At 69.5% G+C, this 455,469-nt stretch carries 402 protein-coding genes, 6 tRNA genes, 3 rRNA genes, 2 pseudogenes and 2 riboswitches (2 of these 415 only partly in view); of the genes and pseudogenes, 240 read left to right on the top strand and 173 right to left on the bottom strand.

Annotation, left to right across the window (positions count from 1 at the left end):
* The 3 genes in view from ABIC53_RS02960 to ABIC53_RS02970 are tightly spaced (at most 60 nt apart) and all read right to left on the bottom strand, a layout consistent with a single transcriptional unit that may run on beyond the window.
* Positions 1-1,396, bottom strand: the 5' portion of a protein-coding gene (locus tag ABIC53_RS02960; RefSeq protein ID WP_354450298.1) for a DNA repair helicase XPB. Its footprint begins 248 nt before the window's first position; the window shows 1,396 of its 1,644 coding nt (coding positions 1-1,396); it begins with the start codon at positions 1,394-1,396; its stop codon lies beyond the left edge, outside the window.
* A gap of 60 nt (positions 1,397-1,456) precedes the next feature.
* A complete protein-coding gene (locus tag ABIC53_RS02965; protein WP_354450300.1) occupies positions 1,457-3,184 on the bottom strand; it encodes a helicase-associated domain-containing protein in 1,728 nt (575 codons plus the stop codon).
* Position 3,185: 1 nt separating this feature from the next.
* Entirely contained in the window at positions 3,186-3,461 is a 276-nt protein-coding gene (locus ABIC53_RS02970) for a multidrug ABC transporter ATPase (RefSeq protein WP_354450302.1), read from the bottom strand.
* 112 nt (positions 3,462-3,573) lie between these two features.
* Here ABIC53_RS02970 and ABIC53_RS02975 point away from each other — a divergent pair, with 112 nt between their 5' ends.
* Both ABIC53_RS02975 and ABIC53_RS02980 read left to right on the top strand, forming a co-directional pair.
* Complete coding sequence (locus ABIC53_RS02975; RefSeq protein WP_023954781.1) at positions 3,574-3,957, top strand: cold-shock protein; 384 nt, start codon at positions 3,574-3,576, stop codon at positions 3,955-3,957.
* A complete protein-coding gene (locus ABIC53_RS02980) occupies positions 3,941-4,675 on the top strand; it encodes a DUF3027 domain-containing protein (protein WP_354450304.1) in 735 nt (244 codons plus the stop codon). Before ABIC53_RS02975 ends, ABIC53_RS02980 begins: the two co-directional genes overlap by 17 nt.
* Before the next feature lie 74 nt (positions 4,676-4,749).
* Here the strand turns inward: ABIC53_RS02980 and serC are convergent, their stop codons facing one another.
* Entirely contained in the window at positions 4,750-5,862 is a 1,113-nt protein-coding gene (serC, locus tag ABIC53_RS02985) for a phosphoserine transaminase (RefSeq protein ID WP_114588337.1), read from the bottom strand.
* 124 nt (positions 5,863-5,986) lie between these two features.
* Between serC and ABIC53_RS02990 the strand changes: the two genes are divergently transcribed.
* The 3 genes from ABIC53_RS02990 (at position 5,987) to ABIC53_RS03000 (ending at position 8,645) form a co-directional block, all read left to right on the top strand.
* Positions 5,987-6,685, top strand: a complete 699-nt coding sequence (locus tag ABIC53_RS02990) for an iron-dependent transcriptional repressor DtxR (RefSeq protein WP_094259799.1) — start codon at positions 5,987-5,989, stop codon at positions 6,683-6,685.
* A gap of 242 nt (positions 6,686-6,927) precedes the next feature.
* Positions 6,928-7,833, top strand: coding sequence for a M23 family metallopeptidase (locus tag ABIC53_RS02995; protein WP_114588336.1), 906 nt, complete (start codon positions 6,928-6,930; stop codon positions 7,831-7,833).
* A 314-nt stretch (positions 7,834-8,147) separates the two neighbouring features.
* Positions 8,148-8,645 (top strand): HNH endonuclease, encoded by a 498-nt coding sequence (locus ABIC53_RS03000; RefSeq protein WP_114588335.1) that lies wholly within the window; start codon positions 8,148-8,150, stop codon positions 8,643-8,645.
* Between the two features lie 16 nt (positions 8,646-8,661).
* On the opposite strand, the gene ABIC53_RS03005 is transcribed toward ABIC53_RS03000, so the two are convergent.
* Positions 8,662-9,306: a TetR/AcrR family transcriptional regulator gene (locus ABIC53_RS03005; protein ID WP_354450308.1), complete on the bottom strand. Its 645-nt coding sequence runs from the start codon at positions 9,304-9,306 to the stop codon at positions 8,662-8,664.
* A gap of 76 nt (positions 9,307-9,382) precedes the next feature.
* Here ABIC53_RS03005 and ABIC53_RS03010 point away from each other — a divergent pair, with 76 nt between their 5' ends.
* The 5 genes from ABIC53_RS03010 to ABIC53_RS03030 all read left to right on the top strand — a co-directional run bounded on the left by ABIC53_RS03010 (position 9,383) and on the right by ABIC53_RS03030 (position 16,898).
* On the top strand, positions 9,383-10,306 hold the full coding sequence (locus ABIC53_RS03010) for an ABC transporter ATP-binding protein (RefSeq protein WP_354450310.1): 924 nt from the start codon (positions 9,383-9,385) through the stop codon (positions 10,304-10,306).
* A 1-nt stretch (position 10,307) separates the two neighbouring features.
* The gene (locus ABIC53_RS03015) at positions 10,308-11,063 is read left to right on the top strand and encodes an ABC transporter permease (RefSeq protein WP_354450312.1); all 756 of its coding nucleotides are present in this window, start codon (positions 10,308-10,310) and stop codon (positions 11,061-11,063) included.
* Positions 11,064-11,246: 183 nt separating this feature from the next.
* A complete protein-coding gene (gene imuA' / locus ABIC53_RS03020; RefSeq protein WP_354452146.1) occupies positions 11,247-11,948 on the top strand; it encodes a DnaE2-dependent mutagenesis accessory factor ImuA' in 702 nt (233 codons plus the stop codon).
* A 1-nt stretch (position 11,949) separates the two neighbouring features.
* On the top strand, positions 11,950-13,491 hold the full coding sequence (locus tag ABIC53_RS03025; protein ID WP_354450314.1) for a DNA polymerase Y family protein: 1,542 nt from the start codon (positions 11,950-11,952) through the stop codon (positions 13,489-13,491).
* On the top strand, positions 13,491-16,898 hold the full coding sequence (locus ABIC53_RS03030) for an error-prone DNA polymerase (protein ID WP_354450316.1): 3,408 nt from the start codon (positions 13,491-13,493) through the stop codon (positions 16,896-16,898). The genes ABIC53_RS03025 and ABIC53_RS03030 overlap by 1 nt, the downstream gene beginning before the upstream one ends.
* Positions 16,899-16,984: 86 nt before the next feature.
* On the opposite strand, the gene ABIC53_RS03035 is transcribed toward ABIC53_RS03030, so the two are convergent.
* The 8 genes from ABIC53_RS03035 to ABIC53_RS03070 form a co-directional block, all read right to left on the bottom strand.
* A complete protein-coding gene (locus tag ABIC53_RS03035; RefSeq protein ID WP_354450318.1) occupies positions 16,985-18,358 on the bottom strand; it encodes an alpha-amylase family glycosyl hydrolase in 1,374 nt (457 codons plus the stop codon).
* 62 nt (positions 18,359-18,420) lie between these two features.
* Positions 18,421-19,716, bottom strand: a complete 1,296-nt coding sequence (locus ABIC53_RS03040; protein ID WP_354450320.1) for an MFS transporter — start codon at positions 19,714-19,716, stop codon at positions 18,421-18,423.
* Positions 19,713-20,297, bottom strand: coding sequence for a helix-turn-helix domain-containing protein (locus ABIC53_RS03045; RefSeq protein WP_354450322.1), 585 nt, complete (start codon positions 20,295-20,297; stop codon positions 19,713-19,715). Before ABIC53_RS03045 ends, ABIC53_RS03040 begins: the two co-directional genes overlap by 4 nt.
* 83 nt (positions 20,298-20,380) lie before the next feature.
* Positions 20,381-21,124 carry an SDR family oxidoreductase gene (locus ABIC53_RS03050; RefSeq protein ID WP_354450324.1) on the bottom strand — a complete coding sequence of 248 codons (744 nt, stop codon included), beginning with the start codon at positions 21,122-21,124 and terminating at the stop codon, positions 20,381-20,383.
* Positions 21,125-21,370: 246 nt separating this feature from the next.
* Entirely contained in the window at positions 21,371-22,060 is a 690-nt protein-coding gene (locus tag ABIC53_RS03055) for a response regulator (protein WP_354450326.1), read from the bottom strand.
* The gene (locus tag ABIC53_RS03060; protein WP_354450328.1) at positions 22,057-23,253 is read right to left on the bottom strand and encodes a sensor histidine kinase; all 1,197 of its coding nucleotides are present in this window, start codon (positions 23,251-23,253) and stop codon (positions 22,057-22,059) included. Before ABIC53_RS03060 ends, ABIC53_RS03055 begins: the two co-directional genes overlap by 4 nt.
* Positions 23,250-24,092 (bottom strand): hypothetical protein, encoded by an 843-nt coding sequence (locus tag ABIC53_RS03065; protein ID WP_354450330.1) that lies wholly within the window; start codon positions 24,090-24,092, stop codon positions 23,250-23,252. The genes ABIC53_RS03060 and ABIC53_RS03065 overlap by 4 nt, the downstream gene beginning before the upstream one ends.
* Positions 24,092-25,018: an ABC transporter ATP-binding protein gene (locus ABIC53_RS03070; RefSeq protein WP_354450332.1), complete on the bottom strand. Its 927-nt coding sequence runs from the start codon at positions 25,016-25,018 to the stop codon at positions 24,092-24,094. Before ABIC53_RS03070 ends, ABIC53_RS03065 begins: the two co-directional genes overlap by 1 nt.
* A 156-nt stretch (positions 25,019-25,174) precedes the next feature.
* Between ABIC53_RS03070 and ABIC53_RS03075 the strand changes: the two genes are divergently transcribed.
* On the top strand, positions 25,175-25,654 hold the full coding sequence (locus tag ABIC53_RS03075; RefSeq protein ID WP_354450334.1) for a DUF2087 domain-containing protein: 480 nt from the start codon (positions 25,175-25,177) through the stop codon (positions 25,652-25,654).
* Positions 25,655-25,699: 45 nt separating this feature from the next.
* Here the strand turns inward: ABIC53_RS03075 and ABIC53_RS03080 are convergent, their stop codons facing one another.
* The 5 genes from ABIC53_RS03080 to ABIC53_RS03100 all read right to left on the bottom strand — a co-directional run bounded on the left by ABIC53_RS03080 (position 25,700) and on the right by ABIC53_RS03100 (position 28,309).
* Positions 25,700-26,167 (bottom strand): DUF805 domain-containing protein, encoded by a 468-nt coding sequence (locus tag ABIC53_RS03080; RefSeq protein WP_354450336.1) that lies wholly within the window; start codon positions 26,165-26,167, stop codon positions 25,700-25,702.
* A gap of 77 nt (positions 26,168-26,244) precedes the next feature.
* Positions 26,245-26,796 carry a GNAT family N-acetyltransferase gene (locus ABIC53_RS03085; RefSeq protein ID WP_354450338.1) on the bottom strand — a complete coding sequence of 184 codons (552 nt, stop codon included), beginning with the start codon at positions 26,794-26,796 and terminating at the stop codon, positions 26,245-26,247.
* On the bottom strand, positions 26,793-27,161 hold the full coding sequence (locus ABIC53_RS03090; RefSeq protein ID WP_282501130.1) for an SdpI family protein: 369 nt from the start codon (positions 27,159-27,161) through the stop codon (positions 26,793-26,795). The genes ABIC53_RS03085 and ABIC53_RS03090 overlap by 4 nt, the downstream gene beginning before the upstream one ends.
* Positions 27,162-27,271: 110 nt before the next feature.
* Positions 27,272-27,553: a HesB/IscA family protein gene (locus ABIC53_RS03095; RefSeq protein WP_071917931.1), complete on the bottom strand. Its 282-nt coding sequence runs from the start codon at positions 27,551-27,553 to the stop codon at positions 27,272-27,274.
* Between the two features lie 117 nt (positions 27,554-27,670).
* A complete protein-coding gene (locus ABIC53_RS03100; protein ID WP_354450341.1) occupies positions 27,671-28,309 on the bottom strand; it encodes a hypothetical protein in 639 nt (212 codons plus the stop codon).
* A gap of 85 nt (positions 28,310-28,394) precedes the next feature.
* On the opposite strand from ABIC53_RS03100, the gene ABIC53_RS03105 reads away from it, so the two are divergent.
* The 5 genes from ABIC53_RS03105 to ABIC53_RS03125 all read left to right on the top strand — a co-directional run bounded on the left by ABIC53_RS03105 (position 28,395) and on the right by ABIC53_RS03125 (position 38,036).
* Positions 28,395-28,466: transfer RNA gene (locus ABIC53_RS03105), tRNA-Arg, on the top strand.
* Between the two features lie 526 nt (positions 28,467-28,992).
* On the top strand, positions 28,993-32,139 hold the full coding sequence (locus ABIC53_RS03110; protein WP_354450343.1) for a helicase-related protein: 3,147 nt from the start codon (positions 28,993-28,995) through the stop codon (positions 32,137-32,139).
* Positions 32,136-32,918 (top strand): DUF4391 domain-containing protein, encoded by a 783-nt coding sequence (locus ABIC53_RS03115; RefSeq protein ID WP_354450345.1) that lies wholly within the window; start codon positions 32,136-32,138, stop codon positions 32,916-32,918. Before ABIC53_RS03110 ends, ABIC53_RS03115 begins: the two co-directional genes overlap by 4 nt.
* On the top strand, positions 32,915-34,912 hold the full coding sequence (locus tag ABIC53_RS03120) for a site-specific DNA-methyltransferase (RefSeq protein ID WP_354450347.1): 1,998 nt from the start codon (positions 32,915-32,917) through the stop codon (positions 34,910-34,912). The genes ABIC53_RS03115 and ABIC53_RS03120 overlap by 4 nt, the downstream gene beginning before the upstream one ends.
* A gap of 4 nt (positions 34,913-34,916) precedes the next feature.
* Entirely contained in the window at positions 34,917-38,036 is a 3,120-nt protein-coding gene (locus ABIC53_RS03125) for a restriction endonuclease (RefSeq protein WP_354450349.1), read from the top strand.
* Between the two features lie 688 nt (positions 38,037-38,724).
* Here the strand turns inward: ABIC53_RS03125 and ABIC53_RS03130 are convergent.
* The 3 genes and pseudogenes from ABIC53_RS03130 to ABIC53_RS03140 all read right to left on the bottom strand — a co-directional run.
* Complete coding sequence (locus ABIC53_RS03130; RefSeq protein ID WP_354450351.1) at positions 38,725-39,351, bottom strand: response regulator transcription factor; 627 nt, start codon at positions 39,349-39,351, stop codon at positions 38,725-38,727.
* A complete protein-coding gene (locus tag ABIC53_RS03135; protein ID WP_354450353.1) occupies positions 39,348-39,827 on the bottom strand; it encodes a sensor histidine kinase in 480 nt (159 codons plus the stop codon). The genes ABIC53_RS03130 and ABIC53_RS03135 overlap by 4 nt, the downstream gene beginning before the upstream one ends.
* A gap of 24 nt (positions 39,828-39,851) precedes the next feature.
* Positions 39,852-40,001, bottom strand: a pseudogene (locus tag ABIC53_RS03140) (histidine kinase); the annotation flags it as partial.
* Between the two features lie 449 nt (positions 40,002-40,450).
* On the opposite strand from ABIC53_RS03140, the gene ABIC53_RS03145 reads away from it, so the two are divergent.
* Entirely contained in the window at positions 40,451-40,747 is a 297-nt protein-coding gene (locus ABIC53_RS03145; protein ID WP_354450355.1) for a hypothetical protein, read from the top strand.
* Between the two features lie 741 nt (positions 40,748-41,488).
* On the opposite strand, the gene ABIC53_RS03150 is transcribed toward ABIC53_RS03145, so the two are convergent.
* Positions 41,489-42,049, bottom strand: a complete 561-nt coding sequence (locus tag ABIC53_RS03150; protein WP_354450357.1) for a hypothetical protein — start codon at positions 42,047-42,049, stop codon at positions 41,489-41,491.
* Positions 42,050-42,648: 599 nt separating this feature from the next.
* Here ABIC53_RS03150 and ABIC53_RS03155 point away from each other — a divergent pair.
* The 9 genes from ABIC53_RS03155 to ABIC53_RS03195 all read left to right on the top strand — a co-directional run bounded on the left by ABIC53_RS03155 (position 42,649) and on the right by ABIC53_RS03195 (position 50,688).
* Complete coding sequence (locus ABIC53_RS03155) at positions 42,649-43,047, top strand: LysM peptidoglycan-binding domain-containing protein (protein WP_354450359.1); 399 nt, start codon at positions 42,649-42,651, stop codon at positions 43,045-43,047.
* Between the two features lie 20 nt (positions 43,048-43,067).
* Positions 43,068-43,295: an RNA-binding S4 domain-containing protein gene (locus tag ABIC53_RS03160; protein WP_023954721.1), complete on the top strand. Its 228-nt coding sequence runs from the start codon at positions 43,068-43,070 to the stop codon at positions 43,293-43,295.
* A 242-nt stretch (positions 43,296-43,537) separates the two neighbouring features.
* On the top strand, positions 43,538-44,425 hold the full coding sequence (locus ABIC53_RS03165) for an LURP-one-related family protein (protein ID WP_354450361.1): 888 nt from the start codon (positions 43,538-43,540) through the stop codon (positions 44,423-44,425).
* A gap of 175 nt (positions 44,426-44,600) precedes the next feature.
* Positions 44,601-46,727 (top strand): GmrSD restriction endonuclease domain-containing protein, encoded by a 2,127-nt coding sequence (locus ABIC53_RS03170; RefSeq protein WP_354450363.1) that lies wholly within the window; start codon positions 44,601-44,603, stop codon positions 46,725-46,727.
* A 75-nt stretch (positions 46,728-46,802) separates the two neighbouring features.
* Positions 46,803-48,446: an ABC-F family ATP-binding cassette domain-containing protein gene (locus tag ABIC53_RS03175; protein ID WP_354450365.1), complete on the top strand. Its 1,644-nt coding sequence runs from the start codon at positions 46,803-46,805 to the stop codon at positions 48,444-48,446.
* A gap of 31 nt (positions 48,447-48,477) precedes the next feature.
* Entirely contained in the window at positions 48,478-48,885 is a 408-nt protein-coding gene (locus tag ABIC53_RS03180; RefSeq protein ID WP_354450367.1) for a hypothetical protein, read from the top strand.
* 66 nt (positions 48,886-48,951) lie between these two features.
* Entirely contained in the window at positions 48,952-49,197 is a 246-nt protein-coding gene (locus tag ABIC53_RS03185) for a helix-turn-helix domain-containing protein (protein WP_064954960.1), read from the top strand.
* Positions 49,194-50,186 (top strand): SRPBCC family protein, encoded by a 993-nt coding sequence (locus ABIC53_RS03190; RefSeq protein WP_354450370.1) that lies wholly within the window; start codon positions 49,194-49,196, stop codon positions 50,184-50,186. The genes ABIC53_RS03185 and ABIC53_RS03190 overlap by 4 nt, the downstream gene beginning before the upstream one ends.
* A gap of 34 nt (positions 50,187-50,220) precedes the next feature.
* On the top strand, positions 50,221-50,688 hold the full coding sequence (locus ABIC53_RS03195; RefSeq protein WP_354450372.1) for a DUF805 domain-containing protein: 468 nt from the start codon (positions 50,221-50,223) through the stop codon (positions 50,686-50,688).
* Here the strand turns inward: ABIC53_RS03195 and ABIC53_RS03200 are convergent.
* Together ABIC53_RS03200 and ABIC53_RS03205 are read right to left on the bottom strand one after the other, a co-directional pair.
* Complete coding sequence (locus ABIC53_RS03200) at positions 50,669-51,058, bottom strand: hypothetical protein (protein ID WP_354450374.1); 390 nt, start codon at positions 51,056-51,058, stop codon at positions 50,669-50,671. The two genes, ABIC53_RS03195 and ABIC53_RS03200, sit on opposite strands and share 20 nt — an antisense overlap.
* 104 nt (positions 51,059-51,162) lie before the next feature.
* Complete coding sequence (locus ABIC53_RS03205) at positions 51,163-52,593, bottom strand: carboxylesterase/lipase family protein (RefSeq protein ID WP_354450376.1); 1,431 nt, start codon at positions 52,591-52,593, stop codon at positions 51,163-51,165.
* A gap of 198 nt (positions 52,594-52,791) precedes the next feature.
* On the opposite strand from ABIC53_RS03205, the gene ABIC53_RS03210 reads away from it, so the two are divergent.
* The 4 genes from ABIC53_RS03210 (at position 52,792) to ABIC53_RS03225 (ending at position 57,347) form a co-directional block, all read left to right on the top strand.
* Entirely contained in the window at positions 52,792-54,111 is a 1,320-nt protein-coding gene (locus tag ABIC53_RS03210) for an ABC transporter substrate-binding protein (protein WP_354450378.1), read from the top strand.
* 65 nt (positions 54,112-54,176) lie between these two features.
* Positions 54,177-55,070, top strand: a complete 894-nt coding sequence (locus ABIC53_RS03215; RefSeq protein ID WP_354450380.1) for a carbohydrate ABC transporter permease — start codon at positions 54,177-54,179, stop codon at positions 55,068-55,070.
* Positions 55,064-56,011, top strand: coding sequence for a carbohydrate ABC transporter permease (locus ABIC53_RS03220; RefSeq protein WP_354450382.1), 948 nt, complete (start codon positions 55,064-55,066; stop codon positions 56,009-56,011). Before ABIC53_RS03215 ends, ABIC53_RS03220 begins: the two co-directional genes overlap by 7 nt.
* Before the next feature lie 4 nt (positions 56,012-56,015).
* Entirely contained in the window at positions 56,016-57,347 is a 1,332-nt protein-coding gene (locus ABIC53_RS03225; RefSeq protein WP_354450384.1) for a cellulase-like family protein, read from the top strand.
* A gap of 6 nt (positions 57,348-57,353) precedes the next feature.
* Here ABIC53_RS03225 and ABIC53_RS03230 read toward each other — a convergent pair whose 3' ends face one another.
* Positions 57,354-58,217 carry a helix-turn-helix transcriptional regulator gene (locus ABIC53_RS03230; protein ID WP_269268690.1) on the bottom strand — a complete coding sequence of 288 codons (864 nt, stop codon included), beginning with the start codon at positions 58,215-58,217 and terminating at the stop codon, positions 57,354-57,356.
* A gap of 89 nt (positions 58,218-58,306) precedes the next feature.
* Here ABIC53_RS03230 and ABIC53_RS03235 point away from each other — a divergent pair, with 89 nt between their 5' ends.
* The 3 genes from ABIC53_RS03235 to ABIC53_RS03245 are packed head-to-tail and all read left to right on the top strand — an operon-like array spanning position 58,307 to position 63,281.
* Complete coding sequence (locus tag ABIC53_RS03235; protein WP_354450386.1) at positions 58,307-61,606, top strand: DUF5107 domain-containing protein; 3,300 nt, start codon at positions 58,307-58,309, stop codon at positions 61,604-61,606.
* A complete protein-coding gene (locus ABIC53_RS03240; RefSeq protein ID WP_354450388.1) occupies positions 61,603-62,631 on the top strand; it encodes an alcohol dehydrogenase catalytic domain-containing protein in 1,029 nt (342 codons plus the stop codon). Before ABIC53_RS03235 ends, ABIC53_RS03240 begins: the two co-directional genes overlap by 4 nt.
* A gap of 47 nt (positions 62,632-62,678) precedes the next feature.
* Positions 62,679-63,281, top strand: coding sequence for a VanZ family protein (locus ABIC53_RS03245; RefSeq protein WP_354450390.1), 603 nt, complete (start codon positions 62,679-62,681; stop codon positions 63,279-63,281).
* Positions 63,282-63,284: 3 nt separating this feature from the next.
* On the opposite strand, the gene ABIC53_RS03250 is transcribed toward ABIC53_RS03245, so the two are convergent.
* The gene (locus ABIC53_RS03250) at positions 63,285-63,638 is read right to left on the bottom strand and encodes a helix-turn-helix domain-containing protein (protein ID WP_354450392.1); all 354 of its coding nucleotides are present in this window, start codon (positions 63,636-63,638) and stop codon (positions 63,285-63,287) included.
* Between the two features lie 3 nt (positions 63,639-63,641).
* Positions 63,642-65,621 (bottom strand): ABC1 kinase family protein, encoded by a 1,980-nt coding sequence (locus ABIC53_RS03255; RefSeq protein WP_354450394.1) that lies wholly within the window; start codon positions 65,619-65,621, stop codon positions 63,642-63,644.
* Positions 65,622-65,724: 103 nt separating this feature from the next.
* Here ABIC53_RS03255 and ABIC53_RS03260 point away from each other — a divergent pair, with 103 nt between their 5' ends.
* From ABIC53_RS03260 to ABIC53_RS03270, 3 genes are all read left to right on the top strand, one after another.
* Positions 65,725-67,557, top strand: a complete 1,833-nt coding sequence (locus tag ABIC53_RS03260; protein ID WP_354450396.1) for a DEAD/DEAH box helicase — start codon at positions 65,725-65,727, stop codon at positions 67,555-67,557.
* Between the two features lie 136 nt (positions 67,558-67,693).
* Positions 67,694-67,828, top strand: coding sequence for a hypothetical protein (locus ABIC53_RS03265; RefSeq protein ID WP_269268695.1), 135 nt, complete (start codon positions 67,694-67,696; stop codon positions 67,826-67,828).
* 89 nt (positions 67,829-67,917) lie between these two features.
* Positions 67,918-68,820 (top strand): SDR family NAD(P)-dependent oxidoreductase, encoded by a 903-nt coding sequence (locus ABIC53_RS03270; protein ID WP_354450398.1) that lies wholly within the window; start codon positions 67,918-67,920, stop codon positions 68,818-68,820.
* A 13-nt stretch (positions 68,821-68,833) separates the two neighbouring features.
* Here ABIC53_RS03270 and ABIC53_RS03275 read toward each other — a convergent pair whose 3' ends face one another.
* Positions 68,834-69,424, bottom strand: coding sequence for a hypothetical protein (locus ABIC53_RS03275; protein WP_354450400.1), 591 nt, complete (start codon positions 69,422-69,424; stop codon positions 68,834-68,836).
* A 3-nt stretch (positions 69,425-69,427) separates the two neighbouring features.
* On the bottom strand, positions 69,428-70,576 hold the full coding sequence (locus tag ABIC53_RS03280) for a zinc-dependent alcohol dehydrogenase (RefSeq protein ID WP_274178586.1): 1,149 nt from the start codon (positions 70,574-70,576) through the stop codon (positions 69,428-69,430).
* Positions 70,577-70,802: 226 nt separating this feature from the next.
* On the opposite strand from ABIC53_RS03280, the gene ABIC53_RS03285 reads away from it, so the two are divergent.
* Genes ABIC53_RS03285 through ABIC53_RS03295 form a run of 3 tightly spaced genes read left to right on the top strand, consistent with a single transcriptional unit; the run spans position 70,803 to position 73,041 of the window.
* On the top strand, positions 70,803-71,885 hold the full coding sequence (locus tag ABIC53_RS03285) for an iron-containing redox enzyme family protein (RefSeq protein WP_354450403.1): 1,083 nt from the start codon (positions 70,803-70,805) through the stop codon (positions 71,883-71,885).
* Positions 71,885-72,838 carry a glycosyltransferase family 2 protein gene (locus ABIC53_RS03290; RefSeq protein ID WP_354452148.1) on the top strand — a complete coding sequence of 318 codons (954 nt, stop codon included), beginning with the start codon at positions 71,885-71,887 and terminating at the stop codon, positions 72,836-72,838. The genes ABIC53_RS03285 and ABIC53_RS03290 overlap by 1 nt, the downstream gene beginning before the upstream one ends.
* Positions 72,835-73,041, top strand: coding sequence for a CDGSH iron-sulfur domain-containing protein (locus ABIC53_RS03295; protein WP_112617036.1), 207 nt, complete (start codon positions 72,835-72,837; stop codon positions 73,039-73,041). Before ABIC53_RS03290 ends, ABIC53_RS03295 begins: the two co-directional genes overlap by 4 nt.
* Positions 73,042-73,187: 146 nt before the next feature.
* Here the strand turns inward: ABIC53_RS03295 and ABIC53_RS03300 are convergent, their stop codons facing one another.
* On the bottom strand, positions 73,188-74,060 hold the full coding sequence (locus tag ABIC53_RS03300) for a manganese catalase (RefSeq protein ID WP_112617034.1): 873 nt from the start codon (positions 74,058-74,060) through the stop codon (positions 73,188-73,190).
* A gap of 206 nt (positions 74,061-74,266) precedes the next feature.
* On the opposite strand from ABIC53_RS03300, the gene ABIC53_RS03305 reads away from it, so the two are divergent.
* The 3 genes from ABIC53_RS03305 to ABIC53_RS03315 all read left to right on the top strand — a co-directional run bounded on the left by ABIC53_RS03305 (position 74,267) and on the right by ABIC53_RS03315 (position 77,290).
* Positions 74,267-75,028: an MBL fold metallo-hydrolase gene (locus ABIC53_RS03305; RefSeq protein ID WP_354450406.1), complete on the top strand. Its 762-nt coding sequence runs from the start codon at positions 74,267-74,269 to the stop codon at positions 75,026-75,028.
* A 111-nt stretch (positions 75,029-75,139) separates the two neighbouring features.
* Entirely contained in the window at positions 75,140-75,979 is an 840-nt protein-coding gene (locus ABIC53_RS03310; RefSeq protein WP_354450408.1) for an SDR family oxidoreductase, read from the top strand.
* Positions 75,980-76,105: 126 nt separating this feature from the next.
* Entirely contained in the window at positions 76,106-77,290 is a 1,185-nt protein-coding gene (locus ABIC53_RS03315; RefSeq protein WP_354450410.1) for a glycosyltransferase, read from the top strand.
* Between the two features lie 8 nt (positions 77,291-77,298).
* Here ABIC53_RS03315 and ABIC53_RS03320 read toward each other — a convergent pair whose 3' ends face one another.
* A complete protein-coding gene (locus ABIC53_RS03320) occupies positions 77,299-78,156 on the bottom strand; it encodes a LuxR C-terminal-related transcriptional regulator (protein ID WP_354450412.1) in 858 nt (285 codons plus the stop codon).
* Positions 78,157-78,278: 122 nt separating this feature from the next.
* On the opposite strand from ABIC53_RS03320, the gene ABIC53_RS03325 reads away from it, so the two are divergent.
* Both ABIC53_RS03325 and ABIC53_RS03330 read left to right on the top strand, forming a co-directional pair.
* Positions 78,279-78,629: a DUF485 domain-containing protein gene (locus ABIC53_RS03325; RefSeq protein ID WP_112617029.1), complete on the top strand. Its 351-nt coding sequence runs from the start codon at positions 78,279-78,281 to the stop codon at positions 78,627-78,629.
* Positions 78,630-78,646: 17 nt separating this feature from the next.
* Positions 78,647-80,263 (top strand): monocarboxylic acid transporter, encoded by a 1,617-nt coding sequence (locus tag ABIC53_RS03330; protein ID WP_354452150.1) that lies wholly within the window; start codon positions 78,647-78,649, stop codon positions 80,261-80,263.
* Positions 80,264-80,335: 72 nt separating this feature from the next.
* Here the strand turns inward: ABIC53_RS03330 and ABIC53_RS03335 are convergent, their stop codons facing one another.
* A complete protein-coding gene (locus tag ABIC53_RS03335) occupies positions 80,336-80,857 on the bottom strand; it encodes a methylated-DNA--[protein]-cysteine S-methyltransferase (protein WP_354450414.1) in 522 nt (173 codons plus the stop codon).
* A 166-nt stretch (positions 80,858-81,023) separates the two neighbouring features.
* Between ABIC53_RS03335 and ABIC53_RS03340 the strand changes: the two genes are divergently transcribed.
* Entirely contained in the window at positions 81,024-84,752 is a 3,729-nt protein-coding gene (locus ABIC53_RS03340) for an AAA family ATPase (RefSeq protein ID WP_354450416.1), read from the top strand.
* 186 nt (positions 84,753-84,938) lie between these two features.
* On the opposite strand, the gene mscL is transcribed toward ABIC53_RS03340, so the two are convergent.
* Genes mscL through ABIC53_RS03355 form a run of 3 tightly spaced genes read right to left on the bottom strand, consistent with a single transcriptional unit; the run spans position 84,939 to position 86,351 of the window.
* Positions 84,939-85,433 (bottom strand): large conductance mechanosensitive channel protein MscL, encoded by a 495-nt coding sequence (gene mscL / locus ABIC53_RS03345; RefSeq protein ID WP_282501085.1) that lies wholly within the window; start codon positions 85,431-85,433, stop codon positions 84,939-84,941.
* A gap of 29 nt (positions 85,434-85,462) precedes the next feature.
* Positions 85,463-85,741, bottom strand: a complete 279-nt coding sequence (locus tag ABIC53_RS03350; protein ID WP_282501084.1) for an FmdB family zinc ribbon protein — start codon at positions 85,739-85,741, stop codon at positions 85,463-85,465.
* A gap of 13 nt (positions 85,742-85,754) precedes the next feature.
* Positions 85,755-86,351, bottom strand: coding sequence for a 5-formyltetrahydrofolate cyclo-ligase (locus ABIC53_RS03355; RefSeq protein WP_112617023.1), 597 nt, complete (start codon positions 86,349-86,351; stop codon positions 85,755-85,757).
* A 66-nt stretch (positions 86,352-86,417) separates the two neighbouring features.
* Here ABIC53_RS03355 and galU point away from each other — a divergent pair, with 66 nt between their 5' ends.
* The 3 genes from galU (at position 86,418) to ABIC53_RS03370 (ending at position 88,932) form a co-directional block, all read left to right on the top strand.
* The gene (galU, locus tag ABIC53_RS03360) at positions 86,418-87,296 is read left to right on the top strand and encodes a UTP--glucose-1-phosphate uridylyltransferase GalU (protein WP_112617022.1); all 879 of its coding nucleotides are present in this window, start codon (positions 86,418-86,420) and stop codon (positions 87,294-87,296) included.
* A gap of 19 nt (positions 87,297-87,315) precedes the next feature.
* Positions 87,316-87,957, top strand: a complete 642-nt coding sequence (locus ABIC53_RS03365) for a GNAT family N-acetyltransferase (RefSeq protein ID WP_354450419.1) — start codon at positions 87,316-87,318, stop codon at positions 87,955-87,957.
* 72 nt (positions 87,958-88,029) lie between these two features.
* Complete coding sequence (locus tag ABIC53_RS03370) at positions 88,030-88,932, top strand: large exoprotein (RefSeq protein WP_274178576.1); 903 nt, start codon at positions 88,030-88,032, stop codon at positions 88,930-88,932.
* A 7-nt stretch (positions 88,933-88,939) separates the two neighbouring features.
* On the opposite strand, the gene ABIC53_RS03375 is transcribed toward ABIC53_RS03370, so the two are convergent.
* Complete coding sequence (locus tag ABIC53_RS03375) at positions 88,940-90,139, bottom strand: amidohydrolase family protein (RefSeq protein ID WP_354450421.1); 1,200 nt, start codon at positions 90,137-90,139, stop codon at positions 88,940-88,942.
* 57 nt (positions 90,140-90,196) lie between these two features.
* Between ABIC53_RS03375 and ABIC53_RS03380 the strand changes: the two genes are divergently transcribed.
* The 3 genes from ABIC53_RS03380 (at position 90,197) to ABIC53_RS03390 (ending at position 91,622) form a co-directional block, all read left to right on the top strand.
* Positions 90,197-90,269: transfer RNA gene (locus tag ABIC53_RS03380), tRNA-Ala, on the top strand.
* Between the two features lie 91 nt (positions 90,270-90,360).
* Entirely contained in the window at positions 90,361-90,927 is a 567-nt protein-coding gene (locus ABIC53_RS03385; protein ID WP_323985953.1) for an NADPH-dependent FMN reductase, read from the top strand.
* A gap of 101 nt (positions 90,928-91,028) precedes the next feature.
* Positions 91,029-91,622, top strand: a complete 594-nt coding sequence (locus tag ABIC53_RS03390) for a helix-turn-helix domain-containing protein (RefSeq protein ID WP_323985951.1) — start codon at positions 91,029-91,031, stop codon at positions 91,620-91,622.
* Here ABIC53_RS03390 and ABIC53_RS03395 read toward each other — a convergent pair.
* Entirely contained in the window at positions 91,603-92,271 is a 669-nt protein-coding gene (locus ABIC53_RS03395) for a DUF1028 domain-containing protein (RefSeq protein ID WP_323985949.1), read from the bottom strand. The genes ABIC53_RS03390 and ABIC53_RS03395 overlap by 20 nt on opposite strands.
* A gap of 150 nt (positions 92,272-92,421) precedes the next feature.
* On the opposite strand from ABIC53_RS03395, the gene ABIC53_RS03400 reads away from it, so the two are divergent.
* From ABIC53_RS03400 to mgtE, 5 genes are all read left to right on the top strand, one after another.
* The gene (locus tag ABIC53_RS03400) at positions 92,422-93,948 is read left to right on the top strand and encodes an ABC transporter substrate-binding protein (protein WP_323985948.1); all 1,527 of its coding nucleotides are present in this window, start codon (positions 92,422-92,424) and stop codon (positions 93,946-93,948) included.
* Between the two features lie 43 nt (positions 93,949-93,991).
* Entirely contained in the window at positions 93,992-94,957 is a 966-nt protein-coding gene (locus ABIC53_RS03405) for an ABC transporter permease (RefSeq protein WP_064954928.1), read from the top strand.
* Positions 94,954-95,871 carry an ABC transporter permease gene (locus ABIC53_RS03410; protein ID WP_323985947.1) on the top strand — a complete coding sequence of 306 codons (918 nt, stop codon included), beginning with the start codon at positions 94,954-94,956 and terminating at the stop codon, positions 95,869-95,871. The genes ABIC53_RS03405 and ABIC53_RS03410 overlap by 4 nt, the downstream gene beginning before the upstream one ends.
* Entirely contained in the window at positions 95,868-97,514 is a 1,647-nt protein-coding gene (locus tag ABIC53_RS03415) for a dipeptide ABC transporter ATP-binding protein (RefSeq protein WP_354450425.1), read from the top strand. Before ABIC53_RS03410 ends, ABIC53_RS03415 begins: the two co-directional genes overlap by 4 nt.
* 383 nt (positions 97,515-97,897) lie before the next feature.
* Positions 97,898-99,256 carry a magnesium transporter gene (mgtE, locus tag ABIC53_RS03420; protein ID WP_323985945.1) on the top strand — a complete coding sequence of 453 codons (1,359 nt, stop codon included), beginning with the start codon at positions 97,898-97,900 and terminating at the stop codon, positions 99,254-99,256.
* 116 nt (positions 99,257-99,372) lie between these two features.
* Here mgtE and ABIC53_RS03425 read toward each other — a convergent pair whose 3' ends face one another.
* The gene (locus tag ABIC53_RS03425) at positions 99,373-100,443 is read right to left on the bottom strand and encodes a Glu/Leu/Phe/Val dehydrogenase family protein (RefSeq protein WP_323985944.1); all 1,071 of its coding nucleotides are present in this window, start codon (positions 100,441-100,443) and stop codon (positions 99,373-99,375) included.
* A 94-nt stretch (positions 100,444-100,537) separates the two neighbouring features.
* Between ABIC53_RS03425 and ABIC53_RS03430 the strand changes: the two genes are divergently transcribed.
* Positions 100,538-101,014 (top strand): YbaK/EbsC family protein, encoded by a 477-nt coding sequence (locus ABIC53_RS03430; protein ID WP_323985943.1) that lies wholly within the window; start codon positions 100,538-100,540, stop codon positions 101,012-101,014.
* Positions 101,015-101,021: 7 nt separating this feature from the next.
* Here ABIC53_RS03430 and ABIC53_RS03435 read toward each other — a convergent pair whose 3' ends face one another.
* Positions 101,022-101,495, bottom strand: coding sequence for a SixA phosphatase family protein (locus ABIC53_RS03435; protein WP_282501076.1), 474 nt, complete (start codon positions 101,493-101,495; stop codon positions 101,022-101,024).
* Positions 101,496-101,499: 4 nt separating this feature from the next.
* Complete coding sequence (locus tag ABIC53_RS03440; RefSeq protein WP_274178562.1) at positions 101,500-102,780, bottom strand: DUF445 domain-containing protein; 1,281 nt, start codon at positions 102,778-102,780, stop codon at positions 101,500-101,502.
* A gap of 59 nt (positions 102,781-102,839) precedes the next feature.
* Between ABIC53_RS03440 and ABIC53_RS03445 the strand changes: the two genes are divergently transcribed.
* Positions 102,840-103,112 carry a metal-sensitive transcriptional regulator gene (locus ABIC53_RS03445; RefSeq protein ID WP_023954607.1) on the top strand — a complete coding sequence of 91 codons (273 nt, stop codon included), beginning with the start codon at positions 102,840-102,842 and terminating at the stop codon, positions 103,110-103,112.
* Positions 103,113-103,222: 110 nt separating this feature from the next.
* Here ABIC53_RS03445 and ABIC53_RS03450 read toward each other — a convergent pair whose 3' ends face one another.
* Positions 103,223-104,392, bottom strand: a complete 1,170-nt coding sequence (locus ABIC53_RS03450) for an acyl-CoA dehydrogenase family protein (protein WP_354450429.1) — start codon at positions 104,390-104,392, stop codon at positions 103,223-103,225.
* Between the two features lie 46 nt (positions 104,393-104,438).
* Here ABIC53_RS03450 and ABIC53_RS03455 point away from each other — a divergent pair, with 46 nt between their 5' ends.
* On the top strand, positions 104,439-104,846 hold the full coding sequence (locus ABIC53_RS03455) for a pilus assembly protein CpaE (RefSeq protein ID WP_354450431.1): 408 nt from the start codon (positions 104,439-104,441) through the stop codon (positions 104,844-104,846).
* Between the two features lie 24 nt (positions 104,847-104,870).
* Here the strand turns inward: ABIC53_RS03455 and ABIC53_RS03460 are convergent, their stop codons facing one another.
* Positions 104,871-106,076, bottom strand: a complete 1,206-nt coding sequence (locus ABIC53_RS03460; RefSeq protein WP_354450433.1) for an MFS transporter — start codon at positions 106,074-106,076, stop codon at positions 104,871-104,873.
* 383 nt (positions 106,077-106,459) lie between these two features.
* Between ABIC53_RS03460 and nrdH the strand changes: the two genes are divergently transcribed.
* The 5 genes from nrdH (at position 106,460) to ABIC53_RS03485 (ending at position 111,804) form a co-directional block, all read left to right on the top strand.
* On the top strand, positions 106,460-106,693 hold the full coding sequence (gene nrdH, locus ABIC53_RS03465; RefSeq protein WP_023954603.1) for a glutaredoxin-like protein NrdH: 234 nt from the start codon (positions 106,460-106,462) through the stop codon (positions 106,691-106,693).
* A gap of 3 nt (positions 106,694-106,696) precedes the next feature.
* Positions 106,697-107,146, top strand: a complete 450-nt coding sequence (gene nrdI / locus ABIC53_RS03470; protein WP_103842516.1) for a class Ib ribonucleoside-diphosphate reductase assembly flavoprotein NrdI — start codon at positions 106,697-106,699, stop codon at positions 107,144-107,146.
* The gene (nrdE, locus tag ABIC53_RS03475) at positions 107,116-109,284 is read left to right on the top strand and encodes a class 1b ribonucleoside-diphosphate reductase subunit alpha (RefSeq protein ID WP_354450436.1); all 2,169 of its coding nucleotides are present in this window, start codon (positions 107,116-107,118) and stop codon (positions 109,282-109,284) included. The genes nrdI and nrdE overlap by 31 nt, the downstream gene beginning before the upstream one ends.
* A gap of 35 nt (positions 109,285-109,319) precedes the next feature.
* Positions 109,320-110,297: a class 1b ribonucleoside-diphosphate reductase subunit beta gene (gene nrdF, locus ABIC53_RS03480; protein WP_094259728.1), complete on the top strand. Its 978-nt coding sequence runs from the start codon at positions 109,320-109,322 to the stop codon at positions 110,295-110,297.
* 337 nt (positions 110,298-110,634) lie between these two features.
* Positions 110,635-111,804: an RtcB family protein gene (locus tag ABIC53_RS03485; protein WP_354450438.1), complete on the top strand. Its 1,170-nt coding sequence runs from the start codon at positions 110,635-110,637 to the stop codon at positions 111,802-111,804.
* Positions 111,805-111,941: 137 nt separating this feature from the next.
* Here the strand turns inward: ABIC53_RS03485 and ABIC53_RS03490 are convergent, their stop codons facing one another.
* From ABIC53_RS03490 to ABIC53_RS03500, 3 genes are all read right to left on the bottom strand, one after another.
* The gene (locus ABIC53_RS03490; RefSeq protein WP_323987754.1) at positions 111,942-113,249 is read right to left on the bottom strand and encodes an MFS transporter; all 1,308 of its coding nucleotides are present in this window, start codon (positions 113,247-113,249) and stop codon (positions 111,942-111,944) included.
* A gap of 44 nt (positions 113,250-113,293) precedes the next feature.
* Positions 113,294-113,722 carry a MarR family winged helix-turn-helix transcriptional regulator gene (locus ABIC53_RS03495; protein ID WP_354450440.1) on the bottom strand — a complete coding sequence of 143 codons (429 nt, stop codon included), beginning with the start codon at positions 113,720-113,722 and terminating at the stop codon, positions 113,294-113,296.
* A 114-nt stretch (positions 113,723-113,836) separates the two neighbouring features.
* Positions 113,837-114,052: a hypothetical protein gene (locus ABIC53_RS03500; RefSeq protein WP_282501071.1), complete on the bottom strand. Its 216-nt coding sequence runs from the start codon at positions 114,050-114,052 to the stop codon at positions 113,837-113,839.
* Between the two features lie 39 nt (positions 114,053-114,091).
* On the opposite strand from ABIC53_RS03500, the gene ABIC53_RS03505 reads away from it, so the two are divergent.
* From ABIC53_RS03505 to ABIC53_RS03575, 15 genes are all read left to right on the top strand, one after another.
* Positions 114,092-114,517 (top strand): MarR family winged helix-turn-helix transcriptional regulator, encoded by a 426-nt coding sequence (locus tag ABIC53_RS03505; RefSeq protein ID WP_354450442.1) that lies wholly within the window; start codon positions 114,092-114,094, stop codon positions 114,515-114,517.
* Between the two features lie 22 nt (positions 114,518-114,539).
* Positions 114,540-115,001, top strand: a complete 462-nt coding sequence (locus tag ABIC53_RS03510) for a DUF3817 domain-containing protein (RefSeq protein ID WP_112617002.1) — start codon at positions 114,540-114,542, stop codon at positions 114,999-115,001.
* Positions 115,002-115,010: 9 nt separating this feature from the next.
* On the top strand, positions 115,011-115,421 hold the full coding sequence (locus ABIC53_RS03515; protein WP_354450445.1) for a DoxX family protein: 411 nt from the start codon (positions 115,011-115,013) through the stop codon (positions 115,419-115,421).
* Between the two features lie 57 nt (positions 115,422-115,478).
* Positions 115,479-116,243 carry a DUF1684 domain-containing protein gene (locus ABIC53_RS03520; protein ID WP_112617000.1) on the top strand — a complete coding sequence of 255 codons (765 nt, stop codon included), beginning with the start codon at positions 115,479-115,481 and terminating at the stop codon, positions 116,241-116,243.
* An 80-nt stretch (positions 116,244-116,323) separates the two neighbouring features.
* Positions 116,324-116,854 carry an ABC transporter substrate-binding protein gene (locus tag ABIC53_RS03525; RefSeq protein ID WP_354450447.1) on the top strand — a complete coding sequence of 177 codons (531 nt, stop codon included), beginning with the start codon at positions 116,324-116,326 and terminating at the stop codon, positions 116,852-116,854.
* Positions 116,855-116,877: 23 nt separating this feature from the next.
* Positions 116,878-117,837 (top strand): ABC transporter substrate-binding protein, encoded by a 960-nt coding sequence (locus tag ABIC53_RS03530; protein WP_354452152.1) that lies wholly within the window; start codon positions 116,878-116,880, stop codon positions 117,835-117,837.
* A 20-nt stretch (positions 117,838-117,857) separates the two neighbouring features.
* Entirely contained in the window at positions 117,858-118,820 is a 963-nt protein-coding gene (locus ABIC53_RS03535; protein ID WP_354452154.1) for an ABC transporter permease, read from the top strand.
* Positions 118,817-119,692, top strand: a complete 876-nt coding sequence (locus ABIC53_RS03540; protein WP_114588264.1) for an ABC transporter permease — start codon at positions 118,817-118,819, stop codon at positions 119,690-119,692. The genes ABIC53_RS03535 and ABIC53_RS03540 overlap by 4 nt, the downstream gene beginning before the upstream one ends.
* The gene (locus ABIC53_RS03545) at positions 119,689-120,504 is read left to right on the top strand and encodes an ATP-binding cassette domain-containing protein (RefSeq protein WP_354450449.1); all 816 of its coding nucleotides are present in this window, start codon (positions 119,689-119,691) and stop codon (positions 120,502-120,504) included. The genes ABIC53_RS03540 and ABIC53_RS03545 overlap by 4 nt, the downstream gene beginning before the upstream one ends.
* Positions 120,501-121,280: an ABC transporter ATP-binding protein gene (locus ABIC53_RS03550; protein ID WP_354450451.1), complete on the top strand. Its 780-nt coding sequence runs from the start codon at positions 120,501-120,503 to the stop codon at positions 121,278-121,280. The genes ABIC53_RS03545 and ABIC53_RS03550 overlap by 4 nt, the downstream gene beginning before the upstream one ends.
* Positions 121,281-121,784: 504 nt before the next feature.
* Positions 121,785-123,304, top strand: a 16S ribosomal RNA gene (locus ABIC53_RS03555).
* 374 nt (positions 123,305-123,678) lie between these two features.
* Positions 123,679-126,785, top strand: a 23S ribosomal RNA gene (locus tag ABIC53_RS03560).
* Positions 126,786-126,885: 100 nt separating this feature from the next.
* Positions 126,886-127,002: ribosomal RNA gene (gene rrf / locus ABIC53_RS03565) — 5S ribosomal RNA — on the top strand.
* The 16S, 23S and 5S rRNA genes sit together here, the layout of an rRNA operon.
* A 99-nt stretch (positions 127,003-127,101) precedes the next feature.
* A complete protein-coding gene (locus tag ABIC53_RS03570) occupies positions 127,102-127,758 on the top strand; it encodes a GntR family transcriptional regulator (protein WP_269266029.1) in 657 nt (218 codons plus the stop codon).
* A gap of 25 nt (positions 127,759-127,783) precedes the next feature.
* Positions 127,784-128,806 (top strand): 1-aminocyclopropane-1-carboxylate deaminase, encoded by a 1,023-nt coding sequence (locus ABIC53_RS03575; protein ID WP_282501065.1) that lies wholly within the window; start codon positions 127,784-127,786, stop codon positions 128,804-128,806.
* Between the two features lie 5 nt (positions 128,807-128,811).
* On the opposite strand, the gene ABIC53_RS03580 is transcribed toward ABIC53_RS03575, so the two are convergent.
* Complete coding sequence (locus ABIC53_RS03580; protein ID WP_282501064.1) at positions 128,812-129,939, bottom strand: class I SAM-dependent methyltransferase; 1,128 nt, start codon at positions 129,937-129,939, stop codon at positions 128,812-128,814.
* 67 nt (positions 129,940-130,006) lie between these two features.
* On the opposite strand from ABIC53_RS03580, the gene ABIC53_RS03585 reads away from it, so the two are divergent.
* On the top strand, positions 130,007-130,402 hold the full coding sequence (locus ABIC53_RS03585) for a DoxX family protein (RefSeq protein WP_274179570.1): 396 nt from the start codon (positions 130,007-130,009) through the stop codon (positions 130,400-130,402).
* Here ABIC53_RS03585 and ABIC53_RS03590 read toward each other — a convergent pair.
* Both ABIC53_RS03590 and ABIC53_RS03595 read right to left on the bottom strand, forming a co-directional pair.
* Positions 130,381-131,034 (bottom strand): response regulator, encoded by a 654-nt coding sequence (locus ABIC53_RS03590; protein ID WP_269266033.1) that lies wholly within the window; start codon positions 131,032-131,034, stop codon positions 130,381-130,383. The two genes, ABIC53_RS03585 and ABIC53_RS03590, sit on opposite strands and share 22 nt — an antisense overlap.
* Positions 131,031-132,704, bottom strand: a complete 1,674-nt coding sequence (locus ABIC53_RS03595) for a sensor histidine kinase (RefSeq protein WP_354450455.1) — start codon at positions 132,702-132,704, stop codon at positions 131,031-131,033. The genes ABIC53_RS03590 and ABIC53_RS03595 overlap by 4 nt, the downstream gene beginning before the upstream one ends.
* 153 nt (positions 132,705-132,857) lie before the next feature.
* Between ABIC53_RS03595 and citH the strand changes: the two genes are divergently transcribed.
* Positions 132,858-134,387, top strand: a complete 1,530-nt coding sequence (citH, locus tag ABIC53_RS03600; protein ID WP_354450457.1) for a citrate transporter CitH — start codon at positions 132,858-132,860, stop codon at positions 134,385-134,387.
* A gap of 6 nt (positions 134,388-134,393) precedes the next feature.
* On the opposite strand, the gene ABIC53_RS03605 is transcribed toward citH, so the two are convergent.
* Positions 134,394-135,407 (bottom strand): Gfo/Idh/MocA family protein, encoded by a 1,014-nt coding sequence (locus ABIC53_RS03605; RefSeq protein WP_354450459.1) that lies wholly within the window; start codon positions 135,405-135,407, stop codon positions 134,394-134,396.
* 51 nt (positions 135,408-135,458) lie between these two features.
* Here ABIC53_RS03605 and ABIC53_RS03610 point away from each other — a divergent pair, with 51 nt between their 5' ends.
* Positions 135,459-136,790 (top strand): M20/M25/M40 family metallo-hydrolase, encoded by a 1,332-nt coding sequence (locus tag ABIC53_RS03610; RefSeq protein ID WP_354450461.1) that lies wholly within the window; start codon positions 135,459-135,461, stop codon positions 136,788-136,790.
* Here ABIC53_RS03610 and ABIC53_RS03615 read toward each other — a convergent pair.
* Positions 136,783-137,295, bottom strand: a complete 513-nt coding sequence (locus ABIC53_RS03615; protein ID WP_354450463.1) for a hypothetical protein — start codon at positions 137,293-137,295, stop codon at positions 136,783-136,785. The genes ABIC53_RS03610 and ABIC53_RS03615 overlap by 8 nt on opposite strands.
* Before the next feature lie 187 nt (positions 137,296-137,482).
* Here ABIC53_RS03615 and ABIC53_RS03620 point away from each other — a divergent pair, with 187 nt between their 5' ends.
* The 5 genes from ABIC53_RS03620 to mmsB all read left to right on the top strand — a co-directional run bounded on the left by ABIC53_RS03620 (position 137,483) and on the right by mmsB (position 143,438).
* Complete coding sequence (locus ABIC53_RS03620; RefSeq protein WP_354450465.1) at positions 137,483-138,490, top strand: LacI family DNA-binding transcriptional regulator; 1,008 nt, start codon at positions 137,483-137,485, stop codon at positions 138,488-138,490.
* Between the two features lie 157 nt (positions 138,491-138,647).
* Positions 138,648-139,364: an L-ribulose-5-phosphate 4-epimerase gene (locus ABIC53_RS03625; protein ID WP_502915545.1), complete on the top strand. Its 717-nt coding sequence runs from the start codon at positions 138,648-138,650 to the stop codon at positions 139,362-139,364.
* 63 nt (positions 139,365-139,427) lie between these two features.
* Positions 139,428-140,555, top strand: coding sequence for a multiple monosaccharide ABC transporter substrate-binding protein (gene chvE, locus ABIC53_RS03630; protein ID WP_181574275.1), 1,128 nt, complete (start codon positions 139,428-139,430; stop codon positions 140,553-140,555).
* Positions 140,556-140,652: 97 nt separating this feature from the next.
* Entirely contained in the window at positions 140,653-142,182 is a 1,530-nt protein-coding gene (mmsA, locus tag ABIC53_RS03635) for a multiple monosaccharide ABC transporter ATP-binding protein (protein WP_112617952.1), read from the top strand.
* Between the two features lie 23 nt (positions 142,183-142,205).
* Positions 142,206-143,438, top strand: a complete 1,233-nt coding sequence (gene mmsB / locus ABIC53_RS03640) for a multiple monosaccharide ABC transporter permease (RefSeq protein WP_094261340.1) — start codon at positions 142,206-142,208, stop codon at positions 143,436-143,438.
* 94 nt (positions 143,439-143,532) lie between these two features.
* Here mmsB and ABIC53_RS03645 read toward each other — a convergent pair whose 3' ends face one another.
* The 13 genes from ABIC53_RS03645 to ABIC53_RS03705 form a co-directional block, all read right to left on the bottom strand.
* Complete coding sequence (locus ABIC53_RS03645; RefSeq protein WP_354450468.1) at positions 143,533-144,474, bottom strand: quinone oxidoreductase family protein; 942 nt, start codon at positions 144,472-144,474, stop codon at positions 143,533-143,535.
* 20 nt (positions 144,475-144,494) lie between these two features.
* Complete coding sequence (gene hrpA, locus ABIC53_RS03650) at positions 144,495-148,448, bottom strand: ATP-dependent RNA helicase HrpA (protein ID WP_354450470.1); 3,954 nt, start codon at positions 148,446-148,448, stop codon at positions 144,495-144,497.
* A 31-nt stretch (positions 148,449-148,479) separates the two neighbouring features.
* Positions 148,480-149,262, bottom strand: coding sequence for a hypothetical protein (locus ABIC53_RS03655; RefSeq protein WP_323985843.1), 783 nt, complete (start codon positions 149,260-149,262; stop codon positions 148,480-148,482).
* On the bottom strand, positions 149,259-150,740 hold the full coding sequence (locus tag ABIC53_RS03660) for a protein kinase (RefSeq protein ID WP_354450472.1): 1,482 nt from the start codon (positions 150,738-150,740) through the stop codon (positions 149,259-149,261). Before ABIC53_RS03660 ends, ABIC53_RS03655 begins: the two co-directional genes overlap by 4 nt.
* Entirely contained in the window at positions 150,733-151,587 is an 855-nt protein-coding gene (locus tag ABIC53_RS03665) for a PP2C family protein-serine/threonine phosphatase (protein ID WP_269266044.1), read from the bottom strand. Before ABIC53_RS03665 ends, ABIC53_RS03660 begins: the two co-directional genes overlap by 8 nt.
* Positions 151,587-152,873 (bottom strand): FHA domain-containing protein, encoded by a 1,287-nt coding sequence (locus ABIC53_RS03670; RefSeq protein ID WP_354450474.1) that lies wholly within the window; start codon positions 152,871-152,873, stop codon positions 151,587-151,589. Before ABIC53_RS03670 ends, ABIC53_RS03665 begins: the two co-directional genes overlap by 1 nt.
* A gap of 51 nt (positions 152,874-152,924) precedes the next feature.
* Positions 152,925-155,429: a transglutaminase domain-containing protein gene (locus ABIC53_RS03675; RefSeq protein ID WP_354450476.1), complete on the bottom strand. Its 2,505-nt coding sequence runs from the start codon at positions 155,427-155,429 to the stop codon at positions 152,925-152,927.
* Positions 155,426-156,781: a DUF58 domain-containing protein gene (locus ABIC53_RS03680; RefSeq protein ID WP_269266047.1), complete on the bottom strand. Its 1,356-nt coding sequence runs from the start codon at positions 156,779-156,781 to the stop codon at positions 155,426-155,428. The genes ABIC53_RS03675 and ABIC53_RS03680 overlap by 4 nt, the downstream gene beginning before the upstream one ends.
* The gene (locus tag ABIC53_RS03685; protein WP_269266048.1) at positions 156,778-157,743 is read right to left on the bottom strand and encodes an AAA family ATPase; all 966 of its coding nucleotides are present in this window, start codon (positions 157,741-157,743) and stop codon (positions 156,778-156,780) included. Before ABIC53_RS03685 ends, ABIC53_RS03680 begins: the two co-directional genes overlap by 4 nt.
* Positions 157,744-157,774: 31 nt before the next feature.
* Positions 157,775-163,714 (bottom strand): Ig-like domain-containing protein, encoded by a 5,940-nt coding sequence (locus tag ABIC53_RS03690; protein ID WP_354450479.1) that lies wholly within the window; start codon positions 163,712-163,714, stop codon positions 157,775-157,777.
* A gap of 1 nt (position 163,715) precedes the next feature.
* On the bottom strand, positions 163,716-164,861 hold the full coding sequence (locus ABIC53_RS03695; protein WP_502915509.1) for a serine/threonine-protein kinase: 1,146 nt from the start codon (positions 164,859-164,861) through the stop codon (positions 163,716-163,718).
* Between the two features lie 112 nt (positions 164,862-164,973).
* Positions 164,974-166,032 carry an FHA domain-containing protein gene (locus tag ABIC53_RS03700; protein WP_354450481.1) on the bottom strand — a complete coding sequence of 353 codons (1,059 nt, stop codon included), beginning with the start codon at positions 166,030-166,032 and terminating at the stop codon, positions 164,974-164,976.
* Positions 166,033-166,065: 33 nt separating this feature from the next.
* Positions 166,066-167,661, bottom strand: a complete 1,596-nt coding sequence (locus tag ABIC53_RS03705; RefSeq protein WP_354450483.1) for a dolichyl-phosphate-mannose--protein mannosyltransferase — start codon at positions 167,659-167,661, stop codon at positions 166,066-166,068.
* A 22-nt stretch (positions 167,662-167,683) separates the two neighbouring features.
* On the opposite strand from ABIC53_RS03705, the gene rsmI reads away from it, so the two are divergent.
* A complete protein-coding gene (rsmI, locus tag ABIC53_RS03710; RefSeq protein ID WP_354450485.1) occupies positions 167,684-168,508 on the top strand; it encodes a 16S rRNA (cytidine(1402)-2'-O)-methyltransferase in 825 nt (274 codons plus the stop codon).
* Between the two features lie 87 nt (positions 168,509-168,595).
* Here the strand turns inward: rsmI and ABIC53_RS03715 are convergent, their stop codons facing one another.
* The 5 genes from ABIC53_RS03715 to ABIC53_RS03735 form a co-directional block, all read right to left on the bottom strand.
* On the bottom strand, positions 168,596-170,932 hold the full coding sequence (locus tag ABIC53_RS03715) for a glycosyl hydrolase 53 family protein (protein ID WP_274179552.1): 2,337 nt from the start codon (positions 170,930-170,932) through the stop codon (positions 168,596-168,598).
* A gap of 107 nt (positions 170,933-171,039) precedes the next feature.
* A complete protein-coding gene (locus ABIC53_RS03720; RefSeq protein ID WP_269266054.1) occupies positions 171,040-171,933 on the bottom strand; it encodes a sugar ABC transporter permease in 894 nt (297 codons plus the stop codon).
* The gene (locus tag ABIC53_RS03725; protein WP_354450488.1) at positions 171,933-173,561 is read right to left on the bottom strand and encodes an ABC transporter permease subunit; all 1,629 of its coding nucleotides are present in this window, start codon (positions 173,559-173,561) and stop codon (positions 171,933-171,935) included. The genes ABIC53_RS03720 and ABIC53_RS03725 overlap by 1 nt, the downstream gene beginning before the upstream one ends.
* Before the next feature lie 61 nt (positions 173,562-173,622).
* Positions 173,623-174,858, bottom strand: a complete 1,236-nt coding sequence (locus tag ABIC53_RS03730; protein WP_274179551.1) for a sugar ABC transporter substrate-binding protein — start codon at positions 174,856-174,858, stop codon at positions 173,623-173,625.
* 145 nt (positions 174,859-175,003) lie between these two features.
* Positions 175,004-177,025, bottom strand: coding sequence for a beta-galactosidase (locus ABIC53_RS03735; RefSeq protein ID WP_354450490.1), 2,022 nt, complete (start codon positions 177,023-177,025; stop codon positions 175,004-175,006).
* 197 nt (positions 177,026-177,222) lie between these two features.
* Between ABIC53_RS03735 and ABIC53_RS03740 the strand changes: the two genes are divergently transcribed.
* The 3 genes from ABIC53_RS03740 to ABIC53_RS03750 are packed head-to-tail and all read left to right on the top strand — an operon-like array spanning position 177,223 to position 180,808.
* Positions 177,223-178,239 (top strand): LacI family DNA-binding transcriptional regulator, encoded by a 1,017-nt coding sequence (locus ABIC53_RS03740; RefSeq protein WP_274179549.1) that lies wholly within the window; start codon positions 177,223-177,225, stop codon positions 178,237-178,239.
* A 59-nt stretch (positions 178,240-178,298) separates the two neighbouring features.
* Positions 178,299-179,867, top strand: a complete 1,569-nt coding sequence (gene metG, locus ABIC53_RS03745) for a methionine--tRNA ligase (RefSeq protein ID WP_282501048.1) — start codon at positions 178,299-178,301, stop codon at positions 179,865-179,867.
* A gap of 2 nt (positions 179,868-179,869) precedes the next feature.
* The gene (locus ABIC53_RS03750; protein ID WP_274179547.1) at positions 179,870-180,808 is read left to right on the top strand and encodes a TatD family hydrolase; all 939 of its coding nucleotides are present in this window, start codon (positions 179,870-179,872) and stop codon (positions 180,806-180,808) included.
* A gap of 4 nt (positions 180,809-180,812) precedes the next feature.
* On the opposite strand, the gene ABIC53_RS03755 is transcribed toward ABIC53_RS03750, so the two are convergent.
* Positions 180,813-181,778 (bottom strand): LacI family DNA-binding transcriptional regulator, encoded by a 966-nt coding sequence (locus tag ABIC53_RS03755; RefSeq protein ID WP_274179546.1) that lies wholly within the window; start codon positions 181,776-181,778, stop codon positions 180,813-180,815.
* A gap of 8 nt (positions 181,779-181,786) precedes the next feature.
* Positions 181,787-183,103: a glutamyl-tRNA reductase gene (locus tag ABIC53_RS03760; RefSeq protein ID WP_269266062.1), complete on the bottom strand. Its 1,317-nt coding sequence runs from the start codon at positions 183,101-183,103 to the stop codon at positions 181,787-181,789.
* Positions 183,104-183,267: 164 nt separating this feature from the next.
* On the opposite strand from ABIC53_RS03760, the gene hemE reads away from it, so the two are divergent.
* The 10 genes from hemE (at position 183,268) to ABIC53_RS03810 (ending at position 193,573) form a co-directional block, all read left to right on the top strand.
* The gene (gene hemE / locus ABIC53_RS03765) at positions 183,268-184,290 is read left to right on the top strand and encodes a uroporphyrinogen decarboxylase (RefSeq protein ID WP_282502583.1); all 1,023 of its coding nucleotides are present in this window, start codon (positions 183,268-183,270) and stop codon (positions 184,288-184,290) included.
* On the top strand, positions 184,287-185,693 hold the full coding sequence (locus ABIC53_RS03770; RefSeq protein WP_274179545.1) for a protoporphyrinogen/coproporphyrinogen oxidase: 1,407 nt from the start codon (positions 184,287-184,289) through the stop codon (positions 185,691-185,693). Before hemE ends, ABIC53_RS03770 begins: the two co-directional genes overlap by 4 nt.
* Positions 185,690-186,382, top strand: coding sequence for a hydrogen peroxide-dependent heme synthase (gene hemQ, locus ABIC53_RS03775; RefSeq protein ID WP_274179544.1), 693 nt, complete (start codon positions 185,690-185,692; stop codon positions 186,380-186,382). The genes ABIC53_RS03770 and hemQ overlap by 4 nt, the downstream gene beginning before the upstream one ends.
* Positions 186,382-187,596: a ferrochelatase gene (locus ABIC53_RS03780; protein ID WP_274179543.1), complete on the top strand. Its 1,215-nt coding sequence runs from the start codon at positions 186,382-186,384 to the stop codon at positions 187,594-187,596. Before hemQ ends, ABIC53_RS03780 begins: the two co-directional genes overlap by 1 nt.
* Positions 187,593-188,573, top strand: coding sequence for a hydroxymethylbilane synthase (hemC, locus tag ABIC53_RS03785; protein WP_274179542.1), 981 nt, complete (start codon positions 187,593-187,595; stop codon positions 188,571-188,573). Before ABIC53_RS03780 ends, hemC begins: the two co-directional genes overlap by 4 nt.
* Positions 188,570-189,340: a uroporphyrinogen-III synthase gene (locus ABIC53_RS03790; RefSeq protein ID WP_112617980.1), complete on the top strand. Its 771-nt coding sequence runs from the start codon at positions 188,570-188,572 to the stop codon at positions 189,338-189,340. Before hemC ends, ABIC53_RS03790 begins: the two co-directional genes overlap by 4 nt.
* The gene (hemB, locus tag ABIC53_RS03795; protein WP_274179541.1) at positions 189,337-190,332 is read left to right on the top strand and encodes a porphobilinogen synthase; all 996 of its coding nucleotides are present in this window, start codon (positions 189,337-189,339) and stop codon (positions 190,330-190,332) included. The genes ABIC53_RS03790 and hemB overlap by 4 nt, the downstream gene beginning before the upstream one ends.
* Complete coding sequence (gene hemL / locus ABIC53_RS03800; protein WP_274179540.1) at positions 190,329-191,648, top strand: glutamate-1-semialdehyde 2,1-aminomutase; 1,320 nt, start codon at positions 190,329-190,331, stop codon at positions 191,646-191,648. Before hemB ends, hemL begins: the two co-directional genes overlap by 4 nt.
* Positions 191,649-191,706: 58 nt before the next feature.
* A complete protein-coding gene (gene rsmA / locus ABIC53_RS03805; protein ID WP_274179539.1) occupies positions 191,707-192,552 on the top strand; it encodes a 16S rRNA (adenine(1518)-N(6)/adenine(1519)-N(6))-dimethyltransferase RsmA in 846 nt (281 codons plus the stop codon).
* Positions 192,553-192,652: 100 nt separating this feature from the next.
* A complete protein-coding gene (locus ABIC53_RS03810; RefSeq protein WP_274179538.1) occupies positions 192,653-193,573 on the top strand; it encodes a phosphodiesterase in 921 nt (306 codons plus the stop codon).
* On the opposite strand, the gene ABIC53_RS03815 is transcribed toward ABIC53_RS03810, so the two are convergent.
* Positions 193,518-195,041, bottom strand: coding sequence for a stealth family protein (locus ABIC53_RS03815; protein ID WP_274179537.1), 1,524 nt, complete (start codon positions 195,039-195,041; stop codon positions 193,518-193,520). The two genes, ABIC53_RS03810 and ABIC53_RS03815, sit on opposite strands and share 56 nt — an antisense overlap.
* 198 nt (positions 195,042-195,239) lie before the next feature.
* Between ABIC53_RS03815 and ABIC53_RS03820 the strand changes: the two genes are divergently transcribed.
* The 8 genes from ABIC53_RS03820 (at position 195,240) to ABIC53_RS03855 (ending at position 202,156) form a co-directional block, all read left to right on the top strand.
* A complete protein-coding gene (locus ABIC53_RS03820; RefSeq protein ID WP_274179536.1) occupies positions 195,240-196,310 on the top strand; it encodes an aldo/keto reductase in 1,071 nt (356 codons plus the stop codon).
* Positions 196,307-197,248: a 4-(cytidine 5'-diphospho)-2-C-methyl-D-erythritol kinase gene (locus ABIC53_RS03825; protein ID WP_354450497.1), complete on the top strand. Its 942-nt coding sequence runs from the start codon at positions 196,307-196,309 to the stop codon at positions 197,246-197,248. Before ABIC53_RS03820 ends, ABIC53_RS03825 begins: the two co-directional genes overlap by 4 nt.
* On the top strand, positions 197,245-198,558 hold the full coding sequence (locus tag ABIC53_RS03830) for a GNAT family N-acetyltransferase (RefSeq protein ID WP_274179534.1): 1,314 nt from the start codon (positions 197,245-197,247) through the stop codon (positions 198,556-198,558). Before ABIC53_RS03825 ends, ABIC53_RS03830 begins: the two co-directional genes overlap by 4 nt.
* A gap of 114 nt (positions 198,559-198,672) precedes the next feature.
* Positions 198,673-198,963 (top strand): DUF427 domain-containing protein, encoded by a 291-nt coding sequence (locus ABIC53_RS03835; protein ID WP_112617988.1) that lies wholly within the window; start codon positions 198,673-198,675, stop codon positions 198,961-198,963.
* A 4-nt stretch (positions 198,964-198,967) separates the two neighbouring features.
* Complete coding sequence (locus ABIC53_RS03840) at positions 198,968-199,789, top strand: ABC transporter ATP-binding protein (protein WP_114589291.1); 822 nt, start codon at positions 198,968-198,970, stop codon at positions 199,787-199,789.
* 1 nt (position 199,790) lies between these two features.
* Positions 199,791-200,474 (top strand): ABC transporter permease, encoded by a 684-nt coding sequence (locus ABIC53_RS03845; RefSeq protein WP_274179533.1) that lies wholly within the window; start codon positions 199,791-199,793, stop codon positions 200,472-200,474.
* Positions 200,471-201,184 (top strand): ABC transporter permease, encoded by a 714-nt coding sequence (locus ABIC53_RS03850; RefSeq protein WP_274179532.1) that lies wholly within the window; start codon positions 200,471-200,473, stop codon positions 201,182-201,184. Before ABIC53_RS03845 ends, ABIC53_RS03850 begins: the two co-directional genes overlap by 4 nt.
* A gap of 54 nt (positions 201,185-201,238) precedes the next feature.
* Positions 201,239-202,156, top strand: a complete 918-nt coding sequence (locus ABIC53_RS03855; RefSeq protein WP_274179531.1) for an ABC transporter substrate-binding protein — start codon at positions 201,239-201,241, stop codon at positions 202,154-202,156.
* A 57-nt stretch (positions 202,157-202,213) separates the two neighbouring features.
* On the opposite strand, the gene ABIC53_RS03860 is transcribed toward ABIC53_RS03855, so the two are convergent.
* Positions 202,214-204,031: an ABC-F family ATP-binding cassette domain-containing protein gene (locus ABIC53_RS03860; protein WP_274179530.1), complete on the bottom strand. Its 1,818-nt coding sequence runs from the start codon at positions 204,029-204,031 to the stop codon at positions 202,214-202,216.
* 59 nt (positions 204,032-204,090) lie between these two features.
* Entirely contained in the window at positions 204,091-204,609 is a 519-nt protein-coding gene (locus tag ABIC53_RS03865; protein WP_274179529.1) for a MarR family winged helix-turn-helix transcriptional regulator, read from the bottom strand.
* A 99-nt stretch (positions 204,610-204,708) separates the two neighbouring features.
* On the opposite strand from ABIC53_RS03865, the gene ABIC53_RS03870 reads away from it, so the two are divergent.
* The 7 genes from ABIC53_RS03870 to ABIC53_RS03900 all read left to right on the top strand — a co-directional run bounded on the left by ABIC53_RS03870 (position 204,709) and on the right by ABIC53_RS03900 (position 213,091).
* A tRNA-Gln gene (locus tag ABIC53_RS03870) sits at positions 204,709-204,780 on the top strand.
* A gap of 1 nt (position 204,781) precedes the next feature.
* Positions 204,782-206,254 (top strand): bifunctional UDP-N-acetylglucosamine diphosphorylase/glucosamine-1-phosphate N-acetyltransferase GlmU, encoded by a 1,473-nt coding sequence (gene glmU, locus ABIC53_RS03875; RefSeq protein WP_274179528.1) that lies wholly within the window; start codon positions 204,782-204,784, stop codon positions 206,252-206,254.
* A complete protein-coding gene (locus tag ABIC53_RS03880) occupies positions 206,229-207,263 on the top strand; it encodes a ribose-phosphate diphosphokinase (RefSeq protein WP_112617994.1) in 1,035 nt (344 codons plus the stop codon). The genes glmU and ABIC53_RS03880 overlap by 26 nt, the downstream gene beginning before the upstream one ends.
* 126 nt (positions 207,264-207,389) lie before the next feature.
* Positions 207,390-210,095: an HAD-IC family P-type ATPase gene (locus ABIC53_RS03885; RefSeq protein WP_274179527.1), complete on the top strand. Its 2,706-nt coding sequence runs from the start codon at positions 207,390-207,392 to the stop codon at positions 210,093-210,095.
* 88 nt (positions 210,096-210,183) lie between these two features.
* On the top strand, positions 210,184-210,678 hold the full coding sequence (locus tag ABIC53_RS03890; RefSeq protein WP_274179526.1) for an FMN-binding protein: 495 nt from the start codon (positions 210,184-210,186) through the stop codon (positions 210,676-210,678).
* Positions 210,675-211,547 carry an FAD:protein FMN transferase gene (locus tag ABIC53_RS03895; protein WP_274179525.1) on the top strand — a complete coding sequence of 291 codons (873 nt, stop codon included), beginning with the start codon at positions 210,675-210,677 and terminating at the stop codon, positions 211,545-211,547. The genes ABIC53_RS03890 and ABIC53_RS03895 overlap by 4 nt, the downstream gene beginning before the upstream one ends.
* Positions 211,544-213,091: an FAD-dependent oxidoreductase gene (locus ABIC53_RS03900; RefSeq protein ID WP_274179524.1), complete on the top strand. Its 1,548-nt coding sequence runs from the start codon at positions 211,544-211,546 to the stop codon at positions 213,089-213,091. The genes ABIC53_RS03895 and ABIC53_RS03900 overlap by 4 nt, the downstream gene beginning before the upstream one ends.
* A gap of 51 nt (positions 213,092-213,142) precedes the next feature.
* Here the strand turns inward: ABIC53_RS03900 and ABIC53_RS03905 are convergent, their stop codons facing one another.
* From ABIC53_RS03905 to ABIC53_RS03920, 4 genes are all read right to left on the bottom strand, one after another.
* A complete protein-coding gene (locus ABIC53_RS03905; protein WP_354450503.1) occupies positions 213,143-214,552 on the bottom strand; it encodes an HNH endonuclease signature motif containing protein in 1,410 nt (469 codons plus the stop codon).
* A 99-nt stretch (positions 214,553-214,651) separates the two neighbouring features.
* Positions 214,652-215,071, bottom strand: a complete 420-nt coding sequence (locus ABIC53_RS03910; RefSeq protein WP_274178007.1) for a hypothetical protein — start codon at positions 215,069-215,071, stop codon at positions 214,652-214,654.
* Positions 215,068-216,651 (bottom strand): sensor histidine kinase, encoded by a 1,584-nt coding sequence (locus ABIC53_RS03915; protein ID WP_337994947.1) that lies wholly within the window; start codon positions 216,649-216,651, stop codon positions 215,068-215,070. Before ABIC53_RS03915 ends, ABIC53_RS03910 begins: the two co-directional genes overlap by 4 nt.
* Positions 216,648-217,379 carry a response regulator transcription factor gene (locus tag ABIC53_RS03920; protein WP_274178006.1) on the bottom strand — a complete coding sequence of 244 codons (732 nt, stop codon included), beginning with the start codon at positions 217,377-217,379 and terminating at the stop codon, positions 216,648-216,650. The genes ABIC53_RS03915 and ABIC53_RS03920 overlap by 4 nt, the downstream gene beginning before the upstream one ends.
* Positions 217,380-217,467: 88 nt before the next feature.
* Between ABIC53_RS03920 and ABIC53_RS03925 the strand changes: the two genes are divergently transcribed.
* Positions 217,468-218,481 carry a magnesium and cobalt transport protein CorA gene (locus ABIC53_RS03925; protein ID WP_274178005.1) on the top strand — a complete coding sequence of 338 codons (1,014 nt, stop codon included), beginning with the start codon at positions 217,468-217,470 and terminating at the stop codon, positions 218,479-218,481.
* Positions 218,482-218,557: 76 nt separating this feature from the next.
* Here the strand turns inward: ABIC53_RS03925 and gnd are convergent, their stop codons facing one another.
* The gene (gene gnd / locus ABIC53_RS03930; protein WP_274178004.1) at positions 218,558-220,150 is read right to left on the bottom strand and encodes an NADP-dependent phosphogluconate dehydrogenase; all 1,593 of its coding nucleotides are present in this window, start codon (positions 220,148-220,150) and stop codon (positions 218,558-218,560) included.
* Between the two features lie 69 nt (positions 220,151-220,219).
* Positions 220,220-220,882, bottom strand: coding sequence for a bifunctional 4-hydroxy-2-oxoglutarate aldolase/2-dehydro-3-deoxy-phosphogluconate aldolase (gene eda / locus ABIC53_RS03935; protein ID WP_274178003.1), 663 nt, complete (start codon positions 220,880-220,882; stop codon positions 220,220-220,222).
* 96 nt (positions 220,883-220,978) lie between these two features.
* Between eda and ABIC53_RS03940 the strand changes: the two genes are divergently transcribed.
* Both ABIC53_RS03940 and ABIC53_RS03945 read left to right on the top strand, forming a co-directional pair.
* Complete coding sequence (locus tag ABIC53_RS03940) at positions 220,979-222,421, top strand: gluconokinase (RefSeq protein ID WP_274178002.1); 1,443 nt, start codon at positions 220,979-220,981, stop codon at positions 222,419-222,421.
* An 8-nt stretch (positions 222,422-222,429) separates the two neighbouring features.
* Positions 222,430-223,386, top strand: coding sequence for a phosphoglycerate dehydrogenase (locus tag ABIC53_RS03945; RefSeq protein ID WP_274178001.1), 957 nt, complete (start codon positions 222,430-222,432; stop codon positions 223,384-223,386).
* Here ABIC53_RS03945 and ABIC53_RS03950 read toward each other — a convergent pair.
* Positions 223,361-224,056, bottom strand: a complete 696-nt coding sequence (locus tag ABIC53_RS03950) for a FadR/GntR family transcriptional regulator (protein WP_114589581.1) — start codon at positions 224,054-224,056, stop codon at positions 223,361-223,363. The two genes, ABIC53_RS03945 and ABIC53_RS03950, sit on opposite strands and share 26 nt — an antisense overlap.
* A 163-nt stretch (positions 224,057-224,219) precedes the next feature.
* Here ABIC53_RS03950 and ABIC53_RS03955 point away from each other — a divergent pair, with 163 nt between their 5' ends.
* Genes ABIC53_RS03955 through ABIC53_RS03965 form a run of 3 tightly spaced genes read left to right on the top strand, consistent with a single transcriptional unit; the run spans position 224,220 to position 227,445 of the window.
* A complete protein-coding gene (locus ABIC53_RS03955; RefSeq protein ID WP_274178000.1) occupies positions 224,220-225,608 on the top strand; it encodes a GntP family permease in 1,389 nt (462 codons plus the stop codon).
* A 40-nt stretch (positions 225,609-225,648) separates the two neighbouring features.
* Entirely contained in the window at positions 225,649-226,416 is a 768-nt protein-coding gene (locus tag ABIC53_RS03960) for a glucose 1-dehydrogenase (protein WP_112618007.1), read from the top strand.
* A 15-nt stretch (positions 226,417-226,431) separates the two neighbouring features.
* Positions 226,432-227,445, top strand: coding sequence for a zinc-binding dehydrogenase (locus ABIC53_RS03965; RefSeq protein ID WP_274177999.1), 1,014 nt, complete (start codon positions 226,432-226,434; stop codon positions 227,443-227,445).
* Between the two features lie 93 nt (positions 227,446-227,538).
* Here ABIC53_RS03965 and ABIC53_RS03970 read toward each other — a convergent pair whose 3' ends face one another.
* On the bottom strand, positions 227,539-227,661 hold the full coding sequence (locus ABIC53_RS03970; protein ID WP_274177998.1) for a hypothetical protein: 123 nt from the start codon (positions 227,659-227,661) through the stop codon (positions 227,539-227,541).
* A gap of 213 nt (positions 227,662-227,874) precedes the next feature.
* Between ABIC53_RS03970 and ABIC53_RS03975 the strand changes: the two genes are divergently transcribed.
* From ABIC53_RS03975 to mfd, 3 genes are all read left to right on the top strand, one after another.
* Positions 227,875-228,513, top strand: a complete 639-nt coding sequence (locus ABIC53_RS03975) for a 50S ribosomal protein L25/general stress protein Ctc (RefSeq protein WP_269266094.1) — start codon at positions 227,875-227,877, stop codon at positions 228,511-228,513.
* A 65-nt stretch (positions 228,514-228,578) separates the two neighbouring features.
* Positions 228,579-229,160, top strand: coding sequence for an aminoacyl-tRNA hydrolase (gene pth / locus ABIC53_RS03980; protein ID WP_274177997.1), 582 nt, complete (start codon positions 228,579-228,581; stop codon positions 229,158-229,160).
* Positions 229,161-229,218: 58 nt separating this feature from the next.
* Positions 229,219-232,815, top strand: coding sequence for a transcription-repair coupling factor (gene mfd, locus ABIC53_RS03985; protein ID WP_354450510.1), 3,597 nt, complete (start codon positions 229,219-229,221; stop codon positions 232,813-232,815).
* Between the two features lie 31 nt (positions 232,816-232,846).
* Here the strand turns inward: mfd and ABIC53_RS03990 are convergent, their stop codons facing one another.
* The 3 genes from ABIC53_RS03990 to ABIC53_RS04000 form a co-directional block, all read right to left on the bottom strand.
* Positions 232,847-234,238 (bottom strand): basic amino acid/polyamine antiporter, encoded by a 1,392-nt coding sequence (locus ABIC53_RS03990; RefSeq protein WP_354452158.1) that lies wholly within the window; start codon positions 234,236-234,238, stop codon positions 232,847-232,849.
* 121 nt (positions 234,239-234,359) lie between these two features.
* Positions 234,360-235,718 carry an NADP-specific glutamate dehydrogenase gene (gdhA, locus tag ABIC53_RS03995; RefSeq protein WP_274177995.1) on the bottom strand — a complete coding sequence of 453 codons (1,359 nt, stop codon included), beginning with the start codon at positions 235,716-235,718 and terminating at the stop codon, positions 234,360-234,362.
* A 78-nt stretch (positions 235,719-235,796) separates the two neighbouring features.
* Positions 235,797-238,469, bottom strand: coding sequence for a phosphoenolpyruvate carboxylase (locus tag ABIC53_RS04000; protein ID WP_282501037.1), 2,673 nt, complete (start codon positions 238,467-238,469; stop codon positions 235,797-235,799).
* 117 nt (positions 238,470-238,586) lie between these two features.
* Here ABIC53_RS04000 and ABIC53_RS04005 point away from each other — a divergent pair, with 117 nt between their 5' ends.
* The 10 genes and pseudogenes from ABIC53_RS04005 (at position 238,587) to ABIC53_RS04050 (ending at position 247,578) form a co-directional block, all read left to right on the top strand.
* Positions 238,587-239,246: a nucleoside triphosphate pyrophosphohydrolase gene (locus ABIC53_RS04005; RefSeq protein WP_274177993.1), complete on the top strand. Its 660-nt coding sequence runs from the start codon at positions 238,587-238,589 to the stop codon at positions 239,244-239,246.
* 31 nt (positions 239,247-239,277) lie between these two features.
* On the top strand, positions 239,278-240,534 hold the full coding sequence (gene hisS / locus ABIC53_RS04010; protein ID WP_282502580.1) for a histidine--tRNA ligase: 1,257 nt from the start codon (positions 239,278-239,280) through the stop codon (positions 240,532-240,534).
* Positions 240,535-240,814: 280 nt separating this feature from the next.
* Positions 240,815-241,354 (top strand): annotated as a pseudogene (locus tag ABIC53_RS04015) (SGNH/GDSL hydrolase family protein); the annotation flags it as partial.
* Between the two features lie 96 nt (positions 241,355-241,450).
* Positions 241,451-242,128, top strand: coding sequence for an O-methyltransferase (locus ABIC53_RS04020; RefSeq protein WP_274178047.1), 678 nt, complete (start codon positions 241,451-241,453; stop codon positions 242,126-242,128).
* A gap of 98 nt (positions 242,129-242,226) precedes the next feature.
* Positions 242,227-243,507 carry a phosphopyruvate hydratase gene (gene eno / locus ABIC53_RS04025; RefSeq protein WP_274177992.1) on the top strand — a complete coding sequence of 427 codons (1,281 nt, stop codon included), beginning with the start codon at positions 242,227-242,229 and terminating at the stop codon, positions 243,505-243,507.
* 31 nt (positions 243,508-243,538) lie between these two features.
* Positions 243,539-244,009, top strand: a complete 471-nt coding sequence (locus tag ABIC53_RS04030) for an FtsB family cell division protein (protein ID WP_240309863.1) — start codon at positions 243,539-243,541, stop codon at positions 244,007-244,009.
* A 104-nt stretch (positions 244,010-244,113) separates the two neighbouring features.
* On the top strand, positions 244,114-244,584 hold the full coding sequence (locus tag ABIC53_RS04035) for a DUF501 domain-containing protein (protein WP_274178046.1): 471 nt from the start codon (positions 244,114-244,116) through the stop codon (positions 244,582-244,584).
* Positions 244,581-245,846: a S8 family serine peptidase gene (locus ABIC53_RS04040; RefSeq protein ID WP_274177991.1), complete on the top strand. Its 1,266-nt coding sequence runs from the start codon at positions 244,581-244,583 to the stop codon at positions 245,844-245,846. Before ABIC53_RS04035 ends, ABIC53_RS04040 begins: the two co-directional genes overlap by 4 nt.
* A 43-nt stretch (positions 245,847-245,889) precedes the next feature.
* Complete coding sequence (locus ABIC53_RS04045; RefSeq protein ID WP_354452161.1) at positions 245,890-247,326, top strand: NAD(P)/FAD-dependent oxidoreductase; 1,437 nt, start codon at positions 245,890-245,892, stop codon at positions 247,324-247,326.
* A 179-nt stretch (positions 247,327-247,505) separates the two neighbouring features.
* Positions 247,506-247,578 (top strand) — tRNA-Leu (locus ABIC53_RS04050).
* Here ABIC53_RS04050 and ABIC53_RS04055 read toward each other — a convergent pair.
* Positions 247,538-248,446, bottom strand: a complete 909-nt coding sequence (locus ABIC53_RS04055; RefSeq protein ID WP_274178044.1) for an EamA family transporter — start codon at positions 248,444-248,446, stop codon at positions 247,538-247,540. The two genes, ABIC53_RS04050 and ABIC53_RS04055, sit on opposite strands and share 41 nt — an antisense overlap.
* A 42-nt stretch (positions 248,447-248,488) precedes the next feature.
* Between ABIC53_RS04055 and ABIC53_RS04060 the strand changes: the two genes are divergently transcribed.
* From ABIC53_RS04060 to ilvA, 4 genes are all read left to right on the top strand, one after another.
* Positions 248,489-248,968 carry a MarR family winged helix-turn-helix transcriptional regulator gene (locus ABIC53_RS04060; RefSeq protein WP_274177990.1) on the top strand — a complete coding sequence of 160 codons (480 nt, stop codon included), beginning with the start codon at positions 248,489-248,491 and terminating at the stop codon, positions 248,966-248,968.
* 78 nt (positions 248,969-249,046) lie between these two features.
* Positions 249,047-249,613 carry a LemA family protein gene (locus ABIC53_RS04065; RefSeq protein ID WP_282501036.1) on the top strand — a complete coding sequence of 189 codons (567 nt, stop codon included), beginning with the start codon at positions 249,047-249,049 and terminating at the stop codon, positions 249,611-249,613.
* Between the two features lie 64 nt (positions 249,614-249,677).
* On the top strand, positions 249,678-250,859 hold the full coding sequence (locus tag ABIC53_RS04070; protein WP_112618019.1) for an AI-2E family transporter: 1,182 nt from the start codon (positions 249,678-249,680) through the stop codon (positions 250,857-250,859).
* Complete coding sequence (gene ilvA, locus ABIC53_RS04075) at positions 250,856-252,082, top strand: threonine ammonia-lyase (protein ID WP_282501035.1); 1,227 nt, start codon at positions 250,856-250,858, stop codon at positions 252,080-252,082. Before ABIC53_RS04070 ends, ilvA begins: the two co-directional genes overlap by 4 nt.
* Positions 252,083-252,107: 25 nt before the next feature.
* On the opposite strand, the gene greA is transcribed toward ilvA, so the two are convergent.
* Positions 252,108-252,599: a transcription elongation factor GreA gene (greA, locus tag ABIC53_RS04080; protein ID WP_112618021.1), complete on the bottom strand. Its 492-nt coding sequence runs from the start codon at positions 252,597-252,599 to the stop codon at positions 252,108-252,110.
* Positions 252,600-252,683: 84 nt separating this feature from the next.
* Positions 252,684-253,079 carry a DUF4307 domain-containing protein gene (locus tag ABIC53_RS04085; RefSeq protein WP_112618022.1) on the bottom strand — a complete coding sequence of 132 codons (396 nt, stop codon included), beginning with the start codon at positions 253,077-253,079 and terminating at the stop codon, positions 252,684-252,686.
* Between the two features lie 80 nt (positions 253,080-253,159).
* Here ABIC53_RS04085 and ABIC53_RS04090 point away from each other — a divergent pair, with 80 nt between their 5' ends.
* Positions 253,160-253,405, top strand: a complete 246-nt coding sequence (locus ABIC53_RS04090) for a hypothetical protein (protein ID WP_112618023.1) — start codon at positions 253,160-253,162, stop codon at positions 253,403-253,405.
* Between the two features lie 34 nt (positions 253,406-253,439).
* Here ABIC53_RS04090 and trhA read toward each other — a convergent pair whose 3' ends face one another.
* Positions 253,440-254,132 (bottom strand): PAQR family membrane homeostasis protein TrhA, encoded by a 693-nt coding sequence (gene trhA, locus ABIC53_RS04095; RefSeq protein WP_274178043.1) that lies wholly within the window; start codon positions 254,130-254,132, stop codon positions 253,440-253,442.
* A gap of 96 nt (positions 254,133-254,228) precedes the next feature.
* Between trhA and ABIC53_RS04100 the strand changes: the two genes are divergently transcribed.
* Together ABIC53_RS04100 and phoH2 are read left to right on the top strand one after the other, a co-directional pair.
* The gene (locus tag ABIC53_RS04100; RefSeq protein ID WP_274177988.1) at positions 254,229-255,005 is read left to right on the top strand and encodes an isoprenyl transferase; all 777 of its coding nucleotides are present in this window, start codon (positions 254,229-254,231) and stop codon (positions 255,003-255,005) included.
* A gap of 192 nt (positions 255,006-255,197) precedes the next feature.
* Positions 255,198-256,553, top strand: a complete 1,356-nt coding sequence (gene phoH2, locus ABIC53_RS04105; protein WP_439117176.1) for an RNA 5'-3' helicase PhoH2 — start codon at positions 255,198-255,200, stop codon at positions 256,551-256,553.
* Between the two features lie 39 nt (positions 256,554-256,592).
* Here phoH2 and ABIC53_RS04110 read toward each other — a convergent pair whose 3' ends face one another.
* The 7 genes from ABIC53_RS04110 to xseA are packed head-to-tail and all read right to left on the bottom strand — an operon-like array spanning position 256,593 to position 262,521.
* Positions 256,593-257,246: a response regulator transcription factor gene (locus tag ABIC53_RS04110; RefSeq protein ID WP_274177987.1), complete on the bottom strand. Its 654-nt coding sequence runs from the start codon at positions 257,244-257,246 to the stop codon at positions 256,593-256,595.
* Positions 257,243-258,217: a sensor histidine kinase gene (locus ABIC53_RS04115; protein ID WP_181574278.1), complete on the bottom strand. Its 975-nt coding sequence runs from the start codon at positions 258,215-258,217 to the stop codon at positions 257,243-257,245. The genes ABIC53_RS04110 and ABIC53_RS04115 overlap by 4 nt, the downstream gene beginning before the upstream one ends.
* Positions 258,218-258,227: 10 nt before the next feature.
* Entirely contained in the window at positions 258,228-259,622 is a 1,395-nt protein-coding gene (locus ABIC53_RS04120) for a class II fumarate hydratase (RefSeq protein WP_274177986.1), read from the bottom strand.
* A 29-nt stretch (positions 259,623-259,651) separates the two neighbouring features.
* A complete protein-coding gene (locus ABIC53_RS04125) occupies positions 259,652-260,329 on the bottom strand; it encodes a carbonic anhydrase (protein ID WP_274177985.1) in 678 nt (225 codons plus the stop codon).
* Positions 260,326-260,967 (bottom strand): DUF4245 family protein, encoded by a 642-nt coding sequence (locus tag ABIC53_RS04130; protein ID WP_274177984.1) that lies wholly within the window; start codon positions 260,965-260,967, stop codon positions 260,326-260,328. Before ABIC53_RS04130 ends, ABIC53_RS04125 begins: the two co-directional genes overlap by 4 nt.
* Positions 260,967-261,200, bottom strand: coding sequence for an exodeoxyribonuclease VII small subunit (locus ABIC53_RS04135; protein ID WP_023950420.1), 234 nt, complete (start codon positions 261,198-261,200; stop codon positions 260,967-260,969). Before ABIC53_RS04135 ends, ABIC53_RS04130 begins: the two co-directional genes overlap by 1 nt.
* Before the next feature lie 10 nt (positions 261,201-261,210).
* Entirely contained in the window at positions 261,211-262,521 is a 1,311-nt protein-coding gene (xseA, locus tag ABIC53_RS04140) for an exodeoxyribonuclease VII large subunit (RefSeq protein WP_274177983.1), read from the bottom strand.
* A gap of 58 nt (positions 262,522-262,579) precedes the next feature.
* Between xseA and ABIC53_RS04145 the strand changes: the two genes are divergently transcribed.
* Both ABIC53_RS04145 and ABIC53_RS04150 read left to right on the top strand, forming a co-directional pair.
* Positions 262,580-263,641 (top strand): 4-hydroxy-3-methylbut-2-enyl diphosphate reductase, encoded by a 1,062-nt coding sequence (locus tag ABIC53_RS04145; protein WP_274177982.1) that lies wholly within the window; start codon positions 262,580-262,582, stop codon positions 263,639-263,641.
* Positions 263,638-264,219 (top strand): DUF6264 family protein, encoded by a 582-nt coding sequence (locus ABIC53_RS04150; RefSeq protein ID WP_274177981.1) that lies wholly within the window; start codon positions 263,638-263,640, stop codon positions 264,217-264,219. The genes ABIC53_RS04145 and ABIC53_RS04150 overlap by 4 nt, the downstream gene beginning before the upstream one ends.
* 71 nt (positions 264,220-264,290) lie before the next feature.
* On the opposite strand, the gene fbaA is transcribed toward ABIC53_RS04150, so the two are convergent.
* The gene (gene fbaA / locus ABIC53_RS04155; RefSeq protein WP_274177980.1) at positions 264,291-265,319 is read right to left on the bottom strand and encodes a class II fructose-bisphosphate aldolase; all 1,029 of its coding nucleotides are present in this window, start codon (positions 265,317-265,319) and stop codon (positions 264,291-264,293) included.
* Positions 265,320-265,529: 210 nt separating this feature from the next.
* Here fbaA and glpX point away from each other — a divergent pair, with 210 nt between their 5' ends.
* Positions 265,530-266,519, top strand: a complete 990-nt coding sequence (glpX, locus tag ABIC53_RS04160) for a class II fructose-bisphosphatase (protein ID WP_274177979.1) — start codon at positions 265,530-265,532, stop codon at positions 266,517-266,519.
* Between the two features lie 130 nt (positions 266,520-266,649).
* The gene (locus ABIC53_RS04165) at positions 266,650-266,832 is read left to right on the top strand and encodes a UDP-N-acetylmuramyl pentapeptide phosphotransferase (RefSeq protein ID WP_240309861.1); all 183 of its coding nucleotides are present in this window, start codon (positions 266,650-266,652) and stop codon (positions 266,830-266,832) included.
* 36 nt (positions 266,833-266,868) lie between these two features.
* Here the strand turns inward: ABIC53_RS04165 and ABIC53_RS04170 are convergent, their stop codons facing one another.
* Positions 266,869-268,116 carry a DNA recombination protein RmuC gene (locus ABIC53_RS04170; RefSeq protein ID WP_274177978.1) on the bottom strand — a complete coding sequence of 416 codons (1,248 nt, stop codon included), beginning with the start codon at positions 268,114-268,116 and terminating at the stop codon, positions 266,869-266,871.
* Between the two features lie 98 nt (positions 268,117-268,214).
* Between ABIC53_RS04170 and ABIC53_RS04175 the strand changes: the two genes are divergently transcribed.
* Positions 268,215-268,877 (top strand): DUF6226 family protein, encoded by a 663-nt coding sequence (locus tag ABIC53_RS04175; protein WP_274177977.1) that lies wholly within the window; start codon positions 268,215-268,217, stop codon positions 268,875-268,877.
* Positions 268,878-269,129: 252 nt separating this feature from the next.
* On the opposite strand, the gene ABIC53_RS04180 is transcribed toward ABIC53_RS04175, so the two are convergent.
* Together ABIC53_RS04180 and ABIC53_RS04185 are read right to left on the bottom strand one after the other, a co-directional pair.
* Positions 269,130-270,524 (bottom strand): HNH endonuclease signature motif containing protein, encoded by a 1,395-nt coding sequence (locus tag ABIC53_RS04180; RefSeq protein WP_354450520.1) that lies wholly within the window; start codon positions 270,522-270,524, stop codon positions 269,130-269,132.
* 73 nt (positions 270,525-270,597) lie between these two features.
* Entirely contained in the window at positions 270,598-271,194 is a 597-nt protein-coding gene (locus ABIC53_RS04185; RefSeq protein WP_274177975.1) for an exonuclease domain-containing protein, read from the bottom strand.
* A gap of 109 nt (positions 271,195-271,303) precedes the next feature.
* Between ABIC53_RS04185 and ychF the strand changes: the two genes are divergently transcribed.
* The 3 genes from ychF to ABIC53_RS04200 all read left to right on the top strand — a co-directional run bounded on the left by ychF (position 271,304) and on the right by ABIC53_RS04200 (position 273,517).
* The gene (gene ychF / locus ABIC53_RS04190) at positions 271,304-272,383 is read left to right on the top strand and encodes a redox-regulated ATPase YchF (protein ID WP_274177974.1); all 1,080 of its coding nucleotides are present in this window, start codon (positions 271,304-271,306) and stop codon (positions 272,381-272,383) included.
* Positions 272,384-272,435: 52 nt separating this feature from the next.
* A complete protein-coding gene (locus tag ABIC53_RS04195; RefSeq protein ID WP_274177973.1) occupies positions 272,436-272,879 on the top strand; it encodes a hypothetical protein in 444 nt (147 codons plus the stop codon).
* Positions 272,880-272,977: 98 nt separating this feature from the next.
* A complete protein-coding gene (locus ABIC53_RS04200; protein WP_112614998.1) occupies positions 272,978-273,517 on the top strand; it encodes a Dps family protein in 540 nt (179 codons plus the stop codon).
* An 86-nt stretch (positions 273,518-273,603) separates the two neighbouring features.
* Here the strand turns inward: ABIC53_RS04200 and ABIC53_RS04205 are convergent, their stop codons facing one another.
* Positions 273,604-274,644: a zinc-dependent alcohol dehydrogenase family protein gene (locus ABIC53_RS04205; protein ID WP_354450523.1), complete on the bottom strand. Its 1,041-nt coding sequence runs from the start codon at positions 274,642-274,644 to the stop codon at positions 273,604-273,606.
* A gap of 66 nt (positions 274,645-274,710) precedes the next feature.
* Positions 274,711-275,073, bottom strand: a complete 363-nt coding sequence (locus ABIC53_RS04210) for a hypothetical protein (RefSeq protein WP_112614994.1) — start codon at positions 275,071-275,073, stop codon at positions 274,711-274,713.
* Between the two features lie 192 nt (positions 275,074-275,265).
* Between ABIC53_RS04210 and ABIC53_RS04215 the strand changes: the two genes are divergently transcribed.
* A complete protein-coding gene (locus ABIC53_RS04215; protein ID WP_114589563.1) occupies positions 275,266-275,526 on the top strand; it encodes a hypothetical protein in 261 nt (86 codons plus the stop codon).
* 27 nt (positions 275,527-275,553) lie between these two features.
* Here the strand turns inward: ABIC53_RS04215 and ABIC53_RS04220 are convergent, their stop codons facing one another.
* Positions 275,554-275,679: a hypothetical protein gene (locus ABIC53_RS04220; RefSeq protein ID WP_258524558.1), complete on the bottom strand. Its 126-nt coding sequence runs from the start codon at positions 275,677-275,679 to the stop codon at positions 275,554-275,556.
* A gap of 238 nt (positions 275,680-275,917) precedes the next feature.
* Positions 275,918-276,316 carry a glucose-6-phosphate dehydrogenase gene (locus ABIC53_RS04225; protein WP_112614988.1) on the bottom strand — a complete coding sequence of 133 codons (399 nt, stop codon included), beginning with the start codon at positions 276,314-276,316 and terminating at the stop codon, positions 275,918-275,920.
* 167 nt (positions 276,317-276,483) lie between these two features.
* On the opposite strand from ABIC53_RS04225, the gene ABIC53_RS04230 reads away from it, so the two are divergent.
* Complete coding sequence (locus ABIC53_RS04230; protein ID WP_354450526.1) at positions 276,484-277,398, top strand: alcohol dehydrogenase catalytic domain-containing protein; 915 nt, start codon at positions 276,484-276,486, stop codon at positions 277,396-277,398.
* A 50-nt stretch (positions 277,399-277,448) separates the two neighbouring features.
* On the opposite strand, the gene ABIC53_RS04235 is transcribed toward ABIC53_RS04230, so the two are convergent.
* Positions 277,449-277,997 (bottom strand): type 1 glutamine amidotransferase domain-containing protein, encoded by a 549-nt coding sequence (locus ABIC53_RS04235; protein WP_354450528.1) that lies wholly within the window; start codon positions 277,995-277,997, stop codon positions 277,449-277,451.
* A gap of 89 nt (positions 277,998-278,086) precedes the next feature.
* On the opposite strand from ABIC53_RS04235, the gene ABIC53_RS04240 reads away from it, so the two are divergent.
* A complete protein-coding gene (locus ABIC53_RS04240; RefSeq protein WP_258524557.1) occupies positions 278,087-278,212 on the top strand; it encodes a hypothetical protein in 126 nt (41 codons plus the stop codon).
* 87 nt (positions 278,213-278,299) lie between these two features.
* Here the strand turns inward: ABIC53_RS04240 and ABIC53_RS04245 are convergent, their stop codons facing one another.
* The 7 genes from ABIC53_RS04245 to ABIC53_RS04275 form a co-directional block, all read right to left on the bottom strand.
* The gene (locus ABIC53_RS04245) at positions 278,300-279,808 is read right to left on the bottom strand and encodes a DHA2 family efflux MFS transporter permease subunit (protein ID WP_282501024.1); all 1,509 of its coding nucleotides are present in this window, start codon (positions 279,806-279,808) and stop codon (positions 278,300-278,302) included.
* Between the two features lie 144 nt (positions 279,809-279,952).
* Positions 279,953-280,909 (bottom strand): glycosyltransferase family 2 protein, encoded by a 957-nt coding sequence (locus tag ABIC53_RS04250; protein WP_274177968.1) that lies wholly within the window; start codon positions 280,907-280,909, stop codon positions 279,953-279,955.
* Positions 280,906-282,036 (bottom strand): cysteine desulfurase family protein, encoded by a 1,131-nt coding sequence (locus ABIC53_RS04255; protein WP_354450531.1) that lies wholly within the window; start codon positions 282,034-282,036, stop codon positions 280,906-280,908. Before ABIC53_RS04255 ends, ABIC53_RS04250 begins: the two co-directional genes overlap by 4 nt.
* Entirely contained in the window at positions 282,036-282,893 is an 858-nt protein-coding gene (nadC, locus tag ABIC53_RS04260) for a carboxylating nicotinate-nucleotide diphosphorylase (protein ID WP_354452164.1), read from the bottom strand. Before nadC ends, ABIC53_RS04255 begins: the two co-directional genes overlap by 1 nt.
* The gene (gene nadB / locus ABIC53_RS04265) at positions 282,893-284,470 is read right to left on the bottom strand and encodes an L-aspartate oxidase (protein ID WP_354450532.1); all 1,578 of its coding nucleotides are present in this window, start codon (positions 284,468-284,470) and stop codon (positions 282,893-282,895) included. The genes nadC and nadB overlap by 1 nt, the downstream gene beginning before the upstream one ends.
* Positions 284,467-285,780, bottom strand: coding sequence for a quinolinate synthase NadA (gene nadA / locus ABIC53_RS04270; RefSeq protein ID WP_274177966.1), 1,314 nt, complete (start codon positions 285,778-285,780; stop codon positions 284,467-284,469). Before nadA ends, nadB begins: the two co-directional genes overlap by 4 nt.
* Positions 285,781-285,790: 10 nt before the next feature.
* Complete coding sequence (locus tag ABIC53_RS04275) at positions 285,791-286,486, bottom strand: NUDIX hydrolase (RefSeq protein ID WP_274177965.1); 696 nt, start codon at positions 286,484-286,486, stop codon at positions 285,791-285,793.
* Between the two features lie 108 nt (positions 286,487-286,594).
* Here ABIC53_RS04275 and ABIC53_RS04280 point away from each other — a divergent pair, with 108 nt between their 5' ends.
* From ABIC53_RS04280 to gcvP, 4 genes are all read left to right on the top strand, one after another.
* The gene (locus tag ABIC53_RS04280; RefSeq protein ID WP_269266134.1) at positions 286,595-287,767 is read left to right on the top strand and encodes a MarP family serine protease; all 1,173 of its coding nucleotides are present in this window, start codon (positions 286,595-286,597) and stop codon (positions 287,765-287,767) included.
* 75 nt (positions 287,768-287,842) lie between these two features.
* A riboswitch (glycine riboswitch) is annotated at positions 287,843-287,934 on the top strand.
* A gap of 1 nt (position 287,935) precedes the next feature.
* A riboswitch (glycine riboswitch) is annotated at positions 287,936-288,024 on the top strand.
* A gap of 50 nt (positions 288,025-288,074) precedes the next feature.
* Positions 288,075-289,187: a glycine cleavage system aminomethyltransferase GcvT gene (gene gcvT, locus ABIC53_RS04285; RefSeq protein WP_323985755.1), complete on the top strand. Its 1,113-nt coding sequence runs from the start codon at positions 288,075-288,077 to the stop codon at positions 289,185-289,187.
* Positions 289,184-289,567: a glycine cleavage system protein GcvH gene (gene gcvH / locus ABIC53_RS04290; protein ID WP_114589552.1), complete on the top strand. Its 384-nt coding sequence runs from the start codon at positions 289,184-289,186 to the stop codon at positions 289,565-289,567. Before gcvT ends, gcvH begins: the two co-directional genes overlap by 4 nt.
* On the top strand, positions 289,564-292,443 hold the full coding sequence (gene gcvP, locus ABIC53_RS04295; protein ID WP_323985752.1) for an aminomethyl-transferring glycine dehydrogenase: 2,880 nt from the start codon (positions 289,564-289,566) through the stop codon (positions 292,441-292,443). Before gcvH ends, gcvP begins: the two co-directional genes overlap by 4 nt.
* Before the next feature lie 96 nt (positions 292,444-292,539).
* On the opposite strand, the gene ABIC53_RS04300 is transcribed toward gcvP, so the two are convergent.
* The 4 genes from ABIC53_RS04300 to ABIC53_RS04315 are packed head-to-tail and all read right to left on the bottom strand — an operon-like array spanning position 292,540 to position 296,407.
* Entirely contained in the window at positions 292,540-293,295 is a 756-nt protein-coding gene (locus ABIC53_RS04300) for a CPBP family intramembrane glutamic endopeptidase (protein WP_502915510.1), read from the bottom strand.
* 39 nt (positions 293,296-293,334) lie between these two features.
* Positions 293,335-293,883, bottom strand: a complete 549-nt coding sequence (locus ABIC53_RS04305; RefSeq protein ID WP_023950488.1) for an Lrp/AsnC family transcriptional regulator — start codon at positions 293,881-293,883, stop codon at positions 293,335-293,337.
* A complete protein-coding gene (locus tag ABIC53_RS04310; protein WP_354450537.1) occupies positions 293,880-295,244 on the bottom strand; it encodes a M20/M25/M40 family metallo-hydrolase in 1,365 nt (454 codons plus the stop codon). Before ABIC53_RS04310 ends, ABIC53_RS04305 begins: the two co-directional genes overlap by 4 nt.
* Positions 295,245-295,246: 2 nt before the next feature.
* Positions 295,247-296,407 carry a M24 family metallopeptidase gene (locus ABIC53_RS04315; RefSeq protein ID WP_274177960.1) on the bottom strand — a complete coding sequence of 387 codons (1,161 nt, stop codon included), beginning with the start codon at positions 296,405-296,407 and terminating at the stop codon, positions 295,247-295,249.
* 374 nt (positions 296,408-296,781) lie between these two features.
* On the opposite strand from ABIC53_RS04315, the gene ABIC53_RS04320 reads away from it, so the two are divergent.
* The 16 genes from ABIC53_RS04320 to ABIC53_RS04395 all read left to right on the top strand — a co-directional run bounded on the left by ABIC53_RS04320 (position 296,782) and on the right by ABIC53_RS04395 (position 315,357).
* Complete coding sequence (locus ABIC53_RS04320) at positions 296,782-298,392, top strand: peptide ABC transporter substrate-binding protein (RefSeq protein WP_274177959.1); 1,611 nt, start codon at positions 296,782-296,784, stop codon at positions 298,390-298,392.
* A 117-nt stretch (positions 298,393-298,509) separates the two neighbouring features.
* On the top strand, positions 298,510-299,439 hold the full coding sequence (locus tag ABIC53_RS04325) for an ABC transporter permease (RefSeq protein WP_023950495.1): 930 nt from the start codon (positions 298,510-298,512) through the stop codon (positions 299,437-299,439).
* Positions 299,429-300,379, top strand: coding sequence for an ABC transporter permease (locus tag ABIC53_RS04330; protein WP_023950496.1), 951 nt, complete (start codon positions 299,429-299,431; stop codon positions 300,377-300,379). The genes ABIC53_RS04325 and ABIC53_RS04330 overlap by 11 nt, the downstream gene beginning before the upstream one ends.
* A complete protein-coding gene (locus ABIC53_RS04335) occupies positions 300,376-302,100 on the top strand; it encodes a dipeptide ABC transporter ATP-binding protein (RefSeq protein ID WP_274177958.1) in 1,725 nt (574 codons plus the stop codon). Before ABIC53_RS04330 ends, ABIC53_RS04335 begins: the two co-directional genes overlap by 4 nt.
* Before the next feature lie 11 nt (positions 302,101-302,111).
* Positions 302,112-302,666, top strand: coding sequence for a PH domain-containing protein (locus ABIC53_RS04340; RefSeq protein ID WP_274177957.1), 555 nt, complete (start codon positions 302,112-302,114; stop codon positions 302,664-302,666).
* Positions 302,667-302,900: 234 nt separating this feature from the next.
* The gene (locus tag ABIC53_RS04345) at positions 302,901-304,625 is read left to right on the top strand and encodes an ABC transporter substrate-binding protein (protein WP_269266146.1); all 1,725 of its coding nucleotides are present in this window, start codon (positions 302,901-302,903) and stop codon (positions 304,623-304,625) included.
* A gap of 112 nt (positions 304,626-304,737) precedes the next feature.
* Positions 304,738-306,258, top strand: coding sequence for an ABC transporter permease (locus tag ABIC53_RS04350; protein WP_282501015.1), 1,521 nt, complete (start codon positions 304,738-304,740; stop codon positions 306,256-306,258).
* A complete protein-coding gene (locus ABIC53_RS04355) occupies positions 306,255-307,298 on the top strand; it encodes an ABC transporter permease (RefSeq protein ID WP_269266148.1) in 1,044 nt (347 codons plus the stop codon). Before ABIC53_RS04350 ends, ABIC53_RS04355 begins: the two co-directional genes overlap by 4 nt.
* Complete coding sequence (locus tag ABIC53_RS04360; RefSeq protein WP_282501014.1) at positions 307,295-308,950, top strand: ABC transporter ATP-binding protein; 1,656 nt, start codon at positions 307,295-307,297, stop codon at positions 308,948-308,950. The genes ABIC53_RS04355 and ABIC53_RS04360 overlap by 4 nt, the downstream gene beginning before the upstream one ends.
* 109 nt (positions 308,951-309,059) lie before the next feature.
* Positions 309,060-310,973, top strand: coding sequence for a translational GTPase TypA (gene typA / locus ABIC53_RS04365; protein WP_274177954.1), 1,914 nt, complete (start codon positions 309,060-309,062; stop codon positions 310,971-310,973).
* A 106-nt stretch (positions 310,974-311,079) separates the two neighbouring features.
* On the top strand, positions 311,080-311,802 hold the full coding sequence (locus tag ABIC53_RS04370; RefSeq protein ID WP_323985747.1) for an AzlC family ABC transporter permease: 723 nt from the start codon (positions 311,080-311,082) through the stop codon (positions 311,800-311,802).
* Positions 311,799-312,113 carry an AzlD domain-containing protein gene (locus ABIC53_RS04375; RefSeq protein ID WP_114589537.1) on the top strand — a complete coding sequence of 105 codons (315 nt, stop codon included), beginning with the start codon at positions 311,799-311,801 and terminating at the stop codon, positions 312,111-312,113. The genes ABIC53_RS04370 and ABIC53_RS04375 overlap by 4 nt, the downstream gene beginning before the upstream one ends.
* A 9-nt stretch (positions 312,114-312,122) precedes the next feature.
* Positions 312,123-312,524 (top strand): histidinol dehydrogenase, encoded by a 402-nt coding sequence (locus ABIC53_RS04380; protein WP_114589536.1) that lies wholly within the window; start codon positions 312,123-312,125, stop codon positions 312,522-312,524.
* A gap of 9 nt (positions 312,525-312,533) precedes the next feature.
* Positions 312,534-312,860 carry a ferredoxin gene (gene fdxA, locus ABIC53_RS04385; RefSeq protein WP_023950512.1) on the top strand — a complete coding sequence of 109 codons (327 nt, stop codon included), beginning with the start codon at positions 312,534-312,536 and terminating at the stop codon, positions 312,858-312,860.
* Positions 312,857-313,963 (top strand): succinyldiaminopimelate transaminase, encoded by a 1,107-nt coding sequence (gene dapC / locus ABIC53_RS04390; RefSeq protein ID WP_274177951.1) that lies wholly within the window; start codon positions 312,857-312,859, stop codon positions 313,961-313,963. The genes fdxA and dapC overlap by 4 nt, the downstream gene beginning before the upstream one ends.
* A 101-nt stretch (positions 313,964-314,064) precedes the next feature.
* On the top strand, positions 314,065-315,357 hold the full coding sequence (locus tag ABIC53_RS04395; RefSeq protein ID WP_274177950.1) for a citrate synthase: 1,293 nt from the start codon (positions 314,065-314,067) through the stop codon (positions 315,355-315,357).
* 127 nt (positions 315,358-315,484) lie between these two features.
* Here the strand turns inward: ABIC53_RS04395 and ppk2 are convergent, their stop codons facing one another.
* Complete coding sequence (ppk2, locus tag ABIC53_RS04400) at positions 315,485-316,285, bottom strand: polyphosphate kinase 2 (RefSeq protein ID WP_274177949.1); 801 nt, start codon at positions 316,283-316,285, stop codon at positions 315,485-315,487.
* A gap of 92 nt (positions 316,286-316,377) precedes the next feature.
* Between ppk2 and ABIC53_RS04405 the strand changes: the two genes are divergently transcribed.
* Positions 316,378-317,985, top strand: coding sequence for an L-lactate permease (locus ABIC53_RS04405; protein ID WP_323985744.1), 1,608 nt, complete (start codon positions 316,378-316,380; stop codon positions 317,983-317,985).
* A 25-nt stretch (positions 317,986-318,010) separates the two neighbouring features.
* On the opposite strand, the gene dapD is transcribed toward ABIC53_RS04405, so the two are convergent.
* Complete coding sequence (dapD, locus tag ABIC53_RS04410) at positions 318,011-318,961, bottom strand: 2,3,4,5-tetrahydropyridine-2,6-dicarboxylate N-succinyltransferase (protein ID WP_274177947.1); 951 nt, start codon at positions 318,959-318,961, stop codon at positions 318,011-318,013.
* A 43-nt stretch (positions 318,962-319,004) separates the two neighbouring features.
* Between dapD and dapE the strand changes: the two genes are divergently transcribed.
* From dapE to ABIC53_RS04425, 3 genes are all read left to right on the top strand, one after another.
* A complete protein-coding gene (gene dapE / locus ABIC53_RS04415; RefSeq protein ID WP_274177946.1) occupies positions 319,005-320,081 on the top strand; it encodes a succinyl-diaminopimelate desuccinylase in 1,077 nt (358 codons plus the stop codon).
* A 10-nt stretch (positions 320,082-320,091) separates the two neighbouring features.
* Positions 320,092-321,297, top strand: a complete 1,206-nt coding sequence (locus ABIC53_RS04420; protein ID WP_274177945.1) for a putative hexosyltransferase — start codon at positions 320,092-320,094, stop codon at positions 321,295-321,297.
* 73 nt (positions 321,298-321,370) lie between these two features.
* Complete coding sequence (locus ABIC53_RS04425; RefSeq protein ID WP_023950528.1) at positions 321,371-321,544, top strand: DUF3117 domain-containing protein; 174 nt, start codon at positions 321,371-321,373, stop codon at positions 321,542-321,544.
* Between the two features lie 66 nt (positions 321,545-321,610).
* On the opposite strand, the gene ABIC53_RS04430 is transcribed toward ABIC53_RS04425, so the two are convergent.
* A complete protein-coding gene (locus tag ABIC53_RS04430) occupies positions 321,611-322,246 on the bottom strand; it encodes an O-methyltransferase (RefSeq protein WP_114589532.1) in 636 nt (211 codons plus the stop codon).
* Positions 322,247-322,317: 71 nt separating this feature from the next.
* Here ABIC53_RS04430 and ABIC53_RS04435 point away from each other — a divergent pair, with 71 nt between their 5' ends.
* Positions 322,318-322,713 (top strand): twin-arginine translocase TatA/TatE family subunit, encoded by a 396-nt coding sequence (locus tag ABIC53_RS04435; protein ID WP_240309858.1) that lies wholly within the window; start codon positions 322,318-322,320, stop codon positions 322,711-322,713.
* On the opposite strand, the gene ABIC53_RS04440 is transcribed toward ABIC53_RS04435, so the two are convergent.
* The 3 genes from ABIC53_RS04440 to ABIC53_RS04450 are packed head-to-tail and all read right to left on the bottom strand — an operon-like array spanning position 322,714 to position 325,651.
* Entirely contained in the window at positions 322,714-323,850 is a 1,137-nt protein-coding gene (locus ABIC53_RS04440) for an Mrp/NBP35 family ATP-binding protein (protein ID WP_274177944.1), read from the bottom strand. It abuts the gene before it with no gap.
* Positions 323,847-324,380, bottom strand: coding sequence for a DUF1003 domain-containing protein (locus ABIC53_RS04445; RefSeq protein WP_112614922.1), 534 nt, complete (start codon positions 324,378-324,380; stop codon positions 323,847-323,849). The genes ABIC53_RS04440 and ABIC53_RS04445 overlap by 4 nt, the downstream gene beginning before the upstream one ends.
* On the bottom strand, positions 324,380-325,651 hold the full coding sequence (locus ABIC53_RS04450) for a magnesium transporter MgtE N-terminal domain-containing protein (protein WP_112614920.1): 1,272 nt from the start codon (positions 325,649-325,651) through the stop codon (positions 324,380-324,382). Before ABIC53_RS04450 ends, ABIC53_RS04445 begins: the two co-directional genes overlap by 1 nt.
* A 50-nt stretch (positions 325,652-325,701) precedes the next feature.
* On the opposite strand from ABIC53_RS04450, the gene ABIC53_RS04455 reads away from it, so the two are divergent.
* Both ABIC53_RS04455 and ABIC53_RS04460 read left to right on the top strand, forming a co-directional pair.
* Positions 325,702-326,433 (top strand): YflT domain-containing protein, encoded by a 732-nt coding sequence (locus ABIC53_RS04455; protein ID WP_274177943.1) that lies wholly within the window; start codon positions 325,702-325,704, stop codon positions 326,431-326,433.
* 8 nt (positions 326,434-326,441) lie between these two features.
* The gene (locus ABIC53_RS04460) at positions 326,442-327,101 is read left to right on the top strand and encodes an alpha/beta hydrolase family protein (protein WP_274177942.1); all 660 of its coding nucleotides are present in this window, start codon (positions 326,442-326,444) and stop codon (positions 327,099-327,101) included.
* 16 nt (positions 327,102-327,117) lie between these two features.
* Here ABIC53_RS04460 and ABIC53_RS04465 read toward each other — a convergent pair whose 3' ends face one another.
* From ABIC53_RS04465 to ABIC53_RS04475, 3 genes are all read right to left on the bottom strand, one after another.
* On the bottom strand, positions 327,118-328,839 hold the full coding sequence (locus tag ABIC53_RS04465) for a gamma-glutamyltransferase family protein (protein ID WP_274178040.1): 1,722 nt from the start codon (positions 328,837-328,839) through the stop codon (positions 327,118-327,120).
* A 62-nt stretch (positions 328,840-328,901) separates the two neighbouring features.
* Positions 328,902-330,338, bottom strand: a complete 1,437-nt coding sequence (locus tag ABIC53_RS04470) for an aminopeptidase P family protein (RefSeq protein ID WP_274177941.1) — start codon at positions 330,336-330,338, stop codon at positions 328,902-328,904.
* 39 nt (positions 330,339-330,377) lie between these two features.
* The gene (locus tag ABIC53_RS04475; protein ID WP_114589528.1) at positions 330,378-331,397 is read right to left on the bottom strand and encodes an endonuclease/exonuclease/phosphatase family protein; all 1,020 of its coding nucleotides are present in this window, start codon (positions 331,395-331,397) and stop codon (positions 330,378-330,380) included.
* A gap of 58 nt (positions 331,398-331,455) precedes the next feature.
* On the opposite strand from ABIC53_RS04475, the gene ABIC53_RS04480 reads away from it, so the two are divergent.
* Positions 331,456-332,334, top strand: a complete 879-nt coding sequence (locus ABIC53_RS04480) for a PHP domain-containing protein (RefSeq protein WP_274177940.1) — start codon at positions 331,456-331,458, stop codon at positions 332,332-332,334.
* 30 nt (positions 332,335-332,364) lie between these two features.
* Here ABIC53_RS04480 and ABIC53_RS04485 read toward each other — a convergent pair whose 3' ends face one another.
* Positions 332,365-333,819, bottom strand: a complete 1,455-nt coding sequence (locus tag ABIC53_RS04485; protein WP_274177939.1) for a DEAD/DEAH box helicase — start codon at positions 333,817-333,819, stop codon at positions 332,365-332,367.
* Positions 333,820-333,949: 130 nt separating this feature from the next.
* Between ABIC53_RS04485 and ABIC53_RS04490 the strand changes: the two genes are divergently transcribed.
* Positions 333,950-334,666 (top strand): ferritin-like fold-containing protein, encoded by a 717-nt coding sequence (locus tag ABIC53_RS04490; RefSeq protein ID WP_023950553.1) that lies wholly within the window; start codon positions 333,950-333,952, stop codon positions 334,664-334,666.
* Positions 334,667-334,678: 12 nt separating this feature from the next.
* Here the strand turns inward: ABIC53_RS04490 and ABIC53_RS04495 are convergent, their stop codons facing one another.
* Positions 334,679-334,969 carry a hypothetical protein gene (locus ABIC53_RS04495; protein WP_114589527.1) on the bottom strand — a complete coding sequence of 97 codons (291 nt, stop codon included), beginning with the start codon at positions 334,967-334,969 and terminating at the stop codon, positions 334,679-334,681.
* Positions 334,970-334,971: 2 nt separating this feature from the next.
* Positions 334,972-335,196: a DUF3107 domain-containing protein gene (locus ABIC53_RS04500; RefSeq protein WP_064956528.1), complete on the bottom strand. Its 225-nt coding sequence runs from the start codon at positions 335,194-335,196 to the stop codon at positions 334,972-334,974.
* 140 nt (positions 335,197-335,336) lie between these two features.
* On the opposite strand from ABIC53_RS04500, the gene ABIC53_RS04505 reads away from it, so the two are divergent.
* Positions 335,337-338,408 (top strand): ATP-dependent helicase, encoded by a 3,072-nt coding sequence (locus tag ABIC53_RS04505; protein ID WP_354450549.1) that lies wholly within the window; start codon positions 335,337-335,339, stop codon positions 338,406-338,408.
* On the top strand, positions 338,405-341,686 hold the full coding sequence (locus ABIC53_RS04510) for an ATP-dependent helicase (RefSeq protein ID WP_354450551.1): 3,282 nt from the start codon (positions 338,405-338,407) through the stop codon (positions 341,684-341,686). The genes ABIC53_RS04505 and ABIC53_RS04510 overlap by 4 nt, the downstream gene beginning before the upstream one ends.
* A 10-nt stretch (positions 341,687-341,696) precedes the next feature.
* On the opposite strand, the gene ABIC53_RS04515 is transcribed toward ABIC53_RS04510, so the two are convergent.
* Positions 341,697-342,968, bottom strand: a complete 1,272-nt coding sequence (locus ABIC53_RS04515; protein ID WP_354450553.1) for a protein kinase family protein — start codon at positions 342,966-342,968, stop codon at positions 341,697-341,699.
* A 65-nt stretch (positions 342,969-343,033) separates the two neighbouring features.
* Between ABIC53_RS04515 and nudC the strand changes: the two genes are divergently transcribed.
* Together nudC and ABIC53_RS04525 are read left to right on the top strand one after the other, a co-directional pair.
* Positions 343,034-343,936, top strand: a complete 903-nt coding sequence (gene nudC / locus ABIC53_RS04520) for an NAD(+) diphosphatase (protein ID WP_274177935.1) — start codon at positions 343,034-343,036, stop codon at positions 343,934-343,936.
* On the top strand, positions 343,933-345,687 hold the full coding sequence (locus tag ABIC53_RS04525) for an ATP-dependent helicase (RefSeq protein ID WP_269266169.1): 1,755 nt from the start codon (positions 343,933-343,935) through the stop codon (positions 345,685-345,687). Before nudC ends, ABIC53_RS04525 begins: the two co-directional genes overlap by 4 nt.
* A gap of 747 nt (positions 345,688-346,434) precedes the next feature.
* Here ABIC53_RS04525 and ABIC53_RS04530 read toward each other — a convergent pair.
* Positions 346,435-347,844: a zinc-dependent metalloprotease gene (locus tag ABIC53_RS04530; protein ID WP_112614898.1), complete on the bottom strand. Its 1,410-nt coding sequence runs from the start codon at positions 347,842-347,844 to the stop codon at positions 346,435-346,437.
* Between the two features lie 125 nt (positions 347,845-347,969).
* Here ABIC53_RS04530 and ABIC53_RS04535 point away from each other — a divergent pair, with 125 nt between their 5' ends.
* Both ABIC53_RS04535 and ABIC53_RS04540 read left to right on the top strand, forming a co-directional pair.
* Positions 347,970-349,094 carry a YlbL family protein gene (locus ABIC53_RS04535; RefSeq protein WP_354450556.1) on the top strand — a complete coding sequence of 375 codons (1,125 nt, stop codon included), beginning with the start codon at positions 347,970-347,972 and terminating at the stop codon, positions 349,092-349,094.
* 42 nt (positions 349,095-349,136) lie between these two features.
* A complete protein-coding gene (locus ABIC53_RS04540) occupies positions 349,137-352,043 on the top strand; it encodes a UPF0182 family membrane protein (protein ID WP_274177933.1) in 2,907 nt (968 codons plus the stop codon).
* Positions 352,044-352,191: 148 nt separating this feature from the next.
* Here the strand turns inward: ABIC53_RS04540 and ABIC53_RS04545 are convergent, their stop codons facing one another.
* From ABIC53_RS04545 to mvk, 6 genes are read right to left on the bottom strand one after another with little or no spacing between them, the layout of a single operon-like run.
* The gene (locus tag ABIC53_RS04545) at positions 352,192-353,346 is read right to left on the bottom strand and encodes a hydroxymethylglutaryl-CoA synthase (RefSeq protein WP_274177932.1); all 1,155 of its coding nucleotides are present in this window, start codon (positions 353,344-353,346) and stop codon (positions 352,192-352,194) included.
* Positions 353,343-354,389: a hydroxymethylglutaryl-coenzyme A reductase family protein gene (locus tag ABIC53_RS04550; RefSeq protein ID WP_274177931.1), complete on the bottom strand. Its 1,047-nt coding sequence runs from the start codon at positions 354,387-354,389 to the stop codon at positions 353,343-353,345. Before ABIC53_RS04550 ends, ABIC53_RS04545 begins: the two co-directional genes overlap by 4 nt.
* The gene (gene fni, locus ABIC53_RS04555; RefSeq protein ID WP_112614888.1) at positions 354,386-355,465 is read right to left on the bottom strand and encodes a type 2 isopentenyl-diphosphate Delta-isomerase; all 1,080 of its coding nucleotides are present in this window, start codon (positions 355,463-355,465) and stop codon (positions 354,386-354,388) included. Before fni ends, ABIC53_RS04550 begins: the two co-directional genes overlap by 4 nt.
* Positions 355,455-356,603, bottom strand: coding sequence for a phosphomevalonate kinase (locus ABIC53_RS04560; protein ID WP_274177930.1), 1,149 nt, complete (start codon positions 356,601-356,603; stop codon positions 355,455-355,457). Before ABIC53_RS04560 ends, fni begins: the two co-directional genes overlap by 11 nt.
* Complete coding sequence (gene mvaD / locus ABIC53_RS04565) at positions 356,600-357,568, bottom strand: diphosphomevalonate decarboxylase (RefSeq protein ID WP_274177929.1); 969 nt, start codon at positions 357,566-357,568, stop codon at positions 356,600-356,602. The genes ABIC53_RS04560 and mvaD overlap by 4 nt, the downstream gene beginning before the upstream one ends.
* Positions 357,565-358,569, bottom strand: coding sequence for a mevalonate kinase (mvk, locus tag ABIC53_RS04570; RefSeq protein WP_274177928.1), 1,005 nt, complete (start codon positions 358,567-358,569; stop codon positions 357,565-357,567). Before mvk ends, mvaD begins: the two co-directional genes overlap by 4 nt.
* A 143-nt stretch (positions 358,570-358,712) precedes the next feature.
* Between mvk and pyrR the strand changes: the two genes are divergently transcribed.
* From pyrR to pyk, 27 genes are all read left to right on the top strand, one after another.
* Positions 358,713-359,243, top strand: a complete 531-nt coding sequence (pyrR, locus tag ABIC53_RS04575; protein WP_269266176.1) for a bifunctional pyr operon transcriptional regulator/uracil phosphoribosyltransferase PyrR — start codon at positions 358,713-358,715, stop codon at positions 359,241-359,243.
* The gene (locus tag ABIC53_RS04580; protein WP_274177927.1) at positions 359,240-360,205 is read left to right on the top strand and encodes an aspartate carbamoyltransferase catalytic subunit; all 966 of its coding nucleotides are present in this window, start codon (positions 359,240-359,242) and stop codon (positions 360,203-360,205) included. Before pyrR ends, ABIC53_RS04580 begins: the two co-directional genes overlap by 4 nt.
* On the top strand, positions 360,202-361,512 hold the full coding sequence (locus ABIC53_RS04585; protein ID WP_274177926.1) for a dihydroorotase: 1,311 nt from the start codon (positions 360,202-360,204) through the stop codon (positions 361,510-361,512). The genes ABIC53_RS04580 and ABIC53_RS04585 overlap by 4 nt, the downstream gene beginning before the upstream one ends.
* Positions 361,509-362,033 (top strand): PH-like domain-containing protein, encoded by a 525-nt coding sequence (locus ABIC53_RS04590; RefSeq protein WP_274177925.1) that lies wholly within the window; start codon positions 361,509-361,511, stop codon positions 362,031-362,033. The genes ABIC53_RS04585 and ABIC53_RS04590 overlap by 4 nt, the downstream gene beginning before the upstream one ends.
* The gene (carA, locus tag ABIC53_RS04595) at positions 362,030-363,178 is read left to right on the top strand and encodes a glutamine-hydrolyzing carbamoyl-phosphate synthase small subunit (protein WP_378718704.1); all 1,149 of its coding nucleotides are present in this window, start codon (positions 362,030-362,032) and stop codon (positions 363,176-363,178) included. The genes ABIC53_RS04590 and carA overlap by 4 nt, the downstream gene beginning before the upstream one ends.
* Entirely contained in the window at positions 363,178-366,465 is a 3,288-nt protein-coding gene (gene carB / locus ABIC53_RS04600) for a carbamoyl-phosphate synthase large subunit (protein ID WP_274177924.1), read from the top strand. The genes carA and carB overlap by 1 nt, the downstream gene beginning before the upstream one ends.
* Complete coding sequence (pyrF, locus tag ABIC53_RS04605) at positions 366,462-367,331, top strand: orotidine-5'-phosphate decarboxylase (protein WP_274177923.1); 870 nt, start codon at positions 366,462-366,464, stop codon at positions 367,329-367,331. Before carB ends, pyrF begins: the two co-directional genes overlap by 4 nt.
* Entirely contained in the window at positions 367,324-368,220 is an 897-nt protein-coding gene (gmk, locus tag ABIC53_RS04610) for a guanylate kinase (protein WP_112614868.1), read from the top strand. The genes pyrF and gmk overlap by 8 nt, the downstream gene beginning before the upstream one ends.
* 79 nt (positions 368,221-368,299) lie before the next feature.
* A complete protein-coding gene (gene rpoZ / locus ABIC53_RS04615; protein WP_023950606.1) occupies positions 368,300-368,554 on the top strand; it encodes a DNA-directed RNA polymerase subunit omega in 255 nt (84 codons plus the stop codon).
* Between the two features lie 110 nt (positions 368,555-368,664).
* Positions 368,665-369,858 carry a methionine adenosyltransferase gene (metK, locus tag ABIC53_RS04620; protein WP_112614866.1) on the top strand — a complete coding sequence of 398 codons (1,194 nt, stop codon included), beginning with the start codon at positions 368,665-368,667 and terminating at the stop codon, positions 369,856-369,858.
* Between the two features lie 29 nt (positions 369,859-369,887).
* Entirely contained in the window at positions 369,888-371,819 is a 1,932-nt protein-coding gene (locus ABIC53_RS04625; protein WP_354450563.1) for a primosomal protein N' family DNA-binding protein, read from the top strand.
* An 8-nt stretch (positions 371,820-371,827) separates the two neighbouring features.
* A complete protein-coding gene (gene fmt / locus ABIC53_RS04630; RefSeq protein ID WP_354450565.1) occupies positions 371,828-372,748 on the top strand; it encodes a methionyl-tRNA formyltransferase in 921 nt (306 codons plus the stop codon).
* Entirely contained in the window at positions 372,745-374,097 is a 1,353-nt protein-coding gene (locus ABIC53_RS04635; protein ID WP_354450567.1) for an RsmB/NOP family class I SAM-dependent RNA methyltransferase, read from the top strand. The genes fmt and ABIC53_RS04635 overlap by 4 nt, the downstream gene beginning before the upstream one ends.
* 17 nt (positions 374,098-374,114) lie before the next feature.
* The gene (rpe, locus tag ABIC53_RS04640; RefSeq protein WP_274177919.1) at positions 374,115-374,792 is read left to right on the top strand and encodes a ribulose-phosphate 3-epimerase; all 678 of its coding nucleotides are present in this window, start codon (positions 374,115-374,117) and stop codon (positions 374,790-374,792) included.
* A 52-nt stretch (positions 374,793-374,844) separates the two neighbouring features.
* Positions 374,845-375,108 (top strand): phosphoribosyl-ATP diphosphatase, encoded by a 264-nt coding sequence (locus ABIC53_RS04645; RefSeq protein ID WP_023950618.1) that lies wholly within the window; start codon positions 374,845-374,847, stop codon positions 375,106-375,108.
* 40 nt (positions 375,109-375,148) lie between these two features.
* The gene (gene hisG / locus ABIC53_RS04650; protein ID WP_354450570.1) at positions 375,149-375,991 is read left to right on the top strand and encodes an ATP phosphoribosyltransferase; all 843 of its coding nucleotides are present in this window, start codon (positions 375,149-375,151) and stop codon (positions 375,989-375,991) included.
* A 1-nt stretch (position 375,992) separates the two neighbouring features.
* Positions 375,993-376,757, top strand: a complete 765-nt coding sequence (gene hisF / locus ABIC53_RS04655) for an imidazole glycerol phosphate synthase subunit HisF (RefSeq protein WP_112614856.1) — start codon at positions 375,993-375,995, stop codon at positions 376,755-376,757.
* Positions 376,754-377,113 carry a phosphoribosyl-AMP cyclohydrolase gene (gene hisI / locus ABIC53_RS04660; RefSeq protein WP_354450572.1) on the top strand — a complete coding sequence of 120 codons (360 nt, stop codon included), beginning with the start codon at positions 376,754-376,756 and terminating at the stop codon, positions 377,111-377,113. The genes hisF and hisI overlap by 4 nt, the downstream gene beginning before the upstream one ends.
* Complete coding sequence (locus ABIC53_RS04665; RefSeq protein ID WP_354450574.1) at positions 377,110-377,715, top strand: Trp biosynthesis-associated membrane protein; 606 nt, start codon at positions 377,110-377,112, stop codon at positions 377,713-377,715. The genes hisI and ABIC53_RS04665 overlap by 4 nt, the downstream gene beginning before the upstream one ends.
* Before the next feature lie 47 nt (positions 377,716-377,762).
* A complete protein-coding gene (locus ABIC53_RS04670) occupies positions 377,763-377,990 on the top strand; it encodes a DUF6704 family protein (protein ID WP_023950623.1) in 228 nt (75 codons plus the stop codon).
* Position 377,991: 1 nt separating this feature from the next.
* Positions 377,992-378,768, top strand: coding sequence for an indole-3-glycerol phosphate synthase TrpC (gene trpC, locus ABIC53_RS04675; RefSeq protein ID WP_269266187.1), 777 nt, complete (start codon positions 377,992-377,994; stop codon positions 378,766-378,768).
* Positions 378,765-380,024, top strand: a complete 1,260-nt coding sequence (gene trpB / locus ABIC53_RS04680; RefSeq protein WP_112614848.1) for a tryptophan synthase subunit beta — start codon at positions 378,765-378,767, stop codon at positions 380,022-380,024. The genes trpC and trpB overlap by 4 nt, the downstream gene beginning before the upstream one ends.
* Positions 380,021-380,815, top strand: coding sequence for a tryptophan synthase subunit alpha (gene trpA, locus ABIC53_RS04685; RefSeq protein ID WP_112614846.1), 795 nt, complete (start codon positions 380,021-380,023; stop codon positions 380,813-380,815). The genes trpB and trpA overlap by 4 nt, the downstream gene beginning before the upstream one ends.
* Before the next feature lie 43 nt (positions 380,816-380,858).
* A complete protein-coding gene (gene lgt, locus ABIC53_RS04690) occupies positions 380,859-381,833 on the top strand; it encodes a prolipoprotein diacylglyceryl transferase (RefSeq protein ID WP_274177915.1) in 975 nt (324 codons plus the stop codon).
* Between the two features lie 53 nt (positions 381,834-381,886).
* Positions 381,887-386,467: a glutamate synthase large subunit gene (gene gltB / locus ABIC53_RS04695; RefSeq protein WP_354450577.1), complete on the top strand. Its 4,581-nt coding sequence runs from the start codon at positions 381,887-381,889 to the stop codon at positions 386,465-386,467.
* On the top strand, positions 386,460-387,926 hold the full coding sequence (locus ABIC53_RS04700; RefSeq protein WP_354450579.1) for a glutamate synthase subunit beta: 1,467 nt from the start codon (positions 386,460-386,462) through the stop codon (positions 387,924-387,926). The genes gltB and ABIC53_RS04700 overlap by 8 nt, the downstream gene beginning before the upstream one ends.
* Positions 387,927-387,970: 44 nt before the next feature.
* Positions 387,971-389,419 carry a pyruvate kinase gene (gene pyk, locus ABIC53_RS04705; RefSeq protein WP_112614838.1) on the top strand — a complete coding sequence of 483 codons (1,449 nt, stop codon included), beginning with the start codon at positions 387,971-387,973 and terminating at the stop codon, positions 389,417-389,419.
* A 58-nt stretch (positions 389,420-389,477) separates the two neighbouring features.
* Here the strand turns inward: pyk and ABIC53_RS04710 are convergent.
* A tRNA-Leu gene (locus tag ABIC53_RS04710) sits at positions 389,478-389,558 on the bottom strand.
* A gap of 81 nt (positions 389,559-389,639) precedes the next feature.
* Between ABIC53_RS04710 and ABIC53_RS04715 the strand changes: the two genes are divergently transcribed.
* Entirely contained in the window at positions 389,640-390,257 is a 618-nt protein-coding gene (locus ABIC53_RS04715) for an ANTAR domain-containing response regulator (protein ID WP_354450584.1), read from the top strand.
* Between the two features lie 62 nt (positions 390,258-390,319).
* Here ABIC53_RS04715 and ABIC53_RS04720 read toward each other — a convergent pair whose 3' ends face one another.
* The gene (locus ABIC53_RS04720; RefSeq protein ID WP_282500991.1) at positions 390,320-390,751 is read right to left on the bottom strand and encodes a hotdog fold thioesterase; all 432 of its coding nucleotides are present in this window, start codon (positions 390,749-390,751) and stop codon (positions 390,320-390,322) included.
* A 58-nt stretch (positions 390,752-390,809) separates the two neighbouring features.
* Between ABIC53_RS04720 and polA the strand changes: the two genes are divergently transcribed.
* The 6 genes from polA (at position 390,810) to ABIC53_RS04750 (ending at position 398,779) form a co-directional block, all read left to right on the top strand.
* On the top strand, positions 390,810-393,449 hold the full coding sequence (gene polA / locus ABIC53_RS04725) for a DNA polymerase I (protein ID WP_354450586.1): 2,640 nt from the start codon (positions 390,810-390,812) through the stop codon (positions 393,447-393,449).
* A 36-nt stretch (positions 393,450-393,485) separates the two neighbouring features.
* Positions 393,486-395,162 carry a DUF885 domain-containing protein gene (locus tag ABIC53_RS04730; RefSeq protein WP_274177910.1) on the top strand — a complete coding sequence of 559 codons (1,677 nt, stop codon included), beginning with the start codon at positions 393,486-393,488 and terminating at the stop codon, positions 395,160-395,162.
* 71 nt (positions 395,163-395,233) lie between these two features.
* Positions 395,234-396,274 (top strand): LLM class flavin-dependent oxidoreductase, encoded by a 1,041-nt coding sequence (locus tag ABIC53_RS04735; protein WP_354450589.1) that lies wholly within the window; start codon positions 395,234-395,236, stop codon positions 396,272-396,274.
* 43 nt (positions 396,275-396,317) lie between these two features.
* Positions 396,318-397,670 (top strand): MFS transporter, encoded by a 1,353-nt coding sequence (locus ABIC53_RS04740; protein ID WP_274177908.1) that lies wholly within the window; start codon positions 396,318-396,320, stop codon positions 397,668-397,670.
* Positions 397,660-398,430, top strand: coding sequence for an SGNH/GDSL hydrolase family protein (locus tag ABIC53_RS04745; protein ID WP_274177907.1), 771 nt, complete (start codon positions 397,660-397,662; stop codon positions 398,428-398,430). The genes ABIC53_RS04740 and ABIC53_RS04745 overlap by 11 nt, the downstream gene beginning before the upstream one ends.
* 88 nt (positions 398,431-398,518) lie before the next feature.
* Positions 398,519-398,779: a DUF6458 family protein gene (locus ABIC53_RS04750; protein WP_274177906.1), complete on the top strand. Its 261-nt coding sequence runs from the start codon at positions 398,519-398,521 to the stop codon at positions 398,777-398,779.
* A gap of 29 nt (positions 398,780-398,808) precedes the next feature.
* Here the strand turns inward: ABIC53_RS04750 and ABIC53_RS04755 are convergent, their stop codons facing one another.
* A complete protein-coding gene (locus tag ABIC53_RS04755) occupies positions 398,809-400,137 on the bottom strand; it encodes an MFS transporter (protein WP_274177905.1) in 1,329 nt (442 codons plus the stop codon).
* Between the two features lie 146 nt (positions 400,138-400,283).
* On the opposite strand from ABIC53_RS04755, the gene ABIC53_RS04760 reads away from it, so the two are divergent.
* Entirely contained in the window at positions 400,284-402,185 is a 1,902-nt protein-coding gene (locus ABIC53_RS04760) for an alpha-amylase family protein (protein ID WP_354450592.1), read from the top strand.
* A gap of 12 nt (positions 402,186-402,197) precedes the next feature.
* Here ABIC53_RS04760 and ABIC53_RS04765 read toward each other — a convergent pair whose 3' ends face one another.
* From ABIC53_RS04765 to ABIC53_RS04775, 3 genes are all read right to left on the bottom strand, one after another.
* Positions 402,198-402,662 (bottom strand): hypothetical protein, encoded by a 465-nt coding sequence (locus ABIC53_RS04765; RefSeq protein ID WP_354450594.1) that lies wholly within the window; start codon positions 402,660-402,662, stop codon positions 402,198-402,200.
* A 91-nt stretch (positions 402,663-402,753) separates the two neighbouring features.
* Positions 402,754-403,059, bottom strand: coding sequence for a hypothetical protein (locus ABIC53_RS04770; protein ID WP_354450596.1), 306 nt, complete (start codon positions 403,057-403,059; stop codon positions 402,754-402,756).
* Between the two features lie 172 nt (positions 403,060-403,231).
* A complete protein-coding gene (locus ABIC53_RS04775) occupies positions 403,232-404,083 on the bottom strand; it encodes a phosphatase PAP2 family protein (RefSeq protein WP_282500982.1) in 852 nt (283 codons plus the stop codon).
* An 87-nt stretch (positions 404,084-404,170) separates the two neighbouring features.
* Between ABIC53_RS04775 and ABIC53_RS04780 the strand changes: the two genes are divergently transcribed.
* A complete protein-coding gene (locus tag ABIC53_RS04780; protein WP_282500981.1) occupies positions 404,171-405,088 on the top strand; it encodes an AEC family transporter in 918 nt (305 codons plus the stop codon).
* Positions 405,089-405,197: 109 nt separating this feature from the next.
* Positions 405,198-405,749, top strand: coding sequence for an HdeD family acid-resistance protein (locus tag ABIC53_RS04785; protein WP_282500980.1), 552 nt, complete (start codon positions 405,198-405,200; stop codon positions 405,747-405,749).
* 12 nt (positions 405,750-405,761) lie between these two features.
* Here ABIC53_RS04785 and ABIC53_RS04790 read toward each other — a convergent pair whose 3' ends face one another.
* Together ABIC53_RS04790 and ABIC53_RS04795 are read right to left on the bottom strand one after the other, a co-directional pair.
* A complete protein-coding gene (locus ABIC53_RS04790; protein ID WP_282500979.1) occupies positions 405,762-407,744 on the bottom strand; it encodes a S9 family peptidase in 1,983 nt (660 codons plus the stop codon).
* A gap of 2 nt (positions 407,745-407,746) precedes the next feature.
* Complete coding sequence (locus ABIC53_RS04795; protein WP_112614802.1) at positions 407,747-408,511, bottom strand: SDR family oxidoreductase; 765 nt, start codon at positions 408,509-408,511, stop codon at positions 407,747-407,749.
* A gap of 123 nt (positions 408,512-408,634) precedes the next feature.
* On the opposite strand from ABIC53_RS04795, the gene ABIC53_RS04800 reads away from it, so the two are divergent.
* The 4 genes from ABIC53_RS04800 to ABIC53_RS04815 all read left to right on the top strand — a co-directional run bounded on the left by ABIC53_RS04800 (position 408,635) and on the right by ABIC53_RS04815 (position 411,306).
* The gene (locus ABIC53_RS04800) at positions 408,635-409,126 is read left to right on the top strand and encodes an NfeD family protein (RefSeq protein ID WP_269266204.1); all 492 of its coding nucleotides are present in this window, start codon (positions 408,635-408,637) and stop codon (positions 409,124-409,126) included.
* Entirely contained in the window at positions 409,119-410,066 is a 948-nt protein-coding gene (locus ABIC53_RS04805; RefSeq protein WP_114589502.1) for an SPFH domain-containing protein, read from the top strand. Before ABIC53_RS04800 ends, ABIC53_RS04805 begins: the two co-directional genes overlap by 8 nt.
* Positions 410,063-410,833: a glycerophosphodiester phosphodiesterase family protein gene (locus ABIC53_RS04810; protein ID WP_354450600.1), complete on the top strand. Its 771-nt coding sequence runs from the start codon at positions 410,063-410,065 to the stop codon at positions 410,831-410,833. The genes ABIC53_RS04805 and ABIC53_RS04810 overlap by 4 nt, the downstream gene beginning before the upstream one ends.
* A 110-nt stretch (positions 410,834-410,943) precedes the next feature.
* Positions 410,944-411,306, top strand: coding sequence for an RNA polymerase-binding protein RbpA (locus ABIC53_RS04815; protein WP_112614794.1), 363 nt, complete (start codon positions 410,944-410,946; stop codon positions 411,304-411,306).
* Positions 411,307-411,356: 50 nt separating this feature from the next.
* On the opposite strand, the gene lnt is transcribed toward ABIC53_RS04815, so the two are convergent.
* From lnt to ABIC53_RS04860, 9 genes are all read right to left on the bottom strand, one after another.
* Complete coding sequence (gene lnt, locus ABIC53_RS04820) at positions 411,357-412,967, bottom strand: apolipoprotein N-acyltransferase (protein WP_502915546.1); 1,611 nt, start codon at positions 412,965-412,967, stop codon at positions 411,357-411,359.
* On the bottom strand, positions 412,927-415,401 hold the full coding sequence (locus ABIC53_RS04825) for a DEAD/DEAH box helicase (RefSeq protein ID WP_502915511.1): 2,475 nt from the start codon (positions 415,399-415,401) through the stop codon (positions 412,927-412,929). Before ABIC53_RS04825 ends, lnt begins: the two co-directional genes overlap by 41 nt.
* Positions 415,398-416,177 (bottom strand): twin-arginine translocase subunit TatC, encoded by a 780-nt coding sequence (gene tatC / locus ABIC53_RS04830; RefSeq protein WP_112615165.1) that lies wholly within the window; start codon positions 416,175-416,177, stop codon positions 415,398-415,400. Before tatC ends, ABIC53_RS04825 begins: the two co-directional genes overlap by 4 nt.
* Positions 416,178-416,243: 66 nt before the next feature.
* Positions 416,244-416,492, bottom strand: coding sequence for a twin-arginine translocase TatA/TatE family subunit (locus ABIC53_RS04835; protein WP_181574133.1), 249 nt, complete (start codon positions 416,490-416,492; stop codon positions 416,244-416,246).
* A gap of 60 nt (positions 416,493-416,552) precedes the next feature.
* Positions 416,553-417,512 carry a helix-turn-helix transcriptional regulator gene (locus ABIC53_RS04840; protein WP_112614792.1) on the bottom strand — a complete coding sequence of 320 codons (960 nt, stop codon included), beginning with the start codon at positions 417,510-417,512 and terminating at the stop codon, positions 416,553-416,555.
* Positions 417,509-418,447, bottom strand: a complete 939-nt coding sequence (locus tag ABIC53_RS04845; protein WP_282502575.1) for a helix-turn-helix transcriptional regulator — start codon at positions 418,445-418,447, stop codon at positions 417,509-417,511. Before ABIC53_RS04845 ends, ABIC53_RS04840 begins: the two co-directional genes overlap by 4 nt.
* Before the next feature lie 98 nt (positions 418,448-418,545).
* Positions 418,546-419,508 carry an FKBP-type peptidyl-prolyl cis-trans isomerase gene (locus tag ABIC53_RS04850; protein ID WP_112614790.1) on the bottom strand — a complete coding sequence of 321 codons (963 nt, stop codon included), beginning with the start codon at positions 419,506-419,508 and terminating at the stop codon, positions 418,546-418,548.
* Between the two features lie 9 nt (positions 419,509-419,517).
* Entirely contained in the window at positions 419,518-420,528 is a 1,011-nt protein-coding gene (locus ABIC53_RS04855; protein ID WP_112614788.1) for a tRNA (adenine-N1)-methyltransferase, read from the bottom strand.
* Positions 420,525-421,205 carry an HAD family hydrolase gene (locus tag ABIC53_RS04860; protein ID WP_282500976.1) on the bottom strand — a complete coding sequence of 227 codons (681 nt, stop codon included), beginning with the start codon at positions 421,203-421,205 and terminating at the stop codon, positions 420,525-420,527. Before ABIC53_RS04860 ends, ABIC53_RS04855 begins: the two co-directional genes overlap by 4 nt.
* Before the next feature lie 122 nt (positions 421,206-421,327).
* On the opposite strand from ABIC53_RS04860, the gene ABIC53_RS04865 reads away from it, so the two are divergent.
* Entirely contained in the window at positions 421,328-422,194 is an 867-nt protein-coding gene (locus tag ABIC53_RS04865) for a PAC2 family protein (RefSeq protein WP_274177893.1), read from the top strand.
* A 27-nt stretch (positions 422,195-422,221) separates the two neighbouring features.
* Here ABIC53_RS04865 and ABIC53_RS04870 read toward each other — a convergent pair whose 3' ends face one another.
* The 4 genes from ABIC53_RS04870 to ABIC53_RS04885 all read right to left on the bottom strand — a co-directional run bounded on the left by ABIC53_RS04870 (position 422,222) and on the right by ABIC53_RS04885 (position 426,462).
* Complete coding sequence (locus ABIC53_RS04870; RefSeq protein ID WP_112614784.1) at positions 422,222-423,055, bottom strand: undecaprenyl-diphosphate phosphatase; 834 nt, start codon at positions 423,053-423,055, stop codon at positions 422,222-422,224.
* A gap of 10 nt (positions 423,056-423,065) precedes the next feature.
* Positions 423,066-424,364, bottom strand: a complete 1,299-nt coding sequence (locus tag ABIC53_RS04875) for a M20/M25/M40 family metallo-hydrolase (protein WP_282500974.1) — start codon at positions 424,362-424,364, stop codon at positions 423,066-423,068.
* Positions 424,365-424,436: 72 nt separating this feature from the next.
* Positions 424,437-424,521 (bottom strand) — tRNA-Leu (locus ABIC53_RS04880).
* 96 nt (positions 424,522-424,617) lie between these two features.
* On the bottom strand, positions 424,618-426,462 hold the full coding sequence (locus ABIC53_RS04885; RefSeq protein ID WP_404568564.1) for a DEAD/DEAH box helicase: 1,845 nt from the start codon (positions 426,460-426,462) through the stop codon (positions 424,618-424,620).
* A gap of 78 nt (positions 426,463-426,540) precedes the next feature.
* Here ABIC53_RS04885 and ABIC53_RS04890 point away from each other — a divergent pair, with 78 nt between their 5' ends.
* Positions 426,541-427,386, top strand: coding sequence for an SGNH/GDSL hydrolase family protein (locus ABIC53_RS04890; protein ID WP_282500973.1), 846 nt, complete (start codon positions 426,541-426,543; stop codon positions 427,384-427,386).
* Here ABIC53_RS04890 and ABIC53_RS04895 read toward each other — a convergent pair whose 3' ends face one another.
* Positions 427,387-428,178, bottom strand: a complete 792-nt coding sequence (locus tag ABIC53_RS04895; RefSeq protein ID WP_112614780.1) for a TrmH family RNA methyltransferase — start codon at positions 428,176-428,178, stop codon at positions 427,387-427,389.
* Positions 428,179-428,233: 55 nt separating this feature from the next.
* Between ABIC53_RS04895 and ABIC53_RS04900 the strand changes: the two genes are divergently transcribed.
* The 3 genes from ABIC53_RS04900 (at position 428,234) to ABIC53_RS04910 (ending at position 430,270) form a co-directional block, all read left to right on the top strand.
* Positions 428,234-429,082 carry a Sir2 family NAD-dependent protein deacetylase gene (locus ABIC53_RS04900; protein ID WP_274177889.1) on the top strand — a complete coding sequence of 283 codons (849 nt, stop codon included), beginning with the start codon at positions 428,234-428,236 and terminating at the stop codon, positions 429,080-429,082.
* A 37-nt stretch (positions 429,083-429,119) separates the two neighbouring features.
* A complete protein-coding gene (locus ABIC53_RS04905) occupies positions 429,120-429,722 on the top strand; it encodes a histidine phosphatase family protein (protein WP_114589498.1) in 603 nt (200 codons plus the stop codon).
* A 77-nt stretch (positions 429,723-429,799) separates the two neighbouring features.
* A complete protein-coding gene (locus tag ABIC53_RS04910; protein WP_274177888.1) occupies positions 429,800-430,270 on the top strand; it encodes an Lrp/AsnC family transcriptional regulator in 471 nt (156 codons plus the stop codon).
* Here the strand turns inward: ABIC53_RS04910 and ABIC53_RS04915 are convergent.
* Positions 430,236-431,243 carry a DMT family transporter gene (locus tag ABIC53_RS04915; RefSeq protein ID WP_274177887.1) on the bottom strand — a complete coding sequence of 336 codons (1,008 nt, stop codon included), beginning with the start codon at positions 431,241-431,243 and terminating at the stop codon, positions 430,236-430,238. The genes ABIC53_RS04910 and ABIC53_RS04915 overlap by 35 nt on opposite strands.
* A 74-nt stretch (positions 431,244-431,317) precedes the next feature.
* On the opposite strand from ABIC53_RS04915, the gene ABIC53_RS04920 reads away from it, so the two are divergent.
* Complete coding sequence (locus ABIC53_RS04920; protein ID WP_274177886.1) at positions 431,318-431,878, top strand: CGNR zinc finger domain-containing protein; 561 nt, start codon at positions 431,318-431,320, stop codon at positions 431,876-431,878.
* Here ABIC53_RS04920 and ABIC53_RS04925 read toward each other — a convergent pair.
* A complete protein-coding gene (locus tag ABIC53_RS04925; RefSeq protein ID WP_282500972.1) occupies positions 431,838-432,737 on the bottom strand; it encodes an alpha/beta fold hydrolase in 900 nt (299 codons plus the stop codon). The two genes, ABIC53_RS04920 and ABIC53_RS04925, sit on opposite strands and share 41 nt — an antisense overlap.
* A 111-nt stretch (positions 432,738-432,848) precedes the next feature.
* Here ABIC53_RS04925 and ABIC53_RS04930 point away from each other — a divergent pair, with 111 nt between their 5' ends.
* Positions 432,849-433,550 (top strand): 3'-5' exonuclease, encoded by a 702-nt coding sequence (locus ABIC53_RS04930; RefSeq protein ID WP_274178036.1) that lies wholly within the window; start codon positions 432,849-432,851, stop codon positions 433,548-433,550.
* Positions 433,551-433,646: 96 nt separating this feature from the next.
* Here the strand turns inward: ABIC53_RS04930 and leuA are convergent, their stop codons facing one another.
* Positions 433,647-435,407, bottom strand: a complete 1,761-nt coding sequence (gene leuA / locus ABIC53_RS04935) for a 2-isopropylmalate synthase (RefSeq protein WP_269266218.1) — start codon at positions 435,405-435,407, stop codon at positions 433,647-433,649.
* Between the two features lie 206 nt (positions 435,408-435,613).
* On the opposite strand from leuA, the gene ABIC53_RS04940 reads away from it, so the two are divergent.
* Positions 435,614-436,216 (top strand): hypothetical protein, encoded by a 603-nt coding sequence (locus tag ABIC53_RS04940; RefSeq protein ID WP_354450609.1) that lies wholly within the window; start codon positions 435,614-435,616, stop codon positions 436,214-436,216.
* Here ABIC53_RS04940 and era read toward each other — a convergent pair.
* The 11 genes from era to lepA form a co-directional block, all read right to left on the bottom strand.
* Positions 436,213-437,112 (bottom strand): GTPase Era, encoded by a 900-nt coding sequence (gene era / locus ABIC53_RS04945; RefSeq protein ID WP_114589491.1) that lies wholly within the window; start codon positions 437,110-437,112, stop codon positions 436,213-436,215. The genes ABIC53_RS04940 and era overlap by 4 nt on opposite strands.
* Positions 437,109-438,437, bottom strand: a complete 1,329-nt coding sequence (locus ABIC53_RS04950) for a hemolysin family protein (protein WP_354450611.1) — start codon at positions 438,435-438,437, stop codon at positions 437,109-437,111. Before ABIC53_RS04950 ends, era begins: the two co-directional genes overlap by 4 nt.
* Positions 438,434-438,898 (bottom strand): rRNA maturation RNase YbeY, encoded by a 465-nt coding sequence (ybeY, locus tag ABIC53_RS04955; protein WP_023950734.1) that lies wholly within the window; start codon positions 438,896-438,898, stop codon positions 438,434-438,436. Before ybeY ends, ABIC53_RS04950 begins: the two co-directional genes overlap by 4 nt.
* On the bottom strand, positions 438,895-439,932 hold the full coding sequence (locus ABIC53_RS04960; RefSeq protein ID WP_112615153.1) for a PhoH family protein: 1,038 nt from the start codon (positions 439,930-439,932) through the stop codon (positions 438,895-438,897). Before ABIC53_RS04960 ends, ybeY begins: the two co-directional genes overlap by 4 nt.
* Before the next feature lie 46 nt (positions 439,933-439,978).
* Positions 439,979-440,326: an HIT domain-containing protein gene (locus ABIC53_RS04965; protein ID WP_112614754.1), complete on the bottom strand. Its 348-nt coding sequence runs from the start codon at positions 440,324-440,326 to the stop codon at positions 439,979-439,981.
* A 43-nt stretch (positions 440,327-440,369) separates the two neighbouring features.
* Positions 440,370-441,098 carry a 16S rRNA (uracil(1498)-N(3))-methyltransferase gene (locus ABIC53_RS04970; RefSeq protein WP_354450613.1) on the bottom strand — a complete coding sequence of 243 codons (729 nt, stop codon included), beginning with the start codon at positions 441,096-441,098 and terminating at the stop codon, positions 440,370-440,372.
* Between the two features lie 4 nt (positions 441,099-441,102).
* Positions 441,103-442,224 carry a molecular chaperone DnaJ gene (gene dnaJ, locus ABIC53_RS04975; RefSeq protein WP_112614750.1) on the bottom strand — a complete coding sequence of 374 codons (1,122 nt, stop codon included), beginning with the start codon at positions 442,222-442,224 and terminating at the stop codon, positions 441,103-441,105.
* Between the two features lie 39 nt (positions 442,225-442,263).
* Positions 442,264-443,301 (bottom strand): heat-inducible transcriptional repressor HrcA, encoded by a 1,038-nt coding sequence (gene hrcA / locus ABIC53_RS04980; RefSeq protein ID WP_354450615.1) that lies wholly within the window; start codon positions 443,299-443,301, stop codon positions 442,264-442,266.
* A 79-nt stretch (positions 443,302-443,380) separates the two neighbouring features.
* On the bottom strand, positions 443,381-444,598 hold the full coding sequence (gene hemW / locus ABIC53_RS04985) for a radical SAM family heme chaperone HemW (protein WP_354450617.1): 1,218 nt from the start codon (positions 444,596-444,598) through the stop codon (positions 443,381-443,383).
* Complete coding sequence (locus ABIC53_RS04990) at positions 444,598-445,257, bottom strand: DUF1990 domain-containing protein (protein WP_112614744.1); 660 nt, start codon at positions 445,255-445,257, stop codon at positions 444,598-444,600. The genes hemW and ABIC53_RS04990 overlap by 1 nt, the downstream gene beginning before the upstream one ends.
* Before the next feature lie 26 nt (positions 445,258-445,283).
* Positions 445,284-447,134, bottom strand: a complete 1,851-nt coding sequence (gene lepA, locus ABIC53_RS04995) for a translation elongation factor 4 (RefSeq protein ID WP_354450619.1) — start codon at positions 447,132-447,134, stop codon at positions 445,284-445,286.
* A gap of 273 nt (positions 447,135-447,407) precedes the next feature.
* Between lepA and ABIC53_RS05000 the strand changes: the two genes are divergently transcribed.
* From ABIC53_RS05000 to rpsT, 3 genes are all read left to right on the top strand, one after another.
* Positions 447,408-452,312 (top strand): ExeM/NucH family extracellular endonuclease, encoded by a 4,905-nt coding sequence (locus ABIC53_RS05000; protein WP_354450621.1) that lies wholly within the window; start codon positions 447,408-447,410, stop codon positions 452,310-452,312.
* 116 nt (positions 452,313-452,428) lie between these two features.
* Positions 452,429-453,166: an alpha/beta fold hydrolase gene (locus ABIC53_RS05005; RefSeq protein ID WP_282500967.1), complete on the top strand. Its 738-nt coding sequence runs from the start codon at positions 452,429-452,431 to the stop codon at positions 453,164-453,166.
* A 116-nt stretch (positions 453,167-453,282) separates the two neighbouring features.
* On the top strand, positions 453,283-453,543 hold the full coding sequence (gene rpsT / locus ABIC53_RS05010; RefSeq protein WP_112614742.1) for a 30S ribosomal protein S20: 261 nt from the start codon (positions 453,283-453,285) through the stop codon (positions 453,541-453,543).
* Between the two features lie 61 nt (positions 453,544-453,604).
* On the opposite strand, the gene holA is transcribed toward rpsT, so the two are convergent.
* Both holA and ABIC53_RS05020 read right to left on the bottom strand, forming a co-directional pair.
* The gene (holA, locus tag ABIC53_RS05015; protein ID WP_274177878.1) at positions 453,605-454,645 is read right to left on the bottom strand and encodes a DNA polymerase III subunit delta; all 1,041 of its coding nucleotides are present in this window, start codon (positions 454,643-454,645) and stop codon (positions 453,605-453,607) included.
* Positions 454,646-455,073: 428 nt separating this feature from the next.
* A protein-coding gene (locus tag ABIC53_RS05020) for a ComEC/Rec2 family competence protein (protein WP_354450624.1) crosses the window boundary here: on the bottom strand, positions 455,074-455,469 show its final stretch. The gene runs 2,424 nt beyond the window's last position; 396 of the gene's 2,820 nt are visible here — the last part of the coding sequence; its start codon lies off the right edge, out of view — the gene reads right to left on this strand; the stop codon is at positions 455,074-455,076.

Consider the following 455,469-nt stretch of genomic DNA (forward strand, 5'->3'; position numbering starts at 1 on the left):
AGTTCGCGACCTTCGACACGATCAGCACGGGGATCTCACCCGTTCGGAACGCCTCGTACAGTTCCTCGCGCTCGTCGACGGGCGTCGAACCCGTGATCTTCGGCGCTCCCAGCGCGTCGGACAGCACGTCGATCTGATCGAGGTACTGCCCGATCACGAGGATCTGCTCGCCCGCGTGCTTCGCGACGAGGTCGCGGACGACCCCGATCTTCGCGTGCGCGGTGGCAGCCAGGCGGTACCGCTCGTCGTCGGCCGAGGCCGCGTACTCGAGGCGGTCGGATGCCGGCAGGTCGACGCGCACCTCGTAGCAGACGGCGGGGGAGATGAAGCCCTGTGCCTCGATCTCCTTCCACGGCGCGTCGAAGCGCTTGGGGCCGATGAGGCTGAACACGTCGCCTTCGCGGCCGTCCTCCCGGACGAGGGTCGCGGTGAGGCCGAGCCGGCGTCGCGCCTGCAGGTCGGCGGTGAGCTTGAACACGGGGGCGGGCAGCAGGTGCACCTCGTCGTACACGACGAGACCCCAGTCGAGCGCGTCGAGGAGCGCGAGGTGGGCGTATTCGCCTTTCCGCTTCGCGGTGAGGATCTGGTAGGTCGCGATCGTGACCGGCTTGACCTCCTTCGACTGACCGGAGTACTCGCCGATCTCCTCCGGAGTCAGACTCGTGCGCTTCAGCAGCTCGTTGCGCCACTGCCGCGCGCTGACGGTGTTGGTCACGAGGATGAGCGTGGTCGTCTTCGTGTCGGCCATCGCCGCGGCTCCGACGAGCGTCTTGCCCGCGCCGCAGGGGAGCACCACCACACCCGAGCCGCCCTCGGTGAAGATGTCGACCGCCTTGCGCTGGTAGGGGCGCAGGCTCCAGCCGTCCTCGTGCAGCTCGATCTCGTGCGGCGTGCCCGGCGTGAAGCCGGCGAGGTCTTCGGCGGGCCAGCCGATCTTCAGCAGCTCCTGCTTGATCTGGCCGCGGGCCCAGGCGTCGATGACATACGTGTCGGGCGTGGGGTTGCCCAGGAGCAGCGGCTGGATGCGCTTGTTGCGCGTGACCTCGGAGAGAACGGCCGCGTCGCTCGAACGCAGGATCAGGGTGCCCTCGTCGTCGCGCTCGATGACCAGGCGTCCGTAGCGCGTGACCGTCTCGCGGATGTCGGTCGACACCGACGGCGGCACGGGGAAGCGTGACCAGCGGTCGAGCGTGGCCAGCATGTCTTCGGCATCGTGCCCCGCGGCGCGTGCGTTCCACAGTCCCAGGCGCGTGATGCGATAGGTGTGGATGTGCTCGGGCGCCCGCTCGAGCTCGGCGAAGATCGCGAGCTCGTGCCGCGCATCCTCTGCGCTCGGGTGGGCGACTTCCAGCAGCACGGTGCGGTCGCTCTGGACGATCAGGGGGCCATCAGCCATAACGAGCAATCGTACCGGTGCTCAGCCGACGTCGGCCTGCGCGGAGCGTCCCTGCGATGCTCAGGTCAGCCGGGCGGAGACGATGCTCGACACCGGCAGAGTGCGTTCGACATCCGAGGCGCGGTCGCGCCCGCGCAGCCGGCCGCCGCCCAGTCCTGTCGCTTCGAGCACGAAGTCACGTGTCGAGCCGTCCGGCAGGCGCACGCTCACCTCGATCACCGCGCGTGCCTTGACCGCCTGCTCGAGCTCGCGGCCCAGCCACGCGGCATCCGCGTCGTCGGAGGAATGGGCTCGGCGCATGCGCTCGATGAGAGGCAGGAAGCGGGTGTCGTCGGCGCCCCCCGGTGCGTCGTCCGCCGATGCGGCCAGCTTGGCGCGGTCGAGGATCCGTACCTGTCCGTTCTCGTCGACCGCGGCGACGGGGTAGCGAGCGTCGCTCAGCATCCAGAAGACAGCGTCGACCGAGCTGCGGCTGATGAGCCGGTCGCCATCGTGCACGAGCCCGAGCGGACGCAGTGCCTGATCGACGGCGAGCGTGTCGAGGGCACCCTGGTCGGATGCCGTGACCTGCGTTCGACCGGTGGGGTCGGAGCCCACGCGCAGTCGGCCGTGGCGGCCGGCCGCCCGTTCGAGCTCGTACGCCAGCGGCTGCGGCAGGCCGGTCAGCGAGATCGCGGTGAGGAACTCGGCAAGGGATGCCGGATCCTCTCCGGCCGCGAGCGCCGCTCCGATCGATTCGGCGGAGAACCGGTAGGTCGACGCCTGCGCGCGCGACTCGCGTCGCGCCGCCCGGCGCAGCCGCGCATCGATCGCGGGCTCGAGGGGGCCCGGCGCGATCGCCGTGAGGTCGTTCTGAAGGAAGATGCGGTCGACCTCGCCGGGCAGGTGCGCCTGCAGCGTCACCCGGTCGACGTCGCCGCCGTTCGCGAGCGCCGTCGCCCAGGCTGCGGGGCGCCCCGATGCGTCGATGATCGCCCACAGCCGCCACCGCGCCGTCAGGCGCTCGGCACGCACGGACCACTGCGGATCGAGCGGATAGGCGAGGTGCCACTGCGCCGGCGGCTGCCATCCGCCGTCCGTCGTCCGCAGAGCCGCCGGGAGCGCGTCGCGCAGGCGGCCGGCGGTGTCGGCCCAGCGATCGGCGGAGCCACGGAGCAACCAGCCGGTTCCCTCGGTCGTCACCCGCCACTCGCGGTCGACCGGACCGAGGAGCCCGGCGTCGAGACCGATCCCGATCACGAGGTCGGCTGTCTCGGCATCCGCCACCGCTCCTGCTTCGATCAGGCGGCGGCGGTCGGCGGCACCCAGGGTTCCCGCACCGGTGCGTCCGAGGGGCGACGGCTGCGTCAGCGACAGGACATCGGCGAGTGACGAGAGCGCGGTGAAGGCGCGTTCGGCCAGCTGCGCATCGTCCTCCGGCGAGCCCGTCGTGATGGAACGGCCGGGGGTCTCGGGGCGGGGGACATCGCGCCACGCCGCAGCGGCACCGGCGTAGGGCATCCCGCCAGGAGAGACGAACCCGAGATGCAGCAGGGCGTCGCGTGCCGGACCGGGCGGAACCGCATCGCCGGAGGCGACCGCGTCGTCCATGGCTTCGACGAGCGGCCGGGAGAGAAGCGGAGCGGCCTTGGCCACCGCCGCGGGATCGAGCAGGGCCTCGGCGGCGTCGAAGAAGTCGGCCCAGGCGACGTCGGGCGAGACGCGGCGTCGACGCAGCAGGTCCGTCAGGACGTCGTCGTCGACCGTGGCGAGCCAGCTCGCGAGGGCACGGGCGTCGACGGGAGACACGTCACCGGCCCTTGTTGGCCCGGCTCCGTCGGATGAAGGTCATGATCAGCACCGTCAGCAGCAGGGCGAACGCGACGGGCGGCGCGATCCACACGATGGCGCTGACCGTGGGCCACGCTCCGGTGCCGAAGTCTGCCTGCTCCATGCCGGTCGCGGTGCCGATGATGATCGCGAAGAAACAGATGATCGCCAGAATCAGCAGCCCCAGCGACATGAACGCGAGGATGCGGTCGATACGGCGGACCGGAAGGTCGTCGCCCGTGCTGCGCGTGCTCATCCGCATCAGCGTAGCGGTTCGCAGTGGTGCCGTAGGCTGGTTACCGGGGCTGACACGGCCCCGGCATTCCGTTCTGCCCGCGAAACGCGGTCCGTGACAGCGAGGTACGCACATGCCCACCGGCAAGGTCAGGTTCTACGACGACGAGAAGGGGTTCGGCTTCATCTCCTCCGATGACGGCCAGGACGTCTTCCTGCACGCCACGGCACTCCCGGCGGGCACCGAGTCGCTCAAGCCCGGCACGCGCCTCGAGTTCGGTGTCGCTGACGGCAAGCGCGGTCTGCAGGCGCTGGCCGTCCGCGTGCTCGAGGCTCCCGTGAGTCTGAGCAAGCGCAACCGCAAGCCCGCGGACGACATGGCGATCATCGTCGAGGACCTCGTGAAGCTCCTCGACGGCATCGGCGCCGATCTCCGTCGCGGCCGCTACCCCAGCTCGGGTCACGGCAAGAAGATCGCCGCGGTGCTGCGCAAGGTCGCCGATGACCTCGACGCCTGAGTCCGCCGACACGTCGGCGCCGGACGAGGTCGGAGTCATCGAGCCTGCGTCCGACGAGGTCGCGGCGTCCGACGACGCGCCCGAGCCGGTCGCGGTCGACGAACGTCTGCTCGCCGCTCACGATCTCGCCCTGGCTGCGCTCGCCGAGATCACGCCCCCGTCGACCGTCGGCGATCCCGTCGACTACGTCGTCGAGGCCGAAGGCGTCGTCTCCCTCCGCTTCGCCAACCGTCTGGCCGGCTACCCCGGGTGGCTGTGGACGGTCAGCGTCGCCGTGGTCGAAGATGCCGAGCCGACCGTGCTCGAGGTCGAGCTGCTCCCGGCCGTCGGAGCGCTGCTCGCTCCCGAGTGGGTTCCGTGGGCCGTGCGGCTCGCGGACTACCAGGCCGCTCAGGCCGCCGCGGACGATGACGACGCGGACAGCGACGATGACGACGCGGACGATCTCGACGACGACGCGGCCGATCTCGATGATGACGCGGACGACCTCGACGACGACGCGGACGAGGACGACTTCGCGGACGGCAGCACGGCGGTCACCCACGCGGGCGACGTCGACGGGGTCGACATCGACGCGCTCGATTCCGGCGCTGCCGATGACGACGAAGACGACTCGGATGACGACGAGTTCGACGACGATGATGACGACTCGGACGAGGACGATGATTCGGACGAGGACGACGACTCCGACCACGACGAATCGCCCTGGGAGCGCTGACCGCTCGAACGGGAACGAAGAAGGGATGCCGCGCGGTGCGGCATCCCTTCGGTCGTCTCAGCGGCGTTACGTCCTCAGAGACGGTCGATCGTGTAGTCGATGCACTTGATCAGCTGGCGCACGTCGTCGGGCTCGATCGAGACGAACGTCGCGATGCGCAGCTGGTTGCGGCCCAGCTTGCGGTACGGCTCGGTGTCGACGATGCCGTTGCCGCGCAGGCTCTTGGCGACGGCAGCGGCATCGACGGTGTCGTCGAAGTCGATCGTCACCACGACGGGCGAGCGGTCGGCGGGATCGGCGACGAACGGCGTCGCGTGCTCGGATGCCTCGGCCCAGTCGTACAGCGCGGAGGAGGATTCTGCGGTGCGGTCAGCCGCCCACTGCAGGCCGCCGTTGCTGTGGATCCACTCGAGCTGCTTGTCGAGCAGGTAGAGCGTCGCGACGGCGGGGGTGTTCAGCGTCTGGTTGAGTCGCGAGTTGTCGAGCGCATTCTTCAGGCTCAGGAACTCGGGGATGTAGCGGCCCGAGGCGGCGACCCGCTCGATCCGCTCGATCGCGGCGGGGGAGACCGCGGCGAACCAGATGCCGCCATCGGAGCCGAGGTTCTTCTGCGGGGCGAAGTAGTAGACGTCGCACTGCGAGACCGAGAAGTCGATGCCGCCGGCCGCGCTCGTGGCATCGATGACGGTCAGCGCGCCTTCGTCGCCGACGACGCGGCGCACGGGGGCGGCGACACCGGTCGACGTTTCGTTGTGGGGCCAGGCGTACACGTCGACGCCCTCCACAGCCTCGGCCGAGATGCTCGAGCCGGGCTCGGCCTTGCGGATGTCGGGAGCCTGGAGCCAGGGCGCGGATGCGGCCGCGCCGAACTTGCCGCCGAACTCGCCGAAGACGAGGTTCTGGCTGCGGTTCTCGATGAGGCCGAATGCCGCGGCATCCCAGAACGCGGTCGATCCGCCGTTGCCGAGGATGATCTCGTATCCGTTGGGCAGCCGCAGCAGATCGGACAGGCCGGAGCGGACCTGGCCGACGAGGCTCTTCACCGGCGATTGGCGGTGCGACGTGCCGAGCAGGATCGAGCCGGGACCCGACAGGGCGGCGACCTGCTCGGGGCGGATCTTGGCGGGACCGCAGCCGAAGCGGCCGTCGCGGGGAAGGATGTCTCGGGGCAGGGTGACGTGCGCCATGAGCCGATTCTAGGGGCGGCGTCCGGGCCCGCCGTGCCATGAGCAGGAGGTAAGGGCAGCCTCGCATGTCCTCACCAGCGGATAGGCTGGGATCCTCCCGACCACGCGCACGACAAGGGCTGTGATGACCGATCTCATCGACACGACAGAGATGTATCTGCGTACCATCCTCGAACTCGAGGAAGAGGCGATCGTCCCCCTGCGTGCACGCATCTCCGAGCGCCTCGGGCACTCCGGCCCCACCGTCTCGCAGACGGTCGGCCGCATGGAGCGCGACGGACTCGTCGTCGTGTCGGAAGACCGCTCGCTCGAGCTGACCGACAGCGGCCGGCAGAAGGCAGTCGACGTCATGCGCAAGCACCGTCTCGCCGAGCGCCTGCTCAGTGATGTCATCGGACTCGACTGGGCCTATGTCCACGAAGAGGCCTGCCGCTGGGAGCACGTGATGAGCGAGCTCGTCGAGCGTCGCCTCATCGAGCTGCTCGGTCACCCCACCGAATCGCCCTACGGCAACCCGATCCCCGGTCTCGACCAGCTCGGGGATGTGCCTGCGCGCACCTTCGACGACGGTGTGGTGGGCCTCGTGCGTCTGCTGAACGAGACCGGCGGGCCGATCGAGGGCACCGTGCGACGGCTCGCCGAGCCGGCCCAGGTCGACCCCGAACTGCTGCAGCAGCTGCGGGCAGCGGGCGTCGTCCCCGGCCGCGACGGCACGTTCCAGTTCTCGGAGGGGTACGTCCTCGTTCAGATGGACGGTGTCGACGAGGGGCTCGAGCTACCCGTCGAGGTCGCGTCGCACATCTTCCTCACGCGTCGCGACTGAGTCCGCGAGCGTTCGGCCACCGGACCTGAGCGTCCGGTGGGGAAGGGAACGACAGCGTGACTTATTCGTTACCTTCCGGTAGCCTCGAGAAGTCTTCAGGCGAGAAGCCCGTCCGAGACCGCTGCATGGATTGCCTCTTCGGCTCGTCGTCCACGCGGTGACACCCGAATGTCGCGTGGACCTACACGCGCAGTGTCGACGAGCCAGCGCAGACCATCGCGCAGAGGCGCCGGAGGACTGATTTGGCTGAACACAACGATTCGTCGGTAGACGTACCCGAGGTCGACGCGACGAATCCCGAACGCTCTGGTCGCGCCCTGCGTGCCCGCCGCTTCCCGACAGCGAAGAAGCAGACGCGGGACGTCGCGACCATCGAGAACCGCGCTTCCCGCCGGAGCCGTCGCCGGGTCCACCCCGTTCGCAGCACCTTCACCGTCGCTGCCGTGGTCGGCCTTGTCGCCACCGTCGCCATCCCGGCCTTCGCCGCCGTGCGCGGTACGTCGGCCGACGCGATGACGCTGCAGCAGGTCGCCGCAAACAATGCGCAGTCGATCGTCGTCGCGTCCGAGGTCGGACCCGCGTCTCTCGACCGCAGCGGCTTCACGGCGACCACGCCCGAAGAGATCAAGAAGAAGAAGGACGAGGAGGCCGCCGCCAAGGCAGCCGCCGAGGCCCTCGCGAACCGCATCTCCGCGAGCAGCTCGACCGCCTCGTCGTCGACGTCGTACAGCCAGTCGATCCCGCTCGTCGCGCCGGGTTCCGGTCTCGTGCGTCGTCCGCTGATGTCGTTCAACAACTTCGGCACCCCCTACGCCGGTCACCGTGGCACCGACTACATGGCCGACCGTGGCACGCCGATCTACTCGGTCGCCGACGGCACGGTCGTCGCGTCGAGCGAGAGCGGTCCGGGCTGGGGCGTATACGTCAAGGTCGCGCACAACATCAACGGCACGAACGTCACGAGCCTCTACGCGCACATGGACTGGGGCACCCGCGCGGTGCAGGTCGGCGACACCGTCTCGGCGGGACAGCTGCTCGGCCAGGTCGGTGACACGGGTCGCGCGTTCGGAACGCACCTGCATCTCGAGATCGTGGTCGACGGCGCGTACATGAACGCCGAGTCGTGGCTCGTCGCGAACGCGGGCTGACGACACGCATCATCCGTTCATCTCCCGTCGACCTTCCTGGGGTCGAGGGTGTATTACCCTGAACGCGACGCTCGCGCACGCCGAGGGGGAGCCGATGGGACCAGTACCGGGCATTCGAACCGTGAATGCAATCGGTCGCTACGTCCTGCGGCATCGTGTGCACCACTGCGGCCTCGGCCGTGAATCAAGGCGCTGTCTTCATGACAGCGCCTTTTTTCGTGCTCGCACCCTCGCGGGACCTGCCCGCACGGCATGCGCGACGTCGGTCATCGAACATCCGCTGAAGCCGTCAGGGCAGTTCGTGAGGACAGGAAATGCGCACTCTGGTACTGAACGCCGGGTATGAGCCACTCGCTGTGGTGTCGTTCCGTCGGGCCCTCCTCCTGGTGTTGAACGACAAAGCGACGATCGTCGAGCACGTCGTCCACGATCCCGTTCTCGGGATCGATGGAACGTACGAACGCCCGGCGGTGATCGTTCTGACCCGGTACGTCCGTATCCCGAATGCGCGCCGCGTGCCGGTGACGCGGCGTGGCGTGCTCCGCCGCGACGCGCACCGATGCGCCTATTGCGGGAAGGCGGCGTCGACGATCGACCACGTCATGCCGCGCTCGCGCGGGGGCAGCAACTCGTGGGAGAACCTCGTCGCCTGCTGCCTGCGATGCAACAACCTCAAGAGCGACCACACTCCGCAGGAGATGGGGTGGGAGCTGCGATGGCTGCCGAAGCCCCCGCGAGGCCCGCAGTGGGCGGTGCGGGGCACGGAGCGATCCGACCCACGGTGGGAGCCGTACCTGAGTCTCGCCGCCTGATCGCCGCGGTGCGCGCCTACCGCGCTCTCGGGCCGTAAGCGCGCAGGAATGCGCCGGCGCCATCGGTCATGATCTGTCGGACCCGCTCGGCGTCCGTCCGGCGGCGAGCGGGCTCGTTGAGAACCCGGAGCGTCGTGAGCGCGTGAAAATGCTCGGCGGCGAGTCCCGGGTCGTCGAGGTCGAGCAGACCCTCGGTCGCGAAGTGAGCGAAGCGCTCGGCGAGAACGTCGGCGTGCGCTCGGTCCAGCGGGTGGTCCTCGAGTTCGGGCAGGAGCGACTCGTTCTCCGAGATCAGCTTGACAGCGGCTGCGTAGTTCGTCGACGTGGCGAGGAACCCCCCGAGGTCGGCGGCGAACGCGATCACAGCCTGGTGCAATCCATCGCGGCCGTCGATAGCGACGGTGTCCGGCAGGTGCGTCTCGGCCAGCTCGCGGAGGGTGTTCACGGCCGCCTCGCCCGCGCTCTCGACCACTCCGAGCAGCAGCCGCCGTTTATCTCCGTAGTAGTCGTAGACGGTGCGCTTGGAGACACCCGCGCGCGCCGAAACGGCATCCATACTCGAGCGCTCGACACCCACCTCGACGAAGAGCTCTCGCGCCGCCGCGAGTATCGCGGAGCGCTTCTGCTCCTGGCCCTGCCTGACCGGCCTCGCATCGCTCATCGTCATCCTTTGCTCTTCCCGAACTCTACACCGACCAGTGCAGCAAAACTACACGGTACGGTGTAGTGTACCTGCCGTGCAGAAGACAACGCAGGCATCTCTCCAAGCTCACGATCTCGTCAAGCGCTATGGAACCGTCACCGCCGTGGACGGCCTGTCATTCCAGGTTCGGCCCGGGATCGTGACCGGCTTCCTCGGGCCGAACGGGGCGGGCAAGTCCACCACTCTCCGCATGTTCCTCGGCCTGGACAAGCCCACGAGCGGCGCCGCGACCGTGAACGGGCATCGTCTGCATGAGTTGCCCCATCCGATGCGGGTGATCGGCGCGATGCTCGATGCGCGTGCCGTTCATCCGCGGCGTACGGCCGTGGATCATCTCGCGTCCGTCGCGCGTGCTGGAGGCATGCCACGGGGTCGAGTCGGGGAGGTTCTGGAGTTGGTGGGCCTGGCTGAAGCAGGGAGCCGGCCGGCCGGCGACTTCTCGCTCGGGATGAAGCAACGGCTGGGGATCGCCACGGCGTTGATCGGCGACCCCGGCATTGTCATCTTCGACGAACCTCTCAACGGGCTCGACCCGGAAGGCATTCGCTGGGCTCGATCCCTGATGCGCGAGCTCGCTGCGGAAGGCCGATCGGTGCTGTTCTCGAGCCATCTGATGGGTGAGATGCAACTGACGGCGGATCACCTCATCGTGATCAACCACGGTCGTCTGCTCGCCGACCAGTCTTTGGACGCATTCATCGCCTCGCACACGAACGAGTACGTCCGCGTTCGGACTCCGAATGCCGATGTCCTGCGTGATGCGCTCCGGCGAGCCGGGCTTCCGGTTCGGGCGGACGCCGATCGCAACGACGTCCTCGTCGTCTCGGGGACGACGACGGAGAGCGTCGGCCGCATCGCAGCCGCCTCCGGCGCCGAGGTGTTCGAGCTCACCCTCGTTCGGGACTCGCTCGAAGACGCGTTTCTCGCCATGACCACGATCGAGCAGAAGGCCGCCTGACATGAACCTCTTCGCTTCCGAATGGATCAAAGCCCGCAGTGTCCACAGCACCTGGATCCTCGCTGCCTCGGCAGTCGTCGTGACGGTGATGGTCAGCCTGCTGGGGGTGAGCGGGCTCGTGGCCGATTGGCAGGCCGCGCTCCCTTCCGATTTCGACCCCACCGGCATCAGCTTCAAGGGCATCCTGGTCGGTCAGATCCTCCTCGCGACCATCGGATCGCAGGCCATCACCAGTGAATACGGCTCGGGGCAGATCATCACGAGCCTCGCCATCGTGCCCCGGCGCGGGGCCCTCCTGGCTTCGAAGCTCGGAGTTTCGGCGCTCATCGGCTTGGTCGTGGCAGTCGCGGCGGTGGCAGGCAGCTTCGGTGCCACGCAGGCCGCGCTCGCTGCGGCCGGTCTGCCCGTGTCGGCACTCGATGACCCTGGAACTGCTCGGGCCATCGTCTGTGCGATCGTGTACCTCGTCCTCACGGCCGTCCTCGGCCTCGGATTCGGCATCATCACGCGAAGCTCTTCCGGTGCGCTCGCGATCATCGTGACCGTCGCGCTTCTCGTGCCCGCTCTCGCCCCGGGGATGCCCGGGGTCATCGGTGAGTTCGCGGGTACCTACTGGCCCACGACGGCCGGCCAGGCCTCGTACGCTGTCGGGACGACCAGCGGGATGCCGCCGCTGGTGGGACTCGGGATCATGGCGATCTTCACGCTATGGACGACGCTCGCCGCTCTTCTCGTCCTCAGAACGCGTGACGTGTGAGACGACCTTCCGCATCCGGTAGTTCGTCAGCGGCGGACCGGTAGGGGCGCAGGGTCACGGGTGGGGTGTCGGAGGCGTTCACGCGATCCAATCTGCCAGGCGATGTCGGAAGTCGGTCGTATCTTCGATCTCGACATTGATGGTCTAGAACATATGTTCTACCCTTGCTGAGTGAGGTCGATCATGCGCAATCCCGCTGCCGCCGAGGACGTGCAGCGACTGCGCGCGCAGATGGAGCGGATGCAGGGGCGCCGCCTCGATGCTCCGGTGCTGCCGACCCATCCTGCCCTGGCCGGACTGCTGCCCGGGCGAGGGCTGCGGCCCGGCGCCGCCTATTCGCTCGGCTCGTCGTCCTCGCTGCTGTTCGCCCTGCTCGCCCAGCCGTCGCAGACCGGGTCGTGGTGCGGTGTGGTCGGGATGCCGGGCTTCGGGGCCGAAGCGGCGGAGCATGCCGGGGTCGACCTGTCCCGCGTCGTGCTGATCCCCGATCCGGGTGCACGGTGGCTCGCTGTCACCGCGACGATCGCCGACGTCCTTCCCGTCGTCGCGGTGCGTCCGCCCGAGCGGGCGAAAGACTCCGACATCGCCAAGCTCGCCGGCCGGCTGCGCGACCGCGGCACGGTGCTGCTCGTGCAGGGGCCGTGGCCGCAGACCGAGGCGATGCTCGACGTCACCGATCCGCGGTGGTCGGGGTTGGGCGACGGCGATGGGTACCTCAGCGACCGCGAGCTGACGGTCACCGTGTCGAGCCGGCGGTTCCCGGTTCCCCGATCGGCGCGGATGCTGCTGCCCGCGCCCGATGGTGCGATCTCGGCTGCTCCGCAGGAGCGGGCTCTCGCGGGCGGCCCGATCGTCGAGCCGATCCCGATGCGACGGGCGGTCTGACATGGGGGAGCAGGAGGCGACGGCACCGGTACGCAGCCTCGTGGTGTGGGTTCCCGACTGGCCGGTCGTGGCGTCCGTGCGCGAAAGCGGCGGCGATCCGAACGCGCCGATCGCGGTCTTCGAGAAGGGCGTGGTCATCGCGTGTTCGGCGGCCGCGCGGGCCGACGGCGTCGCACGTGGGCAGCGTCGCCGTGACGCGCAGGCCCGATGTCCCGCGCTGCAGGTGGCCGACGCGGACGCGGTGCGCGATCACCGAGAGTTCGCGCCGATCGTGGCGCGCCTCGAAGAGATGGCGCCGGGAGTGCAGGTGCTCGAGGCAGGGCTCTGCGCGCTGCGCGTGCGCGGCCCCGCACGTTTCTACGGCGGTGAGACCGAGGCCGCCGGCGCGCTGCTGGCCGCGGTGGCCGAGGGCGACCTCGACGTGCGGGCCGGTGTCGCCGACGGACCCTTCACGGCGCAGCAGGCCGCGCGGATGAGCACCCGCCCCGACCGGCCCATCCGGGTGGTCGAGGCCGGGCGCTCGGCGGAGTTCCTCGCACCGTTGACGATCGCGGTGCTCGACGACGACTCCGTCGACCTCTTCGCCCGGCTCGGCGTGCAGACCCTCGGCGACCTCGCCGCGATCGAGCCCGAACGACTGGTCGAACGCTTCGGCCCCCGCGGCGCGCGCTTGCACGGCCTCGCCTCCGGCGCCGATTCGCGCCCGGTGGTACCGCGCACCCCGCCGCCCGAGCTGCACCGCGAGGTCTCGTTCGAGCCTCCGCTCGACCTCGCCGACCAGGTCGCGTTCGGCATGAGGGTCGCGGCCGAGGAGTTCATCTCCGGACTCGGCGCGGTCGATCTCGTGTGCACCGAGCTGCGCGTCATCCTCACCGGCGACCGGGGCGAGACGAGCAACCGCGTCTGGCTCCACCCCGGCACCTTCGACGCCGCCGCCGTCGTCGACCGGGTGCGCTGGCAGCTGGCCGAGAGCGGCAAGCTCACCAGCGGTGTCGCTCGGGTCAAGATCGAGCCCGAAGCGGTGGATGCGGCATCCCATCACGCCGTCTCGCTGTTCGGCTCCGGTCCCGAGCAGCGGGTGCACCACGCCCTGTCGCGGGTGCAGGCGATGCTCGGCCACACGGGCGTCGTGACCCCGGTCGTGGGCGGTGGCCGCTGGCTCGCCGAGCGGCAGGTGCTCGTGCCGTGGGGTGACCGCCCGGTGACGAGCTCGCGCGAGCGGCCCTGGCCGGGCAGCCTGCCCGATCCGCTGCCCGCGACGGTCTTCGAGCGGGCGCTGCCGCTGGCTGTCGTCGATCGGGAGGGCGACATGGTGGCCGTCGACGGGCGGGGCGAGCTGACGGCGATCCCGGCCGCTCTGGTGTCGTCGACCGGGTCGCGCGGCATCCGCTCGTGGGCGGGGCCGTGGCCGGTGATCGAGCGGGCGTGGGATGCCGCGCGAGCGCGCCATGCCCACCGCTTCCAGATGGTCGATGCCACCCAGACCGCGTGGCTGCTGGTGTGCGACGGCGGCGAATGGTCGGTCGAGGGGCGGTACGACTGATGGGCTTCAACAACCCCTCGGTGCCGTGGTCCGAGATGGAGCGGCTGCTCAGCGGAAACCGCGCGCCGAGCGCGCCGCCGGGTGCGGACGGGGGCGACAGTCCCGCGTGGTCGCGCAAGCGGGGCAAGTACTCCGCGCCGAGAATCGAGCGTCCCGAGAACGCGGTGCCATACGCCGAGCTGCACGCGCACACGTCGTACTCGTTCCTCGACGGGGCCTCATCGCCCGAAGAGCTGGCTGAAGAGGCCGAACGGCTGGGGCTGCACGCCCTGGCTGTCACCGATCACGACGGGTTCTATGGCATCGTCCGCTTCGCCGAGGCCGCCGAGCAGCTGGCCGTGAAGACCGTGTTCGGGGCGGAGCTGTCGCTCGATCTGCCGCAGCGCGTCGGCGCCGCGCGCAACGAGGCCGACCCGCCGGGCGAGCATCTGCTCATCCTCGCCCGCGGCGAAGAGGGGTACCACCGGCTGGCGCGGGCGCTCACGCAGGGCCAGCTCGCGGGAGCGGAGAAGGGCAAGCCCCGGTACCGGCTCGACGATCTGGCCGACATCGCCGGAGGCGAATGGAGCATCCTCACCGGATGCCGCAAGGGAGCAGTGCGTCGGGCGCTCATCGAGCGCGGACCGGATGCTGCCGCCGCCGAGCTCGACGCTCTGGTCGACCGGTTCGGGCGCGACGCCGTCGAGGTCGAGCTGATGGACCACGGCGAGCCGCTCGACTCGCGGCACAACGACATCCTCGCCGGCCTCGCGCGTGAGCGCGGCCTGCCGATCCTCGCGACGAACAACGTGCACTACGCCGTGCCCGATCGCGCCCACCTCGCTGCCGCGATCGCGGCGGTCCGGGCCAACCGCGGTCTCGACGAGCTCGACGGGTGGCTGCCGTCCCACGCCGGGGCGCACCTGCGGTCGGGAGCCGAGATGACGCGGCGCTTCCGCCGGTTCCCCGGAGCCGTGGCGCGCACCGTCGAGCTTGCCGACGAGCTCGCTTTCCCGCTGCGCCGGGCCAAGCCCGCCCTGCCGAAGCTTCCCGTTCCCGAGGGGCACACGCCGATGTCGTGGTTGCGGCACCTCGTGTGGGAGGCCGTGCCGCGCAAGTACCCGAACCTCCCGCCCGAAGACCGCGACCGCATCGAGCGAGAGCTCGCGGTCATCGAGCAGAAGGACTTCCCCGGCTACTTCCTCATCGTTTACGGCATCGTGCAAGAGGCGCGGCGTCGCGGCATCCTGTGCCAGGGGCGAGGATCGGCGGCCAACAGCGCCGTCTGCTACCTGCTCGACATCACCGCGATCGACTCCATCTACTACCGGCTGCCGTTCGAGCGCTTCCTCTCCGCCCTGCGCGAGGAGGAACCCGACATCGACGTCGACTTCGACTCCGACCGGCGCGAGGAGATCATCCAGTGGGTCTACGCCACCTACGGGCGCGAGCGGGCGGCGCAGGTGGCGAACGTCATCCAGTACCGGCCCAAGAACGCCGTGCGCGACATGGCGAAGGCCCTCGGGCATTCCCCGGGACAGCAGGATGCCTGGTCGAAGCAGGTCGAACGCTGGGGTGCGACCCTCGACACGGGTCCCGACCACGACATCCCCGAGCGGGTGCTCAGCTATGCCGCCGAGCTGTTGAAGGCTCCCCGGCATCTGGGCATCCACTCGGGCGGCATGGTGCTGACCGATCGTCCTGTCGGCGAGGTCGTGCCGATCGAGCATGCCCGGATGCAGGACCGCACCGTCATCCAGTGGGACAAAGACGACGCCGCCTGGATGGGCCTGGTGAAGTTCGATCTGCTGGGCCTCGGGATGCTCGCCGCGCTGCAGTACTGCTTCGACCTCATCGAGGGGGCGACGGGGGAGAGGTTCGAGCTCTCGACGCTGCCGAAGGAGGAAGCCGCCGTCTACGACATGCTGTGCCGGGCCGACTCGATCGGGGTGTTCCAGGTCGAGTCTCGCGCGCAGATGGGCCTGCTGCCGCGCCTGCAGCCGCGACGGTTCTACGACCTCGTGATCGAGATCGCGCTCATCCGGCCGGGGCCCATCCAGGGCGGTGCCGTGCACCCGTACGTGCGCCGCAAGCTCGGATACGAGAAAACGACGTATCCGCACGAGAAGCTCAAGCCCGTGCTCGAACGCACGCTCGGGGTGCCGGTCTTCCAGGAGCAGCTCATGCAGATGGGCATGGTCATCGGCGGACTCTCGGGCGAGGATGCCGACCTGCTGCGTCGTGCGATGGGCTCCAAGCGCGGCATCGAGCGCATCGATTCGCTCAAGCAGAAGCTCTACGAGGGCATGGCCGAGAACGGCCTGGTGGGGGATGCCGCCGACGACATCTACGCGAAGATCCAGGCGTTCGCGAACTTCGGCTTCGCCGAGAGCCACTCGCTGTCGTTCGGCCTGCTCGTCTACGCCAGCTCGTGGATCAAGCTGCACTACCCGGCGGCGTTCCTCGCGGGGCTGCTGCGGGCTCAGCCAATGGGCTTCTACTCGCCGGCAACGCTGGCGGCCGATGCCCGCCGTCACGGGGTCGAGGTGCGGCGCCCCGACCTGCAGCTCTCGGGGGCCGAGGCCGTGCTCGAACCCGTGTCGGGCGAGGCGGGGCGGTCGGGGCCGACGGGCCGAGACAGCTGCCTTGGCGAGCAGCCTCCCGTGCCGGTCTTCGACATCAATGCCCCCGACGAGTCCGCGGCGCATCGCCGCGACGGTGCATTCGCGGTGCGGCTCGGGCTCGCCGCGGTCACCGGCATCGGCAAGAGGCTCGCCGAGCGGATCGTCGCCGAGCGCGAGACATCCGGCCCCTATCGCGACATGCGCGACCTGGTGCGCCGCACCGGCGCCGACACGACGCAGCTCGAAGCGCTCGCTACCGCGGGAGCGCTGGAGTGCTTCGGGCACACCCGTCGCGAGGCGATCTGGCTGGCGGGATCGGCCGCGCAGGACCGCATCGAGTACCTGCCCGATTCGCTCATCGCCGTGCAGCCGCCGTTGTTCACCGACCAGTCGAGTTACGACGTGCTGGCCTCCGACCTCTGGGCCACGGGCATCTCACCCGACGACCATCCGATGACCCATTACCGCTCGCAGCTCGATGCGCGCGGCGTGCTCACCGCGAACGACCTGCGACAGCACGAGTCGGGGCGCCGCGTCGAGATCGCCGGGCTCGTCACCCACCGGCAGCGGCCGGCGACGGCATCCGGCATCACGTTCCTCAACCTCGAGGACGAGCACGGACTGATGAACGTCATCTGCTCGACGGGCATGTGGCACCGCTACCGGAGGGTCGTGCGTGACAGCCCGGCACTCATCGTCCGCGGCATCCTCGAGCGGTCGAACGAGGGGGTCGTGAACATCCTCGCCGACGCCTTCGAAGACCTGCGGGTGGGGGTGAGGCACCAGTCACGAGACTTCCGCTGAGCCGGCGCCACCGCGCGACCCGATGCGAGCCGACGCGAATGGTCGTCACGCGTGGGGGACAACCGCCATCTGGGTCGGGTCGCGGGTCAGGCGGGGGTAGCCGATAGCACTGCCCAGCCGCGCGGGGGAAGGGATGCCTCGCCGGCGTGCCTGTCGATGTCGTCGGCCAGCGATCCGGCGAGCAGCCGCGTCGCATCGGCCACCGGCACGGTCACCGGCGCGTCGCCGACGTTGAGCGCCGTGACGACGGCATCCGTTCCCGTCGCGGTCCGCAGCACGATTGCGGTGTTGTCGATATGGATGACGTCGGTGTGCGCGCGATGCAACCAGGGATGCTGCCGGCGCACGGCGATCAGCTGCTGATGGGTGCGGAGGATGTGCTGCGCGGTCTCGGGCAGTGACTCGGGTGCGGGCGGCGCATCGGGGAACTCGGGGCGCACCGCGTCGTCGCCGCCGAGACGTTCCTCCTTCACCGCCTCGTAGCCGTACTCGTCGCCCGCATACACCGACGGCACCCCCGCCACGGTGAACAGCGCCGCCAGCGCGTGCGGCACCAGGTCGGGGCCGATCGCCGAGGCGATCCGCGTGACGTCGTGGTTGCCGACGAAGGTCTGCGGAGCGAAGACCGACAGCAGCTCGTTGTTCCGCTCGATCGCGTGCTTCAGCTCGAAGAGGTTGCGGTCGGCGATGCCATGCCAGATGCCCTGCCACAGCTCGTACTGCGTGAGCGAGTCGATCGTCGACTCCTCGACGATGCGAGCGGCGTCGCCGTGGATGACCTCGCCGAGGAACCATGCCTCGAGGTACTCGGCGCGAACCCGCGGCAGCACTCTCGCCCAGAAGGCGGACGGCACAGCGTATGCGGCATCCAGTCGCCAACCGTCGATGCCGCGACCCAGCCAGTGGGTCATCACCTCGACGACGAGATCCGCGACAGCGGGGGAGTCGTGGTTCAGCGTGACCAGGGCGTCGTGCCCCTCGAAGACGTCGGCGTCGACCGGCTCGCCGGGCCGCCAGCCGTCCCACCGCACGCGGAAGAGCTCGGCGGTGTCGGCTTCCGGCCCCTGCTCTTCCAGAACCGCGAACGCAGGGTGCTCGCGCCCCACATGGTTGAAGACACCGTCGAACAGCACGCGGATGCCGCGGTCGTGGGCCGCCGCGATCAGACGGTCGATGTCGCCGTCATCACCGAGCCGGGCATCGATGCGGAAGTAGTCGACGGTGTCGTATCCGTGCGTGCTCGAGGGGAAGACCGGGCCGAGGAGCAGCCCGTTCAGGCCGAGCTCGACGACGTGATCGAGCCAGCCCTCGATGCGGTTCAGCCGGTGCTCGACGGGCTGGTCTGCGGCGCCGGCATCCGACTGGCCGTCGTCGTCGGCGCCGTCCGGCCGGATCGGTGCTCCCGTGAACCCCAGCGGGTACACGTGCCACAACATGACGGTCTCGGCCCAGTTGCTCATCCCCGCAGTCAACACGAGCGGATGCCGGATAGGGAACGACGTGCGAGACGCGGCGCGGGGGCCTAGAGTGCCGCCTGTTCGTTCGGTCGCCGTTCCATCAGCCGCCAGGCTCCGCCCGTGAGGGGTGCCGTCGTGACCACGGTGTAGACGATCGCGACGATGCCGAACGATGCGAAGAGACCGAGGCCATCGGCGGCGATGCCGCCGAGCAGCGCGCCGAGCGGGACCCCTGCCCACGTGCCGGCGTTGAGCAGGCCGAAGACGCGACCGCGCATGGGCGCCGGGACGCGCTCGAGCTGCACCGCGCCGAGGATCGGGTTCAGCGCGCCGGCCGCGAGCCCCGAGACGCCGGCGGCAGCGACGAGCGCCGGGAACGGCGCGCCGAGGGCGAACACCGCGCTGGACGGGCCGCCGGCGACGAGGAAGCACAGAGCGAAGGTCACGCGCCGCGGCACCCGGTGCGCGATGAAGCCGAACGCGATGTTGCCCATGAGCGCGCACCCGCCCATGACAGCGACGATGACGGCGAGGGCTCCGGCGCCGCCGAGCTCGGCGTTCGCGTAGAGAGGCATCAGCGAGGCGCTGCGGGCCGCATCGAGCAGGTTGGTGATGAGTACCATGCCGACGATGAGCCGCATGAGCGGATCACGCACGACGAACCGGAACCCGTCGCGCAGCTCGCGCCAGTACGAGCGCCGGGCTGCGGCATCCGTGTCGCCGACGGCGGTCATTCGCACTGTCGTCGCGGGGACCATCAGGCGGGTGATCGCAGCCGAGATGAGAAACGCGGCAGCGTTCGTGACGAGCGCTGCCATCGGTCCGAGGAGAGCGACGAGCGCGCCGGCGACGGACGCGCCGATGAGCTTGGAGAGGCGCTCCGAGCCGTCGAGGAGTCCGACGCTCCGCTCGAGCCTGACGTGCGCCGCCTCCGTGAGCTCGGGCAGCATCACGCGGCGCGCGATCTGTCCGGGGGTGTCGAGCACGCCGCTCGTGAAGACGAGCGCCAGCAGAGCCCAGAAGGGCAGGCCCACCGTGAGCGCGAGCGCGGGGATCGCGAGAACCGTCACACCGCTCACGATGTCGGCGACGACCGCGGCGCGACGGCCGCCGATGCGGTCGACGACCACCCCGCCGAACACGCCTCCCACGATGACGGGCGCGGTCGCGGCGAACGCGGCCAGCCCGACCTCGACGCCCGAGCCGCCCGTGGCCAGGACGTAGAAGGGGATCGCGAAGGCCGTGATGACGTTGCCCGTCTGCGAGATCGCGTGCGCCGACAGTAGGGCGTAGAGGGCGCGGGATGCTGCGCGCCGGTGTGTCGCATCGGCCGAACGGGCAGGGGAGTCGGTCGTGGTCATGGCCGGCGGTAGGCCTGGTAGACGAGGGCGACCGGGACGGCGGTCTCGTCTGCGTCGTCGTGCCGCGCGCTTGCTTCTTGCCACCGGTGCATCAGCGACTCGAGTTCGGCGCGCATCGCTGTCAGCTCGTCGATCGTGAGGCGCAGCGTGCGGTCACCGGTCGCCCCGGCGGCCACCCACTCGGGGGGAAGAGTCGGCATCGCGTCGACGTACTCGCTGTAGCGGGCGGCGTAGATCTGCGCGATCGACTTCTCCAGCGCCGATGATGCGGCTCGTTGGGCCGGGTCATCGAGGTGTTCCGCCGGTTCCCACGTCGTCTCGGCAGCGGCGGCCTGCCACCAGCGCTCGCGCTGATCGGCGCTGCGTGGCGCGGCGGGCTCGATGAGGTCGATCGAGGCGAGTTTGCTCAGGTGGTAGCTGATTGTGCCCGGCGCTTCGTCGACGGTCTCGCCGAGCTGGGCCGCCGTCTGCGGGCCGTTCTCGCGCAGGATGCCGAGCAGCCGCAGTCGGGTCGGGTGCGCGAGCACGCGCATGGCGGCCGCCGTCTCGAGTCGAGAAGCGGAGCGATCGGCAGAGGTCATACCCGCAACGCTAGATGCACAAGAACCATTGCGCAACAGTTCTTGTGCTTTATCGGATGCGGCGGGCAGGTGCGACAGACGCCTCAGCTCTGCGCCGCGAGCCACTCCGCGAACGTGACGGTGCCGCGTTCGGCGTTCGCGTGCCCGCGCAGGCGCCCCGACGACATCGCGCGACCGAACGATCCCGGCAGGCGCATCTCGATCGTGGTGCGGCGGATGCCGCGGGCATCGAGCAGCGCTCGCACCATGTCGATGAGCAGCTCGTCGCGCGGCCCGGTCAGATCGCGCGCCCGGCCGACCGGCTCGCCCTCCGCGAGCGTGACGAGGTGCTCGGCGACCTCCTCGGCGGCGATTGGGCGGACCCGGGCCGCGGGGACCACCGTGATCGGACCCACCTTCCCGCGGACGAGCGTCTGCTCGGCGAACTCGTGGAATTGCGCAGCGCGGAGCAGCGTGTGGGGGAGCGCCCCGCGCTGCACCGCCCGCTCGTGCGCGAGTTTGCCGCCGTAGTAGGCGGCATCCACCCCGTCGATGCCGACGATCGAGAGCGCGACGAGGTGTCTCACGCCTGCGGCCGTTCCCGCCTGCTGCAGGTTGGCCGACACACTCTCGAAGAACCGGCGCGAGCGATGCCGCGAGAGCGTCTGGATGCCGCTGACGTCGACGATCGTGTCGACACCGTCCAGCACCGACGGTGGGAGCGAGCCATGCTCGAGGTCATGACCGTTGCTGCGCGCGAGCGCGACGACGTCATGTCCGCGTTCGGTGGCGATGCTGTGGACGAGCTTGCCGACGGTGCCGGTGCTGCCGGCGATCGCGATCCTCACGAGGTCAGTATGCATCGGCTCACGCGGTTCACCTGGCAGCCGTGGCCCCACCCCCCGAGCTGAAGGGGCATGAGGTGCCAAATGAAGCGCGGACTGCCGTGGGAGCTTGGGCTGCGCGAGGTGGGCATCGGCGAGGCGGTTCACTTGGCAGCTGTGGCCCCCATCCCCGACCCGAGGTGGCGCGAAGTGCCAGACGAAGCGCCAGCCCCGGCGAGCCACCCCGCCGCAGCCGTGCCGCAAACAGGCTCAGCGGTCGACGCTGACCACTCCGAGCTCGTAGGCGAGGATCACAGCCTGTACGCGGTTCGTGAGGTCGAGCTTCACGAGGATGCGGCCGAAGTGGGCCTTCACGGTCGATTCGCTCAGGTGCAGGGCCCCAGCGATCTCGGCGTTGGTCAAGCCCTGCCCGACGAGGCGGAACACGTCGTGCTCGCGCGGCGACAGCGCCGAGAGCGCATCGGGGGATGCCGGTCGGCCCGTGCGCGAGAGATGCGGCATCGCCGCGTCGATGAGCTTCGCGGTGATCCGGGGCGACACGACGGCATCACCTGCCGTCACGGCCCGCACCGCGGCGACGAGCTCGTCGGGGCGGGTGTTCTTCAGCAGGAAGCCGGCCGCGCCCGCCCGCAGCGCGCCGAACGCGAACTCGTCGAGGTCGTACGTTGTCAGCACGATGATCCGCGTCTCGGGCAGAGCCGCGGTCAGCCGGCGGGTGGCCTCGATGCCATCGAGTCCCGGCATCCGGACGTCCATGAGCACGACGTCGGGACGCAGCCGCTGCGCTGCCTGCACGGCTTCGGCGCCATCGGATGCCTCACCCACCACGACCAGGTCGGGCTGAGCCTCGAGCACGAGGCGCAAGCCGTACCGGATCAGTTCCTGATCGTCGACGAGCAGCACCGCCGTACGGGCCTCGGGCGCGCCGGGCTGGCTCATCGTTCCTCCGTCGAGAGGCGGACGAAAACCCGCCAGCCGCCGCCGGCGACCGGCCCAGCCTCCACCGAGCCATCGTAGAAGGCGGCGCGCTCACGGATGCCGACGAGCCCGCGCCCCGGAGAGGTGGGCGCGGCAGCCGGTGCCGACACGTCCTTCACCAGGATGGTCACGTCGGCGCGCTCGAACACCAGCCGCACGAGCACGTCGCGAACGTCGCGCCCGTGCCGCAGGACGTTCGTCAACGCCTCCTGCACGATGCGGTAGATCGTGAGGCTCACGGCCGCGCCCTCGGTCACGGTTCCAGTCTGCTCCAGGCGCACCGGGATGCCGGCTGACCGGAACTCCTCGACGAGCACCGGTATCCGTTCCACCCGGGGCGCCTCCGGCGTCAGAGGCGCATCGCGCTCGTCGCGCACCGCGGTCAGCAGCCGCCGCACCTCGCCGAGCGTCCGCCGCCCGGTCTCGCTCACCCGGCCGATGGCACGGTGCGCCTCGGCGGGCCGCTGGTCGACCGAGGCCTGCGCGCCGTCGGCGAGCGCGACCATCACCGCGAGGCTGTGCGCGATGACGTCGTGCATCTCGCGGGCGATGCGCTCGCGCTCGGCCGCGGCCGCGATGCTCGCCTCCTGATCGCGCTCGCGCCGTAAGTGCTCCGCCCGCTCGGCGAGCGCTGCGGCCTGTCGGCGGCCGTGCCCGGCGTTGATGCCGAGCAGGGTCGCGATGAGGCTCGCTGCGATCACCACGACGGCGATGCTCGCCCAGTCGGTGGCCCAGGCGGCGGCATCCGCTCGTGGTGCCAGGCCGAGGAGCGGCGGACCGACGCGCACCCGCACGGCGAGCGCGAGCGACGCCACGAGCGCTCCCGCGGCCGCCCACCCGAACCAGATCCACGCGCGGCGTGCCTCGTCGAGACCGACGCGGTAAAGCGCGACCACCACGAAGAGGGCCTCCGCCCCAGTACCGACGGCGAAGGATACGAGCATCAGGGCGACGGCGGCGCCGAAGCCGAGCGCCGGGTGCCGCCGCGCGGCCGCGACATCCGCCGCCCCGGCGAGCGCGAGCAGCAGCATCGGCCACAGGGGAGTGGCGATCGTCGACTCGACGGAGAGGTACCCGAGGAACAGCGCGACGATCAGATACGAGACGAGGGTGACGGCATCCGCCACGTCTCGTCGTCGCTGCGACGGGCTCACGCGTCCCTCGTCCGCAGTGCGACCGCGCCGACCACGAGCGCTGTCGCGGCCCAGACCGCGGCGATGAGCCAGCCGGCTCCGACGCTCATGTGCCCGCTCCAGAGGTCGAGGAACGGTCCGCCCTCGATTCCCACCCGGCCCATGGCGTCACCGGCGTTGCCGAGCAGGCCGAGACGGATGACGCGGGAGAGGAGCCCGAACGGCAGCACCGAGCTCAGCACCGGCAGCAGCAGCGTTGCGGCGAAGACGATGATCGATCCTGCCGTGGTCGAGCGGACCAGGGCCGTCACGCCGAGTCCGAACACCGCGCAGAGCCCGAGGTAGACGGCCGAGCCCACGAGCGCGAGCATCACGTCCGGTGCGGTGAGGGGAGCGCCCAGACCGAAGCCGTCGTAGATCGGGTTCGTGACCGCCCACGCCCCGAACACCGCGGCGAGGGCCACGGCGGTGACGGTCGTGAAGGTGACGAGCGTCTTGGCGGCCAGCATCCGGATCCGATGGGGCACGGCAACGAGCGTCGTCTGCATGGCGCCGGAAGAGTATTCGGCGCCGATCGTCATGACGCCGAAGATACCGGCGATGATCTGCCCGAGCACGACCGTCGGCACGGTCACGTCGGCCATTGTGCGCTCGATGGATGGAACCGAGGGCACGCCGGATGATTCGAGGGTCAGACCCAGGAACAGGCTGCCGCCGATTCCGACCGCCAGGATGCCGACGAGCGCGAGCACGGATGACGGCAGGCTCAGGATCTTGATCCACTCGGAGTGCACGACGGCGGTGAAGGGCGGGCGCTGCGTGCGGGCGTCGAGGCGGTGGGGCTTGGTGGTGAGGGCCATCAGTTGTCCTTCTCGTTCTGGCTCGGTGCCGACGGGTATTCGGTGGCCTGCGCGGTGAGGGCGAGGTAGGCGTCTTCGAGCGAGCCCGACACCGACGTCACCTCGTAGAGCACGACGCCCGCGGCCCCGGCGATGCGCGCGACCTCTTCGGTGGTCAGATCGGTGATGTCGAGTGCGCCGTCTTCGCGCGTGATGACGGTGACTCCGGGACGCGCGATCGCCGCCACGAGCCGCTCGGTGTCGTGCGTGCGCACCCGGACGACCGGCTGCGTCGCTCCCGCGATGACATCACGCATCGGCCCGTCGGCGATGATCGCGCCGCGGCCGATGACGATCAGGTGGTCGGCGGTCTGCGCCATCTCGCTCATGACGTGCGAGGAGAGCAGCACCGTGCGGCCCTCGGCGGCGAGCTCGCGCAGCAGGCGGCGGATCCACAGGATGCCGTCGGGGTCGAGTCCATTGATGGGCTCGTCGAGGATGATCGTCTGCGGGTCGCCGAGCAGCGCTGCGGCGATGCCGAGCCGCTGGCCCATGCCGAGCGAGAAGCCGCCGACGCGCTTGCTCGCCACGGAGTCGATGCCGGTGCGCTCCATGACCTCGCGCACGCGTGGGGCGCGAATTCGGTGGGTCGCCGCGATCGCGAGGAGGTGCTTGTAGGCCGTCCGGCGCTTGTGCGCGGCGCGGGCGTCGAGCAGCACCCCAACCTCGCGCAGCGGCGCGGGCAGGTCGCGGTACGGGCGACCGTTGACCTCGGCCGTGCCGGATGTCGGCTTGTCGAGCCCCACGATCATGCGCATGGTGGTCGACTTGCCGGCGCCGTTCGGGCCGAGGAACCCCGTCACCCGGCCCGGCTCGACGGCGAAGTTCAGGCCGTCGACCGCGACCTTCTGCCCGTACCGTTTCGATAGCGATCGAACGCGAATCATGTGTCACCTTTCGTCCCCATCGACGCTACGAAGGGGCGCGAAATGTCACATCGGACTGCGGTTCGGACTTGCCCGGCGCACCAGTACCTGGGTCTACATGGGCTCGAGGGGCGCGGTCGTCTTGCTGCGCGCGCGTGGCTCGGTGAGGATCGAGGAATGTCCGACTCGTCGCTGCGTCCGGTTCGTTCCCTCGTCATGATGCTTCGGAGCCCGCGGCTGCGGGTCGCCTTCGCCGACCTGATCGGGCCGACGCCGTCGGCATCCGTCGATGGAGAGTCGGAGGCGTTCGTTCGAAGCGGCGTCGCCGAACGGACGGATGACGGCGTGCGCCTGAGCGAGAGCTTTCTGGATGACGCGCTCGCCGCGCTCGACGTTCAGCTCGGTGCTCTCGCCGTTCTGCAGGGGTCGCGGATCTCAGCGGGCGACCTCGCGCTCGACGAGCTCGACCCCGCCGTGGCGGCGGTAGCGCGCCGGGTCGTCGGCGCGGGCGAACGGGTGAGCGAGCCGGCGCTCAACGAACGGCTGAGCATGTTCGTGACGGATGCCGCGTTCTTCCGCCGTCACGCCGTCGACACCGGAGTGCTCGCGCGCACAGCCGATGGGGCGCTGTACTGGCTCGCCGATCGCGGCGAGTGACGGCGGGCAGCTTCTTGCGCGCCTCGGGTTACGGGGCGGCGGCGGTCACCTGTCGAAGCGGGCTCCGGCGGGGTTGCTCGGCAGTGCGCAGAGCACGAGGACCGCGATCCCACCGATCCCGGCGATCAGACCGAGGAACCAGAACGGACCCGCCAGGTTCGCGTCGTGCAGTCGTCGCCACGAGAGCGCGATCATCGGAATGAGGGTCGCGAGCTGCCACAGCACGAAGAGAAGTGCGCCCACGCCGAGGAGCGGTCCGGGTTCGTTCCGGCCGGTGAGTGGGTCGGTCGTCATCCCGGCGAACGCGCCGATGATCATGAACACGGTGATGGCCGTCACGACGAGAAAGTGTGCGAGGTACCAGAACCAGAATTCGCTCCGGCTCGCGCGACCTGAGAAGGTCACGTACTTCCGCCAGAAGCGGGCGAAGGCCTGGCCGAACGAGGCGCCGTAAAGAGGCTGCGACAGGGGAGTGGGCCCGGAAGCGGGAGCTTGGGGAGCGGCGTAGGTCACAGGATCCTCCAGTGGGTGGTTCGACTCACGAGAATGGTGCGGGCCTATCCTGCCGTATTCGTGCGCTCGCCCGCGGGCTATCTCGCGAGGATTCTCTGGAATAGCCGGTGGTCCTGCCAGCGCCCGGCGATGAGCAGGTATTGAGGTGCGAGCCCGAATTCGACGAAGCCGCACTTTCTGAGCACGGTTTGCGAGGCGACGTTGTCGACGAGCGTGCCGGCCTGGATGCGGTGCAGGTGAAGCTCGTCCGCCGCGAGGCGTGAGATCTCGTTCACCGCTGCGGTCATGAGGCCGCGACCTGCGTAGCTCTGGTCGATCCAGTAGCCGAGGTTGCCGCTCTGAAAGGCTCCGCGGGTGATGCCCGAGAGCGTGATCCGCCCGATGATCCGCGATCCGTGGGCAAGGACGAGGGGGAGTGCCGTACCGGCCTCGCGGCCAGCGACGAGCGCGGCGATCTCGGTGCGCTGACCTGCCTCGGTGGTGAAGTTCGCCGGGCGGAGGGGCTCGAAAGGTGCGAGGTATTCGCTATTCACGCGGTACGCCTCGGCGAGGGCCGCCGCATCCTCTGGGCGGAGCGACCGCAAGACGACGTCGTCGTGCAGGTCGATCTCGACGGGCGTTGGTGTCATCGCGCTGCCTCGGTTGCCGCCAACGCCGCTTTGGTGCCGACGCGGGTTCCCCACATCATCACGATGATCATGAGCGCGGCGCCCACGAGCACCATGATCCCGAGCGCTGCCGGCGGCATCGGCACGAGAGAAATCACGCCGATTGCGATGGACAGGTAACCGGTGAGGAGGGTCGCCCCCTTCGAACGTTCGTGGGCAGCAAGCCAGGCTTCGTCGCTGGCCATGGTGCTGGGTGTGCGGATGCCGGCGAGCGAGTTCCGCCTCAGCTTTCCGGATGCCGCGGCCCGCGCCATCCAGATCAGCAGAGCACCCGAGCCGGCCATCGTGACGAACAGGACGATGCGGGGGATGATCTCGGCTTCCATCCCTTCGACCCTATCGACGGGTCTTTCAGGATGCCGGGCCTGTACAGACGAGAGCCCCGACTTCCGCGCTGAGGATGCGGATGCCGGGGCTCTCGAAGTCTGTCGGGGTATCAGCCCCGGACGCCGAGCGCGAAGCTGATCGCGCCCTCGCCGTCGACCTGCGCGTCGAGCACGCGGTCATCCAGCGCAAGGGCCGCGGCCGGGTCGACGAAGATGCGAGCACCGTCGGCTTCGACAACGGCATCCTCGCTCTGCGGAGCCTCGGCGAGGGACAGGGCGAAGCCGGTCTCGGGGGAGCCGGAGTCGCTGATGCGGATGCCGCCGGTCTCGGCGGGGATCTGGGCGGTGAGGTTCTTCACCGCGGTGGCGGCGTTCTCGGTGAGCGTGAGCATGAAGCTCTCCTTCCGTGGATTGCTGCGGAGCCCGCCACGATTCCGAGAATCCGAGCCGAACGCAAACGTGACCGCCGACTCCCAGGGGATTCTGAAGGTCGGCGGGCGACTACCGCGTCAGAGGGTTTTAGCGAGAACGAAGCTCACGATCAGCCCGAGCAGTAGGCAGCAGACCCACGCGGTCGCCGCCGACACGTACCAGTTCTGGCGGAGCTCGAGACCGAGGCGATCCGGGTGGTCGCGCGGGGTGCGGCGGAGGCTCCGCTGTGTGATGAGCATCGGCGGAACCATCAGCACGAAGCAGAGCAGCAGGCCGATCAGCTGCAGGAGCGCGCTCGATGACCGTCCCCCGGGAGCGATGATCTGCCACGCTTCGGCCAGGGCGAGAGTGATGTTGCGTGGCCCGCACAGCGCGGCGAGTCCCGCGGCGCCGATGACCATGACGAGGATGCGGAGAGCGCGATCCGGTGTCGTCACGGAGGCTGTCGGCGGCGTGGCGCCGTGGTGTTGATGAGCCCAGAACTCGCGATGTGCACGCCGTCCTGCGAGCGGCCACACTGCGACGGCGATGAGTCCCGCGATCACCCAACCGAGCCACTCGTCGCCTTGCATCGGGATGCCGAGGGCGTCGAATGCGATCAACCCGCCGATCCAGGTGGCCATCGTGGCGAAGAAGAGCACGAACGCGGCGAGGATTCCGAGTGCCATCCGCACCGGCCTGCGCGGTGGCGCGGCGGCTGAGGCATCTCGGGTCACGTTGGTCAGCATAGGGCTGGGGTGCGCCGGGGTTGAGGAGGGACGGGATGCCGCGGCCCGCGGCCGTCTAGACTTGGAGCGCCTTGCCTCTGTAGCTCAGTGGAAGAGCCACTCCGTCCTAAGGAGCGGGTCGGGGGTTCGAATCCCTCCAGGGGCACCGTCATGCTCACGGCTTCCACCTTGATGCGGGAGCTGATCGCGAGTGATGTGGCCGTGGTTGTTGCGGCGCGATTCGGATATTGGAGGCTGGTCAGCCTGCGCGCTTCACCGTGTTCGCGAGACGGCCTTGGCTGCCGAGTTCGCGCTTGTGATGAGGCGCGTCGCTAGAGAACAGTTCTCCGGAATCCTTCGCTGAGCACACCTGATTAATTGTGGTAGCGAGCTCGTTCGAATCGGCCGAGCTCAGAAACCGCGCGTGTTCTCGAAGATGTGGCAGGGCGAGTCGATGGGCTCTAAACGCTCTGCGGCAGGCGGGGACGATCTGGCTCGTTCCGCCCCTGGAACCCCGCGGCCGGACAGAGCCGCGGGGAATCAACCCGCACTCCGCGGCGATGCGCGCGCGGTCGCTGGTCTTTCCCCTTGAGTTGAACCGGTAGCATCGCCACAGGTCCGCGCCTTGATCGCGCGGATAAGAGCGATTCACTTCGGGTTGGGGGCAAGCTGTGGAAACTGGAGGCGGCCGGTTGCTGGACGCGTTGCGCCGTCACCTGGCAAGCGGAGCATCCCTCGACTCACTCTCTGAGTCCTTCTCAGTCTTCGTTCATGAGGCACTCAAGGGTGACCTCGCTGAAGTCGACGCCCGTCTCCTCCTCTGGAGGGACAGCCTTGCGCACCACCCGCTGAACGGCCTCGAGGAAGAGAATCTCCTCAGAGCTCGCCTCGACCAGCATCGTGTCGCCCGGGAGTTCGTCGCATGGGCCGAGCATAAACTCGAGGTCAGGTCGCTGACCAAGCGCACCCGCGACACCTCGACGATCGTTCACGGGGCAAGCCCGCTCGCGGTTCAGGGCGCTGGGCTTGAGGCGGAGAGTCTTGGCCTGGTCGCTTCGCCGAGCTTGCACATGCCCTTCGGAACCACCGACCAAGCGCAGGTGGCGCAGATTGCCGAGCACTTCCAGCGTGCATGGAACCATCCCACGGCGACCGTTGCCGTGCGCGAAGATTTCTTTGAAGCAGCGCGTGCTCTGTATGAGAATCGCGCTCCAGAGTCCCTCTACCTCCGCATCCTGACGTCCCTCTTCAGCGACTTCGTCGACGAGTCGGGCGAGGAGACCGAGCGGCGTAGCCTCACCGGTTTCTACGACACTGAGGTGTGGAAGAAGCTCTACAAGTTCCAGCGGGACGGAGTCCTCGGCGCGATTGAGAAACTCGAGCGCCACAACGGCTGCATCATTGCGGACAGTGTCGGCCTCGGAAAGACGTTCGAGGCGCTCGCCGTGATCAAGTACTACGAGCTCCGCAACGACCGCGTGCTGGTCCTCGCCCCCAAGCGCCTACGAGAGAACTGGACGCTTTACCGCGCCAATGACGCACGCAACCCATTGGTCGCCGACCGCTTCAACTTCGACGTTCTGAATCACACGGACCTGTCTCGCGAAGCCGGCATGAGCGGGGACATCGACCTTGCTCACCTGGCGTGGGGCAACTACGACCTCGTGGTGATCGACGAGTCGCACAACTTCCGCAACAACCCCCAGAGGGACGACCGCACCACGCGCTACGAACGGATGATGAATGCCGTCATCAAGTCCGGGGTGCGCACCAAGGTGCTCATGTTGTCGGCAACCCCGGTCAACACGCGCCTCGCCGACCTGCGCAACCAGGTTCTCTTTGCGACCGAGGGCGACGACCGGGCACTCGCGCGCGAGGGCGTGAAGGACATAGGTCAGACTCTCCGCCAAGCACAGACGCGCTTCAATGCGTGGCAAAAAATCCCGGATGAGCAGCGCACCGCGAAGTCTCTCGTCGGGATGCTTGGCATGGACTATATCCGGCTGCTCGATCTGCTCACGATCGCTCGCTCCCGCAGGCACATCGAGAAGTACTACGGCGTCGAGGACACGGGCAAATTCCCGGAGCGGCTCGCTCCGATAAACCTGACTCCAGGCATCGATCTCGACGGCACCATGATCTCGCTGGACGAGATCAACCGAGCGATCCTGCGGCTCACCCTCGCTGCCTACAAACCCACCAGCTACGTGCGCGAGGGACTAAAGGAGAAGTACGCAGAGGTATACGACCGGTCGCTCCGCACCGGTGGTGCCCGCAAATGGGTGCAGACGGACCGTGAGAACAACGTGGTGCACCTCTTGCGAGTCGGCCTGCTGAAGCGACTCGAGTCCTCGGTGAAGTCGCTCGGCCTCACGCTCGGGAAGATCCTCGACACGATTGATGCGTCGATCGAGCGTTTGAACGAGTTTGAGGTCGACGGAGCGCAGGGTACGTCCATCCAGGACGACGGCGCGGCCGCAAATCTCGGGCTCGACGACCCGGACCTGGACGATGCGGTGGGCGGCAACGTCAAGGTGTATCTCCAGGACATGAACCGCAGTGGTTGGCGGCAAGACCTGGAAGCCGACCGCGAGACCGTGGCCACGCTCCTCGCCGAGGTGACCAAGGTGGACGTCTCCCGTGACGCGAAACTGGCCGAACTCAAGAAGTTCCTTCGCGACAAGGCAGAGAATCCGACGAACGAGGGCAATCGCAAGGCATTGGTCTTCACCGCGTTCAGCGACACGGCCCAGTACCTCTATGAGCATGTGGGGCAGTGGGCCCGGCGCGAGCTCGGCGTCAATGTCGCCCTCATCACGGGGCAGTCGACGAAGAGCACCGTCACGGGTCAGCGTCAGGACATGCACGTCGTGCTGACCGCGTTCTCGCCGATCTCCAAGGGCGGCAACCCCGACGGCGACGCCATCGACTTTGTCATCGCGACCGACGCGATCTCCGAAGGGCAGAACCTCCAGGACTGCGACACCGTCGTCAATTACGACATCCATTGGAACCCGGTCCGCATCGTGCAGCGATTCGGACGCGTGGATCGGCTCAGCTCGTCGAATACGTCGGTCCAACTCGTGAACTTCTGGCCCACGGAGGACCTGGACTCTTACATCAATCTCGAGGGCCGCGTCTCGAGCCGGATGAAGCTCCTCGACGTCTCCGCGACGGGCGAGGAGAACGTGCTCGACTCGTCGGATATGAATGACCTCGACTACCGGCGCCGCCAGCTTGAGCAGCTGCAGAAGGCTGCGCCGACGATGGAGGATCTGGCGGGTGGGCTGTCGATCACTGACCTCACGCTGTCTGATTTCCGTATGGATGCCTCATCGCGGCCTAGAGCCGAGCTTCAGCGGATCGACGAGTGGCCGCTGGCGCTCTTCGGTGTCGCAAGGTTCGACGCGGCACTTGAGTCTGACGGGCTCTCTTCCGGGGCCGTCTTCCTCCTTCGAGTCAGGGACGATGCGATTGGCTTCTCGCAGGCGTATCCGCTTGCTCCTTACGTGCTCGCCTTCGTTCGGGATAATGGAACGCTCGCCCACGCAATCGAGGAGCCGAAGCTCGCGCTCGACGTTCTTCGCAGGCATGCCCTGGATCGCACCGAGCCGGACGATGCGGCAATCGCCGACTTCGAAACATCAACCAGGCGCGGTCGCGACATGAGCCACTACCGGAGTCTGTTGAGCGCTGCGGTGGAGGCTGCCTCGGGCCACGCCGAGCAGAAGCTCGCCGCCTCCATCTTCTCCGCCGCTCCATCCTTGCTTGGCTCCGATGCGACGACGCCTGGGCTGGAATCGGTCGATGTCGTGGCGTGGATGGCGATCGTTCCGTGACTTCTGGGTCACTTGACGTCGTCGAAGTACTCGGGCTTCCTGCACGTGCGCGCGAGATGCATCGACTCACTAAGAAGGACATAGTCGAGCAGTGGGAGCAGTCAGCCCCTGCCGACGCGCGTCTCCTCGGACGGGCGATCAGCTCGGCAAGGATCGTGGGCGTACTGAGCCCCGCGACGACTGGTGTGCCCGCCGGGCGCGACCCAGATCGCCCCGTGGACATGATCCCGGTGCTCGAGGTGAGAATTGCCGACGACGTCAAAGCGAGGGACGAGCGGCGCGCCGCCGAGCTACTACACCGCGCGATGCCCCGGCCAGCAGTCATCGCGATGTCCTCGCCCCAAGGAGCCCCCGGTCTCTCACTGGCCCTCACTCGGCTCAGCAAGATCGACGCGGGCAAGTCGGTCGTAGAGGAGCACCTGACGGTGCCGATCAACGGGATCGCGGTGACGTCTCTACACGTTGGCGGACTCGACCGCACCGACCTTGGCTCGCTCTATCAAGACCTCGTGCGACGAGCAGCGGCGGACGGGCGGCCCGCTCCGAGTCTGCGTGACGCCGATGAGGCGGTTGAACTCCGGCACCGACTTACGCATCTCAACGAAGATCTTCAGTCGACTATTCGAAGCGCTGCGCGCGAGAAATCCATGCAGCGGCGTATCCAGCACAACGGCGGGGCCCACGACCTTCGCGAACTGATAGCCCAAACTCGGGACGCGCTCTATGAAGCGCCCGCCCATCAGACCCGAACTAGCGACGACCCTAAGGTAGGACCGTGACAACGCCCGCAGACGACGCCAGCATTGAGTACGCCCCGATCGAAGAGCTGAGCGGCAGGGGGGAGGCCACCGACAACATCGCGCGGCTTGCGGAACTGTTCCCCGACGCGGTCCCGGAAGGGCGGGTCGATCTCGATGCGCTGCGGGGGCTGCTCGGAGAGGACGCCGAGCCTGCCGGTAGCGAGACGTCAGGACTCCGGTGGGTTGGAATGGCCGATGCACGTCGTCTCTCGACCTTGCCCGCGACCGGGACGCTCTTGCCTCGCCCGGATGAGTCCGTCGACTGGGACTCCACGCGAAACATCGTGATCGAGGGTGACAACCTCGAGGTGCTCCGGCTCCTTCGCCGCGGCTACACGAACGAGGTCGACGTCATCTACATCGACCCGCCATATAACACCACGAACGACTTCGTTTACGACGACAGCCGCGTTTCGACGGTGTCTGAACACGAGGCTAACGCCGGCCTGCGCGACGAAGAGGGTGTCACCCAGGTCGGCTCCGGGTCCGACCGCGCGGCGGAACGTCGACTTGCTTCGGCCAGGCACGCCAAGTGGCTTTCCATGATGTACCCGCGCCTGCTCGTGGCGCACTCACTCCTGAAAGAGACGGGCGTGCTGATCGCGGCGATCGATGACAACGAACACGCTCGTCTGAAGCTGCTCCTCGACCGTGTCTTTGGCGCGGAGAACTTCATCTCCAATGTCGTCTGGGACGGTGCGAGGAAGAACGATTCTCAGCTCATAAGCAACAGCGCCGACTATATGCTGATCTACGCGAAGAACGCGTCGACGCTCGCAGACGTGAGGTGGCGGGAGCCGAAGGAAGGCGTCGATGAGGTCTTCGCTGCGGGAGAGGCAGCATGGGCTGAGTCCGGACACGACCCGGCAGTCGCCACTCGCCTGCTTCGTGACTGGTTTTCCTCGCAGCCCGAGGGTCGGTTCACTGCTGGGATTACCAACTACAACACCATCGATGATGAGGGGCGGATCTATTATGGCGACAGTCTGAGGAAGCCCCAGCCGACAGGTACCTCTCGTTACGACTTGATACACCCCGCGACCGGGGAGCCGGTTCGGATGCATCCGAATGGGTGGGTCTTCTCTAGGGAGACAATGGCAGAAAAGATCCGCGAAGGTCGGATCCTTTTCGGTTCCGATCACACCACGATGGCCTACTACAAGCGCTACTTAAGTGAAGCGGTCGAGCAGGTGCCTAAGTCCGTGTTCATGCGGACGCGACGGAGTGCTAGCCAGCGGCTGGCTGCGCTTCTTGAATCTTCTGTGTTCCCTTTTCCCAAGGACAGCGACGAACTCGCGCGCTGGTTCAAGATGATCGCTAGCGATGACGCACTGATCCTTGACTTCTTCGCAGGATCGGGATCTACAGGGCACGCGCTCATGGACCTCAACGCGGCTGACGGCGGAAACCGCCGCTACATGCTCGTTCAGCTCGACGAGAAGATCGGGAACGGCGGCTACGACACCATCGCCGACATAACCCGGGAACGTCTCCGTCGGGCTGGCAAGAAGATCGCAGAAAATCTCACGCTCGAGTCCGCGCACATCGACCTCGGCTTCCGTTCCTATCGCCTCGGGCCGTCGAACCTCAAACCATGGGATGGAACTGGCGAACTCAACCTTATGGAGTCCGCCGACAACCTCGTCGAGGGTCGGTCGACTGACGACCTGCTCGTCGAGATGATGCTCCGCCTCGGCATCGAACTCACAACGCCCGTCGAGGCTCGTGAGGTTGCAGACAGCACGCTCTATAACCTCGGTGGCGGCACGCTGTATGCGTACTTCGGGGACAACGTGACGACCCAGCAATCGATCGAGGTGGCACGGGCGCTCGTGAAGTGGCGCGACGAGAACCCCGTCGACTCGGACGTGACCATCGTCGTCCGCGACACGGGCTTCGTTGACTCTTCCGCGAAGCTGAACCTGGACGCCGCGGTGAAGCAGGCCGGCTTCACCACCTTCCGGAGCATCTGACGCGATGAAGTTCTCCTTCGACGCCGATCTCGACTATCAGCGCGCGGCAATCGATGCCGTGACCGGCCTGTTTGCCGGCCAAGACGTGATGACGGGCGCCTTCGACGTTTATGCCCATCCGGCTCTTCACGCGGGGTTCCAGGGCATGGCGGATACTGGTGTTGCCAACCGGCTCGTGCTCGACGAGGACTCCGTCCTCGAAAACCTCCACGCCGTCCAGGAGAGCTCCGGCTTCGCGCCGGAGCCGACTCTCGCATCGTCGAACTTCACGATTGAGATGGAAACCGGCACGGGAAAGACCTACGTGTACCTCCGGACCATCTACGAGTTGAACCAGATGTACGGGTTCACCAAGTTCGTCATCGTGGTGCCGTCGGTCGCCATCAAGGAAGGCGTGCTTACTTCCCTCGGGATGCTAAAAGAGCACTTCGGTTCCCTGTACGGCAACGCACCGATGCAGTACTTCCAGTACGACGGAAGCAACCCGTCCCGTGTGCGCTCGTTCGCGACCTCATCGGGCATTGAGATCATGGTCGTCACAGTGGCGGCAATCAACAAGGCGTCGAACACGATCCACAAACCGGTCGAGTCCCTCGACGACGAGCGGCCGATCGACCTGATCGCGGCGACGAAGCCCATCGTGATCGTCGACGAGCCGCAGAGCGTTTATGGCGATGACGGGAATCCGCGGAGGAGCAAGGGCGCCGGTCGTGTCGCGATCGAGAAGTTTGACCCGCTCGCAGTCTTGCGTTACTCGGCAACCCATCCCAAGTTCGACAAGGGGAACCTGGTCTATCGCCTCGATGCCATCGCGGCGTACGAGAAGCAGCTCGTGAAGCAGATCGAGGTCGATTCGCTGGTGACCGAGTCCAGCGGCAATTCGCCATACGTGCAGCTCAAGAGCGTGAAGCGGACTGCTGGCAGGTTCAGCGCGCGCATCGAGGTGGACGCGGAGCAAGGCGGGCGACTGGCCCGTCGGACGGTCTCGGTGCGCGACGGCGACAACCTCCAGTTCGTCACCGGTCGTGATCTTTACAAGGACCTGACTGTGACTGAACTGAGCGTCGCGCCAGAGCGGATCCGCTTCGACACCGTCGCTGAGCCGCTTCACCCAGGGGAGTCGATCGGTGGCGAAGTCAGCCTGGGTGAGCGGGCGCGTCAGATGATCGCTCAGACGATCCGCCAGCATCTCCGCAAAGAGAGGGAGTTCGCTTTCTCTGCTCTGCCGATCAAGGTGCTGAGCCTTTTCTTCCTCGACACGGTTGCCAAGTATCGCGAGTACGACGCCGACGGCGTGGCGCAACCGGGGGAGTATGCGCGCATCTTCGAGGACGAGTACGCGAAGATCTCGCGCGAGGCCGAGTTCTCGACCATCCTCCCGGAGCAGCCCGCCGACGTCGTCGCCCGCACTGCTCACCAGGGCTACTTCTCTGTCGACCGCAACAAGAAGAGCGGCGCAGAAAGGCTTGTCGACACCGCCGAGAACACCGCTGCGGGTCGGCAGCAGGCCGAGTTCGCGTACGAGCAGATCATGAAGGACAAGGTTGGGCTCAGCACCCCGGGCACTCCGATCCGCTTCATCTTCAGCCACTCGGCTCTCCAGGAGGGTTGGGACAACCCGAACGTCTTCCAGGTGTGCGTGTTGCGCAACATGGGTTCGGATCGTTGGCGCCGTCAGAGTATCGGTCGCGGTCTGCGACTCGCGGTGGACGGCAATGGCAACCGGATCCGCGGCTTCGGCGTCAATCGCCTAACCGTCATCGCCAACGAGTCTTTCGAGGAATTCGCTGAGCAGCTCCAGCACGAGCTTGCGGACGACCTCGGCATCGAGTTCGGCAAGGTCACTATCGATGGATTTGCACGACTCACTTTCAAGGATCCCGATCAGGGCGGGAAGGTCGTTCCAGTCGGCAACGACTCGGCACAGGAGCTCTTCGCGAGGCTCGTCGCCGGCGGCTACGTCGACAAGGCTGGCGCCGTTCAGGAGCCTTTGCGCAAGGCCATCACGGAGGATAGCGAGAGCCTCAAGACTCTGGTCAGGGATGTTGTCGGGAGCGACACCGCGCAGATCGCGCTACTCGGCCTGCTCAAGCGGCTGGCGAAGCCAATCGATATCAAGAAGGCTTCCGAGCGCGTTGTGGTGCCCGTGGTGCGCGAGCGGCTCGAGAGCCCAGAGTTCGAGGCGCTGTGGAACCGCATTCGGCATCGAACTGAATACCGACTGCACGTCGACGAGGACGACCTGCGCGAGACACTGATCAGTAAGCTGCGAGAGATGGAGCCCGTCCGCAAGCGCAAGGGCGAATGGCGGACGTCTCGCGTCGACCGGATCGACCAGAGCGGTCTCACCGCCGACGTCGCGACCATCCGCCGCGCGGATGTGACCTACGCGGACTTGGAGGACCTGCCCGACATCCTGTCGGTGCTAGCCGACAGGACGCAGCTCACGCGCGCGACGATCGCCTCGGTTCTCACCGAATCGGGGACGCTGCCGCAGTTTCGCGGCAACCCCCAGGCCTACGTGGAACGAGTGTCGAAGCTACTGAACGAGACGAAGGCGCAGTTTCTCGTCAGCGGTTTAACATACGACCTTGTCGCCGACGATCGCCCTGACGAGGAGCGTTGGTACCCGCTCACCCTGCTTGAGCAGGCGGACCTCCAGGGCTATGTGGGCAACGGCGGCAACGTCGTCGTCAATAGTGACGGTGAAGCGATCGACTTCAGTGCCAAGTCCCCGTACACCCATGTCGTGTCGGATTCTCAGGTGGAGTCCGTCTTCGCGCTCGAAATGCTTCGACGCGAAGACGTGAAGTCCTTCGTGAAGCTTCCCTCGAACTTCACAGTTCCCACGCCCTTTGGGAAGTACAACCCAGACTGGGCGGTCACGGTGGAGACACCCGATGGGGGCCGCCACATCGTCTTCGAAACGAAGGGGACGACGAACACGGCACTGCTGGGTGGGTTCCAAGAGCCGAAGACGATCGCTGGCCGGCTGCACTTCTCGACCGTGGCGGAACGGCTTGGCTACGTAGATCTGTACTACGCGGTGGGGGTCGACATGGACGATCTCGATGGCGCGGCACGGCACGGCACGACAGACGCGCTCCGAGAGCCTGATTATTAAGGGCCATAGTTCCCCCGCGGCCGCCGGCTGCCGGACTACAACACTGGGCTGGACGCCCTCGAAAAGTGCGCTGCGAGGGGATCGCGTCGGACGTGTTGTCAACAGCACCGCTGCCGAGGCAGTAAAGGTCCTGCCGAGAGCGACCGGCTCGGGTGTCAGGACGGCGTCGCTTATTGATCGTGCGGACGGGGCGCGCTCTTTGGCGTCATAGTATGTGCTCGCGGCGATCTGGAACAGGCTCCGGATGGAGCCGGCGCCCAGCGGTCGGCCCCTGACACGGCCTGTCTTGTTCGCATCGCCGAACGCGACTATCCCCGGAGTTGGCGGTCGGGCTGTGTCCCGAGGAACGACGTCGCTCGCTTGCGCGTCTCGCTGGCTCATCGCGATCCCTGGATCCTGTTCGAGCTCCCCGTCCGTCGCGACTCTGCCGTCGTCGCGCCGACAACACGACAATCGTCGACGCCAACTTGCTTGACCCCCGCCCGGGACGGACCGACTCTAGCCTCGTTCCGCGGCCAAGGAGCATTCAACAACCCAGGGTGGCCCATGTGTGCGACCCCGGTGCCCGGCAGTACACCAGGCCCGTTACTGATGTCGGCCTGCACGGCCGTCGCATCTCCATCGAGTGCCAGTGCAGACGCGCCATTCCCGGGTGCCCGGCAACCCGCCTGACGTCACCTTCCCTGTCTCACTTCCCGCGCGCCAACTCCAACGCCAGCGACGTCCTGTCACTGTGTCCCAACTTCCTCAGCAGCGCCGAGACCGCGTTCTTCACGGTGCCGTGAGCCAGGTGCAGGCGCGCCGCGATCTCCGCGTTCGGTAGCCCGAGCGCGAGCAGGCCCGCGACGGCCTGCTCCGTCTGCGTCAGCTCGGCGGAGAGAGGGGGCGCGGCATTGCCGTCGCGGCTGAGAGCGACGCGCGCGACGCGCGGGTCGATGACCAAGGCGCTATTCACGACCTGCCTGATCGAGTCGAGCAGGCGGTCGGCTGAGACATCCTTCAGAAGGAACCCCGCGGCGCCCGCTTCGAGCAGCGATCGAACGAGTTCCGCGTCGTCGAACGTCGTAAGGGCGAGCACCGGCAGACCCGGATGATGCCGCGCGCACTCTCGGACGAGGCCCAATCCATCGAGGACCGGCATGCGCGCATCCGCGAGCACGATGTCGGGTCGGACGGTCGGGATGAGCGCGAGCGCTCGCGAACCGTCCTCCGCTTCGCCGACCACCTCGACGCCGCTGTCGGTCTCGAGGATCATTCGCAGGCCGCGACGAAGAAGCTCCTGATCATCGACAACGAGCACCCGGATGGCGCTCACGCGACTCCCGCCGGCACGCTCACATCTTCCGGGGCACCCGCAGTCTCGCCGCCCGCCCGGACGGGCAGCAGCATCGAGAGTCGGAAGCCCGACGCCCCTCCCTCAACCGCCAGCGAGCCACCAAGCTCCTCGGCCGGTGCACGCAGCGAGCGCAGGCCGAAGCCCGCAGCCGGCGGTGTCCCACCCTGGGACGCGACGCCATCGTCGTCGAGCGTCGCCTGAATCGACGTGGCGCCGACCTCCATGCGCAGGCTGGCGGTTGCGGCATCCGCGTGTCGGATGACGTTTGTCAGACCTTCCTGAACGAAGCGGAGGAGGAGCAGTGCGTGCTCGCGTGGCAGAGAGCGCTCACCCTCGATCTCGACCGAGACAGTCAGTCCCGTGCCGCGGAAGCTCTCGGCCAGCGTGCGGAACGCGTCGAGGTCGCCGAGCTCGCCGAGCTCGATCGGATGCATCGCACGGACGAGTCGCCGCATCGCTTCCAGGCTCTCGCCGACGACCGCTCGGGCGTGGACGACCTCGTCGCGCGCTGCAGCCGGATCGGCGACGCGGCTCGCGTAGTCCAGCGAGAGCCCGACTGCCGTGAGGCGATGGCCGAGGTCATCGTGCAGTTCGCGGGCCGTACGCTCTCGCTCCTGCGCGAGGACCAGATCGCGGGCGCGCTTCCGCTCGGGTTCTCCCTGCTCGCCGTCGGACTGCTGCTGTGGACCGGGTCGCTGTGGCCGCCGTCGGCGTGCACGGTGGCTTCCACGTCCGCAACTACATCGCCGTGGCGGCGATGCCGGAGGTGGATGCCGTCGGCTCGTGGCTCGCGATCGGGGGAGTCCAGGCGGTTATCGGGGGTGGTGCTGACGGTCGGTGCGCTGAAGCGCGGAATAGCCATCCCCTGACTCTGGCGCCAACAAGCCGGTCAGCCCCGCGACGGCGAATCCTCCCGATATCGCGACAAATGAGTCAGTGCATGTGGCAAGCAACCGTCTCGTCGAACAGCGGCCGCCGCGGCGAATGCCGTACAGCCGAGCACCGCTAGGGCCGAGGCCGAGCAGTGACGATCGCACGACCATTACCGTTGCAGCCCGAGACGGTCGATACTGGTCGCATGACGTTCCTCAGCGCACCGCCATCAGTTAGAAAGTCGATTCGCAGCACCTTCCTCCTTGGTTGTGGGTTGATTGTGCTCGACCTTGTTTGGGGGGCGCTGTCCGCGCCGGCCCTCGACGCACTCGCGACAGCGCTCGGTAGGTACGACGACCCGATCGTCGGGCTGTTCACGCTCGTTACTCATGTCGTCGTAGAGTTGGGCACCCCGCTCGGTTCGGTGCTAGTCGGCGTTGCAATGCTGGGTGCTCTGATCACTAATTTCATTGATCGGGAGAACCAAAAACGCGTGCTGTAGGAGTCGTGCCCAACGGGAGAAACGCCTCGGCGCAGGCGCGCCGAAGTGGTTCGATCTCCTTACTAAGTGCGGACTCGTAGAGCCACAGATCCGCCCGTAGCGCCCAGCGGAGTTCGTCGCGGCGTGGCGCAAGCCGTTCTTCGATTCGCGCGACTGATTGCTCAACCGGGCTTAGCTGGCTCGGCAGGTCGTTTGTCTGAACTGATGTGCCCGCGGGATCCAACCAGCTCTCGAGTTGCCCCGTTCCCCATCTCACACAAAAATCGAGGTCGTCGAGTATGTCGTCCGGCGGAAGCCGCTCAACGTTCGCAAGATCATCCGGTGTGAGGACGACGCTGTTCGTATGATCTGTGAGACGAGAGCTGATCGATGCTGGTAGGACTGACACCCATCTATCGCCCGTAACAACTGAGAATCCGTCGACCGCGGTAGGAGCGAGGTCAACCAGTGCTCGGGAAGCGGCAAGCGGCGATTCGTACACTCGAATGACGACCGGCTGTTGCTCGAGAACACACGACACCCCCGCCATCTCTGGGTAAGCAGTGATGTCGGCGAACAAATCGACCGTGTCGCTACACCCCGTCTCATCGGCGAGACGTTGTGCCGCGCCGAGCAGACTATCCGGTAGCTCGAGGCTCGCGCTGCAACCTGCAGAAGACAGGAGAGCGGCGAGACCTACGCCGAGAGTCGACACCGCGCGGGCGGGGGTCGGCCAGCGGTTTGACCGACCCCCGCGAGCGGTCAACGCCAAGAGAATCCCAGTCCTGCGATGGGGGCGCTGAGGGTGCGGTGCTTGATCTGCGTGTTGGACGCAGCAGATTGCCAGTCGACGACGAATGAGCCGCTCGCGCCACACCCGGAACGCCAGTACGGGGCGTTGCCACGCCAGGGCTCGGCCTGATTGATGAGCCGATAGCCGCGGCCTTGGATGCATACTGAAGCGCCCTGCGGAGTTCCGACGCCCTTTGCCCACTCATACGCGTGTGTCCCTTGGTTCGTGCCGATCAGCGCGCAGTTGAGGTCGGTGGTGGTTTGCCAGTTTGAGAATGCTACCGCATTCTTGAACGATTGGCATGTGTTGCGGGCCGCTTGCGTGACGCCAGCTTCCTCGAGCACCGCGACTTCTGATGCCGTGAGCGTGCGGGGAGCTCTTACCGAATCGAGAATCTCTTGAACGGTTTCACCGGAGTCGTCCGGAGACGGGGCCGCTGTGGCAGCCTGGACAGGGAACGCAATGACGCCGCATATCAGTGCGGCGGTCGCGACGAAAGTTCTCTTGCGCGAAGCGGTTCTGGTCATCATGATCTTCCTCTCTCAATTGGGGCGGCCCCGTTCCGGATCCGTCTGGCCACGAGTATCGGATGGCTTTACTCAGTTTGCAAGAGCCTCTATCGACGATGATTCGTAAGTGCGTGCCGAACGGCGCGAGGACAGTCGATCGTCAGCATCGGAGGCCTCGTCGGTAGAGGCCATTCCTTGTATTGCGCCGCAAGAGGATGAAAGATGCGGAATATAGAATGCGATGGTTTCGAGCGGGCGTGCCCGACGGTGTCATCGAGCCATCGCGACCAGCGGCTATCGCAACGTGCGCCCTGCGGCGCAGGTCAGTCGTCGGCGGGCGGTCGCTGCTGGAGGGTCTGATGCCAATGATTGGAGTCGTGCTCGTTCCTGCTGTTATGGTGCGTGCTCTACGTCAGTCGGAGCAGGGTCGGCCCAGGTGCCGAACGAGGGTGTGTCCGATAGCCTCGTCAGCAATGAATAAACGCGAGGGAATTTTGCTGGGCGCCGCCGGTTTGGCGGTCGCTGGTCTTGTCGCATTGGCTATGCCGGCCGTTTCAGGACTCGCCGATTCGTTGACCGCCGACTCTGACGCGAACGTCGGGTCGACAGCGTCGCCGTCCGTGAGCCCACCGTTGGACGCCGTGGCGGAGATCACCACACCGCTCGACGGTCAGGGCGGCACGGCCGAGTACCAGGACATCGACGGCGGAGTCACCGTCCGCGCCAAGGGTCCCGGCGACTGCCCGACGTGGGCCATGATCAATCCCTACGACGCGTGGAATCCCGCGGCGCGGCTGGGCGGCACGATCACCGACCTCGGTCCGACCACCTACGCATCTGGCGAGGTCGGGCTGAACGACGAGGGCGAGATCTCGACCTACACGGTGGCGTCCGGCGACACGGCCTGGGGCATCGGTGATCGCCTGTGCATCGACTACATCACCGTGATGGCGTACAACGGCAAGTTCATGCCCCCGGTGGAGATCCAGCCCGGCGACATCCTGATCCTGCGCCCGTAGCGCTCGGTTAGCATTTCCGCATGGCTGAAACTCCCCGCATCATCGACGTCTCGATCGGGAGCGACGGCATCCGCCTCGGACAGTTCATGAAGTTCGCGGGCCTGCTCGACTCGGGCGGCGATGTGAAGGAAGCCATCATCGACGGGTTCGTCACGGTCAATGGCGAGGTCGACCGCCGCCGCGGACGCCAGCTGCAGCACGACGACGTCGTCGTCTTCGACGGACGCGGGGCTCGGGTTCGTCCGTAGCACCGAGGCGCCGCCGCGAGATTCGAGCGGGCGTTCTCCGGGACGCGTGTGCCGCTGGCGGAGGGGATGCCACGTCCAAGGGCAGAATCGGTGGGGCTTCGTCCTTCTTACGCCCGACGGCAGATTCCAGGACAAAGAAGAGCCATCACGATCGCGATGAGAACGTCGGCTCCGACAACGAAGCCGAGACTCATGAACGCACGCAGTGCGGCAGTTGCGAGGCCGGCAGTAGTCTCGGCTTCATGTCGCAGCATGCCACCCCCGGTTGGTTCTCGGACCCGTTCGGACGTTATGAGCACCGGTATTGGGACGGCGCTCAGTGGACGGAGCACGTGGGGTCTCGTGGTCAACAGACGATCGATCCACCTGTGGTGATGCCGCCCGCCGTCGGCGCGCTTCAGGAGGTGCAGAGTTCCGCGCCGTTGCGCAGCAGCCAGACTCCAGCCGACGCGAGAGTGCTCAAGCAAGTCCGGAGGCTCGGCATTTCGGAGCAGGCGCAAGGTGGCGGGGGGACCCTGTTCACCGAACGCGTGTTGGTGGTCAACCAGAAGGCCAAGCTGTTCGAGAGAAAAGCTGAGTACACAGTCTTCGATCGACACGGACGCAAGGTTGGCGGGGTGCGCGAGTTTGGGATCAGCATGGCTCGGCTAGCGGTCGGCCGCGAGAATGCGACGAAGCGGCTAGAGATCGTCGACGCAGACGGAACTCCGCGCCTCACATTGACGCGACCCGCCACGGTCTGGAAGTCGAAAGTCGCGGTGATGCGTGCGGATGGCAGTCTTGTTGGACACCTTGCCCAGGAGAGTCTTGGCGTCATGGCGTCCGTACTCGGGGGCAGGTTCAACGTTCGCTTTCGTATGGAAGCCGACGGCGCGACGCTCGGCTCTGTCAATGCGGAGGATTGGCGGGCCTGGGATTTCAGTATCCAGGACGCGGAAGGTTCCGAGATCGCACGTATTACCAAGACGTGGGCCGGATTCGGCAAAGAGGGGTTCACGAAAGCGGACAACTATGTTCTGCAGATCCACCGCGAACTGGTCGATCCGCTCCTGACCCTGGTTGTATCCGCCGCGCTCGTCGTTGACACCGTCTTGAAGCAGACCAGCGACGGAAACCGTCGGTCGCGGTGACCCTCAGCCCCTCGCCGCTCGGCCACTGGCTGCTCGTCCGACGTGGCTACCCGCGTGCGCCTCGACACGGCATCAGTGAGGGATCATCACCCGTCCGCTTGCCGCCGAGCGGCCGGCGGCGTGATACGTGGCTGTAGTGTGCGGCGGGAACGTCCGGTGAGGGAGTATAGATCTCGTGGAGACTTTCAAGCGAACACCGCTGCAGCTGTTCAACTTGCCTCAGCACTTCCTTGTCCCTCTTTTTCAGCGGCCCTACGTTTGGCGCGAGGATGAACAGTGGATCCCGTTGTGGAATGACATCCGGCGCGTGACGGAGCTACGGATCAACGATCCGCGCTCCAACGCCACACACTTCATGGGCGCGGTCGTTCTCCAGGCGCATGACGCAAAGAGTAAGCGCATGACGACGTGGAACGTCATCGACGGTCAGCAGCGTCTGACAACGCTCCAGATTCTGGCCGACGCAGCTTGCGCCTTGCTCGCGGTGAGCGGACAGGCCCGCCTCTCAGGACAACTTGAGCGGCTCACCCAGAACGACGACATCTATGTCGAAGAGCGCGACAGTCGCCTCAAGGTCCGTCATCATAATAAGGATCGTGCGGCCTTCGACGAGGTGATGACGGCCGATCCGCCGGTCGACCATGCCTACTTGACGCACGCGGATTCGCAGATCGTTCGCGCCCACGAGTACTTCTCGACGGCCGTCCAGCAATGGCTGGGTGCGCCCGACTCGGCTGAGTACCCGATCAAAGCGAAAGAGCTCACAACAGTTCTGCTCGACGGTCTGCAACTTGTCTCCATCGAGCTGGAAGCTTCCGAGAACTCACAGGAGATCTTCGAGACGCTGAATGCTCGCGGCACTCCGCTCACTGCCGCGGACCTAGTGCGAAACTTCGTCTTCCAGAAGCTCGAGGCTGACGGTGTCGACACACGCAGGGCCTACCGGGAGGACTGGCCGTTTGAGACCAAGTTTTGGATGGAAGAAGTGAGTGTTGGCCGCAACCTGGTGAGCCGTAGTTCTCTGTTCCTCAACCAGTGGCTCGTCGCGCGAACCGGCGAAGAGGTCAGCCCTCAGTCGACATTCACCAGGTTCAAGTCCTACGTCGAACATGAGTCCGGTCATGCGATGTCCGAACTCTTGCCGATCATCAAGATACAGGCGCATCAGTACGAGTCGTGGACGGAAGCAGCGCGCCGTCCGGGAGGAAGCCTCACAGCCACTGAACTGGCCGTCTACCGTATGCAGGCCGCAGGCGTGGAGGTGCTTAAGCCGCTCCTCATATGGCTGCACGAGCCCGGCCGGGGCCTCTCAGAGGACTCGGTGGGTCGCATCATCAATACGGCGGAGAGCTGGGTATTTCGACGGCAACTCCTGCGCCTGTCGGGCAGTGATCTCGGCCGCATCATCGCTGACGTCATTGCCGCGAACGCGAACGTGCCGGCGAGCGACCTCGCGGAGCGGGTTTCAGCCCATCTCGCGCGCCTCAACGTAACGAGTACCTATTGGCCCGGCGACGAAGAGGTCCGCCGCGCTTTGACCACCGAAGCAGCGTATACGCGGTTCCCGCGAGGTCGACTGCGCATGATGCTCGAGGCAGTTGAGGACCACTACCGCGACGTTACCGGTCAGCCTCAAATCGAGCGCAAGGGTTACCCGATCGAACACCTGCTCCCAAGATCCTGGCGGGACACCTGGCCCGTCAACGCTCCTGACGAGGCCGAAGGGAGGCAGGCTCGGGTTCATCGCTTGGGTAACCTCACGCTCCTGACCAAGTCGCTCAACTCGAAGGTCTCGAACGGGGCCTGGCCCGTAAAGAGAGCCGCGCTACAAGACCACAACACGATCATTCTGACCGGAAGGGTGATCAAGCGCACCGAGATAGACGCGTGGAATGAAGAGCTGATCGATGAGCGCACTGCAGAGCTCATCGATACGTTGTTGCGAGTCTGGCCCGTCCCCGAAGGGCACCACGGCAAGGTCGCGGACCCTCAGGCCAAAGCGGGCGACTGGGTTGAGTTACGGCACTTGATCGCAGGGGGCTTCCTCGCGCCCGGCGACAGGCTATTCGCGACCCACCGCGACCATAAGGGTAGGCAGGCAATCGTTACCGCGGACGGTGCGATCGACATCGACGGTAAGCGCTACACTTCTCCGTCGGCCGCGGGCTCCGCGCTCCAGAGAGGAGCGACGAATGGGTGGTACTTCTGGGCAGTCGCGGACGGTCGGAGATTGCGAGACGTCCGCACCGACTTCCAAAATTCGTCCGACGTCGACGAGCGCGTCGTAATGTCCGAGCCGTAGTCGAGACGCTTCCGCTCGACCTCGCTAGCGAAGTCTGAGGCGATAGCCCCTCCGCCCAGATGGAAGAATCGTCCGGTGACCGCAACTCTCGTCGCTCAGGGCCTCGCCGGCGGATACGGCCACCGCACACTCTTCGACGGCGTCGATCTCACCGTCAGCCCGGGCGACGTCGTCGGCGTCGTCGGGGCCAACGGTGCCGGCAAGTCGACGCTCCTCCGCATCCTCGCCGGGCGTGACGCGTCCCAGGCGGGAACCGTGAGCCTCGCTCCCGCCGACGCGTTCGTCGGCTGGCTGCCGCAGGAGCATGAGCGCGTCGAGGGCGAGACGGTCGCCGCGTACATCGCCCGTCGCACCGGGTGTGCGGAAGCGGCGGCGGAGATGGATGCCGCGGCATCCGACCTCGGCGATCTCTCGATCCCCGGCGCCGACGACCGGTACGCCACGGCCCTGGAACGCTGGCTCGCGAGCGGCGCCGCCGACCTCGACGAGCGCCTGCCGATCGTGCTCGCCGACCTCGGGCTCGAGCTCGACGCCGACGGCACGCACATGACATCTATTTCGGGCGGTCAGGCAGCGCGCGTCGGACTCGCCGCGCTGCTGCTCTCGCGCTTCGACATCGTGCTGCTCGACGAGCCGACGAACGACCTCGACCTCGACGGGCTCGAGCGACTCGAAGCGTTCGTGCGCGGCCTGCGCGGGGGAGTCGTGCTGGTCAGCCACGACCGTGAGTTCCTCGCGCGCAGCGTCACCCGCGTGCTCGAGCTCGACCTCGCGCAGAACTCCCATCGCATCTACGGCGGCGGCTATGACGCCTACCTCGAAGAGCGGGCGACCGTGCGCCGTCACGCGCGCGAGAAGTACGACGAGTTCGCGGGCAAGAAGGCCGATCTCGTCGCTCGAGCCCGCGTGCAGCGCGAGTGGTCGAGCCAGGGCGTCCGCAACGCGATGAAGAAGAATCCCGACAACGACAAGATCCGGCGCAAGGCCGCGACGGAGTCGAGCGAGAAGCAGGCGCAGAAGGTGCGCCAGATGGAGAGCCGTATCGCCCGGCTCGAAGAAGTCGACGAGCCCCGCAAGGAGTGGCAGCTCGAATTCACGATCGGTGCTGCGCCGCGGTCGAGCTCCGTCGTCTCGACGCTCAACGCCGCGGTCGTCCGGCAGGGGTCGTTCACACTCGGGCCGGTGTCGCTGCAGGTGAACGCCGGCGACCGCATCGGCATCACCGGGCCGAACGGTGCGGGCAAGTCGACGCTGCTGCGCACGATCCTCGGTCGACAGAGTCCCGACGAGGGATCGGCGGGACTCGGGTCGAGCGTGAGCATCGGCGAGATCGACCAGGCCCGCTCGCAGCTCGTGGGCTCGCGCCCGCTGGCCGACGCCTTCGAGGCGCTCGTGCCCGAAATGGCTTCCGGCGAGGTGCGGACGCTGCTGGCGAAATTCGGTCTCAAGGCCGATCACGTGCTGCGCCCGGTCGACGACCTGTCGCCGGGGGAGCGCACCCGCGCCGGTCTCGCGCTGCTGCAGGCGCGCGGTGTGAACGTCCTGGTGCTCGATGAGCCGACGAACCACCTCGACCTGCCGGCGATCGAGCAGCTCGAACAGGCGATCGAGTCGTACGACGGCACGCTGCTGCTCGTCACCCACGACCGGCGGATGCTGGATGCCGTGAGCACCAACCGCCGCTGGCACGTCGAGGGTGGCCGCGTCACCGAGGCCTGAGCCGCGACAGCCATCCCGATAGGGTGCAGGCATGCGATCGCCGATGAAAGCACTGCTCGTGGCCGCACCGATCCTGCTGCTCGCCGGTTGCTCGGCAGGCGATCTGCCCGAGTTCGCGACCGAGCAGACCGACCGCGACGTCGTCGCCGACGAGCGGGCGATCGAGGGCATTGCGTCCGACACGACGCGCTTCGTCGGCGAGGTGGACGGGGTCGAGCTGTTCCTTGCGAAGGGCCAGGACGACGAGATCTGCCTCATCCAGATCCGCGACGGTGGCTTCGAGAACAAGGCGTGCTCCTCGGGAGGCGGACTCGGGACGATCATCACGGGAGGGCCTGCCATCGAGGTCGGCGACTTCCGCTACCTGCCGGATGCCGAGAGCCGTCCGGGCCGAGAGCAGATCAGTGACAGCGTCGTCGTCATCCGCGGTGGGCTGTAGTCCGACGCATCCCTCGGTTGGCAACCAAGGTTGACAAGACTGCCGCCAGCAACCTAGGTTGCTTATATGGAATCCACCCAGATCGCCGGCGTCGCCGCAGACACGCGTGATCCACGTGCGGGTCTGCGCGCGATCGCGTCGCTGCGCTCTCTCACCGAGCGCCTCGAGCTGGCGCAGGTCGAGGCGGGGCTGCGCGCGGGCATGAGCTGGCAAGAGATCGCCGACGCGCTCGGCGTCTCGCGCCAGGCCGTGCACAAGAAGTACGCCAAACGGATCGATCCGACCATCGACGTCCCGAGGAGAACCCGATGAGCAAGCTGACGGTAGCGACCGCGACGATGTACGACCTGTCCCTCGCCGGTGCGGAGGAGGCATCTCGACTCGGCGAGCAGAGCGGTGACATCGACCACCTTCTGCTGGCCCTGACGATCAACGAGCAGGTCGCTGGCCAGGTTCTGCGCGCGCTCGGCGCCGACCTCGAGCGCACGCGCGCGGCAGTCGAGCAGCAGCACGCCGATCAGCTCGCGTCACTCGGAGTGCAGGCCACGATGCCCGGTCCTGGCCGCATCACATATCACGAGCGTGGGGAGTTCGCGTGGAACGATCGCGCCCTCGACGTCCTCCGACGCGCGGGTCAGGGAGGCAAGCGTGGTGATGCCGCCGCGGTGCTGCGCGAGCTGGTCGACGAGGGCAGCGGGCTCATCGAGGCGATTCTTCAGCGCCTCGACACGAGCCCGCAGCAGGTGCGCGAGCTTCTGGATCAGGCGGAGCGTTACCCCGCGCTGCCGACTCGCGCCGCCGACAACGGCCGGTCGCTCTCGGGCGCCGGCGCAGTGCATGTCCCCGCTCCAGTGACAGACGTGTGGGCGCTGCTCAACGACCCCGCCCGGATGCCGGAATGGGATCTCTTGTTCGGCCGGGTCGACGATCTGCCCGACGACGTCGCGCCGGGAGCCACATGGACCGCGTACGCGCTCGAGACGGCGCCGAACGGCAAGCCGCAGCGCATCAACCCCGAGCGTCGGCGCGCCCGCATCGAACTCGTTGAGAGCGAGCCCACGACGGCGATCGAGTGGATCACGACCTGGCCCGACTCGCCGACGTCGAACAAGCGCCGGATGCGGATCGAGCTGGAGCCCGCGGCCGGCGGTACCCGCCTGCTGATCCGGCATGCGTGGGAGCGCACGAGTTCGCGGCGAGGAATCCCGCTGCTGCGGTGGGTCATGCGACCGCTGTACAGCTTTGCGATCTGGCTGCAGATCTCGCAGACCGGTGCGTCGATCGGGCGCGTGTTCCGGTAGGCGCCCGCGTGAGGGCGCCCCGTAAGCTCACGGCATGACGAGTGAAGCGACTCCCCGACCGAACCGTCTGACTGAACCTCCGCTCACCCGGCCCTATGTCGGTGCACCGCCGCTCGCGGCGCTGCGGCGGTGGATGCAGAACTACACGACCTTCCGCGGACGCGCGAGCCGGGCGGAGTTCTGGTGGCCGATGCTCGTGATCGTCCTGTTCCCGATCGTGGTCCAGGTGGTCAAGGGTCTCACGACAGGTGACTGGCGGCCCATCGACACTCGTGTCGTGCAGAACGTCCCCGACGTGATCGTGCTCGTCTTCTCGCTGGCCACTCTGCTGCCGATGCTGGCCGTCACCTGGCGTCGCCTGCACGATACGAACCGCAGCGGCGTGTGGTTCTTTCTGATCGTCCTACCGCTCATCGGCTGGATCGCCCTCGCGATGATGCTCTCGATGCGCGGTGAGCGCGGGGGAGCGCGCTTCGATCCCGTTACGAGCGGCGGGCGATGAGCAGCGCGATGACGGCGACGACACCGATGACGGCAGCGATGCGCGCGGCCTTGCCGGTGCGGCGGGTGAGCGTCAGCGCGCCGTCGACGATCTTGACGTTCTGATCGATCCGGGCGGTGGCGAAGCCGGCCGCGGCGTCGACGATCTTGTCTGCGACGTCGGGAACGGCGTCGGGAAGCGCATCCTTCGCGGCATCCTGCACCTTGTGGATGGCGCCCTTGCCGGCATCAGCGACGCCGTGCACGACCCGCGACGCGGCGCGGGTGACGCCCGATGCGTTCTCGGATGCCTCCGGGGCGGGCGTCTGCGCGTCGGCATCGTCGACCGCAGCGTCGTCGCCCGTGGCAGGTGAGGTGTTGGCGTCCGTCATGACGGCTCCGTTCGTCGGTGCGAGAGGTCCGGACGAAACTCTCGCACCGACGACGAATTGGCGAGAGGCCCTAGCCGACGCGACGGATTTCGCGTATGCCCGGGTCAGCTCAGAGCGTCGATGACCTCGACCCGGCGCTGCGGAAGGTCGCGGCTCGTGGCATCCCAGATGCGCGTCATGCGCGACGGCGAGAATCGCGGCCAGCCGGGGTCGCCCGCGCGGATGAAGGCGACCCACGCCGCGTGCATGTCGCGCGCGAGATCGGCGGGGGCGTCCGGTCCCGCGAGCAGCAGCGCCTCGGGGTCGCCGAGCCGGTCGAAGGCGAAGCCGATCTCGAGCGCGTGTGCGGCATCCAGACCCCGAACCGGGCTGCGCCACGCGAACTCGTAGACGAACGTCGGTGCGGTACGGGCACGGGCGACGCGGGTCGCTGGGGCGCGCAGCATCCGGTCGGTGAGGAGCTGCCCCAGAACCTCGCCGGGCGATGCGCCGGGGAATGAGCGTGCGACGGCCCGGGCCGCCCGCTCGGACACCCCCATCGCGCGGCGCGCCACCCACGCCTTCAGCCGCCCGATCCGGGCGATCGCGTCGGGGGTCAGCCACAGGCGGTACTCATCCGTGTTGGTCCCGATCATGATGGGCAGCTCCGCCGACGTCAGCGCGACCTCGGGCACCTCGGGCAGCGACTCGTCGTCGAGGGCGAGGACGAATCCCGGCGCGCCGCGCAGCGGGCTCGAACCGGCCGAGGCCCGCGACCGCGCGCTCAGGAGATCTGCGGTGGACGTTGCGGCGAAGGACTCACGGGTGGTCGGGATACCGAGCTCGCGGGCGATCGCGTCCGACGCCCGGCGCGCCTCGTCGGGCTCCGCTGCTTCGAGCGGACCCGACTGGATGATCGCCCCCGCGACGAGCGCCCGCGACCGCGGTTCACTCACCAGCGCCGCGACGAGGGCACCACCGGCAGACTCGCCCATGAGCGTGATGCGCGCGGGATCGCCGCCGAACGCGTGGATCTCGTCGCTGACCCAGCGCAACGCGGCGGCGGCATCCCGCAGCCCGAGGTTGCGGGGAACGTCGTCGAGCACGCTGAATCCTTCGACGCCGAGCCGATAGTTCGCCGAGACGAAGACGATGCCGTCTCGGGCGAAGGTCGTGCCGTCGTAGATCGTCTGTGCGGCGGCGCCGCGTTCGAGAGCGCCGCCGTGCAGCCACAGCACGACGGGGGCGTCCGTCGCTCCCACGGGTGCCCACACGTTGACGGTGAGGATGTCGTCGCCCTCGATCGTCGGGACGGTAAGCAGCTCGCCGAGGTCGCCCGGATACGGGGTCTGCGGGGCCGCGGGGCCGAACCGTGTCGCGTCGCGCTCGCCGACCCACGGATCGACCGGCTCGGCGACCCGGAAGCGGCGCTCGCCGACGGGCGGTTTCGCGTAGGGGATGCCGAGGTAGCGGTCGACCCCGTTCAGCCGCGAGCCTCGCAGCTCGCCGCCGCCGATGGTGACCCTCGCTTCGTCCGAGACGACTTCCTCCGACATCCCTGCTCCCTTCGTTCCCCTCACCGTATGAGAGCCGCTTATGAGGCGTCCCGGAACGGGTCTGCCCCGGACGGCGTGATCAGCGGATCGTCCAGGGCGCACGCTCATTCGGCTATGTGCGTGCGCTCTCGCCGGTTCTAGCGTGTGAAATCCGGCTGCTACCCGAGCAGCTTCTCGCACACATGCAAAGGGGCATCGATGTCTACTCCACCCCGGCGGCTCCGCGGCCGTCGCCTTCTCCCGCTGGCGGTCACCGTCGCCGTCATCGCGCCGCTCGCGGCCTGTTCCGCGCCGGCCGACGAGGGCCCGGTCACCCTCACGTTCCAGACCTGGGTGCCCGGTATCGACCAGGCCGTCGATCTCTTCAACGAGCAGCACGACGACATCCAGGTCGAGCTGCAGACGATCGTCTCGGGCGCCGAAGGCGGCTACGCCAAGATGCTCTCGGATGTCCAGGCCGGCAACCCCGCGGATGTCGCCCAGGTCGGCTACGACCAGATGCCGACGTTCCTCCTCAACGGCGCCCTCGAGGACATCACGGACTACGTCGGCGACGAGGTCGACGTCTTCTCCGACTGGCAGATCGGCGCGACGACGTTCAACGATCGGGTGTACGGCATCCCGCAGGCGGCCGGGCCGATGGGGCTCTACTACCGCTCCGATGTGTTCGCCGAGGCGGGCATCACGGAGGCCCCCGCGACGTGGGACGACTTCTATGCGGCCGCCGTGGCGGTGCGGGCGACGGCGCCCGACCGCTACATCGCGGCGTTCGCGCCGAACCAGGCCGCCTGGATGGAGGGCCTCGCCGAGCAGGCGGGCGAGCCCTGGTTCCAGGTCGAGGGCGATGCCTGGAAGGTCGCGATCGACAACCCCGACACCCTTCGCATGGCCGAGTACTGGCAGCGCCTCATCGACGAAGACCTCGTGAAGGTTCAGGCCGACCTGTCGAGCGAGTGGTTCGCCGACGTGCAGGCCGGGCGCATCGTGTCGTGGATGAGTGGCTCGTGGGCCGACGCGATCATCCGCAACAACGCACCCGAGACCTCGGGGCTGTGGTCGGTCGGACTCATGCCGCAGTGGGACGCGGCGAACCCCCGCTCGGCGAGCTGGTCGGGCGGTTCCGCGAACGTCGTGCTGAAGGGGTCGGCGCACCCCGAGCAGGCGGCCGAATTCGCCCTCTGGCTCAACAGCAACCTCGACAGCGTGAGCCTGCTCACCGAGAACGGCGCCGGCTGGCCCGCGATCGCCGACGTCGACTCGATCCCCTCGATCCAGTCGGCCCCCGAGGTGTTCGAGTTCTTCGGCGGCCAGGACATCTGGGACGTGTTCGCCGAGTCGAACGAGCAGGTCGCGCGCGACTGGCAGTGGCCGCCGCTGGTCGACGCCCTGAACGCCAGCCTGCTCGACGAGGTCGCCGCTGCCGTCGAGTCGGGCACCCCGCTCACCGAGGCCTATGCCGCGGTGCAGGAGCGCATGGTGGCCGAGATGACGGCGAAGGGGATCTCGGTAGCCGACTGACCCGAGCGGGGCGGACGGCAGCGACGCCGCCCCGCCCCGCCCGGTCGTGCCCCGAAGGGAATCGCATGCACACCACCCGAAGCCGACTGCCGCTGTTGCTGCTGCTCGGCCCGTTCCTCCTCGCCTTCGCCGTCTTCTACGTCGCCCCCATCGTCTGGGCGGTCGTGCAGAGCCTGTTCTCGGTGCGCGCGAGCGGCCTCGGACTGGGCGCGCCGGAGACGCTCTTCGTTGGCCTCGACAACTACGTCCGGGCGCTCGCGAACCCCGCGTTCGTCTCGAGCCTCGGACGCATCGCCGTCTTCGCCCTCATCCAGGTGCCGCTGATGGTCGTGCTCTCGGCGGTGCTCGCGCTGCTGCTGGAGTCGACCCGGGCGCGCTGGCCGCAGTTCTTCCGCGTCGCGTTCTTCATGCCTTACGGCGTGCCCGGCGTCATCGCCTCGCTGCTGTGGAGCTTCCTCTACGTGCCGAGCACGAGTCCGATCCTCCAGGGGCTCTCCGCCCTCGGCATCTCGGCCGCCCCGCTCGAATCGGGCACCGTCATGTTCGCGATCGCGAACATCGGCATCTGGACGTTCGCCGGCTACAACATGCTCGTCCTCATCGCGGCGCTCCAGGCCGTGCCCGCCGACCTGTACGAGGCCGCGCGCATCGACGGTGCGGGCGAGTGGCGCATCGTGTGGGAGATCAAGCTCCCCCTGCTGCGTCCCTCGCTCGTCTTGACCACGGTGTTCACGATCATCGGCACGCTGCAGCTTTTCGTCGAACCCCTGGTGCTGCGGCCGCTCACGACCGCCATCAACACCGACTACACGCCGAACCTCGCCGCCTACAACCAGGCGTTCACGCAGAGCAATCCGAACCTCGCCGCCGCGATGGCCGTCATCGTGGCCGTCATCGCCTTCGTGTTCTCGTTCGTCTTCCTGCGGCTGGTCAACCGGAAGGGCAATCGCGCATGGTGATCGCACCCGTCACCGAATCCACCCGCTCGGTCACCACCGGCGCGGCATCCGACCGTCGCGATCGCCGCACGGCCCGCCGCGGCGGCACCGGGGGACCGGGCGCGGGGTTCTGGGGATCGCTGCCGACCCTCGCCGTGCTCGTCGCCGCTCTCGTCTACTTCGCGCTGCCGGTGGTGTGGGTGCTGTTCGCCGCGACCAAGAGCAACGCCGACCTGTTCGGCTCGTTCGGACTCTGGTTCAGCGACTCGCCGCAGCCGCTGACCAACCTCCAGAACCTCTTCACGACCGATCGCGGCATCTATACGCAGTGGCTGCTCAACAGCCTGTTCTACTCGGGGCTCGGCGCGCTCATCGCGACGATCCTCAGCGGGGCGGCGGGCTACGCCTTCGCGAAGTACGCCTTCGCCGGGCGCGAGGCCGTCTTCGCGATGATCCTCGGCGGCGTCCTCGTTCCCGCGACCGTCATCGCCCTGCCGACCTACTTCATGTTCAACGCGGTAGGCCTGACCGGCACGTACTGGTCGTTCCTGCTCCCGAGCATCGTCAGCCCGTTCGGCGTCTACCTCTGCCGCATCTACGCCACCGCGGGCGTGCCTGACGAGGTCATCGAGGCCGCGCGCCTGGACGGCGCCGGTGACGTGCGCATCTTCGCGACCATGGCCACCCGCATGATGGCCCCGGCCCTCGTGACGGTGTTCCTCTTCCAGTTCGTGGGAATCTGGAACAACTACCTGCTGCCGCTCGTCATGCTCAACGACGCCCGCACGTTCCCGGTCACCCTCGGGCTCATGCTCTGGAACGGCCAGACGCAGCGCGCACCCCTGTACTACGAGCTCGTCGTGACGGGAGCCGCGGTCTCGGCCGTCCTGCTCATCGTGGTCATGGCCGCTCTGCAACGATTCTGGCGAGCCGGTCTCACCGCCGGCGCGACGAAGGGATGACCCGATGACCCGCTATCTCGGCTCCGGCCACGATCCCGCCCCCGACACCCGGGCGCTGACGGGCGCCGTTCCCGCCCACCTGCCGCCGCGCCTCACGATCACGCTGTGGGACTTCTCCTGGTACACGCGAGCCGGCGCGGGCGAGCCCTACGCCGATCTCGGCGCGGCGCTCGATGAGGCCGTCGACCGCGGCTACAACGCCATCCGTATCTGCGCCGCGCCGCTGCTGCTGTTCGGCGGTCTCGGACTCGACGACCTCGCGGGCGACCTCGAGATCGAGGGACTCGGGCGCTCGGGGCACGGCGAGGTGTTCGGCAACGGAACGCGCTGGTACGACGTGCCCGGCGGCTACCGGGTCGACCTCCGCACGCGCTTCTTCGACCTGCTGCGCGGTGCCCGCGAACGCGGCATCGTCGTCATCCTCGCGAGCTGGGAGTACCAGCAGTCGCCGGCGTTCGCGGCGGACGAGCGCTGGTTCCGCGCGATCGACGCCGTGCCGCTCGAAGAGCGCTACGACCTGCTCGCATCCGCCACGATCCGGATGCTCGATGAGATCGAGGCCGCGGGTCTGGCCGACACGATCGCCTTCGCCGAGCTCCACAACGAGGTCGACTTCTCGATCGTCCCCGCGTTCGCCGACGGCGGGGATGCCGCCCTCGACCGGGTGCGTGCCGCGCACCCCGGTCACCTCGTCACCGCGAGCTACGGCAAGGCCCCCTTCCTCGACCTCGCGGGACTCTCCGAGCGGTTTCAGGTCGGGCAGCTGCACGTCTACGCCTACGGCGTGCTCGACGCCCTGCAGCGTCGCATCGACATCCGCTCCGAAGGCACCGAGGGCTTCCCCGGCGAGGCCATGCGAGCGTTGCTGGTCGACGACGCGCCCACGTTCGCCCAGTACGGCCGCGCCGCCGACTGGAAGTTCGAGGCCACCGTCATCACCGATCAGCAGATCTACGGGTACGACTGGGTCGACCCCGACCTCTGGGACCGCTGGCTCTACAACCACTACGGGCTCTACCGCGAAGAGATGCTGCGCGAGATCGGGTCGCGGGTGACGGCGCTCGCCGCGTGGTCACGGCGCCGCGGCATCCCCGCTGTCGTGGGGGAGGGCTGGGTCGGCTACACCCCGCTCCGCGCCGACTTCGAAGACGGGCCGGTCGGAACCGAACTCGCCGAGCACGGTGTACGCACCGCGCTCCAGCACGGGGTGTGGGGAATGGTGCTCAGCTCGAACGCGGCGCCGCATCATCCGCAGTGGTCGGATGTCGCGTGGCAGCGACGCCTCAACGCCGAGATCCTCGCGGCTCCGACGACAGCCACGCGCGACCGCAGCTGAGCGGGGTCATCCGCGACGCTCCTGCCGGTAGCGGCTCGGGCTCATCCCGTGCACGCGTCGGAAGTGCCGCGAGAAGTAGAACGGGTCGCTGTAACCCACCTCGGTCGCGATCTGGCCGACGGTGCGGTCGGTGCGCTCGAGAAGGGTGCGCGCCGCCGTCATGCGGAGGCCCGTGTGGTACGCCAGGACGCCCCCGCCCGTCGCGCGCCGGAACAGCGAGGTGAGGTGGGATGCCGAGACCCCGACGAGCGCGGCCAGCTCGCTGACCGGCACCGCGCTGTCGAGCCGCTCGGACAGGAACGTCATCGCGCGTTCGAGCGGGTCGCCGCGCTCGGGCAGCGCCTGGTCTGACGCGAGCTGCGTCATGAGCTTGAACGCTGCGCCCGTGACGGCGACCAGACGCACCGGCGATTGGTCGCGTTCGAGCCCGCGCACGATCTCATCGAGCAGCGACACCGCACGCTCGACGCTGTGCAGTCGCACGATCGGGCGCGCGGCCGTCGTGCCGATCGCCGCGGTGAGGTCGTCGACGTCGGAGCCGACGACATGGCACCACCAGATCGTCCAGGGGTCATCGGCATCCGCGCCGTAGGCGTGCGGCGTGCGCGCGGGGATCACCACCGCGGTCCCGGCCGGCACGCGGTGGCGTGTACCGGCGATCTCGAGCCATCCGGCGCCGGCCGTGCACACGATGACGATCGTCGTGCGGATGCCGCGCTCGCGAGTGCGCCCGTGATCGGCGGCGTGCGGGAACCAGCCGGCATCGGTCACGACGAGTCGGCGGGTGACCGGTCGCTGCAGTGCGGCGGTGATCGCCGGCGCCGGCACGACGCACAGGCGTTCGCCCGCGAAACCGTCTGAGATGGCCATGATCGTCATCCTGGCATATCGGCGGATCGTCCAGGTGCACGGCCGCTTCCGCCATGTTGCGGCCGCGCTCGCTCGGCGACGCTGGAGGCATGCATTCGACCTCGACATCCTCGCTGCGTCTTCCCGAGCCGCCCGCGGACGAGCAGGCGACGCTCGACGACGGCGGCGTGGCCGTCTGGGAGCAGCCACTCGCGATCCCCACGTACGAGCCGGCGCAACCGGAGAAGCTCCCGATGTTCTTCGACCGTCGGGTCTACCAGGGGTCGAGCGGGCGGGTGTACCCGCTGCCGTTCACCGAGCGGATCGCCGCCGAGCCGCGCGACCGTGACTGGCGGGCCGTGCACCTCGAGAACCGTTGGATCCGGCTGGTGCTGCTTCCCGAGCTCGGCGGCCGCATCCACATCGGCTACGACAAGAGCGCCGACTACGACTTCTTCTATCGGAACAACGTCATCAAGCCCGCCCTCGTCGGGCTCGCCGGGCCCTGGGTGTCGGGGGGTGTCGAGTTCAACTGGCCGCAGCACCACCGGCCCGCGACCTTCCTGCCGATGGAGAGCTGGATCGAGCGCGAACCCGACGGGGCGGTCACCGTCTGGATGTCGGATCACGACCCCTTCGCGCGCATGCGCGGCACCCACGGCATCCGCCTGCGCCCCGACAGCTCGCTGATCGAGCTGCGGGCCCGCCTGCACAACCGCACCGAGGTGCCGCAGACGTTCCTGTGGTGGGCGAACGTCGCGGCGCGCGCGCACGAGGACTACCAGTCGTTCTTCCCGACCGACGTCCGCTACGTCGCCGATCACGCTCGTCGTGCCGTCACCGCCTTCCCGCGGGCCGACCGCCCGTACTACGGCGTGGACTACCCGGGCAGGGTGGACGCAGCCCACCCCGATGCCGACCGCATCGACTACTACGGCAACATCCCCGTGCCGACGTCGTACATGGTGGTCGAGACGCGCGACGACTTCTTCGGCGGCTATGACCATGCCGCCGGTGCGGGCTTCGTGCACTGGGCGGACCGCCGCATCGCACCGGGCAAGAAGCAGTGGACGTGGGGCAATGCCCCCTTCGGCCACGCCTGGGACGACCAGCTGACCGACGGCGACGGCCCGTACGTCGAGCTGATGGCCGGCGTGTACACCGACAACCAGCCCGACTTCGCCTACCTTGCGCCGGGCGAGGTGAAGACGTTCTCGCAGTTCTGGTTCCCGATCACCGGCATCGGCGCGGCGCACCAGGCGACGAAGGATGCGGCGGTCTCGGTGCGTCTCGAAGCGGGGCGCGTGCACGTCGGTGTCGCCGTCACCGGGGCCGTGCCCGCGGCCCGGGTGCGGATCACCGCGGGGGCCGACACGCACGAGCGCGTCATCGACCTCGGGCCGGGCCGGCCGTTCATCGAGTCGATCGAGTGCGCTGAGGGGATCGGTGGCACCGATGTCGAGGTCGTCGTCCACGACGGCGATCGCGAGCTCATCCGCTGGCGGCCGCGCTCCGACGACGCCGCCGCGCCCGAGCCTGCCGTTGCGACCGAGCCGCCGCTGCCCGCAGACATCGCTTCAGCTGACGAGCTGTACCTCACGGGCGTCCACCTCGCGCAGTACCGCCACCCGACGCGGCATCCCGGGCCGTACTGGGAAGAGGCGCTCCGTCGTGACCCCGGCGACGCGCGCTCGAACACGGCGCTCGGCGCCTCCGCCTACGGCCGCGGTGAGTACGACGCCGCCGCCGCATACCTGCGCGCCGCCGTCGACCGGCTGACCTTCCGCAACCCGAACCCCGCCGACGGTGAGGCGCACTACCGCCTCGGACTCGTCGAGAGGCGTCGCGGCCACGACGAGCGTGCCTACGACGCGTTCGCGAAGGCCGCGTGGGATGCGCGGTGGGCCCACCCCGCCAGCGTGCAGATGGCTCTGCTCGACGCGCGAGCCGGGCGCGACCTCGCCGCGCTCGGCCGCCTGGACGATGCGCTGCGTCACGGGTCGGACGACCCGCTCGCACGGAACCTTCGGGTGATCGTGCTGCGTCGCCTCGGGCGCGAGGCCGAAGCCGAGGCCGAGCTCGCCGACCTCGGGCGAAGCGATCGGCTCGACGTGCTCACCGCCTACCTCGGCGGGTGCGGCCTCCCCGACGACGGTCTCGTGCTGCTCGACCTCGCCGGAGACCTCGCCCGCGCGGGGCAACGAGACGACGCGCTCGCCGTGCTCGCCGCCGCGGCCGCGAGCCCGGCGGCCGGCACGGGAGGCGTCGCCCCGGTCGCCGAGTACGTCCGGGCGCGTGTGCTCGCCGAGGCGGGTGAGACGGACGCCGCGGCCGGGGCGCGCCGTCGCGCGCAGCGCGCACCCGCCGACTGGGTGTTCCCCGCGGGGCTCGACGCCTACGACGCTCTCGACGCTGCCGTGGCCGCGGATCCGACGGATGCGCGTGCCCGATCGCTGCTCGGCATGTGGCTCTACGACCGCGGACGCCGAGCCGACGCGCTGGTCCAGTGGCGTGCTGCGCTCGACGATGCGACGCGCGACGGCGTGCTGCTGCGCAACGCCGCGCTGGCCACGGCGGAGGTCGAGGGCGACCTCGACGCGGCTGCCGTGCTGTACGACCGGGCCGTCGAGGTGAGCGACGATCCCCGGCTCTGGTTCGAGCTCGACCAGCTCGCGCAGCGGCGCGGCATCTCCGCAGCCGCCCGGTTGGCCAGGCTCGAGCCGCACCGCGGCCGGCTCATCGTGCGCGATGACCTCCTCGTGACGGTGGCCGACCTGCTGACGATGGGCGGACGACCCGCCGAGGCCATCGACCTGCTGCTCAGCCGTTCGTTGCAGCCGTGGGAAGGCGGCGAGGGCGTCGCGATCCGCGCGTTCGCCCGGGCGTCGATCGCGCGCGCTGCGGAGGTGGCGCCGGATGCCCCGCAGGCCGCGGCCATCCTCGAGCGCGCGCTCGACGCTCCGCGATCGCTCGGCGAGGCCTGGCACCTACTCGACAGCCGGGCCGCCCTGTGGCTGCGGCTCGGGCGGCTTCGAGCGGATGCGGGTGAAGCGGCGGCGGCCGATGACGCGTGGCGGGCGGCGATGGTGGAAGCGGCAGCGGCGGAGGTCGACGCCGACACGCTCGACGGGGCGCGGGCCGCCCGTGCCCGAGGCGACGACGGTGCTGCAGCCGCCCTGCGGTCGCGAGTCGCGGCGCGGGTGACCGAGCTGCGCTCTGCTCCCGCGCGCGTCGACTACTTCGCGACATCGCTACCCGAGACGCTGCTGTTCTCGCTCGACCCGGCTGAGGCAGCGGGCCGCCGGGCCGACGACCTCGCCGCGGCGCTGGCCCGCTACGACGAGGAGATCGACGCGCCTCCCGCAGAAGCGCCGACGACCGGATCTGCGGGTCAGCGGGTGCACGCATGAGCGGCATCCCCGATCGCATGATGGCGAGCGTGCTAGTCGCGCCGGGTCGTCTCGAGGTCCGCGACATGCCGGTACCGGTGATGGAACCGGGCGACGTGCTCGTCGAGCTCACCGCCGTCGGGCTCTGCGGGTCGGACGTGCACTTCTTCGAGCACGGCCGGGTAGGAGACCTCGTCGTCGAGAGCCCCCTCATTCTCGGACACGAGGCCGCCGGGGTGATCGCCGCCGTCGCCTCTCCGGCCGACGCGAACCGGATCGGTGAGCGGGTCGCGATCGATCCGCAGCGTCCCTGTCGCTGGTGCCCCGCGTGCCGGGCGGGGCGTACGAACCTGTGCGAGCGGATGCGGTTCCCCTCGGCGCCGCCCGAGAACGGCGCGTTCGCGCGCTACCTGGCGGTTCCCGGCGACGCGGCGCACCCGCTGCCCGAGACGATGAGCGACGACGAGGGCGCGCTGGTCGAGCCGTTGTCGGTCGGCATTGCCGCCGTGCGCAAGGCCGGGGTGGTGCCGGGCTCGAGGGTGCTGGTGGCCGGTGCCGGTCCCATCGGCATCCTGACCGGCGCCGCGGCGCGCGCGTTCGGCGCTGCCGAGGTCGTGGTGGTCGATCCGGTCGACGCTCGTCGACAGGTCGCGCTCACGCACGGGGCGACGCGGGTGCTGGAGCCCGCCGAGGTGGCGACACTCGACGGGCGGATGGACGCGTTCATCGACGCGTCCGGCGCCCGCGCGGCGATCGCCGCCGGGTTGCGTTCGCTCCGCGGCGCCGGCCGCGCCGTCCTCGTGGGCATGGGATCAGCGACGGTCGACCTCGACCTCTTCCTGCTTCAGAGTCGCGAGCTCGTCGTCGAGGGGCTCTTCCGCTATGTCGACACCTGGCCGCTCGCCATCCAGTTGGTCGCTTCGGGTGCCGTGCGCGTGGATGACCTCGTCACCGCGCGCGGCGGTCTCGATGACCTCGCCGACTTCTTCAGGCGCAACTCCGACCCCGACACGATGAAGTTCCTCATCGACCCGCGCGTGCGGTGAGGCACGCCATCCGGGCGTGGGGCGGCGGCGCGATAGCGTCGACGGTGATGAGCAGTCCCTTCGCCGAACTACCGGTCCTTCCCGTCGTCATCCCTTTCGGCATCGTGGTCTTCGCCGTGCTCCTGGCCGTGCTGTGGGCTCGGCGCAGCTTCTCGCTGCCTCGTGCGGCCGTGGCCGCGGCGGTCGCCGTCTACGCGGCGGGCATCGTGGGCAACACGATCTTCCCGATCTTCCTCGACAAGCCCGATTCGGGGGTGCCCTGGACGCCGGGCCTGGCGCTGATCCCGTTCGCCGACTACGAGCTCGACGACGCGCTCATGAACATGCTCGTCTTCGTGCCGCTCGGCATCCTGATCCCGCTCATGCTCGCCCGGCCGACGTGGCTGAAGGTCGTGGGCGCGGCGGCGATCACGAGCCTGACCGTCGAGTCGCTGCAGCTCGCGGCGCAGGCGTACTTCGCCGGCGGACACATCGCCGACATCAACGACTTCCTCTCGAACGTCGCCGGCGGTGCCCTCGGCTACGGCCTGCTGCTTCTGCTCGCGCGCGTCCCCGCGCTGGCGCGGCTCATCGACCTGTTCCGCTGGTCCCCGCAGCCGCAGTCGCGCACCGGGAACAGCGCACACGAGACTGCCGCCGCCCGCGGCTGAGGCTCAGCGTCCCTGACGCTTCTTGTACGGCTTGGGCTGTCCCTTGACGATGGGCGCGCGACCCGAGCCCTTCGACGCCTTGGCCTTTCCGCCGCCCGACGCCTTCTGCCTCGGCGCGACAGCCGGCGCGGGCGCCGCGGCGACCTCGGCTCGGGCGTCGGTGAGCAGGAGGGTGCCAGCCGGGGTCAGGCGCGGCTTGCCGCCGTCTTTCACGAACAGCGGATGTCCGACCTCTTCTTCCAGGCGGTCGATCGACGAGTACAGCACGGGAAGCGACACTCCGAGCTTCTCCGCAGCGCGCGGGAAGTGCAGGGCATCGGCGGCCGCGACGAAGTGGACGAGATCGCGGATCTTCATGGGTCACCTTCGATCGCGACGGACGAGCGCCGAACGCAGCGAACGCAGCAGCAGCAGAAGGCCGCCGAGCCCGACCACACTACCCAGGAACGGGAACACCGACACCGAGTCGGTCAGCAGCGGACCGTGCTGGACGACGCCCATCATGACGCCGACGATGACCAGGGTCGCTCCCACGAGCGTCGTGGTGAGGCGTCCGGTGAGCGACTCGACCCACGAGCGGTCGTCGGGGGACTCCAGAGCGCGGAGTCGTACGGTGAGGCGGCCCGACTCGAGGTCGCTGAGGATGCCGTCCACGCGGCGGGGCAGCTCACGCGCTCGCTCGATCCCGAGCTGCAGCTGCACCTGAGCGGTCATCGCCGCCGAGCGCGGATCGCCCATGTGCAGGGCGTAGCGCGGGGCCCGAGAGAGCGCGCGCTTGATCATGTCGTAGTCGGGATCGAGGCGCCGCAGCGTCCCCTCGATCGCGCCGAGCGTCCGGAACCCCAGCAGCAGACCGGGCGGGAGCGCGAGTCGGTGGCGCCGGAGCACCTCGATCAGCGCGGTGAAGAGATGTTGGTCGGAGGTGGAGTTGTGCAGTCGCGTGAGGATGACGCCGATGTCGTGCTGAAGCGCTCCGACATCGAGCTCGGCGTCGCCGCGCGGCTTCACGAGCATCAGGACGGCATCCGTCGCGCCGGAGTCGTCCTCGTTGTGCAATGCCACGAGCATCGGCAGCAGAAGGCGCCGCATACTGCGCTCGATGATCCCGACCGACCCGAAGTCGATGAGGGCGACGATCCCGTCGGGCTGCAGGATGAGGTTGCCGGGATGCAGGTCGGCGTGGAAGACCCCCCGCAGTGCGATCTGCCCGACGATGACGTCGAGCACGGCGTCGGCGATGCGCGTCGCCTCCGCGGGCGCGACGGCGCCCGGCGCGTCGCTGCCGGGCTCGGGCAGCCGGCTGAACGGGATGCCCTGGACGTGCTCCATCACGATCAGCTGCTCGGTGCACAGGTCGGGATAGACGTCCGGGATCCGCACCGCGCGAGCGTCGGCGGCCGTCATCGAGTCGCGCAGCATCTCCATGTTCGCGACCTCGACGCGGTAGTCGAGCTCTTCGCGCAGAGCGGCGGAGAACTGCGCGGCGAGGGCCGAGGCGCCGACATCCTTCGCCCACGTCGTGCGCCGCTCGAGGTCGGCGGCGGCACGCTCGATGATGTCGAGGTCGGTGGCGACCTGCGCGCGCGCCTTCGGTCGCTGGATCTTCACCACGACGGCGCGTCCGTCCTTGAGCCGTGCGCTGTGGACCTGCCCGACGGATGCCGCTGCCAGCGGCGTCTCGTCGATGCCGGCGAAGACGAGCTCGATCGGCCGGCCCAGCTGCTTCTCGATCGCGGCCTTGGCCTCCGGCCAGGGAATGGGCGTCGTGTCCATCTGCAGCGAGGCGAGCGCACTCGTGATCTCGGCGGGGAGCAGATCGTTGCGGGTGGACAGGATCTGACCGAGCTTGACGAACGTCACGCCCGCGTCGTCGAGGGTGGCCGCGAGCGCCCGAGGCAGTTCGGCTCGCGCCGACTCGCTGCGCATCCCGCCGAGGCCGTGCCGCGAAGCGATCGCGACGATACGCGCGTACCTCACCGCCCGGCGGCGGCGGTGCAACGCCTCGCGGACGTAGGTGACGGGACCGACCGGCGGCCGCGCCGGCCACATGAGCTCGAGCGTGATGAGGGCGATGAGGACGATCGCGAACAGCCAGGCCAGCACGAGCAGAACGAAGCCGAAAGCGACGGGCTGATCCGTGAGCAGCCCGCCCTGCTCCTGCAGCACGCCCGCGCCGCGCAGCACCCAGATGCCGAGCGGGCCGAAGACGACGAAGACGATGAGCGAGACGACAGGACCGCGCACCCAGCCGACACGCGCCTCGAGCGCCCGCTTGGCGAGCCAGGTGGCCGCGATCGAGAAGACCACCGCGGCGATGGTGAAGAGCAACCACTCCGGCATCGATACCCCCTCGAGTCCGTCGACCTGCTTCGAGGCTAGGGCACCGGGCTCCGTCGCGCCGGGCCGATCATGCGATCTCGGCAGAGGCGGACTACCCTGAAGCGTGTCCACTTCTGCTGAACAGTCTGTACCCGAGTCCGTCGACGAGCCGCCCGTCATCACTTTCCGCGACCTCGGGCTGGGAGAGCAGGTGCTCAAGGCGCTCTCCGACGTGGGCTACGAGACCCCGTCGGCGATCCAGGCCGCGACCATCCCGACGCTCCTCGAGGGGCGCGACGTCGTCGGCCTCGCGCAGACCGGTACCGGCAAGACCGCGGCTTTCGCGCTGCCGATCCTCGACCGGCTCGACCTGACCCAGAAAACCCCGCAGGCCCTCGTGCTCGCCCCGACCCGCGAGCTCGCACTGCAGGTCTGCGAGGCGTTCGAGAAGTACGCCTCGCGCACGAAGGGCGTCCACGTCCTCCCGGTCTACGGCGGTCAGGGCTACGGCGTGCAGCTCTCGGCGCTGCGCCGGGGAGTCCACGTCATCGTCGGAACGCCCGGCCGCATCATGGACCACCTCGACAAGGGCACGCTCGACCTTTCCGAGCTGAAGTACCTCGTGCTCGACGAGGCCGACGAGATGCTGAAGATGGGCTTCGCCGAGGACGTCGAGACGATCCTCGCCGACACCCCCGACACCAAGCAGGTCGCGCTGTTCTCCGCGACCATGCCTGCGGCCATCCGCCGGATGTCGAAGCAGTACCTCAACGACCCCGAGGAGATCACGGTCGCGTCGAAGACGACGACCTCCTCGACGATCACCCAGCGCTACCTGATCGTGTCGTATCAGCAGAAGATCGATGCGCTCACCCGCATCCTCGAGGTCGAGAACTTCGAGGCGATGATCGTCTTCGCCCGCACGAAGAGCGCGACCGAGGAGGTCGCCGAGAAGCTGCGCGCCCGCGGCTACTCTGCCGCCGCCATCAACGGCGACGTGGCTCAGGTGCAGCGCGAGCGCACCGTCAACCAGCTGAAGTCGGGCAAGCTCGACATCCTCGTCGCCACGGATGTCGCTGCCCGCGGCCTCGACGTCGAGCGCATCTCGCACGTGGTCAACTTCGACATCTCGACCGACACCGAGTCGTACGTGCACCGCATCGGCCGCACCGGGCGTGCCGGCCGCACGGGTGACGCGATCAGCTTCGTCACGCCGCGCGAGCGCGGGCTCGTGAACGCGATCGAGCGCGCGACGCGCCAGCCGCTCACGCAGATGCAGTTGCCGAGCGTCGACGAGGTCAACGTCACCCGCCTCTCGCGCTTCGACGATCGCATCACCGCGGCGCTGGAAGACACCGACCGCATCGAGCGGTTCCGCGACATCGTCGCCCACTACGTCCGTCACCACGACGTGCCCGAAGTGGATGTCGCCGCCGCGCTCGCCGTCGTCGCGCAGGGCGAGACCCCGCTGCTGCTCGAGCCCGACCCCGAGCCGCGCGCACGCGCTCCGCGCGAGGACCGCGCCCCGCGCTCGTTCGACCGCGACGACCGCGACGGGCGTCCGGAACGCCGCCCGCGTGCGAGCAACCCGAACATGACGACCTACCGCATCGCGGTGGGCAAGCGCCACCGCGTCGAGCCCCGTCAGATCGTCGGGGCGCTCGCGAATGAGGGCGGTCTCAGCCGCGGCGACTTCGGCGCGATCCAGATCCGTCCCGACTTCTCGCTCGTCGAGCTGCCGTCCGACATGCCCCAGTCGACGCTCGACCGTCTGGCCGACACCCGCATCTCGGGCAAGGCGATCGAGATCCGCGTCGACACCGGTGGGCCGAGCCGCAGCTCGCGCGGCCGCCTCGACCGTGACGACCGACCGCGTGACCGTGACCGCGACCGTGACGGCGACCGCGACGACCGGCCGGCTCGCAAGCCCCGCCACCGCTCGGAGACGCGCGACTGACCGCGGTTTCCGGGAGCGGTGCGGCTCGCACGCATCCGCTCCCGGTGCAAGCCCGGTTCGCGGCATCCGATCCGCGTGCAGAGTGGAAGGTGCCTCCGCAGTCGGGGGCGCCACACGAGCCGATCGGAGAAGCCAGATGAGTGCCGACCACCACGGACGAGACGACGAGCACCAGCACGAGGACAACGAAGCGGCCTCCGCCGGTTCCGAGTCGCCCGAAGAGGGCGCCGAGGCCGAAGAGGCCGCCGAGGACGCGCGTACCGATCGCTGATCGGCGTACCGACGGCGATGCCCGTAGCGCCTGGGAGCACCCGCCGCAACGGGCATCGCTGTGAGCGCGGTGGCAGCGATGCTTCGAGCATGGCTGCTTCTTCGCGTCTCGCCGACCTGTCCGGGCTTACCGTCGTCGTCGTGGGGGCCTCGACGGGCATCGGGCGAGGCGTCGCCCTGCGCGCGGCGAACTTCGGGGCGGCCGTCGTCGTGTTCTCCCGACGAGCGGACGCGCTGACGAGCCTCGTCGAGCGCATCCGCGATTCCGGGGGACGAGCGCATGCCGTGGTCGGCGATGTCTCGCGCCCGGGTGACCTCGAGCGCCTCGCCGACGAGGCGGAAACGGTGTTCGGGCGCATCGACGTCTGGGCGCACAACGCCGGGGTCGGCACGATCGGCCTGTTCGGCGACGTCCCGATCGAGGAGCACGTCCGCGTCGTCGAGACGAACCTCATCGGGGCCATGCGCGGAGCGCACGTCGCGCTGGGTCGATTCATCGCGCAGGGATCCGGCGTGCTCGTGAACACGGCCTCGGTCGAGAGCGTCGTGCCCCTGGCCTACCAGGCCTCGTACGCGGCGACCAAGGCCGGGCTGCTCAGCCTCACCCAGACGTTGCAGCAGGAGCTCCGGCTCACGGGAGTCTCAGGCGTCGCGGTGGCTGCCGTGCTGCCGTGGGCCGTGCGGACACCCTTCTGGCGGCACGCGGGCAACCACGCGGGCCGGGCGCTGCGGATGCCGCTCATGGATGAGCCGGAACCGGTCGTCGACGCCATCCTTCGTGCGGGCCTGCACCCGCGGGTCGCGCAGCCCGCCGGCTGGAAGGCACGGGCCTCGCTCATCGGTGCGCGGCTGGCGCCACGGGTGACCGCGCGCCTGTCCGCCGACATCGCCGATGCGCGCGTCCGTCGCGGTGCGAAGACGCCGCCGAGTGACGGCGCGCTCTTCGAACCCCTCGCTGATCCGGCGACCGTCGCCGAGACACCTCGGCGCTGACCGCCCGCCCGGGCTAGCTCCGCCGGACTGCCCGGCGCACGAGGCGGAACACGCCCCAAGCGGCGAGCACCCACGGACCCGCGACGAGAACGGGGTCGAGCCACGTGTGGCGCTGATCGACGCGGCCGCGTCCGAACCGCGACCGGATCGGATGCCGCCGGGCCTCGCTCAGAACACCGGTCTCGGTGATCGGGTTATCGGGCCGCGTGGTCGCGAACGAACGCAGATGCGCACCGATCGCCTCGACGCGATCGCCGGCGATGAGGAGCAGCCAGTGCGCGGCGCGCCCCTCGCTGAACCGGTCGTATCCGAGCCTGCGGATACGACCGGACAGTCCGTGAAGCGGCTGCGCCGTGCCGTAGACGGGGGTGAGGAAGGCGTGCTCGATCGAGCGCTCGCGGCGCGGGTCGAGGCCCTGGCGCGGCGGCATCCCGCGCTCGGCGGCGGCCTCGTCGATCTTCTCGACGGTACCGGAGGGGCGGTCGGCGGGATCGAGGTCGACGCCCCATCCCGGTATGCGGGCGCGCAGCGCCGCGCGGTCGGGAGCCGGGCGGGGCGCGCTCGCGGTGTACGGGGTCGGCACGTCAGAGCGGTTCGAGGTCATGGGTCAGCCTTCCGAGGGGACGACGACCGTCTTCACGCAGTCATCGAGCTTGGACGAGAACATGTGGTAACCCTCGGCGATGTGGTCGAGAGGGATGCGGTGGGTGATCATGTCGCTCGGCGAGATGTACCCCGCACGGATGTGCTCGAACAGGCGCGGCCACTGCCGTTTGACCGGTGCCTGGTTCATCCGCAGCGTGAGTCCCTTGTTGAGGGCGTCGCCGAACTTCACCGCGCTGAACAGCGGACCGTACGCACCGATCACCGAGACCGATCCGCCTTTGCGTGCTCCGTCGATGGCCCAGTTCAGGGCGACGGGCGAGCCGCCTTGCAGCTTGAGCTTGGCAGAGGTGACGTGCTGGGTGACGTTGCCGTCCGCCTCGGCACCCACGGCATCGATGACGACGTCGGCGCCGAGGTAGTCGGTCATCCGTTTCATCTCCACGACGACGTCGCTGTGTTCGGAGATGTTCACCGTCTCGGCATGGGCGAACTCGCGCGCCTTCGTCAGGCGGTAGTCGAGGTGGTCGAACGAGATGACCCGCCCAGCACCCATGAGCCAGGCCGACTGCGCCGCCGCGAGACCCACCGGCCCGGCACCGAGCACCATGACGGTGTCGCCCTCGACGATGCTCCCCAGCTGGGCGCCGAAGTAACCCGTCGAATAGGCGTCCGTGAGCATGAGCGCGTCCTCGTCCGACATCCAATCCGGGATGACGGTGGGTCCGACATCCGCGAAGGGAACACGCACGCGCTCGGCCTGACCGCCGTCGTATCCGCCCGCCGTGTGCGAATAGCCGTAGATGCCGCCGACCGCGGTCGCGTTGGCGTTGACGTTGTGGCAGTTCGAGAACAGCCCGCGTGCGCAGAAGTAGCACGATCCGCAGTAGATGTTGAACGGCACCATGACCCGGTCGCCGACGGCGAGATTCGTCACCGCACCGCCCAGCTGCTCGACGACGCCGATGAACTCGTGGCCGAAGGTGTGACCGATCCGGGTGTCGGGCATCATGCCGTGGTAGAGGTGCAGGTCCGAGCCGCAGATGGCCGCGAGCGTCACCCGCACGATCGCGTCATGGGGGTGTTCGATGCGCGGATCGGGCTTCTCTTCCACACGGACCTTGTACGGTCCGCGGTAGGTCATGGCTTTCATCGATCGCCTCTCTGCCGGGGTTCGGGCGGACACGGTGCCGCCACGATGCGGCCGCAGCCCGGCGACGGCCCACGGGCTGGACGAGCCGACGACTGCGCGCTATCGTCCGCGCGCGTCGCGCCCGTTCCGTGAGGTGAGCTTGCACACGCGGATGATGCCGGTCAACCCGCTCGAAGGATGCCGCGCGGGGCACGTACGGTCACGGCTGTCACCCCCGAGGAGCCCCATGAGCACCACCATCGAGACCGTCCCGATCGATCTCGGCATCGCCGACCCTCTGCCGTTCTGCTCGAGGGGACCTGTCAGCGCCATGCTCCAGCGGGTGCTCGTCGCACCGGCGACGAGCGGTCTGCCCGTCGATGCTCCCGAGATCGTCGGTCGCGCGCTCGCCGAGACGGGCGACATTCTCCGCGACGATGACCTGCAGCTCGCCCTGTTCCTGATGTACGCCCTCCACTACGGCTCGCTGCCCGGCCTCGACGCCTCGTGGGAGTGGGAGCCGTCGCTCATCGCCGCGCGCGGCCGCATCGAGCGCGCCTTCGAAGCGGCCCTGCGTGATTCGGCCGAGGTCGTCGACCCGCCCGAGCCCGACCGTGACGCCGTTGCTCGCTGGCTGTTCGACCTGACCGCCCCGACCGCGGGGCCCGGCATGTCGCGATACGTCGCGAAGAAGGCATCGCTCGAGCAGCTGCGCGAGTTCCTCATCCTCCGCACCGTCTACACGCTGCGCGAAGCGGACCCGCACTCGTGGGCGATCCCGCGGCTCAGCGGTCGCTCGAAGGCGGCGCTCGTCGAGATCCAGTCCGACGAGTACGGCGGCGGTGACCCGGCACGCGTGCACGCGACGATCTTCGCCCAGACCGTGCGCGGCGTGGGCCTCGACGACACGTACGGCGCGTACATCGACACGGTGCCCGCTGTCGTGCTCGCCAGCCACAACGCCATGTCGCTGTTCGGGCTCCACCGTCGCCTGCGCGGCGCGGTCGTCGGTCACCTCGCGGCCTTCGAGATGACCTCGTCGATCCCCAATCGCTCCTACGGTGACGGCTTCCGCCGCCTCGGATTCGGGACCGATGTCACGTGGTACTTCGACGAGCACGTCGAGGCCGACGCCGTGCACGAGCAGATCGCCGGCCGCGACCTCGCGGGGTCCCTCGCCGAGGACGAGCCCGACCTGCTGCCCGACATCCTCTTCGGCGCCCGCGCGTGCCTGGTCCTGGACGACCTCGTGGGCGACCATGTGCTTGCCGCCTGGGAGGCGGGGCGCAGCGCGCTCCGCGGCGGCGTTCTTCCCGACCTCACGGCGTGATGCGCGAGGACGTCGAGTACGTTCTGCCCCTGCGCTGGGATGACGAGACCCATCGGGCCGATGAGGCCGAGCTGGGGGAGTACCTCGCCTGGCTCGCCCGTCGCGTCGACGTCACCGTCGTCGACGGCTCGCCCGCGCACCTGTTCGCCGCCCACCGCCGAGACTGGAACGCCGTGCGGGTGGTTCCGCCGTCGGTCCCCGGCCGCAATGGGAAGGCACGCGGAGCGATGACGGGGCTTCTCCTCGCCCGGCATCCGGTGACCGTGATCGCCGACGACGACGTCCGGTACGACGACGGCGCGCTGCAACGGGTGGTTGCGGCGCTGGCGGATGCCGACATCGTCCGGCCTCAGAACATCTGGCAGCGACCCCGCCCGTGGCACGCCCGCTGGGATACGGGCCGAACCCTCGTCAACCGGGCCTTCGGGGGAGACTTCTCCGGAACCGTCGCCGTGCGGACCGCCCGCGCGCGCCCCGGCTACGACACCGACGTCCTCTTCGAGAATCTTGAGCTCGAACGCACGGTCCTCGCCCGCGGCGGCCGTCGTCGCATCGCACGCGACATCTTCGTCGCGCGCCGGCCCGCGACTGCTGGCCGCTTTCGCGAGCAGCGCGTGCGCCAGGCGTACGACAGCCTCGCGCAGCCCGCTCGGCTCGCGGTGGAGCTGGCAGTCGTTCCGCTCATCCTCGCGCTACGCCGGCGACCGGCAGCACTCGCGCTCGCCGGGGTGGCGGTCATCGCCGTCGCGGAGGCCGGGCGCCGCCGCGATGGGGGCGGCGGGGTGTTCGGGCGAACGGATGCGCTGTGGGCCGTCCCCTGGGTCGTCGAGCGAGGCGTGACGAGCTGGGTGGCGCTGTCGCTGCGCCTGCGCGGCGGGGTGCCCTACCGGGGCACGCGACTGCGGAAAGCGGCGAACAGCATGAGAACGCTACGGAAGAAGGAGACACGATGAGCGAGCACCGCGGTGCATCCGTGACCATCACCGCGTGCCCCGACGGGCCGCTGCTCGTGCGGGGCGACGTCGAACTGCTCGATGACGCGGGCAACCCGATCCCGCGCAACCGGCGCACGATGGCTCTCTGCCGGTGCGGCGTGAGCGCGATCAAGCCGTTCTGCGACGGCACGCACAAGCTCTCGGGCTTCAGAGCCGACTGACCGCGCGCCCGCCCGGGCCACGGTGCGCGCCGATGCAAGGGATCACCACCGACACCCCGGCCGGAACGGCATCCGATCGGGGTGTCGGGTGAGATCCCTTGCACCGGGGCACGGCCGCGGCGCCCGCGACCGTGCCCCGCCGAGGATCAGAGCTTGTCGCGGATGACGCCCTCGGCCTTGTCGAGGAGGTTCGGCTTCGCGTCGGTGCCGTAGAACCGGGGGTCCGGCTGCGTGGGCGGGGGCATCGGAACCGAGGTGTCGGGTCCGTCGAGGTACGTGAACTCGCCCTTGCCGTCGGGGGTGGGGCCCGATGCCCACGAGCCCTCGGCTGCCGCGGCACCGTCGGAGAAGTTGATGTACTTGTACGCGTGCTCGCGCGCCTCGTTCGAGAGCGGGAAGTTCGACGGCACGGGGATGTCCTCCACTCCCTCTTCGCGCAGCTCCTGCGCCGCGCGGATCCACTGGTTCTGGTGCATCGTGTCGCGCGCCAGGAGGAACGAGAGCATGTCCCGGACCCCCTTGTCGTCGGTCATGTGGTAGATCCGCGCGACCTGCACGCGGCCCTGCATCTCGGCGTTGGCGTTGGCCGTGAAGTCGGCGAGCAGGTTCCCGCTCGCGGTGATGTACGAGCCCTGCCACGGGTTGCCGTTCGAGTCGACCGGGCGCGCACCGGCACCGGCGACGATCGCGGACTGCACATCCATGCCGCCCATGACGGCGCCGAGGACGGGGTCGGACTTCGCCGCAGCCTCGGACTGCTCGGCCGGGGCCTTCTCGAGCAGCTGCGCGATCATGATCGCGAGCATCTCGACGTGGCCGAACTCCTCCGCCCCGATGCCGTAGAGCAGGTCGCGGTACTTGCCCGGGATGTGGGCGTTCCACGCTTGGAACCCATACTGCATGGCCACGGTGATCTCGCCGTACTGGCCGCCGAGCACCTCCTGCATCCGTCGCGCGAAGATCGCGTCGGGCTTCTCCGGACGGGCCTCGAACTGCAGTTCCTGTCGATGAAAGAACATCTCGCCTCCTGGGGATCGGCCGAACGCCGAGTGCGCCGGCGCGGCGAACGTACGTCGGGCCCGCCGCGCACGCCACCGGCCTTGACTCCTCCCGGGCTCGGTGCAACCATCACGCCCGCGCGGCGGGTGACGGCCGATCGATCTGTCAAGCCCCGCGCGCTCCTCCTAGCCCCCGCGGATCATCGGGCGGGACCGGAGGGGGAGCCATGACCGATCACCTACCGCGCGTGACCGAGGTCGCCGAGGGTGTGTATCAACTCGCCCGCGGCGGCGTGAACGCCTACCTCGTGGCGTCCGATGACGGGCTCGTCCTCATCGACGCGGGACTCCCGCGCACGTGGCCGCTCCTCGAACAGGCCCTCGCGGCTGTGGGCGCCCACCCGTCCGACATCGACGCGCTGCTGCTCACCCACGGACACTTCGACCACGTGGGGATGTGCGAGCGCCTCGCAGACGAGCACCACCTCGTCGCCGACGTCCACCCCGGCGACGAGGAGCTGGCCCGGCATCCGTACCGCTATGCGCACGAGGCCGCCCGGTTCCCGTATCCCTTCCGCTACCCGGCGGCGCTCCCGATCCTGGCCAGGATGGTGGGCGCGGGGGCGCTCGGGGTGAAGGGCGTGCGGACCGATCCGTCGATCGTGCCCGGACACTCCATCCCGCTCGCAGGCGGCATTCTCCCGATCGCGACACCCGGCCACACCGACGGGCACTGCGCGTTCCTCCTCGAATCGGCCGGGATCCTGCTCACCGGAGACGCACTGGTCACCCTCGATCCGTACACGGGACGCACCGGTCCGCGGGTCGTCGCTCGCGCGGCCACGGCGCACAGCGACGAGGCGCTGGACTCGCTCTCGCTGCTCGCCGCGACGGGTGCGCACCTCGTGCTGCCCGGCCACGGCGCGGTCTGGCGCGACGGCGGCATCGCCCCCGCTGCGGCCATCGCCCGCTCGCGCGGCGTCGACTGAAGCGGCCCGCGCACGGTCGCGCGATGCCGGACTCGGCCCTCTCGTGTCAAGCCCCGTGAATCCGACGGCTGAGGGGGATCGGGTAGAAGCACCGTTCGACGACAGAGAGGGATGACCATGGAACCCCAGCAGCAGAACGTCCCGGGAACCGACCAGGCGATGGTGCCGAAGCCCGACTACGGCGAGGAGACCTACCGCGGCTCCGGGAAGCTCGCCGGCAAGCGCGCGCTCATCACCGGCGGCGACAGCGGCATCGGAAAGGCTGTGGCGCTCGCCTACGCCCGCGAGGGAGCGGATGTCGCCATCAGCTACCTCGACGAGCACGAGGATGCCGAAGAGGCCAAGCGCTTCGTCGAAGAGGCCGGGCGCCGCGCCGTCCTCATCCCGGGTGACATCTCCGACCCGGCCCACTGCCGTGAGGTCGTCCGCCGCACCGTGGAAGAGCTCGGCGGGATCGACATCCTCGTCAGCAACGCCGCCTTCCAGATGAACCGCGAGACCCTCGAGGAGATCCCCGACGAGGAGTGGGACTTCACGTGGGCGACGAACGTCGACGCGTACTTCCACCTGGTCAAGGCGGCCCTGCCCCACATGGGGCCGGGATCGTCGATCATCGGGTCGAGCTCGGTGCAGTCCGACCAGCCCTCGCCCAACCTCCTGCCCTACGCGGCGACGAAGGCGGCAATCGCGAGCATCACGGCGTCGCTCGCGCAGATGCTGGGCGAGCGCGGCATCCGCGCGAACGGCGTCGCCCCGGGGCCCATCTGGACCCCGCTGATCCCGGCGACCCTGCCGTCGGATGCGGTGGAGAGCTTCGGCGAGCAGACGCCGCTGGGACGCGCCGGGCAGCCTGCCGAGCTCGCCTCGGCCTACGTGCTGCTGGCGTCGGACGAAGCGTCGTACATCTCGGGCGCACGTCTGGCGGTCACGGGAGGCAAGCCCATCCTCTGAGCCCGGCTCTCGGGACCGGCGTCCGGCGCCGTTCGTTCACGCAACGCTCGTCCGCGGTTCACTCGCCGCGGGCGGGCGTTGCCGCACGATGGATCGCACCCGCCGCGTCGATCCCGAAGGTCCTGAATGAGCGCTCCGCTTCGCGTCCTCTCCCTCACCGAGGGCTTCTTCGCCGGCGGGGCTCGAATCCTGCACAGCGATGTCGTCGCCGGCCTCCACGCGCGGGGCGAACAGCACCACAGCGTGCTCGCCATCGCGTCGCGGGCGCGGCGCGAGTCGACCGTCCAGCACATGGCCGGCGACCCGCGGTATCGGGCGCTGCGCGCCTCGGGCATCGGGATCACGTCTCTGGGAAAGACGGCGGGGCCGGTGCCGCACGCGCCGCACGCCTTCTCGTCGCGGCAGTTGCGCACCGCGGCGCGCGCTATCGCCGCGGCCGACGTCGTGCTCACCCTCAAGGAGCAGCCGCTCGGACTCCTGCTCGCTCTCGATGAGGCGATGATGCTGCCCGACCGGCCTGTCGTGACGTGCCTGCACCGGTCCGACCCGGAGCATTCGGGCGATGCTCTGGAGTGGCTGGGTGAGAGCGTCCGTCGCGGGATCGTCACGGCGGCGGTGTCATGCGCGCGGTCGACGGATGCCGCCTACGCATCGGTCCTGGGCGACACGCAGCGTCATGTCGTCGACAACGGCATCGACCTCTCGCGCTTCGAGCCGTCGGTCACCCGCGGGGGTGACCGCGTGCGGCGTGAGCTCGGCATCCCCGACCGGGCGGTCGTCGTCGCCTATGCGGCTCGGTTCGACGCGATGAAGGATCCCGAGCTGTTCCTGCGGTCGGTCGCCGCGCATCGAGCGCTCGTGCCGAATGCGCACTACGTCATGTGCGGAGCGGGGATGACGCGCGAGAACCCCCGTCTCACGGAGCTGCTGGAGGTCATCGGCGGCGACCGCATCCATGCTCTCGGCATCCGTGACGACATGCCCGCGATCTACCGCGCCGCGGACGTCGTCTCACTCACGAGCGCGTTCGGCGAGGCGGCCCCCCTGTGCCTGCTGGAGGGGGCGGCGAGCGGCGCGGTACCGGTCACGACGGATGTCGGCGACGCGGCCCGTCTCGTCGAGGGGATCGGCATCGTCACCCCGCGCAACCCGGATGCGATCGCGGCCGGTTGGGGTCGTGCCGTCGAGGAGCGCGTCGCGTTCGGAGGCGCCGCGCTCGCCGCTCGGGACCGGTTGGGTCGAGACCGGATGATCACGGAGTACGGCGCCGTCATCGCCGAGCAGGTCGCCGGCCTGCGCATCGCCGCCTGAATCCGCGGTCAGGGCAGCAGGCCGAGACGCCGCGCGCGCGCGACGGCCGCATGACGGGTCGACGCGTCGAGCTTGGCCATCGCCGCCTGGAGGTACGACTTCACGGTTCCCTCTTTGAGGCTCAGCGCCGCCCCGATCTCCGCGTTCGTCGAGCCGAGGGCGCAGCAGGCGAGAACGTCGAGCTCGCGCGGAGAGAGCTGCACCTCGGCATCCTTCGCCGACGCCGCGCCGTCGCCCGCGACTGTGGTGAGGCGGCGCTCGATCGCCGCCAGCCGCGCCCGCAGGTCGGCGTCGTCGATCGTCGCGGCGATGCTGCGCAGCTCGGCGAAGCTCTCGCGCAGATCCTCTCGCGCGGCGGGGGAGAGGCCGGCCGCGGACTCGGGTGCCGGCGCCAGCGCCAGCCGACGCTGCACCTCGTCGCGGATGCGCAGCTCGGTGCTGATCGCGTCAGCCGCTCGGAACGCCGGACGCGCCACGAGGTCGCCCACCGGAGCCTGCGACCAGGAACCGCAGTACAGCACCCCGCGCGCCCGGCCCTCGGTGACGATCGGTACGGCGAAGAGGGTGGCGATGCCCTCGCCGAGAATGGCCCGGTCGTAGTCGTGCGTGATGGTGCGCGCGGTGCGGTAGTCGAGAGCGAGCCGCGGACGCCGTTCGACCATCGCGGCGCCGCCCAGCCCGCGGCCGGCGCGCACCACCAGATCGTCGATGGAATGCGACCGCGCTCCGGCGATCGCGGTGACGTGAACCGAGCCCTGGCTCTCGAGGCCGCCGAAGACGACGGGAAAGCGTGTGCTGCGCGCGAGGTCATCGACCGCGCGGGAGACCAGTTGCGCGTCGTTCTCGGGTGCCGCCAGTGCCGTCACGCACTACCTACTTCCGGGGGTGACGGCCTCGTTGCCGCCTTTCGTAGCGTCGACCCTACCATCGCGGTCGCTCGACGACGACGACCGCTGGAGAGCTGCTCACCATGAGGCAAGGAGGCCACATGACCGCATCGCCCACCCACTCGCCGCCTCCCGGCGGAGTGGACTATGTCGCCGTCGAGGAGTCGGCGCCGTTCCGGGAACTCAAGCGCAAGCACCGCAGCTTCGTATGGCCGCTGACGATCGTCTTCCTCGTCTGGTACTTCGTCTACGTGCTGCTGTCGTCGTTCGCGACCGACTTCATGGCGCAGCGTGTCTGGGGTGACATCACCGTCGGTCTGCTGTTCGGGCTCGGCCAGTTCGTCACGACCTTCGCGATCACCATGGGCTACGTCTGGTACGCCAACCACAAGCTCGACCCGATCTCGTCGGCGATCCGGAACGATCTCGAGCGACAGGAGGCCGGCTCGTGAACGGATTCTGGGAAGCGGTGAACGGCCTGGGGGCGGCCGTCGTCGCGGCGGGGGAGACCGTCGACAACAACCCGGTGCTGAACATCTCGATCTTCGGCGCATTCGTCGCGGTGACGCTGTTCATCGTCATCCGTGCCAGCCGCAACAACAAGACCGCGGCCGACTACTACGCCGCGGGCCGTTCGTTCACCGGGCCGCAGAACGGCTTCGCGATCGCCGGCGACTATCTGTCGGCGGCATCCTTCCTCGGCATCTGCGGCGCGATCGCGATCAACGGATACGACGGGTTCCTGTACTCGATCGGATTCCTCGTGGCCTGGCTCGTCGCCCTGCTGCTCGTCGCCGAGCTCATGCGCAACACCGGCAAGTTCACGATGGCCGACGTGCTGTCGTTCCGGCTGAAGCAGACGCCGGTGCGGATGGCGGCCGCCATCACCACGCTCGCGGTGTGCTTCTTCTACCTGCTCGCGCAGATGGCGGGAGCGGGCGGTCTGGTCTCACTGCTGCTGGGCATCACCGAGCAGGTCGGCCAGTCGATCGTGGTCGCCGTCGTCGGCGTGCTGATGATCGTCTACGTGCTGATCGGCGGCATGAAGGGCACGACGTGGGTGCAGATCGTCAAGGCGTTCCTGCTCATCGGCGGCGCGCTCGTCATGACGATCTGGGTGCTGGCGATCAACGGGTTCAACCTCAACACGCTCCTCGAGAGCGCGGTCGCCGCCTCGCCGAAGGGAGAGGCGATCCTCGGACCGGGCCTGCAGTACGGCGCCAACCCGTGGGACTTCATCTCGCTCGCGGTCGCGCTCGTGCTGGGAACGGCGGGTCTGCCGCACGTCCTCATGCGCTTCTACACGGTGCCCACCGCGAAAGAGGCCCGTCGCTCGGTGGTGTGGGCGATCTGGCTCATCGGCCTCTTCTACCTCCTCACCCTCGTGCTCGGCTACGGTGCGGGCGCGCTCGTCGGTCCGGAGCGCATCGCCTCGGCGCCCGGCGGGGTCAACTCCGCTGCTCCACTGCTCGCCCTCGAACTGGGTGGCCCCCTGCTGCTCGGCTTCATCTCGGCGGTGGCTTTCGCGACGATCCTCGCGGTCGTGGCGGGCCTCACGATCACGGCGGCGGCGTCGTTCGCGCACGACATCTACGCGAACGTCGTCAAGAAGGGGAACGTGCCGCCCGACGGCGAGGTCAAGGTCGCTCGCCGCACGGTCATCGTGATCGGCATCCTCGCGATCGTCGGCGGCATCGGCGTGCAGGGACAGAACGTCGCGTTCCTGGTGGCCCTCGCCTTCGCCGTCGCGGCTTCGGCGAACCTCCCGACGATCATCTACTCGCTCTTCTGGCGGCAGTTCACGACGCGGGGCGCGGTGTGGAGCATGTACGGCGGCCTGGCGGCAGCCATCATCCTCATCATCCTGTCGCCCGTCTTCTGGGGCACCGAGACCAGCGTGTTCAAGAACGTCGGCACGGCGATCTGGCCGCTCAACAACCCGGGCATCGTGTCGATTCCGCTGGGCTTCTTCCTCGGCTGGCTGGGTTCAGTCACCGAGCGGCGGCGGGAGGACCCGGTGAAGGCGGCCGAGATGGAGGTGCGTTCTCTGACCGGTCATGGCGCGGAGAAGGCGGTCGATCACTAGGCCGCGACACCTCGCTGATCGAGACGACGGCCCCGGGCGCGCTGCCCGGGGCCGTCGCCGTTCCGGCGCGGCCTACACGCGGCCGGAGTCGGCTCGGCTCTCGAGGTCGAGCAGGAATCGCTTGCGCTCGGGATGGCCGCCGTACTCTCCGATCGATCCGTCGCTGCGGACGACACGGTGTGCGGGCACGACGATCGAGATCGGCGTCCGCGCGCACGCAGACCCGACAGCTCGGTGCGCTCGCGGTGAGCCGGCGGTGATCGCGATCTCGCCGTAGGTCGCCACCTCGCCGTAGGAAACGCGGCACACCGCGCGCAGTGCGGCGCCGGCGAATCCCGGCGGGGCCAGGAGCCAGTCGATCGGCGTCCGGAAGTGCCGCAGCCGGCCCGCGAAGTACTCGTCGAGTTCGGCGGCCACGTCGGCAACCGCGCCGGGGTCGTGGACCGGGAGCGCGCCGAGGCTCGGGGCGAGGTCGGCGAGGGCGATCTCGGCGGGGCGGTCGAGGATGTCGAGGTGGGCGAGGCCGGTCTCGGTCACGACGAGGAGGGCATCGCCGATCGGCGTGGGGTGCACCGCGAATGCTGCGTCGGTCATGGCTCCATCATCCTGGGCGGCCCCGCTGCGCCCGGCGCGCGGGGACGATGCGGGGGATGGGCGGCGGCGACAGGCGCCGGGGGAGGAACCGCCGATCGTCCGGCGTGTCGGAAATAGCGCGAAACTCGGCGGCGCCTGAGGGTCGGATGCAGGCGCGCCGCTTAGGGTGTGTGCTGTGTGGCGAGGAGATCGAGGAGCCGTCCGTCCGGACGCAGCCGACGAGGTTCGGGTCGATTCGGTGACCCCGGCGCAACTCGATGTCGCCGAAGACGACGTCGCCGTCGCCCACGTTGCCGACCCGGAGCGCGAACGCATCCGTGTGCAGGCCGCCCGCCTCGGCGGCCGTTCGACGCTGCTCCACTACATCGCTTCCGACGATGTCGGCATCGACATCACCAAGGCGCATCCGGGCAGCCTCCCGCAGTTCATCACCGGCCGTTCGACGCTCCTGTCGAACCTCTTCCGCGACGAGGTGGCGCTGCGCACGGCCCGCCTCGCCGCCGGGCGCATCACCGCGAAGGACGTCGAACTCCGCACCACGCGCGGCCTCGACACCGTCCACCTCGGCGTCGGATTCGCCTCGTGGCGGGCCGGAGGTCTCACCTACAACGCCCCGGTCCTTCTCCGCCCGCTCGCCATCCGCCGCCATCACGGCGACTTCGATCTCAAGCTCCACGGCTCGTTCTCCGTCAATCCCGAACTCGTCGAGATCGCGCGTGCGCACTTCGGAATCGACCTCGACCGGCGCGGGCTCGCTGCGCTCGCGTACGACGGCGGCGTCTTCAAGCCGCAGCCCGTCATCGACCATCTGCGCGCCCTGACCGCCCATGTCGACACCTTCACGGTCCAGCCGCGGCTGATCGTCTCGACGTTCGCGGATGTCGCCGCTCGCGCCGAGCGCGACGCGGCGGACCTCGACGTCCCCGTGCTCAACGCTCTCGCCGGCCACGAGGACGACCGCGCGCTCGTCGCGACCCGTTACCCCGTTCCCGACGCCGTGCCCTCGGACGACCGCCCGCCGGCATCCGACCGACTGCTGCTCGACGCCGACGCCGAGCAGGAAGGCGTCCTCGACCGGATCGTCGCCGGGCAGTCGCTCGTCGTCCACACGCTGCCGGGCACGGGCGGCACGCAGACGATCATCAACGCCGTCGGCGAGCTGGTCCGCCGTGGCAAGCGCGTCCTCGTCGTCAGCGCCCGCCGCTCCACTCTGGAGGGGGTCCGTCACCGCCTCGCCGGCATCGGGCTGCCCGGGCTGGCCGTCTCGCCCCGGGGTGTCCACCGCGACCTCATTCGCGCGATCGCCCGGAACGAGAAGGCGCAGCACCCGAAGATGGGCGAGATCGACGACGCCCTCGTTCGGCTGCGCACGGTTCTGCGCGACTATCGCGTCTCGCTGACGCAGCGGCATCCCATGCTCGGCGTCTCGCCGCTCGAAGTGCTGCAGAAGCTGACGACGATCGCGGCCGAGTCGCCGCAGCCGTCGGCAGCCACGCGCTTCGATGCCGCGACCCTCCAGCGCCTCTCGACGCGTCGCGCCGAAGCGGCCGCATCGCTCGCGACCGCCGCTCGGCTGGGCGAGTTCCGTTTCGGGCCCGATGACTCGCCGTGGTACGGCGTCGCGTTCGAGACGACCGAGCAGGCACGCGCCGCACACGCTCTGGCAGGCCGCCTGCACCGCACCGAGATCCCCGAGATCCTCGAGCGCGCATACGAGCTCATCGGGCAGACCCGGATGCGGCCGTTCACGACGCTCGCCGAGCTCGGTGCGTACATCCGCCTCCTCCAGGGGATCCGCGCGTCGCTCGACCGCTTCAGCCTGACCGTCTTCGAGCGTCCGCTGGGCGATCTGATCGAGGCGCACTCCACCCGCCGCGACACTCCCGAGATGAACGGTGCGACACGGCGTCGCCTGCGACGGCTCTCGAAGGAGTACGTCCGGCCGGGCATGCACGTCACCGACATGCACGACGCCCTCGTGCGCGTGCAGAAGCAGCGCGAACAGTGGCAGCGCTTGGCCGAAGTGGGCGTCGTCCCCGAGATCCCCGCGGGTCTCGACGCGGTCGCGACCTCGTGGCAGCGCGTCGACGCCGACCTCGCCGAACTCTCGCGCGTGCTCGGCCCGGGGCACGATCTGCTCGCGACGCCGATCCCCGAGCTCGTGCGCATCCTCGCCGGGCTCGCCGCCGAGTCCGACGTGTTCGACAACCTCGTCGAACGAGCGACGCTGCGCGGTGAACTCGCCTCCCTCGGCCTCGAGGGCCTGCTCACCGAGCTCTCGGTGCGCCATGTGCCCGAGGAGCGCGTCGCGGCGGAGTTCGAGTTCGCCTGGTGGCAGTCCGCCCTCGAGGCGATGCTTCGCAGCGACCGTGCACTGCTCGGAGCCAACACCAGCGTCGTCGATCGCCTCGAACGCGATTTCCGCCTCGTCGACGAGGCGCACGCCGCCTCGGCGGGGCAGCAGCTGGCGGCCGAGCTCGCGACGCGATGGAAGATCGCGATCGTCGACGAGGCTGACGAGACCGCGGCGCTCAAGGCCGCGCTGCGCGAGGGCACAGCGTCGGCTGCCGAACTGCTCGCCGTCGCGCCGAAGCTCCTGCGCACGCTCGCGCCCGTCTGGATCGCGTCGCCCTACGAGGTGGCCTCCCTGCCGGCCCGGCCCGCGTTCGACGTCGTGATCCTGGCGGATGCCGGCGCCCTGAGCGTCGCCGAATCGGCCTCGGCCCTTCGCCGCGGGCGGCAGATCGTCGCGTTCGGCGACCCCGTCACGCAGCGCCCGACCCCGTTCGAGATCGCCGCCGACCGCGATCCGTCGGACGAGCCGATCGCAGACCCCGACGAGCGGAGCGTCTTCGAGCGCCTCGCCGAGATCGTTCCGGTCGAGACCTTGACCCGCAGTTACCGCGCGGGCGGCGAAGACCTCGCCGAACTCGTCAACGAGGCCTTCTACGGGGGCGAGATCGTCTCGTTCCCCTGGGCCGGCTCGTATCTTGGACGCGGCAGCCTCAGCGTCGACTACGTCGAGGGCGGTGTCGGTGCACCGGACCCCGACTCGGGAGCGGTCGAGAGCCCCGATGCCGAGGTCGCCCGTGTCGTGACGCTCGTCGTCGAGCACGCCGTCAACCGGCCGAACGAGTCGCTGATGGTCGTCACGGCGTCGACCAAACACGCCCTCCGCATCCGGGCCGCCGTCGAGGCTGCTTTCGCCGGACGATCGGATGTCGCCGAGTTCGTCGGCCGCGAGACGGCTGAGCCGTTCGCCGTGCTCGGGCTCGAGGAGTCGGTCGCCGAGAGCCGAGACCGCGTCGTGTTCTCGCTCGGTTACGGTCTGACGCGCCACGGGCGCGTGCTGAGCGACTTCGGTGTGCTGTCGGGGCCGGATGGTGAGCGGCTGCTGACGGTCGGCATGACGCGCGCCCGCCGTTCCATGGTGATCGTGTCGTCGATCCGGCCGTCGGCGTTCGACGACGGACGACTCGAGAACGGCGCCGCCACGCTCATGTCGATCCTCGGGGGAATCGCGGCACGCGCTCGCGAGGCCCGTCTCGAAGACCTCGCCGACCCGCTGACTCTGGCCCTCGCGCAGAACCTCCGCCGTCTGGGCGTCGCGGTCGATGTCGCGTACCGCGGGCTGCTGCCGCTGGTCGCTCAGCGCGACGGCAAGGCCGTCGTCGTCGAGGGCGACCCCGAGACGATCGGGCAGTCGCTCCGGGAGTCGCTGCGGCTGCGTCCCCAGATTCTGCGGCGGCTGGGATGGCACTACATCCGCGTGCACTCGTTCGACCTCTACAGCGACCCCGCCGGTGTGGCCGCGCGTGTCGCTGCGATCCTGGGCGTCGAGCCCGAGGCACCGACCGCGGACGCGAGCACCGAGCCGCTCGATGTCATCGAGTGACCGACAGCGGGTCGAGCGGGTCGGCAGCCGCCGAGCTCGACTGACCGCCGCTCCGGGTACGACGGCCGAGCCGACATCGGCCGATGAGACGACGGATGCCCCGGCCGGCGCCGAGGGCGCGGCCGGGGCATCCGGTCCGAATGATGCGCGGATGCGGAACGAGGTTCCGCCGCACTACTGATCCGGTCAGGCGGACGGCGCCGCCGGGGGAGTGTTCTGCGAACGGCGCAGCGGGGCGTCGGTGGTCGCGGCTGCGGCGCTCGAAGCAGAGGTCGCGGCGTTGTTCTTCTCCAGCAGATCGCGGATCTGGATGAGGAGCTCCTGCTCGGTCGGGAGCTTCGCCGCCTCTTCGACGACGCCGGCCTTGGCGGCCTGACGCTCCTTCCACTTGTTCATCGGAACGACGAACACGAGGTAGACCACGAGAGCGACGGCGAAGAAGCTGATGATCGCGCTGATGAGTCCCCCCAGGGGGAACGCGACCGGCTGACCGTAGATCCCGGTGAGCGTCGGGCCGGCGATGCCCTCTTCGTTGGGCTGGTAGAACAGCTCGACGAGTGGGTTGATGATGCTCGACACGATCGCGTTGACGACGGCGGTGAATGCACCGCCGATGACCACGGCGACCGCCAGGTCGATGACGTTGCCGCGCATGATGAAGTCGCGGAAGCCCTTGATCATGGCTCTCCTCTCTCCGGACGCGCCGGGTGTCACGAGCCCGCCGCGGCGGGGGAGGACTTCGCCTCGGACTTCGATGATGCCGAAGACGACGAGTCGCCGCCACCGGTTGACGTGTCCGCCCCCGAGCCGCTCGCGCGGGAGTCGGTGCGGTAGAAGCCGCCGCCGTTGAAGGTCACGCCGATCGACCCGTACTGCTTCCGCAGCTCGCCCGAGCACTCGGGGCAGACCGTGAGAGCGGGGTCGGCGAAGGACTGGACCGCATCGAAGCGGTGCCCGCACGACTTGCAGGCGTAGGCGTAGGTGGGCATGGTTCCTCGGTGTTCAGTGCGCCTCGGGGGCGAGGACGACGGTTCGGGTGGGAGTGACGACGCCGGTGACCGGCTGATCGTGCAGATCGCGCGGCACCTCCTCGACGAGTTCGGAGTCGAAGAGCACGGCGTACACCGGCGGGCGGTTCTCCATCGAACCGAGGGTCTTGTCGAAGTAGCCGCGGCCCCAGCCGAGACGCATGCCGGCGGAGTCGACCGCCGCGGCGGGGATCACCAGCAGATCGACCTCTCCGACGGAGATCGGACTGAGCACTTCACCGATGGGCTCGGGAATGCCGAACAGTCCGTCCGAAACGGCGGCGCCCGGCTCGGCGACGACCCAGTCGAGCAGACCGTCGTTGCGGCTGATGGGCAGGAGTACCCGGACGCCCGCGGCCACGGCTTCGTCGATGAAGGCGCGCGTGCCGGGCTCGGTCGGCGCCGAGAGGTAGCACGAGATCGAGCGGGCACCGGTGCTGGCGACGAGTTCGCGGAGCTGTGTGCGGATGCCGTCTGCCGCAGCTGCGCGAGCGGCATCCGACATCCCGTACCGGCGTTCGCGGAGGTCCGCCCGCAGAGCGCGCTTGGCGTTGTCGATCGCGTCGGACATGCCCCCGATTGTAAAGGGTGGGCATCAAACCACTCGCCTGCGCCACCTGATCGATATGGTGGACCCATGTCTCAGCAGCGCATCAAGGCCGTCATCCCTGCCGCGGGTCTCGGTACCCGCTTCCTTCCCGCGACGAAGGCGATGCCGAAGGAGATGCTGCCGGTCGTCGACAAGCCCGCGATCCAGTACGTCGTCGAAGAGGCGACGCAGGCCGGCATCGACGATGTCCTGATCATCATCGGTCGCAACAAGAACAACCTCTCGAACCACTTCGACTCCGTCCCCGAGCTCGAGCACAACCTCACCCGCAAGGGCGACGACGTCAAGCTCCGCAAGGTGCAGGAGTCGTCCGACCTCGCCGACATCCACTTCGTCCGTCAGGGCGAGCCGAAGGGTCTCGGTCACGCGGTGCTGCGCTCCCGCGCGCACGTCGGCGACTCGAACTTCGCCGTCATGCTCGGCGACGACCTCATCGACGAGCGCGACCCGCTGCTGCCCAAGATGCTCGCCGAGCAGGAGCGCTCGGGCCTGACCGTCGTGGCGCTCATGGAGGTCGATCCCGACCAGATCCATCTGTACGGCGCTGCCGCGGTCGAGCCGACCGACGACCCCGATGTCGTGAAGGTCACGGGCCTGGTCGAGAAGCCGAAGAAGGAGGACGCTCCGTCCAACTACGCCATCATCGGTCGGTACGTGCTCAAGCCGAACGTCTACGAGATCCTCGAACGGACCGAGCCGGGCAAGGGTGGCGAGATCCAGCTGACCGATGCGCTGCAGGAGCTCGCGACGACCGAGGGAGTCCTGGGTGTCGTCTTCCGCGGACGCCGTTATGACACCGGGGACCGACTGGACTACATCAAGGCCATCGTGCAGCTCGCCTCTGACCGTGATGACCTCGGACCCGAGCTCCGCCCGTGGCTGAAGGACTTCGTCGGAAACCTCTGACACGAGAACCGGAACGCGCGTGGATGCCACCGCACCCCGCCACCACGGACCGGTGGCCATTCGGCTGATCAGGCCGCGCGATGCCCGCACTCTGCAGGCAGAACTCCTCGCGAACCGTTCCTGGTTGCAGCGGTGGGAGGCGACGAGCCCGGACGGGCCGGTGTCTTTCGACATGCGGCTCGGCATCCGGCGTCTGTTGCAGCAGTACCGTGATGGCGCCGGTGTGCCCTTCGTCATGGAGCACGACGGGCAGATCGCGGGACAGCTGAACGTCTGGGGCATCGCGCGCGGCTCACTGTCGTCGGCGACGATCGGGTACTGGGTGAGCGAGCGGTTCGCCGGCAAGAGCATCACGCCGACCGCTGTCGCCTTGGCGACCGACCTCTGCTTCGAGGAACTGCGGCTGCACCGGATGGAGATCTGCATCCGGCCGGAGAACCGGGCGAGCCTGCGGGTGGTCGAGAAGCTCGGATTCCGCTACGAGGGACTCCGCCGTCGCTACATCCACATCGACGGCGACTGGCGCGATCACTTCGCTTTCGCGCTCGTCGCGGAGGAGGTGCCGCGCGGCGTCCTCGGGCGCTGGCTCGAGGGCGCAGTGCCGCCTGATGCAGCGGCCATCCCCCGTGCCGACCGTCGCGCGGCCGGACTCGAACCTTAAAGTTGAACAAGAACTTCAGACACGCGTGTGTCTGAGGTGTCACCACGCGGGATGCCACGTACGGTTGTCCCCATGGGTGGGCAGGTTCTCGGCGGCGGCGTGATCGTCCTCGTCGCGGTCGCGTTGTGGATGGTCTATCTGCTTCCGTCCTGGCACAGTCGTTACCGCTACGACGCCGCCGAGCGCAACGCCGTCCGCCTGAACCAGGCGCTGCGCGTGCTCGCCGAGACGGCTGAGGCGCCGGAGGAGGTGCGGGTCGAGCTCTCGACGCGCACCGCGCTGGCGCAGCAGAAGCTCGCGCGTCAGGTGCAGCACGAGAAGGAGCAGCTGCGACTCGAGAGCGAGCGCCGCCGGCTCATCGAAGCGCGCCGCGAAGTGCGTGTCGCGCGCTCCGCACGCATGACGTCGCCCGAGCACCGCGCGCGTGTCCGTCGCCGTCTCCGCCTGGCGACGACGATCGTCGCTCTGCTGGCTGTCGGCGCGAGCGGCGCCGGCGGCTGGATGCTGGCATCGTCCGGATCGGCCGCGCTGCTGATCGCGGGCATCGCGACCCTGCTCGTGGCCACCGTCGTGCTCAACCGTATGGCTGCGGTTGCTCGACGCGCCGCCCGCTCTGCCGTCGTCGCGCCGTCTGTCACCGCTACCGTCCAGCCGGCCTCGGCCGTGGTGCCCGAGTTCGAGTTCGCCGACGCGCGTGCCACCTGGACTCCCCGCGAGCTGCCCCGCCCGCTTACGGCCTCGGCCGGGTCGCGTGCCGCCGCCGTGCTCGACGAGGTCGACGCGCGCGAAGCTCTCCGTCAGGCCGCCGTCGGTGAGGCGATCCAGCGAGAGGCCGCGCGTCGCGCGCCGGCATCCATTGCCGCCAGCCGCGCCGCCAAGGCACCCACCCCGGCGTTCGTGCCGACGGGTCAGGTCGACGACGCGCAGATCGAGGACCACGTCCGGCGACTTCTCGCGCAGCGCGCAGCAGGCTGATCCCGGCTCAGCGCTGCAACAGGACGCGCCCGTTCCCCACGACGAGCTCGCGCTCGGGCGTCCGAACGAGGGCGTCCATCGGGTTCTCTGCGTCGACGAGGATGATGTCGGCGCGAGAGCCCGCCTCGATCCGGCCGACCGGCAGTCCCGCGAAGGGGGCCGAACCGCCCGTCGCGATGTCGACCACACGGCGCAGGTCGTCGTCGCGGACGAGGCTCGAGGCGCGGGCGTACTGCCAGGCGATGCCGAGCAGATCACCGGTGCCGTAGGGGCTCCACAGGTCGCGGATGCCGTCGGTGCCGAAGCCGAAGCGCACGCCCGCGGCATCCATCTCGTGAAGCGGCAGCTGGGAGAGGCGCAGGGGCGCCACTGTCGTCATCGTGATGTCGAGCGCGGCCATCGCCTGCAGCAGGTCGCGTCGGTGCGACGCGCCGACCTGTGCGAGCGCGAACCCGTGCGCGAGGTTGACGCGTCCCGCGAGGCCGAACCGCTCGGTCCGCTCGATGATCAGCTCGATCTGGAAGGCGCCGAGCTCGGCCGGGTCGTGCAGATGCAGGTCGATTCCGACCCCGCGGTCGGCGGCGACGCGGAAGAGCGCGTCGAGCTGGCCGACCGGGTCGCGATCGATCGACGCAGGATCCAGCCCGCCGATGAACTCCGCACCGGCGGCGGCCGCCTCGTCGAGCAGGTCGATGACGCCGGGGCGGCGCAGCACGCCGTCCTGGGGGAAGGCCACGATCTGCACCTGGAGGGCCCCGTCGTATGCCGCGACCGCTTCGCGCACCGCTTCGATGCCGCGCTGGGCGACGCCCAGGTCGACATCGACGTGCGTGCGAATGGCGGTGGTGCCGTGACGGACGAACTGTTCCAGCACATGCGCCGTGGTCGAGACGCTCGGGATCCCCAGCTCGTCGCGGCGGGCGCGTTCGTGTCGGATGCGGCCGTCGGTGCCGCCCTCGCCGCCGTAGGGCTGCCACGGCAGGCCCCACCACGACTTGTCGACGTGAGCGTGGGTGTTCACGAGGCCGGGCAGCGCGAGCATCCCGCGTCCGTCGATCTCGAGGCCTGTGTCGCCCGCGTCTGCCGACGGCGCCTGCGGCGTGGCCGGCTCGACGGAAGTGATCAGGCCGTCGGCGATGCGGATGTCGACGGCGGTGGCGTCGTCGACACGGACGTTGCGAATGACGGATGCCGCGGGGTGGCGCATCCCTCCATTGTGCGCGCACGGGTGCACCCTGACAGCGTGATAGTGTGGGGGAGTTCCGGGCCTGTGGCGCAGTTGGTAGCGCGCTTCGTTCGCAATGAAGAGGTCAGGGGTTCGAATCCCCTCAGGTCCACCGAGAAAGCCCCCGCATCGCGGGGGCTTTTCACATTCTGACGACGCGTACACTGTATGCAACTGAATCGATCCCCCGGGAGGTTTCGTCCATGACCACCTACAACGTCGGCGTCATCGTCGGCAGCATCTCGTCGACCTCGATCAACCGTCGTCTTGCGAAGGCGCTCACCAAGCTCGCCCCGCAGGCCGACCTCGAGCTCACCGAGATCCCGATCGCCGCGCTGCCGTTCTACTCGGCCGACAACGACGCGTCGATCCCGGCCGAAGCGGCCGAGTTCAAGGCTGCGGTCGAGAAGGCCGACGGCGTCATCATCGTCACCCCGGAGTACAACCGATCGGTGCCCGGCGTCCTGAAGAACGCTCTCGACACCGCGAGCCGTCCGTGGGGCGACAACAGCTTCGCCGGCAAGCCGTCCGCCGTCATCGGCATCTCCATCGGCGCGGTGGGCACCGCCGTCGCGCAGCAGCACCTGCGCTCGATCCTCTCGTTCCTCGCGTCGCCCGAGCTCTCGCAGCCCGAGGGCTACCTGCAGCTCACCGAGGGGCTGATCGACGACGACGGCACCGTCACCAACGAGTCGACGTCCGAGTTCCTGCTCTCGTGGCTGAAGGCCGTGCACGCGCACGTCGCGAAGAACCTCGCTGCCGCCAGCTGATCAGCAGACCCCTCTCGACAGGGCGCCCGACCACACGGTCGGGCGCCCTGTCGTCGTGATGCACCCCGGCGCATGGTGTCGTCGCCGGTAGGGTGACAGGCGTGACGCGCCCTCCCGAGACCGACGAAGCCCAAGCGGTGCGCGCTCTCGGCGCGACCGTCCGTGACTCGCGTAAGCGCCTCGGGCTGAGCGTGCACGCCCTCGCGGAGAAGGCGGGAGTGAGCTTCGGGCTCGTCAGCCAGCTCGAGCGCGGAATGGGCAATCCGTCGCTCCAGTCGATCCATCGACTCGCGGGTGCCCTCGGTGTGCCGGTCGGCCAGTTGCTCGACGAGCCGGCGGGTGAGCTCGCCGTCGTGGTCGCCGGCCAGGGGCACCGGATGCCGCCGATCGCCGACATCCCCGCCGATCAGCAGTCGGTCCGCGAACTGCTGACCCCCCGGGGGGAGTCGATGCTGCAGCTGATCCGGTCGACCCTGCCGGTCGGGTTCAGCAACGAGAGCCGCCCGTTCCGGCACATCGGCACCGAGACCGTTACGGTCGAACGCGGGGTGCTCATCGTCGCGCAGGGCGAGCGCCGCGTGCGGCTCGAAGCCGGCGACACGGTGACCTACGGCTGTTCCGAGGCGCACTGGTGGGCCAACGGGCACGACGATGTGACGGTCGTGCTCGGCGCCGTTACGCCCTTCGAGCGCTGAGATCCGCGCGCAGATCGCTCGCGCGCAGCTCGACGAGCCGGTGGAGCTCGGCGAGTGGGTTGCCGTGGTCATCGACCCGGAGGTCGACCCATGCGTCTCCGGCGAGACTCGGCGAGGTCACGACGACCGCAGCGCTCTGGCGACCCCGGCGATCACCGCCTTGCGCTTCCCCCGCCGCGAGAGCGGCGACGAGACGCGCGGCGAACGCGGCCGCATCGGGGGCCGGGGCGACCTCGCCATCGTCGTCACCTGCCATCCAGGCGTCTCGGATGGCAGTGAGCACGTCTTCGCCGGTCAGCAGGTTGCCGGCGACGACGAGGTCGTGCTCGACGAGGTGGCCGCTCCACGGCGAGGTGTTCGCGCCGGTGTGCGCTGCGCCGGGACCTGCCGACGGCAGGACGGCGGCCTGGCGCAGTGCCGGCTCGTCATCCCAATGGGGGATGAGGGCGACGGCATCCGCTGCGGATCCCGACGCGACGGCGTCGAGAAGGCGGCCCCGCAACGCCCGGTTGGTCCAGGCCTGGCTCGCCGCCGCGCCGACGCCCCGCCGCACCTCGATGACGGCGTTGCCGACGGCGAGCGACCTGCTCGCCGTGGCGGCGCCGATCAGGCCCGTGCGGCCGTCGCGTGCCAGGACGGTGAAGGTCATGCGATTCCTCTCGCGGGGCGATTGTGAAGATTCTGTTTCGAGATGGGCCTGTGCTTGTCGCCCTCCCTCATGGTGGCACATACTGATCGAATCATCATCAAAATGATGCACCAGCGATGATGCCCTGACCGATGACCCGATAGGCAGACCATGAACAAGCGCACCGCATTCGGCGCCGTGACTTTCGTCGCGGCGCTCACCCTCGTCGGTTGCTCCGCGGGCGAAGGCGTCGACCTCGACGGCGCCGCCGGCGTCGAAGGAGACGTCCTCGTCGCGGCCATCGGCGGTGAACCCGACCAGCTCGACCCGCATCGCACGAGCTCGTACTTCGCGTTCGAGGTGCTCGAGAACGTCTTCGACACGCTCGTCGCCCCCGATGAGAACCTCGAGATGCAGCCCGCTCTCGCCGAGAGCTGGGAAGTCAGCGACGACCAGCTCACCTGGACCTTCGATCTGCGCGACGGCGTCACCTTCCACGACGGATCCGACTTCACCAGCGCGGATGTCGTCTACTCCTACGACCGCATCATCGACGAGGAACTCGCCAACGCCTGGAAGTTCAGCGCGGTCACCGACGTCACCGCTCCCGACGACGACACCGTCGTCATCACCGTGTCGCAGCCCACGCCGAACCTGCTGAGCAACCTCGGCGGCTTCAAGGGCATGGCGATCGTGAAGAAGGAGAACGTCGAGTCGGGCGACATCACCACCGCGCCGATCGGCACCGGACCGTTCTCGGTCGCGAGCTACACGGCCGGTGACCGCATCGACCTCGCCGCCAACGAGGACTACTGGGGTGGTGCGCCCGACCTCGGCGGTGTCGAGTTCCGCTTCATCTCCGAGCCGGCGACGGCTCTCGCCGCGCTCCGCGCCGGAGACATCCAATGGACCGATGTCGTGCCGACGCAGCAGGTCTCCGACCTGCAGGGCGACGACGCCGTGCAGCTCGGCCTCACCCCCTCGAGCGACTACTGGTACCTGGCTCTGAATGAAGCGCGGGGACCGTGGAGCGACGTGCGGGTGCGGCAGGCGATCGCGTATGCGATCGATCGGGACGCGATCGTCCAGGCGGTCAGTTACGGAACCGCAGCCCAGAACCAGCTCGCGATCCCCGAGCAGAGCGTCTGGTACACCTCGTACGACCGGTACTCGACCGACCTCGACACCGCCCGCGGGCTGCTCGACGAGGCCGGCTTCGCCGGCGGAACGCTCGACCTGCTGGCCACGTCCGACTACCCCGAGACCGTCACGGCTGCACAGATCATCGCCGCGAACCTCGAACCGCTCGGCATCGACGTGCAGATCCGCCAGCCCGACTTCTCGACCTGGCTCGACGAGCAGAACTCCGGCAACTTCGACATGCTCATGATGGGCTGGCTCGGCAACATCGACCCCGACGACTTCTACTATTCGCAGCACCACACTGACGGGGCCAGCAACGCGCAGAAGTACTCCAACAGCGAGGTCGATGGACTGCTCGACGCCGCTCGCGTCGAGGTCGACCAGGACGCGCGCAAGGGCCTCTACGCCCAGGCCGCGACGATCATCGCCGACGAGGCCAGCTACATCTACCTCTACAACCCGTCGGTCATCCAGGTGTGGTCGCCGCAGGTCTCGGGCTACGAGACGCGTGCCGACCGCGCCATCCGGTTCGACGACGCATCGATCGGCGACTGAGGTGACGACCTCGAGCAGCACGGTCCGTCCGAGAGGAGGCCTCTTGAGAATCAGCCCCGCGCGTATCGCCCGGTTCCTCGGCGTGCGCCTGCTCTCGTCGGCGCTCGTGCTGCTCGGGGTCGCCGTCGTCGTCTTCGCCCTCATCCAGCTCGTGCCGGGCGACCCGGTGCGCCTGGCCCTCGGCACGCGGTACACGCCCGAGGCCTACGAGGCCCTGCGCGCGGCATCCGGCCTCGATCGCCCCCTGTGGGAACAGTTCTTCGGCTACCTCGGCAGCGCCGTCACGGGTGACCTCGGGGTGAGCTTCCGCAACGGGCAGCCGGTGACCGTAACGCTGCTCGACCGCCTGCCCGCGACGGTCTCGCTGGCTCTGGTGGGTCTCGTCATCGCCCTCGTCCTGGCCGTCCCCGCGGGAATCCACTCGGCGCTGCGCGAAGGACGCGTGAGCGATGTCATCGTGCGGCTCACCAGTCAATTCGGCGTCTCGATCCCGGACTTCTGGCTCGGGATGCTGCTCATCTCGCTGTTCTCCGTGACGCTCGGCTGGCTGCCGGCGAGCGGCTACGTCGCCTTCGGAACGGATCCCGGCGGATGGCTGCGACAGGTGTTCCTGCCGGGGCTCACCGTCGGCCTGGTCGCGGGGGCGATCATGACCCGCTACATCCGAGCGGCCGTCATCGACGTGGCGTCGGCAGGGTATGTCCGCACCGCGGTGTCGAAGGGGCTTCCGCGCCGAGTCGTGACATTCCGGCATATCGTGCGCGGAGCCCTGGTGCCGGTTCTGACGATCGCCGGGATTCAGCTCGCGACCATTCTCGGCGGCGTCGTCGTCGTCGAGGTGGTCTTCGCCTGGCCGGGTCTCGGACGTCTCGTGTTCGAAGCCGTGGCCGCGCGCGACTATCCGCTCATCCAGGGGGCCGTGCTGCTGGTGGCCGTGATGTTCATCGCGGTCAACCTCATCGTGGACGTGCTCTACGCGATCGCCGACCCGAGGATCCGTGTCTCATGACCATCGACGCCTCTTCCGCCCCCGAGCCCGCCACGGCACCCGCCGCCACCGAGCGTGGCCGCACGCCTGCCTGGCGTCTGCTGCTGTCCAACCCGACGACCGTGGTGAGCGGTGCGGGCCTGCTCGCCATCGTGCTGCTCTCGGTGCTGTCGGGCTGGATCGCCCCCTACGGCATCAACGACATCGACGTCTCGCGTGCGTTGCAGCCGCCCGGCCCCGAGCACTGGTTCGGCACCGACGAGCTCGGTCGCGACGTCCTCTCGCGTGTGCTCGTGGCGGGGTCGACCTCGCTCACGATCGCGGTGGTCGCCGTGCTGTTCGCCCTCATTCTCGGCCTCGCGATCGGGGCCATCGCGGGCTATCGCGGCGGTTGGGTGGATGCCGCCCTCATGCGGGTCGTCGACGTGATGTTCGCGTTCCCGGTGCTGCTCCTCGCGCTCGCGATCGTCGCGATCTTCCAGCCCGGCCAGGTGACGACGACGATCGCGATCGGCATCGTCTACACCCCGATCTTCGCCCGGGTGGCTCGAGCCAGCGCGCTGTCGGTGCGCACCTCGGCGTTCGTTCAGGTGTCGCAGACGATGGGGACGCCCGGATGGTGGATCCTCAGCCGCCACGTCCTCCCCAACATCGCCGGACCCGTCGTCGTCCAGACGTCGCTCTCGCTCGCCTTCGCAATCCTCTCCGAGGCGGCGCTGTCGTTCCTCGGACTCGGCGTGCAGCCTCCCGCGCCCTCGTGGGGAGGGATGCTGTTCACCGCGCAGGGCTTCCTCGGCCAGGCCTGGTGGATGAGCGTCTTTCCCGGCGCCGCGATCTTCGTCACGGCGCTCGCCTTCAACCTCGTGGGCGATGGCCTGCGCGACATCCTCGATCCGCGTCAGCGGACCCTTATCGAAGCGAGGAGGGCGCGATGACCGCCGCTGCTCACCCGGTGCTCTCGGTGCGCGATCTGCGCGTGACCATCGGTACGAGAGAGATCGTTCACGGCCTCGGCTTCGACGTCGCTGCCGGCCAGACCCTCGGTATCGTGGGCGAGTCGGGGTCGGGCAAGACGATGTCGGTGCTCGCCGCGACCGGGCTCATCGACGCACCCGGGGCGCGTGTCAGCGGGTCGAGCGTGCTGCGGCGCCGGAACGAGGACGGCAGCATCGATGCCACGGGTGTGGAGCTCGTCGGTGCATCCGAGCGCACGCTGCGCAGCGTGCACGGCGACCGTGTCGGCTTCGTCTTCCAGGATCCGTCGACATCGCTCAACCCCTTCCTGACCGTGGGCCGCCAGATCACCGAGTCGCTCGAGACCCATCGCCGCCTCTCTCGTCGCGCGGCGCGTACGCGCGCGATCGACCTGCTCGACGCTGTCGGGCTGCCGCGGCCCGACGAGCGCGTCGACGCCTACCCCCACCAGCTTTCCGGCGGTCAGCGTCAGCGCGCGATGATCGCGATCGCGCTGGCCTGCGATCCGGCGCTGCTGATCGCCGACGAGCCGACGACTGCGCTCGACGTCACCACCCAGGCCCAGATCATCGACCTCGTGCGCGAGCTCCAGAACGAGCGCGGCACCGCCGTGGTGTGGATCAGCCACGACCTCGGCGTCATCGGGCAGGTGGCGGACGACGTCCTCGTACTGCGCGAGGGACAGACCCGCGAGCACCGGCCCATCGGCGACATCTACGCCGCCCCCGAAGACGACTACACGCGAGAGCTGCTCCGCGCGCGGCCGCGGATCGTGGCGGATGCCGGCCCGCCCGAGCCCGCGACATCCGACGTCCTTCTCGACGTGACGGATCTCGATGTGTCGTTCACGATCCCGACTCCCACCGGACGTCGCACCATCCACGCCGTTGACGGGGTGTCGTTCTCGGTGCGGCGGGGCTGCACGACGGCCCTCGTGGGGGAATCGGGTTCGGGCAAGTCGACGATCGCGAACACCCTGACGGGTCTCGTGCGCCCCGACTCGGGCACCGCCACGCTCGCCGGACGCGACGTGCTGCGTGCCGGGCGGCGCGAGCGCCGGCGGATCTCCATGGTCTTCCAAGACCCGTTCGCCTCGCTCGACCCGCGACGGAGCGTCGGCGACGCCATCGCCGAACCCCTCACCGTGCACCGGCTCGGCGGGCCGAACGCCGTCGCGGGAGAACGGCGCACGGCAGAGCTCCTCGACATGGTCGGTCTTCCCGCGGCATTCGCGACCCGGTTCCCCCACGAGCTGTCGGGCGGGCAGCGTCAGCGCATCTCGATCGCTCGCGCCCTCGCCCTCGAACCGGAGCTGATGATCCTCGACGAGGCGACGGCGTCGCTCGACGTCTCGGTGCAGGCGCGCGTGCTCGACCTTCTGCGCGACCTGCAGGGCGAGCTGGGACTGACGTACCTCTTCATCGCCCACGACCTCGCGATCGTGCAGCAGATGAGTCACGACGTGGTCGTGCTGCGCGACGGCAAGGTCGTCGAGTCGGCGCCGGCCCGGCAGATCTTCGCCGAGCCGTCGGATGACTACACCCGGCGACTCCTCGCCGCCGTGCCGCCCGAGGAGCCGCGCGTCCGCCTGTCGCTTCCGTGACCTGGCGACGGCGCGGGTCGCGACGGCGCTGGTCGCGACGGCGCTGTCGGGTTCGTTCAGGTGCGAGGCGTAGCATGGTCGGCGGGGTTCGGCCCGCGGCATCCGATGTTCCGCCGCCCGGCCCGTGATCGACGGCAGATCCTCTTCTGTCCGTCGTCGACCTGCGAGAAAAAGGAAGCGAGGTGAGGTGCTCCATGAGCGGTGATAGTTGCCATCGCGAGATCATCAGCGCCGCGCCCGCTGCCGCCCCGCTCGTCGACCGAATCGACTCCTGAGCGGACGAGCCGCGGTGCGTCGCACCAGCAGGCTTCGCGATGTTCTCCGTGCCGTCGTCGTCGTGACGACGCCGCGGATGCGCGCGCGTCCACATGAGGAGGGCTCCCATGACTCCGGAGCAGATCAACGAACTGACCATCGTCGTCGACGGCATTGCCGCGCCCCTGTCGCGCGGCGATCTGGCGTCCGCCGCGGCCGCTCTCGCCGCGGTCGAGCCCGAGCGCCTCGCTGACGTCCTGGAGCGCCTCGACGGGCGACGCCGCGCGGTGGCCTACCGGCTGCTGCCGAAGGGACACGCCCTGCAGGTGTTCGAAGCGCTGTCGCCGAACATGCAGGGCGAACTGATCGGTGACCTGCGCGATGCCGAGGTGGCGCACATCTTCGGTGATCTCGACCCCGACGACCGCGCCTGGCTCGTCGACGAGCTGCCGGCCTCGCTCGCATCCCGCCTGATGCGCGGGCTTCCCGCGCACGAGCGCGAGATGACCGCGGCGGTGCTCGGGTACCGCCGGGGATCCATCGGGCGCCGCATGAGCCCGGAGTTCATCTCGGTTCCGATCGGCAGCACCGTCGCAGGAGCGCTCGAGCGGGTGCATGCGCGACTGCACGACGCCGAGACGGTGTACACGCTCCCTGTCGTCGACGCGGGTCGTCGTGTCGCCGGAGTCGTCAGCCTGCGCGATCTGCTCGCCGCCGAACCCTCCGATGCCGTGCGCGACATCATGCAGGCCGCGCAGACAGCGGGGGTGGACGACGACGCCGAGACCGCCGCGCGCCGGTGCACCGAACGCGGCCTGCTCGCGCTGCCCATCGTCGACAGCGAGGAGCGACTCGTCGGCATCCTGACTGTCGACGACGCCGCCCGCATCCTGGAGCACGAGGAGAGTGAGGATGCCGCGCGCCAGGGTGGCGCCGAACCCCTGCGCCGGCCCTACCTCTCGACGCCGATCCTGCAGATCGTGCGATCGCGGGTCGTCTGGCTGCTCGTCCTCGCCGTCGGAGCCACCCTGACCGTGCAGGTGCTGTCGGCGTTCGAGGCGACGCTCGCGCAGATCACGGTGCTCGCGCTGTTCGTCCCGCTGCTCATCGGCACCGGTGGCAACACCGGCAATCAGGCGGCGACGACGGTCACGCGTGCGCTCGCGCTGGGCGACGTGCGACCTCGCGACGTCGTGCGGGTGCTGAGCCGCGAGGTGCGCGTGGGATTCTTCCTCGGCAGCATCCTGGGGCTCGTCGGGTTTGCGGTCACAGCACTCGTCTACGAGCCGCGCATCGGTCTCGTCATCGGGGTGACTCTGATCGCGGTGTGTACGATGGCCGCGACGGTCGGGGGCGTCATGCCCCTGCTCGCGCGTGCGATCCGGGTCGATCCGGCCGTCTTCTCGAACCCGTTCATCACGACGTTCGTCGATGCCAGCGGCTTGATCCTGTACTTCCTGATCGCCCGCGCCATCCTGCAGATCTGAGCCCATGCCTGCGCCGTGGGTCGGTGCCGGGATGCAAGGGATCGGGCGCGGCGCGCCGGTGCGGATGCCGTTCCGCCGGCGTGTCGGCCACGATCCCTTGCATCCCGGTTACGCGGTCAGACCAGGGCGTCGCGCGCTGCCCCGGCGGCGAGGCGTTCGGCGGCGAGCGACTCCGCGGCGGCGAGCGGCGTGACACCTCGGGCCTCTGCCTCGTCGAAGATGCGCCGCAGCACGTCGCCGATGCCCTCGACGCGCGTCGCGATCACGCTGCGATCGCGCTGCTTCGCGGCGAGGTCGAGGTAGATGACGCCGCCCGCGTTCACGACGAAGTCGGGGGCGTACAGGATGCCGCGCGCGGCCAGGCGGTCGGCGCCGGAGCGGTGCGCCAGCGGGTTGTTCGCCGGTCCGCACACCGCCTGCGCATCGAGGGCGTCGATCACCTCGTCGGTCAGCACCCCGCCGATGCCCGCTGGCACGAACACGTCGGCCGAGGCGAGATGAGCCTCCGCGGGCTCGATCCACGTCGCACCCAGGCTCGTCGCGAGCTCGCGCTTGGCCGGGTTCACATCGGTCACGGTCAGCTCTGCTCCCTCGGCCGCGAGCTGCATAGCCAACCGGCTGCCCACCTGTCCGAGCCCGGCGATCGTGACCCGGCGTCCGGCGACCTCGCGAGAACCGGTCGCGCGCTCGAGCGTCGCGAGCAGCGACGCGTGCACGCCGATGCTCGTGGGGCCTGCGGGCTCGCCCGAGCCGCCCACACGGTCGGGGAGCCCCACGACGTGTGCCGTTCGCTCGCTGACGGTCAGCATGTCGTCGGTGGTCGAGCCGACATCCTCGGCCGTGCGGTACAGGCCGCCCAGCGACTCGACGGCGTCACCGAGGTCGAGGAATGCGGCACGGCGCCGCTCGGCGTCGAGCACGGTTCCCGGAGGCAGTCCGATCACGGCCTTGCCGCCGCCGGCATCCAGACCCGCGGCTGCGTTCTTCAGCGTCATCGCCGCCGACAGGCGCAGGGCGTCGCCGAGGGCGTCGCTCCAGTGCGGGTACGTCCACACCCGGGCGCCACCGAGGGCGGGGCCGAGCACCGAGGAGTGCAGCGCGGCGGCGATGAAGAGGCCGCTCCGCCGCCCCGTGATCACCTCCACGCGCTCGTGCGTGAAATCGGGCAAGGGCAGGGCGTGGGTCATCGCGATCCTCTTTCGGCGGAGCCTTGTGGGCTCATGCTCTCCGTGCCGCGGCGTTGCGGCATCCAGCCCATTGTGCCCCTTCTAGAGTGTGAGCGTGACCACCGATCTGCCTCCACGAAGCCGAATCGTCCACGCCTCCCTGCGCGCTGCCGGCATCCTCGGCGACATCGTCGTTCTGCCGGATGCCGCATCCACGGCCGCCCTCGCCGCAGCGGCGCTCGGCGTCGAGGTGGGGGCAATCGCCAACAGCCTCGTCTTCTGGTCCGACGGCGAGCCGCTGCTGGTCATGACCAGCGGGGCGCACCGCGTCGACACGGCCGCACTGGCCGAGCGCACCGGGCGCAGCGCGATCACGCGCGCGAGCGTCGAGCAGGTCCGCGCCGCGACGGGACAGGCGATCGGCGGGGTCGCGCCGACGGGACACCCGGCACCTCTCGCGACGCTCATCGACGAAGACCTCGCGCAGTACGACGAGATCTGGGCGGCCGGCGGCACCCCGCACACCGTCTTCCCGCTGACCTTCGACGAGCTGGTGCGCCTCACCGGCGGAACGGTCGTCGCCGTCGTCTGAGCGGGGCTCAGCCCTTCGGGCTGTCGAAGGTCCATTCGTCGGGGTCGGTCGCGGTCGCGACATCCCAGTCGTCGGTCCGCCACGTGAAAGTGGCCACCGCGCACGTCGGCATCCCGCCGATGCCGCCGTTCGACAGACGCTCGGCGAGCACCGTCATCCCCGGGTCATGCGCCACCACGAGCACCGACCGCGCACCGCTGCCGCTCGCCGCGTCGAGGAGCACGCGCGCCGAGGCGCCGTAGAGCTCGTCGCGCAGTTCGGGTTCGAGCCCGAGCACGGCACCGAAGGCGGCCGCCGTCGTGCGAGCGCGAAGCGCGGTCGAGGCGAGGATGCGCTCGACCTCGACGCCCGTGCTCGCCAGCCGCTCAGCCATCGCGGGGGCGTCGCGCATGCCGCGGTCGTTCAGCGGACGGTCGTGGTCGTCGAGTGAGGGCGAGCCCCAGTCGCTCTTGGCATGCCGCGCGAGGATGAGCGTCGTCATGGAATCATCCTCCCGCGCCGAAGACCGCGTGGGCGATCGTGTAGATGACGAGTCCGGCGAGCGATCCCACGATCGTGCCGTTGAGTCGGATGTACTGCAGGTCGCGGCCGACCATGAGCTCGATCTTCTCGGTCGTCTCCTGAGCGTCCCAGCGCTCGACCGTCTCGGTGATCACCGAGGCGATGTCGGCCCGATGCCGGGCCACGAGCGTCGCGGCGGCGTCGATGACGCGCGCGTCGATCCGCTGCTGCAGTGCCGTCTCGGTCGACAGGCGTTCGCCGACCTCGGTGAGCGCGGCAGCGATGCGACGGCGGAGCGGGCTCTCGGCGTCGCCGAGCGAGCGGACGAGACCGGCCTTCGCCGTGCCCCACGCCTCGGCGGCCAGGGCGCGAACGCGAGGACTGTCGAAGACCGCCGCTTTGGCGGCCTCGAGCCGCGCCGCCGTCTCGGTCTCGCCCTGCAGATCGCCGGCGAGACGAGCGAGGTAGCCGTCGATGGCCTTTCGTGCCGGGTGCTCGGGGTCGTTTCGCACGGCCGCGACGAACGTCAGCGCCTCGCGGTAGACGGTGTCGTCGACGAGCCGTGTTGCCACCGACGGTAACCACGACGGCAGGCGGCGGGAGACGAGCCCGGTGAACACCGAACGGTTGGCGACGAGCCAGGTCTCGATGTTGTCGATGGCGAGATCGACGGCGCCGTGGTGAGCGCCGGCGCCGACGACGCGCTCGAGCCATCCCCCGATCGAGGGCCCCCAGGAGGGGGCCAGCAGGTGCTCGCGCGCCAGGTCTTCGAGCAGGTCCTGCACCTCGTCGTCGCTCAGCGCCGTCAGGATGCCGGATGCCGCCGCCGATGCCTCGGCCGAGACGCGCTCCGCGTTCTCGGGACGCCGCAACCACGCGCCGAGCCGCGTCGCGATGCCCATCGATTCGAGCTTGCCGCGGATGACGCCCGCTTCGAGGAAGTTCGTCTCGACGAACTCGCCGAGGGTGTGGCCGATCTCGTCCTTGCGCCTCGGGATGATCGCCGTGTGCGGGATGGGCAGGCCGAGCGGATGCCGGAACAGCGCCGTGACGGCGAACCAGTCGGCGAGGGCTCCGACCATGCCGCCCTCCGCGGCGGCGCGGACATAGCCGAAGGCGGGGACGGTCTGCTGCAGGGGGAAGGAGATCGCGAAGACGATCGCCATGAAGATCAGCGCGCCGAGGGCGACGGCCTTCATCCGCCGCAGCCCCTGGCGTCGAGCCTGGTCGGCGGGGGAGAGCAGGGAGGTCGGCGTGCGTGCCATCCGGTCATCCTCCCACGGGGCTTCGCCGAGCGGGGCCGGTCTCGGCGTATCCTGACCGCGTGATCGACGACATCCAGAAGCGAGCCCTGCGCCGCACGAGCATCCTCGAAGGCCAGGTCCGCGGGCTCGCCCGGATGATCGAGAACGAGGACTACTGCATGGACATCATCGCCCAGTCACGGGCCATCCAGAAGGCACTCGCCTCGCTCGACAAGCTCCTCATCGAGAACCACCTCCGCACCCACGTGACCCACATGTTCGAGAACGGCGGCGCCGATCGCGAGCAGGCCGTCGCCGAGCTCCTCAAGGCCTATGACCTCGAGACCCGCTGACCGCATCCGTCCCTCCGCCTACCGTCGAGTCGCCAGGAATTGCGGATCCGGTGGCCCCGGCATCCGCGGTTTGTGGCGAGTCGACCGGCCCGGGCCGAGCGGGCAACCGGTCAGGGGGTGAGAGGGCCGAGCCAGGCGGCGGCGACGGTGCTGTGGGCGGACTCCGGATCCGAAGGGTGGAACATCCCTGCTACGACGTCACGGTAGAGGCGACCGAGCTCGGAGCGGGAGAAGTACGACGACCCGCCCGCCACCAGCATCGCCTCGTCGACGACGGCCTTCGCCGAGGTGACGGCGCGGTGCTTCAGCCCGCTGAGCTTCGCGAACCAGAGGCCGCCGTGATCGGCCCGCTCGTCGATGTCGCGCGCGATCGCCTCGAGCTGCGGCAGCATCCCGTCGTACGTGAGCGCCATCTCGGCGATGCGCCAGCGGATGTCGGGATCCTGGCTGTACGCCAGCCCCGTCTTCTTCGAGGTGCGCGACTGGGCGGCGACGACGGCGACGTCGAGAGCGCGTCGAGCGATGCCGGTGTACACCGACGCGAGCAGCAGCTCGAAGACCGAGAAGATGCCGAAGACGAGCGGATCCGGGTTCGGGCCGGGGGAGAGCCGACGGACGACGCGGTCGGGTGATGCGATGGCGCCGTGCAACTCGGTCGTGCGCGACTGCGTCCCCCGCATGCCGACGGTGTCCCAGTCGTCGCGCGTGCGCACCGCGTCGGTGCGGTCGACGAAGGCGAACACCATTTTCGGCGCGTCCTCGCTCGTCGTGTCGAGGCCGTGCAGCCCGAGGTGGTCCCACACCGGAGCGAGCGAGGTGAAGATCTTCGTGCCCGTGAAGGCGTACCCGCCGTCGGACTGCGGCTCGGCCACGGTGTCGCTGCCGAACAGGACGAGGTCGTTGCCCGCCTCGCTGATGCCGAACGCGAACACCTCGCCCGCAGCGGCGCCCTCCTGCACGAAGCGCAGGGCGTCGTCACCGCGGTCGGACAGCACCTTGGCAACACCCGTCCACACGAGGTGCATGTTGATCGCGAGCGCTGTCGCGGGCGCGGCACCGGCCAGCCGCTGCTGCAGAACGGATGCCTGCGCGAGCGACAAGCCCGCGCCGCCGAGCTCTTCCGGAACGAGGATGCCGAGGTAGCCGGCTTCTCGCAGCTCGGCGAGATCCTCGTCGGGGAAGATGTTGTCCGCGTCGACGCCCGCGGCTCGCTCGCGGATCCGTTCGATGAGGCTGTCGGGAAGGTATCGGGCCGGGTCGAAGTCGCTCACGGCATCCATTCTGCTCCCGCCCTCCTCACCCGGTCGCCTGGTGCAGGATGGGGGCATGATCTCGACCGACGCCGCGCTCGCCCTGCGCGAGGCCGGGCTCGTCTGGCGCCCGGCATCTGGAGACCGCTTCCAGCTCAACGAGCCGGAGTTCGAGGCCGACGTCTTCACCGTCAGCGAGATGACGATCGAGCCGCGGCGCTATCCGACCGGGACGATCCTCGCGTTCAACGGCACGACGGAGTGGGCGCTCGACTCCGTCGCGCTCGACGAGGCGCTATGGCTTCCCCGTGAGGACCAGCTGCGTGAGATGCTCCGCGGCGGCTTCCGGAGTCTGCGCCGGCTCGCAGACACTCACCGCGTGGAGATCGAGTTCGCCGGCGAGGAGCTGGCGTTCGAGCATCCGCAGCCCGAGGATGCCTACGCGGCGGCCGTCCTCGCGATGCTGCAGCGTGTCAGCGACTGAGCGACCGTCTGCGCGGAACCAGCCTCACGTGATCGTGTGGACCGGTGCGGTGTCGGGAATGGGCGACGCGTCGCGTCCGCGGAGGTCGGGGAACCACTGCACGCACGTCACCGCGACGACGAGGCCGACGACGGCGAACAGGGCAGCGGCCACATATGCGCCCTGCGGGCCCACGCCGTCGATGAGGAAACCGGCGATGGCGGAACCCGCCGCGGCTCCGATGAGCTGCCCGGTGCCGATCCAGCCGTAGGCTTCGGCCGTCTCGCTGAACTTCACGCTCGCCGAGGTGATGGCGAACATGACCGCCAGCGCCGGCGCGATGCCGATGCCGGCGATCAGCAGCGAGCCGCCGAGCCACCAGGCGTTGAGCGAGAAGATGGTCGCCGCCAGCCCGACGGTGACGATGAGGAAGCGGCGAGCCATGGCCCACCGTCCGATCGGGATGTGGCCGAACGACAGGCCGCCTGCCAGGCTGCCGACGGCGAAGACCGCGAGGACGAGGCCGGACTCGAGTCCGCCGTGACCGAACGACGCGACAACGCCCGCTTCGACCGCGGAGCACGCGCCGATGAGGAGGAAGCCGGTCGCGGTCGCGAGCATGACCGGCGCCTTGAGCAGCACGCGGCCCAGGCTGCGCCGGCTGCGCGGGATGCGGACACGTCCGAGCTCCGGCGAAGAGATGAACCATGCGCCGCCGCCGACGAGGATGACGACGACGAGCAGGAGCCCCGGCACGGTGCCGGCCTGCAGCGCGACGAAGGTGATGAGCACCGGCGCGATGATCCAGATGATCTCCTGCAGCGATGCGTCGAGGGAGAAGAGGGGGGTGAGCTGCCGCGACGTCACCATCTTCGGGTAGATCGTGCGCACGGCCGACTGCACCGGCGGGGTCGACAGGCCCGCGATGAGACCGAGCGCCATGTAGACCCAGAGCGGCACGTCGAGCACCGCGAGCAGAGCGATCGACGCCGCGCACACGGCGAGCGTCAGCGTCAGCACCCGCCGCATGCCCCAGACGCCCATCCATCGACTCGTCACCGGACCTGCGATCGCCTGTCCGACTGAGGTCGCCGCCAGGACCAGACCGGCCGACCCGTAGGACCCGGTCACGTGCTCGATGTGGAGCAGGATGGCGAGGCTCGTCATCCCGCTCGGAAAGCGAGCGGTCAACTGTGCGGCGATGATGCGCGCGACACCCGGTGCGCGCAGCAGTTCTCTGTATCCCGCCACCCCTCAACGGTAGCGATTCCGAAGCCCGGTCGGCGACGCCCGGGCGGCTGCCGCGGCGACACGCCCGCGACACGCCGATGCGACGAGATCCGCCCGAATCGGATGTCGGTGGGTCGGTCTAGCGTCCGACCTGTGGACAGACTCGTGCGGCGTCGCCCGGAAGTGCGGAATCACGCGTCGAACCGGGCTTCGATCGAGTCGCCGATCTGTGGATGAAACGGTGGACAAGATGTGTTGTACCTGGGGAGAGCGGTGCAAAACTACAGACTTGTAACTACTACCCCTTGTGGTGCCCCCCGATGTCGGCACCCATATGTAGTATTGAGGCTCCGGCAGGTTCTCAGCCGGAGATGCGTAAGAAGCGAAGGGAAACCACACTCGACATGGCGATCACGGTCTACACCAAGCCCTCCTGCGTGCAGTGCAACGCGACGTACCGTGCGCTGGACTCGAAGGGCATCGAATACGACGTCCTCGACCTCTCCGAGGACCCGGCGGCGCTCGAGCGCGTCAAGTCGCTCGGCTACCTGCAGGCCCCCGTCGTCATCACCGACGAGGACCACTGGTCGGGCTTCCGTCCCGACAAGATCGACGAGCTGGCCGCTCGCTTCGCCTGAGCCATGAGCGCGGCGGTCGCGACGCGGGCGCCTCTGCTCGTGTACTTCTCGAGCGTATCCGGCAACACCGCGCGATTCATCGACAAGCTCGGACTGCCGGCGCTCCGCATCCCCCTTCACTCCTCACCGACGCCCCTCGTCATGACCGAGCCCTTCGTGCTCGTCACCCCCACCTACGGCGGGGGACAGGGGCGCGGTGAGGAGAAGGGTGCGGTGCCCAAGCAGGTCGTTCGCTTCCTGAACGACGTGCGCAACCGCACCCTCCTCCGGGGAGTCATCTCCACCGGCAACACGAATTTCGGCGAGTCGTACTGCCTCGCCGGCGACATCATCAGTCGCAAGTGCTCCGTGCCGCACTTGGACAAGGTGGAACTGTTCGGCACGCCCGAAGACGTCGAGCGCGTGAGCGCAGGATTGGAACGATGGTGGAATCAGCACTGGAAACAGCCTTGACCGATAACGGCTTCAAGGTCGACGCGCGCTTCGACGGGCTCGACTACCACGCCCTCAACGCGATGCTCAACCTCTACGGCGCGGACGGCAAGATCCAGTTCGACGCCGACAAGCGCGCCGCGCGGGAGTACTTCCTCCAGCACGTCAACCAGAACACGGTCTTCTTCCACTCCCTCAAGGAGCGTCTCGACTACCTCGTCGAGAAGGAGTACTACGAGCCCAAGGTCATCGAGAAGTACTCGCTCGAGTTCATCCAGAAGCTCAACGACTTCGCCTACGGCAAGAAGTTCCGCTTCGAGACCTTCCTCGGCGCGTTCAAGTACTACACGAGCTACACGCTGAAGACCTTCGACGGCAAGCGCTACCTCGAGCGCTTCGAGGACCGCGTCGTCATGACCGCCCTCGGCCTCGCCGACGGTGACGAGAACCTCGCGATGCAGCTCGTCGACGAGATCATCTCGGGTCGTTTCCAGCCCGCCACCCCGACGTTCCTCAACACGGGCAAGGCACAGCGCGGCGAGCTCGTGTCGTGCTTCCTGCTCCGCATCGAAGACAACATGGAGTCGATCGCCCGCGGCATCAACTCCGCCCTGCAGCTCTCGAAGCGCGGCGGCGGCGTCGCCCTGCTGCTGTCGAACATCCGCGAGGCCGGTGCTCCGATCAAGCAGATCGAGAACCAGTCGTCGGGCATCATCCCCGTCATGAAGCTGCTCGAAGACAGCTTCAGCTACGCCAACCAACTCGGCGCGCGTCAGGGAGCCGGCGCGGTGTACCTGTCGGCGCACCACCCCGACATCCTCAAGTTCCTCGACACCAAGCGCGAGAACGCCGACGAGAAGATCCGCATCAAGACGCTGTCGCTGGGTGTCGTCATCCCCGACATCACCTTCGAGCTCGCCAAGAACGGCGAGGACATGTACCTGTTCTCGCCCTACGACGTCGAGAAGGTCTACGGCGTTCCGTTCGGCGACATCTCGGTCACCGAGAAGTACCGCGAGATGGTCGACGACGCGCGTATCAAGAAGACGAAGATCAACGCTCGTGAGTTCTTCCAGACCCTCGCCGAGATCCAGTTCGAGTCGGGCTACCCGTACATCATGTTCGAGGACACGGTGAACAAGGCCAACCCGATCAAGGGTCGGATCAACATGTCGAACCTGTGCTCGGAGATCCTTCAGGTCAACACACCGACGACGTACAACGAGGACCTCTCGTACGCCCAGATCGGCAAGGACATCTCCTGCAACCTCGGGTCGATGAACATCGCCCTCGCGATGGACGGCAAGGACCTCGCCCAGACCGTCGAGACCAGCATCCGCGCCCTCACCGCGGTCAGCGACCAGAGCCACATCGCCTCGGTCCGCTCGATCGAGGACGGCAACGACCGTTCGCACGCGATCGGTCTCGGGCAGATGAACCTGCACGGTTACCTGGCGCGTGAGCACGTCTTCTACGGCTCGGAAGAGGGCCTGGACTTCACGAACATCTACTTCTACACGGTGCTGTTCCACGCGCTGCGGGCCTCGAACAAGATCGCGATCGAGCGCGGCACGTACTTCGAGGGCTTCCCCGACTCGACCTACGCGTCGGGCGAGTTCTTCGACAAGTACATCGAGCAGGAGTGGGCGCCCCAGACCGACAAGGTGAAGGGTCTGTTCGACGGCATCCACATCCCGACGCAGGACGACTGGCGCGAGCTGAAGGCATCCATCCAGCAGCACGGCATCTACAACCAGAACCTGCAGGCGGTGCCCCCGACCGGCTCGATCTCGTACATCAACAACTCGACGTCGTCGATTCACCCGATCGCGTCGAAGATCGAGATCCGCAAGGAAGGCAAGCTCGGCCGCGTCTACTACCCGGCGCCGTTCATGACGAACGACAACCTCGAGTACTACGAGGACGCGTACGAGATCGGCTACGAGAAGGTCATCGACACCTACGCCGCCGCGACCCAGCACGTCGACCAGGGTCTGTCGCTCACGCTGTTCTTCAAGGACACCGCGACCACGCGCGACATCAACAAGGCCCAGATCTACGCCTGGCGCAAGGGCATCAAGACGATCTACTACATCCGCCTGCGGCAGATGGCGCTCGAGGGCACCGACATGTCCGAGTGCGTCAGCTGCATGCTGTGACGGATGCCGGAACCCGAACCAGGAACTGAAGCGACATGACTCCCGAACCGCTCAAGCTCGTCGACCACGTGCAGGCGATCAACTGGAACCGCATCCAGGACGATAAAGACCTCGAAGTCTGGAACCGTCTGGTGAACAACTTCTGGCTGCCCGAGAAGGTGCCGCTGTCGAACGACATCCAGTCGTGGAACACGCTGACGCCCGATGAGCAGACGCTCACCATGCGCGTGTTCACGGGGCTGACGCTCCTCGACACGATCCAGGGCACCGTGGGCGCCGTCTCGCTCATCCCCGATGCGATCACGCCGCACGAGGAGGCCGTCTACACGAACATCGCGTTCATGGAGTCGGTGCACGCGAAGAGCTACTCGTCGATCTTCTCGACGCTCGCCTCGACGCCCGAGATCGACGACGCGTTCCGCTGGTCGGTCGAGAACCCGAACCTTCAGAAGAAGGCCTCGATCGTCATGGATTACTACCGTGGCGACGAGCCGCTCAAGCGCAAGGTCGCCTCGACCCTGCTCGAGTCGTTCCTCTTCTACTCGGGGTTCTACCTGCCCCTGCACTGGTCGGCGAAGGCGAAGCTGACGAACACCGCCGACATCATCCGCCTCATCATCCGTGACGAGGCCGTGCACGGCTACTACATCGGCTACAAGTTCCAGAAGGGCTACGAGCAGCTCACGCAGGCCGAGCGCGACGAGATCAAGGACTACACGTTCTCGCTGCTCTACGAGCTCTACGACAACGAGGTGCAGTACACGCAGGACCTCTACGACGCCGTCGGGCTGACCGAAGACGTCAAGAAGTTCCTGCACTACAACGCCAACAAGGCGCTGATGAACCTCGGCTTCGAGGCGATGTTCCCCGCCACGGTCACCAACGTGAACCCGGCGATCCTCTCGGCCCTGTCGCCGAACGCCGACGAGAATCATGACTTCTTCTCGGGGTCGGGTTCGTCGTACGTCATCGGCAAGGCCGAGGCCACCGAAGACGAGGACTGGGACTTCTGAGCCGACTCGCGCACGAAAGCGGCGCGTGTGACGGGAGCGCTCCGGCGATTCCCGGCGCACGCGCCGCTTTTTCGTTGACGCCGCGCCACGCCCACGCATAGGGTTGCGACGCCGCGCGAATCCGCACGGCATCACCGGAGGAACGACATGACCACGCGCAACGAGCGCCTGATCGCAGCGGACCTGGGCCAGTTCCAGCTCCGCAATGAGTCGTACCCTCCGGTGCGAGACGTCTGACCCGCCACTGTCAGCACGCCCCGCACCGCACAGGTCCGGGGCGTTCGTGTGTTCCTCTCCATGCGCCCGTTCCCGGACCGTCATCACAAGGAAAGGAACCATGGAGAAGCTCTCGAACAGGCTGCTGTCGTGGGCGAGCATCATCGACGAGAAGACCCTCGATCAGGCTCGCACCGCGTCTGGCATGCCGTTCATCCACCCGCATCTGGCGCTCATGCCCGATGCACACCTCGGCAAGGGGGCGACCGTCGGGTCGGTCATCCCGACGCTCGGGGCGATCATGCCGGCTGCCGTCGGCGTCGACATCGGGTGCGGCATGATCGCCGTCCGCACGCAGTTCACGAAGTCGCAGCTGCTCGGCCGCGACCTGGGGACGCTGCGTGAGCAGATCGAGCGGGCGATTCCGCTGTCGGCCGGTCGCGACAACCGCAAGGTCGTCGCGACCGCGGAGCCGCGCATCGCCGAGCTGGAGGAGCTCGCCGAGAAGCACGAGTTCGACCCCGCGCGCTACGCCGGACACTGGCGCAACCAGCTCGGGTCGCTCGGCTCGGGCAACCACTTCATCGAGGTGTCGGTCGACGAGACCGACGCGGTGTGGATGTTCCTGCATTCCGGCTCGCGGGGAGTGGGCAACAGAATCGCGACGCACCACATCGGCGTCGCTCAACGGCTCGCGAAGCAGTGGTGGATCGACCTGCCCGATCCCGACCTGGCGTACCTCGTCGAGGGCACGGAGGAGTTCCGGCGCTACATCCGCGAGCTCCGGTGGGCGCAGCACTTCGCGCTCCTGAACCGCGAGGAGATGATGGACCGCGTCGCCCGTCAGCTGTCCGAGACGATGGGCGCCGACGTCGAGGAGCTCGAGCGCATCAACTGCCACCACAACTTCACCGAGAGCGAGAGGCACTTCGGCAAGCAGGTGTGGGTGTCGCGCAAGGGCGCGATTCAGGCGGATGCCGGCCGGCCCGGCCTCATCCCGGGATCCATGGGCACGGCGTCGTACGTCGTCTCGGGGCTCGGCAACCCGCTGTCACTGAACTCGTCGCCGCACGGGGCGGGGCGGGAGTACTCGCGGTCGGCCGCGCGCCGAACCTTCACGCACGACCAGCTGCGTGAGGCCATGATGGGCATCGAGTTCCGCGACACGGATGCGTTCATCGACGAGATCCCGCAGGCTTACAAGCCGATCGATCGCGTCATGGCGGATGCCGCCGACCTCGTCGAGGTGCGGCACACGCTGCGTCAGCTGGTCAACGTGAAGGGCGACTGACCCTCGTCGTGACGGATGGGAGGGGCGGATTCTGCGGCATCCGCCCCTCCCTACCCGCGGTACCGGAGCAGACCTGCACAAAGGAGGTGGCCCAGGGGGAAATCACCCTCCGTTGTGCGGATCTCCTCCGGAAGCGGTCAGGCGTCGCCCTGGCCGATATCGGCGGCCTCGGCGAGCGCGGTCTCGTGCGGGCGGCCGAGGTGGCTGAGGGTCCGGCCGGCGAAGGCGAGGATCGCGATCGCGACGATGAGCGCGGCGACACCGAGCCAGTAGGGCGCACTCGGGGTGATCGCGGCGGCGAGGGGGCCGGCCACGGCGGGAGCGATCGCGCCGCCGATGAAGCGCACGCCCGAGTAGGTGCCGCTCGCGACGTTCCGGGGGAGGTCGGTGGCTTCCATGACAGCCTCGGTCAGCGCGGTGTTCAGCACGCCGAGGAACAGACCGGCCACGATGACGGTGACGATCAGCACGGTGGCGCTGTCGATGCCGATCGCGAGGACGGCCTCGGCGACGGCCAGCAGCCCGAGCATCGTGAAGAGAACGGGCCGCAGGCCGAGCCGCCGGGTCAGCACGGGAGCTGCGAGCACTGACGTCAGTGCGACGGCGAGCCCCCAGCCGAAGAAGACGAGTCCGAGCTCGTGGGCTCCGAACGTCATCCCGGCCTGCGCCGCGGCGGACTCGATGGGATACGGGCTATAGGCCAGCAGCACGAAGAACGCGACGTTGTAGAAGAACGCCGTCAGCGACAGCGTCAGCAGGGCCGGGTTGCGCAGCGCGCGGAACGACGCGAGAAGCGACACCTTCGCCGGCGCGGCGGCACCGGCCGCCCGCGCGGGGGAGCGGAACACGACGAGGATCGCGAGCAACGCGATGGCCATGAGTGCGGCGGTGCCGAAGAAGGGACCGCGCCACGACAGGTCGCCGAGCGCGCCGCCGAGGAGCGGTCCGACCGCCAGGCCGATGCCGAGGGATGCCTCGTACAGCACGATCGCCTGACGGCTTCCGCCGCTCGCGGCTCCGACGATCGCGGCCAACGCCGTCGCGATGAAGAGCGCGTTGCCGATTCCCCAGCCGGCGCGGAAGCCGATGATCTCGACCACGCCGCCGGAGAGTCCTGCTGCCGCGGCGAACACGACGATCAGGGCGAGCCCGAGCAGCAGGGTCTTCTTGACGCCGAGCCTCGACGACACCCAGCTCGCGAACAACATGACGATGCCGGTGATGAAGAGGTAGCTGGTGAAGAGCAGCATCGTCTCGGATGGCGTTGCATCCAGCTCGCGGCTGATCGCCGGGAGGATCGGATCGACCAGACCGATGCCCATGAACGACACCGTGCAGGCGAAGGCGATCGCCCATACCGCGACGGGTTGGCGCCAGATGGACGCCTTCGCGGTCTCGGCTGTCGCCTTCGTCTGATCGCCGGTCGCGGGCCGTTCTGTATGCATCGCGCTGGTCACGCGCACCTTCCTCTCTTCGGGGTCTGTGGTGGTCATCGCAGTTCCGGCTCCTCGAGCAGCCCTGCAAGGAGCTCGGCAGCGCGCGCAAGGGTGGATCGGTCGGCGGCGCTGAGCCTCGCCCAAGCCGGCCCGGTCACCTCGAGCGCCTGCGAGCGGAACGCCTCGAACTGGCGCCGCCCCTCCGCGGTGATCGACACGAGCGAGGCCCGGCCGTCCTCGGGGTCGGCTGCGCGCTCGACGAGCCCCTCCGCTTCCATCCGACGCACCAGCGTCGTCATGGTGGGCTGGCTGACGCGTTGCCACTCGGCCAGGTCGCTCACCCGCGTGGGGCCGAGCTCGTCGAGGGCGGCGAGCGCACGCCACGTTCCCGCGGCGGCGGCGACCTCGACCCGGCGGGCCACAGCACGGTTGAACCGGCTCGACGCCGACATCAGGAGGATGGGGGAGTCGGAGAACTGCATAGCTCAACTATACAACATGCATAGAGGAGCTATCTAAAAGGCTCGACCCCCGAAAATGACGAAGCCCCCGGCATCCTCCTCGCGAGAGAGGATGCCGGGGGCATTCGCGTGGCGTCAGCGGCCGCCGTTGATCAGCCCGAGCCATTGACCGAACGGCTTCTCGCCGCGGATGTCGGTGTGTTGCTCGTTCTGCTCTTCGTTCGTGATCATGGTGACCTCCCCGCTTCTTCCGTGGAACTCATCATGAACATCGGCTCGCGTCGGCGCGCGGTCCTTGACGAACGACGCTCGGCGCGTTAGGCGCGCGACACAGCTTTTCTCGGTCGCCATCACCGCACGAGAGAGCCCGCGCCTCCTACAATCGTGACCGTGTCGGAAACTCCTGCCCTCACGCGCGAGCCGCGCTTCAGCCCGGTCATCGCGCTCATCGCCGTCTCGGCGTCGTGGGAAGGCCGGCTCTCCGCAGCCCTGCGCGACCTCGGCCTGTCCACCCGCAAGTTCGGCCTGCTCGGGCACATCGGCTCGGAGCCCGGGATCTCGTTCTCCGAGCTCGCCCGCCGGTCGCACATCACGGTGCAGTCCGCGCACACCGCGGTGCGCACCCTCGTCGACGAAGGGCTCGTCGCCGATGCGACCGCGCACGCCGGCTCGGCATCCGATCTGCGCATCACAGCGAAAGGCATCGCCGTCATGGAGCAAGCCCACGAGCGGCTGCTCGAGCTCGACGCCACGCTCAGCGACAACATGCCGGGCCTGGCCTCGTCGATGGACGGCATCCGCGCAGGAATCGTCTAAGTCCGCTGGATAGGGTTCGAGGGTGTTCCGAACCCCGCTGACCGCTTTCCGTTCTCTGGCGATCGCCGAGGCATTCTCGTGGACGCTGCTCATCCTGGGCCTCATCCTCCGGTCCGCCTTCGACCTTCCGATCGCCGTGACGATCGGCGGGGGCATCCATGGCTTCGTGTTCCTCTGCTACGGCGCGACCGCGGTCCTCGTCGCGTGGAACAACCGGTGGTCGCTCGTCCCGACGATCTGCGCCGTCGCCGCCGCCGTGGTCCCGTACGCGACCGTGCCGACGGAGATCGTGCTCCGTCGTCGCGGGCTCCTCGAGGGGGAGTGGCGCACCGAGGCGACCGACGACCCGCGCGACCAGCGGGCAGTCGACCGATTCCTCCGGTGGTTCGTCCGCCGTCCGGCGGTGCTCGCCGTGATCCTCGCGGTCGGCATCATCGCGGCGTACGTCGTGCTGCTGGTGATCGGACCTCCCGGACGGGCGTAACGTGATCGGATGCTGCGCATCGTTGCCCGCTTCGCCCTTGCCGCTCTGCTGATCGTCGCGGGAGCCGCGCATCTGACCGTGCTCCGGCGGGGGTATCGCATCGCGGTGCCCGACTGGGCGACGCGGCTGCTGCACACCGACAAGGACATGATCGTCGTCGCCAGCGGCGCGGTCGAGATCATGCTCGGCACCGGGCTCATCGCGCTGCCGCGCGAGCGCCGACGCATCGCCGCCGCGATCGCCGCCTTCTTCGTCGCGGTGCTCCCGGGCAACATCCACCAATGGCGCACCGGAGCCGCGGCTCCCGGCCTCGACACCGACACGCGGCGATTCGGCCGCCTCTTCCTCCAGCCGGTGCTCGTCGCCTGGGCGCTGTGGGTGGGCGGCCCCGCGCGCGATACGTCAGCGTCGTCGCGCTGACGACGCAATACGCGGACACGGAATTTCTCGGGACGGCCCCGCGTTTGGTTGCCTGTCATGGTGAGCACATCCGCATCCGCAGCAGCATCCGTCTCTTCGGCTGAGTCCGACTACCGAGCCTGGGCGGCCTACCGCCGGGAATCGGTCGCAGCTCCGCAAGGGTCCCTCGCCCTCGTGCTCACGCACTGGTCGGCTCCGGGCGAGCCCGCCGTCGACGACGAGACGGCGCGTGCGGGGCATCCGGTCGACGCGCTGCTCACCCGACTGCAGCGAACCGACATCGAGACCGGTCTTCCGCAGGAGGGCTACCGCATCTGGCGGCAGGACTCGCCCGCCAACGAAGCGTTCGAGGACATCGAGCGCTGGGAGTACGACCCGGCCTGGGTCATCGAGGGCCGCTTCGAGCTCGTCGACGAAGACCGCGTGGTCCCCTTCGAGCACATCAAGGACGGCGGCGCGACGCGGGGCCTCCCGGTCTCGGGCGACCTGGTCTTTGAGATCGACGGCACCGAGTACCGACTCGCCGCGTTCGACACCAACTACGGCGGTCCCAAGCTGCACCTCGTCTTCGGCGACCAGACCAACGGGGCCGAGTCCTACGGCGCCGGTCGCTTCCTCTTCCTCGACCACCCCGGCGCGACCGGCGACCTGGCCCCCGGCGACAGCACGCCGGTCACGGTCGACTTCAACCGGGCCGTCGTTCCGCCATGCGGCTTCTCGAACCAGATGAACTGCCCCCTCCCGCCGCTGCAGAACCGACTGCCCTTCCCGGTCCGTGCCGGGGAGAAGAAGGTCCGGTTCGCCGGCGACTTCTCGCTCTGACCTTTCTCCCGCACCACTCGAAACGGCGGAGCGCCCGCACCTCGCTCCGCCGCCCCCCTCCACACAGCAAAGGAACACCCGTGACTTCACGCGGCTTCTCCCGGATCGTCGCCGCCACCGCGGCAGCGACGGCCGGTCTTCTCGTCCTGGCCGGATGCTCCGGATCCACCGAGCCGGCTGGTTCGGCCGGCGCGAGCGACCCGAATGCCGAGATCGTCGTCGGATCGCAGAACGAGCCGACCAACCTCGACCAGATCTTCGGCGGCTCATCCGGGGTCACCGAGGTCTTCACGGGGAACGTGTACGAGGGTCTGTTCCGGATCACCGATGACGCTCAGGTCGAGCCCCTTCTGGCAGCCGAGACGACGGTGTCGCCAGACGGGCTGGTGTACACCTTCACCCTCGAGGACGCGACCTTCCACTCGGGTAAGGAGCTCACCGCGGATGACGTGAAGTACAGCCTCGAGCGCTTCGTGGGCGACGAGTCGATCGCGGCGCGCAAGCGCCAGCTGAGCGTCATCGACACCGTCACGGCGGTCGACGACAAGACCGTCGAGGTGACCCTCTCGCAGCCCTCGATCAGCTTCACCTACAACCTGGGCTACGTCTGATCGTCAACGAGGATGCCGGCGACCTGACGGCGACTGCCGACGGCACCGGTCCCTACGAGCTCGGTGACTACCGCAAGGGCGACTCGATCACCCTCGACGTCAACGACGCGTACTGGGGCGACGCGCCGAAGAACGGCGGAGTCGTCTACCAGTACTACGCCGACCCGACGGCCCTGAACAACGCTCTGACGACCGGCGCGGTCGACCTCGTCACGAGCCAGTCGAACCCCGACAGCATCGCCGAGTTCGAGGCCGCCGGCTTCCAGGTCATCGAGGGCACCTCGACGACGAAGGAGCTGCTGGCGTTCAACGACCGGATCGCTCCGTTCAACGACGCGCGCGTGCGCAAGGCGATCTACTCGGCTATCGACCGCGAGAAGCTGCTCGATGCGATCTGGGACGGCCGCGGCGAACTCATCGGCTCGATGGTGCCGCCCTCCGAGCCCTGGTACCTCGACCTCGCGGACAACAACCCCTACGACCCGGCGCTGTCGGAGAAGCTCCTCGCCGAGGCCGGTCAGCCGGGAGGGTTCACGTTCACCGTCGACACCCCCGACTCGGGCGTGCACTCGACGGTGGCCGAGTTCCTGAAGTCGGAGCTCGCGAAGGTCGGAATCACGCTGAACATCAACATCATCACCGACGACGAGTGGTACCAGAAGGTCTACACCGAGAAGAACTTCGAGGCCACGCTGCAGGGCCACGTCAACGACCGCGACATCAACTTCTACGGCAACCCCGACTTCTACTGGGGCTACGACAACACCGATGTGCAGACGTGGCTCGCGGACTCCGAGGCGGCCGCATCCGTCGACGAGCAGACCGAGCTGATCAAGAAGGCGAACCAGCAGATCTCGGATGACGCGGCCAGTGTGTGGCTCTACCTCAACCCGCAGCTGCGCATCGCGGCCGAGGGCGTGTCGGGCGTGCCCAAGAATGGACTGAACTCGTTGTTCTACGTCTCCGACATCACGAAGGCCTGATCTCCATCACCCGGTATCTGATTCGACGGACAGGATTGCTGCTGCTGGCCTTCGCGCTGGCGGTGGTGATCCTGTTCGTCGTGCTGCGCGTTCTCGGCAACCCGGTTTTCGCCCTCATCTCGGTGGGGGCGACGGACGCCGAGATCGCGGCCGCCGCCGCCCGGCTCGGCGTCGATCGGCCGATCCCGGAGCAGTTCCTGGCCTACCTCGGCCAACTCGCGAGCTTCGACCTGGGGCGATCGTTCACGAACAACCTGCCGGTGGGCGACGAGATCCTCCGTCGGCTGAACGTCACGCTGCCCCTGACGCTCATCGCGTTCGTCCTGTCGGTGCTGATCGCGGTGCCGGTGGGGTTCATCGCGGCGTGGAAGGCACGCACCTGGTACGGGACCGCCTTCTCGGCCGTGTCGCAGCTCGGCGGAGCGATCCCGGTCTTCTGGGTCGGCATCCTGCTCGTCGCGGTGTTCGCGCTGAACTGGCGATTGCTGCCGGCGGGCGGCTTCCCGCGGCGCGACTGGGAGGACCCCGGCGCCGCGCTCGTCTCGCTCACGCTCCCGGTGCTCACGATCGCGCTCGTGGCGGGCAGCGATCTCGCGCGGTACGTCCGCAGCGCGACGCTCGACGTGCTCGGCCAGCAGTATCTGCGCGCGGCTCGGGCCACGGGGCAGAGCTTCGCCACGGCGATCTGGCGTCACGGCGTGCGCAACGCCGTCGTCCCGTTGATCTCGATCCTCGCGATCCAGCTGTCGACGACTTTCGTCGGCGCCGTCATCATCGAGCGGGTCTTTGCGCTCCCCGGTCTCGGCGACATGCTGCTGGTCGGCATCAAGGAGCAGGACTTCCCGAGCGTCCAGGGGGTGCTGCTCTTCTCGACCGCCCTCGTGCTGCTGCTCGGCTTCGCGGCCGACATCACGCAGCGCATCATCGACCCGCGACTGCGCGACACGATCTCGGGCAATCGCAGAGCGAAGGCGGCGGCATGACAGCGACGACCCTTCCGGACTCGGGTGCCGTCAGGGCGCCCGGGCGCGGGCGCCCGCGACGCCGGCGCTCGGTGAACCTCGCCGTCGGCGGCATCCTGTTCGGTGCCATCGCGGTGATCGGCCTGATCTCGCTGCTGTGGACCCCGTTCACCTTCGACGACACCAGCGGCGGCCGGCTGCAGCCGCCGTCCGCCGAGCACTGGGCCGGAACCGACCGCCTCGGGCGCGACCTCTTCACGCAACTCATGATCGGGGCGCGGCTCGCGCTGACCGTCGGATTCGGGTCGGTGCTGATCGCGGCCATCGTCGGCATCGGGCTCGGTCTGCTCGCGGCTGTGGCCCGGCGGTGGGTCGATGATGCGCTCACGAGCCTGCTCGACATCGCGATCGCCTTTCCGACCCTGCTGCTGGCGATGCTGATCGTCGCCTGGCGCGGGGCATCGGTCGACTCGGCGATCCTCGCGATCGGTCTCGCCGGCTCGGCGGTGATCGCCCGGCTCACCCGCATCGCCGCGACACGCGTCCTCGCGATGGACTACGTCACCGCCGCTCGAACCTCGGGCACGAGCAGGCTCGGCATCGTGTTCCGACACGTGCTGCGGAACGTCTGGCCGACCCTCATCGTGCCGCTCGCCCTGCAGTTCGGCGGCGCGGTCGGCGCGGAGGCGTCGCTGTCGTACCTCGGGCTCGGCTCCCCGCCGCCCAACGCATCGTGGGGCCGGATGCTCGAGGAGGCGCAGAGCACGGTGCTCGTCGCACCGACGGCGGCGATCCTCCCCGGCGTCCTGCTGGTCGCCTTCATCATCGGCGCGAACCTGCTGGCCGACGGCCTGCGCGACATCGCCGATCCGACCACGAGGAGCATCGGATGACCGCCGCGCTGACCGCATCCGGTCTCGGCGTCCGGATCGGCGACGACCGCACGCTCGTGCACGGCGTCGACGTGACGCTCGAGCCCGGCGAACGTCTGGGCATCATCGGCGAGTCCGGCTCGGGCAAGTCGCTGACCGCGCTGGCGATGCTCGGTCTGCTCGCGTTTCCGCTGACGCCGTTCGGTTCGGCGACGATCGCGACCCCCGACGGCCGGGTCGAGGTTGTCGGAACCGCCTCGCGCCGCCTCGACCGGGTGCGCGGCCGGACGATCTCGGCGGTCTTCCAGGAGCCGCTCGCCTCGCTCGATCCGCTCATGCGTGTCGGCAGACAGCTGGCGTGGCCGCTCGCCAAGCACCGCGGCCTGAGCGGTGACGGGCTGCGTCGCGGCGTGCGCGATGCGCTCGCGGACGTGCAGCTGCCCGACCCCGAGCGCATCGCGCGATCGTTCATCCACGAGATCTCCGGCGGCCAGCGACAGCGCGTCGCGATCGCGCTCGCCCTGGCCGCCGGGCCGAGCATCCTCATCGCCGACGAGCCGACGACCGCGCTCGACGTGACGGTCCAGGCAGGCATCCTCGATCTGCTCCAGCGCGAGGTGAGCGAGCGAGGGATGACGCTGCTGTTCATCAGCCACGACCTGCCGGTCGTCTCGCGTATCGCCGACCGCGTCCTCGTCATGCGTGATGGGCGTCAGGTCGAGCTCGGCGACACGGCGCAACTGCTCCGGTCTCCCCAGCACGAGTACACCGCGCAACTGGTCGCCGCCTCGCGCGCTCTCGACGACTTCCTGCCGGCGAAGGGAACCCGATGACGGCCGACGGTCGCGCGACACTCGCGCTCGAGCATGTCGACTTCGCCTACGGTCGCAGCGCGAATGTGCTCCACGACGTATCGCTCTCGCTCGCTCCCGGCGAGACCGTCGGGCTCGTGGGGGAGTCGGGCGCGGGGAAGACGTCGGTACTCCGGCTGCTGCTGGGCCTGGCGACGCCGACATCGGGGCGCGCGCTCTTCGAGGGCGCGCCGCTTCGCGGCGCGGACCGTGCACAGATGCGTTCGCTGCGCCGAGCGGTGCAGCCGGTCTACCAGGACCCGTTCTCGTCGCTCGACCCGCGGATGACGGTGGGGCAGTCGATCGCCGAACCGCTGCGGTCCCTCCGCATCACCCGCGACCGATCGCAGCTCGACGCCCGGGTCGCCGAGCTGCTCACGGCGGTCGACCTCGACGCGGATGCCGCGGGCCGCTACCCGGACGCGTTCTCCGGAGGACAGCGCCAGCGGATCGCCATCGCTCGCGCCCTCGCGCCGCGGCCCCGACTGCTGCTGGCGGATGAGCCCGTGAGTGCTCTCGACACGTCTGTGCGCATGCATGTCATCCAGCTGTTCCAGCGGCTCGCGGCAGAGCAGGGCATCGGAATGCTGCTGGTCTCGCACGACCTGACGATCGTGTCGGCGCTGTGCGAGCGGATGACGGTGCTCCGCGCCGGTCGCGTCGTGGAGGAGGGCCCGACGTCGCGGCTGCTCACATCGCCGGCGAACGAGTACACCGCGCAGCTCGTCGACGCCATGCCCCGTCTTCCCGCGGAATGACGCGGATCTGCGGACGCGACACGCCCGGGATGTCGCGTCGCTTTGCCACGATGCCGGGAGCCGCGTAACTTATTACTTGTTCGCCCCACAGGGAAGAGCGAGAGGGCCGGAAGGTCCCGCCTCCCTCAAGCGGAGAACAACCCGAAACAGACGCTTCCGAGCGTCGCAGGTCCAAGACCTGCCACAGGGTCCCCATCACACCCCCGCAACCGACTCGGTCTCCGAGTCTCGTTCTGGAACAGGTCGTCGGTGGGGTATGGTTGTGAAGTTGCCCTCTGGGCTGGCTGTGAGGTCAGTTGGGGGAGCGTCCGATCCTTGAGAACTCAACAGCGTGCACTTGTCAAATGCCAAATAACCTCGACTCCACTTCGGTGGGGTGAGATTCCTTTGGATCAAAGACCTTCCCTTCGGGGGAGGCAACGGATAGTCAGCAATGATTTATCTCTTTGGTCAGCATCAAACTCGCTGCTCCAGTCTTTTTCCGGCTGGTCGCAGCAAATTTTCTTTACGGAGAGTTTGATCCTGGCTCAGGATGAACGCTGGCGGCGTGCTTAACACATGCAAGTCGAACGGTGAAGCAGAGCTTGCTCTGTGGATCAGTGGCGAACGGGTGAGTAACACGTGAGCAATCTGCCCCTGACTCTGGGATAAGCGCTGGAAACGGCGTCTAATACCGGATACGAGCTGCGACCGCATGGTCAGTAGCTGGAAAGAATTTCGGTCAGGGATGAGCTCGCGGCCTATCAGCTTGTTGGTGAGGTAATGGCTCACCAAGGCGTCGACGGGTAGCCGGCCTGAGAGGGTGACCGGCCACACTGGGACTGAGACACGGCCCAGACTCCTACGGGAGGCAGCAGTGGGGAATATTGCACAATGGGCGAAAGCCTGATGCAGCAACGCCGCGTGAGGGATGACGGCCTTCGGGTTGTAAACCTCTTTTAGCAGGGAAGAAGCGAAAGTGACGGTACCTGCAGAAAAAGCGCCGGCTAACTACGTGCCAGCAGCCGCGGTAATACGTAGGGCGCAAGCGTTATCCGGAATTATTGGGCGTAAAGAGCTCGTAGGCGGTCTGTCGCGTCTGCTGTGAAAACCCGAGGCTCAACCTCGGGCCTGCAGTGGGTACGGGCAGACTAGAGTGCGGTAGGGGAGATTGGAATTCCTGGTGTAGCGGTGGAATGCGCAGATATCAGGAGGAACACCGATGGCGAAGGCAGATCTCTGGGCCGTAACTGACGCTGAGGAGCGAAAGGGTGGGGAGCAAACAGGCTTAGATACCCTGGTAGTCCACCCCGTAAACGTTGGGAACTAGTTGTGGGGTCCATTCCACGGATTCCGTGACGCAGCTAACGCATTAAGTTCCCCGCCTGGGGAGTACGGCCGCAAGGCTAAAACTCAAAGGAATTGACGGGGACCCGCACAAGCGGCGGAGCATGCGGATTAATTCGATGCAACGCGAAGAACCTTACCAAGGCTTGACATATAGAGGAAACGTCTGGAAACAGTCGCCCCGCAAGGTCTCTATACAGGTGGTGCATGGTTGTCGTCAGCTCGTGTCGTGAGATGTTGGGTTAAGTCCCGCAACGAGCGCAACCCTCGTTCTATGTTGCCAGCACGTAATGGTGGGAACTCATGGGATACTGCCGGGGTCAACTCGGAGGAAGGTGGGGATGACGTCAAATCATCATGCCCCTTATGTCTTGGGCTTCACGCATGCTACAATGGCCGGTACAAAGGGCTGCAATACCGTGAGGTGGAGCGAATCCCAAAAAGCCGGTCCCAGTTCGGATTGAGGTCTGCAACTCGACCTCATGAAGTCGGAGTCGCTAGTAATCGCAGATCAGCAACGCTGCGGTGAATACGTTCCCGGGTCTTGTACACACCGCCCGTCAAGTCATGAAAGTCGGTAACACCTGAAGCCGGTGGCCCAACCCTTGTGGAGGGAGCCGTCGAAGGTGGGATCGGTAATTAGGACTAAGTCGTAACAAGGTAGCCGTACCGGAAGGTGCGGCTGGATCACCTCCTTTCTAAGGAGCATCTGACTCTTCGGAGTCCAGAACCCAGTTCGAAGGCACATGTTCTTCGCTGGGAGCTCATGGGTGGAACATTTGACATGGTGCGAAGGATGAGGTTCTTCTCTAGTACGCCGCTTGCGGTGGGAACGGGGAGGGTTTCGGAGGTCGCACCTGCACGCTGTTGGGTCCTGAGGGACCGGATGAGAGTCCGCAACCTCTGGGCCTTTTCTTCATGCTGCTTGGGTGGCATGTGGGGAGGGTACCGCCCGTACTTTGAGAACTACACAGTGGACGCGAGCATCTTCGATGCGACACCTTCGGGTGTTGTGTCGTGAAGATGATCTTAAAGATCATTAGTCAATTTTTTGACGATTCAACTCATGTGATTTCAAGTCTTTAAGAGCAAACGGTGGATGCCTTGGCATCTGGAGCCGAAGAAGGACGTAGCAATCTGCGATAAGCCTCGGGGAGTGGATAAGCACACTGTGATCCGAGGGTGTCCGAATGGGGAAACCCCGCTGGGCGGCGTGCCGACCTAGTGACTCCCGCCTGAATATATAGGGCGGGTAGAGGGAACGTGGGGAAGTGAAACATCTCAGTACCCACAGGAAGAGAAAGCAACAGCGATTCCGTTAGTAGTGGCGAGCGAAACCGGATCAGGCTAAACCTTGCGTGTGTGATAGCCGGCAGGCGTTGCACGTTGGGGGTTGTGGGACTTTTCTGATCATTCTGCCGAGTGGTCGACGTTACAAGAAGGTATAGACGAACAGGTTTGAATGCCTGGTCATAGAGGGTGCGAACCCCGTAGTCGAAATGCTTCTCTTGGCGTGAAGAGTATCCCAAGTAGCACGGGGCCCGAGAAATCCCGTGTGAATCTGTCAGGACCACCTGATAAGCCTAAATACTCCCAGATGACCGATAGCGGACAAGTACCGTGAGGGAAAGGTGAAAAGTACCCCGGGAGGGGAGTGAAATAGTACCTGAAACCGTTTGCTTACAAACCGTTGGAGCCTCCTTAGTAGGGGTGACAGCGTGCCTTTTGAAGAATGAGCCTGCGAGTTAGCGATACGTGGCGAGGTTAACCCGTGTGGGGTAGCCGTAGCGAAAGCGAGTCTGAATAGGGCGATTCAGTCGCGTGTCCTAGACCCGAAGCGAAGTGATCTATCCATGGCCAGGTTGAAGCGACGGTAAGACGTCGTGGAGGACCGAACCCACTTAGGTTGAAAACTGAGGGGATGAGCTGTGGATAGGGGTGAAAGGCCAATCAAACTTCGTGATAGCTGGTTCTCTCCGAAATGCATTTAGGTGCAGCGTTGCGTGTTTCTTGCCGGAGGTAGAGCTACTGGATGGCCGATGGGCCCTACAAGGTTACTGACGTCAGCCAAACTCCGAATGCCGGTAAGTGAGAGCGCAGCAGTGAGACTGTGGGGGATAAGCTTCATAGTCGAGAGGGAAACAACCCAGACCACCAACTAAGGTCCCAAAGCGCGTGCTAAGTGGGAAAGGATGTGGAGTTGCTCTGACAACCAGGAGGTTGGCTTAGAAGCAGCCACCCTTGAAAGAGTGCGTAATAGCTCACTGGTCAAGTGATTCCGCGCCGACAATGTAACGGGGCTCAAGCACGCCACCGAAGTTGTGGCATTGACATTATTGGTAGGCCTTCGTGGTCCAGCCGTGTTGATGGGTAGGAGAGCGTCGTGTGCCGGGTGAAGCGGCGGGGTGACCCAGCCGTGGACGGCACACGAGTGAGAATGCAGGCATGAGTAGCGAAAGACGTGTGAGAAACACGTCCTCCGAAAGACCAAGGGTTCCAGGGTCAAGCTAATCTTCCCTGGGTAAGTCGGGACCTAAGGCGAGGCCGACAGGCGTAGTCGATGGACAACGGGTTGATATTCCCGTACCGGCGAAGAACCGCCCAAGCTAATCCAGTGGTGCTAAGAGTCCTAACCCGGGCTTAGTTGATCCCTTCGGGGTGAGACGGTCCGGTCTAACGCTCGACCCCATGCTGGTGCGGCTAGCGTATTAACAGGTGTGACGCAGGAAGGTAGCCCAACCCGGGCGATGGTTGTCCCGGGGCAAGTGCGTAGGCCGAGTCATAGGCAAATCCGTGACTCATCAAGGCTGAGACACGATGCGGATAAAAAGTGGGTGATCCTATGCTGCCGAGAAAAGCATCGACGCGAGGTTCTAGCTGCCCGTACCCCAAACCGACTCAGGTGGTCAGGTAGAGAATACCAAGGAGATCGAGAGAATCGTGGTTAAGGAACTCGGCAAAATGCCCCCGTAACTTCGGGAGAAGGGGGGCCTTCCACTTATTAGGATTTACTCCGAAAGGGTGTGGAGGCCGCAGAGACTAGTGGGTAGCGACTGTTTACTAAAAACACAGGTCCGTGCCAAGTCGCAAGACGATGTATACGGACTGACGCCTGCCCGGTGCTGGAAGGTTAAGAGGACCGGTTAGCCGCAAGGCGAAGCTGAGAATTTAAGCCCCAGTAAACGGCGGTGGTAACTATAACCATCCTAAGGTAGCGAAATTCCTTGTCGGGTAAGTTCCGACCTGCACGAATGGCGTAACGACTTCCCAACTGTCTCAACCGCGAACTCGGCGAAATTGCACTACGAGTAAAGATGCTCGTTACGCGCAGCAGGACGGAAAGACCCCGTGACCTTTACTACAGCTTGGTATTGGTGTTCGGTGTGGCTTGTGTAGGATAGGTGGGAGACTTTGAAGCGGTGACGCCAGTTACCGTGGAGTCATTGTTGAAATACCACTCTGGTCACTCTGGATATCTAACTTCGAACCGTAATCCGGTTCAGGGACAGTGCCTGGTGGGTAGTTTAACTGGGGCGGTTGCCTCCCAAAAAGTAACGGAGGCGCCCAAAGGTTCCCTCAACCTGGTTGGCAATCAGGTGGCGAGTGTAAGTGCACAAGGGAGCTTGACTGTGAGACTGACAGGTCGAGCAGGGACGAAAGTCGGGACTAGTGATCCGGCAGTGGCTTGTGGAAGCGCTGTCGCTCAACGGATAAAAGGTACCTCGGGGATAACAGGCTGATCTTGCCCAAGAGTCCATATCGACGGCATGGTTTGGCACCTCGATGTCGGCTCGTCGCATCCTGGGGCTGGAGTAGGTCCCAAGGGTTGGGCTGTTCGCCCATTAAAGCGGTACGCGAGCTGGGTTTAGAACGTCGTGAGACAGTTCGGTCCCTATCCGCTGCGCGCGTAGGAAATTTGAGAGGATCTGACCCTAGTACGAGAGGACCGGGTTGGACGAACCTCTGGTGTGCCAGTTGTTCCGCCAGGAGCACCGCTGGTTAGCTACGTTCGGGATGGATAACCGCTGAAAGCATCTAAGCGGGAAGCCGGCCTCAAGATGAGATTTCCATGCCTTCGGGCGAGAGGCTCCCAGCCAGACTACTGGGTTGATAGGCCGGATGTGGAAGCGTGGTAACACGTGAAGCTGACCGGTACTAATAAGCCGATGACTTGATAACACACCGTTTTTGGTGCTTGCGTCCACTGAGTGGTTCTCGATGTACGGTCGAGAACCGCATAACGAATTGATCGTTGTGCAGACTGAAACATCAATAGTGTTTCGGCGGCCATAGCGTGAGGGAAACGCCCGGTTACATTCCGAACCCGGAAGCTAAGCCTCACAGCGCCGATGGTACTGCAGGGGGGACCCTGTGGGAGAGTAGGACACCGCCGGACTTCTTTCGTAAGAGGGCCACCCAATGCTGGGTGGCCCTCTTTCGTGCCCCCGGGGCTGTTCGCTTGACGTACTGAGCCAGGTAGTGTGCAATATATTGCATGCCGCTCGTTCCCGTCTCTCGCCCAGCCTCTCTGCGCGACCACGCGTACACGGCGCTTCGCGACGCGATCGTGAGTGGCAGGCTCGAGCCGGGCGCTCGTCTCCGCGATAGCGAGCTCGAGGAGTGGCTCGGGGTCAGCCGTACGCCGATTCGTGAGGCGATCGCCCGTCTGGAGGCCGCGGGGCTCGTCCGGACGCGGCGGGCGAAGGCCACGGAGGTGGCGCCGCTCGATGAGCGCGAGGCTCTCTCGGCGCAGCGTATTGCGGCATCATTGCACGAGTTGGCGGTGCGCGAGGGAGTGCGCCAGCTCACGGCGTCGGACCTCGATGCGATGCGTGCTGCGAACGACCGGTTCGCGGACGCACTGCGCGCGGATGACATCGACGCAGCGCTCGCGGCCGACGACGACTTCCATCGCGTCGCGGTTTCGGCGAGTGCCAACCCTCTTCTCGGCACTCTGCTCGAGCAGGTGACACCCCTTCTGCGACGCCTGGAGCGTGCTCGGTTCTCGAGCCTCGCCGGCCGCGACTCGGTGGCGGCCCATGCCCGCATCATCGAGCTCTGCGCCACCGGCGAGGGCGAGGCGGCCGCTGCAGCGACGCGTGAGAACTGGCTGACGCTCGAACGACTGTTGACCCATCCCGATCCCGCCTGAGCTCCACCCGACCCCAGGAGAACCGATGTCCCTCGCCGACTTCCCTCGTCACCCGCTCACCTTCGGACCCAGCCCCGTGCACCCGCTGGATCGCCTCTCAGCCCATCTCGGGGGTGCCCGTGTCTGGGCGAAGCGAGAAGACGTGTCGAGCGGCCTCGCATACGGCGGCAACAAGACTCGCAAGCTCGAATACATCATTCCGGATGCTCTCGCTCAGGGCGCCGACACGCTCGTCTCCATCGGCGGGATCCAGTCGAACCACACTCGCCAGGTGGCGGCGGTCGCGGCGCACCTGGGGCTGAAGGCCGTCGTCGTTCAGGAGAACTGGGTTGACTGGCCGGACGCTGTCAACGACCGGGTCGGCAACATCCTGCTCTCGCGGCTCATGGGAGCGGATGTCCGCCTGTCGCCCGCGGGCTTCGACATCGGATTCCGAGACTCGTGGAAGGAAGCGATCGCCGATGTGGAGGCCTCCGGCGGCAAGCCCTATGCGATCCCGGCGGGCGCGAGTGATCACCGCCTCGGCGGACTCGGGTTCGCCAATTGGGCGCACGAGGTGCGCCAGCAGGAAGAGCAGCTCGGTGTGTTCTTCGACACGATCGTCGTCTGCACCGTGACGGGGTCGACCCACGCCGGGATGGTGGCCGGGTTCGCCGACCTCGCGGAGAACTTCGGTGACCGTCCCCGGCGGGTCCTCGGCATCGACGCCTCGGCCACGATCGACAAGACCCGTGACCAGGTGCGCCGGATCGCGCGTCGCACGGCGGAGCTGATCGGTGTCGGCCGTGAGCTGCGCGAGGATGAGATCCAGGTTCTCGAGGGCTGGGCGGGGGAGCGCTACGGCATACCCGTGGACTCGACGGATGAGGCGATCTACCTCACGGGGCGCCTGGAAGGAGTCATCCTCGACCCGGTCTACGAGGGAAAGTCCATGGCGGCTCTGATCGACCTGGTCTCTTCCCGCGACATCCCCGCTGACTCGAACGTGCTCTATGCGCACCTCGGCGGGCAGCAGGCGATCAACGCCTACAGCGGCCGCTACCACTGAGACGGTCAGCGGCGCGTGGACACCGTGACCGTGAACTTCGGGTCTCGGGCCACCTGCCGGGTGGGGCCGACAACGCGCTCGAGCTCCGCTCGGTACTGCAGCGCGGAGTTCCAGACGCACCACAGTTCGCCGCGCGGCCGCAGCACACGCGCCGCATCGCGGAACAAGCGCGGGGCGATGCGGTCGCTCATCGCGGCACCGGAATGGAACGGCGGGTTCAGCGCGATCAGCGACGCGCTCGCATCCGGGCGCCGGGCGAGCAGGTCATCGCGTACCACCTCGACGCGCTCGGACACACCGTTGGCCCGCATCGTGGCCGCCGTGGACGCCACGGCTGCGGCCGATTGATCCGAGGCATACACGCGGACGTCGGGGTGACGGGTGGCCCACGCGGCCGCGACGACTCCCGTGCCGCAGGCGAAGTCGATCCACGGGTCGTCTGCCGTTCCGCCCGGTGCGGTCTCGGGCAGGTTCGCGAGGAGGAGTCGTGTCCCGATGTCGAGGCGCGGACCCGCGAACGCGCCGCCGTACGCGCGGATCTCGATCCCGTCGCTGCGTCCAGATCGCGCCTCGGGAAGCGTCGTCTGCGGGAGTGGACCGCGGGCGACGAGCACCCGGGACTTCCCACGCGCATGCGTGACGTCGAGGCGCTCGAAGGAGCCGCGGAGAACGTCGTTCATCGCGACCGTCATGTGCTTGATTCGCCCTCCGGCGTAGACGACGACGTCGGGGGAGGCCGCCGCCGCGATGGTGGCGGCGATGTCGGCGAGAGCATCGAGCGAGCGTGGCAGCCGAAGCAGCACGACTCGCGCGCCCGCGACGAGCGCGGCATCGAGCGGGAGAGAGGTGAATGTCGCCTGGGGGACGAGACGCTTCGCGTTCGCGGCGAGAGCGGCCTCGCCGCTGAGGGGGTCCTGGTGGACTCGGATGCCCTCGGCTCCGGCGGCCGCAGCGCCCAGGGTGAGCGCGCCGTAGCTGTCTCCGATGACGGTGACCTCGTCGGGGCCCGTTTCGGCGCGGGCAGATTCCGATTCATCCAGGATCAGGAGATCGGCGGCATCGGCGGCGACGAGACCGGGCGCTTCGACGTCGGGCCAGCGGCGGAGAAGAGAAAGATCGAGCGCGCCGGACACCCGGGTAAGCCTAGTGCGGAGAAAGCAAGGGTTCGCCGGGCGGCCGTGGAGCGCGCAGACTGAACGCATGAGAACCGCGCTCCGCTGGCTGCTCGCCGGCGCCATGATCTTCGCCGGCCTGAGCCACCTGTTCTGGGCGCGCCGTGACTTCCAGGCCCAGGTGCCTGACGCGGTCGTCGAGAAGCTCCCGATCGATCGTGATGGCGTCGTCGTCGCCTCCGGAGCGGTGGAGGCACTGTTCGGGGTGGCGCTGCTCGCCTTGCCGCGCGAGCGCTCGCGCATCGGTGCGCTGCTCGCCGCGTTCTTCATCGCCGTCTTCCCCGGCAACATCGATCAGTGGCGAAAGGGACGCAGCGCCTTCGGGCTCGACACCGATCGGCGTCGATTCGTCCGGCTCTTCTTCCAGCCCGTTCTCGTCACGTGGGCCTGGTGGTCGACGCGTCAACCGCGCGACGCTGCGTAACGGTGCTCCGGGCGGCCCGTCGATCCGTAACGCAACCGCACGTCGACGACCCCGCGCGCGGCCATCGCCGCGAGGTGGCGCTGAGCCGTCGCCCGTGAGATACCGCATTCGGTCGCGATCTCGCCCGCCGATGCCTCCCGCGCCCCGAGGGTCGTGAGGATCATCTGCTCGGTCGCCGAGCGCGTCGTGGTGGCGGGACCGCCGTGGACGATCGACAGGGCGCGATCGATGTCGTCCTGCTCCACGTCGGCGGTGTCGAGGACGTTCCGGTAGCGGGCGTACCGCTCCAGGCGCTCGCGGAGAGCGCGGGAATCGAACGGCTTGATCAGGTAGCCGATGGCCCCCGCACGCAGGGCGCGGCGCACCGTCTCGGCATCGGAGGCCGCCGACAGCACGATGGCATCGGTGTCGATCGAGCGCACGAGCTCGACGCCCTCGCCGTCGGGCAGGTAGTTGTCGATGAGAACGAGGTCGGGGCGGTGCTCGGCGATCGCGGAGCGAGCTGTGCCGATCGACCGGGCCGGCTCGAGCGCGCGGAACCCGGGAACCGCGTCGACGGCGTCGCGGTGGAGATCCGCGACGCGGAAGTCGTCGTCGACGACGAGGACCCGGAGCGGGGCTGTCGTGGTCATGAGTCGTCCTCCTCGGGGCGGGGTGCGGTCGGCTCGGTAGTCGCGGTCGTGTCGGGCGCCGCGGTGCGCAGCACGCCCGGCAGCCGGGCGGCGAAAACCGCTCCGGATGCCGCGGAGCCGCGGCCGCCCGGATCGATCAGCCACACGTCGCCGCCGAGACGGCGCGCCAGCTCGCGCGAGAGCGGCAGGCCGATCCCGCGCCCGCGCACGCGGTCGTCGCCCGGCTCCGCAGACGGCGCGAAGACATCGCGGCCGTCCGCCACACCGGACCCCGAGTCGGCGACGGTCGTCACGAGCGCGTCGCCGTCGCCGAAGAAGGTGACCTCTACCCAGCGGGGTTCGGCTTCGTGCGCCGCGGCGGCGACGGCGTTGTCGATGAGATTCCCGATGACGGCCGCGGCATCCTCGACACGCGAGAGCTCTCCGAGGACGAGGGTGTCTTCGCCGACGGCGATGCCCACTCCGCTCGCGGCTGCTTCGGTCGCTTTCGCCGCGAGGAGCGCCTGGAGGAACAGGTCGTCCACCCGCTCGATGCCGGCGACGGCGATCGGAACGCTGCCGCGCTCGAGGAGTTCGTCGAGGAACGCTCGGGCGTCGCCGACCCGCTCGGCGTCGATCAGGCCTGCGGCGACATGCAGGCGGTTCGAGAACTCGTGCCGCTGCACCCGCAGCGCCCCGGTCACGGTCTGAACCGACGAGAGCTGTTCGCCGAGCTCGGCGACATCCGTGTGATCCCGAACGATCACCACGTCCCCGAGCTCGCGGCCACCGCGCCGCACCGGATGCACGTCAACGGCCAGCACGCGGGGGCCTACGACGACACGGTGCAGCGGAAGCCCTTCCATGATCGCGGAGACGACAGCCGCGGGCAGGGGCAGAGCGGAGAGCGGCTGCCCCACGGAGCGCTCGAGACCGAGCAGCTGTTCGGCAGTCGTGGACGCGACCCGCACGACACCGTTCTCGTCGAGGGCGAGCACGCCGTCTCCGATGCCGTCGAGGACCGCGCTCTGCTGCTGCACCAGCGCGGTCAGCTCCTCGGGCTGCAGACCGAGCGTCGTCTTCTCCCAGCGGCGTCGCAGAACCGAGCCCGCGGCGATGCCGATGCCGAGTGCAAGAAGCGCGGCGATCCCGATCGCGAGAAGCACGGACGGCAGGTCGTCGAGCACGCTGCCCTCTTCGAAACCCACACTCACCTCACCCACCGGCTCGCCGCCGTCGGGCGGGAGGACGGGCACTTTGGCGCGTGCCGACCGCCCGAGGGTTCCGACCTCCCAGTCGACGACCTCCTCTCCGGCGAGAACGCGGTCGAACGGGGTGGACACGGTCTCGCCGAGACGATGCGGATCGGGGTGGGCGAGCCGGATGCCGTGGTCGTCGGTGATCACGACGAAGAGCGCGTCCGTGCGCTCGGCGATCGCGAGCGCCGTGCTCTGCAACGATCCGCCGACGAGGTCGGCAGCGTCGGGGGTGCCGGGGTCGTCGGACCAGCGCGCGACCGCCGCGCGAACGTCAGGAGTCGCCGCCACCGAGCGAGCGATGTTGAGGGCGTTCTCTTCCGCGGCGTTTCGCACCTGCGTCACCGCGATCACCGCGAACGCCGCCGTGCACACGAGCAGCACGGTCGCGACGACGGCGAGCTGCACGAGGAAGAGCCGCGTGGTGAACCGCATCCGACCTCTCCTTGCTCGCGCGCAGAATGCGCAGAACACACGCTACGCGCTCAAGTCGCCGGAATGAGCCCAAGCGCGCGGGTCGACGGCGAAGCGACCTAGATTCGACCGATCGCACCGTGGGTCCGTGCGCCCGCCGACGAAGGAGTCGACATGACAAATCCCGCGAACCTCGTGGCCGCCGCCGCGGCCGAAGAGGGGTACGACCTCGCCTTCATCCCGCCCGAGGGTGTTCTCGTCGCCCTCGGGTTCACGATGGTGCTGACCTTCATGGCGCTCATCATGACGCGCCGGCTCACCCCGATGGTCGCGCTCATCATCGTGCCGACGGCATTCGGCCTCTTCGCCGGCGCCGGCCTGGGGCTCGGCGACATGATCATCGACGCCATCACGAGCATGGCGCCGACCGCGGCCCTGCTGATGTTCGCGATCATGTACTTCGGCATCATGATCGACGTGGGGCTCTTCGACCCCCTCATCCGGGTCATCACCCGCGTGCTCAAGGACGATCCCGCCAAGGTCGTGCTCGGTACCGCGGTGCTGGCCGCCGTCGTCTCGCTCGATGGCGACGGCTCGACCACGTTCATCATCACGACCTCGGCGATGCTTCCCATCTACCTCCGCCTGGGAATGAGCCCCGTCGTGCTCACCTGCGTCGCAGGCCTGATGAACGGCACGATGAACATCGTCCCGTGGGGCGGGCCGACCGTGCGTGCGGCGTCGGCGCTCGGTCTGCAGCCGACCGACGTGTTCGTGCCGATGCTGCCCTCGCTGGCGGCCGGCATCGTCGTCTCGCTGACCTTCGCCTGGTTCCTCGGGCTGTCCGAGCGTCGACGGCTCGCGGGCAGCATCGACACGTCCCGTCTCGGCGGGGGAGACGGTGTGCTCGGTGGGCCCAAGCTCTTCCGCGGTGCCGACCCGCGACCGGGCGCGCTGGCCACGCTCCGCACCGGCAACATCGTGACCGTGCGCGGCCGGAAGCCCGTTCCGGCGGCACAGTGGGTCGAGGAGCGCGACACCGCCATGGCCGACACCATGCTCGATCCGAACCGTGCGACGCTGCGTCCGCGCCTGGTGTGGGTCAACCTCGCGCTCACGCTCGTGGTCATGGTCCTGCTCGTCCTCGACCTGTTCCCGCTCGCGTACGTCTTCATGGTGGGCGCGGCGCTCGCTCTCGTCATCAATTTCCCGAAGCTCAAGCAGCAGGCGGACGAGATCGTCGCCCACGCTCCCTCCATCGTCGGCGTGGTCTCGATGGTGCTCGCGGCGGGCGTGCTCGTGGGCGTGCTGAACGGTACGGGGATGGTGGCCGCGATGGCCTCGTGGGTCACCGAAGTGATCCCGTCGCAGCTCGGACCGCACCTCGCAGTGATCACGGGCGTCCTGTCGATCCCGTTCACGTTCTTCATGTCGAACGACGCCTTCTACTTCGGCATCCTCCCGATCCTCGCCGAGAGCGCCGCGACCTATGGCATCGAGCCGGTCGAGATGGCGCGTGCGTCGATCACGGGGCAGCCTGTCCACCTGCAGAGCCCGCTCGTGCCCGCCATCCTGCTCCTCGTGTCGCTGGCGAACGTGAATCTGGGCGACCACCACAAGAAGGTGCTGTGGCGTGCGTCGATCGTGTCGCTCGTGATGCTCGCCGTCGCGGCGCTCGTGGGCGTGGTGCCGTTCGCCGCCTGAGCGGGATCACCCTTCCTGCGGGTAGCGCACGCCGATCTGATCTCGGATATCGTCGAGCACGCCCATGATCGCGACGGTCTCTGCGATCGGCAGAACGTCGCCGTCGGTCCGTCCGGCGGCGACGAGGGCCTCCGCCTCGAGGGCCTGGAACTGCATGCCGCGCCCCTCGATCTCCGAGCGGTACTCCTCGAGGATCGTGCCGTCGTGCGATACGACGCGGAAGTCGGTGGCCGCGTACCAGACGCCCGAAATCTCGACCCGCGCTTCGGTCCCGACGATGTGAGCGGTGTTCGGCCCGGCCCCGCGGGAAGACGACACGGTCGTCGAGACCGCACCCGAGGGGTGGGTCATGACCGTCGCGACCTCGGCGTCGGCGCCCGTCTCCATCAGCCGCGCGAGCGCCCTCACCTGCGTCGGGAGCCCGAGGAGGTCGCAGACGAACGACACGGGGTAGATGCCGAGGTCGAGCAGCGCGCCGCCACCCAGCGAGAGATCGTTGAGACGGTGCGTGGGATCGTCGGAGATCCGCTGCGTGTGATCGGCGAACACCGTCCGGACCTCGCCCAGGGTTCCGGCGGCGACGATCTCGCGCAGGCGGACCATGTGCGGGAGGTAGCGAGTCCACATCGCCTCCATGACGAGGACGCCCGCGTCGGCTGCCAGATCGCACAGCGCCACGGCCTCGTCACGGTTGAGGGTGAACGGCTTCTCCACCAGCACGTGCTTGCCGTGCTGGATCGCGAGCGCGGCGGCGTCGCGATGACCCGGATGCGGGGTGGCGATGTAGATGATGTCGACGTCGGGGTCGGCCGCGAGCTGCTCGTACGAGCCGTGAGCGTGGGGGATGCCGTATTCCTCGGCGAAGCGCGTCGCCGAGTCCTGTGTGCGTGAGCCGACGGCCACGACCTCCCGGCCCGCTGTTCGCAGATCGCGGGTGAACGCGTGGGCGATTCCGCCGGTCGCCAGAATGCCCCATCGCAGGCCGGTGTCGGAGCTGCCGGACGTCGTCTGATTCGTCATAACGCGAGCCTAGCCAGCGGCTGACCGACCCGCGCGGCGTAGGCTCGCAGGGTGGACACCGCTGCCGTCGATCGCTTCCGCGAGCTGTTGCGGATCCCCACCGTCTCGCACGCGGAGCCGGCCCCATCCGACTCGGCCCAGCTCGCGCGCTTCCGCGAGACAGTGCGTCGGCTCTACCCGCGCCTGCACGACGAGCTCGAGTACGAGACGGTGGGGGAGCACGCGATGCTCTACCGGTGGAGCGGCCATGCCTCGGACGCGCCGCTCGTACTCATGGCGCACTACGACGTCGTTCCGGTCGTTCCCGAGGAATGGACGCACCCTCCCTTCGACGCCGTCCTCACCGGCGACGGGGAGGAAGCGACGATCCATGCGCGCGGTGCGATCGACGACAAGGGCTCACTGGTGGCGATTCTCGAAGCCGTCGAGGCTCTCGTCGGGGAAGGATGGCGGCCGGCGCGCGACGTGTATCTCGCCTTCGGGCACGATGAGGAGGTCGCCGGTCTCGGTGCTCCCGCGATCGTGGAGGTGCTGCGCTCCCGTGGCGTCCGGCCGGCGCTCGTCCTCGACGAGGGCGGGGCAGTCGTCTCGGGTGCCGTGCCCGGCGTCGACGTCGAGACCGCGATGATCGGCGTCGCCGAGCGCGGGGTGATGACGCTCGGGCTCACGGCGCGCGAGGCGGGAGGGCACGCGTCCACTCCACCCCCGCTGCCGGCCACCGCGCGACTGGCGCGGGCGATCGACCGGTTGCATCGACACCCGGCGCCCGTGCGGCTCGTGCCGCCGGTGCGGGCGATGTTCCGCACCCTGGCACCATTCGCCCGCGAGCCGTTCCGCTCCATCTTCACCAACCTCTCCGTCACCGGAGCGCTGCTCGCGCGGGCGCTGCCTCGCTTCGGCGCCGAGACCAACGCACTGGTGCGTACGACCGCGGTCGTGACGGAGCTCGACGGGGCGGATGGCGAGAACGTGCTCGCCACGGCTGCTCGCGCAGCCGTCAACATCCGCCTGCTCACGGGCGACTCGGTTGCTGCGGCAACCGAGCGCGCGCGGCGAGCGATCGCCGATCCCCAGATCGAGATCGAGGTTCGCCACGGCTCGGACCCATCGCCCGTGTCACCCTGGCGCGGCGAGGGATGGCGCCGGATCGCGAGTGCGGTCGGTTCCGCTCTCGGCGAGGACGTCGTCTCCACGCCGTACCTGCAGCTCGGGGCGAGCGACAGCCGGTGGTTCACCGCGATCTGCGAGAACGTCTACCGATTCGCGCCGTCCCGGCTGACCGCCTCCGAGCGCGAAGCGCTTCACGCGCACGACGAGCGGATCCGCGTGCACGTGTGGCTTCGCGGGATCGAGTTCTACCGCGACCTGTTGCGACTCAGCTGACGGGGGAACGCCGGGGCGGCGAATCGGAGACGCCGGTGAGGAACGCGACGATCTCGTCGGCGCTCGCCGAGATCTCGGGTCCGCGACCGAAGGTCCAGCCGGCGTCGGTCGCGCGCACGGTGTGGCCTGCGATGGCGGCCCGTCGTGCGAACGGGGCGCTCGTCGAGGCCGCGAGCGCGATCGCGCCCGCGATATCGAACGGGAGCGGACGCCGGTCGCTCGGCAAACGGAGGTAGGCACGCGCGACCGCCGTGAGTTCTCGGACGCTGCGCCGTCGCCCCCGCGCGATACGGCCGGCGAGTTCGGCGAGGGAAGCGCCGTCGTCGTCGCCCGACAGGCCTGCTTCGTCGACGAAGGCGCGGCGGCGATCGAATGGAGCACCGTCGAGCGCGGAAGCGGCGAGGGCGACCACCGTCGCGATCTGCCCACGGCGGTCGGAGGGGGCCGCCGCGGCGTCATCCGCCGACCGGTGACTCAAAGGCAGAAAGCGCGCCAGGTCGGACATGCGGTCAGCATACGGCGGTGTCGGGGCGGGAGGGCTTCTCGCCGCGGGTGTGACGCGCACCGCGGTCGTCACATGGCCGCGGAGCGCTCCGTGTGACTGTCACATAGAGCGGACGACGTGTTTTCGAAACCCGCGGTGCATAATGGGCACGAGCCGATGTGAACGTGCGCATCGGGCCGGAGGAACCATGAGCGAAGACGCTACGGGCCGTCGCCCGAGCATTCGCGATGTCGCGCGTCTGGCCGGTGTGTCCCATCAGACGGTCTCGCGCGTGCTCAACAATCATCCGAGCATCCGCGCGGAGACGAAGGATCGCGTGCTCGCGGTCATGGCGGAACTCGACTACAGCCCCAATCGGGCGGCCCGCGCGCTCGTCACGAGCAGGTCGCACACGATCGGAGTGCTGACGTCGTCGGCGACCCAGTACGGTCCCGCGTCCTCGATCGCGGCGATCGAGGCGGCCGCGCGCGAACGCGGCTACTGGGTCTCCACCGCCAACGTCGACGCCCGGGATCCGAGCTCGATCCAGGCCGGGCTCGCGCACCTGGTGGCCCAGGCGGTCGAGGGACTCGTCGTGATCGCGCCGCAGGTGCGCGTGTTCCGTGCCCTGGCCGCCCAGCCGATCGGCATCCCGTACGTCACGCTGCAGTCCACCGAGGTGGATCCCGGCCACGCCCTGTCGGTCGACCAGATCGCCGGCGCCCGACTGGCCACACGGCACCTCATCGAGCTCGGCCACCGGTCGATCTACCACATCGCCGGCCCCCAGGACTGGATCGAGGCTGAGGCGCGGATGCGCGGATTCCTCGAGGAGATGAGCGATTCCGACATCCCGACGACGGCGCCGGTGCTGGGGGACTGGACGGCCGAATTCGGCTACTACGCCGGGCGCGAGCTGCTCCGGGTCCGTGACTTCACCGCGATCTTCTCGTCGAACGATCAGATGGCGCTCGGGCTCCTGCACGCCATCCGCGATGAGGGGCTGGACTGTCCGCGCGACATCAGCATCATCGGGTTCGATGACATCCCCGAGGCCGCGCACTTCTGGCCGCCGCTGTCGACCGTGCGTCAGGACTTCGCCGAGCTGGGGCGTCGTTGCGTGGATCTGCTGCTCGGCCAGGGCACGGGCGAGGTGGACCCGGCGGTGCTCGTGCCCGAGCTGGTCGTTCGCTCGTCCACCGGCCCGCGCCGCTGAGTCGTCGTTATCGATCCGAGACACGCCGGGAGTTGACACCCCCGTTCGGACCGTGGCTATAGTGTCGCAATGTGAACGGTCACATCGATCGTCACACGATCGAGGCCCGCCGATGGTGGCCGGGCGAAGGAGCACTCGAGTGGCACGCAACGCAGCGATCAGCAGCGAGTACGTCGACGGCGTGAAGGTCGAAGTCGCGGTGGCGCGGGTTCGGGCCGAGGTGGCGTCGTTGCACGCGGAGCTGGTGCGTTACGGGCTGGTCGTGTGGACCGGTGGCAACGTGTCGGGGCGGGTTCCGGGGGCTGATCTGTTCGTGATCAAGCCGTCGGGGGTGTCGTATGACGAGTTGGCTCCGGAGAACATGATCGTGTGTGATCTGGACGGCAATGTGGTGCCGGGGACGCCGGGCAGTGACCGGTCGCCGTCCAGTGATACGGCGGCGCATGCGTATGTGTATCGGAACATGCCCGAGGTGGGTGGTGTGGTGCATACGCATTCGACGTATGCGGTGGCGTGGGCGGCGCGGGGTGAGGAGATCCCGTGTGTGATCACGGCGATGGCCGATGAGTTCGGGGGGCCGATCCCGGTGGGTCCGTTCGCGATCATCGGTGATGACTCGATCGGTCGGGGGATCGTGGACACGCTTCGGGGGCATCGTTCCCGGGCGGTGTTGATGCAGAACCATGGGCCGTTCACGATCGGGACGAGCGCGAAGGATGCGGTCAAGGCTGCGGTGATGGTGGAGGACGTGGCTCGCACGGTCCACATCGCCCGGCAGGCGGGGGAGTTGCTCCCGATTCCGCAGGACGCGATCGATGCGCTGTACGACCGGTATCAGAACGTTTACGGACAGACCACCGACGACCGCCGGTAGCCCCGCACCGGGGCGCGGTCACCATTTCCCGCAAGACAGTGAAGTCACTGGAAAGGACACACAGTGAACAAGAAGTTCCTGTACGCAGCAGCGACGCTCGCCGTCGGCGCCCTGGCGCTCTCGGCATGCTCCAGCACCGGCGGCGGCGCCGGCGGCGGTGAGGGCGGCGGAGACGGCGGCCTCATCGGCGTCGCGATGCCCACCAAGAGCTCGGAGCGCTGGATCCAGGACGGCAACGCCGTCAAGAAGGCTCTGGAGGACCAGGGATACCAGGTCGACCTCCAGTACGCCGAGGACGACATCCCGACCCAGGTCTCGCAGATCGAGAACATGATCACCAAGGGTGCCGAGGCGCTCATCGTGGCCTCGATCGACGGCACGACACTGACCGAGGCGCTGCAGAACGCCGCCGACGCGGAGATCCCCGTCATCGCCTACGACCGACTGATCAAGGGCACCGAGAACGTCGATTACTACGCGACGTTCGACAACGCGCTCGTCGGTCGTCAGCAGGCCTGGACGGTCCTGAACGGCCTCGGGCTGACCGACCTCGAGGGCAAGCCGCTCGACGGCGCGCCGGCCGGTCCCTTCAACATCGAGCTGTTCGCCGGCTCGCTCGACGACAACAACGCGTTCTTCTTCTGGGACGGCGCGATGGAGGTCCTCGAGCCGCTGATCGACGACGGCACCCTCGTGGTCAAGTCGGGTCAGACCGACATCGAGCAGGCCGCAACGCTGCGCTGGGACGGCGAGACCGCCCAGAGCCGCATGGAGGACATCCTGACGGCCAACTACTCCGACGGCACGCAGGTCGACGCCGTCCTCTCGCCCTACGACGGCATCTCGCGAGGCATCATCTCCGCGCTCGAGGGCGCGGGATACTCCACCGGCGCCGAGTGGCCGATCATCTCGGGCCAGGACGCCGAGGTCGACTCGGTCAAGGCGATCCTCGCCGGTGAGCAGTACGCGACCATCTTCAAGGACACCCGCGAGCTCGCCAAGGTCGCGGCGGACATGGCCGCCGCTGCCCTGAAGGGCGAGGAGCCCGAGGTCAACGACACCGAGACGTACGACAACGACGTCAAGGTCGTGCCCTCCTTCCTGCTGGCGCCGGTTCCCGTCGTGAAGGACAACGTGGAGTCGTCGCTCGTCGACACCGGTTACTGGACCGCCGAAGAGCTCGGTCTCTGAGCCGCGGCATCCGCCCATCCTCGGAACGGCGGCGGGAGCGAACCGCTCCCGCCGCCGCACCCGAGAAATCATCCACCCCCACAAGGAAGTCGGAGACGTGAGCGAAACCATCCTCGAGATGCGCGGGATCACCAAGACCTTCCCCGGCGTCAAGGCGCTCTCGAATGTCAATCTCGCCGTCCAGCGCGGCGAGATCCATGCGATCTGCGGTGAGAACGGCGCGGGGAAGTCGACCCTCATGAAGGTGCTGTCCGGGGTCTACCCGCACGGCACCTACGACGGCGAGATCGTCTACGCGGGCGACACCGTCGAGTTCAAGAATCTGCGCGACAGCGAGGCGCGCGGGATCGTCATCATCCACCAGGAGCTGGCGCTCAGCCCGTACCTGTCGATCGCCGAGAACATCTTCCTGAACAACGAGCGGAAGGGCGCCGGCGGCCTCATCGACTGGAACAAGACCAACTTCGCCGCGGCCGAGCTGCTGCGTCGCGTCGGGCTCAAGGAGAACCCGACGACGAAGGTCAACCAGATCGGCGTCGGCAAGCAGCAGCTCGTCGAGATCGCCAAGGCCCTGTCGAAGGAGGTCAAGCTGCTGATCCTCGACGAGCCGACCGCCGCGCTCAACGACGAGGACTCCGACCACCTGCTCGATCTGATCCTGAGCCTGCGCGAGCAGGGCATCACGTCGATCATCATCAGCCACAAGCTGAACGAGATCAAGAAGGTCGCCGACACCGTCACGGTCATCCGCGACGGCAAGACGATCGAGACGATCTCGAAGAACGACGTCACCGAGGACCGCATCATCAAGGACATGGTGGGGCGCGACCTCGAGCACCGCTATCCCGATCACGAGCCGCAGATCGGCGACGAGCTGCTGCGGGTCGAGAACTGGACCGCGCACCACCCGCAGGACCCCACCCGCGTCGTCGTCGACGACGTTTCGGTGACGGTCCGTGCGGGCGAGATCGTCGGCATCGCCGGGCTCATGGGCGCCGGACGTACCGAGTTCGCGATGAGCCTGTTCGGCCACAGCTACGGCACCCGCATCTCGGGCAAGGTGTTCATGCGCGGCAAGGAGATCCGCACGCGCACCGTCTCGGAGGCCATCGCCAACGGGCTCGCGTACGCCACCGAGGATCGCAAGACCTACGGGCTGAACCTCATCGAGGACATCAAGCGCAACATCTCGATGGCGTCGCTGAAGAAGCTCGAGAAGGCGGGTCTGGTCGACGACAACGAGGAGTTCTCCGTCGCGAACCAGTACCGCAAGAGCATGAACATCAAGGCGCCGACCGTCCTCGCCAAGACCGGGAAGCTCTCGGGCGGCAACCAGCAGAAGGTCGTGCTGTCGAAGTGGATCTACTCCGACCCTGAGGTGCTCATCCTCGACGAGCCCACGCGCGGCATCGACGTGGGGGCGAAGTACGAGATCTACACGATCATCAACAAGCTCGCCGCAGCGGGGAAGGGGATCATCGTGATCTCGTCCGAGCTGCCCGAACTGCTCGGCATCTCCGACCGTGTGTACGCCCTCTCCGAGGGGCGCATCACCGGTGAGCTGCCCATCGCCGACGCGACCCCCGAGTCGGTCCTCAAACTCATGACCATGGAGAAGCCCCGCTGAGCGGGGCCGCAGGAGATCCTCGAATGTCTCAGAACACGATCGCTCCCGAAACCGCCGCCGGCGGCGGGATCAACCCGAACGAGAACCGCTTCACGCGGTGGCTCGGACACATCCTCGCCGACCTCGGCAAGAACGGTATCTTCATCGCGCTGATCGCGGTGGTCGCCCTCTTCGCCATCCTCACCAACGGCATCCTGCTGCGCCCGCAGAACCTGTCGAACCTGGTCGTCCAGAACGGTTACATCCTGGTGCTGGCGATCGGCATGGTGATGATCATCATCGCCGGCCACATCGACCTCTCCGTCGGATCGGTCGCAGCCTTCATCGGCGCCGTGTCCGGTGTGTTCGCGGTCAAGATGGGGATGCCGTGGTGGCTCGCCATCGTCCTGTCCCTCCTGATCGGCGCGCTCGTGGGAGCCTGGCAGGGCTTCTGGGTGGCCTACGTCGGCATACCCGCGTTCATCGTGACATTGGCGGGCATGCTCATCTTCCGCGGGCTCGCGCTCGTGGTGCTGGGCAACGCGAACATCGGCTCGTTCCCCACCGAGTACCGAGCGCTCGGCAACGGCTTCCTGGCGGGCATCTTCGGCGAATCCGATCCCGACCTGTTCACCCTCGTCATCGGTGCGCTCGGCATCGTCGCGCTGATCGTGCAGCAGTGGCGGACCCGCGCCGGACGCCAGAAGTACTCGCAGGACGTCGAGCCGCTCGTCTGGTTCGTCGCGAAGCTCGCGCTCATCGCGGTCGTCATCGGGTGGTTCACGTGGGCCCTCGCCTCGTACAAGGGCATCCCCGTCACCCTGATCGTGCTCGCGGTGCTGGTGCTGGTGTACGGCATCGTCATGAACCGCACCGTGTTCGGCCGTCACATCTACGCGATCGGCGGCAACCGCCACGCGGCCGAGCTCTCGGGCATCAAGACGCGCCGCGCGGACTTCTGGCTGTTCGTCAACATGGGGGTGCTCGCCGCTCTCGCCGGTCTCATCTTCACCGCCCGACTGAACCTCGCCGGGCCCAAGGCCGGTGACGGATTCGAGCTCGAGGCGATCTCCGCGGCCTTCATCGGCGGTGCGGCGGTGCAGGGTGGTGTCGGCACCATCGGCGGCGCGATCATCGGTGGTCTGATCATCGGTGTGCTGAACAACGGCATGTCGATCATGGGCATCGGCATCGAGTGGCAGCAGGCCGTGAAGGGTCTCGTGCTGCTGCTGGCCGTCGCCTTCGACGTCTACAACAAGCGGCGCTCGGGCAACTGACGACCCGCGCCTGAGCGAAGCGGCGCCCGCGCCGGCATCCTTCCGAGGATCGCCGGTGCGGGCGCCGCTTCGCTGTGGTCGGGGGAGCTGCCGGTCAGGGCAGGAGCGTGATCTTGCCCGGAGTGTGTGCGGCGACGAGACGGTGCGCCTCTGCGGCCTCGGCGAGGGGCAGTTCGGGTCCGAGCTCGACGCGGAAGGCGCCGGCGGCGAGCAGCGCCGCGGCCACCGGGATCGCCTCCGCCCGCCAGGCCACCTGCTGCTCGGTGAGCGGCTCGGGGCTTCCCCCGGAGAACGCGCGGATGCCGAGCCCCGCGGCATCCGCTCCGCGCACGATCGTCGCGATGCGGGAGCGGTCGGCGACCAGCTCGAGCGAGACGTCGAGCGCTTCGTCGGTGCCGGCGCAGTCGAGGGCCACGGTCACCCCCTGCGGGGCGGCCGCGCGGACACGGTCGGCGAGGCCGTCGCCGTACCCGACGGGCGTTGCGCCGAGGTCGCGGACACGGTCCGAGCGGGCCTCGCTCGCCGTGGCGATGACAGCAGCTCCCCTCAGCCGGGCGAACTGGATCGCCGCCTGACCGACCGAGCCGCTGCCGCCGTGCAGCAGCAGGGTGTCGGCGGGTCCGACGTCGAGCGAGCGCAGCGACTGATACGCCGTCGCCACGGGGATGCCGAGAGCGGCGCCGACCGCGGGGGAGACCCCGGCGGGGAGCGGCGTCAGCTTGTCGGGCGTGACGACGATGTCGGTCGCATAGACGCCGCTCGCCCCGAAGACCACGACCTCGTCCCCGACACGGAAGCCGTCGACATCCGCGCCGACCGCCGTGACAACGCCGGCGCCGTCATTACCGACGCGCCGCGGCTTCGAGATCGTGGCCGACGGCCGCAGGCCCGCCCGCAGCTTGTGGTCGATCGGGTTCACACCGGCCGCTGTCACGCGTACACACACCTGGCCGGGGCCCGGAGCGGGCACCTCGATGTCGCTGAGGGAGAGGACCTCGGGTCCGCCGAACTCGGAATACGTCACTGCGTGAGCCATGGGGCCACGCTACCGACTGATCAGCCCTTGCCGGCCAGCGTCTTGGTGATCCGCTGGATCGACACGGGCTCGGCGGTGCCGAGACGCTGTGCGAAGAGGCTGACGCGGTACTCCTCCAGCAGCCAGCGCGCGTGTCGCAGGTTCGGCGGAGCGTCGTCCGCTGGTGGGATCGTCCCGCCTGCTTCGGTGAACAGCGTCGCGGCGCGCTCGTACTCGGTGAGGCGCTGCCGGTCGCGTCCGGGGTTGTCGCTCAGGGACGACACCCGTTCGAGAGCGCCCTGGAGGTACCGCGGCAGGTGCGCGAGCCGGGACGTGCCGGTCCTCGACAGGAAGCCGGGGAACACCAGGCCGGCCAGTTGCTGCTTCACGTCGCCGAGAGCGGCGAGCAGGACCATCGAGTTCTCCTTGCGGATCGCCCGCTCGACGTCGCGCTGAAGGGTGAGGATCCGCGCGCTCAGCGAGACGGTCTGGAACAGCTCCTCGACCACGGCCGCCGAGAACGCGGCGCGCACCGCCTGGAACTGCGCCGGCGTGCGGACGGATGTCGCCGTGCGGTCGATGACAGCATCCGCGACAGCGACACGCGCATCCTCGATGAGTGCCTTCGCCGACGCGTACGGGGATGCCGCGAGCGCGAGCTTCTCGGGCGCAGTGAGGTGGTCGAGGACGTACGTGGCCGGAGAGGGGACGGAGAGCAGGACGAGTCGCCTGACGCCCGCGCGGGTCAGGCGATGGGCCCGCTCGGGGGTCGCCTCGATGCGCAGGGCGACGGATGCTCCCTCGTCGACGAGGGCGGGATACCCCCGCACGACGCCGCCGGCGACCCTGGTGTCGACGAGCTCGGGAAGATCGCCGAAGGTCCAGTCGGTCAGGCCGGTCTGCTCGACGATCCCGGTCCGCTGGTTGCCTTCCGGTCCGGCACCCGTCGGCGCGGCCGGTGACGCTGCGGCGGGCTGCGCGCCGGGACGCGGGGCGGCCTTCGCGAGGGAGCGGGCGACGGAGGCCCGGCTGCGGTTCGCGAGTCGCTGCTGCAGCTCGGCGAGGTCGCGCGACGAGCCGAGCGGGCGCCCGCGCTCGTCGACGGCGCGGAAAGACATCGACAGGTGCGCCGGCACGCGTTCGAGGTCGAAGTCCGATGACGTGACCGGCTGATTCGCGACCCGCTGGATGCGCGCAGCGAGCGCGTCGCGCAGCGTCAGGGCGGGCAGGCCGTTCCGCGACTCGGGCCCATCGCCGGCGAGTTCCTCGGCGAACCGGGAAGCCCAGTCCGCGGCGGGCACGACGTGCCGGCGGATCGCCTTGGGGAGAGCACGCAGGAGGCCCGCGATCAACTCGTCGCGCAGCCCCGGCACCTGCCAGTCGAACCCGTCCGGGCGGAGCGAGGCGAGCAGCGCGAGGGGGACGACCACGCTGACGCCGTCGTCGGGCGCGCCGGGTTCGAAGCGGTACGCGAGCGACAGCACCTGATCGCCCTGGCGCCAGCGGGCGGGGAAGGCGCGCTCGTCGCTTCCCGCGGCATCTCCGGCGAGGTCGCTCTCGGTCATGTCGAGCAGACGCGGCGTGCGAGCGGCGGCGTCGCGCCACCACGCTTCGAAGGATCGGACATCGAACACGTCGCGCGGGATGCGGGCGTCGTAGAACGCGAACACCGCTTCGTCGCCCACGAGGATGTCGCGACGCCGTTCGCGTTCCTCGATCTTCTCGAGGCGTCGCCGCAGCTCGAGGTTGCGGCGCTCGAACGCCGTCAGGCGCTTGTCGAGGTGCGCGGAGTTCCAGTCGCCCTCGACCAGCGCGTGCCGGAGGAACAGCTCGCGGGCGAGCTCACGGTCGCGCCCGGCCAGCTGCACTCGCCGGCGCGGCACGATCTCGACCCCGAAGAGGGTGACCTTCTCGGCGGCGACGGCGGCTCCGGCATCCTTCGACCAATGCGGATCGCTCATCGAGCGGTGCGCCAGATCTCCGGCGAGTTCTTCGGCCCAAGCGGGGTCGATCGCCGCCACCGTGCGGGCGTACAGGCGCGAGGTCTCGACGAGCTCAGCGGCCATCACGGCGTCCGGTGACGCCTTGCGCAGACCCGAGCCGGGGAAGATCGCGAACTTCGCGCCGCGGGCGCCGCGGTACTCGGCACGGGGGCGCTGGGGCTTGCCGCCGCCGCTTCGACCGGCCGCGGTCCGCGTGGCCGAGGTGCTCCGGGTGTCGAGAATGCCGATCTGCGAGAGGAGACCGGCCAGGATCGCACGGTGCACATGGTCGGGCTGCGCGGCGCCCGTCGTCGCGATGGGCTCGTCGCGTCCGCGCTTCCCGCGGTCGCGGTCTCCGCGGGCGAGCGCGCTCAGCTGGCGGTGGACGTCGAACCATTCCCGCACGCGGACGTAGTTCAGGTGTTCTGCGCGGCAGGTGCGGCGGAACGCGCTGGAACCGAGCTCGCGCTGCTGGTCCTGCAGGTGGTTCCACAGGTTGAGCAGCGTCAGGAAGTCGCTCGTCGGATCGGTGAACCGGGCATGCAGCCGGTCGGCTTCCTCGCGCCGCTCTTCGGGGCGCTCCCGCACGTCCTGAATCGACATGCCCGCCACGATCGCGAGGACGTCGCGCGTCACGCCGAGCGTGCGTGCCTCGACGAGCATGCGCGCGAAACGCGGATCGATCGGAAGACGCGAGATCTCGCGGCCGGTGTCCGTCAGGCGCCAGGCGCCCTTCTCGTCGCGGCGCACCGCCCGCAGCTCCACGAGCAGATCGAAGGCCGCCTTCACACCGCGGGAGTCGGGCGGGGTCAGGAACGGGAAGTCGGCGATGTCGCCGAACCCGAGCGCGAGCATCTGCAGCACCACCGACGCGAGCGATGTCCGCAGGATCTCCGGCTCGGTGAACTCGGGCCGCGAGATGAAATCGTCCTCGGCGTAGAGGCGGATCGCGATACCCGCCGAGGTTCGGCCGGCACGCCCGGCGCGCTGCTGCGCGGAGGCCTGCGACACGGCCTCGATCGGCAGCCGCTGGATCTTCGACCGGTTGCTGTAGCGCGAGATGCGCGCCGTTCCGGCGTCGACGACGTAGCGGATGCCGGGGACGGTGAGGCTCGTCTCGGCGACGTTGGTCGCGAGGATGACCCGGCGCCGGACTCCGGCGACCCGCGAGGGCTCGAAGACGCGGTGCTGTTCCGCGGCGGAGAGCCGCCCGTACAGAGGGAGCACCTCGGTGGGGCGGGCATCCTTCGCGTACGCGGAGCGCGCGGCGTCCATCGCGTCGCGGATCTCCGCCTCGCCGGGGAGGAAGACGAGCACATCGCCGTCGGGCTCGCGGTCGAGTTCGCGCAGCGCCGCGATGAGCCCGTCGACATCGTCTGCGGTCGTCTCGTCCTCGCCGTTGTCGTCGTGCGGCCGGTACCGCACCTCGACGGGGTAGGTGCGCCCCGAGACCTCGATGATCGGCGCGGGGGCGCCTTGGGCGTCGGCGAAATGCGCCGCGAAGCTCTCCGGATCGATCGTCGCCGAGGTGACGATGACCTTCAGGTCGGGGCGGCGGGGGAGGATGCGGCGCAGATAGCCGAGAAGGAAGTCGATGTTGAGCGAACGCTCGTGCGCTTCGTCGATGATGATCGTGTCGTACCGGCGCAGCATCCGGTCGCGGTGGATCTCGTTGAGCAGGATGCCGTCGGTGACCAGTGCCACTTGCGTGTCGGCGGAGACCTGATCGGTGAACCGGACCTTGTAGCCGACGGCGCCGCCGAGGGGCACCTCCATCTCGGCGGCGATGCGCTCGGCCACCGTCCGCGCGGCGATCCGGCGCGGCTGAGTGTGGGCGATGCTCGTGCGTCCGAGCTCGAGACAGATCTTCGGCAGCTGAGTGGTCTTGCCCGACCCGGTGGCACCCGCGACGATCACGACCTGGTGGTCTCGGATGGCGCGCGCGATCTCTTCCCGTGCCCCGCTGACGGGCAGCTCAGGCGGGAAGGAGATCACAGGGGCGGGCGAGGACACAGCCCTCCATCGTACGGCGCTGCGGCGCGGTTCAAGCCTGTTCGCTGCGGATCTCGTCGAGCAGTGGCAGATCTGCGGCGGTCACGAGGCGTGAGAGCACCGCGTGCTCGACGAGTCGCGCCCGCCGATTGGTGGCCAGCTTGCCCACGCCGCCGCGGAGGCCGCGCACGCCCTCACGGTCGAGCTTGTCGCAGACGTTGTCGAGCTTGCGGTTGAACGTCGTCAGCGGCCAGCCGAGACGCTCCGCCGCCGCAGCCGACGTCGGCACCTGGCTCGAGCCGACCATGCCTCCCCGGAGGATCGGCTCGCACAAGGCCAGCAGCAGCAGACGCTGGCTGGAGGTCAGCGCGACGGCGCCCACGGTCGTCGTGCCGACGTGGTCATCCGTCGTGCGGGGGAAGCTGTCACGGACGGTGAATCGCGACCCGTCGGTGTGGACCGTCAGCTCGTAGGTGTACGCGCCGGCCGTGAACATGACCACGAGAGCGGGGAAGACCAGGGGAACCCGCGCTCCCGGGCCGAGTACGGCCTGATAGGCGCCGTCGGGAGTGGCGAGACTGACGGAGATCGATTGTCCGATGTTCGACAGCCACCACAGACCGTGCTCGGCATCGATGGCGAGCAGCCGACGGTGCAGGTACGGGTTGGTGTCGATGACGAGGTCGGCGTCGCGGCCGATCGCGTAGGTGGTCCCCGCGACCGGACGGAACCACTCGCCGCAGAACTCGATCGCGACGCTCTCGGCGGTCTCGCCGGCGGCGGCGCCCACCTCCTCGCGGTCGTGCTCGTCGGTGTCGTGCTCGATGGCTGTCATGCTCCTCCTCCGATGATCATCACGATGGCCGTCGCGGCGGCGCCGAGGAGGATGACCCCGGCCCCGACGACCGCGATGACCGTGCCGTTCCCGCGGCGCTTCGCGGCGGTCGCCGCGGGCTGGCGGACGGGCGCCTCCACGCGGACGCGCGCGACCTCCGGGACCTCGCGCGGCGCCCGGGCCCGGTAGCGCTCGCCGTCGGCATCCGGCCCGACCGCGAGACGCTCGGTGTCGACGCGGCCGCGCACCACGTCATCGCGCAGCGCTCGCCGCACGAGGGCCGTCGGCTCGCTGTCGGGACCAGCCAGGGGGAGGTCCTGCGGCGGCCGGGATCCCTGCACGCCGGGGAGGGACCGCGACACCAGACGCGTGTGATCGTCGTCGGGGTCGCTGCTCCGGGCCGACAGGACGGTGCGGTCGTCAGCCTCGGCGGCGTGACGGACGGCCAGAGCGGTGCGGTCTTCGGGGTTGGAGCGCCGCGCCGCCAGTACGGTGCGCTCGTCGGAGTCGTCGACCGGGCCGCGGCGCCGGTCGGCGAGCACGGTGTGGTCGGGGGCGTCGTCGTCGCCTTCGGGTCGGCGCCGACTCGCCAGCACGGTGTGCTCGTCTGCGGGAGAGTGCCGCGTCGACAGCACGGTCCGCTCGTCCTCGTCGGGCGCAGCGTCCGCCGCAGCCGCAGCTTCTTCTTCGACCGGCTCACGGACGTCGAGGTGCGTGACCGGGAGGTGACAGTCCGACTCGATGCGCTGCAGCTCGAGGCCGAACTCGGCGGCAGACGGACCTCGCCCCGCCTCCGTCGACTCGAGGGTCGCGAGGACGAGCGTCTCCAGTTCGGCAGGAACCGAGTCGACCCCCTCGAGCGGCGATGCCGTGTCGGCCACGGGGCGCCCCGTCAAGAGCTCGGTGGCCGCCGCGGCGAGGCCGTGCACATCGGTGGCTCGCGCACGAGGCGACAGGTCATGCCCGTCGCGAAGAAGCAGATCGTCACTGTCGAAGCCGATGATGGCGGGCCAACCGTAATCGGTCGTCAGAACGTTCTCGATACGGATGCGGCCGTGGGCGATTCCGCTCCTGTGGGCGGTCTCGACAGCGCCGCAGAGGCGGACGAGCAGCCGGAGGGTCTCGGGCACGCTCATCGGACGCCGCGAGGCGGTCTCGGCGAGGGCAGCGCGCGAGCAGTACTCCATCACGAGGTACGGTCTGCCGTCGTCGGTCGTGTCAGCGGAGTGCACCGTCGCCGCGCTCGGATGCGTCGTCAGGGCGATCAAGCGCGCGGCGGCTGCGGCGAACGCCGTGCGCTCGCGCTCTCCGAGCGGATGGCGGAAGACCTTGACCGCTACCGGCTTCCTGCCGGCGGCATCCCGGTACAGGTGAACGTCCGCGCGGTCGCTCGACGACAGCACTCGGTCGGGGTTTCGGCCGTCGATGGCCGCAGGGACCGAGACCGGCGGGCGGGACCGACGGCGCAGCTCAGCCATGGTCCGCTCGGCGGCGTCGAGAGCGCGCCGTGGCGACCTCGACCGTCGCGGTGACGGACTCGCTGTTCATGAAGCCGCCGGTCGTGTCCTCGAGCCGAGGACTGATGCCGCCGGCGACGACGTCCAGGACGATCGTGCTGATGTTGTCGCGGCCGCCGTGAGCCAAGGCCTGCGTGACGAGGGACTCCGCGGTCTGCGCGGGGGAGCCGCCCATCATGAGCCCCGCGCGAAGAGCCTCGTCGGAGAGCTCTCCGGTGAGCCCGTCGGAGCAGACGACGATGCGCTCACCGGTGACGATCGGGATGAGCCAGAAATCGGCGCGGCTGCGCTCGCCGCCGATCGCTCGGGTGATGACGTTCCGGCCCTCGTACGTCGACATCTGATCACGGGTCAGCTGCCCGGCATCCACGAGCTCCTGCGCGACCGAATGGTCGATCGTCAACTGCTCGAGGCGCTCGGCGAGCAGACGGTAGACGCGCGAGTCGCCGACGTTGACGATGAGCCAGCGCCGCACCCCGCCCTGCTGCACAGCGACGACGCCGGACAGGGTCGAGCCCGCACCGCGGGAGGTTCCGGCGGCGACGACGGACACCGCGGAATGGGCCCGTTCGACAGCGTCGGCGACCTCCTCCGGGCGCAGGTCGTCGCGGCCCACGAGCGGCCGGAACACCTCGATGACCGCGGCAGATGCGCGATCGCCGGCATCATGTCCGCCCATGCCGTCGGCCACGACGAACACGGGGTACTCGGCCAGCAGAGCGTCCTCGTTCACCGACCGGCGGCGCCCCGTGTCGGTGCGGCTGCCGCTGGTCACATGGACGTCGATCGGAGGAGTGGCGGTGGTCATCAGGCCTCGGTGAGCTGGAGCTCGGCGTCGCCCAAGTGGAAGACGCCCGATACCGGCGTAGGCCCGGAAGCCTCGACATCGTCGGGACCGACGAAGACGCCGTTGGTGGACGCCAGGTCGGTGATCGTCCAGACCGTACCGGTGTGCTGCAACAGCGCGTGCGTCTTCGACACCGTGCGGGTGACATCGTCGATCGCGATGATCTGCGCGTCGGGCGCTGCGTCGGGGGCGACGGGGTTCCGGCCGAGGACGACGGCCGCAGCGGAGAGCGCGACGGACGACCCGTTCGGCAGACGGAGCGTGGCCTGCGGTCCGCGGCGGGCCGCGAGCACGGTGCGCTCATCGACATCCGCCTCATCGTCGACGGGCGCGGCCACCGGCGCGGCCTGCACGACCGGTGGCGCAACCGGCTGCGGTGCCGGCGAAGGCGAAGCCGTCGGAGCGGACCACGACTGGGGGGCCGGATCCGCAACGCCGGGCCCGGCGGGCGGAGGCGGCGGAGCCCAGGGGCTCGCGCTGATCGGCTCGGCTGCGGGGGCGGCGGGCGTCGGCACGCCGGGCGCGGCGTTCGACGGCGCGGCGCTCGCGGGAGCGAAGAGCGGCGGTGCCGGTGGCGCGGCCGGCGCGGGCGACGCGAGAGCGGCCGTGACCGGGGCGGAGGGGACACCGGCATCCGTCGGGGGATTGCGGAAGGGCGCCGGCTCGGCGGGCGCCTCGCGGCCGAGCCACCGGGCGGAACCCCACCCGACGACGCTCGCCCATACCGGGAAGAGCAGGGCGCCCAGCACGACGAACCCCGTGCCCAGGCCGAACCCGCGGCACAGGGAGCGCAGCATCCGGATCTGGATCACCAGCGCGAAGGCGAGGAAGCCCAGCCAGATGAGAGCGGGCACGACCGCCGCGGCAGCCAGGGCGCCGGCGGCGCTTCCGGCGTCGCCGCCGAAGCCGGCGTTGAGGGCGATCCCGGCGAAAACCCCGGCGACGACCCCCGAGATGATCGTGACCAGCACGGCACCGCCTGCCAGCACCGCCGCCCACCAGCCGCGCATTCCGGCGAGGACGTAGAGCTCCCAGAAGTTGAGCACCGGGACCCACGCCCGCCAGGGATCGACACCGGTCTTGCGGAACACCGCCGTCAGCGCGAGCGCGGTCCACACATAAATGCCGATGCCGAGCACCACCTGGACGACTCCGAGCGCCGCGAACGCGCCCGAGGGCCCGCCGTTCCCACCGCCGAGCGCCATGACGGTCGTCGCAGCGTCGATCGTGAAGCCGTGTGCCTTCACCTGTTCTCCTGCCCTCGAGCGCGGTGCATCCCGCGCGTGCCGCGTGCCACCTTATCGATCCCGTCGGCTGCGCGGCAGTCGTTGCGCACGGCTGATGCGACGTTCCCGTCGCATCAGCGAACGCAGCGACACCCGCGCGCGCAGCCGAGCCCAGAAGCTCAGCCCCTCGTCGAGCCGCGAGCGCTCCGACTCGACGATCCGCCAGAAGCGATCGGCGTCGTCCTCATCGGGCGGTGCGACATCGAACACGGAACGGTCCGCGAGCGACGCCAGCTCGGCTGCTGCGGCCGAACCGCCGTACGCCGTGACGAGCTCGTGCCGCGTCCGTGAGCCGGGGCCGGGGAGACCGTGGTCGACCGCGGAATCGACGAACTCCTGCCAGCCGCCGGTGAATCGCGCGACCGGGTCGGTGCTCGTGCGGCGACCGCGGCGCCGCGCAAGCTTGACCAGCACGATGAGCGCGAACGGTCCGAAGAGCAGCAGCAGGACGAGCAGCGAGACCCCGCCGATGCGAAGCGCCGTCCACAGGGCGGTGAGGTCCTGCGAGGTTGCGGAATCGTCGTTCGGACTCCGCCCGCCGTCGCTCGGATTGGCGTCGGCGGGCTGCACCGTCTCGGCCTGCTCCTGTCGCACGTCGGTCGGGATCTTCGGGTCCTGCCGCTGCTGCGTATCGGGAGAGGGGAACACCGCGTGCTGGGGAGTGACGTCGACGGCAACCCACTCGGGGCCGACGCCGCGTACCTCCAGCCAGGCCGAGACGTCGCCTGCCGCGCAGACCCCCTCGTCACAGGTCGTGAGCGTGTCGTCGGTCGAATCCAGCCGCGCGCCCACGACGATCCGGGCGTCGAAGCCGAGCCGATCGGCGATCATCATCGCCGCCACGGCGAACTGCTCGTCGTCGCCGACCGCGGCGACCAGCGCCGCGTCGTCGTCACCGCCCACCTCGTCCTCGCGCGCGAGGAGATCCGCGAAGAGCTGGTCGATGCGATCGGTGGAGTGCCCGGCCCGGCTCGGCTGGAACGCGTAGTCGCCCAGCTCGGCAGTCCACGCCGGCGGTGCCGCCGGATCGATCGTGAGCGCATGGCTGAGGAAGCCCCGCGCGCGCAGCAGCTCCACGAGCTGTTCGAGGCCGGCGCCTCCGGACCCGCTCGCGTGCTCGTCCACCCACCGCACGAGAGTCTCGGGCACGACATCCTCGCTGAGCGTCGGACCCGATCGTGCCGGCTCGAGCGAGCCGAGAGTCGGCGGATCCTCGCGATACGCGGTGCCCTGTCGGTACTCCGCCCCGGGCGCGAGCCCCGGCGGGGCCAGCTGGACGCCCGCGGCCGTCTCGGCGTTGTAGTAGAAGCCGTCGGCGAGGGTTGCGGCATCCGATCCGTCGAAGTCGACCGAGGTGACGGCGCCGAGCGTCGGCATCCAGACCTCGTTCCATCCCTCGATGACGATGCGCCCCGCACCGGCCGCGGAACCGGGGTCGGCAGGCAGCGCCGACGGGACCCGGGTGAAGGAGGAGCGCGCGTCACCCGGCGCCGCGGCGGGGTCGACGACCCGGGCCGACCGGCCGTCGTAGTACGGCAGCGTGGCCAGGCGCACGCGGTCGACACCCGCCGGCGCGGCCACACGGAACATCGTCTGGTCGAACCGGTCGTCGCCGAACCAGGTGCGGTACTGCCCGAGGGGGCTCAGCTCGGCGGCGATCTCGAGTCGCGGGTCGACCTCGGCTCGCAGAACGTCGCGCGAGGTGCCGGCGAGCGCCCACGGCGCGACGACGGACGCCGCGACCAGCCCGACGGCGACCATTCCCGCCGCGGTCGCGGCGCGGCCGGCGAGCCCTCGGATGGGGCGGTTTCCGCTCCGTACCCCCGTCGCGGCCGTCGCGGCCGCTATCGCGCGTCGGCGATCCGCCGTGGTGCGCCACACGATCGCGACGAGAGCCATCACGAGCGCGGCCATTCCGACCAGCGCCTCCCGGCTCAGCGACACCGGCCCGACGCTCAGGCCCGGCATCGGTGCGGTGGCGCCGAAGGCGATTCCGAAGACGGTCGGGAGGAGTGTCGTGACGACGGCCAGCGGCCACCATCGTCCGCCCCGCCACGCGATCGAGAGGGCGAGCACCGTCGCAGCGAGGAAGACCAGAAAGGCCGGTGCGAGTGTCGCCTGGTAGCTGCCGAGCGGCAGCTCGAGCGTCAGCAGGTCCTTCCATCCGGTGACCGGGGCCGTCACGACTCCCCGCAGTCCCTGAAGGGCCTGAGACACCGAGCCGAGCGAGCCGGGGGCCGCGAGCGGGAGGCCGAGGACGACGTACGTCGCGATCGTCGCGAGCGCGAGCCACCAGCCGTTCAGGCGCCAGCGCAGGCCGGCTGCTGCGAGGGCCGTCCCCGCGAGCATCGCGGCGACGACGACGATGACGAACGCGGCGCTGCGATAGATCGGCCAGGCCGCGAGAGCGCCCACGGAGATCACGAGCAGGAGGACCGCGGCTTGCGCGATGAGGAATCGCCACGCGGTTCGGGGGGTGCGTCGAGCCCGCAGGTCGCGCCGTGCCGGGGCGCTCACGACTGCGCCGCCCGCGACAGCAGCTGACGGAGGTCGTCGAGAAGCCCGATGGAGAGCACCGACATCGCTCCGAGGGTTCGGAAGCCGGGTTCGGCCTCGAGCGCACAGGTCACCGCGATGACGCCCACGTCGGCGGGAAACGCCAGCGCGGCGGACTGCAGCTGCGCGGCGGTGAGGGTCGAGCCGCAGACGAGGAACGCGATCGAGACGTCGGGGTGACTCTCCGCAGCGAGCGACGCGGCATCGCGCAGGGGGCTGACGTGCTCGATGCGGTCGAGCCCGGCGAGGTCGTCGAGCAGCGTGCGAGTCGTGATGGTGGTGAGCTCGCGGATGGTGCGGATGCGCCGGCGTGCGAACTCGGGCACCTCGCCGCCGACGACGACGTCGACATCGCGGCCGTCGCGGATGCCGCGGATGCCGAGTGAGGCGGCGGCGCTGACGGCGAGCTCGAACTCGTCGTCGGAGGCGTACTCGTCGTCACCGACCGCAAGGGCGATGACCATACGACTGCGCCGGGTCTCCTCGTACTGGCGCACCATGAGGGTGCCGGTCTTCGCCGTCGACTTCCAGTGGATCTGGCGCTGCGAGTCACCGGCGACATACGGCCGGATGGCATGGAAGGAGAAGTCCGCGTCGACGACGGTGCGCGACGCGCTGCCCTCGAGATCGCGGATGTAGCCGGTCGTGGTGCTGCGCAGCGTGGTGGTGACGGGGTGGATGTAGAGCGTGTGCACGTCGTCCCACGTCCCCTCCCGCTTGAGGATGCCGAGGGGGTCGCCCCGCACGGTGCGAGCGGGGCCGACCGTGATGATGCCGCGCCGGTGCGTCGGCACCACGACCTGTTCGGTGTGGGTGTGTCCGTGGCGCAGCAGGGGAACGTGCACATCGACGATGCCGTCGCCCACCGGGACGTCGATGCGACCGGGGAGGGCGGGCGCTGTGCCGACGTTGGTCACGACGAGCGTCCCCTCGACCTGCGTTCCGGCGACGACCCGGTCGTGCTCGAGCTGCAGGTCGACCTGGTAGGCGCGTGCGCTGAAGAGGAAGGGCACCGACAGTGCGAGGAGCACGAGGGCGGCCACACCGGCGGCGGCGAGCTCCATGAGACCGAGCGGCAGTCCGACACCGAGCCCGACGACAGCGGTGATGACCATGAGCCACCCGGCCACCGTGACCGTCTCGGAGATCCATCGCGCCGTGGCCGTGGCTGCGCGTCGCAGACGCCGCCACGATTGCACGCCGCGCACCGCGAGCACGGTGGTGCGGCCGGTCGTGCCGAACCGCGTGCGCGCGAAACCCGTGCCCTCCGAGAAGGAGGTGCGGGTGAGGCGGGACTCGGTGTCGAAGCTCACACGGTCTCTCTCTGGCTGGGCGGCACCGTGTCGAGGAGCACCTGCCCGATGACGGCGCCGGCCGTCACGCCGTCGAACTCGGCCTCGGGGTCGAGGATCAGCCGGTGCGCGAGCACCGGCTCGGCGAGGGCCTTCACGTCGTCGGGCGTGACGTAGCTGCGACCGTGGGCGATCGCCCAGGTCTTCGCCGCCTTCGTCAGCGCGATCGCGCCGCGGACGCTCACCCCGAGGCGCACTTCGGTGGCGAGGCGGGTGGCCTCGATCAGACGGGCGATGTAGTCGAGGACGAGCGCGTCGAGGTAGACCCCGCGCGCGATGTCGGCCATGCTCACGACGCCCTGGGGGGTGATGACGGGGGAGACCTCGCGGCGGGTCTCGGCAGCGCCCTCGAGGATGCGCACCGTTGCCGCGTGGTCGGGATACCCGAGCGTCGTCTTCATCAGGAAGCGGTCGAGCTGCGCCTCCGGCAGCCGGTAGGTGCCCGCCTGCTCGACGGGGTTCTGCGTCGCGACGACGAGGAAGGGCACACCCACCCGGCGGCTGACGCCGTCGACGGTGACCTGGCCCTCTTCCATGACCTCCAGCAGCGCGGACTGCGTCTTGGGCGAGGCGCGGTTGATCTCGTCGGCGAGCACGACGTTGGCGAAGATCGGGCCCTGGTGGAACTCGAACTCGCCGCGGCTCTGGTCGTAGACCGTGATGCCGGTGACATCGCCGGGCAGCAGGTCGGGGGTGAACTGGATGCGGCTGCTCGTGCCCTGCACGGTCTGCCCCATGGCGCGGGCGAGCGAGGTCTTGCCGGTGCCGGGGTAGTCCTCCAGCAGCAGGTGCCCCTCGGAGACCATCGCGGTGAACGCGAGCTCGATGACGTGCCGCTTGCCGAGGACGACCTTCTCGACGTTGTCGACGAGCGTCGCGAACGTCTCCTGGAACCAGGCGGTCTGCTCCGGTGTGATGCTCATGGGGTCCTCTCGCTTCGCCGTGCGGCGGGGGTCAGGGGGTCGTGGTGTCGTCGCCGGACTGGCCGGAATCGTCCGGCGGCGGTGCGGCAATCTGCTCGCAGGTCTGGCGCACGGTGATGGGCTCCAGAGGCGATAGCTTGCCGGTCCAGGTCACGGTGTAGTCCACGTGCGTGATCGCGCGGGCGGTGCCGCCGATCTGCGACGTGACGTCGTACGAGAGGCCGGACCACCGGGGGTTCCAGGGGGCCGCCGCCTCGTCGGTGCTCTGGCACGACGGGAGATTCTGGACGCTGACCGAGACGGGCGTGGACGCGCTCCCGGAGGCGGGCGAGATCGCGATCGGGTCGGAGCAGTTGTTGTCGAACCCGAGGAAGCTGTCGCACCACTTTGCCGTCCACTGATCGTCGGGACGGTTGAACTCCGGCGAGAACGAGTCGCGCCGGTTGCCGTTGACGTAGTAGACGAGTCGGGCGTCGTCGAAGGGCTTGGCGCCGGGATCGCTGTGCGTGCCCTGCAGGGCGTAGGTGTAGCCGCTCTGAGCGTTTCCGCTCGCCGTGGACGACACCCGGAACGTCATTCCCGCGGGTGCCTCGACGTTGCCGACGGGACGCGCCGAGATCTCGGCGCCGGTGACGCCGAAGCCCTTCTTGCCGTTGAACGTGTGCTCCGCGCACGCCCACACCGTCTTGCGTTTGAACGCCTGCGCCTCGAACTGCTGGCTCGTCGCCGAACCGGTGGGAACGCACGCGTCGGCCGAGACATCGCTGAACCCGATGAGGGTCTGCGTCCCGTCGCCGTTGGCCGACACCGATGCGGTCACGCGCATCGAGTTCGACGTGTTGGTCTCCGACAGGGTCAGGCTCGGAGCGCCGACGCCGTGGGCGCTCACCGCGCGCGACTGCCCTTCGCTCGAGCCCGCCGCGATCGGCGGCAGATCGAAGGTCGTCAGCGGGGTCGCGGTGAGGGTGGTCGCCGAGTTCGACCCGACGTCGTAGTTGGTGAAGGTCGCGGTGCCGCCGACGACGGGACGCGTGTCCGATCCGGCGCGACCGCCCGTCAGACGGACGCTGCCGGTCGTGGCATCCAGTCCCGTCACGGTGATGGTCGCGCGTCCGCCGTCGCGGCCGTTGGGCACCGGCTCGAACGACGATCCCGCGGGCTGTGCCGGCGGGCGGTAGGCCCAGGCCTGCGCGCGGACGGTCGATCGCGATTCGCCGACCGAACTGTACGCGCGGGCCTCGTAGGTGATCTTCTCGCCGACGGGCGCGGAGATCGGCGAGCACGACCCGGAGGCCGGGCAGGTGGCGACCTCGCGCCCGTCTGCCGTGATGCGGTAGCCCTGGACCGCGGGGTAGGAGCCGCCATCGGAGGTCACACGCAGGCTCACCGAGTCGCCGGTGTACGCGGTCCACTCCATGCGGGCGGGATTCGCCGGAAGGCCCTGCAGGTCGAGGATGACCTGTCCGTTGCGCGCACCGCTGGACTGCCGCCCCTGCGCGTCCTCGACGGTGAAACTCCCCGTGCACTCGGCCGCGCCCGGCGCATCCGAGCTCCATGTCGCGCGCACCGCGGTGTCGCTCGCCCGGGAGAAGGACACCCCGGTGCAGTTGCCGGGGCCGCTGGCTCCGACGAGCCGCAGGGGCGTGCCGGGCAGCGGGTTGACCTCGCCGGCGCCGCCGATCACCTCGATCGTGCACGAAGTCGCGCCGCCGGACTGCGAGCAGGTCTGCACCGCCGACCCGCCCTTGGGGAGCGTCGACGGTGCCGGACCGACGGTCAGGAGGAGGTTCGCCGGTGCGGCGTCGGAGTGACTCGGGAGCGAGATCGCGACGGGTTCCTGGCGACCGGGGCGCGCGGCATCCGCTGCCGTCACCGTCGCCGTGTTTCCGTCGACTGTGACGGTGAACTGGTCTCCGCCGTACGAACCGGCGTAGCGGACCGACTCCCAGTCGGCGCGGCCGGCCCACTGGACCATCTGCGCGAGGTCGTAGGTCTGCGTCGATCCGGGACTCACGGTGAGCGACGCGCTCCGCAGAGTCGGCTGCGGGATCTCGGCCTCGACGGTCACGCGGAGCGTCAGGAACGTCGGGACGTCTTGCGTGCTCAGCCGCGCGGGCACGATGCAGCTGTCAGTCCACGGTGCACCGGCGCCCGCGGCGTAACGGATCGTGGTGCCCGATACGACGCTGCAGACGGCTTCGCCGCGCGCGCCGCCCGTGCGGATGCCGTCGTCGATGACCAGGGTCGCGCCGCGGGGCACGCGCACCGCGTCGGCGAGGTCGACCTCGACGCTTTCCTTCTCGCGCACCTGCAGGGGCGGGAAGCCTTCACGCAGCGCGAGCCGGACGTCGGCCTCACCGGGCACACGGAGGAATCCGTAGGACGTGACCTCGGTGCCGTCGAAGGCGGTTCCGGTGACCTCGAAGGGGATGAGGCGTGATCGCTCGGGCAGCTCACCCGAGATCTTCCAGCCGTCGACGTCGAGATCCGCCGGTTCGCCCCAGAGCGAGAGACGCAAGCCCGAGACGTCGCCGGTGTTCCACGACACCTGTCCGTCGAGGACATCGACGCCCTGCGGGAAGTCCTCACGGTTCTCGAGCGTCAGCACGGTGTCGCGCACGACGGGATAGTCGGGAACCGGCTCGCGCACCGTCTTGACGACGATCAGTCCGATGGCGGTGTCGCCGCGCTCGTTCCTCACGGTGTAGGTGTACGAGAAGGTGCCGAGCACGTCGCCGGCCCGCAGCGTCACGGCGCCGTTCTCGACGGTTCCGATCAGGCTCTGCAGGGTCTCGTACTCGCTCGAGCCTTCCTGAGCGTTGGGGGCGACGCCGATCAGCTCGAGGTCGCTCCCCGCGGGATCGATGTCGTTGTCGGTGGGCCGCACGACCGCCGTGCTCTCGGCGCCGACCTGCACCTGCAGGTAGTCGCTGTAGGTGACCGGGCTCGGGTCGGTCTGCGTGTCGATGACACCGACGCGGACATCCGCGGTGCCGGTCGCGCCACTGGGGTCCCGGACGGCGTACGGGAACCTGACCTGACCGCTGAAGCCGTCCGGGCTCGTGTAGATGATGGCCGAGCCGTCTGCGGAGATCGTCGCCGACCCCTGCTCGGGCTGCGCGACGATCCGATCGAGCACGACGGGGTCGCCGTCGGGGTCGACCGCGTAGCCGTCGAGGGGGATGCTGACCGATTGCCCGCTGAGGACACGGCCGACGAGCGTGCGCGGGAGCGGAGCCTGATTCGACTCGTCGCCCACGACCGTGACCGTCACGCGGGCCGTATCGGTGACCTCGGGGAAGCCCAGCCGGAAGACCGTGTAGGTCAGCGCGTACGTCCCGGCCTGCTCGGGCGCGAGATAGCGCAGCAGACGGCTGGTGGCGAAGGCGAGTCCGCCGCCGGTCTCGTTCACGATCGACGACGGGTCGATCGCGATGAGCGCGCCCGACGGGGCGGTGTCGTTCGCGAGCACGGGGATGTCGATCTGCGTGCCCGCTCGCACCGTCACAGCATCGTCGACCGCGATGGGAGGCTCGGCGCTGGCCGAGGGCAGCAGGACCACGGTGAGCTCGCCCTGGGCTGTCGCGGCTGCACTGCCGGTCCCGTCCGAGACGGTGTACCGCACGACGCCGAGGCGCCCCGGCTCTCCCGAGTCGGTCGTCCCGCTGACCCGCAGCAGGCTCTGCCCGACCAGGTCGACGCCCAACGATGCGAAGGGATCGCTCTCGGGGCGGATGTCGCTGAGCAGCAGCACCGAACCGGCGGGGTTCGACACCGCCGCGGCGACGTCGATGGTCGCGTCCTCGTTCGGCCGCACGAACGCCGTGAGAGGCGGGGTCGTGATGCCCGCGGATTCGGGCGCGAGCATCGTGACGCGCACCATCGCGGTGGCCTCTGTCAGCGAATCCCGCACGTTGTACTGCACGAGATATGAACCGGGGGCCGAGGCGGTCACGACCATGCTGAGGGCGGCGGGGTTCGCCGCCGCCGTCGTCTGCGCCTCGTTGAGCGGCACGACGCCGGTGAGGGAGACCGGCCCGGCGGCGCCGGTGACGTACGGCGCCACGGACACATCCAGGGGCTCACCGACGACTCCCGTAACGGCGAACGACTCAGCCGTGAGCTCGGGCGTCGGGGTCACGGTGATCGTGAGCGGCTGCGTCACCGTCGCTCCGCGCGCGTCGGAGACCGTGACCGTGATGGACACGGCCAATCCCTCCGTCGTGTTGGGATCGGGATGCTGGTAAGTGAGCGTCCCCTCGGGCGACGTCGTCACGGTTCCCACGCCGGTGTCGTTGGTCGCGCCGGCGAGGAAGACCGGATCGCCCTCCGGATCGACCCAGCCCTCGAGCAGCTCCGCTGAGACGGTTCCGCCGGGAGCCACCGTGAGCGATGGCCACGTCGCGAGGCATCCCTCGACGCCGCACCACACCGGCGGGCTGTTCTGATCGTCGGGGACGACCGTGAGGGTGACGGTGGCGACCTCGGAGAGCAGGCCGTCGGCGGCAGTGCCGTCGGTCACGCGGTAGCGGAGCGTCGCCGTGCCGGAGGCCTCGGGGGAGACCGCGACCGTCAGCTGCTGCTGCGCGCCCGTGATGGACGCCGTGCCGAATGCCGGATCGAGGTTCTCGAGCGAGGCCGGGTCGATGCTCAGCACGTCCTCGTTCGGGTCGTGGTCGTTGAGCAGGACGGGCAGGAGCGTCACCGAGCCGGCGCGGACGCCGAACGCGTCGTCGACGGCCACCGGCGGCTTGGGGTCGACCACGCGCTCCGAGGTGGCATCATCCTGCTGCTCGACCTCGACTTGGCGATCGAGGTCCCACTGCTGCGACGATGCGATGAGGGCCCCGTCCGGGACGTTCCACACCCAGCCGGAGCGGCGATCGTTGAGTGCGAGCCTGGTGCCGTTTCCGACGAATGCCGGGTCGACGTTGTCGCCGATGTCAGCGCCCCGGTAATCCAGGTCGGTCACGGCGCCGGGATCGGCGCTCGACCAGAGCGAGCCGGCGGATTCACCGTCGCCGAGCCACGCGGCGTACACCGTCGTGTCGAGCACGGCCGGCTTGGCCGGGGTGCCGGCGCCGGGGCGGTCGAGCACCCGCGATGCGGTGCCGCCGGAGATATCGACGGCTACGACGCCCTCGGCGTCGGCGACGTAAGCCCGGTCTCCCTCGGGAGCGGCATCCTGCAGCCGCGCGCCGGTGGCGAGGTCGGTCGTGATGGGCTCGTCGCGGCCGCGCAGCCAGACGTCGCCGGTCGCTTCGTCGAGGAGCACCCAGCGGGTTCCGACGACACTGAGCTGCGCCGTCTCGAGCTCCGCCGGTCCGGTGTCTTCGCCGAGGATGCTGCCCGTGCGCGAGTCGGCGCGGACCACACGACCCTCGGCGGCCGAATAGGCGTACACCACGCCTGCCGCGTCGACGGCGACGGCGGTGGCGACGAAGCGGGGCCGCTCCTCGCCGTCGGGCACCTCGGCGTCGGCGTACGGATCGATCGGGATGCCTTCGCCGCCGCCGGACAGGCTCGACCCGAACACGGCGCCGGCGTCCGTCCGGTACGCGATCGCGTCGCCGGTCACGGCGATGTCGGCGGTTCCCGGAGGCGTCGGGGTGAAGGCGTCCTCCGCGTCGTCCGTGAGGTCGGCGGGACGGCCCATGTCGACATCGGAGAACTGGGAGGCGCCGTCGCTGTAGACGAACAGACGGTCTGTCGTCTGCGCGACCGCACTGCCGTTGTCGACCTGCTTCACGGTGTCGATCTCGCCGAGCTCGAGGTTGACACGGGCGTATCCGCTGCCGGCGCCGTTCTGCAGCGCCCACACGGTCGGGTCGTCGGGCGGCGTCTGCTGCGCGTCGTATCCGGGCCACACGACCGCCAGGGTCGCCGTGACCGCGAGGACCGCCGTCACCGCGCCCGCGGCGATCCAGGTGGTCCGGCGCACGCGGGGTCGCGTGCTCTCGCGCCGTGCCATCTCAGAACCCTCCGCCGACGATGAGGAGCGTCGTCGCCGCTCCGGCTCCGGCCACCAGCAGAGCGCCGCCGGCGATCAGCGCGACCCGCGCGGCGGTGCCGAGACGGCGGGTCGGCTCGGCCCCGGCGAGGATCGTTCCCTCATCGGGGCGACGGTCGACGGCCTTCGCTGCCCGCGCCGGGCGACGCGACTCGTATGCCACCGACGGACGGACGGGTCCGCGCGCACGGTCATCGGCGAAGTCGACGCTGGCGCCAGCCGCGGCCCACTCGTCGACGGCGACCTCCATCGGAGTGTGCGGGAGTCCGAGTTCGTGCTGGACGAGCTGCAGGTCGTGGGCGAGGTCGGCTGCCGTGGCGTGCCGCGCACCCGGATCGCGACTCATCGCGCGTGCGAGGACCTGTTCCAGGCGCTCGGGCACGTCGCCGCGGCCGATCGGCGTGTACGACGCTTTCCGGATGCGCGACTTCAGCTGCTCGCGGCTGTTCTGGCCGCTGCCGGCACGCTCGAACGGGCTGCGGCCGGCGAGGAGTGAGTACAGCGTCGCCCCGAGCCCCCAGACCTCGGCCGTCACCGAGCCCGAGATGCGCTCGTCGATGATCTCGGGAGCACTCCAGGGCACCGACATCGCGAACACCTCGTCGCCGTCGGAACGGCCCGAGATGGCGGCGGCGATTCCGAAATCCGACAGCACCGGAGTGCCGAAGGTCGTGATGAGGATGTTGGACGGCTTGATGTCGCGGTGGAGCAGTCCGGAACGGTGCGCGGTCTCGAGCGCCGAGCCGATCTTCACGCCGAGCTGCAGCACCTCCGCGACCGGGATCACCTCGCGACGGTAGCGATTGGTGAGGGAGGTGGGGCAGTACTCCATCACGATGTAGGGCCGACCATCGGAGGAGATCGAGGCCTCGTAGATGGTCAGGATCGAGGGATGCGAGCTCAGACGCGCCATCACGTCGGCTTCGGCATTGAACATGCGGAGCAGGTTCTCGTCGACGATGTCCTCGAGGAGCACCTTCACGGCGACAGGACGGCGCGGGAGGTTCTGCTCGAAGAGGAAGACATCGGCGAACCCACCGGTTCCGAGGGGGCGGACGTAGGTGAATCCCGCAAGACCGGGCGGCGCGGAGGGCAGTCTCGACGCCACAGTCATGCACCCCCTGTCAACGGGGGCGCGATGTCATCGTCCCCCGGAATCCGAATCCGGTGAGATTTTTCTAACACACCGAGGTCGGGCCGGGAAATCGCTTGTCGTCGCCTCACGAGAGCGACTCGAAAGTCGCGCGGATCCCGTCGCCGAGATCGAGCACGGCCCCGGGGGAGACGCGCGAGGCAGCGCCGCTCCGCAGCAGGCCGGCTTCGCCCGAAGCCTCGCGCACGATGGTGCCGTTGGTTGAGCCGAGGTCGCGCACGACGAGCGCGCCATCGTCGAGCCGGACCTCCACGTGAGTTCCCGACACCTCCTTGCGGGGCGAGGGCACGGCAACGATCCGGGCGCTGGGATGCTGCGCCGCACGGGGCGCCCTCCCCAGCACGATGGGGCGGTCGAGCGGGTAGTCGCCGCCGGGCTCGAGACGCAGGACGTACCGGTGGGATGCGGGTGCGTCGGCTACGGGGGCGGGGGCGCGACGGGACCCGAGGACCGTGCTGTCGTCGACCTCCGCCTCCCGAGGCGATTCCGGTTCCGATACCAGTTCCGGTTCGGGCTCGGGCTCGGGTTCGGGCTGCGGGCGCCGTCGCGGCCCGAAGGGCGGGGTCAGCGCGCGTCGGTCGACGGCGACGGTCTCGAGCGGGTCGGCGTCTTCGAGCGCGGCAACGGGGGCCGAGGAGGATGCGGCGGAAGCCGGGATCGCCGCGACGGCGGCGCGTGCGGTCGCGCCCCATTCGAGGGCGTCGGTGCGGACGACGCCCCGACCGATCGGGAGCAGTGAGCGACCGGGCTCGGTGCCGAGCCCGAGCGAGATGCCGGCCACGTGCTGAGCCGATCCCTCGACCCAGGTCCCGACGCCGGTTCCGGCATAGCTGCTGCGCTGCGGACCGTGCAGGTCGATCGTGGCCGCGCCGCGGACGGCGACCGAGACCGCGCTCGATCCGGCGTCGACGACCTCGACGAGGGCGAAATCGGGCAGGGCTCCGATGCCGACGGCCGCGATCGCCGAGAGCACGTCCTCGAACGCGGCATCCCTTCCCGTCATCGCCTCCCACACCGCAGCGGCGAGCGCCTCGCCGGCACCCGGACCGAGCAGCAGGGCGAAGTGATCGGTGACCATCGCGAACCCCGCGCCGCGGGTGTCGTCGGGCGTCGGGTAGCGGAACACGCGCCTAGCCTACGGTGCCGCGCGCGGCGGGCGTCAGACCCAGCCGGGCAGCCAGTTGTGCAGCCGGTAGAACTCGTAGGGCACCGAGATCGCCGACCATAGCGGGAACCAGAATGCGGCGAGGACCAGGACGAGGCCGAGGAACACGACGACGACGCGTTCGACGCCGCGGGTGGTTCCTCGATCGCGACGCGCGGACCGGACCGCCGATCGGATGACGAAGACCAGAGCGAGCAGGAGGAACGGCTGGATCAGGACCGTGTAGAACTGGAAGATCGTGCGCTCGGGGAAGAGCAGCCACGGCGAGTACGTCGCGACGACACCGGTCAGGACGATGCCGTACGCGCCGTCACGGGTGCGGAACAACAGGTAGACGAGGTACAGCACGCTCGCGACGCCCGCCCACCAGACGATGGGGTTCGGCATGCTGTACAGGATCTCCCAGCAGCCGTTGGGGTCGGTGCACGAACCGGTTCCGCCGGGCGTGCTGCCCGCGTACATCGAGGTCGGGCGCAGAAGGAGCGGCCATTGCGCCGCGGGGCTCGCGTAGGCGTGGGGAGTCGACATCCCGGCCGTCGACCCGTACATCGACTCGTGATATCGCCACAGGCTCTGCAGCGACAGGGGTACCCATGACCAGAATCCGGTCGCGGGGTTCGCGTCCGCAGCGTGCCGGTCGTACCCGCCGTCGGTCACGAACCAGCCGGTCCACGACGCGAGGTACACCACGAGCGCCACCGGCACGAGCAACACGAACGACACCGCCCCTTGCCGGACCGTCGCGTCGGCGGGCCAGAACAGGATGCCGGCGCTGCGGCGGGCGAGGGCATCGCTGACGACGAGATAGATGCCGATCGCCGCCAGCACCCAGACGCCCGACCACTTCACCGCGGTCGCCGCGCCGGCCGCCGCACCCGCGGCGATCACCCACGGGCGGTTCCACAGCACCGGTCCCCAGGCGGGGGCGCCGACGTCGTCCCATCGCGCCGCGATGCGCTCGGCGAGAACGACCCGGCTGCGTTCGCGGTCCAGCACGACGAACCAGAACGCCAGCAGGGTGAACAACGTCAGGAAGATGTCGAGCAGCGCCACCCGGCTCATCACGATCCCGAGGCCGTCGATCGCGAGCAGGCCGGAGGCCAGCGACGCGAAGACGATCGAACCGGTGAGGCTGCGTGCGAGGAGGTAGAGCACGAGCACGCACGCCGTGCCGGCGAGGGCCGTGCCCAGGCGCCAGGCGAAGGTCGAGTCGGCGCCGAACAGGGCCATCGGCAGCCCGATGAGGTACTTGCCGAGCGGCGGGTGCACGACGAAGCTGCCCGTCGTCGTGAAGATGTCGGTCTCGCCCGCGAGGAAGCGTTCGTCGGCGCCGTCCGGCCAGGTTGCGGCGTACCCGAGCACCCATTGGCTCCAGGCGTCCTTGACGTAATAGGTCTCGTCGAAGACCACGGCGTGGGGATGAGCCAGGTTCCACATCCGCAGGACGGCGGCGATCAGCGTGATCACCAGCGGTGCGATCCAGGCCATCCGCCGGGCGAAGGCCGGGTCGCCGCTGAAGCGGGCGTGCCACCGGTCGAGAAGGGTCGGCCGACGCCTCTCGGGGAGCAGCGGCTCAGCGGTCGTCGTCACGTCGCCAGCCTATGCTGGGGCGGTGATCATCCTCGCCGCGACGCCCATCGGCAACCTCGGCGACGCCACGACGCGGCTCGTGACCGCGCTCGAACAGGCGACGACCATCGCCGCCGAGGACACACGCACCACCCAGCGCCTGCTCCAGGCCCTCGGGGTGACCAACCGTCCCCGTCTGATCGCCCTTCACGACCACAACGAGAAGCAGCGAGCCGTCGAGCTTGTCGAGCGCGCCCGTACCGAAGACGTCCTCGTCCTCAGCGACGCCGGGATGCCCACGGTCAGCGACCCCGGGTTCGGGCTCGTCGCCGCGGCGGCGGCAGCAGGGGTCACCGTGACCGTCCTGCCCGGCCCGAGCGCCGTGCTCGCCGCGCTCGCCGTCTCCGGGCTTCCGACGGACCGGTTCGCCTTCGAGGGCTTCCCGCCCCGCAAGCCGGGGGACCGGCGCCGGCTCTTCGACCAGCTGGCCGGCGAGCAGCGCACGCTCGTCTTCTTCGAGGCGCCGTCGCGCATCGCCGAGGTGCTGCGGGCGATGGCCGAGGCGTTCGGAGGCGACCGCCGAGCGGCCGTCTGCCGCGAGCTGACGAAGCTGCACGAGGAGGTGGCGCGCGGCACGCTCGATGAGCTCGCCGAGTGGGCTGCCGACGGCGTCCGCGGCGAGATCGTCATCGTGGTGGAGGGCGCCGGGGCGCGCGAGATCGACCCCGCCGACGCGCTCGCGCAGGTGCAGCGGCTCGTCGCCGACGGCATCCGGCTCAAGGAGGCCGCCGGCGAGGTCGCGGCCGCGACCGGCCTGTCGTCCCGCGACCTGTACCAGGCCGCCCTCGCCGCTCGCGCCGGGTCCTGACGCGGGCCCGTTCGCGCGAGAACGCACCGACCCCGCGAGAACGCACCGTATCGGGCACGTTCTCGCGACGACGGTGCGTCTTCGGCGTCAGCTGCGCCGCATGCGGGCGCCCCGCCGGACGGCGAGGGGCAGACCGACGAACACGAGAAGCGCGGCGGCCGTGAGCGCGGCGAGGGGGAGTGCGCCGCCGGATGCTGCCAGGGCATCGGGTCCGGCGGTGAGCGCGGACGCCGTGCCGGGCAGCGCAGGTGCGGATGCCTCGGGGGCGGGCACCAGCCCGACGAGCGCATCGAGCGCAGCCCGGAGCGTCGTCGTCGAGGCGTCGACCTCCGCCTGCGGCGTCGCCGGGGCCGCCAGGACCGAGCGCGCAGACGCCAGTGCCGCGTCGACCGCGGCGAGGGATGCCGCGGTGTACATCGACCGGTCCAGCGAGGCGGCCTCGACCGTCGCCGCGGTCAGCGCCGCGAAGTCCGCCGCGGGTGCTGCGCGGACGAGCGCGACGTCGTCGATCGTCCCCCAGGCGCCGGCGGGCAGGTCGCCTGCGATCCGGACGGTGAGCGTATCGCCCGCTGACGCGAACACGGCGTCGGTGACCGGGGTCGACCACACGCGCCAGCCGTCGAGGGCGAAGCCGGTCTCCGCAGGCAGCGCGCGGGCAGCAGCCGCTTCGTTGGACAGGCTGAGCTGCAGGCGTCCGTCGGCCCCGGCGGCCCCACCCTGGGCGGCCGCGGAGGCGGTGTACCAGCCCGCCTCCGGCACGACGACCTCCTGCGCGAGGGAGAAGCCGTACGCGGCGTCGGCCCAGAAGTGCGCCGAGTACGTGCCGGTACGAGGATCGTCCTCCGCCCGCACGGTCAGGCCGCCTCCTTCCGAGCGCCACATCGAGACGTCCGCGTCTTCGAAGCCGCCGTTGCGGAGCAGGTTCCGCGCGATGACGGTGACCGTCGCCGACGTTGCATGGCCTGCCGAGGTGGTGCCCGAGAAGGTGTGCACGCCCACGCCGTCGACGGCATCCGGTCCCGGGGTCCAGTCGACGCTCTGCTCCTCGGTCGTCCCATCGGTGTACGACACGGTGACGGTGTCGGGCAGCGCGATCGGGTCGCCGTCCGTGACGGTGAGCGCGACACGCTCGACATCGCTGACGGTCCGCGGAGCGATCGCGCCGGTGCGCACGTACGAGAACACGTTCAGCGACGCGAGGGGGTAGCCGTCGTGGTCGAACAGGGCCTGGTTGTCCCACGCGGAACCGCCGAACCACTGTCCCGCGTCATGGGGCTCGTAGCCGCCGGCGTAGCTCGACGCCCAGCCGGATCCGTCGCGCTCCCAGAGCACGCGGTTGGACTCGAGCTGCTCGGGCGGACCGACCGGCAGCCACGCGGGCTCCCAGTAGAAGACGCCGAGCCCGGCCTCGCCCACGTTCGCCACGGCTTGCACGACGTCGCGTACGGCGGCGGCCTGGCCCTGCACGCTCACGGGGTAGCGCGTCGCGTCTTCCGGGGTCTTCACGACGTTCGGGTGTCCGTCGCCGTCGTCGAGCGTGTACGCCCACGACGTCTCGGCCACGAGCACCTTCTTGTCGTACGTCTCGGCGATCTGCGACAGCACCGCCGTGAGGTTCTCGGGCGTGCCGTGCCAGAACGGGTAGTACGACGACGCGAACACGTCGTAGTCGACATCCCGCGCCTTGAGCTCCCGGGCGACGCCCGCGTAGAACCCGGGGCGCTCGGGGTTGGTGAAGTGCAGCACGACGCGGGCGTCGGGGATGACGTCGCGGATCGCGGCCGACCCGGCGCTGAAGATCCGCGCCATGTCATCCCACCCGGTCACCCCGGCGATGCCGCCATTGGTCTCGTTTCCGACCTGCACCATTCGCACGTCGACCCCGGCGTCGCGGAATCGTATGAGCGCGTCGCGCGTGAACGCCCCGGTCGCCGCGACCTTCTCGTCGACGGTCATGCCCGCCCAGGCCTTCGGAGCCTGCTGCTTGGCGGGGTCTGCCCAGAAGTCCGAGTAATGGAAGTCGACCAGGACGCCCAGGCCCGCCGCCGTCGCGCGACGGCCGATCTCGATCGCCCGGGTGACGTCGACGTCGCCACCGCCGTACCCGTTGCCGTCGGCGTCGAAGGGGTCGTTCCAGACGCGGATCCGGATGTCGCTGACCCCAGCATCCCGAAGGATCCTGAACAGGTCGCCCGGGTTGCCGTCGGCGTCACGGAACACCACGTCCGACTCCTCGAGCGACAGCACCGACGACACGTCGACGCCGCCGATGAAGTCGGCCGGCAGGTTCTCGACCCGCGGCACGGTGATCGTGCTCGGGACTGGCGCCGGGTCGTCGGCTGCCGACGCCGGCAGCGCGAGCGCCCCCAGCGACAGGACCGCCGCAGTGACGGCCGCGGTCAGCCGCGGGATGATTCGTGGCATGTGCCTCTCCTTCGAGGTCGGCGCGCGCGGGCGCGCGAGAGCGTACGGTCCCGGCGAGTGCGCACCGGGGAGGGTGTTATTTGGGCGAGAGGGTGCGTTCTCGGGCGTCAGCCCTTGACGGAGCCGGCGGTCAGCCCGCCGATGATGTAGCGCTGCAGGCCGAGGAACAGTGCGAGCACGGGGATCGCGGCGAGCACCGCGCCGGCCGCGAAGAGGCCCCAGTTGCTCGCGAGCTGGTTCGACACCCACTGGTACATGCCCACGGCGAGGGTCCAGTTGTCCTGCGACACCAGCACGATCTTCGAGATGATGTAGTCGCCGAACGATGCGATGAACGCCAGTAGGGCCACGACCGCGAGGATCGGGGTGACGAGCGGCATGATGATCCGCCAGAACACCTGGGCGTGCGTTGCGCCGTCGATCTTGGCCGACTCGTCGAGCTCCATCGGGATCGTGTTGAAGAACCCGTACATGAGGAAGGTGTTCACACCCAGGGCGCCGCCGAGGTAGACGCAGATGAGCGCGATCTTCGAGTTCAGGCCGAGGGCGGGGAACACCTCGCCGAGGGCGAGGAGCATCAGGAAGATCGCCACGAAGGCGAGCGCCTGCGGGAACATCTGGATGATGAGCAGGGCCGTGAGGCCCGGACGGCGACCGCGGAAGCGGAACCGGGAGAAGGCGTACGCTGCCGCGGCCCCCATCAGGACGGCGCCGACCGCCGACGCCCCGCTCACGATCAGCGTGTTGCCGTACCAGGTCCAGTACGACGTGCCGCTGAGGGAGGCGAAGTTCGCGAGGTCGAAGACGCCGAACAGCTGGTTGCTCGCGGCGAGGCTGCCGCGCGGGTTGAGCGCGGCCGAGATGACGTAGAGCAGCGGGAACATCGCGTAGAAGAGGATGACGAGCGCGACGAGGTACTTCCAGCCGACTTCGAGCAGCCACCGGCGGCGGCGAGCGCCGACGCGGCTGGGCGGGGTGGCGACGGTGGTGGTTGCGGACATCACTGGTACTCCTCCAGCTTGCGGGTCTGGCGGAACGCCAGGGCGGAGATCGCGCCGACCACGATGAACACGAGGATCGACAGGGCGCTGGCCAGGCCGTAGTCGGCAGCGCCGCCCGAGACTCCCGAGATGTCCCAGATCGCGGAGATCAGGATGTCGGTGGATCCGAGCGCATAGGGCGCGCCGGGGATCGCCGGCCCGCCGCTGTTGAACATGTAGATGACGGTGAAGTTGTTGAAGCTGAAGGCGAACGACGAGATCAGCAGCGGGGCGGTCGCGACGAGCACGAGGGGGAGGACGATCGCACGGAACTGCCGGAACCGGCCCGCGCCGTCGATCGACGCGGCCTCGAGCGTGTCGGACGGCAGTGCCTGCAGCGCGCCCGTGCACACGAGGAAGTAGTACGGATAGGTCAGCCACACGTTGACGAAGAGCACCGCGATGCGAGCCAGCCACGGGTCGCCGAGCCAGTCGATGTTCGCGCCGCCGAAGAAGAACTCATTGATGACACCGAACTCGGCGTTGAACATGCCGCGGAACAGCAGGGCCGACATGAACGCCGGGAAGGCGTACGGGAGGATGAACAGCGTCCGAAGGATCTTGCGGCCCTTCACCCGCGGGTCGTTGAAGATGAGCGCCACCACGAGCCCCATCGCGAACGGAATGAGCACCGACAGCGCCGCCCAGACGAACGTCCAGAGCGTGACGAGCGCGAGCGGCTCGAGCAGGCCCGGGTCTGTGACGAGGAGCAGGAAGTTGTCGAACCCGACGTTCACGACCCAGCCGGTGGGCAGGGCCGCTCCGTCCGCGGAGACGAATCGGCCGTCGTCTGTTGCCGTGTAGACGGCACCGGATGCCGTATCGGTGATGGTCTGCGCGTCGGCATCCCACGTCAGCGTCGAGAGGTACACGGCGCCGGTCGAGCCGTCGCGCGTGCGGATCGAGCCGTCGTTGGGGTCGTCCGAGACCGGTACGCGCAGCTCGACGATCTGCTCCTGCAGCGCGGGGTCGCCGAGGAAGGTGCCGCGGGGAACGACATTCCAGCCGGGAACGTCGGTGGGGGCGCCCGAGCCCGACGCGTCACCGACGACCTCGAGCGGCCGGTCGGTGGCCCCGGCCTTGATCTCGCCGTCGTCGACGATCGCGAAGCCGTACTCGCCGCCCTGTTCGACGACCGAGAGCGGGTACGAGGGCGAGGTGTCGATGCGTCGCTCGCCCTGGGCCAAAGCAGCGGCCACCGCCTGGTCCTGCGAACCGACGTGGCCGGCGCCGTAGTTCGTGAAGGCGATGTACGCCGTGTAGCCGAAGATGAAGACCTGGAACACCAGCAGGAAGGCGAGTCCCGGGAGCAGGTACTTCAGCGGCAGTGCGCGCTTGGTGAAGTACACGATGTCGGCGGCGACGAGCAGGACGGCCGCCGCGGTCGCGATGAGCCACGACTCGGCTTGGACGGCGGCGAACACCCCCATCAGGCCGAAGGCATTGACGATCGCCATCAGCACGAGCTTCACGACGAAGCCCCAGCCGATGCCCGACCAGCGTCGGCCATGCGGTTCTGACTGCTGCGAGCGGTCGGGGGAGCGAGGCGGCGGTGCGCTCTCGCTCACGGTTCCCTGGGGGACCGACATGTGCATCTCCTTCACGAGAGAGGTCCGGGGGCGGAGCGGTGTGCTCCGCCCCCGGAGGGGGTCAGCCGATCGCGGCCTGGACGTCGGTCACCATGGTGTTCCAGGTGCTGACGGGGTCGCCGCCCTTGATGATCTGCACCTGTGCGGCGTTCCACAGGTCCCAGACCGAACCCATCTCGGGGATCGAGGGCTGCGGCACGCCGTTCGCGGCGGAGGCGAGGAAGCCGGCGACGACGGGGTCGGACGAGACCTCGGCGGCGAGGGTCTTCCACGCGGGCAGGCGCGGGTCGGCCTCGTAGAGGGCGCGCTGCGCGTCATCCGTTGCGAGGTAGGTGGTCAGGAACTCCTGGGCCAGCAGCTTGTTCGCGCTCTCCGAGCTGATGTAGAAGCCCTGGACGCCCACGAACGGCGCGGCGGTCTCGCCGCCGGCCGACGGGATCGGGTTGACCTTGACGTTCACACCGTTGGCGGTGAGGGCCTCGATCGCCCACGGGCCCTGAACCGTGTACGCGGCGGTACCGGCGGCGAAGAGCTCGTTGTTGGTGTCGTAGTCGATCGTGGTCGAGATCTCGCCGGAGCCGGCCTCGCCGTGCGCGCCGAGCCAGGTGGCGAAAGCCTCGCCGCCCGCGCCGCCCATGCCGACCTCGGTCGTGTAGGAGCCGGTGGCGTCCTGCACGAACACCGGGGCGCCGAACGACGTCTGGAACCCGTACATCGTGTACGCGTCGCCCTTCTGACCCGCCGTGTTGATGACGAACGGACGCTCGGCGCCCGCGGTCTGGGCGCGGGCGATCATGTCGTCGAAGGACGACGGCGCCTCTTCGCCGACGAGGTCGGTGTTCTGCACGAGCGCGATCGTCTCGAGCGCGTAGGGGAAGCCGTAGAGCTGCCCGTCGTAGGTGAACGCGTCGACGGCGACCTTCTCGATCTGGTCGGTTTTGTCGCCGAGGTCGATCGTGTCGACGACGCCGGCCGAGACGAAGGAGCCGAGGAAGTCGTGGGCGCCCACCGTGATGTCCGGACCCTCGCCGGTCGGCACCTGGTTGATGAAGTCGTTGCGGATGTCCTCGAAGTTCTTCTGGACCAGCTCGATCTTGGTGCCGGTCTCGTCTTCGAAGGCCTTCGCCGCCGCCTCGATGGCCGGCGCGCGGTTGGCGTCGGTCCAGACGACGAGCGAGCCGCCGCCCGAGCCGCCTTCGGCGTTGCCGCTGTCGCTGGGGGTGCTGCCGCCGGAGCAACCGGCGAGCAGGACGGTGGTCGCCGCGATGGCGACGATTCCGGTCCCGATCTTGCGCATGGATCTTCCTTCCGAAGTGGTCGATCGGAAGGGCCTCGTGCGAGGTCGCTCCGTCACGACCGATGTGGATGCCGCTGCCGGGTGGCGGCGGCGCTTTCTCAGTGCATGCCGTGAGACGTCGGCTGTCTCCCGGCGTCGGGGTGGGTCAGTGACCACCCCCGGGTGCTGTGCGCGGTGCGCGGATGACGGCGACGTCGCCCGCACTCACCTCCAGCGTGCCCCGGACGGCGCGCCCTGAGAACAGGTCGACACCTTCCAGGGCGAGCTCAGCGTCCGTCGCCGCATGGTTGATCGCGATGACGTAGTCATCGGCGTCGCCCGCGCGGCGGACGATCTCGAGGCCGGCCGGCGCGTCGACCGGGGCGATGCCCGCGTCGGCGTAGACCTCCGCCATGATGGCGGCGAGGCCGGCGGCATCCGGTCGCGTACTGACGTACCAGCCGGTGCCCGCTCCGTGCCGCTTGCGCGTCACCGCGGGCATCCCGGCGCCCGGTCCGTCGACGTAGGTCGCGCGGGTCTCCGCGTCCGACACCACCAGGTGCTCGTGCCAGACGTCGGCGGTATGGGACGCGCCGCCGAACTCGATCGTCGTGGTCGCGCCCGCGCGCAGCGGCAGGTGCTCCTCGACGCGGACTCCGAGCGACGGCTCGAGGGGAGCGGCGAAGCCGCCCGGGTGCACGGCATCGTTCTCGTCGACGACGGCCGAGAAGAACGAGACGACCAGCGTGCCGCCGGCTTCGACGTACCGGTTGAGGTTGTCGGCGTCAGCCTGACGCAGGAGGTACTGCGCGGGGGCGATGACGAGCTTGTAGCCGGAGAGATCGTGGCCCGGCAGGGCGAAGTCGACCGTGATGTTGTCGCGCCACAGGCGCTCGTAGAACGCCCGGATCCGCTCGTCGTGCGAGACGTCCTCCGAGGGACGCCACTCGAGGTCCTGCGCCCAGAACGACTCGAAGTCCCACAGGATCGCGACGTCGGCGTGGACGCGCGAGCCGCGCACCTCGGTGAGGCGATTCAGCTTCGCGCCGAGATCGACGACCTCGCGGAAGACGCGTGACTCGGTGCCGGCGTGCGGCAGCATCGCCGAGTGGAATTTCTCGGCGCCCGAGCGCCCGGCGCGCCACTGGAAGAAGAGGATGCCGTCGGCACCGCGGCCCAGGTGCGACAACGAGTTGCGCGCCATCTCGCCCGGTCGCTTGGCGACGTTGCGCGGCTGCCAGTTGACCGCCGAGGTCGAGTGCTCCATCAGGATCCAGGGCTTGCCGCCCCCGACCGAGCGTGAGAGGTCGGCGGCGATGGCCAGGCCGATCTCGCCCTCGACGTCTGCAGCCCACAGGTAGTGGTCGTCCGAGACGATGTCGACCTCACGCGCCCAGGCCCACAGATCGCAGCCGTGGTGCTGATTCGCCATGAAGTTCGTCGTCACCGGAAGGGACGAGAACCGCCGGATGGCGTCGCGCTCCGCGATGAAGCACGCGCGCAGCTGGGCGTCGGTGAACCGCGCGAAGTCGAGCCGCTGCGCGGGGTTGACGACCGAGGGAGCGGCAGCGGGGACGCCGACGTGCTCCCAGACGCCGTAATGCTGCCCCCAGAAGGCGGTGCCCCACGCCGCGTTGAGGGCGTCGAGCGAGCCGTACTTCTCCTGCAGCCAGCCGCGCCAGGCGCGCTGGGCGTGCTCGGAGTAGTCCTCACCGACGGGGACGCCGTACTCATTGTGGACGTGCCACATGACGACGGCCGGGTGGTCGGCGTAGCGCTCGGCCAGCGTCGAGGCGATGCGCACGGCCGCCTCGCGGTAGGCGGGGGCCGAGTGCGACGCCATGCCGCGCGACCCGAAGCCCATCACCACGCCGTCGCGGTTGACGGCGCGGGCATCGGGGTGCTCGGCGAAGAACCAGGCCGGCGGGGATGCCGTCGGGGTGCCGAGGTCGACGGCGATGCCGTTCTCGTGGAGAAGGCCGATGATCTCGTCGAGCCAGTCGAAGTCGAAAACGCCCGCGCTGGTCTCGATGAGCGCCCACGAGAAGATGCCGACGCTGACGAGGTTCACTCCGGCTTCGCGCATGAGGCGGACGTCCTCGCGCCAGACCTCGCGGGGCCACTGCTCCGGGTTGTAGTCGCCGCCGTAGGCGATCCCGTCGATGGCGGGCCAAACGCTCGCAGGCATGAAACGCTTCCTCGTGTCTCTCAGATGCGCCGGTCGTACTGTGACCGGTCACAGAGTGTGTGACCACTGTAAGCGCGCGACCGATCCGCGACCCGCCCCGTTATCGAACTGTGACCGGTCCCAGAAGGATTGCCAGCCTCGGCGCGTCCTCGAGGGCGCGAGACGGGTGAACGTCCCGTCCGGAGTAGGCTCGCGACGTGAACGGCTCCACCGGCGCGTCGCGCAAACCGACCATCCGCGACGTCGCGGCAGCGGCCGGCGTCTCGCACGGCACCGTGTCGCGGGTCATCAACGGCGGGCACTGGGTGTCGCCCGAGGCGCGGGACGCCGTCGACCGCGCGATCCGCGAGACCGGCTACACCGCGAACCACGCGGCCCGGAGTCTCGCGACGGGGCGGTCGAACTCGCTGGCCTTCCTGCTGACCGAGCCCCAGCACCTGCTTTTCGCCGACCCGACCTTCGCCCTGCTGCTGCGGGGAGCGACCGAGGCACTGGCCCAGCGTTCGATGACCCTCGTGCTCATGATCGCCGACACCGCGGCCGAGCGGGCGAACGTCGAGCGGTACGTGCGCGCGGGGCACGTCGACGGCGTGCTGCTCATCTCGTCGCACGAGTCGAACCCGCTGCTCGCCTCGCTGATCTCCGCGGGCGTGCCCACCGTGTGCACCGGTGTCCCGCTCGGCGATCGCGCGCACGTGCCCACCGTCTCGGTCGACGAGCAGGAGTCGGCACGCATCATGACGCGTCACCTCCTCTCGCGTGGTCACCGCCGCATCGCTGTGATCACCGGGCCCGACGACACCCCGGGCGGTCGGTACCGCCTGCAGGGGTTCCGTGAGGAGATGGGCGATCTGTTCGATCCCGAGCTCGTCGAGCAGGACGTCTATTCGAGCGACGCCGGCGCGGCGGCCATGACCCGTCTGCTGGAGCGCGCCCCCGACATCGACGCCGTCTTCGCGGCATCCGATGTCATGGCGGTGGGCGCGATCGCCGCCATCCGCCGCAGCGGACGGCGCGTTCCGGACGACATCGCCGTCGCCGGCTTCGATGATTCGGGCCTCGCGGCGACGCACGATCCGCCCCTGACGACGATGCGTCAGCCGTGGAACGAGATCAGCTCGGCGATGGTCGACATGGTGCTGCAGGTGATCGCGGGGGGTGACCCGGAGCCGCTCGTGCTGCCGACATCCCTCATCGTGCGCGAGACCGCGTGACGCGTCGCTGTGTCGACACACGGCCGCGGCGGTCCGCGCACTCGAACTAGAATCTCGGGGTGAGCAACGGCCGCAGCTTCTACATCACCACACCGATCTACTACCCGAGCGACCTGCCCCACATCGGGCACGGCTACACGACGGTGGCGGTGGATGCGCTCGCGCGCTGGCACCGCCAGGCGGGCGACGACACGTGGATGCTGACGGGCACCGACGAGCACGGTCAGAAGATGCTCCGCGCCGCGGCGGCGAACAACGTCACCGCTCAGGAGTGGGTCGACAAGCTCGTCGAGGAGTCCTGGTTCCCGCTGCTGCGCACCCTCGACGTCGCGAACGACGACTTCATCCGCACGACGCAGGAGCGTCACGAGGAGCGCGTGAAGGTATTCGTGCAAACGCTGTTCGACCGCGGATACATCTACGCGGGCGAGTACGCGGCGCTGTACTGCGTCGGCTGCGAGGAGTTCAAGCCCGAGGCCGAGATCGTCAACGGCACCGGTGCCTTCGAAGGCCTCAAGGTCTGCGCGATCCACTCCAAGCCCCTCGAGCTGCTGCAGGAGAAGAACTACTTCTTCAAGCTCAGCGAGTTCCAGGACCGCCTGCTCGAGCTGTACAAGACCGTCCCCGAATTCGTCCGCCCCGAATCGGCGCGCAACGAGGTCGTGTCGTTCGTGAAGTCGGGCCTCAAGGACCTGTCGATCTCGCGGTCTGCGTTCGATTGGGGCATCACGGTGCCCTGGGACCCCTCGCACGTCATCTACGTGTGGGTAGACGCTCTGCTGAACTACGCCACTGCGATCGGTTACGGCACCGACCCCGACGAGTTCGCGCGGCGCTGGCCCGCGTATCACGTCGTGGGCAAGGACATCCTGCGGTTCCACGCCGTGATCTGGCCCGCGATGCTGATGGCCGCCGGGCTCGACGTGCCGCGCGGCGTCTTCGCGCACGGCTGGCTGCTCGTCGGCGGCGAAAAGATGTCGAAGTCCAAGCTCACCGGCATCGCGCCGACCGAGATCACCGACGTGTTCGGCTCGGACGCCTACCGGTTCTACTTCCTCTCGGCCATCGCGTTCGGCCAGGACGGCTCGTTCTCATGGGAAGACCTGTCGGCCCGGTACCAGGCCGAGCTCGCCAACGGGTTCGGCAACCTCGCGTCGCGGACGATCGCGATGATCGAGCGCTATTTCGAGGCGATCGTGCCGGCGCCCGCCGAGTACACCGAGAGCGATCTCGCGATCCAGCGCATCGTCGCCGACGCCGCCGTCGCCGCGGACACTGCGATGGAACGGTTCCGGCCCGACGAGGCGATCGCTGCGATCTGGACGATCGTCGACGCGCTCAACGGCTACATCACCGAGAACGAGCCGTGGGCTCTCGCGAAGGACGACGCCCAGCGGGCGCGTCTGGGCACCGTCCTGTACACCGCCGCCGAGGGGCTGCGCGCCCTCGCGGTGCTCCTGTCTCCGGTGATGCCCGAGTCGACGCGCAAGCTGTGGGTGGCGCTCGGCATCGACGCCCGGCTCGAGGACCAGCCGCTGCGCGACGCCGGCACCTGGGGTGTGCTCCCCGCCGGTACGACGGTCAACGGCCTCGCGCCGCTGTTCCCCCGGGTCGAGCAGCCCGCCTGAGCATGGCCGACTCGCCAGAGAACACCGATCCAGCCGGCCCGGCATCGTCACTTCGTGGCGAGTCGACGGATGACGTGTCGCAGTACGTGCGCCAGCGCTCCCAGGCGGCGCGGGATGTGCGCTGGCCGGAGGCGCCGGAACCGCTTGCGGTGCCGGTCTACGACAACCACACCCACCTCGAGATCGAGGACGGTGACGAGCCGCGCACCCTGGAGGAGCAGCTCGAGCTCGCGGCATCCGTCGGTGTGATCGGCGTCGTCCAGGCCGGCGGCGATATCGACTCGTCGCGCTGGTCGGCGTGGGCGGCGGCATCGCATCCGCGCGTCCTCGCCGCCGTCGCCATCCACCCGAATGAGGCGCCGCTTTACGCTGCGGCGGGCCGGCTCGGCGAGGCCATCGCCGTCATCGACGAGCTGGCCGCGCAGCCGCGCGTGCGGGCGATCGGCGAGACGGGGCTCGACTTCTTCCGCACCGATGAGGACGGGCTGCCCGCCCAGTTCGAGAGCTTCGAGGCGCACATCGAGCTCGCGAAGAAGCACGGCGTCGCGATGCAGATCCACGACCGCGACGCGCATGACGCGGTCCTCCAGACGCTCGAGCGGGTCGGTGCGCCCGAGCGCACGGTCTTCCACTGCTTCTCGGGCGACGCCGACATGGCGCGGATCGCCGCCGACCGCGGTTACTGGCTGAGCTTCGCCGGCAACGTGACCTTCAAGAACGCGCAGAACCTGCGCGACGCCCTCGCGGTCACGCCCCGCGAGCGCATTCTCGTCGAGACCGACGCCCCGTTCCTCACGCCGGCTCCGCACCGGGGGCGGCCCAACGCGCCGTACCTGATCCCGGTGACGCTGCGCTTCATGGCCGCCGAGCTCGGGGTCGACGTCGAGGAGCTGTCCGCTCAGGTCGCCGCGAACACGCTCGAGGTCTACGGCGAGTTCTGACGCGTCAGCGCGTCGACGAGCCGCGGACGATCTCCCACGGAAGGTCGACGACGTCGGGCGACGCGGCATCGCGGATGCTGCTGAGCGCCTGGAACATCGCGGCGGGGGCGAGCTCCGGGTGCACGCAGACGTGCGTGACGCCCAGGCGGGTGTTCACGGCGCAGTCACTGGTGCACAGCGCGACGAACTGCATGTCGCGTGGGATGACGAAGTCCATCTCTTCGAGCTGCAGGTAGATGGCCGGCCCCTCTTCGGCGAAGGAGAAGATCGCATCCGCGCCGGCATCGCGGAGCTCGCCGACCCGGCGGGGGAGGGTGCCGTGCTCCGCGTCGAGGTACGCGACGAGGGGTTCACGGCCGCGCACGGTGCTCCACGCGTGGTACGCGGTCTCGCCGATTTCGTCGCGGGGCGAGCCCGCATCGTCGACGAGGAACCCGATTCGCCGGGCCCCACCGGCTTCGAGCAGGGCGAGCGCCGCGCGCACCGCCTCGTCGTAGCCGGTGCGGACGGTGATGGACAGCTCGGTGTCGACGTAGAGGTCATTGGTCGCGACGGGGATGCCGCGGGCGATGGCCTCGCGCAGCAGCAGGTCGTCGGCGGCCACCTCGGCGAAGTAGACGACGTCGATCTGCGCACCACGGAGCAGATCGGGTCGTGCCGCGGGCAGCATCGTGACCGTGAAGCCCTGATCGGCGGCAGCGCTGACGAGCGCGCCGATGTGCCGGCTGCGGTGGAGGGCGCCGCGCTTGGACAGGTCCAGCTCGGCATCCTGGGGAACGACGAAGCCGACCGACATCGTGCGGCCGCTCCGCAGCGCCGCGGCGTACTTGTTCGGCTGATAGCCGAGCTCGGCGGCGATCGCCTTGATGCGCTCCCGGGTCTCGGGGCGCAGGCTTCCGCGATCGTTAAGCGCCTGACTGATGGCGGCCGTCGAGACACCCGCGCGCAGCGCGATGTCTTTCAGGGTCACCGGCCGGCTCATGACCGACCGGCTCCCGCTTCGGCGTCGCCCGGGGCGCGCTCGGTCGGGACGGTGCCGCCCGGCGAGGTCGCTCCGGTCGCGGCGGGGAAGACGGTGGCCACCGCATCGGCCCAGGCTGCACCCGAACCGGAGGAGGCGAGCGTGTGCCCCTGCGCGATCAGGCGATGCAGCAGGACGCCGGAGAAGTGGCGCAGCGCAGCCTCGACCTGAGGCGACTCGCCCCGCAGGTGAGCCCGCTCGAGCTCGTCGTCGAGGATGCCGGTGATGTAGCCGCGCATCGCCACGACCGACGGGGCGACCTCGTGCACGCGACGCGCGGCGGCGTGCCGTGCTGCGGCTCCCGCGACGATCTCGCGCGCCTCGTCGAGCGTCGCGAATTCGTCGATCGGCGCGTGGATGCGGATCGTCTCGAGGTCGAGCAGCTCGATGTCGGGAACATCGCGCAGCGCCGGGTCGACGTTGCGGGGCAGACCGAGGTCGATGATCAGCTGCGTGCGGTCGGCGCCGCTGCGCCGTGCCGCGTGCTCGGCAGCGGTCAGAGCGTAGGTGTCGGTCGTGGTCGTGCAGGTGATGATGACATCGGCGGCTGCCGCCTCTTCGGCGTAGTGCTCGGCGTCGACGGCGACGAGGTGCTCGCGCTGGGCGAAGCGGCTGCGGCCCGAGCGCGAGTGCACGCGGACGTCGACGGCACCCTTGTCGCGCAGAGCGGCGAGGGATGCCGCGGCGTAGCGGCCGGTGCCCACGAGCAGAACCCGTGCAGTGGACCAGTCCGCCACCCGCGAGGATGCGAGCTCGAGGGCGAGTCGCACGAGCGAGCGGCCCGACTCGCCGATGCGTGTGCTGTTCTTCACGGCGCGCGAGGTCTCGGTGGCCCGCTGGAAGAGGTGCTCGAGGGGCGCCGTGGTCAGTCCGCCGCGCCGCGCGTCGTCGAGGGCGCGGCGCACCTGGCCGGCGATCTCGTCCTCGCCGACGGCGACGGAGTCGAGTCCGGATGCGACGGAGAAGAGGTGGTGGGCGACCTTGTTGCCGTGAGCGAAGTCGACGGTCTCGCGAACGGTCCGGTACGGAAGATCGCTCAGCTTCGCGATCTCTTCCATCGCGGCATCCATCGCCGGGATCGTCGAGGGGAAGTCGGCGTCGTCGCGCAGGTCGAAGTACGCCTCGAAGCGGTTGCAGGTCGCGAGCACGACGGCACCCTGGATGGCGTCATGGGCCTCTGTCAACCGGGTGCCGACTTCGTCTCCGATGACGGAGAGTCGCTCGAGTGAAGCGAGCGGCGTGGAGCGCTGATGCGCGGTGAGAGCGACGAGCACGTGCGGAAGAACCCCCTGGAATCGTGACTAGTATATCGATTAACTCATTCGAGGAGATCATCATTCCGGCATCCGCCCACCCTCTCGTCACGCACGCCACCGGCTCGAGCCGGCTCGTGCGCACCCTGCTCGGCGAACGCGTCGAGAAGACCCCCGTCTGGTTCATGCGCCAGGCCGGCCGGTCACTGCCCGAATACCGTGCGCTGCGCTCGCAGGGCACGATGCTCGACGCCTGCCTGACGCCCGAGCTCGCCAGCGAGATCACGCTCCAGCCGGTGCGCCGGCACGGCGTCGACGCGGCGATCTTCTTCAGCGACATCATCGTGCCGTTGGCGATCCTCGGCATCGAGGTGGAGATCGCGGCGGGTCGCGGACCCGTCTTCGCCCAGCCGCTGCGGACGGCGGCCGACATCGCCCGCGCGGTCGAGATCGATCCCGCTCTCGTGCGCGAACGCGGCGAGGCCATCGCCCGCGCCGTCGAGCTGACGACCGGGATGCTGGCCGAGGAGTCCGAGTCGCGCGGCGAGCCGCTGCCGCTCATCGGCTTCGCCGGAGCCCCCTTCACCCTCGCCGCCTACCTCGTCGAGGGCGGACCGTCCAAGGACCACCTGGCCGCCCGCCGTCTGATCCACGAGGACCCGGCTGCCTGGCGAGCGCTGACGGAGTGGCTCGCCCGCGTGACGGGGGAGTTCCTCGCGCTGCAGGTCGAGTCCGGCGCCAGCGCCGCGCAGCTGTTCGACTCGTGGGCGGGCGGTCTCCCTCCCGAGGACTACCGCGCGGCGGCTCTGCCGGCATCCGCGGCGTCGTTCGACGCCGTGCGAGCTCTCCCGGTCCCCGTCGGCTCGGGCATCGACCACATCCCGCTCGTGCACTTCGGTGTCGGGACGGGCGAGATCCTGCGTGACATGGCCTCGATCGGCATCGACGCCCTCGGAGTCGACTACCGCGTGCCCCTCGACGAGGCCGCTCGTCGGGTCGGCGGCGACCTGACGCTGCAGGGCAACCTCGATCCCGCGTTGCTCTTCGCTCCGACCGAGGTCCGCGACGCGGCGATCGCGCGCATCCTCGAGGCCGGGCGTGCGGCCCGCGCACACGTGTTCAACCTCGGGCACGGGGTGCCCATGGAAGCCGATCCCGACGCCATCAGCTCGGTGGTGCGGACAGTTCACGCCTGGCGGTCGGCATGACCGTCGAGACCGACGTCGTCGTCGTCGGGGCCGGTATCGCCGGGCTGGTCGTCGCGCTCGAAGCCGTGACAGCGGGGAAGCGCGTCACCGTCCTCGAGTCCGATGACCAGATCGGCGGGATGCTGCGCCGTGGGCGCATCGCCGGAATCGACGTCGACCTCGGGGCGGAGTCCTTCGCCAAGCGGACCGATGCGGTGCCGCGACTCATCGCCGACTTCGCCCTGCCGCTCGAGGTCGTCGCACCGCGGTCGGGTCCCGCGCACCTGGTCTCGCAGCACGGCGTCGGCCTGCCCGGCACCCGGTGGAGCCGTCTGCCGTTGCCGCGACGCACGGTCATCGGCATCCCGGCCGACCCGCTCGCTTCGGATGTGGTCGCGATCATCGGCGACCGCGCGGCCGAGCGGGCCGCCGCCGAGGTGCTCGACGCCCCGATCGACCCGACCGCCTCGCTCGCCGACGTCGTCGAAGAACGCCTCGGCGAAGGCCTCCTCCGTGCTCTCGTGGATCCGCTCTGCCGCAGCATCTACTCGCAGCCGGCCGCGGCCGTTCCGCTCCCGCGTCTTCACCCGAAGATGTGGGCGGCGTTCGAGCGAACCGGATCGTTGCTGGCCGCGGCCGCGGAGGTCGCCCCGAACGCGCCCGGCGGAACCGCTGTGGGCGGGATCTCCGGGGGCATGTGGCGGCTCGCCGACGCCGTCGCGAGCCTCGCCGCCGAGCGAGGCGCGGTGATCCGCACCGGCACCGCGGTCGGCCGGGTCGATTCGGCGCGGGGCTCCGGCGTCACGGTGGCGCTCGCCGACGGCGGGACGATCCGTGCCGAGCACGTCGTCATCGCGACCGGCCCGCGAGGCGCCGCAGCCCTGCTCGGGCAGGACAGCGGCGCCATCGACGCAGCCGCCACGGCGCCGATCCAGCCCGCGGTTCGCCTGCTCACCGCGGCGGTCACCTCCGACGACCTGTCTGCGGAGCCGGTCGGCTCCGGCGTCATCGTCGCTCCTGACGCGCGCACCGCGGCCAAGGCTCTCACCCACATCGACGCGAAGTGGGCCTGGGCCCGGGAAGCGCTGCCCGAGGGAACGCATGTCGTGCGCCTCTCAGCGCGTGCCGACGACACCGCCGGCCTCGACTCCGCCGCAGCCGTTGCCCGCGAGATCTCGCATCTCACCGGTGCGCGCGTCGACCGAAGCGACGTCGGTGAGATCATCACCACCCGCTGGCGCGATGCCGTCGTCCCGGCCGAGTCCGAGGCGTGGACGGCGACGGTGATGGATGCCGCCGCCCGCGGCATCCACGTCACCGGCGCCGTCGCCGCCGGGACCGGACTCGCCTCGGTCATCCCGCACGCCCGCGCGCTGGCCCATGAGCTCTTCGCCGTTCCCTCCGTTCGAAAGGACTCCCGATGACCGAAGAACAGATCCCGCTCGGTTACACCCTCTTCGCGATCCTCGCGGGCCCGCGCCCGCGGCCGCAGACGCCCACCGACGCCGACCTCGCCGAACTCGAGCGCGTCGTCGCCGGACTGCCCGACGCAGGAGTGACGGTGCGTGGCCTGTACGACGTCACCGGCATGCGTGCCGGCGCCGATCTGATGGTCTGGCTGCACACCGCCCCCGGCTCCGACGACGACCCGGCGGCGCTGCAGCGCGCCCTGCGCGAACTTCGGCGGACGGCCGCGCTGGCCGCCTTCGACCTCGAGTGGAGCGCCATGGGCGTGCACCGCGAGGCGGAGTTCAACAAGCGGCACGTTCCCGGTTACCTTCGCGGCGAGCACGCCCGCGACTGGCTCTGCCTCTACCCGTTCGTGCGCAGCTACGAGTGGTACCTGCTGCCCGAGGAGGAGCGCTCGGCGATGCTCGCCCAGCACGGCCGCCGCGGCGCGAAGTTCTCGGACGTCATCGCCAACACCGTCTCGACCTTCGCCCTGAGCGACTACGAGTGGCTCCTGCCCCTCGAGAGCGACGAGCTGATCAGTCTCGTCGACCTCATGCGCGACCTGCGCGCCACCGATGCGCGGCGGCACGTCCGTGAAGAGGTGCCCTTCTACACCGGCCGACGCGTCGAGGTGTCCGAGCTGGCGGAGGTGCTGTCCTGATGAGCGCGAACGAGTTCCGCCCCAAGCCCCCGCGTGCCCAGAGCGCGCCGCCGTGCGCCCCCGGCTGCGCGGTTCCCGCCGCCGGTCCGGCGTCGTGCGGGGGAGCGCCCCACGTGAGCGAGCCCACGTCGTACGACGCGCTCCTCCTCCTCGGCTTCGGTGGCCCCGAGGGCCAGGACGACGTTCTGCCGTTCCTCCGCAACGTCACCGCCGGGCGCGGCATCCCCGACGAGCGCCTCGAAGAGGTCGCGCACCACTACCGCCACTTCGGCGGCGTGTCGCCGATCAACCAGCACAACCGCGAGCTCAAGGCCGCCCTCGAGGCGGAGATCGCCGCGCGCGGCCTCGGGCTGCCGGTGTACTGGGGCAACCGCAACTGGATGCCGTACGTCGACGATGCCCTGCGCGACCTGCACGCCGACGGGCATCGTCGCGTCATCGCGATCGCGACGAGCGCCTACAGCTCCTACTCGTCGTGCCGCCAGTACCGCGAAGACCTGGCCGACGCGATGGAGGCCACCGGACTGGCGGGCGAGGTCGAGATCGATAAGGTCCGGCAGTTCTTCGACCACCCCGGGTTCGTCGCTCCGTTCGTCGACGGCATCCGCGACGGCCTGGCGAAGGTGCGCGAGCGCGGCATCGCCGAGGAGGACATCGAGATCCTCTTCTCGACGCACTCGATCCCGAACTCCGACGCCGACCGTTCCGGCCCGCCCGAGCGCGGCTTCGGCCCCGGTGGCGCGTACGTCGCGCAGCACACCGCTGTCGCGGAGGCGATCGTGGCCGAGCTCGGCACGACGAGCCCGTGGCAGCTGGTGTTCCAGAGCCGGTCGGGCCCGCCGTCCGTGCCGTGGCTCGAGCCCGACATCAACGACGCGATCGCCGAGCTGCCCGCCGCGGGGCGCAAGGCCGTGCTGATCGTGCCGCTCGGGTTCGTCAGCGACCACATGGAGGTGCTCTGGGACCTCGACACCGAGGCGATGGAGACGGCCGAGGAGCACGGGCTGTTCGCGGTGCGCACCGCGTCGCCCAGCACGCACCCGGCCTACGTCGCGGGTCTGGTCGACCTCGTCGAGGAGCGGCTCGAGGGGACGCCCGTCGAGGAGCGTCCCGCGGTGACCTCACTGGGCCCCTGGTACGACGTGTGCCGTCCCGGATGCTGCGAGAACAAGCGCCTGGGCTTCCAGCCGGCGCTCGCGGGGGTGGCGCCGTGACAGCCGGTGCACACGACGTCGACAGGTCCGCGGCGCCGGTGCTCCGTCTCGGGACACGGGCGAGCCTGCTCGCCACGACCCAGTCGCGCCACGTCGCCGACGCGATCACGGATGCAACCGGGATCACCGTCGAGCTCGTCGAGATCACCACTGACGGCGATGTGCTGACCGGCTCGCTCGCGCAGATGGGCGGTACCGGTGTGTTCGCCACCGCCTTGCGCGAGGCGCTGCTGCGGGGCGACTGCGACCTCGTCGTGCACTCGATGAAGGACCTTCCCACCGCGCCCTACCCGGGATTGACCATCGGTGCCGTGCCGCCGCGGGCTCCGCAGCGCGACGTGCTGTGCGGTCCGAGCGAGGAGACGACTCTCGACGGTCTGCCCGAGGGGGCCGTCATCGGCACCGGGTCGCCGCGCCGCGTCGCGCAGGTCCTCCGGCGCCGGCCCGACCTGCGTGTGCGCGACATCCGCGGGAACATCGACACGCGCCTGCGCAAGATGCGCGACGGTGAGTACGACGCGATCGTCCTCGCCGAGGCGGGGCTGCGGCGCATCGAGCGCGACGCGGCGATCGGCGAGGTCTTCGGGCTCGACCAGTGGCCGACATCGGCCGGTCAGGGAGCCCTCGCGGTCGAGATCCGCACGGTCGACCTCGACGGACCGATCGGTCGCGCGGTCGCGCTGATCGACGACGCCGAGTCGTCGTCGCGCGCCCTCCTGGAGCGTGCGGTCCTCCGCCGCCTGGAGGCCGGGTGTGCCGCGCCGGTGGGGATCTCGGTCACCGGGCTCGCGGCCGAGTCCGTCTTCGTCGCCGAGGTCTACGCGCCCGGGGGCGACCGCACGGTGCGCGCCCAGCGTGCCCTGCGCGCCGACCTGACCTCCGAGGGCGAGCGTGAGTCGGTCGCCGCCGATGTCGTCGCCGAGCTGCTGGACGGCGGTGCCGCGGACATCGCCGATCTGCCGGGGACGAGCCGATGACGGGCGGCCTGAAGGGACGCCGCATTCTGATCCCCCGCGGGGGATCCTGGGGCGAGCGCGTGCGCGATGAACTCGAGCGCCGCGGCGCGACCGGCGTGATCGCGCCCCTCATCCAGTCGCGGCCCCCGCGCGATCTCGCCGCCCGCGACGCCGCCTTCACCGCTCTGGCTGCGGGGGAGTACGCCTGGGTCTTCATCACGAGCGCCGCGACCGTCGAGCAGCTCGTCGCCCAACGAGTGAGCATCCCGATCGGAACGCGCATCGCCGCGGTCGGCCGCCCGACTGCGCGCGCCGTGGCCGACGCCGGCTTCGAGGTCGAGTTCGTGCCGGTCGGCACCTCGTCGGCGACCAACATGATCGCGCAGTGGTGCGCCGGACGCTCGCCGCGATCGACGGGGCGCTGTCTCGTGCTCCGCTCCGACCTGGCGATGGCCGTCATCAGCGACGAGCTCGAGCTCCAGGGCTACGAGGTCGACGTCTGCATCGCGTACCGGACGGTCGGGGTCGACCTGACCCCCGAGATCGCCGAGGAGGTGCGCACCGGGAAGATCGACACCGTGCTCCTCACGTCGCTCAGCGTCGGGCGCGAGCTCCGCCGTCAGGTCGGCATCCCCGGGCCCGAGGTGTTCATCGCCTCGATCGGTCCCGGCACCACGCGCGACGCCGAGAAGCTCGGCTACACCGTGCACCACACCGCACACTCGCAGAGCGTCGACGCCCTCATCGCAGAGCTCGACGCGCGACCCGCACCAGAGGATTCCCCATGAGCACCTTCCCCGAGCGGCGCCTGCGCCGCACGCGCCGCACCCCCGCGATGCGCCGCCTGTCGACCGAGCACCACCTCGTCGCCGCGCAGCTGGTGCTGCCGGTCTTCGTGAAGGAGGGCATCGACGAGGCGCTGCCGATCGCCAGCATGCCGGGCGTCATGCAGCATCCGATCGAGGCCATCGCGAGCGTCGTGACGGATGCCGCGGACGCGGGCATCGGCGGGATCATGCTCTTCGGCGTTCCGGCCGTCCGCGACGCCGAGGGATCGGGGGCGGTCGCCGAGGACGGCATCCTCAATCGCGCGATCCGCGTCGCGCGAGACGCCGCTCAGGGACGCATCACGGTGCAGGCCGACCTGTGCCTCGACGAGTTCACCGACCACGGTCATTGCGGGCTGCTCGCGGCCGACGGGTCGGTCGACAACGACGCGACCCTCGAGGTCTACGCGCGGATGGCGCTCGCCCAGGCTCGGGCCGGTGCCGAGGTGCTGGGGCTGTCGGGGATGATGGACGGCCAGGTCGCCGTCATCCGAGCCGCGCTCGACGAGGCCGGTCACAGCGACGTCGCGCTGCTGGCGTACTCAGCGAAATACGCCTCGGCCTATTACGGGCCCTTCCGCGACGCCGTCGAATCGACTCTGCAGGGCGACCGCCGCACGTACCAGCTCGACCCCGCCAACGCGCGTGAGGGGCTGGCCGAGGCGATGCAGGACATCGCCGAGGGCGCCGACTACGTCATGGTCAAGCCCGCGGGCCCCTACCTCGATGTACTCGCGCGCGTCGCGGAAGCCGCCACAGTGCCGGTCTGGGCGTACCAGGTGTCGGGGGAGTACGCGATGATCGAGCTGGCCGCGCGGGCCGGCGCGATCGATCGTGACCGTACGATCGCCGAGTCGCTCGTCGGCATCCGGCGCGCGGGTGCCGATGTGATCCTCACGTACTGGGCCCGCGAGGTGGCGGACTGGATCCGCGCTGGAAAGGACTTCGCATGACCCGCAATGACGAACTGTTCGACCGTGCCCGGGCTGTCATCCCCGGAGGTGTGAACTCCCCGGTCCGCGCCTTCGGCTCGGTGGGGGGCACACCGCGCTTCTACGTTTCCGCGACCGGTCCCTACGTCACCGACGCGGAGGGACGCGACTACGTCGACCTCGTCGCGAGCTGGGGGCCGGCGCTGGTCGGACACGCTCATCCCGAGGTCATCGACGCCGTCGTCGACGCTGCCCGCCGCGGTCTGTCGTTCGGTGCGTCGACCCCCGCCGAGACCGAGCTGGCGGAGGAGATCCGCCGCCGCGTGCCGATCGCGGAGAAGATCCGTCTCGTCTCGACGGGCACGGAAGCGACCATGACCGCCATCCGGCTCGCGCGGGGTGCGACCGGACGTGACCTGCTGGTGAAGTTCTCGGGCCACTATCACGGTCACTCCGACGGGCTCCTCGCTCAGGCCGGCTCGGGACTCGCGACCCTCGCCCTGCCCGGATCGGCGGGCGTCCCCGCTCCGATCGCCGCGCAGACCCTCGTGGTGCCCTACAACGACCGGGTCGCCCTCGAGGCCGTCTTCGCCGAGCATGGCCCGAACATCGCCGCGGTGATCACCGAGGCCGCCGGCGCGAACATGGGGGTCGTCCCGCCCGTGCCCGGCTTCACGACGTTCCTCCGCGAGCTCACGACCCGGCACGGCGCGCTGCTCATCAGCGACGAGGTCCTGACCGGATTCCGCTCCGGACCCTCGGGCTACTGGGGAGTCCTGCGCGAGACGGGCGAAGACGTCGCTCCCGACCTGCTCACCTTCGGCAAGGTCGTCGGAGGTGGTCTTCCGGTCGCGGCGCTGGCGGGACGCGCTGAGATCATGGATCTGCTCGCGCCCCTCGGCCCCGTCTACCAGGCCGGCACGCTCTCGGGGAATCCCGTCGCGGTCGCGGCCGGTCTCGCCACCCTCCGGCTCGCCGACGCCGACGTCTACGCGCGCATCTCGCGAGCGGCCGACACGGTCTCCGTCGCGGCCTCGGCCGCCCTCGATGCGGCCGGTGTGCCGCACATCGTCCAGCGCGCGGGAACGCTCTTCAGCGTCTTCTTTGGCTCGGCGGTGGTCGCAGGCGTCCCCGACTACGAGACGGCGACGGGTCAGGATGCCGGCGCCTACGCGGCCTTCTTCCACGCGATGCTCGACGCGGGGGTGTCGCTTCCCCCCTCGGCGTTCGAGGCGTGGTTCCTCACCGCGGCGCACGACGACGTCGCCCTCGGCCGCATCCTCGAGGCGCTGCCGGGTGCCGCTCGGGCTGCCGCTGCCGCCTCCGCGGACGTATGACCTGCAGCGCCGCGCCGTCCGCCGGGCGACGCGGCGCCGCGCAACTAGGCTGGTCCTCATGCCTGTGACCCTGCTCGGTGCCGCCGAGATCCGCGCCCTCGCGGCCGAACTCGACGTGACGCCGACCAAGAAGCTCGGGCAGAACTTCGTCGTCGACGCCAACACCGTCCGCAAGATCGTGCACGCCGCCCGCGTCCAGCCCGGCGAGCGGGTCGTCGAGATCGGACCCGGTCTGGGGTCGCTGACGCTCGCGATCCTCGAGGCCGGAGCGAGCGTCACAGCGGTCGAGATCGACCACCGCCTCGCCGCGCACCTTCCGGTCACCGCGGCCCGGCACGGCGTCGCCGACGGCGCGCTGACGGTCGTCGACGCCGACGCGCTGCGCGTCACCGAGCTTCCGGGCGATCCGACCGTGCTCGTCGCGAACCTGCCGTACAACGTCAGCGTTCCCGTGCTGCTGCATTTCCTCGAGACCTTCCCGTATCTGCGGCGCGGTGTGGTGATGGTGCAGGCCGAGGTGGCCGAACGCCTCGCCGCTGCGCCCGGGTCGAAGATCTACGGCTCGCCGAGCGCGAAGGCCGCGTGGTACGGATCGTGGCGTCTCGCCGGCACGGTCTCGCGGCAGGTGTTCTGGCCCGTCCCGAACGTCGACAGCCTGCTGGTCGCCTTCGAGCGGGATGCCGAGGCGCGCGGCGACGAAGCCCTCCGCCGCCGCACATTCCAGATCATCGACGCGGCCTTCGGCCAGCGGCGCAAGATGCTCCGCCAGGCGGTCTCGCCGCTGTTCGGCGGAACCGCGGCGACGGCGTCGGCGGCTCTCGAGGCCGTCGGCATCGACCCGACCCTGCGCGGCGAGCAGCTCACGATCGACGATTTCGTGCGGCTCGGGGCATCTGTTCACTGAACGCTCATCAGCGCGTCATCGGGTTCTCCCGAAACATGCCGGTAACATTCGGGACGAGCCGCGAGCGTCGCGGCGAGCATCACCCGACCCGGAAGAGACGATGCGAACCGCCGAGTACCCGGCACCCGAAAGGGTGCTGCTGCACCTGAGCGACACCCACCTGCGAGCCGCCGGCTCCCAGCTCTTCGACCGCGTCGACGCGGCCGCGCACCTGCGCCGGGCCCTCGATGCGATCGAGACGGCCGCCCTTCGCCCCGACGGGATCGTCTTCACCGGCGACCTCGTCGATCTCGGCGAGCGCGGTGCGTACGCCGAGCTGCGCGACCTGGTCGAGCCGTTCGCCGAGCGTCTGGGGACCCGCGTCTTCTGGGTCATGGGCAACCACGACGACCGCGCAGGATTCCGCGAGACGCTGTGGCGCGAGCCCGGTACCGCTGATGCCGCCGATCGCGTCGACGAGATCGACGGGCTTCGGCTCATCACGCTCGACACCAGCGTCCCCGGCGCGCATCACGGCGAAGTGCGCCCCGCGCAGCTGGCGTGGCTGCGCGAGGTGCTGTCGACCCCGGCCCCGCTGGGGTCGATCCTCGCCATGCATCATCCGCCGGTCCCGAGCGTCCTGCCGCTGGCGGCCAGCGTCGAGCTCCGCGACCAGCGCTCGCTCGCCGCTGTGCTCGCGGGCTCGGACGTGCGCGCCATCATCGCGGGCCACCTGCACTATTCGACCTTCGCGACGTTCGCCGGCATCCCGGTCTCGGTGGCGTCCTCGACCTGTTACGCGCAGGACCTCACGGTTCCCGTGGGAGGCACGCGCCCGCAGGACGGCGCGCAGTCGTTCAACTTCGTCCACGTGTACGACGACACGGTCGTGCATTCGGTCGTGCCGGTCGATGCGCCGGCCACCCTCGAGTACACCGACGCGGGCGAGGCTCAGCGGCGGCTTGCCGAGGCCGGGATCGCGCCCGTCAGCGCTTCACGCCGGAGCGCGCCGCCGACGCGTCCCGTGCCCGTCCTTCGCTGACCGCCGGGATCTCCCAGGGCGCGCGGATCGGGAACATCCGCTCCAGCACATCGCGCAGCGATGCGACCCGGATCTCCTCCGGAACCTCGGTCTCGCCGCCGTCGTTCAGGCAGAACATGTCGATGTCGCGACGCTTCGCCAGCCGCTCCATTCCGGCGAGCGAGCGGGCGAGCGTCGTCTGCACGTACCGGGTGCGCGGCACCGATGTCGGCAGCGCGCGCCCCGTGAACATCGCGTAGTAGTGGTAGAGCGAGTTGGTCACGGAGATGTCGGTCGCAGCGCGGAAGCGGGATGCCGCGGTGCGGCGGAAGTCCTCGGGGAACGTCTCCTCGAGCTCCTGCATGACGCTGCGGCGCAGGGGAGCGGCGCAGTGCTCGAGGTCGCGGACGATGACGCGCCCGAAGCGTTCCTGCAACAGGGCTCGGTTGACGCGCAGGCCGTTGTCGTGGCCCGAGCGCTCCAGGCGCGGGTCGCCCGCGCCGATGCGCACGTCGCACTCGACGAACGACGAGATGCCGCCGGGCGAGAAGAAGAGCTCGGGACGCACGGGGCGACCGAAGAACATGTCGTCGTTCGAGTACAGGAAGTGCTCGGCCAGCCCGTCGATGCGGTGCAGCTGGGCCTCGACCGCGTGCGAGTTGTGCGTGGGCAGAGTGGAGGGGTCGGCGAAGAACTCCTCGCTGCGCACGATCGTCACCTTCGGGTGGTCGGCGAGCCATGCGGGCGCGGGGGAGTCCGTCGCGATGAAGATCCGCCGCACCCACGGCGCGTACATGTGCACGCTCCGCAGGGCGTAGCGGAGCTCGTCGACGTGCCGATAGCGGGCCGGACCGTCATCTCCCTCGCCGACGACGTACTCGGAGAGCTGGGCGGCGCGCTGCCGCTGGAACTCGCTCGCCGAGCCGTCGACCCACGAGAACACCATGTCGATGTCGTGGGTGACCTCGCGGGGGTGCGGGTCGAGCATTCCGACCACCGTCTGCCATTCGCGTCCGTACCGCGACCCGCTCACGATGTGCACGTCCTGCGCCGGCGTGATGCGCCGCATGAGCGCATTCGCCTGCGGAGCCTCGACGGCCGTCTCGCCGAACCGCCAGAACTCCACGCGCACGCCGTACTCGTGGTCGTACCGCCGGCCTCCGCCAGCGCTGACGCGGGGGCGGTAGGCCCGGAGCGCGTGGGGTGCGGAATCGGGGATGTCCGCATCGGCCGCGAAAACAGGGGCCGTGCCTTTCGCCTTGAGATACAGCGGCTCGCGCTGACCGAGACTGCGCAGGGTCGCCGCCGTCCTGTGCGCGTCCGCGAGGTCGATCGCGAGCGCGGGCGTGTGGAGATCGTGCCGGATGAGCAGCGTGCGGATGCCGGCGGACTCGAGCGCGTCAGCGATCAGCAGCAGGTCGGCGGTGCGGGCGCCGTCCGGCGTCGTGGTCTCGTGGACGAGGCGCAGGACGCCTTCGTCGAGGATCACGTCGTCGCGGCTCGCGGGCAGATCGATCCAGGGGTTCTCGCGGCGGGGCAGAGCGGAAAGGGCCAGGGTTTCCTCCTCGGGGGATGATTGTCTCGGTAGGCAGACTAGACATTCTCCGTTACATCGGTGTTTCCGCGCACCTCGGAGACTCTGCGCGAATGAGGACGCAAGCGGGTGCGCGCTCGATAGGCTCGGACGGTGACCGCCTCGCCCCGCTTCCCCGCCTCGCGCGGCGGAGACCTGCACCGTCCCTATACCGCAGCCCCCGATCGCTACGAGAGCAGCGGGTACCGCCAGGTCGGGGCCTCCGGGCTGTTCCTGCCGCCGATCTCGCTCGGGCTGTGGTGGAACTTCGGCGACAACATCCCCTTCGACCGTCAGCGCGAGGTGCTGCGCCACGCCTTCGACCGCGGCATCACGCACTTCGATCTCGCCAACAACTACGGGCCGCCCTACGGTTCGGCCGAGACGAACTTCGGACGCATGATGCGCGAGGATTTCGCGCCCTACCGCGACGAGCTGATCATCTCGTCGAAGGCGGGGTACGACATGTGGGACGGCCCCTACGGCAACCACGGTTCACGGAAGTACCTGATCGCGAGCGCCGAGCAGTCGCTGAAGCGGATGAGCGTCGACTACGTCGACATCTTCTACTCGCACCGCGAGGACGACACGACCCCGATCGAGGAGACGGTGGGAGCGCTCGACGCGCTCGTGCGTCAGGGCAAGGCGCTCTACGTCGGGATCTCGTCGTACTCGGCCGAGAACTCCGCTCGGGCCGCCGCGGTGGCCCGCGACCTCGGCACGCCGCTGGTGATCCACCAGCCTTCGTACTCCATCCTCAACCGCTGGATCGAGGACGGCCTGACCGACCAGCTGCGCCGAGACGGGATGGGCGCCATCGGCTTCATGCCGCTGCAGCAGGGCCTGCTGACGGGGCGGTATCTCGACGACGGCACGTCCGAGCGGTCGATGCAGCGCTTCTCGCTGCCCGATGACGGGCGGCTGTCGGCGTCCGCACTGGCGGGCCTGCGCGAGCTCGGCGACCTCGCGCGCGATCGTGGGCAGACCCTCGCCCAGCTCGCCATCCGGTGGACGCTGCGTGACCCGGTGGTCGTTTCGGCTCTCATCGGCGCATCGCGCACCGCTCAGCTGGACGAGAACCTGGCGGCGCTCGACGGGCCCGACCTCACCGAGGACGAGCTCGAGCGGATCGACGACATCGCCTCCCGCATCGGCTCGATCTGGGACGGGCCGGACGGCTCATGAGCCTCAGCGCCGTCCCCGACCGCGTGCGTGTGCGGGCTCCCGGCAAGATCAACCTGTTCCTCGACGTCGGGTCCGTCCAGGGCGACGGCTACCACGACGTCGCCTCGGTCTATCAAGCCGTCTCGCTGTACGAGGACCTGGTCGCCACACCGGCGGACGACTTCAGCGTGAGCGTCGTCGATGAGGCGGGTGCGCCCGTGCCCGGCGTTCCGCTCGATGATCGCAACCTCGCTCTGCGCGCCGCACGGATGGTGGCGCGCGAGGTGGGGTATCTCGGCGGCGTGCACCTGGAGATCTGCAAGGCGATCCCGGTGGCCGGCGGCATGGGCGGAGGCTCGGCGGATGCCGCCGCCGCCCTCGTGGCCTGCGACGCGTTGTGGGGCGCCGGGCTCACCTCCCCGGCACTGCAGGAGCTGGCAGCGCGACTGGGCGCCGATGTCCCCTTCTCTCTCATGGGCGGCAGTGCCGTCGGGACGGGACGCGGCGATCGCTTGAGCCCGGCGCTGGGGCGGGCCCGCTTCGACTGGGTCGTGGTGATCGACGAAGCCGGACTCTCCACCCCCGAGGTGTACGCGCAGCTCGATCGGTTGCGAGCCGAACGCCGTCCCGACATCGCGCCACGGCCCGAGCCGCCGGAGGTCGACCCGGTCGTCCTGCAGGCCCTGCGTTCGGGTTCCCCCGACCTGCTCGCGGGCGCGTTGCGCAACGATCTGCAGGATGCCGCGTGCGCGCTGCGCCCCGACCTGGGCGAGCTGCTCGATCGCGCCGTCGAGATCGGCGCGCTGGCCGGCCTCGTGTCGGGCTCCGGCCCCACGCTGGCCTTCCTCGCCGCCGACGCCGATGCGGCGCGCGGCATCGAGCAGAACCTGTCCGCGATGGGCCACCGTGCCCGTCACATCTCCGGCCCGGTGACGGGCGCGAAAGTGGTGACCCGATGACCGAGCCCCAGACCTCCTTGCTGAACCGTGACGTCGACGAGGCGTCGCATCGCGCGCTCGCCGAGCGCGGCTTGACGTACCTGACCGTGGCCGCCGGCGAACCGGCGTTCGAGGGCTGGATCCAGGCCGTCTCGCGCGGTTTCCAGGACGGCGAGCGCTCGCCCGAGCAGATCGCCGGCGCACGCGGCAGGAACAGCGGTCGGCGCCTGACCGGCGTGTTCGACGAGAGCGGGCCGATGCCGGAGGTGGCGGTCGGCACGATCGCGTCGTGGCCCTCCGAGCTCACCGTGCCGGGCGGAACGATCCCCGCCGGTGCGATCAGCGCCGTGACCGTCGCGCAGACGCACCGGCGCCGAGGCATCGCGCGGGCGCTCCTGGAGGGCGAGGTGCGCACCGTCGCGGCGGCCGGGCTTCCCATCGCCATGCTCACGGTGACCGAGTCGACGCTCTACGGCCGTTACGGCTTCGCCTCGGCGGCTTCCGCCGCGATCCTCGACATCGACACCCGCCGGGTGCGCTGGGCGGGTCCCACGCCCGACGGGCGCCTCGATTTCATCGATCGGACGGCCGCACGCGACCTCGTGGCGACGCTGCACGAGCGCACGCGTCACCGCACCCCCGGCGACATCGCGCTGCCGCCGGGACACGGCGACCGCTTCACCGGCACCGATCCCGACGAGAAGGACGGGGGAGCGATCCGCTGCGTGCAGTATCGCGACGCCGCGGGCGAGGTGCGCGGCATCCTGACCTACTCGCTCGCGCCTCATGAGCGGGACATCGTCAAGGGCACCGCGAAGGTGACGATCCTCATCGCCGAGACCGACGATGCGTACGCGGCGCTCTGGTGGTTCCTGCTGGAGCTCGACCTGGTGGCCCACGTCCGCGCGGAGCTGTGCTCGGTCGACGAGGCGGTGCTGTGGATGATCGGCGATCGGCGGGCCGCCTCGGTCTCGGTGTTCGACCACCAGTACCTGCGCATCCTCGACGTGCCGGCCGCTCTCCGCGCGCGCACCTACAGCTCCGCGGGGCGCGTGCTGCTGCGCGTGAGCGACCCGCTCGGGATCGCCACCGGCGAGTACCTCCTGACGGTCGATGACGACGGCGAGGGCACGGTGGCGACGGCGGCGGATGCCGATAGGGCCGGCGCCGATGTGCTCGAGCTGTCGGTCGTCGAGCTCGCGGCCGTCTATCTCGGCGGTGTGTCGCCCGAGACTCTCGGGCGCGCTGGACGCCTGACCGGAACCGACCTCGCGGCATCCTCGTGCATGTTCGCATCGACGATCGTTCCCCGCGTCGGCCTCTGGTACTGATCGCTCCGCCCGGGCCGGGATGCGCTGTTCTAGTCCATTTCGCGACATGACGCAACACGGCCCGAGTGTCGGCTCCGAACGCTAGCGTGAGAGACCACAACGGAGGGCGGCGCCATGCGTGCACGACTGGGCGACACGATCATCGCCGAAGCCGACGAGAGCGATCTCGTGCGGATCGAGGGCAACTGGTACTTCCCGCCGCGGAGCATCGCTCCGGGCGTCCTGACCGAGAGCGACACCGCGTACACGTGCGCATGGAAGGGTGACGCCCAGTACTTCGACGTCGCCGGTTCCTCGGACAAGGCCTGGTCCTACCCCACGCCGTACCCGACTGCGATCGAGCGCGTCGGCACAGATTTCTCCGGCTACGTCGCATTCGACCGCTCGGTCGTCATCGAGAGCTGAACGCGTGATCGAGTTCCGCGACGTCGTCAAGGAGTTCCCCGACGGCACCCGCGCGGTGCAGGACTTCTCTCTGGTCATCCCCTCGCACAAGACGACCGTCTTCGTCGGATCGTCGGGATGCGGCAAGACGACGCTGCTCCGCATGATCAACCGCATGGTCGAGCCGACCTCCGGAGCCATCGAGATCGACGGCGAGAGCGTCGCGACCGGTTCGCCGGTGCATCTGCGCCGCCGTATCGGATACGTCATGCAGAACTCGGGGCTGCTGCCGCACTTCACCGTCGCCGACAACATCGCCACGGTGCCCGTGCTGACCGGCACGAGCCGGCGTGACGCGCGTCGCCGGGCGCTCGAGCTGATGGAGACGGTCGGTCTCGACACCCGGATGGCCGATCGCTACCCGAGTCAGCTGTCGGGCGGCCAGCAGCAGCGCGTGGGAGTTGCCCGGGGCCTCGCGAACGACCCCAACATCCTCTTGATGGACGAGCCGTTCGGCGCGGTCGACCCCATCGTGCGTGACGAGCTGCAGCAAGAGCTGCTGCGTCTGCAGCGCGAGCTCGGCAAGACCGTCGTCTTCGTCACCCACGACATCGACGAGGCGTTCCTCCTCGGCGACCAGGTCGTGATCCTCGCGGCCGGCGCCCGGAAGCTGCAGGTCGGCTCGCCCAGCGAGATCATCCGCGACCCGGCCGACGAGTTCGTCGCGAGCTTCATCGGCGTCGACCGGGGCAAGCGCGCCCTGCGCGTCGAGCGGACGGCCAACGGCGCGGTTCTCGTCGATTCCGAGGGGCGCACGCAGGGCACCCTGGTCGAAGGCGACGCCTGACGTGTCGTGGATCTGGTCGAATCTCGACCTCATCTTCTCGCTCGCTCTCGATCACATCCGGCAGAGCGTCATCGCGATCGTGCTCGGGTTCGTGCTCTCGGTGCCGCTCGGGTGGGTCGCGTGGCGCTATCGCCTGCTGCGCGGCTGGGTCATCACCTTGACGGGACTGCTCTACACGATCCCCTCGCTCGCGCTGCTCGTCCTGCTGCCGAGCGCGCTCGGGTACGGCATCCGCACCGAGACGAACCTCATCGTCGGGCTGACGATCTACGCCATCGCGATCCAGACCCGCTCGGTCGCCGACGGCTTCGACTCGGTCGACCCCGGCGTCCGGCAGGCGGCGACAGCGATGGGATACGGCGGGTTCCGGCGTTTCTGGGCAGTCGACCTGCCGCTGTCGGGCCCCGTGCTGCTCGCCGGCCTGCGGGTGATGGCCGTCTCGACGGTGTCGCTCGCGACGGTCGGCATCCTCGTCGGCGTCACGAACCTCGGCTACCTCTTCACCAACGGCATTCAGCGCCGCCTGCTCGAAGAGGTGTTCGCCGGCATCGTCGCGGTCGCGATCATCGCGCTCGTCATCGATGCGCTGCTCGTGGTGATCGGACGCCTCGTGATGCCGTGGGCGTACGCGAGCTCGGCCCGCCGCGATCGTCGCGCGCGCCGCCGACGGGAGGCGACCGCATGAACGTCTTCGTCGACGCGATCGCCTGGGTCCTCGACCCCGCCCAGTACACGGGCAGCAACTCGGTGCCGTTCCTGATCGGCCAGCAGCTGTTCTACACCTTCGTCTCGGTCCTGATCGCCGCGCTCATCGCCGTTCCGATCGGCTGGGCTATCGGACACACGGGGAAGGGGCGCGAGTTCGCCGTGGCCGTGTCGGGAGCGGCCCGCGCCATCCCCTCGTTCGGACTGCTGATCCTGCTGATCCTGCTGCTGGGCGTCACCCAGAAGACCGAGGCGGCGTTCATCACGTTCGTCGTGCTGGCGATCCCGCCGCTGCTCGCGGGCGCCTACAGCGGACTGCAGGCGATCGATCGCCGCACGATCGACGCCGCTCGGGCCGTCGGCATGACGGAGTGGCAGATCCTCTGGCGCGTGGAGGTTCCTCTGGGCCTGCCGCTCCTCATCGGCGGACTGCGCTCCGCGGTGCTGCAGGTGGTGGCGACCGTGACGATCGCGGGGTACACCGACCTCGGGGGGCTCGGCTTCCGCATCATCCAGGGCATCGACCTCCGCGCGATCGACCAGGTGCTCGGCGCCGCACTGATCCTCGCGCTGCTCGCCCTCCTGCTCGACGCCGTCTTCGCCCTCCTGCAACGTCTCAGCGCGCCACGCGGTGTGCGCGCCGCCGACGCCCCGCAGCGGAACCGCCGGCCCGTCGCCGCGACCGCCTGACCGACCTTCCCGACCCACAGCACCGAACTCCCGCACCATCGAAAAGAGGAACCCATGTCCCGCTTCACCACCCGCCGCCTGCTGACGGCCGGTGTCGGCGTGCTCGCCGCCACCACCCTGTTCGCCGGATGCGCGAGCTCCGACCCGCTCGCGGAAGGCGGCGGCGAGTCGGCGGCCCCCGCCGACGGCACCATCGTCATCGGCTCGCAGGACTACTACTCCAACGAGATCATCGCCGAGATCTACGCCCAGGCGCTCGAGGGCGCAGGCAAGACCGTCGACCGTCAGTTCACGACCGGCCAGCGCGAGGCGTACCTGCCCGAGCTCGAGAGCGGCTCGCTGACGCTGTTCCCGGAGTACACCGGCAACCTGCTGCAGTACTTCGACGAGGACACCACCGCCCGCACCTCCGAGGACGTGTATGCCGCTCTCGCCGACGCGCTCCCCGAGAACCTCACGGTGCTCGACCAGGCGACCGCGAGCGACCAGGACTCGTACACCGTGACGGCGGCATTCGCCGAGCAGTGGAACCTGACCACGATTGCCGACCTCGCGAACGTCACCGAGCCGCTGACCCTCGGCGGCCCGGCCGAGCTCGAGCAGCGTCCCTACGGCCCGACGGGCCTCGCCGACACCTACGGCATCGAGGTCGGCTTCCAGGCGACCGGCGAGACCACGGTCGACGACCTCGTCGCCGGCACCGTCAACGTCGCGAACGTCTTCACGGCCGACCCGCGCATCCAGACCGATAACCTCGTCGTGCTCGAAGACCCCGAGGGGCTCTTCCTCGCGTCCAACGTCGTCCCGGTCGTCAACAAGGAACTCGCTGGCGAGGTCGAGGACACCATCAACGCCGTCAGCGCGAAGCTCACCCCAGAGGCCCTGGTCGCCCTGAACGTCCAGAGCACGGTCGACAAGCTCGAGCCGGCCGCGATCGCGAAGAAGTTCCTCGAGGACAACGGACTCGTCTGATCCGCAACGAAGCCCCCGGTGCGCAGAGCGCCGGGGGCTTCGTCGTGCGGCGCGCACTCAGCCGTCGATGGCCTCGCCGAGCTCGAGCCAGCGTTCCTCGAGGGTCGTCGTCTCGGCGACGAGTTCATCGCGCCGGCGCTGCAGGCTCATGATCCGCTCGAAGTCGTCGTGAGCCTCCGCGAGCTGGGCGTCGACGGCCGCGATCTCGCCCTGGATCTTCTCGAGACGGCGGTCGATCGCCGAGATCTCCTTCTCGGCCGCTCGCCGCTCCGCGCCGCTCAGAGTGGGGGCCGCCGGGCTCGCCGCCCCGCCACCCGATGCCGGAGCGGATGCCGCTGAGGTCGACCCCGTGCGCCCGGGCTGCTCGCGTCGCAGCCGCAGGTACTCGTCGACACCGCCGGGAAGATGTCGCAGCCGCCCGCCGAGGATCGCGTACTGCTGATCGGTCACGCGCTCGAGGAAGTAACGGTCGTGCGAGACGACGATGAGTGTGCCGGCCCACGAGTCGAGCAGGTCCTCGATGGCCGCCAGCATGTCGGTGTCGAGGTCGTTGGTCGGCTCATCGAGGATCAGCACGTTCGGCTGGTCGAGCAGGATGAGCAGCAGCTGGAGACGCCGCTTCTGCCCGCCGGAGAGGTCCTTGACCGGCGTCGAGAGCTGCGCCGAGCTGAACCCCATGCGCTCGAGGAGCTGCCCCGGGGTCAGGTCCTGCGCCTTCGATCCCGAGCCGATCGTGTAGCTCGTCCGCAGATTCGAGATGACGACGCGGACCGGCTGGTCGAGGTGCTCGTCCAGTTCGCTCATGCGCTGGGAGAGGGTCGCGACCTTGACGGTCTTGCCGTGCTTGACGCGTCCCGCGGTCGGCTCGACGGTACCGGAGATGAGCCCGAGGAGCGTCGATTTGCCCGCGCCGTTCACGCCGAGGATGCCGGTGCGCTCGCCCGGCGCGATGCGCCACTCGACCTTCTCGAGCACGACGCGATCGCCGTAGCTGACACCGGCGTCGAGGACGTCGACGACATCCTTACCCAGTCGCGACACCGCGAGCGACTGCAGCGCGACCCGATCGCGGATCTCGGGAACGTCGGCGATCAGCTCGTTCGCCGCGTCGATGCGGAACTTCGGCTTCGAGGTGCGGGCGGGGGCGCCGCGGCGCAGCCACGCCAGCTCCTTGCGGGCGAGGTTCTGCCGTCGGGCCTCGATGGCGGCGGCTTGCCGGTCGCGTTCGACCCGCTGCAGGATGTACGCCGCGTAGCCGCCCTCGAACGGTTCGACGATGCGGTCGTGGACCTCCCAGGTCGCGGTGCAGATCTCGTCGAGGAACCAGCGGTCGTGCGTCACGACGAGGAGCGCACCGGAACCGGCCGACCAGCGGCGCTTGAGGTGCTCGGCGAGCCACGAGATGCCCTCGACGTCGAGATGGTTCGTGGGCTCGTCGAGGAAGATGACGTCGTGATCGCCCGCGAGGAGCGCGGCGAGCGAGACGCGACGGCGCTGACCGCCGGAGAGCCCGCGGATCGGACCTTCCCAGTCGAGGTCGCCGAGAAGGCCCGCGATGACGTCGCGCACGCGGGCGTCGCCCGCCCACTCGTGATCGGCGAGGTCACCGACCACCGCGTCGCGCACCCGGAGGTCGTCGTCGAGGTCGTCCGCCTGCGCCAGGACGCCCACCCGGGTGCCGCCGCGAACCGTCACGCGGCCCGAATCGGGCTCGACGAGCCCCGCGAGCATGCGCAGGAGGCTCGACTTGCCGTCGCCGTTGCGGCCCACGATGCCGATGCGGTCGCCCTCGTCGACTCCGAGGGAGACCCCGTCGAACACCACTTTGGTCGGATACTCGAGGCGAAGGCCCTCGGCTCCCAGAAGATGCGCCATATTGCTTCCAGGCTAGGCCACGCCCGCGGCGGGGCCGCTGTCAGCCGGAGCGGGATGCGTCAGGCGGACGCCGGCGGGGGAGAGCCGTCGAACCCCAGCGACAGCTTGCGCAGCAGCGACGCCAGGCGGTCCCGGTCGCCCTTCGACAGGCCGGACAGAAGCACGGCTTCCGCGTCGACGAGACGCGTGATGGCCGCATCCACGCGGATGCGTCCGTCGTCGGTGAGGGTCACCAGGACACTGCGCCCGTCGCCCGGATCGGCCTCGCGCCGAACGAGCCGGCGCGCGACGAGCCGGTCGATGCGGTTGGTCATCGTGCCGCTCGAGACGAGGGTCTGCTGCAGCAGCTGCTTCGGGCTCAGCTGGTAGGGCTCGCCCGCGCGGCGCAGGGCCGAGAGCACGTCCCACTCCCACGGCTCGAGATCGCTGCGGCGAAACGCCTCGCGCCGCGCCCGGTCGAGGTGACGCGACAGCCGGTCGACGCGCGAGAGCACCCCGAGGGGGGAGAAGTCGAGGTCGGGGCGCTGCAGCGACCACGCACCGACGATGCGGTCCACCTCGTCGGTCTCGTGTGCCATGGCACCATTATCCCGACCCGCGGGGCGGGACTCAGCCGCGGCGCAGACGCGACCCCGCGCGCTCTGGCAGACTTGTCGGGCTGCACCTGCGTGCGGCGTTCCGCCGTGGTGTAATGGCAGCACGACAGCCTTTGGAGCTGTGAGGTCTAGGTTCGAGTCCTGGCGGCGGAGCATGAGCGACACCCCACTCGACCCCCGTCTCGCTGTCGTGATCCTCGCCGCGGGGCAGGGGACGCGGATGAAGTCCTCCCTCCCGAAGGTGCTGCACCGCATCGGCGGTCGCCCCCTCGTCGGCCATGTGCTCGACACGGCACGCGACCTCGCACCCGCTCACGTGCTCGTCGTCGTCCGGCACGAGCGCGATCGCGTCGCCGAGGCCGTGCTCGGCGTCTCGCCCGAGGTCGTCGTCGTCGACCAGGACGAGATCCCCGGCACCGGCCGGGCCGTCGAGGTCGCTCTCGACCAGCTGCCGGACTTCGACGGTGACGTGCTCGTACTCAGCGCGGACGTCCCCCTGCTCGATGACGCGACGCTCGGCGAGATGCTGCGCACCCATCGTGCATCGGGCGCCGCCGCCACGATGCTGAGCGCACGCCTGAGCGACCCGACCGGTTACGGTCGCGTCATCCGTGACACCGCGGGCAGCGTCGACCGCATCGTCGAGCACAAGGACGCGTCGGATGCCGAGCGCGCCGTCGACGAGGTCAACGCCGGGGTCTACGTCTTCCAGGCAGCGCCGTTGCGCGAGCGGCTCGGCCGCATCAGCATCGCCAACGTGCAGGCCGAGAAGTACCTCACCGATGTCGTCGGCATGCTCCGCAACGACGCGCTCGCGGTCGCCGCGCAGCTCGTCGCGGACGCGAATCTCATCGTCGGCGTCAACGACCGGGTGCAGCTGGCCGAGGCCGCGCGCCTGCTCAACGCCCGCACCGTGCGCCGCTGGCAGCTCGAGGGGGTGACCGTGCAGGACCCCGCCACGACGTGGATCGACGTCACGGCGACGCTGGCCCCCGACGTGACCGTTCTGCCGAACACGCACATCCTGCGTGCCACGGTGATCGCGGAGGGTGCGACGATCGGGCCCGACACCAGCCTCTCGGACTGCGAGGTCGGCGCGGGCGCGACCGTCACGCGGAGCGACGCGACCCTCGCCGTCATCGGGGCCGACGCGACCGTGGGGCCCTTCTCGTACATCCGGCCGGGCACGCAGCTCGGCGAGCGCGGCAAGATCGGCACGTTCGTCGAGACGAAGAACGCCGTCATCGGGGAAGGCAGCAAGGTCCCGCACCTGTCGTACGTCGGCGACGCCGAGATCGGCCGCGGCGTGAACCTGGGGGCGGGTGCCATCACCGCGAACTACGACGACCTCGCCAAGCACCGCACCGTGATCGGCGACGAGGTCCACGCCGGCTCGCACAACGTCTTCGTCGCGCCGGTTAAGATCGGTGAGGGCGCCAAGACGGGCGCCGGAGCGGTCATCCGCAAGGACGTCCCGGCCGGTGCTCTCGCGCTCAGCGTCGCCCCCCAGCGCAATGTCGCAGGGTGGGTCGAGAAGAACAGACCCGGTACTGCAGCCGCCGCAGCAGCGGCACGCGTGCGGTCTTCACAGGAAGCGGACGATGGCTCGCAAGAAGAACACGGTTGACCTCGACGTCTCGCGGGGCATCGCCCCGGGACTGGTCGCCAAGACCAAGAAGCGTCTCGTCGTGGCATCCGGTGGCTCGCACCCCGCGCTGTCGGCCGATGTAGCAACGCAGCTCGGCACGGAGCTCGTCCCGACCGAGCACCGCACCTTCGCATCGGGCGAGATCCTCACCCGCTTCGAGGTGTCGATCCGCGGATGCGACTTCTTCCTGGTGCAATCGTTCGGACCGCCGGTCAACGAGTGGCTCATGGAGACGCTGATCATGCTGGATGCCGCCAAGCGCGCGTCCGCCAAGCGCATCACCGTCGTCGCGCCGTACTACCCCTACTCGCGGCAGGACAAGAAGGGTCGCGGCCGCGAGCCCATCAGCGCGCGTCTCGTCGCCGATCTGTTCAAGACGGCCGGCGCCGACCGCGTGATGAGCGTGGACCTTCACGCCGCGCAGATCCAGGGGTTCTTCGACGGTCCCGTCGACCACCTGTTCGCCAAGCCGGTCCTGCTCGAGCACTTCGAGCGCACGCTGAGCCCGGAGGACCGCGAGAAGCTCACCGTCGTGTCGCCGGACACCGGCCGCGTCCGCGTCGCCGACACCTGGTCCGACAGCCTCGGCGCTCCGCTCGCGATCATCCACAAGCGGCGCGACCCGAACGTCGCCAACCAGGTCACCGTCAACGAGATCGTCGGTGATGTCCGGGGTCGTGTCTGCCTGCTGGTCGACGACATGATCGACACGGGTGGCACGATCGTCAAGGCCGCGCAGGCCCTGAAGAACAACGGCGCCGAGCGCGTCATCGTCGCGGCGACGCACGCCGTCTTCAGTCACCCCGCGGTCGAGCGTCTGCAGGATGCCGCGATCGACGAGGTCGTCGTCACCGACACGATCCCGCTCGGTGACGACAAGCGCTTCCCCGGCCTCACCATCCTCCCGATCGCCCCGCTCCTGGCGCGCGCGATCAAGGAGGTCTTCGAGGACGGCTCTGTCACCAGCATGTTCGACGGCGCCGCCTGACTCGACCTGACCCCGGCAGGGTGACCCCGGCGCTGCATCGAGCGTCGGGCTCGGGACGGGGCCGCACCGGGATCTTCTCCGGCGGCCTCCGGTGTACCGCAAAGCCGCACGCCGTAGGATCGGCCCATGGCTGCCCCTGTCTCCGAGGCGGATCTCGAGTCGCCTCGCTCGTACGCCCGCCCCGTCGACGAGGTCGCCGCGGCGCTCAGAACCAGTGCCGACGGCCTGAGCTCGGATGAAGCAGGGCGGCGCCTCGACGCGGTGGGGCCGAACGTCCTTCCCGAGGCCAAGCGCACGCCCGCGTGGCTGCGGTTCCTCTCGCACTTCAACGACACGCTGATCTACATCCTGCTGGCCGCCGCCGCGATCAAGGCGGTCATGGCGGACTGGCTCGACGTGTGGGTCATCCTCGCCGTCGCCATCATCAACGCGGTGATCGGGTATGCCCAGGAGGGGCGCGCCGAGAAGGCTCTCGCGGGCATCCGCGGCATGCTGTCGTCGGATGCGAGCGTGCGCCGAGACGGCTCGTGGCGGAGTGTGCCCGCCGCCGAGCTCGTGCCCGGCGATGTCGTGCGCCTGTCACCGGGCGATAAGGTTCCGGCCGACCTCCGGCTCGTCCAGGCGAGCCAGCTGCGCATCGACGAGGCGGCGCTGACCGGCGAGTCGGTACCGGCGTCGAAGCACACCGATCCGGTCGACGCGGATGCCGGCGTCGGCGACCGGGCGTCGATGGCGTTCTCCGGCACGATCGTGTCGGCGGGACAGGCCCGCGGAATCGTCACGGGCACGGGCGCTCGTACCGAGATCGGCAAGATCCAGGAGCTCGTCGGGGGCGCTGGAGCCCTGACGACGCCTCTCACGAAGCAGCTGGACGCGTTCGGGCGGGTCCTGACCCTCGTCATCCTCGGGATGGCGGCCGCCATGATGCTCGTCGGCCGATTCGTGCACGGGATGCCGTTCGGCGAGCTCGTCTCGGCCACGATCGGTTTCGCGGTGGCGGCGATCCCGGAAGGGCTGCCGGCGCTCGTGACGATCACTCTGGCGATCGGTGTCCAGCAGATGGCCCGGCGTCGCGCCATCACGCGGAAGCTTCCCGCTGTCGAGACGCTGGGCTCGGTGACGACCGTCTGTTCCGACAAGACGGGCACGCTGACGAAGAACGAGATGACGGTGCGGCGGATCGTCACCCCGGTCGCCCGCTACGACGTCTCGGGGCTGGGCTACGAACCGGCGGGCGAGATCGAGCGGACCGACGGGGACGGGCGTTCCGGCGGTGATCTGTCGGCCGTCCTCGCCGTAGCGGACCTCTGCAACGACGCGAACATCGTCTCGGATGACGACGGTTGGAAGCTCGTCGGTGAGCCGACCGAGGGTGCGCTGCGCGTCGTCGCGATGAAGGGCGGACACGACGGTGAGGCAGAGGGCGTCCGTCGCGTGGACGTGCTCCCGTTCGACTCGGAGAACAAGTTCATGGCGACCCTGAACGAGGGCGCCGACGGGTCGCGCGCTCTCCTCGTCAAGGGCGCGCCCGACCGGCTGCTCGACCGCTCGACGCGCCAGCGCGGGGCCGCGGGGCCGGAGGAACTCGACCGCGAGTTCTGGGATGCGGTCATCGCCGAGCTGAGCGCCGAGGGCCTGCGCGTGCTCGCCGCCGCGCGCAAGCCGTCGCGCCTCGACGAGGTCGGGATCGACGACGTCGATGAGCTGGAGTTCCTCGGCCTCTGGGGCATCCTCGACCCCCCGCGGCCCGAGGCCGTCGAGGCGATCGCCGACTGCCACCGGGCCGGCATCCGCGTGAAGATGATCACGGGCGACCATGCGGGAACGGCCGTCGCGATCAGCCGTGAGATGGGGCTGGTGTCGGATGACGAACCCCGCGTGCTCACCGGCGGCGAGCTCGAGTCGCTCAGCCAGGAGAAGCTGAAGGATGTCGTCCGCGACGTCGACGTCTACGCGCGGACGAGTCCCGAGCACAAGATCCGTATCGTCCGAGCGCTCCAGTCGCACGGCGAGGTGGTCGCGATGACCGGTGACGGCGTCAACGACGCCCCCGCGCTCACCCGCGCGAACGTGGGAGTCGCGATGGGGATCAAGGGCACCGAGGCGACGAAAGAAGCCGCCGAGATCGTACTCGCTGACGACAACTTCGCCACCATCCGTTCCGCGATCCGCGAGGGGCGCCGGATCTACGACAACCTGCGCAAGTCGATCGTGTTCCTGCTGCCCACCAACGGGGCCCAGTCGCTCGTGATCCTCGTCGCCGTCGTCTTCGGGTTGGCGCTGCCGTTGTCTCCCGTGCAGGTGCTGTGGGTGAACATGGTCACGGCGGTGACGCTCTCGCTCGCCCTCGCGTACGAGCCGGCCGAGCCGGGGATCATGTCGCGACCGCCCCGGTCGAGCGGCGGGTCGATCATCTCGCTGCGCGAACTTCTGTTCGTCCTCATCGTGTCGGTGATGATCGGGGGAGCGACGCTCGCGGCGTTCGCGATCGTTCGAGCAACGGGCGCCGAGCTGGATGTCGCCCGGACGGTCTCGGTCTCCGTACTCGCGCTCGGCCAGCTGGCGTTCCTGTTGAACTGCCGGTTCTTGCGCCGTTCGAGCCTGACCCGGGATGTCCTGCGCGGCAACCGGGTGATCTGGTGGTCGGCTGCAGCCCTCGTCGGCTTGCAGCTCATCTACACGTACGTGCCGTTCATGAACGCGCTGTTCGACTCGCGGCCGCTCTCGGCGCAGGCCTGGCTGCTTCCGCTGGGGTTCGCCGTGGCGATCTTCTTCGCGGTCGAAGGGCTGAAAGCGCTGTGGCGCGCGCCGGAACTCGATGCAAACGCATAGGAACGACAGAGGGGAGCCATGGCGACGGGCCGCTAGCGTGAGATCAGCCCACCTCCCCCCGGAGGGGCACGACACAGGAGGACCCATCATGATCCGCGCCACTGCCGTACCCCGTTCGCTCCGCGTGACCGCCGCCGCGGCGTCCGTCGCCGGCCTTGCGCTCCTCGCCGGCTGCGCGGGCCAAGCCGAAGGCGAGCAGCCCGCATCAGGCACGGCGCCCTCCGCCGACGCGACGACCGAGACCGGTTCGAGCAGCCCGAGCGGTTCGTCGGGGGCGACCGGCGGCACTTACACCGACGGCACGTACACGGCCGAGGGGACCTATCAGACCCCCGAGGGCCCCGAGACGATCACCGTGACGCTCACGGTCGAATCCGATGCCGTGACCGCGGTCGAGGTCACCGGTGAGCCGACCCGCCGCGAGAGCAAGCAGTACCAGTCGCAGTTCATCGGCGGCATCTCGGATGCCGTCGTCGGCAAGAGCCTCGACGACGTGAAGGTCGACCGCGTGGCGGGCTCGTCGCTCACGAGCGGTGGTTTCAACGCGGCGGTCGAGGAGATCCGCACCGACGCGGCAGCATGATCGTCGCGACTGCCGGCTTCGGGCGGTGGGAGTTCGGCGCCATCGGAACCGCGTGGTGCGTCGACAGCGAGGTGCCGCTGCGTGACGGCGATCGGTCAGCGGTGATGTCGCTCGTGGAGTCGTTCGATCGGGACTGGTCGAGATTCCGCGCGGACTCGACCGTGAGCCGGCTGGCGTCGGGCGGATCGGTCGCGGCGCCTCCCGACGCCGCGGCCTTGCTGGCGCTGTACGGCGACCTGGCCGACGTCACGGACGGCGCGGTGAACCCGCTCGTCGGTGACGCACTCGCCCGGCGCGGTTACGACGGCTCGTACTCCCTCCGCGATCGCGGGGCGATGGCCGCGCCGGACCGGTGGCGCGATGTCGTCGAGCTGGCGGACGACCGACTCACGCTTCACAGCCAGGCGACGATCGATGTGGGCGCGGTGGGCAAGGGTCGCCTCGTCGATCTCGTGATGTCGGAGTTGCGGCGGCGCACGGCCGGCTGGCTCGTCGTCGATGCGAGCGGCGACCTCGCGATCGACGGGGTGCAGCAGCGTGTCGCGCTCGAGCACCCGTATGACGGGTCCCGGGCGGTCGGAGTCTGGACGCTTGACGCCGGGGCGCTGTGCGCCTCCGCGACCAACCGTCGAGCGTGGGGCGATGGTCTGCATCACGTTCTCGACGCGCGCACGGGCGAGCCGGTTCGGGAGTACGCAGCGACGTGGGCGGTCGCTTCGGACGCCATGACGGCGGATGCCGTCGCCACAGCCCTCTTCTTCGACGGCGGCCCTCGCTTCGCGGAGCGCAGTGAGGCCTCGTGGGTGCGGATGCGCACCGACGGTTCCGTCGAATGGTCACCCCACTGCGAAGCGGAGTTGTTCGTATGACATCCCTGACGGCCCTTCGAAACCGAGCCGTCGGCGCGCTCGGACGCGTGTCGATGTACCGATTCGTCCTCCTGGCCCTCTCCCTGCTCGCGGTCATCGCCTTCGTGCTGACCGTCGCCGGTCAGATCGCGGGCGATCCGCTGGCTCTCCCGGTGTCGCTCGTCGTCCTGGCCGGCGCGATCATCGTGGTGGATGCTGTAGCGCAGCGGCTGCTCGGCCGAACGTGGCGCATCGAATCGGCGGTCATCACCGCGCTCATCCTGCTGTTCGTGCTGCGTCCGACGCTCGATCCGGCGGGGATCGCGGGGCTCGCGGTCGCCGGGGTGGTCGCCTCCGCATCGAAGTACCTGCTGGCCTGGCGTGGGCGACACATCTTCAATCCCGCCGCCGCCGGAGCAACGGTGCTCACTGTGCTCAGCATCCCGTTCCCCGACCTGGGCGCGTCGGCGTGGTGGGTGGGGTCGCCCGTTCTCGCGGTGCCCGTCATCCTTCTCGGCGGTCTTGTGCTCGTGCGCACGGAGAAGGTGCGGGTGGTCGCGGTCTTCCTCGTCGTCGCGGTCGCTGTCGCGCTCGTGCGGACGTTCGTGCAGTACGCCCAGGTCTCGCTCCCCGTCGATGCGACCGTCATCGGGCAGGTGCTGTGGTCGTCGCCGTTCCTCTTCCTCGGTGCGTTCATGCTGTCCGAGCCGCTGACCCTTCCGCCGCGTCGGAGGCAGCAGTACGCGGTCGCTGCGCTGGTGGGCGCGCTGGCGGGCTGGCCGATCCTCATCGGTGACGTCAGTCTCGGACAGGAGCGCGCGCTGCTCATCGGCAACCTGCTCGCGTTCCTCTTCGCCTACCGCGCCGCGGTGCGCCTGACCTTCGTCGAACGCACAGCGCTGACCCCCTCCGTGCGGGAGCTGACCTTCCGCGCTCATCGCGGCTTCCGATTCCGTCCCGGACAGTACCTCGAGCTCGAAGTGCCGCATCGCCGTCCCGACGCGCGGGGCACGCGGCGCGAATTCTCGATCGTTTCGGCGCCCGCGGAGCTGCCGGAGGTGCGGATCGCTATCCGCGAGGGTTCGCAGTCGAGCTATAAGAAGGCGCTCGCACTGGTCGAGCCCGGTCGCGATCTGCCCGTCACCGGCGTGTGGGGCGATTTCGTGCTGCCCGCACGGACCGATGCCAAGGTGCTGCTCGTCGCGGCCGGCATCGGGGTGACTCCGTTCGTGTCGCAGTTGCGCGAGATGCGTCTGGCGGGGGAGCGGCGGGATGTCGTCATGGTCTACGTGGCATCGGATGCCGACGAGCTGGCCTTCCGCGATGACATCATCGCTGCGGAGATCCCGGTGATGGTCGTGACGCGAGACGAGCCTCGGAACCTGCCCGACCACTGGACGTGGACGGGCGGGGCGCGGCTGACCGCGGCATCTCTCGCCACGCTCGTGCCGGACCTCACCGAACGGCACGCGTTCATCTCGGGACCGCCGCGGCTCATCGCCGACCTCGCCCCGGCGCTCTCGAAAGCGCGGTCGCTCACCACGGACGCCTTCGCCGGATACTGAATTCGCAGTGCGTGTCGAGATCGCGCGACGCATCAGAAGGGTCGCGACGCATCAGAAGGGTGGTGCGAGATCCGGCGGCGGCCCGCCGGTTCCGACGCGAGATCGCGGTGGGCCGGAGGTGTCGATGGTGAAGCACACCGCGGGTATGGGAACGTCTTCGCGGTAGACCCGGCCGAGGGGCGAGGTCCATTCGAGGACCCCGCCGCCGACCTGCCTGACCTCCCACTTGGTGAACTGCTTCATGGAGTGGTGCCGCTGGCAGAGGTGGGCGAGGTTGAAGATGTGGGTGTGCCCACCGAGGGCGTAATCGACCGTGTGGTCGAGTTCGCACCGGATCGCGGCCCGCCGGCATCCCGGGAACCGGCAGTGCTGATCCCGAGCCATCAGGAGCTTCTTCATCGACGCGGTCGGCCGGTAGGTGTCGATCTCGACGGGAGTACGGCTGACGGGGTCGATGAAGAGCCGGTCCCACTCCGACACCTGCCCCGCGAGCTCGCGCGCCGTTTCGGCATCGACAAGCCCCGCACCCACGGCTTCGGCGGGGTTCTCGTCACGCCCCATCAACGTCTCGGCGGTGACCGCCACCTGCACGCGTGCCCGGATCGCCCCGAGCCCACCAGCCCGATCGATCCCATACGTCGGGTCAACGACCGGCGCCCCGCCGAGCACCAGGTCGCCGAGGATGTCGGCCCGCAGCTGATCCATCGTCCGCGTATCGGCGGGCTCGCCCGCCCCGACGGCATCCGCCCCGGCGGCATCCGCCCCGGCACCCGCACCCGCACCCGCATCCGCATCCGCACCCACGGTCCGGGCGTCCTTGACGGACTGTCCCATCTGCGTGAGCCGGTCGAGCATGCCCACCGCGATCACGGTCGGGACGGTCGCGATGACATCCGACATCCCGTCCGTTCCGTGCGAGACCCGCACACACCGCCCGGCGGCGGCGTCGCGGTGCCGGTCGGTGAACGTGCGCTCATGAAGTCTCTCCGCGAGGGCACGCAGCGCCGGTTTCACCCGGGTGGCGATGTCGCGCTCGCACACCGCGATCGCCGCGACCTCGAACTCGCCCCGCACCTCATCGGGCAGCCCGGTTCCCGCTGTGACGACCGCGTCGACGTGGTCGCGGGTGATCCGCCGCTCCTCCCACGCCGAGAAGACGGTCGGGTAATCGTCGACGATCGTCAGCGCATGGTCGATGTCGGCCTGCAGGCGCCTGTCGGTCCGCCGGGCCAGCCCCGCAGCTTCAGCCGCGACCGACCGCAGCTCCATGTCCGAGGCCATCCCACGCACTCCGTCACGGCGCGCCTCACGCAACGCGGACCGGCCCAGCTCGGCCAGAGCCCGCACCGAAGCGACATCCGCGTCATGCACCAGCGCGAGCGCCTCGCCGTAAGCCGCGATCGCGGGGCCGTGCGGCGAGACCTCGATCTCGTCCGAGCCGCCACCCCTGTTCGCTGACATGTTCCCATTGTGGCAGCGGGGTCAGACATTCACATCGAACATAGCTACGAAATGCAAAACTCGTCAGACCCCACCCCTGGGGAGGAATCGCCGACCGGCTCAGCCGCCCGCCCGACCGCGCTCGTCGATCTCGGAACAACGGTGTTCGACAGCACGTGCGATGTCATCCACCGCGCGCCACAGCGCCGTCGATGCATCCGTCGGCGACGGGCTGGCATCCCCGCGGAGACGGCGCTTGAGGAGGTCCTTCGCTTCAGCGCGTTCGATGTCGGCGGCGAGCTCGAAAGCGAGAACGTCGAAGTCGCGCTCCGCATATCCGTCTACGGTCGCTCGTACTCTGCCCAGCTGCGCATCGTCGCTCTCGAGGTGCAGGTGAGTGCGGAGCGCTGGGTCGTACGGTGTCGCACCGACGTAGGCGATGTCGCCTGTCGCCGCGTCGACCCAGACGTAGATCCATGAGCTGGACGGCTGCACCCGCCCGCGGCGGACCGCCACGATCCGCGGCTCACCGAGCGTCACGGCATCTCCTGCGTTCCGCTCGCCTGCTCATTCGTGGTCGGTCCCGTCCCGGCATCCGACGGCTCGCCCGTCTCCGGGGCGGCCGGTCTCGCGGTCAGGCGCAGTTCGAAGGTGGTCGAGCCGGGCTCGCTCTGCACGGTGAGCGAGCCTCCGTGCGCGGCAACGATCGCGCGCGCGATCGACAGGCCCAGCCCTGTGCCGCCGGTCTGACGCGCGCGGGAGCGATCACCGCGTGAGAAGCGTTCGAAGATTTCGTCAGCCACGGCGGGGTCGATACCCGGGCCGTCGTCGTGCACCGACAGGATCGCCGTGCCGTCCGCAACGCGCACGGAGGTGGTGACGGTGGTCCCCGCCGGGGTGTGCACGCGGGCGTTCGCCAAGAGGTTCGCGACGACTTGCGTGATGCGGGTGGCATCCGCGGCGACGATGACCGGATCGTCGCCGACGTCCAAGCGCCATTCGTGGTCCTGGCCCGCGGCACGCGCGTCGGCGACGGCATCGACCGCGAGCGCCGTCAGGTCGACGGTGCCGTAGACGAGCTCCTGGCCCTCGTCGAGGCGGGCGAGGAGCAGCAGGTCTTCGACGAGCCTGGTCATGCGCAGCGACTGCGCCTGGATGCGCTCGAGGGCGGCCGTCGTCGTCTCTTCGACCCCGGGCACGCCCTGGCGCATCGCGCGCAACGAGAGCTCCGAGTATCCGCGGATCGAGGCGAGCGGGGTGCGCAGCTCGTGGCTGGCGTCGGCGACGAACGACCGCATGCGCTCCTCGTTGCGCTGGCGTGCGATGAGGGATGCGTCGACATGGTCGAGCAGCGTGTTGAGGGCGGCGCCCACGCGGCCGATCTCATCATGGTCGTCGGTCTCCTCTGCGGGCACGCGCTCGGTGATGGAGACAGCGCCCTGCGCGAGGGGGAGCGACGCGACCCTCGTCGCGGTGTCAGCCACAACGCGCAACGGCCGGAGTGAGCGCTGGATGACAACCGCGATCGCCGCGCTGAGGAGGAGCAGGCCGCCGACGGTCACGATCGTGATCGTGGTGACGACGATTGCGACAGTCGTATCGACCTGTGCGAGCGGAAGAGCACCCAGCCCGGTGATGTCGCCCGCTTTAAACGACACGACGCGGAACGCGCCGAGATCGCCGATCTCGATCGTCGCCGGAAGGGCGCTGAGGTCGGTCGAAGCCAGATCGTTGAGCTCCGCGGTCGTGAGGCTGCGCACTCCCTCGTCGCCGTCGAAGGTCGCGCCGGTGACGGGACCGCGCGGGTCCTGCACCAGCAGCGTGTAACCATACGGGAGACCCGTCGTGCCGGCGATCGTCTCCTCCGCGGAGCGCACACGCACGACGTAGCCGCTGCTGTCGAAGAGTTTGAGCCCGCGCGTGAGCGATTCGGCGTTGGTGGTGACGGTTGAGACCAGCACAGTTCCGATCGTGGTCGCGAGCCCGACGGCGCTCGAGATGAGCGTCAGCGCGACGACACCGACCACCGTGACCATCAGCCGCGTCTGCAGCGTCCAGCGCTTGCGGGCGCGCCGGTCCGTGCGCCCGTGCGCGCCGGCGCCATCCGGGGCGGACGTCACTGCGGAGCTTTGATCATGTAGCCCACACCCCGGACGGTGTGGATGAGCGGCTCGCGACCCGCATCGATCTTCTTGCGCAGGTACGAGATGTAGAGCTCGACGACCGAGGATCGCCCGCCGAAGTCGTAGTTCCACACGCGGTCGAGGATCTGGGCCTTCGACACCACGCGGCGCTGGTTTCGCATGAGGTAGCGCAGGAGCTCGAACTCGGTGGCGGTGAGCTCGATGCTCGTCCCGCTGCGTTCGATCTCGTGCGAGTCCTCGTTGAGCGTGAGGTCCCCGACGCGTAGCACGGGGTCGGCGCCACCGGCTGTCGCGGTTCCGGCGCGCCGCATGAGACCCCGCAGCCGTGCGACGACCTCCTCGAGACTGAAGGGCTTCGTGACGTAATCGTCGCCGCCCGCTGTGAGCCCAGCGACGCGGTCGCCCACGGAATCCTTCGCGGTGAGGAACAGCACGGGAACATCGTCGCCGGACTGACGAAGGCGCTGCAGCACCGACATCCCGTCGAGGTCGGGCATCATGATGTCGAGCACCATGGCGTCCGGCTCGAATTCCCGGGCGAGCGAGAGCGCCTCGAAGCCGGATGCCGCGGAGCGGACCTCCCAGCCCTCCATCTTCAGTGCCATCGAGAGCAGATCGGTGAGCATCTGCTCGTCGTCGACGACGAGGATGCGCAGCGGGGAGCCGTCGGGACGCTGCAGTGCCGTGGGAGCGGGAGTGGTCATGAGCCCATTGTGAGGCGTTCGCTATGGAGAAGCTATGGACGATGCTATGTGCGCGCTGTGAGCTCGGGATGTGGCATACGGTGACGTCATGACGAACGTTGAGGCGGCGGTGTATGTCGACGGGTCGCGGATCGGCGACGGTCTGGCGCCGCGCGACGCCGCGGTGCTCGCGCGCGAACGGGGCGGCTTCGCGTGGGTCGCGTTGATCGACGTCGACGACGCGCAGATCGAGTCTCACGCGGCCGAGCTGGGGGTACCTCCCATCGCGGTCAAGGAAGCCCTCCGCCCGCATCAGCGGTCGATCTTCGAGCGGTACGGCGACCACGCCTTCGTGGTGCTGCAGCCCGCGCATTACGACGATGCCTCCGAGACGGTCCGCTGCGACGAGATCGACGTGTTCCTCGCACCGCACCTCATCGTGACCGTGACGCGCTCGGATCGCATCGACCTCAGCGAGCTCCAGGGTCGTCTCGACAGCCACCCGGACCTGCTCCGCCGCGGCCCGGCATCCGTCATGTGGGTACTCGCGGAACTCGTCACGACCGGTTACCGCGTCGTGCTCGACGGCGTCGAGAACGACATCGACGAGATCGAGGATCAGCTGTTCGGCGACGACCCCGGAGTGTCGAGGCGCATCTTCGACCTGCAGCGGGAGGTGATCGACCTCGCTCACGCCACGACGCCGCTGCCGGACGTCCTGACGCGGCTCGCTTCGACCCTCACGGATGCCGCGGCCGGCGCCGAACCGGCCGGATGGGACGACGTCCGCGGCCGCGCGCAGTACGTGGCGGAGCGCGTGCAGTCGATGCGACACACGCTCGACGACGCGTTGACGATCCACGCGACCCTCGTCAACCAGCGGCTGGACGAGAAGATGGCCGACCTCACCGTCGTCCAGGTGCGCCAGAACGAACAGGTCAAGAAGATCTCGTCGTGGGCGGCGATCGGATTCGCCCCGACGTTCGTCGCGAGCGTTTATGGCATGAACTTCAGATTCATGCCCGAGCTGGACCAACCGTGGGGCTACCCGATGGCGCTCGGGCTGATGGTGCTCCTGAGCGCCGGTCTCTACGGGATCTTCAAGCGCAACGACTGGCTCTGACGTCTCGTCGTCGCGTACAGCGAAGGCCCCGCCGAGCGGAGATGCTCGACGGGGCCTCGTGACCTCAGGAGTGGGGTCAGTGCGTGTCTTCGGCCTCGACCTCGGAACGGTCTCCCGACCACAGCGTATGGAAGGTGCCGTCCTTGTCGATGCGCTTGTAGGTGTGCGCACCGAAGAAGTCGCGCTGGCCCTGGATGAGGGCTGCCGGCAGGCGCTCCGCACGCAGGCCGTCGTAGTACGACAGCGACGAGCTGAAGGCGGGAGCGGGGATGCCGGCGCCGGCCGCGGCCTGCACGACGTGGCGCCACGCGTCCTGGGCGCGGCCGAGCGCCTCGACGAAGTACGGCGCGGTCAGCAGGACGGGGAGCTCGTCGCCGGTCGCGTACGCGTCGGCGATGCGGTTGAGGAACTGCGCGCGGATGATGCAGCCGCCGCGCCAGATCTTCGACACCGCGCCGAGGTCGATGTTCCAGCCGTACTGGGCAGCGCCGGCACGGATCTCGTCGAAGCCCTGCGAGTAGGCGACGATCTTGGAGGCGTAGAGCGCGAGGCGCACCTGCTCGATGAAGGCGTCGGCGTCCTCGACCGTGAACGACGCGTCGTCAGGGCCGGGCAGCGAGCCGGACACGTCGCGCTGCTCGCGGTGGCTCGAGAGCGAACGCGCGAAGACGGCCTCCGCGATGCCCGAGACGGGCACGCCGAGGTCGAGCGCGGTCTGCACGGTCCACGCGCCGGTGCCCTTGGCACCGGCCTGGTCGACGATCACGTCGACGAGGGGCTGACCGGTGGCGGCATCCGTCTGACGCAGCACCTCGGCGGTGATCTCGATGAGGTACGACTCGAGCTCGCCGCGGTTCCACTCGGCGAAGATGTCGGCGATCTCGGCGGGCGATTTGCCGGTGCCGCGGCGGATGAGGTCGTAGGCCTCGGCGATGAGCTGCATGTCGGCGTACTCGATGCCGTTGTGCACCATCTTCACGAAGTGGCCGGCGCCGTCGTGGCCGACGTGCGTCACGCACGGCTCGCCCTCGGCGACCGCGGCGATCGACTTCAGGATGGGGCCGAGGGTCACCCACGACTCGTCGGGGCCTCCGGGCATGAGCGAGGGCCCGAGGAGGGCACCCTCCTCACCACCGGAGACGCCCATGCCGACGAAGTTGAAGCCGGCCTCGCGGACCGCCTTCTCACGACGGATGGTGTCGGTGAACAGCGAGTTGCCGCCGTCGACGATGATGTCGCCCGGCTCGAACACCCGCATGAGCTCGTCGATGACGGCGTCGGTGGGGCGACCCGCCTTGACCATGATGATCGCGGTGCGCGGCTTCTGCAGGTTCGCTGCGAACTCCTCGTAGGAGAAGGCGGGGATGAAGTCCGCCTCGGGGTGAGTCTCGATGAGCTCGTCGGTCTTCGAACGCGACCGATTGAACACGGCGACCGTGTTCCCTTCGCGGCTCGCGAGGTTGCGGGCGAGGTTCGAGCCCATGACGGCGAGTCCGACCACACCGATGTTCGCGGAGCCGGACCCGGCCTCGGCGGGAGCGCTGCTCTCGTCGGGGGTCGGGCGGTCGACCTCCTCGGGACGCGGGGCGCCCTCGTGGACCGTGGCCGCTTCGTGCGGCGCCTGATCCTGATCGGTCGAGGGTCCTGTCGGTGAGGGGGTCGACGCCATGCGTAGCTCCAGGTTCGCGTGCGGGTGGGGTGGCCAGGTGCTGCGAGAGAGCCCGGCTCTCTCGCCACTTTATCCGTTCGGGAGGCCGGCCGGAGCGGCTTGCGACAAGGCGTCGACACGTGCGACCGCGTCGGATGCGGCGCGGGTGATGGCGGCGGCATCGCGTGCTCGGACGGCGGTCCGCGGCAGCATCCACGAACCGCCGACGGCGGTCACCTGCGGGTGCGCGAGATAGGCGTCGAGGTTCGTGGCGTCGATGCCGCCGGTCGGCACGAACCGCAGGTCGCCGAAGGGGCCGGCGAGAGCACGCAGGGCGGGGAGGCCGCCCGAGGTCTCGGCGGGGAAGAACTTGACCGTGGTGATCCCGGCCGCGAGCGCCCCCATGATCTCGCTCGCGCTGACGGCTCCGGGAATGAGGGGAACCCCGAGGTCGGCGGCGCGGTCGGCGACCGCGGGGTGGAAGCCGGGGGAGACGAGGAAGCGGGCACCGGCGGCGACGGCGGTGTCGACCTGGGCGGGCGAGACGATCGTGCCCGCGCCGACGAGCACGTCGCCTCGTTCGGCGATGGCTTCGATGGCGGCCGGTGCTGCGGGGGTGCGGAAAGTGATCTCGGCCACCGGGAGCCCGCCCTCGGCGAGCGCAGCGGCGATGAACAGGCCCTCGTCGGCGGTGTCGGCCACGACGACCGGAACGAGGCGGTGGCGGGCGATCTGATCGAGAACAGCGACCATGATGTTTCTCCTCGGGGTGTCCATCGTCGGCCGAATGATCATATCATTGAGTCTCGGCGACGCTGCTGCCCGCCGGACACCCGACGATGGGCCCCTATGAAGATCCTCGCTCTCGAAGCCAGCACCACCTCGGCGAAGACCATGCTCTTCGACACGGACACCGGCGCGGTCGCCGTTCGCAGCCGCCGGTTCGAAGTCGATGGGCCCGATTCGGCCGTCCGAGATGCCGACGCGATCTACATCCAGCTCATGGCCCTCGGTCGCGAGGCCGCAGCCGGCCAGCGGATCGACCTCATCGTGCTGAGCGGCACGTGGCACGGCCTCACCCTTCGCTCCGACGACCTCTCGGCGGTCACCCCGGTGATGGAGTGGCCCTACACCGGCGCGCAGGACCTCAGCGCCGCCCTCCGTGCGGACGACGACTTCACGTGGTGGTTCTACGAGCGCACGGGCTGCATGGTCAATGCCATCTATCCCGTGTTCAAACTTCAGCACCTCCGTGCGCAGGGGCTCGACATCGACGGGCTGCTGGCCCTCGACCAGGCCAGCCTCATCTTCGCTCGGATGACGGGTGAGGTCTGGACGAACGATTCCCTGGCCTCAGGCAGCGGGCTGCTCTCCGCCACCGATGCGACGTGGGACAGCGAGGTCATCGACCGGTTCGATCTCGGTCGCGTCCGGCTGCCCGAGCTGCACGAGACCACTGCCACGGCGCCCCTGTCGGCCGAGGCCGCGGTGCTCCTCGGACTCGCCGCGGGCATCCCGGTGCTCACCCCCGGCCCGGACGGCGGCTTGAACCAGATCGGCGACCTCGCGACCGAGCCCGGCGAGATGACCTTCTCGATGGGGACGAGCGGCGCCCTCCGCGTCGCGTCGCGTCATCCGGCGTTCTCGCCCACGCTGAGCACCTGGTCGTACCGCTCGCCGCTCGGTGCGCTGAGCGGCGCAGCGACCTCGGGATGCGGCAACTGCGTCGACTGGGCGCGCGACCGCCTGTTCGGGGCTTCGACCGACTACCTCGACATCGAGCCGTCGCTGTCGACCGACCGGGTCGACCTGCCCGTCTTCCTGCCCTTCTTGTTCGGCGAGCGGAGCCCGGGCTGGCAGGACCAGCGCCGCGGCGGCTTCGTCGATCTCGCGCCGGCACACTCGCGCGTGGACATGTACCAGTCGGTGCTCGAGGGCATCGTGTACTCGCTCTACCACTGCTACAAGGAGCTCACCGCCCTCGGTGGGACGCCTCGTCGCATCGTCCTCTCCGGCGGCGTCCTGTCGTCGCCGTTCTGGACGCAGCTCACGGCCGACGTGTTCGGGGTCGAGATGCAGGTCTCGGCGCAGCAGCACACCTCGATCGTCGGTGCGGTGCGGATGGGGATGCTCGCGAGCGGGCTCGACCTGCGGCATCCGGCCTTCGACGACGTCGAGGTGCGGACGATCACGCCTCGTGAGCAGCACCGAGATCGATACGACGAGGGGTTCGCCCGGTACCTCGATCAGTATCAGCGCACTGTGCCCGGATCGTTCGAGGCAGTCCGATGAAGGTCCTGGTGACGCCGACGTCTCTGTGCCGCGACCCGCACGGCGCATCGCTCCGCCGCCTCCGCGAGCAGGTCGGCGAGGTTATCCTCAATCCTCACGGGCGGCCACTCACGGCGGCGGAGCTCATCCCGCTCGTCGCCGATGTCGACGGCATCATCGCCGGGCTCGACGAATACGACGGGGCCGTCTTCGCGGCCGCGCCCCGATTGCGTGTTCTCGCTCGCTACGGGGTGGGTGTCGACCGGGTCGACCTGGACGCCGCCGCGTCGAGAGGCGTCATGGTCACTCGGACTCCCGGCGCGAACGCGATCGCGGTCGCCGAGCTCGCGATCGGCCTCGTGCTCGCCGCAGCGCGGGGCATCCCGCGGCTCGACGAGGCGGTGCGTGCGGGGGAGTGGCCGCGCCTCGAGGGCAAGGAGCTCACGGGCACCACCGCGGGGGTCGTGGGCTTCGGCGCCATCGGCCGCCTGGTCGCCGAGCGTGCGCGAGGGCTCGGTATGGAGGTGGTCGCGTACGACCCGATGCTGCCCGACGAGGCGTTCGCGCAGGCCGGGGTCGAGCGGGTCGGCATCGACGAGCTGTGCCGCCGCAGCGATGTGGTGAGCCTGCACGTCCCGCTGCTGCCCGAGACCCGTCATCTGCTCGATGCGCGCCGACTGAGCCTGCTGCCGCCGGGAGCGATCGTCGTCAACACCGCGCGAGGCGGCCTGCTCGACGAGGCCGCGGCGCGCCGCGCACTCGACGAGGGGCGCCTCCACGGGGTCGCCGTGGATGTCTACGAGACCGAGCCGCCGTCCAGTTCGCCGCTCGTCGGGCATCCCGGCGTGGTGGCGACGCCGCATGCGGGAGGGCACACGAGCGGTGCCGTGCAGCGAATGACGGATCAGTCGATCGATGCGCTGCTGGCGGCGCTGCGCGGCGAGCAGCCCGACGGCCTGGTCACACCAGCGCCCGGACCTCGCTGAGGACCGCGTCGACGTAGCCACGGGTGTGGCGCTCCGCACCGTCGGCGTCGCCGCGCGCGATCGCCGCGGCGGTGCGCACGTGGTTGTCGAGCGCCGCTTCGTAGGGGATCGCGGGAGTGAGTCCCACGTCGGAGCGCCCGGCGATGACGGCGGCGATCGCCGCCTTGTTCGCGGCGAGCATGAGGTTGCCGCTCATGTCGAGGATGAGGTCGTGGAACTGGATGTCGACCTCGAGGTACTCCGGCGATGCGCCCTTGCCGCTGCGACCGAGCTCCTCGAGACGCGCCGCGAGGCCGAGGAGCTGCGAGCGCTGCACGTCGGTGCCGCGCTGGGCGGCCAGTCGCGCGGCGATCGGCTCGACGGCGGACCGCAACTCGTTCACCACGACGATCTGGTGGTCGCGGCGCGGTGATGCGAGCTGCCAGCCGATGAGGCGGGTATCGAGCGCGCTCCACTCGTTCGTCGGCGTCACGGTGAGACCGACGCGTCGGCGCGACGAGAGCATCCCCATCGCCTCCAGCACCCGAACCGCTTCGCGGATGACGGTGCGGGAGACCCCGAACTCGGCTTCGAGGTCGGCCAGAGTGCATACCGACCCGGGTGCGAGCTCACCCGACGCGATACGCAGCCCGAGGGCGTCGAGCACGGATCCGTGGGATGCCTGCGCCATGACGCCTCCGATAAATACGATCAGTGGTTGTAAAAGATACGATCATTGTGCGAGGATCGCTCTGCTCCGCTGCCGTGGCACGGGGCAGCTCGAATCCTAACGCGGGACGATCCGCGGGGCTCAGCCCTCGGTCGTCCGCTTCCCGACATCAACGGAGATACCGATGGAAGACTGGACCCAGACCCTGGGTGCCGGACCGCTGCTGCTCATCGCAGTCGGCGCGATCGCCCTCATCCTGTTCCTGATCATCGTCTGCAAGGTCCACGCCTTCCTGACGCTGATCATCGTCTCGCTGCTCACCGCGTTCGTCGCGCAGGTGCCGGTCTCGGCGATCGCGAAGACGCTCACCGATGGATTCGGTGGGACACTCGCCGGAGTCGCCCTCCTCGTCGCCCTCGGCGCGATGCTGGGCAGGCTCATCGAGCACTCCGGCGGCGCCAAGGCGCTCGCCGACAAGTTCGTCGAGGTCTTCGGCGAGAAGCGAGCACCCTTCGCGCTCGGCATCGCCTCGCTCATCCTCGGCTTCCCGATGTTCTTCGACGCGGGCCTGGTGATGATGCTCCCGATCATCTTCGCGATCGCCCGCCGCGTCTCGAAGGCGAACGTCCTGCTCTTCGGCATCCCCGCCGCCGCGGCGTTCTCCGTCATGCACGTCTTCCTGCCGCCGCACCCCGGCCCCGTCACGGCGACCGAGGCGTACGGAGCCAACCTCGGTCTCGTCCTTCTCCTCGGCCTCGTCGTCGTCTTCCCCGTCTGGTACGTCTCCGGTTACCTGTGGGGCAAGTTCATCGCCGCGCGCATCCCGCTGCCGGTGCCGGCTCTCTTCGGCGAGAAGGATGACGACCAGCCGGCGAACCCGCCGCGTCCGCTGACGATCGTCCTGCTCCTGCTCCTGCCGATGTTCCTCATCTTCATGAACACGGGGCTCACGACCCTCGCCTCCGCCGGCGCCGTGTCGACGGACGACCTGTGGGTCCAGGTGCTGGTGCTCCTCGGCAACTCCTTCGTGGCTCTGCTCATCACCGTCATCGTCGCGACCTTCGTGCTGGGCACGCGCCGCGGCGAGAACGGCACGGCGCTCGAGAAGGTCGTCGACTCGGCTCTCGGTCCTGTCGCCTCGGTCATCCTCATCACCGGCGCCGGCGGCATGTTCGGCGGCGTCCTGCGCGCCTCGGGCATCGGCGACGCGCTCGCCGACACGCTGTCCGACCTCGGCCTGCCGATCATCGTGGCCGCATACGTCATCGCCGTCATCATCCGCCTCGCGCAGGGGTCGGCCACCGTCGCTCTGGTGACGGCAGCAGGCCTCGCGGCGCCGGCTGTCGCTGCGGGTGACTTCAACCCGCTCCAGGTGGCCGCCATCGTCCTGGCCACCGCGGCCGGCTCGGTGTTCGCCGGACACGTCAACGACTCGGGCTTCTGGCTCGTGGGCCGCCTCATGGGCATGGACGTGAAGACGACCCTGAAGACGTGGACCGTGCAGCAGGCCATCGAGTCCGTGACCGCGTTCGTGCTCGTGCTCGGTCTGTTCGGGCTCGCGTCCCTCATCTGAGCCGCTGCTGACGGCTCTGCCCTGACGTTAAGGAGTTCCGATGTCCTCTCTGTTCGATGTGACCGGACGCGTCGCCCTCGTGACGGGCTCGTCGCGCGGGCTCGGGCGCTCCCTCGCGCTCGCGCTCGCCCGCGAAGGCGCACGTGTCGTCGTGCACGGCCGTGATGCCGAGGCGGTCGAGCGCACGCGGCGTGAGGCCGCCGAAGCCGGTTCGCCGGAACCGGTGGCGGCGGTCTTCGACGTCACGGATGCCGCTGCCGTCGAGGCGGGGGTCGCGGCCATCGTCGCCGAGGTCGGGGTGCCCGACATCCTCGTCAATAACGCGGGGATCCAGCGGCGGGCCCCCTTCGCGGAGTTCTCGGTGTCCGACTGGGACGAGATCGTCGCGGCCAACCTCAACGGCGTCTTCTACGTCGCGCGCTTCGTGGCCCCGGGAATGGTCGAGCGCGGGTCGGGGAAGATCGTCAACATCGCCTCGGTGCAGTCGGCGCTGGCGCGCCAGACGATCGCGCCGTACTCGGCGACCAAGGGCGCGGTAGCGCAGCTCACGAAGGGGATGGCGGCCGACCTCGCTCGACACAACGTGCAGGTGAACGCGCTGTCGCCCGGCTACTTCGCGACCGAGATGAACCGCGCCCTCGTCGACGACGCCGATTTCAGCGCGTGGCTCACGCAGCGCACCCCGGCACAGCGCTGGGGCGACTTCAGCGAGCTCGATGGGGCCCTGCTCTTCCTCTGCTCGGATGCCTCGAGCTTCGTGTCGGGGCAGAACATCTTCGTCGACGGCGGCATGACCGCCGTCGTCTGATCCGGAAGGACCGCCATGCGCGCAGCGCACATCCATGGAAAACAGCACATCGAGATCTCGGACGTCCCCGAGCCGTCGCCCGGCGAGGGAGAGGTGCGGATCCGGGTGGACTTCGTCGGCATCTGCGGGTCCGACCTCCACTACTACTACGAGGGTGCCAACGGGGCTTTCGTCGTGAGGGAGCCGCTGATCCCGGGGCATGAGCTCAGCGGCCGCATCGATCTCGATCCGACCGGGGAGTGGGAGTCCGGCACGCCCGTGACGCTTCACCCCGCCACCTTCGGCCGCAAGGTCGAGGCGATCGCCGACGACCCGCACCTCTGGCCGGGCGGAGCGTATCTGGGCAGCGCCTCGACGACGCCGCACACCCAGGGCGCCCTCGCCGAGCTCATCGTCGCCGATCGGTCCATGGTGCGACCCCTCCCGCCGACGCTGCCGGTCCGTCGTGCCGTGCTGGCCGAGCCGCTCGCGGTCGCCCTGCACGGGCTGAGCAAAGTAGGCGACGTCGCGGGTGCGCGGGTCCTCGTGACCGGTGCCGGGCCGATCGGACTGCTCGCGGTGGCAGCGGCGACCGCTGCCGGGGCGGCGGAGGTGCACGCCACCGATGTGCTGGCCGGACCCCTCGACCGTGCGAGCCGACTCGGCGCGACCCGAACGTTCGACGTCACCACGGAGCAGCCCCCCGCCGACGCCTACGACGTCGTGCTGGAGTGCTCGGGCGTCGCGGCGTCGGTGTCCGCCGCGTTGCGCGCCGTGCGGCCGGCGGGGCGCGTCGTACAGGTGGGCATGGTCCCCAACGAGCCGCGACCGGTCAACCTGGCGCCCTTCATCTCCAAGGAGGTCGTCTACGTCGGCACGTTCCGCTTCAAGGACGAGATCGACGAGGCGGTGCGCCTCCTCGACGAGCGACCCGAGATCGAGCAGGTGATCACCCACGTCGTCGACGCCGCCGACATCGTCGAGGCGTTCGCGACGGCGAGGGACTCGGAGGCGTCCGGCAAGGTCGTCGTCGCGGTCTGGCCCGCCTGAGCTCGACACGAAAGCGCGAGGCGCGCCACCTCACCCGGTGGCGCGCCTCGCGCTTTCGTCGATCGGGCCGTCGCGGCGACGCCCGCGGGCGGGTCAGCCCTTGCGGTAGCCCTGTCGTCCCATCGCGAACAGCGCGAGGCTGACGGAGACGATCGACCCGAGCGTCATCGCTCCGATGACCCACAGAAGCACGTGAGAGAACCAGCCGTATTCCATTTTTCCTCCGGGCGTAGACGACGTCTCACCCACCCTACCCAGCGCTGGTAGAGTAGGGGTGTACTTCGGCGAGGGATGCCGCGTGCCCGCTGTGCGGGAACCGGGATCCGTGATCGACGAGGGTGTGTGCAGGACGTTTCCTCTCCACGCGCTCGCGTTCGCGTCGAACCCGCATACCGCTGAGCAGGGCCCCGGGCCCACAAGGAGAAACGCATGTCCACCGAGACCGACACCAAGGTCGTTGCAGAGACGCGCACCAACTTCGGCAAGGGCTTCGCCCGCCGTCTGCGTGCCGCCGGTCAGATCCCCGCCGTCATCTACGGGCACGGCACCGACCCCGTGCACGTCGCCCTGCCGGGCCACCAGATGCTGCTGCTCGTCCGCCGCGCTAACGCCGTCATCGAGCTGACCATCGACGGCAAGGAGCAGCTGGTCCTCGTCAAGGACGTCCAGCGCGACCCCGTGCGCCAGATCATCGAGCACATCGACCTCCTCGTCGTGAAGAAGGGCGAGAAGGTCCAGGTCGACGTTCCCGTCGTCGTCACCGGCGAGCCGTTCTCGGGCACCATCGCGACGCAGGACGCGTCGTCGATCACGCTCGAGGTCGAGGCCACCCACATCCCCACCAACGTCGAGGTCGACGTCGAAGGCCTCGAGGACGGCGCGCGCATCACGGCCGCCGACCTGACGCTGCCCCGCGGCGCCACGCTGGTGACCGACCCCGAGACGCTCGTCGTCGCCGTGTCGGTCCCCGCAGCGACGCTCGCCGCCGTCGACGAGATCGAGGCCGCCGACGAGGCGACCGCCGCCGAGCAGTCCGACGAGGCTGAGGGCGACGAGAAGTCCGAGTAATACTCACCCCTGCGGAGCCCGTTCTCACCTCGTGAGGACGGGCTCCGTCGTTCGAAAGGCGCGCCATGGCGGATACCTGGCTCATCATCGGTCTCGGCAATCCGGGGCCGCGCTACGAGGCGACCCGGCACAACATCGGCCAGATGGTCATCGACGAACTGGCGAGCCGGCGCGGTGAGACGCTTCGTTCGCACAAGGCCAACGCCTGGGCAGCCGAGTCCTGGCTCCGGCCCGGTGCTGCCAAGATGGTGCTGGCCAAGCCGAAGACGTTCATGAACGTCTCGGGAGGCCCCGCGGCTGCGCTGGCCTCCTTCTACGGCGTCGACCCGGACCACGTCGTCGTGGTCCATGACGAGCTCGACATCCCCTTCGACACCATCAAGCTCAAGACGGGCGGCGGCCACGGCGGCCACAACGGCGTCCGTGACATCGCCAAGGCGCTCGGCACCCCCGAGTTCGCGCGTGTCCGCGTCGGGATCGGGCGGCCCACGGGGTCCCAGGATCCGGCCGACTGGGTGCTCGACCCCTTCTCGGCGACCGAGCGCAAGACGCTCGGCATCCTTGTCTCGGATGCTGCGGACGCGGTCGAGGCGGTCGTGGGTGATGGTCTCCTCGCCGCGCAGCAGCGCTTTCACGCACCGCGCTGAGCACGCTGCCCGGGCACGGCGAGGCGCCCGTGTCGGCGGCCGGCGGTAGGCTTCTGTGGTGACAGTTCCCGGGATCGTGCGCGCCCTTTCGCAGGCTGACTCCTTCCGGGAGGCGGTGACATCCGGTGCGGTCGGCAGCGTCGACTACTCGCTGGCCGACGGCCTCGACGCCCCGCTCCTCGCCGCGCTGCTCGAGCAGCGCCGGAGCGAGGGCCGACCCGCTGTCGTCCTCGCCGTCGCGCCCACCGGTCGTCGCGCCGAAACGCTCGGTGCTGCGCTGCAGTGTCTCGTCCCCGAGGCCGAGATCGTTCACTTCCCCGCCTGGGAGACCCTGCCGCACGAACGTCTGAGCCCGAGCCCCGAGACGGTGGGGCGTCGGCTCGCCGTGCTCCGCCGTGCAGCGGCCCATGATGGCGGCACGCCGTTGATCATCACCGCCTCGGTGCGCGCCGCTCTGCAGCCGCTTGCCGCGGGCCTAACCGACGCCGAGCCGATCTCGCTCACGGTGGGCACGCGCGGGAGCGACCTCGAGCAGGTCGTCCGCCGTCTCGTCGAACTCGCCTATCACCGTGTCGACATGGTCTCCCGCCGCGGCGAGTTCGCCGTGCGCGGCGGCATCCTCGACGTCTTTCCGGCCGCGGCCGACCACCCGCTGCGCATCGACTTCTTCGGTGACGAGGTCGACCAGATCCGCGCGTTCTCGATCGCCGACCAGCGGTCGCTCCCGGGCGAGGTCGAGAAGGCCGAGCTGCTTCCGGCCCGCGAGCTGCTCCTGACGCCGGCCGTCCGCGAGCGCGCTGCGACGATGGCGCCGACGTTCCCCAGCCTGACCGGCATGCTCGAGAAGATGTCGCAGGGCATCCCCGTCGAGGGGATGGAGTCGCTCCTGCCCGCGCTGGCGGAGGGGGTCGTGCCGCTCGTCGACTACCTGCCCCGAGGCTCCGCGATCGCGCTGGTCGATCCCGAGCGCTCGCGCACTCGGGCGCGCACGCTCGGCGAGACGAACCGTGAGTTCCTCGAGGCGGCGTGGAGCGCGGCCACCGCCGGGGCGGACAGCCCGGTCGATCTCGGCGCGGGCGACTTCCTGACGCTCCCCGCGCTGCGCGAGGCGATGCGTGAACGCTCCGGCGTGTGGTGGACGCTCAGTGCGTTCGACTCGGGAGCAGCGGATGCCGCGGACGAGGGGCTGACCGACACGGGCGACGACCTGCGCATCGACGGCAGTGCGGTGCCGTCTTTCCAGGGCAACGTCGACGGCGCCACTGCTCATATCGGTGACCTCCTCTCGCGCGGCTGGCGCGTCGTGGTGTGCGCGTCCGGTCCCGGGCTCGTCGACCGTGCCCGCGACGTGCTCGCCGAGCGCGGCATCGCCGCACGCACGAGCGATGGGGTCGCCGAATTGGCCGACGAGGCCGTCGCGGTCTGCGTCGTCGCGTCGCTCGAGCGCGGCTTCGAGTCGGCGGAGGCGAAGCTCGCCGTCCTGACCGAGAGCGAGTTCTACGGGCGCACGATCGGCAGTGACGGCCGCGTGGTGAAGAAGCTCGCGACACGACGGCGCAACGTCGTCGATCCGTTGCAGCTCAAGCCCGGTGACGTCGTCGTCCACTCGACCCACGGCATCGGAAAGTTCGTCGAGCTCGTGCAGCGCGAGGTATCTAGTGGCGGACGCAACGCGGTGAAGACGCAGCGCGAGTACCTCGTGCTCGAGTACGCGCCCGCCAAACGCGGCTATCCCGGCGACAAGCTCTTCGTGCCGACCGATCAGCTCGACCAGCTCTCGCGCTATGTCGGTGGTGAGGCGCCGGTGCTCTCGAAGATGGGCGGCAGCGACTGGGCGGCCGCGAAGGGCAAGGCGCGCAAGGCCGTTCGTGACATCGCCGTCGAGCTCGTCAAGCTGTACTCGGCCCGCATGGCGTCGAAGGGTCACGCGTTCGGGCCCGACACCCCGTGGCAGCGCGAGCTCGAAGAGGCGTTCCCGTTCGCGGAGACGCCCGACCAGCTGCAGACGATCGACGAGATCAAGGCCGACATGGAGAAGCCGATCCCGATGGATCGCCTGCTCTCGGGCGACGTCGGGTTCGGCAAGACAGAGGTCGCCGTCCGCGCCGCGTTCAAGGCGATCCAGGAGGGGAAGCAGGTCGCGATGCTGGTCCCGACCACGCTTCTCGCGAAGCAGCATCTCGAGACGTTCACCGAGCGCTTCGCCGGATTCCCGGTCAAGGTGCGCCCCCTGTCGCGGTTCCAGACTGCGAAGCAGGCCCGCGAGACGGTCGACGGGCTCGCCGACGGCACCGTCGACATGGTCATCGGCACCCACCGCATCCTGACCGAGAAGGTCGCCTTCAAGGATCTCGGGCTCCTCATCATCGACGAGGAGCAGCGGTTCGGTGTCGAACACAAGGACTCGCTGAAGAAGCTGAAGACCGGCGTCGACATCCTCGCGATGAGCGCGACGCCGATCCCGCGCACGCTCGAGATGGCCGTGACCGGCATCCGCGAGATGTCGACCCTGGCGACCCCGCCCGAGGAACGGCATCCGATCCTGACCTATGTCGGACCCCGCAGCGACAAGCAGATCGCGGCGGCCATCCGACGCGAGCTGCTGCGCGAGGGCCAGGTGTTCTTCGTGCACAACCGCGTGCAGTCGATCCAGCGGGTCGCGGCGCAGCTCGGTGAGCTGGTGCCCGAGGCGCGCATCGCCGTCGCGCACGGCCAGATGGGGGAGAACCAGCTCGAGCAGGTCGTGGACGATTTCTGGGAGCGGCGTGCCGACGTCCTCGTCTCGACGACGATCGTCGAGACCGGACTCGACATCTCGAACGCCAACACCATCATCATCGACCGTGCCGACAAGTACGGACTGAGCCAGCTGCACCAGCTGCGCGGCCGGGTCGGGCGCGGGCGCGAGCGCGCTTACGCGTACTTCCTGTACGACGAGAACAAGCCGCTGAGCGAGACCGCCGCCGACCGGCTCGAGACGATCGCGGTCAACAACGACCTCGGCTCGGGCATGCAGGTCGCGCTGAAAGACCTCGAGCTGCGTGGCGCGGGCAACCTGCTGGGCGCCGAGCAGGCCGGTCACATCGCCGGTGTCGGATTCGACCTCTACCTGCGGATGATCGGCGAGGCCGTCTCGACCTTCCGGGGCGAGGAGGTCGACGGGCCGGCCGAGCTGCGGCTCGAGCTCCCCGTGGCGGCGCGCATCCCCGAGGACTACATCGACAGCGAGCGCCTGCGCCTCGAGGCCTATCAGAAGCTGTCGGCTGCGGCAGCCGTCAGCGCGAAGGATGACGCGATCGATCTCGTCGTCGAGGAGCTGACCGACCGGTACGGCCGCCCGCCGGCCGAAGTGGAGGGACTGCTCGCGGTCGCTCGTCTGCGTCGTCGGGCCGCCCAGTCGGGGCTCACCGACGTCGTCGCGATGGGGCCGAACCTGCGGGTCGCGCCGGCGCGCCTGCCCGAGTCGATGCGCATCCGACTGCAGCGGCTGTACCCCAAGGCCAAGCTCCTCGCCGGCGGCGAAGCCCTCGTGGTCCCGCTGCCGACGGCAGGCGGCACCGTGCTCGGCGATGCGGATCTCATCGCCTGGACCGGTCAGCTGCTCGAGCAGCTCTTCCCCGTCGCCGCGCCGACGACGCCCGCCGCGACGTCCTGACGCGTCTCGGCCTCCTCGCCGGGGGCGCGCGTCAGAGGGTGATGCGGCCCGTCGCCAGCAGCACGACGGCGCACACGGCACCGAGCACAGACGCGCCGAAGATCACCCATTCGATGCGCGTGAAGACGCGGGCTCCAGCGCGCCGACGCGCCGCGGCGAAGAGTGCTGTGCCCGGCACGATGATCAGCAGCGAGAGCAGGAGGTAGTGCGCGCCGGCAGCGATCAGGAGGAACGTCGTGTACGCCGTCGCGATCACGGCGACGACGAGGTCGCGCATCCGCGCACGGTCGCCCGGGCGGTAGGTCTCGCCGGTGACGGTGAGCTTGAGCGCGTACCCGGCGGAGAGGACGAACGGGATCAGCACGAGGACACTCGTCAGATCGAGTGCCACCGAGAACGCGTTCTCGGCGAAGAGGACCACGACCAGCAGCACCTGCACCAGCGTCGTCGACAGGAGGAGCGCACCGACCGGCGTGTCGTCGGCATTGGTCCGCGAGAGGAATCTCGGGAGATCGCCCGACCGCGACGCCTCCAGCAGGACCTCCGCGGCCATCAGGGTCCACGACAGGTACGCGCCGAGCACGGCGACGATGAGGGATGCGCCGATGAAGACCGCACCGGCCGGGCCGACGATCGTCTCCAGGACTCCGCCCAGCGACGGCTCGGGCAGAGCGGCGATCTCCTCCCGCGGCAGCACGCCGAACGAGACGATGGTCACCGACGCGAACACCGCGAGCACGCTGAGGAAGCCGAGGAGGGTCGCGCGGCCCACGTCGCGGCGCGACCGGGCGTGCCGCGAGTTGACGCTCGCGCCCTCGAGACCGATGAAGACGAAGACGGTGACGAGCATCGTGGCGCGGATCTGGTCCCACAGCGGAGCGCCCGACGGGCCCGCCCAGTTGGCGGCGAACACCGCGGGATCGAAGACGGTGGCGCAGAGGATGACGAACACGACGATCGGCAGCGTCTTCGCGATGCTGACGACGCGGTTGACGGCGGCCGCCGATCGCACTCCGCGGCGGATCAGGATGAAGAACAGCCAGAGCCCCGCCGACGACACGGCCACGGCTGCCACCGTGTCGCCTGCGCCGAGGGCCGGGAACACCGCTCCGAGGGTGGAGGTGATGAACACCCAGTAGAAGACGTTGCCCGCGCACGCGCTGGCCCAGTAGCCGAACGCCGAGAAGTATCCGAGGTAGCTCCCGAAACCGGCTCGCGCGTAGCTGTAGACGCCCGCGTCGAGATCCGGCCGACGATTGGCCAGAAGCTGGAACGCGAAGGCGAGCGCGAGCATGCCCCCGCCCGCGACCGCCCACGCGATGAGCGTCCCGGCGACCCCGGTCTCGGCCGCGAAACCAGCGGGGAGCGAGAACACGCCCGCTCCCACCATCGACCCGATGACGAACGTCGACAGGGTGAGCATCGACACGGTCGCCGTGCGGGCTCCGGGGCGCGTGAGAGCGGACTCCGCGGGGGAGGAGGGATCGGAAGGCACGGGGTGAAAGCCTAACCCGGCTCGCACCCCGCCCCGCCCCGCGGCAGCGTCAGATGACGCCCTGGGCGAGCATCGCGCGCGCCACGCGCTCGAACCCGGCCGCATTCGCCCCGACGACGTAGTCGCCCGGGTGGCCGTAGCGCTCCGCGGCCGCGAATGCGGCGTCATGGACGTTCTTCATGATCTCGCGGAGCTTGTTCTCGCTGTCGGCGAAGCCCCACCGCTGGCGCGACGCATTCTGGCTCATCTCCAGCGCGGATGTCGCGACACCGCCCGCGTTCGCCGCCTTACCGGGGCCGAAGAGCACTCCGGCCGCACGGAACGCGTCGACAGCCTCGGGGGTCGAGGGCATGTTGGCTCCCTCGACGACGACCCGGACGCCGCTGTCGACGAGCGCGCGGGCGTCGTCTCCGTCGAGCTCGTTCTGCGTCGCGGACGGGATGGCGACGTCGACCGCGGTGCGCCACGGACGGCCACCTTCGATGAACGTCGCGCGGGGCCGGTGGTCCAGGTACGCCGAGATGCGTCGGCGATCGATCTCCTTGACCTGCTTGAGCACGGCGAGGTCGATCCCGTCCTCGTCGACGATGGTGCCCGACGAGTCGGATGCCGTGATCGGGGTCGCACCGAGCTGGTACGCCTTCTCGATGGCGTACGTCGCGACGTTGCCCGAGCCCGACACCGCGACGCGCTTGCCCTCGAGCGAGTCGCCCGCGACGGCGAGCATCTCCTGCGCGAAGAAGACCGCGCCGTAGCCCGTCGCCTCGGTGCGGACCTCGGCCCCGCCCCACTGCACGCCCTTGCCCGTGAACATGCCCGACTCGTGGCGGTTGGTGATCTTGCGGTACTGCCCGAAGAGGTACCCGATCTCGCGCGCACCGACGCCGATGTCGCCGGCCGGGACGTCGGTGTGCTCGCCGAGGTGGCGGTACAGCTCGTTCATGAACGACTGGCAGAAGCGCATGATCTCGGCATCCGAGCGACCGTGCGGGTCGAAGTCGCTGCCGCCCTTGGCGCCGCCGATGCCCTGACCGGTGAGGGCGTTCTTGAAGATCTGCTCGAAGCCGAGGAACTTCACGATCGACAGGTTCACGGTCGGGTGGAAGCGCAGCCCGCCCTTGTACGGTCCGAGCACCGAGGAGAACTGCACGCGATAGCCGCGGTTGACGCGAACCGTGCCGGCGTCGTCGAGCCACGGTACGCGGAACATGATCTGTCGCTCGGGCTCGACCAGACGTTCGAGGATGCCCTCGCGCGCGAGCTCGGGCTGGACCTCCACGACCGGCGCGATCGCCTCGAGCACCTCGTGCACGGCCTGCTGGAACTCGGGCTCGTTCGGATTGCGCTGGAGGACGGTGTCGAAGACCGGCTGAACGGAGGAGGGCAGGGGAGCGTGGTGTTCGGTCATGGTGGAGCTTTCTGGCCGAGCGGGCGGGACCCGATCCACGCTAGCGGGCACGACGGTGCCCGCCCGGCCATATGACGATCACCCGGTGTTCTGGAGGCCCGCCGCGACGCCGTTGACGGTGATGAGCAGCAGGCGCTGCCACTCGGGCGGGGTGGGTGCGTCCTGCTCGGTCGAGCGGAGCACACGCAGCGCCCGCAGCTGCAGGAGCGAGAGGGCGTCGACGTACGGGCTGCGCATCTTCACGGCGCGCTGGAGCACGGGCTTGTTGGCGAGCAGACCGTCGCCTCCCGCGATGCGCACGACCCAGTCGCGGGTGAGCAGCATCTCGTCGACGACGAGCTGTGCGAGATCATCGCGGTCGGCGAGCGCGAGGTGTCGACGAGCCATGCGCGGGTCGGCCTTCGCGAGGCTCATCGCCACGTTGTCGATGACCGTGCGCAGCAGGGGCCACTGCTGGTACGCCTCACGCAACAGCGCTTCGTCTCCGACCGCCTCGAGTGCGGTTCCGAGCCCGAACCAGCCCGCGAGGTTGATACGCGCCTGCGTCCAGGCGAAGACCCACGGGATCGCGCGCAGGTCTTCGAGCGACTCGACGGACAACCCGCGGCGCGCCGGGCGCGAGCCCAGGGCGAGGAGGCCGATCTCCTCCATCGGCGTGACGGCGGCGAACCACGGGGCGAACCCGGGTGCCTTCACGAGGGAGAAGAAGCGCTCGCGCGAGGCGGCATCCATCGTCGCCGCCACGTCGGCATACCGCTCGGCGGCTCGGCTGTTGCGCTCTTCGATCGACGGCGCGGAAGCGAGCAGGATCGCGGCGGCCACCTGATCGATGTGGCGCAGGGCGATGTCGGGGTCGCCGTAGCGGGCGAAGATGACCTCGCCCTGTTCGGTGAGCTTGAAGCGACCGTCGACCGAGTGCGGCGGCTGGGCGAGGATGGCGGAGTTGGCGGGCCCGCCGCCGCGGCCGAGAGCGCCGCCGCGGCCGTGGAACAGAGTGAGCTCGATGCGCTGCTCCTGCGCCCATGCGGCGATGCGTGCCTGCGCCTCGTAGAGGGCGAGGTTGGCTGCGACCGGTCCGACGTCCTTCGACGAGTCGGAGTAGCCGAGCATGACCTCCAGGCGCCGGCCGGTGGCTTCGAGGCGCGCGGCGAACGCCGGGTGGTCGACGATCTCGGCGAGGATTCCGGGAGCTGCCTGCAGATCGGCGAAGGTCTCGAACAGCGGGATGACGTCGAGGACCGGCGGGGTCCCGTCGGGACCGACGGCGTGACGCGCGAGGGCGTGCACGTTCGCGAGGTCGTCCGCCGACTGCGTGAACGACACGATGTAGCGGCCCGCGGCCCGCGGGCCGAAGCGCTTCTGCACCTGCGAGATGGTGCGGAAGACCTCCAGGACCTCGTTCGCGAGATCGCTCAGCTCGCCGCCCGCCTCGCACTCGGCGAGAACCTTGGCGTGGACGGCGGAGTGCTGCCGGACCTCGAGCTCCGCGAGGTGGAAGCCGAAGGTCTCGACGGCCCAGATCAGCTGCTGGAGCGCGCCGAAGGCCTGGCGCTTGGCGCCGGCCTCGTCGAGCGAGCTCTGCACGACACGCAGGTCGGCGAGGAACTCCTCGGGGTCGCTGTAGGCGAGGTCGGCGTTGCGCGCACGGGTGGCGCGGATGCGGCGTGCGAGCAGCATCATGACGCGCTTGTGGTGCTCCCCGGGGGCGCGCTTCACGGCGTCGGCGGCGCCCTCGTCGTCGGACGCGGCGAGGCGATCCCACAGTGCTCGCAGCGCGGGACTCGGGGGCGTCGTGTCTCCCGACATGGTCAATCCGCGGCCGACGCGCTCGGTGCTGCGCTCAAGGCCGAGGAGCACGTGCTCGGCGGCGATGCCGGCGGCCTTCTTCGTGACCGACGCGGTGACGAAGGGGTTCCCGTCACGGTCGCCGCCGACCCATGTACCCAGACGCACGAACGGCGCCACCACCGGGGGACGGCTGCCGGCGACCTCGCCCTGCAGGGCGTCGTCGAGACGACGGTAGACCAGCGGGATCGTCGTGTAGAGGGTGTCGTCGAACACGGCCATGACGGCGCGGACCTCGTCGGTCGGCGTCGGCTTCTCGGCGCGCAGCGGCGACGTGCGCCAGAGCGTGTCGATCTCCTCGAGCATGCGGCGGCGGGCCCGTCGGTGCTCGGCGCCACCGGCAGCGGAGTTCTCGAGCGTCTCGAGCAGGGTCACGAGCCTCCGGATGCTCTGCGAGACCGCGCGGCGACGTGCCTCCGTGGGGTGCGCCGTGAAGACGGGGTGGAAGCGCAGTTCGCGCAGCCGGCGCGCCGCTTCGTCCTCGCCCACCTCGGACGACAGCTGCGCGTATGCGGCGGGGATGGAGTCGCTCGCGCTGTCCTGGTCGGAGATGCCCGCGCGCTCGCGCAGGAGGCGCACGCGCTGGTGCTCCTCGGCCAGGTTCACGAGGTGGAAGTAGACGGTGAAGGCGCGTGCCACCTCGTCCGCACGCGCGACGCTGAACGACTCGGCGATGGCTGCCGCGCGCTCGAATGCCTCGGGGGAGTCGTCGGTGTACGCCTGGATCGTGGCGCCTCGCAGGCGTTCGACGTCGTCGAAGAGGCCGGGCGAGCCGCTCTCTCGCAGCACCCGGCCCAGCATCGAGCCGAGCATCCGCACGTCGGCGCGCATCGCCTCGGGGATCTCCTGCTCGGCCTCGTATCGGCCGACGAGATCGATGGCTTCGGTTCGGGTCAGCTCGCGCATGCCTCCAAAGTACTGGCACGCGCGACCGCGCTTTGACACGGGCGTCACACACGCGCCGTCGGCTGCCGCTGTGTTACGGCGGGGCTAGCCTGGGACCGTCCCGTACGAAGGAGCCCGATGTCCGATCCGCTGCGTGACGCCGCCGAGACGATGCGCGCCGTGCGCGACCGATGCGTGTGGACGGCGCAGATCTCCCATCGCGATCTCGTCCCGTACCTCATCGAGGAGTCGGCGGAGGTGGTGGATGCCGTCGAGGCGGGCACGGTGGACGACCTCCGGGAGGAGCTCGGAGACCTGCTGTGGCAGGTGCTCTTCCACGCTGAGATCGCGTCGCGTGCGGCATCCGATCCGTTCGACATCGACGACGTCGCCCGGGGTCTGACTGAGAAGATGGTGCGGCGGCATCCCCACGTTTTCGGCGACGCGACGGCCGAGACTCCCGAGCAGGTGCTCGTGCTCTGGAACGCCGCGAAGTCGGCCGAGAAGCGCGCGCGCACGAGTGTGCTCGACGGAGTGTCCGCCCACATGCCGACGCTCGCCCTGGCCCAGAAGATGCTCGCCAAGTCGGAGTCCGTCCTGTCTGCCGCACCGGCGCCACCCGCGGAACCGCCCGCCGACGAAGCCGGGCTCGGTGACGCGCTGCTCGCGCTCGTCGCTCACGGCCGCGCCCAGGGCTGGGATGCCGAGCGCGCCCTGCGCGAACGACTGCGCACCCTGGGCGCCGACATCCGCGAGGCCGAGGGCACCAGTGGCGCCGCCGCCGACCTGGAAGGATAGGACGGTGCCCACCGTGAACCCGCCGCGCGGCATGCGCGACTTCCTTCCCGCCGACAAAGCCCGCCGCGAGCGCGTTCTCGCCGTCGTCCGCGAGCGCTACCGAGCGCACGGCTTCGACGAGATCGAGACACCCGTCATGGAGGAGTACGGACGTCTGCACGCCGGAATCGGCGGCGACAACGAGAAGCTCGCGTACAACGTGCTCGCGCGCGGACTCGACGCCGACGGCATCCGCGCCGCGGCGGACGACCCTGCCGCGCTCACCGATCTGGGGCTGCGCTACGACCTGACGGTGCCGCTCGCCCGCTTCTACGCCTCGCACCGTGCCGAGCTGCCCACGGTGTTCCGCGCGATCCAGATCGCGCCGGTGTGGCGCGCCGAGCGGCCGCAGAAGGGTCGCTACCGGCAGTTCGTGCAGTGCGACATCGACATCATCGGCGACGCGACCTCGCGAGCGGAGACCGAGCTGATGACGGCGAGCCTCGACGCTCTCGACGCGCTCGGTCTGACCGGTGCGTCGGTGCGCATCAACGACCGGCGCGTGCTCGATGCGATGCTCGCGACGTTCGGGTTCGCCGAGTCCGAGCGCCCGGGAGTGCTCATCACGATCGACAAGCTCGACAAGCTCGGGACGGACGGCGTCGTAGCCGAACTGCGCGAGCGTGGTGCCACCCCGGCCGCCGCGGACGCGTTCGAGGCGTTCCTTCGCCGCCCGCAGTCGGATGCCGCGGCCTTCGACGCCGACGGCATCCGCTCGCGACTTCCCGAGGGCGTGGGCGACGACGTGATCTCGCACCTCGTCGGCATCGGCGAGGCCGTGCGGTCGGCGCGGGGCGGGTCGACCGAGGTGCCGCTCGTCTTCGACCCGTTCCTCGTGCGGGGCATGGGCTATTACACCGGCACGATCTTCGAGCTGGCGCACCCCTCGGTGTCGTACTCGCTCGGCGGGGGCGGCCGCTACGACGGCATGATCGGCCGGTTCCTCGGCTCGGACGTGCCGGCCGTGGGCTTCTCGCTGGGGTTCGAAAGGCTCGTCGACCTGCTGGGCTCGTCGGCGGGCGATGACCGCACCGGCGTCGTGCTCGTCCACGATCGTGACGTGCCGCTGCCCGAACTCCTCGCCGCGAAGGCACACCTTCTGGCGACCGGTTCGCGGGTGCGGCTCGAGCAGCGCCCGAAGAACCTCAAGGCGCTGCTCGAGCGCGCCGCTGCCGACGGCTACGCCGCCTTCGTCACGCTGCGTGCGGGGGAGGACGTCGGATCGGTCGAGCCACGCCCGATCGGCTGAGGGACTCCCGACGTCGTTCGCGCGAGCGTCGGATAGTCTTCCGCGCCCGTTCACTCGACGGTGTTGTGCTGGCGTCATGACCACACCTGTCGTGCGCATCGCCGCGGCCGTCGGCGGCGCCGTTCTCTCGGCTGGAGCCGTCGCGCTGGCCTCGGGCGTCGTGCTGGCACGGCAGGCCGCGCTCGCGCGAGAGCGAATCGGCAAGCCCCTGGGTGAGCTCGCCCTCGACGCCGACCGGCTGTGGCGCCGCTCCTATGCGGGCGAGCCGGTGCGTCTGGTCATGCTCGGCGACTCGCTCGCCGCGGGCCTCGGGGCCGAGCGTCGGAAAGACACTCTCGGCGGACGGCTCGCGCGCGGACTGGCGAAGCGTGCGCGCCGCCCCGTGCGGCTCCGGACCGGCGCCGTCGTGGGCGCGGAGTCATCGACGCTGCCGGACCAGATCGCAGCCCTCGGCGGCGATGCCGCGGCCGATGTCGCGGTGATCGTGGTCGGCGGAAACGACGTTACGCACCGCATCCCCGCCGCTGACGCGGCTCGCAGCCTCGCCGACGCCGTCGAGACGTTGCTTGCTCGGGGGTGTGCGGTCGTGGTGGGCACCTGTCCGGACCTCGGGGCCCTCCGACCGGTCCCGCAGCCGCTGCGGAGCTTCGCATCGCGGGCGTCGCGGGCGCTCGCGCAGGCTCAGGAGACCGGCGCGCGGGCAGCCGGCGCGCGGGTCGTCTCACTCCGCCGCGCTGTGGGACCGGTGTTCGTCGACAATCCGGACGAGATGTTCTCCCTCGACCGATTCCACCCGAGCGCACTCGGGTACCGGCGCACCGCTGACGCGCTGCTCCCGGCGGTCGCCGCCGCCCTCGACGAGGTGATGGCGGAGCGGATGCTGGCGCGGGCGGACGCCGTGCGGTTGGCTGAGAGCATGACGACCGACCCCACTCCCGACAGCTGGCGGCGTACCGACGCGTACCTGACGGCGACTCTCGTGACGCCCGATCCGGATCTGGATGCCGCCCTCACCGATCAACGCGAGGCCGGGCTTCCCGCCATCGAGGTCTCACCGCTCAGTGCCAAGCTCCTGCAGCTGCTCATCCGGATCGGTGGCGTTCGCCGGGTCCTCGAGATCGGCACGCTCGGCGGCTTCTCGACGATCGCGATGGCGCGCGTCCTGCCGGCGGACGGACGGCTGCTGACCATCGAGGCCGAGCCCCGGAACGCGGAGGTCGCCCGAGCGAGCATCGCGCGCGCCGGCGTCGACGACCGCGTCGAGGTGCGCGTCGGACGCGGCGCGGACGTGCTCCCCGACGTCGACGAGGAGTTCGATCTGGTCTTCATCGACGCCGACAAGGAATCCAACACGATCTACCTCGATCACGCCGCGCGGCTGACCCGGCCGGGCGCGATCGTCGTCGTCGACAACGTCGTGCGTGCGGGCCGCGTCAGCGACCCGGCGACGGAGGACGAGCAGGTGGCCGGCACCCGCCGAGGACTCGAGATGCTCGCCCGTGATCCGCGCTTCGAGGCGACCGCGCTGCAGACGCTCGATCTCAAGGGCTGGGACGGGATCGCGGTCGCGCTGCGGGTCGACCCCGCGTCATAGTCCCGGCAGACCCGGTGGCGGCGGCTCCGGTCATCACTAGACTCAGAGTGGACCGACGACGCTCCACGACTCACCCTCCACAAGCAAGGAGTACCCCTGTGGCACTGATCGAGGCTGTAGGCGCACGCGAGATTCTGGATTCGCGTGGCAACCCGACCGTCGAAGTGGAGGTGCTCCTCGACGACGGCATCGTCCAGCGCGCGGCCGTCCCCTCCGGCGCATCCACCGGCGCGTTCGAGGCGTACGAGCTCCGCGACGGCGACAAGAGCCGCTACGGCGGCAAGGGCGTGCTCAAGGCCGTCACCGCCGTCATCGACGAGCTCGGCCCCGCCATCGAGGGCGTCGACGCGAGCGAGCAGCGCATCATCGACGAGATCCTCATCGAGACCGACGGCACCGAGAACAAGTCGCGCACGGGCGCGAACGCCATCCTCGGCGTCTCGCTCGCCGTGGCCAAGGCGGCCGCCGATTCGGCCGACCTGCCGCTGTTCCGCTACCTCGGTGGCCCGAACGCGCACGTCCTACCCGTGCCGCTGTTCAACGTCATCAACGGCGGCGAGCACGCCGACAACGGCATCGACATGCAGGAGTTCTTCCTCGCGCCGATCGGCGCCGAGACCTTCAGCGAGTCGCTGCGCTGGGGTACCGAGGTCTACCACGTCCTCAAGGGCGAGCTGAAGGCCGCCGGCTACGCCACCGGTCTCGGCGACGAGGGCGGCTTCGCGCCCGACCTGCCCAGCAACCGCGAGGGCCTCGAGTTCCTCGTCAAGGCGATCGAGAAGGCCGGTTTCAAGCCCGGCTCCGAGATCGCCCTCGGCCTCGATGTCGCGGCGACCGAGTTCTTCAACGACGGCGTCTACCGCCTCGACAACAAGGACTGGAACGCCGAGCAGCTGACGGACTACTACGTGCAGCTCGTCAACGACTTCCCGATCGTCACGATCGAGGACGCCCTCGCCGAGGACGACTGGGACAACTGGACCGCCCTCACCGAGAAGCTCGGCGACAAGGTGCAGCTGGTCGGCGACGACCTCTTCGTCACCAACCCGGCGCGCCTGGCCGACGGCATCCGCCGCCAGGCCGCCAACTCGCTGCTGGTGAAGGTCAACCAGATCGGCACGCTGTCCGAGACGCTCGACGCGATCGCGGTCGCTCACCGTGCGGGCTACACGACGATGCTCTCGCACCGTTCGGGTGAGACCGAGGACACGACCATCGCCGACCTGTCGGTGGCGGTCAACGCCGGTCAGATCAAGAGCGGCGCGCCCGCGCGATCGGAGCGTGTGGCGAAGTACAATCAGCTTCTGCGCATCGAGGAGGAGCTGGGTGACGCCGCGGAGTTCATCGGCCGCGCTGCGTTCCCGCGATTCCAGGGCTGATCTGCGCTGAAACGTGACGAGAGGGGGAGCCGTGGTCAAGACGACGGCTCCCTCTCCTCGTTCCCGGCGGCGGGTGGACGTCCGCGAGTGGATGGGCGGCATCCGCGTGTCGGGCTTCGCCTTCATCATGCTCGGGCTCGTCGTGCTGGCCGCGTGCGTGCTCGTCCCCTCGGTCAGCACCTACCTCGATCAGCGCGCTCAGATCGCAGCGCTGGAGGAATCGGTCCGTGTCAGCCAGGAAGAGGTCGACGCCCTCTCCGCGGAGCGCGAGCAGTGGCGTGATCCGGCCTTCATCATGACGCAGGCGCGCGAGCGCCTGTACTACGTCCGTCCCGGCGAGGTCGTCTACCTCATCGACGACGATCTGCCGGCATCCGCCCTGCCCGATGATCCGGCCGCAGTCTCGAGCGACGTCGAACGCACCCGCACCGACTGGATGTCGCAGTTCGTGCGCTCGGTCGTGACCAGCGGATCCGCTCGAACGGCAGCCACCGGCCCCTGAGCACCGCTGCCGTGCCGCCCCAGGAGTCGGCCAGCGGCGGACGGTAGCCTGTCAGAGTGACTGCTCCTGCTCTGACGCCCGCGACCGACGCCGACCTCGAGGTCATGCGCGAGCAGCTGGGACGCCCGATGCGCGGCGTGGTGGGGATCGCGGCGCGTTGCGTGTGCGGCAACCCGACGGTCGTGTCGACCGAGCCGCGGCTGCCCGACGGCACGCCGTTCCCGACGTTCTACTACCTGACCCACCCCGGTGCCACCGCCGCGATGTCGGCCCTCGAGGCGACCCACGTCATGCGCGAGCTCTCCGACCTGCTGGCCGACGACTCCGACATCGCCGCGGCCTATCGGAGCGCCCATGAGAAGTACCTCGCCGACCGCGCCGCGTACGGTGAGGTCGAAGAGATCGCGGGGATCTCCGCCGGGGGCATGCCGACGCGCGTCAAGTGCCTGCACGCCGTCGCGGCCCACGCCCTCGCGGCGGGGCCGGGGGTCAACCCCATCGGCGACCTCGCGCTGGAGCGATCCACCTGGTCGCCCGAGCGGTGCACGTGCGCGAACCCCCGGGTGGCCGCGTGACGCGGCGCGTCGGGCGGCTTCTGCGCGCGGCCGTCGTCGGCGTGCTCGTCGTCACCACGACGACGGCCGGTGCGGTGGTGCCTCCGACAGACCCCGCGCGTCAGGCGGAGTACTGGCTCGACGACTACGGCATCCGCACGGCGTGGCAGACCACGCGCGGTGCAGGTACGACGATCGCGGTCATCGACACCGGCATCGGACGCGGACCGGCCGAGTTCGAGGGGGCGGTCACCGCCGGAGCGGACTTCTCGGGCTCGGGCAGCGCCGACGGCCGCACTCCTGTGGGAGGCGACGACCGCGACCACGGCAGCTGGGTCGCCTCGCTCGCGGCATCCCGCGGCACCGGCCCGGACACCGGGATGATCGGCGTGGCTCCCGAGGCGAAGCTGCTGTCGCTCTCGATCGGCTTCGGCGGCAGCTCCGACATCCCGTTCGCCACGCAGGTCGCCGATGCCATGACGTGGGCCGTCGATCACGGGGCCGACATCATCAACCTGTCGTTCACGACGAACCTGCTCGAATGGGATCCGTCGTGGGACACGGCCTTCCAGTACGCGTACGACCACGACGTCGTGGTCGTCGTCGCCGCCGGCAACCGGGGGACCGGAACCGACCGCGTCGGGGCGCCGGCGACGATTCCGGGTGTGCTCACGGTGGGTGGCGTCGACCGAGGCGGGGTCGCGAGCCAGGAGGCGTCGACGCAGGGCATCACGATCGGCATCTCCGCGCCGAGTGAGGGACTGCTCGGGGTTTCCGCCGACGGACGCATCGTCGTATGGGACGGCACGAGTGGCGCAGCCCCCATCGTCGCGGGCGTCGCGGCCCTGGTGCGCTCGGCGCACCCCGGGCTCGACGCGAACAACGTCATCAACCGCATCATCAAGACCGCGCGCGCGGTGCCCGGCGTCTCGGCGAAGCCCGACCCGCTCTACGGCTACGGACTGTTGGATGCCGCTGCCGCGGTGAACACCGCCGTTCCGGCGGTTTCGGAGAACCCGATGGGTGATCTCGCCGAGTGGGTGCGCATCTACCGTCGGGCAGAGCAAGCGCCGGCGCCGCAACCCTCGACATCGCCGGTCGCGCTTCCGGAGCTCCCGGCCGCGGATCCGCCGTCCGAGGCTGGTTCGCCGCTGCTGCCGAGCCTGAACACGCTCCTGTACGGGACCGTCCCGCTCGTGGGTGTGACCATCGCCGCTATACTGGTGGCGCTCGGCGTCACTGCTGCTGTCCGGCGCATCCGATCGGCCCGCGCGTCGCGCTAGCCGAGCCCCCGATCAAGGAGTTCTTCCGAACGTGTCCACATCTGTGCCCCAGATCCTCGTCGTCGGTGGCGGCTACGCCGGCTTCTACACTGCGTGGAAGCTCGAGAAGCACCTCCGCGAGGGTGAGGCCGAGGTCACCATCGTCGACCCGCTGCCGTACATGACCTACCAGCCGTTCCTCCCCGAGGTCGCGGCCGGTGAGATCGAAGGCCGCCACGTCGTCGTCGGCCTCCGTCGTCATCTCAAGCGCACGAACGTCGTCAACGCGAAGGTCACCAAGATCGACCACGCGAACAAGGTCGCCACGATCACCCCCGCTCAGGGCGAGCCGTGGGAGCACCGTTACGACCAGATCGTCGTGACCGCGGGTGCTGTCTCGCGCACGTTCCCGATCCCGGGCATTGCGGACAACGCGATCGGCCTGAAGACGGTCGAAGAGGCCATGGCCATCCGCGACCGCATCCTCACGAACTTCGACCGCGCGGCGAACCTGCCGGCCGGTCCCGAGCGCGACCGCCTGCTGACCGTCGTCGTGGTCGGCGGCGGCTTCGCGGGCATCGAGGTGTTCGCCGAGCTGCGCGCGATGGCGTCGTCGCTCCTCAAGAGCTACCCCCAGCTCCGTTTCGAGGACACGCACTTCCACCTCATCGAGGCGATGGGCCGCATCATGCCCGAGGTCTCCCTCGAGACCAGCCAGTGGGTCCTCAAGGACCTCGCGAAGAAGGGTGCCAACGTGCACCTCGACACGCAGGTGCAGGGCGCCGAGGGCGGCAACGTCGCGCTGTCGACGGGTGAGGTCATTCCCACCGACGTCATCATCTGGACCGCCGGCGTCATGGCGAACCCGACGGTCGTCCGCGGCAGCGACCTGCCCGTCGAGGAGCGCGGTCGCATCCGTACGCGCGCTGACCTGCGCGTCGGGACGCCCGAGGAGATCGTCGAGGGCGCCTGGGCTGCCGGTGACATCTCGGCCGTTCCCGACCTCACCGGCGGCGGCGTGGGCGGGTACTGCGTGCCCAACGCGCAGCACGCCGTACGCCAGGCCAAGCTGCTCGCGAAGAACCTCGTCGCGGTTCTCCGCGGTGAGACGCCTCGCGAGTACTTCCACAAGAACCTCGGCGCAGTCGCCGGTCTCGGCCTCGGCAACGGTGTCTTCCAGTCCGGCAAGATCGCGATCAAGGGCTTCTTCGCCTGGGTCGCGCACCGCGGCTACCACGGCCTCGCGATGCCGTCTTGGGAGCGCAAGTGGCGCGTCGTCGGCGACTGGTGGATGAACTTCTGGCTCGGCCGCGACAACGTCGCGCTCCAGGGCACGCTCGCCCCGCGCGCCGCGTTCGAGGAGTTCGCCGCGCGTCCGCGTCCCACTCAGCCGGCCGCGGAGAACCCGCAGCCGCCGATCGACCCGAAGAGCGTCGCGAAGGACGAGGGCGCCGCAGCGGTCGCTCCCGCCGAGAAGGACAACAAGGTCGACGCGAACTGATTTCGCCCGTCACGACGAGGCCCCCGCACCGCACGGTGACGGGGGCCTCGTCGTTTCTGCGCAGTGCGCTCAGTTGGCAGGTTGCGCCGCTTCGTGGGGTGCGAGTGGGCGTGTGCTGCCAGATGAAGGGTCACCCCTGGGCCTGAGCGGCCACCCGGGGGCCGGTAACGTGGGACCGGGCCCCCGTAGCCCAATGGCAGAGGCAGGCGACTTAAAATCGCTTCAGTGTGGGTTCGAGTCCCACCGGGGGTACGTCGGGGATCTTCGGGCCGCGCTGTGCGACGGCGGCGGTCACCGACGCGAGCACCGTGACGAGGCCGGCGGTTTGGAGGGCGCTCAGCGTCTCGCCGGCGACGAGCAGCCCGAGCAGGACCGCCACGACGGGGCTCAACAGCCCCAGGAACGCCGGAAGGCGCGTCGGCAGCGCCCGCACGCCGCGGAACCACAGCAGGTAGGCGAGCGCCGTGCCGATGAGCGTGAGGTACGCGTAGGCCCCGAGTTCGGGCGCGGTGGGAAGCGCGTCCGGCAGCGGCTCGAGGAACGCCGTGAGCACCGCGAGCAGGATCCCGCCCGTGACGAGCTGCCACGCTGTGATCGTGAGCGGCGGCTGCCCCGCGCCCCAGCGCTTCGTCAGGACTGTGCCGACGGCCATCGAGACTGCGCCGCCGAGCGCCGCGGCGATACCGATCGGGTCGAGGTCGGCGCCTCCGGGCGCGACGATCATCCCGACGCCGATGACACCGGCGACTCCGGCGATCGACGTCAGCACGGTCAGCCGCTCGGAGAGGATCCACCAGCCGAGCATTGCGACGATGAGCGGCTGGATCCCGCCGACGACGGCTGCCACGCCGCCGGGTAGCCGGTCGGCGGCGACGAAGAGGCACCCGAAGAAGACCGTGAAGTTGAGGGCGCCGAGGATCCAGGCGCGCCACCACCACGACCCGGTGGGCAGACGTCGGGCCACGAGAAGCAGGATCAGCCCGGCCGGCAGCGCGCGCACGGTCGCGATGAGCAGCGGATGCCCCGGCGGAAGGAACGTCGTCGTGGTCAGGTACGTGGTTCCCCAGACCAGGGGCGCGATGGCGGTCAGGGGAACGAATGCGGTCCGATTGCTAAGCACTTAGTGACTATAGCTCAGTGCTTAGCCAGTAGGATCGAGGACATGGACCGCGTCGACCGGATTCTGGAACAGTGGGCGCGTGAGAGGCCCGGCCTCGACGTGACCCCGATGGCGGTCATCGGGCGGCTCGGGCGGGCGGCGGCCGCCGTCGATGCGCGCCTCGCGGCCACGTTCGTGCGTCACGGTATCGACGCGGCGACCTTCGATGTGCTTGCGACGCTCACCCGGCAGGGGAAGCCCTATGAGCTGACGCCCGCTGAGCTCGCGGCGGATGCCATGATCACCTCGAGCGCCGTCGCCCAGCGGCTGAACCGGCTCGAGGGCCTGGGCTACGTCAGCCGCCATCCTGACCCCGCGGACGGACGGGGGAAGATCGTGCGCCTGACCCCGAAGGGGCTCCGGGTGGTCGACCGCGTCCTCCCGGACCATCTGGAGAGCGAGCGTGCGGTGCTCGCGCCGCTCACCGAGAGCGAACGGTCTCAACTCGCCGTGCTCCTGTCCCGGCTCGCCCCGGGTGGGTAAGACCTGCGAGTTCGCGTGCGTGGCCGGTTCGGCCGGATACGCCCTGGTTAGACTGGTCGCGGAGAAGGGGGACATGCAATGGAGTGGCTGATCCCGGTCATCGTCATCGTCGCACTGCTTGCCGTGATCGGCATCTACCTGTGGGCGACCTACAACTCGCTCGTGGCGTTGAACGTCCGCGTCGACGAGGCCTGGAGCGACATCACCGTGCAACTGAAGCGGCGCGCGGACCTTCTCCCGAACCTCATCGACACGGTGCGCGGCTATGCCGCACACGAGAAGGCGGTCTTCGAGAACGTCACCCGTGCTCGTGCCGAGATCCTTTCTGCGAACGGGCCGGCCGAGGCGGGAGTAGCCGAGGGGCACGTCCAGCAGGCGTTGAAGTCGCTGTTCGCGGTCGCCGAGGCGTATCCACAGCTCCAGGCGAGCCAGAACTTCCTGCAGCTGCAGCAGGCGATCGTCGACACCGAGGACAAGATCCAGGCGTCGCGTCGCTTCTACAACGGCGGCGTGCGAGAAATGAACACGAAGATCAAGGTGTTCCCCAACAACCTCTTCGCGCGCAGCCTCGGGTTCTCCGAACGAGAGTTCTTCGAGGTTCAGAACGGCGCGGCGATCGCGGAGCCGCCGCGCGTGCAGTTCTGAGCGGACGCTCTGAGACCGCCCCCGACGGTCGGACGCGCCCGCGGCGCAGTCTTAGACTGGCCGGATGAGCGACGACAAGGTCGGGCGGTCCTTCTTCGACGCCCTGCGCACCCGAACCGTTGCCACCGAGACGTCGACGGGAATTCCCCGGGGCCTGCGTTTGGCCACGGCGTACTCCTGGCGGCTGCTCGTGGTCGCTGCCGCCGCGGGCGTGGCCATCTGGATCATCATCCAGCTCAAGCTGCTCGTCATCCCGCTGCTCATCGCGATCCTGATCGCGGCGCTGCTCTGGCCGGGTCTGCTCTGGATGCTGGAGCACCGTGTGCCGCGCTGGGCGGCGATCGTGGTGAGCGTGCTCGCGACCATCGCCGTCATCTCGGGCCTCCTCTGGCTCGCGATCTGGCAGATCAGCCGGCAGTGGTCTTCGGTTCAGGCGAGAACGGTCGAAGCCGTCGGCCAACTTCGTCAGTACCTCATCGACGGTCCGCTCCATCTCACTTCGACGGAGATCGACGGTCTGCTCCAGCAGGGCTGGGGCTTCCTCGAACAGCAGGCGTCACTCCTGTGGTCGGGCGCGCTCGCCATCGGCTCCACCGTGGGGCACGTCGCGACCGGAGCGCTGCTCGTGCTCTTCATCCTGCTGTGCATCCTCGCCGACGGCGGGCGCATCTGGCGTTGGGTCGTCCGGCTCTTTCCCCGTCAGGCTCGTCCGGCGGTCGACGGCGCCGGCCGGACGGGGTGGCGCACCGTCGTGACCTACGCGCGCACCCAGCTGCTCGTCGCGACGATCGACGCAACCGGTATCGGTCTGGGCGCCCTCTTCCTCGGCGTGCCGCTCGCGGCCCCGATCGCTGTGCTCGTGTTCCTCGGTGCCTTCATCCCCTTCGTGGGGGCCGTGGTCACGGGCGCCCTCGCCGTCTTCCTCGCGCTCGTCTACAACGGCCCCTGGATCGCGCTGTGGATGCTCGTCATCGTGCTCGGCGTGCAGCAGCTCGAGGGGCACATCCTGCAGCCGCTCCTCATGGGCTCGGCGGTGAAGGTCCACCCGCTCGCCGTCGTCATCGTCGTCGCCGGCGGTGCGATGATCGCCGGCATTCCCGGGGCCCTGTTCGCGGTTCCGCTGGCCGCATTCGTCAACGTCGTCGTGCTCTACGTGTCGCGACGTTCGTGGGAGACCGGGGTCGCCCCGCGGCCCGATGAGATGATCTGGAGCACCGTGCCCCGAGACCGGAGGAAGAACGCATGACCGGACCCACTCCGGCCGACCTCGACGCCGCAGCGGCCGTGCTCGACGGCGTCGTCACCCGCACGCCGATGGAGTACTCCGAGCACCTCTCGGATCTCCTGGGCGTGCCCGTGCACCTGAAGCTCGAAAACCTGCAGCGCACCGGCTCGTTCAAGATCCGCGGCGCGACCTACCGCCTCTCCCGCCTCACCGAGGAAGAACGCGCGCGCGGCGTCGTCGCGGCGTCGGCCGGCAACCACGCCCAGGGCGTCGCGCTCGCAGCGCAGAAGCTCGGTATCCGGGCGACGATCTTCATGCCGCTCGGCGTCCCCGTCCCCAAGCTCCTCGCCACCCGCGGTTACGGCGCCGATGTCGTGCTCGAGGGCGCGACGGTCGAGACGCCCCTGCGCCTGGCCGCCGAATTCGCCGAGCGCACCGGTGCCGTGCTGATCCATCCGTTCGACCACCCCGACGTCATCACGGGCCAGGGGACTCTCGGACTCGAGCTCGTCGACCAGGTGCCCGACATCGAAACACTCCTGATCCCGATCGGGGGAGGCGGTCTCATCGCCGGCGTCGCCGCCGCAGTGAAGGGCCGCGCTGCCGCCGAGGGGCGCCGCGTGCGCGTGATCGGGGTGCAGGCGGAGAACGCGGCTGCGTATCCATCGTCGCTGGCTGCAGGGATGCCGCTCGCGGTCGAGACGACCCCGACGATCGCCGACGGCATCGCGGTCGCCCGCCCCGGCGACGAGACGTTCGCGGTCATCCGCGAGCTCGTCGACGAGGTCGTCACGGTCTCGGACGACGACATCGCCCGTGCGCTTCTGGTGCTGCTCGAGCGCGCGAAGCAGGTCGTCGAGCCCGCCGGCGCAGTGGGTGTCGCAGCCATCCTCGCGGGCAAGGTGACGGCGTCGGGCCCAACGGTCGCGGTGCTCTCGGGCGGCAACATCGACCCTCTGCTGCTGCAGCGCGTCGTCGCCCACGGCCTCGCGGCATCCGGTCGGTACATGACGCTGCAGATCCCGCTTCCCGATCGGCCCGGCCAGCTGGCTCGCGTCTCGGAGCTCCTGTCGGTCGCGGGCGCGAACGTCATCGAGGTGCTGCACACCCGCCACGGGCAGGGGCTGCAGATCAGCGAGGTGATCCTCCAGCTGAGCGTCGAGACGCGGGGTGAGGAGCACCGCGCTCAGGTCATCGCGATCCTCGAGGATGCCGGCTTCGCGCCGACGGTCGTCGCCGATTGACGGACGCCGGCGCGAAGCTCGCGGGTCACTGGCCCGAGTAGGTCTCGACCTTGACGATCTCGACGGAGATGTCGCGCCCGTTCGGCGCGGTGTACGAGGTCTTGTCGCCCTCCTTGAGGCCGAGGATGGCCTCGCCGAGCGGTGACGCCTCGCTGTAGACATCGAGCTCTGAGCCGGCCGCGATCTCGCGGCTGCCGAGGAGGAAGACCTCCTCGCCGCCGGCGACGAGCGCGGTGACGACGGTGCCCGAGAGCACGGTGCCGTCGGATTCGGGAGCCTCTCCGACGGTCGCGTCCTTGAGCAGCTGCTGCAGCGTGCGGATGCGCGCCTCCTGCTTGCCCTGCTCGTCCTTCGCGGCATGGTAGCCGCCGTTCTCCTTCAGGTCGCCCTCCTCGCGCGCGGCCTCGATGCGCTTGGCGATCTCCTCGCGGCCCGTCGTCGAGAGGTGTTCGAGCTCCGCGACGAGACGGTCGTAGGCGTCCTGCGTGAGGAAGGTGACGGGAGCGTCGTTCGACATGTGATCTCCTTGGACTGGCGCGGCGCACAGCCGCCTATGGCGAACGCCCCGGCATCCGACCGGGGCGCACAAGAAATGCCTAGACTACGGGATCCAGCAAGAGGTCACCAAACCATTGGTCGCCAGCGCCACGGTCGGGATGGTCTCGGTGAACGCTCGTGAGACACCGTCAGCGGCCGGATACTCGACGACCCGCCACCCGACGACGCCGTGCTCGGTGTCCTGGGCCTCGAGGGCGCACGCGAGCGGCTTGTCGCGCGCGCCGCTGACCTGGAACGAGACGACCACCGAGTGCTCGTCGATCACCTGGAATCCGGTCGCGTCGGTGTCGACGGAGTCGATGGCGCCGGTCACGGTCGTCCAGGCCACGAGTCCGAGAACGCTTGCCCCCACCACCGCAGCGGCACCGATCAGAATCCGCCGGGACCGCTTCTCACGCGTCCGACCGTAGCGCTGGTCGAGCTTGAGCTGCGTGGTCATGATGACGGTCTCCGGGGTGGTTCTGACGGGATTAGGCTGGTGGTTCCAGGCTAAGCGCTTCTCGCGCAGATCGAGGAACCATGAACTCCCTCCTGTGGCTCACGTCGGCGGCGACACCGCTCCCCGAGATCACGGTCGACCCCACGTCGGTCACGCCCGGCCCGTGGGGCTTCGGAGCGATCGTGATCCTGACGATCGCCGTCGTGCTCCTCCTGCTCGACATGCTTCGACGGGTACGTCGGGGCCGATACCGTGCCGAGGTGCGCGAGCAGCTCGACGAAGAGGATGCCGCAGCTCGCGGCGAACGGGACGCCGACACGCGCTGACCTCCGGGGCCGTCGGCCTCGTCCCTCCGCGACCTCAGCCCGCGTGATACGCGGGCTCGAGCGCGATGAGGAGGCACGCCGTCCAGTGGCAGAGGAATGCCAGGACCGTGCAGACGTGAAAGATCTCGTGGAAGCCGAAGTGGCCCGGCCACGGGTTCGGCTTCTTCAGCGCGTAGACCACCGCGCCGCCGCTGTAGAGCAGGCCGCCGATGATCACCAGGATCATCATGGCGGCGTTGGCCTGGAACAGCGGAACGATGTACATCACCGCGGCCCAGCCCAGCGCGAGATAGAGCGCGACATAGAGCCAGCGCGGTGCGTGTATCCAGAACACGCGGAAGAAGATGCCCGCGATCGCTCCGCCCCACACCAGCGACAGCAGCAGCACCGTCTGCTCGGTGGGAAGGGCCAGCACCGCCAGCGGCGTGTACGTTCCGGCGATCAGGAGAAGGATGTTCGCGTGGTCGATCCGCTTGAGGATCGCCTTGGTGCGCGGCTTCCAGTCGAACCGGTGGTAGAGCGCGGAGTTGCCGAACAGCAGCAGCGAGGTGGTCATGAACACGGCGCTCGCCCACTTGGCCGGCGCGCCCTGCGCGAGCACGATCAGAACGATGCCTGCGGCGATCGCGACGGGGAAGGTCGCCGCGTGGATCCAGCCCCGCCACGACGGGCGCAGCTCGACCTGAGCGCTGACGGCAGCGGCGTCCAATAGGGGAAGCTGGGGCATCTCGACGCCCTCATCGGGTGCGGGTCGGGTCACAACACGAGCGTACGCTCTGGCATATGCCAGCGTTCACATGAGGGCGAGGAGTAACGTAGGGGAGTGGCTGCGAACCGCGGACGAGGACCCCTCTATCGCCTGTATGCGTCCCGGCTGCGCCGGCACCTGACGCCGGAGACCGTTCCGCATCACGTCGCGATGATGATCGACGGCAACCGTCGGTGGGCGCGCCAGGCGGGTTACCCCACCCCCGCCGAGGGCCACCGCGCCGGAGCCGCGAAGATGCACGAGTTCCTGCGCTGGTGCGACGAGCTCGGCATCCGCGTCGTCTCGCTCTATCTGCTCTCGCACGACAACCTCGCCAAGCGCGACTCGCGCGAACTCGCCGACCTGCTCGAGATCATCGCCGAGCTGGCCGAGACGCTCTCGAGCGAGCCGGGGTGGCGCGTGCAGCACGTGGGCCGCGCGGGCCAGCTGCCCGATGATCTCGCCCGCGTGCTCGCCAAGGCGGAGGACCGCACGCGCGAGAACACCGGTCTGCACGTCAACCTCGCCGTGGGTTACGGCGGGCGGGGCGAGATCGTGGATGCGGTGCGGAGCATCATCACGAGCCACCACGAGCGCGGCGGATCTATGGAGGAGCTCGCGGAGAGTCTGACGCCCGAGCAGATCGGCGAGCACCTCTACACCGGCGGCCAGGCCGACCCCGATCTCGTCATCCGCACCTCCGGCGAGCAGCGCCTCAGCGACTTCCTGCTCTGGCAGTCGGCGCACAGCGAGTTCTACTTCGTCGAGGCGCTCGGACCCGACCTGCGTGAAGTGGACTTCCTGCGCGCGATTCGCGACTTCGCGACGCGCGACCGCCGCTTCGGCGGCTGACGCGCCAAGCACGGCACGCAGAGTTCACGTTGGCGAAACCTTCGCGGGCGTGTCGCGCTGGCGGGCTGCCGGTCGCCCGCCGTACTGTCATCGCAACGGGCACGGCGCCCGTTCGAGTCGGCCTTCTCACGACTCGTGACCCCTGGTCGACTCGTGTGAATCGGGTGAGACACCCGAGGCGGGGAGTGGGTTGTGGCCGCACGAGCAACAGAGCAGCAGCGTCGCGTCATCCACGGCGGAGGTGACGAGCTCGACCAGGAGCTGCGCACCTACGTGCTGGACACGTCGGTCCTGCTGAGTGATCCGCGAGCATTGTTCCGCTTCGCCGAGCATTCGGTCGTCGTCCCCGTCGTGGTCGTCACCGAGCTCGAGGGCAAGCGGCACGATCCCGAGATCGGCTATTTCGCCCGCCAGGCGCTGCGCCACCTCGACGACCTGCGGGTCGAGCACGGCCGGCTCGACTTCCCCGTTCCCGTCGGCGAGGGCGGCACCCTGCGGGTGGAGCTGACGAACACCGACCCCTCGGTGCTCCCCGCCGGGATGCGGCTGGGTGACAACGACACGCGCATCCTCGCCGTCGCGATGCACCTCGTTCAGGAGGGGCAGCCGGTCACGGTCGTCTCGAAAGACCTGCCGATGCGGGTCAAGGCGGCTTCGCTGGGCATCAGCGCGGAGGAGTACCTCGCCGAGCAGGCCGTGGACTCCGGATGGACCGGCATCGCGAACATCGACCTCTCCGGCGACGAGATGAGCGATCTCTACGAGAGCGAGGTCGCCACGAGTGATGAGGTGCGCGGCGTCCCGGTCAACACCGGGCTGGTCATCCACTCCGAGCGGGGGTCTGCCCTCGGGCGCGTGACGGGCCCGGGCTCGTTCCGCCTCGTGCGGGGCGATCGTGACGTCTTCGGACTGCACGGACGCTCGGCGGAGCAGCGGATCGCGATCGACCTCCTGCTCGACCCGGATGTCGGCATCGTCTCGCTCGGCGGTCGCGCGGGCACGGGCAAGTCAGCGCTCGCGCTGTGCGCTGCCCTCGAGTCGGTGCTCGAACGGCAGCAGCAGCGCAAGATCATCGTCTTCCGTCCGCTCTTCGCCGTCGGCGGTCAGGAGCTCGGCTACCTTCCCGGCGACGCCCAGGAGAAGATGAACCCCTGGGGTCAGGCCATCTTCGACACCCTGGGGTCGGTCGTCTCGGGCAACGTGGTCGAGGAGATCATCGCGCGCGGGCTGCTCGAGGTGCTGCCGCTCACGCACATCCGCGGTCGCTCGCTGCACGATGCCTTCGTCATCGTCGACGAGGCCCAGTCGCTCGAGCGCAACGTTCTGCTGACGGTCCTCAGTCGCATCGGTCAGAACTCCCGCGTCGTCCTCACCCACGACGTCGGCCAGCGCGACAACCTGCGGGTCGGACGGCACGACGGCATCGCCTCCGTGATCGAGACGCTCAAAGGCCACGACCTGTTCGGCCACGTGACGCTCACGCGCTCGGAGCGGTCGGCGATCGCGGCGCTCGTGACGGATCTGCTCGAGGCGGGCGAACTCAGCTGATCCCGGATGAGGTCGGCCTCGGGAAGACCGGGGCCGACCTCAATCCCAGCGGTACCCCTCACCGCGTACCGTGACGATGCGCGAGGCGCCGACCTTGCCCCGCAGATAGCGCACGTAGACATCGACCACGTTCGATCCGGGGTCGAAGTCGAGCTCCCAGACGCGGCTCAGCAGCGTCTCGCGGCTGAGCACCTCGCCGGCATGGCGGAGGAACTGCTCGGCGAGCGCGAACTCCCGTGCGGAGAGATCGATGTCGCGGCCGTCGACGGTGGCACGCCGGGTCAGCATGTCGAGGCTGACGCCGTCGCGGGTGATCATGGTCGTCGGGCCCGCGCTCTCGCGCAGCCGCGAGCGTACCCGGGCGAGGAGTTCGGCGACGACGAACGGCTTGGACACGTAGTCGCTCGCCCCCGCATCCAACCCTTCGACGGTGTCGTTCGTTCCGCTCCGAGCGGTGAGCATGATGACGGGCACGGCCGATCCGGACGCGCGGAGGCGGCGCAGTACCTCGAACCCGTCGATTCCCGGAAGCCCGACGTCGAGGATGACGAGGTCGATATCCTCGCCCTCGAGCAGGTCGAGCGCCGTCTCACCGTCCTCGGCGACGAGCGGCTCCATGTCGGCGGTGCGTACCGCACGCTCCAGGAGGCCGATGATGTGGGGCTCGTCGTCGACGAGCAGGATGCGGGTCATCCGATCTCCTTGCGCTGGAGGACGACCTCGTCGGCCCGCACCGGCGCAGGGAGGCGCCGGGCCGAGCGGAGCGGGATCGTGATGGTGAAGGTAGCGCCGCCGCCCGCGGTCTCCGTGACCGTGCAGGAACCGCCGTGGCCCTTCGCGATCGCATCGACGATGGCGAGGCCGAGACCCGAGCCGCCGACCGACCGCCGGCGACCGCCGCGATCGAATCTGCGGAAGATGCGATGCCGGGCCGCGGGCGGGATGCCGGGGCCGTGGTCGCGCACCCAGAGGTGGAAGGCGCCCGCGTAAATGCCGCTGCCGAGCTCGATCGCGGTTCCCACCGGGGTGTGCTTGGCGGCGTTGTCGGCCAGCTGCAGCCATGCCTGGAGCAGGCGGTCGGCGTCGCCGTGGATGATCCCGCGCTGCGTCGATTCGACGGCCCAATCGTGCCCGGGGATGACGGTGACGAGGTCGACCACGCGCTGGGTCAGGCTCTCGATGTCGACCTCGTCGAGGGCGAACCGCTCGCCCTCGACCGAAGCCAAGAGATCGATGTCACCGATGAGGCGGGTCATGCGATCGAGTTCGCCGATCGAGATCTCGCGGACGGCGTCGACATCCGCCGGGTCATCGGCATCGACGAGTTCGAGGTGCCCCCTCACGATGGCGATCGGTGTCTTGAGCTCGTGACGCACGTCGTCGAGCAGACGTCGTTGGGCCTCGACCGCCGCGTCGAAGGCGTCCTGAGCCGCCGCCTCGCGCGGCGGGGTGGCCAGGAGCGGCCAGCCGACGAGCCATACCGTCACAAGAGTGCCGGCGCCGGCGACGGCGAAGACCAGAACAGCCGCCCAGGGGAGCTCGACTCCGAGCAGCAGGAACACCAGCAGCGAGCCGATCGCGGCGACGACGAAGCCGGCGCACACGATCGCGAGGACGATCCCCAGGATGCGTGCGCGCCGGGCTTCCGACCGCGACGGGTTCACCCTCCGATTATCAACCAGGGTGCGTCATCGAGAGCAGGTCGAGCTTCTCGTCGAGCTGCGCCTCGGTCAGCTCGCCCCGCTCGACGTATCCGAGGTCGATCACGGCCTCGCGGACCGTGATGCCCTTGGCGACGGAGTGCTTGGCGATCTTCGCCGCGGCCTCGTACCCGATGAGCTTGTTCAGCGGGGTGACGATCGACGGCGACATGCCTGCGAACGCGGCGGCGCGTTCGACGTTGGCCTGCAGACCGGCCACCGTCTTGTCGGCGAGCACGCGCACGGCGTTCGAGAGCAGGCGGATCGACTCGAGCAGCGCCGTGCCCATCACCGGGATGGCGACGTTCAGCTCGAACGAGCCGGATGCCCCGGCCCACGCGACCGTCGCGTCGTTGCCGATGACCCGGGCCGACACCATCAGCACGGCTTCGGGAACGACCGGGTTGACCTTGCCGGGCATGATGGACGAGCCGGGCTGGAGGTCGGGGATGTGGAGCTCACCGAGACCGGTGTTCGGGCCCGAGCCCATCCAGCGGATGTCGTTGTTGATCTTCGTCAGCGATACCGCGATCGTGCGCAGGGCGCCGGACGCCTCGACGAGGCCGTCTCGGTTGGCCTGCGCCTCGAAGTGGTCCTTCGCCTCGGTGATCGGAAGCTCGGTCTCGGCCGCGAGCAGCTCGATGACCTTCTGCGGGAAGCCGAGGGGCGTGTTGATGCCCGTCCCGACGGCGGTGCCGCCGAGGGGGACCTCGCCGACGCGGGGCAGCACGGCCTGGACGCGCTCGATGCCGAGGCGCATCTGGCGTGCGTAGCCGCCGAACTCCTGACCGAGGGTCACGGGCGTGGCATCCATGAGGTGCGTACGACCTGACTTCACGACGTCCTTCCACTCCTCGGCCTTCGTCTCGAAGGCGACCGCCAGGTGGTCGAGGGAGGGGATGAGGTCGTCGATGAGCGCCTGGGTCACGGCGATGTGCACCGACGTCGGGAAGACGTCGTTCGACGACTGCGACGCGTTGACGTGGTCGTTCGGGTGCACCGTGCTGCCGAGCGCGCGGGTCGCGAGGGTGGCCAGCACCTCGTTCATGTTCATGTTCGACGACGTGCCGGAACCGGTCTGGTACGTGTCGACGGGGAAGTGCGCGTCGTAGCGCCCGGTGACGACCTCGTCGGCTGCTCCGGCGATCGCATCGGCGATGGCGGGGTCGAGCGTGCCGAGCTCCTTGTTGGCGAGCGCGGCGGCCTTCTTGATCCGCGCGAGTGCGGCGATCTGGCTCGACTCGAGCCCCGAGCCCGAGATCGGGAAGTTCTCGACCGCGCGCTGGGTCTGCGCGGCGTAGAGGGCGTCTTTCGGGACGCGGACCTCTCCCATGGTGTCGTGCTCGATGCGGTACTCGATGTCGGTCACGTCGTTGTTCCTCTCTCGGTGGGATGTCGTCAGGATGCGGCGTCGTCGTGGACGTCGCCGAGGATGATGGAAGCCTCAGCGGCGCCTTCGCCGAGGCGGTAGTTCGCTCCGATGATGGCCAGTCGGCCCTCGGCGACGGCGGTGCTGATGAGCTCGGACGCGTGGAGCAGCTGACCGACCGTGTCGCGCAGGTGCTCGCGGCCCACGACCTCGGCGTCCACGTTCTCGGCGGTGACGCCGGCGTCGGCTCCTGCCCGCAGGACGCGGCGCACGGCGGGCACGATGGGGGAGATCTGACGCCAGATGAGCGGCGGCAGCGGGGGAGCGTCGATGCCTGTGCTGTCGATCGCGGCACGCACGGCGCCGCAGGCGTCGTGGGCGAGGACGACGATCAGCGGCACGTTCAGCACGGCGACGGCGTACTCGAGGCTGCCGACGACCGAGTCGGAGATGACCTGACCGGCGTTTCGGATCACGAAGAGGTCGCCGAGGCCCTCGTCGAAGATGATCTCAGCCGCGAGGCGCGAGTCGGAGCAGCCGAAGAGCGCGGCGCGCGGAGTCTGCGAGCCGGCGATCTCGTGGCGGCGCTCGACGTCCTGCCGGGGGTGGCGCGGGGCGCCTTCGACGAATCGGATGTTTCCCGCGCGCATCTCGTCCCAGGCTTCCTGGGGCGTAGGGGATGCCGGAGCGGCCGCGGTCGACGTCATGGTGTCTCCTCCTGCAGTTCGACGATCTGGGTCGCGAGGCCGCGCGCAGCGGTGCGCACGGTCTCGGCGTCGATGGCCCCGCCGCCGTAGACGAGGATGGTGTCGACTCCCGCCTGGGTCGTCAGGGCATACGAGATGTTCCCGGCGCGCGCGGGATCGGGGATCTCGAAGACCTCCCACGACACGCCGTCGATGGTCTCGGTCGACGTCGTGCGCGAGCCGCTGACCTGCCGCGACGCCCAGCCGGCATCGGCGTCGAACGCCTGCTGCACGTTGACGTATCCGCTGGCTGGCGCGTAGACGATCTCCCAGGTCTGGACGTCGTCGCCGGCGAGCTCCGCCTTGTTCACGCGCCACGCTTCGGGCACCTCGGGAGCCACGAGCTGGCGACCGATGCCGGAGCCGACATCCGTCGCGACCGCGGCGACGTCGATGCCGGGCTGTTCGGGGACCGAGCCGCGCGGCACGGCGAACACGATGACCGCGACGACGGCCACCGTGACGATGAGGGCGGCGAGCAGGTTCCGCACGTTCTGGCTCGAGCGGTAGACCTGCGACGACGCCGCCTTGCGGGCGGCGGTCTCGTCGGGCGTCTCGGGGCGGCCGAGCTCCGCGACGACGCGGGGCCCCTTGGCCATCACGCGTCGTCCGCGCGCGTGGCGCGCGCTTCGTCGAGCCGGCGCTTGGCGCCGAGCAGCCATTCCTCGCATCGTGCGGCGAGCTGCTCGCCGCGCGTCCACAGGGCGAGCGACTGCTCGAGAGTCGGCGCACCTTGTTCGAGCTCGGCCACGACGCGCACGAGCTCGTCGCGCGCCTGTTCGAAGCTGAGGGTCTCGACGTCGGCGGAGAGCCCTTCGGCCGGCGGAGTCATGTCAGCCATTCTAGGACGGGTCCGCCGGTGCGCCCGCCGCCTCAGCGGGCGCGGCCCCGTCGTCGACGACGCCTTCGGAGCGCGCCGCGAACGCGCCGCGGCCGACGGTGACGGTGACGTGCGAGCCCGCCGGGGCCTGCGCGGCGTCTCGGATGATGACTCCCGCATCGAGATGAGCGATGGCGTAGCCACGGTCGAGTGTGGCGCCCGGCGAGAGCGCCCGGAGTGTGGCGCGGAGCCGGGCGATGTCGTGGCCCGCGGCATCCATGCGGCGCGTCACGACGTCTCGACCGCGCGCCGTGAGGACGTGCAGTTCGTGCGCGCGGGTCGTCATGAGCGATTCCGGATTGCGCAGCACCGGCCGCGATCGCAGTTGCTCGAGCTGCGCGAGATCGTGCGAGACGCGCTGCGTGAGGCGCGTACGGGCGCGGCTGCGCAGCTGCTCGACGAGCGCGCGCTGCTCCACGACGTCGGGCACGACCCGCTTGGCGGCATCCGTCGGCGTCGACGCGCGGAGGTCGGCGACGTCGTCGAGGAGCGGATGGTCGTTCTCGTGGCCGATCGCCGACACCACCGGCGTCGTCGCCGCGGCCACGGCCCGCAGCAGCCTCTCGTCGCTGAAACCGAGAAGCGTCTGCGGGTCGCCGCCGCCGCGCGCGATGACGATCACATCGACCTCCGGGTCGGCGTCGAGGGCGCGCAGAGCCGCGATCGTCTCGGGAACGCACCGATCGCCCTGCACCGCCGCGTGCACCGTGCGGAAGGCGACGTGCGGCCAGCGCAGCTCGGCGTTGCGGTGCACGTCGCGTTCCGCGTCGCTGCGCTCACCCGTGATCAGGCCGATCATGTGGGGGAGGAACGGCAGGCTCCGCTTGCGGGACGGATCGAACAGACCTTCCGCCCGCAGCTTCGCGCGTAGACGCTCGAGCTGGACGAGCTGATCGCCGAGACCTGTCGGTCGCATGGCCGACACCGTGAACGAGAAGTCGCCAGACTTCACGAAGTAGTCGCTCTTGACGCACGCGACGACGCGGTCGCCGACCTGCGGGCTCGAGCCGAGGCGCTGCAGGGTGCTCGACCAGAGGCGGAACGAGAGTGCGGCATCCGCTTCGGCGTCCTTCAGGCGACCGAAGACATGACCGCCGCGGAGGTTCCAGGAGGTGATCTCGCCCTCGACCCACACGGCGTTCCACCGCTGCACGAAGTCGCGGATGGTCTCGTTGAGCCGCGAGATCGAGGTCGGCGTCTGCGGCGACGAATCGCGAGGATGGACGGCATCCGGCGGCGGCGTCTGATCGGGCGCGGTCTCGAACGACGGCATGAGGCTCCTCACGGCCGGTTCCGAGCGGCTGGCAGGATGCGCCTCGTAGAATCGAGGAGTGAGCACTCCCGCCGTCCGGCTGCCCGTTCCCCGCGTGCCGGGGCGTCACGGCCGTCTCCAGGATATCCCTGTGGGCGCCGCCAAGCGGGTGCTCCTGGCAGCTCCGCGAGGATACTGCGCCGGAGTCGACCGCGCCGTCGTTGCGGTCGAGAAGGCGCTGGAACGCTTCGGTGCGCCCGTCTACGTGCGCAAGCAGATCGTGCACAACATCCACGTCGTGCGCGAGCTCGAGGAGCGCGGCGCCGTCTTCGTCGACGAGGTCGACGCGGTGCCCGAGGGCGCGCACGTCGTCTTCAGCGCGCACGGGGTGTCTCCCGCGGTGGTCTCGGCGGCGTCCGATCGGGGGCTGCAGGCGATCGACGCGACCTGCCCGCTCGTGACCAAGGTGCACCGTGAGGCCGTGAGGTTCGCGCGCGACGACCGCGAGATCCTGCTGATCGGCCACGAGGGGCACGAGGAGGTCGAGGGGACCGCCGGCGAGGCGCCCGAGCACATCACGATCGTGACGTCGCCCGAACACGCAGACACCGTCGAGGTGCGCGACCCGTCGCGGGTCGTCTGGCTCTCGCAGACCACGCTCTCCGTCGACGAGACGATGGAGACCGTTCGGCGGCTGCGCGTGCGGTTCCCCGAACTGCAGGATCCGCCCTCGGACGACATCTGCTACGCGACCCAGAACCGCCAGGTCGCCATCAAGAAGATCGCCGCCGAAACCGACCTGGTGATCGTCGTGGGGTCGGCGAACTCGTCCAACAGTGTGAGGCTCGTCGAGGTCGCGCTCGAGTACGGCGCTCGCGCCGCGTACCGCGTCGACTATGCCGATGAGATCCGGCAGGAGTGGCTCGACGGCGTCCGGACGGTCGGGGTCACGAGCGGCGCTTCGGTACCCGAGGTGCTCGTGCAGCAGGTGCTCTCCAGTCTCGCGGATGCCGGTTACGCCGACGTTGACGAGATCCGAACGGCCGAGGAAGACCTCATGTTCTCCCTGCCGAAGGAACTGCGGACGGATGCCGCCGGGAAGCAGGACGCCCGCGCACGCGGCGGACGGGGGCGGTCATGAGCGAGCAGGAACGTCCGCGCCCGCAGTACGGCGAGTACGCCACCCCCGAGGAGCAACGCGCCCGCATCGCGGCCCTGGGCGGGGAAGCACCGCACCCCGATGTGGTCGAGACGGCGCAGGTGCCGGCCGCCTCAGCGGCACCCCGTCCCCATGAGTCCGCACGACAGCAGCTTCCCTCGCCGCGCCCGACCACGTCGGCTGCGCGCCCCACGCGGCTCGCCGACCGGATCATCACGGTCGCGCTGCTCGCGTACGGCCTGGTGACGGTGCTCGGAGCCATCCCGCAGCTGGTCGACTTCACGGGCTTCGCGCAGACGTGGATGGACATGGCTGGTATCCACGGGACGCTCGCGGACCCGGCGGGCGGACGGGCGTGGGGCATCGCCGCCGCCGTCGTCTACGGCGCGGGGTGGCTGCTGACCGCGGTGCTGTCGTGGTGGTCGCTGTCGCTGCGGCGGCTGTCGTGGTGGATCCCACTCGTCGGCGCGATCGTGACATTCATCATCGTGAGCCTGCTGCTGGCAGTGCCGCTGCTGTCCGACCCGGCTGTGCTCGACGGGTTCTCGACCAGCCGCTGACGCGCACCCGAGAACGACAGAACGGCGCCCCGCGAACGAATCCGTGGGGCGCCGTTCCGTGTGGCCGGCGGTCAGCTCTGGGACTGACCGAACGAGCCGAGCTGGCGGGTCGCCTCGACGACGCGAGCGGCCATGGCCGACTCGGCCTTCTTGCCCCAGGCGCGCGGGTCGTAAGCCTTCTTGTTGCCGACCTCGCCGTCGACCTTCAGGACGCCGTCGTAGTTCTGGAACATGAACCCGGCCACCGAGCGCGTGAACGCGTACTGCGTGTCGGTGTCGATGTTCATCTTCACGACACCGTTCGCGACGGCGAGGGCGATCTCCTCGTCGGTCGAGCCGCTGCCGCCGTGGAAGACGAGGTCGAGGGGCTTCTCGCCGGTGCCGAACTTCGACGCGATGCCGGCCTGGATCTCGCCGAGCAGCTCGGGCTTGAGCTTGACGTTGCCCGGCTTGTAGACGCCGTGGACGTTGCCGAAGGTGAGCGCGGCGATCCAGCGGCCCTGGTCACCGAGTCCGAGAGCCTCGACGACCTGCGAGACGTCACCGGTCGTGGTGTAGAGGGCGTCGTTCGAGCCCTCGTGCTGCACGCCGTCCTCTTCGCCGCCGACGACGCCGATCTCGACCTCGAGGATCGCGCGGATCGCCTTGATGCGGGGAAGCAGCTCCTTGGCGATCTCGATGTTCTCGGCGAGCGGCACGGCCGAGCCGTCCCACATGTGCGACTGGAAGATCGGCTGACCGCCGTCGGCGACGGCCTCCTCCGATGCCGAGATGAGCGGCAGCAGGAAGTCGTCGAGGGCGGGCTTCGGGCAGTGGTCGGTGTGGAGCGCGACCGTGACGGGGTAGTTCTTGGCGACCTCGTGGGCGAACTTCGCGAAGGCGAGCGCACCGGTCGCGCGGCCCTTGACGGTGTGTCCGGCGAAGTAGTCGGCGCCACCGGTCGTGACCTGGATGATGCCGTCGGAGCCGGCCTCGGTCAGGCCCTGAAGAACGGCGTTGATGGACTGCGAGCTGGCGGCGTTGATGGCGGGGTAGGCGAAACCACCGGCCTTCGCGCGATCCAGCATCTCTGCGTACTGTTCGGGGGTGGCGATGGGCATGAGAGCTCCTCAAATCGGCGGTGTTACCGAGCCCACTTTATCGAAGGCCGCTCTCGCCGTCCGCGGGGCGGCCGGAGAAACGACGCTGCTTGTTGTCACGTGTTCGCGACGCGGCTGGATGTACGGATTCGTTAAGAATCCCGATTCCTTCGTGGGCGCGCGGCCGAAAGCGGCGGATCCTCGCGCCTGCCCGCACCTATGCTGTGGCGCATGGTGAGTTTGACCGCCGACATGAGTCCCCTGCATCCCGATCGAAACCTCGCGCTCGAGCTCGTGCGCGCGACAGAGGCGGCGGCGATCCGTTCGGTGCCGTTCATCGGCCGCGGGCAGAAGGAGCTCGCCGACGGGGCGGCCGTCGACGCCATGCGCGCGTTCCTCACGACGGTCAACTTCGACGGCGTGATCGTCATCGGCGAGGGTGAGAAGGATGCCGCACCCATGCTCTTCAACGGCGAGAAGGTCGGCACCGGTCGCGGGCCCCAGGCCGACATCGCCGTGGATCCGATCGACGGCACGACCCTCACCGCGGAGGGGCGCAACAACGCGCTCTCGGTCATCGCGGTCGCCGACCGGGGAGCGATGCTCGACGCCTCGTCGGTGTTCTACATGGACAAGCTCGTCACCGGCCCTGCGGGTGTCGGCGTCGTCGACATCCGACTGCCCATCGCCGAGAACATCCGGCGGCTCGCGAAGGCTCTCGGCAAGCCTGTCGATGAACTGGTGGTCTCGGTCCTGAACCGTCCGCGTCACGCGCAGCTGATCCAGGAGATCCGGGATGCCGGCGCGGGCACGCGGCTGATGAGCGACGGCGACGTCGCGGGTGGGATCAACGCGGCCCGGCACAACGCGCGCACGGACATGTGCGTGGGTGTCGGCGGCAGCCCGGAGGGCATCGTCACCGCGTGCGCCATCAAGGCCCTCGGCGGTCACATCCAGGGCCGGTTGTGGGCGCGCGACGACGACGAGAAGCAGCGCGGCATCGACGCCGGGCTCAACCTCGACGGTCACGTCTACGAGGCCGACGATCTCGTCCGCGGCAAGAACACGATCTTCGTGGCGACCGGTGTGACCAACGGCGAGCTCGTCGGGGGCGTTCGGCGCGAAGGCGACTACGTGTACACCGAGAGCGTGGTGCTGCGCGGCGCGTCGGGGACGCTGCGTCGGATCACCTCGGAGCACCTCACATCCAAGTGGCTCTGAACTCGGGCGGGTAACTATCACGACACGACTGCGTGTCAACCACTGATGCTCCCAGCAAGGCTCTGTCAGAATGGCAGCGGTATCAACGGCGATGACCACCCTTACGTCAGCACCCGGGAGAACCATGTCGATGACAGCAAACAACCCGCCGACCGGCCAGGTCGCGGTGACGATCGACCCCGCTCGACGTCCGGACGTGCTGCTGCGTCGGCGCCACCCCGAGGGACATCAGATGAGTGCCTGGTGGATGATCGGCGCCTTCCTCGCCGTCTCCGTCGCCGTCGTCGGCCTCGTCAACATGTTCCCGGCCTGACCGGACAGCTCGCCTCCCTTCCCCTCCGCCGACGCGTCACAGCCGTTCGCGAAGCTCGCCGACGTCCGCGCTGAGCAGCTCGGGAGCCGTCGTCATCCGCGTCGACGTCTCGATCGGGCTCGGCGCGCTCGTTGCCTCGAGCCGTGTCTCGTCGATGCCCGGGAACTTCCGCGCCGTCACGAGCACCCTGCTCTCGAGCGTCCCCACGAACTTGTTGTAGGACTCGACCGTCCGCTCGATCGCACGGCGCAGGTCGCCGGCGTGGGAGGCAAGCCCTCCGAGACGCTGGTACAGCTCGTTGCCGAGGTCGAACAGGCGCCGGGCCTCGTCGGAGACGTCTTGCTGGGTCCACGTGTATGCCACGGTCTTCAGCACCGCCCACAGGTTGACCGGTGACGCGAGTGCGACGCGCCGGCTGAAGGCGTAGTCGAGCAGCGCGGGGTCTTCGTCGAGCGCCGCCGCGAGAAGCGATTCGCTCGGGATGAAGCAGACGACGAACTCGGGACTCGAGCTCAGGCCCTGCCAGTAGGCCTTCTTCGCGAGGGCGTCCACGTGGGCGCGCACCGCCTTGACGTGCGCCGTCAGCAACGCTTTGCGGCGTCGCGCCTCCTCACCCTGCGCGGTGACGGGTATCGCGCTCGCCTCGAGATACGAGTCGAGCGGCACCTTCGCGTCGACCGCGAGCGCCTTGTCGCCGGGGAGACGGACGATCAGGTCGGGGCGCCCCGCGCCGCTGTCGGACGAGATGCTGGACTGCAGCTCGAAGTCGACGTAGCGGGTGAGGCCGGCGGACTCGACGATGCGTCGCAGCTGCGTCTCGCCCCAGACGCCACGGGCCGCGCTCGAGCGCAGGGCGCCGGCGAGCGACTCCGTCGTCGAACGCAGCGCCTCGTCGGTCTCGCGTCCGAGTCGCAGCTGCTCCGCGACCGAACCGAACTGCTCGCTGCGTTCGCGTTCGAGGAGCTCGACCTTGGCCTGCATCGCCTGCAGCGACTCCTGGACGGGGGCGAGCGCTCGCAAGACCGCCTGCTCGCGGCGTTCGCGTTCGTCGCGAGCGGCCTGGTCGAGCCGCGCCTGGGTTCCCAGCTCACGCTGCAGCTCGCGCTGTCGTTCCAGTTGCTCGGCGTGGGCGTCGCGCTCGGCCTCAGCAACGGCCGCGCGAGCCTCGAGACGGACTCGGTCGGCTGCTCCCTCGCGTGAGGTGCGCGCGGAGCCCGCGAACCAGCCACCCGCGGCGGCGATCGCGGCGACGACGATGAGGATGAAGACGAGAGCGGCGTCCATGTGTCCAGGATGCCCGGTGGCTCTGACATCGCACGGAGGCGGGGCGTGCGGCGCGGCTCTCTCCGCGCCCGGAGCGGACGGTGCGGCAGGATGTCGGCATGAAAGGCTACGTGCGCCCGACCATCGACACGCCGGTGTTCCGCGATGCCGACGGCGCGGTCATCGAGTACGGCAGACGTTGGCCGGGATCGCCTCCAGAAGACGCCTATTCGGTCGACACGCACCCGGAGCGCTTCGCGCCGCTGCATGCTGTCGGCGATGCGCTCATCGCTCACCTAAGCGAGACATTCGAGGTCGACGTCGAAGAGGGTGTTGACGTCGCCTCAGATCTGAACAGACCGAGCTCTTTCGCTGTGCTCCGTGCGGTGCGCCTGCAGCCCGCCGACCCGCAGTGCGCATCGGTGACTTTCGTTTTCGATGCGTATCCGGGTCTCTCGGTGCACTCGGGACTGCTGCATGACGCTCACTACCCCCATTGCGGGTGCGACGCATGTGACGAGGAATGGCGGTCTGTCGCAGACGAACTCGAGGAGCAGGTCTTCGCGGTCGTGACGGGGAACTTCCGCGAGGCTATCGTGCCCGGCGCCGAGCTTCCGGTGGAGCACGCGTTCACATTCCCCGAGGGCAGCCGATCCGGCCAATCGCGCGTGGAGGACTTTCCGGTGCAGCGGCTGTCGAGCGCCGCGGAGGTGCTCCGCACCGCGGCGGACGGGTGGGCACCGTGGCCGCGCACGCAGGCGTCGCCGGGTGATGGCGCGTAGTCCCGCACTCCCGCGCGCGGCGCTGACATGGAATCATCAATCGGCCGCGCTGAGCAGGCGACCAGGGCGAACCGAACGATGGACTCGTCAGAACCGTGGAAGCCGGGGTCGGGTGGGTCTGTGCACGCTCAATCGGTGACCGGTACCGGCGAAACGGCGAGCTGCGTACGCGCGAGTGCGCCAGCGAGCGCAGGCCGAACCCGGTCCGTGCACGCCGAACCCACGACCAGCGCCAACCGAAGGGCGAACTCGTCAGAACGGTGGAAGCCCCGGTCCGGGTGGAGCCGCGACGGTGAATGCGACGAGTGGTGGTGGTGCGTCTTCGCGGTAGACCCGTCCGGTGGGTGAGGTCCAGATCAGCCTCCCGCCCGGGAGCTGTTGGACTCGCCATCGGGTGTGGTGTTTGACGTCGTGATGGCGTTTGCAGAGGTTCGCGAGGTTGCACACGTGTGTCGCTCCACCGTCGGATGCGGCGATCGTGTGGTCGAGTTCGCACCGGATCGTGGGTTGCCGGCATCCGGGGAACCGGCAGTGCCGATCGCGGGCCCGCAGCAGTCGCACCATCGCGGCGGTGGGCCGGTAGCTGTCGCACTCGAGCACCGTCCCGGTGACCGGATCGGTCAGCAGCCGGTCCCACGAGGTTGCGTTGCCGGCGAGTTCGCGTGCGGTGGCGGCGTCGATGGGCGAGCGTCCCGCCAGATCCGCGGGCCCTTCATCTTGACCCATCAGCGTGAGTGCCGACAGGGCCACCTGCACGTGTGCCCGGATCGCGCCCAGTGTTCCGCCGCCGTCGCCGGTGCCGGTGGGATCGAGGGCCGGTGTCCCGGCGAGGAGCAGGTCGGAGAACACGTCGGCGCGAACCTGGTCGATCGTGCGGGCATCGTCGATGAACGACGACCCGTCGCGAATCGTCGTGTCGGCATCGGGTAAAGCGCCGTTCGCGTCGGCTCGAGTGTCAGGCGTGCCAGGCGCATCAGCCTGGGCTCGCGCGGTGATGATCTCCCGCGCCTGCCGCGTCAGCCGGTCCACGATCCCGTCCGCGATCACCGTCGGCAAGGTCGCGATCAGGTCGGACATCCCATCCGCCCCGGGCTGCACCCACACGCCCCGCCCCGCCGCTGCTTCCTCGTGCCGCTCGGTGAACGTCCGCGGGTGAATGCGCTCGGCGATCATCCGCAGCGCGTCCCGCACCCGGTTGGGTCTCTCGCCCTCGCAGCGCTCGATCGCGACGCGTTCGAACTCCGCGCGATCTCCCGCGGGCACGATGCATCCGATCTCGTGGATCACCCGCACGTGCCCGCGGACGATGCGTCCGGCCTCCCAGGCCGCCATCGTCACGGGGTAGTTCTCGACCAGATCGCGGGCTTCGTCGATGCGACGCTGCAGGGTCCGGTCGGTCGCCACGAACACCCCGGCCAGCTCCGCCGCGATGCCGCGCAGAGCCATCTCGCGCGCCTTGACCTTCTCCGGTGCTCCCGCGGACTGGGACTCCGCCAGCTGGCCGGCGGCAGCGAGGAGACGAACCTCCCGGACCTGTGCCGCGCGCGCGGTATCCGCTATGCCCTCGGCATCCGCGACCAGCTGAGCGAGTGTGTCGACGTCTGCGTCGCTGCCCATCCCGCTACCACGCCCGCCATTCGAATGCATGTTCGAATCATGTCATGAACCTCCGACATCGTGCCGGAACCTCCCACAGACCCGCGGACGACCAGCGACTCCGTCAGGCCGGGCTGAGCAGCGAAGCCCCGATCGGCTCGTGCTCGGGCACGCGCACCCCCAGCAGCATCGCGAGTTCGACGAGATCGTGCGCGCCGGCCCGGCGAGCCGCGTCGATGGTGATGTGTGCGCACGCGAGCGCGTCCGCGAGGGCATCGTGATGCGCGAAGTCGAGGAACCCGACGGCAGCAGCAACGAGCGGCAGCCGGTAGGAATCGAGCTGGTACGTCTTCCGTGCCAGCTGCACGCTGCACACCGAGCGGATCGCGGGGAGCGCGGCATCCGTCGCCTCGCACGCGCGGCGCAGCACGGCCATGTCGAATCCGGCGTTGTGTGCCACGAGTACGTCGTCGCCGATGAAGTCGAGAAGGCGGGGGAGCTGCGCGACCCAGCTGGGGGCATGCGCCACCGCGTCGGCGGTGATGCCGTGGATGGAGACGTTGATGTCGAAGAAGCGGTCGTGGCCCGACGGCGGGCGAATCAACCAGCCGTCGGAGGCGACGACCTCGCCGTCGCGGACGCGAACCAGGCCGACAGAGCATGCGGATGCACTGGAGGAGTTCGCCGTCTCGAAGTCGATCGCGGTGAAGTCCAGTGCCACGGGACAAGCGTCACCCGTGTCCGGAGGACGAGAAGGGAGGCGCGCCGCCGAGCCGGGCGATCCGGATCGGTCGGAGGCGATGTCGGTGGGCCACGTAGACTGGATGCCCGTGGCTCTCACCATCGGAATCGTAGGACTGCCCAACGTCGGCAAGTCGACCCTCTTCAACGCCCTGACCAAGAACCAGGTTCTCGCGGCGAACTACCCGTTCGCGACGATCGAGCCGAACGTCGGCGTGGTGAACCTCCCCGACCCGCGCCTGAAGGTGCTGGCCGAGATCTTCCACTCCGAGCGCATCCTCCCCGCCGCGGTGTCGTTCGTCGACATCGCCGGCATCGTGCGCGGTGCGTCGGAGGGTGAGGGGCTGGGCAACCAGTTCCTCGCCAACATCCGCGAGGCCGACGCGATCGCGCAGGTCGTCCGCGGCTTCGCCGACGACGACGTCGTGCACGTCGAGGGTGCGGTGAACCCGCAGAACGACATGGAGACGATCAACGCCGAGCTGCAGCTCGCCGATCTCCAGACCCTCGAGAAGGCGATCACGCGCTACGAGAAGGAGGTTCGCGGCAAGAAGCTCGATCCCTCCGTGCTCGAGGCTGCCAAAGCTGCGCAGGATGCGCTTCAGCGCGGGGAACTGCTGTCGGGAGCCGACTCCAAGATCGACCTCGCGCCCATCAAGGAGCTCGGGCTGCTGACCGCGAAGCCCTTCATCTTCGTCTTCAACGTCGACGAGGCCGTGCTTACGGATGAGGCGCGCAAGGCGGAGCTCGCCGCGCTCGTCGCTCCTGCCCAGGCGGTGTTCCTCGACGCGAAGATCGAGTCGGAGCTCATCGACCTCGACCCCGAGGAAGCCGCAGAACTGCTCGCGTCGACCGGTCAGGACGAGTCGGGCCTCGACCAGCTCGCGCGCATCGGATTCGACACGCTGGGCCTGCAGACCTACCTCACCGCGGGCCCGAAGGAAGCGCGCGCCTGGACGATCGGCAAGGGCTGGAAGGCTCCGCAGGCTGCCGGCGTCATCCACACCGATTTCGAGAAGGGCTTCATCAAGGCCGAGGTCATCTCGTTCGAGGACCTCGTCGCGACCGGCTCGGTCGCCGAGGCCCGCGCGAAGGGCAAGGCGCGCCTCGAGGGCAAGGACTACGTCATGCAGGACGGCGACGTCGTGGAGTTCCGCTTCAACGTCTGACGCCCTGCCGCTATCGGTGAAGCCCACCGCCCACGGCTGGCACAATCGAGGCATGCCACGCGAGCGCGCCGGAGATCCGCAGTATGACGGGTCGCCCGGTGTCGACACGCCCACAGATGACACTCTGCAGGCGTACGACCGACGAATCGGAGCGCTCGTGATCGAAGACCAGGTCGTCGGTCATGTGGCGAGCGTCGTCCGCGAGATGCGATTTCCGTCGAGGCAGCGCTGGTTGTGGTTCACCGTCGTGTGGCCCGACGGATCGCGTGAGCTCCCCTTCGAGGACTACGGTCCTGGATGGCACACGGTTCGTGAGCTCGAGGCCGGGTACCTTGCTTACCACCTGCAAAGCACGGTGCACGAGCGGCGTCTGATGGGCCGCCACTGGCTCTCGGCGAGGTGGGGTGCGTCGCAGACGTTCGGCGTGCGATGGCTCGAGGGAGACGTCGCCGCTCGTCGTTGGCTCGAACTCGGTCTTCGTGACGAAGACTTCTGAACACCCGTTACCAGCCCTCGCACGTTCCATCAACCGGTGGGCGACTCGTCCCGACCCTGCCTAGCGTGGATGTCATCTCGACTCGAGGAGGCAACACTATGGCCACGAACACCACCACCACGCGCAACAAGCGCCGCGCTTCCGGCGCCGGTCTGACGAACGAGCAGAACGCCGAGAGCGGCTTCCGCGCGTCGCAGAAGCTCAGCGAGAACACCCAGAAGGTGCTCGTCGACCTCATCGAGCTGTCGCTCCAGGGCAAGCAGGCGCACTGGAACGTCGTCGGACGCAACTTCCGCGACACCCACCTCCAGCTCGACGAGATCATCGACGCCGCTCGCGAGTTCGCCGACACCGTCGCCGAGCGCATGCGTGCGCTTCACGCCCTCCCGGATGGCCGCAGCGACACCGTCGCCGAGACCACGACGCTGCCCGAGTTCCCGCAGGGCGAGATCGACACCGCCGAGGTCATCGACCTGATCACCGAGCGCCTCGAGGCGACGATCGGCACGTGCCGCGACGTGCACGACGAGGTCGACGAGGAAGACCCGACGACCGCCGACATCCTGCACTCGATCCTCGAGCGCCTCGAGCAGCTCGCCTGGATGGTCAGCGCCGAGAACCGCAAGCCCCAGGGCTGACCAGGCCCCGGCCGGGTAATCCCCAGCAACGAAGACCCCGCCCCGTGACCACCGCGTCCGGGCGGGGTCTTCGCGTATCGCGTGTGTCAGACCAGCCGCGGATCGATCATCGTCATGCCCGCCGCTGCCGCGGTGTCCCTGGCCGGCAACAGTCGCGCACCTTCCTCCAGTCCGACGACCCGCTGCACGAGGTCCTGCGGGCGCAGGCTGCCGTCGCCGATCAGCGCCATCATTCCGGGGTAGTCCACCGCGGCCATGCCGTGGCTGCCGAGCAGGTCGAGCTCCCACGCGATGACGCGGGCCAGGGGAGCGGCGCTACGACCGGATGCCGAGGGCAGTAGCCCGATCTGCACATGACGTCCTCGACGACGAAGGCTCAGAATCGCATCCGATGCGGTCTGCTCGCTGCCCACCGCATCGACCGAGACGTGGCTGCCCCCGCCCGTCAGCTCGTGAACGACGGCGGGGACGTCCTGCCCGTCAGCGGCGACGACGTGTTCGGCGCCGAGCTCCGAGGCGGTCTGCAAAGCGGCAGGCGACCGGTCGACCGCGATGACCCGCGCTCCCAGAGCCCGTGCGATCATCACGGCGCTGAGGCCGACACCGCCTGCGCCGACGATCGTGATCCACTCGCCGCCGCTCAGGGTCGCCCGGGCGATCAGCGCGCGGTACGCCGTGGCGAAGCGGCATCCGAGCGCCGCCGCGGCTTCGAACGAGACACCGTCGGGGATGCCGACGAGGTTGACGTCGGCCGCCGGCACGACGACCCGCTCGGCGAACGAGCCGGCGTAGGTGAAGCCGGGCTGCTGCTGGTGCGGGCAGACCTGGGCGTCCCCGCGTGCGCACCACTCGCATCGACCGCAGCCGATGACGAACGGCGTCGTGACGCGATCACCCACCTGCCAGCCCGCGACTTCCGCACCGACCTCGGAGATGACACCTGAGAACTCATGCCCGGGGGTGTGGGGGAGTGCGATGTCGTCGTGGCCGGCCCAGGCGTGCCAGTCGCTTCGACAGAGGCCGGTGGCGCGCACCGACACCACCACCCCGTCGGCGGGGACGCTCGGATCGGCCACCTCGCGAACCGTCACCGGCCCGCGGATGCTGTCCATGACCATCGCTCGCACGTTCGGCCACGCTACGCCATCGAGCGAGTCAGCGCCGCACGGTCGACGGCAGTGTGACGCGAAAGGTCAGGCGTCGCGGAAGCCCTCGAGGTCGGGGTCCCACTGTGCGGGTGCCTCGTCGTCGAGGGCATAGAGGTGAGCGCCCTCGGAACGGCGCTGAGGGTAGCTCTCGTGCGCTCGAAGGTCTTCCGCCCCCTCGGAGAAGTCCGGTTCATCGGCGTCCCAGTCGATGGGGGCGGACAGCACGTCGTTGCCGACCCCGATGACGAGTTCGGCCTCATCGACACGCCCGCTCGGTTCGAGCACGATCGGAATCCGCACGGCTTCGGCGCGGCCGTAATTGGCGACCGCCGCCGTGAGCTCCACCAGTGCCTCCGCAACGTCATCCGTCGTGATCACCGTGTCGCCCGCGTACGTGATTCGTCTCATGACAACACTGTGGCGGCTGGCGCCGCCGGGCACCTCGCACTTGCGCTGACGATCGTCATCGGATACGGCTCGCATCGGCCGAGGATCATTGCACGAGGCTCCCGGCTGGTCAACGCGCCTGACGCGATCGGCGGCGCTGCCTAGCGTTGTCGAGAGCGTCGGAATCGGCGCGCCGACAGCGAGGGAGACGTGATGAGCCAGCAGGACCCGGCGACCGACCAGGAACCGCTCTCCGAGCCGGAGGCGGTCCGCAAGGATATGCGCTACAGCCCGGCCAGCGACACCGAGACCCGTGAGAAGCAGGACGAGGCCCCGACCAGCCCCGACGAGGACGTCGATGACGAGCTCGTGCGTGCACGTCCGGGAACCGGCGGTCCCGACGATGTCGGCGACGTCGATGTGCCCGCCGAGGACCTCAATCTGCCGTGGCGCGACGACGAAGCGGGCGCCTGACAGTCCACCGTCTGCTGGCGCGGGCGGTCAGTTCCACCCGACGGTGTTGAACCACTGAGCCCGGGCCTCGGCCTCGGCGGCATCCGTCGTGCCGCGGAAGGCGTCGTGGCGGTCGATGCGACCCTCGCTCAATTCGACGAAGGCCGTGCACACGGGGCACAGTCCCCGTCCGAAGGGAAACCCGCCGGGCAGTGTCGGCGACGGCTGCGCAGGCTCACCGCTGCCCGCGCATCGTGGCGGATCGGCCTGCGCGTCCGACCACATCTGCGACGTTCCGAGCCGGTTATGCAGCCCCGCGTGTCCCCTCGGGCGGGTGCACAACGCCGATCCGCGGCGGGACCGGCACCACAACGCGGTCGGATAGTTCGCGGCGGCCGGTTCGCTCACGCCGTCAGATCCGGATGCCGCAGACGCCGCACTCGCCCGCGGCGGACACCTCGACGAAGCAGTCCGGGCACATCGCGCGGACGACATCCGAGGGTGCGGGCGCCTTCGGAGTGCGCGGCGCTGCAGCGCGGGGCGCGGCGCGTCGCGCGGGTGCCGGACGTGTCGCGACCGCGACGGGTTGCTTGCGCTCCGGAACGTGCGACTCGCAGTAGAACCGGACGAAACCGCCGTGGTTGGTCGGATGACGGTGCTTGACCGCCCACAGGTGGTCGCGATCATGGGCACCGGCGTCGGCGGGGCATGCGGCGCATCGCGCGGGATCACCCGGCATGACGTCGGCGACGCGGTAGGGCGTCTCGTAGGTCAGGCGATCGCGCCAGTCGGCCGAGTCGACGATTCTCATGATGGTCCTCTCCGGCACTCGCGCGCCGGATTCCAGCGTACCCGCGGCGCCGGGGAGGCGGTCCGCCCACCATCCGGTGAACATTCGCGAAACGGCGTGCGCCGCCGCGCCGCGGGCCGGGTGGCCTTTGCGACAGTGAGGGAGTCACCACGGGCGAGAGGGCGCGAATGGAACTGGCGACCCCGGCACCGATGGACGTGCTGCTGCGTCCTGCTGCACTGGCGCGCGCTTGGATGGGGCCGGGCCGCGACCAGGAGACGATCGCCGTGCCCGGCGTCGTGCTCGGGCCGGGCGAAGTGCTCGTCCGTGTCGAGCTCGTCACGATCACCGAGGACGACATCGCGATCACGGACGGTGAGGAGCAATGCCCGGTGCCGACGGTCCTCGGCCGTGAGTTCGTCGGCAGGGTCGCGGCGCTCGGCGGCGCGGTCGCGGCGGCGGACGGCATTCCGCTCGAGCTCGGGGAGCGCGTCGTGAGCGCCGTGGGACCGCATGAGCGCATCGGAGCCCATCGCGAACTCGTGGGCGGCTTCGCGACGCACGTGCATCTGGTCACGGGCACGCCAATCGTCCGTGTGGGCGAGGCGCTCCCGGCCTGCATCCTGGCCCCCGTGTCGGGCGCGGTCGCGCGAGCGGCCGGGCTCGTGCGACGGCTGGAGGAGATCGCCGATCCCGAGGACCTGCTCGTGACCATCGCCGGCACCGGTGCCGATCCGCTCGTGCTGTCCGCCATGATCGCCGAGCGGGGTGGACGAGCGCGGCTCGCCTCAGCCGATCCGCGGGTGCGCGCGCGGGCCGAGCGATTCGGCGCTGCGCTGGCGCCCGAGCACTCGCCCGAGACGGATCTGAGCGCGCGCTTCCGTACCGCGAGCGAAGCCTCACCGGAAACGACCCTGCGGGTCGGCGTGCCGACATCCGCCGACCTCGAGGCTGCCGTCGCCTTCATGCGCGCCCCGGGCACCCGCCGCTACCCGTTCGCCGACCTCGTCTCGACACCCTTGCCGCTCGACCGCCTCGACGACGCGATCGAGCTTGCCCGGTCGGGTCGCCACCTGCGCGTGGCGATCGCCCCCGGAGCCTGAGCTCGCGGGGGCGATCGGAAGCCGTGTCGGCGGCGTTCAGGACCGACGGGTCACGCGGTCTGGCCGGCGTGCTCGCCTTCTTCGATCTCCTCGATGACCTTCGCGTTGAAGGACGGGAGGTCATCGGGCGTTCGGCTCGAGACGAGGCCCTGGTCCACGACGACCTCCTCGTCGACCCAGGTCGCACCGGCGTTCACCAGATCGGTGCGCAGGCTCGGGAAGCTCGTCAGGGTGCGGCCCGAGAGGACGTCAGCCTCGGTCAGGATCCACGCCGCGTGGCAGATCGCGCCGACGGGCTTGTGCTGTTCGAAGAACGCGCGCGCGAAGTCGACCGCGTTCGCGTCGAGTCGCAGGTTGTCGGCGTTGACGACGCCGCCCGGAAGCACGAGCGCGTCGTACTCGTCGGCCTCGGCATCCGCCGTGACGACGTCGACCTTCTGGGTGTGGCCGTTCTTGCCGGTGATCTGGCCCGATTCGGGGGCGATCATGACGACGGTCGCGCCCGCGTCGGAGACGGCCTGCCAGGGCGAGGTCAGCTCGCTGTCCTCGAAGCCGTCGGTTGCCAGGAATGCGATCTTCTTGCCATCGAGAGTGCTCATGTCGCCGACGCTACGCGCGGCCGACGGTCGCTGCGACGCGCTTGACACGCTCCGCGACGCATGGTCCGCTGCGGGGTTACGATGGCGATATGTCCACAGCATCCACGCCCCAGCCTCAGACACTGCAGCCGGTTCCCGATGAGAAGAACCTGCTGGTCACCGCGAACGACGACGCAGGTTCCTGCTGCGGCGGAGGATGCTGCTCGACCTCCTGAACCTCGCCTCGAGGCGTACGACGAAGCCGCCGGTGCATGACGCACCCGGCGGCTTCGTCGTTCTCGCGCGATGGCGGCGAGGCCGGCTCAGTGCGCCGCGGGCACGCCTTCGGGGCTGTCGGCCGGCTTGCGGATGAGCAGCGCCCCGATGATCAGCGGCGACGCGATGATCGCGGCCACGAAGAAGGCCGCCCGCGCGCCCGCGGCGCCGGCCGCCGTCGTCCCCGGATCGGCGGCGCCGGCCTCGGCAGCGGCCATCACCGTGATGAGCAGAGCGATGCCCGCGGCGCCCGCGACCTGCTGGATGGTCGAGACGATCGCGCTGCCGTACGAGTAGAACCGCGGCTGCAGAGAGCCGAGGGATGCCGTGAACAGCGGCGTGAACGACATCGCCAGGCCGAGCGAGAGACACGTCTGCAGCGTGAGCAGCAGCCATACCGACGTGTTCTCGGTGAGGGTGGTGAAGCTCCACAGGATGCCGGTGACGATGACGGCTCCGGGGACGAGAAGCACGCGCGTGCCCCAGCGGTCGTAGATGCGCCCGATGAACGGGCCGGCGATGCCCATCGCGAGAGAGCCCGGCAGGACGATCAGCCCGGACTCGAGCGCGGAGAGTCCGAGGACGTTCTGCATGTACAGCGGCAGCAGGGTGATCGCGCCGAAGAACGCCATGGACATGACGCCCAGCTGGGCCACCGAGAGCGAGAAGTTGGCCGAGCGGAACACGCGCAGGTCGAGCAGCGCCTCGTCGTTGCGCTGCAGCACGAGCTGACGCCAGACGAACGCGCCGAGCGCCACGACCCCGACCGACAGGGAGATGATGAGCGGCAGGTTCGATGCGGGCGCCGCGGCCGCGGCATCCCCGCCGCCGTGGCCTCCGGCGCCGATCTGGCTGAGTCCGAACACGAGGCCTCCGAAACCGAAGGCCGAGAGCACGACGGAGAAGACGTCGAGTGGCGCGCGCCGGGTCTCGCCGAGGTTGTGGATCCAGCGGACGCCGATCGCGAGCGAGACCAGGGCGATCGGGAGGACGACGCCGAAGATCCAGCGCCAGCTGAGGGTGTCGAGGAGGAACCCGGACAGCGTCGGCCCGATCGCGGGAGCGAGCGACATCACGATGCTGACCCGGCCCATCATGCGGCCCCGAGCGTGCGGCGGGACGACCGTCATCAGCGTCGTCATCAGCAGCGGCATCATGATCGCGGTTCCCGAAGCCTGCACGACACGCGCGACGAGGAGGAAACCGAAGCTCTGCGCCAGGACGGCGATGAGCGTTCCCGTCGAGAACAGGCTCATCGCAGCGGTGAAGACAGCCCGCGTCGTCAGACGTTGCAGCAGGAAGCCGGTGATCGGGATGACCACCGCCATCGTGAGCATGAACGCGGTCGTGAGCCACTGCGCCGCCACCGCCGTGATGCGGAAGTCGGTGATCAGGTGCGGGATCGCGACGCCCATGGTCGTCTCGTTCAGGATCGCGACGAAGGCGGCGACGAGCAGGAGCCAGATCACCCGGTTCGCCTCGGCGGTCACGACGGTGGGCACGGCGGGCGATGCGGCGGATGCGGGGGCGTTCGTGGACGACGGCGCGACGGCCATGGGCAACTCCTCGGTCGGAAGATCGGTCGTCACCCGAGGGCGGACTCCGCAGGGCCAACGCCCCGACGGATCGATTATTCCCGGGGCCGACGACACGGCGCCAGCATCAGCTTCCGGTCGGTCGACGCGGATGCGTGCGGCGGATCACCAGAGGCGGGCGATGTCCCACAACTCCGCGGCTGCAGGGTCGGCGGCCCGGTGACCCGGTGCTCGTTCCCGGAAGTCGCGGACCAGCCCGCCGATCCGCCGACGGTATTCGGGATCGGGATGGGTCGCGGCGATGCGCACGAGCGGGGGAACGTCCATGTCGAGCACGAGCCGGACCCGGGCCGTGGCTGCGGCGCGGGCATCGGCGGCGTCGAGCACCGCCAGGCCCGACCGCAGCGCGTCGAGATAGTCGATGAGCACGGGCAGCTGTGCACGGTGCTGCGTGATCGACGACCCGTCCGCCCGCTCGCGCCAGTGCACGACGACGTCCGGAATCACGTCGAACGCTCGGGCGCGGGTGTACATCTGCTGTGCGACCAGCTGGTCTTCGTACAGCCGGTTCTCGGGGAAGCGCAGTCGGTGACGTCGCCAGAACTCGATGCGGCTCGCTTTCGACCACGCGACGATGTTCCCCGATGCCTCGGGATGGTCGGCGAGGGTGGTCCCGATGCGGGCAGGCCGAGTGGATGCCGCGACCCAGGGTTGCACGGGGCCCGGGACGTAGCCCTCATCGGTCGGACGCAGTCGCACGTAGGCCCCGGCGACGAAGTCGGAGCCCGAAGCGTCGAGCGTTCCGATCCAGCGCTCCAGGGCCGACGGGGTGAGGACGTCGTCCGCGTCGAGGAAGGCGACGAACGGGGTGTCGACCCGATCGAGCCCCGCGTTCCGTGCGGCACCCAGCCCGACGGCGCGGTCGTGTGCGATCACGCGGAACCGCTCGTCCGACGCGGCCGCTTCCGCGAAGATGCGTCCGGTCGTGTCGCGCGATCCGTCGTCGATGAGGATCGCGGTCCACTCGCCGAGGGTCTGGGCCTTCAGGGAAGCCAGCGCTTCCTCGGCGTAGGGGGCGACGTCGCGGCCGGGGACGATGACGGTGACGACGGGCGAGCTCACGACCCCGATCGTACTGCCGAGACTGCGTCGGCCACGGCGCCCGCGAGCGCTCCCGCATCCGGCACCGTCGCGCGATCGAAGCTGAACCGCACCGCGGTGCGGGCGTCATCGGCGTCGAGACCCATCGCCGTCAAGACGTGCGACGGCTCGTCGCTGCCCGCGGCGCATGCCGACCCGCTGCTCGTGACTATTCCACGCCGTTCCAGTTCGAGGAGCACGGCCTCGCCCGAGGTCGCGGCGAACGTGAACGAGGCGAGGCCCGGAAGCCTCCGATCAGGGTCGCCGGTCGCGCGCGAACCGGGGACGGTGCGGAGCACGCTGCTCGTGAACGCGTCGCGCGCCACCGTGGCCCGTGCAGCGGCCTCGGGGCGCTCGCGCTCGGCCAGCTCGAGCGCGAGCGCGAGGCCCACCGCCCCCGCGACGTTCTGCGTGCCCGAGCGCCGGCCGCGCTCCTGGCCGCCGCCGTGGATCACAGGCTCGAGGGGGAGCCGGCCGCGGACCGCCAGCACACCGATGCCCTGCGGCGCGCCGATCTTGTGGCCCGCGACCGACAGAGCCGAGGCGCCCGTGCCGGTGAGGGGAAGCCACCCGGCCGCCTGCACGGCATCGGTGTGCACCGGGACCGAACCCGCTGCTCGCGCGATCGCCGCGACATCCTGAACGGTTCCGACCTCGTTGTTGGCGTAGCCGATGCTCACGACGGCGGTGTCATCGCGCACGGCTCGGGCGACGGCGTCGGGGTCGACGCGTCCGAGCGCGTCCACGGGCAGGACGTCGAGGTCGTATCGATGCATGCGCTGGAGGTAACGACAGACCGCCAATACCGAATCGTGCTCCACCGCCGTCGTGACGATGTGGCCGGGAGCGCGTCCGCGGGCCCCGAGGGCGATGCCCGCGATCGCGAGATTGTTCGCCTCGGTTCCTCCGGACGTGAAGACGACGTCGCCGGCGCGCACGCCGAGCACCGCCGCCACCCGCCGCCGCGCGTCGTCGAGGGCGCCGGCGACGTCTTCACCCACCGTGTGGATGCTCGACGGGTTGCCGAATCGACCGGTGAGGAACGGTGCCATCGCCTCGAGCACCTCGCGACGCACCGGACCGCCCGCGGCGTGGTCGAGGTACAGCATCAGCGCGCGTCGACGACGAGGTCGAGCCCGAGGTCGAGCGAGGGCGCGGAGTGCGTGAGCGCTCCGACGGAGATCACGTCGACACCGGTCTCGGCGACCGCACGCACGCTCTCGAGCGACACTCCGCCCGACGCCTCGACGACCGCGCGACCGCCGACGATGGCGACCCCACGGCGCAGATCGTCCAGCGAGAAGTTGTCGAGCATGATCGTGTCCACGCCGGCGGCGAGCACGGGCTCGATCTGATCGATGCGGTCGACTTCCACCTCGACGTGGGTCGTGTGAGGAAGGTCATCCATCGCGCGTCGCAGCGCTTCGGTCAGCCCCGTCCCATCGGCGGTGATGACACCGAGGTGGTTGTCCTTGAGCATGACCGCATCCGACAGGGAGAACCGGTGGTTGTGGCCGCCGCCGTCCCGGACGGCCTGCCGCTCGATCAGACGCAGCCCCGGTGTCGTCTTGCGGGTGTCGACGATGCGGGCACCGGTCCCCGCGACTTCGTCGACGTAGCGACGGGTCAGCGTCGCGATCCCCGACATCCGCTGGGTGAGGTTCAGTCCGACGCGTTCGGCGGTCAGCACGGCGCGCGCCGGACCGCGGACGGTGGCCAGCGTGTCACCGGGGCGGATGCGCGAGCCGTCGGGCACGTCGATCACGACGTCGCAGCTCGGATCGGTGAGCGCGAAAGCCGCGGCGAAAACTGCCCCGCCGCTGAGGATGCCGTCGACGCGCGAGACGAGCGCGGCCGTGGCGCGCGCCGCCCCGGGGATGAAGGCGGTGCTGGTGAGATCGCCCCATGGGGCGTCCTCATCGAGTGCGGGGCCGACGATGGCAGCGATCTGTCGGGGGGTGAGCATCATGCGACCTTCTCGGGAGCGGCGGCGGGTCGGACGGATTCGTCGGCGGTCAGCGGACGAGCGGTGGTGTCGTCGCTGCGGTGGTGTGCGCCGATCGATCGGGTGCGTGCGAGCGCGGCGGTGGTCATCGAGCTCGCGACGAGGAGCAGGTTGGCGTCCTCGTGTTCGCGCCGGGAGCGGGGTGCGACTGCGGCGCGCGACCACTCATCGAGGATGTCGAGCGCGAGAGCGAGCCCGGAGGCGTCCCGCTCGAGTCCGACGTGCCGCCACATGAGCGACTGCAGGGCCGCTCGGCTGAACGGTCCGTTCGCCGGTATCCGTCGCGGCGCACGGGACCGGCTCGCCACGGCGCGAGGTGACGACGAGACGCTCGGAGACGCCGTTGCGACCCGCGGGTCGCCGTCGACGACGGCATCCGCGGTGCGCAGGCCGAACACGACGGCTTCGAGCAGCGAGTTGGAGGCCAGCCGATTGGCACCGTGCACGCCCGTGCGCGCGACCTCGCCGACCGCGAACAGCCCGTCGACGTCGGTCCGACCGTCGAGATCGGTCACGACGCCGCCCATGAGGTAGTGCGCGGCGGGAGTGACGGGAACCGGATGCCGCGACCAATCCCATCCGCGCGCCCGCACGGACTCGTCGATCGTCGGGAACCGGTGGGCGAGGAAGGCAGCCGTCGCCGACGGAGTCTCGCGCAGACCGGTCGCGTCGAGCAGCACCGGCCGGCCGCCCTGACGCGCCATCGCCGCCGCGATCGAGCGGGCCACGACGTCTCGTGGAGCGAGTTCCGCATCGGGATGCGCATCGACGCAGAAGCGGCGCCCGCGCTCGTCGATCAACACAGCACCCTCGCCGCGCACGGCCTCCGACACGAGCGTCCCATCGGTCAGGGCGGTGGGGTGGAACTGCACGAACTCCAGGTCGGCGACGGTCGCGCCGGCGCGCAGGGCGAGCGCGATCCCGTCGGCGGTCGCCACCGCGGGATTCGTCGTGTGGGCGTACAGCTGTCCCGCCCCACCGGTCGCGAGGACCACGGCATCCGCGGCCAGCGTCTCGGTGCGGCCCTCCGAGAGCACCCGCACACCCCGCGCCGCCCCGTCGGAGACCACGACGTCGGTGACGAGAGCGTCGGAGCGGATCTGGACGGGCGCGAGAGCCAGCGCGCGGTTCAGAGCGCGCTGGATCGCGGCTCCGGTCGCATCGCCGCCGGCGTGCAGGATTCGCGGAACCCGGTGCGCACCTTCCAGGCCGAGTCGCAGCGCGCCGCTGTCGTCGCGGTCGAACGCGACCCCGATCGCCTCGAGCGTCGCGACGGCGTCCGGCCCCGCCGATGCGAGCGTGTGCACGGCGTCGCGCTCGCCGAGGCCCGCGCCGGCGCGCAGAGTGTCGTCGACGTGGGCGAGAACCGAGTCGCCCGTGGCCGTCACGGCGGCGATGCCGCCCTGCGCGTAGGCGGTGTTGCCGTCGCCGAGCGCTCTCTTCGTGACCAGGACGACCTCGCAGCCGGCGTCGGCGGCGCGCAGGGCGCACATGCCGCCGGCAAGACCGGAGCCCACGACCACGACACGCCGGGTCATGGCCGCGCCGCCAGCATCCGTTCGAGGGCGGCCCGTGCCGGCACGGCGACGTCGTCGGAGACCCGGATGCGGTTGGGGGTCCGTCCCGCGCAGAGCTCGTCGAGGACCCACGCCAGGTAGCCCGGGTGGATGCGGTACATCGTCGAGCACGGGCAGACGACGGGATCGAGGCAGAAGATGCGGTGCTGCGGGTATTGCGCGGCGAGCCGCTGGACGAGGTTGATCTCTGTGCCGACCGCGAAGATTGTGGGCTCGGTCGCGCCGTCGATCGCGCGGCGGATGTACTCCGTCGATCCCGCCTCGTCCGCGGCGTCCACGACCGGCATCGGGCACTCGGGGTGGACGATGACGCGGACGCCCGGGTGTTCCGCACGCGCCTGCGCGATCTGCTCGACGGTGAAGCGGCGGTGCACCGAGCAGAAGCCATGCCAGAGGATGACCCGAGCATCGCGCAGGGACGCCTCGTCGTTGCCGCCGAGCGGGCGGCGGGGGTTCCACATCGGCATGCGGTCGAGCGTGACCCCCATCGCCTTGGCGGTGTTGCGTCCGAGGTGCTGGTCGGGGAAGAACAGCACCCGGCGGCCGCGTGCGAAGGCCCACTCGAGCACGGTGCGGGCGTTCGAGGAGGTGCACACGATTCCGCCGTGCCGGCCGACGAAGCCCTTGATGGCGGCGGAGGAGTTCATGTACGTGACGGGGATGACGGGGAGAAGTCCTTCGGCGTCGGGGCTGCCGAGGTCGCCGTAGATCTCGCCGAGCTGCTCCCAGCACTCCTCGACCTCGTCGATCGACGCCATGTCGGCCATCGAGCATCCGGCGGCGAGGTTGGGCAGGATGACGGACTGCTCGGGCCGCGACAGCAGGTCGGCGGTCTCGGCCATGAAGTGGACGCCGCAGAAGACGATGGCCTCGGCCTCGGGGTGGGCCTTCGCCGCTTCCGCGAGCTGGAACGAGTCGCCCACGTAGTCCGCGTGCCGCACGACCTCTTCGCGCTGGTAGAAGTGCCCCAGGACGACGACCCGGTCGCCGAGGGCGGCCTTGGCGGCGGAGATGCGGTCATGCAGCTCGTCCTCGTCCGCGGTCCGGTAGTACTCCGGGAGCTCGCCCTGGCGCGGCGCCCCGGTCGGGATGACGTCGCCCATCGACGAGCCCGGGCCGTACCCCGGCCGTGCGTCGAAGCTCCACGGTCCCGCGGCGAGATCGGTGTTGCATGTCTCGGCGTTCGACGCGCCGGCGACGATCGCCTGGATCCCGTGATCGACGCTCGGGTCGATCGGTCGCGGCGACAGCGTAAGCGGAGAAGTGGTCATGCGCGTTCCTTCATCGGGGGAGCGGCCCGCGGTCGGCGAGCTCGACGTCGTGGTTGTAGCGGTAGAGCCGGGCGGGGCGGTGGCTGCCGGTGCGGAACTCGCGTGTCGGGATGAGGGTGCCCGACCCCTCGACCTGGCGGCGGAAGTTCGCCGGATCGAGGCGCTTGCCGCCGATGGCCTCGTACACCTCGCGAAGCTCGGCGAGGGTGAACAGGTCAGGCAGAAGCCCATGCGCGATACGGCTGTAGCCGACCTTGTTGCGCAGCCGCCAGAGTGCGTACTCGATGATGCTCCGGTGGTCGAACGCCAGCTCCGGCAGATCGGCGGCGTCGAACCACGCGACGTTCTCGTCCTCGGGCAGCGGTGTCGATGCGACGTCCTCGCGCACCAGCGCCCAGTAGACGATCGACACCACTCGCGAGGGAGAGCGGCCGACGTCGCCGAAGACGTAGAGCTGCTCGAGATAGCTCGGAGCCAGCGCGGTCGTCTCGGCCAGGGTCCGGGATGCGGCAGCCTCGAGGTTCTCGGACACGTCGAGCCATCCGCCAGGGAGCGCCCACTGTCCGGCGTGGGGATCGCGCGTGCGACGCACCAGGGGGAGCACGACGGAGGGAAGCTCGCCGCCGTCGTGGCGCAGGCTGAAGATGACCGTCGAGACGGCGACCCGGATGTCGTCCTGCGGCCCATCCGCGGTGGTTCGTGTCATTGTGACCCTAACTGTCGCACCGATCTTATAGTCATCGCGACACGAAGCGCAAAACGGGGGACTCACAGCGGGACGCCGTACGCTGGCCTCCGTTCCCGAGGAGGTCCTGTGCTGCTGGTCGACGTCATCGTCGTGATCCTCCTCGTCGGCTTCTTCGCCATCGGCGTGACACGAGGCCTCGTCGCGATCGCGGGCTCGCTCGCCGGGCTCGTCATCGGCTCGCTCCTCGCCGTATGGGCTGTGCCCCTCATCGCGCCCGGCGTCGCCGACTGGGAGTACCGGTCGCTCGTGCTCGCCATCTGCGCCATCGCGATCATCATCCTGTGCACCGCGCTCGGCACCGCTGTCGGTGCGGCGCTGCGCCGCGGCGTCGACCGAGCCAAGCTGCGCATCCTCGACCGCATCCTGGGTGCCGGCGGGGCGACGATCGCCGGCGGACTCGTCCTCCTCCTCGGCGCCGGCGCGGTCACGGCGAGCGGCATGCCGCTCGTATCCACCGCCGTGGCCTCATCGCGCGTGCTCTCGTTCATCGACGGTCTCACCCCCGACCCCGTCGACAGCGCGCTCGCCGAGGTGCGCGGATTCGTCGTCGACGAGGGGATCCCCCGCATCGGCGAGCTTCTCCGGCCCGAGGTCGCGCCGACCGCGCCCGCCGTCGCGCTCGATGATCCCGAGCTGCAGCGCGCGGCGGCATCCGTCGCCCGCATCAGCGGCACGGCCTACGCCTGCGGTGTGTCGATGACCGGGTCCGGATTCGTCGCCGCCGACGACCTCATCGTGACCAACGCCCACGTCGTGGCGGGCGTCGACACCCCCGTCGTCGAGCTGCCGGGCCGCGACGCGCGTGAAGGGCGCGTGGTGTACTTCGACCCGATCGACGACCTCGCCGTCATCGCGGTCTCGGACCTGGGCGTGGCGCCCCTGCCGGTCGTTCCGCCGGTCGCCGCGGGAGCAGCGGTCGCGGTCCAGGGATACCCGCTCGGCGGGCCCTTCACGAGCGGAGCCGCCTTCGTCCTCTCGGTGGGCTCGGCCCCCGTCCCCGACATCTACGACGAGTCCAGCGCTCCGCGTGAGATCTACGCGCTCGATGCCGACGTCCGCCCGGGCAACTCCGGCGGGCCGCTGTTGACCGACGCCGGTGAGGTCGCCGGCGTCGTGTTCGCGCGCGGCGCCGAGGACGAGCGGCGGGGCTACGCGATGACGACGACGGAGCTGCTGCCGGTGCTCGCGGGCGCCTCTGCGGACGCTCCGGCCGTGACGGCGGGGAGCTGCACGCGCTGAGCGGCCCAGTACAGCGGCGCCTGCGCGGTCTCGCGCGGTGACGCTATGCTGATCGCGCAACTGAAGACAGGCCGCATGACGCACGCGGGAGAGCCCCGGAGAATTCCGGGCACCGAAGGAGCAAGCCTCCCCGCCAATCTCTCAGGTCCGCGTACCGCGCGCGTCCGGCCGCTCTGGAAAGCGATCCCCTCGGGGATCCGCCGACGGTGAAAGCCGGGTTCGCCCGGTGAAACTCTCAGGCCCAAGACAGAGGGGGAGTTCCGGATGCCGCAGCCGTGGCAGCCGCCCGCCCGCAACGGGAGAACTCATGTCAGATCCCCGCTCCACCGTCCTGCACCATCGTCACGCTGCGCTCGGCGCATCGTTCACCGACTTCGGCGGCTGGCTCATGCCGGTCCGCTACACTTCCGACCTCGCCGAGCACCACGCGGTGCGCTCCGCCGCCGGATTGTTCGACATCTCGCACATGGCGGAGTTCGAGGTGACCGGCTCGGTCGCCGGGGACTGCCTCGACGCCGCCCTCGCCGGCAGGATCTCGACGATGGCCGTCGGGAAGGCGAAGTACTCGCTCGTCCTCGCCGACGACGGCGGGATCATCGACGATGTCATCGTCTACCGCCTCGGCGACGACCGCTTCCTCATCATCGCGAACGCGGGCAACCGCGAGCCCGTGTGGGCGGCGTTGCAGGAGCGTGCCGAAGGCTGGGACGTCGAGGTGCGAGACCTCACCGATGACTACGCGCTCCTGGCCGTCCAGGGCCCGGCGGCGCTGGCGGTCCTCGAGTCCACCCCGGGCCTGTCGACGCCCGACGTCGCGCTCGCGGACACGCGGTACTACGCGTGGACCGCCGGCGAGTTCGCGGGCGAGCCGCTGCTCCTCGCACGCACCGGGTACACCGGCGAAGACGGATTCGAGCTGATGATCCCGGCCCGCGCGGCCGAAGCCCTCTGGGATGCCGTGCTCGCGGCCGGGTCACCGCTCGGGCTCGCTCCGGCGGGCCTCGCGTCGCGCGATACGTTGCGGCTCGAAGCCGGGATGCCGCTGTACGGACACGAGCTCTCGCGCGACGTCGCTCCTGCGCAGGCGGGTCTCGGCCGCGTCGTCGCCACGGACAAGGGCGCCTTCGTGGGCCGCGAGGGCCTCGAGTCCCGCGACTCCTCGGGCGGGCCGGTGCTCGTCGGTCTCGTCTCGGCGGGCCGCCGCGCCGGCCGCGCCGGCTACGCCGTGCTCGGCCCCGACGGCGAGCGCGTCGGTGTGATCACGAGCGGCGCCCTGAGCCCGACCCTCGGGCATCCCATCGCCATGGCCTACGTCGCACCCGGATACGCCGCACTCGGCACCGAGCTGGCGCTCGATGTCCGCGGTACCCGCATTCCCGCCACCGTCACCACGCTGCCGTTCTACCGGAGGAAGAAATGACCGATCTCGACGCCCTGAAGTACACCGCCGAGCACGAGTGGGTCGCCCTCTCGGGCACCACCGCGACGGTGGGCATCACCGACTACGCCGCCGAGAAGCTGGGTGACGTGGTGTTCGTCGATCTCCCTGCCGTCGGAACCGCGGTGACCGCCGATGCCGTCTGCGGCGAGATCGAATCGACCAAGTCGGTCGGCGAGCTCTACGCGCCGCTGAGCGGAACCGTCGTCGAGGTCAACGAGGCCGTCGTCGACGACCCGTCGCTCGTGAACGCCGGGCCGTTCGGCGACGGGTGGCTCGTTCGCATCGAGATCGATCCCGCCGACGCGGACGGTTTGCTCGACCGCGCCGCCTACGTCGAGCTCACCGGCGGAGACCGATGACCTCCGCTTTCGTCGCCCGTCACATCGGCACCGACGGCGCCGCGCAGCAGCGCATGCTCGAGGTCCTCGGTTATCCGGACGTCGACGCTCTGCTCGCCCGAGCCGTGCCCGCGGCCATCCAGGTCGATGCGGTGCCCGACAGCGTGATCCCGGCCGCGGCCGCCGAGCACGAGGCGCTCGCGGAGCTGCGCGAGCTGGCATCGCGCAACCGCCCGGCACGGGCGATGATCGGCCTGGGGTACTACGACACGCTCACGCCTGCCGTCATCCAGCGCAACGTCCTCGAGAACCCGTCCTGGTACACCGCGTACACGCCGTACCAGCCGGAGATCTCGCAGGGCCGCCTCGAAGCGCTCATCAACTTCCAGACGATGGTCACCGACCTGACCGGGCTCGCGACGGCGAATGCGTCCATGCTCGACGAGGCCACCGCCGTCGTCGAGGGCATGCTCGTCGCACGGCGGGCCTCGAAGTCGCGCAGCAACGTGTTCCTCGTCGACGCGGATGCGCTGCCGCAGACGAAGGCGCTGCTCGGCCATCGAGCGGCGGCGCTCGGCATCGAACTGCGCGAGATCGACTTCGCCGGCGGCGCGGGCACGGCCCCGTCCGACGAGCCGGTCTTCGGTGCATTCGTGCAGTATCCCGGTGCGTCCGGCCGTGTGTGGGATCCGAGCACGGTCATCGCGGAGGTGCAGGCTGCGGGCGGTCTCGTCGTCGTGGCGGCGGATCTCCTCGCGCTGACCCTGCTGCGATCGCCCGGCTCGCTCGGGGCGGACGTGGCCGTCGGCACCACCCAGCGGTTCGGCGTGCCGATGGGCTTCGGCGGACCCCACGCCGGGTACATGGCGGTGCGTGCCGGCCTCGAGCGCCAGCTGCCCGGACGGCTCGTCGGCGTCTCGGTCGATGCGGCGGGCGATCCCGCCTACCGGCTCTCGCTCCAGACGCGCGAGCAGCACATCCGTCGCGAGAAGGCGACGTCGAACATCTGCACCGCACAGGTCCTGCTGGCGGTCATGGCGTCGATGTACGCCGTGTACCACGGCCCGGACGGGCTCCGGCGCATCGCCGAGTCCGTCGCCGGTCACGCGGCCCTTCTCGCGGAGTGGCTGGCCGATGCGGGGGTCGAGGTCGAGCATGATGCGTTCTTCGACACGCTCGTGGTGCGCGCGCCGGGCCGGGCAGCAGGCGTCGTCGCGGCGGCCCGCGAATCCGGTTACCAGCTGTGGCACCGCGACGACGACACGGTCGGTGTCGCCGTCGACGAGACGACGACCGTCAGCGATCTGCACGCGATCGTCCGAGCATTCGGCGGTCCCGAGCAGCGCGCATTCGCATTCATCGGCGGATCGACGTGGGCTGACCGGCACGCACCGGCGTCGCTTCGGCGCGAGGACGAGTACCTCACGCATCCGGTGTTCAACAGCCACCACTCCGAGACGGCGATGATGCGCTACCTCAAGCGCCTCGCCGACCGCGACTACGCGCTCGACCGTGGCATGATCCCGCTCGGGTCGTGCACGATGAAGCTGAACGCCGCGACCGAGATGGCCGCCGTGACCTGGCCGGAGTTCGCCCGCGTGCACCCGTTCGCACCCGCCGACGACGTGCGCGGGTATCTCGAGCTCATCGAGCAGCTCGAGGGGTGGCTCGCCGAGGTGACCGGTTACGACGCCGTGTCGCTGCAGCCCAATGCCGGCTCGCAGGGCGAGCTCGCGGGGCTGCTCGCGATCCGCGGCTATCACCGGTCGCGAGGCGACGACGACCGGACCGTCTGCCTCATCCCGTCGTCGGCGCACGGCACCAACGCCGCGTCTGCCGTGCTCGCCGGTATGCGCGTCGTGGTCGTGGCCTGCGACGAAGCGGGAAACGTCGACCTCGACGATCTCCGCGCCAAGATCGACGAGCATGCTGCGGCGCTCTCCGCTCTCATGATCACCTACCCCTCGACTCACGGGGTGTACGAGCACGAGGTGCTCGCGATCACCGATGCGGTGCACGCGGCGGGCGGTCAGGTCTACGTCGACGGCGCCAACCTCAACGCCCTCCTCGGTTTCGCTCGCTTCGGCGACCTCGGTGGCGACGTCTCGCATCTCAACCTCCACAAGACCTTCGCCATCCCGCACGGGGGCGGCGGACCGGGCGTGGGCCCCGTGGCTGCCAAGGCGCACCTGGCGCCGTTCCTGCCGTCGCACCCGCACGCCCAGCGGGCCGAGCACGCGGGCGGGTTCGTCTTCGAAGGCGGTCCGGTCTCGGCCGCGCCCTACGGCTCGGCATCCATCCTTCCGATCTCGTGGGCGTACGTGCGCATGCTGGGGGCAGCCGGGCTGCGGGCGGCCACGGGAGCTGCGGTGCTCGCGGCGAACTACATCGCGGCGCGGCTGCGCGAGCACTATCCGGTGCTCTACGCCGGCGAAGGCGGACTCGTCGCGCACGAGTGCATCCTGGATCTGCGTCCTCTGCGGGAGCGCACCGGCATCACCGTGGACGACGTCGCGAAGCGGCTGATCGACTACGGCTTCCACGCGCCGACGATGTCGTTCCCGGTGGCGGGGACGCTCATGGTCGAGCCGACGGAGTCGGAGGACCTCGCCGAGATCGACCGGTTCGTCGAGGCGATGATCGCGATCCGCGCCGAAGCCGACCGGGTCGCCGCGGGGGAGTGGCCGGCCGATGACAACCCGCTCGTCGGCGCGCCGCACACGGCTGAAGCGGCGGTCGCGTCGGCCTGGTCGCACGCTTACTCGCGCGAAGAGGCCGTCTATCCCGTGCGGTCCCTCGTCCGCGGCAAGTACTGGCCACCGGTGCGTCGTATCGACCAGGCCTACGGCGACCGCAACCTCGTGTGCGCCTGCCCGCCGCCGGAGGCCTTCGCCTGACGCCCCCGGCGTCGCGAGAACGCACCGTCCCGTCGAGCTCGCACCGTTCAGCGTGCGTGCTCGACGCGGGGGTGCGTGCTCGGTGAGCGCGACGTGTCAGAAGAGCCCGGGCCACCACGATGCGGCCAGCGGGTAGCCGATGAACGCGATGAGGTCGATCACGACGTGCGCGACGACGAGCGGCATGACCCGGCCCCAACGGTGGTAGACCCACCCGAAGACCACGCCCATCGCGATGTTCCCGAAGATCGGGCCGACGCCCTGGTACGCGTGGTACATCCCGCGGAGCGCGGCGGTCGACAGGATGATCGTCCACGTGCTCCAGCCGAGACGGCGAAGCCGGTCGAACAGGTAACCGATGAAGATGACCTCCTCGGTGAGTCCCGCCCGCAGGGCGGCCAGCGCGAGGAGCATGACGGCGGTCCAGCCGCCGTCGAGCGGTGCGGCCCCCACCTGGACGGTGATCCCGAGCGCCCGTCCGAGTGCGTACAGCCCGAGGCCCGGCCCGCCGATGAGAACGACGAGCAGGATGCCGGCGCCGGCATCCTTTCCGAACACCCGGAAGTCCAGACCGATCCGGCGCAGCGCCGAGCGGCCGGGCTCCCAGAGGAAGTAGATCGCCAACGCGACGGGCGCGAGGTTGAAGAGGTTCGAGAAGACCTGCGACACCACCTGCCACGGGTCGATGGTCGCTGCACCGGGATTGAGCGAGGTCGACTGGTCGCCGAGGCTCACCGGGCTCGTCACCGCCTCGAGGAACGACAGCACCGAGAAGAACGCCGACCGGCCGACCGAGAGCGCCAGAACGAGGGCGATCTCCCACCACAGTCGGGTCCGTGACACGTGCGTCATTCTTCCTCCCGGGTCGATGTTAAGCCGGGGGATGGCGGGTCACGGGCGGCGGCGTTTGCGCGCGGGGGTCTCGGTCGCCAGGACGTGCTGCAACGGCTCGGGATCGGCGAGGCGGCCGATGGCGAGCATGGTCTCGACGCGGTCGATGCCCGGGATCGGCCAGACCTGCTCGACGAGCAGTCGCTGCAGATCGGCGTGGTCGCGGACGCGGAACCGCGCCATCAGGTCGTACCCGGCCGCCAGGACGATGACCTCGGTCATGGCGTCGATCGCCTTGAGCGCGGTCAGCACTGCGGCAGCGTCGGCGTTCCCGGTCAGCCGTAACGGCATCACGACGAGCATCGGATAGCCCAGCGCCGCCCAGTCGAGCTCGATCGTGTGCCGGCGGATGACGTGCCCGCGTTCCATCCGCGCGATGCGTTCCGCGACAGCCGGAGCCGACATCCCGACGTCCGCCGCGATGCTGCGCATCGACGCACGGGCGTCCTCGTGCAGGCGATGCAGGATCCGCCGATCGACGTCGTCGATCTCGAGGACCTCGCGCTCGGGTTCGAGCAGCGAGCGCAGGTGCGCTGGATCGGTCGTCATGCCCCTCCCCGGGGTGTGTCGGCGAAGCCGCTGCGTTCGAGCTCCCGGAGGACGTCGAGGGTGAACTGGACGTGGTCGAGGAAGTCTTCGACGTAGCCGTGCTCATCGTAGCCGTGCATGTTCCCGGCCGGTCGCAGGGTGCCCGTGGGGGAGATGATGGGGGCTCCGAGGTGCTCGAGGAACAGGGCGCCGGGACCCGCTCCCGTCATCACGTCGTAGACGACCGCGTCGGCGCCGAAGGCATGCCCGGCGGCGCGCACGACGGCCTCGCCGAAGGCGGACTCGACCGGTGAGTACGCGGGCGCGAGGGCGCGGATGACGGATACCGAGATGTCCGGATGCCGTGCGGAGAGGTGGGCGCGGACAGCATCCACCACGCGCTCCGGCTGCATCCCGGGGACGAGCCCGAAGCGCACGCGTGCAGACGCCGACGCCGGAATGCTCTGCCGCACGCCGTCGTCGAGGTCGAACCCGGAGAGACTCATCGACGGCTCGAAGACGAACCGCGTCGAGAGCTCCGCGTCCGTCCCCGGCAGATAGGGCGACACGCCGTCACGCGCGATCGAGGGTCCGGGCAGGGTGATGTCCGCCGTGCGGCGACGCGCGCGCTCGTCGGGGACGAGAGCCTCATCCCGCACACCGGCGACGGCGATCCGGCCGTCGTCGGTGCGCATCGACGAGATCGCCTTCATCAGCTCGAGCGGTGCGGAGCGCAGGATCGAGGAGTACGACGGATGCTGCGCCGCGGCGAGGATGTCGAGCGACAGCTCGATCTCGAGCGAGCCCCGGCATCCGAACCCGACGGCGGGGCGCCCGTCTTCCTCGCGGAGGTAGCTCTCCCACAGGCACGCATCGGCGCGCAGCTCGGCCGCGTGCGCGGCGAGGACAGCGTCCAGGCCCGGGCTGCCGATCTCCTCGCACGGGTCCGCGAGGTAGATGACGCCGAACGGAGTCTGCCCGTCGTGGTCCTCGATCCAGAGGCGGAGCGAGGCGAGACGGCCCGCCACGTCGGCCTTGTCGTCGCACGCGCCGCGCGCGTACATCGCACCGTCCCGGATCTCCGCGGCGTACGGCGGCGAGGTCCAGCGCGACGGATCGCCCTCGGGCTGGACGTCGTAGTGGTTGTACAGCAGCAGCGACGCATCGCTCGCCCCGGCTCGGAAACCGACGACGACGGGTCCATAACCGGGGATGTCGTAGCGCACGACGCGATCCATCAGCGGCGCGAGGCGCTCCTCGATCCAGTCGGCGGCCGCTGCGATCGCGTCGAGTCGACCGGCGACTGTCGGGAACCGGCACAGTTCCCGCCAGCTCTCGACGATCTCGTCGGCGCGGTCGTCGATCCGGGCGTCGCGCGCCATCCTCACTTGCCCCGGGGCAGCGAGACGGGCACGAGGTCGTAGGGGTAGTCCGAGATGAGCTCGTAGCCGTCCTCGGTCACCAGCACGATGTCCTCGAGGCGAACGCCTCCGAAGCCCTGGCGGTAGCAGCCCGGCTCGATGGCGATGACGTCACCGGCCACGAGGACGGCATCGTTCTGGTTGAGGCTCGGCGGTTCGTGCACCTCGAGGCCCACGCCGTGTCCGAGCGAGTGGAAGTACCCCTCGTCGAGCACCTCGCCCGGCTTCTTCGTCAGCTGGGTCGGCTGGCCGGCGGCCTCGATGGGCTCGCACGAGATGCGGTGCAGCTCCGCCACCGGCAGTCCCGGACGGATCGCCGCGAGCGTCGCGTCGAACGACTTCTTGACGATGTCGTAGTAGAAGGCGAGCTCGTCGTCGATGTCGCCCTTGACGAAGGTCCGGGTCATGTCCGAATTGCCGCCCGAGGCGATGTCGCGCGGGCAGATGTCGACCGTGACCGGCTCGCCTTCGAAGATCTGACCCGATCCGGCGTGGTGTCCGATGCACGTCTGGGCTCCGTGGGCGACGATCATGCCCGCGTCTTCGCAGCCGTTGCGGAGGAAGACCGACCGGATGCGGTCCTTGAGGTCCTCGCAGGTCAGCGGCGTGCCGTCGAGCAGAAGGCCGCCGTCGGCGTCGACGGTGGCGCGGTGCATGGCATCGGCGACGAGCGAGACGCCCGCCTCAGCGGCGACCTGCGCGCGGCGGATGCCGGCGAGCTCGTGCGGAGTCTTCACGCGACGGCGCTGCACGAACAGGTCACGGTCCACGCGGACCTCCACCCCGTTGGCGCGCAGGTGGTCGGCCACCTCGAGGGGGAAGGTGGGCGGCACTGCGGCGTGTGTCACGCCGAGCTTGCGGCAGGCGGCGACGAGAGTGGAGAGCTCCGCGAGGTCGGGGTCCTGGCCTGCGGCGCGGAAGTCGTCGAAGCCGAGCTCGTCGAGGGGGAACACGGTCATACCCGGCACATCGCGCATGCGCGCCGCCTCGAGCGACTTGATGGCCACGTGCGGCGCGCCGTCGACCTCGATGTAGAGGAACGGGTCGTGCACGTCGTGGGGGATGACGTGGCGCATGTCGGCGGCCAGCGTGCTCGCGTAGATGAGGATGGCGTCGTCCACCACAGCGGCTCTCCTTCGGTCGTGAGTTCCGGTGGGATCCGGGACGACTCGACCTTACATCAGAGAGGTGGTCGCGCCCGTTCACCTTCATATCCAAAGCTTACGTGGGCGCTCGCGAGTGAAGTGGAAGGTTCCCGCGGGTGGTCGCGATCGGGTGGCTGGCAGCCCGGTTGACGCACCGCCCAGAGGGCGAGGCTCACCCGGTGCACGATGACAACCCCACGGGCGCGATTGTTGCCGACATGTAACGGTTTGGGCCTGGATGCGGTCACAGGGCGGGAGCGCGCTTATCGTCGGGGGTATATCCCGTGCTCCGGACACCGGTGTGTCTTCGCCGCCGTCGACCGTGAGCGCGTACCCGTCACCCAGGAGGAAACATGTCGAGACGACGTTGGGGAGTCGGCGCGATCGCGCTGGTGTCCGCCGTCACGCTCACGCTGGCCGGTTGCTCGGCCGGCGGCGACAGCAACACGGGCGGGGGCTCCAACGCCTCCGCGATCATCACCACGAACGGCACCGAGCCGCAGAACCCGCTGCTGACCTTCGGCACCACCGAGACCGGCGGCGGCCGCATCCTCACCTCGATGTACGCGGGCCTGGTCAGCTACAAGGCCGACGGCACGATCGAGAACGAGGTCGCTTCCTCGATCGAGAGCGACGACAACGTCGTCTGGACGATCACCGTCGCCGACGGCTGGAAGTTCACCAACGGTGAGGAGATCACCGCTCAGACGTTCGTCGACACCTGGACCGCGGGCGCGCAGGATGAGAACGGCGCGTACTGGTTCTACACGATCGAAGGCGCGTCCGACGACGGCAGCACCGCCCCGAGCGGCCTCGCTGTCGTCGACGACATGACCTTCACGGTCACGCTCAAGGCTCCCGACGCGGACTTCCCGCTGCGCCTCGGCTACACGGCTTACATGCCGCTGCCGTCCGTCGCGTTCGAGGACCTCGAGGCGTTCGGTGAGAACCCCGTGGGCAACGGCCCGTACATGCTCGACGGCGAGGGCGCATGGCGCCACAACGAGGGCATCAACCTCGTTCCGAACCCCGACTACAAGGGTGTGCGCGAGGTCAAGAACGACGGTCTGAACATCGTCTTCTACACCTCCCTCGAGTCGGCCTACGCCGACGCGCAGGGCGGCAACCTCGACGTGCTCGACACCGTTCCCGACACGGCTTTCGCGACCTACGAGACGGACTTCCCGGAGCGTTCGGTCAACCAGCCCGCGGCGATCTTCCAGGGCTTCAACATCCCCTTCTACCTGCCGAACTTCGGCAACGACGAAGAGGGTCAGCTGCGTCGCGCGGCGATCTCGATGGCGATCAACCGCGAGGAGATCACGGACACGATCTTCCAGGGCACCCGCACGCCGGCCACCGACTTCACGTCGCCGGTCGTCGAGGGCTGGAGCGACGACCTGCCCGGCTCCGAGGTCCTCGAGTACAACCCCGAAGAGGCGAAGGCGAAGTGGGCCGAGGCCGAGGCGATCAGCCCGTACGCCGGACCGTTCACCATCACGTACAACTCCGACGGTGGCCACCAGGCCTGGGTGGATGCTGTCGCGAACAGCATCGCCAACACGCTCGGCATCGAGGCGGTCGGCTCACCGCAGCCGACGTTCGCCGCTGCGCTCGACCTGCGCACGACCGGCACCCTGACCGGCGCCACCCGCGCCGGATGGCAGGCGGACTACCCGTCGCAGGGTAACTTCCTGTCGGCGCAGTACAGCACCGGCGCAAGCTCGAACTACGAGGGCTACACCAACCCGGAGTTCGACCAGCTGCTGACGCAGGCCGCATCGGCTCCGTCCATCGAGGACGCTGCCGGCCTGTACGAGCAGGCTCAGGAGATCCTGATGCGCGATCTGCCCAGCGTTCCGCTGTGGTACCAGAACGCCGTCGGTGTCTGGGGCGAGGGCGTCGACAACGTCGTCTTCGGCTGGGACTCGGTGCCGCTCTACAACCAGGTCACCAAGGGCTGAGTTCGGCTCCAGGCGATCATCGAGTACGGTGTCCGGGGCGCATTCGCGTCCCGGACACCGTGCTGACCGGGGCCCTCTCGCCCTCACTACCCGAACCCATTTAGGAACTATTCGTCGATGCTCTGGTTCATCGGTCGACGGCTGCTGCAGCTGATCCCCGTCTTCTTCGGGGCGACCCTTCTCATCTACGCCCTCGTCTTCCTCTTGCCGGGAGACCCGATCGCCGCCCTGTACGGCGAGCGTCAGCCGTCTCCCGCCGTCATCGAGGCGGTGAGGGCGCAGTACAACCTCGACAAGCCGTTCATCGTGCAGTACTTCCTGTACATCGGGGCGCTGCTGCAGGGTGACTGGGGCACGACGTTCTCGGGCCGCCCCGTCATCGACGTCATGGCTCAGGCGTTCCCCATCACGCTGCGACTGGCGGTCCTCGCCCTCGCGATCGAAGCGTTCTTCGGCATCGTCGTCGGTCTCATCGCGGGCCTGCGCAAGGGCAAGCTCTTCGACGCCACCGCTCTGGTCGTCAGCCTGCTCCTCATCTCCGTGCCGACCTTCGTCATCGGTTTCGTTCTGCAGTACATCCTCGGCATCCAGCTCGGCTGGTTCCGCACCACCGTCAGTGCGGGTGCGCCCTGGAACGAGCTCCTCCTGCCGGCGATCGTGCTCGCGACGGTCTCGTTCGCGTACATCGTCCGGCTCACCCGCTCTTCCGTCGCGGAGAACCTCTCCGCTGACTTCGTCCGCACGGCGACGGCCAAGGGCCTCAGCCGCCGTCGCGTCGTCACGGTGCACGTCCTGCGCAACTCGCTCGTCCCCGTGGTGACCTACCTGGGCGTGGATCTCGGATCGCTGATGGTCGGCGCGATCGTGACCGAGAGCATCTTCAACATCAACGGCGTCGGCGGCACGATCTATCGCGCCATCACGATCGGTGAGGGACCCACGGTCGTGTCCTTCGTCGCCATCATGGTGATCATCATCATGCTGGCGAACCTGCTCGTCGATCTCCTGTACGCCTGGCTCGACCCGAGGATCCGCTATGCCAAGTAATCTCCGCCGGAATCAGGAACACTTCGTCGCTCCCGAGGAGGAGACGCCGCTCCAGGCGATCGACGCCGTCTCGACCGACGACAAGCCGCGCACCGTCTGGAGCGACGCGTGGCAGTCGATGCGCCGCCGGCCCATGTTCTGGGTCTCCGCCGTGCTCATCGTGCTGATCCTCGTCGTCGCGATGTTCCCCGGGCTCTTCTCGCCCGTGTCGCCGACCGCGAACTGTCAGCTGGCCGACAGCAACGCCGGTCCGCGTGCCGGACACATCTTCGGATTCACCCGCCAGGGCTGCGACGTCTACGCCCGCGTGATCTACGGCACGCAGTCGTCGGTCATGGTCGGCTTCATCGCGACGCTCATGGTGACGATCTTCGGCTCGATCGTCGGCGCCCTCGCCGGATACTACGGCGGCATCCTCGACGCGATCCTGTCGCGCGTGGCGGACATCTTCTTCGCCATCCCGACCGTGCTCGGCGCCATCGTCTTCATGTCGGTCGTGCCCGACCGGACGCCGCTCGTCGTCGCCCTCGTGATCGCGGTCTTCGCGTGGCCGCAGATCGCTCGCATCATGCGCGGCGCGGTCCTGACGGCGAAGCAGGCCGACTACGTCGTGGCGTCCATCGCGCTCGGCGTCTCGCGCTGGCGCGTGCTGCTGCGTCACGTGCTGCCCAACGCGATCGCACCCGTCATCGCCGTGGCCACGGTGTCGCTCGGAACCTTCATCGTCGCCGAGGCGACCCTGTCGTTCCTCGGCATCGGCCTGCCCGGGACGGTGATGAGCTGGGGCAACGACATCAACTCCGCGCGCCAGTCGCTCACCACGAGCCCCATGGTGCTGATCTACCCCGCCGCCGCCCTGTCGGTGACGGTCCTGTCCTTCCTCATGCTGGGTGACGTCGTGCGCGATGCCCTCGACCCGAAGGAGCGTGCGCGCCGATGAGCGACACCACGTCCTCGGATGCCACGCCGCTGCTGGACATCCGCAACCTCCACGTCGGGTTCCAGACGAAGGCCGGACTCGTCCCGGCCGTCCGCGGCGTCGACCTGACGATCTACCCGCGCCAGTCGGTCGCGATCGTCGGCGAGTCCGGTTCCGGAAAGTCCACGACGGCTCAGGCGATCATCCGGCTGCTCCCGGGCACCGGGCGGATCACGGACGGCCAGATCATGTTCGAGGGCCGCGACCTCGCGGCGCTGTCGAACCGCGAGCTGCAGGCCGTGCGCGGGGCGCAGATCGGCTACGTCCCGCAGGATCCCATGTCGAACCTCAACCCGGTGCTGACCGTCGGGTTCCAGGTGCGCGAGGCTGTCCGCTCGAACCGCAGCGCGACCGGTCGCGCCGCGGTCCGCGATCGTGCCGTCGAGGTCCTCACCGAGGCAGGGCTGCCCGACGCTGCCGACCGGATGCGGCAGTACCCGCACCAGTTCTCCGGTGGTATGCGTCAGCGTGCGCTCATCGGGATCGGTCTGTCGGCGCGTCCGAAGCTCCTCATCGCCGATGAGCCGACGTCGGCTCTGGACGTCACCGTGCAGCGCCAGATCCTCGACCACCTCGGCACGCTCACGACGGACTTCGGCACGTCGGTGCTGTTCATCACCCACGACCTCGGCCTGGCGGCCGAGCGCGCCGAGCACCTCGTCGTGATGTACCGCGGTCGCGTGGTCGAGTCGGGCCCGTCGCAGGAGATCCTCGCCGATCCGAAGCATCCCTACACGAAGCGACTCGTGTCCGCGGCCCCGAGCCTCGCCTCACGTCGCATCCAGGCGGTGCGCCACCACGAGGACGTCGACGTCTTCGGCGCGGGGGAGCAGTTCCTCGCACGCGCCGAGGAACGCGAGGCCGAGGCAGAGGCGGTCGCTGCGCGCAGTGACTTCATCGACATCCGCAACGCGCGGCGTGTCTACAAGGTGCGCACCGGCGGCCTCTCATCGAAGCAGATCGTCGCCGTGGACGACGTCAGCATCCAGGTGGCGAAGGGAACGACGACCGCGATCGTCGGCGAGTCGGGGTCGGGCAAGTCCACGCTCGCCAAGCTCTTCCTGCAGCTGGAGCAGCTGACGTCGGGTGAGATCCGCTTCGACGGCAAGAAGCTCGGCGGGCTCAGCCGCGCCGAGGAGCTCGCTTTCCGCCGCCGGGTCCAGCCGGTCTTCCAGGACCCGTACGGCACCCTCGACCCGCAGTACAGCGTCGGCGACACGATCGCCGAGCCCATGCGGGTGCACAAGTTCGGCACCCAGAAGGAGCGGTCGGCGCGGGTACGCGAGCTGCTCGACCAGGTGTCGCTGCCGGCAGCGGCGAAGGATCGCTATCCGAGCGAGCTCTCGGGCGGGCAGCGTCAGCGCGTCGCGATCGCCCGTGCCCTCGCGCTCAAGCCCGACGTGCTCGTCCTCGACGAGGCCGTCTCGGCGCTCGATGTGCTCGTGCAGGGTCAGATCCTGAACCTGCTGACGGAGTTGCAGACGGAGCTCGACCTGACCTATCTGTTCATCACCCACGACCTCGCGGTCGTGCGTCTCGTGGCCGACAACGTCTCGGTCATGCGACGGGGTCGCCTGGTGGAGTCGGCGACGACCGACGAGGTCTTCGACCACTCGACCGAGGAATACACGCGCGAACTGCTCGCGGCCATTCCCGGCGCCGGATTCCAGTTCGGCGTCTGAGCCTCCGCAGTATGCGCAAGACCTACCGGCCGGCGTCGGCGACCATCGCGGTCGCCGGCGCCGGTCTGCTCGGTGCGTTCCTCCTCGGTGACGCCTTCGTCCGGGGCGGCGTCGTGCAGGGTCTGCTGCTGGCCCCCTGGGTCCTCCTGGCGGTCTGGATCATCTACACGCTGCTCTACGCGCCGTTCATCGCGACCGACGAGAACGCGATCGTCATAGCGAACCCGCTCCGGGTGACGCGTGTGCCCTGGCCGTCCGTCACCGACATCCGATTGCGCTGGCAGGTCATTGTCGACACCGCCCAGGGGCGGTCGATCTCCGCCTTCGGCGGCCCCTCTCCGAGCCGGCCGTCGCGCGTCGGCCGTGGTGCCTGGTCGAGCGTCCGGGAGGAGGCGGAGCGGATGCCGGCGGCGGTGCGGGAGATCGAGGAGATCCGCTCGGCGTGGGAGGAGCACGCGCCCGAAGCCCCGGACGAGGCCGTGACCACCGCCTGGAACCGCGCGGTCCTGTTCCCGCTCGCGGTCATCGCGGTCTGGGCCGTCATCGCCCTAGCCTTCGGCGGCTGACGACGCCGGGGCTCCCGGCTGCCTATGTGCTCAGCCGTCGCCTTCCGCGATGAGCAAGGCGTGCGCCGACGGCGGCATGGGTAGGACACATTTTGCTAACGAACTCGTTTCGCGCAACACGTTGGAAACGAACGCACGCAAGGGTAGTGGTCATCTGAACTCGGCGACCGTGTCGCCGAGCGGGGAGCGGAAAGGTCTTCCGTCGCCCGGATCATCAAGAGAACAGGAGTGGGAATGCGTTTCACGCGTATCTCCATGGCGGGCGCGAGCGCCGCTGCCCTGGCGCTCGTCGTCGCCGGCTGCGCGCCGGCGGACGGCGGCGAACAGGAGACGACGACGGCGAGCCAGTCCATCGCCGTTTCGGTCGGTCCGAACGACTTCATCAGCTACAACGGCTTCACGCCCGAGACGTACTCGACGTACAACTCGGCGATCGTGGACCGGCTCCTCGCGGGCTTCAGCTACTTCGACGAGGTCGGCGCCATCCAGCCGAACACCGATCTGGGCTCGTACGAGCTGATCTCGGAAGACCCGATGGTCGTCGAGTACACGATCGCCGACAACGCCGAGTGGTCCGATGGCACGCCCATCACGGTGGCCGACGCCGTTCTCGCCTGGGGTGTCCAGAACCCCAACCTCGCCGGCGCCGAGGGCCCGCTCTTCAACTCCGTCTCGCAGGACTTGGGTGACACCGTCCCCGAGGGCCCGCAGGGCGACGCTGACGCCAAGTCGTTCACGGTCCAGTTCGCCGCGCCCGACCCCGACTGGCAGATCCAGACCTGGATGCTCAGCCCCGCGCACGTCGTCGCCGAGCAGGGCGGTCTGTCGACCGAGGAGCTCGTCGAGGCGATCCGCGGCGGCGACGCCGCTGCTCTCGCAGACGCAGCCGAGTTCTGGAACACCGGATGGAACACCGCCCCCGGCACGCTGCCGGACGAGGCGCTCATCCCCAGCTCCGGCCCGTACGTTCTCTCGTCGTGGGAGGCCGGCCAGTCGGTGACCCTCAAGCGCAACGAGAACTACTACGGCACGCAGGCAGCCAATGACGAGCTCGTCATCCGCTTCGTCGCGCAGGACGCGATGGTCCAGGCGCTGCAGAACGGCGACCTCGACGTCATCGCCCCCCAGCCCACGGTCGACACCGTCTCGCAGATCGAGGAGCTCGGCGACGCCGCTCAGCTGCTCACCGGCCAGACGCTGACCTGGGAGCACCTCGACTTCAACTTCAAGGGCAACGCGTCGCTCGCGAACAGCCTCGAGCTGCGTCAGGCGTTCGCGATGTGCGTGCCGCGCCAGCAGATCGTCGACAACCTCATCAAGCCGGTCAGCTCGGACGCCGAGGTCATGAACGCGCGCGAGGTGTTCCCCTTCCAGGAGAACTACGACGAGGTCGTCTCGGCCGCGTACGACGGCCGCTACGACGAGCCGAACCTCGAAGAGGCCAAGGCTCTCGTCGACGCCGCCGGCGCTGCCGGCACCGTCGTGCGCATCGGTTACTCGGCCCCCAACCCGCGCCGTGCTGACGAGGTCGCTCTCATTAAGTCGTCTTGCGACCAGGCCGGCTTCGACATCCAGGATGTCGGCAACGCCGACTTCTTCCAGCCCGGTGGTACCCAGGAGCGCGGCGATTACGACGTGGCGCTGTTCGCCTGGGCCGGCTCCGGCCAGATCACCTCGGGCCAGAACATCTACGCCACCGACAAGCCGCAGAACTACGGCGGTTACTCGAGCCCGGTCGTCGACCAGGCGTGGGAGACGCTCGCGACGAGCCTCGACGAGTCGGTGCACCTCGAGCAGACGAAGATCATCGAGAAGCAGCTGTGGGACGACCTCTTCGGCATCCCGCTGTTCGCTCACCCCGGTGTCGACGCCGCTGCCGCCGACATCGAGAACGCACAGCACTCGGTGGGCCAGAGCGGCATCATGTGGAACGCCGAGAAGTGGTCGCGCGCAGAATAAACGTATTCTGTCTCTGACACGACCAGAGTGTGGGCCGTCGCTGCGGTGACGGCCCACACTCCCGTGAGGGGCACATGCGTGCCCCGCGTACGACCAAGGGACCTCGACTTCCGTGCTGAAATTCATCATCCGCCGTCTGGCGGCAGCGGTGGGCATCATGCTCGCCGCATCCCTCTTGATGTACGTCCTGACGATCAACTCCGGCGACCCGCTCGCCGATCTGCGAGAGAGCAACGCGGACAACCGCGAACAGTTGATCGCTCGGCGTATCGAATACATGAACCTCGACCAGCCCTGGTTCCAGCGCTATCTCGGCTGGCTCGTGGGCGCGAGCAAGTGCCTCATCGGCCAGTGCGATCTCGGACTCACCCGGCAGGGCGTCGAGGTCACCACGCTCGTGGGACAGGCGGCTGCCTCGACGCTGAGGCTCGTCCTGCTCGCCACGATCCTGGCGCTAATCATCGGCATCGCCATCGGCATCATCACCGCGATCCGGCAGTACTCCGGCCTGGACTACGCGGTGACGTTCCTGACGTTCCTCTTCTTTTCGCTGCCGGTCTTCTGGGCGGCGGTGCTCTTCAAGGAGTACCTCGCGATCGGATACAACGACTGGATCCGTGATCCGGAGCTCTCGCCGATACAGATCATCGTGATCGCCGTCGTCATCGGCTTCGTCGTGCAGGTGCTCGGCGGCGGCTCGCTGAAGCGCCGGGCGATCACCTTCGCCGCCACCGCCGCGGTTCTGGGGGCAGCGCTGCCCCTCATGCTGGCGACGAACGCGTTCCGCGAGCCGCGCCTCACCGTCATCGGTGTGGCCGTGCTCACCGTTCTGCTCGCGCTCAGCGCGACAGTGGCATCGGTGGGACTGCACAACCGGCGGGTGCTCGTCATCGGCCTGGCCAGCGCAGGACTCGTGGTCGTCATGCACCTGGCGCTGACCAACGTGTTCATCTATTACATGAACTGGGGCGTGCTCGCCGGCGGTGCACTGCTGGCGATGATCGTGCCGTTCCTCATCGGACGGTTCTTCGGCGGGCGTTTCCGAGGGCCGGCGACAGTCGTCGCGTTCGTCACGATCTTCGGCGGTGCCCTCCTGACGGTCGTGGACGCGCTCTTCCGCGTGTGGCCCTCGTTCCTGCAGCGCAAGCCGCGTCCGATCTCGACGATCGGCGCGCAGACGCCGAACTTCGACGGGACGTTCTGGCAGACCTTCCTCGACATCGGCACGCAGATGCTGCTGCCGACGCTGCTGCTGACGGTCATCTCGCTGGCGTCGTACAGCCGCTATACGCGGACGTCGATGCTCGAGGTGGGCAACCAGGACTTCATCCGCACGGCGCGGGCGAAGGGCGTGCCGGAGCGGCTGGTCATCTTCCGCCATGCATTCCGCAACGCCCTCATACCCATCGCGACGATTGCGGCGTTCGACTTCGCCGGACTCATCGGCGGGGCCGTGGTCACCGAGCAGGTGTTCGGGTGGAAGGGCATGGGCGACCTGTTCGCGACCGGACTGCGCGAGGTCGACCCGAATCCCGTGATGGCCTTCTTCCTCGTGACCGGCCTTGCCGCGATCGTCTTCAACATGCTGGCGGACATCTTCTACGCCGTCATCGACCCGAGGATCCGAGTATGACGAACCCGAACGACAACGTGCCGACCACGACGTCGGTCCTCTCGGTCGCGGAGGCCGAGGACGCTGCGCTCGCGAAGAGCACGGCCGCGCCCCGCTCACAGGCCCGCATCGTCTGGGGACGCTTCCTGCGGCACCGCGCGGCGACGATCTCCGCGGTGATCCTGATCTTCCTGACGCTCCTGAGCTTCACCTCGGTCGGTTTCTTCGGCATCCCGGGATGGTGGCCGCACGACTACCGCGCCGCCGGTGACGTGGTCAACGGGGGCGCCCCGACGCTGAGCCTGATCCCCGAGTGGCTCGGTGGCGACGGCATCCGCATCGGCGAGCACCCGTTCGGGCAGGAGAACACGGGCAAGGACTTCTTCGCACTGACCATGATGGGCACGCAGCGTTCGATTCTGCTGGGCCTCGTCCTGGGCATCTCGTCGACCGTCATCGGAAGCATCGTCGGCGCTGTCGCCGGCTACTACCGAGGCTGGGTCGACTCCATCCTGATGCGCATCACGGATCTGTTCATCGTCATCCCGCTGCTCGCCCTCGCAGCTGTCGTGGGTCAGATCGCCGGGAACATCGGCAAGAACCCGATCGTGCTGGCTTTCATGCTGTCGCTCCTGACCTGGACCGGTCTCGCGCGTCTCGTTCGTGGTGAAGTGCTCTCGCTCCGCGAGCGCGACTTCGTGCTCGCCGCCCGCGCCTCGGGCGCCGGGGGAGCGCGCATCATCTTCCGACACCTCATGCCGAACGTCGTGGGCGTCATCGCCGTCAACGCCACGTTCGCGATCGCCGGCGCGATCTTGCTCGAGAGCTCGCTGTCTTACCTCGGATTCGGCGTCGTCCCCCCGGAGACGTCGCTGGGCCTGCTGATCAGTCAGTATCAGGGCAGCTTCACCAGCAGGCCGTGGCTGTTCTGGTGGCCGGGCATGATGATCCTCGCGATCGCCCTGTCCATCAACTTCCTGGGCGACGGCATCCGCGACGCGTACGACCCGCGCCAGTCGCGCAGCGTGCGTCGGGAGATCAAGAGGAGGAACCGCGCATGAGCGTCACCGCCACGCGTACCGCACTGAAGTTCACCGACCTTTCGGTCACGTTCCTCACCGGATCGGGCGATGTCAACGCCGTCAAGGGCATCTCGCTCGAGGTGCGCCCGGGCGAGGTCGTGGCCGTGGTCGGCGAGTCCGGCTCCGGAAAGTCGGTGACCTCTCTCGCCGCCATGGGGCTCCTCGCGGAGAACGCCATCACGCGAGGATCCATCACGGTCGGCGAGACCGAGGTGATCGGGCTCCCGAACGAGCGCATGCGCAAGCTCCGTGCCAGCGAGATCGCGATGATCTTCCAGGAGCCGATGACGGCGCTCAACCCGGTGCTCACGATCGAGCGTCAGCTCACCGAGATCTTCGAGCTCCACGACGTCGCCTACGGCGAAGACGCGCGGGACCGGTCGATCGGCCTGCTGCGCGACGTCGGCATCCCCGAGCCGGAGCGGCGCATCAAGCAGTACCCGCACCAGTTCTCGGGTGGTCAGCGTCAGCGCATCGTCATCGCGATGGCGATCGCGCTCGACCCCAAGGTCATCATCGCGGACGAGCCGACCACCGCCCTCGACGTCACCGTCCAGGCGGAGATCCTCGACCTGCTCCGGCGGCTGAAGGACCACCGCGATGCGGGCATTCTGCTGATCACGCACAACATGGGCGTCGTCGCCGACATCGCCGATCGCGTCGCTGTGATGTACCGCGGTGACTTGGTCGAGGTCGGCGACGTCGAGGACGTCCTCACCCGGCCGCAGCATCCCTACACGAAGAAGCTGCTCGCCGCCGTTCCCCGTCTCGACCCCGAGCTGACGGCGCGAGTCGCCGCCAGCGCCACGCGCGACGTGGTGCTGGAGGCGAAGGGACTCGTCCTCGAGTACGCCGGGCGCGGCAAGACGTTCCGCGCCGTCGAGGACGTCTCGTTCGACCTCGCCGCCGGCGAGGTGCTCGGCATCGTCGGCGAGTCCGGCTCGGGCAAGTCGACGATCGCGCGCGCCGTGCTCGGGCTGATGCCGGTCGCGGACGGGACGCTGAGTCTCGGCGGACGAGACCTCGCGAAGCTGCGCGGGCGCAAGGCGAAGAACGTACGGCGCGAGATCGGCGTCGTCTTCCAGGACCCCGCGGCATCCCTCGACCCGCGGTTCCCGATCGGCGACTGCATCATCGAGCCGATGGCCATCCACCGTGTCGGCACCAAGGCGGAGCGGCTCGACCGGGCCCGCGAGCTGCTCGACGCCGTGCGGCTGCCGCGCGACGTGCTCGAGCGCTACCCGCACGAGCTGTCGGGCGGTCAGCGTCAGCGCGTCTCGATCGCGCGGGCTCTCACGCTGCGGCCGAAGCTCTTCGTCGCCGACGAGCCGACGTCGGCGCTCGACGTGTCGGTCCAGGCCGCGGTGCTCGACATGCTGAAGGAACTGCAGGAGACGTACTCGTTCGCCTGCATCCTCGTCAGCCACGACCTCGCCGTGGTCGACCAGCTGTCGGACCAGATCCTCGTGCTCAAGTCGGGGCGAACGGTCGAGCAGGGGCCGACGTCGCGGGTGCTGCTGCAGCCTCGCGAGTCGTACACCCGGGAACTGCTGGCCGCCTCGCCGGTGCCGGATCCGATCGAGCAGCGCCGGCGCCGCGAGGAACGCCGGGCCGCTCTCGACGCGTCCTGAGGGTCGGACTCCGACCTTCTCGCAGGCGCCCCGCGAACTCGCAGGGCGCCTGCGTTAAACTGTCCCGTCGGCATCCCGGCGTTTTCCCTTCATCCTGAGGACCCCCTTCATGGCGCATGCCCTTCGTCCTGACCTCCGCAACGTCGCGATCGTCGCGCACGTCGACCACGGCAAGACGACGCTCGTCGATGCCATGCTCCGCCAGACCGGCTCGTTCGGCGACCACGCGCACGTCGAGGAACGTGCCATGGACTCGAACGATCTCGAGCGTGAGAAGGGCATCACGATCCTCGCCAAGAACACGGCGATCACCTACAACGGCGTCCACACCGACGTGCCCGTGACGATCAACGTCATCGACACCCCGGGTCACGCCGACTTCGGCGGAGAGGTCGAGCGCGGCCTGTCGATGGTCGATGGTGTCGTGCTGCTCGTCGACGCGTCGGAGGGTCCGCTGCCGCAGACCCGTTTCGTGCTGCGCAAGGCGCTCGAGGCCAAGCTCCCCGTCATCCTGCTCGTCAACAAGACCGACCGCCCCGACGCCCGCATCGCGGAGGTCGAGGAGGAGGCCCACGACCTGCTGCTGGGCCTCGCCGGCGACCTCGTCGACGACGTGCCCGACCTCGACGTCGACGCGCTGCTCGACGTGCCCGTCGTGTACGCCTCGGGCCGCGCGGGCGCGGCGTCGCGCAACCGTCCCGACAACGGCGAGCTCCCCGACAACGACGACCTCGAGCCGCTCTTCGAGGCGATCCTCGAGCACGTGCCGGCGCCGTCCTACGACGACGAGGCCCCGCTTCAGGCCTGGGTGACCAACCTCGACTCGAGCCCGTTCCTCGGACGCCTCGCCCTGCTCCGCGTCTTCAACGGCACCCTCAAGAAGGGCCAGACGGTCGCGTGGGTCCGCCACGACGGTTCGCACTCGAACGCGCGCATCACCGAGCTCCTCAAGACGAAAGCCCTGGATCGTTTCCCGGCCGAGTCCGCCGGCCCGGGCGACATCGTCGCGATCGCGGGTATCGAGGACATCACGATCGGTGAGACCATCGCCGACCCGGAGGACGTCCGGCCGCTCCCGGCGATCACCGTCGACGACCCGGCCATCTCGATGACGATCGGCACGAACACCTCGCCGCTGATGGGCAAGGTCAAGGGTCACAAGCTCACCGCGCGCATGGTCAAGGACCGGCTCGACCGCGAGCTCATCGGCAACGTCTCGCTCAAGGTCGTCGACATCGGACGCCCCGACGCATGGGAGGTGCAGGGTCGAGGCGAGCTCGCGCTGGCGATCCTCGTCGAGAACATGCGCCGCGAAGGCTTCGAGCTGACCGTCGGCAAGCCGCAGGTCGTGACGCGCCGCGACGAGAACGGCAAGCTCACCGAGCCGTTCGAGCACCTGACCATCGACGCCCCCGAGGAGCACCTCGGCGCGATCACGCAGCTGATGGCAGCTCGCAAGGGCCGGATGGACACGATGACGAACCACGGCACCGGCTGGGTCCGCATGGAGTTCGTCGTTCCGTCGCGTGGCCTGATCGGGTTCCGCAGCGAGTTCCTCACGATCACGCGCGGCACCGGTATCGCGAATGCCATCTCGCACGGCTATGACGAGTGGGCGGGCGCGATCTCGACCCGTCAGAACGGCTCGATCGTCGCCGACCGCTCCGGCGTCGTCACTCCCTTCGCGATGATCGCCCTCCAGGAGCGCATGAGCTTCTTCGTCCAGCCCACCGAAGAGGTCTACGAGGGCATGGTCATCGGCGAGAACTCGCGCGCCGACGACATGGACGTCAACATCACGAAGGAGAAGAAGCTCACGAACATGCGTTCGTCGACCTCGGACTCCTTCGAGTCGATGACGCCCCCGCGCGTGCTGACTCTGGAGGAGTCGCTCGAGTTCGCGCGTGACGACGAATGCGTCGAGGTCACCCCTGAGAAGGTGCGGATCCGCAAGGTCGTGCTGGATGCGACCGAGCGCGGCCGCGCCGCGTCGCGCGCGAAGCGCCAGGACGCCAACGCCTGATCCGGCTCCCCGAAGCCCGCCACGACCCCGGATTGCCGATCCTCGGCCTCCGGGGTCGTGGCATTCGCGGGGGCCTCCGGTTCGGCGGGTCGATAGCATCGGAGCGATGGAGCAGGATGCCGCGACGCGGCGCGCGTGGCGCGATGGGATCGGCGTATCCGTCGCGACGAGCGCCTACGGCGTATCGTTCGGCGCGCTCGGGGTCGCCGCGGGGCTCGATGTCTGGCAGACCTGCGTGCTCAGTCTCCTGATGTTCACGGGCGGCTCGCAGTTCGCCTTCGTCGGTGTCGTCGCGACGGGTGGCTGGGCGGCGCTGCCCGCGGCCATCGCCTCCGCAGCACTCCTGGGCGTTCGCAATGTGGCATACGGTCTTCGCATGGCGCCGGTGGTCGGCGGGAGCATCGCGCGGCGGCTGAGCGCCTTCCCGTTCACGATCGACGAGTCGACGGCAGTCGCCCTCGCGCAGTCGGGCCCCCGCGCACGCCGCATCGGCTTCTGGGCGACCGGAGTGGGCATCTATATCGGATGGAACCTCTTCACACTCCTCGGCGCGCTGCTCGGCGACGTCCTCGGCGACCCCCGGGCTTATGGACTCGACGCGGCCGCCGCGGCAGCCTTCCTCGCGCTGCTGTGGCCGCGGCTCCGCCGGCTGGACGCGGTCGTCGTCGGAGTGGCCGCCGGAGTCGTCGCCGGTGTCGCGACGCCCCTCACGATGCCCGGGATCCCCGTCCTCATCGCCGGCGTCGTGGCCATCGTGGTCGCCGCGGCCATGCCGGGCCGGCGTTCGTCGCGGGGCGATGACGCGAAGACGACGGGGGAGGCCCGATGAGCCCGTGGACCGGCATCCTCGTCGCCTCGATCATCTGCGTGGCGCTGAAGGCGCTGGGATACCTCCTTCCGCCGCGATGGTTCGACGGGGAACGCGCGCAGCGCATCATCGACCAGCTGACGATCGCTTTGCTCTCCGCGCTGGTCGTCGTGCAGACGCTCGGCGCGGGCGCCGCGATCGTGGTGGACGCGCGCCTGCCTGCCGTGGCGGTGGCCGCCGTCCTGCTCGCCGCGCGCGCCCCCTTCCTCGTGGTCGTGGCGGGGGCGGCGCTGGTGGCGGCGGTGCTTCGGGCGTGCGGATGGGCCGCTTAGACTGGCTCGGTGAATCAGACCTGGACCCGCTTCGCCGGGTGGCTCGTCGCCGCGATCGCGGGAGCCGTCTACGGTGTCGCGGGGACGATCACCCAGGCGTACTCCTGGGGTGTGCTGCCGGTGGGGCTCATCGTCGCTGTCGCCGGCGTGACCGCCCTCGTCGCGGGGCTGCGGCTGCTCACCGACGACCGGTGGACGGCGCTGGCCTGCGGGCTGGGCGCTCTCGTCGCAACCGTCGTCTTCTCCGGACGCGGGCCCGGCGGCTCGGTCGTCGTGCCTGCCCCGCCGGACGGGCAGCTGAGCACCGGGCTGATCTGGACGTTCGCTGTGCCGGTCATGGTGGCCGTCGTGGTCGGTTGGCCCTCGTTCGCGGGAGCACGCCGGGCGGCCGCGTCCGATCGCACGAACTAGACTCGTCATGTGACTTATGTGATCGCCCTCCCGTGCGTGGACGTGAAGGACCGCGCCTGCATCGACGAATGCCCCGTGGACTGCATCTACGAGGGTGAGCGCTCGCTGTACATCCACCCGGATGAATGCGTCGACTGCGGCGCATGCGAGCCGGTGTGCCCGGTCGAGGCGATCTACTACGAAGACGACCTGCCGGACGAGTGGCAGGACTACTACACCGCGAACGTCGAGTTCTTCGACGACCTGGGATCTCCCGGAGGCGCCGCGAAGGTCGGCGTCATCGCGAAGGACCACCCCCTCGTGGCCGCGCTGCCGCCGCAGGGGGAGGGGCATTGAGCGTCCGCGACCTCGCCGACTACCCCTGGGACGCCGTAGCGCCCTACGCCGAGAAGGCCCGCCGCCACCCGGGCGGCATCGTCGACCTGTCCATCGGGTCGCCGGTCGACCCGACGCCTGAGGTCGTCGCCCGCGCCCTGCGCGAAGCGACCGACGCGCATGCGTACCCGCAGACCGTCGGCACCCCCGCGCTTCGGGAGGCCATCGTGCGGTGGTACGAGCGTCGTCGCGGTGTCACCGGTCTGGCCCCCGACAGCGTGCTGCCGACGATCGGGTCGAAGGAGCTCGTCGCGCTCCTCCCGCTGCTGCTCGGCCTCGGTGCCGGCGATGTCGTCGTGCATCCCCGCGCCGCCTACCCGACGTACGAGGTCGGCGCCCGCCTGGTCGGTGCGACGCCGGCAGCCGCAGACGACCCGGCCGACTACCCGGAGGGCACCCGACTCGTCTGGGTCAACTCGCCCGGAAACCCCGACGGACGCGTGCTGGACGTCGCGGAGCTGCGGCGGATCGTCGCCCGCGCACGCGAGCTCGGCGCCGTCGTCGTCTCGGACGAATGCTACGCCGAGCTCGGCTGGGACGGGCCCTGGGCGAGCGAGACGGTGCCGAGCGTGCTCGACCCGCGGGTGAGCGAAGGCGACGTCAGCGGTCTGCTGTCGGTGTACTCGCTCAGCAAGCAGTCGAACCTCGCGGGTTATCGGGCGGCGTTCCTGGCCGGCGACCCGACGATCGTGGCCCGGCTTCTCACCGCGCGGAAGCACCTGGGACTGATGCAGCCCCTGCCCGTGCAGCGGGCGATGGTCGCAGCCCTGGGCGACGACGATCACGTCGCCCGACAGAAGGACCTGTACCGCCGCCGTCGCGATGTGCTCCGACCGGCGCTCGAGCGCGCGGGCTTCCGTATCGATCACAGCGAAGCGGGACTCTATCTGTGGGCGACGGCGCAAGAGGACGCGTGGGAGACGCTCGGCCGGCTCGCCGAACTCGGCATCCTCGCGGGCCCCGGCCACTTCTACGGAACGCAGTTCCCGCAGCACGTTCGTTTCTCGCTGACCGCGTCGCAGGAGCGGATCGACGCCGCTGCCGCACGCCTGACGGGGTCGTAGGTTCTCTCCTACCGATCCGCTGATCCTTTGGCGCCGTACGGAGTAGGCCCGTGCGCCCGATAGGCTGTAATGACCGCACCGGACGATCGCAAGGAGGCTTCGTGAACGACACGGGCACCCCGCAGAAGGCCACCGTCACCATCGGTGACCGCACCGCCGAATTGCCGGTGCTGCACGGAACCGACGGAGTTCCGAGCGTCGATTTCTCGACGTTCACCAAGCAGACGGGCCACACGAGCCTCGACTACGGCTTCGTCAACACCGCGGCCACGCGGTCCGCCATCACCTACATCGATGGTGACCAGGGCATCCTGCGTTACCGCGGCTACCCGATCGAGCAGATCGCCAAGCACTCGACGTACCTCGAAGTGGCCTGGCTCCTGCTCTACGGCGACCTGCCCACGGCTGACGAGCTGGCTGACTTCGACGACCGCATCCGTCGTCACACGCTGCTGCACGAAGACCTCAAGCGCTTCTTCTCGTCCCTACCGCACACCGCGCACCCGATGTCGGTGCTGTCCGCCGCCACCGCCGCCCTGTCGACGTATTACGAGGACCAGTCCGACCCGAACAACCCCGAGCACGTCGAGCTCAACACGATCCGGCTCCTCGCGAAGCTGCCCGTGATCGCCGCGTACGCGCACAAGAAGAGCGTCGGGCAGGCCTTCCTCTACCCCGACAACTCGCTGAGCTTCGTCGACAACTTCCTGCGCCTGAACTTCGGCGTCCTCGCCGAGAACTACGAGGTCAACCCGGTCGTCTCGCGCGCGCTCGAGCGTCTGCTCATCCTGCACGAGGACCACGAGCAGAATGCCTCGACCTCGACCGTGCGCCTGGTCGGGTCGACCGGTGCGAATCAGTTCTCCTCGATCTCGGCCGGTATCAACGCGCTCTACGGGCCGTTGCACGGCGGCGCGAACGAGGCCGTCCTCGACATGCTGGCCCGCATCCGCGACTCCGGCGAGAGCGTCGAGCGCTTCGTCGCCCGCGTGAAGAACAAGGAAGACGGCGTGAAGCTCATGGGCTTCGGGCACCGGGTCTACAAGAACTACGACCCGCGCGCGAAGCTCGTCAAGGAGTCCGCGGACGAGGTCCTCAACGAGCTCGGCGTCGTCGACCCGTTGCTCGATCTTGCGAAGGAGCTCGAGGAGATCGCCCTGAGTGACGACTACTTCCGCGAGCGTCGCCTGTACCCGAACGTCGACTTCTACACGGGCGTCATCTACAAGGCGATGGGCTTCCCCACGCGCATGTTCACGCCGCTGTTCGCGATCGGTCGGCTGCCCGGCTGGCTCGCGCACTGGCGCGAGATGCAGAACGACCCGCAGACGAAGATCGGGCGTCCGCAGCAGCTGTACGTCGGCTCGGCGGAGCGGGACTACCCCACCTCCTGAACAGCGCTCGACGATCACGAGAGGCCGGCACATCACAGCGATGTGCCGGCCTCTCCCATGCGGTCGCGGATCGCGCCACGTTACCTCGACGTCCGCGGGGTGCCGCTGGACCGGGGCACCCCGTGTGTCACTTGTCGATCAGTGTCGCCGCGTAGTCGGGGACGTATCCGTCGAGCTGCTGCGGCGGGCGGTCGTAACCCCCGGATGGCGGGCGCGGTGGGATCTCGATCTCAGGCCGCTCGACCACTTCGTAGGGGATCTGTCCGAGCAGATGGTGGATCATGTTGATCCGGCCTCGGCGCTTGTCCTCGTTGTCGACCTCGTGCCAGCGCGCCTCCGGGATGTCGGTGTGCACGAACATCGTGTCCTTCGCGCGCGAGTAGTCCTCCCACTTGGTGATCGAGAGCACGTCGTTGGGGGAGAGCTTCCACCGCCGCATCGGATCCTCGTTGCGCGACCGGAATCTCTTCTCCTGCTCGACATCCGACACACTGAACCAGTACTTCAGCAGCAGGATGCCGTCCTCGACGAGCATCCGCTCGAAGATCGGCGCCTGATGCAGGAACCGGTGGTACTCCTCGTTGGTGCAGTAGCCCATGACCCGCTCGACCCCGGCGCGGTTGTACCAGGACCGGTCCATGAGGACGATCTCGCCGGCGGCCGGCAGATGCGCGACGTATCGCTGGAAGTACCACTGCGAGCGTTCGCGCTCGGTCGGCGCGGGAAGCGCGACGATGCGCGCGACCCGAGGATTGAGATACTCGGCGACGCGCTTGATCGTGGATCCCTTGCCCGCGGCGTCGCGCCCCTCGAAGATCACCACGATGCGGGCGCCGGTGGCCTGCACCCAGGCCTGCATGTCGACGAGCTGCGCCTGCAGCCGCCGCAACTCGGCTTCGTACACCTTCTTCGGCAAGCGATCGGCCATCGAGCCACCTCCTGACGCGAGCATACGCCCCCCTCGCGCGGGTGTGCGGCCCGGTCTAGGGTGGGCCGCACGCACGAGCAGGGGAGCGAAGCATGTGGATGCAGACGACCGATCCGCTCGGCTCGCTGGCGCTGTCGGCACTCGTCGCCGCCATTCCGATCATCGTCTTCCTCGTCGCGCTCGTCGGACTTCGCCTCAGCGGCATCCTCGCCGGTCTCATCGCGCTCGTCGCGCAGCTGCTGGTGGCCGCACTCGGATTCGGGATGCCGCTCACGGCAGTCGGGGGTGCGGGCCTGCTGGGCCTGCTCACGGCGGTCTGGCCGATCGCCTACATCATCGTGATGGCGGTGTGGCTCTACAAGCTCGCTGTCGCGAGCGGTCGCTTCGACGTCATTCGTTCATCGATCGGGGGCATCTCGAAAGATCAGCGGATCCAGGTGCTCCTCATCAGCTTCTCCTTCGGCGCCTTCCTGGAGGGCGCCGCCGGGTTCGGCGTGCCCATCGCCATCTGCGCCGCGCTCCTGGTGCAGCTCGGGTTCCGCCCGCTGCGGGCGGCCATGATCTCGCTCGTCGCCAACGCGGCGGCGGGAGCATACGGCGCCATCGGCATCCCCGTGATCGTGGGTGCGCAGGTCAGCGGCCTCGAGGTGCAGGAGCTGTCGCGTGCAATGGTGCTGGTGCTGCAGCCCCTGACGCTGCTCATCCCGTTCTTGCTCGTGGTCATCCTGGACGGTTTCCGCGGGCTGCGTGAGACGTGGCCGGCCACGCTGCTGGTCACCATCGTCTTCAGCGGCGTGCAGGCGGGCGTGCTGTGGTTCCTCGGCCCCGAGCTCGCCGACCTCGGTGCAGGCCTGGCTGCGATGGTCGCGCTCTTCCTCCTCGGCCGGGTCTGGCAGCCTCGGCGGGTCCATCGTGAAGTCGGCGCGCCCGAGCCGGAGCCGCACAGCGCCAACGTACGTGAGGTGATCGGGGCATGGAGCCCGTTCTACATCCTGACGGCGGTCATCCTGGTCTGGAGCCTGCCGGTGTTCAAGAACCTGTTCGCCGCGGGCGGGCCCTTGGCCGCGCTGGTGTTCGCGGTTCCGATGCCCGGGCTCACCGGCAGCGTGCAGACCCCCGGCGGTGATGTCGTCACGGCGACGTGGGGCTTCACTCCCATCAACGCGACGGGCACGGCGATCCTGCTGGCGGTGATCGTGTCGTTCTGGACGACGCCGCGCCTGCGCGCGGCCGACCTGGTGTGGACACTGGTGGAGACGGTGCGCGGCCTCTGGCGCGCGTTGCTGCTCATCGCGATCATTCTCGTCCTGGCCAACGTCGCGAACTACTCGGGCGGTTCGGCTTCGATGGGCACGGCTCTGGCGGCGGTGGGGCCGCTCTTCCCACTGCTCGCACCGATCATCGGCTGGATCGGCGTCTTCCTGACGGGGTCGGTCGTCAACAACAACACGTTGTTCGCGCCCCTCCAGGTCGCGACCGCCGAGCAGATCTCCGTCGATCCCGGGTTGCTCGTTGCAGCGAACACGGCAGGCGGCACAGCCGCCAAGGTCATCTCGCCCCAGTCGATCGCGATCGCGGCGGGCGCGGTCGGACTCGCCGGACGCGAGTCGGAGATTCTCCGGGCGTCGCTCTGGTACAGCCTCGGCATGCTCGCCGTGGTGTGCCTGTGGGGCGGGCTGCTCTCGGCGCTCCTGCTCTGAGCGCCGCCAGAATCACGCGGCGCGATCAGGCGTGGAGAGCCTCGTTGAGCGTGACTCCGACGCCCGCGCGGCGAACAGCCTCGATCGCGCCGGTCAGCGAATTGCGGCGGAACAGGATGCCGTCGCGCCCGGACAGCTCTGCGCCCTTGGCGGTCGGACGCGCACCCGAGGCCGTCGCGGGCTCGTCGGCGAGGACGATCTTCGACCCTGCCGTGACGTAGAGCCCGGCCTCGACGACGCAGTCGTCGCCGAGCGAGATGCCGATGCCGGCGTTGGCGCCGAGCAGCGTGCGGCGGCCGATCGACACCCGGTGGCTGCCGCCGCCGGACAGCGTGCCCATGATCGAGGCGCCGCCGCCGATGTCGCTGCCGTCGCCGACCACCACGCCCTGTGAGATGCGACCCTCGACCATGGAGGCGCCGAGCGTGCCGGCGTTGAAGTTCACGAAGCCCTCGTGCATCACGGTGGTGCCCGGTGCGAGGTGCGCGCCCAGGCGGACGCGGGAGGCGTCGGCGATGCGCACCCCGGGGGGAGTGACGTAATCGAGCAGACGGGGGAACTTGTCGAGGCTGTGCACCTGGATGCCGTCGCGCTGGAGCAGCGGCCGACGGCGCGTCGCGTCATCCGGGTGCATCGGACCCGCGGTCGTCCAGGCGACGATCGGCAGGTGCCCGAAGATCCCGTCGAGATTGACGGTGTTCGGTGCGGCGAGGCCGTGTGAGAGCACGTGCAGACGAAGGTACGCATCCGGGGTCGACGCCGGTGCGGCATCGAGGTCGATCGTGATGGTGACGGCTTCGACCGTCACGCCCCGGCGCTCGTCGTCCGCGGCGAGCGGCGCCCAGGTCACCATCGCGGCTGCGGACTCGGCGGCCGCCGGTGTCCCGAGCGCGGGCTCCGGGAACCAGGTGTCGAGTGTCGTGCCGTCGCTGCTCGAGGTCGCGAGTCCCACGCCCCATGCCCACCGTTCGCTCATGACTCCAGGTTATCGGTGCGGTCGCCGCCGATAGAATCGCCGCATGCCCGAGCTCGATCTGACCGTGTCCAGCGCCGATCTGACTCGCGCGGTGTGCGACATCCCCAGCGTGTCGGACGACGAGACGGCCCTCGCCGACGCCATCTTCGCCGCCGTATCGCCGTTGGCGCACCTCGAGGTCATCCGCGACGGCGACACGATCGTCGCGCGCACGCAGCTCGGTCGCGCGCAGCGCGTCGTCATCGCCGGTCACATCGACACCGTTCCCATCAACGCGAACCTGCCCGTTCGCGAGATGGTCGAGGACGGCCAGGAGTTCCTGTGGGGGAGAGGGACCGTCGACATGAAGGCGGGCGTCGCGGTGCAGCTGAAGCTCGCGGCAGAGCTCGTCGACCCGCGCGTCGACATCACGTGGATGTGGTACGACCACGAGGAGGTCGCCGCCGAGCTCAACGGCCTGACGCGGCTCGCGGCGAACCGTCCCGACCTGTTCGCGGGCGACTTCGCGATCCTCGGCGAGCCCTCCAACGGTCAGGTCGAGGGCGGCTGCAACGGCAATCTGCGCGCGATCGTGCGGACGCACGGGGTGCGTTCCCACAGCGCCCGCGCGTGGATCGGCGACAACGCCATCCACCACGCGGCCCCGATCCTCCACCGACTGTCGGAGCACACGCCCGCGGACGTCGAGGTGGAAGGACTCGTCTATCGCGAGGGGCTCAACGCCGTCCGCATCTCGGGCGGGATCGCCGGGAACGTCATCCCCGACCTCTGCGAGGTCGAGGTCAACTACCGCTTCGCGCCGAGCCGTTCGCCCGAAGAGGCCGTCGCGATCGTCCGCGAGTTCTTCGACGGCTTCGAGGTGGAGATGGTCGACCTCGCCGGAGGTGCACGACCGGGCCTGGATGCGCCGCTCGCCCAGGAGTTCGTCGCCGCGGTGGGAGCCGAGCCTCGCCCCAAGTACGGCTGGACGGATGTCGCCCGGTTCTCGGCGTTGGGAGTGCCCGCCGTCAACTACGGCCCGGGCGACCCCTCGCTCGCGCACCACGACCAGGAGCGGGTGCCGGTCGAGCAGATCGACGCCGTCGAGCGCGGCCTGCGCACCTGGCTCTCGAACCGGTGACCCGGCGCGCATGAGGTCGCTGCGTCGCGCCGCGATCGCGCTGCCGCCCGCGGTTGCGATCGCGCTGATGTACCTGCTCTCGCGCGCTGTCACGACGGGCTTCCTGCTCGGAGCGGCCGAGCTGAGCGGACCCCGGTCCCGCTTCGGCGCCGACGCGACTCTGGGCACTCTGACGATGGGGTGGGACGCGCAGTGGTACTGGCTCATCGCGTTCAGCGGATATCCCGCCGAGCTGCCGCTCGACGCGGCGGGCCACGTCGCCCAGAACGCGTGGGCGTTCATGCCGGTCTACCCCGTCATCACAGGCGCCGTGGGGTGGGTCGTCGGCGGATTCCCGGTCGCTGCGCCCCTGGTGTCGGCAACGGCCGGCTATCTCGCGTGTCTCGTCCTCTTCGCTCTGCTGCGCCGCCGCATCGGCCGCGCGGCAGCGATGTGGGCGGTCGCCTTCTTCAGCTTCGCGGGCCCGATGGCCGCGCTGTTCCAGCTCGGCTACGCGGAATCGCTTTTCCAGCTCTGGCTGCTCCTCGCGCTCCTCGCCGTGGAGCGCCGCCGGTGGTGGTGGCTGTACCTGTGGATCCCGCTCATGGCTTTCACGCGGCCCGGTGTCCTCGCCTTCTCGCTGATGCTCGCGCTGTACGGGATCTGGCGGTGGTTGCGGCGTAAGCACGACAACCTGCAACCGCGGGAGATCGCCCACGTCGTCGCGAGCGGGCTGCTGGCGGCCGCCTGCGGATTCGCTTGGCCCGTCATCACCGGCATCGTGACGGGTGATCCCGGGGCCTACCTGCAGACGGAACTCGCGTGGCGACGATCCTGGATCGGGGATCACGGGGGGTTCGTGCCCTTCGACGGCACAATGCAGGCCGCCGTGCTGTGGTCTGGAATCTGGGGGATTCCGGCGTGGGTGTGTCTCGCGGGGCTTGCGGCGATCGTGGTTCTCGCCACGCTCCTGCTCGTCGCTGATCGCCGCGTGCGTCGCCTCGGTGTTCCGATACGTCTGTGGTCGGCCGCGTACGTCCTCTACCTGCTGGCGGTCTTCTTCCCCCAGTCGAGCACGTTCCGACTGCTCGTCCCGCTGTCACCGCTCTGGGGCGCCGTCGCGCTGCCCCGCGCGCCCTGGTGGCGCATCAGCGTGCTGGTGCTCGGTATAGCCGCGCAGTGGTGGTGGATCCACACGATGTATGCGCTCGGAAGCACCTTCGCTCAGATTCCCTGAGGGACGTGTCCGCGCTGTGCCTGCGCTGCACGATAAACTCTTCAGGTAGTCCTCATGACGAAAGGGAGCCGCGATGGCAGCCATGAAGCCGCGAACCGGAGACGGACCGATGGAGGCCGTGAAGGAGGGGCGCCTGATCATCGTGCGTGTCCCCCTCGAAGGCGGAGGGCGTCTGGTCGTCTCGGTCAATGATGAAGAGGCCAAGGAACTCCACAGCGTGCTGAGCGGAGTCGTCGGCGCAGCCTGACGATGCTGCACGGAAACGGCCGGTCCCTCTGGGGCCGGCCGTTTCGTCTCTGCAGCTGCACCGCCGTCAGGCGGTGGCGGCCGTCGTGAGTTGCAGCAGTCCCTCTCCGACGATCGACAGCGCGCCGAGCACCGCCGGCGACGACTGCGTCTCGTGGATGAGCGAGCGGTAGGCGCGGGTGACGTCGTCGCGGCGGACGGGGTCGGCGACGGCCCCACCTGCCAGCACACGGGGCACGAGGACCATCCCGCCCGGGCGTACGAGCCGAAGCCCGTGCTCGACGTACTCGATGACACCGTCGGGGTCGGCGTCCACCAGCACGATGTCGTACGAGGCCTCGTTCATGCGGGGGAGCACATCAGCCGCGCGGCCCGTGATGAAGCGGGCACGAGCCGGCGGGATCCTCGCTTCGGTGAAAGACTGCCGGGCGACGGCCAGATGCTCGGGCTCGATGTCGATCGTGGTCAGCGTGGCGCGTGGCGCCCCATGGAGCAGCCAGAGCGCGGAGACGCCGCCGCCGGTACCGATCTCGACGATGTTGAGCGCGCCCGTCGCGGCGGCGAGCACAGCGCATTGCGCACCCACCGGCGCACTGATCGGCGCGGCTCCGATCTCGAGGGCGTGTGCACGCGCGCGAGAGATGTGCTCCGGTTCCACCGTCGCCTCCATCGCGAACCTGCGGATCGCTTCCTGATCACCCATGCATTCCTCCTTGTTCCAGCGTAGGCGCGCGGATGGCTCCGGCCGCTGAGGCGCACGGGTAATCTGGGGTCATGTTCTTCGGCCTAGACGGGGACAAGCTCATCCTCATCGGGGTCGCCGCTGTCCTGCTCCTCGGACCCGAGCGCCTTCCGCAGCTCGCCGAGATGCTCGCGCGTTTCACGGTCCGGGCACGTGATTGGGTCAACGGCGCGAAGGACCGCGTCAAGGACGAGATGGGAGAGGACTTCTCCGACGTCGAATGGCGCAAGCTCGACCCTCGGCAGTACGACCCGCGTCGCATCATCCGCGACGCTCTCCTCGAGGACGCCCCCGTACCGACGGTGCGCGCGGCCGCCGCGGGTGCGGCGATCAGCACGGCGACCGCCGTCGGGATGGATGCTGCGGGCGAGGCGGCGAAGCGATTCGAGCGCGGTGCCGACGTTCCGTTCGACGACGAAGCGACCTGATCAGCCCACACGCAGAGGCAGCGGGCGGCCGCGGAGATCGCGTCCGGTGCCTGCGATGGTGTCGGCGATGCGCGCGATCGCCTCGGCGGCGGCGTCGTCGGGATGCGCGACGACGACCGGGACTCCGCTGTCGGCGTCGCTGCGCAGAGCCGGGCTGAGCGGCACGGAGCCGAGCATCGGCACCGGCTGGTCGGTCGACAGGGCCTCGGCGACCCGCATCCCGCCGCCGCTGCCGAACAGGTCGAGCGATGTACCGTCGGGAAGCGTCATCGCCGACATGTTCTCGATGACCCCGATCACGCGCTGGCCGGTCTGCCGGGCGACGAGGCCGCTGCGCACCGCGACGTCGGCGGCGGCCGTCTGCGGAGTCGTGACGACCACGACGTCGGCGTGCGGGAGCAGCTGACCCACGCTGATGGCCACGTCGCCGGTGCCGGGGGGCATGTCGATCAGGAGGACGTCGATGTCGCCGAAGAACACGTCGGTCAGGAAGTGCGAGACCGTGCGATGCAGCATCGGCCCGCGCCAGGCGACTGCGCCGGGGCTCTTCTGATCGCGCGGCAGGAACATGCCGATCGAGATCGTCCGGACCTCGTGCGCGATGGGCGGGATCATGAGTCCGTCGATACGCGTCGGCTGCGGTGGCAGGCCGTCGGCATCGACGAGACCGAGCAGCGCGGGAATCGAGAAACCGTGCACATCGGCGTCGATCAGCCCGACGGCGAGGCCGCGCTGCGCGAGGGCGACAGCGAGGTTCGCGGTGAGGGTCGACTTGCCGACGCCCCCCTTGCCGCTCGTGATGGCGATGACGCGTGTGAGCGAGTCCGGACCGAACGGGTTCTCGCGGGCGGCCTTCCCGCCGCGCAGCCGCTCGGTGAGTGCGGCGCGCTCCGCCGGGGTCATCACCCCGACCTCGACCGAGACCGTCTCGATGCCCGGGGCGGACAGCGCGGCATCCCGGACGTCGCGCTCGATCCGATCGGCTGCAGGGCAGCCGACGATGGTCAGCGCGATGCCGACACGAGCGTGGGCGCCATCCACGGCGATGTCGCGCACCATGTCGAGCTCGCCCAGGGGCTTGCGCAACTCGGGATCGCGCACCGCCGCGACGGCCGCGCGGACGGCGTCCGTGCTCATCGCGTGTCCGGGCGCTCGTCGGAGTCGAGGCGGTCGAGCGCGGTACGCAGCTCGGCGCGCAGCGTCTCTTTGGTGACGAGTCCGTCGGTCAGATCGGAGATCGCCATGCGCAGGGCGACGACCTCGCGTGCCAGGTACTCCGTGTCGGCCAGGTTCCGCTCGGCACGCTGACGGTCCTGCTCGATCTGCACGCGGTCGCGGTCGTCCTGCCGGTTCTGCGCGAGCAGGATCAGGGGCGCGGCGTACGACGCCTGCAGCGAGAGCATGAGCGTCAACGCCGTGAACCCGTTGGCCGCGGAGTCGAACCGGAGCTCGACGGGCATGAGCGTGTTCCAGGCGAGCCACGCCGCACAGAACAGCGAGAGCGCGACGAGGAAGCCGGGCGTGCCCATCGCCCGGGCGATCCACTCGGTGAACCGACCGAACCGGTCGCGCGACGGCTGCGACGTCCGCTGACCGAGCACACCGCTGACACCGCTGCGCCGTCCACGGGGCGCCTCGAGCGAGGGGGTCTTCGACGAGCGGGCCATCAGCGGCGCCCCCGCATCGCAGCGGCATCCTGGGGCTCGACGTCTTGCGACCGCCAGTCGTCCGGAAGCAGATGATCGAGCACATCGTCGACGCTCACGACGCCGACGAGCCGGCGGGCCTGGTCGACGACGGGAACCGAGACCAGGTTGTAGCTGGCCAGCATGCGTGCGACCTCGGCCGCGGACGATGACGCCGCGACCGGGTCGACGGTGTCGTCGATGATCGCGCCGAGTCGCTCGTGAGGCGGGTAGCGCAGCATCCGCTGGAAGTGCACGGTGCCCAGAAGTCGCCCCGTCGGCGTCTCGTACGGGGGGAGCGTCACGAAGACGGATGCGGCGAGGGCCGGATGCAGCTCGTGTCGGCGGATGAGCGCGAGCGCCTCAGCCACCGTCGCCTCCGCCGACAGCACGATCGGGTCGCTCGTCATGAGGCCGCCCGCGGTGTCGGGACCGTACTCGAGGAGGGCGCGGACGTCCTCGGCCTCCTCCGGCTCCATGAGGTCGAGCAGCTGCTCGATGCGGCCTTCGGGGAGCTGACCGAGCAGGTCCGCCGCGTCGTCGGGCTCCATGGCGTCGAGGATGTCGGCGGCGCGCTCGTCGCCGAGCCGCTCGAGGATGTGGACCTGCTCATCCTCGGGCATCTCCTCGAGCGCGTCGGCGAGGCGCTCGTCGGGGAGTTCCTCGGCCACTTCGAGCAGGCGCTCCTCCGGAAGGTCGAGCAGCGTGTTGGCGAGGTCTGCGGGCTTGAGCTCCGAATAGGTCGCGACCAGCTGTTCGGCGGACTGGGCCGCGCCCGAGGACTGGTCCTCGCGCACGTCTTTCCAGGCCGCGAAGGTCGTCGGCCCCTTGGCGAACGGCGACGCACTCGTCTTGGGACGGCGGAGGAAGAGCTGGCCGATGTCCCATTCGCCGAGCCGGTTGCGCTCGATCGCGACATCCTCGATCACTGCGCCGCCTGACCCGTCGCGCAGGTAGACCTTCCGACCCAGGAGCTCGGCCATGACCCGCACCTCACCGCCGCGTTGCTGGAAGCGCCGCACGTTGATGAGACCGGTGGTGATCACCTGGCCGGTCGCGATCGAGGTGACACGGCCGATGGAGAGGAAGACATTGCGTCTGCCCGGGATCTCGACGACGAGGCCGATGACTCGCGGAGGGTCCGATTTACGGAAGATCACGACCACGTCGCGGACCTTGCCGAGACGGTCGCCTGCGGGATCGAACACGACGCACCCGACCAGGCGCGCGACGAAAACCCTCTGCGTACTCACCGCTCCAGCGTAGTCGGCGACCGCGAAGGTGGCCGTGACACAATGACGGAATGAGCATGATGGGCGGGACGCCCGCGGTCACGGGTGAGAAGGTCGCCGAGTACGCAACGTACGAGGCCGCGCAGAAGGCGGTGTCGACTCTCATCTCGGCCGACATCCCGGCCCGTGAGATCGCCATCGTCGGCTACGGACTGCGGTCGGTCGAGACGGTCACCGGCCGGCTCGGATATGCGACGGCGGCGCGGACGGGTGCGATCAACGGCATCCTCCTGGGGCTGATCTTCTCGCTGATCTTCGTCTTCGGCACTCCTGACGCCGCCATTCAGCTTTTCCTCGGCGTGATGCTGGTCGGCGTCGCGATCGGCATGATGATGAGCCTCGTCATGTTCGCTCTCGTGCGCCGTCGTCGCGACTTCGCATCGGTGACGCAGGTCGTCGCCGACCACTACGAGGTGACCGTGCAGGCGAGCAGCATCCATCGCGCCCGTGGCGCGCTGAACGTCGCGCCGGCCCGGCCCGCGGCGCCGGCCACGCCGGTGCCGGACGGGCCGCCCCGGTACGGCGAGCGCATCGACCCCGTGCCCGCTCCGTCGGGCGATCGGCCCGCTCCCGGTCCGGCGGCACCCGCGGGCAACCCGATCGCGCCGCCGTCGGGATCGCCCGCCCCCGGCCCCGCCGACGCCCCGCTGCCGCCGGCCGTGGGCCCGGTGTCCGGCGGCGAGGCTCCCGGCCCGCAGACTCCGGGTACGCTCGAGCCCCCGGCGACCGATCCGCAGCGATGATCGACGCGGTGCCGGTCGACATCGCGGCCGGGACCGTCGACCTGCCGCTGACGTACGACCGCGCTGAGCGCGCGGACGCTGTGATGATCCTCGCTCATGGCGCGGGCGCCGGACCCGAGCATCCGTTCCTCGGCGGTTTCGCGCATGCCGGCGCGGCGGCCGGGATCGATGTCGTGCGCTTTCCGTTCCCCTATGTGGTGGCGGGCCGCCGACTGCCCGGCGCCGCCGGTGACGCCATCGCGTCGTGGGCGGCGGTCTTCCGCGCCATCGCCGACGCGCATGCCGGGGTGCCCATCGTCGCGGCGGGGAAGTCGTACGGCGGCCGGATGGCATCGATGGCGGCCGCTTCCGGAGCGATCGACCCGGCTCTGCTCGTCTACCTCGGGTACCCGCTGCATGCGCCCGGTCGGCCCGACCGCCCGCGTGCGGCTCATCTGCCGGAGGTCACGTCGCCTCAGCTGTTCGTGTCCGGGACCCGCGATCCGTTCGTCGACCCGGTAACCGACCTCGAGAGCGTCGTCGCCGGATGCGCCGACGCGGAGTTGCTCTGGGTCGAGGGCGGCCGCCACTCCTTCGAGGTCGCGGGACGCAAACGGGATGCCGAGGAGGTCGGCGGCGCCGTGGCCGAGCTGGTCGCGCCGTGGTGCCACCGCCGGTTGTCGCAATGAGGGCGGGCGCTCCGCTTCAGCGACCGGCCGCGTAGCCCTGCATCCCGCGCGGGTTCGACGCCGCCCAGAGCAGTCCCCGCGAGCGGTCGATGCCGACGGCCGAGAGACGTCCGAGGCTCCACGGCCCGACCACGGTGACGTCGTGCCCCCGCGCGCGCAGGCCCGAGGCGACCTCGTCGCCGAGCCGGTCTTCCATCACCACTCCTGCGGGCGTCCAGGTGCGCGGCCAGAACGAGTCGATCATCGCGGTCGTGTGAAGCGTCGGCGCATCGATCGCCGATTGCGCGTCCCAGCCCCCGACCAGCATGCGCAGCAGCATCGGCAGCTGCCACTGGTCCTGCTGGTCGCCTCCGGGCGTCCCCATCGCGATGTCGGCCCGGTCGCCGGTCATGACGAGGGTCGGGGAGAGGGTCGTGCGTGGGCGGGCGCCCGGGCGGAGTGCGGCGGGCGACGTCTCGTCGAGCCAGGTCATCTGCAGCCGCGTGCCCAGCGCGAAACCGAGTTCCGGGATCGCGGGGGACGACTGCAGCCAGCCGCCGGACGGTGTCACCGAGATGATGTTGCCCCACCTGTCGACGACGTCGATCTGACAGGTGTCGCCGCGCGTCTCGCCCGCTCGCCCGACCGTCGGTTCGCCCGTGCCGGCGACGCTCGTCCCGTCGGGACGCACGAGCGGCGGACGATGCGGTGCGCGCCCCGCCACGGTACCCGGGCGCCATTCGTGCGAGGCATCCGGGAGCAGCTGCGCACGACGCGCGGCGAGGAAGGCGGGGTCGAGGAGCTCGCTGACCACGCTGTCGTGGCCGAAGTGCGCGTCGCGGTCCGCGAGGGCCAGCTTGAGGGCCTCGACGATCGTGTGCGCGCCCTCCGCAGTCGCGGGGTCGAGGCGCGCATCGGGCAGCGGATCGAGCAGGGCGAGCGCCTCGAGCAGTGCGGGACCCTGCGTCCACGCGCCGGCCTTGACCACGGTCCGTCCGCGGAAGGTCGTCGTGAGAGGCTCCTCGTACCCTGCGGAGAAGTCGGCGAAATCGGCCTCCGTGATCACGCCGGCGTGGTGGCCTCCGGTCGAGTGTCGATGGGGCCGGGCCGCGAACGCGGCCGTCGCGTGCGCGACCGTGCCCGTCCGCCACTCGGTGCGAGCAGCCTCGATGCGCGCGGCCCGGTCTGCGGCGTCTCGTCCCGCCGCCACGAGACCCTCGAACACCGCGGCGAGCGCGGGGTTCCGGAACACATCGCCGGCCCGCGGCACGGTGCCCCCGGGCAGCCACAGATCGGCCGAGGACGGCCATTCGTCGCGGAAGAGCTGCGCGACGCGTGCGATGGTCGCTGACGCGGACGCGAGCAGAGGGTGCCCGTCGCGGGCGTAGCCGATCGCGAAAGCGAGGACGTCGGCGAGCTCCCACGTGCCGTAGTCGCGCAGCAGGACGAGCCAGGCGTCGACTGCTCCCGGCACCGCGGCCGCGAGGGCGCCGGCGCCCGGCACGGTCTCGAGCCCCTCCGCGCGGTAGTGCTCGATCGTCGCGCCGCGAGGCGCCGGCCCCTGGCCCATGAGCACGCGGGGCCGCGGATCCTCGGCCGCGTGGAAGAGGCCGACGAGATCGCCCCCGGGCCCGTTGAGGTGGGGTTCGACGACCTGCAGGACGAAGCCGCCCGCTGCGGCGGCGTCGAAGGCGTTGCCCCCGCGTTCGAGCACAGCCTGGGCCGTGGCGGTGGCGAGCCAATGGGTCGCCGCGGCCATCCCGAACGTGCCGGTCAGCAGCGGGCGCGTCGTCTGAGCGGGCGGCGGCGAGAACCGATCGGTCACGAGGTCGCGCGTGCGATCCAGGCTTCGACCTCGTCAGCTGTGCGCGGGATGTCCGCAGAAAGGTTGACGGGTCCGCTCTCGGTCATGAGGATGTCGTCCTCGATCCGGACCCCGATACCGCGGTACTCCTCGGGCACGGTGAGATCGTCGATCTGGAAGTACAGACCGGGCTCGATCGTGAACACCATGCCGGGCTCGAGGATGCCGTCGTAGTACATCTCACGGCGCGCCTGCGCGCAGTCGTGCACGTCGATCCCGAGGTGGTGGCTCGTGCCGTGGACCATGTAGCGCCGGTGCTGGCCGCCCCGGTCGGCGTCGAGCGCCTCGTCCGCCGTGACGGGGAGCAAACCCCACTCCGCGACGCGGGCGGCGATGACCGTCATGGCGGCCTCGTGGATCGAGCGGAACGTCACACCGGGCCGGGCAGCGGCGAACGCGGTGTCGGCCGCCTCGCGAACGGTCTCGTAGATGCGGCGCTGAATCTCGGTGAAGCGTCCCGACACGGGCAGCGTGCGCGTGATGTCGGCGGTGTAGAGGCTGTCGACCTCGACGCCGGCATCGACGAGGATGAGGTCGCCGGGCACCACGGGCCCGTCGTTGCGCGTCCAGTGCAGGTAGCAGGCGTGAGGTCCGGAGGCGGCGATCGTGTCGTAGCCCTCGCCGTTGCCGTCCGTGCGAGCGCGCAGGTGGAACACGCCCTCGACGACGCGCTCGCCCCGGGGGGTGGCGATGATGCGGGGGAGGTCGGCCACGATGTCGTCGAAACCACGTGCGGTCGCCGCGACAGCGAGACGCATCTGCTCGATCTCGTACTCGTCCTTCGTCAGCCGCAGCTCGGACACGGCCCGCGTCAGGTCGGGATCTGCTTCGAGGACCAGGTCATCGGCGCGTAGCTCGACATCCGCGAGATGCGCGGTCGCAACACCGAGATCGGCGGCGACGTCGGCGAGTGCCGGGCGCGGTCCGATCCAGAACTCGCCGACCGAGGCGTCGGCGTAGAACTCGGCCGTGGTGCGATCGGCTCGGTCGCGGAGGTACAGGGTGACATCGTGTCCCCCGGCGGTGGGCTCGAAGACGAGCACAGAGTCGGGTACGGCGTCGCTGCCCCAGCCCGTCAGATGCGAGAACGCGGAGTGCGCGCGGAAGGGGTAGTCGGTGTCGTTCGAGCGCTGCTTGAGAGAGCCCGCGGGGATGACGAGGCGCCGACCGCGGAACTCGCGTGAGAGCCGTTCGCGGCGAGCGGCGGCGAAGCGCGCCGCGTCGCGGGGCGGCGTCGTCGTCTCGGGGTGCGATGCCCAGCCCTCGGAGATCGTGTCGAGGAAGCCCTGCGGGAACGGCTGACGCCGGTTGGTGTTCTCGGCGGGCGGTTCGGTCTCGGCGGTCGCGGTTCCGATCGTGTCGGTTGCGGTCGGCTCGGTCTCGCTCGTGGTCATGCCTCCAGTCTCGCACCCGGAGGCGGCCGCCGCGACGGTTCAGCGCCGCGTGTACTGCACGACGAGCGGGCGATGGTCGCTGCCGGAATGATCGAGCGACGAGATGACGACCGAGCCTTCGGGCTTCCAGGACGCGGTTGCCATGACGTGGTCGATCGGCGCTCCGAGCGGAGCCGGAAGGTCGGTCGGCCAGGTCCCGATACCGCCGTTGCCGGTGGACCGGGCGGCGTCGTGGCAGCGACCCAGATCGGCGTCGTCGACTCCGAGACGCGCCATGTGGTCGAGCGTCGCGTTGAAGTCACCGGCCATGATGACATCGTCCGTGGCGCACTGGTCGGCCAGCCACTGGAGGTCGCTGCGCCAGCTCGCCATCTCCTCCGGCCGCGGGGCGACCGCGTGCACCGCCACCACCACGGGGCCGTCGCCGTCGACGGGCATGGCGACGGCGCTCGGGACGATGGTGGTGTTGGACGTACCGGCTGCCTCGGACTCGATGACCGCGTAGTCGCCGAGCTCCGGTGAGATCAGCAGGGCCGTCGAGTTCGCGTCCCAGCTGTCCGGCCCCTCGTAGCTGTCCACGTGCGCCCACATCGGGCGCCCGCGCTCGCGCATCGCCACCGCGACCGCGCGTCCGGTGTCCATCGTCGTCTCGGGCAGCGCCACGATGTCGGCCTGCATCGCCACGGCGGTCTCGGCGATGGTCTGCGCATCGGTCGCGGGACCGGCGGTGTTCCAGGTCATGACGCGGATGCTGTCCTCCGTCTTCGGCGGCAGCGTTTCCGCGCCGAGCCCCCTCACCGCCAGGGTTCCCGCGCCGCCGATGGCGACGACCACGGAGACGAGCACGACCCACAGGCAGAAGGCACGGATGCGGCGGCCGAGCGAGAGGACGAGGAAGATCAGGGCGATCGCGACAAAGGCGCCGATCAGGAACGGACGCAGCGCGACCGCCTGCGCGAACGGGAACTCGCGTTCGAGGCGGAGAAGCTCCGGCCAGGTGGCCACGATGGCCCCCGCTGCGAACAGGGCCACCACGAGGGCTCCGAACACGCGCTTCACGCCTCGACTCTAAGAGAGCGAGCCTGGACGATCGCCGGGCACGGCTACGCTGTGGAGGATGGGTACGGCAGAGCGCGCGCACGGCTTCCACGGCCCCAGCGATCTGCATCTGCACTCGGTCCGCTCCGACGGGACGGAGCCTCCTGCCGGAGTCGTGCAAGCCGCCCACCGTTCGGGTGTGCGAACGATGGCGCTCACCGACCACGACACGACGGCCGGCTGGGCCGAAGCGGCCGAGGCCACGGCGTCGCTCGACATGACCTTCCTCCCGGGGATGGAACTCAGCGCCCGCCACGAGTGGCGAACCGTGCACCTGCTCGCGTACCTCTTCGATCCCGACCATCCGCGGTTGCGCGCGGAGATGGAGCGCATCCGCGAGGACCGCATCGGCCGGGCCGAACGGATCGTCCGCAGCATCGCCCGTTCGCACGACCTGACGTGGGACGACGTGCTCGCGCAGACCGGTGCCGGCGCCACGGTGGGACGGCCCCACATCGCCGACGCTCTCGTCGCGCGCGGCCTCGCCGTCGATCGCGCGGCGGCGTTCGCCGGCATCCTGCACCCCAGTCAGGGGCATTTCACGCCGCACTACGCTCCCGACCCCGTCACCGCGGTGAAGCTCGTCGTCGCCGCCGGGGGAGTGCCGATCCTCGCGCATCCGTCGCCGAGCGGACGTGAGCGGATGATGCCGCCCGCGGTGCTCCGCGAGCTCGTCGCCCACGGCCTCGCGGGCTTCGAGGTCGGGCACCGCGAGAACACAGCGGACGGCAAGCGCGTCCTGCGTGCTCTCGCCGCAGAGCTCGACCTCATCGTGACGGGATCGAGCGACTACCACGGTCTCGGCAAGCCGAATCAGCCCGGTGAGAACACGACCGACGATGACATGGTCGCGCGCATCATCGCCCGGGCAAGCGGAACGGCGCCCGTCTACGCGTAGTCGGGCGCCGCTGCGCGTGAGATGGCCGTATCAGCCTGCGGCGGGAGCGGTCGAGCCCGCCGCGCCGGATCCCGATCCGCCACGACGACGGCGACGCCGGCGGGGGGAGGTCTTGCCATCGCGGTGCTCGGATCCGCCACCATCGTGCGTGCCCGTCCCGGCATCCGTCGACGCGGCCGCCGAGCCCTCAGCGGCCGCCGCACCGTCGCCCGAGCCGCGCGAGCGGCGGCGACGGGGACGCTTCGTATCGCCCTCGGACGATTCCGTCGAGACCGTCTTGACGCTCTGCGTCGTGGGCAGCTTGCGGAGGCGTCCCTTGGTTCCCGCGGGGATGTTCAGGTCCTCGAAGAGGTGCGGGCTCGACGAGTAGGTCTCGACGGGCTCGGGCTGACCGAATTCGAGCGCTCGGTTGATGAGGGCCCACTTGTGCAGGTCTTCCCAATCGACGAAGGTGACCGCGATGCCGGTGCGGCCGGCGCGACCGGTGCGGCCCGCGCGGTGCAGGTATGTCTTCTCGTCGTCGGGGATGGTGTGGTTGATGACGTGGGTGACGTCGTCGACGTCGATGCCGCGCGCGGCGACGTCGGTCGCGATCAGGACGTCCTTCTTGCCGGCCTTGAACCCGGCCATCGAGCGCTCCCGCGCTTCCTGGCTCATGTCGCCGTGGACCGCGCCGGCGTTGAAGCCGCGGTCGTTCAGCTCGTCGACGAGCTTCTGGGCCGCGCGCTTGGTGCGCGTGAAGATGACGGTCTTGCCGCGGCCTTCGGCCTGGAGGATGCGGGCGATGACCTCGTCCTTGTCGAGCGAGTGCGCGCGGTAGACGAGGTGCTTGATGTTCGCCTGGGTCAGGCCCTCGTCGGGGTCGGTCGCGCGGATGTGGATCGGGTTCGACATGAACCGGCGCGCCAGCGCGACGATCGGTCCCGGCATCGTCGCCGAGTAGAGCATCGTGTGACGGACGGGAGCGACCTTCTGGAAGATCTTCTCTATGTCGGGGAGGAAGCCGAGGTCGAGCATCTTGTCGGCCTCGTCCAGCACGACCTCCGTCGCGTTGGACAGGTCGAGCAGACGCTGGCCCGCGAGGTCGATCAGGCGGCCCGGGGTGCCGACGACGATCTGCGCTCCGGCCTTCAGCTGGTCGATCTGGCCCTCGTAGGCCTTTCCGCCGTAGATGGCCACGACACTCGTGGACCGGTTGCGGGTGAGCATGTCCATGTCCTCGAACACCTGGACGGCGAGCTCGCGGGTGGGGACGACGATGAGGGCCTTCACGCCGGGCGCGGGGTCGAGTCCCAGGCGCTGCACGACGGGGATGCCGAAACCGAAGGTCTTGCCGGTGCCGGTCTTGGCCTGGCCGATGATGTCCTGGCCGGGCAGGCCCAGCGGGATCGTCTGCTCCTGGATGGGGAAGGCGTCGACGATGCCCTTGTCGGCGAGGGCGTCGACGATGTCCTGGTCGACGCCGAGGTCAGCGAATGTGGTCATGGGTGACGTGCCTGTCTGGCGGTGAGAAGCCGCCGGTGATGTGGGTCCACGCCCTTCACTCAGCCACAGGCGCGGGGCCCCGGTCCGATGCCGGGGCGCATCCAGCCTACCGCGACCCTAGGCTGGACCCGTGGTGAGCTGGTTCTTCAAGCGCAAGCGTCCTGTCGGTCGCACCCTGCGGCTGCGATCCCGAGGCGACTACGGGGATGTCCGTCGCGTCGATTTCGAGGAGCTCGCTCCCGATGTCGACACCTTCCTCGGTCAGGCCGCGTATCTGCAGCTCGGCTACTTCGAGACGCTGAGCGACCTGATCGCCTCGACCCCGGAGCTGTCGCAGAAGGAGTCGCTGTCGTTGGCGGCGGGCACAGCCCTGCTCAAGCACCGCGAGCTCGTCGGCGTGATCCGCGATCGCGGCGCCGATCCGCTCGAGCTGATGCTGCCCTTCCGTGAGCCGCTCGATGCCTTCCGCCGCGCGACGCACGGCGCACGGCCACTCGAGACGATGCTCTCGGTGCACCTGACGGCCGGCATGCTCGACGACTTCTACCTCGCGCTGTCGGCGAGCTACGGCGACACCGGACGGCAGGTCGCCGTCATCCTGCGGGCGCACGACGACCGCAGTGCTCTGGTGCGCATCATCACCGATGCCATCGCCGCGGACGAGCAGTGGCGGGGACTGCTGTCGCTCTGGGGCCGCCGCCTCGTCGGGGACACCCTGCTGATCGCCCGGGCGGCGCTGCGGTCGACATCGCTGCAGCCTGCGGACGAGAAGAGGGTCGAGCCCACCTACGCCGACGTGATGGCCGCGCATTCGCGCCGCATGGCCGCGATGGGCCTCGAGGCCTGACGCCTCGGGCGGTCAGCCGATCCGGAGGCGACGACGCTCAGCGGCATCCGTCCGGGCCCGCGAGCGCGTCAGCAGCAGGAGGACAGCGGGCACCAGCACAGCCGGAGTCACGATGGCGACGACCCAGATGACGGGGTTGTCGACCGCGAGACCGGCCCAGGTCATCACTGCCCACGCGACGCCGCCGATGACGGCGCCGAGAACAGGCGCGAGCGCGGCACCACGGGCCTCGCGCCCGCGAATCGCGAACTCGGCGGCGAGGCCGATCGCGGCGCCCATGATCAGCGCCAGGACGATCTGCACGGTCAGGCCACGAAGCCCACGCGGCGGGTCTGGTCGGTGCCGACCTCGACGAATGCGATGCCCGCGGTCGGCACGATGTAGGAGCTGCCCTTCGCGTCGCTGAGCTCGACGAAGGGAGCGCCGGAGGTGAGAGCCTCGGAAACGGTCGCCCGAACGGCGTCCGCCGACTCGTTGGATTCGAGGCTGAGCTCGCGGCCGGTGTTCGCGATGCCGATACGGATCTCCACGGATACATCCTCCTCCGCGCCCGTGCGTCGGGCGCTCTTCGACTCTACGACACCGGTCGGACCGGGATGCCGGCCGGGTCACGCCCTGGGCGAACGCCGACGGCGAACCGGTGTCGGCGGTGCCGGTTAGCGTGGAAGACATGGGTCAGGTCTCCGTCGGCGTCGTGCCCGACGCCGCGCAGTCGCGCGCGCTCGAGCTCCCGGCCGAGGCGAGCGCCGTCGTCGTCGGCGCGCCGGGCACAGGTAAGACGCGGACCATCGTCGAACGGGTGCGACGGCTGGTCGTCGACGGACTCGACCCCGACGCGCTCGTCGTCCTGACGGCCACGCGCCAGGCGGCCACGGACCTGCGCGACGACCTCGGCGTCGCCGTCGGCGTGGCGACGGCCGGCCCCCTGGCCCGGTCGGTTCCGGCCTTCGCCTTCCAGATCGTGCGTGCCGACGCGGTCAGACGCGGCGTCGAACTGCCGCGTCTGCTGACGGGCGGCGACGAGGACGCGATCATCCGCGACCTTCTCGACGGCGACGCGGAGGACGAGCGCGACGGGCGGTCGCGGTGGCCGGGCGAGCTTCCCGCGCACGTGCGCGACTCGCGCGGCTTCCGCGCCGAACTGCGCGCTTTCATCGCGGAGTGCACGGCCTCGGGCATCGACCCGAGCGCTCTCGCCGCCCGCGCCGTTCGCGAGGGGCGACCGGCCTGGCGGGCCGCGGCGTCCTTCATGTCCGAGTACTTCGCGGTCCGCGACGCCATGCGCGGCGCCCACCGTGACGCAGCCGGGCTCATCCGTGAGGCGGTCGAGATCGTCTCCCATCGAGGGATCCCGCAGCTGCGGGTCGTGCTCGTCGACGACGCGCAGGAGCTGACCGCCGGCGGCGTCGACCTCCTCCAGGCTTGTCGCGCTCGCGACATCGCCGTCGTCGCGTTCGGTGACCCCGATGTGGGCTCCGGTGCGTTCCGAGGCGCGACGCCCGAGAACTTCGCCCGTCTCGCCGCGGGCCGCGACGTCGTCGTGCTCGACACGGTCCACCGGGCCGAGGCCCGCCACGCCCCGCTCGTCTCCGCCATCACCGCCCGCATCGGCGCGGTCGGGCTGGTGGCGCATCGACGGGCTCCAGAACCGGATGCTCCCATGGTTGGTGTCCGGGCGCTGGCGCTGCGATCGCGCTCGGAGGAATTCGACGCCGTGGCGCGGCTGCTTCGCGAGCGGCACGTGCACCACGGAGTGCCGTGGGAGGAGTGCGCGGTCATCGCCCACGACAGTCGTCAGGTCACCGCGCTCGAGGCCGAACTGGCTGCGCGCGACGTCCCGACGGCGACCTCCGGCACCGGTACCTCGCTCGGGGAATCGCCCGTCGTCCGCGACCTGCTGCGGCTCGTCGATCTGGCGGCACGCCCGGGTGAGACCTGGGAGCGCGACGAGGTCATCGCCGCACTCTCCGGCGCCGGGCTCGACGCCGTCGACCAGCGCCGGCTCCGGTCTGCGCTCCGTCAGGCGTTCCCGCCGCGCGAGGGCGAGCCGGTGTCGGCGTGGGAGCTGCTGCGCTCAGCGATGCTCCACCCCGCCGAGCTCGCACTGCTCGATCTGCGTGAGGCGCGTCGGGCGGCGCGTGTTGCGGACACTCTGAGGACCGTCGCCGACCTCATCGCCGACGGTGCGACGGCACACGAGCTGCTCTGGGCGTCGTGGGAGGGGTCAGGCCGGGAACGTGCCCTGCGCGAAGCCGCTCGCGGCCACGGGCCGCTGGCCGCGCAGGCGGATCGAGATCTCGACGCGGTCGTCGCCCTGTTCCAAGCCGCCAAACGCCACGGCGAGCGCGAGGACGGCACGACCCCCGTCGTCTTCCTGCGGGGCATCCTCGACGCAGACGTCGGCGACGACCGGTTCGTTCCGCCGCCGGTGAGCGGAGCGGTGCGGGTGCTGACACCGGCCGCGGCTCTGGGCACCGAGTTCGACACCGTCGTGGTGGCCGGGGTTCAGGAGGGCATCTGGCCGAACCTTCGCGTGCGCGGCGGACTGCTCGACACCTGGCGGCTGCCCTTCGACGACCCCGCGGTCGCGGACGCGCTCGATCGCCGTCGCGGTGTCCTGCACGACGAGCTGCGGCTTTTCGCGCGTGCGGTCTCGCGAGCACGCGAGCTCGTCGTGGTCACGGCCGTCGATGACGACGACACGGGACCGAGTCCGTTCTTCGAGCTGCTGCCCGAGGCGGAAGGGGCCCCGCCGGAGGCGGCGCACCCGCTGACCCTGCGCGGTCTCGTCGCACGGCACCGACGTGCCCTCACGGATCCGCGCACCGCGGAGAACGACCGCCGACGCGCGGCCGGGCAGCTCGCGCTCCTGGCCGATGCGGGTGTCGCGGGCGCCGATCCCGACGAGTGGTTCGGCATCCGCCCGCCGACCACGACGGCGCCGCTGCGCGACCGCGAGGTCGAGACGATCCGCGTCTCGCCCTCACGCCTCGAGACCCTCGAGGAGTGTCAGCTGAACTGGGTGATCGCCGACCTCGGCGGTGACGCGTCGAGCGCCACAGCCGGTATCGGCACGATCGTGCACAGCGCCCTCGAGATCGCGTCTCCCGACGAGGAGTCGCTCTGGCGGGCCGTGTCGGCGCGGTGGAGCGAGCTCGAGTTCGAGTCCGCCTGGCGCGAGCGCGCGGAACGGATGCGCGCCCGTGATCTCGTGCGACGGCTCGCCCGCTATCTCCGGGATTTCGAACGCGACGGCGGCCGTCTGCTGGGGGCCGAGCCGCGTTTCGAGGTGGAGCTCGCCCATGACGACGCCGACGGGCGCATCGTCCTCAGCGGCGCGGTCGATCGCGTGGAGCTGCGTGCCGACGGCAGCGTCGTCATCGTCGATCTCAAGACCGGGAAGCGCGAGCCGCAGACCGACCGTGCCGTGACCCATCACGCGCAGCTCGCGGCGTACCAGCTCGCACACGAGCACGGTGCGATCCCCGCAGCCGCGGGCCTGCCCCCCGGGGGTGCGATGCTGCTCGTGCTGCGACCGACGGCCGCGACGAAGGACTACGCCGCGCCTCGCCAGCCGCCCTTCGGCGACGACGAGCGCGTCGGCTTTCTCGGCCGCGTCCGCGGCGCCGCACGCGTCATGGCCGGGAGCAGCTTCGAGGCTCCGTTCGAGGAGCATTGCCGGGACGATCATTCGTTCGGGCTCTGCCGCATCCACACGATCGCGGCGGTGAGTGCGACATGATCGTCTCGCCTGCAGCCCTGGCGTCCGCCCTCGGTCAGTTCCCACCGACCCCGGAGCAGAGCGCGGTGATCGCCGCGCCGCTCGCGCCGGCGCTCGTCGTCGCCGGCGCCGGCAGCGGCAAGACCGAGACGATGGCGGGCCGCGTCGTGTGGCTCGTCGCGAACGGACACGTCCCGCGCTCCGGCATCCTCGGCCTCACCTTCACCCGTAAGGCGGCAGGCGAGCTGAGCGAACGCATCCGGCGGCGACTCGATCGCCTCGCGGAGTTCGAGGACGCGGGCCTGCTGCCGCATCTCGACGCGCTGCACCGACGAGGAGCACTGGACGTCTTCGGCGAACTCGAGCGAGCGGGCGACCCGGGCGGCGCGCGACGTCACGCCGCGCAGCGCCGCCTCGTCGACGACACCGGTGCGCGCACGCTCGGACCCGCGACGGACTCGCTGCTCGAGCGCCCGACGGTGTCGACCTACAACAGCTTCGCCGACGGCATCGTGCGCGAGAACGCGGTGCGCATCGGGCGCGACCCCGAGGCGGCTGTGCTCAGCGAATCCGCCGCGTGGCTGCTGATGCGGCGCGTCGTGCTCGAGTCGGATGACGAGCGTCTCGAGACGCGGGAGAACGCGCTTCGCAGCATCATCGACGGGGCTCTCCGCATCGCGCGCGACGGCGTCGACAACCTCGTCGACTTCGACGAGCTCGCGCGTTTCGGGGCGGCGTTCCAGGATGTCCTGGAACGCCCGTCGACCCGCAGCGGCACGACCGTCTACGCCGATGTCGCGCGGGCGGCGGAGCAGGTGTCGGGCCTGCCGCTGCTCGCCGACCTCGCGGTGGAGTACCAGCGTCGCAAGCTCCGCTCGGGTGTCATCGACTTCTCCGACCAGGTGGCTGGGGCGCTGACGATCGTCCGCGCCCACGCAACGGTCTCCGCCGACCTCCGCGCGCGGTATCCCGTCGTCCTCCTCGACGAGTATCAGGACACTTCCGTCGTCCAGACCGAGCTGTTGAGCGCCGTGTTCGCCGGTACGTCGGTGATGGCGGTCGGCGACCCGCACCAGTCGATCTACGGCTGGCGCGGCGCGAGCGCCGGCAACCTGGGCGACTTCGCGGCCGCCTTCGCGCCCGGCGGCGGCTCGGGCAGGTACTCGCTCGCGACGAGCTGGCGGAACAGCGAGCGCATCCTGGATGCCGCCAACGCCGTGCTCGCCCCCCTCGCCCAGCGATCGCCGGTGCCGGTCGACCGGCTGCGGCCGCGGCCGAATGCCCCCGCAGGCGGGGTCGACATCGTCTTCGAGACCGATCTCGACGCCGAGACCGAGCGCGTCGCGGCATGGTTCGAGGAAGTGAGAGCGGACCGGCAGCGGCGCGGTCTTCCCACGAGCGCGGCGATCCTGCTGCGCAGCAAGAAGCACATGGTGCGCTTCGCCGACGCCCTCGCGCGGCGCGGCATCCCGCACCGCATCCTCGGACTGGGCGGGCTGCTGAGCACCCCCGAGGTCGTCGACGTCGTCTCGGCCCTGCGTGTCATCAGCGATCCGACGGCAGGGTCGGCATTGCTCCGACTGCTCGGCGGGCCGCGCTGGTCGATCGGTCTTCGCGACCTGCGTTCGCTCGCTGAGCTCGGGCGCCGACTCGCGCGTTCCGACGTCGGGTTGCAGCCGCTGGCTGCTGAGCACGCGACGGAAGAGAACGCGTCGCTGATCGACGCGCTCGACTTCTTCGTGCGCGTCGGCCCCGATCACGGTTGGCTGGCTGACTTCAGCGCACCCGGCCGTGAGCGTCTCCGCGAGGCGGCGGCCACGTTCGCCGGGCTGCGGCGCGCGTCGTCGATGCCCATCCCGGAACTCGTGCGACTGATCGAGGCGGAACTGCGCCTCGACGTCGAACTCGCCGCGAACGAGAGCCGGGGCCCCGCTCGGGTCGCCTCCGATCAGCTGCGTGCCTTCGTCGACGAGCTGCAGGGTTTCCTCGCGACCGATGAGTCAGGATCGCTGCCGAGCCTGCTCGCCTGGCTCGACCACGCCGAGCGGCAGGACGAGTTCGCCCCGCGCACCGAGCCCCCCGAGGATGACGTCGTGCAGATCCTCACGATCCACGGATCGAAGGGACTGGAGTGGGATGCTGTCGCCGTCGGCCGGGTCGTCGCCGACGAACTCCCCGCTCGGCCGCGCGACAAGCAAGGGTGGCTCGGATTCGGAGTCTTGCCGTACGCCTTCCGGGGTGATGCGCGCTGGCTGCCCGACCTCGGGTGGGAGGCGCACGTGGCGCCGAGCCAGCAGGACCTCAAGGCGGCGCTCGCGAGATTCGCCGAAGACAACGCCGATCGACAGCGCGAAGAGGAGCGTCGTCTGGCATATGTCGCCGTGACCCGCGCTCGCGACGCGCTTCTGCTCAGCGGGTCACCGTGGTCGGGCACTCGCAACCCCCGCGGTCCGAGCCCGTTCCTGCGCGAGATCGCGACCGCGCTCGAACACGACCTCGCCGATGCCGAACCGGGGGAGAACCCCTACCTCGATCGTCGTCAGACGATGCAGTGGCCGCTGGATCCCCTGGGCGCGCGGCGCGCGCGGGTCGAGGCGGCTGCGCAGCGTGTGCGCGACGCCTGCGACGCGGGCGCGCGGGATCAGCCCGAGCGCGACCTCGCCCTCTTGCTGGCGGAACGTGAGGAGAGGGCCGGAGGCGTCCGACGGGTCGCCCCCACCCGCATCCCCGCGTCGCGCTTCAAAGACTTCGCCGCCGATTACGACTCCGCCGTGGAGGCGACTCTGCGGCCGATGCCTGAGCGTCCATACCGTGAGACGCGGCTGGGTACGCGCTTCCACGCCTGGGTCGAGCAGCGGTCCGGTCTCACCGCACGGGGGCCGCAACCCGATGCGCCGCTGTGGGAGGTCGATGACCCCGCCGATGACTCGGGCGGTGGCGCGGACGACGATCTGAGCCGTCTGCAGGAGAACTTCCTGCGCTCTGAATGGGCCGAGCTGCAGCCGATCGAGGTCGAGACCGAGATCGACTTCGCCGACGACCGGATGCTGGGCGACGGCCGCCCGCACGTCATCATCTGCAAGCTCGACGCGGTCTACCGCCGTGCCGACCGAGATGGGCGCATCGAGATCGTCGACTGGAAGACGGGGCGACCGCCGCGAACACCGGCGGAGCGGTCCGAGCGGATGCTTCAGCTCGAGCTCTATCGCCGGGCGTACTCGATCCGCCACGGCATCCCCGAATCCGAGATCGATGTCGCGCTGTTCTACGTGGCCGACGACCTCGTCCTGCGGGGCTGAGCGCGACTCGTCAGTCGGCGGTGGACCAGCGCCGCAACGCGTTGCGCGCGGCTTCCGCGTGCTCGGGGTCGTCGCCGTCCTCCTGCTGTCCCGTCGCAGAGGTCGGCGTGACGGTCGGTGCGGCGCCGGTGTCCCCGCGCCGGTCGCTCGAGGCGCCGTCGGGCGTCCAGTCGGACAGGTCGATCGGAACCGTTTCGATGTCGGCCTGCTCAGCGGTGTCCTGGTCGGCAAGGTACGCCGCCAGAAGTGCCGGGTCGTAGGTGTCGGTCTGCATGGAGGTGTCGCCCGCAGCCACCGCAGCCGGCGTGCGGCCGAGCAGCTCGAGCGCGTCGTCGACGGTGCTGTAGTCCTCCGGCAGGAGAGGCTCGTCGCGCACGCCCTCGTCGAGCGCGTTCAGCAGCGCGACGGCATCCTCCACGACCCGGGCAGCACCGGTCTCGTGGCCGTGTGCGAGCCACCGCGCGAACTCGAGCTCCGCATACAGACGCGAGCGCGCAGCGAGAGCGGCGTCGGGCGTGTGGTGCGCGGCCTCGGCGTAGGCGGCGAGCACGTCGCCGCGGGCATCCGGAGCCGAGGCGAGCCAGCGGAGGTCCTCGGCAGGGTCGCCGACGCCGAGACCGTGCCAGGCGAGAAGACCCGTGACAGTGGGGCCGGCGGCGGTGTCGCTCAGGACGAAGCGGCCCGGGTCGACCCCGCCCAGCGTGACCGTCGCCTCGAAGCGCCAGAGACGGTCCTCGCCGAGTGCCGTGCTCCAGCGTCGGAGGAGACCGAAAGGCAGCGAGCCGGTGGCCTCGGCGCGGTCGAGCAGACGTTCGGCGTCTTGGCGCACGTCGGCGCTCGTGCGGATACGCAGGCCGGCGTCGCGCGCGACCGCGTGGGGGAGGGCGTGGACGCGCGCTATGGCCGAGCCGAGCGACCAGGCCGCGCCGCGGCCCGGCGGAATGTGGCCCGCTTCAACACGGTAGCCGGGGACGTAATCCTGCACGACCGCGGTGAAACCGCCCATCCGGGCTGTGCCGAGAACCGCGGGGGCCTCGAAGGGAAGCAGGCCGCGCACACCCGGCGTCAGGGCGCGCAGCGCGCGGGTGTCGGCGACGAGTTCGAGGTCGGCGTCGACGTCGACCGGCACGCGCACGACGACTCTCCGGCCGTCCTCGAGGGTCACCAGGGCACTGTCGTATCTGCCCTCGGCGCGCTCGGTGAGCTCCGCGGCATTCACGACGGCAGCCCCGGGGAGAGCCGAACTGACGGACGCGGCTAGAGTGAAGGGAGAGCGAGCCATGCCATCAGGGTAGGTCGGGCGGCCGCGCAGGCCGACGCGCCACGCCCGCGAGAGAGGTCCCCGAGATGCGAATGCAGCCGCCGGCGCTGGCCCGGTCCGTCTTCGAACCGTCACCGGAAGAGCGCTCCGATGAGACGCTCATCGATCGTCTTCGTGCCGACCCGGCGACCCGCGTCGTGCAGATACACGGTGACCGTGCCCGTGTTCGCGGGAACCGACTCGTCTGGGACGAGCCCGCGGCTGTCGAAGAGGCCGGGGACGCCACCGAATGGGGCTTCCTCGGACGTGCCGTCGACGGTTCGGCGCGGCTCGTCGCGGCTGTCGCGTCGCCGGTCGACGGCGATGACGCGGGCGCGTGGGCGTCGCTGCGGATGTCGGGGGGCGACCTCGTCGACGAGGACGCGGGTGCCTTCGTGACTGCTGTGGCCCTCGGACGCTGGTTCTCGGATTTCCGGTTCTGCCCGCGCTGCGGTTCCCCCGCACGGCTGCGGTCGGCGGGGTGGTCCCGCGCGTGCAGCGGGTGCGGTCGTGAACAGTTCCCACGGACGGATCCCGCGGTGATCGTCGCGGTTCGCGACGTTCGCGACGAGCGACTGCTGCTCGGGCAGAACGCGGCCTGGGCCGTGGACAACCGGTTCTCCACCTTCGCGGGGTTCGTCGAAGCGGGTGAGTCACTCGAGACGGCCATCCGCCGCGAGGTGGCCGAAGAAGCGGGCGTGGTCGTCGACGACCTCGTCTATCGAGGCTCGCAGGCGTGGCCTTACCCGCGCTCGCTGATGCTCGGGTTCCACGCCGTAGCCGCAGATGCGCCGGCGGCCCGGCCGGACGGCGAGGAGATCGTCGCCGTGCGATGGTTCGACCGCGAGGAGATCCGCAGTTCGCTCGCCGGCGCCGGGCCGGTGAATCTTCCCGGCACCGCCTCGATCGCGCGTCGGCTCATCGCGGACTGGTGCGGGGACGCGGCGTGAGCGACTCGCTCGCCGGCCTCGATGAACAGCAGCGCGAGGCCGCCTCGGCGTTGCGTGGCCCCGTCTGCGTCCTCGCGGGCGCCGGGTCGGGCAAGACCCGGGTCATCACGCACCGGATAGCCCATGGCGTCGAGACCGGGGCGTACTCGCCGAGCCGGGTGATGGCGGTGACCTTCACCGCCAAGGCCGCGGGCGAGATGCGGGGCCGCCTCCGGGCGCTGGGCGTCGGGGGCGTGGCCGCTCGAACCTTCCACGCCGCCGCCCTCGCGCAGCTGAACTACTTCTGGCCGCAGCTCGCCGGTGACGCGGCCCCCACGATCCTCGGCAGCAAGGTGCGGCTGCTCGCTCAGGCTGCCGACACCATCGGCGTCGATCCCGACCCGGCGGTGCTTCGCGATGTCGCGACACGCATCGAGTGGCGGAAGATCACGATGCGCTCTATCGAACGCTATGCGCTCGATCGTCCCGAGCCGGTGGGGTCTCTCTCGCTGGACGCCGTCGTCGCGCTGCAGCGCGCTTACGAGCAGCTCAAGGACGAGCGCCGGCAGCTCGACTTCGAAGACGTCCTCCTCGCCTGCGCGGGAATGCTCGAAGCCGAGCCGCGTGTCGCCGCCGAGGTTCGTGAACAGTACCGGCATTTCACGGTCGACGAGTTCCAGGACGTCTCACCCGTCCAGCACCGGCTGCTCGAGCTCTGGCTCGGTGAGCGCCGCGATCTCTGCGTCGTGGGCGACGCGAGCCAGACGATCTACTCCTTCGCCGGTGCCGACCCGTCGTATCTGCTGGACTTCGGGGTGCGCCATCCCGATGCGCGCGTGCTGCGACTCGAGCGGAACTATCGATCAGAGGCCGGCGTTGTCGCCGTGGCGAACTCGCTCATGCGGGGTCGTCCCGGCGCGCTCGAGCTCACCGCGAATCGGGCGACACCCGACCATCCCCGCCCGACGATCCGTGCGTTCGCCGACGACAGCGCGGAAGCCGACGGCGTGGCGGAAGCAGTCGCCGACCAGATCGCTCGGGGCATCGATCCGCGCGACGTCGCCGTCCTGTACCGCGTCAACGCGCAATCCGCACCACTCCTGGCGGCCCTGGCTCGGCGCGGCATCGCCGCGGCGGTGCTCGGAGGGAAGCGCTTCTTCGACATCCCCGAGGTGCGTCAGGCCGTCATGGCGCTGCGGGGTGCGTCGGTCGCCCCGTCGTCGGGCGACCTCGTCGCAGACGTCCGCTCGATCCTGCGTTCGCTCGGGCTGACAGACGAGCCGCCGCCGGCGGGCGGGCCGCTCCGTGATGCCTGGGAGGCGCGCGCGGCGCTGCTCCGTCTCGCCGAAGAAGCGCCGGCGGGCACCACGATGCGGGCCTTCACCGACGAGCTCCAGGTGCGCGCGAAGGACCAGCACGAGATCCCGACCCGCACGGTGACGCTGTCGACGCTGCACGCCGCGAAGGGGCTGGAGTGGGACCACGTTCACCTCGTCGGCCTCGCGGAGGGACTGCTGCCCATCGCTTACGCCACGACCTTCGAGCAGATCGACGAGGAACGGCGCCTGACCTACGTGGGGGTCACGCGGGCAGCGCGCACGCTGACGATGTCGTGGGCCCGGGCGTCGGGACGGTATGAACGCCAGGTGTCGCGCTTCGTCCGGGAGATCGGCACCAGCACGCTGGATGAGGTTCGTGGTCGCGCCACGCCGCCTCGGCGGTCGACGCCAGCACGGTCAGCGAGCGGGTCCGCTCCGTCACCGGCGCGCTGATCAGACGCATCGCCGTGGCGCATGCCGCGGCGATGGCGGCGGGCTCGGTGGGAGAACAGGGCCGGGCGAGCAGTTGCGCGGCAAGCACCGGCCACGCGGCATCCTGAGCGCGACGGTGTTCGTGAAGGCACGCCAGACATCCGGTGCGACCGGGAACGACGAGCGGCCCCACGGTGACCTGGTCGCCGGCGAGCTCGAGGGCGAGATGCGGGATGTCGCGGGCCACGAGGGATGCGGCCCGGCGTGGCTCGACCAGCCGGGAGGCGACGAGGATGACGACGCCGGTGGAGTCCGGGTTGGTCGACGCCCGCAGCCGTGCACCGGCCGCCGCGAACGCATGGTCCACCGCGGCCCGATCTGCGGCCGCGACCTCGTCGCCGAAGGACACGGTGACGGACACGGGGGACCGGGGCCGAACCAGCACGGGACGCAGCGACTCGCGCAGGAGCTCGATCTGAGCCGGGTTCGCGCCGCCTTCTCGAGCGATCGTGTCGAAGAGCTCGTCGGGGATGCCGGTCACCAGCGCGTGCAGCAGCCGTTCATGCCACGATTCGACCGGCTCCAGCACGATGCTTCCCGGCTCGTGGCCGAGCTGCACGGCGGTGGGGGAGCGCCACAGCGGCGCAGCGGAGGGCGCGAGACGGATCATGCCTCGATTCTCGGCTCGGGCCGTGGTCCCGGGGGCGGTCTCCACAGGAAGCATCGCGTCGGACTGACGAAGAAGCAGTGGGGAGGAGACGCGGCCGCTCAGACGGGCGAAGGCCCGCCGGGTCCGTCGTCGTCCCGCCGCGTCCGATCCTCTTCCGGGGCTTCGTGCGTCGAATCGTCGCCCTCGGCCGCGGAGGCCAGCAGCGCGTCCAGCGCGTCGTCCATCTCGTCGCGTTCGGGTGCCTCGCCGCGTGCCCGCGCCTGCAGACGCGCGATGAGAGCCGACGGATCGTCGACATCGGCGGGTGCCGGCATGAGGTCCGGGTAGTCCCACAGGCTGTCGCGGGCGTCGCGCCCGACGGCATCCGTGATCGCGCGCCACATCGCCGCCGCCTCGCGCAGACGACGCGGCCGCAGCTCCAGGCCGACCAGCGACGCCATCGCCTGTTCGGCGGGACCGCCGACGGCACGGCGACGACGCACAGCCTCAGCGATGCGGTCCGCGGCGGGAAGACGCGTCGTCGCGTCCGCGGACACGACGTCGACCCAGCCCTCGATCGTGGCGAGCAGGTGCTCGAGGCGCGTGAGCGCGGCGGACTGGGCCTCGGATCGCTGGGGGAGCAGCACGCCGCTCTCGAGCGCCTGGCGGAGCTCCTCGGGCTGAGAAGGATCGAAGCGCGAGGCCAACTCCTCGAGGGCGTCGGTGTCGACGTGGATGCCGCGTGCGAAGTCCGTCACCTGCGAGATCACGTGCAGGCGCAGCCAGCGGGCGTGTCGGAAGAGCCGAGCATGGGCGAGCTCGCGGGTGGCGAGGGAGAGAGCGAGCTGCTCGTCGTCGATGCCCAGGTCGCGACCGAAGTCGGCGAAGTTCTGGGGCAGGATCGCGGCTTCGCCGTCCGGCATGACGGGGATGCCGACGTCGCCGCCGGAGACGACTTCGAGTGACAGCTTTCCGACCACCGCGCCCAGCTGCGCGGCGAACAGGGAGCCGCCGACCGTCCGCATCAGGCGACCAGCGCCGGCGATCATGCCCTGCATGTCTTCCGGAGCCTGCGATTCCAGGGCCGCGGTCAGCGCGTCGGCGACCGAGGTTGCGACCGGCTCGGCGAGTTCCTGCCAGACCGGGAGGGTCGCTTCGACCCAGGCCCCGCGGGTGAGGGCTCGCGGCGGCGTGGCCAGATCCGAGATCGTGGTCGCCTCGCTCAGCCACAGCGTGGCCAGCGCGAACGCCTCGGAGAAGTCCTGCTTGTCGCCTGCGCTGATGCCGTGACCGTCCTTATTGGCCAGGTGCAGCGCCTGCGTCCGCGTCGCGCTCCAGTCGACGCCGCCGTCGCCGCCCGCGGCGAAAGCGCCCTGGAGATGCTGCACCATCTGCTGCAGCATCGCGGGGTCGACGCCCATTGCCGACAGGCGTTCGAGCTGCTCGGGCCCGAGCGTGCCGCCCTGGCCCAGCAGGCTGCGGAGCAGCTCCTGGAACTCGTCCTCGGGAGAGCGGTCGTCATCAGCCATGTCAGGCGCCTTTCAGCAGGGCGGTCAGCTCGCGTTCTACGCTAGCCGCACGACCTCGTCGCACGGCGCGAACGGACCTCGTTCGCTTTCGCCGGTCGCGAACGACCGGGACCAGAAAGCAGCACGTGTCACTTTTCGACGAGAACGCACCCGCCCCCGCGCCCCGGCGCCGCCGCATGAGCCGCGCCTCACTCGCGGGTCTGTGGGCGGTGTCCTTCTCCCTCATCGCGCTGCTCATCCTCACCGTCGTGCCGACGTCCTTCGTGATCCAGCGCCCCGGGCCGGTCTACGACACGCTCGGTTCCGTGGCCGCCGGCGACGGCGAGCAGCGCCCTCTCATCAGCGTGTCGGGTGCGGAGACGTTCCCGACGTCGGGCTCGCTCGACCTGCTCACGGTCGAGGTTCTGGGAAACCGCAAGCGTACGCCCTCGTGGCTGGAGCTGGCGGCCGCCTGGTTCGATCCGGCCCGCGCGGTCGTGCCCATCGACGAGATCTTCCCCGCGGGCGTGACGACCGAGCAGCGCAACGACGAGAACGCCGCGCTGATGGTGGACTCCCAGAAGGAGGCCACCGCCGCTGCCCTCTCCGAACTCGGGTACGACGTCACGTCGCTCGTCCGTGTCTTCCAGCTCGCCGACGACTCGCCGGCGGCCGGTCTCCTCGAGCCCGACGACGTCATCCGCTCGGTCGACGGGGAGTCCGTCGCGACCACGGCGGCTCTGCGAGACGCCGTGAACGCCGCGGGCGGACGTCCCCTCACGCTCGAGGTCGATCGCGCGGGAGAGCGGCTGTCGGTCGAGGTCACCCCGAAGCAGATGACGGTCGACGGCGAGACCCGGTGGGTCATCGGCGTCACGATCGCGCAGGACTTCGACTTCCCGATCGACGTGACGCTTCAGCTCGACAACGTCGGCGGCCCGAGTGCGGGCATGATGTTCGCCCTCGGCATCATCGACACGCTCACCCCCGGAGAGCTGACCGGCGGGGAGCGTTTCGCCGGGACCGGCACGATCGATGCGACGGGCACCGTGGGCCCGATCGGCGGTATCCGGCAGAAGCTGTACGGCGCCAAGGATGCCGGAGCCGAGTGGTTCCTCGCCCCGGAGCGCAACTGCAACGAGGTCGTGGGTCACATCCCTGATGGCCTCCGCGTGTTCTCCGTCGCGGACCTCGACGACGCCCTTTCGGTGGTCGAGACCGTCAGCACGGGCGGCGATCTCGACGCTCTTCCGACCTGCACCGCGGGCTGAGGCTCGGCGTCCCCCCCAGCGGGCGGCGCCTAGGATGGAGGGGTGACCACGACCTCAGCGCCGACCCCGGCCACACCCAGCAGATCCCGCCGCGCCGTCGGCATCACCCTCGCCGTCATCGCGGCCGTGGTGGTGGCCTTCTTCATTTTCGCGAGCCTCTACGCCGATTGGCTGTGGTTCCGTCAGCTCGGCTTCGACGGCGTCCTGGTGACTCAGTGGACCGCGCGCGCGATCATGTTCGTCGTCGGCTTCGTCGCGATGGCGGTGCCCGTCTGGCTCTCGATCCAGCTCGCCTACCGGTTGCGGCCCGTCTATGCCCGCCTGAGCTCGCAGCTCGACCGCTATCAGGAGGTCGTCGAGCCGCTGCGTCGTCTGGGCATGTGGGGCATCCCCACCTTCTTCGGCTTCTTCGCCGGCTTCGCCGCTTCGGCGCAGTGGGAGACGGTGGCCCTCTGGCTCAACGGCGGCACCACCGGCACCGCCGATCCGCAGTTCGGGCTCGACACCGGCTTCTACCTCTTCACGCTGCCGTTCCTCTCGGCGGCCGTGGGCTTCGTCTCGGCGATCGTCATCGTGTGCCTCCTGGTCACCGCCCTCGTGTCGTACCTCTACGGCTCGGTCCGGGTCGGCCAGCGCGAGCTGCGGATCTCGAAGTCGGCGCGCATCCAGCTCGCCGTCATCGCCGGCATCTACCTTCTGGTGCAGGGCGTGAGCATCTGGATCGACCGTTATCGCACGCTGGTCACCCCGAATGACCGCATCACCGGGGCCGGGTACGTGGACGTCAACGCCGTCATCCCGGGGCAGACGATCCTCGCGATCGCCGCCGCGATCGTGGCGGTGCTGTTCTTCGTCACTGCGATCATCGGCCGCTGGCGCTTCCCGCTCATCGGCACCGGCCTCCTGGTCGTCACCTCGCTCGTCGTCGGCGTCGCCTACCCGTGGTTCGTCAACAACGTGCAGGTGCGGCCGAACCAGCTGACCCTCGAGTCGCAGTACTACGAGCGCAACATCGAGGGCACGAAGGCGGCCTACGGCATCTCCGGCCTCGAGAAGACCGACTTCCAGGCAGTGACCGACGTCGAGCCGGGTCAGCTGCGGGCCGATGCCGACACGACCGCTTCGATCCGCATCATGGACCCCGCGATCATCGGACCGACGGTGCGGCAGATCGAGCAGTACCGCTCGTACTACCAGTTCGCCGAGCCGCTCGACGTCGACCGCTACGAGATCGACGGGCAGTCGCAGGACACCGTGGTCTCGGTCCGCGAGCTCAACGTGAACCAGCTCGGCGACGCGGCGTCCTGGTACAACACGACGCTCGTCTACACCCACGGTTACGGCATGGTCGCGGCGAAGGGCAACGAGCGCACGGCCGACGGCAACCCGGTCTTCGTCGAGCGAGGCATCCCGGCATCCGGTGAGCTGACGAACGGCCAGGAGTACGAGCCGCGCGTGTACTTCGGCGAGTTCTCGCCCACGTACTCGATCGTCGGGGCGCCCGAGGGGTCGTCTCCCATCGAGCTCGACTATCCGCGCGGGCAGGAGGGCGAGAGCCAGACGAAGACGACGTTCGAGGGAGACGGTGGTCCGTCCATCGGCGACGTCTTCCACCGCCTGATCTACTCGCTGAAGTTCCAGTCCACCGACATCCTGTTCTCGGACGCCATCAACGAGGACTCGCAGATCCTCTACGACCGCGACCCGGCGACGCGCGTGCAGAAGGTGGCGCCCTACCTCGAGCTCGACAACGACCCGTACCCGTCCGTCGTCGACGGACGCATCGTCTGGATCGTCGACGGCTACACGCTGAGTGCGAACTACCCGTACTCGTCGATCGTCAGCCTCAGCGACGCGATCTCCGACTCGTCGAACCCGCAGCCCCGTGTCGCGCTCGACAACATCAACTACATCCGCAACTCGGTCAAGGCGACAGTTGACGCGTATTCGGGCGAGGTGACGCTGTACGCGTGGGACGAGACCGACCCGCTGCTGCAGGCCTGGCAGAAGGTCTACCCCAACACGCTCAAGCCGATCAGCGACATGAGCGGCGACCTGATGAGCCACGTGCGGTACCCGACCGACCTGTTCAAGGTGCAGCGCGCCATGCTCGGCACCTACCACGTCGACACGGCGCAGTCGTTCTACTCGCGCGACAACGCCTGGAAGACGCCGAACGACCCGCAGCAGGACACGCAGCTGCAGCCGCCGTACTACCTGACGATGAAGATGCCCGGCCAGGACGCCCCGTCGTACTCGATGTTCTCATCGTTCATCCCCGGCGGTCAGGACACTCGTAACGTCCTGATGGGCTACCTGTCCGTCGACTCCGACGCCGGTTCCGAAGCTGGTGTCGTCAGCGGTGAGTACGGCAAGCTCCGGATGCTCGAGGTCAATGCCGAGACGCCGGTTCCGGGTCCCGGCCAGGTGCAGAACACGTTCAACGCCGATCCCGTCGTGTCGTCGTTCTCGAACATCCTGCGTCAGGGTCAGTCGGAGGTCATCAACGGCAACCTGCTGACACTGCCCGTGGGTGGCGGTCTGCTCTACGTCCAGCCCGTCTTCGTGCAGTCGTCCGGAGCTACCAAGCTGCCGACGCTCCAGAAGGTGCTCGTCGGCTTCGGCGACCAGGTCGCCTTCGAGGACACCCTGCAGGAGGCGCTCGACAAGCTGTTCGGCGGCGACTCGGGTGCGAGCACCGGAGACACGGATGTCGTTCCCGAGCCCAGCCCCGGCGACGAGGCGACTCCGGGCACCGGCGACGGCGGAACGGCGCCGACGACTCCCGCCGCGGACTACCAGGCGGCGCTCGACCAGGCGCGCGATGCTCTCGCCGAGCGCAACACGGCGATGCAGAACGCCGACTGGGCGGCGTACGGTGCCGCAGATGCCAAGCTCACGGAGGCGATCTCGCGTCTGCTCGAGCTCGGTGAGCAGGGCGAGAACTGACCCCACCTGAAACGGAGAGAGGGCCCCGACCTCGGTCGGGGCCCTCTCTCCGTCGTGTCCTGCTTCTTTTCACCGCCGAGGATGCACGAACGCACGGTGCCCAGGGGCTGGGACCGTGCGTTCGTGCTCTCTCGCGAAGCGCGGGGCGTCAGTCGCGGGTGTAGCGGCGGGCGCGCCCTGCGAGGCCGGCGAAGTGGAACGGGCCGGGGGACTCGGCCGCGATCTCGACGTCGACGGTGCTGTCGCGGTGCGTCGCGTCGTGGAGCTCACGGTAGGTGGGGACATCGACTGCGGTCCGCGCGGCGAGGATGGCCTCGGTCTCCGCGCCGCGGGTCGCCTCGCGGTAGCCGGGCTGGACGACGAGGGTGAAGAACTCGCTGACCGACCCCGAGCCGTAGCTGAAGAGCCCGATGCGCGAACCAGTGAGGTCGTTCTCGCCGTCCAGGAGCGCTGCGAGAGCGATGTAGAGCGACGCCGTGTAGGAGTTACCGATCCGGCGGTTGTAGCCGGTGGTCGCGGTCACGAGCTCGGGGTCGAGTTCGACGCCGACGTGCTGACCGAGCGCGCGATGCGCCTTCACGGCCATCTTGGTGAACGGCTGGTGGTGGCAGAACCAGTCGATCTGATCGATGTCGACGCCGCCGCGCGACCGGTAGTCGTCCCACGCGCCTGCGACACCGTCGAGGTAAGCGCTGACGGAGAGCTTGCCGTCGACGACCGCGGTGACGCTGTCGTTGGGACGCCAGAAGTCGTCGACCTCCGCAGTGTAGACGCCGGCGGCGGTCTCGAGGACGGCGAGCGCCGGCTCAGCCGACACGAGGAAGGCGACCGCCCCTGCACCCTGCGTCGGCTCAGCCGCGGTGTCGAGCTCGTACCGGGCGACATCACTGGCGATGACCAGGACGCGCTCGTCGGGGTTGCGCGCGATGAGACCGGCCGCAGCCTGAAGGGCGGCCGTCGCGGAGTAGCAGGCCTGCTTCAGCTCGACGACGCGGACCGAGCGGGGGAGGCCGAGCAGCTCGTGGACGTGCACCCCGGCAGCGCGCGACTGGTCGATGCCGGTCTCGGTGGCGAAGAACAGGGTCCGGATGCCGTCGACACCGTGCCGGTCGATGATGCGCTGCGCGGCCGCGGCGCCCATCGTGACGATGTCCTCGTCGAGGCCGGGGATGCTCATCTGCTCCTGGCCGAGCCCGATGCGGAACTTCGCGGGGTCGATGTCCGCGCGTGCGGCGAGGTCGTCGAGCTCGACGACGTGCGAGGCCGTGGCGACAGCGAGGTCGTGGATGCCGATGGTGGTCACTTCGTGGAATCCTTCCGGCGCTCGAGGAGCAGGTGCGACTGCATGAGCTCCCCGGGATTGGTCTGGGCGGCGAGCAGCGAGAGCTCGCCGCAGAGGACGGTGGCGGCGATCAGCCCCGCGAGGCGTCGGGCGTTCTCGCCGGAGGGACGCTCCTCACGGCAACCGAGGCGCGCGAGAGCGTCGTCGACGGCAGGCAGGTCCTTGCCGTTGCCGACGGTGCCGACGATGAGGTGGGGCAGCGTGCACGAGAAGTACAGGTCGCCGTCGCCGCGGACCTCGGCCCAGGTGAACCCCTGCGAGCCCTCGACGATGTTCGCGGCGTCCTGACCCGTAGCCAGGTAGAAAGCCAACAGCATGTTGGCGTAGTGCGCGTTGGCGGAGCGCAGCGCTCCGGCGATCGTCGAGCCGACCAGGTTCTTCTGAACGTTCAGATCGACGATGCGCTGCGCGGTCGACCGCAGCTGCTTCTGTACGAGGTCTGCGGGGATCACGATCTCGGCGATGACGTTGCGCCCGCGGCCGAGGATGCCGTTGACGGCCGTGGCCTTCTTGTCGGTGCAGTAGTTGCCGGAGATCGAGCCGTACGAGAGCTCGGGGTGCCACGAGAGCACGCGCTCCATGAGCGTCTCCGCGGCGAAGGTCACCATGTTGTGGCCCGAGGCGTCGCCGGTCGTCAGCGCGAAGCGGAGGTAGAGCAGGTTGCCGACGACCTCGGTGTCGAGGTCGATGAGCTTGGCGTGGCGGCTGCGCTCCGAGACGGCGGCAGCGAGCTCGTCGAAACGGGCGACGATGGCGCGCGACGCAGCGACGGCGGCCGCCGCCGACTGGGCGACGAACAGTGACGAGCGCGTCATCCGTTCGTCGACGACCGTCACGCGGATGCCGTCCTCGACGAGCCGCGAGATGCGCGCGCCGCGGCCGACCGAGGGCCACAGCGGCGACTCGTAGGTCGCGAGCGGGACTTCCTGCTCGGTCTCGACGTCTCCGGTGAGCCGAAGCGGTCCCACCCACCGCAGGGGGATCGGGGTGAACTCGGCGCTCATCGCGCGTCCTTCCCGCCGGCGCGACGCGCCAGGCTGTCGATATCGATACCGCGGGCTCGCGCGAACTCCGCCGCGCGTCCGTGGATGATCAGGTCGGTACGGCGGAGATCGTCCGGACGGGTCGCCCCCACCAGGGAGTGCAACGCCGTGAGGTGGTCAGACCATTCCCGGATACGGGAGATCAGCGCCTCCGCGCCGCCGTCGAGCACGACCGAGAGGAACGAACCGGAGGCGCCGACCGCACGCGCGCCGAGCGCGAGGCCGCGCGCGACGTCGAGGGGCGTGCGGACGCCGCCGGACGCCAACAGCACGGGCGCGTCGGCCGGGGCCTCGAGCAAGCACTCCACCGCGGACTGTCCCCACCCGGCCAGGTACGCGTAGTCGCGGCCCGATCGCCGGTCGTTCTCGATGCGCATGAAGTCGGTGCCGCCGACGCCGGACACATCGGCGAAGCGCACACCCAGGTTCCCCAGACGGGACAGCGTGGCGGCGCTCAGACCGAACCCCACCTCCTTCACCACGACGGGCACCTCGACGGCGGCGACGATGGCCTCGAGCGAGGCCGGCCAGCTCGAGAACGAGCGGCTGCCCTCGGGCATCACGGTCTCCTGCATGGCGTTCACGTGCACCTGGAGAGCGTTCGCCTCGAGGGCGTCGACGGCGCGCCGCGCGTCTTCGGGAGACCGTTCGATCCCGACATTGGCCATGACGAAGCCATCGGGGTTCTCGTCGCGGATCACGCGGAACGTCCCCATGAGGTCGGGGTTGTCCAGCGCGATGCTCAACGAGCCCGATGCGATCGCGACGCCGGTCTCACGCGCGGCGATGGCGAGGTCGCGGTTGATCGCACCGGTCGAAGCGCTGCCGCCGGTCATGGCGTTGACGTAGAACGGCAGTGCCCAGCGGGCACCGGCGACCTCGACGCCGAGATCGACGCGCTCGGCGTCGACACCGGCGAGGGCATGGTGGACGAAGCGGACGTCGTCCCAGCCGTTCGGCCGCGGCGGCTCCTTCTGCTGTGCGGCGGCGAGACGGACGTGGTCGTCCTTGCGCTCGGAAGCCAGTTCAGCCGGCATGATGCTCTCCTTCCGGCGGGTGCACGCCGATCGTGAGGTGTCGGATGTCGTTGGTCTCCCAGACCCGGAGCATGCCGGCGACGTCAGCGCCCGCGGGCGCGAGCACGATGCCGCAGTCGCCACCGCCCGCCCCGGACGGCTTGGCTGCCGCGCCGATCGCCTCGGCCGCGTCGCAGAGGATCCTCAGGCGGTCGGTCTCGATCGTCACACCCGTCCGTGCTCCGAGCGCCTGCAGCAGGCGACGGTTGCGCCGGATCGCGTCGAGCGCGAGCGCGTCGTCGGAGGCAGCGCGGGGCGGTGTCGTTCCGGGCGGCGAAGCCGCGAGCGCGCGCCACAGATCCTCCACGCAGGCGCGAGAGGCATCCAGGAAGCCCGTATGCGCGCCGTCCGCGACGTCGGTGCCGCGCGAGACACCGCTGACCAGGCGCTCCGTCGACGCGGGGTGCCCCGTCCAGCCGACGAGCAGGTCGAGTCCCGCGGGAGGCGCGAGACGTGTGATCTCCGTTCCTCGCCACGCGTCCGAACCCAGGACACGGGCGACGTCGTTCTCCGCGCGCGCCGCGCGCAGGCGGTCGCGGTCGGGGGAGCGATAACCGATCCAACCGCCGTAGGTGCTCGCGGCGACGTCACCACCGGAAGCATGGGGGGCGACGGCGATCGTGGCGAGCATGGCGAGCTCGTAGCGGCCGCGTGTGCCCAGGTCGAATCCGTAGAACCGGTCGATCGCGGCGATCGTCGCGACGGTGACGGCAGCCGACGAACCGAGGCCGAACTTGCGTCCGCTGGGGTCGTCGAGCCCGCTCTCGATGAAGAGGTCGAAGAAGCGGGGACGCAAGCCCCGCTCGGCGCGCAGACGCTCGGAGACCTCGATCGCGGCGATGACGTAGTCGTAGGGGTGGTGCTCGCGATCGAGCGTCAGCCCGTCCTGCCCCCGGGTCCAGCGCACCGGCATCCGGCTGTACTCCGGCGAGTGGATGCTGCCGGCGTCGACGCTCTCGGACAGCGACACCGTCAGGTAGCGGTCGACGGCGATGAGCACGGATGGCTCACCCGGTGAGACCACCGCATACTCACCGGCCACGAACAGCTTGCCGGGCGCACGCGCGACGATCGCGCGGGTCGAGTCGACGGTGGTCATTCGCCCGCTCGCGAGACGAGAGCTGCGGCGGGTCCGGGGTGGGCGACAGCGAGCTCGGCGAGACCGTCGAGCGCGGCAGTGACCGCATCGACGGACGCGGGCCGCGTCAGGATCACGACGTTCGGTCCGGCATCGGCGGTCGCCCAGGCTTCGACGCCGGACTCGCGCAGGGCCGAGATGCGGTCGAAGATCTCGACGCTCACGGGGCTCAGATAGCGGATGGGCGGGTCGCACGACTGGATCAGGGCGTGCATCCGCAGGGCGTTGACCTCCGTGATGCGGCCGAGGCGCTCGACATCGCCGTCTCGGCATGCTTCCGCGGCTGCTTCGAGGCTCTCGGCCGTCGACGAGACCCAGGCGGGGTAGAAGGGCGAGGTGAGCACCGTGCGGCGCATCGCCTCACGGCTGGACACCGGCTTCTCGCGCTTCTCCACCATCGCCACGACCATCGCGAGATCCGGCGCTGCCACGGGCTCGGCGAAAGAGGTCTCATCGCTGTCGCCGGCGTGCCAGATGGCGAATCCGGGGATGACCGAGCGCGACGCCGATCCCGAGCCGCGGCGGGCGAGTCGGCTCAGGGAGCGGGTATCGAGGTCCAGCCCGTAAGCCGCGGAAGCGGCGACGGCCAGCGCGGCGAAGCCCGAAGCGGACGACGCGAGACCGGCGGCCGACGGCACGGTGTTGACTGTCTCGACGCGAGCGGAGAGCGTGCTGCCCGCCATCTCGCGAACGATGTCGAGGAATCGCGTGACCCGCTCGGAGGGTCCGTCGACGCGCTGCTCGCCGTTGAAGACGAGGACGTCGCCGGACGCTCCCTCGTCGAGGCTGACGGTCGTCGTGGTGGGGAAGATGTCCAGCGTCATCGACAGGCTGCCCGTTGCGGGGAGGTTCAGTGCGCTGTCGCGCTTGCCCCAGTACTTCACGAGCGCGATGTTCGGGTGCGCGATGGCTGTCGCGGTGCTCATGCCGCTCCTTCGACGGTGGTGGTCCAGACCGCGGCGGCGCCGGCGCGGGTGAGTCGGTCGCCGAGCTCGGCGGCGGATGCCGCGTCTCGAGCGAGCGCGAGGACGCAGCCGCCCCGGCCGCCGCCGGTCAGCTTGGCGCCCAGGGCGCCGCCGGCGGTCGCGGCCTGCACGAGGTGGTCCAGCGCCGGATCGCCGACGCCCAGGCCCGTCAAGAGGACGTGGGCGCGGCTCATCGCGCTTCCGATCGCCTCGCGGTCACCCGTCGAGACGTCGCTGCGGAGGTCGGTCGCCAGCGCGCCCAGCTCGTCCAAGGCGGCTTCGACCGCGCGCGGATCGCTCTCCCGCCGCTGGGCGACGGCGGCGACGGCTTCACGGGTGCGCCCCCGGACTCCGGTGTCCGCGATGACGAACACGAGATCGCGCCCGACGGAGACGGGCTCGATGCGGCCCTGATCGAACCACACGGCCGCCCGAGCGCGCACGGTGCGCGCGTCCAGTCCGCTCGGTGCGCCGTGGGCGGCGCGCTCGGCCGTCTGGATGAGCTCGTGCATCGTCTCGTCGTCGGCCGCGAAGCCGCACGCTCCCAGCACTGCCTCGATGACCGCCGCGGACACGGCGGCGCTCGACCCGAGCCCGCGTTCGGCCGGGATGCTGCTGTCGATCGAGATGTCGAGCTCGGCGCCCGGCCTGCCTGCCGCCGCCAGTGCGGCGCGCATGGCTGTCAGCGTGACGTGCAGCCGCTCGGGCGCTCGGGCGATGGGGCCGTGGAAGAGCGTGCTGGCGAGGTGACCGGGGCCTTCGGCCGGCTGCGCGTGCGCCTCGACTCCGAGAGCGTTGACCGGGATCGCGATCGCCGGGCGGCCGTACACGACGGCGTGCTCGCCGAGGAGGATAGCCTTCGCACCGGCGCGGCCCGTCGCTCCGGGCTCCGCGGCCGAGCCGTGCGTTGCCACGTGCAGATGGGCGTCCGGTGCGATGGGGACGTCGGTCGGTGCAGTCATGGAATTTCGTCGAGCGTAACAGTCCGCCCCCGGGCGAGGCCTGAGTGGCCATGGATGTGCTCCGGAGGCCTCCGAGCGCTATCATGGGCGCCGCACCCAGCAACCTTTAACCCCGTCCTGTGAGGCGGAGAAGGGAGCGGCGGATGAGCACGCGCACCGTGCTGCATGAAGCCGACATCGCGCGGGCCCTGACGAGGATCTCCCACGAGATCCTCGAGTCGAACAGGGGACCCGCCGACCTCGTCATCCTCGGCATCCCGCGGCGGGGCGTTCCCCTCGCTGCACGCATCGGCTCTCTCCTCGCGGAGATCTCCGGGACGGTCGTCCCGGTCGGAGCACTCGATGTGACGATGTACCGCGACGATCTGCACCGCAACCCGACGAGGGCACCGCAGCCGACCGAGATTCCGGAGGGCGGCATCGACGGCAAGGTCGTCGTCCTCGTCGACGACGTGTTGTTCTCCGGACGATCGATCCGCGCGGCCCTCGACGCGCTGCAGGACATCGGTCGCCCCGCGGCCGTCAGACTCGCGACTCTCGTCGACCGCGGCCACCGCGAACTGCCCATCCGACCCGACTTCGTCGGCAAGAACCTGCCCAGCGCCCGCGACGAGCGGGTCAATGTGCGCCTGCGCGAAGTCGACGGCATCGAGGAGGTGACGATCGGAGCATGAGGCACCTGCTCGACACCAAGGACCTGGATCGGCGCGACGCCCTGCGCATCCTCGACGTCGCGGAGGACATGGCGGCTACGCAGCAGCGCGAGGTCCGCAAGCTCCCCACGCTCCGAGGCAAGACCGTCGTGAACCTCTTCTTCGAGGACTCCACGCGCACCCGGATCTCGTTCGAGGCCGCCGCCAAGCGCCTCTCGGCCGACGTCATCAACTTCTCGGCTAAGGGCTCGTCGGTCTCCAAGGGCGAGTCCCTCCAGGACACGGCACAAACGCTGCAGGCGATGGGGGCCGACGCCGTCGTGATCCGCCATGGCGCCTCCGGCGCACCGCAGACCCTGGCCGGCAGCGGATGGATCAGCGCCGGTGTGGTCAACGCCGGTGACGGCACGCACGCGCATCCGACGCAGGCCCTGCTCGACGCATTCACCATCCGCAAACGATTCTTCGGCGAGGCCAGCCGGGGCCGCGACCTCGCCGGTCTCCGGGTGACGATCGTCGGCGACATCCTGCACTCGCGCGTCGCGCGATCGAACGTCTGGCTGCTGACGACCCTGGGTGCCGAGGTGACCCTCGTCGCACCGCCGACCCTCGTGCCGCAGGATGTGTCGGCCTGGCCGGTCCGCGTGATCTACGACCTCGATGAGGCCATCGCCGCGGGTCCGGATGCGCTCATGATGCTCCGCATCCAGCTCGAGCGCATGAACGCCGCCTATTTCCCGACTGAACGGGAGTATTCGCGGATGTGGGGCCTGGATGCCGCGCGGCTCGGCGCGCTCCCGGCCGATAGCATTGTCCTGCACCCCGGCCCGATGAACCGGGGGATGGAGATCTCCGCCGCCGCCGCCGATTCGCCGCGCTCGACCGTGCTCGAGCAGGTGGCGAACGGTGTCTCGGTGCGGATGGCCGTGCTCTACCTGCTGCTCGCGGGCGAGCGCACCGAAGCTGAGGAGGACGGACGATGAGCGAGAGCTTCCTCATCCGCGGAGCGCGCCTGGCCGGCAGCGACGCGACGGACATGCTGGTCATCGACGGGACGATCGCCGAGGTCGGCACCGGCCTGAGCGCCAGAGGTGCCACCGTCGTCGACGCCGACGGGCTCATCGCCCTGCCGGGGCTCGTCGACCTGCACACCCACTTGCGCGAGCCGGGGTTCGAGGCGTCCGAGACGATCCTCACCGGGTCGCGTGCCGCAGCGGCGGGCGGGTTCACCACCGTTTTCGCGATGCCCAACACCTCGCCCGTCGCCGACACCGCGGGTGTCGTCGAGCAGGAGCTCGCCCTGGGCGAGGCCGCCGGGTACGTGCACGTCCAGCCGATCGGCGCCGTCACGATCGGGCAGAAGGGCGAGCGCCTGGCCGAGCTGGGCGCGATGGCCGCCTCGCGGGCGCGCGTCCGCGTGTTCAGCGACGACGGCTTCTGCGTCTTCGATCCGCTCATCATGCGCCGCGCCCTCGAATACGTGAAGTCGTTCGACGGCGTCGTCGCCCAGCATGCTCAGGATCCGCGGCTGACCGAGGGCGCCCAGATGAACGAGGGCACCGTGTCGGCAGAGCTGGGACTGACCGGCTGGCCGGCGGTCGCCGAGGAGTCGATCATCGCGCGCGACGTCCTGCTCGCCGAGCACGTCGGCTCTCGACTGCACGTCTGCCACCTCTCGACGGCGGGCTCGGTCGACATCATCCGGTGGGCGAAGAAGCGGGGCGTGAACGTGACCGCCGAGGTGACCCCGCACCACCTGCTGCTGTCGGAAGAACTCGTCCGCGGCTACGACGCGCGTTTCAAGGTCAACCCGCCGCTTCGCCGTGACGAGGACGTGCGGGCAGTCCGCGAGGGCCTCGCCGACGGCACGATCGATATCGTCGCGACCGACCACGCGCCGCACCCCGCCGAGGCGAAGACGTGCGAATGGGCCGCCGCGGCGAACGGCATGGTCGGTCTCGAGTCCGCGCTGCGGGTCGTGCACCAAGCGGTCGTCGACACCGGACTGCTCGATTGGGGCGACGTCGCCCGCGTGCTCTCGACGGCTCCCGCTCGGATCGGCCGCCTGGCCGATGCCGGCACGCCGCTCGAGGCCGGCCGCCCCGCCTCGTTCACGCTGTACGACCCACGCCCGGTCCGCACCTTCACGGATGCCGACCTGCGGGGTCGCAGCGTGAACTCGCCCTACGTCGATCGCGAACTGCCGGGCGAGGTGCGCTGGACGTTCTTCCGCGGCACGCCGACGGTCGCCGACGGTGACCTGCTCGAACGCCCGGGAGCCCGCGCGTGACCCGCGAAGGAGCTCTGCTCGTCATGGTCGCGGTCGCCCTGGTGCTACTCGCACTCGGGGTCTGGGCCTGGCGACGACGAACGAGGCGCGACAGCGGCCTCACGGCACCGGTGGGCGAGTTGCCCGCGGGCGCCGTGCAGACGGCGGCGATCTCGGGACTCTACGTCGCGACGACCCGCCACGACGAGCCGCTCGAGCGCCTCGCCATCCGCGGGCTCGGATTCCGCTCCCGCGTCGACGTCATCGTCGCCGCGGGAGGCGCGGGTGACGGCGTGGCCATCGACCTGACCGGTCAGCCGCGCCTGTACATCCCCGCCGGGCGCATCGTCTCCGTCGATCAGGCCACCGTCGCCATCGACCGTGTCGTCGAGAAGCAGGGCCTGACACGCCTGAGCTGGCTGATCGATGACGAGACGATCGTGGACAGCTACTTCCGGCCCCAGACCGCATCGGCCCGTGCGCTGGCCGATGCCATCCAGACCATCGTGACCCCCACCCAGACCCCAGGAGGCGACGCGTGACACTGTTCACCCGTGACCCCGCCGTGCTCGTGCTCGAGGACGGATCCCGCCACATCGGCCGCGCCTACGGCGCGCGCGGCACCACCCTCGGAGAAGTCGTCTTCGCGACCGGCATGACCGGCTACCAGGAGACCCTCACCGACCCGTCCTACGCGGGCCAGATCGTGCTGCAGACCGCACCCCACATCGGAAACACCGGCATGAACGGCGAGGACGTCGAGTCGCGCCGCATCTGGGTCGCCGGCTACATCGTGCGCGACCCCTCGCGCGTCGTGTCGAACTGGCGCTCGGAGAACTCGCTCGACGAGTCGCTCGAGCGCGACGGCATCGTCGGCATCAGCGGCATCGACACGCGCGCCGTCACGCGCGTCCTGCGCTCGGCGGGCTCGATGCGCGGCGGCGTCTTCAGCGGCGACGCCGCCGACATCGATCCCGAGGAGCAGCTGCGCATCGTCCGCGAGGCGCCGGAGATGACCGGTCGCAACCTGTCCGCCGAGGTGTCGGTGCCCGCCGCCGAGGTGACCCCGGCGACGGGGGAGCGGCTCGGAAACCTCGCGGTGCTCGACCTCGGCGTGAAGCAGGCCACGGTGAACAACCTCGCCGCCCGCGGATTCGACGTCCACGTCCTCCCGCAGGACGTCACGTTCGAGCAGCTCCGTGCGATCGACCCGATCGCGGTGTTCTACTCCAACGGCCCGGGCGACCCGGCCGCGAGCGACCACCACGTCGAGCTCCTGCGGGGCGTCCTCGCCGAGAAGCTGCCGTTCTTCGGGATCTGCTTCGGCAACCAGCTCCTCGGCCGCGCCCTCGGCTTCGGCACCTACAAGCTGCCCTTCGGCCACCGCGGCATCAACCAGCCCGTGCTCGACAAGCAGACCGGGCGCGTGGAGATCACCGCGCACAACCACGGCTTCGCCGTCGACGCGCCGATCGAGGGCGTCGTCGACAGCCCGGCCGGCTTCGGCCGCGTCGAGGTGAGCCACGTCGGCCTCAACGACAACGTCGTGGAGGGCCTGCGGGCCCTCGACCTGCCGGCATTCTCGGTGCAGTACCACCCCGAGGCCGCCGCCGGCCCGCACGACGCCAACTACCTCTTCGACCGCTTCCGCGACCTCGTGGTCGCGACCCAGGAGAACAAGAACTGATGCCCAAGCGCGACGATATCCAGAGCGTCCTCGTCATCGGGTCGGGGCCGATCGTCATCGGCCAGGCCTGTGAATTCGACTACTCCGGCACCCAGGCGTGCCGCGTGCTCCGCGAGGAGGGTGTCCGCGTCATCCTCGTCAACTCCAACCCGGCGACGATCATGACCGATCCCGACTTCGCCGACGCCACGTACATCGAGCCCATCACGTGGCAGGTCATCGAGACGATCATCGCCAAGGAGCGCCCCGACGCGATCCTGCCGACCCTGGGCGGTCAGACCGCTCTCAACGCGGCGATCGACCTGCACAAGCACGGCATCCTCGAGAAGTACGACATCGAGCTGATCGGCGCGAACTTCGAGGCGATCAACAAGGGCGAGGATCGGCAGATCTTCAAGCAGCTCGTCATCGACTCGGGAGCGGATGTCGCCGACAGCCGCATCTGCCACACGATGGACGAGGTGCTCGCGGGCGCCGCCGAGCTCGGCTACCCGCTCGTCGTGCGCCCCTCCTTCACGATGGGCGGGCTCGGCTCGGGCTTCGCGTACGACGAGGAGGACCTGCGCCGTATCGCCGGAGCGGGCCTGCGCGACTCGCCCACGACCGAGGTCCTGCTGGAGGAGTCGATCCTCGGGTGGAAGGAGTACGAGCTCGAGCTCATGCGCGACTCGGCCGACAACACCGTGGTCGTCTGCTCGATCGAGAACGTCGACCCGGTCGGCGTCCACACCGGCGACTCCATCACGGTCGCGCCGGCACTGACGCTCACCGACCGCGAGTACCAGAAGATGCGCGACATCGGCATCGACATCATCCGCGCCGTCGGCGTCGACACCGGTGGCTGCAACATCCAGTTCGCGGTCGATCCGCAGACGGGGCGCATCATCGTCATCGAGATGAACCCGCGCGTGTCGCGTTCGTCCGCGCTGGCGTCGAAGGCGACCGGGTTCCCGATCGCGAAGATCGCCGCGAAGCTCGCGATCGGCTACCGCCTCGACGAGATCCCGAACGACATCACGAAGGTCACCCCGGCGAGCTTCGAGCCGACGCTCGACTACGTCGTGGTCAAGGTGCCGCGCTTCAACTTCGAGAAGTTCCCGGCCGCCGACACCACCCTCACGACGACCATGAAGTCGGTGGGCGAGGCGATGGCGATCGGGCGCAACTACGCCACGGCTCTCCAGAAGGCGCTGCGCTCGCTCGAGAAGCGCGGATCGAGCTTCCACTGGGGCGACGAGGAGCGCTCGGTGGACGAGCTGCTCGAGATCGCGAAGACCCCGACCGACGGCCGGATCGTGGTCCTGCAGCAGGCGATGCGCAAGGGCGCGACGGTCGAGCAGGCCTTCGAAGCCACCGCGATCGACCCGTGGTTCCTCGACCAGATCGAGCTGATCAACGAGGTCGCGGCGTTCGTGGCCGACGCGGGCGAGCTCGACGAGCACGTCATTCGGACGGCGAAGGACCACGGGTTCAGCGACGCGCAGATCGCGCAGCTGCGCGGCATCACCGAAGAAGAGGTGCGCGGCGTCCGCCACGGCCTCGGCCTGCGGCCGGTCTTCAAGACGGTCGACACCTGCGCCGGTGAGTTCCCCGCGCTCACGCCGTACCACTACTCGTCGTACGACACCGAGACCGAGGTCACGCCCTCCGAGCGCACGAAGGTCGTCATCATCGGCTCGGGCCCCAACCGCATCGGGCAGGGCGTCGAGTTCGACTACTCGTGCGTCCACGCCAGCTTCGCGCTGGCGGACGCCGGCTACGAGACGATCATGGTCAACTGCAACCCCGAAACGGTATCGACCGACTACGACACGAGCGACCGGCTCTACTTCGAGCCGCTGACGCTCGAGGACGTCCTCGAGGTGCTGCACGCCGAGTCGCAGTCCGGCACGATCCTCGGCGTCATCTGCCAGCTCGGCGGTCAGACGCCGCTCGGGCTCGCAAAGGGCATCGAGGCGGCCGGATACAGCATCCTGGGCACCCAGCCCGCGGCGATCGACCTGGCCGAGGAGCGTGAGCTCTTCTCGCGTCTGCTCGACGACGCCGGTCTCGTCGCCCCGCGCAACGGCACCGCCATCGACGTCGAGGGGGCCGTCGAGGTCGCCGAGTCGATCGGCTACCCCGTCCTGGTCCGCCCGAGCTTCGTCCTCGGCGGCCGCGGCATGGAGATCGTCTACGACACCGAGAGCCTGCGCGACTACTTCGTGCGCGTCGCCGACCAGGCGATCATCGGCCCGGGCCTCCCGCTGCTCGTCGATCGCTTCCTCGATGACGCCGTGGAGCTCGACGTCGACGCGCTGTTCGACGGCGAAGAGCTGTACATCGGCGGCGTGATGGAGCACCTCGAGGAAGCCGGCATCCACTCCGGTGACTCGAGCTGCACGCTGCCGCCGATGTCGCTCGGCCGCACCGAGATCGACCGGGTGCGCGAGGCGACTCTCGCCATCGCCCGCGGTGTCGGCGTGCGGGGTCTGCTGAACGTGCAGTTCGCCGTGTCGGCGGGTGTGCTCTACGTCATCGAGGCGAACCCGCGCGCGAGCCGCACCGTGCCCTTCGTGTCGAAGGCGCTCGGCATCCCGCTGGCCAAGGCCGCGTCGCGGATCATGGCCGGGTCGTCGATCGCCGAGCTGAAGGCCGAGGGGCTGCTGCCCGCCGAGGACGGCTCGCGGGTCCCGCTCGATGCGCCGGTCGCCGTCAAGGAGGCCGTACTCCCCTTCAAGCGCTTCCGCACCGCTGACGGCCGGACGGTCGACTCGGTCCTCGGCCCGGAGATGCGCTCGACCGGTGAGGTCATGGGCATCGACCGCGACTTCCCGACCGCCTTCGCGAAGAGCCAGGCGGCCGCCTACGGCGGCATGCCCACCTCGGGCACCGTATTCCTGTCGGTCGCCGACGACGACAAGCGCGCCGTCATCCTGCCCGCCCACCGGCTGCAGGAGCTCGGCTTCCGCCTGATCGCGACCGAGGGGACCGCCGAGATCCTCGCTCGCAACGGCATCCGCGTGGAGGTCGTCGGCAAGTACTCCGAGACCCAGGGCTCGGGGGAGCGAAACGTCGTCGATCTCATCAACGCCGGCGAGATCGACATGGTCGTGAACACGCCCTCGGGCGGCGTCGCTCGCGCAGACGGCTACGAGATCCGGGCCGCGGCCGTGGCGGGCGACCGTGCCCTGTTCACCACGATGGCCGTCCTCGGTGCCGCCGTGAGCGCGCTGCCCGTGCTCCGGGAAGGGTTCGAGGTCAAGAGCCTGCAGGACTACGCCCTCGAGCGGGCGGGGCGCAGGTGACCGCATTCGGGGAGCGCCTGTCCGGCGCGCTCGACACGTATGGGTCGCTCTGCGTCGGCATCGACCCGCACGCCGCACTGCTCGCGGACTGGGGCCTTCCGGCCTCGGCCGCGGGCGTGCGCGAGTTCGGTCTGCGCGTGGTCGAGGCCGCGCGCGAGCGGGTGGGCATCGTCAAGCCGCAGGTCGCCTTCTTCGAACGCTACGGGTCAGCGGGCTTCGCCGCGCTCGAAGAGGTGCAGCGCGCCGCACGCGACGCGGACCTCATCGTCATCGCGGACGCCAAGCGCGGCGACATCGGCAGCACGATGGACGGCTATGCCGCGGCGTGGCTCGAGCCGGGCGCCCCGCTGGAGGCGGACGCCGTCACCGTGAGCCCGTACCTCGGCCCGGGGTCGCTCCGCGGCACGATCACAGCCGCGGCGCGCGCCGGCAAGGGCGTCTTCGTCCTCGCTGCCACCAGCAACCCCGAGGCGTTCGGACTGCAGTCGGCGGAGGTCACCGTCGTCGAGGCGCAGCGCGGCCAGACGGTCGCGGACTGGGTCGCCGCCGGCGTCGGATGGGCGAACCGTGCGGCGGCGGACGCGGGAGGTCTCGGTCACGTCGGGCTCGTCGTGGGTGCGACCGTCGACCGCGACGAGCTCGGTCTCACGCACGAATCGCTTCGCGGCGCACCGATCCTCGCTCCCGGCTTCGGCGCGCAGGGCGTGGCGCTCGGCGCGGTGCGTTCGGTGTTCGGACCGCTCGCGGGCCAGGTGGTCGCGAGCGCCAGCCGCAGCGTGCTCGCCGCCGGTCCCGACGGAATCATCGACGCCATCGACGCGCATCGGCGGGAGCTCGCCGAGGCAGAGGAGGAAGCCCGTGGCTGATCGTCCCCACCCACCCGAGGTCGACCGCGCCGCGGCGTCACGCCGTGCCGTCGAAGCGCGACGCGAGCGGGCGGCGCTGAAGAAGGATGTCGCGATGCGCGTCATCTCACCTCAGGAGCTCCTGCGGCGCGCTCTCGCCGATCCCGAGTCGGCGGCCGGCGCCATGCGGGTGACCGACTTCCTCACGGCGATCCCGGCGATCGGTGAGAACAAGCGCGACCGGATCCTCGCGGATCTCGACATCTCGCCCGTCAAGCGCCTCGGCGGGCTGGGGTCGCGTCAGCGGCTCGCGCTTCAGCAGTTCCTGGATGCCCGCCTGCCCGAGCCCCAGCCGCGTGCCGGCCGATCGCGGCTGCTTGTGCTGGCCGGGCCCACTGCCGTCGGCAAGGGAACGGTCGCCGCGCACATCCGCGACAACCATCCCGAGATCATGCTGTCGGTGTCGGCGACCACCCGGGCCCCGCGGCCGGGAGAGGTCGACGGCGAGCACTACTACTTCGTCGACGACGCCGAGTTCGACCGTCTCATCGCCGAGGGCGAGCTGCTCGAGTGGGCCACCGTGCACAACCGTCACCGGTACGGCACGCCGAAGGCGCCCATCGAGGCGGCACTCGCGGCGGGGCGCACGGTGCTGTTGGAGATCGACCTGCAGGGAGCCCGTCAGGTGCGCGCGGCCGCGCCGGATGCGACCCTCGTCTTCCTCCTGCCGCCGAGCTGGGACGAACTGGTCGACCGGCTGGTCGGGCGGGGAACCGAGGACGCCGAGGAACGCGCCCGTCGCCTCCGTACGGCGCGTGTCGAGCTCGCCTCGCAGGGCGAGTTCGACTACCGCGTCGTCAATGACACCGTCGCGCGCGCGGCCGACGAGGTCGCCGCGCTGGCCGACTGATCGCGTAGACTGGGGGGATGCCTGCGCCTGCGGCGCGGCAGCAGACTCTCCACCGACATCGATCCCGGAAGGATCCGCCATGGCCGGAAGCAACGAAGGCATCATCGACCCGCCCATCGACGCCCTGCTCGACAAGGTCGACTCGAAGTACCAGCTGGTCATCTACGCGTCCAAGCGTGCGCGTCAGATCAACGACTACTACTCCGACCTCCACGAGGGCAACCTGTTCGACAACGTCGGCCCGCTCGTCGACTCGTCGGTCGAGGACAAGCCGCTGACGATCGCGATGCACGAGATCCACGAGGACAAGCTCCGCCTGCGTTCGCTCGACTGATCCGGCGGTAGACCCGTCACATTTCTGCCCGCGGCAGCCGGATGTCGGCCGCCGCGGGCAGAATCGTCTCCGTCCCGATCCCGCCCCGTTCCGTCCCACAGGGAGCCCCGATGAGCCAGCTGCGCCTGTTCACGTCCGAGTCCGTCACCGAGGGGCACCCCGACAAGATCTGCGACCAGATCTCCGACAGCATCCTCGACGCGCTGCTCACGGTCGACCCCGGCTCCCGTGTCGCTGTCGAGACCCTCGTGACGACGGGTCTGGTGCACGTCGCGGGCGAAGTGCGCACCGACGGTTACGCCGACATCCCCGGCATCGTCCGCGGCGTCGTCAACGGAATCGGGTACACCTCGAGCGAGACGGGCTTCGACGGCGACTCGTGCGGTGTGACGGTGTCGATCGGCGAGCAGTCGTCCGATATCGCCGCCGGCGTCGACAACGCCCTGGAGCACCGCGAGCAGGGTTCGATCGATCCGACCGATGCGCTCGGCGCCGGCGACCAGGGCATCATGTTCGGCTACGCGACCAACGAGACGCCGCAGCTCATGCCGATGGCCATCTGGACTGCCCACCGCATCGCCGAGCGTCTGACATCGGCCCGCCGCACCGGGGCCCTGCCGTTCCTGCGGCCCGACGGCAAGACGCAGGTGACCCTCGGCTACGAGGGCGCGGTGCCCCGCACGGTCGAGACCGTGGTGCTCTCGACACAGCACCAGCCCGACATCTCGCTGCCGGCGCTGCGGGCGGCCGTGCAGGCCGAGGTCATCGAGCCGGTGCTTGCCGAAACCGGTCTCGACATCTCCGACGTCGAGTACGTCATCAACCCCGCGGGGCCGTTCGTCGTCGGCGGCCCGAAGGGGGATGCCGGACTGACCGGCCGCAAGATCATCATCGACACCTACGGGGGCGCCGCACGGCATGGCGGCGGAGCCTTCAGCGGCAAGGACCCGTCGAAGGTCGACCGCTCCGCGGCCTATGCGATGCGGTGGGTCGCGAAGAACGCCGTCGCCGCAGGCCTGGCCGACCGTCTCGAGGTGCAGGTCGCCTATGCGATCGGGCGCGCCGCACCCGTGGGGCTCTACGTCGAGTCGTTCGGTACGGGCCACGTCGCCGACGAGGTCATCTCGGCGGCCATCCGCGACGTGTTCGATCTCCGGCCGCAGGCGATCATCGACCGCCTCGACCTCCTGCGGCCCATTTATGCGAAGACCGCCGCGTACGGTCACTTCGGCCGCGAGCTGCCCGAGTTCACCTGGGAGCGCACCGACCGTGTCGAGGAGTTGCGCGCCGCCGCGGGCCTGTGAGCGACGCGCCTCGGCGGGTCGCCCGAGTATTGATCGATTCGCCCCTGCCGCAGCTCGATCGCCTCTTCGACTACGTCGTTCCCGACGTCCTCCGCGAGGCCGCGTTGCCCGGTGTGCGGGTCAAGGTGCCGCTCCGCACGGTCGGGCGCACCGTCGAGGGCTACCTCGTCGAGCTCGGCGACGAGACCGACGGCGACCGTCCCCTGTCCGAGCTCGAGGATGTCGTTTCGCCCGTCGAGGTGCTGACGGAGCGGCTCTACGCCCACGCGCGCCGGGTGGCCGATCGGGCCGCGGGGTCGGCGAGCGATGTCCTGCGGCTGGTGATCCCGAAACGGATGGTGCGGGCCGAGAAGGCCTGGGCGGCCTCCGGTCCGCCTGACGTACCGGTCGTGAGCGCGGAGTCCCTCGCCTGGGCCCGCGAGACGACGGCGGCGTACCCCGATCTGGAGGGTGCGGTCGAGAACGGCGAGCGCCTCGCGGTCGACGCCCCGCCCCGCCCCGCCGAGGACGTCCCCGCCTGGTCCGAACTGCTCGCCGCGCTGGCCGTGCTCACGCTCGCGCGGGGCAAGAGCGCGGTCGTCGTCGTGCCCGACCACCGAGACGAGGCGCATGTCCTCTCCGTCCTGGCGCGTCGGGTCGACGAGGGAGCGGTCGTCAGGGACGATGCGCGCCGCTCGGGCCCCGAGCGCTACGCGGGGTACCTTCGGCTGCTGGCCCCGGTGCCGTGCATCGTGGTGGGCAATCGGTCGAGCGTGTACGCCCCTGCCCATGACGTCGGCGCCGTCCTCCTCTGGGACGACGGCGATCCGCTGCTCGCGGAGCCGCTGAGCCCGGGTGTGCATGCGCGAGACGCCGCCCTCGTCCGGCAGGAGCTCCAGGCCTGCGCGCTGGTCTTCGTCGGTCTGACACGGACGACCGACGTCGAGCGTCTCGTAGCACTCGGCTGGGTGCGCGAGATCGCGGCCCGCCGTCGTGAGAGCCCCCGGGTCGTGCTGTCGGCGACGCGCGAGGGCGAGTCGCGGGGCACGCGGGTCCCGTCGGCGGCGTTCGCCGCGGCGCGCGAGGCGCTGACGCACGGACCCGTTCTGGTGCAGGTGGCACGACCCGGGTACGCCCCGGTGCTGGTGTGCGCCGACTGCCGCACGCCGGCGCGCTGCGCGCATTGCGCCGGTCCGCTGCGCGCTCGTCGGCCGGGTGCCGTTCCCGAGTGCGCGTGGTGCGGGCGGGGTGCGCCGGCGTGGGGATGCGCGTCGTGCTCCTCCCAGCGCCTGCGCATGGCGTCGTCGGGGAGCGAGCGCACGGCCGACGAGCTCGGACGCGCCTTCCCGAACACCCGTGTCATCGTCTCCGACGGCGAGCACCAGGTCACCCACGTCGATGCGAGACCCGCCCTCGTGATCGCGACGCGCGGCGCGGAGCCCTTCGCCGCCGGCGGGTACCACGCCGTCATTCTGCTCGACGGCGATCGGATGCTGATGACCGAGCAGCTGCGGATCGCCGAGGCGTGTCTGCGGTGGTGGTCGGATGCTGCGGCTCTCGCGGCGCCCGGTGCGCCGGTGCACCTCGTCGGTGTCGCGGGTCCCGCCGCCCGCGCGCTCGCGACATGGACGCAACCGGCGTACGCCCGGGCGGAGCTCGCCGAGAGGGCCTCGCTCCACATGCCGCCGACGGTCCGCGTCGCGGCCGTGGAAGGGACCGCGTCAGCCGTATCGGAGGCGATCGAGCAGCTGCGGGCCGATGTGCCCGCTCTGACCGAGACGTCGATTCTCGGCCCCGTGCCGCGCGAAGACGCCGTCCGTGCGCTCGTGCGGTTCGAGTACGCGCTGGGGGGCGCGGTGGCCGAGTCGCTTCGGGCGTCGGTCGTCGCTGCGGCGCTGCGCGGGCGTCGTCGGCGCGGGGCGCCGCCAGGACCGCGCAATACACTCAGAGTACGTCTCGACGTGCCCGATCTCGATCTGTGAGGAGCGCCATGCGCATCGTCTTCGCCGGGACACCGGAACCCGCCCTGCCCTCGCTCCGGCGACTCGCCGCCTCTCGCCACGAGGTCGTCGGAGTCGTGACGCGCCGCGACGCGCCGCTCGGTCGCAAGCGCGTGCTGACGCCCTCGCCGGTCGGCGCGCTCGCGGTTGAGCTCGGACTGCCGGTGCTGAAGACCGACCGCCTCGATGCGGCGGCGACGGAGACGATCACGTCGTGGGGCGCCGACCTCGGCGTCATCGTCGCGTACGGAGGGCTGGTGCGCGAGCCGCTCCTGTCGGCACCGCGGCACGGGTGGATCAACCTGCACTTCTCGCTGCTGCCGGCCTGGCGCGGGGCGGCACCGGTGCAGCATTCGCTCATCGCCGGGGACCGGGTCAGCGGCGTAAGCGTGTTCCAGCTCGTTCCTGAGCTCGACGCGGGCGATGTCTTCGCGCAGACGCGCCACCCGGTGGACCGGGGCGCCACCGCGGGGCGACTTCTCGCCGAACTCGCGGATCTGGGTGCGGACACCGTCTCGGATGTCGTCGACGCGATCGCCGACGGCACCGCGACCGCCGTCCCGCAGACGGGCGCGCCGACCCTCGCTCCCAAGCTCACGCTCGCCGACGGGCTCCTCGATTTCGCACTGCCCGGCGACACGGTGCTCGACCGCTTCCGCGGCACGACGCCCGAGCCCGGCGCGCACACCACGGTGGCCGGGCAGCGGCTCAAGGTGCTGTCTGCGAGGCGCGGGCCGGATGCCGCTGCCCTCGCACCGCGCGAGATTCGCCTCGTCGGTAAGGAGGTCCTCGTCGGAACCGCCGACGGCACGATCTCGCTCCTGTCGGTGCAGCCCGCGGGGCGCGGCGCGATGCCGGCTCCCGACTGGTGGCGCGGACTGCGCGCCGACAGCCTCGAGGCGGGATCGTGAACCCCGCACGCCGTGTCGCCTTCGACGTGCTGCGCGCGGTGGCCGACTCCGACGCGTATGCGAACCTCCTTCTGCCGCAGGAGCTCCGGCGGGCGGGACTGAGCCCTGCCGACGCCGGGCTCGCGACCGAGCTGACATACGGCACGCTGCGCCGCCAGGGCACCTACGACGCGATCATCGAGCAGGCGTCAGGGCGTTCCATCGAGACGATCGATCCGCCGGTGCGCGACGCGCTGCGCCTCGGTGTCCATCAGCTGCTGTCGACGCGGGTCGCGTCTCATGCCGCGGTGAACGAGAGCGTCGAGCTGGTGCGGCGCGCGGGCGCGCCCAACGCGGCCGGTTTCGCCAACGCGGTCCTGCGACGCATCGCGCGGGACAACCCGGGCGATTGGCTGCAGCGGGTGGATGCCGCAGCGCGCTCGGACGACGAGCGGCTGGGGCTGCGCTACTCCCACCCGGTATGGGTCATCCGTGCGTTCCGTCGGGCACTCGCGGCCGAGGGGCGCGCGGACGAACTCGACGAGCTGCTGGCCGCCGACAACGTCTCGCCGAGCGTCACGATGACCGCGCTGCCGGGCCTCGCCGACATCCCCGCCGACCGGGCACGGACCCCGTACTCACCGCTCGGTTTCCGCCACGACGGCGGTGATCCCGAGCCGCTGGTGCGTCGTGCGGAAGGCCGCATCCGCGTCCAAGACGAGGGTTCCCAGCTCGCGGCGCTCGCGCTGTCGCGCGCGCTCCCGGTCCGCGCCGGTGAGCGCTGGCTCGATCTGTGCGCCGCGCCGGGCGGCAAGACCGCTGTGCTGGCCGCCGAGGCCCTGGCGGGAGGTGCCGTGCTCGAGGCCAACGAGATCTCGCCTGCGCGCGCACGTCTCGTTCGATCCTCGGTCGCCGGCGTTCCGCTCGAGGTGCCGGTGTCGGAGGAGGACGGGCGCGAGCGTGCCGGCCGAGGTCGTTACGACCGCATCCTCGTCGATGCGCCCTGCACGGGGCTCGGCGCGCTCCGTCGCCGGCCGGAGGCGCGCTGGCGCAAGAGCCCCGCGGATGTCCCCGACCTCAGCGCCCTCCAGCGCGAACTGCTCTCCGCCGCCGTCGATGCGCTCGCCCCGGGCGGGGTCGTCGCCTACGTGACCTGTTCTCCCCACCTCGCCGAGACCGCCGTGGTCGTCGCCGACGTGCGAGCAGCCCACCCCGATCTCCGGGAGCTCGATGCCCGCGAGGTCGTCCGGGCGGTCAGTCGGGGAGAGATCGATCTGCCCGAGCCGCAGGACGGGTCGGGCCGCGCGCAGCTGTGGCCCCACCGCCACGGCACCGACGCCATGTCCATCACCCTGCTGCAGAAGCCGTGAACGGCGATAATGGGGGAGTGAGCGACGCCGACGCCCTGCGCATCAACCCCAGCATCCTGGCCGCGGATTTCGTGAACATGCAGGCCGAGCTCGGCCGCATCCGATCGGCCGACTTCGTCCACGTCGATGTGATGGACAACCACTTCGTCCCGAACCTGACGTTCGGGCCGCAAATGGTCGAGCGGATCCAGGCCACGAGTCCGATTCCGCTCGACGTCCACCTGATGATCTCGGACGTCGATCGCTGGGGTCCCGGCTACGCCGAGCTCGGTGCCGCGAGCGTCACCTTCCATCTCGAGGCCGCCACGGACCCCGTCGCGCTCGCTCGCCGGCTGCGCTCGGTCGGCTCACGCGCCGGTGTCGCCGTCAAGCCCGCAACGCCCGTCGAAGGCCTCTTCGACGTGCTGGACGAGTTCGATCAGATCCTCGTCATGACGGTCGAACCGGGCTTCGGCGGCCAGAGCTTCATGGCCGACCAGATGCCCAAGCTCCGCCGGCTCGCCGACGAGGCGCGCCGTCGCGGTTCTTCCGTCTGGCTGCAGGTCGACGGCGGCATCTCCGAGTCGACGATCGCGCAGGCGGCCGAGGCCGGAGCCGACACGTTCGTGGCCGGCTCGGCGGTGTTCGGCGCCGACGATCCGGATGCCGCGATCGCGAGCCTCCGCGATCGGGCGCTGCGGGCGCACCGGCACTGATCCGTCGCCCGCCGCGGTCGGATCGCCCGTCGCGGGCCGGTACCCTGGCTAGGTGAAGACGTTCGACGCGCTGTTCGCAGAGCTCACCTCTATCGCCGAGACCCGGCCCGAGGGCTCGGGCACGGTCGCGCAGCTCGACCGCGGTGTGCACGCCATCGGCAAGAAGATCGTCGAAGAGGCGGCCGAGGTCTGGATGGCGGCCGAGTACCAGTCCGATGCCGAGACGGCCGAGGAGATCTCGCAGCTGCTCTACCACCTGCAGGTGCTCATGATCAGCAAGGGTCTGAGCCCCGAAGACGTCTACCGACATCTCTGAGCGACGCCCCGCCCTCCCGCTCCGAGACAGAAAGACCCCCATGCTGCGCATCGCCGTCCCGAACAAGGGATCGCTCGCCGAGACCGCCGCCGAGATGCTGGCCGAGGCCGGATACACCGGACGCCGCGACTCGAAGGACCTCCACGTCATCGACCCCGTCAACGAGGTCGAGTTCTTCTACCTGCGTCCGAAGGACATCGCCACCTACGTCGGCTCGGGCGCCCTCGACGTCGGCATCACCGGCCGCGACCTGCTGCTCGACGCCCGCATGCCGGGCGCGCGCGAGATCGAACGGCTCGGCTTCGCGGGTTCGACCTTCCGCTTCGCGGCCCCGACCGGCACGTTCACCGACGTGGCCGAGCTCGCCGGCAAGCGCATCGCGACGTCGTACCCCGGGCTCGTCGACGCGTTCCTCGACGAGCGCGGGATCGCCGTCGACCTCGTGCCGCTCGACGGTGCCGTCGAGTCCGCGGTCCGCCTGGGCGTCGCAGATGCCGTCGCCGACGTCGTCGAGACGGGCACGACCCTCCGTCAGGCCGGACTCGAGGTCTTCGGTCCCGAGATCCTGCTTTCGGAGGCCGTGCTGATCGCGGGTCCCCACGATGCGGACGGCACCGAGCGGCTGCTGCGCCGGCTTCGCGGCGTGCTCGTCGCGCGCCGCTACGTGCTGGTGGACTACGACCTGCCGGCCGCGCTGGTGGATGAGGCCGTCGCTATCGCGGGTGGCATCGAGTCGCCGACGATCTCGCCGCTGCGCGACCCCGAGTGGGTGGCGGTCCGCGTGATGGTGCCGCGCGCGAGCGTGAACACGACGATGGACGAGCTGTACGCCATCGGCGCGCGCGCGATCCTCGTCACCGCGATCCACAACGCGAGGCTCTGACATGACGTTGGCACGCCGCGTCATCCCGTGCCTGGACGTCGCCGCCGGTCGCGTCGTCAAGGGCGTCAACTTCGAGAATCTGCGCGACATGGGCGACCCGGTCGAGCTCGCGCGACTTTACTTCGAGCAGGGCGCCGACGAGCTGACCTTCCTCGACGTCACCGCGACCGTCGACGGACGCGCCACGACCTACGACGTCGTCCGTCGCACCGCGGAGCAGGTCTTCATCCCGCTCACCGTGGGAGGCGGCGTCCGCTCGGTCGACGATGTGGCGCGGCTCCTCTCGGTCGGTGCCGACAAGGTCGGCGTCAACTCGGCCGCGATCGCTCGCCCCGAGCTGCTCGGTGAGATCGCCGACCGCTTCGGTGCGCAGGTCCTCGTCCTCTCGCTCGACGTCAAGCGCGCCGAGGGCACCGAATCGGGTTTCGTCGTGACGACGCACGGCGGGCGAACGGCGACCTCGATCGACGCGCTCGCCTGGGCGCGCGAGGCCATCGAACGGGGTGCGGGGGAGTTGCTCGTCAACTCGATCGATGCCGACGGCACCAAGGACGGCTTCGATCTGGAGCTCATCTCGCTGATGCGCGAGATCTCGTCCGTCCCGGTGATCGCCTCGGGCGGCGCGGGTGCGACGGAGCATTTCGTCCCCGCCATCGAGGCAGGAGCGGATGCCGTCCTGGCGGCATCCGTGTTCCACTCGGGCCAGCTCACGATCGGCGACGTGAAGGATGCGCTGACCGCTCAGGGCATCGAGGTGCGGCGATGACCGAGAGCAGCATCGACGAGCGCATCGCCCGGGTCTCGTTCGACGCGAACGGGCTCGTCGCCGCTATCGTCCAGCAGCACGACACGCGCGAGGTGCTCATGCTGGCGTGGATGGATGCCGAGGCGCTGCGCCGAACGCTCACGAGCGGACGCGTGACCTTCTGGTCGCGCTCCCGCCAGGAGTACTGGCGCAAGGGCGACACGTCCGGCCACATCCAGCTCGTCCGCGGGGCGCGGCTCGACTGCGACGGCGACGCCGTGCTCCTGCTCGTCGAGCAGGTTGGTGTTGCGTGCCACACCGGCACCCGCACATGCTTCGACGCGGACGACCTCGACCCCGTCGTCGCGGTGCCATGACCCGCCGGTCCCGCATGCTCGCCGTCCTCGCGGCCGTCGTCGGCGGCGGCCTCGCGGTCATCGGCGCGACCCAGCCCTGGCTCGAGGCGACGCTGCGCGACGGCGCCCAGGCGGTCCTTCCGGTGCCGGGCACCGAAGCGCTCCCGCTCGTCACCCCGCTCGGCCTGGCGGCGCTGGCGCTCGGTCTGGCGCTGTCGATCGTCGGCACGGTGCTCCGCTACGTCTTCGGTGTCATCGGCGTGCTCATCGGCGCGGCTCTCCTCGCCGAGTCGCTGCGGATCGCCCTCACGGCACCGCCGGAGGCCGTGGTCGGCGTCGTCGCCGACACGACGGGCCTCGCGGGGGTCGAGGCGGTCGGGACCCTCGTGTCGGCCATCACCGTCACCGCTTGGCCCTGGATCACGGCGATCGGCGCGCTGGTGGTGTGCGCGGGCGGCGTGCTCACTCTCGTCACGGCGCGCTCGTGGCGCAGCACCGCGCGCCGCTATCGCACCGACCCCGCTGTCGAGGCCCGCCGTCCCGGCGGATCGCGTCCGCATGATTCGCACGATCCGATCGATTCCTGGGACGACCTCAGCCGCGGGTCCGATCCGACCGCCTGAGCCCCGGTAGACTGACCTCAGCCCGAGAAATCCCGCGAAGGAGAACAATGAGCAACATCGGCGACCCCGGCCACGGACACTCCCCGGCGGCGTGGACCGCTGTGGTGATCATGCTTCTGGCGTTCGCGCTCGGCACCCTGTTCTTCTGGCTCGACATGCCGGTGCTGGTCTGGGCGTCCGCGGGTCTCCTGGTCGTCGGCCTGATCGTCGGCTGGGCCATGGCGAAGGCCGGCTACGGCGCATACGGCGACAAGTACACCCCGAAAGCGCACTGACGTGCTGGCCGGTCTCACGGCCGGCGCCGTCGAGGATGCCGAGGCCCGTGCGGCCGAGCGGCCCCTCGCCGTCGTCGAGCGCGACGCGCTCGCTCAGGCCCCGGCCCGGGACGCCCTCGCGGCGCTCGCGCCGGCCGAGCGGGTCAAGATCATCGCCGAGGTCAAGCGCGCGAGCCCCTCGCGGGGCGATCTCGCCGCCATTCCCGACCCGGCGCTGCAGGCCGCGCGGTATCAGGAGGGCGGCGCATCCGTCATCTCCGTGCTGACCGAGGGTCGACGTTTCAAGGGGAGCCTGGCCGACCTCGAGGCCGTTCGCGCCGAGGTATCGATCCCCGTTCTCCGCAAGGACTTCATCGCAGGCGCCTACCAGGTCTTCGAGGCACGGGCAGCGGGCGCCGACCTGGTGCTGCTGATCGTCGCCGCGCTTGAGCAGCCGGTGCTGGCCGAGCTTCACGAGCTCGTGCTCGAACTCGGCATGACGCCGCTCGTCGAGACCCACTCGCTCGACGAGGTGCATCGTGCCGCCGACATCGGAGCGCGTCTGGTCGGCGTCAACGCGCGCAACCTTTCGACGTTCGAGCTCGATCGCGATCTCTTCGGCCGGCTCGTGGAGCACCTTCCGGCTGACGCTGTGAAGATCGCGGAGTCCGCCGTCCTCACCCCCGACGACGTGTCCCACTACCGTCGCGCGGGTGCCGACGCCGTCCTGATCGGCGAGGCGCTCGTGACCAACGACCCCGTGACCACCCTGCACGCATTCCTGGAGGCCGGCGCGTGAGCCTGCGAGAACAGCACGGTCCCTTCTTCGGTGAGTTCGGCGGGCGATTCATGCCCGAATCCCTCATCGCGGCGATCGACGAGCTGACAGCGGTATACGAGTCGGCCATGGCCGACCCCGAGTTCGCGGCCGAACTGACGCGGACCCTCGCGACCTACGCCGGACGTCCGTCCGCATTGACGGAGGTGCCGCGTTTCGCCGAGCACGCCGGTGGCGCGCGCGTGTTCCTCAAGCGCGAGGATCTCAACCACACCGGCTCGCACAAGATCAACAACGTGATCGGTCAGGCGATGCTGACCAAGCGTCTCGGCAAGACGCGCGTCATCGCCGAGACCGGAGCCGGTCAGCACGGCGTCGCGACGGCGACGGCCGCAGCCCTGTTCGGCTTCGACTGCACGATCTACATGGGCGAGGTCGACACGGAACGGCAGGCGCTCAACGTCGCGCGGATGCGCTTGCTCGGCGCCGAGGTCGTGCCGGTCACGACGGGGTCGCGCACCCTCAAGGATGCGATCAACGAGGCGTACCGCGACTGGGTCGCCTCGGTCGAGACCACCAACTACATCTTCGGCACCGCGGCGGGGCCGCATCCGTTCCCCGCCATGGTGCGCGATTTCCAGAAAATCATCTCGGAAGAGGCACGCGAGCAGCTCCTCGCCGAGACCGGTCGGCTTCCGGATGCCGTCGTCGCCTGCGTCGGCGGCGGATCGAATGCGATCGGCATGTTCGACGCCTTCCTCGATGACGAGGGCGTCGCGCTGTACGGCGTCGAGGCCGCGGGTGAGGGAGTCGACACCGAGCGTCACGCCGCGTCGATCGGGCGGGGCCGCCCGGGCGTCCTGCACGGGGCGAAGACTTTCGTGCTGCAGGACGAGGACGGCCAGACGGTCGAGTCGCACTCGATCTCCGCGGGACTCGACTATCCGGGCGTCGGCCCCGAGCACGCCTGGTTGGCGTCCATCGGTCGTGCGTCCTACATCCCGGCCACCGACACCGAGGCGATGGAGGCGCTGCGGCTGCTGAGTCGCACCGAGGGCATCATCCCCGCTATCGAGTCGGCCCATGCGCTGGCCGGTGCGCTGCGCATCGGACGTGAACTCGGCCCCGACGCCATCATCGCCGTCAACCTGTCGGGGCGCGGCGATAAGGACATGGACACCGCGGCGCGCTGGTTCGAGCTGTACGACGACGGTGCGGAGCCGGTGGTCGAGCCCGAACACGACGAGGCGGCGTCGGGCGAAGGAGTGGAACTGTGACCTCCCGCGTGGCCGCGGCGATCGAGGCCGCACACGCCGAGGGGCGCGGCGCGTTCGTCGGTTACCTTCCGCTCGGCTTCCCCGATCTCGAGACGAGCATCGAGGCCGCCGTCGCGCTGGCAGAGGCCGGCGCCGACGTCCTCGAGCTCGGCCCCCCGTACTCCGACCCCGTGATGGACGGCGTCGTCATCCAGGAGGCGACCCAGGTGGCCCTGGCCGCGGGTTTCCGACTGCGCGACACCTTCACGGCAGTCCGGGCGATCGCAGAGCGCGTCGACATCCCGATCCTCGTCATGACCTACTGGAACCCCGTGCTGCAGTACGGCGTCGACCGCTTCGCCGACGACCTGGTCTCGGCCGGCGGTGCAGGTCTGATCACGCCGGACATCACTCCGGATGCAGCGCCAGAGTGGCTCGCCGCGTCGGAGCGCACGGGGCTCGACCGCGTCTTCCTCGCCGCACCGACGTCGACCGAGGAGCGACTGCGGATGATCGTCGAGGCCTCCACGGGCTTCGTGTACACCGTTTCGACCATGGGAATCACGGGGGAGCGGACGGAGCTCGACGCGGCCGCCCGCACTCTCGTCGGCCGTATCCGTGCGCTCGGCGCAGCCCACGCCTGCGTCGGCATCGGCATCTCGACGCCCGAGCAGGTCGCGGGCGTCGTCGACTATGCCGACGGCGCCATCGTCGGGACCGCACTCGTGCGTGCCCTGCGCGACGGGGGAGTGGCCGGACTCACCGACACCGCGCGTGAACTCGCGGCGGGCACCGCCCGCGAGCGCGTCTAGACTTTTCCGGTCGCACGACCACCGATTTCCGAGGGACGATCCGATGATCCACGCTGCACACACGCTCGTCGCGAGCATCCCGAGCCCGTCGGTGAGCTACATCGACCTGGGCCCGCTGCGCATCCACTTCTACGCGCTGTGCATCATCGCCGGGATCATCGTCGCGACGCTGATGACCAACCACCGCCTCACGAGGCGCGGTGCGGAGCCGTGGGTCGTCATCGACATCGCACTGCTGGCTGTGCCGTTGGCCCTGGTGGGTGCGCGCGCATTCCACGTCCTGACGCACCCGGGGTTCTACTTCGGACCCGACAAGAACCCGTGGGCGGTGCTCTTCATCTGGGAAGGCGGCATCGCGATCTTCGGTGCGCTCATCGGCGGTGCCGTGGGCGCCTACCTCGGCTGCAAGTGGACCGGCATCCGGTTCTGGAGCTTCGCCGACGCGCTGGCTCCGGGAATCCTGCTCGCTCAGGCGATGGGGCGCTTCGGGAACTGGTTCAACCAGGAGCTCTTCGGACTCCCCACCGACCTGCCCTGGGGGCTGGAGATCAATCCCAACAACCCCGCGTTCCCCGCGGGACTGGCTCCTGACACGCTCTTCCACCCGACGTTCCTCTACGAGGTGATCTGGAACGGTCTCGGCGTGCTCGTGCTGCTGTGGGTCGGTCGCAAGGCCTGGGCGCAGTGGGGCAAGCTCTTCGGTCTCTACCTCGTCTGGTACGGCGCCGGCCGCATCGTGTGGGAGTCGATCCGGATCGACCCGAGTGAGATCATCCTCGGCATCCGCACCAACGTCTGGGCGGCGATCTTCGCCGTCGTGGTCGGAATCGCGATCATCGTGGTGCAGACGCGACGTCACCCGGGCGACGAGCCGTCGCCTTATCAGCCGGGTCGCGAATGGGTCGCTCCGAGCGCGCTACAATCGCAGAGCACCGAAGACTTCGTGGATCTGAGCGCACCCCCGACGCCCGAAGCTCACGCAGACAGCGCCACAAGCGCAGTCACCTCGAAGCAGTAGTTCCCCAGGGCCGACGTCGTCCCGGTTTCAGCACCAATGTGAGGACGGTCAGTATGGCCTCGAGCCCTCGACCCCAAAAGTCCGGATTCGGTTCATTCCCTCCTAAGCAGGGCATGTACAACCCTGCGTTCGAGAAGGACGCGTGTGGTCTGGCGATGGTCGCCACGCTGCGCGGCGAAGCCGGTCACGACATCGTCGAGCTCGCCTTGACGGCTCTGCGCAACCTCGAGCACCGCGGCGCCATCGGCTCCGACGCAGGAACCGGAGACGGAGCCGGGATTCTGACGCAGATGCCCGATGCGTTCCTCCGCGAGGTCGTCGACTTCGACCTGCCGCCCGCCGGCGAGTACGCCGCGGGTATGGCGTTCCTGCCGCGCGACGCCGACGAACGCCACGCTCTGAAGGCCGACATCGAGGCGCTCGCGGCATCCGAGGGTCTGACGGTCCTGGGCTGGCGCGACGTGCCGACCGAGGATGAGAACCTCGGCAAGCTCGCCTTCGCCGCACGCCCCGCTTTCGAGCAGCTCTTCGTGTCGCGTCCTGCCGTTGGCGACGCGCCCGCCCTCGCCGGAATCGAGCTCGACCGCCGGGTCTATCGCCTGCGCAAGCGCGCCCGCCATGAGCACGACGCCTACTTCGTGTCGCTGTCGAGCCGCACGCTCGGCTACAAGGGCATGGTCACGACGCTCCAGCTCGAGCCGTTCTACCCCGACCTGCAGGACGAGCGCTTCGCGTCGGAGCTCGCGGTGGTGCACTCGCGCTACTCGACCAACACCTTCCCGTCGTGGCCGCTCGCGCAGCCACTGCGCATGCTCGCGCACAACGGTGAGATCAACACCGTCAAGGGCAACCGCAACTGGATGCGCGCGCGCCAGTCGCAGCTCGAGTCCGAGCTGCTCGGCGATGTGCAGCCGCTGCTGCCGATCTGCACGGACGGAGCGAGCGACTCGGCCTCGTTCGACGAGGTCCTCGAACTGCTCACGCTCACCGGGCGCAGCCTGCCGCACGCCGTCATGATGATGGTGCCCGAGGCGTACGAGAAGCAGACCGACATCGATCCCGATCTCCGGGCGTTCTACGACTACCACTCCATCCAGATGGAGCCCTGGGACGGCCCGGCTGCACTCATCTTCACCGACGGCACCCTCGTGGGCGCCACTCTCGACCGGAACGGCCTGCGCCCGGGACGATGGACCGAGACCACCGACGGACTGGTCGTCATCGGCAGCGAGACCGGCGTGCTCGACTTCGCCCCCGAGCGGATCAAGCGCCGCGGTCGCCTGCAGCCCGGGCGGATGTTCGTCGTCGACACGGCCGCGGGCCGCATCGTCGAGGATGAGGAGATCAAGCGCGAGCTTGCGACGCTCCACCCGTGGCAGGAATGGCTCGACGCCGGTCGCGTGCGGCTCAAGGACCTGCCCGAGCGCGAGCACATCGTGCACCCCATCGCGTCGATCACGCGCCGCCAGCGCACCTTCGGCTACACCGAGGAGGAGGTGCGCATCCTCCTCACCCCCATGGGGCAGGTGGGAGCCGAGCCTCTCGGTGCCATGGGCAGCGACACCCCCGTCGCGGTGCTCAGCGAGCGCCCGCGCCTGCTGTTCGACTACTTCACGCAGCAGTTCGCGCAGGTGACGAACCCGCCGCTGGACTCGATCCGCGAAGAGGTCGTCACCTCCCTGTCCCTCGGGCTCGGTCCCGAGGCGAACCTGCTGGCCTGGGGGCCGGAGCACACCCGCACGGTGACGCTCGACTTCCCCGTGATCGACAACGACGAGCTCGCCAAGATCCAGCACATCGACACCGCCCTCAAGGGCCGCTCGTCGGTGACGATCCGCGGTCTCTACCGCGTCGAGGCCGGTCACAAGGGCATGCAGAAGCGCCTCGCGCAGATGTGCGCCGAGGCCGACCAGGCCATCGAGGACGGCGCGGAGTTCCTCGTGCTCAGCGACCGCGACTCGAACAAGGACCTCGCCCCCATCCCGTCCCTGCTCATGCTCGCCGCGGTGCACCACCACCTCATCCGGCAGCAGACCCGTATGCGGGTCGGTCTCGTGGTCGAGGCCGGCGATGTCCGCGAGGTCCACCACGTCGCGACTCTCCTCGGCTACGGCGCGTCGGCGGTCAACCCGTACCTCGCGATGGAGACCGTCGAGTACCTCGTGCGTGCCGGGTACATCACCGGCGTCACTCCCGAGAAGGCCGTCAAGAACCTGATCTACGCGCTCGGCAAGGGCGTGCTGAAGATCATGTCCAAGATGGGCATCTCGACCGTCTCGTCCTACGCCGGCGCCCAGGTGTTCGAAGCCGTCGGGCTCTCCGACGAGTTCGTGTCGAACTACTTCACCGGCACCGAGACCAAGCTCGGCGGTATCGGCATCGAGGTCATCGCGGCAGAGAACGCCGCGCGGCACGCCTACGCGTATCCGGAAGACGCCGCCGTCCGCGCCCACGAGCGGCTGTGGACAGGTGGCGAGTACCAGTGGCGCCGCGACGGTGCCCCGCACCTGTTCAACCCGGACACGGTCTTCCGCCTCCAGCACGCGACCCGCACCCGTCGTTACGACATCTTCCGCGAGTACACGAAGCTCGTCGACGATCAGGCGGCCGAGCTGAAGACGCTGCGCGGCATGTTCAAGCTGCGCACCGGCGTCCGGCCCCCGGTGCCGATCGACGAGGTCGAGTCGGTCGCGTCGATCGTGAAGCGATTCTCGACGGGCGCGATGAGCTACGGCTCGATCTCGAAGGAGGCGCACGAGACGCTCGCGATCGCGATGAACCGGCTCGGCGCGAAGTCGAACACGGGCGAGGGCGGCGAGGACGTCGAGCGTCTGCTCGACCCCGAGCGCCGCAGCGCGATCAAGCAGGTCGCCTCGGGTCGATTCGGCGTCACGAGCATGTACCTCACGCATGCCGACGACATCCAGATCAAGCTCGCCCAGGGCGCCAAGCCCGGCGAGGGCGGTCAGCTGCCGCCCGGCAAGGTGTATCCGTGGATCGCCCGCACCCGCGGTGGCACCCCGGGCGTCGGCCTCATCTCGCCGCCGCCGCACCACGACATCTACTCGATCGAGGACCTCAAGCAGCTGATCTTCGACGTCAAGCGCGCGAACCCGGCCGCCCGGGTGCACGTCAAGCTCGTGAGCCAGTCGGGCATCGGTGCCGTCGCGGCGGGAACGGCGAAGGCCCTCGCCGACGTCATCCTCGTCTCCGGGCACGACGGCGGAACGGGCGCGAGCCCGCTCAACTCGCTCAAGCACGCCGGTACGCCCTGGGAGCTCGGTCTCGCCGAGACGCAGCAGACGCTCATGCTCAACGACATGCGCGACCGCGTGGTCGTGCAGGCCGACGGCCAGCTGAAGACCGGTCGCGACGTCGTGATCGCCGCGCTGCTCGGTGCCGAGGAGTTCGGTTTCGCCACCACCGCCCTGGTCGTCGAGGGCTGCATCATGATGCGCGTCTGCCACCTCGACACGTGTCCCGTGGGCGTAGCGACGCAGAACCCCGTGCTCCGCGAGCGTTTCACCGGCAAGCCCGAGTTCGTGGTGAACTTCATGGAGTTCGTCGCGCAGGAGGTCCGCGAGTACCTGGCCGAGCTCGGTTTCCGCTCGCTCGACGAGGCGATCGGGCGCAACGACGTCCTCGACGTCGACGGCGCGATCGAGCACTGGAAGGCCAACGGCCTCGACCTCGGACCCATCCTCACCGGACCCGCGTTCGCCGAAGACGCGCCGCGTCGTCACCGGCGCGACCAGGACCACGAGCTCGACGCGCACTTCGATGTGCAGCTCATCGAACGAGCGCAGGATGTCGTCGCGCACGGCGGTCACATCGAGATCGATCTGCCCATCCGCAACACCGAGCGCGCCGTGGGCACGATGCTGGGCAACCGGGTCACGCTCGCGCACGGCGAGAACGGCCTTCCTGCCGACTCGATCGTGGTGAACCTGACGGGTTCGGCCGGACAGTCCTTCGGAGCCTTCCTCCCCGCCGGCATCACGCTGCGTCTCGAGGGGGACTCGAACGACTACGTCGGCAAGGGGCTCTCGGGTGGACAGATCGTCGTGCGCCCGCCGCGCGGAGCGGCCTTCGACGCGTCGGAGAACGTGATCGCGGGCAACGTCATCGGCTACGGTGCGACGCAGGGCACGATGTTCCTGCGCGGCGTCGTGGGGGAGCGGTTCCTCGTGCGCAACTCCGGGGCCACGGCCGTGGTCGAGGGCGTGGGCGACCACGCACTGGAGTACATGACCGGCGGCCTCGCCGTGATCCTCGGCGCCACCGGGCGCAACCTCGGCGCCGGGATGTCGGGTGGCAACGCCTACGTCTACCGCCTCGAGACCGCGAACGTGAACCGCGAGGCCATGGCCAGCGGCGAGCTCGTGCTCGGGGAGATGGGGTCCGGCGACGCCGAGATCCTCCGCGACCTGCTCGAGCGCCACGTCGCCGAGACGGGGTCCGAGCTGGCAGCCCGGCTGCTGGAGGACTTCGAGAACGAGGTCGCCAACTTCGTCCGTGTGGTGCCGCGCGACTACGCCGCGGTGCTCGAAACCCGACAGACGGCGGCCGCCGAGGGGCTCGACCCCGACGGCGACGAGGTCTGGAGCCGCATCCTGGAGGTGACCCGTGGCTGACCCCAAGGGCTTCCTGAAGATCACGGAGCGCGAGCTCCCCAAGCGCCGTCCCGTTCCCGTCCGCATCATGGACTGGCGCGAGGTCTACGAGCCCGGTGACAGCGCCGTGCTCCGCCGTCAGGCGGGGCGCTGCATGGACTGCGGCGTGCCGTTCTGTCATCAGGGGTGCCCGCTGGGCAACCTCATCCCCGAGTGGAACGACCTCATGTGGCGTGGCGAGGGGCGCTCGGCCATCGAGCGTCTGCACGCGACGAACAACTTCCCGGAGTTCACCGGGCGCCTGTGCCCTGCACCGTGCGAGAGCTCGTGCGTTCTCGGCATCAATCAGCCGCCGGTCACGATCAAGCAGATCGAGGTCTCGACTATCGACGAGGCGTTCGCCAACGGATGGGTCGAGGCCGAGCCCCCGGGGCGTCTGACGGGCAAGACGGTTGCCGTCGTCGGCTCCGGCCCCGCCGGACTCGCCGCCGCGCAGCAGCTGACCCGCGCCGGTCACACCGTCGCCGTCTACGAGCGCGACGACCGCATCGGCGGCCTGCTGCGGTACGGCATCCCCGACTTCAAGATGGAGAAGCGCCACATCGAGGCGCGCCTGCGTCAGATGCAGGACGAGGGCACGCGTTTCCGTGCCGGCGTCGAGATCGGCAAGGACATCTCGTGGGACGCGCTGCGCGCCCGCTACGACGCGGTCGTGGTGGCGACCGGCTCGACCCTGCCCCGCGACCTCGCAATCCCGGGCCGCGACCTCGCCGGCGTGCACTTCGCGATGGAGTACCTCGTCGAGTCGAACAAGGCCGTCGCGGGAGACCAGGTCGCGAACCAGATCCACGCGGAGGGCAAGCACGTCGTCGTGATCGGCGGTGGTGACACCGGCGCGGACTGCATCGGCACGGCGCACCGTCAGGGCGCGCTCAGCGTGACGAACCTCGCGATCGGCAAGCAGCCGCCGTCGGACCGCCCCGACACCCAGCCGTGGCCGATGATGCCGACCATCTTCGAGGTCGCCTCCGCGCACGAAGAAGGCGGTGAGCGCAGCTACCTGGCGTCCACGGTCGAGTTCCTCGGCAACGAGGCGGGAGAGGTGCGCGCGCTGCGCGTCGCCGAGACCGAGTTCGTCGACGGTCGCCGCGTGCCCAAGAGCGGGACCGAGCGCGAGATCCCCGCCGACCTCGTCCTGATCGCGATGGGTTTCACCGGTCCCGAGCGCTCCGAGCTCGGGGCGCAGCTGGGTACGTTGTTCACCGATCGCGGCAACGTGGAACGTGCCGACGACTACCAGACCACCACGCCGGGTGTGTTCGTGGCCGGCGACGCCGGGCGCGGACAGTCGCTCATCGTGTGGGCGATCGCGGAGGGCCGCGCCGCGGCATCCGCTGTCGACCGCTACCTGATGGGCGACACCGACCTTCCGGCGCCGGTGCGTCCGACCGACGTCGCGATCGGGCTCCAGCGGGCATAGGCTGGACCCAACCCCCCTCCCGACCCGAAACCACCGGAGTATCAGTGAGACGCGCCAAGATCGTCGCCACCCTGGGACCGGCCACAGCCAGCTACGAGATGGTGCGAGCCATCATCGACGCCGGTGTGGACGTGACCCGATTCAACCTCAGCCACGGAGACTATTCGGAGCACGAGGCCCGCTGGGCCAACGTGCGGAAGGCCGCCGACGACGCAGGTCGCCCCGTCGCGATCCTGGTCGACCTGCAGGGGCCGAAGATCCGTCTCGGCAAGTTCGAGAACGGGCCGCACCAGCTCGCGGTCGGCGACGTCTTCAAGATCACGACCGACGACATCCTCGGCACCAAGGAGATCGTCTCGACGACGTTCAAGGGCCTGCCCGGCGACGTCAAGCCCGGCGACTTCCTGCTCATCGACGACGGCAAGGTCCGCGTCGAGGTCGTGTCGGTCGAGGGCTCGGTCGTCACGACGAAGGTCATCGTCGCCGGCCCCGTCTCGAACAACAAGGGCATCAACCTGCCCGGTGTCGCCGTGAGCGTTCCGGCGCTGTCGGACAAGGACGAGGCCGACCTGCGCTGGGGGCTGCAGCAGGGAGCCGACATCATCGCACTGTCGTTCGTGCGGGATGCCGCCGACGTCACGCGTGTGCACGAGATCATGGCGGAGGAGGGCCGCAAGGTCCCCGTCATCGCGAAGATCGAGAAGCCGCAAGCGGTCGAGAACCTCGAGGAGATCATCGACGCCTTCGACGGCATCATGGTCGCGCGCGGTGACCTCGGCGTGGAGCTTCCGCTCGAGGCCGTGCCGATCGTGCAGAAGAAGGCCGTGGCGCTGTGCCGCCGTATGGCCAAGCCCGTGATCGTCGCGACCCAGATGCTGGAGTCGATGATCGAGAACCCGGTGCCGACGCGCGCCGAGACCAGCGACGTCGCCAACGCCGTCCTCGACGGCGCCGACGCCGTGATGCTCTCGGGCGAGACCAGCGTGGGCAAGTACCCCGTCGTCGTCGTCGAGACCATGGCGCGCATCGTCGACTCGACCGAGACCCACGGTCTCGAGCGCATCGCACCGCTGACGGCGAAGCCGCGCACGCAGGGCGGCGCGATCACGCTCGCCGCCATGGAGGTCGCGCAGTTCATCGAGGCGAAGTTCCTCTGCATGTTCACCGAGTCCGGCGACACCGCGCGCCGCATGTCGCGTCTGCGTCCCGAGATCCCCATGATCGCGTTCACCCCGGACCCGGCGATCCGTCGTCGCATGGCCCTGACGTGGGGCATCCGTTCGAGCCTCGTGGAGGAGGTCGCGCACACCGACCTGATGTTCCACCAGGTCGACGACTACTTCCTCTCGAACGGCCTCGCCGAGGTCGGCGACAAGGTGGTCGTCATCTCCGGGTCCCCTCCCGGAATCCAGGGATCGACCAACGACATCCGCATCCACAAGATCGGCGACGCCGTCAACGGCCGCGCGCCGATCTACCAGGCGATCCAGTAAGCGCCACGTGAATGCCGAAGGGCGGGCACCTCTCCACGAGGTGCCCGCCCTTTCGCCGTGCCGGTGGTGGGAGTCGAACCCACACGTCCGAAGACAACCGAGTTTGAGTCGGTCGCGTCTGCCATTCCGCCACACCGGCGCACGCACATCGACAATACCGCCTCACGCGGTGTCACCCGACGGAACCGTGTCCGGAACGCCCATACCGTAGGATCGAAAGGTGACAGAGCAAGAAGAGGTCCCCACGTCGGCCGCTCCCGCACCGCGCCGAGTCGTCGTGGCCGAAGACGAGTCGCTCATTCGACTCGACATCGTCGAGATCCTGCGCGACAACGGATACGACGTCGTCGGCGAGGCGGGCGACGGCGAGACCGCGGTGCAGCTTGCGAGCGAGCTGCGTCCCGATCTCGTGATCATGGACGTCAAGATGCCCGTCCTCGACGGGATCTCGGCCGCCGAACGGCTCGGCAAGGCGCACATCGCGCCCGTCGTCCTGCTGACGGCGTTCAGCCAGAAGGAACTCGTCGAGCGGGCGACCGAGGCCGGTGCTCTCGCCTACGTCGTCAAGCCCTTCACCCCGAACGATCTGCTCCCCGCCATCGAGATCGCGCTCGCCCGCTACGAGCAGATCATCACCCTCGAGGCCGAGGTCGCCGACATGGTCGAGCGCTTCGAGACCCGCAAGCTCGTCGACCGGGCGAAGGGTCTGCTCAACGAGAAGATGGGTCTCAGCGAGCCCGAGGCGTTCCGCTGGATCCAGAAGGCGTCGATGGACCGCCGCCTCACGATGCAGGACGTGGCCAAGGCGATCATCGAGCAGCTCGCCCCCAAGAAGTAGTCCGCGGCGCCGCGGCGACGAGAAAGCCCCCTCTCGGTCCGGGAGGGGGCTTCGTCGTCGCGTCAGGATGCCGCGGGGGCGTCCTTGATGAGGTTCGTGATGCGGATAGTGGAGCAGCGGCGCCCCTGCTCGTCGGATACGACGATCTCGTGCACTGTCATCGAGCGCCCGAGATGCAGGGGAGTGCACACGCCCGTCACGACACCGCTCGTCGCGGATCGCGTGTGCGTGGCGTTGATGTCGACGCCGACGGCGAGGCGCCCCGGGCCGGCGTGCATGTTCGCCGCCATGGAGCCGAGAGACTCGCCGAGCACGACGTACGCGCCGCCGTGGAGCAGGCCCACGGGCTGGGTGTTGCCCGCGACGGGCATTGTCGCGACGCAGCGCTCGGTGGTGAACTCCGTGAACTCGATGCCCATGCGCTCGGCGAGAGCTCCCTTGCCGCGGCCCTGTGCCCAGGCCAGGCCGGTGTCGGTGTCGGTCTTCTCGGGCATGCTTCACCCCTCGGTCGCAGCGGGTCGTGGTGTCCGCGGTCGTCGTTAGGCTGGACGGGTGACGGACTCCGCAAAGCCTACCCTTCTCGTCGTCGACGGCCACTCGCTGGCCTACCGGGCGTTCTTCGCGTTGCCGGTCGACAACTTCACGACGAAGGACGGCCAGCACACCAACGGCATCTACGGGTTCCTGTCGATGTTCGTGAACCTGATCAAGGCCGAGAAGCCGACCCATCTCGCGGTCGCCTTCGATACGTCGCGACAGTCGTTCCGTACGCGCGAGTACACGGAGTACAAGGCCAATCGCTCCGAGTCGCCGGCCGAGTTCAAGGGCCAGATCCCGCTTCTGCAGGAGTGCCTCGCCGCGATGAACGTGACGGTGCTGACGAAAGAGGACTACGAGGCCGACGACATCCTGGCGACGCTCGCGACCCAGGGCGAAGCGGACGGATTCGAGGTCCTCGTCTGCTCGGGTGATCGCGACACGATCCAGCTCGTGACCGACGACGTGACGTTGCTCTACCCCAGCGTCCAGGGTGTTTCTCAGCTCAAGCGATACACGCCCGAGACCGTCGTCGAGAAGTATGGTCTGCCGCCGCAGAACTATCCCGACATCGCCGCCCTCGTCGGCGAGACGAGCGACAACCTGCCTGGAGTGCCCAAAGTCGGCGAGAAGACCGCGGTCAAGTGGCTCACGCAGTGGGGGTCGCTCGACGCCCTGCTCGAGAACGCCGACAAGATCGGGGGAGTGGTCGGCGGGAAGCTCCGGGAGCACCTCGACGATGTGCGGCGCAATCGTTCGCTGAACCGGCTGCTCCGCGACGTCGAGCTCGGGGTCACGCCCGCAGACCTCGCGGTGGGCCCGATCGACGCCGAAGCGGTGCGCGACATCTTCGCCCGGCTCGAGTTCCGGACGCTGCTGCCGCGCGTCTTCGAGGCAGCGGGGGCAGATCCCGCGATGGCCGTCGAGACCGCCGCGCCCGCCGTTCCAGCCCCGACGGCCGCGGAGCTCTCCGCCGCCGACCTCGCCGCGTGGGCGGCGGCCCGCGACGGCGAGGTCGGCGTGACCGTCATGGTCGCGGGAGGTTTTCCGCAGCGCATCGGTTTGGCCGACGCCGCCGAAGCGGTCGAGGGCACCTGGGGCGACGACGTCGCCGAGGCCCTGCGCCCGTGGCTCGAGTCCGACGCGCCCAAGGTGATCTCCGACGCCAAGCTCCAGGTCAAGGCGCTGCGGCGCGGCGGTGTCCGCTTGGGCGGGCTCGTCTTCGACCCGATCCTGGCCGGGTGGCTCCTGCGCCCCAGCTTCCCCGACAAGACGCTCGCCGACCTCGTCCACCGCTACCTCGACGAGAAGCTGCCGGAGGCCGATCCGACTCAGCTCGTTCCCGAGACGGAGGGTGCCACGCCGGGACAGCTCTCCTGGTTCGCGTTGCGCACGGCAGCGGCGGTTCGCGCCGAGATGCCCGCGCCCGTCCTCTCCGTGCTCTCCGATATCGAGCTTCCGACGCTCGACACCCTCGCTGACATGGAACTCGCGGGTGTTGCCGTGTCGCACGAGAAGCTCTCGACGTTCTCGGCAGAACTCGCGGCACGAGCGGACGACATCGCACAGCGCGCGTACGCCACGATCGACCGCGAGGTGAATCTCGGTTCGCCCAAGCAGCTGCAGGAGGTACTGTTCGAGCAGCTCCAGCTGCCGAAGACCCGCAAGACGAAGACGGGGTACTCCACGGACGCGGCGGTGCTCGCCGATCTGCAGGAGTCGAACCCGCACCCGTTCCTCGAGCTGCTGCTCCAGCACCGTGAAGCCACCAAGCTGCGTCAGATCATCGAGTCGCTCGATACCGCGATCGCCGCCGACGACCGCATCCACACGACCTACGTGCAGACGGGAAGCCAGACCGGCCGGCTCTCGAGCACCGACCCGAACCTCCAGAACATCCCCATCCGCAATGAGGAGAGCCGCCGCATCCGGGCCGCCTTCGAGGCGGGCGAGGGGTACGAGACCCTTTTGACCGCCGACTACTCGCAGATCGAGATGCGCATCATGGCGCACCTCTCCGAAGACCCCGGGCTCATCGAGGCGTTCGTCTCGGGCGAAGACCTGCACCGCTTCGTCGGCGCGCGCGTATTCGGCGTCGATCCGGCCGATGTCACGCCGGCGATGCGCACGAAGGTCAAGGCCATGTCGTACGGACTCGTCTACGGCCTGTCGGCGTTCGGCCTGTCGAAGCAGCTGCGCATCGAGCAGTCGGAGGCCAAGCAGCTCATGCTCGAGTATTTCGCCCGTTTCGGGGCGGTGCGCGACTACCTGCGCTCGAGCGTCGAGCAGGCCCGCATCGACGGCTACACGGAGACGATCTTCGGCCGGCGCCGTCCGTTCCCCGACCTCGCGAGTCCGAACCGAGTGCTCCGCGAGAATGCCGAGCGCGCCGCCCTGAACGCACCCATCCAGGGCAGCGCAGCCGACATCATGAAGATCGCGCTCTTCCGGATCGACCGCGAGTTCCACGCCGAGGGCCTCCGCTCTCGTGTGCTGCTGCAGATCCACGACGAGCTCGTGGTCGAGGTCGCTGCGGGTGAGTGGGATGCCGCCGAGCGCATCGTGCGCGATCGCATGGGCGACGCCGCTCAGCTCACGGTGCCCCTCGACGTGCAGATCGGGCGCGGCGGCGACTGGGACGTCGCCGGTCACTGACCTCGTCGCGCGGGGGTGCCGCAGTAGGCTCGGAGGATGACCGAAGCACAGCGCACCCCCACGCAGATCGACCGGATCGCCGATGCGTGGGTCGACACCCTGGCCGAGCTCTCTCCCGGGCTCGCGACGTACATCGGCCGTTTCGAGCACAACGCACGACTCGACGACTACTCGCCTGCGGGCACGGCTCGCGCACTCGAGGCCGCACGCAGCACCCTCGCCGCCCTCGAGGCGGCCGAGCCCACGGACGACGTCGATGTCGTCACGAAGGCGGACCTCGCCGGTGACCTGCGGCTGAACATCGAGCTGGCCGAGGCGGGCGCTCACCTGCGCGACGTGAATGTGATCGCGTCGCCCGCGCAGGAGATCCGCAACACCTTCGACCTCATGCCCACGGCTACGGTCGACGACTGGAGCGTCATCGCCGACCGTCTCGGTGCGGTTCCGGCCGCGATCGACGGGTACATCGAGACGCTCCGCGAGGGCATCGCCCGCGGCGTCGTCCCGGCGCGCCGTCAGGTCTCAGAGGTCGCCACGCAGATCGGTCGCTACACGGCGGACACGGGTTTCTTCGCGACGTTCGCGGCAGATGCCGCGCCGACCGAGGGCAGCCTCCCCGCATCGTTGGCTCGTGAGCTGGCGGACAACGCGAACGCTGCCCGCGTCGCGTACGACGCTCTCGCCTCCTTCTTCACCGGTGAGCTCCTCCCCGAGGCGGGCGAGACCGACGCGGTCGGGCGCGAGCTGTACGCGCTGCACTCCCGCCGATTCCTGGGCGCCACGATCGACCTCGACGAGACCTACGAGTGGGGCCTCCAGGAACTGGCCCGGATGGTCGCGGAGCAGGAATCGATCGCGAACGAGATCCTCCCCGGCGCCACGGTGGAAGAGGCGGTGGCGCACCTCGAGAAGGACGAGTCCCGGAAGCTCCACGGCACCGAGGCCCTGCAGAAGTGGATGCAGGAGACGAGCGACCGCGCCGTCGACGAGCTGGGTCGCACCCACTTCGACATCCCCGAGCCCATTCGCACGCTCGAGTGCATGATCGCCCCCACCAACGAGGGCGGGATCTATTACACCGGTCCGACCGACGACTTCTCGCGCCCCGGTCGCATGTGGTGGTCGGTGCCGGAGGGGGTCGACTCGTTCGACACCTGGCGTGAGCTGACGACGGTTTATCACGAGGGCGTTCCGGGCCATCACCTGCAGATCGCCCAGGCGGTGTACAACCGGTTCGAGCTGAACTCCTGGCGGCGGCTGCTCGCCGGGTCGAGCGGACACGCCGAGGGCTGGGCACTGTACGCGGAGCGCCTCATGGAGCAGCTGGGCTACCTCGATGACCCGGCGGACCGGCTGGGCATGCTCGACGGACAGCGCATGCGTGCCGCTCGCGTCGTGCTCGACATCGGCGTGCATCTGGGGAAGGAGCGCCCCGACGGAGAGGGCGTGTGGGACGCGGAGTATGCGCTCGAGTTCATGAAGCGCAACGTCAACATGCCCGAGGAGTTCATCCGCTTCGAGGTCAACCGCTATCTCGGCTGGCCGGGCCAGGCGCCGTCGTACAAGGTGGGTCAGCGGATCTGGGAGGAGATCCGCGATGACTACGCCGCGCGCGCGGGCGAGCAGTTCGACGTGAAGGCCTTTCACATGAAGGCGCTGCGCCTGGGCGGTGTCGGACTCGACACGCTCCGCATGGCGCTCGCACAGGGCTGAACACGACGACGGCGGGACGGGAATACTCTTCCCGTCCCGCCGTTGTATGCGGATGAATGAAAGGTGGCCCCATGACCGCGACATCCGTCCAGTTCGCCCTCGACACGTTCGGCGACGTCACCCGCGGCGCCGACGGCGAGCTGCTGTCCGACGCGCAGACGATCCGCAACGTCGTCGACCAGGCGGTGCTCGCCGATGAGGTCGGACTGAGCTTCTTCGGCGTCGGGGAGCACCACCGTCGCGAGTTCGCCGTGTCGAGCCCCGAGATCGTGCTGGCCGCTGCCGCGGCCCGCACGAAGGACATCCGCCTGGGCACCGCGGTCACCGTCCTCTCCAGCGATGACCCCGTGCGCGTCTACGAGCGCTTCGCAACCCTCGACGCCGTCTCGAACGGCCGGGCCGAGATCATCCTCGGACGCGGCTCGTTCACCGAGTCGTTCCCGCTGTTCGGGTTCGATCTCGCCGATTACGAGATCCTCTTCGAGGAGCGCCTCGACCTGTTCGGCCGGCTGCGGTCCGAGCAGCCGGTCACCTGGCAGGGCCGGACCCGACCGGCGCTGACGGACGCGGATGTCTTCCCGAAGACCGAGAACGGCCTCCGCGCGTGGGTGGGCGTCGGCGGCTCTCCCGAGTCGGTGCTGCGAACGGCCCACAATGGCTATGGCCTGATGCTGGCGATCATCGGCGGCGGCGCGGCACGGTTCCGCCCGTATGTCGATCTCTTCCACCGCACCCGCGATGCGATGGGTGCCGACCGGTTGCCGGTCGGGGTCCACTCGCCCGGTCATGTTGCCGACACCGACGAACAAGCGTGGGAGGAGCTCTTCCCGGCGATGAAGGTCAACCGCGACGCGATCGGCGCGGAGCGCGGGTGGCCGCCCTACTCGCGCCTGCAGTTCCAGCACGATCTCGGACCGGACGGTGCCGTGTACGCGGGGTCGCCCGAGACCGTCGCGCGCAAGCTCGCGCAGACGATCCGCACCCTGGAGCTCGACCGGTTCGATCTGAAGTTCTCGCACGGGACGCTCGCCCACGAGAGCATGATGCGCTCGATCGAGCTCTACGGCACGAAGGTCGCGCCTCTCGTGCGGGACATGCTCGCCGACGACTGAGTGAGTGGCGACCGAGGGCGTCGCGGGTCAATAGCATGGTCGAATGACCGATACCGCGACGCCCTCGGTGGCGCGCCGCCTCGACGATCTGCCCTTCGGGCGTCGGCACCTGAGAATCCTCACCGGGTCCGGGCTGGGATGGGCCCTCGACGCGATGGATGTCGGGCTGATCTCTTTCATCATCACGGCGCTCATCGCGCAGTGGTCGCTCGACACCTCGCAGGCGTCGTGGATCGCGTCGGCCGGCTTCGCCGGCATGGCGATCGGTGCGAGCCTCGGCGGGCTGCTGGCAGACCGGTTCGGACGTCGCTCGGTGTTCGCGGTCACACTCCTCGTCTACGGAGTCGCAACCGGCGCGAGCGCTCTGGTCGGCGGACTCGCGATGCTGCTCGTCCTGCGCTTCGTCGTGGGACTCGGCCTCGGCGCCGAGCTGCCGGTCGCGAGCACGTATGTGAGCGAGTTCGCGCCCGCCCGCATTCGCGGCAGGGTCATCGTCATCCTCGAGGCCTTCTGGGCCGTCGGGTGGACCGCAGCCGCTCTGATCGGCTACTTCGTGATCCCACAGGTCGACGAGGGCTGGCGCTGGGCATTCGTCGTCGGCGCGATCCCCGCGGTGTACGCGCTGATCGTGCGCTGGGGGCTGCCCGAGTCGGCCCGATGGCTCGAACGCCGCGGCCGGCACGCCGAGGCCGAGGCGGTCGTCCGGAGCTTCGAGACGAACAGTGCGACCACGTCGCGCGACGTCGGCGCTGCCGTCGGAGCGGAAGCGATCGCGGCGCCGGCCGCCGTGTCGTCGACCGGCCGGCTCCGCGCGCTCTGGTCGCCCGAGTTCCGCGGCCGCACCGCGAGCCTGTGGCTGGTCTGGTTCTGCGTCAACTTCTCGTACTACGGCGCCTTCATCTGGATCCCGACGATCCTGTACACGCAGGGCTACGACCTCGTCCGATCGTTCGGGTTCACCCTGATCATCACTCTCGCTCAGCTGCCGGGCTATGCCGTGTCGGCCTGGCTGATCGAGGTCTGGGGCCGACGCCTGACCCTGTCGGTCTTCCTCATCGGCTCGGCGGCATCCGCCGTGGTGTTCGGGACGGCCGGCACCGAGACGGTCATCATCGCCGCGGGCATGGCGCTGTCGTTCTTCAACCTGGGCGCCTGGGGTGCGTTGTACGCGGTGACGCCGGAGATGTACCCGACGTCGCTGCGCGGCACCGGGGCCGGCTGGGCGGCCGGTGTCGGCCGCATCGCATCGATCCTCGCGCCCCTGTCGGTGCCGCCGCTCCTGTTGTGGGGCGGCGCTCCGGTGCTGTTCGTCGTGTTCGCCGTGTTCTTCGTCCTCGCCGCCGCCGGTGCGTGGGGACTCGTCGACCGCAGAGGAGAGTCGCTCGATGACCGCTGAGACAGAGGTTCGTTACGTCGCGATCGGCGATTCGTTCACCGAGGGCGTGGGGGACGAGCTGCCCGACGGCGCCGTGCGCGGCTGGGCCGACCTCGTCGCCGCCGGCTGGGCCGATGCGACGGGACGACCCGTGCAGTACGCCAACCTCGCAATCCGCGGCAAACTCGTCCGCCCGATCGTCGACGAACAGCTCGAAGCCGCCCTCGCCCTGCGCCCGACCCACCTGTCGTTCAATGGCGGTGGCAACGACATGCTGCGCCCGCGCACGTCGATCGCGCACATCGTCGACGCTTTCGTGCAGGTGCTGCGGCGGTGCGATGAGGAAGGCGTCCGCCTCATCCTGCTGTCGGGTGCGAACCCGTCCGCGCAGCTGCCGCTGGGCGGCCTGATCAACCGGCGGGGCGACGCGCTCTCGGACGCCGTCGTCGAGCGCATCTCAGGTCGCGACGACGTCGTCCGCGCCTTGAACTGGTACGACAGCGCATTGACCCATCCGTCCTACTGGTCGGCCGACCGACTCCACATGAACGCCCGCGGTCACCATCGGGTCGCCGCTCGGGTGCTCGGTTCCCTCGGCCTCGAGGCGCCGGGGGAGTGGTGGTCGCTTCCCGTCGACGACCAGCCGCCGGTGCTCGCCCGAGGCGAGTACTTCCGAGAGCACCTCGCTCCCTGGGTGCGTCGCCGACTCACGGGGCGTTCATCGGGTGATAACCGGCAGCCCAAGTTCGGCTCGTGGATCGAGGTCGCGCCGCGCGCCTGACACGCCGCGAGAACGCGTGTCAAGCCGGTGCGTGGAACCACGCGCGCGCGTCAGTATCAGCGGGTCCGCACACCCGAAGGGAACTGACATGAGCATTGGTGCCGGAATCGCATTGTTCGTCATCGGCGCGATCCTCGCGTTCGCCGTGAACGTCGAGGTCGAGTGGGTGAACCTCGACCTCATCGGCTACATCCTGATGGGTGCGGGAGCCCTCATCTTCCTCATCGGCCTGGTCGTGATGGTGCGCCGCCGTCAGACCGAGACGGTCAGCCGTACCGCCGTCGACCCCGCCAGCGGCCAGCGAGTCACCCGCAACAGCACGAGCACCTCGGGCGACCCCATCCTCTGACGCAGCCGCTGTGAACGGCCGCGGTGGGCTCACGCCCGTCGCGGCCGTTTCGGCATGTCCATCCCGATGTGGATGCGGGTGCGCTTGCGTTCGATCGCGATGAACGCACCGCCGATGAGCCATAGCGGCACCTGGGTGAGGAAGGCGATGCGGAAGGCTTCGAGCGAGTACGTCGCCGGCGTTCCCGCACCCTGCAGGTCGAGCGCCAAGCCGATGCTGAACACGGCGATCAGGGCGGCGAGGAAGCCGCCGGCGTTCGTCAGTCCCGTCGCCGTGCTGAGGCGATGCGAGGGGTTGTGCGTCCGGGCGTGATCGAACGCGATCATCGACGCAGGACCCCCGGTCGCGAGGGCGACGGCGAGAGCCACGAGGAGCCACCCCGGCGCGGTGCCCGGCCAGAGGATCACCGCTGTCCATGCGATGAGCTGCACGGCGACCGCCGGCAGGACGAGGGCGCGTGAGCGGAGGTTGGGGATGCGGCGGGAGAGCTCACCCATGATGGGTCCGAGCGCCATCCCCGCGAAGACGTAGAGCGTCGTGATGAGGGTCGCTTCGGCCTGAGTCCGGCCCTCTCCTGCCGTGAGGAACGGGATGCCCCACAGCAGGATGAACGCCGTGCCGGCGAACGGCGTCGTGAAGTGAGACCAGAACGCCAGCCGGGTGCCGGGGTGCGCCCACGCGGCACGGATGCCGACGCCGGTGTCGACGCTCGAGGTGACCACCCGGATGGCGCCCGTGTCGGTGTTGACGCTGACGTCACGATCGACCTCCGGCGGGTGGTTGCGCACCAGCAGGAAGACGAGGACCGCGAAGAGGACGCCGAGGCCGGCCACGCTGCCGAAGGCGACCGACCAGCTGGTGGCGTGCAGGAGTGCTGAGAGGGGGATGACGGCGACGAGCTGGCCGGCCTGACCGAGTATGCCGGTCATCTGAACCATGAGCGGCCCGCGCTGCGCCGGGAACCAGGTCGCGACGAGTCGGAGGACCGCCGGGAAGATGGCGGCGTCGCCGGCTCCGAGGAGCATGCGCGCGACGATGGCGACGCCGACGCTGGGGGAGAGGGCCATCGTCAGCTGGCCCACCGCCATGAGGATCATGCCGATCGTCATGATGGGCCGGGAGCCGTAACGGTCGAGCAGGACGCCGATGGGTATCTGCATCCCGCCGTACACCGCGAGCTGGACGACAGCGAACATCGACAGCGTCGCGGCGTCCGCCTGGAAGCGTTCGGCTGCGTCCACGCCCACGGCCGCGAGCGACGTCCGATTCGTGATGGACAGGACGTACGCGGCGACGCCGGTTCCCCAGACGAGCCATGCCCGGAGCCCCGGACCGCTCGTCCGAGCCGCGACGCTCATCGGGTGACCCGTCCGAGCGGGCAGAGCGTCGGAGAGGTCACCCCTCTACGCTACTCCGCTGTCGGACGCCAGCTGCGCGCGCCTTGGTGTCCGCCGTCTCCGTCCTCTGAGATGATGCGGAGCATGAGTGCTCCGGTGGCCCCGCGATGACCGCGCTGACCGCGCTCGAGACCGATGCGACGATCGTCGTCGAGCACGTCGCGCGTCGCGAACGGCCGGTCGACGGCGAGACGATCGCGCGCCTTCGCGGCGAGTTCCCGCGGTTGCACCGTCTGTTCCGAGCTCTCTACGGCGAGCGTCCCGACGGGCTCGAGTCGCTCCTGCACCTCGTCGACGTGGCGCTGGATGCCCGGGGAGAGCGCACCGCCGAGCTCAAGCAGCTCGACCGCGTGCGCGCCGCGGACCCCGCGTGGTTCGAGTCCGAGAGGATGCTGGGCGGCGTCTGCTACGTCGATCGCTTCGCGGGTGACCTCGACGGCGTCCGCCGGATGATTCCGTACTTCCGCGAGCTCGGACTGACCTACCTGCACCTGATGCCCCTCTTCGACAGGCCCGACGGCGACAACGACGGTGGCTACGCGGTGTCGGACTACCGCACGGTCAATCCGGCCCTCGGGACGATGGCCGATCTGCGTGCGCTCGCGAGCGAGTTGCGTGAGGCGGGCATCTCGCTGGTCCTCGACTTCATCTTCAACCACACCTCGAACGAGCATGAGTGGGCGAAGCGCGCCCTCGCCGGCGACCCGGTGTACGAGGACTTCTACCTGATCTTCCCCGACCGCGAGCTCCCGGATGCGTACGAGCGGACGACGCGCGAGATCTTCCCGGACGACCACCCGGGCTCGTTCGTGCCGCTTCCCGATGGCCGGTGGATCTGGGCCACCTTCTACCGGTTCCAGTGGGATCTCAACTACGCCAACCCCGACGTGTTCACAGCCATGGCGGGGGAGATGCTGTTCCTCGCGAACCAGGGTGTCGAGATCCTGCGGATGGATGCCGTCGCCTTCATCTGGAAACGCCTCGGAACGGCCTGCGAGTCGCTGCCCGAGGCGCACCTGCTGCTCCAGGCGTTCAACGCCGTGCTGCGCATCGCGGCGCCGGCGGTGCTGTTCAAGTCCGAGGCGATCGTGCATCCCGACGAAGTGCAGGACTACATCTCGCCCGATGAGTGCCAGCTCTCCTACAACCCGCTGCAGATGGCCCTGACCTGGGAGGCGCTGGCGACCCGTGACGCGCGCATGCTTCAGCTCGCGCTGGACGAGCGTCACGCGTTGCCGCCCGGGACGGCGTGGGTCAACTACGTCCGCAGTCACGACGACATCGGCTGGACGTTCGCCGACGAGGATGCCGCGCGCTTCGGCATCGACGGCGGTCCGCACCGTCGGTTCCTCAACGACTTCTACATCGGTCGCTTCGACGGTTCGTTCTCGCGCGGCTACCCGTTCCAGGAGAATCCACGCACCGGTGACGCCCGGATCGCGGGCACCACGGCCTCGCTGGCCGGGATCGCCGCGGGCGATGCCGGGGGCGAAGACCGGGTCGTGCTCGCGCATGCGCTAGCGATGTCGACGGGCGGCATCCCGCTGCTCTATCTCGGTGACGAGGTCGCCCAGCTCAACGACGACACGTTCCAGGACGACCCCGAACGTCGGGGAGACAGCCGGTGGGCGCACCGGCCCCTGCGATCGACCGCGCGATACGCGCAGCGCCTCGATAAGTCGACCGTCGCCGGCCGGGTGTTCACGAGGCTCCGGGGCCTGATCGAGGTGCGTGCAGCGACGCCGGAGTTCGCCGGCAACGAGCTCGTCCCGTTCCACACGCCTCACGACGCGGTCGTGGGGTTCATGCGTCCGGCGGCGGATGGCGGCGGGGGAGCGGTCCTCGTCCTCGCCAATGTCGGCGATGCGTCGGCGGCCATCCGCCCTGAGACCACGAGCGGGCTCGAGGATTCTGCGATGGATCTCGTGAGGGGGGTGCCGGTCGAGCTCGGGCGTGGCGTCGTGCTGCCCGCGCATGGATTCGTCTGGTTGCGCGTGCGCCGACGCTGACGGGTCAAACCATCACAGGACGTCCTCGAGGATGAGGTCGCGCAGCGTGCTGCGGCGCAGATCGTGCGCGGTCACGACGGTGCCGTCACCGAGGTTGCTGCGGCCGCTGAGGTGCTCCGCGACACGGCGCGCCGCGATGCGGCGGTCCTGCTCGTCATCGAGCACGACGCCGATGGCTGTGAGATCACGGCCCAATGAGTTGCTCGAGTGGACGCTCGCACGATCGATGAGCTCGCTCGCGAAGACGCGGCCCTCGCTCAACCGCCCGGCCGCGTGCACCACCGCGACGAGGACGCGGGGCGACACGCGGCTCAACTCGTGCTCGAGCAGCGCGTCGACCTCTGCGATGCACGCCGGGAGCGCGTCGGACGACGCGGGGAGTGACACACCGATCGTGAGTGCATCGGGTCGGTGATCGGGCGCCGCGACCTGCGTCAGTGCGTCGATGATGTCGGCATCCAAGCCAGCGATGTGCATGGCCGTCTCCCTTCGTCGCGCTCCATTCGAGCGAGGATGACCGATTACTGTACCAGCTGGACGGTACGAATGCAGGTCGGCGCGACGAGGTTCATCCGGACGTGACCAGGATGCGACCTGGGCCGATGGGAACCAGGGGAGCGCGGTAGGCGAGGCCGGTGTCCGCGGGATGCAGCACCATTCGAGCCTCGCCGAACCGCCACAAGCGATTGAAGAGGAAGACGGTGATCTCCACGGCCTCGTCGGCGGGCACGAGCCAGGTGCCGACGCCCCATTGCGCGGGCTGTCCGCGGCCGTCGATCACGATGGTCGGGCGCACGCCGGGAATCAGGTGGAGCACGGGTCGGCGTAGATCCAGCGTGACGCGTCGTCCCGGTATCGCGGCATCGTGGGTCATGCCTGCATCGCTTCGTCGAGACGCGTCGATGTCTTCATTTCACAACCGTATCGGGACGATGGTGCGGCACTCGAGATGGAAGCGGCGGTTCGCGGGTGCTCGATCTCGAGCCGATGGGGAAGATGCGCACCGACGAGCTCACACCTGAACTGACATAATGTGCATTATCGGATCAAAGGGCAGAAGCCACTGAGGCCCTGCGGGAACGGGCCGACGGCATCCCGCCACTGACGGCAAGTGCACCGAGAACCGTCGCAATGATCGTGACCACCGTCAAGACAGCCGTGACGAGCGTGCGTCCGGAACCAGACGCGTAGAACGCACTCAGCGCGACGGCCGTGATCGCGCCGCCCATGACCAGGACGGGTGCGAGACCGCGCAGCCGGCGCTGCGGACGGGTCAGGACGGCCGCGGCCTGCCCATGACGGTGACGCGCCGCCGTGACGATCAGCGCGGCAATCGTGTACCAGAACCCCACGACGAGGCTCGCCGTGACGACATCGCTCGGTCGATGCCATCCGGCGGCGATGACACCCATGCCGGCGACGGCGGCCCAGGTGACCAGAACCGGTGCGAGGACGAACTTCATCCGGTTCGGTGCCGCGAACAATGCGGCGCACGCCGCGGCGATCGCGATGGTGGCATGGCCGGACGGCAGTGAGTTGCCATATGCGCCCCAGCCGCTCGCCAGATCCGGGCGTGCGATGACCTCGTGCTTCAGCACCTGTGTCACGACACTCGACCCGACGAAGATCACGGATGCCGCCGCAGCCTCGGCGAAGCGCCGCCGCACGAGGGCGGCGGTGATGCCGACGAGCATCGTCACGGCGGCGACCACGATGATGTAGTTCGCGCTGACGTGCTGAGCCGCGCGAAGGACGGGATTTCCGGACGCTGTCGTGGCGACCATGGCGGCCTGATCCGCGTACTGGCCGGACGCCGTGAACACGCACACCAGGATCGTCACCGCTATCGCCGCCAGCTGAACGCCCGCCAGCTGCAGGTAACGCACGTTGCGCCTCATCCGATCACCTCGCTCTCGCCGTCGTTCCACCGTACGAAGTGGCGGCTGTGAGCCGGGTCAACGCGCCCACTCCCCTAGGCTCGGAGGGTGCAGGTCGTGACCGGATTCGTCGTCGTCGGGGTCGCGATCATCGTCGGATACGTCATCGGCCGCATCGATCTGCTCGGGCCGCACGGCCGCCCGGTGCTCGCGCGACTGATCTTCTTCGTCCTGTCGCCCTTCCTCATGTTCGTCGTGCTCTCGCAGGCCGACGTCTCGACGCTGTTCTCGGCACTGCTGCCCGTCTCCGCCATTGCTGCGGCGTCGATGTTCGTCGTCTATGCGCTGATCGCTCGACTCGCGTGGCGTCGTTCGGTCGGTGAGACGCTCATCGGAATGCTGTCGGCCGGGCAGGTGAACTCCAACAACATCGGGATCCCGCTCTCGCTCTACCTCCTGGGCTCAGCCGCGCTGCCGGCGCCGGTCATCCTGATGCAGCTCATCGTGTTCACCCCGATCACGATGGCGATCCTCGAGGCCGTCACGACGGGACAGCGGCGGCCGCTCCCGATCCTCAAACGGACCGTCGGCAACCCGATCGTCATCGCCTCGGTCGCGGGCGTCATCGTGTCGGTCTCGGGGCTGGAACTGCCCCCTCTCGTGCTCGACCCGCTCCAGCTCATCGCCGACGCATGCGTGCCGGTTCTCCTCATCGCCTATGGGATGTCGCTGCACGGACAGCGCGTGCTGTCCGCTTCCGGCCGTCGGCGAGACATCCTGCTGGCGGCAGGTCTGAAGCTGATCGCCATGCCGCTCGTGGCGTGGGCCGTGGCCGCTCTCGTCTTCGACCTCTCCCCCGCCGACATCCTGGCGGTCACCGTGCTCGCAGCACTTCCGACCGCGCAGAACGTCTTCAATTTCGCGCAGCGCTACGACATCGGCGAGACCATCTCGCGCGACACGGTCTTCTTGACGACCCTCGGGTGCGTCCCCGTCCTGCTGGGTGCCACTCTCATCCTCGGCTGATCGGCCCGGCACCGCGCGGGGGCGCATCCGGGGCTCTGACGCCCGCCCTCCCGGTGCACTAGCGTGTGGCGTGTCGGGGGTGCTCGGCTCCCGCGAAGGAGGTTCCGTCATGGCAACTGCAGAGGACATCGCCGGAAGATTCGTCAGATCGCTGCGGACGTCGTTCATCGTCGGCGGCATCCTGACGCTGATCCTCGGCCTGCTCATTCTCATCTGGCCCGGTCGCACGGCGCAGGTCCTCACCGGCATCATCGCCGCCTACGCGATCATCGCGGGTATCGTCTACGCCGCCCTCGGGATCCTCTCGCGGACGAAGCGCGGCTGGGCGCGCGTCGGGCACGTCGCGCTCGGCCTCTTCTTCGTGATCGTCGGCATCGTGGCATTCGCCAACCTCGCCGCCTTCACCGCGTCGTTCGCCGTGTTCCTCGGCGTGCTGGTGGGCATCATGTGGATCGTCGAGGGCGCCGTCTCGCTGTCGGTCGTGAGCGAGTCGTCGTCGCGAGGGTGGACGATCGCGTTCGCGATCCTCTCGATCATCGCCGGCGTCATGCTGCTGTTCACACCGCTGTGGGGCGTGTTGGTGCTCTGGTGGCTGCTCGGCATCTCGGCCGTGGCCCTCGGCATCGTCAACATCATCCGGGGGCTCTCGTTCCGGCCCTGACCGGGACGGTCGTCACGCCGGGAGGTGGCGTCCCCACCACTCCAGGAGGGCCTCGAACCGTTCCACGCGGTGACGGGGCCGCCCCGAACGGGTGAGCTCGTGGTCCTCGCCGGGGAACACGAGGAGCTCCGCCTCCGTGCCCTGGCGGCGCAATGCCGTGTAGTAGCGGGTGGCCTGTTCCAGGGGGCACCGGAAATCGAGCTCCGAATGGATCACCAGGGTCGGCGTGGTGACGTCCTTCACGACGGCCATCGGGCTCTGCGCTCGGATCGCGGCCGCCTCGGTGCCGACGTACTCGTCACCGAAGAACGAGCCGATGTCACTCGTTCCCTGGAACGTCTCGGGATCGAGGAAGCCGCGCTCGACGACAGCGGCCGCGAACCGGTGGTCGTGCGCGATCGTCCACGCCGTCAGGTAGCCGCCGTACGACCCGCCCAGGATTCCGACGCGGCCGCCGTCGAGTCGCGCATCCGACGCCACGGCTCCGTCGAGGAAGGCGAGGACGTCACTCAGATCGTCGGTTCCCATACGGCCCCGGATGCTGCGGCCGTGGGCGCGCCCGTATCCAGCGCTGCCCCGGGGATTGCAATAGACGACGGCGTAGCCCGCCCCGACCAGGACCTGCGTCTCGTCGAAGAGGTGCACGCCGTAGGACGCGTACGGACCGCCATGAATCTGCAGCAGGACGGGGAAGGGTCCCTCGCCCTCGGGTGTCGCGACCCAACCGTGTACGGGGTAGCCGTCGGGTGCGTTCACCTCGAGCTCGCGCGGGAGGACGAATCCGGCGCGGCTGGCGGCATCTCCGAATGACGTCAGCAACCGCGCCTCGATGCCTTCGCCGTCGAGGAGGAGAAGCTCGCCGGCCGACCGATTGGTGGCTACGGCGCAGACGATGCGCTCGCCTGCGGCATCGGCGGCGTGGCCGACGACCTCCATGCCGCGACGGAGGCGCGTGGCCGCGCCGTCGCGCGAGACCCGCAGCAGGTGCACTTCGCCGCGCGTACGGTTCTGCACCAGGAAGTCATCGCCGATCGGCGTGATGTGCGAGCCCACTTCGCCGAGGTCGATCGTCTCGGGATCGGTGAGCCGACGGGGCTCGACACCCTCGAGCACCCAGAGCGCGACGCCGGGCGCGACGAAGTCGGTGCCGTCCGGGCCCGGGTCGGAGGCCAGGAACGCGATGGTGCCGTCGGAGGCGATGGTGACGTCGACGATCGACAGGGTCGCGGGAACGACGACCCGCTCCCCTGTTCCGTCGATATCGATCGCGATCACCGGGGAGCGAAGGTCCCGACGCTCGTGCTCGATCCCGTCCGTCGTCGTAAGGATCTCCGAGCCGTCGGCGGTGAACACGACCCCGTCGTGCGAGAGCGCACCGGAGGTGAGCTGACGTGCGTGCTCCGGAACCTTCCGCGGGGCGTCCGAGGAGCCCGAATCCGGTGCCGGGGCGGGAGTGTACGTCGGCTCGGAATGGAGGTCTGGTGCGGCGACGACGAAGACCTGAGCGGGGCGGTCCGCGATGTACCCGAGACCGTTCGCATGCCAGCGGATGCCGGTGATCCGCCGAGCGGATTCCGCGTCGGGAGACAGCCCGTCGACGGTGCCGTAACGCCCGCGTTCAGGTATGCGTGCGGTGAAGGCGAGGAGCTCGCCCGTGGGCGACCAGGCGAAGGACCCGACACCGAGGGGTGCGTCCGTCACCTGAATCGCTTCCGAGCCGGATGCCGCGATCACGTGGATCTGCGGCTTGCCGTCAGCGTCTCCGCGGAGGAAGGCGACGTGTCGGCTGTCGGGCGAGAGCCTCGGAGAGGCGTCCGCGACACCGCGCGTGAGTCGGTGCGGCTGGCCCGACGGCAGGTCGACGCGCCAGAGCTGCCCCACGTTCCGATCGGCGGCGATGTCCGAGCGAGATGTCGCGAACACGGCGAAGGAACCGTCGGCAGCGACCGTCGGACGCCCGACAGCGATCAGCGCCTCGATGTCGGTGGGGCGCATGGTCACTCGCCGCCGAAGGACGAGATGTCTCCGACGAGGCGCGTGTTGTCAGCGGGAATCGGTTCGACGGCGGCGAGGGCGATCTCGGCGGCGAACTCCGAGACGTTGTAGAGCTTTCCGGCCGACTCGCGGCGCGTCTCGATGGCGCCCGGGTTCGCCCGCTCCAGCAGCGTCGCGGTGATGGTGCCCTCGATCATGTCTCCCGACACGACGACGAATCCGATGCCCCGTTCGGTGAGCTCGCCCACGCGCTCGCGGAGAGCGTCCTCGCCCGCCCGCTTCGACAGGGCGACCGCCTCGTACTCGGGCATCGTCGGCGTCGTGCGGATGAAGTGCGCCTGGTGGCTGGTCACGAACACGACACGCGACCCGTCTTCGAGCAGCGGCAGCGCCGCATCGAGGGTGCCGAGCTGCGCGTCACGGTTCAAGGTGAGGGCGTAGTCCTCGGCCATGCCGCCCTCCATGCCGCCTGATGCATTGAGCACGAGGATGTCGAGGCGGCCGAAGGTCTCGCGGACGGCGGCGAACATCTCGTCGACGGAGGCGCGGTCGGTCAGATCAGCGCCGACCACGAGGACCTCGACGCCGAGCTCTCGCAGCTCCGCGGCCAGCTTCTCGGCGCGGGGAGCCTTGTTGCGGAAGTTGATGACGACGTTCGCGCCCGCCTGTGCCAGGTAGCGCGCGGTGTCCGCGCCGATTCCGCGCGACGATCCGGTCACCAGTGCCGTGCGACCCGTGAGGGTTCCGGCGGGAAGGGGCTGAGTCATGTGGCGCTCCTGCGGGGAAGAAAGGCTCTCGGCACGGCGGACCGCCGGCACCGCACGAGCCTATCAACCGGCCCGGATCGAACCCCCGACTGATAGGTTCGGATGAGGGACGAAGGAGCGCCGATGTTGCCCGATCTCACGCAATACCTGTGGATAGCGTGGCTCGTGCTGGCCCTGATCTTCGTGATCGTCGAACTGCTCACCCTCGAGTTCACCTTCCTCATGCTCGCGGGCGGCACGCTCGTCGGCGGACTGGGAACGAATCTTCTCGGCGCCCCGTGGTGGCTGCAGGTCGCGGCGGCCGCTGCCGTCTCGGCCCTGCTCCTTTTCACGATCCGACCGCTCCTCCTGCGCGCTCTCCACCGCAGCAGTCAGCACATCCCGACCAATGTCGACGCTCTCGCAGGCCTCGGGGCGCGCGTCCTCGTCCCGTTCGTCGACGGCGCCGGTTCGGTCAAGCTCGACAACGGTGAGACGTGGACCGCTCGTCTCGTGGGCGAGCCGGGCGAGGCCCCCGTCGGTTCCCGTCTCGTCGTCCGCGCCGTGCGGGGCGCCACCGTGGAGGTCGGTTCCCCCTCCCAATCCCCCGACCCGAAGGAGAACACCCATGGTTGATGTCGGCGCTTTCGTCGGTCAGATCTTCGTGATCGTGCTTCTCGTGGTTCTGGCGATCTTCGTGATCGTCGTGCTCTTCCGAGCCATCCGCATCATCCCGCAGGCCTATGCGGGAGTCGTGGAACGGCTGGGCCGATACCAGCGCACCCTCTCCCCCGGGCTCAACCTGCTCGTGCCGTTCATCGACCGGGTGCTGCCGCTCGTCGACATGCGCGAGCAGGTGGTGTCGTTTCCGCCGCAACCCGTGATCACCGAAGACAACCTCGTCGTCTCGATCGACACCGTCGTCTACTTCCAGGTGACCGACGCGCGGGCCGCCACCTACGAGATCAACAACTATCTGGGTGCCGTGGAGCAGCTCACGACCACGACGCTTCGAAACGTCGTCGGCGGTCTCAATCTGGAAGAAGCGCTGACGAGCCGCGACAACATCAACGGTCAGCTGCGCATCGTGCTCGACGAGGCGACCGGCAAGTGGGGCATCCGCGTCTCGCGCGTCGAGCTCAAGGCGATCGACCCGCCCACCTCGATCCAGGACTCGATGGAGAAGCAGATGCGCGCCGAGCGCGATCGTCGTGCCGCCATCCTCACCGCCGAAGGGTCGAAGCAATCGCAGATCCTGGAGGCGGAGGGCCGCCGTCAAGCCGAGATCCTGAAGGCCGAGGGAGACAAGCAGGCACAGATTCTGCGGGCCGAGGGCGAGTCGGCTGCGATCCAGTCGGTGTTCCAGGCTATCCACGACGGCAACCCCGACGACAAGCTGCTGGCCTATCAGTACCTGCAGACCCTTCCGAAGATCAGCGACAGCGCGTCGAGCAAGCTCTGGATCATCCCGAGCGAGTTCACGGAGGCTCTCAAGAGCATGAGCGCCGGATTCGCGGGTCGTCGGGACGACCGCCCGGCGGCACCGGCGGACCGTCCTGCGCCTCCCGCGCCGTGACGCACCCGTACTTCGGCTCGGAGCGTCCTCGGGTTCTCGCGCACCGCGGTTTCGTGCCGGCGGATTCTGAGGGCATCGTCGAGAACACCTTCGCGGCCTTCGCTGCGGCACACGCGCTCGGCGTGCGGTACGTCGAGTCGGACTGCCATCTGAGCGCGGACGGGACGGTGATCCTGTTCCACGACTCCGACCTCTCGCGGGTCGCCGGAGATCCGCGCCCGATCGCGGATGTCGCAGACCGCGAGCTCGAAGATCTCATGGCCGACCGCGGCGGGCTGGTGACGCTCGCACAAGCCCTCGACGCGTTTCCCACGCTGTTCTTCAACCTCGACGTCAAAGCCGAATCGGCTGCAGAGACGGTCGGGCGCCTGGTGGCGCCGCATGCGGATCGGGTGCTGCTCACCAGCTTCTCCGACCGCACACGCGAACGCGCACTCCGCGCCGCCCACGATGCCGGGGGACGCCCCGCGACGTCGGCAGGCACGATCCGGATCGCGGCTCTCGTCGCAGCCGTCGCGTCAGGTGTGCCATGGTTGATGGGTCGTGCGTTGCGCGGCATCGACGCGGTGCAGGTTCCCGAGCGTCGGGGGCCCATCCGCATCGTCTCCCCCCGAATGATCCGCGCGGTCCACCGTGCGGGTGTCGAGATGCACGTCTGGACGGTCAACGACGCGGACGGCATGAGACGCCTGCTCGCGGCCGGCGTCGACGGTATCGTCACGGACCGAGCCGACCGCGCGATGACCATCGTGGCGGAAGAGCGCTGAATACCCCGACACGCTGAACATCGGCTGTGAAACCCCGAAGACCATCCCTTCTTCGGATGATGCACACAGCCGCGCACGTTACAACTGATAGCCGACGAGAGGACCACACAATGGCAGACCGCAGCTTGCGCGGCATCCGACTCGGCGCCTCGAGCCTACAGAGCGAAGAGGGCGTCGTCTTCCACGACCGGGTCAACCACACGTACGTGTGTTCGCGCTGTGCGCACGAGACCGTCATGACGTTCGCCGCCGACGCGGAGGCGCCCGAGACCTGGGAGTGCCGCGCGTGCGGCGCCGAGGCTCTCCTGCGCGTAGGCGAGGGCGTCGTCGAGGTCGATCACTCGGGCGACAAGGCCGCCCGAACCCACTGGGACATGCTGCTCGAACGCCGCACGATCCCCGAGCTCGAGGAACTGCTCGAGGAGCGTCTGGCCATGCTCCGCGAGCGCCGCGGCTCCCGCTTGAGCGCCTGAGCCTCCAGCTCCGCGCGAATGCCGTCGGTCCTTCGGGACCGACGGCATTCTCATGTCGCGGACGTGCTGCGTGAGCGTCGTCGCGCGACCGCGACGGCGACGCCGCAAGCGAGGAGAGCCAGGAGGCTTCCCGAGCCGAGGATGACCTGCACAGCGCCGCCGACGATGACGGCGGGCGTGAGTCCGGTGCGCAGCGGCACCTCGGTGATCATCGCACCGGCCTCCGCCGCCGGCAGGCCGTCGATCTCCGTGCCGTCGGGCGCGATGACCTGGCTCGTGCCGACCGTCGAGATGTTCACGACCGCTCGGCCGGTCTCGATGGCGCGCATGCGCGCGAACGCGAGCTGCTGGAGATTCTCGTCCGTGTCGCGGAAATCGGCGTTGTTGGTCTGGAAGACATAGAGCTGCGCACCGTCACGTGCACCCGTCCAGATCACGTCGTCGTAGAGCACGTCGAAGCAGATCGCGAGCCCGACGCCGATGCCGGAGACGTCCATGAAGGGCGGGTTCGTTCCCGGTGTGTACTCGCGCTGGATGAGACCGATGAGGTCTGGGACGATCAGCTCGAAGAACCACCGGTCGGGGACGTACTCGCCCATGGGAACCGGGCGTGACTTGTCGTGGATCGCGACGGGATTGTCGGCGCCAGCCCGCCAGAGCATCGACGTGTTGTAGATGTCGTCACCGCGCTGCGTGGCTGCGTTGACCAGCAACGGCGCCTCGATGCGCGCCGACAGCCGATCGAGCGTGTCGACGACGGACGCATTCGACAGCGGGTCCGCATCGATGCCGCCCTCCGGCCAGACGAGAAGGTCCATGGGCTCGTCGATGATCGGCTGTGTAGCCGCGAGCTGCGAGCGCAGGACGTCGTAGGGCTCGCGAGAATCGAAGTATCCCGTGGGGCCGTCGCCCTGGACGGAACCGACGCGGTACGTCCCGGCATCCGTCGTCGGGAAAGCGGGCAGCGCCACGAGCGCGACGGCGACGACGGCCGCCGGGAGCGCCGTGCGGAGGTCGCGCAGCCTGCCCAGGCGCAGCCACTCGATGACCGCCGCTGTGACGAACACCATGAGGAATGTCAGGCCCGCCACCCCGGTCCAGGACGCGACGTGCGCGAGCGGGCTCTCGGACTGACTCATGCCGACGCGGCCCCAGGGGAAGCCGGTGTAGGGCCATGACCCCATGAAGAGCTCGCGCGCAGTCCACAGTCCCGCGACCAGGGCGGGGAGGGCGATCAGTCGTGCTCCCTGGCTTGGCAGCAGACGCGGGACCCAGCGGTACGCAAGAGCGATGGGGATCGAGCCGACCGCGAAGAAGAGCGTCTCGATGCCGGCGAGTCCGAACCACGGGATGGGCCCGAGATAACGGGTGATCCACGAGATGTGGATGAAGTAGAAGGACGCTCCGAAGACGGCCCCGACCGCGAGCGCACCCCACGCCGAGCGCCCGATCAGACCGGCGAGAGCGAACGCGACACCGGCGAACGCCAGCGGCCACCACCCGATGTCGGGGAATGCGGCGTCCAGAACCGCACCGCCGACGACGGCGCCGACCAGTGCCAGCCACAGCGGTATCAGAGGCCGCACCGCGGCCGGAGACGAGTCGGGCACGTGCTCGAGCCTAGACGCCGGAGTATGCGACGATGCCGCGCCGGACGGCATCCAGCGCGGCACGCGCTGTCCGCGCCAGATCGGCGTCGGCGACGAGCGAGAGCTGATCGAGGAGATCGATCGTCTGCTTCGCCCAGCGCACGAAGTCGCCGGCGGCCATGTCGGCCTCGAGCAGGACGCGATCGAGCATCATGCCGCGTGCCCACGAATGCATGGCCTTCGCGAGGCCCGTGGCCACCGGCTCGGTGCCGGGCAGGCGGTGGTCCTGTTCGAGGTCGTCGAGGACCGCCCACAGCTCTTGCGTCTCGGCCAGTGCCGTTCGGAAGACGCCTCGCGGAAGCCCGTACTCGCCCGGACCGTCGCTCTCGCGGCGCGGCTCGTAGACAAGACTGCACGCGAGGGCCGCCAGACCGGCGGGATCGAGCTCGCGCCACAGGCCCCGGCGGAGCGCCTCGGCCACGAGGAGGTCGCGTTCACCGTAGATCCGACGCATCGTGGCGCCCGCCTCGGTCAGCGCGGTGGTGCCGTCGCTGTCGACCGAGACGTAGTCGAGGGCGGTCAGGACGTCGACGACTCGATCGAACACCCGCGCCACGGTGCCGGTGCGCGTGTCGATCTGCTGCCGCAGCTTCTGCACGTCGCGGCGCAGCCGCCAGTAGCGCTCGGCCCACCGGGCATGGTGCTCCCGGTCCGGGCAGTCGTGGCAGGGGTGCCGCTGCATCCGCTTGCGAAGGCCGGCCAGCTCGTCCTGACGGCGCTGACGGATGCGTGCCGGCGCGGTGCGGTCGTTGCGATTGAGTTTCTCGAGGTCGCTCAGCTCGCGACGGATGCCGGAGTACTCCGCGAAATCCCCCCGCTCGCACGTCATGGAGCGGGCGTAGCCGTCGAGCGTCTGCTCCTTCTCCTTGACCTGGCGCGCGAGGCCGACGACGGACCGGTCGGCCTGGAACTGGGCGAACGACGACTCGAGGATCTCACGTGCGCGGTCGCGACCGAAGCGGTCGATGAGGTTCACGGCCATGTTGTACGTGGGGCGGAAGCTGGAGTTCAGCGGGTACGTGCGCCGCGACGCCAGCGCGGCGACCGACTGCGGGTCGAGACCGTCGCTCCATTGGATGACCGCGTGCCCTTCGACATCGATGCCCCGGCGACCGGCGCGCCCGGTCAGCTGGGTGTACTCCCCCGAAGTGATCGCCACGCGTGCTTCGCCGTTGAACTTCTCGAGCTTCTCGAGGACGACGGTGCGTGCGGGCATGTTGATGCCCAGCGCCAGCGTCTCCGTCGCGAAGACCGCCTTGACGAGCTTGCGCTGGAAGAGCTCCTCGACGACCTCCTTGAACGCCGGCAGCAGTCCGGCGTGGTGGGCCGCGACGCCGCGCTCGAGGTTGTCGCGCCACTCCCAGAACCCCAGCACTGCCAGGTCTTCCTGCGCGAGCGCGCGGGTGCGGCGATCCACGATGGCGCGGATCTCATCCCGTTCCTCGGGTGTCGTGAGCCGGATACCCGACCTGCGCACCTGTTGGACCGCTCCGTCGCACCCTGCGCGGCTGAAGATGAAGAAGATCGCGGGCAGCAGATTGGCCCGGCCCAGGAGTTCGACGACAGCCGGTCGGTCGAGGCGTTCGAGGCGCTGCGCGGCCGCGGGGCGTCCCGACCCCTGTCCGCCACGGTGCTTGCGATGAGCCTCGCGGCCCCCCGCACCCCGGTAGCCGTGCGACCGCCGGTTGCTGTCGTATCGCTGGCCCTGGGGCGAGCGCAGGCGGGTCAGCTCCTGGTTGACCTGCGCAGTCGCCACACCCGCCCGGTCGTCGAACAGCGGCAGCAGATCGCCGCGGACCAGAACGTGCTGTTCGAGAGGAACGGGACGGATCTCGGAGACCACGACGGCGGTATCGCCTCGCACGGTGTCGAGCCAGTCGCCGAACTCCTCCGCGTTCGAGACCGTCGCCGAGAGCGCCACCATCCGCACCGAGCGGTGGAGATGGACGATGACCTCCTCCCACACGGCGCCTCGGAACCGATCGGCCAGGTAGTGGACCTCGTCCATCACGACGTAGCGGAGGCCACGCAAGGCCGGCGAGTCGGCGTAGAGCATGTTCCGCAGCACCTCGGTGGTCATGACCACGATGCGTGCGTTGCCGTTGATGTTCGTGTCGCCGGTGAGCAGGCCGACCTCTTCCTCGCCGTACACGTCGACCAGCTCGCGGAACTTCTGGTTCGACAGGGCCTTCATGGGCGTCGTGTAGAACGCCTTCGTGTCGGGCTCGAGCATGGCCAGGTGCATCGCGAACTCGCCCACGATCGTCTTGCCGGCTCCCGTGGGCGCGGCGACGAGGACGCTCCGCCCGTCCTCGAGGGCGTGACATCCGGCGATTTGGAACGGGTCGAGACCGAATCGCTGCATGTCGGCGAACGCCGCGGTCAGCGGGTGGGCCCGGGCCGACTGCGCGGCGAGGAACCGCTCCGCGGGGCTGGACGCGCTCACGGGAGCGGATCAGTCATCGGGGGCGGGCCGGGGACAGTGAGCTCGGGCGCGCGACGCGACCGGCGCAGGTCGAGGAGGAGTGAGAGCGCCGCGGCCGCGAAATAGAGCACCGTCAGGATCGCCGCCAGCATCAGCATGCTCACGATGTCGGCGGCGGGGGTTGCCAGGCCCGAGAAGACGACGGCGATGAGGATGGCGACGCGCCATCCCTTGAGGATCGCTTTCCCGCTCATGATGCCGGCGAAGTTCAGCGCGACGAGGAACACGGGAATGATGAACGCGACCCCGACGACGAGCAGGAGCTTGAAGACGAAGTCGTAGTAGTACTTGCCCTCGTAGAAGTTCGCCGACGCCTCCGGCGAGAACGTCGCCATGATCTCGACGATGTGCGGCATGACGAGCCAGCCGGTGTAGACACCGGCGAAGAAGAGGGGAACCGCGGCCGAGACGAATCCGACCGTGTACCGGATCTCTTTCCGGGTCAGTCCGGGCATGAGGAATGCCCAGATCTGCCAGAGCCAGATGGGAGCAGAGAGGATGATGCCGACCGAGAACGAGATGCGCAGGCGCATGTCGAACGGTCCGGTGATCGTCGAGTACATGAGCTTCACCGCTTCGGTGTCGCCTCGCTGCTCCGCGACGACGCGGATCGGCTCGGTCATCGCCCAGATGATCCAGTCGGTGAGGAAGAACGACACCACCATCGAGACCACCAGGGCGAGCGCCGAGATGATGAGGCGTCGCCGCAGCTCGACGAGGTGCTGCCCGAGGGACATGCGCTTGTCGCGCCGGGGCGCACCGTCCGCCCCTGAGCGCGTGCGCTCAGCCGTCACCACGCGGCGCTACGGTGTGGGAGCTGCGGGACCGCTCTTCGGGTCCGCAGGCTTCTCGACGGGCGCGACGTCAGCGGTCGTCGAGGCGGCGGTGCCGGCCGTGGCATCGTCTTCCTTCATGGCCTTCATCTCGCCCTTGAAGATGCGGGCGGACTGTCCCATGCTCTTCGCCAGCGCCGGCAGCTTCGCAGCGCCGAAAAGCAGCAGAATGACGATGAGTAGGATCCACAGGTGCGGGCCTGCGAACAGATTGCTCATTGAGTCTCCCCATCGATCGTTTCGCACAGTCTAACCCGCGCACCCGGCGGGAAGCCCGTCTCAGGCGTACTGATCGAGACCGGCTCGGGCCCAATCGCGGGCGGCACGCCGGGCCTCGGCCGGTGCGAGGACCTCGATGCTCCCCCCGCTGCGGGCGACCAGTCGTTTGAGCGAACGGGGGTCGGCGACGCGGATCATCGCCGTCTGCGATCCGCCCTCGTCGCGCACCTCTGCGTTCGTCAGGAATTCGCCCACGATCGTCGCCGCATGATGCGGGTAGCGGATCTCGGCGAGGATCTCGTCGTCGCCCGGCTCGAACAGCTCGGGCACCGGCTCCGTCGAGTGAAGGGCCGGGATCTCGGTGAGCGCCGGGTCGGTCACGCGATCGAGGTGGAAAGTGCGCATCGCGCGACGTGTGTGGCACCATCCCTGCAGGTACCAGCGGCCGGCGGAGATCGTCACCTTCACCGGGTCGACGGTGCGCGTCGTCGGCGCGCCGTCCGGTGCTGTGTAGGTGAACGCCAGGGCGACGCGCTCGCGCAGCGCTCGCGCCACCGTCTCGCGAACGTCATCGACCGGCGCCGGGGCGACGATGACGTCGGCGGGAGTCTGGCCCGCCCCGCGCGCGAGCTTGGCGAGGAGCCCCTGGACGATACCGCTGTCGCCGACACCCGGGACGGATGCCGCCAGCTGCAGACCCGCGAGCAGCGCTGCGGCCTCGCGCGCGGTGAGCCGCGGCGATCGCTGCAACCCCACGGTGTTGGTGATGACGATGCGGTCCTCGCGGTCGAGGAGGTCCCAGTCGATGTCGAAGAGGTCGTTGGCCATCTGCCAGAAGCCGCCCTCGCCGGGAAGCCCGATCACGGTGAGCTTCTCGACCATCGAGCGCATCTGCTGCGGCTCGACGTCGAAATCGCGCGCTGCGTCGGCCACCGTCACCTCTCCTTGGGCGATGAGGTACGGAACGAGCTGCATGATCAGGGCCGCGCGGTCGGTTGCGACGATGGGCTGGGCACTCACGACGTCACCGCCGATCGGTCAAGGGCACCGCGGAGGCGCTGCACGACCGCGTCGCGCAGATCGGCCGGCGCGTGCACCATCGCCTCCGGTCCGTAGGAGGCGAGCTCGTCGGCGAACACCTCGAGATCCACAAAGGGGATGCGCAGCCGTCGTCCGCTCGAGGCCTCGGCGAGAGAGCGTCGGCGCAGCCGCAGCTCAGCCTCCGTGCCGGGGACGACGGTGACGTCGGCGCTCTGACGGTGGGCGACGTCGCGCAGTCCCGACAAGGCGCGTTCTCCGGCGCCGGCACGAAGCGCGGCGTCGAAATTCTGCCGAGTCACGACGACGTCCGCGACGATGCGCGACAGCAGGAACGTCCGCTCGGCATCGACACCGGCATCCCACCCGAACAGGTGCCAGCGTGCCTCGAACTCGACGAGCGCGAGAGGCCGCACACGTCGTCGTCGCGGCCGATCGGACCCCGGGCGCAGATAGTCGAACTCCACCTCGCGAGCCTGCTCGATGGCGCGCTGCAACGGCAGGAAAGACGAGTCGTGAAGATCGAGTCGCGGGGCGAAGCCGATGATCGGCTCATCGACCTCGATCCCGAGGGAGCGGATCTTCCGCAGTCCCGACCGAGCGCCCGCCGAGAGCGTCTGCTCGCCCCACACTCCCCCGGCCAGCGTCAGCACAGCGAGCTCGGCTGGGGTGAAGCTGATGTCTGCGGGCAGCTCGTACTCCGTCGGCGGGATCCGGTAGCGCGCTTCGCGTAGGTCGTCGGGGTCGGCATAGTCGCCGATCGTCTCGATCGGGACGCCCAAACCGCGCAGGTTCTCCTTGTCGCGTTCGAACATCTTCTCGAGCGCTTCGCGTCGGGCGCCCGCTTCTGCCTGCTCTCGATAACCGGAGACCGAACCCAGGATGGTGTCTTTCGTCACGCCCTGCTCGGTCGCCATGAGGGCGACGACGAGATTGACCAGGCGTTCCTCGGGCGGAACGCGAGTGGGCGAGACGGACACGCCTTCGATTCTAGGCGTGGCCGTCGTCCCCCGACTCAGGACGCGGCGTCGAGGCCGAGGATGTCGACGACGAACACGAGCGTCGAATCGGCGGGGATGCCGCCCTGGGCCGTGTCGCCGTAACCCTGGTCGGGCGGGATCACCACGAGGATCTGCGAGCCGACGGTCTGGCCTCGGAGCGCTTCGGCGAACCCGGGGATCGTCTTGTCGAGCTCCATCGGCTGCGCGCCCTGACCCCACGTGCTGTCGAAGACCTTCTTGTCGGCCCACGTCACGCCGGTGTAGTGCACGCGCACCGGCACATCGCCGGTGACCTCTTCACCGTCGCCCTTCTTCAGCACCTCGATCGCGAGGTCGCTGGGCGGGTCGTTGTCGGGGATGACGATGCCGGGGCGTCCGTCAGGAGCGACCACGACCGAGGGCATGCCGGCCCGATCGTTGAACTGCTCGGCACCGTCAGCGGCGGCGAGATACACCTTCTGCAGATCGAGGACGACGACCGTCGTGGCGTCTTCCGCCATGCCGAACCGTGCACGAGTGTCGGCCGTCACCTCGTCCGGGCCGAGCGCCATCACGACGCGCGAGCCTTCGGTCGCGCAGTGCAGGGCGTCGACGAGGCCCGGGAATGTGGCATCCCAGCTGTCGAGCGGGTAAACCTCCGACAGCTCGCCGGTGTATCCGGATGCCGCGATCGGCGCACCCGATGACCCGTCGAGGACCGTGAGGTCGAAGACGACGTCTTGTGCGTCGCTCGTCACCGCACGACCGTCTCCCGTCACGGTGTCGCGTGCTGCGAGACCGTCGACGTGGACCGGCGCCGAGAGGGCGACGGTGGGCTTCGTGCCGACGGGGCTGTCGCTGACGTCGACGAGATCGAGGGCCGAGGACTCGGACACGTCCCGCGTGCACGACGCTGAGCCCGAGGACGGCGTGGCACAGGCCGTCAGGGCGAGCACGGTCAGAGAGAGAGCGCCGGCGGCGGCGATGATCCTACGCACCGCAGCAGTCTACGCGGAGTCGTCGTCGTGCCCGTCCGGAACGGAGAGCGAGCTCCGCGCGGCCCGCTGCGCTTCGCGGACGCGCTTGCGGAGGTTCTTGTCCGTGATCTCGCGGTCGCCGACGGCTCCCGGCGTCCAGATCTCGACGTCCGCATCGTCGTACGACGGCTTCTTCAGCGCGCGCTTCCGGACATCGGGCGGGATGGCCCCCGGAGCGAGGCGGCGGGCGGTGATGAGGAATCCGGTGTGAGCCACCATCCGGTGGTCCGGGCGCACGGCCAGACCCTCGACGTGCCAGCCGCGGATCATCGTCTCGGACGCGTCGGGATCGGTGAACAGGCCCGTGCCGCGGAGATACTCGGCGACACGGCTGAGCTGGGTAGCAGTGGCGACGTAGCAGAGCACGACGCCCCCGGGGGCGAGCGCGTCGGCGACGGCGTCGATGCACTCCCACGGCGCGAGCATGTCGAGGACCACCCGGTCGACCGTCCCCGGCTCGACGGCGTCGGGCAGGCTCTCGACGAGATCGCCGACGATGACCGACCAGTTCGCGGGGGTACCGCCTGTGAACGTGGCGACGTTCGCCTCGGCGACCTCTGCGAACTCGGCGCGTCGCTCGAATGACACGAGCCGTCCGTGGTCGCCGATCGCCCGAAGCAGCCAGAGCGACAGCGCGCCCGAGCCGACACCGGCCTCGACGACGGTGGCGCCGGGAAAGATGTCGGCCGCGGCCAGAATCTGAGCTGCATCCTTCGGGTACACGATCGCGGCACCACGGGGCATCGACATCACGAAGTCGCGCAGCAGGGGGCGGAGTGCCAGGTACTCGTGCCCACCGCTGTTGGTCGCCACCGACCCGTCGGGCTGGCCGACGAGGACCTCGTGGCGCAGCACGCCGTGGTGGGTGTGCAACTCGCCGCCCTCTCGGAGGGTGATCGTGTGCATCCGTCCCTTGGGGCCGGTCAGCTGGACGCGGTCGCCGTAACGGAAGGGGCCGCGGGGCTGGAGGTCGTCGGTCATGCGGAAGCTCCGAGTCGGTGGAGGGTGAAGAGATCGGCCAGGTCTGCCACCGAGCGCCCCGCGAGGGAGTCCCAGAGAGCGTGAGCACCGAGGCCGTGCAGTGGGACCATCAGCGGTACTCCGAGTGCGACGGCGCCGGAGGCGACCGCCGAACGCAGGCCGTTGGGTGAGTCCTCGATGGCGACGGTGTCGGCGACATCGACCCCGAGCGCTGCGCACGCCTGGAGGTAGGGGTCGGGGAACGGCTTGGGGCGTGCCGCCTCGTCGCCGGCGATGACGACGTCGAACGCCTCGAACGGGATAGACGACACGACTGTGTCGGCCATGCTGCGCATCGACATGGTCACGAGCGCCGTCTTGATCCCGGCTTCGCGGAGCCCGGAGAGCATCTCGCGCGCACCCGGGCGGAACGGAGTGCCGCCGCGGCGCAACTGACCCGAGACCGTCTCGGTGAGGTGGTCGATGATCTCGCGCGTCTGCATCCGGACACCGGCATTCTGCAGGATGCGCGCGGAGTCCTCGAGCCCGAGTCCGACGAGGCTGAGCGCCTGCTCGGGCGTCCACACTCCCCCGAAGCTCTCGACGAGCGGACCCTCGGCCGCCATCCAGTACGGTTCGGTGTCGACGAGCGTGCCGTCCATGTCCCAGAGGACCGCGGCAGGGGAACGAGAAGTCATCCGCACCATGTTACCGATGCAGGGGTGAGACGCCGCGTGGCCCGACCCGCATGCGCTGGCCTCGGCGTATCGTGGAGCAGACCCGCTCGCGCAGAGCGAGCCGGCTCGGAACGGAGGACGGGTTGAACAGTCTGGGACGCCGCGTCCTCGTGGTCGCGTTCGACGGGTGGAACGATGCCGGCGAAGCCGCGACCGCCGCCGCGACACAGCTTCGCGAATCCCGTCCCTATGACGCCGTCTACTCGGTCGATCCCGAACTGTACTTCGACTACATGTACACGCGGCCGCACGTCCAGGCCGACGCTGACGGCCGCCGCTCGCTGAAATGGCCGGATGCGACGATCTGGCGACCGCGCGCGACGGCACGCGGCACGCGTCTATGGGTCCTCAGCGGCGCCGAACCAGCGCGTGCCTGGAAGTCGTTCGCGGCCGAGCTGGTGGATGCGGCGCTGAGCGAGGACATCACCGGTGTGGTCGCGCTCGGCTCGATGATGAGCGACGTTCCCCACACTCGTCCCATCACCGTCTTCAGCGGAAGCGACAACGAAGAGCTGCGCACGGCGCTCGGTCTCGAGCGCTCGACCTACGAAGGCCCCGTCGGCATCCTGTCGGTCATCGCCGCTGCGGCGGAGGAGGCCGGGATCCCTACGGCGGCACTGTGGGCGAGCGTGCCGCACTACGTCGCGGGCCACTCGCCGTCGCCGAAAGCGACCCTGGCGCTTCTCGACAAGCTCGAGGGCATCACGGGCGCCAAGGTCGCCCGCGGCTCGCTGCCGGGTGATGCGCTCGCCTGGGAGGCGACCATCGACGCCGCGGCGGCTGACGACGAGGAGATGACGGAGTACATCCGTCAGCTGGAGCAGACCCGCGACACGTGGGACTCCCCCGAAGCTTCGGGGGACGCCATCGCGCAGGAGTTCGAGAGGTACCTCCGGCACCGGGGCGACGGCGGCGACGGCCGTGGCCTCGGTCGCGGCCCGCATCGCTGAGACGCGCGCCGCGACCGTCCGGCCGGCTCAGTACGCCTGCAGGACTCCGAGCGAGAGCAGAACGATCAGCACCGCTCCGAGCCCGACACGATAGAGCACGAACGGCAGGAAGCTGCCGCGCTTGAGGTACTGCATCAGGAAGGCGATCACGGCGAGTCCCACGCCGAAGGCGACGACGGTGGCCACGGCGGTGTCGACGAGCGAGAACACCGACGCTCCCGGCTCACGGATCGCCTGCAGCAGCTCGTAGAGACCGCTGCCGAACACGGCCGGCACGGCGAGGAGGAACGCGACCTCTGCGGCCGCGGGCCGGGTGTACCCCAGCGCGAGCCCCATCGTCGTGGTGGCGCCCGAGCGCGATACGCCCGGGATGAGCGCGAGCGCCTGCGCGAACCCGAGGGCCAGACCGTGACCGTACGTCAGGTCCTTCTCGGTCCGGACGCGTCGCCCGAGCGCGTCGGCCGCCCCGAGGATGAGGCCGAAGACGATGAGCACGATCGCGACGAGCCAGAGATTGCGGAAGGTGTCGCGGATGACGTCCTGGAACAGGAACCCGAGAACGCCGATCGGCAGGGTACCGATGATGACGATCCAGCCGAGACGAACGTCGGCATCGTCACGCGGGACCGAACCGTTGAACGAGCGGAACCAGCGACCGATGATGCGGGTGATCTTCTTCCAGAAGTACACCAGCACGGCCAGTTCGGTCCCGATCTGAGTGATCGCGGTGAAGGTGGCGCCGGGGTCCTGCGCGGACGGCAGGAACTCCCCCACGATGCGCAGGTGGGCGCTCGAGGAGATCGGCAGGAACTCGGTCAGACCCTGGACGATGCCCAGGATGATGGCCTCGAGGAGCTGCATGGGCGGCCTTTCAGTACGTGCGGATGAGATCGATGAGCACGCGCTGCCCGAAGACGAGCGCGTCGATCGGGACGCGTTCGTCGACACCGTGGAACATACCCGTGAAGTCCATGTCGGCCGGGAGGCGCAACGGCGCGAAGCCGAATCCTGCGATGCCGAGCTCGGACAGCGCCTTGTTGTCGGTGCCGCCGCCCATGAGGTACGGCAGCACGGGCACGCCGGGATCGTGTCGGCCGAGCGCGCCGACCATGGTGTCGACGAGCGACCCCGCGAAGGGGACCTCGAGGCCGATGTCGCGATGCACGATCTCGATACGGATGTCGTCGCCGACGATTCGCTGGATCTCCGCCAGCACCGCATCCTCCTGTCCCGGGAGCGTGCGCACGTCGATCGCAGCGGACGCGGCATCGGGGATGACGTTGTGCTTGTACCCCGCGGTCAGACCCGTCGGATTCGTCGTGGTCCGGAAGGTCGACGCGAGGAACGCGGACGTCGGCCCGGTCGCGTCGGCGACGGCATCCGGATCCGACGCGTCCCGGCCACTGAGCGCCGCGAGGTCGTCGACGAGTCGTCGGGTCGTGCGCGTGAGCTCGATCGGCCAGTGCGCGCGACCGAGCTTCGCGACGGCCTCGGACAGACGCGTGATGGCGTTCTCCGGATGCAGCCGGCTGCCGTGGCCCGCTCGTCCGGTGGCGTGGAGCCGCAGCCAGACGAGGGCCTTCTCGCCGACCTGCAGCAGGTATGCCCGGTGCCCGTCGACGCCGATCGAGTATCCGCCGACCTCGCTGATGGCCTCGGTCGCACCGGCGAACCACTCGGGCCGATCGCGCACGACGAGCTGCGATCCCTCGACCCCGCCGTTCTCCTCGTCGGCGAAGAACGTGACGACGAGATCGCGCTCGGGCTGCTCCCCCGCGCGCAGGAGCTCGGCCACGGACGTGAGGATCATCGCGTCCATGTCCTTCATGTCCACGGCGCCGCGACCCCACAGCATCCCGTCGCGGACGACGCCCGCGAACGGGTCGACGCTCCAGTCTTCCGCCACGGCCGGCACGACGTCGAGGTGGCCGTGCAGGACGAGAGCCGGCTTCGCGCTGTCGCGACCCGGTATGCGCACAGAGACGTTCGTGCGCCGCGGGATCGGCTCGTAGTACTCGGGTCGAAGTCCGAGCGCCTCGAGATAGGCCCCCACGTACTCGGCCGCTTCGCGTTCGCCGCGCGAGCGCCCCTCGCCGAAGTTGGTCGTGTCGAAGCGGATCAGATCCCGCGCGACGCGGGCGACCTCGGGCAGATCGTCGTACTCGGACATGCTCTCCACGGTAGTCGTGAACCGTTCCGGGAAATGACGAAGGGCTCCGTTTCCGGAGCCCTTCTCTCACTGTGCGCGAGGGGGGACTTGAACCCCCACGCCCTATACGGGCACTAGCACCTCAAGCTAGCGCGTCTACCTATTCCGCCACCCGCGCAGTGTTTTTCAGTTGTTCCCAACCGAGGAACAACACTAACACGTCACCGGCGGGGCGGAGAATCGTCGGCACGCCGGGCGTGGCGCGCCGACGACGTCACGATCTCACGCGTGATCGCAGGACCGCGATGCGCGCCTGGAGCTGGGCCACGGTCGCATGCGACACAGCCGGTCCGCCGCACACGCGACGAAGCTCGGCGTGGATCTGGCCGTGCGGCTCACCGCTCTGGCGGGCGTACAGGCCGACGAGGCTGTTCAGGAGCTGTCGCTGCTCCTTCAGCGACCGGTGCAACGGCTCGGGCAGTGTCGACTCGGCGCTGGGAGCATCCCCGCCGGATGCGGCACCCGCTGCGCTCTCGCGTGCCTCGCGGCTGTGCCGGTGCTTGGTCTGCCGCGACTGGCGCTGCATGAGCAGCTCGTGCACGTGCTCGGGCTCGAGAAGTCCGGGGATGCCCAGGAACTCCTCCTCCTCGGGCGTGCCGGGCACCGCGAGCTGGCCGAACTCGGCGCCGTCGAAGAGGACGCGGTCGAAGTGGGCGACGGAGCCGAGCGCCTGGTAGCTGAACTCCTGGGTGAGCTCATCGGAGGCCTTGTCCTCGCTCTCCGCCTCGGCGAGGAGGGTGTCTTCGAGGCCGTCGTCGTCGCCTGCCTCTCGGTCGAGCGCGTGGTCGCGCTGACGCTCCATCTCAGCGGCGAGGTTGAGCAGGACGGGCACGTTCGGGAGGAAGACGCTCGCCGTCTCGCCGCGACGACGAGCCCGGACGAAACGCCCGATCGCCTGCGCGAAGAACAGCGGGGTCGAGGAGGACGTGGCGTAGACGCCCACCGCGAGCCGCGGAACGTCGACGCCCTCGGACACCATGCGCACCGCGACCATCCACCGGGTGGTCGACTGCGCGAAGATCTCGATGTTGCCCGACGCGGACTTGTCGTCCGACAGCACGACGGTCGGCGCCTCGCCGGTGATCTGATGCAGGATCTCCGCATACGCCCGCGCCGCCGTCTGGTCCGTCGCGATGACGAGGCCGCCGGCGTCGGGCACGTCCTGGCGCACCTCGCTCAGGCGACGGTCTGCAGACCTCAGCACGGCGGGGATCCAGTCGCCCTCGGGGTTCAGCGCGGTGCGCCACGCCTGCGAGGTGATGTCCTTCGTGTTGTCCTGGCCGAGGTGGGCCTCGAATTCGTCGCCGGTCTTCGTCCGCCACTTCATGTGGCCGGCGTAGACGAGGAACAGCACAGGGCGCACGACACCGTCGGCGAGGGCGCGTCCGTAGCCGTAGTTGAAGTCCGTCTTGGAGAGGCGGATGCCCTTCTCGTTCGGGTGATACTCCACGAACGGAATCGGAGCGGTGTCGCTTCGGAACGGTGTTCCCGAGAGAAGCAGACGTCGCGTCGCCCTGCCGTAGGCCTCGCGCAGCGCATCGCCCCAGCTCAGCGCGTCGCCGCCGTGATGGACCTCGTCGAGGATGACCAGCGTGCGGGCATCCATCGTCAGCCGCTGGTGGACGGATGCCTTCACCGCGACCTGCGCGTAGGTCACCGCGACGCCGTGGTACTGCCGCGACGGCATCCCGTGGCGGTTGCTGAAACGCGGATCGAGACGGATGCCGACTCGGCCGGCGGCATCCGCCCACTGCGTCTTGAGGTGCTCGGTGGGGGCGACCACGATGATGCGATCGACAACGTCACGGCGCAGCAGCTCCGACGCCAGGCGGAGAGCGAACGTCGTCTTACCGGCGCCGGGGGTCGCAGCGGCGAGGAAGTCGCGCGGTCCGCGTCCGACACCCTCCGGGCCGTCGGCGCCGAAGTACTGGTCCAGCGCCTCTGCCTGCCACGCACGCAGGCGCTGAGCGGTACCCCACGGCGCACGCTGCGGGAACGAGGGTGACAGGTGTTCTGCGGCGAAGCTTCCGAAATGCTCCTGGGGGTCCTCTGTCACGATGGACCACCTTAAACGACCCCACCCACACGATCGCCCGGCACGAGATAGCGTGGCAGGTACGGAGCTTCGAGGAGGGTCATGAGAAACAACGAGCCATCCGAGGACGCGCGGCGCACACCCTATGTGCCGAACGAGACCGCTCACCCGTGGCGTCGCATGGTCGCGATCGGCGACTCGTTCACCGAGGGAATCGGCGACCCCGAGCCCGGCAGCCCCGGCGGGCACCGCGGCTGGGCCGACCGCGTGGCCGAGGTGCTCAGCTCACAGGTGCCCGACTTCGCGTACGCGAATCTCGCCGTCCGGGGCAAGCTCATCGGCCAGATCGTGACGGATCAGATCGAGCCCGCACTCGCGCTCAAGCCCGACCTGGTCACCTTCTCGGCGGGCGGCAACGACGTCATCCGACCGGGGTCCGACCCCGACGCCGTTGCGCAGCAGTTCGAAGATGCCGTCGTACGCCTGTCGTCGACGGGCGCGACGCTCGTGCTCTTCACCGGCATCGACACCAACTTCACCCCGGTCTTCCGCGGCATCCGCGGCCGGGTGGCGATCTACAACGAGAACATCCGGGCGATCGCCGACCGTTACGACGCGATCGTCGCCGATCAGTGGGCGCTAAAAGAGGTGCAGGACATGCGCTTCTTCGACGACGACCGGCTGCACTACAACTCGCTCGGCCACCACGAGGTTGCGCGCATGGTGCTGCGGGCGCTCAACGTGCCCAACGACCTGCAACCGATGCAGCCCGACACGACACCGGTGCTGACCTGGCGGGCGGCCCGCGCGAACGACCTCGTCTGGGCTCGCGAGTACCTCATGCCGTGGGTGCTGCGCCGGCTCCGGCATCAGTCCTCGGGCGACCACATCACCGCCAAGCGGCCCGAGCCGCTGCCCGTCCTGCGGCGCGCCGACGACCCCGACTGATCAGCGCAGGGCCCAGAGCGACACCGCGGCGGCCGCGGCGACGTTGAGGGAGTCCACTCCGCCGGCCATCGGGATGGTGACGACGGTGTCGGCGACCGCGAGGGCGCGCCGGCTGAGCCCGTCGCCCTCGGTCCCCATGAGCAGTGCCACCCGATCGGGCCGCGCTGCGGCGAACTCATCGAGCGGGACGGCTCCGTCCGCGAGGGCGAGGGCGGCGAGGTGGAGACCGGCCTCGTGGAGCAGCGGCGCCGCCTCCGGCCAGGCCGGCAGACGCGTCCACGGCACCTGGAAGACCGTGCCCATGCTGACGCGGACGCTGCGGCGGTAGAGGGGGTCGGCGCAGCGCTCGCTCACGAGCACCGCATCGGCCCCCAGACCGGCGGCAGCTCGGAAGGCGGCGCCGACGTTCGTGTGGTCGACAATGTCCTCGAGCACCAGCACGAGCCGGGCGTCCGCGACGATCTCACTGACCGGTGCCGTGACGGGCCGGTGCATGGCGGCGAGGGCTCCGCGGTGCACGGCGTAACCGGTCACCTGCTCGGCGACCTCGTCCGAGACGACGAAGACCGGCGCGTCGCCTGCGAGGTCGGCCACATCCGGAAGCCATTTCTCCTGCACGAGGAACGAGCGCGCGCGGTGCCCTGCTGCGTGAGCGCGAGAGATGACCTTCGCCGACTCGGCGATGTAGAGGCCGCCTGCGGGCTCGAGCACCCGGCGCAGCGCGACATCGGTCAGGTCGCGGTAGTCCGAGAGGCGGGGGTCGGTGGCGTCGTCGATGCGGATCACGGGCACTGTCTCAGCCTGTCACGTCGCCCGGGCGATGCGCTGACGCTCGTAGAGTGGGACTGTGACGAACCCCGACCTCGAGACGCCCGCGGGCGACGAGATCGACAACGCCCTGCAGGTACTCGCGGGCCGTCGCATCGCGGTGCTCACTGGAGCCGGCGTGTCGACCGACTCGGGCATCCCGGACTACCGCGGCGCCGGAGCGCCGGTGCGCACGCCCATGACGGCGCAGCAGTTCCTCGCGAGCGCTGACGCGCGTCGGCGGTACTGGGTCGGCAGCCATCTCGGCTGGCAGGCTTTCGCGGCGGCGCGACCGAACGACGGGCATGCGGCGCTGGCGGATCTCGAGCGCTCCGGCGTCGTCACGGGCGTCATCACGCAGAACGTCGACGGTCTGCATCTGCGGGCCGGAAGCAGCCGGGTGGTCGAGCTGCACGGAACGATGCGACGCGTGTTCTGCCTGCACTGCGGTCAGGTCTTCGACCGGCGCGATCTCGCCGAGCGCGTGGAACGGGACAATCCGTGGATCACGGTCCCCGAGAACGTCGAGCTGGGCCCCGACGGCGACGTCCTGCCCGCGACGAGCGACGGCTTCATCGTGCCCACGTGCACGGTCTGCGGTGGCATGCTGAAACCGGATGTCGTCTTCTTCGGCGAGTTCGTGCCGCGTGAGAAGTTCGCGGAGGCCGAGCAGCTGGTGCGCACGAGCGACGCGCTCATCGTCGCCGGGTCGTCGCTGGTGGTCAACTCGGGCGTCCGGCTCGTCGAGCGCGCACGCCGCCGCAAGCTCCCGGTGGTCATCATCAACCGAGGCGCGACGCGCTCCGACCCGAAGGCAACCGTCAAGATCGATGACGGCACGAGTCATGTCCTGCGTGTGTTGGCCGACGCGCTGCCGTCCCGGCGGTGAGGTCGAGGTCGGACGACCGTCAGCGTAGGGTCGAGAGGTGACCATCCTGACCCTCGTGCGCCATGGTGAGACCGACTGGAATCGTGAACGGCGGATCCAGGGCTCCACCGACATCCCCCTCAACGACACCGGACGTGAGCAGGCTCGCGCTGTCGCAGCCGCCCTGCGGGAGTCGCTCGACGGGGATGCAGTCGTCGCCTCGAGCGATCTCTCGCGCGCAGCCGAGACGGCTCGGATCATCGCAGACGGGCTGGGGGCCGCTGCGCCGCGCACCTATCCGGAGCTGCGGGAGCGCGGCTACGGGGATGCCGAGGGCGTCGGGGTCGAGGAGTTCCACGCTCGCTGGGGCGAATGGGCCGTGGCCGACGTGCCGAACGCGGAGCCGTGGCCGGTGGTCCGCGAGCGGGCGCTGCGCGGGCTCGAGCGGGCCGTCCGCGATGCGCGTGCCACCACGGCACCGATCGCGGTGCCGCTGATCGTCGTCGCGCACGGCGCCCTCATCCGTGAGGTCATCCGGCATGCGACCGCAGAGGAGTTCCCGTTGCAGGGAGTCCGCCTCGCCAACGGATCGGCCCACACCTTCGTCATGGAGCGCGAGCGTCTGCGCCTCATCGACTCCCCCGCGCTCGCGACGATCTGACCCTGCCGCCGCCCCGTCGCTCGCCGCGAGAGGCGATGCTCCGAGGTGGGGCTCCGAGCGGTGTATCGTCCAGCATCATGACCATGCACGACCGCGTCGACCTCGCGTTGCTCGAAGCTCTCGCCGATGACCCCCGCGCGACGGTGGTCGCGCTCGCCGAGCGCCTGCGCATGTCACGCAACACGGTCCAGGGGAGGATGGCACGGCTGGAGCAGTCGGGTGTCTTCCTCTCGTACGAGCGGTCGATCTCGATGCGTGCTCTCGGCTTCCCGATCGAGGCGCTCATCAGCGTCGTGCTCCGTCAGCCCGACCTGCCCCGTATCGCGCAGGAGCTCGCAACCATCCCCGAGGTGCTGCAGGCTCAGGGGCTGAGCGGTCAGGTCGACCTGATGGTCCGCGTGGTCGCGCGCGACACGCAGCACCTTTTCGCCGTTGACGCGCGCATCCTCGCCATCGATGGGGTCGAACGCACGGAGACCTCGCTCATCATGGACGACGTGATCCCGCACCGGGTCAAGCCGCTGCTCGCTGAGGGGCGCGCGGGCTGACGGCTGCCGGTGCGCGTTCGGCGTCGAGCCGCACGAGGACCACACCGACGAGGATGAGCGCCCCGCCGACGAACTGGACCGGCGCGGGCGCCTCGGCCAGGAGCAGCCACGCGAAGCCGAGTGCGAACAGAACCTCCGAGAGACCGATGAACGATGCCAGACGCGACCCCGTGCGCGGAACCGCGGAGACTCCCAGGGCGTAGGCGGTCCCGGTCGCGGCGCCCACCCAGAGCAGGACGACGATGGGCGGCAGCTGCATCCCGACGACGTCTGCGAGCACGGTGCTCGTCGCGAAGGGCAGGAAGCCCGTGAGAAGGAGGGTGCCGATGATCGCGCTCGCGATGACCATGCCTCCGGCGGCCAGGACGAGGGGCGGCAGCGTGTCGCCGGTGCGCTCGGCCATGACGAAGTACACGCACGTGCAGAGGGCGGCACCGAGGGCGAGGAGAGTGCCCCAGAAGTCGAAACGGGCTCCGGCGATGTCGACGACCAGCACCAGACCCGCCATGGCGACGACGGAACCGGCGATCACCGTCGGTGACGGTCGGCGGCGGGTGGTGAGCCATACCCAGATCACCAGGAGGACGGGCGCCAGATACTGGATGAGGAGGGCGACGGCGACCGGCATCCGCTGCATCGCTGAGAAGTAGAACAACTGGCAACCGACGACGGGCATCGCACCGAAAGCGATCAACGCGAGTCCGTGCCGGCGCAGGAAGTGCCGTTCCCGAGCGATCGCGCGAATCAGGAACGGCGACAGCACGAGGGCTGCGACGCCGATCCGGATGAACAGCGCGGCGCCGAGCGACCAGCCGTTCTCGAGGAGCGGCTTCACGAGCGGACCACTCGACGAGAACGCCAGCGCGGAGGCGATGGCCATGGCCATGCCCGCGGTTCGCCTGCCCGGGACGCCAGTGGGCGGTGTCTCCGGTGCGCCTGCGATGATGGGCAGGGGCGCGGTCGGGTTCGTCATCGGCAGCCTCGGTGGTCAGGGGTGAAAGTTATCTACACTCGTGACAGTAACGCTCGCGATCGTCAGGAGTCAACGTGGTCTTCATCCATGACACGGAATTGTCGCTGCGCGCGACTGCTGCACTGGTCAACACGCTCCCGCTCACGAGCGCGGACGCCGCCGACACGCTCGTCGACGGGGACGACCTGGATGCCTTTCTCACCGAGTTCGCCTTCACCGGCGCGATCGTGCGCGACGAGGCGGAGCTGCAGGCGATGCGCGGCATCCGGCCGCGCCTTCACGAGCTCTGGGAGCTCGACCGGGACTCCGCCGTGCCCCACGTGAACGCGATGCTGCGCGACGGCCGCGCGCAGCCTCAGCTGGTGATCCACGACGGATACGACTGGCATATCCACGCGACTCCCGACGACGCGCCTCTGGCAACGCGCGTGCTCGTGGAGGCCGGCATGGCGTTCGTCGACGTCATCCGCGCCGACGCGTACGACCGCGTGCGGATCTGCGCCGCCGACGACTGCGCGGCGGTCTACGTCGATTTCTCCAAGAACGGTTCGAAGCGCTACTGCGACACCGGCAACTGCGGCAACCGCATGAACGTCAACGCGTACCGTCGTCGGAAAGCGCGAGAAACCGCCTGATCGCGGCGGCGGCCTCGCGGGGCTTCTCGTAATGGATGAGGTGCCCCACGCCGTCGATCTCAACCAGCTCGGCCACGGGGAACAGCGCGCGCAGCCGGCGTTCGGCCTCGATCGGGGTGATGTCGTCCTGAACGGCAGCGACGAGCAGGGTCGGCTGAGAGATGCGCGGAGCGAACGCGCGGACGTCGTTCGAGACGGACGTCACGAACGCGTCGCGGAGCACGTCGCGATCGGCGAAGCTCGAGAAGTACGTGTCGTGCTGCTCATGGACGAACCGGCGCAGGGTCCGGTCTCGCGTCTTGACCATCGCGAGGCTCATCACCCGGACGATGAGGCGATTGCGCAGCAACGCTTCGCCCACCCGCCGCGGGAGGCGCGCCCCGACGTCGTAGTACCAGACGGCGAGGCGCGTGAAGACCCCACGGGGTCCCTCGAGGGCGGGCGCGCCGATGGGGTTGATGAGGATCATGCGGGGGGCGGGAAGCCCGCCCGCCACCGCAGCGGCGGAGACGATCGAGCCGAATGAGTGGCCGACGACCACCGCGCCGGGAGCGACCCCGGCCGCGAATGCGGTGAGCCAGTCGGCGTATGTCTGCAGGTCGTGTTCGCGGCCCGGTATCGCTGGGGTCTCGCCGAAACCCGGCAGGTCGGGCATGATGACGCGCACGTCGCCGAGGTGCGCGACGACGGGCTCGAGACCGTGATGCTCTCCCCGGAACCCGTGGACCGCCAGGAGCGTCAGCGGTGCCTCGTCGCGCCCGTAGACCCAGTACGCGGTCGTTCCGCCGAGGACCTCGGTCTCGAGGCGGCGCACCGGGATGCGCGCGAGCAGGGAGTCGTACGGGGAGACGGTCGGCACCCGTCGAGTCTACGGAGGCGGCGCGTCGAATCCTGCGTGTCCGACCCGAGCCGTAGCCTCGATTCCGTGGAGCCGGATCGCCCTCTTGTCGTCGCAACGCCCGAACTCGACCTGTGGCCCTGCTCGGCACCCGAATGGTGCCAGGTGGTCGGGGTCTTCGATCTGGAGACGACGGGCGTCGACGTCACCGTGGATCGCATCGTGACGGCGCACGTGGGCGTCCTCGACGCCGACGGAACACCGGTGCGGGCCGACAGCTGGCTGGCCGACCCGGGGATCGACATCCCCGATGGTGCGGCGGCGATCCACGGCATCACGACCGAGCATGCCCGTCGGCACGGACGGCCCGCATCGGACGTGGTCGCGGAGGTCGTCGCAGCCCTGCGCGGCCTGTTCGACGCCGGCATCCCGGTGGTGGCGTACAACGCGCCGTTCGATTTCTCGATGCTCAAGTACGAAGCGCTCCGGCACGGGATCGATCCGATCCACTCGCCCTCCCCCGTCATCGATCCGCTCGTCATCGACAAGCGGTACGACCGCTACCGCCGCGGGAAGCGCACCCTCTCGGTCGTCGCCGAGCACTACGCCGTCACGCTCACCGGGGCGCACGAGGCCTCCGCAGACGCGATCGCTGCGGGGCGCGTCGCGCAGATCCTCGCTGAGCGGTTCGCCGAGGGGCTGCCGTCGACCGCCGCCGAGCTTCACACCCGCCAGGTCGGCTGGGCGCGGGCTCAAGCAGAGAGTCTCACCGAATACTTCGTGAGCATCGGACGGATCGACGCCGACGTCGACGGCTCGTGGCCCATCCGCTGATCGGTCGGCGTCCGGAGTCTCGACAGGTGGAAGGCTGACGACGGAGCGAGGGCGGCCCCGACCTGCGAGGCCGCCCTCGCGGCGGCGCGACGATCCTCAGACCGCGGTCAGCTCCGACGAGCGCTCGCGGGTGCGGATCGCGCGGTTGACGCACGATACGACGGCTTTGAGGCTCGCCGTCGAGATGTCGCCGTCGATGCCGACGCCCCAGAGTCGCTGGTCATCGACCTGCAGCTCGACGTAGGCCGCCGCCTGAGCGTCGCCACCCGAGCTCAGCGTGTGCTCGACGTAGTCGTAGAGCGAGATGTCGAAGCCGCGGTCGCGCAGCACCGCGAGGAACGCCGCGATCGGGCCGTTGCCGACACCGGACACATCGTCGTGCTCGTCACCGTCGCGCAGGGTGACGTCGAGCCGGACGTCACCCGACATGTCGCTCTGCGTGCGGGTGCCGAGCAGCTCGAACCGGCCCCACTTGTCGTCGTCGGCCGGTGCGGGCAGGTACTCGTCGGTGAAGATCGACCAGATCTGCTCGCTCGTGACCTCGCCGCCCTCGGCATCCGTCTTCTCCTGCACGACTCCCGAGAACTCGATCTGCAGCTTGCGCGGCAGATCCAGGGCGTGGTCGGTCTTCAGCAGGTAGGCGACGCCGCCCTTGCCCGACTGCGAGTTGACCCGGATCACGGCTTCGTACGAACGACCGAGGTCCTTGGGGTCGACGGGCAGGTAAGGCACCGCCCACTCGATCTCGTCGATCGAGACGCCGTCGGCAGCCGCACGTGCGGACATCGCCTCGAAGCCCTTCTTGATGGCGTCCTGGTGCGAGCCGCTGAACGCGGTGAACACGAGGTCTCCGGCCCAGGGGCTCCGCTCGGGCACGGGCAGCTGGTTGCAGTATTCGACCGTGCGCTTGATGCCGTCGACGTCGCTGAAGTCGATCTGCGGGTCGATGCCCTGCGTGAACAGGTTGATGCCGAGCGCGACGAGGTCGACGTTGCCGGTGCGCTCCCCGTTTCCGAACAGGCAGCCCTCGATGCGGTCGGCGCCGGCCATGTAGCCGAGCTCCGCGGCAGCGATCGCGGTGCCACGGTCGTTGTGGGGATGCAGCGACAGCACGACGTTCTCGCGATGCGCGAGGTGACGGCTCATCCACTCGATCGAGTCGGCGTACACGTTCGGCGTGGCCATCTCGACGGTTGCCGGCAGGTTGATGATGACCTTGCGGTCGGGCGTCGGCTCGAAGATCTCGATGACCTGGTTGCAGACGTCGACGGCGAACTCGAGCTCGGTGCCGGTGTAGCTTTCGGGCGAGTACTCGTAGTAGACGGCCGTCTCGGGGATGGTCTGCTCGTACTGGCGGCACAGGCGCGCGCCCTCGAGTGCGATGTCGATGATGCCCTGGCGGTCGGTGCGGAAGACCACCTCACGCTGCAGGATGCTCGTCGAGTTGTACAGGTGGACGATCGCCTGCTTCGCGCCGGCGATCGCTTCGTACGTGCGCTTGATGAGGTGCTCGCGAGCCTGCGTCAGCACCTGGATTGTCACGTCGTCGGGGATCAAGCCGTCCTCGATCAGCTGGCGCACGAAGTCGAAGTCGGTCTGGCTCGCGCTCGGGAACCCGACCTCGATCTCCTTGTACCCCATCTTCACGAGCAGCTCGAACATCACGCGCTTGCGCTCGGGACTCATCGGATCGATGAGCGCCTGGTTGCCGTCCCGCAGATCGACGGCGCACCAGCGGGGCGCCGTCTCGATGCGCTTCGCGGGCCAGGTGCGGTCGGGCAGATCGACGCGGATCTGCTCGTGGAACGGCCGATACTTGTGGATCGGCATGCCCGAAGGCTTCTGGTTGTTCTCCATGGTCGTCTCGCTCTTCCTCATCGGGTGTGACGGGCCAACGCGAAGCTCCGCGACGAGAGAGGCCCTAGAACGAGGACTCGTCGCGGCGACTAAGGAGAAGCAGTCGGCCGAAGCGCATGCGCCCAGGCTACACCCCGCTCGCCGCCGGGACGCACACGGGCGTGCCTCACCTGAGACGAAGGCGTCGTGCGCGACACTGTGGGGATATGAGAACTGCGCGCGCGGGCTCGTCCGCCCTCCTGATGTGTGCGATCGCCCTGACGGCGGGCTGCGCCTCGACGCCCGCGGCCGGCCCGACTTCACTCGACCCGGCGCCCCCGAGCGGCGAGGTCGTCGCGCAGGGGACGGTCCTCGACGACGGCTCTGGTGCCGAGCTCTGTCTCGGCGCTGTTGCGGAGTCGGCGCCGCCCCAGTGCGACGGCATCCCGGTGAAGGATTGGGACTGGTCCTCGCTTTCCGATGCGACCACGATGTCGGGCTCGACGTGGGGTACTTATGCCGTCCAGGGACGATTTGACGGCGCTGCCCTGACGGTCACCGCGCCGGCGGTTCCGCTGGCACTGTACGACCCCATGCCGCTTCCCGACCCGACGGGCGGCGTGCCCGGCACCGCGGACGACGCGACGCTGCGAGACGTCGAACAACGGGTGCACGACACCCTCGGCGACACCGTGCTCGCCTCCGGTGCGTACGACGGCCGGCTCTGGGTCACGGTCGTCTGGGACGACGGAACGCTTCAGGATGCCGCCGACGCCGAGTTCGGCGCGGGTGTCGTCGTCGTCCAGTCGGCGATGCGCGAGGTCGGCTAAAACCCGAGGCGTCCCAGCTGCTTGGGGTCGCGCTGCCATTCCTTCGCGACCCGCACCCGCAGCGAGAGGAACACCCGGGTCCCGAGAAGCGGCTCGATCTGTGCCCGGGCACGAGCACCGACATCGGCGAGCCGCGAGCCCTTGCGGCCGATGATGATGGCCTTCTGGCTGTCGCGCTCGACGACGATGTTGGCGTACACGTCCGTGAGGTCGGAGCCCTCACGGGGCGCGACATCCTCCACCGTGACGGCGATCGAGTGGGGCAGTTCGTCGCGCACGCCCTCGAGGGCGGCTTCTCGGATGATCTCGGCGATCCGGTCCTCGGTCGACTCGTCCGTCACCACATCGTCGGGGTACAGCGCCGGCCCTTCGGGCATCAGCGCGAGCAGCTCGTCGGCCAGCACATCGAGCTGATCCTCGGTGACGGCGGACAACGGGATCACAGCTGCCCAGTCCTCGCGAAGGCTGTCGACCTCCATGAGGCGCTCCATGATCTCATCGCGGGTCGCCAGGTCGGTCTTGGTCACGATGGCGACCTTCTTCGCGCGGGTGTAGCCGTCGAGCGACGCGGCGATGCGGCGGTCACCGGGCCCGACCTTGTCGACGGCGGGCACGAGGAAGCCGATGACGTCGACGTCACCCAGAACCTGCTCGACGAGGTCGTTCAGGCGCTGACCGAGCAGGGTGCGCGGCTTGTGGATACCGGGCGTGTCGACGATCACCAGCTGACCGCCGGGTCGGTTCAGGATGCCACGGATCGCGCGCCGCGTCGTCTGCGGCTTGTCGCTCGTGATCGCGACCTTCTCGCCCACCAGGGCGTTCGTCAGCGTGGATTTCCCGACGTTGGGACGTCCGACGAAGGTCACGAACCCCGATCGGCTCTCTGCTGCGGTCATCTGCTGTCTTCTCCTCTTCGTGCCACGCGGACCTCTCCGGTCCGCGGGTGCGTCGTGTCGTCCGTCTCGTCGGCGGGGGCGCGTTCGACGAAGACGGTCGCGAGTCCCCGCCCGCGGCCCCGCGAGACGCCGCCGGTGATCGTGATCCCGTCGACGGTCACGGTCGCCCCCGGCATCGGGACCCGGCCGAGCGTCTTGCCGAGCAGCCCGCCGATGGAGTCGACGTCGTCATCGTCCAGCTCGATGCCGAAAAGTTCGCCGACCTCGTCGAGGCCGAGCCGGGCACTCACGCGGTAACGGCCGGGTTCGAGCTCGACGACCTCTGCCGCGCCGCGGTCGTACTCGTCGGCGATCTCACCGACGAGCTCCTCGATGAGGTCCTCGAGGGTGATCAGGCCGGCGACCCCGCCGTACTCGTCGACGACGAGGCACACGTGAACGGCATCCCGTTTCATCTGCTGCAGCAGCGATTCGGCGCGCATCGACTCGGGGACGAACACGGCCGGCCGCGCCACGCGGCCCACGGGTACGTCGCGCCATCCCTTCGCCTCGCCGTAGGAGAACTGCACGAGGTCCTTGAGGTACACGACGCCGATGATGTCGTCGCGCTCGTCGTCCGTGACCGGCACCCGCGACACGCCGCGCTCGAGGAACAGCGCGAGCGCTTCGTGCGTCGTGGCCGTCTGCGGCACCGTGACCATGTCGGTCCGGGGCACCATCACCGCACGGACGAGCGTGTCGGTGAAATCGAACACCGAATGGATGAGGTCGCGATCGTCGGCTTCGATGAGGTCCTGCGAAACCGCCTCGTCGACCATGCTCAGGAGCTGCTCTTCGGAGGCGAAGGAGGTGCCGCGCGAGACGCCCGGCGTGACGCGATTGCCCACGATCACCAGGAGGTGGGCGAGAGGTCCCAGCACGATGCGGGCGCCGCGCACGACCGGAGCGCACGCGATGAGCAGGCCGCGGGCGTGCTGACGCCCGACCGATCGCGGGCTCGCGCCGACCAGAACGAAGGACACCGCCGTCATGAGCAGGGCGGCGACGAGGATCGCCCACCACAGATTCTCGAGCGCGAGGGTCAGCGCCGCCGTGACGAACACCGCAGCCGTCGACTCCGCGAGGATGCGGATGAAGACGACGGCGTTCGCGTGGGCCGTCGTGTCATCGGCGATGCGGCGGAGCGCCTGCTGGCGCCGACTGGACTCCGCCCAGTCGGCGAGGTCAGCGCGCGATGTGACACCGAGAGCGGCATCGAGAGCGGCCATCAGACCCCCGAGCGCGACGAGGAACACCGCGCCGAGGACGAGGAGGAAGACGGTCACGCGCGGCGGCGCTCGCTTGCGTGGAAAGCCGAGATCAACTCGCGCTGGAGGCCGAACATCTCGCGCTCCTCCTCCGGCTCGGCGTGATCGAACCCGAGCAGGTGCAGCAGCCCGTGCGTCGTGAGGAGGATGAGCTCGTCGAGCGTCGTGTGGCGCGCGGCCTGCGCCTGTGCCTCGGCCACCTGCGGGCACAGCACGATATCGCCGAGAAGTCCCGGCGGGGTCGGGGCGTCTTCGGTGCCCGGGCGGAGCTCGTCCATCGGGAAGCTGAGCACGTCGGTGGGGCCGGGCTCGTCCATCCACTGCACGTGGAGAGACTCCATGGCGCCCTCGTCGACGAGGAGGATGGCGAGGTCGGCGTCCGGGCTCACGTTCAGCTGCGCGAGGTTGTGCTCGGTCAGGCGCAACAGCACGGTCTCGTCGACGGACACGCCGGATTCGTTGGTGATCTCGATGGTCATGAACGTCCTCGTTTCGGGAGTCGGTCGCGCGGACCGACGGGCCGTGTCGCGGTGCGCCGCTCGGCCCGGTTGGCGAACTCGCTGGCCTCGTCGCGCTCACGACGCGCGGCCAGCCGCTGCTCGTCGTACTCGCTGTACGCGTCAACGATCCGGCCGACGAGAGTGTGCCGCACGACGTCCTCGCTGGTGAGGGTGGCGAAATGAATGTCGTCGATGCTCTTCAGAACGCGTGTCACGGTGCGCAGGCCGGACGTCCCCTGGGGAAGGTCGACCTGTGTGATGTCGCCGGTGACGACCATGCGCGTGCCGAACCCGAGACGCGTGAGGAACATCTTCATCTGCTCGGGCGTGGTGTTCTGCGCTTCGTCGAGCACGACGAACGAATCGTTCAGGGTGCGTCCGCGCATGTACGCCAGCGGCGCGACCTCGATCGTGCCGGTGGCCATGAGCTTGGGGACGAGCTCGGGGTCGAGCATCTCGTTGAGAGCGTCGTACAGCGGCCGGAGGTACGGGTCGATCTTGTCGGTGAGGGTGCCGGGCAGGAAGCCGAGGCGCTCTCCCGCTTCCACGGCGGGGCGCGTCAGGATGATGCGATTGACCTCCTTGCGCTGCAGAGCCTGCACCGCCTTCGCCATCGCGAGGTAGGTCTTGCCGGTTCCCGCGGGGCCGATGCCGAAGACGATCGTGTTCTCGTCGATCGCGTCGACGTAGGCCTTCTGCCCCAGCGTCTTCGGCCGGATCACCTTGCCGCGCGAGGAGAGGATCGCCTCCCCCAGCACCTCGGACGGGCGCGGGCCTTCATCGCCCTTTCGCCGCTGCAGGATGCGACTGGACGTCGACACGTCGCTCGGATCGAGGCCTTGCCCGGCCCGTGCCATGGCGATCAGCTCGTCGACGAGCGACTTCGCGGCGGCGACGTCATCGTTCGAGCCCGTCAGGGTGATTTCGTTGCCGCGGACGAGGACGTCGACGTCGGGGTGCTCCCGCTCGACGACGCGCAGGAGGCGGTCTTGGGGCCCGAGCAGCTGGACCATGGCGACACCGTCGGCGAGGATCGTCGCGACGGCGGGTTCGGAAGCATCAGCCACCGAGGCTCCCTTCGGAGAGGCCACCGGCGAGCACGTGCGCGTGAACGTGGAACACGGTCTGTCCTGCGCCGGGGCCGGTGTTGAAGATCAAACGGAAGTCGCCGTCCGAATGCTCGGCAGCGACGGAGTTCGCGAGCCCGACGAGCTCGCTGAGGAGAGCGGGGTCGCCCGCGGCGAGCTCGACCACGGTGCGGTAGCGCTCGGTCTTGGGGATCACGAGGAGATGCACCGGAGCCTGCGGAGCGATGTCGCGGATCGCGAACGCGTTCTCGGTCTCCGCGATGATCTCGGAGGGGATCTCGCCGCGGAGGATGCGCGTGAAGACAGACGGTTCGCTCATGCGTTCAGTCTATCGACGGGGTGCGGTGGCGGGACGGGCGGCGTCACCAGCGACCGAGGGCGACGTTGACGACGCCGAGCGCAGCGGGGCCGGCCGTCGACGTCCGCAGGACCGTGTCCCCCAGACGCACGGCGACCGCGCCGGCCGCGACGAGCGCGTCCAGCTCCTCGGCTGCGATCCCGCCCTCGGGACCGACCACGAGCGACACGTCGCCCTCGCCCAGTTCGACCTCGCTCAGTCGCCGCGTCGCCGTCGGCTCGAGCACCAGCACCCGCTCGGAGCCGCATCGCGCCGCGAGCTCCGTCGTCGACACGGGCGCGTCGACGGCGGGCAGCCACGCGCGATGCGCCTGCTTCGCCGCTTCGCGCGCGATGGTCGCCCACCGCTGCACACCGCGCTCGACCTTCGGTCCGCTCCACCGCGAGACGCTTCGCGCGGCCTGCCAGGGCACGATCGCATCGACGCCGAGCTCGGTGCAGGCCTGCACCGCGAGCTCGTCGCGATCGCCCTTCGCGAGCGCCTGGATCAGCGTCACGCGCCGTGCGGGCGCGGGATGCTCGACTCGCGAGAGCGCCTCGATGCGGACGAGCTTCGGATCGGCTGCGGTGACGGTGCCCTCGAGCCACGCCCCCTCGCCGTCGCCCACCGTCACCGTCTCACCGACACGCACGCGACGGACGCCGGCCGCGTGATGAGCCTCGGCGCCGGTGAGGTCGACGAACTCGCCCGGCCGAGTGATGAGCGGCGGGTCGACGAGGAAGTGCAGGGCCATGCGCTCAGCTGTTCCGGAACCGATCGCGGAGCTTGGCGAAAAGGCCCTGGTGGAACTCCGCGAGTTGTGGTGCGGGCGACTTCGTGCGCTTCTTCAGCTCCTCGATGAGGGCCCGCTCCTTGGCATCCAGACGCGTCGGGGTGACGACATGAACGCCGACACGCAGGTCGCCGCGCGTCGAGCCGCGAAGCGGCGTGATGCCGCGACCCTTGACGGTGAGGACGTCGCCGGACTGGACGCCCGGACGCAACTCGAGCTCGACCGGACCGTCGAGCGACTCGATCGTGGTGCTGGTGCCCAGGACGGCGTCGGGCATCGACACCTCGAGCGTGGCGAGCAGATCGTCACCCTCGCGGCTGAACACGTCGTGCGGAGCGACCGTGACCTCGAGGTACAGATCGCCGTTGGGGCCGCCGGCGGGACCGACCTCGCCGGATCCGGGGAGCTGCAGGCGCAACCCGGTCTCGACGCCTGCGGGGATGTCGAGCGAGACGGTGCGGCGAGCCCGGACGCGTCCCTGCCCCTGGCAGGTCGTGCACGGATAGGGGATGGTGGTGCCGTAGCCCTGGCAGACGTTGCAGGGCTGCGACGTCACGACGTTGCCCAGGAGGCTGCGGACCGTGCGCTGCACATTGCCCGCACCGTGGCAGACGTCGCAGGTGACCGGCTGCGTTCCCGGCTGGCAGCACGAGCCCTGGCAGGTGTCGCAGAGCACCGCGGTGTCGACCTCGATGTCGCGATGCACGCCGAAGACGACGTCGCCGAGCTCGAGGGTGACCCGGACGAGCGCATCCTGTCCGCGTTCGCGCCGGGAGCGCGGACGCCCGGCGCGACCGCCGCCTCCGGCGCCGCCGCCGAAGAAGGTCTCGAAGATGTCGCTGAATCCGCCGAAGCCCGCGGCGCCGCCGAAGCCGCCGGCGGAGTCGCCGCCCATGTCGTAGCGCTGACGCTGCTCCGGATCGCTGAGGACGTCGTAAGCATGCGTGACGAGCTTGAATCGCTCGGACGCATCCTCTCCCGGGTTGACGTCGGGGTGCAGTTCTCGTGCCAGGCGTCGGTACGCCTTCTTGATCTCGTCGGGCGACGCGTCGCGCGCAACGCCCAGGACCTCGTAGTGGTCAGCCACGGATCGCCTTTCCGCCCGTTCGGGCGTGGGTGGGGTGGGTCAGCGGGACTTCTCGTCTTCGTCGAGGAGCCGGCTGAGGTAGTGCGCGACGGCGCGGACCGTCGCGAGGTTCGTCGGGTAGTCCATGCGCGTCGGGCCCATGAGGCCGACGCGTGCATGCGAGCCCGGGACGTCGTAGTCGCTCGTGACGACCGAAGCTTCGGAGAGCCCGTACGCCTCGTTCTCGCGGCCGATTCGCGCTGCGACGCCGCGGTCGTCGGCGACCATCTCGCCCATGAGCCGAAGCAGCGTCACCTGCTCCTCGATGGCTTCGAGCAGCGGATAGATACTGCCGCGGAAATCCGCCTCTCGCCGCGCGAGCGTGGCGGTGCCGGCCATGACAAGGCGGTCCTGCCGGAACGTCTCGAGCTCTTCGACCAGGATGCGGGCGATCTCGCGCACCGCATCGCCGATCGGGTCGCCGACCGACTCGCTCTCCGCGAGCGCCGACACCGCGTTGACGGCGTCTCGCACGGCGACGCCGGTGACAGCGGCGCGCAGCGTCGCCTTGGCTACGGCGAATTGCGCTTCGTCGAGGAGCGTGCGTACCACGCCCACCCGCTGGGAGACACGGCCGGTGTCGGTGACGACGATGACGACGAGTCGTCCGCCGCCGAGGTCGACCAACTCGAGGTGCGAGACCTGCGCGCGCGCGAAGGACGGGTACTGCACCATTGCGACCTGGCCCGTCAGCTGGGTGAGCGCACGAACCGTCCGCACGAGCAGATCGTCGAGGTCGGTGGGGCCGTCGAGGAAGGTCGTGATGGCCGAGCGCTGGGCGGCGCTCAGGGGGCGAAGGCCTGCCAGATGGTCGACGAAGACGCGGTAGCCCTTATCGGTCGGCACGCGTCCGGATGACGTGTGGGGCGCGGCGATGAGCTCCTCGTCCTCGAGGAGCGCCATGTCGTTGCGGATCGTGGCGGCCGAGACGCCGAAGGCGTGGCGCTCGACGATCGACTTGCTTCCCACGGGCTCGCGGGTGTCGACATAGTCCTGCACGATCGCCCGCAGCACCTGCAGTCCGCGCTCTGAGACCATGTCCGTCACCTCCTGTTTGGCACTCGATGTCTGCGAGTGCCAATTCTACCGCGTGGGCGAGCCGGGTCGCCGCCCGGGATCACTCGGTGAGCGCCCGTACGACGGCATCGGCCATGAGGCGTCCGCGCCGGGTGAGGACGACGCGACCGCGGACGGCTTCGGGGCCCTCGATGAGACCGTCGGCGATGAGCGATGCGACGGCACGGCGCGAGTCGATCGCGAGCTCATCGACGGCGAGTCCGTCCACGATGCGCGATCGCAGCAGGACGGACTCGAGCCGCCGGGCCTCGGCATCCGGGCGCTCGCGGCCTGCGGCGGGAGACTCGCCCGCGGAGAGCCGCTGAGCATATGCCGCCGGGTGTTTCACGTTCCACCAGCGGAGGCCCGCGATGTGACTGTGCGCGCCCGGCCCGTAACCCCACCAGTCGGTTCCGCGCCAGTAGGCCAGGTTGTGACGCGAGCGCTGGTCGGTCGATCGTGCCCAGTTCGATACCTCGTACCAGGAGAAGCCGGCGGCGGCGAGACGCTCGTCGGCCAGCTCATACATGTCTGCCTGGAGGTCGTCGTCGGGCGCGGGTACCTCACCACGGCGGATCTGGCGCTCGAGGCGCGTGCCCTCCTCGATGATGAGCGCGTAGGCGGAGACGTGATCGGGCTCGAGCGCGACTGCGGTCTCGACGGAGCGCCGCCAATCGTCGAGGCTCTCCCCCGGCGCTCCATAGATCAGGTCGACCGAGACGTCGAGTCCCGCCACGCGCGCGGCGGCGACGGCGGTCGAGACGTTCGCGGGGTCGTGCGTCCGGTCGAGGGCCGCCAGCACGTGCGGTACGGCCGACTGCATGCCGATCGACAGGCGCGTCACGCCCGCCGCCGCCAGCTCGTCGGCGACCCGAGGGTTCATCGTGTCGGGGTTCGCCTCGACGGTGACCTCCGCGCCGGCGGCGATGCCGAACGTGTCCCGCACTCCGCTCAGCATCCGAGCGAGGTCTCCGGCCGGAAGCAACGTGGGAGTGCCGCCGCCGAAGAACACCGTCTGCGCCGAACGCCGGGGGCCGCGCTCGTCCATCACATCGGCCGAGAGGGCGATCTCGCGCAGCACCTCGTCGGCGTAGGCATCTTGCCGCGCGCCACGTAGCTCTGTGGCGGTGTAGGTGTTGAAGTCGCAGTAGCCGCACCGCACCCGGCAGAACGGAACGTGCAGGTACACCCCGAACGGGACGTCGGGGTCGATGACGAGGTCGTCCGGCAGCGTCCCGCCGACCGGCACCGGATCACCGTTCGGCAGTGCCGCGCCCATCAGGCCTCAGGCGTCGCGTACAGCGGCGAGATCGCGCGGAGGTATCCCTGGAACAGCATCCGGCGGCGGCGGCGGACGAGACTCTTGAGCATGCGGTAAGCCAATGCCGTCGGCCGATCGAACGCCCGCACGACGAACCAGACCTCATCGTTGTCGCGCCACTCGAGGAGGAAGGACTCCTCGCCGCTCACGACGGAACCGCCGACGGTCCCGAGAGCGAACGCGACCCGGCGGGGCTCCTCGTCGACGAAGATCACGCGGAGCTCCGCATCCGCATTCAGCCCCGACACACGCCCGTGCACCTGAAGCGTGGTGCCGGCTCCGACGTAGGGGGTGCCGTCCGCCGCGAAGCGCTGCTCGTGTTCCATGCTGCTGGGCGCGACGGCGTTTCCCTGGTCGTCGAACGCGACGCCGGTGTACATCGGTCCCGATGCGGGCCGAACATCCGCGACTCGCAAACCCGCCCCACGGAGCGCTGCCCACGACATGAGGAGGTCGGCGGCGGTGTCGAAGCGAGCCTGCCCGCTGCCGATCCGCCATGCGTCCTCCGCGGGGATGCTGTGTTCGGGCGGATACGCCATGAGGTCGTGCGCGCGTGTCGCGCCGACCGCCGCGTAGTCGACGGTCTCGTCCCGGAAGGTCCCGCGTCGCTGATGCATGGGTCTCCTCGTTGCTCCCCGTGGGGCTACTTCTTGTCCTTGCCTTCGACGTCGCCCGACAGCGCGGCGATGAACGCCTCCTGCGGCACCTCGACGCGACCCACCATCTTCATGCGCTTCTTGCCCTCTTTCTGCTTCTCGAGGAGCTTGCGCTTACGCGTGATGTCACCGCCGTAGCACTTGGCGAGGACGTCCTTGCGAATCGCGCGGATGTTCTCGCGGGCGATGATGCGTGCGCCGATGGCGGCCTGGATCGGCACTTCGAACTGCTGGCGCGGGATGAGCTTGCGCAGGCGCTCGGTCATCATCGTGCCGTAGGCGTAGGCCTTCTCGCGGTGGACGATCGAGCTGAACGCGTCGACCTTCTCACCCTGCAGGAGGATGTCGACCTTCACCAGGTCGGCGGTCTGCGACCCGGCGGGCTCGTAGTCGAGGCTCGCGTATCCCTGCGTGCGCGACTTGAGGTGGTCGAAGAAGTCGAAGACGATCTCGCCGAGCGGCATGTTGTAGCGCAGCTCGACGCGGTCCTCGCTCAGGTAGTCCATGCCGAGGAGAGTGCCGCGGCGCGACTGGCAGAGCTCCATGACCGTGCCCACGTAGTCCTTCGGGGCGAGGATGCCGACCTTCACGACCGGCTCGGACACCTCGGCGACGCGGCCGTCGGGGTACTCGCTGGGGTTGGTCACCACGACGGTCTCGCCGGTGTCGGTCGCGACCTCATAGGTCACCGACGGTGCCGTCGTGATGAGGTCGAGGCCGAACTCGCGCGACAGGCGCTCGGTGATGATCTCGAGGTGGAGCAGCCCGAGGAAGCCGCAGCGGAATCCGAATCCGAGCGCCACCGAGGTCTCCGGCTCGTACTGGAGCGACGCGTCCGACAGCTTGAGCTTGTCGAGAGCCTCGCGCAGGTCGCCGTAGTCGCTGCCGTCGATCGGGTAGATGCCGGAGAACACCATCGGCTTGGGGTCGGTGTATCCGGGCAGCGCCTCGGACGCCGGCTTGCGGTGGTTGGTGATCGTGTCGCCCACCTTGGACTGGCGGACGTCCTTCACACCCGTGATCAGGTAGCCGACCTCGCCGACACCGAGTCCCTTCGTGGGGATGGGCTCCGGGCTCGACACGCCGATCTCGAGCAGCTCGTGCGTCGCGCGCGTCGACATCATCTGGATGCGCTCGCGCGGTTCGAGCTTGCCGTCGACCATACGGACGTAGGTGACGACGCCGCGGTAGGCGTCGTAGACGGAGTCGAAGATCATCGCGCGCGCCGGTGCGTCGGGGTCGCCGACGGGGGCAGGGATGCGGTCGACGATGCGATCCAGCAGATCCTCGACGCCGATGCCGGTCTTGCCGCTGACACGGAGCACGTCTTCGGGGTCGCCGCCGATGAGATTCGCGAGCTCCGCGGCGTACTTCTCGGGGTCGGCCGCCGGAAGGTCGATCTTGTTGAGCACCGGGATGATCTGCAGGTCGTTCTCGAGCGCGAGGTAAAGGTTGGCGAGCGTCTGAGCCTCGATGCCCTGCGCGGCGTCGACGAGCAGGATGGCACCCTCGCACGCGGCGAGAGAGCGGCTGACCTCGTACGTGAAGTCGACGTGACCGGGCGTGTCGATCATGTTCAGCGCGAACGTGCCGGAGTCTTTCGACCACGGCATCCGGACCGCCTGGCTCTTGATCGTGATGCCGCGCTCGCGCTCGATGTCCATGCGGTCGAGGTACTGGGCGCGCATGTCGCGGTCGGCGACGACGCCGGTGATCTGCAGCATCCGGTCGGCCAGCGTCGACTTGCCGTGGTCGATGTGGGCGATGATGCAGAAGTTGCGGATGAGCTCGGGCGGCGTTGCGGCAGGCGCGAGCGGCTGGAGTGCGCGCGGAGACATGTCCCGGAGAGTCTACCCGGGGCCGCGCAACGGCACTGCCGCGAACCCTCGCGCGCGGGATGGTACGAGGCCGAAGGCCGGACACGCCAGCACTCAGCTGAGTGATAAACAATTAACCATTCCGCTACTTGCCGAACACGTCGATGACGTCGAATGCTCAGTGCGGCGGCCGGTGGTTGCGCGATATCCCCCGCGCCCGGTCCGCCCCCCCGGGAGAGCACCGTGATCACAGCAGACCCTGTCGCGCCCGCGCGACGCCCCTGGCACAGATGGGTGGCCTCCAGCGCCGCCGTCGCGATCGTGGCGGGAGGTGTGGGGTGGGCAGCGATGCCCGCGAGTGCCGCGGTCGGCGCTGACGCGCCCGTCGTGATCAACGAGATCTACGGCGGCGGTGGAAACAGCGGCGCACCCCTGAACCGCGACTTCATCGAGCTTCGCAACACCTCGGATGCCGCTGTCTCACTCGACGGCTGGAGCGTCCAGTACGCGTCGAGCACGGGAGCCAACTGGCAGGTGACTGCTCTCGCGGGTGCCACCATCGAACCCGGCGGGCACCTGCTGATCGGCCAGGCCATCGGCGGTAACGCCGCGCTGCCCGGCTTCACGGCCGACATCGAGGGCTCCATCCCGATGAGCGGCACGCAGGGCAAGGTCGCGCTCGTGAACTCGACGGCCGCGCTCAGCGGTGGATCGGGCCTCGCGCAGAACGACGCTGTCGTCGACTACGTCGGGTGGGGCAACGCGACCGACTTCGCAGGCTCCGGCGCGGCACCGGCGACGACCAACGCGACGAGCATCGCTCGGGACGACCAGGGCGCGAACACCGCCGACAACGGGGCCGACTTCACGGCCGGTGCACCGACGCCCCAGGGCGCAGCCGGGACGATCCCCGAGCAGCCGGGTGAGCCGGAGCAGCCGGGTGAGCCGGAGCAGCCGGGTGAGCCGGAGCAGCCCGGTGAGCCGGAGCAGCCCGCTGGGCCCGAGGTGGTCTCGATCAGCGAGATTCAGGGCACGGGCGCTCGTTCGCCCCTGGCAGGTCAGACCGTCACGACGGAAGGCGTCGTCACGGCGCACTATCCCACGGGCGGGTACAACGGCTACGTCATCCAGACAGGCGGCACCGGCGGTGCGATCGATTTCGCGACGCATCGGGCCTCCGACGCGATCTTCGTCTACTCCCCCGCTGCGGTCGGAGAGGTCACGCCCGGTAGCACGGTGCGCGTTACCGGTGTCGTGGGCGACTACTTCGGGCTGACGCAGCTCACCGTCGGCCCGGGAGGTGCGACGGCGATCGCCGACGCGGCCCCGGTGGTGCCGGCGACGGTGGCGTGGCCGACCGACGACGCGCACCGCCAAGCGCTCGAGTCGATGCTGGTTCAGCCGCAGGGCGACTTCGTCGTCGCCGACAACTACAACCTCAACCGATTCGGCGAGCTCGTGCTCGCCACGGGTGCCGAGCCGCTGCGCCAGCCCACGGATGTCGCTCGTCCCGGTTCCGCGGAAGCGGCGGCCGTCGCGGCGGACAACGCCGCACGCCGCGTGGTGCTCGACGACGGCTCGTCGACTAACCTCGCGGCAGCCGGTGCGACACCGCCCTACATCTCGACCAGCGAGCCCGTTCGCGTCGGCGCTCGGGTGACGTTCGACGCGCCGGTCGTCTTCGATTACCGCAACGACGCTTGGAAGCTGAGCCCCGTGCGGCACATCGTCGCCAGTGAGAACCGTGACGACGACATCACCGTCGAGAACACGCGCACCGCCGTTCCGGCGGAGGTCGGCGGGGACGTCTCGGTGGCGTCGTTCAATGTCCTGAACTACTTCACGACCCTCGGTGTCGAAGACAGCGCCTGCCAGGCCTACACCGATCGTGAGGGCAAGGGGACCAACGTCCGCGGGGGCTGCGATCAGCGCGGGGCGTGGGACGCGGCATCCTTCGAACGCCAGCAGGAGAAGATCCTCGCCGCGATCAACGCGCTCGATGCCTCCGTCGTCGGACTCATGGAGATCGAGGACTCGGCGCGGCTCGGTGAGCAGCCTGACGAGGCGACCGCTTCGCTCGTCGCCGCCCTGAACGCGGCGGCCGGCTCGGAGCGCTGGGCGTTCGTGCCGTCGTCGGACGAGCTGCCGGATGCCGCGGGGCGCGACGTCATCACGAACGCGATCATCTACCAGCCGAGCGCCGTCGAACGCGTCGGCGACGCTCGGGCTCTCGGAACCGAGTCCGACGCGGGCGAGGCCTTCCAGAACGCACGGGCTCCGATCGCGCAGGCCTTCGCCCCGGTCGACGGCGGCGAGCCGTTCCTCTTCGTCGTCAACCACTTCAAGTCGAAGGGCTCGGCGGGTCCCTGGGCGGGTGACGCCGACACGGGAGACGGCCAGGGAGCCTCGAACGAGTCGCGCGTGCGACAGGCGCGCTCGCTCGACGCGTGGGTCGATCGGATCCAGGGCGACGTGGACTCCGTCCTGCTGGCGGGAGACTTCAACTCCTACTCGCAGGAGGACCCGATGCAGGTGTTCTACGAGTCGGGATATGTCGACGCGGGGATCACGTTCGATCCGACGGACACCAGCTACGTGTTCCAGGAGCTTTCCGGCTCGCTCGACCACATCCTCATGAACGAGGCCGCGTGCGAGCGCGCCACGGGCGCCGACGTGTGGAACATCAATGCGGGCGAGTCCATCTTCCTGGAGTACAGCCGGTACAACTACTTCCCGGTGAACTTCCACGACGACGGCCCCTACCGTTCCTCCGACCACGACCCGGTCAAGGTCGGCCTCTCGGCGGAGGCCACGGCCCCGGTCGAGCCCATCGATCTGACGCTGCTCGGGATCAACGACTTCCACGGCCGCATCACCGGGGTCACGCCCGCCAAGCCCGCCGAGGGCAAGGTGGAGGCCCAGCCCGAGGTTCCGGGGACCGTCGGGTTCGCCGGAACCATCGAGGAGCTGCGCGCCGCTGCACCCGACGCTGTGCTGCTGTCGGCCGGTGACAACATCGGGGCTTCGCTCCCGGCGTCGTCACTCGCTCAGGACGAGCCGACGATCGACGTGCTGAACGCCCTTGATCTGCGGGCGAGCGCGGTGGGCAACCACGAGTTCGACCGCGGCTTCGCCGACCTGCGCGACCGCGTCATCCCGCGTGCGGACTTCTCGCACCTCGGGGCGAACGTCTACGCCGCCGGCACGACCGATCCCCAGTTCGACGAGTACGAGCTCATCGAGTCTCAGGGCCTCACGATCGGCGTCATCGGCGTCGTGACGGAGGAGACCGCGTCGCTGGTGAGCGGCGCGGGCATCGCCGGTCTCGAGTTCGGCGACCCCGTCGAAGCGGTCAACCGCGTCGCAGCCGACCTCACCGACGGCTCCGGCGACCAGGCCGATGTCATCGTCGCGCTCTACCACGAGGGTGCGGCCGACAGCGCCTCGGACGCGAGCCTCGACGAGGCCGTCGCCGACAGCGCGGTCTTCGCCCGCATCGTCAAGGAGACCTCCCCCGAGGTCGACGCCATCTACACCGGTCACACGCACAAGCTGTACGCGTGGTCGGCGCCGATCCCGGGAACGGACCGGACGCGACCGATCGTCCAGACCGGCTCGTACGGCGAGTTCGTCGGCAAGGTCATCCTCTCGGTCGATCCCACGAGCGGCGAGGTCGTCTCGCACTCACAGGAGAACGTCGGCCAGACCGAGACGCCCGCCGCCGACCTGATCGCGACCTACCCGCGCGTCGCCGAGGTCGACGAGATCGTCCGGCAGGCGCTCGCGGACTTCGCTGAGATCGGCAACACGCCGGTCGCGACGATCTCCGCCGATATCACCAGCGCGTACTCGGGCGGCTCGTATGTCGACGGCGCCTATGCCGGCGGCAAGCGCGACGACCGGGCGTCGGAGTCCTCGCTCGGAAACCTCGTCGCGGAGTCGATCCGCTCCAACCTGGCGAACTTGCCGAACGGCGCGCAGATCGGCGTGACGAACTCCGGCGGCCTTCGGGCCGACCTGTTCGACACGCAGGCCGAGTTCGGGGCCAACGCGGTCGCGGGCGTGCCGGACGGCACGATCACCTGGGGTCAGGCGTACGCCGTGCTGCCGTTCAACAACACGATGGCCCTCGTGACCCTCACGGGCGCCGACTTCGTGCGCGTCCTCGAGCAGCAGTGGCAGCGCGATAAGGACGGCAACGTGCCGTCGCGTCCGTACCTGCAGCTGGGCCTGTCCGACAATGTGACCTACACGTTCGACGACACCCGCCCGGAGGGCAGCCGGATCACCTCGGTCACGGTCGACGGGCAGCCGCTCGACCTCGACGCCGAGTACCGCATCGGCACGCTCTCGTTCCTCGCATCCGGGTCGGGAGACAACTTCCGCGCCTTCGCCGCGGGCACCGACTACGTCGATACCGGCTTCCTCGACCACGAGGCCTGGATCGAGTACCTCGGCGCGCAGCAGCCCGTCGCGCCGTCGTTCACGAAGCACGCCGTCCGCGTCCAGGGCGTCCCCGAGACCGCTGCCGCGGGCTCGACGCTCGAGCTGACCGTGTCGAACCTCGACATGACGAGCCTCGGAGCCCCCCAGAACGGTGCGGTGGATGTCTCGCTCGGCGGCGAGGTGATCGCGTCCGCACCGGTCGCGGGCGGAAGCACGGTCGTGTCGGTGCCGCTTCCGGCCGACCTCCCGGACGGCGCCGCCGAGCTCGTCCTGATGACGGATGCCACGGAGACGACGGTCACGATCCCGGTCCGGATCGGCGAGCCGAGCACCGAGCCGGGTACCGAACCGGGCACGGCGGCGTGGGCGCAGGTCCAGCTCTCCACCACCCGCGTCGAGCAGGGCGGGTTCATCGATGTGCGGGTCTCGGGCCTCGAGCCCGGCCAGCAGATCGGTGCGACCCTCTTCAGCGAGCCGATCGAGGTACGTGGCATCCCGGCCGCTGACGGCTCCGGCGTCACGTCATTCCGGGTGGCGATTCCCGCAGACTTCGCGGTGGGAGCCCACACGCTGCGGATCTCGACGGCCGGCGAGGAGCCGCTGGAGTTCGCGATCACCGTCGTGCGCTCGGGGCAGCTCGCGGTGACCGGCGCGGAGACGCCGCTCGGCGTTCTGCTCGCGGGAGCGATGCTCCTCGTCGCGGGCGGCGTCATCGCGGTGACGCGGCGACGAGGTGCCGTCTCGGAGCGATGATTTCGCGGGCACGCTGATGCGACGTGAGGGCGGCCGGGATCACCGGTCGCCCTCACTCGTTCATGTGCTCGCCGAGCTGCTCCCCCGCGCAGGGTTCGGGTCCGTAGGGTGGAAGCATGACCGCGCAGGTGGTGCTCGTGCACGGGATCCGGACCTCGGCCACGATGTGGCGCGCTCAGGTGGCCCACCTCCAGGATCGCGGCATCCCCGTCACGGCGCTCGACCTGCCCGGCCACGGCACTCGCATGGCCGAGACCTTCACCCTCGATGGTGCGTTCGCGACGATCGACGATGCGGTTCGGGATGCCGCTGAGCGCGGCCCCGTGTTGCTGGTGGGCCACTCGATGGGCGGGCTGCTGAGCACCGCTTACGTCGGCCGCGAGGAACGCCCGCCGGTGTCGGCGTTCATCGCCGCGTCCTGCACCGCGATCCCCCGTGGCTTCGGCCTCGCGGTGTACCGAGCGCTCGCCCTCGGGTTCGACCGCTTGCCCGGCCGTGGCCAGCGGATCACCGACTGGGTCCTCGACCGCACGCTTCCCGTCGAGACCCGGCCGGACTTCGGCGCCGGCGGATACGCCTACGACGCGCAGGACGTTGCGCTGGCGAGCCTGTCGGTGCTCGACCTGCTCGCGGCGATCCGACGGATCGATGTGCCGACCTGGTTCGTGAACGGTCAGTACGACCAGCTACGCGTCAATGAACGGCTGTTCGCGAAGCTCGCCCCCGAGGCGGAACTGATCGTCGTCCCCCGCACCAGCCACCTCGTCACGGCCATGCGTCCGCGCGTGTTCAACGCGGTCATCGACCTCGCCCTCACGACCCTCGCGAATACCGGCTCTCGCGACGCGACCTGATAGACTCTGAAGTCGGCTTGCCGTGTGGGTTCCTCCCTCACACGACCGCCGTGCGGCATCCCTCTACTGTCGCCCGGCACATCCACCGAAAACTCCGAACGAAAGATACGTCGAACGTGGCGAACATCAAGTCGCAGATCAAGCGCAACAAGACCAACGAGAAGGCGCGCGAGCGCAATAAGGCCGTCAAGAGCGCGCTGAAGACCGAGGTGCGTCGCACCCGCGAGGCCATCGCCGCCGGCGACAAGGCCGCTGCCGAGAAGGCGCTGGCCAAGGCCACGAAGAAGCTCGACAAGGCCGTGAGCAAGGGCGTCATCCACGAGAACCAGGCTGCGAACCGCAAGTCGGCTATCGCGAAGCAGGTCGCCGCTCTCTGAGCCGCCGCTGTCGAAGGCCCGTCCCCATGTGGGGCGGGCCTTTCGCTTTGCCGCTGAGCGATCAGGACCCGTAGGGTGACCGCGTCGCGATGACGGTGACAAGCCGCTCGACCGCGAAGACGGGGTCGCGCGAGGCGCCCTTCACCTCGGCATCCGCGCGGGCGGCCGCCTGGATCGCGGTCGCGAGGGCGGATTCCGTCCAGCCGACGAGATCGCGCTTGGCTCGGTCGACCTGCCAGTCCTTCATGCCGAGCCGGGCAGCGAGCGCGGCGGACGGCTCGCGCGTACCGACGACGCGGGCCATGGTGCGCAGCTTCGAGGCGATCGCAGCGACGAGCGGCACGGGGTCGGCCCCACTGGCCAGAGCGTGCCGCAGCGTGATGAGGGCCTCGCCGTAGCGGCCGGCGATCGCGGTGTCGGCGACGGCGAAGGCGGTCGTCTCGACCCGACCCCCGTAATACCGCTCGACGACCTGGTCGCCGATGTCACCGGGCACGTCCGAGATGAGCTGCTGACAGGCGGCCGCGAGCTCGGTCAGGTCGTCGGCGAAAGCGGAGACGAGGCTGCGCAGCGCCGACGGAGCGATCCGCTTGCCCGCAGCCTTGAACTCCCCCGCCGCGAAGTCGAAACGGTCGGAGTCGCGCTTGATCGCGGGAACTGAGATCTCGACCCCGCCCCCGATGCCCGAACGGATGGCCTCGAGCAGCTTCTTGCCCCGGACACTCGCACCCGTGTGCCGCAGGACGATCGTGGCGCCCTCCTGCGGATTCTCGAGATACGCGAGGGCCTCTGCGAGGAAGGCGTCGGAGCACTTCTCGACGCCCGCTACTCGCACGAGCCGAGGTTCGCCGAAGAGTGAGGGCGACGCCATCCCGAGAAGGGTGCCCTCGGCGTAGTCGTCGGCGCGGATGTCGGAGACCTCGAGGCTCGGGTCCTCGGCCTTCAGATAGTCGCGGAGTCCGGCGATGGCGCGCTCGGCGCACACCTCTTCGGGGCCTGCGACGAGCACGATGGGCGCCGGTTCCGGCGTACGCCACGACAGCTGCCGGATAGCCGACTTCGCGGCACCGCGGGCGGCAGGACGTCGGGGACTCGGCGGCATGCTCCCAGCCTAATCGCGACCACCGACCTCACCTGGCGCCACCCACAGGCAGGACACAAGCTTCCGAGCGGAGGAACTCTTGCGAAGTGACTGCGCAATGCGCGGTTCCACGATCATGGCTTGAGAGCCGGGGCCCATGAGGCATGATGGGGCGCGTGGTGAATAAGACTAATCCGGACCTGCGCATCGAGGAGTTCACCTCCCGAGCCGAGGAATCCCTCGCAGACTGGCAGGCTATCGACGCCGCGATCGTGGCGAATGGTGGGACGCTTCGCCTACGACGACGAGCGGCGACGGACTCCTTCATCTCGCTTGCGATCTCCTGGGAGTCGTTCATGTCGTCATGGTTCACCGCTGCCGTCAACCGCGAGCCGCGAAAGGCGATCAGATACCTGACCAATCAACTCTCGAGCTATGCGCAGAATGAGCTACGCATCCCTGCCAATATTCTGTCGAGCACACTGCTTACCTCCAGCCATGTGACGCATGCGGATGTGGTGAAGATCCTGGATAAGAACGGCCGCAACTTCGTCATGGCCGATTTCGCCGACTTCACGGAGAAGTCGAAGAGGTGGCTCTATCATCCATATGGCACACGGACTGCGACCATCAGTGAGGCCGAGTTTTCCACCGCTTACGCCGCGCGGATTCTCCGCAATCTGTTCGCGCACGAGTCCTCGTCCGCGGCGGCCGAAGCATGGAAGCTCGTGACGGAGTATGAGTCCCTTCTCCCCTCGCTGAAGGTGACTTAGCGCACCGAGAGGAAGTTCAGCATCACGAGCTGGCGCGGCTACATCCTGGAGTCCGTGGGAAAGAAGCCTCGG

The sequence above is a fragment of the Microbacterium sp. 1262 genome (assembly GCF_040544895.1).
GTDB classification, from domain to species: domain Bacteria; phylum Actinomycetota; class Actinomycetes; order Actinomycetales; family Microbacteriaceae; genus Microbacterium; species Microbacterium plantarum.

What these genes read in the sequence shown, in the direction of transcription:
- ABIC53_RS02970 (WP_354450302.1), bottom strand. Translation starts at nt 3,461, where the DNA reads ATGAGCACGCGCAGCACGGGCGACGACCTTCCGGTCCGCCGTATCGAC.
- ABIC53_RS02975 (WP_023954781.1), top strand. Translation starts at nt 3,574, where the DNA reads ATGCCCACCGGCAAGGTCAGGTTCTACGACGACGAGAAGGGGTTCGGC.
- ABIC53_RS02980 (WP_354450304.1), top strand. Translation starts at nt 3,941, where the DNA reads ATGACCTCGACGCCTGAGTCCGCCGACACGTCGGCGCCGGACGAGGTC.
- serC (WP_114588337.1), bottom strand. Translation starts at nt 5,862, where the DNA reads ATGGCGCACGTCACCCTGCCCCGAGACATCCTTCCCCGCGACGGCCGC.
- ABIC53_RS02990 (WP_094259799.1), top strand. Translation starts at nt 5,987, where the DNA reads ATGACCGATCTCATCGACACGACAGAGATGTATCTGCGTACCATCCTC.
- ABIC53_RS03000 (WP_114588335.1), top strand. Translation starts at nt 8,148, where the DNA reads ATGCGCACTCTGGTACTGAACGCCGGGTATGAGCCACTCGCTGTGGTG.
- ABIC53_RS03005 (WP_354450308.1), bottom strand. Translation starts at nt 9,306, where the DNA reads ATGAGCGATGCGAGGCCGGTCAGGCAGGGCCAGGAGCAGAAGCGCTCC.
- ABIC53_RS03015 (WP_354450312.1), top strand. Translation starts at nt 10,308, where the DNA reads ATGAACCTCTTCGCTTCCGAATGGATCAAAGCCCGCAGTGTCCACAGC.
- imuA' (WP_354452146.1), top strand. Translation starts at nt 11,247, where the DNA reads ATGCGCAATCCCGCTGCCGCCGAGGACGTGCAGCGACTGCGCGCGCAG.
- ABIC53_RS03025 (WP_354450314.1), top strand. Translation starts at nt 11,950, where the DNA reads ATGGGGGAGCAGGAGGCGACGGCACCGGTACGCAGCCTCGTGGTGTGG.
- ABIC53_RS03030 (WP_354450316.1), top strand. Translation starts at nt 13,491, where the DNA reads ATGGGCTTCAACAACCCCTCGGTGCCGTGGTCCGAGATGGAGCGGCTG.
- ABIC53_RS03035 (WP_354450318.1), bottom strand. Translation starts at nt 18,358, where the DNA reads ATGAGCAACTGGGCCGAGACCGTCATGTTGTGGCACGTGTACCCGCTG.
- ABIC53_RS03040 (WP_354450320.1), bottom strand. Translation starts at nt 19,716, where the DNA reads ATGACCACGACCGACTCCCCTGCCCGTTCGGCCGATGCGACACACCGG.
- ABIC53_RS03045 (WP_354450322.1), bottom strand. Translation starts at nt 20,297, where the DNA reads ATGACCTCTGCCGATCGCTCCGCTTCTCGACTCGAGACGGCGGCCGCC.
- ABIC53_RS03055 (WP_354450326.1), bottom strand. Translation starts at nt 22,060, where the DNA reads ATGAGCCAGCCCGGCGCGCCCGAGGCCCGTACGGCGGTGCTGCTCGTC.
- ABIC53_RS03065 (WP_354450330.1), bottom strand. Translation starts at nt 24,092, where the DNA reads ATGGCCCTCACCACCAAGCCCCACCGCCTCGACGCCCGCACGCAGCGC.
- ABIC53_RS03070 (WP_354450332.1), bottom strand. Translation starts at nt 25,018, where the DNA reads ATGATTCGCGTTCGATCGCTATCGAAACGGTACGGGCAGAAGGTCGCG.
- ABIC53_RS03075 (WP_354450334.1), top strand. Translation starts at nt 25,175, where the DNA reads ATGTCCGACTCGTCGCTGCGTCCGGTTCGTTCCCTCGTCATGATGCTT.
- ABIC53_RS03085 (WP_354450338.1), bottom strand. Translation starts at nt 26,796, where the DNA reads ATGACACCAACGCCCGTCGAGATCGACCTGCACGACGACGTCGTCTTG.
- ABIC53_RS03090 (WP_282501130.1), bottom strand. Translation starts at nt 27,161, where the DNA reads ATGGAAGCCGAGATCATCCCCCGCATCGTCCTGTTCGTCACGATGGCC.
- ABIC53_RS03095 (WP_071917931.1), bottom strand. Translation starts at nt 27,553, where the DNA reads ATGCTCACGCTCACCGAGAACGCCGCCACCGCGGTGAAGAACCTCACC.
- ABIC53_RS03125 (WP_354450349.1), top strand. Translation starts at nt 34,917, where the DNA reads ATGAAGTTCTCCTTCGACGCCGATCTCGACTATCAGCGCGCGGCAATC.
- ABIC53_RS03135 (WP_354450353.1), bottom strand. Translation starts at nt 39,827, where the DNA reads ATGCGGCGACTCGTCCGTGCGATGCATCCGATCGAGCTCGGCGAGCTC.
- ABIC53_RS03145 (WP_354450355.1), top strand. Translation starts at nt 40,451, where the DNA reads ATGACGTTCCTCAGCGCACCGCCATCAGTTAGAAAGTCGATTCGCAGC.
- ABIC53_RS03150 (WP_354450357.1), bottom strand. Translation starts at nt 42,049, where the DNA reads ATGATGACCAGAACCGCTTCGCGCAAGAGAACTTTCGTCGCGACCGCC.
- ABIC53_RS03160 (WP_023954721.1), top strand. Translation starts at nt 43,068, where the DNA reads ATGGCTGAAACTCCCCGCATCATCGACGTCTCGATCGGGAGCGACGGC.
- ABIC53_RS03165 (WP_354450361.1), top strand. Translation starts at nt 43,538, where the DNA reads ATGTCGCAGCATGCCACCCCCGGTTGGTTCTCGGACCCGTTCGGACGT.
- ABIC53_RS03180 (WP_354450367.1), top strand. Translation starts at nt 48,478, where the DNA reads ATGCGATCGCCGATGAAAGCACTGCTCGTGGCCGCACCGATCCTGCTG.
- ABIC53_RS03185 (WP_064954960.1), top strand. Translation starts at nt 48,952, where the DNA reads ATGGAATCCACCCAGATCGCCGGCGTCGCCGCAGACACGCGTGATCCA.
- ABIC53_RS03190 (WP_354450370.1), top strand. Translation starts at nt 49,194, where the DNA reads ATGAGCAAGCTGACGGTAGCGACCGCGACGATGTACGACCTGTCCCTC.
- ABIC53_RS03195 (WP_354450372.1), top strand. Translation starts at nt 50,221, where the DNA reads ATGACGAGTGAAGCGACTCCCCGACCGAACCGTCTGACTGAACCTCCG.
- ABIC53_RS03200 (WP_354450374.1), bottom strand. Translation starts at nt 51,058, where the DNA reads ATGACGGACGCCAACACCTCACCTGCCACGGGCGACGACGCTGCGGTC.
- ABIC53_RS03205 (WP_354450376.1), bottom strand. Translation starts at nt 52,593, where the DNA reads ATGTCGGAGGAAGTCGTCTCGGACGAAGCGAGGGTCACCATCGGCGGC.
- ABIC53_RS03210 (WP_354450378.1), top strand. Translation starts at nt 52,792, where the DNA reads ATGTCTACTCCACCCCGGCGGCTCCGCGGCCGTCGCCTTCTCCCGCTG.
- ABIC53_RS03215 (WP_354450380.1), top strand. Translation starts at nt 54,177, where the DNA reads ATGCACACCACCCGAAGCCGACTGCCGCTGTTGCTGCTGCTCGGCCCG.
- ABIC53_RS03220 (WP_354450382.1), top strand. Translation starts at nt 55,064, where the DNA reads ATGGTGATCGCACCCGTCACCGAATCCACCCGCTCGGTCACCACCGGC.
- ABIC53_RS03225 (WP_354450384.1), top strand. Translation starts at nt 56,016, where the DNA reads ATGACCCGCTATCTCGGCTCCGGCCACGATCCCGCCCCCGACACCCGG.
- ABIC53_RS03230 (WP_269268690.1), bottom strand. Translation starts at nt 58,217, where the DNA reads ATGGCCATCTCAGACGGTTTCGCGGGCGAACGCCTGTGCGTCGTGCCG.
- ABIC53_RS03235 (WP_354450386.1), top strand. Translation starts at nt 58,307, where the DNA reads ATGCATTCGACCTCGACATCCTCGCTGCGTCTTCCCGAGCCGCCCGCG.
- ABIC53_RS03240 (WP_354450388.1), top strand. Translation starts at nt 61,603, where the DNA reads ATGAGCGGCATCCCCGATCGCATGATGGCGAGCGTGCTAGTCGCGCCG.
- ABIC53_RS03245 (WP_354450390.1), top strand. Translation starts at nt 62,679, where the DNA reads ATGAGCAGTCCCTTCGCCGAACTACCGGTCCTTCCCGTCGTCATCCCT.
- ABIC53_RS03250 (WP_354450392.1), bottom strand. Translation starts at nt 63,638, where the DNA reads ATGAAGATCCGCGATCTCGTCCACTTCGTCGCGGCCGCCGATGCCCTG.
- ABIC53_RS03255 (WP_354450394.1), bottom strand. Translation starts at nt 65,621, where the DNA reads ATGCCGGAGTGGTTGCTCTTCACCATCGCCGCGGTGGTCTTCTCGATC.
- ABIC53_RS03265 (WP_269268695.1), top strand. Translation starts at nt 67,694, where the DNA reads ATGAGTGCCGACCACCACGGACGAGACGACGAGCACCAGCACGAGGAC.
- ABIC53_RS03270 (WP_354450398.1), top strand. Translation starts at nt 67,918, where the DNA reads ATGGCTGCTTCTTCGCGTCTCGCCGACCTGTCCGGGCTTACCGTCGTC.
- ABIC53_RS03275 (WP_354450400.1), bottom strand. Translation starts at nt 69,424, where the DNA reads ATGACCTCGAACCGCTCTGACGTGCCGACCCCGTACACCGCGAGCGCG.
- ABIC53_RS03280 (WP_274178586.1), bottom strand. Translation starts at nt 70,576, where the DNA reads ATGAAAGCCATGACCTACCGCGGACCGTACAAGGTCCGTGTGGAAGAG.
- ABIC53_RS03285 (WP_354450403.1), top strand. Translation starts at nt 70,803, where the DNA reads ATGAGCACCACCATCGAGACCGTCCCGATCGATCTCGGCATCGCCGAC.
- ABIC53_RS03290 (WP_354452148.1), top strand. Translation starts at nt 71,885, where the DNA reads ATGCGCGAGGACGTCGAGTACGTTCTGCCCCTGCGCTGGGATGACGAG.
- ABIC53_RS03295 (WP_112617036.1), top strand. Translation starts at nt 72,835, where the DNA reads ATGAGCGAGCACCGCGGTGCATCCGTGACCATCACCGCGTGCCCCGAC.
- ABIC53_RS03300 (WP_112617034.1), bottom strand. Translation starts at nt 74,060, where the DNA reads ATGTTCTTTCATCGACAGGAACTGCAGTTCGAGGCCCGTCCGGAGAAG.
- ABIC53_RS03305 (WP_354450406.1), top strand. Translation starts at nt 74,267, where the DNA reads ATGACCGATCACCTACCGCGCGTGACCGAGGTCGCCGAGGGTGTGTAT.
- ABIC53_RS03310 (WP_354450408.1), top strand. Translation starts at nt 75,140, where the DNA reads ATGACCATGGAACCCCAGCAGCAGAACGTCCCGGGAACCGACCAGGCG.
- ABIC53_RS03315 (WP_354450410.1), top strand. Translation starts at nt 76,106, where the DNA reads ATGAGCGCTCCGCTTCGCGTCCTCTCCCTCACCGAGGGCTTCTTCGCC.
- ABIC53_RS03325 (WP_112617029.1), top strand. Translation starts at nt 78,279, where the DNA reads ATGACCGCATCGCCCACCCACTCGCCGCCTCCCGGCGGAGTGGACTAT.
- ABIC53_RS03335 (WP_354450414.1), bottom strand. Translation starts at nt 80,857, where the DNA reads ATGACCGACGCAGCATTCGCGGTGCACCCCACGCCGATCGGCGATGCC.
- mscL (WP_282501085.1), bottom strand. Translation starts at nt 85,433, where the DNA reads ATGATCAAGGGCTTCCGCGACTTCATCATGCGCGGCAACGTCATCGAC.
- ABIC53_RS03350 (WP_282501084.1), bottom strand. Translation starts at nt 85,741, where the DNA reads ATGCCCACCTACGCCTACGCCTGCAAGTCGTGCGGGCACCGCTTCGAT.
- ABIC53_RS03355 (WP_112617023.1), bottom strand. Translation starts at nt 86,351, where the DNA reads ATGTCCGACGCGATCGACAACGCCAAGCGCGCTCTGCGGGCGGACCTC.
- galU (WP_112617022.1), top strand. Translation starts at nt 86,418, where the DNA reads ATGTCTCAGCAGCGCATCAAGGCCGTCATCCCTGCCGCGGGTCTCGGT.
- ABIC53_RS03370 (WP_274178576.1), top strand. Translation starts at nt 88,030, where the DNA reads ATGGGTGGGCAGGTTCTCGGCGGCGGCGTGATCGTCCTCGTCGCGGTC.
- ABIC53_RS03375 (WP_354450421.1), bottom strand. Translation starts at nt 90,139, where the DNA reads ATGCGCCACCCCGCGGCATCCGTCATTCGCAACGTCCGTGTCGACGAC.
- ABIC53_RS03385 (WP_323985953.1), top strand. Translation starts at nt 90,361, where the DNA reads ATGACCACCTACAACGTCGGCGTCATCGTCGGCAGCATCTCGTCGACC.
- ABIC53_RS03395 (WP_323985949.1), bottom strand. Translation starts at nt 92,271, where the DNA reads ATGACCTTCACCGTCCTGGCACGCGACGGCCGCACGGGCCTGATCGGC.
- ABIC53_RS03400 (WP_323985948.1), top strand. Translation starts at nt 92,422, where the DNA reads ATGAACAAGCGCACCGCATTCGGCGCCGTGACTTTCGTCGCGGCGCTC.
- ABIC53_RS03410 (WP_323985947.1), top strand. Translation starts at nt 94,954, where the DNA reads ATGACCATCGACGCCTCTTCCGCCCCCGAGCCCGCCACGGCACCCGCC.
- ABIC53_RS03415 (WP_354450425.1), top strand. Translation starts at nt 95,868, where the DNA reads ATGACCGCCGCTGCTCACCCGGTGCTCTCGGTGCGCGATCTGCGCGTG.
- mgtE (WP_323985945.1), top strand. Translation starts at nt 97,898, where the DNA reads ATGACTCCGGAGCAGATCAACGAACTGACCATCGTCGTCGACGGCATT.
- ABIC53_RS03425 (WP_323985944.1), bottom strand. Translation starts at nt 100,443, where the DNA reads ATGACCCACGCCCTGCCCTTGCCCGATTTCACGCACGAGCGCGTGGAG.
- ABIC53_RS03435 (WP_282501076.1), bottom strand. Translation starts at nt 101,495, where the DNA reads ATGACGACGCTCATCCTCGCGCGGCATGCCAAGAGCGACTGGGGCTCG.
- ABIC53_RS03440 (WP_274178562.1), bottom strand. Translation starts at nt 102,780, where the DNA reads ATGGCACGCACGCCGACCTCCCTGCTCTCCCCCGCCGACCAGGCTCGA.
- ABIC53_RS03450 (WP_354450429.1), bottom strand. Translation starts at nt 104,392, where the DNA reads ATGGATGCCGTGAGCGACTTCGACCCGGCCCGATACCTTCCCGACAGC.
- ABIC53_RS03455 (WP_354450431.1), top strand. Translation starts at nt 104,439, where the DNA reads ATGATCTCGACCGACGCCGCGCTCGCCCTGCGCGAGGCCGGGCTCGTC.
- nrdH (WP_023954603.1), top strand. Translation starts at nt 106,460, where the DNA reads ATGGCGATCACGGTCTACACCAAGCCCTCCTGCGTGCAGTGCAACGCG.
- nrdI (WP_103842516.1), top strand. Translation starts at nt 106,697, where the DNA reads ATGAGCGCGGCGGTCGCGACGCGGGCGCCTCTGCTCGTGTACTTCTCG.
- nrdE (WP_354450436.1), top strand. Translation starts at nt 107,116, where the DNA reads ATGGTGGAATCAGCACTGGAAACAGCCTTGACCGATAACGGCTTCAAG.
- nrdF (WP_094259728.1), top strand. Translation starts at nt 109,320, where the DNA reads ATGACTCCCGAACCGCTCAAGCTCGTCGACCACGTGCAGGCGATCAAC.
- ABIC53_RS03485 (WP_354450438.1), top strand. Translation starts at nt 110,635, where the DNA reads ATGGAGAAGCTCTCGAACAGGCTGCTGTCGTGGGCGAGCATCATCGAC.
- ABIC53_RS03490 (WP_323987754.1), bottom strand. Translation starts at nt 113,249, where the DNA reads ATGCATACAGAACGGCCCGCGACCGGCGATCAGACGAAGGCGACAGCC.
- ABIC53_RS03495 (WP_354450440.1), bottom strand. Translation starts at nt 113,722, where the DNA reads ATGCAGTTCTCCGACTCCCCCATCCTCCTGATGTCGGCGTCGAGCCGG.
- ABIC53_RS03500 (WP_282501071.1), bottom strand. Translation starts at nt 114,052, where the DNA reads ATGGCGACCGAGAAAAGCTGTGTCGCGCGCCTAACGCGCCGAGCGTCG.
- ABIC53_RS03515 (WP_354450445.1), top strand. Translation starts at nt 115,011, where the DNA reads ATGCTGCGCATCGTTGCCCGCTTCGCCCTTGCCGCTCTGCTGATCGTC.
- ABIC53_RS03520 (WP_112617000.1), top strand. Translation starts at nt 115,479, where the DNA reads ATGGTGAGCACATCCGCATCCGCAGCAGCATCCGTCTCTTCGGCTGAG.
- ABIC53_RS03540 (WP_114588264.1), top strand. Translation starts at nt 118,817, where the DNA reads ATGACAGCGACGACCCTTCCGGACTCGGGTGCCGTCAGGGCGCCCGGG.
- ABIC53_RS03545 (WP_354450449.1), top strand. Translation starts at nt 119,689, where the DNA reads ATGACCGCCGCGCTGACCGCATCCGGTCTCGGCGTCCGGATCGGCGAC.
- ABIC53_RS03550 (WP_354450451.1), top strand. Translation starts at nt 120,501, where the DNA reads ATGACGGCCGACGGTCGCGCGACACTCGCGCTCGAGCATGTCGACTTC.
- ABIC53_RS03570 (WP_269266029.1), top strand. Translation starts at nt 127,102, where the DNA reads ATGCCGCTCGTTCCCGTCTCTCGCCCAGCCTCTCTGCGCGACCACGCG.
- ABIC53_RS03575 (WP_282501065.1), top strand. Translation starts at nt 127,784, where the DNA reads ATGTCCCTCGCCGACTTCCCTCGTCACCCGCTCACCTTCGGACCCAGC.
- ABIC53_RS03585 (WP_274179570.1), top strand. Translation starts at nt 130,007, where the DNA reads ATGAGAACCGCGCTCCGCTGGCTGCTCGCCGGCGCCATGATCTTCGCC.
- ABIC53_RS03590 (WP_269266033.1), bottom strand. Translation starts at nt 131,034, where the DNA reads ATGACCACGACAGCCCCGCTCCGGGTCCTCGTCGTCGACGACGACTTC.
- ABIC53_RS03595 (WP_354450455.1), bottom strand. Translation starts at nt 132,704, where the DNA reads ATGCGGTTCACCACGCGGCTCTTCCTCGTGCAGCTCGCCGTCGTCGCG.
- citH (WP_354450457.1), top strand. Translation starts at nt 132,858, where the DNA reads ATGACAAATCCCGCGAACCTCGTGGCCGCCGCCGCGGCCGAAGAGGGG.
- ABIC53_RS03605 (WP_354450459.1), bottom strand. Translation starts at nt 135,407, where the DNA reads ATGACGAATCAGACGACGTCCGGCAGCTCCGACACCGGCCTGCGATGG.
- ABIC53_RS03615 (WP_354450463.1), bottom strand. Translation starts at nt 137,295, where the DNA reads ATGTCCGACCTGGCGCGCTTTCTGCCTTTGAGTCACCGGTCGGCGGAT.
- ABIC53_RS03620 (WP_354450465.1), top strand. Translation starts at nt 137,483, where the DNA reads ATGAGCGAAGACGCTACGGGCCGTCGCCCGAGCATTCGCGATGTCGCG.
- mmsB (WP_094261340.1), top strand. Translation starts at nt 142,206, where the DNA reads ATGTCTCAGAACACGATCGCTCCCGAAACCGCCGCCGGCGGCGGGATC.
- ABIC53_RS03645 (WP_354450468.1), bottom strand. Translation starts at nt 144,474, where the DNA reads ATGGCTCACGCAGTGACGTATTCCGAGTTCGGCGGACCCGAGGTCCTC.
- ABIC53_RS03655 (WP_323985843.1), bottom strand. Translation starts at nt 149,262, where the DNA reads ATGACAGCCATCGAGCACGACACCGACGAGCACGACCGCGAGGAGGTG.
- ABIC53_RS03660 (WP_354450472.1), bottom strand. Translation starts at nt 150,740, where the DNA reads ATGGCTGAGCTGCGCCGTCGGTCCCGCCCGCCGGTCTCGGTCCCTGCG.
- ABIC53_RS03665 (WP_269266044.1), bottom strand. Translation starts at nt 151,587, where the DNA reads ATGACCACCGCCACTCCTCCGATCGACGTCCATGTGACCAGCGGCAGC.
- ABIC53_RS03685 (WP_269266048.1), bottom strand. Translation starts at nt 157,743, where the DNA reads ATGAGCATCACACCGGAGCAGACCGCCTGGTTCCAGGAGACGTTCGCG.
- ABIC53_RS03690 (WP_354450479.1), bottom strand. Translation starts at nt 163,714, where the DNA reads ATGGCACGGCGCGAGAGCACGCGACCCCGCGTGCGCCGGACCACCTGG.
- ABIC53_RS03715 (WP_274179552.1), bottom strand. Translation starts at nt 170,932, where the DNA reads ATGCCACGAATCATCCCGCGGCTGACCGCGGCCGTCACTGCGGCGGTC.
- ABIC53_RS03720 (WP_269266054.1), bottom strand. Translation starts at nt 171,933, where the DNA reads ATGTCCGCAACCACCACCGTCGCCACCCCGCCCAGCCGCGTCGGCGCT.
- ABIC53_RS03725 (WP_354450488.1), bottom strand. Translation starts at nt 173,561, where the DNA reads ATGTCGGTCCCCCAGGGAACCGTGAGCGAGAGCGCACCGCCGCCTCGC.
- ABIC53_RS03730 (WP_274179551.1), bottom strand. Translation starts at nt 174,858, where the DNA reads ATGCGCAAGATCGGGACCGGAATCGTCGCCATCGCGGCGACCACCGTC.
- ABIC53_RS03735 (WP_354450490.1), bottom strand. Translation starts at nt 177,025, where the DNA reads ATGCCTGCGAGCGTTTGGCCCGCCATCGACGGGATCGCCTACGGCGGC.
- ABIC53_RS03750 (WP_274179547.1), top strand. Translation starts at nt 179,870, where the DNA reads ATGGCCGACTCGCCAGAGAACACCGATCCAGCCGGCCCGGCATCGTCA.
- hemE (WP_282502583.1), top strand. Translation starts at nt 183,268, where the DNA reads ATGCGCCAGGCCGGCCGGTCACTGCCCGAATACCGTGCGCTGCGCTCG.
- ABIC53_RS03770 (WP_274179545.1), top strand. Translation starts at nt 184,287, where the DNA reads ATGACCGTCGAGACCGACGTCGTCGTCGTCGGGGCCGGTATCGCCGGG.
- hemQ (WP_274179544.1), top strand. Translation starts at nt 185,690, where the DNA reads ATGACCGAAGAACAGATCCCGCTCGGTTACACCCTCTTCGCGATCCTC.
- ABIC53_RS03780 (WP_274179543.1), top strand. Translation starts at nt 186,382, where the DNA reads ATGAGCGCGAACGAGTTCCGCCCCAAGCCCCCGCGTGCCCAGAGCGCG.
- ABIC53_RS03790 (WP_112617980.1), top strand. Translation starts at nt 188,570, where the DNA reads ATGACGGGCGGCCTGAAGGGACGCCGCATTCTGATCCCCCGCGGGGGA.
- hemB (WP_274179541.1), top strand. Translation starts at nt 189,337, where the DNA reads ATGAGCACCTTCCCCGAGCGGCGCCTGCGCCGCACGCGCCGCACCCCC.
- hemL (WP_274179540.1), top strand. Translation starts at nt 190,329, where the DNA reads ATGACCCGCAATGACGAACTGTTCGACCGTGCCCGGGCTGTCATCCCC.
- rsmA (WP_274179539.1), top strand. Translation starts at nt 191,707, where the DNA reads ATGCCTGTGACCCTGCTCGGTGCCGCCGAGATCCGCGCCCTCGCGGCC.
- ABIC53_RS03810 (WP_274179538.1), top strand. Translation starts at nt 192,653, where the DNA reads ATGCGAACCGCCGAGTACCCGGCACCCGAAAGGGTGCTGCTGCACCTG.
- ABIC53_RS03825 (WP_354450497.1), top strand. Translation starts at nt 196,307, where the DNA reads ATGAGCCTCAGCGCCGTCCCCGACCGCGTGCGTGTGCGGGCTCCCGGC.
- ABIC53_RS03830 (WP_274179534.1), top strand. Translation starts at nt 197,245, where the DNA reads ATGACCGAGCCCCAGACCTCCTTGCTGAACCGTGACGTCGACGAGGCG.
- ABIC53_RS03835 (WP_112617988.1), top strand. Translation starts at nt 198,673, where the DNA reads ATGCGTGCACGACTGGGCGACACGATCATCGCCGAAGCCGACGAGAGC.
- ABIC53_RS03850 (WP_274179532.1), top strand. Translation starts at nt 200,471, where the DNA reads ATGAACGTCTTCGTCGACGCGATCGCCTGGGTCCTCGACCCCGCCCAG.
- ABIC53_RS03855 (WP_274179531.1), top strand. Translation starts at nt 201,239, where the DNA reads ATGTCCCGCTTCACCACCCGCCGCCTGCTGACGGCCGGTGTCGGCGTG.
- ABIC53_RS03860 (WP_274179530.1), bottom strand. Translation starts at nt 204,031, where the DNA reads ATGGCGCATCTTCTGGGAGCCGAGGGCCTTCGCCTCGAGTATCCGACC.
- ABIC53_RS03865 (WP_274179529.1), bottom strand. Translation starts at nt 204,609, where the DNA reads ATGGCACACGAGACCGACGAGGTGGACCGCATCGTCGGTGCGTGGTCG.
- glmU (WP_274179528.1), top strand. Translation starts at nt 204,782, where the DNA reads ATGAGCGACACCCCACTCGACCCCCGTCTCGCTGTCGTGATCCTCGCC.
- ABIC53_RS03880 (WP_112617994.1), top strand. Translation starts at nt 206,229, where the DNA reads ATGGCTCGCAAGAAGAACACGGTTGACCTCGACGTCTCGCGGGGCATC.
- ABIC53_RS03885 (WP_274179527.1), top strand. Translation starts at nt 207,390, where the DNA reads ATGGCTGCCCCTGTCTCCGAGGCGGATCTCGAGTCGCCTCGCTCGTAC.
- ABIC53_RS03890 (WP_274179526.1), top strand. Translation starts at nt 210,184, where the DNA reads ATGATCCGCGCCACTGCCGTACCCCGTTCGCTCCGCGTGACCGCCGCC.
- ABIC53_RS03895 (WP_274179525.1), top strand. Translation starts at nt 210,675, where the DNA reads ATGATCGTCGCGACTGCCGGCTTCGGGCGGTGGGAGTTCGGCGCCATC.
- ABIC53_RS03900 (WP_274179524.1), top strand. Translation starts at nt 211,544, where the DNA reads ATGACATCCCTGACGGCCCTTCGAAACCGAGCCGTCGGCGCGCTCGGA.
- ABIC53_RS03905 (WP_354450503.1), bottom strand. Translation starts at nt 214,552, where the DNA reads ATGTCAGCGAACAGGGGTGGCGGCTCGGACGAGATCGAGGTCTCGCCG.
- ABIC53_RS03920 (WP_274178006.1), bottom strand. Translation starts at nt 217,379, where the DNA reads ATGACCACTCCCGCTCCCACGGCACTGCAGCGTCCCGACGGCTCCCCG.
- ABIC53_RS03925 (WP_274178005.1), top strand. Translation starts at nt 217,468, where the DNA reads ATGACGAACGTTGAGGCGGCGGTGTATGTCGACGGGTCGCGGATCGGC.
- gnd (WP_274178004.1), bottom strand. Translation starts at nt 220,150, where the DNA reads ATGGCGTCGACCCCCTCACCGACAGGACCCTCGACCGATCAGGATCAG.
- eda (WP_274178003.1), bottom strand. Translation starts at nt 220,882, where the DNA reads ATGGTCGCTGTTCTCGATCAGATCGCCCGCCACCGCCTCGTTCCGGTC.
- ABIC53_RS03940 (WP_274178002.1), top strand. Translation starts at nt 220,979, where the DNA reads ATGAAGATCCTCGCTCTCGAAGCCAGCACCACCTCGGCGAAGACCATG.
- ABIC53_RS03950 (WP_114589581.1), bottom strand. Translation starts at nt 224,056, where the DNA reads ATGGCGCAGGCATCCCACGGATCCGTGCTCGACGCCCTCGGGCTGCGT.
- ABIC53_RS03955 (WP_274178000.1), top strand. Translation starts at nt 224,220, where the DNA reads ATGGAAGACTGGACCCAGACCCTGGGTGCCGGACCGCTGCTGCTCATC.
- ABIC53_RS03960 (WP_112618007.1), top strand. Translation starts at nt 225,649, where the DNA reads ATGTCCTCTCTGTTCGATGTGACCGGACGCGTCGCCCTCGTGACGGGC.
- ABIC53_RS03965 (WP_274177999.1), top strand. Translation starts at nt 226,432, where the DNA reads ATGCGCGCAGCGCACATCCATGGAAAACAGCACATCGAGATCTCGGAC.
- ABIC53_RS03970 (WP_274177998.1), bottom strand. Translation starts at nt 227,661, where the DNA reads ATGGAATACGGCTGGTTCTCTCACGTGCTTCTGTGGGTCATCGGAGCG.
- ABIC53_RS03975 (WP_269266094.1), top strand. Translation starts at nt 227,875, where the DNA reads ATGTCCACCGAGACCGACACCAAGGTCGTTGCAGAGACGCGCACCAAC.
- pth (WP_274177997.1), top strand. Translation starts at nt 228,579, where the DNA reads ATGGCGGATACCTGGCTCATCATCGGTCTCGGCAATCCGGGGCCGCGC.
- ABIC53_RS03990 (WP_354452158.1), bottom strand. Translation starts at nt 234,238, where the DNA reads ATGCTCACCCTGTCGACGTTCGTCATCGGGTCGATGGTGGGAGCGGGC.
- gdhA (WP_274177995.1), bottom strand. Translation starts at nt 235,718, where the DNA reads ATGACCGAACACCACGCTCCCCTGCCCTCCTCCGTTCAGCCGGTCTTC.
- ABIC53_RS04000 (WP_282501037.1), bottom strand. Translation starts at nt 238,469, where the DNA reads ATGCGCGAGCTGACCCGAACCGAAGCCATCGATCTCGTCGGCCGATAC.
- ABIC53_RS04005 (WP_274177993.1), top strand. Translation starts at nt 238,587, where the DNA reads ATGTCCGATCCGCTGCGTGACGCCGCCGAGACGATGCGCGCCGTGCGC.
- hisS (WP_282502580.1), top strand. Translation starts at nt 239,278, where the DNA reads ATGCGCGACTTCCTTCCCGCCGACAAAGCCCGCCGCGAGCGCGTTCTC.
- ABIC53_RS04020 (WP_274178047.1), top strand. Translation starts at nt 241,451, where the DNA reads ATGACGACCGACCCCACTCCCGACAGCTGGCGGCGTACCGACGCGTAC.
- ABIC53_RS04035 (WP_274178046.1), top strand. Translation starts at nt 244,114, where the DNA reads ATGCGCGAGCAGCTGGGACGCCCGATGCGCGGCGTGGTGGGGATCGCG.
- ABIC53_RS04060 (WP_274177990.1), top strand. Translation starts at nt 248,489, where the DNA reads ATGGACCGCGTCGACCGGATTCTGGAACAGTGGGCGCGTGAGAGGCCC.
- ABIC53_RS04065 (WP_282501036.1), top strand. Translation starts at nt 249,047, where the DNA reads ATGGAGTGGCTGATCCCGGTCATCGTCATCGTCGCACTGCTTGCCGTG.
- ABIC53_RS04070 (WP_112618019.1), top strand. Translation starts at nt 249,678, where the DNA reads ATGAGCGACGACAAGGTCGGGCGGTCCTTCTTCGACGCCCTGCGCACC.
- ilvA (WP_282501035.1), top strand. Translation starts at nt 250,856, where the DNA reads ATGACCGGACCCACTCCGGCCGACCTCGACGCCGCAGCGGCCGTGCTC.
- greA (WP_112618021.1), bottom strand. Translation starts at nt 252,599, where the DNA reads ATGTCGAACGACGCTCCCGTCACCTTCCTCACGCAGGACGCCTACGAC.
- ABIC53_RS04085 (WP_112618022.1), bottom strand. Translation starts at nt 253,079, where the DNA reads ATGACCACGCAGCTCAAGCTCGACCAGCGCTACGGTCGGACGCGTGAG.
- ABIC53_RS04090 (WP_112618023.1), top strand. Translation starts at nt 253,160, where the DNA reads ATGAACTCCCTCCTGTGGCTCACGTCGGCGGCGACACCGCTCCCCGAG.
- trhA (WP_274178043.1), bottom strand. Translation starts at nt 254,132, where the DNA reads ATGCCCCAGCTTCCCCTATTGGACGCCGCTGCCGTCAGCGCTCAGGTC.
- ABIC53_RS04110 (WP_274177987.1), bottom strand. Translation starts at nt 257,246, where the DNA reads ATGACCCGCATCCTGCTCGTCGACGACGAGCCCCACATCATCGGCCTC.
- ABIC53_RS04125 (WP_274177985.1), bottom strand. Translation starts at nt 260,329, where the DNA reads ATGACGTCGACCGCGGCCGCTCCGGCATCCCCTACGCCCCAGGAAGCC.
- ABIC53_RS04130 (WP_274177984.1), bottom strand. Translation starts at nt 260,967, where the DNA reads ATGGCCAAGGGGCCCCGCGTCGTCGCGGAGCTCGGCCGCCCCGAGACG.
- ABIC53_RS04135 (WP_023950420.1), bottom strand. Translation starts at nt 261,200, where the DNA reads ATGACTCCGCCGGCCGAAGGGCTCTCCGCCGACGTCGAGACCCTCAGC.
- xseA (WP_274177983.1), bottom strand. Translation starts at nt 262,521, where the DNA reads ATGCCGTCGTTCGAGACCGCGCCCGATCAGACGCCGCCGCCGGATGCC.
- ABIC53_RS04150 (WP_274177981.1), top strand. Translation starts at nt 263,638, where the DNA reads ATGAGCGAGCAGGAACGTCCGCGCCCGCAGTACGGCGAGTACGCCACC.
- fbaA (WP_274177980.1), bottom strand. Translation starts at nt 265,319, where the DNA reads ATGCCCATCGCCACCCCCGAACAGTACGCAGAGATGCTGGATCGCGCG.
- glpX (WP_274177979.1), top strand. Translation starts at nt 265,530, where the DNA reads ATGGTGAGTTTGACCGCCGACATGAGTCCCCTGCATCCCGATCGAAAC.
- ABIC53_RS04165 (WP_240309861.1), top strand. Translation starts at nt 266,650, where the DNA reads ATGACAGCAAACAACCCGCCGACCGGCCAGGTCGCGGTGACGATCGAC.
- ABIC53_RS04170 (WP_274177978.1), bottom strand. Translation starts at nt 268,116, where the DNA reads ATGGACGCCGCTCTCGTCTTCATCCTCATCGTCGTCGCCGCGATCGCC.
- ABIC53_RS04175 (WP_274177977.1), top strand. Translation starts at nt 268,215, where the DNA reads ATGAAAGGCTACGTGCGCCCGACCATCGACACGCCGGTGTTCCGCGAT.
- ABIC53_RS04180 (WP_354450520.1), bottom strand. Translation starts at nt 270,524, where the DNA reads ATGCATTCGAATGGCGGGCGTGGTAGCGGGATGGGCAGCGACGCAGAC.
- ABIC53_RS04195 (WP_274177973.1), top strand. Translation starts at nt 272,436, where the DNA reads ATGCCACGCGAGCGCGCCGGAGATCCGCAGTATGACGGGTCGCCCGGT.
- ABIC53_RS04200 (WP_112614998.1), top strand. Translation starts at nt 272,978, where the DNA reads ATGGCCACGAACACCACCACCACGCGCAACAAGCGCCGCGCTTCCGGC.
- ABIC53_RS04210 (WP_112614994.1), bottom strand. Translation starts at nt 275,073, where the DNA reads ATGAGACGAATCACGTACGCGGGCGACACGGTGATCACGACGGATGAC.
- ABIC53_RS04215 (WP_114589563.1), top strand. Translation starts at nt 275,266, where the DNA reads ATGAGCCAGCAGGACCCGGCGACCGACCAGGAACCGCTCTCCGAGCCG.
- ABIC53_RS04225 (WP_112614988.1), bottom strand. Translation starts at nt 276,316, where the DNA reads ATGAGAATCGTCGACTCGGCCGACTGGCGCGATCGCCTGACCTACGAG.
- ABIC53_RS04230 (WP_354450526.1), top strand. Translation starts at nt 276,484, where the DNA reads ATGGAACTGGCGACCCCGGCACCGATGGACGTGCTGCTGCGTCCTGCT.
- ABIC53_RS04235 (WP_354450528.1), bottom strand. Translation starts at nt 277,997, where the DNA reads ATGAGCACTCTCGATGGCAAGAAGATCGCATTCCTGGCAACCGACGGC.
- ABIC53_RS04240 (WP_258524557.1), top strand. Translation starts at nt 278,087, where the DNA reads ATGTCCACAGCATCCACGCCCCAGCCTCAGACACTGCAGCCGGTTCCC.
- ABIC53_RS04245 (WP_282501024.1), bottom strand. Translation starts at nt 279,808, where the DNA reads ATGGCCGTCGCGCCGTCGTCCACGAACGCCCCCGCATCCGCCGCATCG.
- ABIC53_RS04255 (WP_354450531.1), bottom strand. Translation starts at nt 282,036, where the DNA reads ATGCTGTACCTCGACCACGCCGCGGGCGGTCCGGTGCGTCGCGAGGTG.
- nadC (WP_354452164.1), bottom strand. Translation starts at nt 282,893, where the DNA reads ATGCTCACCCCCCGACAGATCGCTGCCATCGTCGGCCCCGCACTCGAT.
- nadB (WP_354450532.1), bottom strand. Translation starts at nt 284,470, where the DNA reads ATGACCCGGCGTGTCGTGGTCGTGGGCTCCGGTCTTGCCGGCGGCATG.
- nadA (WP_274177966.1), bottom strand. Translation starts at nt 285,780, where the DNA reads ATGACCACTTCTCCGCTTACGCTGTCGCCGCGACCGATCGACCCGAGC.
- ABIC53_RS04275 (WP_274177965.1), bottom strand. Translation starts at nt 286,486, where the DNA reads ATGACACGAACCACCGCGGATGGGCCGCAGGACGACATCCGGGTCGCC.
- gcvT (WP_323985755.1), top strand. Translation starts at nt 288,075, where the DNA reads ATGTCAGATCCCCGCTCCACCGTCCTGCACCATCGTCACGCTGCGCTC.
- gcvH (WP_114589552.1), top strand. Translation starts at nt 289,184, where the DNA reads ATGACCGATCTCGACGCCCTGAAGTACACCGCCGAGCACGAGTGGGTC.
- gcvP (WP_323985752.1), top strand. Translation starts at nt 289,564, where the DNA reads ATGACCTCCGCTTTCGTCGCCCGTCACATCGGCACCGACGGCGCCGCG.
- ABIC53_RS04300 (WP_502915510.1), bottom strand. Translation starts at nt 293,295, where the DNA reads ATGACGCACGTGTCACGGACCCGACTGTGGTGGGAGATCGCCCTCGTT.
- ABIC53_RS04305 (WP_023950488.1), bottom strand. Translation starts at nt 293,883, where the DNA reads ATGACGACCGATCCAGCGCACCTGCGCTCGCTGCTCGAACCCGAGCGC.
- ABIC53_RS04310 (WP_354450537.1), bottom strand. Translation starts at nt 295,244, where the DNA reads ATGGCGCGCGACGCCCGGATCGACGACCGCGCCGACGAGATCGTCGAG.
- ABIC53_RS04320 (WP_274177959.1), top strand. Translation starts at nt 296,782, where the DNA reads ATGTCGAGACGACGTTGGGGAGTCGGCGCGATCGCGCTGGTGTCCGCC.
- ABIC53_RS04325 (WP_023950495.1), top strand. Translation starts at nt 298,510, where the DNA reads ATGCTCTGGTTCATCGGTCGACGGCTGCTGCAGCTGATCCCCGTCTTC.
- ABIC53_RS04330 (WP_023950496.1), top strand. Translation starts at nt 299,429, where the DNA reads ATGCCAAGTAATCTCCGCCGGAATCAGGAACACTTCGTCGCTCCCGAG.
- ABIC53_RS04335 (WP_274177958.1), top strand. Translation starts at nt 300,376, where the DNA reads ATGAGCGACACCACGTCCTCGGATGCCACGCCGCTGCTGGACATCCGC.
- ABIC53_RS04340 (WP_274177957.1), top strand. Translation starts at nt 302,112, where the DNA reads ATGCGCAAGACCTACCGGCCGGCGTCGGCGACCATCGCGGTCGCCGGC.
- ABIC53_RS04345 (WP_269266146.1), top strand. Translation starts at nt 302,901, where the DNA reads ATGCGTTTCACGCGTATCTCCATGGCGGGCGCGAGCGCCGCTGCCCTG.
- ABIC53_RS04355 (WP_269266148.1), top strand. Translation starts at nt 306,255, where the DNA reads ATGACGAACCCGAACGACAACGTGCCGACCACGACGTCGGTCCTCTCG.
- ABIC53_RS04360 (WP_282501014.1), top strand. Translation starts at nt 307,295, where the DNA reads ATGAGCGTCACCGCCACGCGTACCGCACTGAAGTTCACCGACCTTTCG.
- typA (WP_274177954.1), top strand. Translation starts at nt 309,060, where the DNA reads ATGGCGCATGCCCTTCGTCCTGACCTCCGCAACGTCGCGATCGTCGCG.
- ABIC53_RS04370 (WP_323985747.1), top strand. Translation starts at nt 311,080, where the DNA reads ATGGAGCAGGATGCCGCGACGCGGCGCGCGTGGCGCGATGGGATCGGC.
- ABIC53_RS04375 (WP_114589537.1), top strand. Translation starts at nt 311,799, where the DNA reads ATGAGCCCGTGGACCGGCATCCTCGTCGCCTCGATCATCTGCGTGGCG.
- ppk2 (WP_274177949.1), bottom strand. Translation starts at nt 316,285, where the DNA reads ATGGCCGATCGCTTGCCGAAGAAGGTGTACGAAGCCGAGTTGCGGCGG.
- ABIC53_RS04405 (WP_323985744.1), top strand. Translation starts at nt 316,378, where the DNA reads ATGTGGATGCAGACGACCGATCCGCTCGGCTCGCTGGCGCTGTCGGCA.
- dapD (WP_274177947.1), bottom strand. Translation starts at nt 318,961, where the DNA reads ATGAGCGAACGGTGGGCATGGGGCGTGGGACTCGCGACCTCGAGCAGC.
- dapE (WP_274177946.1), top strand. Translation starts at nt 319,005, where the DNA reads ATGCCCGAGCTCGATCTGACCGTGTCCAGCGCCGATCTGACTCGCGCG.
- ABIC53_RS04420 (WP_274177945.1), top strand. Translation starts at nt 320,092, where the DNA reads ATGAGGTCGCTGCGTCGCGCCGCGATCGCGCTGCCGCCCGCGGTTGCG.
- ABIC53_RS04425 (WP_023950528.1), top strand. Translation starts at nt 321,371, where the DNA reads ATGGCAGCCATGAAGCCGCGAACCGGAGACGGACCGATGGAGGCCGTG.
- ABIC53_RS04430 (WP_114589532.1), bottom strand. Translation starts at nt 322,246, where the DNA reads ATGGGTGATCAGGAAGCGATCCGCAGGTTCGCGATGGAGGCGACGGTG.
- ABIC53_RS04435 (WP_240309858.1), top strand. Translation starts at nt 322,318, where the DNA reads ATGTTCTTCGGCCTAGACGGGGACAAGCTCATCCTCATCGGGGTCGCC.
- ABIC53_RS04440 (WP_274177944.1), bottom strand. Translation starts at nt 323,850, where the DNA reads ATGAGCACGGACGCCGTCCGCGCGGCCGTCGCGGCGGTGCGCGATCCC.
- ABIC53_RS04445 (WP_112614922.1), bottom strand. Translation starts at nt 324,380, where the DNA reads ATGGCCCGCTCGTCGAAGACCCCCTCGCTCGAGGCGCCCCGTGGACGG.
- ABIC53_RS04455 (WP_274177943.1), top strand. Translation starts at nt 325,702, where the DNA reads ATGAGCATGATGGGCGGGACGCCCGCGGTCACGGGTGAGAAGGTCGCC.
- ABIC53_RS04465 (WP_274178040.1), bottom strand. Translation starts at nt 328,839, where the DNA reads ATGGCCGCGGCGACCCATTGGCTCGCCACCGCCACGGCCCAGGCTGTG.
- ABIC53_RS04470 (WP_274177941.1), bottom strand. Translation starts at nt 330,338, where the DNA reads ATGACCACGAGCGAGACCGAGCCGACCGCAACCGACACGATCGGAACC.
- ABIC53_RS04480 (WP_274177940.1), top strand. Translation starts at nt 331,456, where the DNA reads ATGGGTACGGCAGAGCGCGCGCACGGCTTCCACGGCCCCAGCGATCTG.
- ABIC53_RS04485 (WP_274177939.1), bottom strand. Translation starts at nt 333,819, where the DNA reads ATGACCACATTCGCTGACCTCGGCGTCGACCAGGACATCGTCGACGCC.
- ABIC53_RS04505 (WP_354450549.1), top strand. Translation starts at nt 335,337, where the DNA reads ATGGGTCAGGTCTCCGTCGGCGTCGTGCCCGACGCCGCGCAGTCGCGC.
- ABIC53_RS04510 (WP_354450551.1), top strand. Translation starts at nt 338,405, where the DNA reads ATGATCGTCTCGCCTGCAGCCCTGGCGTCCGCCCTCGGTCAGTTCCCA.
- ABIC53_RS04515 (WP_354450553.1), bottom strand. Translation starts at nt 342,968, where the DNA reads ATGGCTCGCTCTCCCTTCACTCTAGCCGCGTCCGTCAGTTCGGCTCTC.
- nudC (WP_274177935.1), top strand. Translation starts at nt 343,034, where the DNA reads ATGCGAATGCAGCCGCCGGCGCTGGCCCGGTCCGTCTTCGAACCGTCA.
- ABIC53_RS04530 (WP_112614898.1), bottom strand. Translation starts at nt 347,844, where the DNA reads ATGGCTGATGACGACCGCTCTCCCGAGGACGAGTTCCAGGAGCTGCTC.
- ABIC53_RS04550 (WP_274177931.1), bottom strand. Translation starts at nt 354,389, where the DNA reads ATGAGCGCCGAGTTCACCCCGATCCCCCTGCGGTGGGTGGGACCGCTT.
- fni (WP_112614888.1), bottom strand. Translation starts at nt 355,465, where the DNA reads ATGCCGGCTGAACTGGCTTCCGAGCGCAAGGACGACCACGTCCGTCTC.
- ABIC53_RS04560 (WP_274177930.1), bottom strand. Translation starts at nt 356,603, where the DNA reads ATGACCACCGTCGACTCGACCCGCGCGATCGTCGCGCGTGCGCCCGGC.
- mvaD (WP_274177929.1), bottom strand. Translation starts at nt 357,568, where the DNA reads ATGAGCACCGCGACAGCCATCGCGCACCCGAACATCGCGCTCGTGAAG.
- mvk (WP_274177928.1), bottom strand. Translation starts at nt 358,569, where the DNA reads ATGACTGCACCGACCGACGTCCCCATCGCACCGGACGCCCATCTGCAC.
- pyrR (WP_269266176.1), top strand. Translation starts at nt 358,713, where the DNA reads ATGAGCACGCGCACCGTGCTGCATGAAGCCGACATCGCGCGGGCCCTG.
- ABIC53_RS04580 (WP_274177927.1), top strand. Translation starts at nt 359,240, where the DNA reads ATGAGGCACCTGCTCGACACCAAGGACCTGGATCGGCGCGACGCCCTG.
- ABIC53_RS04585 (WP_274177926.1), top strand. Translation starts at nt 360,202, where the DNA reads ATGAGCGAGAGCTTCCTCATCCGCGGAGCGCGCCTGGCCGGCAGCGAC.
- carB (WP_274177924.1), top strand. Translation starts at nt 363,178, where the DNA reads ATGCCCAAGCGCGACGATATCCAGAGCGTCCTCGTCATCGGGTCGGGG.
- rpoZ (WP_023950606.1), top strand. Translation starts at nt 368,300, where the DNA reads ATGGCCGGAAGCAACGAAGGCATCATCGACCCGCCCATCGACGCCCTG.
- metK (WP_112614866.1), top strand. Translation starts at nt 368,665, where the DNA reads ATGAGCCAGCTGCGCCTGTTCACGTCCGAGTCCGTCACCGAGGGGCAC.
- fmt (WP_354450565.1), top strand. Translation starts at nt 371,828, where the DNA reads ATGCGCATCGTCTTCGCCGGGACACCGGAACCCGCCCTGCCCTCGCTC.
- hisG (WP_354450570.1), top strand. Translation starts at nt 375,149, where the DNA reads ATGCTGCGCATCGCCGTCCCGAACAAGGGATCGCTCGCCGAGACCGCC.
- hisF (WP_112614856.1), top strand. Translation starts at nt 375,993, where the DNA reads ATGACGTTGGCACGCCGCGTCATCCCGTGCCTGGACGTCGCCGCCGGT.
- hisI (WP_354450572.1), top strand. Translation starts at nt 376,754, where the DNA reads ATGACCGAGAGCAGCATCGACGAGCGCATCGCCCGGGTCTCGTTCGAC.
- ABIC53_RS04665 (WP_354450574.1), top strand. Translation starts at nt 377,110, where the DNA reads ATGACCCGCCGGTCCCGCATGCTCGCCGTCCTCGCGGCCGTCGTCGGC.
- ABIC53_RS04670 (WP_023950623.1), top strand. Translation starts at nt 377,763, where the DNA reads ATGAGCAACATCGGCGACCCCGGCCACGGACACTCCCCGGCGGCGTGG.
- lgt (WP_274177915.1), top strand. Translation starts at nt 380,859, where the DNA reads ATGATCCACGCTGCACACACGCTCGTCGCGAGCATCCCGAGCCCGTCG.
- gltB (WP_354450577.1), top strand. Translation starts at nt 381,887, where the DNA reads ATGGCCTCGAGCCCTCGACCCCAAAAGTCCGGATTCGGTTCATTCCCT.
- ABIC53_RS04720 (WP_282500991.1), bottom strand. Translation starts at nt 390,751, where the DNA reads ATGCCCGAGAAGACCGACACCGACACCGGCCTGGCCTGGGCACAGGGC.
- ABIC53_RS04730 (WP_274177910.1), top strand. Translation starts at nt 393,486, where the DNA reads ATGACCGAAGCACAGCGCACCCCCACGCAGATCGACCGGATCGCCGAT.
- ABIC53_RS04735 (WP_354450589.1), top strand. Translation starts at nt 395,234, where the DNA reads ATGACCGCGACATCCGTCCAGTTCGCCCTCGACACGTTCGGCGACGTC.
- ABIC53_RS04740 (WP_274177908.1), top strand. Translation starts at nt 396,318, where the DNA reads ATGACCGATACCGCGACGCCCTCGGTGGCGCGCCGCCTCGACGATCTG.
- ABIC53_RS04745 (WP_274177907.1), top strand. Translation starts at nt 397,660, where the DNA reads ATGACCGCTGAGACAGAGGTTCGTTACGTCGCGATCGGCGATTCGTTC.
- ABIC53_RS04750 (WP_274177906.1), top strand. Translation starts at nt 398,519, where the DNA reads ATGAGCATTGGTGCCGGAATCGCATTGTTCGTCATCGGCGCGATCCTC.
- ABIC53_RS04755 (WP_274177905.1), bottom strand. Translation starts at nt 400,137, where the DNA reads ATGAGCGTCGCGGCTCGGACGAGCGGTCCGGGGCTCCGGGCATGGCTC.
- ABIC53_RS04760 (WP_354450592.1), top strand. Translation starts at nt 400,284, where the DNA reads ATGACCGCGCTGACCGCGCTCGAGACCGATGCGACGATCGTCGTCGAG.
- ABIC53_RS04765 (WP_354450594.1), bottom strand. Translation starts at nt 402,662, where the DNA reads ATGCACATCGCTGGCTTGGATGCCGACATCATCGACGCACTGACGCAG.
- ABIC53_RS04770 (WP_354450596.1), bottom strand. Translation starts at nt 403,059, where the DNA reads ATGACCCACGATGCCGCGATACCGGGACGACGCGTCACGCTGGATCTA.
- ABIC53_RS04775 (WP_282500982.1), bottom strand. Translation starts at nt 404,083, where the DNA reads ATGAGGCGCAACGTGCGTTACCTGCAGCTGGCGGGCGTTCAGCTGGCG.
- ABIC53_RS04785 (WP_282500980.1), top strand. Translation starts at nt 405,198, where the DNA reads ATGGCAACTGCAGAGGACATCGCCGGAAGATTCGTCAGATCGCTGCGG.
- ABIC53_RS04790 (WP_282500979.1), bottom strand. Translation starts at nt 407,744, where the DNA reads ATGCGCCCCACCGACATCGAGGCGCTGATCGCTGTCGGGCGTCCGACG.
- ABIC53_RS04795 (WP_112614802.1), bottom strand. Translation starts at nt 408,511, where the DNA reads ATGACTCAGCCCCTTCCCGCCGGAACCCTCACGGGTCGCACGGCACTG.
- ABIC53_RS04800 (WP_269266204.1), top strand. Translation starts at nt 408,635, where the DNA reads ATGTTGCCCGATCTCACGCAATACCTGTGGATAGCGTGGCTCGTGCTG.
- ABIC53_RS04805 (WP_114589502.1), top strand. Translation starts at nt 409,119, where the DNA reads ATGGTTGATGTCGGCGCTTTCGTCGGTCAGATCTTCGTGATCGTGCTT.
- ABIC53_RS04815 (WP_112614794.1), top strand. Translation starts at nt 410,944, where the DNA reads ATGGCAGACCGCAGCTTGCGCGGCATCCGACTCGGCGCCTCGAGCCTA.
- lnt (WP_502915546.1), bottom strand. Translation starts at nt 412,967, where the DNA reads ATGCCGTCCGGCGCGGCATCGTCGCATACTCCGGCGTCTAGGCTCGAG.
- tatC (WP_112615165.1), bottom strand. Translation starts at nt 416,177, where the DNA reads ATGTCCCTCGGGCAGCACCTCGTCGAGCTGCGGCGACGCCTCATCATC.
- ABIC53_RS04835 (WP_181574133.1), bottom strand. Translation starts at nt 416,492, where the DNA reads ATGAGCAATCTGTTCGCAGGCCCGCACCTGTGGATCCTACTCATCGTC.
- ABIC53_RS04845 (WP_282502575.1), bottom strand. Translation starts at nt 418,447, where the DNA reads ATGGCGACCGAGCAGGGCGTGACGAAAGACACCATCCTGGGTTCGGTC.
- ABIC53_RS04855 (WP_112614788.1), bottom strand. Translation starts at nt 420,528, where the DNA reads ATGACCGACGACCTCCAGCCCCGCGGCCCCTTCCGTTACGGCGACCGC.
- ABIC53_RS04860 (WP_282500976.1), bottom strand. Translation starts at nt 421,205, where the DNA reads ATGACTTCTCGTTCCCCTGCCGCGGTCCTCTGGGACATGGACGGCACG.
- ABIC53_RS04870 (WP_112614784.1), bottom strand. Translation starts at nt 423,055, where the DNA reads ATGCAGCTCCTCGAGGCCATCATCCTGGGCATCGTCCAGGGTCTGACC.
- ABIC53_RS04875 (WP_282500974.1), bottom strand. Translation starts at nt 424,364, where the DNA reads ATGTCCGAGTACGACGATCTGCCCGAGGTCGCCCGCGTCGCGCGGGAT.
- ABIC53_RS04890 (WP_282500973.1), top strand. Translation starts at nt 426,541, where the DNA reads ATGAGAAACAACGAGCCATCCGAGGACGCGCGGCGCACACCCTATGTG.
- ABIC53_RS04910 (WP_274177888.1), top strand. Translation starts at nt 429,800, where the DNA reads ATGACCATGCACGACCGCGTCGACCTCGCGTTGCTCGAAGCTCTCGCC.
- ABIC53_RS04915 (WP_274177887.1), bottom strand. Translation starts at nt 431,243, where the DNA reads ATGACGAACCCGACCGCGCCCCTGCCCATCATCGCAGGCGCACCGGAG.
- leuA (WP_269266218.1), bottom strand. Translation starts at nt 435,407, where the DNA reads ATGGAGAACAACCAGAAGCCTTCGGGCATGCCGATCCACAAGTATCGG.
- ABIC53_RS04940 (WP_354450609.1), top strand. Translation starts at nt 435,614, where the DNA reads ATGAGAACTGCGCGCGCGGGCTCGTCCGCCCTCCTGATGTGTGCGATC.
- era (WP_114589491.1), bottom strand. Translation starts at nt 437,112, where the DNA reads ATGACCGCAGCAGAGAGCCGATCGGGGTTCGTGACCTTCGTCGGACGT.
- ybeY (WP_023950734.1), bottom strand. Translation starts at nt 438,898, where the DNA reads ATGACCATCGAGATCACCAACGAATCCGGCGTGTCCGTCGACGAGACC.
- ABIC53_RS04960 (WP_112615153.1), bottom strand. Translation starts at nt 439,932, where the DNA reads ATGGTCCAGCTGCTCGGGCCCCAAGACCGCCTCCTGCGCGTCGTCGAG.
- ABIC53_RS04965 (WP_112614754.1), bottom strand. Translation starts at nt 440,326, where the DNA reads ATGAGCGAACCGTCTGTCTTCACGCGCATCCTCCGCGGCGAGATCCCC.
- ABIC53_RS04970 (WP_354450613.1), bottom strand. Translation starts at nt 441,098, where the DNA reads ATGGCCCTGCACTTCCTCGTCGACCCGCCGCTCATCACTCGGCCGGGC.
- hrcA (WP_354450615.1), bottom strand. Translation starts at nt 443,301, where the DNA reads ATGGTCTCAGAGCGCGGACTGCAGGTGCTGCGGGCGATCGTGCAGGAC.
- hemW (WP_354450617.1), bottom strand. Translation starts at nt 444,598, where the DNA reads ATGGGCGCGGCACTGCCGAACGGTGATCCGGTGCCGGTCGGCGGGACG.
- ABIC53_RS04990 (WP_112614744.1), bottom strand. Translation starts at nt 445,257, where the DNA reads ATGCATCAGCGACGCGGGACCTTCCGGGACGAGACCGTCGACTACGCG.
- lepA (WP_354450619.1), bottom strand. Translation starts at nt 447,134, where the DNA reads ATGTCTCCGCGCGCACTCCAGCCGCTCGCGCCTGCCGCAACGCCGCCC.
- ABIC53_RS05005 (WP_282500967.1), top strand. Translation starts at nt 452,429, where the DNA reads ATGACCGCGCAGGTGGTGCTCGTGCACGGGATCCGGACCTCGGCCACG.
- holA (WP_274177878.1), bottom strand. Translation starts at nt 454,645, where the DNA reads ATGCCGCCGAGTCCCCGACGTCCTGCCGCCCGCGGTGCCGCGAAGTCG.